The 461,373-nt window shown below is 67.5% G+C and carries 446 protein-coding genes, 2 tRNA genes and 4 pseudogenes (1 of these 452 only partly in view); 173 read left to right on the top strand and 279 right to left on the bottom strand.

Going from position 1 to position 461,373, the window contains the following annotated elements; genetic code table 11:
• Positions 1–868, top strand: the 3' portion of a protein-coding gene (locus GY812_04950) for a pirin family protein (protein ID MCP4434836.1). The gene continues 197 nt to the left of window position 1, outside the view; only the last 868 of its 1,065 coding nucleotides appear in the window; its start codon lies beyond the left edge, outside the window; its stop codon occupies positions 866–868.
• A 7-nt stretch (positions 869–875) separates the two neighbouring features.
• Here GY812_04950 and GY812_04945 read toward each other — a convergent pair whose 3' ends face one another.
• From GY812_04945 to GY812_04925, 5 genes are all read right to left on the bottom strand, one after another.
• Positions 876–1,505: a DJ-1/PfpI family protein gene (locus GY812_04945; protein MCP4434835.1), complete on the bottom strand. Its 630-nt coding sequence runs from the start codon at positions 1,503–1,505 to the stop codon at positions 876–878.
• Between the two features lie 47 nt (positions 1,506–1,552).
• Positions 1,553–2,542 carry a GlxA family transcriptional regulator gene (locus GY812_04940; protein MCP4434834.1) on the bottom strand — a complete coding sequence of 330 codons (990 nt, stop codon included), beginning with the start codon at positions 2,540–2,542 and terminating at the stop codon, positions 1,553–1,555.
• A gap of 69 nt (positions 2,543–2,611) precedes the next feature.
• A complete protein-coding gene (locus GY812_04935; GenBank protein MCP4434833.1) occupies positions 2,612–3,412 on the bottom strand; it encodes a macrocin O-methyltransferase in 801 nt (266 codons plus the stop codon).
• Positions 3,413–3,508: 96 nt separating this feature from the next.
• Positions 3,509–4,882 (bottom strand): AAA family ATPase, encoded by a 1,374-nt coding sequence (locus GY812_04930; protein ID MCP4434832.1) that lies wholly within the window; start codon positions 4,880–4,882, stop codon positions 3,509–3,511.
• A gap of 174 nt (positions 4,883–5,056) precedes the next feature.
• Complete coding sequence (locus GY812_04925; GenBank protein MCP4434831.1) at positions 5,057–6,007, bottom strand: taurine dioxygenase; 951 nt, start codon at positions 6,005–6,007, stop codon at positions 5,057–5,059.
• Positions 6,008–6,158: 151 nt separating this feature from the next.
• Here GY812_04925 and GY812_04920 point away from each other — a divergent pair, with 151 nt between their 5' ends.
• Entirely contained in the window at positions 6,159–6,680 is a 522-nt protein-coding gene (locus GY812_04920; GenBank protein ID MCP4434830.1) for a MarR family transcriptional regulator, read from the top strand.
• Between the two features lie 4 nt (positions 6,681–6,684).
• Here GY812_04920 and GY812_04915 read toward each other — a convergent pair whose 3' ends face one another.
• Positions 6,685–7,428 (bottom strand): hypothetical protein, encoded by a 744-nt coding sequence (locus GY812_04915; protein ID MCP4434829.1) that lies wholly within the window; start codon positions 7,426–7,428, stop codon positions 6,685–6,687.
• A gap of 48 nt (positions 7,429–7,476) precedes the next feature.
• Positions 7,477–9,099, bottom strand: coding sequence for an MFS transporter (locus GY812_04910; protein ID MCP4434828.1), 1,623 nt, complete (start codon positions 9,097–9,099; stop codon positions 7,477–7,479).
• A gap of 66 nt (positions 9,100–9,165) precedes the next feature.
• On the opposite strand from GY812_04910, the gene GY812_04905 reads away from it, so the two are divergent.
• On the top strand, positions 9,166–10,005 hold the full coding sequence (locus tag GY812_04905) for a sugar nucleotide-binding protein (protein MCP4434827.1): 840 nt from the start codon (positions 9,166–9,168) through the stop codon (positions 10,003–10,005).
• Here GY812_04905 and GY812_04900 read toward each other — a convergent pair.
• Together GY812_04900 and GY812_04895 are read right to left on the bottom strand one after the other, a co-directional pair.
• Positions 9,975–10,484 carry a carboxymuconolactone decarboxylase family protein gene (locus tag GY812_04900; GenBank protein MCP4434826.1) on the bottom strand — a complete coding sequence of 170 codons (510 nt, stop codon included), beginning with the start codon at positions 10,482–10,484 and terminating at the stop codon, positions 9,975–9,977. The genes GY812_04905 and GY812_04900 overlap by 31 nt on opposite strands.
• Positions 10,485–10,510: 26 nt before the next feature.
• Positions 10,511–11,608: a dihydrodipicolinate reductase gene (locus tag GY812_04895; protein ID MCP4434825.1), complete on the bottom strand. Its 1,098-nt coding sequence runs from the start codon at positions 11,606–11,608 to the stop codon at positions 10,511–10,513.
• A gap of 39 nt (positions 11,609–11,647) precedes the next feature.
• Here GY812_04895 and GY812_04890 point away from each other — a divergent pair, with 39 nt between their 5' ends.
• The 3 genes from GY812_04890 to GY812_04880 are packed head-to-tail and all read left to right on the top strand — an operon-like array spanning position 11,648 to position 14,689.
• On the top strand, positions 11,648–13,054 hold the full coding sequence (locus tag GY812_04890) for a hypothetical protein (GenBank protein MCP4434824.1): 1,407 nt from the start codon (positions 11,648–11,650) through the stop codon (positions 13,052–13,054).
• 49 nt (positions 13,055–13,103) lie between these two features.
• Positions 13,104–13,910: a PhzF family phenazine biosynthesis protein gene (locus tag GY812_04885; GenBank protein MCP4434823.1), complete on the top strand. Its 807-nt coding sequence runs from the start codon at positions 13,104–13,106 to the stop codon at positions 13,908–13,910.
• A gap of 17 nt (positions 13,911–13,927) precedes the next feature.
• Positions 13,928–14,689 (top strand): YceI family protein, encoded by a 762-nt coding sequence (locus GY812_04880; protein ID MCP4434822.1) that lies wholly within the window; start codon positions 13,928–13,930, stop codon positions 14,687–14,689.
• Positions 14,690–14,707: 18 nt separating this feature from the next.
• Here GY812_04880 and GY812_04875 read toward each other — a convergent pair whose 3' ends face one another.
• Together GY812_04875 and GY812_04870 are read right to left on the bottom strand one after the other, a co-directional pair.
• Entirely contained in the window at positions 14,708–15,571 is an 864-nt protein-coding gene (locus tag GY812_04875) for a prolyl oligopeptidase family serine peptidase (GenBank protein ID MCP4434821.1), read from the bottom strand.
• Positions 15,572–15,900: 329 nt separating this feature from the next.
• Positions 15,901–16,713, bottom strand: a complete 813-nt coding sequence (locus GY812_04870; protein ID MCP4434820.1) for a dienelactone hydrolase — start codon at positions 16,711–16,713, stop codon at positions 15,901–15,903.
• 161 nt (positions 16,714–16,874) lie between these two features.
• Between GY812_04870 and GY812_04865 the strand changes: the two genes are divergently transcribed.
• The gene (locus GY812_04865; protein ID MCP4434819.1) at positions 16,875–17,684 is read left to right on the top strand and encodes an enoyl-CoA hydratase/isomerase family protein; all 810 of its coding nucleotides are present in this window, start codon (positions 16,875–16,877) and stop codon (positions 17,682–17,684) included.
• A gap of 59 nt (positions 17,685–17,743) precedes the next feature.
• On the opposite strand, the gene GY812_04860 is transcribed toward GY812_04865, so the two are convergent.
• Positions 17,744–19,051 (bottom strand): acyl-CoA dehydrogenase, encoded by a 1,308-nt coding sequence (locus GY812_04860; protein MCP4434818.1) that lies wholly within the window; start codon positions 19,049–19,051, stop codon positions 17,744–17,746.
• Positions 19,052–19,226: 175 nt separating this feature from the next.
• Between GY812_04860 and GY812_04855 the strand changes: the two genes are divergently transcribed.
• Complete coding sequence (locus GY812_04855; GenBank protein MCP4434817.1) at positions 19,227–19,895, top strand: GAP family protein; 669 nt, start codon at positions 19,227–19,229, stop codon at positions 19,893–19,895.
• A 27-nt stretch (positions 19,896–19,922) separates the two neighbouring features.
• Here GY812_04855 and GY812_04850 read toward each other — a convergent pair whose 3' ends face one another.
• From GY812_04850 to GY812_04835, 4 genes are read right to left on the bottom strand one after another with little or no spacing between them, the layout of a single operon-like run.
• On the bottom strand, positions 19,923–20,252 hold the full coding sequence (locus tag GY812_04850) for a hypothetical protein (GenBank protein MCP4434816.1): 330 nt from the start codon (positions 20,250–20,252) through the stop codon (positions 19,923–19,925).
• On the bottom strand, positions 20,249–21,616 hold the full coding sequence (locus GY812_04845) for a hypothetical protein (protein MCP4434815.1): 1,368 nt from the start codon (positions 21,614–21,616) through the stop codon (positions 20,249–20,251). Before GY812_04845 ends, GY812_04850 begins: the two co-directional genes overlap by 4 nt.
• On the bottom strand, positions 21,613–22,272 hold the full coding sequence (locus GY812_04840; protein ID MCP4434814.1) for a hypothetical protein: 660 nt from the start codon (positions 22,270–22,272) through the stop codon (positions 21,613–21,615). Before GY812_04840 ends, GY812_04845 begins: the two co-directional genes overlap by 4 nt.
• Before the next feature lie 48 nt (positions 22,273–22,320).
• The gene (locus GY812_04835) at positions 22,321–23,427 is read right to left on the bottom strand and encodes a ferritin-like domain-containing protein (protein MCP4434813.1); all 1,107 of its coding nucleotides are present in this window, start codon (positions 23,425–23,427) and stop codon (positions 22,321–22,323) included.
• A 100-nt stretch (positions 23,428–23,527) separates the two neighbouring features.
• Here GY812_04835 and GY812_04830 point away from each other — a divergent pair, with 100 nt between their 5' ends.
• Genes GY812_04830 through GY812_04820 form a run of 3 tightly spaced genes read left to right on the top strand, consistent with a single transcriptional unit; the run spans position 23,528 to position 26,303 of the window.
• Positions 23,528–25,072: a hypothetical protein gene (locus GY812_04830; GenBank protein ID MCP4434812.1), complete on the top strand. Its 1,545-nt coding sequence runs from the start codon at positions 23,528–23,530 to the stop codon at positions 25,070–25,072.
• A gap of 55 nt (positions 25,073–25,127) precedes the next feature.
• Positions 25,128–25,562 (top strand): PaaI family thioesterase, encoded by a 435-nt coding sequence (locus GY812_04825; protein MCP4434811.1) that lies wholly within the window; start codon positions 25,128–25,130, stop codon positions 25,560–25,562.
• Positions 25,563–25,610: 48 nt separating this feature from the next.
• Entirely contained in the window at positions 25,611–26,303 is a 693-nt protein-coding gene (locus tag GY812_04820) for a hypothetical protein (protein ID MCP4434810.1), read from the top strand.
• Between the two features lie 28 nt (positions 26,304–26,331).
• Here GY812_04820 and GY812_04815 read toward each other — a convergent pair whose 3' ends face one another.
• Genes GY812_04815 through GY812_04790 form a run of 6 tightly spaced genes read right to left on the bottom strand, consistent with a single transcriptional unit; the run spans position 26,332 to position 32,885 of the window.
• Complete coding sequence (locus GY812_04815; protein ID MCP4434809.1) at positions 26,332–28,281, bottom strand: Rieske 2Fe-2S domain-containing protein; 1,950 nt, start codon at positions 28,279–28,281, stop codon at positions 26,332–26,334.
• A gap of 17 nt (positions 28,282–28,298) precedes the next feature.
• Positions 28,299–29,954, bottom strand: a complete 1,656-nt coding sequence (locus GY812_04810; protein MCP4434808.1) for a Rieske 2Fe-2S domain-containing protein — start codon at positions 29,952–29,954, stop codon at positions 28,299–28,301.
• A 40-nt stretch (positions 29,955–29,994) separates the two neighbouring features.
• On the bottom strand, positions 29,995–31,146 hold the full coding sequence (locus GY812_04805) for a hypothetical protein (protein MCP4434807.1): 1,152 nt from the start codon (positions 31,144–31,146) through the stop codon (positions 29,995–29,997).
• 9 nt (positions 31,147–31,155) lie between these two features.
• Positions 31,156–31,665, bottom strand: a complete 510-nt coding sequence (locus GY812_04800; protein ID MCP4434806.1) for a PPOX class F420-dependent oxidoreductase — start codon at positions 31,663–31,665, stop codon at positions 31,156–31,158.
• A 48-nt stretch (positions 31,666–31,713) separates the two neighbouring features.
• Positions 31,714–32,694: a TauD/TfdA family dioxygenase gene (locus tag GY812_04795; protein MCP4434805.1), complete on the bottom strand. Its 981-nt coding sequence runs from the start codon at positions 32,692–32,694 to the stop codon at positions 31,714–31,716.
• Positions 32,691–32,885, bottom strand: a complete 195-nt coding sequence (locus GY812_04790) for a hypothetical protein (GenBank protein MCP4434804.1) — start codon at positions 32,883–32,885, stop codon at positions 32,691–32,693. Before GY812_04790 ends, GY812_04795 begins: the two co-directional genes overlap by 4 nt.
• 167 nt (positions 32,886–33,052) lie before the next feature.
• On the opposite strand from GY812_04790, the gene GY812_04785 reads away from it, so the two are divergent.
• Positions 33,053–34,267 carry a beta-lactamase family protein gene (locus GY812_04785; GenBank protein ID MCP4434803.1) on the top strand — a complete coding sequence of 405 codons (1,215 nt, stop codon included), beginning with the start codon at positions 33,053–33,055 and terminating at the stop codon, positions 34,265–34,267.
• A gap of 24 nt (positions 34,268–34,291) precedes the next feature.
• Here GY812_04785 and GY812_04780 read toward each other — a convergent pair whose 3' ends face one another.
• The 6 genes and pseudogenes from GY812_04780 to GY812_04755 form a co-directional block, all read right to left on the bottom strand.
• Entirely contained in the window at positions 34,292–35,830 is a 1,539-nt protein-coding gene (locus GY812_04780) for an aldehyde dehydrogenase family protein (GenBank protein MCP4434802.1), read from the bottom strand.
• Positions 35,831–35,957: 127 nt separating this feature from the next.
• Positions 35,958–36,386 carry a hypothetical protein gene (locus GY812_04775; protein MCP4434801.1) on the bottom strand — a complete coding sequence of 143 codons (429 nt, stop codon included), beginning with the start codon at positions 36,384–36,386 and terminating at the stop codon, positions 35,958–35,960.
• 194 nt (positions 36,387–36,580) lie between these two features.
• Positions 36,581–37,558 (bottom strand): sulfatase-like hydrolase/transferase, encoded by a 978-nt coding sequence (locus GY812_04770; protein MCP4434800.1) that lies wholly within the window; start codon positions 37,556–37,558, stop codon positions 36,581–36,583.
• 43 nt (positions 37,559–37,601) lie between these two features.
• A pseudogene (locus tag GY812_04765) lies at positions 37,602–37,844 on the bottom strand (sulfatase-like hydrolase/transferase).
• An 11-nt stretch (positions 37,845–37,855) separates the two neighbouring features.
• On the bottom strand, positions 37,856–38,995 hold the full coding sequence (locus tag GY812_04760; GenBank protein MCP4434799.1) for a hypothetical protein: 1,140 nt from the start codon (positions 38,993–38,995) through the stop codon (positions 37,856–37,858).
• 67 nt (positions 38,996–39,062) lie between these two features.
• On the bottom strand, positions 39,063–39,851 hold the full coding sequence (locus GY812_04755; GenBank protein ID MCP4434798.1) for an SDR family oxidoreductase: 789 nt from the start codon (positions 39,849–39,851) through the stop codon (positions 39,063–39,065).
• A 53-nt stretch (positions 39,852–39,904) separates the two neighbouring features.
• Between GY812_04755 and GY812_04750 the strand changes: the two genes are divergently transcribed.
• A complete protein-coding gene (locus GY812_04750; protein ID MCP4434797.1) occupies positions 39,905–41,551 on the top strand; it encodes an alkaline phosphatase in 1,647 nt (548 codons plus the stop codon).
• On the opposite strand, the gene GY812_04745 is transcribed toward GY812_04750, so the two are convergent.
• Positions 41,552–41,839, bottom strand: a complete 288-nt coding sequence (locus GY812_04745) for a hypothetical protein (protein ID MCP4434796.1) — start codon at positions 41,837–41,839, stop codon at positions 41,552–41,554.
• A 73-nt stretch (positions 41,840–41,912) separates the two neighbouring features.
• On the opposite strand from GY812_04745, the gene GY812_04740 reads away from it, so the two are divergent.
• The 3 genes from GY812_04740 to GY812_04730 are packed head-to-tail and all read left to right on the top strand — an operon-like array spanning position 41,913 to position 45,198.
• A complete protein-coding gene (locus GY812_04740) occupies positions 41,913–43,556 on the top strand; it encodes an acyl-CoA synthetase (protein ID MCP4434795.1) in 1,644 nt (547 codons plus the stop codon).
• Positions 43,556–44,389 carry an SDR family NAD(P)-dependent oxidoreductase gene (locus GY812_04735; GenBank protein ID MCP4434794.1) on the top strand — a complete coding sequence of 278 codons (834 nt, stop codon included), beginning with the start codon at positions 43,556–43,558 and terminating at the stop codon, positions 44,387–44,389. Before GY812_04740 ends, GY812_04735 begins: the two co-directional genes overlap by 1 nt.
• A 41-nt stretch (positions 44,390–44,430) precedes the next feature.
• The gene (locus tag GY812_04730) at positions 44,431–45,198 is read left to right on the top strand and encodes a class II aldolase/adducin family protein (GenBank protein ID MCP4434793.1); all 768 of its coding nucleotides are present in this window, start codon (positions 44,431–44,433) and stop codon (positions 45,196–45,198) included.
• Between the two features lie 10 nt (positions 45,199–45,208).
• Here the strand turns inward: GY812_04730 and GY812_04725 are convergent, their stop codons facing one another.
• The 11 genes from GY812_04725 to GY812_04675 all read right to left on the bottom strand — a co-directional run bounded on the left by GY812_04725 (position 45,209) and on the right by GY812_04675 (position 56,447).
• A complete protein-coding gene (locus GY812_04725) occupies positions 45,209–46,159 on the bottom strand; it encodes a threonine/serine dehydratase (GenBank protein MCP4434792.1) in 951 nt (316 codons plus the stop codon).
• A gap of 49 nt (positions 46,160–46,208) precedes the next feature.
• Complete coding sequence (locus GY812_04720; protein ID MCP4434791.1) at positions 46,209–47,411, bottom strand: cytochrome P450; 1,203 nt, start codon at positions 47,409–47,411, stop codon at positions 46,209–46,211.
• The gene (locus GY812_04715) at positions 47,408–47,929 is read right to left on the bottom strand and encodes an SRPBCC family protein (protein ID MCP4434790.1); all 522 of its coding nucleotides are present in this window, start codon (positions 47,927–47,929) and stop codon (positions 47,408–47,410) included. The genes GY812_04720 and GY812_04715 overlap by 4 nt, the downstream gene beginning before the upstream one ends.
• Before the next feature lie 122 nt (positions 47,930–48,051).
• Positions 48,052–48,558 carry a hypothetical protein gene (locus GY812_04710; GenBank protein MCP4434789.1) on the bottom strand — a complete coding sequence of 169 codons (507 nt, stop codon included), beginning with the start codon at positions 48,556–48,558 and terminating at the stop codon, positions 48,052–48,054.
• A 209-nt stretch (positions 48,559–48,767) separates the two neighbouring features.
• Positions 48,768–50,192, bottom strand: a complete 1,425-nt coding sequence (gene zwf, locus GY812_04705; GenBank protein MCP4434788.1) for a glucose-6-phosphate dehydrogenase — start codon at positions 50,190–50,192, stop codon at positions 48,768–48,770.
• Positions 50,193–50,215: 23 nt separating this feature from the next.
• Positions 50,216–50,884 carry a 6-phosphogluconolactonase gene (gene pgl, locus GY812_04700; GenBank protein MCP4434787.1) on the bottom strand — a complete coding sequence of 223 codons (669 nt, stop codon included), beginning with the start codon at positions 50,882–50,884 and terminating at the stop codon, positions 50,216–50,218.
• A 60-nt stretch (positions 50,885–50,944) separates the two neighbouring features.
• Positions 50,945–51,982: a decarboxylating 6-phosphogluconate dehydrogenase gene (gene gnd, locus GY812_04695; protein MCP4434786.1), complete on the bottom strand. Its 1,038-nt coding sequence runs from the start codon at positions 51,980–51,982 to the stop codon at positions 50,945–50,947.
• A gap of 45 nt (positions 51,983–52,027) precedes the next feature.
• Positions 52,028–53,677 carry a glucose-6-phosphate isomerase gene (pgi, locus tag GY812_04690; protein ID MCP4434785.1) on the bottom strand — a complete coding sequence of 550 codons (1,650 nt, stop codon included), beginning with the start codon at positions 53,675–53,677 and terminating at the stop codon, positions 52,028–52,030.
• 1 nt (position 53,678) lies between these two features.
• Positions 53,679–54,755, bottom strand: coding sequence for a transaldolase (gene tal, locus GY812_04685; protein MCP4434784.1), 1,077 nt, complete (start codon positions 54,753–54,755; stop codon positions 53,679–53,681).
• 35 nt (positions 54,756–54,790) lie between these two features.
• Positions 54,791–55,549 (bottom strand): ROK family protein, encoded by a 759-nt coding sequence (locus tag GY812_04680; GenBank protein ID MCP4434783.1) that lies wholly within the window; start codon positions 55,547–55,549, stop codon positions 54,791–54,793.
• Positions 55,550–55,634: 85 nt separating this feature from the next.
• Positions 55,635–56,447: an HAD family phosphatase gene (locus tag GY812_04675; GenBank protein ID MCP4434782.1), complete on the bottom strand. Its 813-nt coding sequence runs from the start codon at positions 56,445–56,447 to the stop codon at positions 55,635–55,637.
• A gap of 121 nt (positions 56,448–56,568) precedes the next feature.
• Between GY812_04675 and GY812_04670 the strand changes: the two genes are divergently transcribed.
• Together GY812_04670 and GY812_04665 are read left to right on the top strand one after the other, a co-directional pair.
• The gene (locus tag GY812_04670) at positions 56,569–57,849 is read left to right on the top strand and encodes an NAD(P)/FAD-dependent oxidoreductase (protein MCP4434781.1); all 1,281 of its coding nucleotides are present in this window, start codon (positions 56,569–56,571) and stop codon (positions 57,847–57,849) included.
• A gap of 14 nt (positions 57,850–57,863) precedes the next feature.
• Positions 57,864–59,678 (top strand): glycoside hydrolase family 15 protein, encoded by a 1,815-nt coding sequence (locus GY812_04665; GenBank protein ID MCP4434780.1) that lies wholly within the window; start codon positions 57,864–57,866, stop codon positions 59,676–59,678.
• Here GY812_04665 and GY812_04660 read toward each other — a convergent pair.
• The 4 genes from GY812_04660 to GY812_04645 are packed head-to-tail and all read right to left on the bottom strand — an operon-like array spanning position 59,675 to position 63,311.
• Positions 59,675–60,526 carry an SDR family oxidoreductase gene (locus GY812_04660; GenBank protein ID MCP4434779.1) on the bottom strand — a complete coding sequence of 284 codons (852 nt, stop codon included), beginning with the start codon at positions 60,524–60,526 and terminating at the stop codon, positions 59,675–59,677. The genes GY812_04665 and GY812_04660 overlap by 4 nt on opposite strands.
• 43 nt (positions 60,527–60,569) lie before the next feature.
• Positions 60,570–61,625 (bottom strand): galactose mutarotase, encoded by a 1,056-nt coding sequence (locus GY812_04655; GenBank protein ID MCP4434778.1) that lies wholly within the window; start codon positions 61,623–61,625, stop codon positions 60,570–60,572.
• A complete protein-coding gene (locus tag GY812_04650; protein MCP4434777.1) occupies positions 61,622–62,479 on the bottom strand; it encodes a DUF4239 domain-containing protein in 858 nt (285 codons plus the stop codon). Before GY812_04650 ends, GY812_04655 begins: the two co-directional genes overlap by 4 nt.
• Positions 62,480–62,483: 4 nt before the next feature.
• Positions 62,484–63,311 (bottom strand): glucose 1-dehydrogenase, encoded by an 828-nt coding sequence (locus GY812_04645; GenBank protein ID MCP4434776.1) that lies wholly within the window; start codon positions 63,309–63,311, stop codon positions 62,484–62,486.
• A gap of 131 nt (positions 63,312–63,442) precedes the next feature.
• Here GY812_04645 and GY812_04640 point away from each other — a divergent pair, with 131 nt between their 5' ends.
• From GY812_04640 to cydC, 4 genes are read left to right on the top strand one after another with little or no spacing between them, the layout of a single operon-like run.
• Complete coding sequence (locus GY812_04640; protein MCP4434775.1) at positions 63,443–64,849, top strand: cytochrome ubiquinol oxidase subunit I; 1,407 nt, start codon at positions 63,443–63,445, stop codon at positions 64,847–64,849.
• Between the two features lie 12 nt (positions 64,850–64,861).
• Positions 64,862–65,881 carry a cytochrome d ubiquinol oxidase subunit II gene (gene cydB, locus GY812_04635; GenBank protein MCP4434774.1) on the top strand — a complete coding sequence of 340 codons (1,020 nt, stop codon included), beginning with the start codon at positions 64,862–64,864 and terminating at the stop codon, positions 65,879–65,881.
• A gap of 10 nt (positions 65,882–65,891) precedes the next feature.
• Positions 65,892–67,619, top strand: a complete 1,728-nt coding sequence (cydD, locus tag GY812_04630) for a thiol reductant ABC exporter subunit CydD (protein ID MCP4434773.1) — start codon at positions 65,892–65,894, stop codon at positions 67,617–67,619.
• Positions 67,616–69,265, top strand: coding sequence for a thiol reductant ABC exporter subunit CydC (gene cydC, locus GY812_04625; protein MCP4434772.1), 1,650 nt, complete (start codon positions 67,616–67,618; stop codon positions 69,263–69,265). Before cydD ends, cydC begins: the two co-directional genes overlap by 4 nt.
• 12 nt (positions 69,266–69,277) lie before the next feature.
• Here cydC and GY812_04620 read toward each other — a convergent pair whose 3' ends face one another.
• The 4 genes from GY812_04620 to GY812_04605 form a co-directional block, all read right to left on the bottom strand.
• Positions 69,278–70,138: a phytanoyl-CoA dioxygenase family protein gene (locus GY812_04620; protein MCP4434771.1), complete on the bottom strand. Its 861-nt coding sequence runs from the start codon at positions 70,136–70,138 to the stop codon at positions 69,278–69,280.
• 10 nt (positions 70,139–70,148) lie between these two features.
• Positions 70,149–70,886, bottom strand: coding sequence for a DUF1275 domain-containing protein (locus tag GY812_04615; GenBank protein ID MCP4434770.1), 738 nt, complete (start codon positions 70,884–70,886; stop codon positions 70,149–70,151).
• A 54-nt stretch (positions 70,887–70,940) separates the two neighbouring features.
• Entirely contained in the window at positions 70,941–71,879 is a 939-nt protein-coding gene (locus tag GY812_04610) for an alpha/beta hydrolase (GenBank protein ID MCP4434769.1), read from the bottom strand.
• A 227-nt stretch (positions 71,880–72,106) separates the two neighbouring features.
• Positions 72,107–73,357: an alpha/beta hydrolase gene (locus GY812_04605; GenBank protein MCP4434768.1), complete on the bottom strand. Its 1,251-nt coding sequence runs from the start codon at positions 73,355–73,357 to the stop codon at positions 72,107–72,109.
• Between the two features lie 127 nt (positions 73,358–73,484).
• Here GY812_04605 and GY812_04600 point away from each other — a divergent pair, with 127 nt between their 5' ends.
• Positions 73,485–74,369 carry a DUF1295 domain-containing protein gene (locus GY812_04600; protein ID MCP4434767.1) on the top strand — a complete coding sequence of 295 codons (885 nt, stop codon included), beginning with the start codon at positions 73,485–73,487 and terminating at the stop codon, positions 74,367–74,369.
• On the top strand, positions 74,366–75,379 hold the full coding sequence (locus tag GY812_04595) for a hypothetical protein (GenBank protein MCP4434766.1): 1,014 nt from the start codon (positions 74,366–74,368) through the stop codon (positions 75,377–75,379). The genes GY812_04600 and GY812_04595 overlap by 4 nt, the downstream gene beginning before the upstream one ends.
• Here the strand turns inward: GY812_04595 and GY812_04590 are convergent.
• Positions 75,364–76,104, bottom strand: a complete 741-nt coding sequence (locus GY812_04590) for an SDR family oxidoreductase (GenBank protein MCP4434765.1) — start codon at positions 76,102–76,104, stop codon at positions 75,364–75,366. The genes GY812_04595 and GY812_04590 overlap by 16 nt on opposite strands.
• A gap of 89 nt (positions 76,105–76,193) precedes the next feature.
• Here GY812_04590 and GY812_04585 point away from each other — a divergent pair, with 89 nt between their 5' ends.
• Positions 76,194–77,837 carry a hypothetical protein gene (locus GY812_04585; protein MCP4434764.1) on the top strand — a complete coding sequence of 548 codons (1,644 nt, stop codon included), beginning with the start codon at positions 76,194–76,196 and terminating at the stop codon, positions 77,835–77,837.
• A gap of 164 nt (positions 77,838–78,001) precedes the next feature.
• On the opposite strand, the gene GY812_04580 is transcribed toward GY812_04585, so the two are convergent.
• Positions 78,002–78,868: a hypothetical protein gene (locus tag GY812_04580; GenBank protein MCP4434763.1), complete on the bottom strand. Its 867-nt coding sequence runs from the start codon at positions 78,866–78,868 to the stop codon at positions 78,002–78,004.
• A 134-nt stretch (positions 78,869–79,002) separates the two neighbouring features.
• Here GY812_04580 and GY812_04575 point away from each other — a divergent pair, with 134 nt between their 5' ends.
• The 3 genes from GY812_04575 to GY812_04565 are packed head-to-tail and all read left to right on the top strand — an operon-like array spanning position 79,003 to position 80,434.
• Positions 79,003–79,563: an RNA polymerase sigma factor gene (locus GY812_04575; protein ID MCP4434762.1), complete on the top strand. Its 561-nt coding sequence runs from the start codon at positions 79,003–79,005 to the stop codon at positions 79,561–79,563.
• A 32-nt stretch (positions 79,564–79,595) separates the two neighbouring features.
• On the top strand, positions 79,596–79,862 hold the full coding sequence (locus GY812_04570; GenBank protein ID MCP4434761.1) for a zf-HC2 domain-containing protein: 267 nt from the start codon (positions 79,596–79,598) through the stop codon (positions 79,860–79,862).
• Positions 79,862–80,434, top strand: a complete 573-nt coding sequence (locus GY812_04565) for a redoxin domain-containing protein (GenBank protein MCP4434760.1) — start codon at positions 79,862–79,864, stop codon at positions 80,432–80,434. Before GY812_04570 ends, GY812_04565 begins: the two co-directional genes overlap by 1 nt.
• Here GY812_04565 and GY812_04560 read toward each other — a convergent pair.
• The gene (locus GY812_04560) at positions 80,417–80,632 is read right to left on the bottom strand and encodes a hypothetical protein (protein ID MCP4434759.1); all 216 of its coding nucleotides are present in this window, start codon (positions 80,630–80,632) and stop codon (positions 80,417–80,419) included. The genes GY812_04565 and GY812_04560 overlap by 18 nt on opposite strands.
• 161 nt (positions 80,633–80,793) lie before the next feature.
• Between GY812_04560 and GY812_04555 the strand changes: the two genes are divergently transcribed.
• From GY812_04555 to GY812_04530, 6 genes are all read left to right on the top strand, one after another.
• Positions 80,794–81,303 (top strand): TlpA family protein disulfide reductase, encoded by a 510-nt coding sequence (locus GY812_04555; protein ID MCP4434758.1) that lies wholly within the window; start codon positions 80,794–80,796, stop codon positions 81,301–81,303.
• A gap of 89 nt (positions 81,304–81,392) precedes the next feature.
• Positions 81,393–81,584: a hypothetical protein gene (locus tag GY812_04550; GenBank protein MCP4434757.1), complete on the top strand. Its 192-nt coding sequence runs from the start codon at positions 81,393–81,395 to the stop codon at positions 81,582–81,584.
• A 19-nt stretch (positions 81,585–81,603) separates the two neighbouring features.
• Positions 81,604–82,767: a DUF3179 domain-containing protein gene (locus tag GY812_04545; GenBank protein MCP4434756.1), complete on the top strand. Its 1,164-nt coding sequence runs from the start codon at positions 81,604–81,606 to the stop codon at positions 82,765–82,767.
• Positions 82,767–83,306, top strand: a complete 540-nt coding sequence (locus tag GY812_04540; GenBank protein MCP4434755.1) for a redoxin domain-containing protein — start codon at positions 82,767–82,769, stop codon at positions 83,304–83,306. Before GY812_04545 ends, GY812_04540 begins: the two co-directional genes overlap by 1 nt.
• 42 nt (positions 83,307–83,348) lie before the next feature.
• Complete coding sequence (locus tag GY812_04535) at positions 83,349–84,299, top strand: cytochrome c biogenesis protein CcdA (GenBank protein ID MCP4434754.1); 951 nt, start codon at positions 83,349–83,351, stop codon at positions 84,297–84,299.
• Between the two features lie 25 nt (positions 84,300–84,324).
• Positions 84,325–84,612: a DUF427 domain-containing protein gene (locus GY812_04530; protein MCP4434753.1), complete on the top strand. Its 288-nt coding sequence runs from the start codon at positions 84,325–84,327 to the stop codon at positions 84,610–84,612.
• Positions 84,613–84,616: 4 nt separating this feature from the next.
• Here GY812_04530 and GY812_04525 read toward each other — a convergent pair whose 3' ends face one another.
• The 6 genes from GY812_04525 to GY812_04500 form a co-directional block, all read right to left on the bottom strand.
• On the bottom strand, positions 84,617–85,672 hold the full coding sequence (locus GY812_04525; protein ID MCP4434752.1) for an alpha/beta hydrolase: 1,056 nt from the start codon (positions 85,670–85,672) through the stop codon (positions 84,617–84,619).
• Between the two features lie 48 nt (positions 85,673–85,720).
• Positions 85,721–86,500, bottom strand: coding sequence for a TIGR01458 family HAD-type hydrolase (locus GY812_04520; protein ID MCP4434751.1), 780 nt, complete (start codon positions 86,498–86,500; stop codon positions 85,721–85,723).
• Between the two features lie 33 nt (positions 86,501–86,533).
• On the bottom strand, positions 86,534–87,514 hold the full coding sequence (locus tag GY812_04515; GenBank protein MCP4434750.1) for a Gfo/Idh/MocA family oxidoreductase: 981 nt from the start codon (positions 87,512–87,514) through the stop codon (positions 86,534–86,536).
• On the bottom strand, positions 87,511–88,329 hold the full coding sequence (locus GY812_04510; GenBank protein ID MCP4434749.1) for a phytanoyl-CoA dioxygenase family protein: 819 nt from the start codon (positions 88,327–88,329) through the stop codon (positions 87,511–87,513). Before GY812_04510 ends, GY812_04515 begins: the two co-directional genes overlap by 4 nt.
• Before the next feature lie 25 nt (positions 88,330–88,354).
• Positions 88,355–89,368: a hypothetical protein gene (locus tag GY812_04505; protein MCP4434748.1), complete on the bottom strand. Its 1,014-nt coding sequence runs from the start codon at positions 89,366–89,368 to the stop codon at positions 88,355–88,357.
• A 212-nt stretch (positions 89,369–89,580) separates the two neighbouring features.
• The gene (locus tag GY812_04500; protein ID MCP4434747.1) at positions 89,581–90,273 is read right to left on the bottom strand and encodes a hypothetical protein; all 693 of its coding nucleotides are present in this window, start codon (positions 90,271–90,273) and stop codon (positions 89,581–89,583) included.
• Positions 90,274–90,343: 70 nt separating this feature from the next.
• On the opposite strand from GY812_04500, the gene GY812_04495 reads away from it, so the two are divergent.
• Genes GY812_04495 through GY812_04485 form a run of 3 tightly spaced genes read left to right on the top strand, consistent with a single transcriptional unit; the run spans position 90,344 to position 92,629 of the window.
• Entirely contained in the window at positions 90,344–91,060 is a 717-nt protein-coding gene (locus GY812_04495; protein ID MCP4434746.1) for a sulfotransferase family protein, read from the top strand.
• A gap of 58 nt (positions 91,061–91,118) precedes the next feature.
• Positions 91,119–91,445, top strand: coding sequence for a multidrug efflux SMR transporter (locus GY812_04490; GenBank protein ID MCP4434745.1), 327 nt, complete (start codon positions 91,119–91,121; stop codon positions 91,443–91,445).
• A gap of 14 nt (positions 91,446–91,459) precedes the next feature.
• A complete protein-coding gene (locus GY812_04485; protein ID MCP4434744.1) occupies positions 91,460–92,629 on the top strand; it encodes an acyl-CoA dehydrogenase in 1,170 nt (389 codons plus the stop codon).
• 145 nt (positions 92,630–92,774) lie between these two features.
• On the opposite strand, the gene GY812_04480 is transcribed toward GY812_04485, so the two are convergent.
• The 5 genes from GY812_04480 to GY812_04460 all read right to left on the bottom strand — a co-directional run bounded on the left by GY812_04480 (position 92,775) and on the right by GY812_04460 (position 97,737).
• On the bottom strand, positions 92,775–94,493 hold the full coding sequence (locus tag GY812_04480; GenBank protein MCP4434743.1) for an acyl--CoA ligase: 1,719 nt from the start codon (positions 94,491–94,493) through the stop codon (positions 92,775–92,777).
• A 57-nt stretch (positions 94,494–94,550) separates the two neighbouring features.
• Positions 94,551–95,606 carry a Rieske 2Fe-2S domain-containing protein gene (locus GY812_04475; GenBank protein ID MCP4434742.1) on the bottom strand — a complete coding sequence of 352 codons (1,056 nt, stop codon included), beginning with the start codon at positions 95,604–95,606 and terminating at the stop codon, positions 94,551–94,553.
• 75 nt (positions 95,607–95,681) lie between these two features.
• Complete coding sequence (locus GY812_04470; GenBank protein MCP4434741.1) at positions 95,682–96,158, bottom strand: PaaI family thioesterase; 477 nt, start codon at positions 96,156–96,158, stop codon at positions 95,682–95,684.
• A gap of 24 nt (positions 96,159–96,182) precedes the next feature.
• Positions 96,183–96,953, bottom strand: coding sequence for an acetoacetate decarboxylase family protein (locus GY812_04465; GenBank protein ID MCP4434740.1), 771 nt, complete (start codon positions 96,951–96,953; stop codon positions 96,183–96,185).
• Positions 96,954–97,050: 97 nt separating this feature from the next.
• Positions 97,051–97,737 (bottom strand): TetR family transcriptional regulator, encoded by a 687-nt coding sequence (locus GY812_04460; protein ID MCP4434739.1) that lies wholly within the window; start codon positions 97,735–97,737, stop codon positions 97,051–97,053.
• Between the two features lie 196 nt (positions 97,738–97,933).
• Here GY812_04460 and GY812_04455 point away from each other — a divergent pair, with 196 nt between their 5' ends.
• From GY812_04455 to GY812_04435, 5 genes are read left to right on the top strand one after another with little or no spacing between them, the layout of a single operon-like run.
• Complete coding sequence (locus GY812_04455; protein ID MCP4434738.1) at positions 97,934–99,229, top strand: amidohydrolase; 1,296 nt, start codon at positions 97,934–97,936, stop codon at positions 99,227–99,229.
• Positions 99,229–100,131 (top strand): SDR family NAD(P)-dependent oxidoreductase, encoded by a 903-nt coding sequence (locus GY812_04450; protein ID MCP4434737.1) that lies wholly within the window; start codon positions 99,229–99,231, stop codon positions 100,129–100,131. The genes GY812_04455 and GY812_04450 overlap by 1 nt, the downstream gene beginning before the upstream one ends.
• Before the next feature lie 8 nt (positions 100,132–100,139).
• Entirely contained in the window at positions 100,140–101,306 is a 1,167-nt protein-coding gene (locus tag GY812_04445; protein ID MCP4434736.1) for an amidohydrolase, read from the top strand.
• Positions 101,307–101,343: 37 nt separating this feature from the next.
• Entirely contained in the window at positions 101,344–103,059 is a 1,716-nt protein-coding gene (locus tag GY812_04440) for an amidohydrolase family protein (protein MCP4434735.1), read from the top strand.
• 13 nt (positions 103,060–103,072) lie between these two features.
• Entirely contained in the window at positions 103,073–104,662 is a 1,590-nt protein-coding gene (locus GY812_04435) for an AMP-binding protein (protein ID MCP4434734.1), read from the top strand.
• Position 104,663: 1 nt separating this feature from the next.
• On the opposite strand, the gene GY812_04430 is transcribed toward GY812_04435, so the two are convergent.
• Positions 104,664–105,566, bottom strand: a complete 903-nt coding sequence (locus tag GY812_04430) for a ribokinase (GenBank protein MCP4434733.1) — start codon at positions 105,564–105,566, stop codon at positions 104,664–104,666.
• A gap of 117 nt (positions 105,567–105,683) precedes the next feature.
• Here GY812_04430 and GY812_04425 point away from each other — a divergent pair, with 117 nt between their 5' ends.
• Genes GY812_04425 through GY812_04415 form a run of 3 tightly spaced genes read left to right on the top strand, consistent with a single transcriptional unit; the run spans position 105,684 to position 108,628 of the window.
• Positions 105,684–107,141, top strand: coding sequence for a 9-cis-epoxycarotenoid dioxygenase (locus tag GY812_04425; GenBank protein ID MCP4434732.1), 1,458 nt, complete (start codon positions 105,684–105,686; stop codon positions 107,139–107,141).
• A 4-nt stretch (positions 107,142–107,145) separates the two neighbouring features.
• Positions 107,146–108,222: a DMT family transporter gene (locus GY812_04420; GenBank protein ID MCP4434731.1), complete on the top strand. Its 1,077-nt coding sequence runs from the start codon at positions 107,146–107,148 to the stop codon at positions 108,220–108,222.
• A gap of 1 nt (position 108,223) precedes the next feature.
• Complete coding sequence (locus tag GY812_04415) at positions 108,224–108,628, top strand: carboxymuconolactone decarboxylase family protein (GenBank protein ID MCP4434730.1); 405 nt, start codon at positions 108,224–108,226, stop codon at positions 108,626–108,628.
• Between the two features lie 10 nt (positions 108,629–108,638).
• On the opposite strand, the gene GY812_04410 is transcribed toward GY812_04415, so the two are convergent.
• From GY812_04410 to GY812_04400, 3 genes are all read right to left on the bottom strand, one after another.
• Entirely contained in the window at positions 108,639–109,415 is a 777-nt protein-coding gene (locus GY812_04410; protein MCP4434729.1) for a methylated-DNA--[protein]-cysteine S-methyltransferase, read from the bottom strand.
• Positions 109,412–109,969, bottom strand: coding sequence for an RNA polymerase sigma factor (locus GY812_04405; protein ID MCP4434728.1), 558 nt, complete (start codon positions 109,967–109,969; stop codon positions 109,412–109,414). The genes GY812_04410 and GY812_04405 overlap by 4 nt, the downstream gene beginning before the upstream one ends.
• A 69-nt stretch (positions 109,970–110,038) precedes the next feature.
• Complete coding sequence (locus GY812_04400) at positions 110,039–111,736, bottom strand: carotenoid oxygenase (protein ID MCP4434727.1); 1,698 nt, start codon at positions 111,734–111,736, stop codon at positions 110,039–110,041.
• A 107-nt stretch (positions 111,737–111,843) separates the two neighbouring features.
• Here GY812_04400 and GY812_04395 point away from each other — a divergent pair, with 107 nt between their 5' ends.
• Entirely contained in the window at positions 111,844–112,716 is an 873-nt protein-coding gene (locus GY812_04395; protein MCP4434726.1) for a hypothetical protein, read from the top strand.
• The gene (locus GY812_04390) at positions 112,716–113,930 is read left to right on the top strand and encodes an aromatic ring-hydroxylating dioxygenase subunit alpha (protein ID MCP4434725.1); all 1,215 of its coding nucleotides are present in this window, start codon (positions 112,716–112,718) and stop codon (positions 113,928–113,930) included. The genes GY812_04395 and GY812_04390 overlap by 1 nt, the downstream gene beginning before the upstream one ends.
• A 285-nt stretch (positions 113,931–114,215) precedes the next feature.
• On the opposite strand, the gene GY812_04385 is transcribed toward GY812_04390, so the two are convergent.
• Together GY812_04385 and GY812_04380 are read right to left on the bottom strand one after the other, a co-directional pair.
• Positions 114,216–115,448, bottom strand: coding sequence for a beta-lactamase family protein (locus GY812_04385; GenBank protein ID MCP4434724.1), 1,233 nt, complete (start codon positions 115,446–115,448; stop codon positions 114,216–114,218).
• A 42-nt stretch (positions 115,449–115,490) separates the two neighbouring features.
• On the bottom strand, positions 115,491–116,579 hold the full coding sequence (locus GY812_04380) for a hypothetical protein (GenBank protein ID MCP4434723.1): 1,089 nt from the start codon (positions 116,577–116,579) through the stop codon (positions 115,491–115,493).
• 68 nt (positions 116,580–116,647) lie between these two features.
• On the opposite strand from GY812_04380, the gene GY812_04375 reads away from it, so the two are divergent.
• A complete protein-coding gene (locus GY812_04375; GenBank protein MCP4434722.1) occupies positions 116,648–117,037 on the top strand; it encodes a DUF1622 domain-containing protein in 390 nt (129 codons plus the stop codon).
• Positions 117,038–117,043: 6 nt separating this feature from the next.
• Here GY812_04375 and GY812_04370 read toward each other — a convergent pair whose 3' ends face one another.
• From GY812_04370 to GY812_04355, 4 genes are all read right to left on the bottom strand, one after another.
• Positions 117,044–120,178 (bottom strand): methylmalonyl-CoA mutase, encoded by a 3,135-nt coding sequence (locus tag GY812_04370; protein MCP4434721.1) that lies wholly within the window; start codon positions 120,176–120,178, stop codon positions 117,044–117,046.
• Between the two features lie 66 nt (positions 120,179–120,244).
• The gene (locus GY812_04365; protein MCP4434720.1) at positions 120,245–120,919 is read right to left on the bottom strand and encodes a hypothetical protein; all 675 of its coding nucleotides are present in this window, start codon (positions 120,917–120,919) and stop codon (positions 120,245–120,247) included.
• Positions 120,916–122,529: a succinate-semialdehyde dehydrogenase (NADP(+)) gene (locus GY812_04360; GenBank protein MCP4434719.1), complete on the bottom strand. Its 1,614-nt coding sequence runs from the start codon at positions 122,527–122,529 to the stop codon at positions 120,916–120,918. Before GY812_04360 ends, GY812_04365 begins: the two co-directional genes overlap by 4 nt.
• Before the next feature lie 11 nt (positions 122,530–122,540).
• The gene (locus GY812_04355) at positions 122,541–124,070 is read right to left on the bottom strand and encodes an NAD(P)/FAD-dependent oxidoreductase (protein ID MCP4434718.1); all 1,530 of its coding nucleotides are present in this window, start codon (positions 124,068–124,070) and stop codon (positions 122,541–122,543) included.
• A gap of 104 nt (positions 124,071–124,174) precedes the next feature.
• Here GY812_04355 and GY812_04350 point away from each other — a divergent pair, with 104 nt between their 5' ends.
• The 3 genes from GY812_04350 to GY812_04340 all read left to right on the top strand — a co-directional run bounded on the left by GY812_04350 (position 124,175) and on the right by GY812_04340 (position 128,130).
• Complete coding sequence (locus tag GY812_04350) at positions 124,175–124,714, top strand: CAP domain-containing protein (protein ID MCP4434717.1); 540 nt, start codon at positions 124,175–124,177, stop codon at positions 124,712–124,714.
• An 80-nt stretch (positions 124,715–124,794) separates the two neighbouring features.
• Positions 124,795–127,035, top strand: coding sequence for a molybdopterin-dependent oxidoreductase (locus GY812_04345; GenBank protein ID MCP4434716.1), 2,241 nt, complete (start codon positions 124,795–124,797; stop codon positions 127,033–127,035).
• A 171-nt stretch (positions 127,036–127,206) separates the two neighbouring features.
• Entirely contained in the window at positions 127,207–128,130 is a 924-nt protein-coding gene (locus tag GY812_04340) for a sterol desaturase family protein (GenBank protein ID MCP4434715.1), read from the top strand.
• Positions 128,131–128,220: 90 nt separating this feature from the next.
• Here GY812_04340 and GY812_04335 read toward each other — a convergent pair whose 3' ends face one another.
• Positions 128,221–128,904 (bottom strand): hypothetical protein, encoded by a 684-nt coding sequence (locus GY812_04335; GenBank protein ID MCP4434714.1) that lies wholly within the window; start codon positions 128,902–128,904, stop codon positions 128,221–128,223.
• Positions 128,905–128,941: 37 nt separating this feature from the next.
• Here GY812_04335 and GY812_04330 point away from each other — a divergent pair, with 37 nt between their 5' ends.
• The 4 genes from GY812_04330 to GY812_04315 all read left to right on the top strand — a co-directional run bounded on the left by GY812_04330 (position 128,942) and on the right by GY812_04315 (position 132,794).
• The gene (locus GY812_04330; GenBank protein ID MCP4434713.1) at positions 128,942–129,907 is read left to right on the top strand and encodes a nucleoside hydrolase; all 966 of its coding nucleotides are present in this window, start codon (positions 128,942–128,944) and stop codon (positions 129,905–129,907) included.
• Positions 129,904–130,701, top strand: a complete 798-nt coding sequence (locus GY812_04325; protein MCP4434712.1) for a TauD/TfdA family dioxygenase — start codon at positions 129,904–129,906, stop codon at positions 130,699–130,701. Before GY812_04330 ends, GY812_04325 begins: the two co-directional genes overlap by 4 nt.
• A complete protein-coding gene (locus GY812_04320; GenBank protein ID MCP4434711.1) occupies positions 130,698–131,513 on the top strand; it encodes an MBL fold metallo-hydrolase in 816 nt (271 codons plus the stop codon). Before GY812_04325 ends, GY812_04320 begins: the two co-directional genes overlap by 4 nt.
• A 72-nt stretch (positions 131,514–131,585) precedes the next feature.
• Positions 131,586–132,794 carry a cytochrome P450 gene (locus GY812_04315; protein ID MCP4434710.1) on the top strand — a complete coding sequence of 403 codons (1,209 nt, stop codon included), beginning with the start codon at positions 131,586–131,588 and terminating at the stop codon, positions 132,792–132,794.
• A 5-nt stretch (positions 132,795–132,799) separates the two neighbouring features.
• Here GY812_04315 and GY812_04310 read toward each other — a convergent pair whose 3' ends face one another.
• The 3 genes from GY812_04310 to GY812_04300 are packed head-to-tail and all read right to left on the bottom strand — an operon-like array spanning position 132,800 to position 135,332.
• On the bottom strand, positions 132,800–133,177 hold the full coding sequence (locus GY812_04310) for an FKBP-type peptidyl-prolyl cis-trans isomerase (GenBank protein MCP4434709.1): 378 nt from the start codon (positions 133,175–133,177) through the stop codon (positions 132,800–132,802).
• A gap of 20 nt (positions 133,178–133,197) precedes the next feature.
• Entirely contained in the window at positions 133,198–134,460 is a 1,263-nt protein-coding gene (locus GY812_04305) for a hypothetical protein (protein MCP4434708.1), read from the bottom strand.
• Positions 134,457–135,332, bottom strand: coding sequence for a hypothetical protein (locus GY812_04300; GenBank protein ID MCP4434707.1), 876 nt, complete (start codon positions 135,330–135,332; stop codon positions 134,457–134,459). Before GY812_04300 ends, GY812_04305 begins: the two co-directional genes overlap by 4 nt.
• Positions 135,333–135,377: 45 nt before the next feature.
• On the opposite strand from GY812_04300, the gene GY812_04295 reads away from it, so the two are divergent.
• From GY812_04295 to GY812_04265, 7 genes are all read left to right on the top strand, one after another.
• A complete protein-coding gene (locus GY812_04295; GenBank protein MCP4434706.1) occupies positions 135,378–136,298 on the top strand; it encodes a thioesterase in 921 nt (306 codons plus the stop codon).
• A 152-nt stretch (positions 136,299–136,450) separates the two neighbouring features.
• Positions 136,451–137,224: an SDR family oxidoreductase gene (locus tag GY812_04290; GenBank protein MCP4434705.1), complete on the top strand. Its 774-nt coding sequence runs from the start codon at positions 136,451–136,453 to the stop codon at positions 137,222–137,224.
• A 24-nt stretch (positions 137,225–137,248) separates the two neighbouring features.
• The gene (locus GY812_04285; GenBank protein ID MCP4434704.1) at positions 137,249–138,748 is read left to right on the top strand and encodes a M1 family metallopeptidase; all 1,500 of its coding nucleotides are present in this window, start codon (positions 137,249–137,251) and stop codon (positions 138,746–138,748) included.
• A gap of 110 nt (positions 138,749–138,858) precedes the next feature.
• Positions 138,859–139,047 carry a hypothetical protein gene (locus tag GY812_04280; GenBank protein MCP4434703.1) on the top strand — a complete coding sequence of 63 codons (189 nt, stop codon included), beginning with the start codon at positions 138,859–138,861 and terminating at the stop codon, positions 139,045–139,047.
• A 3-nt stretch (positions 139,048–139,050) separates the two neighbouring features.
• Positions 139,051–140,193: a glycoside hydrolase family 5 protein gene (locus GY812_04275; protein MCP4434702.1), complete on the top strand. Its 1,143-nt coding sequence runs from the start codon at positions 139,051–139,053 to the stop codon at positions 140,191–140,193.
• Positions 140,190–141,902: a hypothetical protein gene (locus GY812_04270; GenBank protein ID MCP4434701.1), complete on the top strand. Its 1,713-nt coding sequence runs from the start codon at positions 140,190–140,192 to the stop codon at positions 141,900–141,902. Before GY812_04275 ends, GY812_04270 begins: the two co-directional genes overlap by 4 nt.
• A gap of 117 nt (positions 141,903–142,019) precedes the next feature.
• Positions 142,020–142,799, top strand: coding sequence for an enoyl-CoA hydratase (locus tag GY812_04265; protein ID MCP4434700.1), 780 nt, complete (start codon positions 142,020–142,022; stop codon positions 142,797–142,799).
• Between the two features lie 169 nt (positions 142,800–142,968).
• Here the strand turns inward: GY812_04265 and GY812_04260 are convergent, their stop codons facing one another.
• Positions 142,969–143,931, bottom strand: a complete 963-nt coding sequence (locus tag GY812_04260) for a hypothetical protein (GenBank protein MCP4434699.1) — start codon at positions 143,929–143,931, stop codon at positions 142,969–142,971.
• Between the two features lie 56 nt (positions 143,932–143,987).
• Complete coding sequence (locus GY812_04255; protein ID MCP4434698.1) at positions 143,988–144,293, bottom strand: cysteine methyltransferase; 306 nt, start codon at positions 144,291–144,293, stop codon at positions 143,988–143,990.
• A gap of 136 nt (positions 144,294–144,429) precedes the next feature.
• On the opposite strand from GY812_04255, the gene GY812_04250 reads away from it, so the two are divergent.
• The 3 genes from GY812_04250 to GY812_04240 are packed head-to-tail and all read left to right on the top strand — an operon-like array spanning position 144,430 to position 147,253.
• A complete protein-coding gene (locus GY812_04250) occupies positions 144,430–145,551 on the top strand; it encodes an ABC transporter permease (GenBank protein MCP4434697.1) in 1,122 nt (373 codons plus the stop codon).
• Positions 145,548–146,384, top strand: a complete 837-nt coding sequence (locus GY812_04245) for an ABC transporter ATP-binding protein (protein MCP4434696.1) — start codon at positions 145,548–145,550, stop codon at positions 146,382–146,384. The genes GY812_04250 and GY812_04245 overlap by 4 nt, the downstream gene beginning before the upstream one ends.
• Positions 146,381–147,253: an ABC transporter ATP-binding protein gene (locus tag GY812_04240; protein ID MCP4434695.1), complete on the top strand. Its 873-nt coding sequence runs from the start codon at positions 146,381–146,383 to the stop codon at positions 147,251–147,253. Before GY812_04245 ends, GY812_04240 begins: the two co-directional genes overlap by 4 nt.
• On the opposite strand, the gene GY812_04235 is transcribed toward GY812_04240, so the two are convergent.
• Positions 147,250–147,477 carry a hypothetical protein gene (locus tag GY812_04235; protein ID MCP4434694.1) on the bottom strand — a complete coding sequence of 76 codons (228 nt, stop codon included), beginning with the start codon at positions 147,475–147,477 and terminating at the stop codon, positions 147,250–147,252. The genes GY812_04240 and GY812_04235 overlap by 4 nt on opposite strands.
• On the opposite strand from GY812_04235, the gene GY812_04230 reads away from it, so the two are divergent.
• Both GY812_04230 and GY812_04225 read left to right on the top strand, forming a co-directional pair.
• On the top strand, positions 147,478–147,810 hold the full coding sequence (locus GY812_04230; protein ID MCP4434693.1) for a lactoylglutathione lyase: 333 nt from the start codon (positions 147,478–147,480) through the stop codon (positions 147,808–147,810).
• Positions 147,811–147,823: 13 nt separating this feature from the next.
• Positions 147,824–148,750, top strand: coding sequence for a sodium:calcium antiporter (locus tag GY812_04225; GenBank protein ID MCP4434692.1), 927 nt, complete (start codon positions 147,824–147,826; stop codon positions 148,748–148,750).
• Between the two features lie 17 nt (positions 148,751–148,767).
• Here the strand turns inward: GY812_04225 and GY812_04220 are convergent, their stop codons facing one another.
• From GY812_04220 to GY812_04210, 3 genes are all read right to left on the bottom strand, one after another.
• Entirely contained in the window at positions 148,768–149,211 is a 444-nt protein-coding gene (locus GY812_04220) for a VOC family protein (protein MCP4434691.1), read from the bottom strand.
• A 73-nt stretch (positions 149,212–149,284) separates the two neighbouring features.
• Positions 149,285–149,743 carry a cupin domain-containing protein gene (locus GY812_04215; GenBank protein ID MCP4434690.1) on the bottom strand — a complete coding sequence of 153 codons (459 nt, stop codon included), beginning with the start codon at positions 149,741–149,743 and terminating at the stop codon, positions 149,285–149,287.
• Positions 149,740–150,522: an SDR family oxidoreductase gene (locus tag GY812_04210; GenBank protein MCP4434689.1), complete on the bottom strand. Its 783-nt coding sequence runs from the start codon at positions 150,520–150,522 to the stop codon at positions 149,740–149,742. Before GY812_04210 ends, GY812_04215 begins: the two co-directional genes overlap by 4 nt.
• Before the next feature lie 114 nt (positions 150,523–150,636).
• Here GY812_04210 and GY812_04205 point away from each other — a divergent pair, with 114 nt between their 5' ends.
• Positions 150,637–151,560, top strand: a complete 924-nt coding sequence (locus tag GY812_04205; protein ID MCP4434688.1) for an MBL fold metallo-hydrolase — start codon at positions 150,637–150,639, stop codon at positions 151,558–151,560.
• Here GY812_04205 and GY812_04200 read toward each other — a convergent pair.
• From GY812_04200 to GY812_04180, 5 genes are all read right to left on the bottom strand, one after another.
• Positions 151,549–152,343: an SGNH/GDSL hydrolase family protein gene (locus GY812_04200; GenBank protein MCP4434687.1), complete on the bottom strand. Its 795-nt coding sequence runs from the start codon at positions 152,341–152,343 to the stop codon at positions 151,549–151,551. The genes GY812_04205 and GY812_04200 overlap by 12 nt on opposite strands.
• A 149-nt stretch (positions 152,344–152,492) precedes the next feature.
• Complete coding sequence (locus GY812_04195; GenBank protein MCP4434686.1) at positions 152,493–153,857, bottom strand: TrpB-like pyridoxal phosphate-dependent enzyme; 1,365 nt, start codon at positions 153,855–153,857, stop codon at positions 152,493–152,495.
• An 89-nt stretch (positions 153,858–153,946) separates the two neighbouring features.
• Positions 153,947–154,801 (bottom strand): SDR family oxidoreductase, encoded by an 855-nt coding sequence (locus tag GY812_04190; GenBank protein ID MCP4434685.1) that lies wholly within the window; start codon positions 154,799–154,801, stop codon positions 153,947–153,949.
• Positions 154,802–154,846: 45 nt separating this feature from the next.
• Complete coding sequence (locus GY812_04185; GenBank protein MCP4434684.1) at positions 154,847–155,209, bottom strand: STAS/SEC14 domain-containing protein; 363 nt, start codon at positions 155,207–155,209, stop codon at positions 154,847–154,849.
• A gap of 26 nt (positions 155,210–155,235) precedes the next feature.
• Complete coding sequence (locus GY812_04180; GenBank protein MCP4434683.1) at positions 155,236–156,099, bottom strand: pirin family protein; 864 nt, start codon at positions 156,097–156,099, stop codon at positions 155,236–155,238.
• Positions 156,100–156,251: 152 nt separating this feature from the next.
• Here GY812_04180 and GY812_04175 point away from each other — a divergent pair, with 152 nt between their 5' ends.
• The gene (locus tag GY812_04175) at positions 156,252–157,484 is read left to right on the top strand and encodes a beta-lactamase family protein (GenBank protein ID MCP4434682.1); all 1,233 of its coding nucleotides are present in this window, start codon (positions 156,252–156,254) and stop codon (positions 157,482–157,484) included.
• Between the two features lie 34 nt (positions 157,485–157,518).
• On the opposite strand, the gene GY812_04170 is transcribed toward GY812_04175, so the two are convergent.
• On the bottom strand, positions 157,519–158,553 hold the full coding sequence (locus GY812_04170; protein ID MCP4434681.1) for an LLM class F420-dependent oxidoreductase: 1,035 nt from the start codon (positions 158,551–158,553) through the stop codon (positions 157,519–157,521).
• A 91-nt stretch (positions 158,554–158,644) separates the two neighbouring features.
• Between GY812_04170 and GY812_04165 the strand changes: the two genes are divergently transcribed.
• Together GY812_04165 and GY812_04160 are read left to right on the top strand one after the other, a co-directional pair.
• Positions 158,645–159,640 carry a phytanoyl-CoA dioxygenase family protein gene (locus GY812_04165; GenBank protein ID MCP4434680.1) on the top strand — a complete coding sequence of 332 codons (996 nt, stop codon included), beginning with the start codon at positions 158,645–158,647 and terminating at the stop codon, positions 159,638–159,640.
• Complete coding sequence (locus GY812_04160) at positions 159,640–159,915, top strand: hypothetical protein (GenBank protein MCP4434679.1); 276 nt, start codon at positions 159,640–159,642, stop codon at positions 159,913–159,915. Before GY812_04165 ends, GY812_04160 begins: the two co-directional genes overlap by 1 nt.
• Positions 159,916–160,104: 189 nt before the next feature.
• Here GY812_04160 and GY812_04155 read toward each other — a convergent pair whose 3' ends face one another.
• Together GY812_04155 and GY812_04150 are read right to left on the bottom strand one after the other, a co-directional pair.
• The gene (locus GY812_04155; GenBank protein ID MCP4434678.1) at positions 160,105–162,741 is read right to left on the bottom strand and encodes an EAL domain-containing protein; all 2,637 of its coding nucleotides are present in this window, start codon (positions 162,739–162,741) and stop codon (positions 160,105–160,107) included.
• A 138-nt stretch (positions 162,742–162,879) separates the two neighbouring features.
• Positions 162,880–164,325 (bottom strand): aldehyde dehydrogenase, encoded by a 1,446-nt coding sequence (locus GY812_04150; protein MCP4434677.1) that lies wholly within the window; start codon positions 164,323–164,325, stop codon positions 162,880–162,882.
• Between the two features lie 176 nt (positions 164,326–164,501).
• Between GY812_04150 and GY812_04145 the strand changes: the two genes are divergently transcribed.
• Complete coding sequence (locus GY812_04145; GenBank protein MCP4434676.1) at positions 164,502–166,967, top strand: FtsX-like permease family protein; 2,466 nt, start codon at positions 164,502–164,504, stop codon at positions 166,965–166,967.
• Positions 166,968–166,988: 21 nt separating this feature from the next.
• Here the strand turns inward: GY812_04145 and GY812_04140 are convergent, their stop codons facing one another.
• Positions 166,989–167,765: an SDR family oxidoreductase gene (locus tag GY812_04140; protein ID MCP4434675.1), complete on the bottom strand. Its 777-nt coding sequence runs from the start codon at positions 167,763–167,765 to the stop codon at positions 166,989–166,991.
• Between the two features lie 249 nt (positions 167,766–168,014).
• Between GY812_04140 and GY812_04135 the strand changes: the two genes are divergently transcribed.
• Entirely contained in the window at positions 168,015–169,001 is a 987-nt protein-coding gene (locus tag GY812_04135; protein MCP4434674.1) for a hypothetical protein, read from the top strand.
• A gap of 380 nt (positions 169,002–169,381) precedes the next feature.
• Here the strand turns inward: GY812_04135 and GY812_04130 are convergent, their stop codons facing one another.
• Positions 169,382–170,074 (bottom strand): dienelactone hydrolase family protein, encoded by a 693-nt coding sequence (locus GY812_04130; protein MCP4434673.1) that lies wholly within the window; start codon positions 170,072–170,074, stop codon positions 169,382–169,384.
• Positions 170,075–170,167: 93 nt separating this feature from the next.
• Between GY812_04130 and GY812_04125 the strand changes: the two genes are divergently transcribed.
• Positions 170,168–170,596, top strand: a complete 429-nt coding sequence (locus GY812_04125; GenBank protein MCP4434672.1) for an ester cyclase — start codon at positions 170,168–170,170, stop codon at positions 170,594–170,596.
• A 17-nt stretch (positions 170,597–170,613) separates the two neighbouring features.
• Here GY812_04125 and GY812_04120 read toward each other — a convergent pair whose 3' ends face one another.
• Entirely contained in the window at positions 170,614–171,192 is a 579-nt protein-coding gene (locus tag GY812_04120) for a helix-turn-helix transcriptional regulator (GenBank protein MCP4434671.1), read from the bottom strand.
• 56 nt (positions 171,193–171,248) lie between these two features.
• On the opposite strand from GY812_04120, the gene GY812_04115 reads away from it, so the two are divergent.
• From GY812_04115 to GY812_04095, 5 genes are all read left to right on the top strand, one after another.
• Complete coding sequence (locus tag GY812_04115; protein ID MCP4434670.1) at positions 171,249–172,094, top strand: hypothetical protein; 846 nt, start codon at positions 171,249–171,251, stop codon at positions 172,092–172,094.
• Between the two features lie 14 nt (positions 172,095–172,108).
• A complete protein-coding gene (locus GY812_04110; protein MCP4434669.1) occupies positions 172,109–172,891 on the top strand; it encodes a DUF427 domain-containing protein in 783 nt (260 codons plus the stop codon).
• Positions 172,888–174,189 (top strand): NAD(P)-binding protein, encoded by a 1,302-nt coding sequence (locus GY812_04105; protein ID MCP4434668.1) that lies wholly within the window; start codon positions 172,888–172,890, stop codon positions 174,187–174,189. The genes GY812_04110 and GY812_04105 overlap by 4 nt, the downstream gene beginning before the upstream one ends.
• 263 nt (positions 174,190–174,452) lie before the next feature.
• A complete protein-coding gene (locus GY812_04100) occupies positions 174,453–177,668 on the top strand; it encodes a hypothetical protein (protein MCP4434667.1) in 3,216 nt (1,071 codons plus the stop codon).
• Positions 177,665–178,081 carry a hypothetical protein gene (locus tag GY812_04095; GenBank protein MCP4434666.1) on the top strand — a complete coding sequence of 139 codons (417 nt, stop codon included), beginning with the start codon at positions 177,665–177,667 and terminating at the stop codon, positions 178,079–178,081. Before GY812_04100 ends, GY812_04095 begins: the two co-directional genes overlap by 4 nt.
• A gap of 144 nt (positions 178,082–178,225) precedes the next feature.
• Here the strand turns inward: GY812_04095 and GY812_04090 are convergent, their stop codons facing one another.
• Positions 178,226–179,272: a DUF2889 domain-containing protein gene (locus tag GY812_04090; GenBank protein ID MCP4434665.1), complete on the bottom strand. Its 1,047-nt coding sequence runs from the start codon at positions 179,270–179,272 to the stop codon at positions 178,226–178,228.
• Positions 179,273–179,330: 58 nt separating this feature from the next.
• Here GY812_04090 and GY812_04085 point away from each other — a divergent pair, with 58 nt between their 5' ends.
• Positions 179,331–179,636, top strand: a complete 306-nt coding sequence (locus GY812_04085) for a hypothetical protein (protein MCP4434664.1) — start codon at positions 179,331–179,333, stop codon at positions 179,634–179,636.
• Between the two features lie 211 nt (positions 179,637–179,847).
• On the opposite strand, the gene GY812_04080 is transcribed toward GY812_04085, so the two are convergent.
• The 9 genes from GY812_04080 to GY812_04040 form a co-directional block, all read right to left on the bottom strand.
• Complete coding sequence (locus GY812_04080) at positions 179,848–181,110, bottom strand: cytochrome P450 (GenBank protein MCP4434663.1); 1,263 nt, start codon at positions 181,108–181,110, stop codon at positions 179,848–179,850.
• A gap of 100 nt (positions 181,111–181,210) precedes the next feature.
• Complete coding sequence (locus tag GY812_04075) at positions 181,211–182,947, bottom strand: hypothetical protein (protein MCP4434662.1); 1,737 nt, start codon at positions 182,945–182,947, stop codon at positions 181,211–181,213.
• A gap of 92 nt (positions 182,948–183,039) precedes the next feature.
• On the bottom strand, positions 183,040–183,216 hold the full coding sequence (locus GY812_04070) for a hypothetical protein (GenBank protein ID MCP4434661.1): 177 nt from the start codon (positions 183,214–183,216) through the stop codon (positions 183,040–183,042).
• 49 nt (positions 183,217–183,265) lie between these two features.
• Positions 183,266–184,801, bottom strand: a complete 1,536-nt coding sequence (locus GY812_04065) for an AMP-binding protein (GenBank protein ID MCP4434660.1) — start codon at positions 184,799–184,801, stop codon at positions 183,266–183,268.
• A 12-nt stretch (positions 184,802–184,813) separates the two neighbouring features.
• The gene (locus GY812_04060; GenBank protein ID MCP4434659.1) at positions 184,814–185,518 is read right to left on the bottom strand and encodes a histidine phosphatase family protein; all 705 of its coding nucleotides are present in this window, start codon (positions 185,516–185,518) and stop codon (positions 184,814–184,816) included.
• Entirely contained in the window at positions 185,518–186,666 is a 1,149-nt protein-coding gene (locus GY812_04055; protein MCP4434658.1) for a thiolase family protein, read from the bottom strand. The genes GY812_04060 and GY812_04055 overlap by 1 nt, the downstream gene beginning before the upstream one ends.
• Entirely contained in the window at positions 186,659–187,120 is a 462-nt protein-coding gene (locus GY812_04050; GenBank protein MCP4434657.1) for a DNA-binding protein, read from the bottom strand. The genes GY812_04055 and GY812_04050 overlap by 8 nt, the downstream gene beginning before the upstream one ends.
• Before the next feature lie 41 nt (positions 187,121–187,161).
• The gene (locus tag GY812_04045) at positions 187,162–188,205 is read right to left on the bottom strand and encodes a zinc-binding dehydrogenase (GenBank protein ID MCP4434656.1); all 1,044 of its coding nucleotides are present in this window, start codon (positions 188,203–188,205) and stop codon (positions 187,162–187,164) included.
• Entirely contained in the window at positions 188,205–190,391 is a 2,187-nt protein-coding gene (locus GY812_04040) for a molybdopterin-dependent oxidoreductase (protein MCP4434655.1), read from the bottom strand. Before GY812_04040 ends, GY812_04045 begins: the two co-directional genes overlap by 1 nt.
• A gap of 36 nt (positions 190,392–190,427) precedes the next feature.
• Between GY812_04040 and GY812_04035 the strand changes: the two genes are divergently transcribed.
• From GY812_04035 to GY812_04025, 3 genes are read left to right on the top strand one after another with little or no spacing between them, the layout of a single operon-like run.
• Positions 190,428–191,222: an SDR family oxidoreductase gene (locus tag GY812_04035; GenBank protein ID MCP4434654.1), complete on the top strand. Its 795-nt coding sequence runs from the start codon at positions 190,428–190,430 to the stop codon at positions 191,220–191,222.
• A complete protein-coding gene (locus tag GY812_04030) occupies positions 191,219–192,643 on the top strand; it encodes an aromatic ring-hydroxylating dioxygenase subunit alpha (GenBank protein ID MCP4434653.1) in 1,425 nt (474 codons plus the stop codon). The genes GY812_04035 and GY812_04030 overlap by 4 nt, the downstream gene beginning before the upstream one ends.
• Entirely contained in the window at positions 192,640–192,864 is a 225-nt protein-coding gene (locus tag GY812_04025; GenBank protein MCP4434652.1) for a transposase, read from the top strand. The genes GY812_04030 and GY812_04025 overlap by 4 nt, the downstream gene beginning before the upstream one ends.
• A gap of 83 nt (positions 192,865–192,947) precedes the next feature.
• On the opposite strand, the gene GY812_04020 is transcribed toward GY812_04025, so the two are convergent.
• The gene (locus tag GY812_04020; GenBank protein ID MCP4434651.1) at positions 192,948–193,727 is read right to left on the bottom strand and encodes an SDR family oxidoreductase; all 780 of its coding nucleotides are present in this window, start codon (positions 193,725–193,727) and stop codon (positions 192,948–192,950) included.
• Positions 193,728–193,833: 106 nt separating this feature from the next.
• Positions 193,834–194,466: a TetR/AcrR family transcriptional regulator gene (locus GY812_04015; protein ID MCP4434650.1), complete on the bottom strand. Its 633-nt coding sequence runs from the start codon at positions 194,464–194,466 to the stop codon at positions 193,834–193,836.
• A 74-nt stretch (positions 194,467–194,540) separates the two neighbouring features.
• On the opposite strand from GY812_04015, the gene GY812_04010 reads away from it, so the two are divergent.
• The 8 genes from GY812_04010 to GY812_03975 all read left to right on the top strand — a co-directional run bounded on the left by GY812_04010 (position 194,541) and on the right by GY812_03975 (position 204,708).
• Entirely contained in the window at positions 194,541–195,812 is a 1,272-nt protein-coding gene (locus tag GY812_04010; GenBank protein ID MCP4434649.1) for an acyl-CoA dehydrogenase, read from the top strand.
• Between the two features lie 107 nt (positions 195,813–195,919).
• Complete coding sequence (locus GY812_04005) at positions 195,920–196,687, top strand: SDR family oxidoreductase (protein MCP4434648.1); 768 nt, start codon at positions 195,920–195,922, stop codon at positions 196,685–196,687.
• Positions 196,688–196,706: 19 nt separating this feature from the next.
• Complete coding sequence (locus tag GY812_04000) at positions 196,707–197,492, top strand: ThuA domain-containing protein (protein MCP4434647.1); 786 nt, start codon at positions 196,707–196,709, stop codon at positions 197,490–197,492.
• Positions 197,489–199,507, top strand: a complete 2,019-nt coding sequence (locus tag GY812_03995) for a dehydrogenase (protein MCP4434646.1) — start codon at positions 197,489–197,491, stop codon at positions 199,505–199,507. Before GY812_04000 ends, GY812_03995 begins: the two co-directional genes overlap by 4 nt.
• A 2-nt stretch (positions 199,508–199,509) precedes the next feature.
• Entirely contained in the window at positions 199,510–200,838 is a 1,329-nt protein-coding gene (locus tag GY812_03990) for a 2-oxo acid dehydrogenase subunit E2 (GenBank protein MCP4434645.1), read from the top strand.
• Entirely contained in the window at positions 200,823–203,114 is a 2,292-nt protein-coding gene (locus GY812_03985) for a hypothetical protein (GenBank protein ID MCP4434644.1), read from the top strand. Before GY812_03990 ends, GY812_03985 begins: the two co-directional genes overlap by 16 nt.
• A gap of 171 nt (positions 203,115–203,285) precedes the next feature.
• Positions 203,286–204,092: an SDR family oxidoreductase gene (locus GY812_03980; protein MCP4434643.1), complete on the top strand. Its 807-nt coding sequence runs from the start codon at positions 203,286–203,288 to the stop codon at positions 204,090–204,092.
• 148 nt (positions 204,093–204,240) lie between these two features.
• Positions 204,241–204,708, top strand: a complete 468-nt coding sequence (locus GY812_03975; protein MCP4434642.1) for a hypothetical protein — start codon at positions 204,241–204,243, stop codon at positions 204,706–204,708.
• 17 nt (positions 204,709–204,725) lie between these two features.
• Here GY812_03975 and GY812_03970 read toward each other — a convergent pair whose 3' ends face one another.
• The 4 genes from GY812_03970 to GY812_03955 form a co-directional block, all read right to left on the bottom strand.
• Positions 204,726–205,247 carry a hypothetical protein gene (locus GY812_03970; protein ID MCP4434641.1) on the bottom strand — a complete coding sequence of 174 codons (522 nt, stop codon included), beginning with the start codon at positions 205,245–205,247 and terminating at the stop codon, positions 204,726–204,728.
• 20 nt (positions 205,248–205,267) lie between these two features.
• Entirely contained in the window at positions 205,268–205,744 is a 477-nt protein-coding gene (locus GY812_03965) for a MaoC family dehydratase (GenBank protein MCP4434640.1), read from the bottom strand.
• Between the two features lie 149 nt (positions 205,745–205,893).
• A complete protein-coding gene (locus GY812_03960; protein MCP4434639.1) occupies positions 205,894–208,491 on the bottom strand; it encodes a sulfatase-like hydrolase/transferase in 2,598 nt (865 codons plus the stop codon).
• Complete coding sequence (locus tag GY812_03955) at positions 208,484–208,969, bottom strand: SRPBCC family protein (GenBank protein ID MCP4434638.1); 486 nt, start codon at positions 208,967–208,969, stop codon at positions 208,484–208,486. Before GY812_03955 ends, GY812_03960 begins: the two co-directional genes overlap by 8 nt.
• A gap of 62 nt (positions 208,970–209,031) precedes the next feature.
• Here GY812_03955 and GY812_03950 point away from each other — a divergent pair, with 62 nt between their 5' ends.
• Positions 209,032–209,826, top strand: coding sequence for a siderophore-interacting protein (locus tag GY812_03950; protein MCP4434637.1), 795 nt, complete (start codon positions 209,032–209,034; stop codon positions 209,824–209,826).
• A 111-nt stretch (positions 209,827–209,937) separates the two neighbouring features.
• On the opposite strand, the gene selB is transcribed toward GY812_03950, so the two are convergent.
• From selB to GY812_03920, 6 genes are all read right to left on the bottom strand, one after another.
• Positions 209,938–211,767, bottom strand: a complete 1,830-nt coding sequence (selB, locus tag GY812_03945) for a selenocysteine-specific translation elongation factor (GenBank protein MCP4434636.1) — start codon at positions 211,765–211,767, stop codon at positions 209,938–209,940.
• On the bottom strand, positions 211,764–213,152 hold the full coding sequence (locus GY812_03940) for an L-seryl-tRNA(Sec) selenium transferase (protein MCP4434635.1): 1,389 nt from the start codon (positions 213,150–213,152) through the stop codon (positions 211,764–211,766). Before GY812_03940 ends, selB begins: the two co-directional genes overlap by 4 nt.
• A complete protein-coding gene (selD, locus tag GY812_03935) occupies positions 213,149–214,204 on the bottom strand; it encodes a selenide, water dikinase SelD (protein ID MCP4434634.1) in 1,056 nt (351 codons plus the stop codon). The genes GY812_03940 and selD overlap by 4 nt, the downstream gene beginning before the upstream one ends.
• 21 nt (positions 214,205–214,225) lie before the next feature.
• Positions 214,226–214,318: transfer RNA gene (locus GY812_03930), tRNA-Sec, on the bottom strand.
• Between the two features lie 76 nt (positions 214,319–214,394).
• The gene (locus tag GY812_03925; protein MCP4434633.1) at positions 214,395–215,087 is read right to left on the bottom strand and encodes a hypothetical protein; all 693 of its coding nucleotides are present in this window, start codon (positions 215,085–215,087) and stop codon (positions 214,395–214,397) included.
• An 18-nt stretch (positions 215,088–215,105) separates the two neighbouring features.
• A complete protein-coding gene (locus tag GY812_03920; GenBank protein MCP4434632.1) occupies positions 215,106–215,561 on the bottom strand; it encodes a selenoprotein B glycine/betaine/sarcosine/D-proline reductase in 456 nt (151 codons plus the stop codon).
• A 101-nt stretch (positions 215,562–215,662) separates the two neighbouring features.
• Between GY812_03920 and GY812_03915 the strand changes: the two genes are divergently transcribed.
• The 3 genes from GY812_03915 to GY812_03905 all read left to right on the top strand — a co-directional run bounded on the left by GY812_03915 (position 215,663) and on the right by GY812_03905 (position 218,153).
• The gene (locus GY812_03915; protein ID MCP4434631.1) at positions 215,663–216,307 is read left to right on the top strand and encodes a methyltransferase domain-containing protein; all 645 of its coding nucleotides are present in this window, start codon (positions 215,663–215,665) and stop codon (positions 216,305–216,307) included.
• Between the two features lie 207 nt (positions 216,308–216,514).
• Entirely contained in the window at positions 216,515–217,714 is a 1,200-nt protein-coding gene (locus GY812_03910) for a hypothetical protein (GenBank protein MCP4434630.1), read from the top strand.
• A gap of 43 nt (positions 217,715–217,757) precedes the next feature.
• Positions 217,758–218,153 carry a DUF2237 domain-containing protein gene (locus GY812_03905; GenBank protein ID MCP4434629.1) on the top strand — a complete coding sequence of 132 codons (396 nt, stop codon included), beginning with the start codon at positions 217,758–217,760 and terminating at the stop codon, positions 218,151–218,153.
• 12 nt (positions 218,154–218,165) lie between these two features.
• On the opposite strand, the gene GY812_03900 is transcribed toward GY812_03905, so the two are convergent.
• Positions 218,166–218,624, bottom strand: a complete 459-nt coding sequence (locus GY812_03900) for an SRPBCC family protein (GenBank protein ID MCP4434628.1) — start codon at positions 218,622–218,624, stop codon at positions 218,166–218,168.
• Positions 218,625–218,634: 10 nt separating this feature from the next.
• Positions 218,635–219,933: an FAD-dependent oxidoreductase gene (locus tag GY812_03895; GenBank protein MCP4434627.1), complete on the bottom strand. Its 1,299-nt coding sequence runs from the start codon at positions 219,931–219,933 to the stop codon at positions 218,635–218,637.
• A gap of 85 nt (positions 219,934–220,018) precedes the next feature.
• On the opposite strand from GY812_03895, the gene GY812_03890 reads away from it, so the two are divergent.
• The 5 genes from GY812_03890 (at position 220,019) to GY812_03870 (ending at position 222,246) form a co-directional block, all read left to right on the top strand.
• Complete coding sequence (locus GY812_03890) at positions 220,019–220,258, top strand: hypothetical protein (protein ID MCP4434626.1); 240 nt, start codon at positions 220,019–220,021, stop codon at positions 220,256–220,258.
• Positions 220,255–220,461, top strand: a complete 207-nt coding sequence (locus GY812_03885; GenBank protein ID MCP4434625.1) for a hypothetical protein — start codon at positions 220,255–220,257, stop codon at positions 220,459–220,461. The genes GY812_03890 and GY812_03885 overlap by 4 nt, the downstream gene beginning before the upstream one ends.
• Positions 220,462–220,493: 32 nt before the next feature.
• Complete coding sequence (locus tag GY812_03880) at positions 220,494–221,177, top strand: SDR family oxidoreductase (GenBank protein ID MCP4434624.1); 684 nt, start codon at positions 220,494–220,496, stop codon at positions 221,175–221,177.
• Positions 221,107–221,676 carry a DUF427 domain-containing protein gene (locus GY812_03875; protein ID MCP4434623.1) on the top strand — a complete coding sequence of 190 codons (570 nt, stop codon included), beginning with the start codon at positions 221,107–221,109 and terminating at the stop codon, positions 221,674–221,676. Before GY812_03880 ends, GY812_03875 begins: the two co-directional genes overlap by 71 nt.
• Positions 221,677–221,802: 126 nt before the next feature.
• Positions 221,803–222,246, top strand: a complete 444-nt coding sequence (locus tag GY812_03870) for a hypothetical protein (GenBank protein ID MCP4434622.1) — start codon at positions 221,803–221,805, stop codon at positions 222,244–222,246.
• Positions 222,247–222,389: 143 nt separating this feature from the next.
• Here GY812_03870 and GY812_03865 read toward each other — a convergent pair whose 3' ends face one another.
• Positions 222,390–223,343: a hypothetical protein gene (locus tag GY812_03865; GenBank protein ID MCP4434621.1), complete on the bottom strand. Its 954-nt coding sequence runs from the start codon at positions 223,341–223,343 to the stop codon at positions 222,390–222,392.
• Positions 223,344–223,416: 73 nt separating this feature from the next.
• On the opposite strand from GY812_03865, the gene GY812_03860 reads away from it, so the two are divergent.
• Genes GY812_03860 through GY812_03840 form a run of 5 tightly spaced genes read left to right on the top strand, consistent with a single transcriptional unit; the run spans position 223,417 to position 227,306 of the window.
• Complete coding sequence (locus GY812_03860) at positions 223,417–223,593, top strand: hypothetical protein (GenBank protein ID MCP4434620.1); 177 nt, start codon at positions 223,417–223,419, stop codon at positions 223,591–223,593.
• Between the two features lie 3 nt (positions 223,594–223,596).
• The gene (locus tag GY812_03855) at positions 223,597–224,202 is read left to right on the top strand and encodes a class I SAM-dependent methyltransferase (GenBank protein ID MCP4434619.1); all 606 of its coding nucleotides are present in this window, start codon (positions 223,597–223,599) and stop codon (positions 224,200–224,202) included.
• A complete protein-coding gene (locus GY812_03850) occupies positions 224,199–225,209 on the top strand; it encodes an LLM class flavin-dependent oxidoreductase (protein ID MCP4434618.1) in 1,011 nt (336 codons plus the stop codon). The genes GY812_03855 and GY812_03850 overlap by 4 nt, the downstream gene beginning before the upstream one ends.
• Before the next feature lie 50 nt (positions 225,210–225,259).
• A complete protein-coding gene (locus GY812_03845; GenBank protein ID MCP4434617.1) occupies positions 225,260–226,114 on the top strand; it encodes a maleylpyruvate isomerase family protein in 855 nt (284 codons plus the stop codon).
• A gap of 22 nt (positions 226,115–226,136) precedes the next feature.
• Positions 226,137–227,306, top strand: coding sequence for an ATP-grasp domain-containing protein (locus tag GY812_03840; GenBank protein MCP4434616.1), 1,170 nt, complete (start codon positions 226,137–226,139; stop codon positions 227,304–227,306).
• Positions 227,307–227,329: 23 nt separating this feature from the next.
• Here GY812_03840 and GY812_03835 read toward each other — a convergent pair whose 3' ends face one another.
• Positions 227,330–227,740, bottom strand: a complete 411-nt coding sequence (locus tag GY812_03835; protein MCP4434615.1) for a nuclear transport factor 2 family protein — start codon at positions 227,738–227,740, stop codon at positions 227,330–227,332.
• A gap of 196 nt (positions 227,741–227,936) precedes the next feature.
• On the opposite strand from GY812_03835, the gene GY812_03830 reads away from it, so the two are divergent.
• The gene (locus tag GY812_03830) at positions 227,937–229,721 is read left to right on the top strand and encodes an NAD(P)/FAD-dependent oxidoreductase (GenBank protein MCP4434614.1); all 1,785 of its coding nucleotides are present in this window, start codon (positions 227,937–227,939) and stop codon (positions 229,719–229,721) included.
• Here GY812_03830 and GY812_03825 read toward each other — a convergent pair whose 3' ends face one another.
• A complete protein-coding gene (locus GY812_03825) occupies positions 229,722–230,381 on the bottom strand; it encodes a hypothetical protein (GenBank protein ID MCP4434613.1) in 660 nt (219 codons plus the stop codon).
• A 165-nt stretch (positions 230,382–230,546) separates the two neighbouring features.
• On the opposite strand from GY812_03825, the gene GY812_03820 reads away from it, so the two are divergent.
• Both GY812_03820 and GY812_03815 read left to right on the top strand, forming a co-directional pair.
• On the top strand, positions 230,547–231,215 hold the full coding sequence (locus GY812_03820) for a nitroreductase family protein (GenBank protein ID MCP4434612.1): 669 nt from the start codon (positions 230,547–230,549) through the stop codon (positions 231,213–231,215).
• A gap of 151 nt (positions 231,216–231,366) precedes the next feature.
• Positions 231,367–233,412, top strand: a complete 2,046-nt coding sequence (locus GY812_03815; GenBank protein ID MCP4434611.1) for a YceI family protein — start codon at positions 231,367–231,369, stop codon at positions 233,410–233,412.
• Between the two features lie 115 nt (positions 233,413–233,527).
• On the opposite strand, the gene GY812_03810 is transcribed toward GY812_03815, so the two are convergent.
• Both GY812_03810 and GY812_03805 read right to left on the bottom strand, forming a co-directional pair.
• The gene (locus GY812_03810) at positions 233,528–233,665 is read right to left on the bottom strand and encodes a hypothetical protein (GenBank protein ID MCP4434610.1); all 138 of its coding nucleotides are present in this window, start codon (positions 233,663–233,665) and stop codon (positions 233,528–233,530) included.
• 221 nt (positions 233,666–233,886) lie between these two features.
• Complete coding sequence (locus GY812_03805) at positions 233,887–234,903, bottom strand: class I SAM-dependent methyltransferase (protein ID MCP4434609.1); 1,017 nt, start codon at positions 234,901–234,903, stop codon at positions 233,887–233,889.
• A 214-nt stretch (positions 234,904–235,117) separates the two neighbouring features.
• Here GY812_03805 and GY812_03800 point away from each other — a divergent pair, with 214 nt between their 5' ends.
• Positions 235,118–236,134 carry an alpha/beta hydrolase gene (locus GY812_03800; protein MCP4434608.1) on the top strand — a complete coding sequence of 339 codons (1,017 nt, stop codon included), beginning with the start codon at positions 235,118–235,120 and terminating at the stop codon, positions 236,132–236,134.
• A 34-nt stretch (positions 236,135–236,168) separates the two neighbouring features.
• Here GY812_03800 and GY812_03795 read toward each other — a convergent pair whose 3' ends face one another.
• The 5 genes from GY812_03795 to GY812_03775 form a co-directional block, all read right to left on the bottom strand.
• Positions 236,169–238,322, bottom strand: coding sequence for an acyl-CoA dehydrogenase (locus GY812_03795; GenBank protein MCP4434607.1), 2,154 nt, complete (start codon positions 238,320–238,322; stop codon positions 236,169–236,171).
• A gap of 343 nt (positions 238,323–238,665) precedes the next feature.
• Positions 238,666–239,325: an ABC transporter substrate-binding protein gene (locus tag GY812_03790; GenBank protein MCP4434606.1), complete on the bottom strand. Its 660-nt coding sequence runs from the start codon at positions 239,323–239,325 to the stop codon at positions 238,666–238,668.
• 12 nt (positions 239,326–239,337) lie between these two features.
• The gene (locus GY812_03785) at positions 239,338–239,727 is read right to left on the bottom strand and encodes a PPOX class F420-dependent oxidoreductase (GenBank protein ID MCP4434605.1); all 390 of its coding nucleotides are present in this window, start codon (positions 239,725–239,727) and stop codon (positions 239,338–239,340) included.
• A gap of 28 nt (positions 239,728–239,755) precedes the next feature.
• On the bottom strand, positions 239,756–239,935 hold the full coding sequence (locus tag GY812_03780) for a hypothetical protein (protein MCP4434604.1): 180 nt from the start codon (positions 239,933–239,935) through the stop codon (positions 239,756–239,758).
• Positions 239,936–240,215: 280 nt separating this feature from the next.
• Positions 240,216–240,545 (bottom strand): DUF503 domain-containing protein, encoded by a 330-nt coding sequence (locus tag GY812_03775; protein MCP4434603.1) that lies wholly within the window; start codon positions 240,543–240,545, stop codon positions 240,216–240,218.
• Between the two features lie 112 nt (positions 240,546–240,657).
• Here GY812_03775 and GY812_03770 point away from each other — a divergent pair, with 112 nt between their 5' ends.
• Positions 240,658–241,815, top strand: coding sequence for a family 43 glycosylhydrolase (locus GY812_03770; protein ID MCP4434602.1), 1,158 nt, complete (start codon positions 240,658–240,660; stop codon positions 241,813–241,815).
• Positions 241,816–241,832: 17 nt separating this feature from the next.
• Here the strand turns inward: GY812_03770 and GY812_03765 are convergent, their stop codons facing one another.
• From GY812_03765 to GY812_03755, 3 genes are read right to left on the bottom strand one after another with little or no spacing between them, the layout of a single operon-like run.
• Positions 241,833–242,294: an N-6 DNA methylase gene (locus tag GY812_03765; protein MCP4434601.1), complete on the bottom strand. Its 462-nt coding sequence runs from the start codon at positions 242,292–242,294 to the stop codon at positions 241,833–241,835.
• Positions 242,263–243,168 (bottom strand): hypothetical protein, encoded by a 906-nt coding sequence (locus GY812_03760; GenBank protein MCP4434600.1) that lies wholly within the window; start codon positions 243,166–243,168, stop codon positions 242,263–242,265. Before GY812_03760 ends, GY812_03765 begins: the two co-directional genes overlap by 32 nt.
• Before the next feature lie 55 nt (positions 243,169–243,223).
• Positions 243,224–244,330, bottom strand: coding sequence for a hypothetical protein (locus tag GY812_03755; protein ID MCP4434599.1), 1,107 nt, complete (start codon positions 244,328–244,330; stop codon positions 243,224–243,226).
• Positions 244,331–244,473: 143 nt separating this feature from the next.
• Between GY812_03755 and GY812_03750 the strand changes: the two genes are divergently transcribed.
• Complete coding sequence (locus GY812_03750; GenBank protein ID MCP4434598.1) at positions 244,474–244,944, top strand: hypothetical protein; 471 nt, start codon at positions 244,474–244,476, stop codon at positions 244,942–244,944.
• A 202-nt stretch (positions 244,945–245,146) separates the two neighbouring features.
• Positions 245,147–246,586 carry a DUF4389 domain-containing protein gene (locus tag GY812_03745; protein MCP4434597.1) on the top strand — a complete coding sequence of 480 codons (1,440 nt, stop codon included), beginning with the start codon at positions 245,147–245,149 and terminating at the stop codon, positions 246,584–246,586.
• 54 nt (positions 246,587–246,640) lie between these two features.
• Here GY812_03745 and GY812_03740 read toward each other — a convergent pair whose 3' ends face one another.
• The 4 genes from GY812_03740 to GY812_03725 form a co-directional block, all read right to left on the bottom strand.
• Complete coding sequence (locus tag GY812_03740; protein ID MCP4434596.1) at positions 246,641–247,963, bottom strand: APC family permease; 1,323 nt, start codon at positions 247,961–247,963, stop codon at positions 246,641–246,643.
• A gap of 108 nt (positions 247,964–248,071) precedes the next feature.
• Positions 248,072–249,280, bottom strand: coding sequence for an acyl-CoA dehydrogenase (locus tag GY812_03735; GenBank protein MCP4434595.1), 1,209 nt, complete (start codon positions 249,278–249,280; stop codon positions 248,072–248,074).
• A 27-nt stretch (positions 249,281–249,307) separates the two neighbouring features.
• Entirely contained in the window at positions 249,308–250,738 is a 1,431-nt protein-coding gene (locus GY812_03730) for an NAD(P)/FAD-dependent oxidoreductase (protein ID MCP4434594.1), read from the bottom strand.
• Complete coding sequence (locus tag GY812_03725; protein ID MCP4434593.1) at positions 250,735–252,426, bottom strand: DUF3556 domain-containing protein; 1,692 nt, start codon at positions 252,424–252,426, stop codon at positions 250,735–250,737. The genes GY812_03730 and GY812_03725 overlap by 4 nt, the downstream gene beginning before the upstream one ends.
• 503 nt (positions 252,427–252,929) lie before the next feature.
• On the opposite strand from GY812_03725, the gene GY812_03720 reads away from it, so the two are divergent.
• Positions 252,930–253,985 carry a hypothetical protein gene (locus GY812_03720; GenBank protein MCP4434592.1) on the top strand — a complete coding sequence of 352 codons (1,056 nt, stop codon included), beginning with the start codon at positions 252,930–252,932 and terminating at the stop codon, positions 253,983–253,985.
• Positions 253,986–254,404: 419 nt separating this feature from the next.
• On the top strand, positions 254,405–254,803 hold the full coding sequence (locus tag GY812_03715) for a hypothetical protein (protein MCP4434591.1): 399 nt from the start codon (positions 254,405–254,407) through the stop codon (positions 254,801–254,803).
• Between the two features lie 192 nt (positions 254,804–254,995).
• On the opposite strand, the pseudogene GY812_03710 reads toward GY812_03715, so the two are convergent.
• Positions 254,996–255,100: pseudogene (locus GY812_03710) on the bottom strand (RND transporter).
• Between the two features lie 76 nt (positions 255,101–255,176).
• Between GY812_03710 and GY812_03705 the strand changes: the two are divergent.
• From GY812_03705 to GY812_03690, 4 genes are all read left to right on the top strand, one after another.
• On the top strand, positions 255,177–255,425 hold the full coding sequence (locus GY812_03705) for a hypothetical protein (GenBank protein ID MCP4434590.1): 249 nt from the start codon (positions 255,177–255,179) through the stop codon (positions 255,423–255,425).
• A 74-nt stretch (positions 255,426–255,499) separates the two neighbouring features.
• Positions 255,500–256,318 (top strand): signal peptidase I, encoded by an 819-nt coding sequence (locus GY812_03700; GenBank protein MCP4434589.1) that lies wholly within the window; start codon positions 255,500–255,502, stop codon positions 256,316–256,318.
• 37 nt (positions 256,319–256,355) lie between these two features.
• Positions 256,356–256,706: a hypothetical protein gene (locus GY812_03695; protein MCP4434588.1), complete on the top strand. Its 351-nt coding sequence runs from the start codon at positions 256,356–256,358 to the stop codon at positions 256,704–256,706.
• 127 nt (positions 256,707–256,833) lie between these two features.
• Positions 256,834–258,165 (top strand): hypothetical protein, encoded by a 1,332-nt coding sequence (locus GY812_03690; protein ID MCP4434587.1) that lies wholly within the window; start codon positions 256,834–256,836, stop codon positions 258,163–258,165.
• Between the two features lie 143 nt (positions 258,166–258,308).
• Here the strand turns inward: GY812_03690 and GY812_03685 are convergent, their stop codons facing one another.
• Together GY812_03685 and GY812_03680 are read right to left on the bottom strand one after the other, a co-directional pair.
• Positions 258,309–258,779 (bottom strand): hypothetical protein, encoded by a 471-nt coding sequence (locus GY812_03685; GenBank protein ID MCP4434586.1) that lies wholly within the window; start codon positions 258,777–258,779, stop codon positions 258,309–258,311.
• Positions 258,780–259,147: 368 nt separating this feature from the next.
• Positions 259,148–259,228: pseudogene (locus GY812_03680) on the bottom strand (collagen-like protein).
• A 193-nt stretch (positions 259,229–259,421) separates the two neighbouring features.
• Between GY812_03680 and GY812_03675 the strand changes: the two are divergent.
• Positions 259,422–261,212: a hypothetical protein gene (locus GY812_03675; GenBank protein MCP4434585.1), complete on the top strand. Its 1,791-nt coding sequence runs from the start codon at positions 259,422–259,424 to the stop codon at positions 261,210–261,212.
• 555 nt (positions 261,213–261,767) lie between these two features.
• On the opposite strand, the gene GY812_03670 is transcribed toward GY812_03675, so the two are convergent.
• From GY812_03670 to GY812_03660, 3 genes are all read right to left on the bottom strand, one after another.
• Complete coding sequence (locus tag GY812_03670) at positions 261,768–263,015, bottom strand: DUF1211 domain-containing protein (protein MCP4434584.1); 1,248 nt, start codon at positions 263,013–263,015, stop codon at positions 261,768–261,770.
• A gap of 180 nt (positions 263,016–263,195) precedes the next feature.
• Entirely contained in the window at positions 263,196–264,683 is a 1,488-nt protein-coding gene (locus GY812_03665) for a CoA-acylating methylmalonate-semialdehyde dehydrogenase (GenBank protein ID MCP4434583.1), read from the bottom strand.
• 182 nt (positions 264,684–264,865) lie between these two features.
• Positions 264,866–265,999, bottom strand: a complete 1,134-nt coding sequence (locus GY812_03660; GenBank protein MCP4434582.1) for a beta-lactamase family protein — start codon at positions 265,997–265,999, stop codon at positions 264,866–264,868.
• Positions 266,000–266,452: 453 nt separating this feature from the next.
• Here GY812_03660 and GY812_03655 point away from each other — a divergent pair, with 453 nt between their 5' ends.
• Complete coding sequence (locus GY812_03655; GenBank protein MCP4434581.1) at positions 266,453–268,102, top strand: MFS transporter; 1,650 nt, start codon at positions 266,453–266,455, stop codon at positions 268,100–268,102.
• A 120-nt stretch (positions 268,103–268,222) separates the two neighbouring features.
• Positions 268,223–268,876, top strand: coding sequence for a class I SAM-dependent methyltransferase (locus tag GY812_03650; protein MCP4434580.1), 654 nt, complete (start codon positions 268,223–268,225; stop codon positions 268,874–268,876).
• Positions 268,877–268,890: 14 nt separating this feature from the next.
• On the opposite strand, the gene GY812_03645 is transcribed toward GY812_03650, so the two are convergent.
• The gene (locus GY812_03645) at positions 268,891–269,586 is read right to left on the bottom strand and encodes a TetR/AcrR family transcriptional regulator (GenBank protein MCP4434579.1); all 696 of its coding nucleotides are present in this window, start codon (positions 269,584–269,586) and stop codon (positions 268,891–268,893) included.
• Positions 269,587–269,788: 202 nt separating this feature from the next.
• Between GY812_03645 and GY812_03640 the strand changes: the two genes are divergently transcribed.
• On the top strand, positions 269,789–270,769 hold the full coding sequence (locus tag GY812_03640; GenBank protein ID MCP4434578.1) for an NAD(P)-dependent alcohol dehydrogenase: 981 nt from the start codon (positions 269,789–269,791) through the stop codon (positions 270,767–270,769).
• Between the two features lie 106 nt (positions 270,770–270,875).
• Here GY812_03640 and GY812_03635 read toward each other — a convergent pair whose 3' ends face one another.
• Complete coding sequence (locus GY812_03635) at positions 270,876–271,415, bottom strand: winged helix-turn-helix transcriptional regulator (GenBank protein MCP4434577.1); 540 nt, start codon at positions 271,413–271,415, stop codon at positions 270,876–270,878.
• Between the two features lie 10 nt (positions 271,416–271,425).
• The gene (locus tag GY812_03630) at positions 271,426–271,977 is read right to left on the bottom strand and encodes a hypothetical protein (GenBank protein ID MCP4434576.1); all 552 of its coding nucleotides are present in this window, start codon (positions 271,975–271,977) and stop codon (positions 271,426–271,428) included.
• Between the two features lie 568 nt (positions 271,978–272,545).
• On the opposite strand from GY812_03630, the gene GY812_03625 reads away from it, so the two are divergent.
• The 4 genes from GY812_03625 to GY812_03610 all read left to right on the top strand — a co-directional run bounded on the left by GY812_03625 (position 272,546) and on the right by GY812_03610 (position 276,521).
• Positions 272,546–273,715, top strand: a complete 1,170-nt coding sequence (locus GY812_03625; GenBank protein ID MCP4434575.1) for a hypothetical protein — start codon at positions 272,546–272,548, stop codon at positions 273,713–273,715.
• 46 nt (positions 273,716–273,761) lie between these two features.
• A complete protein-coding gene (locus tag GY812_03620) occupies positions 273,762–274,625 on the top strand; it encodes a sialate O-acetylesterase (GenBank protein MCP4434574.1) in 864 nt (287 codons plus the stop codon).
• A gap of 114 nt (positions 274,626–274,739) precedes the next feature.
• A complete protein-coding gene (locus GY812_03615) occupies positions 274,740–275,783 on the top strand; it encodes an alpha/beta hydrolase (protein ID MCP4434573.1) in 1,044 nt (347 codons plus the stop codon).
• 84 nt (positions 275,784–275,867) lie between these two features.
• Positions 275,868–276,521, top strand: coding sequence for a hypothetical protein (locus tag GY812_03610; protein ID MCP4434572.1), 654 nt, complete (start codon positions 275,868–275,870; stop codon positions 276,519–276,521).
• 222 nt (positions 276,522–276,743) lie between these two features.
• Here GY812_03610 and GY812_03605 read toward each other — a convergent pair whose 3' ends face one another.
• The 3 genes from GY812_03605 to GY812_03595 form a co-directional block, all read right to left on the bottom strand.
• Complete coding sequence (locus GY812_03605; GenBank protein MCP4434571.1) at positions 276,744–277,211, bottom strand: hypothetical protein; 468 nt, start codon at positions 277,209–277,211, stop codon at positions 276,744–276,746.
• Positions 277,212–277,646: 435 nt separating this feature from the next.
• Complete coding sequence (locus GY812_03600) at positions 277,647–277,787, bottom strand: hypothetical protein (GenBank protein ID MCP4434570.1); 141 nt, start codon at positions 277,785–277,787, stop codon at positions 277,647–277,649.
• A gap of 633 nt (positions 277,788–278,420) precedes the next feature.
• Entirely contained in the window at positions 278,421–279,878 is a 1,458-nt protein-coding gene (locus GY812_03595; GenBank protein MCP4434569.1) for a DUF2510 domain-containing protein, read from the bottom strand.
• A 97-nt stretch (positions 279,879–279,975) separates the two neighbouring features.
• Between GY812_03595 and GY812_03590 the strand changes: the two genes are divergently transcribed.
• Positions 279,976–280,395: a DoxX family protein gene (locus GY812_03590; protein ID MCP4434568.1), complete on the top strand. Its 420-nt coding sequence runs from the start codon at positions 279,976–279,978 to the stop codon at positions 280,393–280,395.
• On the opposite strand, the gene GY812_03585 is transcribed toward GY812_03590, so the two are convergent.
• Both GY812_03585 and GY812_03580 read right to left on the bottom strand, forming a co-directional pair.
• The gene (locus GY812_03585) at positions 280,385–280,723 is read right to left on the bottom strand and encodes a hypothetical protein (protein MCP4434567.1); all 339 of its coding nucleotides are present in this window, start codon (positions 280,721–280,723) and stop codon (positions 280,385–280,387) included. The genes GY812_03590 and GY812_03585 overlap by 11 nt on opposite strands.
• A 230-nt stretch (positions 280,724–280,953) precedes the next feature.
• On the bottom strand, positions 280,954–281,277 hold the full coding sequence (locus GY812_03580) for a hypothetical protein (GenBank protein MCP4434566.1): 324 nt from the start codon (positions 281,275–281,277) through the stop codon (positions 280,954–280,956).
• Positions 281,278–281,521: 244 nt separating this feature from the next.
• Here GY812_03580 and GY812_03575 point away from each other — a divergent pair, with 244 nt between their 5' ends.
• Positions 281,522–282,727 (top strand): deoxyribodipyrimidine photolyase, encoded by a 1,206-nt coding sequence (locus tag GY812_03575; protein MCP4434565.1) that lies wholly within the window; start codon positions 281,522–281,524, stop codon positions 282,725–282,727.
• The gene (locus GY812_03570) at positions 282,724–283,101 is read left to right on the top strand and encodes a DUF2256 and DUF3253 domain-containing protein (GenBank protein MCP4434564.1); all 378 of its coding nucleotides are present in this window, start codon (positions 282,724–282,726) and stop codon (positions 283,099–283,101) included. Before GY812_03575 ends, GY812_03570 begins: the two co-directional genes overlap by 4 nt.
• 225 nt (positions 283,102–283,326) lie before the next feature.
• Here the strand turns inward: GY812_03570 and GY812_03565 are convergent.
• A tRNA-Met gene (locus GY812_03565) sits at positions 283,327–283,403 on the bottom strand.
• A 256-nt stretch (positions 283,404–283,659) separates the two neighbouring features.
• Entirely contained in the window at positions 283,660–284,853 is a 1,194-nt protein-coding gene (locus GY812_03560) for an FAD-dependent oxidoreductase (GenBank protein ID MCP4434563.1), read from the bottom strand.
• A 125-nt stretch (positions 284,854–284,978) separates the two neighbouring features.
• On the opposite strand from GY812_03560, the gene GY812_03555 reads away from it, so the two are divergent.
• Positions 284,979–285,989, top strand: a complete 1,011-nt coding sequence (locus tag GY812_03555; protein MCP4434562.1) for an NAD(P)-binding protein — start codon at positions 284,979–284,981, stop codon at positions 285,987–285,989.
• Here the strand turns inward: GY812_03555 and GY812_03550 are convergent.
• A complete protein-coding gene (locus GY812_03550) occupies positions 285,964–286,728 on the bottom strand; it encodes a DUF2071 domain-containing protein (protein ID MCP4434561.1) in 765 nt (254 codons plus the stop codon). The genes GY812_03555 and GY812_03550 overlap by 26 nt on opposite strands.
• Before the next feature lie 69 nt (positions 286,729–286,797).
• Between GY812_03550 and GY812_03545 the strand changes: the two genes are divergently transcribed.
• Complete coding sequence (locus tag GY812_03545; GenBank protein MCP4434560.1) at positions 286,798–287,322, top strand: heme-binding protein; 525 nt, start codon at positions 286,798–286,800, stop codon at positions 287,320–287,322.
• Positions 287,323–287,469: 147 nt separating this feature from the next.
• Here the strand turns inward: GY812_03545 and GY812_03540 are convergent, their stop codons facing one another.
• Together GY812_03540 and GY812_03535 are read right to left on the bottom strand one after the other, a co-directional pair.
• Entirely contained in the window at positions 287,470–287,739 is a 270-nt protein-coding gene (locus GY812_03540; GenBank protein MCP4434559.1) for a GlsB/YeaQ/YmgE family stress response membrane protein, read from the bottom strand.
• Positions 287,740–287,785: 46 nt separating this feature from the next.
• The gene (locus GY812_03535; protein ID MCP4434558.1) at positions 287,786–288,130 is read right to left on the bottom strand and encodes a hypothetical protein; all 345 of its coding nucleotides are present in this window, start codon (positions 288,128–288,130) and stop codon (positions 287,786–287,788) included.
• A 169-nt stretch (positions 288,131–288,299) separates the two neighbouring features.
• Between GY812_03535 and GY812_03530 the strand changes: the two genes are divergently transcribed.
• The 4 genes from GY812_03530 to GY812_03515 all read left to right on the top strand — a co-directional run bounded on the left by GY812_03530 (position 288,300) and on the right by GY812_03515 (position 291,561).
• Positions 288,300–289,523: a saccharopine dehydrogenase gene (locus GY812_03530; protein MCP4434557.1), complete on the top strand. Its 1,224-nt coding sequence runs from the start codon at positions 288,300–288,302 to the stop codon at positions 289,521–289,523.
• A 59-nt stretch (positions 289,524–289,582) separates the two neighbouring features.
• Complete coding sequence (locus GY812_03525; protein MCP4434556.1) at positions 289,583–290,038, top strand: hypothetical protein; 456 nt, start codon at positions 289,583–289,585, stop codon at positions 290,036–290,038.
• Between the two features lie 112 nt (positions 290,039–290,150).
• Positions 290,151–291,104: a DUF2236 domain-containing protein gene (locus GY812_03520; protein MCP4434555.1), complete on the top strand. Its 954-nt coding sequence runs from the start codon at positions 290,151–290,153 to the stop codon at positions 291,102–291,104.
• Positions 291,105–291,108: 4 nt separating this feature from the next.
• The gene (locus GY812_03515; GenBank protein MCP4434554.1) at positions 291,109–291,561 is read left to right on the top strand and encodes a pyridoxamine 5'-phosphate oxidase family protein; all 453 of its coding nucleotides are present in this window, start codon (positions 291,109–291,111) and stop codon (positions 291,559–291,561) included.
• An 18-nt stretch (positions 291,562–291,579) separates the two neighbouring features.
• On the opposite strand, the gene GY812_03510 is transcribed toward GY812_03515, so the two are convergent.
• Together GY812_03510 and GY812_03505 are read right to left on the bottom strand one after the other, a co-directional pair.
• On the bottom strand, positions 291,580–292,344 hold the full coding sequence (locus GY812_03510) for an LLM class F420-dependent oxidoreductase (GenBank protein MCP4434553.1): 765 nt from the start codon (positions 292,342–292,344) through the stop codon (positions 291,580–291,582).
• A 75-nt stretch (positions 292,345–292,419) separates the two neighbouring features.
• Entirely contained in the window at positions 292,420–293,931 is a 1,512-nt protein-coding gene (locus GY812_03505) for a YdiU family protein (protein ID MCP4434552.1), read from the bottom strand.
• Between the two features lie 75 nt (positions 293,932–294,006).
• Between GY812_03505 and GY812_03500 the strand changes: the two genes are divergently transcribed.
• From GY812_03500 to GY812_03485, 4 genes are all read left to right on the top strand, one after another.
• Entirely contained in the window at positions 294,007–295,038 is a 1,032-nt protein-coding gene (locus tag GY812_03500; GenBank protein ID MCP4434551.1) for a glucose sorbosone dehydrogenase, read from the top strand.
• 206 nt (positions 295,039–295,244) lie between these two features.
• Positions 295,245–297,251: a response regulator gene (locus GY812_03495; protein MCP4434550.1), complete on the top strand. Its 2,007-nt coding sequence runs from the start codon at positions 295,245–295,247 to the stop codon at positions 297,249–297,251.
• Positions 297,248–297,784 (top strand): heme NO-binding protein, encoded by a 537-nt coding sequence (locus GY812_03490; protein ID MCP4434549.1) that lies wholly within the window; start codon positions 297,248–297,250, stop codon positions 297,782–297,784. The genes GY812_03495 and GY812_03490 overlap by 4 nt, the downstream gene beginning before the upstream one ends.
• On the top strand, positions 297,781–298,479 hold the full coding sequence (locus tag GY812_03485) for a hypothetical protein (GenBank protein ID MCP4434548.1): 699 nt from the start codon (positions 297,781–297,783) through the stop codon (positions 298,477–298,479). Before GY812_03490 ends, GY812_03485 begins: the two co-directional genes overlap by 4 nt.
• A 30-nt stretch (positions 298,480–298,509) precedes the next feature.
• Here the strand turns inward: GY812_03485 and GY812_03480 are convergent, their stop codons facing one another.
• On the bottom strand, positions 298,510–299,193 hold the full coding sequence (locus GY812_03480) for a response regulator transcription factor (GenBank protein ID MCP4434547.1): 684 nt from the start codon (positions 299,191–299,193) through the stop codon (positions 298,510–298,512).
• Positions 299,194–299,558: 365 nt separating this feature from the next.
• Here GY812_03480 and GY812_03475 point away from each other — a divergent pair, with 365 nt between their 5' ends.
• The 6 genes from GY812_03475 to GY812_03450 all read left to right on the top strand — a co-directional run bounded on the left by GY812_03475 (position 299,559) and on the right by GY812_03450 (position 306,806).
• The gene (locus GY812_03475; protein ID MCP4434546.1) at positions 299,559–300,815 is read left to right on the top strand and encodes a glutamine synthetase; all 1,257 of its coding nucleotides are present in this window, start codon (positions 299,559–299,561) and stop codon (positions 300,813–300,815) included.
• Between the two features lie 45 nt (positions 300,816–300,860).
• The gene (locus tag GY812_03470) at positions 300,861–302,006 is read left to right on the top strand and encodes an iron-containing alcohol dehydrogenase (GenBank protein MCP4434545.1); all 1,146 of its coding nucleotides are present in this window, start codon (positions 300,861–300,863) and stop codon (positions 302,004–302,006) included.
• Positions 302,003–302,833, top strand: coding sequence for a gamma-glutamyl-gamma-aminobutyrate hydrolase family protein (locus GY812_03465; GenBank protein ID MCP4434544.1), 831 nt, complete (start codon positions 302,003–302,005; stop codon positions 302,831–302,833). Before GY812_03470 ends, GY812_03465 begins: the two co-directional genes overlap by 4 nt.
• Entirely contained in the window at positions 302,833–304,203 is a 1,371-nt protein-coding gene (locus GY812_03460; protein MCP4434543.1) for an aldehyde dehydrogenase family protein, read from the top strand. Before GY812_03465 ends, GY812_03460 begins: the two co-directional genes overlap by 1 nt.
• Before the next feature lie 115 nt (positions 304,204–304,318).
• Positions 304,319–305,068: a maleylpyruvate isomerase family mycothiol-dependent enzyme gene (locus tag GY812_03455; GenBank protein ID MCP4434542.1), complete on the top strand. Its 750-nt coding sequence runs from the start codon at positions 304,319–304,321 to the stop codon at positions 305,066–305,068.
• Between the two features lie 175 nt (positions 305,069–305,243).
• Positions 305,244–306,806 carry an MFS transporter gene (locus GY812_03450; GenBank protein MCP4434541.1) on the top strand — a complete coding sequence of 521 codons (1,563 nt, stop codon included), beginning with the start codon at positions 305,244–305,246 and terminating at the stop codon, positions 306,804–306,806.
• Here the strand turns inward: GY812_03450 and GY812_03445 are convergent.
• A complete protein-coding gene (locus GY812_03445) occupies positions 306,781–308,076 on the bottom strand; it encodes a GGDEF domain-containing protein (protein ID MCP4434540.1) in 1,296 nt (431 codons plus the stop codon). The two genes, GY812_03450 and GY812_03445, sit on opposite strands and share 26 nt — an antisense overlap.
• 259 nt (positions 308,077–308,335) lie before the next feature.
• Positions 308,336–309,439: a peptidoglycan-binding protein gene (locus GY812_03440; GenBank protein ID MCP4434539.1), complete on the bottom strand. Its 1,104-nt coding sequence runs from the start codon at positions 309,437–309,439 to the stop codon at positions 308,336–308,338.
• A gap of 221 nt (positions 309,440–309,660) precedes the next feature.
• Between GY812_03440 and GY812_03435 the strand changes: the two genes are divergently transcribed.
• A complete protein-coding gene (locus GY812_03435) occupies positions 309,661–310,785 on the top strand; it encodes a hypothetical protein (protein MCP4434538.1) in 1,125 nt (374 codons plus the stop codon).
• 101 nt (positions 310,786–310,886) lie between these two features.
• Here the strand turns inward: GY812_03435 and GY812_03430 are convergent, their stop codons facing one another.
• Both GY812_03430 and GY812_03425 read right to left on the bottom strand, forming a co-directional pair.
• Positions 310,887–312,089: a thiolase family protein gene (locus GY812_03430; GenBank protein ID MCP4434537.1), complete on the bottom strand. Its 1,203-nt coding sequence runs from the start codon at positions 312,087–312,089 to the stop codon at positions 310,887–310,889.
• Entirely contained in the window at positions 312,086–312,496 is a 411-nt protein-coding gene (locus GY812_03425) for a hypothetical protein (GenBank protein MCP4434536.1), read from the bottom strand. The genes GY812_03430 and GY812_03425 overlap by 4 nt, the downstream gene beginning before the upstream one ends.
• 117 nt (positions 312,497–312,613) lie before the next feature.
• Here GY812_03425 and GY812_03420 point away from each other — a divergent pair, with 117 nt between their 5' ends.
• Together GY812_03420 and GY812_03415 are read left to right on the top strand one after the other, a co-directional pair.
• Positions 312,614–313,738: a phosphotransferase family protein gene (locus tag GY812_03420; protein MCP4434535.1), complete on the top strand. Its 1,125-nt coding sequence runs from the start codon at positions 312,614–312,616 to the stop codon at positions 313,736–313,738.
• Positions 313,739–313,877: 139 nt separating this feature from the next.
• On the top strand, positions 313,878–314,471 hold the full coding sequence (locus tag GY812_03415; protein MCP4434534.1) for a hypothetical protein: 594 nt from the start codon (positions 313,878–313,880) through the stop codon (positions 314,469–314,471).
• Between the two features lie 48 nt (positions 314,472–314,519).
• Here GY812_03415 and GY812_03410 read toward each other — a convergent pair whose 3' ends face one another.
• Positions 314,520–315,734 carry a hypothetical protein gene (locus GY812_03410; GenBank protein ID MCP4434533.1) on the bottom strand — a complete coding sequence of 405 codons (1,215 nt, stop codon included), beginning with the start codon at positions 315,732–315,734 and terminating at the stop codon, positions 314,520–314,522.
• 169 nt (positions 315,735–315,903) lie between these two features.
• On the opposite strand from GY812_03410, the gene msrA reads away from it, so the two are divergent.
• Together msrA and GY812_03400 are read left to right on the top strand one after the other, a co-directional pair.
• Positions 315,904–316,566: a peptide-methionine (S)-S-oxide reductase MsrA gene (gene msrA / locus GY812_03405; protein MCP4434532.1), complete on the top strand. Its 663-nt coding sequence runs from the start codon at positions 315,904–315,906 to the stop codon at positions 316,564–316,566.
• A gap of 1 nt (position 316,567) precedes the next feature.
• Entirely contained in the window at positions 316,568–318,109 is a 1,542-nt protein-coding gene (locus GY812_03400) for an adenylate/guanylate cyclase domain-containing protein (GenBank protein MCP4434531.1), read from the top strand.
• A 48-nt stretch (positions 318,110–318,157) separates the two neighbouring features.
• Here GY812_03400 and GY812_03395 read toward each other — a convergent pair whose 3' ends face one another.
• The 5 genes from GY812_03395 to GY812_03375 form a co-directional block, all read right to left on the bottom strand.
• The gene (locus tag GY812_03395; GenBank protein MCP4434530.1) at positions 318,158–319,090 is read right to left on the bottom strand and encodes a CHAD domain-containing protein; all 933 of its coding nucleotides are present in this window, start codon (positions 319,088–319,090) and stop codon (positions 318,158–318,160) included.
• 45 nt (positions 319,091–319,135) lie between these two features.
• Positions 319,136–321,457 (bottom strand): sodium-translocating pyrophosphatase, encoded by a 2,322-nt coding sequence (locus tag GY812_03390; protein ID MCP4434529.1) that lies wholly within the window; start codon positions 321,455–321,457, stop codon positions 319,136–319,138.
• Between the two features lie 138 nt (positions 321,458–321,595).
• Positions 321,596–324,709 (bottom strand): UPF0182 family protein, encoded by a 3,114-nt coding sequence (locus tag GY812_03385; protein ID MCP4434528.1) that lies wholly within the window; start codon positions 324,707–324,709, stop codon positions 321,596–321,598.
• 108 nt (positions 324,710–324,817) lie between these two features.
• A complete protein-coding gene (locus GY812_03380) occupies positions 324,818–327,226 on the bottom strand; it encodes a hypothetical protein (protein ID MCP4434527.1) in 2,409 nt (802 codons plus the stop codon).
• A 90-nt stretch (positions 327,227–327,316) separates the two neighbouring features.
• The gene (locus GY812_03375) at positions 327,317–328,516 is read right to left on the bottom strand and encodes a PDZ domain-containing protein (GenBank protein MCP4434526.1); all 1,200 of its coding nucleotides are present in this window, start codon (positions 328,514–328,516) and stop codon (positions 327,317–327,319) included.
• Here GY812_03375 and GY812_03370 point away from each other — a divergent pair.
• Both GY812_03370 and GY812_03365 read left to right on the top strand, forming a co-directional pair.
• Positions 328,515–328,898: a hypothetical protein gene (locus GY812_03370; protein MCP4434525.1), complete on the top strand. Its 384-nt coding sequence runs from the start codon at positions 328,515–328,517 to the stop codon at positions 328,896–328,898. The genes GY812_03375 and GY812_03370 overlap by 2 nt on opposite strands.
• Positions 328,899–329,493: 595 nt before the next feature.
• The gene (locus GY812_03365; GenBank protein ID MCP4434524.1) at positions 329,494–330,117 is read left to right on the top strand and encodes a hypothetical protein; all 624 of its coding nucleotides are present in this window, start codon (positions 329,494–329,496) and stop codon (positions 330,115–330,117) included.
• A gap of 78 nt (positions 330,118–330,195) precedes the next feature.
• Here GY812_03365 and GY812_03360 read toward each other — a convergent pair whose 3' ends face one another.
• From GY812_03360 to GY812_03330, 7 genes are all read right to left on the bottom strand, one after another.
• Complete coding sequence (locus tag GY812_03360) at positions 330,196–331,578, bottom strand: ABC transporter substrate-binding protein (protein ID MCP4434523.1); 1,383 nt, start codon at positions 331,576–331,578, stop codon at positions 330,196–330,198.
• A complete protein-coding gene (locus GY812_03355) occupies positions 331,575–332,651 on the bottom strand; it encodes a branched-chain amino acid ABC transporter permease (protein MCP4434522.1) in 1,077 nt (358 codons plus the stop codon). The genes GY812_03360 and GY812_03355 overlap by 4 nt, the downstream gene beginning before the upstream one ends.
• Complete coding sequence (locus GY812_03350; protein MCP4434521.1) at positions 332,648–333,532, bottom strand: branched-chain amino acid ABC transporter permease; 885 nt, start codon at positions 333,530–333,532, stop codon at positions 332,648–332,650. The genes GY812_03355 and GY812_03350 overlap by 4 nt, the downstream gene beginning before the upstream one ends.
• Before the next feature lie 100 nt (positions 333,533–333,632).
• Positions 333,633–334,340, bottom strand: coding sequence for an ABC transporter ATP-binding protein (locus tag GY812_03345; GenBank protein MCP4434520.1), 708 nt, complete (start codon positions 334,338–334,340; stop codon positions 333,633–333,635).
• Positions 334,337–335,098 carry an ABC transporter ATP-binding protein gene (locus tag GY812_03340; protein ID MCP4434519.1) on the bottom strand — a complete coding sequence of 254 codons (762 nt, stop codon included), beginning with the start codon at positions 335,096–335,098 and terminating at the stop codon, positions 334,337–334,339. Before GY812_03340 ends, GY812_03345 begins: the two co-directional genes overlap by 4 nt.
• A 120-nt stretch (positions 335,099–335,218) precedes the next feature.
• Positions 335,219–336,223 (bottom strand): rod shape-determining protein, encoded by a 1,005-nt coding sequence (locus tag GY812_03335; protein MCP4434518.1) that lies wholly within the window; start codon positions 336,221–336,223, stop codon positions 335,219–335,221.
• A 187-nt stretch (positions 336,224–336,410) separates the two neighbouring features.
• Positions 336,411–336,920: a molybdenum cofactor biosynthesis protein MoaE gene (locus tag GY812_03330; GenBank protein ID MCP4434517.1), complete on the bottom strand. Its 510-nt coding sequence runs from the start codon at positions 336,918–336,920 to the stop codon at positions 336,411–336,413.
• 129 nt (positions 336,921–337,049) lie between these two features.
• Between GY812_03330 and GY812_03325 the strand changes: the two genes are divergently transcribed.
• Positions 337,050–338,153, top strand: a complete 1,104-nt coding sequence (locus GY812_03325) for a PDZ domain-containing protein (GenBank protein ID MCP4434516.1) — start codon at positions 337,050–337,052, stop codon at positions 338,151–338,153.
• Positions 338,154–338,241: 88 nt separating this feature from the next.
• Positions 338,242–339,549 (top strand): zinc-dependent metalloprotease, encoded by a 1,308-nt coding sequence (locus GY812_03320; GenBank protein ID MCP4434515.1) that lies wholly within the window; start codon positions 338,242–338,244, stop codon positions 339,547–339,549.
• Between the two features lie 1,745 nt (positions 339,550–341,294).
• Here the strand turns inward: GY812_03320 and GY812_03315 are convergent.
• From GY812_03315 to GY812_03260, 12 genes are all read right to left on the bottom strand, one after another.
• Positions 341,295–342,044 (bottom strand): response regulator transcription factor, encoded by a 750-nt coding sequence (locus GY812_03315; GenBank protein MCP4434514.1) that lies wholly within the window; start codon positions 342,042–342,044, stop codon positions 341,295–341,297.
• Complete coding sequence (locus GY812_03310) at positions 342,041–343,234, bottom strand: sensor histidine kinase (GenBank protein ID MCP4434513.1); 1,194 nt, start codon at positions 343,232–343,234, stop codon at positions 342,041–342,043. The genes GY812_03315 and GY812_03310 overlap by 4 nt, the downstream gene beginning before the upstream one ends.
• Complete coding sequence (locus GY812_03305; GenBank protein MCP4434512.1) at positions 343,231–344,037, bottom strand: 5'/3'-nucleotidase SurE; 807 nt, start codon at positions 344,035–344,037, stop codon at positions 343,231–343,233. The genes GY812_03310 and GY812_03305 overlap by 4 nt, the downstream gene beginning before the upstream one ends.
• Before the next feature lie 3 nt (positions 344,038–344,040).
• A complete protein-coding gene (gene phoU, locus GY812_03300) occupies positions 344,041–344,811 on the bottom strand; it encodes a phosphate signaling complex protein PhoU (protein ID MCP4434511.1) in 771 nt (256 codons plus the stop codon).
• A gap of 26 nt (positions 344,812–344,837) precedes the next feature.
• Positions 344,838–345,722 (bottom strand): phosphate ABC transporter ATP-binding protein, encoded by an 885-nt coding sequence (locus GY812_03295; GenBank protein ID MCP4434510.1) that lies wholly within the window; start codon positions 345,720–345,722, stop codon positions 344,838–344,840.
• Between the two features lie 14 nt (positions 345,723–345,736).
• Positions 345,737–346,708: a phosphate ABC transporter permease PstA gene (pstA, locus tag GY812_03290; protein ID MCP4434509.1), complete on the bottom strand. Its 972-nt coding sequence runs from the start codon at positions 346,706–346,708 to the stop codon at positions 345,737–345,739.
• Positions 346,709–346,727: 19 nt separating this feature from the next.
• A complete protein-coding gene (pstC, locus tag GY812_03285; GenBank protein MCP4434508.1) occupies positions 346,728–347,672 on the bottom strand; it encodes a phosphate ABC transporter permease subunit PstC in 945 nt (314 codons plus the stop codon).
• A gap of 151 nt (positions 347,673–347,823) precedes the next feature.
• The gene (locus GY812_03280; protein ID MCP4434507.1) at positions 347,824–348,828 is read right to left on the bottom strand and encodes a phosphate-binding protein; all 1,005 of its coding nucleotides are present in this window, start codon (positions 348,826–348,828) and stop codon (positions 347,824–347,826) included.
• 159 nt (positions 348,829–348,987) lie between these two features.
• Positions 348,988–349,419: an NUDIX hydrolase gene (locus GY812_03275; protein MCP4434506.1), complete on the bottom strand. Its 432-nt coding sequence runs from the start codon at positions 349,417–349,419 to the stop codon at positions 348,988–348,990.
• Positions 349,416–351,518, bottom strand: coding sequence for an RNA degradosome polyphosphate kinase (locus GY812_03270; protein ID MCP4434505.1), 2,103 nt, complete (start codon positions 351,516–351,518; stop codon positions 349,416–349,418). Before GY812_03270 ends, GY812_03275 begins: the two co-directional genes overlap by 4 nt.
• Positions 351,519–351,577: 59 nt before the next feature.
• Positions 351,578–351,847, bottom strand: coding sequence for a hypothetical protein (locus tag GY812_03265; GenBank protein MCP4434504.1), 270 nt, complete (start codon positions 351,845–351,847; stop codon positions 351,578–351,580).
• 177 nt (positions 351,848–352,024) lie between these two features.
• Positions 352,025–353,233 carry a trypsin-like serine protease gene (locus GY812_03260; GenBank protein MCP4434503.1) on the bottom strand — a complete coding sequence of 403 codons (1,209 nt, stop codon included), beginning with the start codon at positions 353,231–353,233 and terminating at the stop codon, positions 352,025–352,027.
• A 471-nt stretch (positions 353,234–353,704) separates the two neighbouring features.
• Here GY812_03260 and GY812_03255 point away from each other — a divergent pair, with 471 nt between their 5' ends.
• Entirely contained in the window at positions 353,705–353,983 is a 279-nt protein-coding gene (locus tag GY812_03255) for a WhiB family transcriptional regulator (GenBank protein ID MCP4434502.1), read from the top strand.
• A gap of 85 nt (positions 353,984–354,068) precedes the next feature.
• On the opposite strand, the gene GY812_03250 is transcribed toward GY812_03255, so the two are convergent.
• A complete protein-coding gene (locus GY812_03250; GenBank protein ID MCP4434501.1) occupies positions 354,069–354,260 on the bottom strand; it encodes a twin-arginine translocase TatA/TatE family subunit in 192 nt (63 codons plus the stop codon).
• Between the two features lie 73 nt (positions 354,261–354,333).
• Between GY812_03250 and GY812_03245 the strand changes: the two genes are divergently transcribed.
• A complete protein-coding gene (locus GY812_03245) occupies positions 354,334–354,933 on the top strand; it encodes a 5-formyltetrahydrofolate cyclo-ligase (GenBank protein ID MCP4434500.1) in 600 nt (199 codons plus the stop codon).
• 78 nt (positions 354,934–355,011) lie between these two features.
• On the opposite strand, the gene GY812_03240 is transcribed toward GY812_03245, so the two are convergent.
• The 5 genes from GY812_03240 to GY812_03220 form a co-directional block, all read right to left on the bottom strand.
• Positions 355,012–355,335 (bottom strand): WhiB family transcriptional regulator, encoded by a 324-nt coding sequence (locus tag GY812_03240; GenBank protein ID MCP4434499.1) that lies wholly within the window; start codon positions 355,333–355,335, stop codon positions 355,012–355,014.
• A 355-nt stretch (positions 355,336–355,690) separates the two neighbouring features.
• Positions 355,691–357,694, bottom strand: coding sequence for a hypothetical protein (locus tag GY812_03235; GenBank protein MCP4434498.1), 2,004 nt, complete (start codon positions 357,692–357,694; stop codon positions 355,691–355,693).
• 122 nt (positions 357,695–357,816) lie between these two features.
• Entirely contained in the window at positions 357,817–358,509 is a 693-nt protein-coding gene (locus GY812_03230) for a DNA alkylation repair protein (protein MCP4434497.1), read from the bottom strand.
• 1 nt (position 358,510) lies between these two features.
• Positions 358,511–359,911 (bottom strand): magnesium chelatase, encoded by a 1,401-nt coding sequence (locus tag GY812_03225; GenBank protein ID MCP4434496.1) that lies wholly within the window; start codon positions 359,909–359,911, stop codon positions 358,511–358,513.
• 331 nt (positions 359,912–360,242) lie between these two features.
• Entirely contained in the window at positions 360,243–361,136 is an 894-nt protein-coding gene (locus GY812_03220) for a methyltransferase domain-containing protein (GenBank protein MCP4434495.1), read from the bottom strand.
• Between the two features lie 95 nt (positions 361,137–361,231).
• Between GY812_03220 and GY812_03215 the strand changes: the two genes are divergently transcribed.
• The 6 genes from GY812_03215 to GY812_03190 all read left to right on the top strand — a co-directional run bounded on the left by GY812_03215 (position 361,232) and on the right by GY812_03190 (position 366,522).
• Complete coding sequence (locus tag GY812_03215; protein ID MCP4434494.1) at positions 361,232–362,032, top strand: succinate dehydrogenase cytochrome b subunit; 801 nt, start codon at positions 361,232–361,234, stop codon at positions 362,030–362,032.
• A gap of 23 nt (positions 362,033–362,055) precedes the next feature.
• A complete protein-coding gene (locus GY812_03210; protein MCP4434493.1) occupies positions 362,056–363,984 on the top strand; it encodes a fumarate reductase/succinate dehydrogenase flavoprotein subunit in 1,929 nt (642 codons plus the stop codon).
• A gap of 50 nt (positions 363,985–364,034) precedes the next feature.
• Positions 364,035–364,802 (top strand): succinate dehydrogenase/fumarate reductase iron-sulfur subunit, encoded by a 768-nt coding sequence (locus tag GY812_03205; GenBank protein MCP4434492.1) that lies wholly within the window; start codon positions 364,035–364,037, stop codon positions 364,800–364,802.
• Between the two features lie 39 nt (positions 364,803–364,841).
• A complete protein-coding gene (locus tag GY812_03200; GenBank protein ID MCP4434491.1) occupies positions 364,842–365,408 on the top strand; it encodes a hypothetical protein in 567 nt (188 codons plus the stop codon).
• A gap of 93 nt (positions 365,409–365,501) precedes the next feature.
• A complete protein-coding gene (locus tag GY812_03195) occupies positions 365,502–366,020 on the top strand; it encodes a hypothetical protein (protein ID MCP4434490.1) in 519 nt (172 codons plus the stop codon).
• A gap of 85 nt (positions 366,021–366,105) precedes the next feature.
• Positions 366,106–366,522, top strand: a complete 417-nt coding sequence (locus GY812_03190) for a 7-cyano-7-deazaguanine reductase (GenBank protein MCP4434489.1) — start codon at positions 366,106–366,108, stop codon at positions 366,520–366,522.
• Between the two features lie 319 nt (positions 366,523–366,841).
• Here the strand turns inward: GY812_03190 and GY812_03185 are convergent, their stop codons facing one another.
• Positions 366,842–368,917: a DHA2 family efflux MFS transporter permease subunit gene (locus GY812_03185; protein ID MCP4434488.1), complete on the bottom strand. Its 2,076-nt coding sequence runs from the start codon at positions 368,915–368,917 to the stop codon at positions 366,842–366,844.
• A 54-nt stretch (positions 368,918–368,971) separates the two neighbouring features.
• Here GY812_03185 and GY812_03180 point away from each other — a divergent pair, with 54 nt between their 5' ends.
• Positions 368,972–369,784, top strand: coding sequence for a hypothetical protein (locus tag GY812_03180; protein MCP4434487.1), 813 nt, complete (start codon positions 368,972–368,974; stop codon positions 369,782–369,784).
• Positions 369,785–369,828: 44 nt separating this feature from the next.
• Entirely contained in the window at positions 369,829–370,185 is a 357-nt protein-coding gene (locus GY812_03175; GenBank protein ID MCP4434486.1) for an HNH endonuclease, read from the top strand.
• Between the two features lie 12 nt (positions 370,186–370,197).
• Here the strand turns inward: GY812_03175 and GY812_03170 are convergent, their stop codons facing one another.
• Positions 370,198–371,127 carry a hypothetical protein gene (locus GY812_03170; GenBank protein MCP4434485.1) on the bottom strand — a complete coding sequence of 310 codons (930 nt, stop codon included), beginning with the start codon at positions 371,125–371,127 and terminating at the stop codon, positions 370,198–370,200.
• Positions 371,128–371,182: 55 nt separating this feature from the next.
• Here GY812_03170 and GY812_03165 point away from each other — a divergent pair, with 55 nt between their 5' ends.
• On the top strand, positions 371,183–371,572 hold the full coding sequence (locus tag GY812_03165; GenBank protein MCP4434484.1) for an SCP2 sterol-binding domain-containing protein: 390 nt from the start codon (positions 371,183–371,185) through the stop codon (positions 371,570–371,572).
• A gap of 18 nt (positions 371,573–371,590) precedes the next feature.
• Positions 371,591–372,448, top strand: a complete 858-nt coding sequence (locus tag GY812_03160) for an Fpg/Nei family DNA glycosylase (GenBank protein MCP4434483.1) — start codon at positions 371,591–371,593, stop codon at positions 372,446–372,448.
• Between the two features lie 110 nt (positions 372,449–372,558).
• Here the strand turns inward: GY812_03160 and GY812_03155 are convergent, their stop codons facing one another.
• The 19 genes from GY812_03155 to GY812_03065 all read right to left on the bottom strand — a co-directional run bounded on the left by GY812_03155 (position 372,559) and on the right by GY812_03065 (position 397,535).
• Complete coding sequence (locus GY812_03155; GenBank protein MCP4434482.1) at positions 372,559–373,107, bottom strand: GNAT family N-acetyltransferase; 549 nt, start codon at positions 373,105–373,107, stop codon at positions 372,559–372,561.
• 187 nt (positions 373,108–373,294) lie between these two features.
• Positions 373,295–374,284, bottom strand: a complete 990-nt coding sequence (locus GY812_03150) for a malate dehydrogenase (protein MCP4434481.1) — start codon at positions 374,282–374,284, stop codon at positions 373,295–373,297.
• Positions 374,285–374,370: 86 nt separating this feature from the next.
• Positions 374,371–376,167 (bottom strand): ABC transporter ATP-binding protein, encoded by a 1,797-nt coding sequence (locus GY812_03145; protein MCP4434480.1) that lies wholly within the window; start codon positions 376,165–376,167, stop codon positions 374,371–374,373.
• Positions 376,164–378,203, bottom strand: a complete 2,040-nt coding sequence (locus GY812_03140; GenBank protein ID MCP4434479.1) for an ABC transporter ATP-binding protein — start codon at positions 378,201–378,203, stop codon at positions 376,164–376,166. The genes GY812_03145 and GY812_03140 overlap by 4 nt, the downstream gene beginning before the upstream one ends.
• Positions 378,204–378,383: 180 nt before the next feature.
• A complete protein-coding gene (locus tag GY812_03135) occupies positions 378,384–379,820 on the bottom strand; it encodes an aldehyde dehydrogenase family protein (GenBank protein ID MCP4434478.1) in 1,437 nt (478 codons plus the stop codon).
• A gap of 182 nt (positions 379,821–380,002) precedes the next feature.
• Entirely contained in the window at positions 380,003–380,947 is a 945-nt protein-coding gene (locus GY812_03130; protein MCP4434477.1) for a DUF559 domain-containing protein, read from the bottom strand.
• A 226-nt stretch (positions 380,948–381,173) separates the two neighbouring features.
• Positions 381,174–382,070, bottom strand: coding sequence for an LLM class flavin-dependent oxidoreductase (locus GY812_03125; protein MCP4434476.1), 897 nt, complete (start codon positions 382,068–382,070; stop codon positions 381,174–381,176).
• 11 nt (positions 382,071–382,081) lie between these two features.
• Positions 382,082–384,637, bottom strand: coding sequence for a hypothetical protein (locus tag GY812_03120; protein MCP4434475.1), 2,556 nt, complete (start codon positions 384,635–384,637; stop codon positions 382,082–382,084).
• Entirely contained in the window at positions 384,634–386,622 is a 1,989-nt protein-coding gene (locus tag GY812_03115; protein ID MCP4434474.1) for a prepilin-type N-terminal cleavage/methylation domain-containing protein, read from the bottom strand. The genes GY812_03120 and GY812_03115 overlap by 4 nt, the downstream gene beginning before the upstream one ends.
• Positions 386,622–387,116 (bottom strand): type II secretion system protein, encoded by a 495-nt coding sequence (locus tag GY812_03110; protein ID MCP4434473.1) that lies wholly within the window; start codon positions 387,114–387,116, stop codon positions 386,622–386,624. Before GY812_03110 ends, GY812_03115 begins: the two co-directional genes overlap by 1 nt.
• Positions 387,117–387,241: 125 nt before the next feature.
• Complete coding sequence (locus GY812_03105) at positions 387,242–388,087, bottom strand: prepilin peptidase (GenBank protein ID MCP4434472.1); 846 nt, start codon at positions 388,085–388,087, stop codon at positions 387,242–387,244.
• A gap of 55 nt (positions 388,088–388,142) precedes the next feature.
• Entirely contained in the window at positions 388,143–389,312 is a 1,170-nt protein-coding gene (locus GY812_03100) for a type IV pilus twitching motility protein PilT (GenBank protein MCP4434471.1), read from the bottom strand.
• 120 nt (positions 389,313–389,432) lie between these two features.
• The gene (locus GY812_03095; GenBank protein ID MCP4434470.1) at positions 389,433–389,795 is read right to left on the bottom strand and encodes a type II secretion system protein; all 363 of its coding nucleotides are present in this window, start codon (positions 389,793–389,795) and stop codon (positions 389,433–389,435) included.
• Positions 389,796–389,987: 192 nt separating this feature from the next.
• Positions 389,988–391,355 (bottom strand): type II secretion system F family protein, encoded by a 1,368-nt coding sequence (locus GY812_03090; protein MCP4434469.1) that lies wholly within the window; start codon positions 391,353–391,355, stop codon positions 389,988–389,990.
• Positions 391,355–393,307 (bottom strand): type II/IV secretion system protein, encoded by a 1,953-nt coding sequence (locus tag GY812_03085; GenBank protein MCP4434468.1) that lies wholly within the window; start codon positions 393,305–393,307, stop codon positions 391,355–391,357. The genes GY812_03090 and GY812_03085 overlap by 1 nt, the downstream gene beginning before the upstream one ends.
• 177 nt (positions 393,308–393,484) lie before the next feature.
• Positions 393,485–394,363 (bottom strand): 5,10-methylenetetrahydrofolate reductase, encoded by an 879-nt coding sequence (locus GY812_03080; GenBank protein MCP4434467.1) that lies wholly within the window; start codon positions 394,361–394,363, stop codon positions 393,485–393,487.
• 22 nt (positions 394,364–394,385) lie between these two features.
• The gene (locus GY812_03075) at positions 394,386–395,246 is read right to left on the bottom strand and encodes a bifunctional 5,10-methylenetetrahydrofolate dehydrogenase/5,10-methenyltetrahydrofolate cyclohydrolase (GenBank protein ID MCP4434466.1); all 861 of its coding nucleotides are present in this window, start codon (positions 395,244–395,246) and stop codon (positions 394,386–394,388) included.
• 161 nt (positions 395,247–395,407) lie between these two features.
• The gene (gene purH / locus GY812_03070; protein MCP4434465.1) at positions 395,408–396,970 is read right to left on the bottom strand and encodes a bifunctional phosphoribosylaminoimidazolecarboxamide formyltransferase/IMP cyclohydrolase; all 1,563 of its coding nucleotides are present in this window, start codon (positions 396,968–396,970) and stop codon (positions 395,408–395,410) included.
• A gap of 1 nt (position 396,971) precedes the next feature.
• Positions 396,972–397,535, bottom strand: a complete 564-nt coding sequence (locus GY812_03065; GenBank protein MCP4434464.1) for a phosphoribosylglycinamide formyltransferase — start codon at positions 397,533–397,535, stop codon at positions 396,972–396,974.
• A 98-nt stretch (positions 397,536–397,633) separates the two neighbouring features.
• On the opposite strand from GY812_03065, the gene GY812_03060 reads away from it, so the two are divergent.
• Positions 397,634–399,535, top strand: a complete 1,902-nt coding sequence (locus tag GY812_03060) for a CRTAC1 family protein (GenBank protein ID MCP4434463.1) — start codon at positions 397,634–397,636, stop codon at positions 399,533–399,535.
• Between the two features lie 22 nt (positions 399,536–399,557).
• Here GY812_03060 and sucD read toward each other — a convergent pair whose 3' ends face one another.
• Positions 399,558–400,454 (bottom strand): succinate--CoA ligase subunit alpha, encoded by an 897-nt coding sequence (gene sucD / locus GY812_03055; GenBank protein ID MCP4434462.1) that lies wholly within the window; start codon positions 400,452–400,454, stop codon positions 399,558–399,560.
• Positions 400,455–400,523: 69 nt separating this feature from the next.
• Positions 400,524–401,663 carry an ADP-forming succinate--CoA ligase subunit beta gene (gene sucC / locus GY812_03050; protein MCP4434461.1) on the bottom strand — a complete coding sequence of 380 codons (1,140 nt, stop codon included), beginning with the start codon at positions 401,661–401,663 and terminating at the stop codon, positions 400,524–400,526.
• A 180-nt stretch (positions 401,664–401,843) separates the two neighbouring features.
• On the opposite strand from sucC, the gene GY812_03045 reads away from it, so the two are divergent.
• Positions 401,844–402,380: a hypothetical protein gene (locus GY812_03045; GenBank protein ID MCP4434460.1), complete on the top strand. Its 537-nt coding sequence runs from the start codon at positions 401,844–401,846 to the stop codon at positions 402,378–402,380.
• A 105-nt stretch (positions 402,381–402,485) separates the two neighbouring features.
• On the opposite strand, the gene GY812_03040 is transcribed toward GY812_03045, so the two are convergent.
• The 7 genes from GY812_03040 to GY812_03010 all read right to left on the bottom strand — a co-directional run bounded on the left by GY812_03040 (position 402,486) and on the right by GY812_03010 (position 411,787).
• A complete protein-coding gene (locus GY812_03040) occupies positions 402,486–404,027 on the bottom strand; it encodes a long-chain fatty acid--CoA ligase (protein MCP4434459.1) in 1,542 nt (513 codons plus the stop codon).
• Positions 404,028–404,084: 57 nt separating this feature from the next.
• Complete coding sequence (gene pcrA / locus GY812_03035; protein MCP4434458.1) at positions 404,085–406,373, bottom strand: DNA helicase PcrA; 2,289 nt, start codon at positions 406,371–406,373, stop codon at positions 404,085–404,087.
• Positions 406,374–406,420: 47 nt separating this feature from the next.
• Positions 406,421–406,912 (bottom strand): C40 family peptidase, encoded by a 492-nt coding sequence (locus GY812_03030; protein ID MCP4434457.1) that lies wholly within the window; start codon positions 406,910–406,912, stop codon positions 406,421–406,423.
• Between the two features lie 68 nt (positions 406,913–406,980).
• Positions 406,981–407,493 carry a C40 family peptidase gene (locus GY812_03025; GenBank protein MCP4434456.1) on the bottom strand — a complete coding sequence of 171 codons (513 nt, stop codon included), beginning with the start codon at positions 407,491–407,493 and terminating at the stop codon, positions 406,981–406,983.
• A 210-nt stretch (positions 407,494–407,703) separates the two neighbouring features.
• Complete coding sequence (locus GY812_03020; GenBank protein ID MCP4434455.1) at positions 407,704–408,933, bottom strand: hypothetical protein; 1,230 nt, start codon at positions 408,931–408,933, stop codon at positions 407,704–407,706.
• Positions 408,934–409,094: 161 nt separating this feature from the next.
• Positions 409,095–410,666, bottom strand: coding sequence for a glutamine-hydrolyzing GMP synthase (guaA, locus tag GY812_03015; protein MCP4434454.1), 1,572 nt, complete (start codon positions 410,664–410,666; stop codon positions 409,095–409,097).
• Positions 410,663–411,787, bottom strand: a complete 1,125-nt coding sequence (locus tag GY812_03010; protein MCP4434453.1) for a GuaB3 family IMP dehydrogenase-related protein — start codon at positions 411,785–411,787, stop codon at positions 410,663–410,665. The genes guaA and GY812_03010 overlap by 4 nt, the downstream gene beginning before the upstream one ends.
• A gap of 77 nt (positions 411,788–411,864) precedes the next feature.
• Between GY812_03010 and bioA the strand changes: the two genes are divergently transcribed.
• Genes bioA through GY812_02995 form a run of 3 tightly spaced genes read left to right on the top strand, consistent with a single transcriptional unit; the run spans position 411,865 to position 415,122 of the window.
• Complete coding sequence (gene bioA, locus GY812_03005) at positions 411,865–413,262, top strand: adenosylmethionine--8-amino-7-oxononanoate transaminase (GenBank protein ID MCP4434452.1); 1,398 nt, start codon at positions 411,865–411,867, stop codon at positions 413,260–413,262.
• Positions 413,263–413,264: 2 nt separating this feature from the next.
• Positions 413,265–414,434, top strand: coding sequence for an aminotransferase class I/II-fold pyridoxal phosphate-dependent enzyme (locus tag GY812_03000; protein ID MCP4434451.1), 1,170 nt, complete (start codon positions 413,265–413,267; stop codon positions 414,432–414,434).
• Positions 414,427–415,122, top strand: coding sequence for a dethiobiotin synthase (locus GY812_02995; GenBank protein ID MCP4434450.1), 696 nt, complete (start codon positions 414,427–414,429; stop codon positions 415,120–415,122). The genes GY812_03000 and GY812_02995 overlap by 8 nt, the downstream gene beginning before the upstream one ends.
• 33 nt (positions 415,123–415,155) lie before the next feature.
• Here the strand turns inward: GY812_02995 and GY812_02990 are convergent, their stop codons facing one another.
• Positions 415,156–415,545, bottom strand: coding sequence for a hypothetical protein (locus GY812_02990; GenBank protein ID MCP4434449.1), 390 nt, complete (start codon positions 415,543–415,545; stop codon positions 415,156–415,158).
• A gap of 9 nt (positions 415,546–415,554) precedes the next feature.
• On the bottom strand, positions 415,555–416,199 hold the full coding sequence (locus GY812_02985; protein MCP4434448.1) for a GNAT family N-acetyltransferase: 645 nt from the start codon (positions 416,197–416,199) through the stop codon (positions 415,555–415,557).
• 55 nt (positions 416,200–416,254) lie between these two features.
• Here GY812_02985 and guaB point away from each other — a divergent pair, with 55 nt between their 5' ends.
• Positions 416,255–417,760 (top strand): IMP dehydrogenase, encoded by a 1,506-nt coding sequence (gene guaB, locus GY812_02980; protein ID MCP4434447.1) that lies wholly within the window; start codon positions 416,255–416,257, stop codon positions 417,758–417,760.
• Between the two features lie 22 nt (positions 417,761–417,782).
• Here the strand turns inward: guaB and GY812_02975 are convergent, their stop codons facing one another.
• Positions 417,783–419,231 (bottom strand): aminotransferase class V-fold PLP-dependent enzyme, encoded by a 1,449-nt coding sequence (locus tag GY812_02975; protein ID MCP4434446.1) that lies wholly within the window; start codon positions 419,229–419,231, stop codon positions 417,783–417,785.
• A 32-nt stretch (positions 419,232–419,263) separates the two neighbouring features.
• Between GY812_02975 and GY812_02970 the strand changes: the two genes are divergently transcribed.
• Positions 419,264–420,457 carry a hypothetical protein gene (locus GY812_02970; GenBank protein MCP4434445.1) on the top strand — a complete coding sequence of 398 codons (1,194 nt, stop codon included), beginning with the start codon at positions 419,264–419,266 and terminating at the stop codon, positions 420,455–420,457.
• A 600-nt stretch (positions 420,458–421,057) separates the two neighbouring features.
• Here GY812_02970 and GY812_02965 read toward each other — a convergent pair.
• The 55 genes and pseudogenes from GY812_02965 to tuf all read right to left on the bottom strand — a co-directional run.
• The gene (locus GY812_02965) at positions 421,058–421,750 is read right to left on the bottom strand and encodes a CoA pyrophosphatase (GenBank protein MCP4434444.1); all 693 of its coding nucleotides are present in this window, start codon (positions 421,748–421,750) and stop codon (positions 421,058–421,060) included.
• A gap of 125 nt (positions 421,751–421,875) precedes the next feature.
• Positions 421,876–422,043: a hypothetical protein gene (locus GY812_02960; protein ID MCP4434443.1), complete on the bottom strand. Its 168-nt coding sequence runs from the start codon at positions 422,041–422,043 to the stop codon at positions 421,876–421,878.
• A gap of 226 nt (positions 422,044–422,269) precedes the next feature.
• Entirely contained in the window at positions 422,270–423,901 is a 1,632-nt protein-coding gene (gene groL, locus GY812_02955) for a chaperonin GroEL (protein ID MCP4434442.1), read from the bottom strand.
• Positions 423,902–423,966: 65 nt separating this feature from the next.
• Positions 423,967–424,254: a co-chaperone GroES gene (locus GY812_02950; GenBank protein ID MCP4434441.1), complete on the bottom strand. Its 288-nt coding sequence runs from the start codon at positions 424,252–424,254 to the stop codon at positions 423,967–423,969.
• A 247-nt stretch (positions 424,255–424,501) separates the two neighbouring features.
• Complete coding sequence (gene tsaD / locus GY812_02945) at positions 424,502–425,542, bottom strand: tRNA (adenosine(37)-N6)-threonylcarbamoyltransferase complex transferase subunit TsaD (GenBank protein MCP4434440.1); 1,041 nt, start codon at positions 425,540–425,542, stop codon at positions 424,502–424,504.
• Entirely contained in the window at positions 425,539–426,126 is a 588-nt protein-coding gene (rimI, locus tag GY812_02940) for a ribosomal protein S18-alanine N-acetyltransferase (protein ID MCP4434439.1), read from the bottom strand. The genes tsaD and rimI overlap by 4 nt, the downstream gene beginning before the upstream one ends.
• A 13-nt stretch (positions 426,127–426,139) precedes the next feature.
• Positions 426,140–426,835 (bottom strand): tRNA (adenosine(37)-N6)-threonylcarbamoyltransferase complex dimerization subunit type 1 TsaB, encoded by a 696-nt coding sequence (gene tsaB, locus GY812_02935; protein MCP4434438.1) that lies wholly within the window; start codon positions 426,833–426,835, stop codon positions 426,140–426,142.
• On the bottom strand, positions 426,835–427,332 hold the full coding sequence (gene tsaE / locus GY812_02930) for a tRNA (adenosine(37)-N6)-threonylcarbamoyltransferase complex ATPase subunit type 1 TsaE (GenBank protein MCP4434437.1): 498 nt from the start codon (positions 427,330–427,332) through the stop codon (positions 426,835–426,837). The genes tsaB and tsaE overlap by 1 nt, the downstream gene beginning before the upstream one ends.
• Positions 427,329–427,943 (bottom strand): uracil-DNA glycosylase, encoded by a 615-nt coding sequence (locus GY812_02925; GenBank protein ID MCP4434436.1) that lies wholly within the window; start codon positions 427,941–427,943, stop codon positions 427,329–427,331. The genes tsaE and GY812_02925 overlap by 4 nt, the downstream gene beginning before the upstream one ends.
• A gap of 27 nt (positions 427,944–427,970) precedes the next feature.
• Positions 427,971–428,855, bottom strand: a complete 885-nt coding sequence (locus GY812_02920) for a P1 family peptidase (GenBank protein ID MCP4434435.1) — start codon at positions 428,853–428,855, stop codon at positions 427,971–427,973.
• Complete coding sequence (locus GY812_02915) at positions 428,852–430,015, bottom strand: DUF3524 domain-containing protein (protein MCP4434434.1); 1,164 nt, start codon at positions 430,013–430,015, stop codon at positions 428,852–428,854. The genes GY812_02920 and GY812_02915 overlap by 4 nt, the downstream gene beginning before the upstream one ends.
• A complete protein-coding gene (gene alr, locus GY812_02910; GenBank protein ID MCP4434433.1) occupies positions 430,016–431,161 on the bottom strand; it encodes an alanine racemase in 1,146 nt (381 codons plus the stop codon).
• Positions 431,162–431,205: 44 nt separating this feature from the next.
• Positions 431,206–432,576, bottom strand: a complete 1,371-nt coding sequence (locus GY812_02905) for an NAD(P)H-hydrate dehydratase (GenBank protein ID MCP4434432.1) — start codon at positions 432,574–432,576, stop codon at positions 431,206–431,208.
• A complete protein-coding gene (locus tag GY812_02900; GenBank protein MCP4434431.1) occupies positions 432,573–433,013 on the bottom strand; it encodes a 4'-phosphopantetheinyl transferase superfamily protein in 441 nt (146 codons plus the stop codon). Before GY812_02900 ends, GY812_02905 begins: the two co-directional genes overlap by 4 nt.
• Positions 433,010–436,465: an SIS domain-containing protein gene (locus tag GY812_02895; protein MCP4434430.1), complete on the bottom strand. Its 3,456-nt coding sequence runs from the start codon at positions 436,463–436,465 to the stop codon at positions 433,010–433,012. Before GY812_02895 ends, GY812_02900 begins: the two co-directional genes overlap by 4 nt.
• An 83-nt stretch (positions 436,466–436,548) precedes the next feature.
• On the bottom strand, positions 436,549–437,898 hold the full coding sequence (gene glmM, locus GY812_02890; protein MCP4434429.1) for a phosphoglucosamine mutase: 1,350 nt from the start codon (positions 437,896–437,898) through the stop codon (positions 436,549–436,551).
• Positions 437,899–437,905: 7 nt separating this feature from the next.
• A complete protein-coding gene (gene rpsI, locus GY812_02885; GenBank protein ID MCP4434428.1) occupies positions 437,906–438,298 on the bottom strand; it encodes a 30S ribosomal protein S9 in 393 nt (130 codons plus the stop codon).
• Between the two features lie 31 nt (positions 438,299–438,329).
• On the bottom strand, positions 438,330–438,779 hold the full coding sequence (gene rplM / locus GY812_02880; protein MCP4434427.1) for a 50S ribosomal protein L13: 450 nt from the start codon (positions 438,777–438,779) through the stop codon (positions 438,330–438,332).
• 194 nt (positions 438,780–438,973) lie between these two features.
• A complete protein-coding gene (gene truA, locus GY812_02875; GenBank protein MCP4434426.1) occupies positions 438,974–439,822 on the bottom strand; it encodes a tRNA pseudouridine(38-40) synthase TruA in 849 nt (282 codons plus the stop codon).
• 14 nt (positions 439,823–439,836) lie between these two features.
• The gene (gene rplQ, locus GY812_02870; GenBank protein ID MCP4434425.1) at positions 439,837–440,193 is read right to left on the bottom strand and encodes a 50S ribosomal protein L17; all 357 of its coding nucleotides are present in this window, start codon (positions 440,191–440,193) and stop codon (positions 439,837–439,839) included.
• 56 nt (positions 440,194–440,249) lie between these two features.
• Complete coding sequence (locus GY812_02865) at positions 440,250–441,185, bottom strand: DNA-directed RNA polymerase subunit alpha (GenBank protein ID MCP4434424.1); 936 nt, start codon at positions 441,183–441,185, stop codon at positions 440,250–440,252.
• 48 nt (positions 441,186–441,233) lie between these two features.
• Positions 441,234–441,851, bottom strand: a complete 618-nt coding sequence (gene rpsD / locus GY812_02860; GenBank protein MCP4434423.1) for a 30S ribosomal protein S4 — start codon at positions 441,849–441,851, stop codon at positions 441,234–441,236.
• 3 nt (positions 441,852–441,854) lie between these two features.
• Complete coding sequence (gene rpsK, locus GY812_02855) at positions 441,855–442,253, bottom strand: 30S ribosomal protein S11 (GenBank protein MCP4434422.1); 399 nt, start codon at positions 442,251–442,253, stop codon at positions 441,855–441,857.
• Positions 442,253–442,630: a 30S ribosomal protein S13 gene (gene rpsM / locus GY812_02850; protein MCP4434421.1), complete on the bottom strand. Its 378-nt coding sequence runs from the start codon at positions 442,628–442,630 to the stop codon at positions 442,253–442,255. The genes rpsK and rpsM overlap by 1 nt, the downstream gene beginning before the upstream one ends.
• Positions 442,631–442,649: 19 nt before the next feature.
• Complete coding sequence (gene rpmJ / locus GY812_02845; protein MCP4434420.1) at positions 442,650–442,763, bottom strand: 50S ribosomal protein L36; 114 nt, start codon at positions 442,761–442,763, stop codon at positions 442,650–442,652.
• Between the two features lie 26 nt (positions 442,764–442,789).
• Positions 442,790–443,056 carry a translation initiation factor IF-1 gene (gene infA, locus GY812_02840; GenBank protein MCP4434419.1) on the bottom strand — a complete coding sequence of 89 codons (267 nt, stop codon included), beginning with the start codon at positions 443,054–443,056 and terminating at the stop codon, positions 442,790–442,792.
• Positions 443,057–443,197: 141 nt separating this feature from the next.
• Positions 443,198–443,842, bottom strand: a complete 645-nt coding sequence (locus tag GY812_02835; protein MCP4434418.1) for an adenylate kinase — start codon at positions 443,840–443,842, stop codon at positions 443,198–443,200.
• Positions 443,843–443,875: 33 nt separating this feature from the next.
• Complete coding sequence (secY, locus tag GY812_02830; protein MCP4434417.1) at positions 443,876–445,189, bottom strand: preprotein translocase subunit SecY; 1,314 nt, start codon at positions 445,187–445,189, stop codon at positions 443,876–443,878.
• 143 nt (positions 445,190–445,332) lie between these two features.
• On the bottom strand, positions 445,333–445,818 hold the full coding sequence (gene rplO / locus GY812_02825) for a 50S ribosomal protein L15 (GenBank protein ID MCP4434416.1): 486 nt from the start codon (positions 445,816–445,818) through the stop codon (positions 445,333–445,335).
• Complete coding sequence (gene rpmD / locus GY812_02820) at positions 445,818–446,000, bottom strand: 50S ribosomal protein L30 (GenBank protein ID MCP4434415.1); 183 nt, start codon at positions 445,998–446,000, stop codon at positions 445,818–445,820. The genes rplO and rpmD overlap by 1 nt, the downstream gene beginning before the upstream one ends.
• The gene (gene rpsE / locus GY812_02815) at positions 446,000–446,575 is read right to left on the bottom strand and encodes a 30S ribosomal protein S5 (GenBank protein MCP4434414.1); all 576 of its coding nucleotides are present in this window, start codon (positions 446,573–446,575) and stop codon (positions 446,000–446,002) included. Before rpsE ends, rpmD begins: the two co-directional genes overlap by 1 nt.
• Positions 446,575–446,937, bottom strand: coding sequence for a 50S ribosomal protein L18 (gene rplR, locus GY812_02810; GenBank protein ID MCP4434413.1), 363 nt, complete (start codon positions 446,935–446,937; stop codon positions 446,575–446,577). The genes rpsE and rplR overlap by 1 nt, the downstream gene beginning before the upstream one ends.
• Positions 446,938–446,939: 2 nt before the next feature.
• Positions 446,940–447,476 carry a 50S ribosomal protein L6 gene (rplF, locus tag GY812_02805; GenBank protein ID MCP4434412.1) on the bottom strand — a complete coding sequence of 179 codons (537 nt, stop codon included), beginning with the start codon at positions 447,474–447,476 and terminating at the stop codon, positions 446,940–446,942.
• A gap of 10 nt (positions 447,477–447,486) precedes the next feature.
• A complete protein-coding gene (gene rpsH / locus GY812_02800) occupies positions 447,487–447,891 on the bottom strand; it encodes a 30S ribosomal protein S8 (GenBank protein ID MCP4434411.1) in 405 nt (134 codons plus the stop codon).
• Positions 447,892–447,903: 12 nt separating this feature from the next.
• Entirely contained in the window at positions 447,904–448,089 is a 186-nt protein-coding gene (locus GY812_02795) for a type Z 30S ribosomal protein S14 (GenBank protein ID MCP4434410.1), read from the bottom strand.
• A gap of 1 nt (position 448,090) precedes the next feature.
• A complete protein-coding gene (rplE, locus tag GY812_02790) occupies positions 448,091–448,651 on the bottom strand; it encodes a 50S ribosomal protein L5 (GenBank protein MCP4434409.1) in 561 nt (186 codons plus the stop codon).
• A complete protein-coding gene (gene rplX / locus GY812_02785) occupies positions 448,648–448,950 on the bottom strand; it encodes a 50S ribosomal protein L24 (protein ID MCP4434408.1) in 303 nt (100 codons plus the stop codon). Before rplX ends, rplE begins: the two co-directional genes overlap by 4 nt.
• Complete coding sequence (gene rplN, locus GY812_02780; GenBank protein MCP4434407.1) at positions 448,951–449,319, bottom strand: 50S ribosomal protein L14; 369 nt, start codon at positions 449,317–449,319, stop codon at positions 448,951–448,953.
• On the bottom strand, positions 449,316–449,519 hold the full coding sequence (gene rpsQ, locus GY812_02775) for a 30S ribosomal protein S17 (GenBank protein ID MCP4434406.1): 204 nt from the start codon (positions 449,517–449,519) through the stop codon (positions 449,316–449,318). Before rpsQ ends, rplN begins: the two co-directional genes overlap by 4 nt.
• An 80-nt stretch (positions 449,520–449,599) precedes the next feature.
• Positions 449,600–449,821, bottom strand: coding sequence for a 50S ribosomal protein L29 (rpmC, locus tag GY812_02770; protein MCP4434405.1), 222 nt, complete (start codon positions 449,819–449,821; stop codon positions 449,600–449,602).
• Positions 449,821–450,237, bottom strand: coding sequence for a 50S ribosomal protein L16 (gene rplP / locus GY812_02765; protein MCP4434404.1), 417 nt, complete (start codon positions 450,235–450,237; stop codon positions 449,821–449,823). The genes rpmC and rplP overlap by 1 nt, the downstream gene beginning before the upstream one ends.
• 2 nt (positions 450,238–450,239) lie before the next feature.
• The gene (rpsC, locus tag GY812_02760) at positions 450,240–451,184 is read right to left on the bottom strand and encodes a 30S ribosomal protein S3 (GenBank protein ID MCP4434403.1); all 945 of its coding nucleotides are present in this window, start codon (positions 451,182–451,184) and stop codon (positions 450,240–450,242) included.
• A 347-nt stretch (positions 451,185–451,531) separates the two neighbouring features.
• Positions 451,532–451,876, bottom strand: a pseudogene (gene rplV / locus GY812_02755) (50S ribosomal protein L22).
• Entirely contained in the window at positions 451,873–452,151 is a 279-nt protein-coding gene (rpsS, locus tag GY812_02750) for a 30S ribosomal protein S19 (protein ID MCP4434402.1), read from the bottom strand. The pseudogene rplV and the gene rpsS overlap by 4 nt, the downstream one beginning before the upstream one ends.
• Positions 452,152–452,162: 11 nt before the next feature.
• A complete protein-coding gene (gene rplB / locus GY812_02745) occupies positions 452,163–452,999 on the bottom strand; it encodes a 50S ribosomal protein L2 (protein MCP4434401.1) in 837 nt (278 codons plus the stop codon).
• Between the two features lie 2 nt (positions 453,000–453,001).
• Positions 453,002–453,295 (bottom strand): 50S ribosomal protein L23, encoded by a 294-nt coding sequence (gene rplW, locus GY812_02740; protein MCP4434400.1) that lies wholly within the window; start codon positions 453,293–453,295, stop codon positions 453,002–453,004.
• Positions 453,292–453,930, bottom strand: a complete 639-nt coding sequence (gene rplD / locus GY812_02735) for a 50S ribosomal protein L4 (GenBank protein ID MCP4434399.1) — start codon at positions 453,928–453,930, stop codon at positions 453,292–453,294. Before rplD ends, rplW begins: the two co-directional genes overlap by 4 nt.
• Entirely contained in the window at positions 453,927–454,583 is a 657-nt protein-coding gene (rplC, locus tag GY812_02730) for a 50S ribosomal protein L3 (GenBank protein MCP4434398.1), read from the bottom strand. The genes rplD and rplC overlap by 4 nt, the downstream gene beginning before the upstream one ends.
• A 457-nt stretch (positions 454,584–455,040) precedes the next feature.
• Positions 455,041–456,105 (bottom strand): hydrogenase expression/formation protein HypE, encoded by a 1,065-nt coding sequence (gene hypE / locus GY812_02725; GenBank protein ID MCP4434397.1) that lies wholly within the window; start codon positions 456,103–456,105, stop codon positions 455,041–455,043.
• A gap of 31 nt (positions 456,106–456,136) precedes the next feature.
• The gene (hypD, locus tag GY812_02720) at positions 456,137–457,243 is read right to left on the bottom strand and encodes a hydrogenase formation protein HypD (GenBank protein ID MCP4434396.1); all 1,107 of its coding nucleotides are present in this window, start codon (positions 457,241–457,243) and stop codon (positions 456,137–456,139) included.
• Positions 457,240–457,527, bottom strand: a complete 288-nt coding sequence (locus GY812_02715; GenBank protein ID MCP4434395.1) for a HypC/HybG/HupF family hydrogenase formation chaperone — start codon at positions 457,525–457,527, stop codon at positions 457,240–457,242. Before GY812_02715 ends, hypD begins: the two co-directional genes overlap by 4 nt.
• A 1-nt stretch (position 457,528) precedes the next feature.
• On the bottom strand, positions 457,529–459,913 hold the full coding sequence (gene hypF / locus GY812_02710; protein MCP4434394.1) for a carbamoyltransferase HypF: 2,385 nt from the start codon (positions 459,911–459,913) through the stop codon (positions 457,529–457,531).
• Between the two features lie 255 nt (positions 459,914–460,168).
• Complete coding sequence (gene rpsJ, locus GY812_02705) at positions 460,169–460,567, bottom strand: 30S ribosomal protein S10 (protein ID MCP4434393.1); 399 nt, start codon at positions 460,565–460,567, stop codon at positions 460,169–460,171.
• Positions 460,568–460,749: 182 nt separating this feature from the next.
• Positions 460,750–461,124 (bottom strand): RNA-binding S4 domain-containing protein, encoded by a 375-nt coding sequence (locus GY812_02700; GenBank protein ID MCP4434392.1) that lies wholly within the window; start codon positions 461,122–461,124, stop codon positions 460,750–460,752.
• Between the two features lie 106 nt (positions 461,125–461,230).
• On the bottom strand, positions 461,231–461,373 hold a 143-nt coding region (gene tuf / locus GY812_02695), incomplete at its 5' end, for an elongation factor Tu (GenBank protein MCP4434391.1).

Below are 461,373 nucleotides of genomic sequence, written 5' to 3'. Positions count from 1 at the left end.
GCTCGACGGATGGAGCATGTACCACGGCGACCGGATCCCCGGATTCCCCCGCCACCCGCACCGGGGCTTCGAGACGGTGACGTTCGTGCGCCAGGGACTGGTCGACCACGCCGACTCGATGGGAGCAACGGCTCGCTACGGCCGCGGCGACATCCAGTGGCTGACCGCGGCGGGCGGCATCGAGCACGCTGAGATGTTCCCGCTCGTGGAGACCGGGGCCGACAATCCCCTGGAACTGTTCCAGATCTGGCTCAACCTGCCCGCGGAGTCGAAGATGGCCGAACCCCACTTCGAGATGCTGTGGGCGGAGTCCGTGCCCGTCGTCGAGGAGCCGGACGGCGCTGGTCTGCCCGTCACGGTCACTGTGGCCGCCGGGACCTACGGCGAACACACGCCACCGGCACCGCCTCCCGACTCCTGGGCTGCACGCGACGGTTCAGGAGTCACGATCTGGCTCGCAGACCTGGCACCGGGGGCCACCTGGAGCATCCCGGCAACCACCGGTGACGTGGCACGGGCGCTCTACCTGCCCCACAACTCGTCAGCCGCAACAGTCGGCGCAAGCCAACTCGACGCCGGCACGGTCGGACTGCTGTCAGCCGATGCGGTCGAGGTGACCAGCGCAACCGGCGGCGAGGTGCTCGTCCTCGGCGGCCGCCCCATCGGGGAACCAGTGGCGCAGTACGGGCCGTTCGTGATGAACAGCGAGGACGAGATCCGTGCCGCATTCGCCGACTACCGAGCCGGCGGGTTCGGTGGCTGGCCCTGGGACGACGACGATCCCAACCACGGGCCCGACGCGGGCCGTTTCGCCGTACACGCCGACAGCACCCTCGACGAACCCCCTGGCGGCGTCGCGCCGCTCTGATGCCTGGTCAGTCGGCCATCACAGCCGCCACCAGGTCGCGCACATCGGGGGACGACTTGTCCGGAGAGCCCGAGTCGAACGGTGGCTGCGGGTCGTACTCGATACCCAACTGGATCGCCTGGGCCACCTCGTCACCGGCGATTGCGGCAGCGAGCGTCAGGGCCATGTCGATCCCGGCGGACACTCCGGCCGCGGTGATCACCTTGCCCTGGCGCACCACCCGGGTGCCGGTGGGCTTCGCCCCGAATGAGGCAAGTGCGTCGTATGCGCTCCAGTGCGTCGTGGCATCCAGGCCGTCGAGCACGCCGGCGGCGCCCAGGACCAGTGACCCCGTGCAGACCGATGTGGTGAAGGTGGTGCCGGGGTGAGCAGCGCGCACCCATTCCACGACCGGGTTGCCCTCACGCGCCATCGAGCGGGTCACGAACCCTCCGGGCACCAGGAGCACATCGGGTTCAGGCACATCGGCAAGGGCGTGGTCCACCTCGAGGTGCAGCAGCCCGTTGTCGTCGCTGACCCGGCCACGCTCGGGCGCGCACAGCACGACCTCCGCTCCGGGGAGCTGGCTGAGCACGGCGTACGGCCCCATGGCATCCAGGGCGGTGAGCTCGGGGTACAGGGCGATGGCTATCTGCATGGTGGTCTCCTGTCGGTGTGCGGAATGTCGGCCGGCTGAAGCGCCCCCTAGGCGGGCTGGCGCGAGAAGTGCTGGCGATACCGGTCCGGGGTGGTCCCGACCGTCCGGCGAAATGCCCGGTGAAGTGTCTCCACTCGTCGGTAGCCCACCCGGCGGGCAATGGTGTCGATTCCGAGGTCGCTCGTGGCCAGCAGCGTGCGGGCGGTCTCGACCCGCAGCCGCTCGATGTGGGCAGCCGGAGTGGTTCCGACCTCGCGTCCGAAGTTGCGGGCGAAGGTGCGCGGGCTCATGTGGCAGCGCTCCGCGAGCGCGGCCACGCCGAGGTCGGCGTCGAGGTTCCCGGGAAGCCACGCAAGCAGCTCTGCGAATGCGGGGCTCTGCACGCTCTGCGCCTGCAGGGTGGCGGAGAACTGTGACTGGCCGCCCGGTCTGCGCGAGAACACGACGAGCCAGCCGGCGATCTCCTGTGCGAGGTGGTCGCCGTGGTCCTCGGCGACGAGCGCCAGCGTGAGGTCGATCCCCGCAGTCACTCCGGCAGAGGTCCACACGTCGTCGTGCTGCACGAAGATCTTGTCGTCGTCGACATCCAGGCCCGGATGCCTGCGGGCAAGGGTGTCGCACATTGCCCAGTGGGTCGTGACCGTGCGGCCATCGAGCAGCCCTGCAGCGGCCAGGACCATTGCGCCTGTGCAGACCGAAGCGACCCTTGAGGCCCGGGCGGCCAGTTCCGCCACGGCTTCGGTCACCGCGGGGTCCGCGGCCGCCATCTCGGTTCCTGGGCCACCGACCACCACCAGTGTGTGCAGAGGCGCACGCGACGCGACCTCGTCGGCCAGTGACGTGTCGACGGCGAGGCGCACCCCGGAGCTCGAGGTGACGCCGCGGCCGTCCGGTGAGGCCAGCACATGCTCGTAGGCAGCGCGGGCATCGATGAAGCCGGCGAGGCTGAGCACTTCCACCGGTCCGGCGAGGTCGAGCAGCTGGAGCTGCTCGAACACCACGATCACGACTCGTTTGCTGGTCTGTGCTGGCTTCACCCCAACACTGTCCGTCAGCCAGGAGTTGGCGTCAATCCACAACTACTGACAAATACTGCCACCGATGAGTCAGTCCTTACGCCACCACACGCCGGTCCAGTCCACCTCGTGCATGCGGGCATCGATGCCGTTGGCCTTCCGGTAGTCCGCCACGGCCTGGCGGCACGGTTCCCAACCACCATGGTCATCCACCACCACGAAGCCGCGGGGAGAGACCTTCGGCTCCAGGTGCACCAGCGCGTCCATGGTCGACTCGTAGAGGTCGCCATCGAGCCGGAGCACTGCGAGAGCATCAATCGGTGCGGCCGGAAGGGTGTCTGCGAACCAGCCCTCGAGGAACCGAACCCGGTCGTCGAGAAGCCCGTAACGCTCGAAGTTCGAGCGCACGGTGTCGCCGTCGACCTTGAGCACGCCTACACCAGACCAGTCGAGACCGTCATCGGCCGGGTACCGGGCGGCATCGGGAACCGGGAGTCCCTCGAACGAGTCGGCCACCCACACGCGGCGCTGGATGTCACCCATGGCCTCGAGCACACCGCGCATCAGGATCGTCGCCCCGCCGCGCCAGACTCCCGTCTCGATGAAGTCACCGGGCACGCCGTCGCGCACCGCTGCCACACAGCACTGCAGCACGTTGTCGAGCCGGGCGGTGCCGATCATGGTTTCGGCCGTCGGTGGCCAGTCGCGCCCCTCGCCACGAGCGGCCTCGTCGCCACGTCGAACCAGCCGCCATTGGTTCCGCGACAGCATCGGCAGCAACTCGTCGCGGCCACCGGGGACGTCGTCTAGGCGAACGTCCCACCATTCCTGGTCGAGGAACGCCTCGCGGGTCAGGCAGCGACTCAGCAGGTCCAGATAGCGGCGGGCCACGGGATCGAGGCCGGCCGAGGGAGGAAGAGCTCCATCGGGCACTCCGGCAAGCTACCTACCACGACCGCGTGCCTCCAGTTGCCGCTCCGTTGACGGTCAGAAGTCGCGGGTGAAGTACAACGACATGACCCTGTCGACCATCTCCGGTGTGAGTACGGCATCGGTGCCCATGTAGCCACTGATCGAGCGTGCGAGCTTGCAGATCGTGCCCGGCAGGTAGGCGCGCAACTCGCCGTCGCCCTGGGTGCGGGCGAAGTGACGCAAGTGCTCCGAGGTGCCCGGCGCCACCTCGACCCCGGCCATCGCACTTGCGCGCCGGAGGATCTCGTCGAACTCGTCGTCGCTGCACGCGCCGACGAACACCTTGGCGTGGATCCGGCGGAAGAAGGCGTCATCACCCAGCTTCGCCGGCTGCATGTTGGAGGACAACACCACCTTGAGGTCGAACGGCACCTCGAACTTGCGGCCCATCAGAGTCAGGTAGTCGATACCCCGGTCGAGCGGCACAATCCAGCGGTTGAGCAACTCCTCGGGTGTCGCCGCCTGCCGGCCGAAGTCATCGATCACGAAGACACCGTTGTTGGCCTTGAGTTGCAGCGGGGCCAGGTAGACACCGCTGTCGGCCTCGAGCTGTAGGTCGAGCATCCCGGGATGCAACTCGCCGCCGGTGATCACAGACGGACGCAGGCAGGCGACCCAACGGGGATCGAGTCCGTCGGGCTGCTGCGCGAGCGGCTCGTGCAGGGTGGGGTCGAACACCGAGATGATCTGGCCCTCCACCTCGAGGCAGTACGGCACGAGTACGTAGTCCTCGTGGGCGCGCACTATGCGCTCTGCCACACTCGACTTGCCCGTGCCGGGCGGGCCGTAGAGGAACATCGCGCCATCGCTGTGCATGGCCGGCCCGAGTTCGTCGAGGAGCTCCGGGGAAACGACCAGATCGGAGAACGCATCGCCCAGCGACGATCGACTGAGCGTGAGCTGCGGGTGCTGGGCCCGGACCACTTCGTGGTAGAGCGGCAGCGGCACGGGCATGGGGCCTGCGTATCGGCATTCGGCCGAGCGTTGACTCGCCTGGCTGCGGCCCACCTCGGTCGGGCTCACCACGTAGGCGCGCCCCTCCATTCCCTGGAACTCGACCAGGTTGCGGTCGCGCATCGACTGCACGAGCGTGTCGACCACGCCCGGGCTGACGTGCAGCTTGCGCGCCAGGTCGGTCGTCGCGGTGCGCAGGTCGATCACGATCTGGCGCAGCAGGATGTCCTCGGCAACCGCGAGGGTGACACCGAGGGCCTCAGGCGATCCGGGGGCCCGCAGGCGGTACTCCAATCCGCCGGTTGGAGCAACCGGGGACCGGTCCGGCGGCGCACCGGCATCGGCGAGCTGTTGTTGCGCGTCCACCGGCAGCTGGAACGGCGGTGGCTCGGTGAAAGGCCGTGGCTGTTCTCCTGTGACAGATGCCTGGTCCAATGTCGCCCCCGGTGCGCGCGCGTTCAGTGCTGATGCGGGAGCCCACGTCGGTTCCCCCTTGGCCGTGCTTCGGCTAAGGAGTGATCGGCGCATGGAGGTCACGCCTTGAGCTCAATTGCCCGGGGGTCGCCGACTCCGCCGCCTCGGCACCTCCGGCGGCGAAGCGGTCAGGTGTCAGCGGGGTCGATCACCGATGATCGCGGCGCGCTCCATGACCCGGGCCTGGGGCCAGTAGTCGCTGGATGCGTAGTGCTGCGTGGAGCGGTTGTCCCACATCGCAACCGTACCGGGCGACCAACGCAGACGGAACTGGTACTCGGGCACCTCGGCCTGCGCGAACAGGTGGTCGAGCAGCGTCTCGCTGTCGTCTTCATCCATTCCCACGATGTGGCTGGTGAAGATCCGGTTGACGTACAGCGCCCGACGGCCTGATTCGGGGTGGATACGCACGATCGGGTGCTCTACGGCCGGGAACTCCTCGCCGGCACGGGCCCGGTCTTCGGAGGACATCGCTGCTCCGTAGGAAAGGGTGAAGTCGTGCACCGCCACCCGGCCCTCGATCTGCTCCTTCACCCGGTCGGACAACCCTTCCCACGCGGCTTCCATGTCCGCCCAGAGCGTGTCGCCACCACTGTCCGGCAGCTCCACGGCGCGGAGCACCGCCGCCATCGCCGGTTGCTCACGCCACGTCACGTCGCTGTGCCAGATGTTCTCGTAGCCCCCGACAGCTTCGTCCTTGGCGAGGCGCACGAGATAGGGAGTCTCCTCGGTGCCACCGAGGAAGGGGTGGTGCTCGAGTTCGCCGAAGCGCGACGCGAAACGCGACTGGGTCTCGGCATCGAGGGACTGGCCTTCGAACACGAGCACCTTGTGGGCCACCAGGGCGGCACGGAGCTCCGCGACGGTCTCGGCATCAAGATCCGTGGAGAGGTCCACACCGTTGACGGCTGCGCCGATGGTCGACCCGAGGGCCTGCAGGTCGAAGCGCTCCCAGTCGATCGCGGCCAGCTCCGAGCGGCGGTCGGCAAGGAAGGTCGTGGGGCCCAGCTCGGCGTTTCGCCGGCCCTTGATCCGCACCCGGGCGAGCCCGGCAAGTGCCTGTGGTTGCGCAGCTGTATCCGTCATGCCGTCAACGGTAGACCAGCTTTACCTTGCTGGCAAGGTACTTCTCCTGATCTGCGACCTCACCGGACAATTCCTTGCGGGGAGCATCAGGCGGATACGCCGCAATGACCACAACCGGAGGCAATGGGGAGGGCATGCTGGGACGGATGCCATGAGCCTGGACGCGCAAGACTGGAACGAGAACCTGAACCGCTCGATCTCGCGCGCGGCTCCTGATTCGCCGCCCGAGGTGGCAGGAATCGTGGTGTGGCTGTCGAGACTCGCCCGCGCCTACGAATCAGTGGTGGCGAGGCTCAACGAACAACACGGACTACTGCGCTCTGAGACCGGGGTTCTGATGACCCTGTGGATGGCCGGTCCGTCCTCGGGACTGCGGCCGTCGTTCCTGGCAGAGGTGATGGAACAGACCACCGGCGGCATGACTGCGACGCTGCGGCGCCTCGAGTCCACCGCAATGGTGGAACGCATCGCAGATCCAAGCGATGGACGCGTCAGCCTCGCGAAGCTCACGGACAAGGGCCAGGAGATCGGCCTGCAGTCCTTTTCCGCAATGGCGGACTGGTTCACGCAGACGTTCGAGGGCGTGGATACCGCCCGTCGCGAGCAAATGCTCGAGATGGTCATCGAGCTGTTCACCCTGGTCGAGAACCAGCGACGGTCCGACGGGATCTGAGCCATCAGCTGATCGCCGACATCACCGCCTCCCCGGTGCGGGGATTGTTGAGGTACGGCTCGGGGTCATGCGCACGGTGGCCGTTGTCGACACGGCGGTCCTCCACCCGATCGCCGAACCGCGGCGCCAGCAGGCCCTCGCCGGTGGCCAGGTCGCCCACCGCAGCCACGTTGACCCAGCGCCGCAGCCCCTCGGGCCATGGCCGCACGCCATCGGCGCCGGCATCGGGCAGCATCGGATCGGTCATGGGCAACCCGAGTGGTGACCCCAGCGTCACGAGCGTGTCGATCGACAGCTTCGGCTCGCTCACGAGCGTGTTGTAGGCCAGCACCGTGCCAAGCGAGTGCGCCACCACCGCCCTTGCCCCATCGCCGATGGCCTCGACCAGGCGGCTCCGCGCCGTGTCCGCGACCGAGGGATTGGACGCAAGGGTGGCCACAAGGTCCACGGTGCGATCGAATGCAGCCTTGCTCGCGGCCTGGCTGAGCACGTCGAGGCCACCGTCGCCGGCGAACGACTCGAGCAGCTCCGATGTACCGGCCCGGCTCTGCTGCCAGGCTTGCTCATCCAGCGTCTCCGGATCGATCCGGAACAGGTCTCCGTAGAAGCACACGGCCACATCCGACGCGTCGATCGACCCGATGTGATGCTCAAGGCCGTCGCGCAACGACGGCAGCCAGCGGGCCTTCATCTCGTGGGGGCCCCACAGCTCGTTGAAGGCTCCGTGAACCAGGACCACTGCTGACATCGTGTGCGCCTCCGGGCTTCGTGACGGCCGACTGGCCGGAGCTACGGCTCACCCTTGACGAATGGCAGCGCCGGCAGCCTCGGCATCGGCCGCATGGTAGCGCTCGAGCAGCTCCTTCTCCCCGGCGTGGTCCGGGTACCGGGTCGCCACGATCAGCGCTCCGAGCAGGGCCGCTGCGATGCCGGCCGCGTATGCCCATCGCTGTCCGTCGACGAATGACTCCTGGGCGCTGGAAACGATCTGCTTCGCGTACTGCGGGTAGCGCTCGGCGGTGTTGACCGCGCTCGAGAACGACTTCTGGAGTTCCTGTTGCACCTGGTCGGTGATGGCCGCCTGCTCCGAGGACGGCGCAGCATCGATCTGCGCGGTGATGGCCCGGGCGTATCCGGCGGTGAGCAACGCCCCGAGCACCGACTGCATGATCGCCCCGCCCAGGTCTCGCTGCAGGTCGGCGGTGGCCGATGCCATGCCCGCTCGCCACACCGGGACCGAGCCCGTCAGCGAGTTGGATGCCGGAGTGCCCGCGAACCCGACCCCCGCACCCACGCACATGTACGCGAGGGCCACGAACGCGTAGTTGGTGCCGTCGCCCCAGATCAGCAGCATCACGAGGAATCCAGCCACGCAGAACGCGTAGCCGATCAGCAACGTGTACCGGGATCCGATCGCGCCAACCAGGCGAGCTGAGCGTGGCGCCACCAGGATCATCAGGACGACCGCAGGAAGTATGGCGGCACCGGCTTCGAGCGTGGAGTACCCGAGTACGTCCTGCAGGTACTGCTGGCCGATGAACATCGCACCCATCAGCGAGCCGAACACGATCACTCCGGCGAGGGCCGCCACCCAGAACAGTCGCCTCGCGGCCACATCCAGGTCATAGAGCGGATTGGCGGCACGCTTCTGGCGCCACACGAACCCTGCACCGAACAGCAGGGCCGCGGCGGCCAGGCCACCGGCCAGCGGCTTCGCGCCCGGCACGGGAGCCAGGTTGATCGCGAGCACGAGCGTGGCAACGAACACAACCGACAGCGCCCCGCCCAGGTTGTCGACGGACTCGGTGGCCTCGTTGACATGGTTGGGCAGCACGAATGCGGCGAGCCCGAACGCAATCACCGCGAGCGGGAGGGTGATCAGGAACACAGAGCCCCACCACGCCACCTCGAGCAGGGCGCCGGAGGCAAGCGGGCCGAGAGCGGAGAAACCGCCGCCGATCGCTGACCAGAGCGCGATCGCCCGCGTGCGTTTCGCACCACTCCAGAGTGCGGTGATCAGCGCGAGGGTGGTCGGAAAGGCCATCCCGGCAGCTACGCCGCCCGCCAGGCGCGCAATGCTCAACACCAGCATCGACGGCGCCCATGCGGCCACGATGCTTGCCGGTATCGACAGCGCCATGCCGAGCATGACCATCTGTTTGCGGCCGTAGCGGTCGCCAAGCGCGCCGAGCCACAGCACCGAGGCGGCGAGGCCCAGCGAGAAGCCGATGGCGACGATGTCGAGTCCGGTCTGGGAGGCATCGAAGTGCTGTCCGATGTCCGGCAACGCCACGTTGGCGACCGCCAGGTTCAGGTTTGCCACTGCGGCAACCAGGATGAGCGCGACGAGTACCAACGGCGCACGGTCCGGAGCGGTTCCTTCGGGCACAGCGGCGTCCGTTTGGGTGGCGTCGGCCATCAACACATGGTTGCAGCCCCACACGCGGTGCGACGCGATGCAAGCCGGGGACTGCACAATGGGGCTGTGCAAGTACTCGTGACAGGGGCTACCGGACTCCTCGGATCGGCCACCTGCCGTGCACTGGCTCGTCGTGGACACAGCGTTCGGGCAGGGGCGCACAACTCCCGGTCCGACCAGCCTTGGAGCTGGGTGCCGCTCGAAGTCACCGACGCGTGCTCCGTGGGCAATGCGGTCAAGGGAGTCGATGCAGTCGTGCACACGGCCTACGCCCGAGGGGGCGACATGGCACCGGCGGTCAACGCAGAAGCACCCGCGATCGTCGCAACAGCATGTGACGCCTCCGGCGTGCCAATGCTGCACCTGTCCAGCGACGTGGTGTTCGGCGGGCATCCGCCCCGCCCACAGGGCTACCGCGAGACCGATGCAGTGGGCCCGGTCGAGGGTTTCGAGTACGGCCGACAGAAGACCGACGCCGAACGCCTGGTGCGGATGTCGTTCGCCGAGGCGACCATCGTGCGCACCACCCTGCTGTACGACCTGAGGGGTGGCAGCTCCCTCGAACAGGCTGTAGTGGCCTCGACGGACACGTCGAACGGCATGGCTCACTTCACCGACGAGTTCCGCTGCCCCGCACACGTCGACGACGTCGCCGCGGGCATCGTCGACATACTCGAACTCGATGCGACCGAACGCCCCGAAGTGGTGCACCTGGGTGGCCCGCGGCGCCTCAGCCGTGCCGACATCGCGGTGGCCCTCGCAGGGCCACTCGGCATCGATGCCGCCCTGCTCGCCTTGGCGCCCTCGTCTTCGACGGCCGGCGACCGCCCCACGGACCTGGCGTTCGACTCCTCGCTGGCAGCAGGCCTGATCGGCTACTCGCCGAGGCCGCTGCCGGGGCTGTGAGCGGGGCCCGGCAGGGTGCAGGCAGCGTCGAGCCCGAAAACCCGGTTGATCCGACCGAACGTGAGCCACGACCCCACCGACATCGCCAGCTCCACCAGTTCCTCGTCCGTGTACGCGGCCCGCAGGCGTGACCAGAACTCGTCGTCGATCCCACGGTGGTCGAGGGCGAAACGCTCGGCGAACTCCGCCGCGAGCTTCGAACGCTCATCGAGGCGCCCTGACTCACGCCAGTTCTCCACCTCACCCATGAACCAGTCGGGCACCGTCTCGCCGTCGCGGTCGGTGCGCCAGTCGAGACAGAACATGCAACCGTTCACCTGGGCGATCCGGAGCCTCGCCGCCTCGAACTCCTCGAGGCCGAGGCTGCTGTGCTCGTACACCGCTGCGGAGAAGGCCGCGGCAGCCGGCCCGATGCCGGGGACCATGTACCCCCACACATGGGTGATGGGGTCGTTGCCATCGGGCACGTCGAGGAACATCTCGCCTGCACTGCGCTCTTCGGCCATCAGATCCCTCCTGGCTGCCCCACCAGCCTGCCCGCGCCGGCGAGCACAGGCACGTCCGACGCGTCGTAGACCCCCGCCGGACGCTCCAGCAGCCATGGCACCGCGCCCACGAGCCGCATCGCAGCGGTGGCGTTCCCACCGGCCGCCCGATTGCCGCCCTCCGCTTCAGCCTCGATCGTGACCTCCAGGCGGGGTTCACCCTCGATCACCACCCGGTGACTACCCGCTCCCGAGGCGGGCTGGGGCCACTGCGGGGCAACTGACGGGTCGATCCTGGTGACATGCTCGATCACGATCGGCGTCCGGTCTCCCACGACGCCCTTCACTTCGAACCGCAGCGCTCCCTGGGTTCCGGCGGCGAACGAGCCCATGGCGTTGGTGACCTCGTCATCGAGCGCAACCCGCTCCAGGGATTCCTCCACGGCGTCGAGTTCCACTTCGAGCGCACGAGCCAGCATCCGAACCTGGCCACCCCAGACCATCGTGGGCACGCCCGGGGCAACCATTGGAGGCACCTCGTGCATCGGCTTGCCCATGCCGACCAGTTCCCTCACCGAGAACTCCTGGTCGTAGGTCGAGTAGTCGAAGATCTCCTGGGAACGCACTTCGGTGATCGAGTGGCACAGACCGCTGGCGAACAACGCGAGCACGTCGTTGCCCCAGCCGGGGTCGACCCCCGACACGAACAGTCTCGACGAACCCTGCCGGCACGCGTCGTGCATCGGCGCGAGCACTTCAGCCGGCGCAGAGTCCGGGTCGTAGAGCGCGTACAGCGACGGTGTCACCACGGTCACCCCCTGCGACAGGCACCACTGCACATCGGCTGCCGCGTCGTCGGGGCGGACGTCACCCGATGCCATGTATGCCACCGCCGCACATCCGGCTTCGAGCACCGACTCGCGCCCCGAGGCCCCGACGCCGACGGGCTCCGCCGCCGCGCCGCTGCTCGCCGCGAGCACGGCCGCGTCCACTCCGACCTTGTCGGCGCTGCTGGTCACCACGGTCGCCAGGTCCAGTTGCGGATGGCCGAGCACCGCCCTGATCGCAGCGCGGCCCATGTTGCCGGTGCCCCAAACCCCCACTGGTGTACCCATCATGTCCCCACGTTTCCGGCCGACTGTCGCCATGATGGTGCCATGAGTTCTCACGACATGGCGGGCACCCCTCGCGAGGAAACAGCGCTGGTCCTGGCCGGCGGCGGCACCAAGGGCGCTTTCGAGGTGGGGGTCCTCGAACACCTGATAGTGGAGCGCGGGCTCGACCCGGGAATCATCACGTCCACCTCCGCGGGCTCGATCCTCGCCGCTGTTCTCGGCCAGGCGCGGGGCACGGAGCAGCTCGCCGCCAGGGTCGGCGACATGAGGGCCGACCTGCTCGCAATGACCGACACGGCGGCCGTGTTCGGCCGCCAACCGTGGCTCGAAGCATTCGACGGTACGCCGTTCGGCGATTCGGTGGAGTCGTTCGTGAGCACGAAGGGCCGACCTGATGTCCCGGGAGGTGACCCCGACCCCGATGCCGAGGCAACCGCTGGGCACCACAGGCGGCGCCCGCACATGAACTGGCAGCGATTCACCTCTGTGCTGTCCGAGCTTCCCGCTGCGGCGCGGGCACGCAAGGGCATCGAGGGCCACATGGGGTCGATTCTCACACTCGACCCGCTCGAGGCCGCCCTGCGCGGGCGCTCCGACATCGGCTTTCGATCCGTCGATCCGGCGCTGCTTGCTGCCGATGGGGTGAGGCTGCGCATGACGGTGACCGCCCTCGTGGCCGGAGAATCGCACTATGTGTGCGGGGACGGCACGATCCTGGGACCCGACGCCGTGACACCCGTGGGCCACAGCGCCGTCGACGCTATCGAGGGGGCCCTCGCATCGAGCACGGTGCCGATGATCTTCGCCCCGCGGCAGATCGGGCCCGAGGTGTACGTCGACGGTGGGTGCCTGCAGAACATCCCCGTGCAGGCGGCGGTGGCCCTGGGAGCCACAGACATTCACGCGGTGGTTGCGGTCCCGATCGACCCCCAGCCATCCACCGAGGACTTCACGTCGATGAACTTCGTGGGCATCTACCTGCGAACCTCCGCCGAGATCGGATTCGCCAACACCCAGCGCCAGAACCTGCGCACTCCCCTGCCGCCCGGCGGCCGGCTCAACGTCATCGCACCGACGGTTGACGTCGTGAGCCCTTTCGAGGTGGAGCCGGGCCTGATGCTGCTCGACATGGACTACGGCCGGATGCGCGGTGAGGACGCCCTGGCCGATGTGTCCGAGGACGACCGGGCTGCGGCCATGGCCACTTCGGACTCGTTGGTCATCGCGCGCGAGCGGGCCTGGTACCTCGAGTCAGCCTGCATCGCGGATGGGACGGTCTCAGCGGCCCGCGCCGAGGCGCTGCGTGCCCTGAAGTCGCAGATCTCCGACGCGCTGTCCGCCCGCCGCGACCTCGGATTCGCGATTCCGGCCGGAGCCGACGCCTGGCAAAACAGCCTCGAGGTGCACCGCGGGGACCCACCACCGGCGCTGCAGGCGGTGCTGGGCTGAGGCCCGAAACCGACAGGCGCGACCGTGGGACTTGCGGCAGGATCGCTGCATGACGATCCCGTTCTTCCAGGTCGACGCCTTCACGAGCAAGCCCTTCGGCGGCAACCCGGCTGCGGTGTGCCTGCTCGACAACTGGCCCGCCGACGAGCTGCTCGGCTCGATCGCAGCGGAGAACAACCTCTCGGAAACGGCGTTCCTCGTGCCGAGCCGGACCCGCGAGGCCGACTACGAGCTGCGGTGGTTCACTCCGGAGATCGAGGTCGACCTCTGTGGCCATGCAACCCTCGCGTCGGGCCATGTGGCACTGCGCCACCTTCGCCCCGACGCTGAGGCCGTCTCGTTCTCCACCCGCTCGGGCGTCCTGCGCGTACACCGCGAGGCAACGGGTTCGCTTCGCATGGACCTGCCGGCCGACCCGCGCGAGGCCGGCCATGAGCCCGCCATAGCCGCGATACTCGGCAACGAGCCCCTCGCGCTGCTGGGCGGAAGCACGTGGATCGCGGTGCTGCCCTCCGCCTCCGAGGTGGAATCACTCGACCCTGACATCGGCCAGGTCGCCGCACTGCAGGTCCCTTACCTCAACGTGACCGGCCCCGGGGATCCTGATTCGGGGGTCGACTTCGTGTCGCGCTTCTTCGCCCCGGGTGCCGGTATCGACGAGGACCCGGTGACCGGCTCGGCGCACTGTGCGCTCACGCCCTACTGGGCTGGCCGCCTTGGGCGCAGCAGGTTGCGGGCCCGCCAGGTATCGGCCCGCGGTGGCGAAGTCGACTGTGAGCTCGTCGGCGAACGGGTGCTCCTGCGGGGCACGTGTGCCGAGGTGATCGAGGGGCATCTCACCCTGTCGCCGCTCTGATCAGCCACAATCGTGGGATGACGAACCGTACGAAGGGCATCATCGCGGCCGCGGTGGTCATCGTTGCGCTTCTGGCTGTGGGCGTTTGGTACTTCTACCTGCGCGACGATGCGCCGGAGGCGGTCAACCTCGAGGCTGCAACCGAGCAGCTGACCAGCACCACGGCCGACGGAGGCGATGGCGCCGGCACCGGGAGTACCGACACCACGCAGGCTGCCCCTGCAGGGATCGAAGGCACGTGGGTAGTCGACAACGAGTCCGGCGACTTCAACCTCGAGACGGCGACCGGGTCGTTCGCGGGATTCCGCGTCGAGGAGGAACTGGCCAGCATCGGCGCGACCACGGCGGTCGGCCGCACCGACGATGTGACCGGGTCGATCACGATCACCGGCAACACCCTCGAGTCTGCCGACCTCGAGGTCGACCTCACCCAGATCGTCACTGACCAGAGCCGCCGCGACTCACGGGTGCAGGACGCACTGGAGACCGAGCAGTTCCCGACCGCCACGTTCGTGCTGACGGAGCCCATCGACCTCGGGCCGGGGGCTGCGGAGGGTGACGCTGTGAGTGTGGACGCGACGGGCGACCTCACGATCCACGGCGTCACCAACGCTGTCACCGTGGCGCTCGAGGCCCAGTTGGTGGACGGCACACCGGTGGTGATCGGATCCATCCCGATCGTCTTCTCGGACTTCGGCGTGGAGGCCCCGACGGCACCGGTGGTGCTGTCCGTGTCCGATGAAGGGACCGTCGAGTTCCAGCTCCTCTTCGCACGCTGAGCGGCAGAACCCCACAGCTCAGGCCGCCAGCTGGTGGCGTGCAAAGAACTCCCAGGTGAGTTCGGTGGCGTCGATCTCCATGTTGGTCGGTCCCACGATGCGGGCGATGCCCTCTGCGGTGAGTGCGTCGGACCCGGGCCACGTATGGCCGCCGTCCTGGATCATGTAGAAGACGACCTCGGCCCCGTCGGGGCAGTCATAGCTCCTGCGCACGACCGATCCTGCAACCTGCTCGTCCGTGGGCTGGCCGCAGCCGTTGTTGGCGGCCCAATCGGCCGCGTTCGCGGGGTAGCCGTCGCCATCGATGTCACCCGGCGGGGCCGAGGTGGTGCTGCCGCTGCCCCCCGAGGTGATGGACGAGAGCGCGTCGGCCGCCACGGAGCCGTTGAAGGGCAGGAGTGGGTCCGCGGTGCCGTGGAAGGAGATCACGGGCACGGCCTTGCCTGGATCGCAGTCGGGCGGGTAGGTGACACCGGCCACCGGGCCGACGGCGGCAAACACATCCGGGCGCGTGCATGCCAGTACCGAGGAAAGGAACGCGCCGTTGGACAGGCCGGTGGAGTAGACCCGCGAGGTGTCTATGCAGTAGCGGGCCTCGATGTCAGCGAGCATCGAGTCGACGAAGTCGAGGTCGGGATTGGGCCCCGACGAACGCACATCCCAGCCGACGCTGCGCCCCGACCCTTGCGGGAAGGCCACCACGAAACCCTCCCGTTCGGCGAGCTCACTCCAACCGGTCGACCCGGAGTGGAACTCGGCTCCCTCGGACAGTCCGTGGAAGTCGAGCACCAGCGGAACCGGATCCGAGCCGGTCGCTGCCTCGGGTGCTGTGAGAAGCCACCAGCGCCGCTGGCCATCGGAGTCGATCCCTTCCTTCGCCAACGTGGCCGCCGGCGCCCCTGGCGTTTCGCATCCGGCGGAAGCAACAGCGGTCGGGGCGGCCGAGGACCCCTCGGCGTTGCCCTGGTCAGCCGACCCATTGGCATCCTGGCCGGATGGGTCGGATTCAGCCTCCGCGGCGTTCGCTTCGCCGTCGCCCGACTCGGTGGAACAGGCGCCGGTGAACAGGGAGGCGGCGACAAACAGAACCGCTAGTGGACGCCATGACGCGCGAGTTGATGACAGTGCTTGCGTCTGTGCAGGCCATGGGAGCATCCGCGCACCCTATCCGGCACCCAAGACCGCGTTCAGCGAGAGTGTCGGAGGCAGGTTCAGGTGAGCAGCCTCTCCCTGAACAGCTCGAGGACCTGCTCGAGGGCTTCGCGGGTGGGCTCACCCGGCTCGTCGATCAGGTGCTCGGTGACCACCGAGTGCGGCGGCATCGCCGAATCGGGATTGGCGGCCTCGTCGTCGAGCTCTATCGCGACGAACGCGTCGCCGAGGTGTTCGCGCAGGAACTCGAATCGAGCACCGGGCACCAGTCGGTCACTGCTGAAACGCATGCCGAGCACCGTTAGCCCTTCGGCCGCGCAGCGCCCCTTGACCACTTCCAGCTCCTCGGGCGAGATGTCGATGTTGCGGGCACGCGACCTGCCGGCACCGAACGGTAGCGACGGCTGTGAGAGCACGGGAGCCAGCAGACGGTCATCGGTGGCCATCGCCAGGGCGAAGCCGCCGGTGAAACACATGCCGATCGCGCCCACGCCCGGGCCGCCGCACTTCTCGTGCTCATCGGCTGCCAGTGCCCGGAGCCAGTCGATGACGGGCGAACTCCTGCCGGTCGCCCACACCGTGAAGTCGCGGCTCACGCACGACGGCCCCATCGACCTCGCGATCATCGACAGGCTGCCCAGCCGGCCGCGGGAGTCGGGATCCCGGCCCGGATCACCGAAGAGGTGGGGCAGCACCGCGGTGCACCCGATGCCAGCCACCTTGCGGGCAAAGTCAGCCACCTTCGGGGTGATGCCAGGGATCTCGGCCATGACGATCACGGCCGGTCCCTCGCCCAGGCGGTACACATCGCGGGTCTTGCCCCCGTGGGTGAAGGTGGTCTTCTCGAAGTCGTCCAGCGGGTCGTCGGCCATGGCCCGACGCTAGCCAGCCCCCTGAGGGGGATGAGCCGGATGTGGACGGTCGTCGTCAGCCGACCGGTGCGAGTGGCGCTTCGCCGGAGCCGACACCCGGCCAACCCAATCGCCCGGCTCCACGGCCTCTCCTCAGCAGCGGAATCCTCTAGGTTGCCGCCATGGCAGACCCATCGCATGACGCCCATCCGCCAGACCTGGGGCCGGGGCTCCGCGTGTCGGCAGACGGTCCCGTGGGCAGCTTGGTGCTCAACAGGCCGGACAAGCTGAACGCCTTGTCGACCGACGTCCTGTTCGGAATCGAGGCGGCCGCCCGGTGGTTCGACACCCAGCGCGGGCTGAAGGTCGTCGTGCTGTGGGGTGAAGGCAGCTCGTTCTCCGCAGGCGCGGATGTAGCGGGGTTCGTGACGGACCCCGGTGACGGGCTGACAGCGCGCGACCGGGCCGACGCCGGCCGGAGAGCGGCCGACGCGCTCGAGGCCATGGCCGCTATCACGGTGGCCCGCATCCAGGGTCACTGCATCGGCGGAGGCGTGGTCATCGCCTCGGCTTGCGACTTCCGCATCGCGGCCGATGACGCCAGCTTCTCGATCCCCGAGATCGACCTGGGCATCCCACTCGCGTGGGGTGGCATACCGCGGTTGATCCGCGAGATCGGCGCGGCAGCCACACGGGACCTTGTCATGACCTGCCGGCGCTTCGACCCTGTCGAGGCCCGCGAGATCGGATTCGTGCAGCGCGTGGTTCCGGAGCCCGACCTCGACGTGGCGGTCGAAGCCCTGGTCACCCAGTTGGCGGGCAAGGCGGCGCTTCCATTGCTGTCGACGAAGGCCCACATAAACGCCACCACGTCACAGATGACCGGACAGGGGCGCGGCTGGATGGAAGCGGACACGCTGGTCACAGCGCTGCACGATGAGGAGTCCCGCGAGGCAGCGAACCGCTACCTGCAGGGTCTGGCCGAGCGCTGAACGCCCACCGCCGGCCGCCGAAACGACGAGTTCGGCCCCTCGGGAGCGGCTGTGGCTGATCAGGCGTTCTTGGGCAGAGACGAGAACGGCACCGTGTTGATGTCTCCCGGCTCCTTGGGCAGGCCCAGGACCCGCTCACCGATGATGTTCTTCTGGATCTGGTCGGTGCCGCCGTAGATCGGGGGCGCCTGTGCGTACAGCGCCGCGCCGGTGACCATCGCCAGGAAGGGGTTGCCGGTGGCCTGGTCGATCGCGGCACGATCCTCGGGCTTGTAGGCGTGCAGCGTGCCCGCCGGCCCGACGATGCGCAGTCCGAGGTCACGTTGGAGCCGCACCATGTCGCTCATCGAGAGCTTCTGGATGTTGGCCATGCCGGGAATGTCGCTGCCGTTGGCCTTGGCGGCCTTCACCCGCTCTGCACCGATGCGACCGAGCTCGCCGATGATGTGCAGGCGCACCAGGTCCTGGCGGATCGTGGGATCGTCGACCTTGCCATTTCCCTTGGCCAGGTCGATGTAGAGCTGTGCGCTCGACTGGCGCCTGTGCGGCTTGGAGTCGGCCGGAGCGGTCGACTTCTTCTTGGGCTTCTCCTTGACGAAGTCACCCACGCGCTTGTCGAGGTTGCCTGAGACGGTTCCCGGCACCGCCGTCGCGGCGGCTCCGCCTCCACCGGCACCGAGGCCGGCACGCTCATTGGCGAGCGTGGTGTTGGCAGCAGCCCAGCCGTTGTTGAGGTCACCGATGATCGCTGCGTCGGGCACCCGTGCGTCGCTCAGGAACACCTCGTTGAACATCGCGTGCCCGGTGAGCTCGCGCAGCGGGCGCAGCTCGACGCCCGGTTGGTGCATGTCGATTGCCATCCAGGTGATGCCGCGGTGCTTGGGGGCGTCGGGAGCGGTGCGGGCCAACAGCATGCCCAGGTCGGCCGACTGGCCGAGTGAGGTCCACACCTTCTGGCCGTTGATGATCCACTCCTCGCCGTCCTTTTCGGCCTTGCAGGTTAGCCCCGCCAGGTCGGAGCCGGCCCCGGGCTCGGAGAACAGCTGACACCAGGCCTTCTGCCCGGTCACGATGTCTCGCACGTATGTGTCTATCTGCTCGCGGCTGCCGTGCGTGGTGATCGTGGGCGCTGCGAGCAGCAGGCCCAGGCCGGACGGAGCACCGAGCGCACCGAAGGACCCGATCTCGCGGGCGACCTTCACGCCGTCGCTGCGTGACAGCCCGCGGCCGTAGGAGTCGGCGGGGAGGTTGGGAGCGGACCAACCGGCCGTGCCGAGCTTCTCCCACCATTGCGCCACGGTGAGGTCGGGATCCCAGTTGTCCTCGAGCCAGGTGCGGACCTCTTCGATCAGGTCGCCGCGAGCCATGTCGGTGCCCGCCGCGTCGCCGGTCAAGCCTGTGGTCGTGCTGTCAGTCATCGGTAAGTTACCCCCTGGTAATGACAGTGAGTCTGCATTGGACAGGGCCGGGCGGCAAGCGCAGCGGTACTACCGTGACAGCAGTCACTAGCGCACACCGGCAAGTGTGCAGAAGAGAGGCCCGATGAACCAGGTGATCGGCGAGGTCCTGCCCCTGGCACTTGCGGTGCTCATCTCACCGCTGCCCATTGCAGCCGAGATCCTGCTGCTGTTCTCCGACAAGCCGAAGCCCAATGCGGCGGCCTACGTGACCGGGTTCCTACTCGGCGTGGGAGCGGCGCTCGGCCTGTTCACACTGCTCGCCACCACGACCGACGTAGGCACTTCCGGCGACTCGGCCGGCTGGACTTCATGGCTGAAGATCGTGCTGGGCGCAGCGCTTGTGTTCGGCGGCATCCGCCGGTTCCGCAACCGGCCTGCACCGGGAGAGGCCGAGACCCCGCGATGGATGTCGGGCATCGAGGCGTTCAGCCCGCCGAGATCGTTGGTGGTCGGTCTGGGAATCGGGGCGCTCAACCCCAAGAACATCATCGTCGGCCTCGCCGCGGGCGTGGCGATCGCCGAGGCAGCGCTGCCGGTCGGCCAGGAGGTCGGCGTGGTCATCGCCTATGCCGTGTTCGCCACACTCGGCGTGCTCGCTCCCCTCGTGGTTGCGGTGGCCATGGGCTCGCGCTCCGAAGCGCTGCTCAAGGGCTGGAGGGTCTGGCTGTTCGACAACAACGCCGCTGTGGTGGCGGTGATCTTCCTGATCATCGGTGCGGTGCTGATCGGCAAGGGAATCGCTACGGTCTGACTTCACCGGCCGTGGCCGGGCGCGCGTTCAACGCGTGCGGGGTACCTTCCCCTCGACCGCCAGGTCCACCCAGTGCCCCCACTCCTCGTCACGCGGCGACGCTTCGCCCGTCTCGAGTCGGCGCACCAGGTCGCGTCGCGGATCACCGGCGCTCTCCGGGCCACGCCTGACGGTGGACGGAGGCCGCGCAAGCAGGTAGAGCAGGGTGAGCGGGAACACGAGCGCTATCACGATGGCGGTGAGTGTCCGGCGTCCGCGGCCGATGTCCTTGCGGGTCGCCACATCCACCACCGCCATGACCCAGACCGCGATCGCAGGCAGGAACACAAGGATCCCGATCGCATCCTCCATGCTCATCCAGCAGTTCCGCCCGGACTGCCCGCGGCGGCGCCGAGCGCGGCCGACACTTCTGCTCCGACCATCGAGACCAACTGGTCGCGGTCCGACCTGAGCCCGACGCGGCGGCCGCGGCGGGCACCCCAGAGCCTGTTGCGCAGGCCGCGCCACCACAGTGCCGCCCGCTCGGCCACGAGGATCAGCGCCGAGAACGAGATCGGGAACAGCAACGCCAGTGAGAACGCACCATCGGCACCGTCGATGCGCCACCCCACCCACGTCCACAGGCACATCGCGATGCCGAACAGCACCGCCGCTGCCACCGGCATGACCGTCGCCATCATCGCCGGGGCCAGCCGCAGCTTGGTGACCAGCCAGGTGAGGGCCATCGGCACGGCGTGCGCAACGAGTCCGAGTGCCGCGTAAGGCAGCATCAGGACCCACGTGAGCACCGTGAGCACGCTGCGCCAGCGCAGCCCGCCGGCCCCTTCCACCGCCCAGCCGTCGGCGAGCCCCGAGTGGGCGAGGGCGTCGCGGTAGTCGGCTGCGTAGTCCTCGATCTCCCCGTGGTCCTCGCGAGCTGCGAGCCACGACGCCAGCCGGTCACGCAGGCCGATCGGAACGGAACGGTCGGGTGCCATCGAGCGCATGAAGACCTCGGCAGCGGTCTGCAGGGCCCTGGCCTCACGCCAGTCCTCGTAGTTGGGCGCCGAAGCCCGCAGCCGCGCTTCGATCAACTCGGTCAGCTCGTCCACAGCCGCACGCTCGTCGCCGATCTCGAGGTCGGGACGGTACCCCTCAACCAGGGCATCCAGGTCCAGTGGGTCGCCGCGGCGCACGTACACCGAGCTGCGGAACGCCGCCTTGTCGTCGTAGTGGATTCCCACCGGCACGATGCTGATGCCCTCGACGCCCGACTCCCGCGCGCCGAGCGCTATGCGCGCCGCTCCGGTCTTCACCTCACCGATGCTCGGCTCCTCACGGGTGATGCCCTCCGGAAAGATCAACAGCGTGTCGCCCTCTCGGAGGGCGTCGTGGCAGGAAGAGAACATGTCCGTGTTGTCGGCGCCCGACTTCGCCTCGCCGCCGGATCGCGAACGACCCCGGTGCACGGGGATCGCGCCCAGCCACGACATGACCTGCCGGGCCACCGGGTAACGCCAGATGGTGTCGTCGGCCAGGATCCGCGGCCGTCGCGGCAGCACCGACATCAACACGATGGCGTCGGCCGCCCCACCGAAGTGGTTGGACACCAGCAGCACCGGCCCGTCCTCCGTCGGAGCCAGGTCGCCGGCTGCCACCTCACGCCACGTGACCGCCGCAATGGCGTCGATCAGTCGCAGCTGGACCGGGTGGTCGGTCCAGGAACCGACGTGCGACTTCATCGGCCGCCTCCACTCTCGTCCTCGGCCGCGCCGTCAGCCGCACCGGCAGCGGCACCTTCCGACGCCGCTGGCGAGGAACGGTCCTCCGCCGGATCGGGCAAGGGCCACAGCACGGTGCCCCAGACTCCAGCGGCGCCGGCGGTGCACAGGTGCCACAGGCCGTGGAACTGGAGCACCGACCCGGAGTCGCAGGTCGGAGCGCCTGTGCGGCCGGCGAGGAATGCGAGCCCACCCGCGGCCCCCAATCCCGCTGCCGCCCAGACCCTTGGACCCAGAGCACCTTCGATCATCGGCACCCCGCGGAACCTGCGCACGACGGGCACACCGAGGCCGAGGCCGAGCATGCCCACGATCGGAAGGTCATGGAACAGCTGGGCGCCGGCGAACTGCGGTCCGTGGTAGGCGACACTCCCCGCCCCACTCAGTGCCACGAACGCGCCGTATGCGCCGGCCACTCCCCTGGAGCCGCGAGGCAACCGCCGTGTGCGGGCCAGAAGCCAGACCCCGGCGGCCACGTAGCCGATCGAAGTGGCGGTGTTGACCGGCTGGCCGATCAGGCCGCCGTGGAGGTCCTCGCAGTCCGCGTCGCCAAGCGTGTCCGGCTGGGACAGCGCCCGTGCCGCCAGCCGCATGGCGGTTTCTGCGGTGCGGACCATCAGCCCAGCCTAGGAACCCTCTGTTGCGTCGAGGGTGACCCGGCAGGATCAGTTGGCTCCGGCGCGGTCCTTCGCCACCTCGTCGAGCTCGTTGTACTCCGCCGAGGTGTCCACCCAGTCCTCGAACTGGATGATTCCCACTTCCTCGAAACGCTCGCGTAGCCAGCCATCGCCTGCATCGAGCAGGCCGAGCTTCTTGCAGTTGGGCACGATCTTGGAGAACAGGAGGCTGCGGAACATGTCCTCCTCCTCGGTGGGGTGCTCCATCATGAAGCGCACCAGAGGGCGCGGGTCGACGCCTTCGCGCTCCCACACATCGGTGTGGAACCAGCGGTTTCGCAGGCGCACGACCGCCTCGTAGGCGAACTCCTGGCGCTCGCGGATCTCAGCAGCGTTCATCTCGCCGTAGAGCTCCTGCAGGGTGAGCACCCCGAAGGCCACGTGTCGGGCTTCGTCGCTCATCACGTAGCGCAGCATCTTCTTCAGCAGCGGCTCGTCGGTCATCTGGTGGATGAAGCCGAACGCGGCGAGCGCCAGGCCCTCCACCATGATCTGCATGCCGAGGTAGGTGATGTCCCAGCGGCTGTCGATGACGATGTCGTCGAGCAGCCGGCCGAGATGCGGGTTGATCGGCAGGTGCTCGGAGAACTTCTCGTCCAGGTAGCGCTGGAACGCCTCGACATGGCGGGCCTCGTCCATGACCTGGGTCGAGGCGTAGTACTTGGCGTCGATCCACGGCACGGTCTCGACGATCTTGCCCGTCACCAGCAGGGCTCCCTGCTCACCGTGCAGGAACTGCGAGAGCATCGAGTTCTGCTCCTGGATCGAGTGGTGGACCCACTCCTTGTCACCCCACTTGGCGAGGTCGGGCGAGAACTCCGCGGCCTTGGTGCGGAAGCGCTGCGACGACTCGCTGCCGCCCATCGCGACCGCCATGCGCTCCTGGTCCACGTCGGTGTCCCATGGCAGGTCGGTGGTCACGTTCCACTGCGACGCCTTCGCCTTCTCATAGAGCTTCGAGAGGCCGTCGCGGCTTCTCTCGTAGTCCCAGGTGAACGCCGTGGTAGCCGTCGCGGCAACGGCGTGCTCGGTGCCGGTCGGGCTGCGCCCCGCATCGACAATCGACTCGATCTCGGCATCGCTGACAGTTCTCACGGCACTCCCCGGTGTCGTCATGGTTCCCCGAGGACACGACCATACAGGGGCACCACCTCGACTCGCCCGCACACCTCGATGTATGGCTAACGTGCTGGTCATGGGGCTCAGCCTGGACACAGTCGCCGAATTCGACACCGCAGAGGTGGCAGACCTACTCAGGCGCCGCGGACGCGTGCGCGGCGAACCCGTCGCCATCTCGCTGTTCGAATCGGAGATCCCGCCCGAGTACGGCGCCAAGCCGGTCGAGCCGTGCGCGATCGTGCGCGAGGCCATGGACTTCGGCCATCACGTCTACGTGGACGCGGAGCACCATGCCTGCCTCGCGGGTGCCTGGCAGGCTGGGTTCATCGAGCCGCCGGCCGAGATCAGCTCGGGCAAGTACCTCGCCACCCACACCGACTTCTTCACCGAGGAGGGCGCTCGGGTTGTGAAGAACGGCAACAACGTGCTCCCCCAGGGAACCGCTCGCGCGATCGGAGCCTGCCCACTTGACCAGGTGCCCGCTGGTGTCGCGATCGACGTGGTCGTGGTGGTGTGTGACCCCTCGATCGCAGCAATGGTCGGCGGAGTGCGCGTGGCCGTCGACGGCACGCCTCCGACGGGTGCGGCCGGCACGTCGTTGTGCGGCGACCTCTTCGCCCTCCCCTGGCACGAACCCAACGTGGTGGTCAGCACCGGCGACGTGGGCGGGCGGATGTTCAACAAGATCAAGCCCCACGAGATGTTCGTGATCATCCCGGCGCGGTGGGTCCACATGGTGCCCGAGGTGCTCGGCTCGCGCCCCGACCTGACGGGACTGCTCGATTCGATCAAGCCCGGCTACGCCGCCGAGCGCGAAGCCAAGCGCGAGGCACGCGCAGCGGCGGGTGAAGACGTCGAATGGGAACCCGAAGCGCTGGAATTGCTGGCGGCGGCACCGGAGCCGATCCGTGACTTCGCCGGCCCCACGATGGAGGAGTACGCACGCGAACACGGCCACCACACCGTCACCGTCGAGGTGATCGCCAAGCAGATGGAATCCATCGGCATGCGTCTCGAGGATGTCCTCGAGTTGGGTGACGACGAGGCCGAGGCCGCCCTGGCTGATCGTGACGAGGTCGGCGACGTGGCCGGGCGTGAAGCCGCGGAGGACCTGTCCGACCTCGCAGCGACGGTGCACGAACCTGCCGACGAGGACGACCTGGGACCCGGAAGGGTGCGTTCGCACGCCACCCGCCTGATCCCGACCGATGCAGCCCAGGTGTGGGAGGTCATAGCGGACGTTGGGGGGTGGGGAAGCTGGTACTCGGACATCCGCGACGTCCGCATGCGCGACGAAGTCGGCCACGGAGCCAAGATGCGCTTCTCGACAGGCCCGGTGAAGGTGAGCGCCGAGGTGTCACGCTTCGAGCACGAGGAGGTGCTCGAGTTCGTGGGTCGTTCCAAGGGCAGCACCTCGACGTACCGCTTCCACCTGCATGCCCGGCCGGAGGGCACGCTGGTCACGCTCCGCCAGGTGACCGACGGCATTGCGGCGCGCACGATGCGTCCCGTGCTGCAGAGGATCGCCGACACATCCCTGCCGCAGTGGCTGGAAGCCCTGCACAGCAAGGCCGCGACCGATCCCGAGGGTGGCTCGGCAGGTGACGACGACTCGTCGTGACCAGATCGGCAATACTGACTGGCGAGTCAACAAGACCGTGAGCAGAGGCGAGGCGATGAGCGACGGAATCGACGAGGAAACCCAACGCGCAATGCGCGCAGCGATACCGAAGACCTTCATGGGCACGCCGTTCATGAACGGCATGGGGATCCAGTTCGACAGGTACGAGCCCGACGACGTTGTCATCAGGCTCCCCTTCCGCGAGGACCTGACCAACGACGGCATCTTCTACCACGGAGGCGTGATCGCCACGGTCATAGACACCGCAGGCGCAGCGGTCACCTGGAGCAACCACGACTTCGACAAGGGCACCCGGGCCTCGACCGTGTCGATGACCGTGCAGTACGTGGGGGCCGCGAAGAAGTCGGACCTGCTGTGCCACGCCACCACAGTGAAGCGCGGCAAGGAACTCACCTTCACCGAGATCACCGCCACCGACGCGGACGGCAAGGTCATCGCCCACGCAGTGCAGACCTACCGCATCGTCTGAGGCACGAGCGAACGGCATGTTTCGCGAACTCGGTGTGTTCAGTGCACCATGGACACCATGACCTCCCCATTCGGGATCGCCGACCTCGAAGCCCACACCGACACCCGACTCGCACTCCAGTCGGTGGCCGAGCACGTTCTCGCCGCCGACCTGCACCACCACACCGGCAGGATCGGCCTGCGGGCCACACCTGGCGGGTTCGGCCAGCCCGAGTTCTCCGTCGGCGGCGTTCGCCGGCGTCTCAGAGTCGACAGCACATCGCTGGTGGTGCTCGAAGGCGACCACGAGACTTGGCACCCGCTCACCACGCTGGGTGCCGCCGCCGAATCGGCCTCGGTCCGACTCGGCGCCCCCACCCAGGTATTCACACCCGGCACTGCCGCCGACGCGGACGCCGAGCTGCGCATCGACGCGCACGCCGCTACGCGTCTCGCCGCCTGGTACGCACTGGTGCAGCAGGCGCTGGAGGCGGTCAGACGGGCCAATGCCGAGCGCTCCCCCGCCATCGTGCAGCTCTGGCCCGAACACTTCGACCTCGCGTTCAGCATGGCCGAGGTCAACTTCGGCGCCAGCCCCGGCGACGACGGCATCGCCGAGCCCTACCTGTATGTGGGCCCGTGGGAGCCCCGTGAGGGCGAGTTCTGGACCGAGCCCTTCGGTGCCAGCTACAGCTACGACCGCATCTCCTCGGTCGACGACGCGGTCAGCTTCTTCACCGAGGGCCTGCGCGCAGCCATCTGAACGGACACGCCGGACGGCTGGTCAGAGGTCAGACGAGGTCACCGTCGGCAACCACGTGCACGAGCGCGGGACCGTCTGCTGCGAATGCACCGGCGAGCGCGTCGTCGAGCTCACCGGACGTGCGCGCCGTGAACCCGGATGCGCCGCACAGCTCCGCGTAGGCGGCGAAGTCAGGGTTCACGAGGCTGGTCTGCCAGACATCGAGTTGGGCAGCACGCTGCTCCTTGGAGATCTTGCCGAGCTCGGAGTTGTCGATGAGCACGTGACGCACCGGGATCCCGTACTTCACGAACGTCGTCAGCTCGGCCATGTACTGGCCGAACCCACCGTCGCCGCTGATCGACACAAGTGGGCGAACGGGATCCGCAGCCCACGCCCCCAGCGCTGCGGGCAGGCCGAATCCGATCGACCCCAGATAGCCCGACATCAACACCGCCTGATCGCCGGAGGACTCGAAGTAGCGGCCGAACGAGTATGTGTTGTTGCCCACGTCGACACAGATCACGGCATCGTCGGGACAGTGCCGTCCCAGCGCGTCGAACACGGCCACCGAAGCGACGCCCCGACCACGCTCTTCGCCGAGTCGGCGCTGCTTCTCCGCTCGCCACAGCCCCCAGCGGTGAGCCAGGTCGCCTCGCTGGTCCACAGCAGCGAGATCGTCTCCGAGTGAGTCACACAGCTGGCCGACCGTCGCAGCCACATCGCCGAGCAGCCCACAGGTGACCGGGTGGAACCGTCCCAGTGCCGCCGGGTCATGGTCGACCTGCACGATGTCCTTGTAGTCGGCCACTCCGGTGTGGTTCGAGAACGACACACCGAGGGCGATCACGAGGTCCGACTCGTTCATGAGCCAGCTCGCAACAGGCGTCCCAGACCGACCGAGCACTCCCGCGCCGAGCGGATGGTCATCGCCGACCAAGCCCTTTGCCTTGAACGTGGTGAAGACCGGCGCACCCAGCCGCTCGGCCAGGCGAAGCACGGGATCGACCGCATCGCGGGCACCGTGGCCAACCACCACGACCGGCCGTTCGGCCGCCGCCATCAACTCTGTCGCCGTCGCCACAGCGGCAGGGTCAGCGACGGTTGCCCGGCTGGCGAGCCGTCCCTGCGGCGCGCCGGCCGGAGATTCGCTGCGCTGCTCCTGAACCTCGTCCGGCAGGACCAGATGGGCGACGCCGCCCTCGTCGATCGCATGCTTCACCGCCAGCGTCGCCAGTTCGGCGTGGTCCGAACCCGCGTGCACGGTGTGGCTCCACACCGCCACATCAGCGAAGGCTCCTTCGAGGTTGAGGTCCTGGAACGCGCCCCTGCCCAACACCTTCGACGGAACCTGGCCAGAGATGGCAATCACGGGTGCTCCGTCTACCCTGGCGTCGTAGAGCCCGGTGAGCAGGTTGGTCGATCCCGGCCCCGCGATCGCAAAGCAGGCCGCCGGTCTACCTGTGAGCTTGCCGTGCGCCGAAGCGGCAAACGCCGCGGCCCCCTCGTGGCGAATCCCCACATAGGTGAGCTCGCCGCGATCCTCCGCCCGGCGCATCGCATCGGCGAAGCCGAGATTGGAGTGCCCGACCATCCCGAACACATGGGTGACTCCCCAGGCGACGAGCGTCTCCACCATCACGTCGCCCACGGTCCGTTCATGTTCGGGCCGCACCGGGAGGTCGACGAAGGTGCCGTCGCCGTCGGTCGTGACGGTGAAACAGGTCGGGGCATCGGTGAAGCCCTCAGGCGGCCTGCCAGTGGTGGGGTCGTAGTCGTAGCCGTGCCACGGGCAGCGCAACCACCCGTGTTCGATCGTGCCCTCCCCGAGCGGTCCACCCTGGTGCGGGCACCGGTTGTCGAGCGCCCCGATTGTTCCGTCACAGTTCGTCACCGCCAGGCTGTGACCGTCGATGGTGACCGTGCGCACCCGGCCTTCATCGGGCAGGTCCGCCGGGTCGAGCCGGTGCCGCCGCACCGGCTCGCCACCGCTGCTCATCGCTGTCTCGTCGCCGCTCATGGCAGTACCCCTCCGTACGTGACGCCGGTGAGGTGGTGCACCTCGCGATTGAACGTCGTCAGGTCCTGTACCGCCAGCTCGGCGAGGTGATCGTGGCCGCAGGCGCGGGCGAGCACGGCCATGAGGTCAGCGGAAGCCTGCAGGAACCGCGCCAGCCGCGCTGCCGCCTCGTCCACAGGCAAGCGGGAGCGCAGCTCCGGGTCCTGCGTGGCAATGCCCACCGGGCAACGGTCGGTGTGGCACGCACGCATGCCCACACAGCCGATTGCCTGCAACGCAGAATTGGCGACCGCAACGGCATCCGCGCCCAGCGCCATCGCCTTGGCGAAGTCGGCGGGCGTGCGCAGGCCTCCGGTGGCAACCAGGGTCACGCCATCGGCATCGCTGCGGTCGAGATGGCGGCGCGCCCGGGCGATCGCAGGCATGGTGGGCACCGAGATGTGATCCCGGAAGATGAGCGGAGCTGCGCCTGTGCCACCGCCGCGACCGTCGAGGATTATGTAGTCGACACCGATCTCGAGAGCGGCGTCGATGTCCGCCTCGATGTGCTGTGCCGACAGCTTCGCCCCGATGGGGATGCCACCGCTTCGCTCCCTCACCTCAGCCGCGAAACCCGCGATCTCACCGATGCTGTCGAGGTTGGGGAAACGACTGGGTGACACCGCTGCGGTGCCCTCGGGGAGGTTGCGCACCTCGGCGATGCGGCCCACGACCTTGGGTCCGGGCAGGTGGCCACCGGTGCCGGTCTTCGCACCCTGGCCGAACTTGAAGTGGAAAGCCTGCACCGAGTCGAGATGGGCGAAGTCCCAGCCGAAACGGCCCGACGCCAACTCATAGAAGTAGCGGCTGTTCTCAGCCTGCTCGTCGGGCAACATCCCGCCCTCGCCGGAGCAGATCCCTGTGCCCGCCTGCTCGGCGCCACGGGCCAGCGCCACCTTCGCCTCTTCGGAGAGTGCGCCGAAGCTCATGTCTGACACGAACAGCGGAATGCCCAGCCGCAACGGCTTGGCGGCAGCGGGGCCGATCGTCACGTCGGTGCCGACCACGTCCTGATCGAAGCGCGGGAACCGTGCCAACTGCGCTGTGAGGAACTGGAGGTCGTCCCAACTCGGCAGGTCCGAACGGGGCACACCCATCGCCGACACCGGGCCGTGGTGCCCCACGCGGGACAGCCCGAACAGCGCCAGTTCGTGGATGTCGCCGACACGGTCCTCCTCGGCGCCCCCATGCGGATTCTCGTAGTGCCACTCGTACTCGGCGACTGCGCTGGTGCGCGCCTCGGGCACGTCGACCGGTGTCTCGGTGACATCGGTCGTGGGCCGCACCGTGGCCTGCTCGCGAACCTCGGCGGCGCACACGCGCACCTCGTCGCCATGGACCTCCACCTCGTAGCGGTGCAGCTTCTGGTTGGGGTCGTAGGCAGAGACGCCCGAGCACGCCCGGTAGTCCCAACCATGGAGGCTGCAGATCAGGTCGTCGCCGACCACCTTGCCGTCAGCGAGGCGCGCGCCCCGGTGCAGGCATCGGCCGGCCAGCACCGATACGTCGTCGCCCATCCGCACGACCACGAGCTCCATGCCGTGCAACGACACGCCGAAAGGCTCACGGTCGGCCACCTCGGAAAGGTTCGCCACGACTATCGGCTCGATCATGGCTCGTACGCTACCGGCGCACCGGCGAGGTCAGGTCGCGTCAGAGCCAGGACTCGTCTGCCAGGCCCGCATCGGGCCATGGCCCCGCCGCGACGGTCTGGCAGTTGCCCCAACCGGTCCCGCCACCGATCGGGTCGGTCACCCGCACCGCGGTGTCGCGGATCTGGTGGATCCGCCGCGCAGTCGCGGGGTCGCGGCAGTCCTCGATGAACTCGCCTTCGACCTGCAGCTCGCCCCGGAACTCGCCGTGGTGGTGGCCGTCGTAGCCGAAGTAGAGGCCGAGGTGCACGCCCGTGTCGCCCAGGGCCTCGAGGTGAAACGGCCTGCTGGAACCGTCGTCCATCACCGCCTCGATCGTGCCGCCGAGGAACCGACGGTTGTCAGGGTCGAACGCCAGATCGGGCTCCATTGCCACGATCGGCTCACGCGACCCGTCCGGATGCTCGACGCCGGCCGTCACCGTGCGCTGGTCGAGGCCCGGCATGGCGAAGCGGGTGAAGTGCAGGTGGCTCGCGTACCGGGATCCGTCGGGCCGTTCCAGCAGTGCCGGACACCACATCATCATGAAGCCGACCCCGGCCGGGATCTCGATCTCGGCGCCCTCGACATCCACCGGTGGCACACCCACGTCGTAGCGAACACCCCAGGAGTGGTCCCGCGTCGACACCCAGCTCTCCGGGTCGATCTCGGTGCGCTCGCCGTCCACCTCGACCCAGCCCTCGGCGATGCCGGTCTGGTGGTAGCGCACGAGGTCGGCCGAGATTCGGTAGCCGGCGCGTAGGTGGGTGCGCTCCTCCACCACCGGAGGCACCACGGATGTGAAGGTCCAGTCAAAGGAGATTGGCTGGCAATCGTTGGCCTCGAGGTGGAACCGCACCTTGTGCAGGGGTTCCACCACCTCGTAGCGAACCGGGCCGATGGAGGTGAGTTCGGGCTCGGGCGCGAGCCGCCGACTGGCACGCACCGTGTGCTGCGAAGCGCCTCTGCCCACCGCTGCGTAGGCATCCATGACGTTGCGATTCGTGTACTTGCCCAGTCCGAAGCCCAACTGGATGCTGCCGTCGCGTGCCATGGCCATGGCGCAGACCTTCTCGGTCCACGATGGGTCCGAGGTACCGACCGTGGCGAAGGTGTCGGTTGTCTGGTGGGTGAGCTGCTCGTCAGCCGCCAGTAGTTCGCCGATCGGGTTCACGGCGGCCCCTCACCCGCGCTCGTGGATGTGCTCGGCAGTCGTTCCACCGATCGGCATCGCGTCCATGCCGAGCTTGTGGTGATCCCACGAACGCACCCGTTCCACGTCGACCTTCACCGCTATTCGGTTCTGCAACATGATCTCCACGAACGGCTTCATGTCTTCGGTGTACGGGCCGTTGTAGCGCTCCCAGACACTGACACCGACCTCCCAGAGTCGGTCGGGATCGTCAGTGATCTCCGCGGTCCCCTCGAAGGAGACACCGCGCAGGCTGTCGTAGGTCTCGCCGTCCTCGATAAGCACCGTGACTCGCGGGTCTCGGCGCAGATTGACGGCCTTCTGGGACTTGCTCTTGGTCTCGAACCAGATCGCCCCGTCGACCACGGCGTACCACATGGCCACCAGGTGCGGGGTGCCGTCGGCCCCGACCGTCGCGATGGTGGCGGTTCGACTCCGCTGGAGGTAGTCCTCGATCTCATCGTCGCTCATGGCGACCCTTGAACGCTCGTTCTTGCCCATCGCCGCAAGCTACCCGCGTCCTGCAACCCCCACAGTGAGCTCGGGCAATCAGAGGGTCAGCCAGAGGCGCAGCAGGTGGCGCGGGTCATCGGGACCGTCGACGTATCCGGTTCGGGCGTGGGCCACCGTGTGGTTGGAACAGAGCTGGAGATCACCCGGCTCCAGGTCCATGACTATGTGCACATCCGGCCGTGCCGAGATCGCGTCCCAGGCATCAAGGGCCTCGACCAGCTCGTCGTCAAGCTCCACGTCGTCGTGGCGGGCAACCGAGCGCAGGTAACCGAGATGCATGAACGTGGCGGGCCTCTCGCCGTCGAAGCAGACCGGGCGCACCGGCACATGGGTGAAACCCTCCCCGTCACTGCGGGTGTCCAGCTCCGCCAACTCACACAAGCGGGCCGCCAGCAGAGGTGTTGTGGCCACCATCTCGTCCAGCACGGTCACCGACGACACAAGGCGCGACGCGCCACCCTCGGCCGCGGTCGACAGACACAGCAGGCCGACCACGTCGGCCGCGTCGCAGTGAAACGCGATGTCGACGGTGGACCGGTACTCCCGTGCGAGTGGCGTGTCGGTGGGGTCGTGGTAGTCGGTGACGTGACCGAGCAGGTCACCCTCTCCGTTCTGTGCGCCGGGGTGGCCGAGGTGCAGGCCCAACGCCCAGAAGGCGGCCTCGCACTCGGCCGGCTCCAGCTCCTGGACAGGAAGACCGCGCCACACGACGAATCCCCGGCCGTCGGCGAGCTCGCCACGACTCAGCTCGACCAGCGCCGAGAACTCGTCGAGCGCGACGTCCGACCTGGTGAGCTCGCCGAGGTCGGCGCCCGTGGCGACCAGCTCCCGACCGACCGCAGCGAACCGTGCGCGTTGGCGGTCATCGAGCTCGACGCGCCACAGCGCGGGATCAGTCAGGTCCGCGCCTGACCACGCCGCGGGCCCACCCGTGGGCGCGTCGGGAACCCCTACGTGCGGGCGATCGTTGAAATACGAGAGGGTCTGGTCCAGGTAGGACCTGTACGTCGGGATCAGCCCGCGGGGTCGTACGGCTCCGGGTCGGAATCGGCGGTCATCTGCTTGATGACCGCGAAGACGATCCCGATGATTCCGAGGAGGATGATCATCTTCAGCAGCTTGTGGGACGACTTGGCCGCCGTGTCGGCTGCGTCATCCAGGGAGTCCGCCACGATGTCGACGACCTCGTCGTTGGTGAGGGTGCTCATTGATTCTCCAGTTGGTCTTGGCCCTGATGGACCCTTGTTGGGCCCCGTCGGACCGGCGCCCAACATACCCCCTCAGCGACGGCTTGCGACGCGGTACTTCATCGGAGCTCGAAGCAGTCACTCAGAACCGATTACCGCGGTCAGGGACCGACCACCACACTTGTTGCATGCCGACCCGCTCCTCCCTGGCTCCCCTGGTGACACTGCTCGCACTGCTCGCACTGCTCGCAGGTGCGTGCAGCACCACCGGCAAAGCTGATGCATCGCCGGCGCCTCCAGGGAACGCACCGGAGCTGGAGGGCGAAGAGCCGGGTGATGATGCCGCCTCCGGGCCGTACTTCCCCGGCGAGGAATGGGAAACCGTCGATGCCGGGGCGGCCGGAATCGACCGGGCGGCGCTCGACGCCATCGCCGCCGACGCGGAGGCCGGGCTCTCCAACTGCTTCCTCGTGACCCGTGGAGGAAGGATCGTCGACGAGTGGTACTGGCAGGACACCGACGAGAACTCGACACAGGAGACCTTCTCGGCATCCAAGTCGTTCACGGCGACCCTGGTCGGAATGGCCGCCGACGAGGGGTACCTGACGGTCGAGGACAAAGCTTCGACCTGGATCCCCGAATGGGTCGGCACCCCTTCTGAGGACATCACCGTCGAGCAGCTCCTCAACAACACCTCGGGCCGCTTCTATGACTTCCAGACCGACTACGTCGAGATGGCCGCGAAGGCGTCCGACAAGACCGCCTTCGCCATCGGCCTGGAGCAGGAACACGACCCGGGCACCGAGTGGGTCTACAACAACTCGGCCATCCAGACCCTCGAGCAGGTCTTCGAGGGAGCCACCGGCCAGGACATGGCCGACTTCGCGGACGAGCGGCTGTTCGGGCCTCTCGGAATGCAGGACAGCTCCATCGACCGCGATCGGGCCGGCAACCCGCTCACCTTCATGGGTGTTCAGTCCACCTGCCGCGACATGGCCCGGTTCGGGATCATGGCGCTGCGCGACGGAAACTGGGACGGCGAACAGGTCGTGTCCGAGGAATGGATGGAAGCCTCCACCGGCGAGTCCAGCCAGGAGATGAATGCTGCCTACGGCTGGCTGTGGTGGCTCAACCGCCCGGGTCGGATCATGGGCGGCGACAACGCGACGGGCGAGGACGGCGACGAGTCCGCGGCCCAGGTGAAGCAGATGATCGAAGGGGCGCCCGAGGAGATGTTCTTCGCCATGGGCCTCGGTGGACAGATGATCGCCATCGACCCCGGCACAGAAACCGTCGTGGTGCGCATGGGGCCGGCCACCTACGACGATGACATCGAGAAGTTTGAGCGCAAGGACATCCCCCGCGTGGTCACCGAAGCGGTCGTCGGCGACATGCAGGACTGAGCGCTCTACTTCTTCAGCTTCGCTCTACTTCTTCAGCTTCGCTATGCCCTTGCCCCAGGTGACGCGGATCATGCGCTGCATGATCTTCTCGGTGCTCGGCTTGTAGGGGTACTGACCGGCGGTCTGCTTGCCACCGAAGCGGTCGATGACGATGGGCTGCGCATGGGTGAAGCTGCGTACTCCGACCTTGCCGTTGGCCTGGCCGACTCCGCTCTCGCGACGGCCACCGAACGGGGCCTCGGGGATGCCATAGGTGAGCGCCATGTCGTTGACCGACACGCTGCCTGTGTGCAGCCGCGAGGCAATCTCGACGCCGGCATCCACATCTGAGGTCCACACGCTGCCCGCGAGGCCGTAGTTGGTGTCGTTGGCGTACTTGATGGCCTCGTCCACGCTCGCGACGGGCACGATCGGCAGGACGGGACCGAAGGTCTCGTCGCGCATCACTGCCATGTCGTGGTTGACGCCGGTCAACACCGTTGGCTCGAAGTAGAGCCCGGGGAGCTTGTCGTTGCGCTTGCCACCCACCAGCGCTGTCGCGCCGTCGGCGATGGCCGAGTCGACCTGCTCGGTGACCTTGTCGAGCTGGCGGTCCCAGAACATCGGGCCCACATCGAACGAGCCGGAGGTCTCCTGGCGGAGGCTGCGCACTCGGTCAACCACCCGTTGTGTGAACTCCTCGACCACGTCCTCCATGACGTAGACCCGCTCGGTGCCACAGCAGTACTGGCCGGTGTTGAACATCGAACCGACCACGGCACCACCGGCCGCTGCGTCGAGATCCGCGTCGGAGCACACGATCATGGCGTCATTGCCGCCCAGCTCGAGGGTGTGCGGGATCAGTTGGCGACCGCACGCCTCCGCGATCTTGCGGCCCGTGGCGACGCTGCCCGTGAAGTGGACCTTGTCGACTCCGCCCTCGACCAGGGCCGCGCCCGTCTCGCCGTCGCCCATGGCCACCTGGATCACGCCTTCGGGTATACCGGCACGCTCGAACAGGTCGACGGCCAGCTTGCCGGAGTAGGGGGTCACCTCGGACGGCTTCACCACCACGGTGTTGCCGGCGATGAGTGCCTGGATGGCCGGATTGAGCGAGAGGATCAGGGGACCGTTCCACGGCGAGATGACGCCCACGACGCCCAGCGGCTGGTACCGAACCTGCACCTTCTTGGTGAGGCGCAGGACGCCATGGGTCGGCATCGATTCGGCGCGCAGCCACTTGCCGGCGTTCTTCGCGAGGTATGCAAGCGAATCTGCCGCTGCGAACACGTCGATCATCAGGGCCTCGCTGCGCGGCTTGCCCGACTCACGCACGATCACGTCGACGAGCTCATCCTGGCTGTCCACGAGCACCGCCAGGGCGCGCTTCAGGTACTCGGCGCGGCCTGCGGGGCCCAGTGCCTCCCACGCGGGCTGGGCCTCACGGGCGCGTGCGACGAGCGAGCGGACTTCGTCCGGCGTGGTGCACTCGAGCTGGCCGATCGGGTCGCCGGTTGCGGGTGATGCGAGGTCGTAGCGTCGCCGACCGGACTCGGTGGGCTCTGCGGGCTTGACGATTGCCATCTTGGTTCCCCCTGCGGGTGATCTGACGGAGTGTCAGGTCAGAGGCCACCAGAAAACCACAGTGGGGCCCGCACTTTCCAGCACGGGCCCCACCGTGGGGGGGGATCAGGGATGGGTTATCGCGCCGTCAGGCGGTCTCGAAGAAGTCCTCGGACTTCCGATTGAACAGCAGCCACAGCACGATCAGCGACACCACTGCGGCGACTGTGCCGGATGCCCGCTGTTCACTTTGCAGTGCCACCATCGCCCACACACCGGCGGCGAGGTTGAACACGGCGATGACGGCATAGAACACACGCACGATCTGGCTTCCCTTGCCGAGCAAGTTGGCGAGGAAGATCTGCGCGATGCCGATCACGGCCACCATGAGGCCGAAGGCGAGGAGCTGGTTCTCGGAGTGGAATGTGAGCCCCTGGAACGTGTCGTCCTGGCGGTCGAGCATGATCAGCACGCCTCCCAGCAGATTGAAGAACCCGCCTATGTAGCCGAGCACGACCAGCAGCGTGACCTCCCACGGCCGCTGCGCCGGTTGCAGTGTCTCTCGTTCGGTTGCCATGATGACTCCGTTCCGTGGCGCCGACGCCACTCGGCGTCAGCCTATTCGCCCGGCGCCTCGAAGCCGGGGACCTGAGGAGCCGGCTCGCCCGGAGACGTTGCGAGGTCGGCAATGGCACTCGCCCGTCCTGCGCTGAGCTGACCGAGGTTGGCGTAGATGTGGGCGCGCCCGGGGCTCGGATCGGCGCTCCAGGACTATTCGCTGGGCGTCAGGCGTTTCTGTGCGCGTTGTTCCTCGAGCACGTCTTCGAGGGCCTCGCGGGCGTCGAGGGCGTCGGCGTACCTGTTGTCCCGTTCATGGACATCGGACGTGAGGTCGTGAAGCTCCCACTCCTCTTCGTCGGTGTGCTGGTCGGCGTCGTAGTAGCGGTTGAGCTTCCAGAGGTGGCCTTCGAACTCGCTTATGACCGATTCGACGCAACCCGGCGGTGGGACGGCCTCGAACACCTCGTGCGATATCGGTCCCCGGTGGATGTCGCCGCGGCTGATCTCGTCCTCGGTCATGAAGTAGATCGGCTCCCTGGATGGTTCCCCGTTCCCTCTCAGAACGCTCGACAGATCGCGCCCCGGCAGCGGCTGCAACTGACTGAACTCACCCGGAAGCTTGTCGGTGAGCTGGCCGGGGCTCGTTCCGGCCAGGCCCAGAAGTGTCGGAAGCAGGTCGACGTGGCTGGTCGGCACCTCGGTTCGGCCGGGAGCGATTCCGGGTCCACGCGCCACGAACGGCACGCGAATGGACTCCTCGTAGGCGACGTGCCACTTCTCGATCAGCCCGCCGTGTGCACCGAGTTGATCGCCGTGGTCAGCGGTGTGGATCACGATCGTGTTCTCGGCGAGACCGTTGCGTTCGAGTGGCCCCAGGATCCGGGAGATCGACTCGTCGACCATCGCCTGCAGGAAGTGGTAGAGCCGACGGAACTCCGAGTCGGTCGGCTGGGGGAAGACCATCTTCGGCCACACGTCTCGGAGTGCCTTCTGGCAGGCCGGACGATCGTCCAACGAGTCCTGTTGCGACGGCGCTTCTGGCACCTCGGGGACCCAATCCGGCACGGGTGGGAAACCGAACATCTTCCACGGCTCGCCACTGAACACGATGTCGTGCGGGTTGAGGAACGACGCCACGGCCATCCACGGCTGGCCGCCGTCGCCTTCGAGCCCGAGCTGGTCGAACACCTCCGAGCCACTTCATCCACGGGCCCGTCGCAGACTTGCCGAGTCCATCAGTGTTGCGAACCCGGTGCAGGCTCGGATACTGGCCGGTGAAGATCGATGCCCGACTCGGCACACACGCGGTCGCCGCCGTGTAGTGACGGCCGAACTGCATCCCCTCCCGCTCGAGGCTGCTGCGAGCCGGCAATCGCTCCTTCCTGAAATCGGCCAGCGCTTCGACTTCATAGTCCGGCTGGGCACGCTCCTCATCGGTGAGGATCAACAGGATGTTCGGCCGTGAACCGGTCATGGTGCCGCACCCTACCGGGCACTGTCCTTCCCCTGAACGAGGGTCTGGCCGTACTCGACGCTCGGAGCGTCGGACGCGAAGTAGTGCTGGCCCCCGGCGTGCAGGTCCCTGAAGCACTTCTGCAGCGGTCCCTCGCGCAACGCGGAGGTGCCGGCGAGCGTGTAGGCCTCGCGTGCCAGTTCCACGGAGTCGCGGTTGGCATGCACGCACGCCTGACGGACGAGGTTCGCCGTGGGCACGGACACGAAATCGCCGCGGGCCTCGCACTCGGCCTCAGCTTGCTCGCAGACCTCCGCGACCCAGGCCCTCGCCGCACGGTGCCGCGACTCGAGACGGGCCAGGTTGATCAGGAAGTACTCCGAATCGGCCAGACCGGCGGTGGCACCCATGCGGGTCTTGGTCCTGGCCAGCTCCGTGAGCTCATCGAGCATCCGTCGTGCCACTCCGAGCGCCCATCCGGCGTGACCGGCCGCTGTCAGGGGCAACACACCCAGGTAGTGCTTGGCAGAGCCGCGGTGCACGGTCGGGGTGAAGAAGTCGAAAGCACTGACCCGTGGCACACGCACCCCGTGCACTCCGTAGTCGATGGACTGCGTGGCGCGCAGGCCCAGCACTTCCCAGTTGCCCTTCTGGTCGATGAGGCCCTGGGGGAAGCAGCCCATCAGGTAGGCGGCATCGCCACCGTCGGCGGGCGTGGCGAAGAAGCCCGCTCCGGCGAAGTCGGCCAGCACGATTCCGGAACCGAACTGGTAGTCGCCGTCCAGCAACCAGTCGTCGCCGTCCGCCGTGGCCGCACCGTTGGGTGCGAACTGCCCTGCCACCACGGGCAGCGAGCCCTCCGGTCGTCCATCCATGAGGATGCCGATGCCCTCGTCGTCCAGGTACGCCCCGAAGTAAGCCAGCGCCGAGTCGGCGGCGAAGGAGCACCAGCCGATCGAACCGTCGGCCCGCGAGAGCTCCGCCCACACGTCGACCGCTTCCACCAGGGGCAGGTCGGCACCGCCCAGTGCCTTGGGCACGGCCACGCCGTTGAGCCCGGCGGTTGCGATCGCGTCGAGGGCGGAGCGATCAAACGACTCCCCCGGGCGCGTCGCCTGCGCGATCGTGTCCAGCTCTTCATACAGATCCCGTGCGGCGGCTACTGCGGTCATGTGACCCTCCTTGTCCGGGTGCATCCTTGCAGCACGAGCAGACACCGGCACACCGCCCCGGTTGGCGTCAGACACAGGCCGATCCACCGTCGACCGGAATGACCGCCCCGGTCACGAACGCACCGGCGCGCGAGGCAAGGAAGATCGCGGCGCCTGCGATGTCGTCGGCGCGACCAACCCGCTGCATCGGCAGCGACCCTGCAATCTGCTCACCGAACGCCTCGAGGGTGCCCGCCATCATCTTGGAGGGGAACGGCCCGGGAGCCAGGGCGTTGACCGTGATCTCCGGGCCCAGGTGGCCGGCGAGGTGTCGCGACATCTGGTGCACCGCCGCCTTCGATGCCGTGTATGCGTATGTCTCCATCGGAGGTGGCTTGAGGCCGTTGGTCGACCCCACGTTGATGATCCGTGCCGGATCCTCGGCAGTGCCCGCGGCCTCGAGCAACGGCAGCAGGAACCTGGTCACATGGAACACGCCGGCCAGGTTGAGGTCGAGCACCCGCGACCACGATGCGGTGTCCTGCTCCGCGAGCGGTGCACCCCAGGTGGCGCCAGCGTTGTTGACGAGCACATCCAGGCCGTCATGGCGCTCGGCCACCCAGCTTGCGAAGTCCCTGCAACCGCCCTCGGTGGACAGGTTGGAAGTGGTGCCCGAGCAGGTCCCCACAGAGGACAGCTCCGCAACAGTCGCCTCCACCGCGTCAGCCTTTCGCGAGGTCACGATCACCTCTGCGCCGGCGCCCACGAACCCGCCGGCGATCATCCGCCCGATCCCGCTCGTGGCGCCGGTCACCACCACGGTACGACCCTCCACATCAAAGAGGTCACCGGGCGCGCTGGGAGTGTCATCAGTCATGGCGCCGGACCGTAGCCCAGACCGGTGGCGCGGCCGGGTGCGATGATTGCCCGGTGGATCCCACGACGAGACGCCGCTTCCTGACCGCCCTGGGGATCAGCGGGGGTGGGGCCGCCCTGGCGGCCTGCACCGGCGATGACCGCGCTGGATCCGGTGGGTCGACGACGGCATCGACCACGACAGCGTCGACCCCGGCCGCGGGCCGAGCCGTGAAGGCACCCGAGGTGCCGCCCGACCCGGGGCTCGGCGGTGACCCGTTCACCCTGGGAGTCGCGTCCGGTGACCCGCTGCCCGGTGCAGTCATGCTGTGGACGCGGCTGGCTCCCCGACCCGAGGCCGGCGACGGCGGCGTGCCCGCAGTCGATGCCGAGGTGTCGTGGGAAGTGGCGACCGACGACTCGTTCAGCGAGCTCGCGGCCGCCGGGATCGCCGCCGCGCCGGTCGATTCCGCACATGCGGTGCGAGTTGATGCCGAAGGCCTCGAGCCGGCGACCTGGTACCACTACCGGTTCCGCATCGGAGACTGGGCAAGCCCGGTCGGCCGCACCCGGACAGCCCCGGCGCCAGGAACCGGCGGCGCCGTGGAGTTCGGATTCGCGTCGTGCCAGAGCTTCCAGAGCGGCTACTACAACGCCTGGCGCGATGTGGCCGAGACCGACCTCGACCTGGTGGTGTTCCTCGGCGACTACATATACGAGAACGGATCGCAGGCAGTCGACCCCTCAGACGGCGTCGTTCGGCCGCTGGGGGCAGGCAACGACCAGCCAGAGTGCACGACCCTGGCCGACTACAGGAGGCGTTATGCGATCTACCGCGGCGACGAGCACCTCCGCACAGCACATGCAGCCTGCCCGTGGCTCGTCGTGTGGGATGACCATGAGGTCGACAACAACTACGCCGGACTCAACTCCGAGAAGGAAGGTGTGGGCAGCGACGAGTTCACCGAGCGCCGCACCGCCGCGTACCGGGCCTGGTGGGAGAGCATGCCGGTGCGGCTACCGCCGCCGGTCGGTCCGGACCTGCCGATCGAGCGGCGCATCGACTGGGGGTCGCTTGCGTCGTTCTTCCTGATCGACTCCCGGCAGTTCCGCGACGACCAGGTGTGCGGTGACGCCACGCTGGACCTCTCCCCCGCTTGCGACGAACTCCAAAACCCGGACCGGACCTTTCTCGGCGCGGAGCAGCAGGCCCGCCTCGAATCCGGGCTGGCCGGGTCGACGGCCACATGGAACGTGATCGGGAACCAGACCGTCATGGCACCGCTGGTCGTGGGCGACGCCGTGCTGAACTACGACCAGTGGGACGGCTATCCGGCGTCACGGGAGAGCTTGCTCAACGCCATCGACGCGGCCGGACTCACCAACACAGTCGTGATCACGGGCGACATCCACGTGGCGGGCGTCGGCGACCTCCAGGTTGAGTCCGACGCCGGCACGCGCACGGTGGCGACGGAACTCGTAGGCACCTCGATCTCGTCGCTCGCACCGATTCCCGAGGACGTCTCCGGACTGGTCACCGGATTGCTTCCGTGGATCAAGTACTTCGATGCGAGGCGCGGCTGGACGCGGTGCTCGGTGAACGACAGCGAGTGGCTGGCGGAGTTCCGCGCCATCGATGACAACCTCGTCGAGGGCGCCCCGGTGACGACGGGCGCGACCTTCAGGCTGACCCCCGACCAGCCGGGCGCGGTGCAAGCCTGATCAGGAAGCCGACGGACCGCCGTCGGGGTCGGTCTCTTCGTCTGCACCCTCGTCGTCGACAAGGACGAGATCGGGCCGGGTGGAGCGGGAGGCGACCTTCATGACGACGAGGATCACGATCCCGACGATCCCGGCCAGGAGAACCATCTTCAGCAAGCGGCGGCTGCGAGTGGCCGCCACCTCGACCTGCTCGGCCACGCGGAGCGCCGTCTGGGCATGGTCGAGCGACCGCTGGATCTGCTCGATGCCTTCCTCTGCCTGGACGATCCGCTCATGCATGTTGCTCATCTGCACCTCCTGCGTTGCGCCCCGACGCTACTCCGCTGAACCCGCGCAGCGAGTCGCGCGTATGGTTTCGGCCATGACTTCGCCAAGCACATGGAACCTCGCTGACATCTTCGAATCTGTCGTGGACGCCGTCGGTGACCGCAAGGCCATCGTGGTCCCCAATGCGCCGGGAGGTCGGCTCGAGTACACGCTCGACGACCTCGAGGCCCGGGCCAACCGGCTGGCCCACGCGCTCGCCGCCCGGGGTGTCGAACCCGGCGACAAGGTCGCCATCTACGGCTACAACGGCAACCAGTGGCCCGAGGCCATGTGGGCCGCGTGGAAGCTCCGCGCCGTGCCCGTCAACGTGAACTACCGCTACGTGGAGGGAGAGCTTCAGTACCTGCTCGACAACTCCGACTCGGTGGCTGCGGTGCACGGGGCCGAGTTCGCTCCCCGCCTCGCCAACATCCGCGGCGATCTGCCCCAGCTGAAGGCCTGCCTCGCGTACGACGACGGCTCGGGAGCCGACATCTCGGCCTGCGATGCCGAGGACTATGAGGAAGTCCTCGCGGCCTCGTCACCAGAGCGTGACTTCGGGCCCCGCAGCAACGACGACCTCTATGTGCTCTACACCGGGGGCACAACCGGCATGCCCAAGGGCGTGATGTGGACCCACGAGGACTTCTTCAAGGCCACCATCGGCCCGATCGTGGCAGCCCTCGCCGAACCGTTCACCGACCCGGCCCAGGTGGCCGAACGGGCCGCCGAGAACGACCCCGGTGTCGGCTTCCCGGTGGCACCACTGATGCATGGTGCGGCTCAGTGGACCGCCACGGGCAACTCGCTCGCCGGCACGCTCATGGTGATGAGCACGGCCCGCAAGATGGACCCGGCCGAGGTGTGGAGGATCGCCGCGGACGAAAAGGCGATGGTCATGAACCTCGTGGGCGACGCCCAGGCTCGTCCCCTCATCGAGGAGCTCGCCAAGGACCCCGATCGCTACGACCTCTCGGCGCTGTTCCTCGTCAGCTCGGGCGGGGCAATCCTCTCTCCGGCGGTCAAGCAGCGCTACGCCGAGGTGCTCCCCAACGTGATCATCTACGACGCACTCGGCGCGTCCGAGACCGGCTTCCAGGGCACCCATGCCGGCGCCGACGAGCAGGGCCGACCCAAGTTCGTGTTCGGTGATCACACGATCGTGATCGACGACGCAGGCAACCCCACCACTCCGGGCGACGGAGTCGTCGGCCGACTCGCGCGCCGCGGCCACATCCCACTCGGTTACTACAAGGACGACAAGAAGACCGCGGAGACCTTCCCCACCATCAACGGCGAGCGCTGGGTGATCCCCGGGGACATGGCCGTGACGGAGGAGGACGGGACGATCACGCTGCTCGGCCGTGGCTCCGTGTCGATCAACTCCGGCGGCGAGAAGATCTACCCCGAAGAGGTGGAACTGGTCATCAAGGGCCACCCCGATGTATTCGACGCCGTCGTGGTCGGGGTTCCCGATGAGCGATGGGGTGAACGGGTCGCCGCCGTCGTCGTGCCCCGCGAGGGCTCCAGCCCGACCGCCGAGGCCCTGGCCGACTTCGCGAAGGAGCAGATCGCCGCCTACAAGACCCCAAAGGAGATCTGCCTGGTCGACGAGATGGTGCGCTCGCCCTCCGGCAAGGCTGACTACCGCTGGGCCAAGGCGACGGCGCTCGAGGCGCACGAGGACGAGGCGAGCTGATGCGTGGCTATGGGGGGAGGGTCGCCGCCATCACCGGCGCGGCCAGCGGAATCGGCGCTGCGCTTGCACTTGACCTGGCGAAACGGGGTTGCCACGTGGCACTGAGCGACGTCGACGCGGACGGCCTCGAACGCACCGCTGCCACTGCACAGCGCAGCGGTGTCGAGGTCTCGAGCCAGCAGCTGGATGTCTCTGACCGGGCGGCCGTGCACGACTGGGCCGACAAGGTCCGCGCCGAGCACGGCAAGATCAACATGATATTCAACAACGCCGGCGTGGCATTGGGCGCTCCGGTCGAGGGGATGCACTACGACGACCTCGACTGGCTGATGGGCGTCAACTTCAGCGGGGTGGTGCACGGGACCAAGGCATTCCTGCCGCACCTCAGGGACTCGGGCGAAGGTCATGTGGTCAACATCTCGAGTGTGTTCGGCTTCATCGGCATTCCGTCGCAGTCGGCGTACAACGCGGCGAAGTTCGCTGTCCGCGGCTTCACCGAAGCGCTCCGGGTCGAGCTCGACATGGCCGACCAGGGGGTGTCGGCCACGACCGTGCACCCGGGCGGCATCAAGACCAACATCGCCCGCAACGCGCGGATGTCACCGAGCCTCTCCGCCATCGGAATCGATCCCGAAGAGGCCGGACAGGACTTCGAGAAGGCGTTCATGACGAGCCCTGCAAGGGCCGCGCGTGTCATTCTCACCGGGGTCGAAAAGGACAGGCGCCGCGTACTCATCGGACCCGATGCACGGCTCTTCGCTCTGCTCGGAAAGCTGCCGCCCGGGCTCTACCAGCCCCTTCTTGCCCGCGGAGGCCAACGCGCACGCCGGTAGTCCGTGCACTGTCCGGTCAGCGCCTGGCCTAGCGTTGGCCCATGACCGAACCACGCACACCACACATCCCGGTGCTCGACCGCAGTGTGTCCGAGGAGCGCACCCATCGAAAGCAGCGCCTTGCAGCGGCGTTCCGGATATTCGGTCGCCTCGGATTCGACGAGGGAGTCGCCGGGCACATCACCGCCCGCGACCCCGAACAAGCGGATTGTTTCTGGGTGAACCCGTTCGGGATGAGCTTCAAGCAGATCCGCGCGGCGGACCTGCTGCTGGTCAACCATGCCGGCGAAGTGCTGGAGGGGACCTGGCCTGTCAACGCCGCCGCCTTCGCCATCCACGCGGCGGTGCACGCGGCGCGACCGGACGTGGTTGCCGCGGCGCACTCCCACTCGCTGCACGGCAAGGCGTTCTCCACCCTTCACCGGCCGCTGCTCCCGCTCACCCAGGACTCGTGCATCTTCTTCAACGACCATGCTGTCGACACCGAATACGGCGGAGTTGCCAACGATGCTGCGGAGGGCAAGCGGATCGCGTCCGCCCTTGGCGACAACAAGGCGGCGATCCTGGCCAACCACGGCTTGATCACGGTCGGCCAGAGCGTGGATGAGGCCACCTTCTGGTTCACCACCATGGAACGGACATGCCAGGCCCAACTGCTCGCCGAAGCTGCCGGTAACCCAGTGCCGATCCCACACGACGTGGCCCAGTCGGTCTACGAGAACGTCGGCACGCACCTGGCCGGGTGGTTCAGTGCGCAACCGCTGTTCGACTGGATCATCGCGGAGCAGCCCGACTGCCTCGAGGTCTAGCAGTCCGGGTTCAGCCACACAGCGCAGCGAACTGCGCGGCGCCGATGTTGCCACCCGACGCCATGAGCGCCACGGACTGACCGCGATAGCGGCCGGTCATCGCAGCTGCGAGCGTGATGGCACCGGATGGCTCCACGACCTGCTTGGTCCGCTCGAAGAGGAACCGCATGGCCATGAGCGTGTCGGCATCCTCGACCGTCACGATCTCGTCGACCAGCTCCGCAACTATCGGAAACGTCAGCCGCCCCGGCTTCGGGATGGCGAGGCCGTCGGCCACGGTCTGTGGGTCCGGGACCTCGATCGGCTCGCCGGCCTCAAGCGAGCGCTCGGTGTCGTTGGCGGTCGCTGGTTCCACACCCACGATGTGCACGCCGGGCAAGGTCGCCCGCAGGGCGGTGGCGGAACCCGCCATCAGCCCGCCACCGCTGACGGGAACGACCACCACATCGAAGCCGGCCTGACCCGAGAGCTCCAGGGCTGCGGTCCCGGCACCCGCCATGACGATGTGGTCGTCGTAGGGCTCCATGATCGTGGAGCCGTGTTCCCTGGAATGCCGGATGGCGAGCGCATCGCGGTCCGGGGTCGAGCGGTCGAAGGTCACCACGCCGGCGCCGTAGGCCTCGGTGGCTCGCCGCTTGAGCTCGGGCGCGTCCTGTGGCATGAACACGGTCGCCTCGACACCGAGACTGCGTGCGGCGAGCGCCACCGCTGCGCCATGATTGCCCGACGAGACAGCCACCACTCCGGCGCCACGCTGTTCGTCGGTGAGTGACAGCATCTTGTTGTAGGCACCGCGGGCCTTGAACGACCCGGAGCGCTGGAGGTGCTCGCACTTCAGGTGTACCTGAGCGCCCGTGGCCTCATCCACGGACCCGCTCTGCATGACGGGTGTGACGTGCACCCAGGGCTGGATGCGATCCGCGGCCGCGTTGATGTCGTCGATCGTCAGTGCTTGCGTCATTGCGCGATTCTCCCCGACCGGCGGCTGCGAGTTCGACGAAACGCCGGGATCAGGCGCGCCCCAGCTCCATGCTTGCCGAGCGCAGGCCATATACGAACGCGTTGGGCATCTCCTCGACCGAGCCGTCAACGACCGCCAGCTCATCGACACGCGACAGCAGCTCCTCGAAGAAGATGCGTATCTCGAGGCGGGCAAGCGATGACCCCAGGCAGAAGTGGGTGCCGAACCCGAACGCCAGGTGGTGGTTGGGGTCGCGGGTCACGTCGAACGTCTCGGGCCGCTCGAAGTGTGCCGGATCGCGGTTGGCTGCGGGGTACATGAGCACGAGCTGCTCGCCTGCCAGCACCCGCTCGCCGGCCACCTCGAAGTCATCGACCGCTGTGCGACACATGTTGTGGATCGGAGTGACCCAGCGGATGAACTCCTCGGTGGCGACTTCGAGGTCGGCACCGCCCTTGAGAAGCTCCCACTGCTCGGGTCGTGCGGCAAGCTCGAGCATCGTGCGGGCGATGACCGTACGCGTGGTCTCGGCCCCGCCGTCGAGCAGCAGCAGGCAGTCCGAGATCACTTCGTCGACACCGAAGTCGTGGCCCGGCACCTCGGCGGTGGTCCAGGCCGACATCACGTCCTCAGCCGGGCAGCCCTTCTTCTCCTCGTAGAGATCAGCGGACGCGGCAGCGAACTCCATCGCCGCGGCGATGCCGTCCTCGTTGAAGTAGCCGGGGCCGCCACCAAGGGCGATGGTGCGCTCCGACCAGTCCTGCAGCTTCGGGGTCATCTCCTCGGGGAACCCCAGCAGCATGCCGATCATCTCGGCGGGCAGCGGCGCCGCAAGTTCTCCCACTACCTCGACAGGGCCATCGTGGCCCATGGCGGCGTCGAAGAGAGCCTTGACCACACCCCGGATGTGGTCCTCGAAGCTCATCACCGCCCGTGGCGTGAAGCGGCGCGACACGAGCTTGCGGCGGGCCGAGTGGTGTGGGTCGTCGAGGCCAATGATGGCCGGGTCTGCGGGGATGTTGGGCCGGTACCCACCCTTGTCCTGGCCACCGTTGATGAACTGCGCCTTCGCCTTTTCGATCTCGACCACGTCGTCGTAGCGCGAGATGCCCCACAGCTCGTTCGCCGCGTCCCAGTATGCGGGCGCGTTGTCGCGCATCCAGGCGTACGTGGGATAGGGGTCATTCACATAGAAGTCACCTTCGAGAAGGTCGATCTGCCGCTCGTGGGCGGGCTTGGCTGCAGCGGTCACTTCCCTGCGGCCCCGTCGTTCGCCAGAACGGGATCGGAGTCCACGTACTTGCGGAATCGCTTCAGCATGTAGGCGAGCCCCGCGGCGGTGGAAGGTTTGGTGAACCGGTGGAGCTTGGCCGAGGGGCCGTCGGGGATGATCCCCATCGTCCACTCCACGAGGCTGCGGCCGTCACCCAGGTCGTGGACCCGGTAGTCCTCCGCGAAGGCCTTCACCATCGCCTTGTTGACCTCGTTGAAGCGGAAGGCCATGCGGCGAGGCGGGTCCCACACTATGAACTCCTCGTATCCGACGAGATCGCCCATCATCGACACGGTGCGTGTGGCACCCTCATCCAGCGGGAAGGGCGACGTCCACTCCACGTCGGTGATCGGAAGCGCCCACTTGGTCCATGACTCGGCGTCCTGGAATATCTCGAAGACCCGCTCCGGCGTCGCCTGGACGATCTCGTGTACCGACGAGCAATGCTGCTTGTCCTCGAAGAACTCCGGGCCGACCTTTTCACACTGGATCCTCATGACGCGGACGGTAGTTGAGGGCCAGCCGCGACGCAGGATCACCAGGCTCAGGAGACCGGAAACGCGCCCAGGAAGAAGAATGCGCCAGTGGGATCGACATGCGCACCTGCTGTGGCGGGTACTCAGCCGTTCGGACCACCGGCGCGGGCATCCTGCACGGCCTGCAGGGCATCGCGAAGTTGCTCGATCCAGTCGGCCTCGTGCTCGGCCACCAGGTCCACACACCATGCGAGAGCCTCGCTGCGGCTGCGGGCGACTCCGGCCTCCACGAGCGTGTCCAGCACATGGCGCTGGTCGAATCCGAGCCGAGTCATCGCCGGCACACCGGCAGTGGTGAAGTCCGCCTCGGTGTCGCCGCAACGCGCGCGCCAGCTCACCTTGCGCTCGAAGCGCTCCTCGGCGCGCAAGGCAACAGCGACGCGGTCGTCACGGGTGTTTTCGCGGAATGCCTCTATGCGTGCCGCCTCGGCCACGCCGGCTGGGGCCTCGCCGTCGACTTCGGGGGTCGCGAGCGTGCCGGTGACCTGTATCTCGTCGCGGTCGAAGCGGACTTGCGGCGCCTCGCTGAACCACTCATCCGGCACGCTGCCGGCGAACCAGGCGGCCAGTTCGGAATTGGTGGTGGGCACCGGCTCGTGGGCGCCCTTGCGGCTGCGCCCCGGCCCACGACGTCGCTGCCCAACGGGACCGGAACGGCCGGCCGCCCTCATCTGTGTGTTCATTCTCATATCGTGCCTGCTTTCGGCATTTCGGTCTTACTTGTAATCAAGATTACAAGTAAGACCCGCCGCGTCAAGCCGGGCGGCACCGTGCACCGACGTGCTCCGCCGGGCGGGGCTCAGAGTTGTGGCAGGTGCCAGTGATGAGGCGCCATCAGCTCCGCGATGCCATCCGGGCCCCAGGTGCCCTGCGCGTAGGGACGCGACTTCGGGGGGTCGGCGAGCACCGGGGCGCTCACCTCCCAGAGGCGCTCGATCCCCGCGGCCCGGTTGAACAGCATGTGCTCATCGAGCATCGCGTCGTGAAGGAGACGCTCGTAGGCCTCGAGCTCGCAACGGGGATCGAAGTTCTGCTTGTAGTCGTAGTCCATGTGCGCGTTTCCGAGCGACATCGTGGCGCCGGGCTCCTTCGTAGTGAAGTTGACCCTTATGGAGCCGGGCTCCCCGATCTCGAACACCAGCTCGTTGCCGTGGGTATCCCCGTCGCTGAACATGCCCATCGGCGGATGCTTCAGCTTCACGGTGATCACTCGCTTGCCCACCGGCATCCGCTTGCCGGTGCGGAGGTAGATCGGCACACCCTCCCAGCGCTTGTTGTCGATGTGTGCCTCCACCGCGACGAGGGTCTCGGTGTCTGATCCTTCCGCCACGCCATCGGCATCGAGGTAGCCGTCGTACTGGCCACGCACGACACGGCCGGGATCGAGCGGCATAAGCGCGTCGAACACCTTCTGCTTCTCGACGTGCAGCGCCTCAGCTGTGAACGCGGTGGGCGGTTCCATCGCGACGAAGCCGAGTGCCTGGAACAGGTGAGTGACCACCATGTCGCGAAACGCACCTGTGGCGTCGTAGAACTTCGCCCGGTTCTCCACGCCGAGGGTCTCGGGCACATCGATCTGGATGTTGCGTACGTGCTGGTTGCACCACACCGGCTCGAAGAGCCTGTTCGAGAAGCGCACCGCCAGAATGTTCTGCACGTCTTCCTTGCCCAGGAAGTGGTCGATGCGGAAGATCTGGTCCTCGGAGAACACCGAGTGCAGCAGGGCGTCGAGTTCCCTTGCCGATTCGAGGTCGGTGCCGAACGGCTTTTCGAGGATCACCTTCGATTCGTCGCCCGCCAGGCCGGCGGACCCGAGCCCGGTCACGATGCCCGACATCGCGAGCGGGGGTATCGACAGGTAGTGCAGCACCCGTGCCCCGGAACCGAGTTCACCCTTCGCCCCGTTTACCGCGGTCGACAACCCGCCCATGTCCTCTGCCGAGGACGACACGTAGCTCAGCCGCTGCACGAAGCGGTCCCACGAATCACCGTCCGGCTTGCTCCGCCCGTACTTGAGCACCGCATCGTGCGCGTGGGAACGGAAGTCCTCGTCGGGCATCGAGCGCCGCGATGTGCCCACGATCCGGAAGTCCTCCGGCATGAGGCCCACCTGGCTGAGGTGGTAGAAGCCAGGCAGCAGCTTGCGCGCCGCAAGGTCACCGGCCGCTCCGAACAACACGATCACGTGATTGGCCGGAGTTGGTTCTGTCGTATCGGGACTCATCGGAATCCGCCTCTCTGGTGGTCTCAGGTGGCTGGAGCTGCTGCACGGTCGGCCATGATCAAGGACTCCCCCGCCTCGACACGCCCCGCCGGGATGGACGTGTCGCCCGACAGCAGGGCACGCAGCGGGTCGACCTTCGTGTCCCCCGTGACCAGCCAGAGCAGCCTCTCGGCACGGGCAAGCCCGGGGTATGTGAGGGTCATGCGTCGCCGCCCCTGGTACTCACCCGCCGTGGGTGCGACCAGACGGTCCGTCACGTCCAGCACCGCGTCGCCGGGCACGAGCGAGGCCGTGTGACCGTCGGGCCCCAGACCGAGGTGCACCAGATCGAATCGATCCGGCAGCTCCGCTGCGTAGCTCGCGGCCGCGGCATCGGGGTCGGGAGCTTCGACGGGCATGGCCACGACTGCGGCCGGCGCTCCCGCGAGCGCCTCGTGGAGGTGGGCGAGGTTGCGGTCGGGATCATCGGCCGGAGCCATGCGCTCGTCAACCTGGTAGATCACCGACTGCTCCCATGGCATGTCCCGCTCTGCGAGAACCGCGAACATCGCCCAAGGCGTGTGGCCGCCGCTGACTGCGAAATGGAAACTGCCGTGATCGGCCACCGCCCGGGCTGCCCGGGCGACCACGTGCTCTGCGGCCGCGGTCGCCACGGCGGTCGCGTCGTCGTGCACATCGAGGCTGTGTCTCATGAGCACCGTTTCGTGGCGCGCTGCTTCACTGCCCCTGGGGTCACTGCCCGCCGCACCGGCTCAGCTCCCCTTGTCGGGCTTCTCGGCGTGGCCGCCGAACTGCCCGCGCATGGCGGAGAGCACCTTGCCGGTGAACGTACCGAGATCCCGCGACTCGAACCGCTCGTTGAGCGCAGCGGAGATCACACTGGCGGGCACGCCCTCCTCGATGCCGGCGATGACGGTCCAGCGTCCCTCCCCGGAATCGGACACCCGCCCTGCGTAGTCGGAGAGCTCAGGCGACTCCGCCAGCGCCGCGGCAGTCAGATCGACCAGCCAGGAACCGATGACCGAGCCCCGGCGCCACACCTCGGCCACCTCACCCACGTCGACCTCGTACTGGTAGAACTCCGGATCGCGCAGCGGCGTGGTCTCGGCGTCGACCTCCTGGGTGTGCAGTCCGGCATCCGCGTGCTTGATGATGCTCAGGCCCTCGGCGATCGCGGCCATCATCCCGTACTCCACGCCGTTGTGGACCATCTTCACGAAATGGCCTGCTCCGTTGGGCCCGCAGTGCAGATAGCCCTTCTGGGCGGTGCCGCCCTCCTTGCGCCCGGGTGTCGGATCCGCGTCGCCCTCACCCGGCGCTATCGTCGCCCAGATCGAGTCGAGGCGCTCCACAGCGGTGTCCTCACCGCCGATCATCAGGCAGTAGCCGCGCTCGAGACCCCACACCCCACCTGATGTGCCGCAGTCCACATAGTGGATACCCTTCGGCTTCAGCTGGGCCGCCCGGGCCAGGTCGTCGCGGTAGTAGGAGTTGCCACCGTCGATCACCACATCGTCGGCGTCGAGAAGCTGTGCCAGCTTGTCCACGGTTCCCTGCACGTAGCCGGCAGGCACCATGATCCACATCGCCCGCGGCACTTCCAGCGCTGCGACGAAGTCCTCGAGCGTGGTGGCGCCGACCGCACCCTCCTTCTCGAGTTCGGCGACGGCGTCCGCGTTGACGTCGTAGACCACGCAGCGGTGGCCGTCGCGCATCAGGCGGCGAACGAGGTTGGCGCCCATCCGGCCGAGGCCGATCATTCCGAGCTGCTGGGGGTTGTCGGTTGTCATTGGGGGTTCTCCGTGTGGGGTCGCATGTCTGGCTGGGATATCTGGCTACTTGAGCGAGCGGTACTTGCGGATGAGGGCATTTGTCGACGAGTCGTGGTCGAGATCGGGTTCGTCGGCCGAGATCAACTCGGGAGCGATCTGGTTGGCGAGCGCCTTGCCGAGCTCCACTCCCCACTGGTCGAAGGAGTCGATGCCCCACACGGTGCCCTGGGTGAACACGGAATGCTCGTAGAGGGCAACGAGGGTGCCGAGCCGGTACGGCGTCAGGACCTCCGCCAGGATCACGTTGGTCGGCCGGTTGCCCTCCATCACGCGGTGCGGCACGACGCTCTCGGGCGTTCCCTCGGCGCGCACCTCCTCGGGCGTCTTGCCGAAGGCGAGGGCCTGGGCCTGTGCGAACACGTTCGAACTGAGCAGGTCGTGGTGCTCGCCGAGTGGGTTGAGGGTCTTGCCGAACCCGATCAGGTCGACCGGGATCATGGTCGTGCCCTGGTGGATGAGCTGGTAGAAGCTGTGCTGGCCGTTGGTACCTGGCTCACCCCAGTACACGGCCCCGGTGTCGGCCTCCACGTGCTCGCCGGCGAGGGTCACGTGCTTGCCGTTGGACTCCATCGTGAGCTGCTGCAGGTAGGCCGGGAACCGCTTCAGGTACTGGTCATATGGCATCACGCCGACCGTCTGGGAGCCGAAGAAGTTGCGGTACCAGACAGCCAGCATTCCCATGAGCACCGGCAGGTTCGACTCGAACGGCTCGGTGCGGAAGTGCTCGTCCATCGCGTGGAAGCCGGCCAGCAACTCCGCGAAGGCGTCGGGGCCGATGGCGACCATGGTGGACAGCCCGATGGCGGAGTCCATCGAGTAGCGGCCACCCACCCAGTCCCAGAAACCGAACATGTTGTCGGTGTCGATGCCGAACTCCGAGACGCGCTCGGCGCTGGTGGACACAGCCACGAAGTGCTTCGCGACCACGCCGGAGTCGGGTGTGTCACCCCCGCCGAGCGCGTCGAGAACCCAGGCCCGCGCCGAGTGGGCGTTGGTCATCGTCTCGAGGGTCGAGAAGGTCTTGGAGGCGATGATGAACAGCGTCTCGGACGGATCCAGGTCGTGGGTCGCCTCCGCGAAGTCCGTGGAGTCGACATTGGAGACGAAGCGGACCGTGAGGTCGCGCTGGCTGTAGTGGCGCAGCGCCTCATAGGCCATCACGGGGCCGAGGTCCGAACCGCCGATGCCGACATTGACCACGTTGCGGATGGGCCTTCCGGTATGCCCCTTCCACTCACCCGACCGGACACTCGTGGCGAACGCGCCCATGCGGTCGAGCACTTCGTGCACTTCGGCGACCACGTCCGTGCCATCCACGGTCAGCTCGGCGTCGCGTGGCAGGCGCAGTGCCGTGTGCAGCACCGAGCGGTCCTCACTCACGTTGATGCGCTCACCGCGGAACATGGCGTCGATGTGGCCCCGCAGCCCGGACTGCTCGGCGAGTGCGACCAGGTGCGTCATCGTGTCCGCGGTCACCCTGTTCTTCGAGTAGTCGAGGTAGAGGCCGACCGCTTCGGCAACCATCGTCTCGCCGCGGGTGGGGTCCTCCGCGAACAGTTCCCTCAGGTGCCGCTGGGACAACGACTGGTGCTCGGAGGCCAGTGCACCCCAGGCCGGCCGGTCCGTGAGCCTCGCAGGCTGGTCGGCAGCCATCTCAGGCAACTGCCTTGCTCTGCTCTTCGATGCGGCCCATGAGGTCATGCCACGAATCGACGAATGCCTTGGCCCCGTCGCTCTGGAGTTGCGCTGCCAACGCCAGTACGTCGACGCCCGCCGCCTCGAACGCGGCGAGCTCATCGTCGCAGCCGCCTCCGCCGGGGTCCATGGGACCTTCGAGGCTGCCGTGGTCATGGAAAGCCTCGAGAGTCACGTCCGGCATCGTGTTGACGGTGTTGGGTGCTGCGAGGCCGGTCACGTACAGCGTGTCGGAGGCATCGGGGTCCTTGGTGCTGGTCGACGCCCACAGGAGCCGCTGGGGGCGGGCGCCTTCGCCCTCGAGGCGCTGCCAGCGATCAGAAGAGAGCACCTCGTGGTATGTGCGGTAGGTGAGGCCACCGACTGCCAGCGCGAGGCGGTCCTTCAGCTCGGCGGGCACCTTGTCGGCCACCGCCTTGTCCCAACGCGACATGAACACCGACGCCACGCTTGCAACGAACGGTGACTCGCCGGCCTCGATTCGGCGCTCGATGCCGGCCATGTAGGCCTCCGCCGCGGCACGGTACTGCGCGGCGTCGAACAGCAGCGTCACGTTGACCGGAACCCCGGCGGCGATCGTGTCGGTGATCGCCGGCAGCCCTTCGGGTGTGCCGGGAATCTTGATGAAGAGGTTGTCGCGCTGGGCGCGGGCATGCAGGTCCCGCGCGGCCGCGACGGTGGACGCCGTGTCGTATGCGAGCTCCGGTGACACCTCGAGCGACACGAAGCCGTCCACACCGTCGGTGGCGGAGTGCACGGGAGCGAACGCGTCGGCGGCCCGTCGCAGGTCTTCGATCGCCAACTCGAAGAACAGGTCCTCGCCCTCGACGCCGGCCGCTGACTTCTCGCGGATCGCGTCGTCGTACCACCCGCCCCCGATCGCCTTGTCGAAGATCGACGGGTTCGAAGTGAGGCCCGTGACCGAGTACTCGTCGATGTAGCGCTGGATCACGCCGTCGTCGAGCAGCTTGCGCGTGATGTTGTCCAGCCAGAGGCTCTGGCCCATCTCGTGGAGCTCTGCTGTGGGAGCTGGCATCGGTTGTCTCCTGTTGGGGTTGTGCAGCCAGCCGGTCAGCTGGTGGCAGTCGAAGGGATGCGGCTGGCCGCAATGGCCGCACCGACTATCCCCGCCTGGTTGAGGGACTGGGCCGGGACGATCTCGGTCTCGCCAGAGGTCTTCTCGAGCATGTGGTCGCTGTAGCGGTCGAACTTCTTGGACACGCCGCCGCCCACGATGATCAGCTCTGGTGACAGCAGCTTCTCGAGCAGTGCCATGTAGCGACCCACCCGGTGACCCCACCGCTTCCATGACAGGTCCTCGCGGTCACGCACCGAGCTCGCCGCGTACTGCTCGGCGTCCATGCCCTTCAGCTCGATGTGGCCCAGCTCGGTGTTGGGCACCAGCACACCGTCGGTGAACACGGCGGTGCCGATCCCGGTGCCAAGTGTGACGACGACCACCACGCCGTTGCGCCCCGAACCCGCTCCGAAGCGCATTTCGGCGATCCCGGCCGCGTCGGCGTCGTTCAGCACCGTGCAACTGGTTGACAGGGCTTCGGAGAACAGCGAGACGGCGTCGGTGCCGATCCACTCCGGGTCGATGTTGGCGGCGCTTCGGACCACGCCCCCGCGGACGACCGCTGGCACGGTGAGCCCGATCACGTCTGCGCCACCGAGGACATCGAGCAACCGCACCACGGTCTGTGCGACTGCATCGGGGGTCGCCGGGTGCGGCGTGTCGATCCGCTGCCGCTCCGACGCGAGCTCACCGTTGAGGAGGTCGACCAGTGCCGCCTTGCAGCCGGTGCCACCGATGTCCACCCCGACCATCCGACGGCCATCTGGCGGCGGATGCCATGCCGGAGGCCCGTCAGTCAGCGGACTCTTGGTGGGCGGATCAATCACCTGAACCAGCCTAGGAAGCCCCGAGGATGAAACGGTCGATCGCATGGGCGACGCCGTCGTCATCGTTGGACAGGGTCACATGGCGCGCTGCACGCTGGACATCGCGGCCGGCGTTGCCCATGGCGATTCCCAGTCCGCCCCTGGCGAACATCAGCACGTCGTTGGGCATGTCGCCGATCGTCGCGAACGACTCCGGAGCGATGTCATAGCGGTCGGCCAGGTATTGCAGGGCACCCCCCTTGTTGGCATCCGGATGGGTGACGTCGAGGTAGTACGGCTGCGACCGAGCCGCCGACACCTCCGAGCCGAACTTCTCGCGGGCGGCCGCTTCGGCCCGGGCAACGGCATCGTGGTCCTCTCCGACACCCACGACCTTGGCCACCGAGTCGATCCCGCTGAACGACGCGACCTGTGTGGGTTGGAACTGCACCGTCGAGGCCTCGACGTCGACGTGGTACCCGTCCGAGTCGAGTACGAACCAGTCGGCGCCGGAGTACACCCACGCATCGAGCCCGAAGGAGTCGATGAGCTCGATGATGCCCGGCACGAAGGCGTCCTCGATCACGCGTGTCTCGATCGGCTCCAGCTGTGGGGTCACGAACTCGCCGCCGTTGAACGCAGCCATCGGCGTGACCAGGGCAAGGGGTTCGACGAGCATCTCCATGCCCTTGGGGGGCCTGCCACTCGTGACGGCAAAGTGGATTCCCGCGTCGCGGAGTCGACCGATCGCGGCCACGGTGGCGTCGCTCAACGACTTGTCGCTGCGCACGAGCGTGCCGTCGACGTCGGACAGCAGGAAACGGATCTCGGGGTCGGCACCCATCGGGCTCCTCTGGGGGTGAAGGCGCTCCAGTCTGGGGGTGAAGGCGCTCCAGTCGTCCAACGTAGCCACCAAACCCGCAGAAGCGCGCTCGGATCGCCCGTGCCGCCGGTAGCTTGGCTGCATGGCAAGCGAGCCCCCCACCACTGCGCGGCCCAAGGTGCTCATCCTCGGAGCCGGTTTCGCCGGCCTCGGCGCAGCCCGGAAGCTACACAAGGCACCGGTTGACGTGGTGCTGGTGGACCGGCACGACTACCACACCTTCCAGCCACTGCTCTACCAGGTGGCAACCGACGTCCTCGACCCCGAGACGGTCGGCCACCCCGTGCGCGAGTACGTCGACCACCAGCCCAACCTGCGGTTCGTCACGGCCTCGGTCGAGACCATCGACACCAGCTCCAGAATCGTCACCTTCAGCGACTGGGAAGACCAGGCATACGACCTGCTCGTGGTCGGGCTCGGCGCCCAGGCGAACTTCTTCGGCACCGAGGGAGCCGCCGAACACGCATTCCCCCTCTACACGCTCAGCGACTCGCTACGACTCAAGAACCATGTGCTGAACCTGTTCGAGCAAGCCGTGAAGATGGATCCGACCCAGGCGGCGTCGCACCTCGACATGGTGATCGTGGGTGGCGGGCCGACCGGGGTGGAGACCGCAGGAGCGATGGCGGACCTGCTGTACACGACGTTCGCCCGCGACGCCCCCCGGTTCCCGATCGGCAACGCGAAGATCACGCTCGTGGAGCACGGCGACCGCCTGCTCAAGATGTTCGACGAGGGCATGAGCGCCTACACAAGGGATGCCCTCGAGGAGCGCGGGGTGACGATCCGGCTCGGCGAGGCGGTCAAGTCGATCGGCACCGATGCAGTCACCCTCGGCTCCGGCGAGGTGATCCCTGCCAACACCACCGTGTGGGGTGCGGGCCTCAAGGCCAGCCCACTCTCATCACAGCTGACCGACGACCTGCAGCACGGCCGGGTGCCCGTGGGACCGCTGCTCAACCTCGCCGACCACCCGGAGGTGTTCGTGGCGGGCGACCTCGCGTGGATCACCGATGCCAAGACCGGCGAGGTTCTGCCCCAGCTTGGCTCCGTGGCATTGCAGGCCGGCGAGCACATCGGCAAGACCATCGACCGCCAGTTGCGCAAGCACAAGGACCCCGAGCCGTTTCACTACATCGACAAGGGCACCATGGCCACCATCGGCCGCGGCGCCGCAGTGGCGGTGGTGCCTCCTGACATGCATCTCACGGGCAAGCCTGCCTTCCTCGCGTGGGGCGCGGTGCACCTCGCGCTCCTCAACGGTGCCGACAGCAAGTCCTCGGCACTCACCAACTGGTTCTGGACCTGGATGCGCCACGACCGCCCGTCGCGGGTGTTGATACACCCCGACGAAGAAGACTGAGCCACAGGAGCGCCATGGCCGCAAGGATCGAGGACTACGCCCTCATCGGCGACACCCGCACGGTGGCGCTCGTGTGCAAGGAAGGGTCGATCGACTGGTTCTGCGCGCCGAGGATCGACTCCCCGGCAGCCTTCGCCGCGCTGTTGGGAGAGGCCAGGCACGGACGCTGGTACATCGCAGCGGCTGACGACGCCGTGGTGACCCGTCGCTACCTGGGTGACAGCCTCGTGCTGGAGACACTGCACGAGACGCCGACCGGCAGGTTCAGCGTGATCGACTTCATGCCTCCCGAACACGAACGGCCGTCCATCCACCGCATCGTGGAGTGCCTCGAGGGAACGGTGAAGGTCCAGATGGAGCTCATCGTGCGCTTCGACTACGGCTCCATCGTGCCGTGGGTGGAGTCGACAGGCGACGGCCTGCGCATGGTGGCCGGACCGGACGCCCTGCGCTTCCACTCCCCGGTGCCACTGGAAGGCCGCGGTCCCACCACGATCGCCGAGTTCGAACTGTCGGAGGGCAGTCGCCGCAGCTTCTCTCTCACCTGGTACGACTCGGCGGGCCAGGAGCCCTACCCACTCGACAGCCTCGGTGCGCTGGAGGGGGCGAAGGCGTGGTGGCACGACTGGGTGTCGCGGTGCACATACGAAGGCGGATGGCGCGACGAGGTCGTGCGCTCGCTCATTACGCTCAAGGCCCTCACCTACGCACCGAGCGGCGCCGTGTGCGCCGCCGCCACGACCTCGCTGCCAGAGGAGATCGGCGGGGTTCGCAACTGGGACTACCGATACTCCTGGCTACGCGACGCAACCCTCACCCTGCAGGCCTTCCTGGTCTCCGGCTATCACACCGAGGCGTCCGCGTGGGCCCAGTGGCTGCGCCGTGCGGTGGCCGGAAGCCCGGGGGACTTCCAGATCATGTACGGCGTACGCGGCAGGCGGCGCCTGACCGAGCTGGAGCTCGACTGGCTTCCGGGATACGAGGGGTCGGCTCCCGTGCGGATCGGCAACGAGGCCTCCACCCAGTTCCAGCTGGACGTGTTCGGCGAGGTGATGGACGCCGCCCTCATGGGGAGCATGGGTGGACTCTCACCCGGCGACTCCAGCGCAGCTGACGTCGGACTCGCCCTGCTCGCCGCACTGGAGAAGGTCTGGGACGACCCCGACGACGGCATCTGGGAGGTGCGCGGGCCGCGGCGGCACTTCACCCACTCGAAGGTCATGGCGTGGGTGGCGTTCGACCGTGCGGTGAAGCTGCACGACAAGGGTGGCCTGCGCGGCGGCGACGTGCTGCGCTGGAAGGAACTGCGCGACACGGTTCACCAGCAGGTGTGCGAGAAGGGCTGGAACGACGACGTCGGCGCCTTCACCCAGTACTACGGGTCCACCACCCTCGACGCGAGCCTGTTGATGATGGCCATCGTGGGGTTCCTGCCGGCGGATGACCCGCGCATCGTCTCCACGGTGGAGGCCATCCAGCGAGACCTGATGGTCGAGGGTTTCGTGAAGCGGTACCAGACCGGTGCTGACAATGCGGACGGGCTGCCGGGGGCCGAAGGCGCGTTCCTTCTCACCACCTTCTGGCTCGCCGACAACCTCGCCCTCATGGGCCGCACCGACGAGGCGACCGAGGTGTTCGAGCGCCTGCGCGGGCTGCGCAACGACGTGGGGCTGCTGTCAGAGGAGTACGACCCGACCGAGGGCCGGATGCTCGGCAACTTCCCCCAGGCCTTCTCACACATCGGCCTCATCCACACCGCGGCGAACCTCTCCCCCGAGGGCGCATCCCCGTGTGAGGACCGCTCCGCGGGTAGCGGCCAGGGCGACTAGCCAGAGTGACTGGGCGAGTCGCTCTGGTCAGAAGTCGCCTTGCCGTGACCCCGGAATTCATCCATGGACACGTTGACCCCGAGAAGGTCCATGAACGCGTCGAAGGCCCTCGCGGGCAGCAGCCGGAACACGCCCAGGGCGTAGAGGATCGGGGGGATGTGGAGCCGGGCGCGGTCACGTTCGATGGCCCGCACCATCTTCGCCACCACCTTTTCCTCGGGCAGGATGGGCAACAGCAGGGGGAACCGGGAGCGCACTCCGTCGAACATGCCGGTGTCGATGTAGTACGGACACACGACAGTGGTTCGGATCCCCGGGGCCCGGTGGGACAGTTCGACACGTAGCGACTCGTCGAAGCCCACGGCCGCGTGCTTCGACGATGCGTAGTCGGTCAGCTGCGACACCCCGATCAGCCCGGACGCTGAAGCAACGGTGACCACGTGGCCTCGGTTGCGCCGGATCATCGCCGGCAGGAATGCCTTGGTGGTCCAGAAGTTGGACAGCGTGTTGACCCGGAACGTGCGCTCGATCTCGGCGCTGGAGAGGTCTTCGATCGACTTGCCGCTGACGATGCCGGCGTTGTTCACCAGTACGTCCACCGATCCGACCTGGGCCAGCACCTGGTCTGCGGCTGCGGTGACGGCTGCGGACTCGCCGACGTCGACAACCGATGTGAGCGGGTCGACCCCGATCGTGGCCAACTCTGCGGCAACCCGCTCGAGAGCCTCCGCAGATATGTCCCACAGGACGGGCCTGCCGCCGCGCCGCGCCACCTCGTGGGCGAGCAGGCGGCCGATGCCGGCGCCGGCACCCGTGATGAGGACGTTCGAACCCGACAGGCGCGTCATGCCCGAAGCCTGCCCGCGCTCCCCGCTCGACGCAAGGAGTGACCTACAGGTCCGGAGCCGGGCCGGTGCCGAAGGTGAACTCCGTGACCGCCCGGTACTCCTCGTCGGGATCGAGGCGGACCGAGCCGAGTTGGGGCCGGTTGGGCGAGTCGGGGAACGCCTGGGTTTCCAGCGACACCGCCCCGTGGACGGAAAACGGCGGGCCCAGGTTGTTTCCGGTGTAGAGCTGGACGCCGCGCTGGTCGGTGTCGACCTTCATCCAGCGCCCGCTCCCGGGAGCCTCCAACACCGCTGTGGGGCGCAGCTCACAGGTCTCACCCCTCACGGCGAAGCAGTGGTCGAATCCACCTCCGGACTGGTCCGCTCCGAGCTCCTGCATCACAGGTCCGAGCGTGGTCGGGCTGCGGAGGTCGAAGGGAGTGCCCTCGACGGGCACCAGGCCCCCGGTGGGAATCCCCTGGTCGTCGACGGGCAGGACCTCGTCTGCTGCCAGGGTCACCACGTGGTCGTGGCAGGTGCCACCACCGGCGAGGTTCCAGTACCCGTGGTTGGTCATGGCCACCACGGTGGGGGCATCGGTCGTGGCGGCATACTCGATGCGCAACAGCGGTCCGTCGAGCGTGAAGGTGGCGGTGGCGGTCACCCGGCCGGGGAACCCCATGTCACCGTCGGGACTCGCGAACCCGAAAGTGGCCGTGCCGCCATCGTCGCCACCGGTGGCGTCGAGTACCTCCCAGGCGTGGCGGTCCCATCCGTACCTGCCCCCGTGCAGCGTATTGGGACCGTTGTTGGCATCCAGCTTCCACGCGGTGCCGTCGAGCTCGAAGGCGGCATCCGCGATCCGGTTCGCATACCGGCCGATGCTGGATCCCAGGTGAGGGTTGAGCGCGGGATCGGCATACGAGTCGACATCGCCGAAGCCCAGGTGCACGGCGTGAGAGGTGCGTTTGCTGCCGCGCATCTCGACCGATGCGATGGCGGCGCCGAGACCGAGGAGTCGCACGCTCAACTCGTTGCTGTTCAGCGACACCCACTTCACATCGGCTCCCTCATCACGGGAGCCGGCGGGGAGCCGACCGGCGTCGGTCACGCGGATCAACGCGGGACCTCCGCGCAAGTGCCGAACTGGCCGTTCTCGAGCGAGCTGTGCGCTGCCCTGAGCGGGCGGGGCACTACGCGCATCGAGCCCCTGAACGGGTCACTGATGGCCACGACCAGCGCGAGGTCGAGGGCGACCGTCACCACGAGGCCCCCCACAATGGCCGCCACCCAGCTGTCGAGGTTGACCGCGAGCGAGACCGCACCCAGGCAGACCACCACGCCAGACACGAACGACAGCAGGAACAACGGCGCCGGCAGGCCGTGACCAGCGAGATTGAGCCGGTCGCGCCGGCCGGTGGCAACTTCGGTGGCCGCCGAGGCCAGCTCGGCCGACACTGCCTCGGAAACCTCCGGCTGGCACGCCAGGTCACGCACCTCGCGCTGAAGGTCCATGAGTTTGTCGACCGTCGGAGGATGGCCGCGGTGGTCGTGCGCGAGGGTCGACCACTCGTGGCGCAACACCGAGTCGAGGTAGGCGAGCTGGCGACCGCGGATGGTCTCGCCCTGGAATCCCCGGGCCCCCGATGCGAGCGCAAGCCTCACGCTCGCATCGGCTTCGGCGCCGATGATGTGCTCAGCGTCGCGGCTGCGGTTCCACTGGTTGGTGATCACGAAGGCTGTGAGCAACGCGAAGAGGGTGCCGATAGCCGGCATGAGGCGCCCGGCCACGATCGCCAGATCCTCCTGCTCCTCGGTGGTCGTGAGTGTCCGCAACAGGATGCCCACCGCCACCGACCAGCCGATGAACCAGATCAGGAACCCGGCAAACACCGGCGCCGACCCGGCGCCGGCCATCGCATCGAGGCGCCGTTCGAAGGCTCGCCAGAGCCACCAGGTCTCGCGCGTGTGCACCTCGCTACAACCCAGGGCTCGACTGGATCAGGCCGCCGTCGGCCATCACGGTCATCGCCGTCAGATACGTGGAGCGCGGGCCGGCGAGGTACGCGACCACGTCACCGATCTCCGACGGGTCCGCCAAGCGTCCGAGCGGGATCGCAGCGTCGAGCTCGGCGAGCTTGTCGGGGTCGGCCATGGTCTCGGCGTTGATCGGAGTGGCCACCGCACCCGGCCCGACCCCGACCACGTTGATGCCGTGCTGCGCCAGCTCGACTCCGGCGGTGCGGGTGAGCATGCGCATCCCGCCCTTGGACAGGCAGTACGCCGTGTTGCCCGTCATGGGCCAGTCCTCGTGCACCGAGGACACGTTGATGACCCGCCCGCCGTTGCCCTGGGCGATCATCTGTTTCGCAGCCACCTGGGTGCCGAAGAAGGCACTCTTGAGATTGACCTCCATCACCTTGTCGTAGGCGTCCTCGGTGGTGTCGAGCACGGAGGTCCGCGTCTCGATGCCTGCGTTGTTGACCCATATATCGAGCCTGCCGAAAGACTCGACCGCTGCATCGGCAAGCTTCTGCAGGTCGCCCACCTTCGACACGTCCGCCTGGAGGTCCACTGCCCTGTCCCCCAGTGCGGCCACGTCACGCTCCACCTGGTCGGCCGCGTCGGGATGCGAGTGGTAATCGATCACCACGTTGGCACCCTCGGCAGCCAAGGCGAGCACTGCCGCCTTGCCGATGCCCGAGCTGCCGCCCGTGACAACCGCTACCTTGCCGGCGAGCGGCTGGTTGCGGTCGACATCGGGCAATGGGTCGGTCTTGCTGGAGCTCTGGTGTGGATCTGCCATCGGCGCTGCCTCCGGGGTCGTCACTCGTGCCCCGCACCGTACAGAGTCCGCCGCCCACAGCGACGGCTCGGTCCGACCGATTGGGCAAGGGCGCCGTTAGGCTTTGCCGCGACGTCACGACGGAGGTCTCCGTGTCGACAGAACTGCTGCACCGGATCCAGTTCGCCCTCACCATAAGCTTCCACTTCCTGTTCCCGCCGATGTCACTCGGACTCGGGCTGATCCTCGTCATCCTCGGCGTGAAGTCGGTGCGTACGAACAACCCCAAGTGGCGCCAGCTCTCGCTGTTCTGGGTGAAGATCTACGGCCTCATCTTCGCCATGGGCATCGCGACGGGCATCGTGCAGGAGTTCGAGTTCGGCACCAACTGGTCCGAATACTCCAGGTTCGTGGGCAACGTGTTCGGCAGCCTGCTCGCGGCCGAGGGCATCTTCGCCTTCATGCTCGAGGGCGGATTCCTAGGCCTGATGCTCTTCGGTGGGGCGCGCCTCGGCAACCGGCTGTGGTTGTTCGCCACCACGATGGTCGTGGCCGGGGCAACCTTCTCCGCGTTGTGGATAGTCATGGCCAACTCCTGGATGCAGTCCCCTGCGGGCTACGAGGTACGTGACGAGGGCAACGGACCGCAGGCGTTCATGACCGACTTCGTCGACGTCGTGTTCACGCCCACGTTCATCCCCCGGATCCTGCATGTGCTGGCAGCTTCGTGGATGGTCGGGGCGGCGCTAGTGATGAGCGTCGGCGCCTGGTACCTGCTGAAGAAGATCCACGTGGACCTCGCCAAGACCATGATCCGTGTGGCACTGCCGATCTTCGCCATCATGGCCGTACTACAGGTGTTCGTGTTCGGGGCCAACCAGGCGGTGGCGGTCACCGAGAACCAGCCCGAGAAGCTGGCTGCGATGGAGGGGCTCTACCGGACCGAGGACTGTGCCCCGATGTTCATCGTGGGATGGACCGACCAGCACAGCGAGGAGACGAAGGGGATCTCGATGCCCTGCATGCTCAGCTTCCTTGCGACGCAGGACTTCCAGGGCGAGGTCCAGGGCCTCGAGGCCTTTCCGGAGGACGACTGGGCGCCCGTCAACCTCGTGTTCCAGGTGTACCACCTGATGATCGACCTCGGGATGGTGTTCCTGCTCATCTCGGCGGTCGCGGTCGGCATGTGGATCTGGAAGCGCAAGGTGTTCGAGAAACGCTGGATGCTGTGGGTGCTGGTCTCCACCATCCTGCTCACCCAGCTCGCGACCCAGGCCGGTTGGTGGACCGCCGAGTTCGGCCGCCAGCCCTGGGTCGTCTGGCAGGTGTTGCGCACCGAGGGCGCGGAATCGCCGCTCGTCTCCTCGGCACAGGTCTGGTTCTCGATATCTATGTTCGTGGTGCTCTACGCGCTGCTGCTCGGGCTGTTCCTTTACCTCATGGACCGCAAGATCAAGGCCGGGCCACCGGAGCCACCCGACGACGACGAGGTCGAGTCGCTCCCCGATTCCTTCGCAGAAGTGTTCCGCCGCCGTTCCCGCGTTTCGTCGGGATCCTGAGGAGGTATCGGCATGTGGCTCAACACCACCTGGTTCGTCCTCTACGTCGTGATCATCACCGGGTACGTGATCCTCGACGGATTCGACCTGGGCGTCGGCATCCTGTCGCCCTGGCTGTGCAAGGACGACCGCGAGCACCGGATCGTGCTCAACAGCATCGGTCCCATCTGGGATGGCAACGAGGTGTGGCTCGTACTCGGAGGCGGAGCCCTGTTCGCAGCATTCCCGTTCGTTTACGCATCGCTGTTCTCGGGCTTCTACACGGCGATGATGCTCGTTCTGCTGGTGCTGATCCTGCGGACCGTGGCGATCGAGTTCCGATCCAAGCGCGAGAGCAGCCGTTGGCGCACCACCTGGGACTGGTTCTTCTTCGGTTCGTCGCTCGGCATCGCGCTGTTGCTCGGCGTGGCGCTTGGCAACGTGATCCGCGGCGTGAAGCTCGACAGTGACGGCAACATCGCGGTCGACCTGATCGACCTGCTCAACCCCTACTCGCTCCTGGTGGGCATCACCGGCGTTGTGATGCTCAGCCTCCACGGCGCGTTCTTCCTCACACAGAAGGTCGAGGGCGACCTGCTGGAGCGTGTGAGGCGGCAGATCCCCCGCCTCGGGGCCAGCTTCTTCGTACTCGGAACGACCCTGGTCATCTGGACGTTCAACCTGGAATCCCGGATCGTCGACAACTTCCGTGACCGCCCGTGGACCGTGGCGTTCCCCGTGCTGGCGCTGGGCGCCACGCTCGCGGCATGGCGACTGGTGGAGAACCGCGCCTACCTGAGCGGCTTCGTCGCCTCGGCGGTGACGATCGCGATGCTCATGGCGTCGGTCGCAGCAGGCCTATACCCGGTGATGCTGCCTTCGTCGATCAGTGCAGCCAATGACCTCACGATCCACAACGCAGCGGCCGCCCAGAACACGCTCACGGTCATGTTCGTCATGGCGATCATCGGCATGCCATTCGTGCTGCTCTACACAGTCGGGATCTACTACTTCTTCCGCGGCAAGGTCGTCCTCGACGAAGAGAGCTACTGAGCTGATTGCGTTGAGCGGGGGGACCGAAGGCCCGGGAGCCACACAGCGCAACGCCGCCGGTCGACTGCTGGCGAGCCAGCCACGCGCCGCCCTGTTGTCCGTGGCCGGCCTCGCGGCTGCCGGGCTCGCCGGGGCCGCGCTGCTGGCATGGCTGGTGCTCCTCGCCGAAGTGGTGGACCGCGCCTTTGTGGATGGCGACCGTCTCGGCGACCTGAGGGGTCCGCTCGTCGCCATGGCCGCGCTGCTGATCGTGCGTGCAGCGGCCGGCTGGGCCGGCACGGTGCTCGCCGCGAAGTCATCGGCGGCCTCGCGTACCCTGCTGCGCAGCCGGCTCACCGCATCGGTCATCACCGGTGACCCGAGGCGGCTTGGCGGAGCCCGCACAGGACGGGTCAGCGGTGCGCTGACCGAGGGGGTGGAGGCGGTCGGGGACTGGGTGTCGGGCTACCTGCCGGCCATGGCCATGACTGTGGTCGTGCCGGCCATGGCGTTCGTCGCCGTGTTGCTGCTCGACTGGCCGAGCACGCTGATCCTCGCCTTCACGGGACCGATGCTGGTGCTGCTGCTGGCGGTCATCGGCCGCCGCACCGCGGAGCTGACGCGGCGGCGTTTCGACGAGCTCGGATGGCTGCGGGGCTTCTACCTCGACATGCTGCGCGGCCTTGGCACCCTCAAGGCCTTCGGCCGCAGCAGCGATGGCGCCGAGATGATCGAGCAGACGAGCCGTCGATTCGGGGACACCACGATGGAGGTACTCCGAACCGCGTTCCAGACCTCGCTGGTCATGGAATGGGCTTCGACCGCCGCCACGGCGCTCGTGGCGGTCGAGGTGAGTTTCCGGCTGATCAGGGGTGACATCACCTTCGGTACCGCGCTGGCGGTGCTCGTGGTGACCCCGGAGTTCTTCACGCCCTTCCGCCGCCTGTCCACCGAGTACCACGTGGGCCGTACCGGCGATGCCGCAGCCGAGGAGATCTCCGAGCTCCTCGGCGAGGCCCAGGTCGACCTGACCGGGCCGCGCACGGCAGCGCCGGTGTCGTCGGCCGACCACGCCGGACCACCGCGCATAGAGGTGCGTTCCCTGCACTACCGGTACCCGGGAGCCGAGAAGGACGCCTTGGACGGGGTCGACCTGTCGCTCGAGCCAGGTGAGGTCGTGGCCGTGGTCGGCCCCAGCGGGGCGGGCAAGTCGACACTGGCATCGGTGCTGTTGCGCTTCGTCGAGCCGACCTCGGGCGAGGCGCTGGTCGACGGACAACCACTCTCGGGCATCGATGCGACGCAATGGCGCCGACGACTCGCCTGGGTGCCCCAGGCGCCAACGATGCTCGCAGGCACGGTCGCCGACAACATCGCACTGGGCGCACCGGGGGCCGACCGCGCGCAGATCGAGCGAGCGGCCCAAGCTGCTGGAGCCGACGAGTTCATCGCGGCGCTTCCGGATGGCTACGACACGGTGCTCGGGGAACGTGGGCTGCGCCTGAGCGGTGGGCAGCGCCAGCGGATCGCCATCGCCCGGGCGACCATCGTGGACGCACCGCTGATCGTCTTCGATGAGTTCACGGCGCACCTCGACAGCGAGACCGAGGCTGCGGTGCTCGATGCGGCGCGGAAGCTCTGGCGGGGCCGCACCGTCATAGTGATTGCACACCGCGAAGCCACGATCGCGGCCGCCGACCGGGTAGTGACCTTGCGCAAGGGTGCCGTGTCGGCTGGCCGCGCCGGAGGCGGGCCGTGACCGCGCCGGCGGTTTCTGTTCGGCGGCTGGCGGAGCTGACCGCGTCACAGCGCTGGTGGACACTCGCCACCGCCGTGCTCGGCACCGTCACCCTGTGCTCGGGCATCGGGTTGGTCGCGTTGGCGGCGTGGCTGATCTCCAAAGCTGCATTGGTCGACTCGACCGCGGCCCTGGCCCTTGCCATCACCGGCGTCAGGTTCTTCGCCGTCACGCGGGCTGCGTTCCGATACCTCGAGCGATACGTCGGCCACCTGGCCACCTTCCGGACTCTCACTGCGCTGCGGGCGCAGTTCTTCGCGGCGGTCGAACCGCTGGCACCGGCCAGGCTGGCCCAACGCCGCACCGGCGACCTGCTGGCCCGCATCATCGGTGACATCGACTCGGTCGGGGACTTCCCGCTGCGGGTGGCCGTGCCGATGATCGCCGCCGCACTGACATCGGTGGTTGCAGCAGTCGTGCTCGGTTCGTTCAGCTGGGTACTCGGAGCCATCGTGGCCGGTTACCTCCTGCTGGTCGGACTGGTGGTTCCGGCAGGCGCCCGCTTCATCGGGCGATCCGCCTCCGAAGCGGTCGCCCAGGTGGAGGCCGACATGGAGGCAGAGGCCGTGGAGTCGGTAGCGGCGGCGCCGGAGCTGGTGGCGTTCGGCCGCGAGGATCGCCTCACCGAGACGTTGGGGAGGCTCCACGATCGCCGCTGCCAACTCGACCGGCGACTCGGGCATCTTCACGGGGCGGCGGGAGCGTTGGTGGCCGTGCTCGTGGGCATGTCCGCGATGACGTTGTTCGCCGTGGCGCTGCCGATGCTGGACGACGGGCGACTCGCCGGCGTCGAACTCGCTGTCATGCCACTGGTGGCGCTGGCCGCATTCGAGGCTGTGGCACCGCTCGCAGCCGCGATGGACAGCCTGGGGCGGGCCCGCGGATCAGCCGGACGACTCGATGACCTGCTGTGCTCCGAGCCAGAGGTCGACCCCCACGCGGGCGATGCCGCGGCACCGACGGGGCCGGTCGCCCTCGCGATCTCGGGCCTCTCCTACAGCTACCCGGGTGACCCGGGAACAGTCATCGACGGCCTGGACGCTGTGATTCCCGCAGGGGCGCGGGCTGCTGTGGTGGGCGCCAGCGGGACAGGCAAGTCCACGCTGTTGAGCCTGCTGCTGCGCTTCCGCGACTACCACTGCGGGTCGATCACAATCGGTGGTACCGAGTTGGCGGACCTCCGCGCCGACAATGCCCGGAAGCTGGTGGCCACCGTGGAACAGCACGACCACCTGTTCGACACGTCGGTGCGCGACAACCTCTTGCTGGCCGACCAGGACGCCGACGACGACCGGGTCCGCAAAGCGCTGGGCGCGGCGGACGCGCTCGAGTTCGTGGAGGCGATGCCGGCCGGGCTCGACGAACGGGTCGGAGAGGATGGCAGCCGACTCAGCGGTGGGGAGCGCCAACGCCTGATGATCGCCCGTGCACTGCTGGCCGAGGCCCCGATCCTGGTACTCGACGAGGCCACCGCCCACCTCGATGCCGACACCGAGGCGCGGGTACTCGAGGGCGTGCACCGGTGGCAGGGCGGGCGCACAGTGGTTCTCATGTCGCACAGCGACCGTGCGACCGACGGTGTCGACGTGGTCGTGCGGCTGGACTGAGCGGGTGGGGCGTCAGCCGTCGACCGGCTCCCCATCGCGCACCACCCATGCGTTGAGCACCGGGTCATCGAGGCGCCGCCGACGGGTGGGCGCAGCGGGCGGTGCACCCTCCAGCACCTCGGCACCGTCGGGTGTGTACTGCACGATGTAGGACTTGCGGACATCGTCGGTTCGATTCACACCTGTGGTGTGGGGCGTGAGCGAGGAGAACACCACAACGTCGCCCGCCGGGACCGGGACCTCCACTGCACCGCTTTCGTCACCCCAGCACTCCTGGCCGAACTCGGTGCTGCGGTGCACGAGCGTGCCTTCGCGGTGCACACCCGGCGCCACCCTGACACAGCCGTTGTCGCGGGTCGCATCGGTGATCGCGATCCAGCAGGTCAGGTACGCCTGTGGCTCCACGTAGGTGTAGCCGTTGTCCTGGTGCCAGAGCACGGGCGCCACCGACCGGGGTTGCTTGTAGACCGCCTGCTCCCAGTAGAGGCGCACATCGGGGCCGACCAAATCAGCGCAGACCCCGGCGAGCGTGCGATGGCGGCACGTGTCGATCAGCACGCCCGTGGCACCCACCTGGTTCGGGGTGACGAGTTGGGTGTCCACACCGGCGACCGAGATCCGCCCGTCGGGGAGCTGGGCCAACAACTCCGCCACGCGTTCGTTGCCGGGTTCGAGCGCCTCGTCCAGCTCGGCCAGCTCTGTGGCGGAGAACACATTCTCCATGACGAAGAACCCGTCGTGCTGGAATGCCTCGGCCTGTTCCACGGTGATCGTCCGGGGCTCGCGGGGAGGACGCCACTGCATGTCGGAGTTCCACGGATGCCGCTCGCACGACATCGGATCGGAGGCTGCGGTGTCCCGGGTCTCTTCCACACCCGGCAAGTTAGCGCTGTGTGGCGCCCGCGCCCGGTGGTTGTTCGCCGGAGCGGACCCTGGTCAACTCGAGTACCAGCGCGACCGCGACCGTGGCCACCGGGATCAACAGCAGCACTGGCCCGACCCGGTCGATGGCCGCTGCGATCGCTCCCGCGATCGCGCCCACGACGTAGAGCACGACGACGCCGCCGATGATCCCGAGCACGGCTTCGTCGCCATCCTCACGCCGTGGCGTGCCGAGTCTGCCGAGCCGCTCACCGATGGAGGTCACGTTGCCGGTTCCGCCCGTGGTGAGTACCGAAACGCCGCGTACCTTTCGAAGCGCCATGCCCTGTAGACCCATGGCGAGCGACGTGGTTGCGATCATCAGGATCACCGGGAGGTCGACCTGCCTGCTGACCTGCTGGCCGCGACCGAGGATCGCTGCTGTAACAATCAGTGTGACCAGCACCGCGACCTCGGCGCCGAGCGCCCTCAGGAACCTGGGGCGACCCCCTTGGCGCTTGTGGTCAAAGGCAGCGGTGCCCACACCGGCCCCGACGATGTACGCGGCGAGCGCTATCAGCGAGGCCGAGGCCTCGACCCAGTGGCCCTTGCCGATCGCCACCCCGGCGAAGATCAGGTTGCCGGACTGGTTGGCGGTGAAGACCGGGAAAATCCGCAGGTACACGAACGCGTCCACGAATCCCGAAGCCGCAGCGAGAAGCACCGCAACCGTTTCCGGGCGGCGGACAGGCATGACCATCGCACCAGTGTCGCCACTGCCGTGAGCTCGGAGGTGGACCTGGGGTGAACCGGCTCAGCGGTGGATGAACGAGGGCTCCGAATGGTCCCAGTCGGCCAGGAGGGATCGAATCGCAGTGAGCAGGATCAGCGGCTCATCCAGCATGGCGTGGTGACCCGCCTCGGGAATCTCGATGATCGGCGTCACCTTGCCCATGGCCTCGTACATGGAAGCGCCGATGTCTTCTGTGACCAGCCCGTTCTCCGAGCGCAGCAATGCCAGCCGGCAGCGGATCGCCGCGAGGTAGGGCAGCGCTATGCCCCGCATGCCGCCCGCGAACTGTTCGAAGATCGTGCGGTCGAACTTCCACTGCCAGCCGCCTTCGACCTGCTTGAGGGAGCGGCGGGCCACGTGGTCGAGCACGTAGCCGAGGTAGTGCTCCTGTGGGGGCACGGTGCGGAACCGTGAGATCGCCTGGTCCCGCTCCGGGTACACCCGGGGCCGGCCGAACGCCTGTTTGAGCATGTAGCTGCGGGTCTCCGGGTCGGGTTCGGTCACAGGCGAGTCGCACACGATCACTCCCGCCAGCCGGTCTCCATGCATGGCGGCGGTTCCGATCGTGACGAACCCACCCATCGAGTGGCCCACCACGACCGGTGGGCCCAGGATCCCCCCTGCGTCAGCGACCGCCATCACCTCGTCGGTCCACTGCTCGAGTGAATACTCCTGGCGATGCCCGCTGTCGCCGTGGCCCGACAGGTCGACGGCCAACACCCTGAAGTCACGGGCGAACGACGCTGCAACATGGGTCCACCAATGCGCGTGCGCACCGCCGCCGTGAACGAACACGAGGCCGCGCCTGCCCGGCTCACCCCACGCACAGAAGTGCACCTGCACGCCACCGACCGCGGTGAACCCGTCCTCGAATGGCACCTGAAGCGCCCGGCGGAACCAGGCCGGTGACGATTCGTGGGCCGGGAGCTGCCGGCCCGGCCGGGTTCCGGATTCGGTCATCAACCGAGTCAACCAGCTTGCTCCGCGGTCGACAAAGGCACCGCCGGAGCGGGTGTGCGCAGCGGCTCGGGAGGGGCCGGGGCGCCTGAGTCCCGGGCCTCGGCAGGGGCGCGTACCGGCACGACGATCTGGCTGTACTCGATGATGCGACGGACCACGTCGGCTTGGTGCCGCACGAACTCGATCCCCCATGAACCCCGTCCCGGGCGCGGCGAAGCCCCGGACCGTCAGCTCAGCTTCTGGCTGACCTCGGCGCCGAGCTCGGCCTCGAGCTCTGCGGAGACCTCCGCTCCGGTGGGTCGCTCGCCGGGCACGTGCTCGTAGGCGCTGTGCACCGCGTCGAGGAAGTGCGCCGTGGCCTCGATGACCGCGTTGGCCCGGATCGAGGCGAAGGTCTCGAACGCATGCTGGGCACCGTGCAGTTCGACGTAGTACACCGGCGCCTCGGACACCGCCCGCAGGTCCTCCACGAACACCCGTGCGTCCTGCACGGGGGCCAGTACGTCACGATCGCCGTGGATCACCATGAACGGTGGCGCATCGGCGCGGACCTGGTCGATCGGCGAAGCGAGCGACCACCCCTCGGGGTCCTCCGCGGGGTCGGTCTTCATGACCATCGGGGACAGGAACTGCTCGATGGTCCCCTCGGGCCAGGCCCCAGTGCGGTTCTTGAAGTCGAACACGCCGTAGAAGGGCACCGCCGCCTGGACCGAGGTGTCAGCCGACTCGAATCCGGGCTGGAGGGCCGGATCGTCGGTGAGCGCCGCGAGGGCCGTCAGGTGGCCGCCCGCCGACCCACCGGTGACCGCTATGAAGTCGGGGTCGACACCCAGCTCGTGGGCATTCTCGCGGATCCATGCGATGGCCCGCTTCACGTCCACGAGGTGGTCTGGGAAGGTGGCGCTCGGACTCAGGCGGTAGTCGACGTTGCAGCAGACCCAACCCGCCTTCGCCATCTCCTTCATGAGGAGCTGACCCTGGCGGTCCTTGAAGCCGAGTACCCATCCGCCTCCGTGAACCTGCACGAGACACGGCCTGCGCGTGCCGGGTTCGGGTGCATCGCAGGGCGAGAGGATGTCCATGCGCAGCTCCTTGCCGCCCGCACGTGCGAAGCTGACATGGCGCCGCAGCTCGACGCGGTGGTCGGGAGTGCGCCGCTGGTGCTGTGCCAGTTCACGCATCGACTCGCGGATCTCGTTGCGTGCTGCGTAGCTCTGGCGGATCGTGGCGGCCAGGCCCACCCATGACGCCAGGGTGACGGCCAGACCCACCTTGCCGGGGGCGGTGCGCAGTGCGCCCTTCTTCGCGAACAGCGCGGTGGCCACGATCTGCCAGACCAGGTGCAGGGGCGCTAGCTCGATCGTCATCCACGACGCGAAGAAGCTCCAGCCGAACATCGCCTTGTTGCGCGCGGGCTTGTAGGCGTTAAGCGTGTAAGCGGCGCCGTTGACGGATACGACCAGGTATGCCCAACCCATGGGCCAATTCTGGCCCCTTGGTGCTTATCATCAAAGCCGGCGTCCGCGCAGGGGACCATCGGTGGTGTGGCGCTGCATCCGGGGGCGCGGCCCGCTGCGAACCAATCCACGAAAGGATGATGGTGGCATGAAGGGTTCAGCTGGCGCGCTCGCATCGGTGATCGCCGCCGTTGCGGTCGGTGCGCTCGTGGCACTGGCAGGCAGCGACGGTGGGGCCACCGCTGCCGGCCTGCCCGTGATGGTCTGGTGCGCGGTGGCCGCCTACGGCGTGAACTGGATCGCGTACGTGCCCTCGATGCTGATGCGCACCGAGCGCTTCTTCGACCTCACCGGAACCATCACCTACATCACCGTGCTCGCAGTCGCGTTGGTCACCGTGGCGCGTTACGACGGCCGTTCGGTGCTGCTCGCCGCTCTCGTGTCGATCTGGTCGATACGACTGGGGACCTTCCTGGCACGCCGGATCATCGCTGCGGGGTCCGACTCGCGGTTCGACTCGATCAAGACCGACCCCTTGCGGCTGCTCAGCACCTGGACCCTCCAGGGCCTCTGGGTACTGCTCACCATGGCGGCAGCTCTCGCAGCGATAACTGCGGACCGGGAGGCCGCATTCGACTGGGGGGTGCCGGTGGGGGCAGCAATCTGGGCTGTCGGCTTCAGCCTCGAGGTGGTGGCCGACCGCCAGAAGCAGGAGTTCCGGTCGGACCCGGCCAACGACGGGCGCTTCATACGCACCGGCCTCTGGGCGTGGTCACGCCACCCCAATTACTTCGGCGAGATCCTGCTCTGGACAGGCATCGCCGTCATCTCCGTCGGCGCGCTGGGAGGCTGGGCGCACCTGACCCTGGTGTCGCCACTGTTCGTCTACGTGCTGCTCACGCGCATCAGCGGCGTGCCCCTGCTGGAACGCAGCGGCCAGAAGCGCTGGGGAGAAGACCCCGAATACCGACGGTACGTGGCTGACACACCTTCACTGTTCCCCCGCCCTCCGCACAAGGCGCCACAGCGGTGAGGCCGGCCCGACGGAAGGTCATCCGGCGCAGGGCGATCGGGGTCTGCGCGGTCACCGTGGTGGCCCTCGCACTCACGCTGCTCGTGTGGATCTGGTTGCCACTGGCGGTCGCCTTCGATCTGGTTCGCGGCAAGTGGCGGCTGCCGGTCGCCCGCTTGCTCACGTTCGGCGCCTGCTGGTCGTGGCTGGAGTTGGCGGGAGTGGGCGCCGCTGCGGTGCTCTGGCTGGGCGGACAGGCCTCGAACACCGGCGCCAACCTGGCCCTTCAGGCCTGGTGGGCGAAACGGCTGATGGGCGCGCTCGCAGCCACATGCGGATTGCAGCCCACGGTGGAGGGGGTCGAGCAACTCCGTCCGGGGCCGGTGGTGGTGCTGGTTCGCCACGCCAGCCTGGCCGATTCCCTACTCACGGCCTGGTCGATCATCTCCGGCGCCGGGATGGCGCCGCGGGTCGTGATGAAGAAGGAGCTTCTCGTGGATCCGTGCCTCGACATCGTGGGCAACCGGATACCCAACTGCTTCGTGGACCGCGGTGCTGCCGACTCGGCCCCGGAGCTGGAGGCGATCGCTGCCATGGCCGAGGGCATGGGCACCGACGACGCCGCTGTGATCTTCCCCGAAGGCACGCGTTCCAACGCCGCGAAGCGCCGCAAGGCGCTCGATCGGATCGCGCAGACCGACCCCGAGCGCGCCGAGCGTCTGGAAGCCCTCGAGAACCTGCTGCCTCCACGGGCCGCCGGAGCCCGTGCACTCATCGAGGCCGTGCCGGATGCAGACATCGTGATCGCAGGCCACGTCGGTTTCGAGGGACTCGACACCTTCGGGGGGATTCTCGACGCGCTCGGCCGCCCCGACCGCCAGGTACGAATGGAGTTCTGCCGGGTCCCGCGGTCAGCAGTGGGCCGCGGCGACCGGTTCCGCGATTGGCTCGACGGGGAATGGCTCCTGCTCGACCACAAGGTCACCGAGGCACGCAGGGCCGCCGACCGTGGACCTCAGGTGACCGAGTAGCCGCCGTCGATACACAGGGTCTGGCCCGTGATGAATCGCGCCGCGGGACTGGCGAGGAACAGGAACGCGCCCACGAGGTCAGCGGGAGTGCCCCAGCGCCTCATCGGCACCTTGGCCAGCTCGGCTTCGGTGATCTCGTCGAATGCGCGCATGGGCGCCGTCATGTCGGTGCCGATGAGCCCCGGAGCGACAGCGTTCACCCGGACACCCGAGGGCGCCCAGAGCAACGCGTACTGCTTCGTCATCTGCACGATGCCGGCCTTCGCGGCGCCGTAGCCCGGCACGAACGCCGCCGGCCTGAACGCCGCCATGCTCGCCACGTTGACGACGCTCGCTCCCCCGTCGAGCTCGCTGGCCGCCAGCAACGCCTCGGTGCGCGCCATGAGCCGGTGTGCTGCGAGCAGGTTGAGTTGGACGGACTCCGCGAAGCCGTCGGGTGAGGCCTCGTCCATGCCGTTGGCGCCGGCGTTGTTGACCAGCACGTCGAGCCGATCGAGCGAGGCGGCGAAGTCGTCGACGGCCTCGGCATCGGTGGAGTCGACACAGTTGTAGTCGAAACCGTCGAGTCCGGTGTCGTAGTCCGACGCTGTTGGACGGGTACCCGTGACCGCCACCGAGGCGCCGGCATCGTGGAACGCCTGCGCCACGGCACGGCCGATCCCTCGGCTGCCACCAGTCACCAGGACCCGGGCCCCGGCGAAGTCGAATGTCGGTGATCCGGTCATGGGTTCTCCTGGTGGTGCGTGGCCGTGACATCCGGCCGACGTCATCGTAAGGGCTACAGGAATCGTGCCCGGATACCGACACAACGCGGGTGAGCCTCCCTCCGCGCAGGATTCCCGGGTGGCGGCGCCGGAGCGCAGCCAGAACCACACGCCACACCCTGCTCGGCCTGCTCGCGCTCGCAGTGCTGGTCGTGGTCGCGTGCGCCCCACCGGTGGCGCGACCCGACGGCAACGGTCCGCTGGCCGAAGCTCCCGGCGGAGCCGTCAGGTTCGGCGCGCCGGTGGCCACGACGACCACCACGACCCTGCCCCCACTGGCGCAGCCGCGAACGATCAAGGTGGCCAACGCGAACGCCTGGCAGCAGACGAACTGCGCCATGTTCCCCACCGACAACTACTGGCATGCGGACGTCCGACACCTCCCCACCAAGGACCCGATCTCGACGAACGGCTCCGGCCTCTCCGACTACCCGGTGCCCGACGGGTGGGACCCGTTCCGTCTCGTCTCTGGTCTCGGGTCCGGCAACTCCAAGACGATCACGTGGACCTCGGCTGACGACCCGTGGGAATGGGTCCGGTCCGAGGGGTCGTGGACCAAGTCATCGGAGTACACCGACGTCGAGATCATCCAGGTCGGACCGGTCACGCAGGCTTGGCGGGGCATGCTCCGCCAGCGGGTGCCGGACGAGGTGCTCCTGGAGCTCTCGAGCACCGACGACCACGCGCTGTTCGTCGACACCGACAGCTGCACCCTCTATGAGCACATCCGGTGGGATCGCAGCGGTGGCAACCTGGCGCAGAACTCCACCGTCAACGACCTTGGCACCAACGAACGGCGCCTGAGCGTACGGCCGGGATGGCTGACGCCGACACACAACGGTCCGGGCCGTGTGATCGACAGTCCCTACACGTGGCACCACCCCTGGACAATCGGCCTGGATGGCTACGACACCCACCTGCCGCGCAGTGGCAGCACGGCGTCGGGTGGCAGCGGGCTGCCCACGAGCGCCGGCATGGTCCGTATCGACGAGGTCTTCGCCAGCCCGGCCGGGAACTCCGAGGAGGTAGCGGCAGACGCGCGCATCGACCATGCGATCGCCGCCACGATCCCGATGGCCAACATCTCCTCGATGCCCTCGACCATCGACGGAGCAACCGTCGCTCCATTCGTATGGCCGGCAACGAAGACCGACGGGTGCGCCAACAAGGAGTGCCCCGACAAGTCGATGGGCTCCGACTTCCACCTGCCCATGGGTTCCCGGATCCGCCTTTCACAAGAGGCATGCGCGCGTGACTGGCAGGAACCGCAGGCGTCGGTGATCGTTCGGGCGATGTGCGAACACGGCGTGGTCATCACAGACTCCTCCATGCATTTCAAGATCTCCACGGAACGGTCCGGCACGGGAAGCGGCGACTCGAAGTGGCGCAAGGAGGCCAAGGACGAGCTCGCCACCCTCACCCTGCGCGACTTCGAGATCGTCGACGCCAGCTCCCTCGCCACGTTCGACACATCGCTGCTCTGGGAAACAGCGCGCAGCTGGGCCATCGACCGCTACGGCGCCAATGCTCCGTTGCCATCGGGTTGGTTCCAGGGCACCTTCTGGCATGCGTTCACCAACTGCGACAGAGACCCGTGGACCGCCTCAGACCTACAGCGGCCGCCCTGCCACGACGCCGCTCTCGACGCCGTCGACCGCACCGTCAACGGCCCCGACTGGTTCAGGGCCCGCTAGGGCGCCCCCATCGTCACAGCGGCGGACCCATCGGTCCATGTCCAGGTAGACCTCGTCGAGCCACTCCACCCTGTCGGCCCTCGAGGCCGGGATGGCCTCCGGCTCCCACCAGGTGACCCGCACCTCGACCGGGTGTCGCACAGGCGCCGTGCGGCACAACTCCCTCAGCGACGCGACGCTCTCGAGGCCCCGATGCGCCACCACCGCGACATGTGCGCCGTCGGTCCCGTCGAGGGCCTCGAGCACACCACCGGGATGTGACGGCAGGACCGAGTCGAGGGACTCCAGGCGCCGGGCCCGCTCCGGGTCGCGCTCGGAGAGCGTCTGCATCCGCCGGTCCAGGGAGGCCCGGGAGAACAGCCGCCCTTCTGGAAACACCACGGCCACAGAAGCATCGCCCAGGGACTCGGCCATCGCCGGATGCGGCGCCTCGCGTCGGGGCCGTCGGCGCGGTCGACGAACACACAGCCGAGCCGGTGGTAGATCAGGTCGAAGCCCGGGTCCGACAGCAGCTCCGACATCAGCACTCCTGTGAGCGTGTGGTCCTGTACCCGGTTGCTGTCGAACAGGACCACGGCCGGAAGCGCCGCATCCAGCACGCTGGCATGGCGCGCCAGAACCAGCGTCGACGCATTCACCGGCAACCGTTGCCGGTCCTCGTGCACGACCAGGTGCACACCGAGCAGTTGCTCGGCGCGGCGCGCCAGCGAGCGTGCCGACCACAACGCCAGGCGTGTGTGCCTGCGTCTCGAACTCGGTGAGTCGAGCCTCGTGCCAAGCCCTGCGGCGATCCACAACAGCGGTGCGGCAAGGACCTCGACCGTCTCGTTGAACAGGTACTGCATGGCCATGGCCCACACCCGCAGTCCGGGCAGCTGCAAGCGACCCCTCGCCAGGTCCGCGAGCGCGATGAGGTGCACCGCGAACGGGGCGCTCAGCAATCCCAGCGCGGCGACGGCGAGCACGGTTGGCACTGTCGTGATGCGCCGACGAAACCTGCCGGTGTCCTCGGAATCGGGCGATGTGGGCATGGCTGCCAAACCCGTTCGACGCGCCGGGCCTTCCACCGTCAGGTGGAATGCTCCCGACGCGGGACGGGTTGCCCACCCGATCCCGCACAGCCTCGCCAACCGATGCCGGGACCGCCTGTGACACCATGAACGTCTTGACTGAATCGCCCGAGCCCGACACTGATGGCGATGCCGCGCAACGGTTCGAGGCGTACGTGATCCCCGAGGTCGCGGTGATGCTGCGCGTGGCCCGATCGATCACGCGCAATGCCCACGACGCGGAAGATCTGGCCCAGGAGACCATGATTCGGGCGTACCGCTCGATCGACCGCTTCGACGGCCGCCACCCGCGGGCCTGGCTGCTCACGATCCTGCGCAACGCGGAGATCAACCGCCACCGACGGAGGCGCCCGACTCTGCTGACCGAGGCCCAGAGCGAACTGCCCGATCCAGCCGCGGACGACGGAGCCACCGCCGAGGAGGCGGCGCTCGCCGGCACCTTCGATGCCGCAGTGGAAACCGCTTTCGGCAGGCTCTCGGAAGACTTCCGCCAGATCATCGAACTCGTCGACCTTGGAGGACTGTCCTACGCCGAGGCAGCAGAAGTCGCCGGCATCCCCGAAGGAACCGTCATGAGCCGCCTGCACCGGGCCCGCCGCAAGATGCGCGAGCAGCTCGGCGAGCCCGGATACTCCGAGAGGAACGAGAAGCCATGATCCGCAAGTTCTTCCGCCGCCGACGAGGCGACATGCCCGCCCTGAGCTGCGAAGAGGTCGCCAGGGTCTTGCAGACGTACCTGGACTCGGAACTCGACGACGACACAGCCCGACTGGTGAGCGCGCACCTGGACATGTGCCGCCAGTGCGGACTCGAGGCGTCGGTCTATCGCGACCTCAAGGCTGCCATCGCTCACCGGTCCGAGCCATCGGAGCAGTCGGTGCACAGGCTCCGCGACTTCGGCCACAAGCTCGTTCGCGGCGAGGTCGAAGCCGAATCCGGCAACGGAACGACTTGATGACCGGCCGAGCGGGACCGGAATCGGTGCGCGCCGCTGCGCTGCCGGGCGTCGGCGACCGACTGGATGACGTCTGCCTGCGCCGACACGACGGTTCGGAGGTCAGCCTCGGCGAGCTCGTCGACGGCCCCACCATCGTGCCCATCGTGCGCTACTACGGCTGCATGCCGTGCCGTGACTTCCTCCTCGCCCTCGAAGAGCAGCGTGCGCTCGCCGAGTCCAGGGGCATCTCTTTCATCGGTGTGGGCAAGGCAGCCGACTACCAGGCCGAATGGCTGATGAACGAGGCCGGCGTGGGCTACGAGCTGCTCGTCGACCCGGACGAGAACCTGTACCGCGCCCTCGGGTTGGGGCACTTCCCATGGTGGAAGATGCTCGCGCCCACGACCATGCGCAACTACCTGCGTGCGGTCCGCAGGTCCCGCCAGGGCAGGATCACCAACCATCCGCTACAGGCGCCAGGAGTGATCGCTCTCGACCCCGAGCTCAGGCTCACGCTGGTGCATCGCGGGGCAACGCTCGGCGACTACCCCCCGGCGGGACAGGTCGTGCAGTCAGTCAGCTCGCTCTGAGGAGGCGACCGGGGCCACTTCCCACGTCGCGGGCCGACGGAGACTGTGACGCAACCCTTCCCACGCCCTGAGGTCGGACCTGCAGTCCCTGCACCCCGCCACGTGAGCCAGCACCGCCTCGATGCGATCGGCTGCCAGCACGCCGTCGAACAGCTGCTGCACCTCGCCTCTCAGCAGTCGGTGGCGCCACGGAGTCATCGCCCCGGTAACTCGGAATCCGCCCAGGTCATTCCGGGCGGGAATGGTCTTCAGCCAGGACGGGTTTGCGCAACATGATGCTCTATGACCGCGCCCCGACGACCCGACCTGCCCGACGACCGAACTCGCGAACTCGAGCACACAGGCCGCTGGCGGTCGCGGTGACAGTCGTCGCGCTCAGCCTGCTGGCCGCTGCATGTGGGAGCGAACAACAGTCGGTCGAGACCGGAGCGAGGCCCGACATCGCCCCGAGCGTCGACGCTGCTTCGTCACCGTTGCCACAAGTCACGGTGTGGGATGTCGGCGAGTCCGACTGGGTCCAGTTCGCCGACTACCTGCCTTCGGAGAAGCCGCTGCTGGTCTGGTTCTGGGCACCTCATTGCTCGGCATGCGCAGCGGAAGCACCGGACATGGTGGCTTTCGCCGAGGAGCACGGCGATGAGATCGAGATCGTCGGGCTTGGCACCCAGGACGACGCAGGCATGGCTGCCACCTTCGTCGAACGCCACGACATCCCCTTCACGATGCTGTGGGACGAGAGTTTCGAGACCTGGCAGGCGTTCGGGATCTCGGCGCAGCCCGCAACCGTGCTGCTGTCCCCTGATGGCCAACCGCTCGGCGGCTGGCTCGGGGGCATGCCGGAGGACGAAGTGCTCTCACTGGCTGCCTGAGACGGCGCGGCTGTGCAGGCACACAGTTTCCGACCCGTTCCGAGGTGGCCCGACGGGAATGAAGAGCTGTCTTGCGGCCTTCTTGAACCATGACCAAGGGGACTCCGACGACCAGCCGCACGGCCAAGGCCGCGGCCCAGCAACGCGCCAACCGCATGGCGGCGCTCCAGTGGTGGCTGATCGCCGCCGTGCTGGTTGCAGGGCTCGTGCTGGCGGTGGTGTTCTTCAGCGCCGACGGAACCGGAGTACCCACCCATGCTGGAGCACTCAGTGCTGGATGACTGGCGCTCCCCCGCCCGGATGGCCGCAGTGGCGGTCGCCGTCGCGCTGGTTGCTGCCGCCTGCTCGTCGGGCGCGGAGTCAGCGAGCTCGGAGGCCGAGTCCGTCGAGCAGATCGAGGCCGGCCAGCGCGAGGCCACGGGATCAGCCCTTGTGAACATGACCGCAGAGGGACTGCCCGAACCCCTTGTCGACCCTGCCGAGGTCATGTCAGGTGGTCCGCCGCCAGACGGCATCCCGCCTATCGACAACCCGAAGTTCCTGCCGGCAACCGAGGTTGGCTTCCTCGAAGCCAACGAACCCGTGCTCAGCCTCGAGGTCGAGGGCGAAACCCGCGCGTACCCGATCCAGGTGATGATCTGGCACGAGATCGTCAATGACACCTACGGCGACACACCGGTGACAGTCACCTACTGCCCCCTGTGCAACACCGGTGTCGCCTTCGACCGCCGGCTGGGAGACCGGGTGCTCGACTTCGGCACGTCCGGGAAGCTCTACCAGTCCGCACTGGTGATGTATGACCGCCAGACCGAATCACTGTGGAGCCATTTCACCGGTGAGGCATTCGCGGGCGTCCTGACCGGCGAGATCCTGGAACGCCTTCCGGTGGCAACTGTCTCCTGGGGGGACTGGCTCGCCGCCAACCCGGAGGGCCTGGTGCTCAGCCGCGACACCGGCGAGACCCGACCATACGGGCAGAACCCCTACCCGGGCTACGACGACATCGCCGAGGACCCGTTCGCGTTCCGCGGGGACACCGATGAGAGGCTCGAAGCCAAGCAACGCGTGCTCGGGGCGGGCGTCAACACCGATCCGACCGCAGTGGTTGCCGACGCCCTGCTGGATACCGGCACGATCGCATTCGATCTCGATGGCCGCCAGGTCGTCGCATGGGCACTGCCCGGCACCGCATCGGCGCTCGAGGCCTTCGAGGTTTCCGACGGACGTGATGTCGGGGCCACGGGTGTGTTCGAAACCGAGCTGGACGGCCGCCAGCTCACCTTCACGAGAACCGAGACGGGGTTCACCGACAACGAGACCGGCTCCGAGTGGAACGTCCTCGGTGAAGCGACAGCCGGCCCACTCGTGGGCAGCAAGCTGACCGCTGTCGAGCACGTCGACACGTTCTGGTTCGCCTGGGCGGCCTTCGCGCCCGACACCCGACTGATCACCGAGGTTCCCTGATGCAACTCACACGACTTCCCCTCGTCGCCGCGGGCCTGGCCGCAGCAATCCTGCTGTCGGCCTGCTCCGGCGGCGACGGGACAGCGGCACAGCAAGCAAACGCCGACACAGCGCCAGTCGGAACCGGCCCGACCGCGGACCTCGACTTCACCGCTACGCAGCTGTCAGGCGACGACTTCTCCGGCACCTCCCTCGAGGGCAAGGACACGGTGCTGTGGTTCTGGGCGCCCTGGTGCACTTCGTGCCGACTCGAGGCACCCGCCGTGGTGCAAGCCGCGGCCGATTTCGACGGCTCCGTCGAGGTCATCGGAGTTGCGGGGCGCGGCGAAGTAGCGGCGATGGAGGCCTTCGTTTCCGACACCGGCACCTCGGGACTGCGTCACGTCATGGACCCCGATGGCACGATCTGGACCGACTTCGGCGTGATCGGCCAGCCGGCCTTTGCCTTCGTCAACGACGACGGGTCGACCGAGGTGTTCGTGGGCGGTCTCGGCGGCGACGCCCTGGCCGAACGCATGACAGCCCTGTCGGAGAGCTGAGCCGTGCTGAGCGGGCCGTTCGCACTCGCCCTCGCCGCCGGCATGGCGGCAACCGTGAACCCCTGCGGGTTCGCTCTGCTCCCCGCGTACCTGGCGATGTTCGTCGGCGAGGACCGACCACACGGTGAGCCGGACGGTGCGGGAGCAGACGGGCAATCCGCGAGCGCAGCCATCGGACGGGCAGTGCTGGTGTCGGCCACCCTCACGGCCGGGTTCGTGGTGGTCTTCGGACTGTTCGGGCTGGTCATCTCGCCGCTCGCGGTCCAGGTGGAACGGTTCCTTCCGTGGGTGACCGTGGTGATCGGGCTCGGGCTGGTGGGCCTCGGCATCGCGTTCTGGAGGGGCAAGCAGGTGACCCTCTCCATCCCGAAACTGGGCAAGGGCGGGCGCGACGGCGGACTCATGCAGATGTTCCTGTTCGGCATCTCCTACGCCGTGGCATCGCTCTCGTGCACCATCGGGCCGTTCCTGGCCGTCACCTCGACGACCCTTCGATCGGAGAGCATCGGGTCGGGGGTGGGCGTCTTCGTTGCATACGCGCTCGGCATGGGCCTCATTGTCACGGCCCTCACGGTTGCCGCTGCGCTCGCCAAGCAGGGCCTCGCCGCGAAGCTTCGCAAGGCGACGCCCTACATCACCAAGGTGTCCGGCGCTCTGCTCGTGGCCGCGGGCGCGTACGTGGCCTGGTACGGCTGGTTCGAGATCCGCACCCTCAACGGCTCGACAACCGCCGACCCGGTCGTGAACGCCGCCCTCGACGCGCAGGTGTGGCTCCAGCAACTGCTCTCACCAGAGCAGCCGGTGCGCTTCGCCGCGGTGCTTGCCGGCACAGTCCTGGCAGTCGCGGCCGCGACATACGTCCTGTCAAGACGCCGCGGCGCCAGGACCGACGATGCAGCGGCCGACTCCCACCACACAGACGAGGAAACCACCGAACGCGAAGAAACCGCCGTACGCGAAGAAACCGCCGTGCGCGCAGCATCGAACAGGTAACAGTCCGACTTCAGGAGGACATGACATGGCAAAGGCAACCCTTCAGGGCACCGTGATCGCGGAGTCAGACGACACCGTCGTCGTCGACGGCATGACCTACTTCCCCCGCGAGGCCGTCCGCAGCGACATCCTGCGGCCGTCGCAACACACGAGCGTGTGCGGCTGGAAGGGCACCGCCACCTACTTCGACGTGGTGAGCGACGCCAACGTCGCCGCCGAAGCTGCCTTCGAGTACGCGGACCCATCCGAGGCGGCTGCGGCCATCAGGGGCCGCATCGCGTTCTGGCGCGATGTGTCGGTGACCGACTCCTGAGGCGTCAATCGGCCACAGGTGGCAGCACGCGCGCGCAGAACGCATCGGCGTGTTCCATGACCTCGAGGGTCGCGTGCGCCCACGGCGAGACGACCTCGAACACGTGCTCCATCCCCGGTTCCTCGATGAACTCGACATCCACGCCGGCCTCGTCGGCCCTGGCGTGGAACCCCTCAATCTGGTCACGGAACATCTCGGCGCCGCCAGCCACCAACAGGATCGGCGGGTAGCCGCCCATGTCGGCATACAGGGGCGAGGCAAACGCCGCGGTGGGGTCGACGCCGTGCAGATATGACTCGACGTCGGGTTGGTCAGGCAGGATGTCGGTCGCAGCGTTGTCCTCCACGGACTCCTTGGACAGCGTCAGGTCGACCTCGGGGGAGAACATCAGTGCGCCGGCCGGATGCGGACGCTCCCGGGTGCCCAGCTCGGCCAGCAGCGCGGCGGTCAGCCCGCCGCCCGCGCTGTCGCCCGCCACGATCAGCCGGTCGCGGTCGTGGTCAGCGAGGATCGCGTCGTACACGGCCAACGCGTCGTAGAGAGCCGCGGGATACGGGAACTCGGGAGCAAGCCGGTAGTCGGCCACGAACGCCGAGAGCCCGGTGCCCTCCACCAGGCGAGTGACGAACCCCCGGAACATGTGCGGGCCCGCAGCCAGGTAGCCGCCGCCGTGCAGGTACAGCAGGGTGCCCCCGGCGGGGTTGGCATCGGGATCGGTGGGGCGGACCCACTCCCCGGGCACACCGCCCAGGGAGTCCGATTCGATCTCCACCGAACCGCGGCGCCAGGGCACCGGCAGCACCGCTGCCGCAGCGGTGTCGATCACCTTCTCCACTGAACGGAGCTGCGGAGGCTCAAGGGTCTCTGTATAGGTGAGCAGCTCCTTGAGGCTGCGCCGCTCGAAGCCGCCCAGCAGGGACCGCACCGGTGTGCCGGTACGCATCCACGGATAGGTGGCCGGCGCGGTGACCGCCGCCACTCCGACACGCACCCCGAGGTTGGCGAGCAACCCCACCGTCTCCACGGGACCAACAGTTTCCACATCCGGGCGATCAGCCATGACCATGCGGTCAGGCTACCGATACGGCTGTCGTACCAACGCGACCCGTCAGGCAACTCCGAGCAGGTCGGGGACGCCGGCCAGGGATTCGACCAGGTGGTCCGGTGGCGGAGCACCGGCGAGCTGGGCCGGCCGGAACTTGCCGGTGTGCACGAGCACGCCGGTGATCCCGACCTGCTGGGCTGCCAGTACGTCGCTGTGCAGGTCGTCTCCGACCATCACCGCCTCGGCGGGTACCACCCCCATCGACTCGCACGCGCTCACGAACAGTTCCGGAGCCGGCTTGCCGACCACGACTGCCTGGTTGCCGGCCGCGAAGCCGAGCATCTCGGCGTATGCACCTGCGTCCAGGCAGACTCCGGAAGCCGTGCTCCAGATCACGGAGCCATGCATCGCCACGAGCGCTGCCCCGTTCTGCAGTGCGCGAAGGGCCGCATTCAGGTGCTCCCAGGTGAACGAGTGCCCGCCCGACCCGATCACGACAACGTCGGCGAGCCTCCAGTCGTCCGGGTCAACGGTCGAGATCCCGGTCAGATCCGCCATGGATCCGTCGTTGAGCACGAGGCATCGCGCCCCCGGATGGTCACGCCTGACCAGGTTCGCGGTGGCCACACCAGCGGTGATCAGGTCACCGGCTTCGAGATCCACACCGATGCCACGCAGCATCTCCACGATCTCGGCTGCGCCGAGCGAGGTGGTGTTGGTGACGAAACGCAGCGGCATGCCGGCGGCGCGCAGACGGGCCAGGGCCGCGACGGACCCCTCTATGGGCTCCCACGACGTCACGACTACGCCGTCGATGTCCACCAGCAAGCCTCGGCACTTCACCCCACCAACGCTACGACCAGCCGGGCTTGCCGGCTATGACTCATCCGCGGGGAACCGCAAGCCGATTCGGTCGCGGATCCGATCCGCGGTGCGATGCACCGCCGCGCTCTCGTCCCAACTCATCACGGGCGACTCGAGGAGTCCCTCGGCGAGGCAGCGATGGACTTCGGGAATCTGGATTCCCAGACCGGGCAGGTCGAGATCGATTGCTCGGACCTCCCCGCCTGACTCGACCACCAGGCCCGGTGAGGCGTGCATCCGCGCCTGCAGTGTGATGCTGCCCTCGGTGCCTGAGATCCGCGCATCGGCGCCACCGTCGAGGTCAAGTGCCGCAGTCAGCACCGACACCTCACCGCCGGGGTGGTCCAGCAGTGCCGTCACGCGCCGGTCGAGCCCGGGCTCGGCCAGCACGCCCGCCGCGTCGACCCGGTCGGGTTCCCCGAACAGGAAGGCCGACAGGTTGATGGGATAGATGCCCACATCCATCAGTGCACCACCACCGCGGGCGGGGTCCCACAGCCGGTGTGTGGCGCGGGCCTCCGCAGCGATGTTGACGCTCAGATCGGCGCGCAGCTGCACCGCATCGCCGATGCGGCCCTGCCTCACGAGCTCGCGCGCCAACACCCAAGCGTCGGAGAACCGGGCCCACATCGCCTCCATCAGGAAGCGCCCCTCCAGGCGGGCGACGTCGGTCATGGATACGACCTGCGCCTCGGTCATAGCGAGGGGCTTCTCACAGAGCACGTTGTGCCCGGCGCGAAGCAGGCAGACCACCGTGTCGTGGTGCCCTTCCTGGGTGGTGGCCACGTAGACGACGTCGATCTCGTTGTCGCCGGCCAACGCTGCGTACGAGCCATGTGCCCGGTCGATGCCGTGCCGATCAGCGAAGTGCTGCGCACGTCCGGACGTACGGGAGGCCACCGCCACGACTTCGGCGTCACCGATCTGCGCGAGCTGACCGACCATCTTCGTTGCGATGCGGCCCGTGCCGCAGATTCCCCACCGCACCGTCACGGCCACACCACCGGGTTCAGTTCGCTCTGGATGAGCTCGCCGGGCTCGGCGCCACCGAGCCACAGCATGCGATCCAACTCGCGCGCTTCGGACAGGTCCGTCGCCACTCGTGCTCCGTCTGCGACGTAGATGACGGTCATCACGGTGCGCATCACTTCGCTCGGGTTCGCACCGGCCGAGTGGATCGTCCAGCCGGCGTGGAATGTCGCGTCACCCGCCCCCAGCGCGCCATGGGTGGCGGTGGGCAGCCCACGGGAGTCGACCAGCTCGGCGAACTCGGCGTCGGACTCGTCGCTGATGGCCCGACCCCGCAGGTCTCCCGCCAGGTGACTTCCCGATACGAACGTCATCGAGCCGACCTCGGAGGGCAGGTCGACCAGCGGCATCCACATCGTCACCGATCGGTCGGTGTCGAGCGGCCAGTAGTACTGGTCCTGGTGCCACGGCGTGGGTCCGCCACCTGGCTCCTTCAGCAAGGCCTGGTCGTGGTATATGCGAACCGCATCCACACCCAACAGTTGTGCGGCGACCGAGGCGAACCGTGGCGCCAGGCTGAACTGCGCGATGGCACTGTTGACCTTCCAGAGGTTGAGCGACTGGAGGAAGGCCTTTCCGTAGGTGTCACGTTCCTCGAGCGGCCGCTTGTCCCACGCAGCCTCCATGGCGACGCGTTCGATCAGGGGCCGCCACTGCTCGACCTCCGCCTCGGAGGCGAGCCCGGGCACCATGCAATGGCCATCTCGTCGGAACTCCTCGACCACCGCGTCGCGAACCGGATGGTTGCCATCCAGCAGCGGCGGTGCGGCACGTTCCATCGGGCGTACCGTAGTTGGGGGCGGCTCAGTCGGCGGTGGCCGGATGGTCGGGCGGGTCCATCAGCACCGTGTCGACCCCGGTTATGCCGTACTGGTGGCGCAGCTCTGTTACCTGACGCCCCGCGTTGTCCCAGAATTCCCATCCGGGACCCATGATGTCGACGTTGCACTCGAGGCCGCGGCGGACTCCGATCATCACCAGGTCCGGGTCGAGCTCACCGGTCTTCGGGACGTACCCCACCAGCCCGACGCCGAAGTCGATTCCGAGCTGGAAGTCCACGATGACCTCCATCATCAGCTCCCAGCCGAATTGGTCGCGCTTCATGCCGGCCTCGAAGCCGGCCACGTTGATCTCTCCGGCACCGTCGGTGTTGAACCCGCCGAGGATGTGACAGCAGTCGTGGGTGACCACTTCGTCGCCGAGGCTGTGCTTCTCGCCCGGCAACGAGAAGCCCCGGGCGCGGTAGAAGTCGAAGAAGGTCCGCCCGAGAGTGCCCTGCGGGTACTGCTCGAGCGGCAGGAACTTGGCTGTCATCTTGGGGTCGCCGACGTACTGGTGGATCTCGTCGAGGGTGCGCCGCACGATCCCGCGGGTGTCGCCCGGCATCTTCACGTCGGCCGCGGCGCGGCGGAAGTAGTCGATCAGCAAACGCTTGATGTGCCCCTCGCGCACCTTCTGCAGGTCCGCCAGCGTGTCCGGGTGCACACCCATCGCCTCCGCGTACTCCGCCACCCTCGCCGATTCCGCGTCGCTCACCGATGTGTCGGCGTATGGCATCAGCACGAGCATCTGGGCGGCGAAGAAGCGGTGGTCGTCATAAGCAAGGACCGCGGCGAGCTGCGCTGGCGAACCGGCGGGATGCGCCGACGGGTCGAAGTCGACGCCGAACAGGTGCTCGGCGGCAGACGCCACGAGGCGCTCGGCCGTGTCGGTCTCGTGGGAGTCCTGTGCGGCCACGTCACACATGGCCGCAAGGACCGCTGTGGATGCCTCGGTCGACCAACCCCCGAGGCCGCTGGAATGTGGGTCGTCACTCATGGCAACCACGCTACCGACGAGTGGCCGCGAGCCGGCTCAACCGGATTCGAGCCAGCGCAGCACCGCCAGCACCCGCCGGTTGGCATGGGACCCCTCATCGAGACCCAGCTTCGACATCACGTTGCCGTAGGGATATCCCCACCCCTGGGCGCGGCGCCGGCAATGCGGCCGCCGACATGGCGATGGCCGCCTTCCGCGACACGTGACCGGCGTCAGTCCGGGGTTGCCCGACCGACCGACAGATCATCGACCCGTGTCCTCGAGCCGAACACCACCAGTGAGTCACCGGCGCCGAGGTCGAGGTCCTCCGGGGGTTCGACGAGCAGACCCTTGCCCGATCGCCGTCGTACCCCCAGCAGCTTGAGCCCGGGGAGCGCTGCGTCCAGCCCGCGCAGGCTGCGCGGGCCCAGCTCCGGGTGCTCGGCAACACCCACCTCCGCCACTACGTAGCCATTCCCCACCTCGAACAGCTCCGTCGGTTCGGTTCCGATCGCAGGCATCAACCGCCGCTGTGCGTAGCGCTCGCCGATCCCCACGAAGAAGCGCGTGACCGGGCGCAGACTGAGCAGGACCAGCAGCACCACCAGCGAACCGAGGGTCACGACGAGGCGCTCGGTCGTGTCAGCCGGGCCCGGACCGATCAGGCCGATCAACACGGTCACGATCAGGGTCGGGGTGCCGAGGTTCCCGACGAGCATGGTGGTCGCGATTACACGTCGCCGCACGGTGTGGTTCACGACGTTCTCCGCTTCGACCGTCGTGAAACCGGCGCCGGTGAATGCCGAGCGCGCCTGGAACGCTGCGACCTCCGGAGGTAGCCCGGTTGCGATGAGGGCGCCCGTCGCCAGGCGGGTGAACAGCATCGAGATGACCGCGACGATTACGAATGTGGCGACTGCATACACGGTGGACCTCCCGATCGGCGGTGCTGCCAGTCAACCATCCGGCCGGGTGCCGGTCCCGTAGCGTGGGACCGTGGCACGCCATCGCATCATTGCGCTGTGGACGACCCCACGGTCACGCTCGACAGCCTTCGAGAGGATGATGATCGAGCGCGGCGACCACGAGGTGTTCGACGAACCGTTCTCCGCCCGCTACTACTTCTCGCCCGAGCGGCGCAGCGACCGCTTCGACGGGATCGAGCCGGGAGCCGGGCTCGAAGCGGTGCTGGCAGACCTACTGGCAGCGGCCGAGACGCGGCCCGTGTTCATCAAGGACATGGCGTACCACGTGACCGACGCGATCTCGGCCACCTTCCTCGGGCAGTTCACCAATTCCTACCTAGCCCGCGAGCCGCTGGCGGCCTTGTCGTCGCTGTGGCGCATGTGGCCTGACTTCACCGACGACGAGGCGGGCTACGAGGCACTCGGACGCGCGTTCGATGTCGTGCCCGGCCCCGTGATCGAGGCGGACGACCTCGCATCGGACCCGGCTGGGATCATCGAGGCTTGGTGCGAAGCGATCGGCCTCGGGTTCGACCCCGAGGCACTCACGTGGGAGCCGGGCATGGTGCCGCAGTGGGTGCACTGGCGCGACTGGTACAAGGGTGTGGCCGACAGTTCGGGCTTCCAGGCCCCCACCGACCTGCCCGAGGGGCCGCCCCCGCCGCCCGACCAACGGGTGCGGACCGCCGCCGCCGCAGCCCGGCCCGTCTATGACCGGCTAACCGGTCAGCGGGTGACCGCCACCTGACGTCACCGGGCCGGCGAAGAACCCGGCCCGCTGCGACGTGGCCGTTAGCGTCGCTCCCATGGCCTGGATCTACCTCGGCGTTGCGATCATCAGCGAAGTGATCGGTACGTCGTTGCTGAAGGAGAGCAACGGCTTCTCGGTGCTGTGGCCCTCGGTTATCTCGCTGGGCGCCTATGGCCTCTCGCTCTACATGCTGTCGCTGGCCGTGCAGACCCTCGAGCTCGGTATCGCCTACGCGATCTGGGCCGGAGTAGGAACTGCCCTGATCGTGCTGATCTCCTGGCTGGTGTTCCACCAGTCCTTGGACCCCGCAGCCGTTGTGGGCGTGCTGATGATCGTGGGCGGCGTGGTGGTCATCAACGTATTCTCCGAGCTTCAGGCCTGATTAGGTTCTCCCTCGTGGAGACATACGACAGCGGCGAGGCCATCAAGCGGGCTGGGAAGTTGGCACCGTTGCTGGCCGCCGAAGCCGCGGATGCGGAGACAAGCCGCACCGTGACTCCGACGGTGATGGAAGCCGTCGAGGAGTCGGGGCTGTTCGGGATCGTCTCGCCGACGCGCTGGGGAGGCATGGGGCTCGACCTCAGGACCCTGGGCGAGGTCACGCGGACGCTTGCGCGCGGCTGCCCGGCCACGGCGTGGACCGTGTCGTTCCTGATGTTGCACAACTGGTTCGTCACCCGGTTCCCGGAGCCGGCGCAGGCCGCGTTGTTCGCGGACCGCCCATTCACGTTCATTCCGGCGCCGCTCGCCCCCACGGGCAAGCTCACCCGCACCGACGGCGGCTACCGCCTCAAGGGCAGCTGGGACTGGGCCACGGGAGTGAACCACGGGGAATGGGTGATGGTGCACGCCGTGGATGAGGCATCACTGGCCGAGGGTGGGTTCGCGACCCGGTTCGCGATGTTGCCCATCGACTCGGTGACCGTCGAGGACGTGTGGTTCACCTCCGGCATGCGGGCCACCGGCAGCAACAGGGTCGTGGTCGACGGACTCGACGTGGCTGGCGAGTTCACGATCCCCGGCGACCGGATGCTCGACTGCGGGATCGGCGACGACCCGATGGACACGCTGCCGCTGATGGCGGTGCTCGGTCTCGTCGCATCCGCCTCTGCACTGGGCGCGGCGGAGGCAGCCGTGGAGATATTCTCGGCCCGCATGCGGGAGCGAGTGCTGGCCTACACCCTCCGCGACCGCCAGGCAGACCAGCCGGCGGCGAGGGTCAGGCTGTCGGCGGCGACTGCAGAGGTACGGTCCGCGGCCGCCTACTGGCGCTCCACGGTCGATGAACTCGAGGTTGCCGCATCTTCGGCGCAAGGCGCGACGATCGACCATCGCGGCGCCGCGAGGCTTGCGTCTGCCGCGGTGGTGGCCAGCTCCCGCTCGGCGATCTCCACGGTGTGCGAGGGCTCGGGAGCCAGCGTCTATTCGGAATCCTCACCGCTGCAGCGCATCCAGCGCGACGTCGAGGTGCTCAAGGGCCACGTCGTGTTCGACTGGGACCGCAGCGCGGAGCTGGCGGGGCGCATCATGCTCGGCATGGAGCTCGGCCCCGTCGACATGGTCTGAGCACGGCCGTTCAACGCACCGCCAGTGGCTGGTGCGGACCCGGACCACACGAGGTCCCACCATGGGTGCGGTGAGGGCGGACCCATGCGAACCAGGGACCGGGCCATGCGCCATTGGGTCAGCCAGCACCGACTGCGCCCGGGGCTCAGTACGAATCGAGGTCCTCGTCGCGCATCTGGCGCTTGAGCATCTTGCCCGAGGCGTTGCGCGGTAGCTCCTCGGTGGTGAAACGCATGCGCGACGGGATCTTGAACGCCGCCAGGTGCTCCGACAGCCAGGAGCGCAGCCCCGGACCGTCGAGCGACTCCCCTTCCTTGAGCCGGATGGTCGCGACCACCTCCTCGCCCAGCCGCTCGTGGGGCAGGCCGTACACGGCTGCCTCGTAGACGGCCGGGTGCTCGTAGACGGCTGCTTCCACCTCGGCGCAGTACACGTTCTCTCCGCCGCGCAGCACCATGTCCTTGGCACGATCCTCGATGTAGAGGAAGCCGTCGTCGTCGAGACGGCCCAGGTCGCCGGTGCGCAACCACCCGTCGACGATCGTCTCGGCCGTCGCCTCGGGCCGGTTCCAGTAGCCGCGGATCAGGTGCGGCCCACCCATCCAGATCTCACCGAGCTCACCGGCCGGCACCGCGCCGCCGTCGACATCGCGCACCTCGAGCGACAGGATCGGCGTCCCCCGACCAGTCGATGTGGGGTGCGCCAGGTAGTCATCCCCCGTGTTCTGAGGGCCGTAGGCATTGGTCTCGGTCATGCCGTAGCCGATCGTCGGCCCGCCGCTGGCGAAGCTGTCCTCGACGCGCCGCACCAGCTTCGGCGGGGCCGGCGCACCGCCCCCGCCGATCTTCTCGAGGCTCGAGGTGTCGTAGCGGGCGAACTCGGGACACTCCAGCAGGTCCCAGCTCTGCGTGGGCACACCCACGAACTGCGTGACCTGCTCGCGCTCGATGAGCTCCAGTGCGCGCTGGGGCTCCCAGCGGTGCATCATCACGAGCCTGTAGCCGCCGAGGAACGATCCGAGCATCACGGGCACACATCCGGTCACGTGGAACAGCGGCACCACGAGGATGAACACCGGCGGACGCCGCTTCGGGCGGTCTGCACCGTCATCGGTTGCGGCCGGGGTCGAGGCCTTCCGCGCGATCTCGGCCATCGCACGGCAGCTGAACCCGGCCAGCGCCTGCATGATCGCCCCGCTGGACGACACCGCTCCCTTGGGGTGCCCTGTGGTTCCGGAGGTGTAGAGGATCGTGGCGTCCATGTCGCTTGTCAGGTCGACCTCCGGCATCGGCGCGCCATCGTCGAGAGCATCGGACCAGGCGACGACACCGTCGGGCAGCGCGCCACAGCGCACTCCCAGCAGTGTGATACCCCGGTCGGCACAAGCAGCGGCTGCGCGCTCGACCCGCTGTTCATCCGCGATCACCACCTTGGGCGCGGCGTCGTCAAGGGCGTACTCGATCTCCTCGGTCACCCACCACGCGTTGAACGACACCGAGACCGCACCGATCGAGGTGACCGCGGCGAATGACACAACCCACTCGGGCAGGTTGCGCATGGCGATCGCCACGCGGTCACCCGGCTCCACCCCGAACCTCTCGACCAGGCCGGAAGCAAGCGCATCGACGCGGGCGAAGGTCTCATCGAAGCTCCACCGTTCGTCCTCGTAGACGAGGAAGGTCTTGTCTCCATGGCCACGGGCGAGGTCGAACAGCGCCTTGAGGGTATGCGGAGCGTTCACGAACCCCGGCATCTCGCGCCCCGCCACTTCCATCGGGCCGACCTCGAAGAGCTGGCCCGGCGCCGTCACCTGCGCGAGTGCCTCCTCGTAGCTGATCTGACCCGGGGATGGTTCTGCTGCCATGAGGCCCAGCACTGTATTGCGCGTCGCCGCCACGGCGCCGCAGTTGGTCGGGTCGGCTCAGTTGCCCTCGTAGAACTGGGCGTACCACTTGCGGAACTTGTGCACCGGACCGTCGCCCTTGACCAGGACCGGCTGGTCGCGGAACACCTTGTCGCGCCAGATGGGCACATCCGCGGTCACCCCGTAGGACCCGGTCACGCCGTCCACGATGTCGTCGGCCACCGATTCCATCGCAGAGGGCAGGTAGAACTGCCAGAGCAGCCGCACGTGGCGTCGGTCGATCGGGGTTGTGGCCGTGAGAACCGTCATCAGGTCGGGCACCCGCAGGTATGCGATGCCCGGGCCATAGGTCCACCGGGTGAAGGGCATCAGGCCCTCCTCGTCGAACACCTCGACCACCTTGGAGAACGGACCGTCTGTGGTGAACTTCGAGGTCGAGTCATCCAGGGCGGCGCGCCGGTGCACGAAGTGGAAGTGCGTGTAGTCGACGTTGTTCTCCGCCATGTCCTGCAGCGCCGAGTGGAACTCGGTTTCGAAGATGTGCGGCTCGCCGTAGTCGGCGTCGTCGAGCTCCGGGATCTCCGGCACCTCGTAGTTGGGCTCCGCCCCACCTGCGTGGTACCAGAACAGGATCATCCCGTTGATCTCGCGTGACGGGTAGCTCTTCACGCAGGCCTTGGAAGGGATCCGCGAGTCGCTGTAGGGGATCTCGACGCACCGGCCGGACCCCTCGAACTGCCAACCGTGGTAGGGGCAGGCGATCGTGTCGCCCTTGATCTCGCCCCCGCCGAGGTGGGCGCCGAGGTGCGGGCAGTGTGCGTCGAGCACGCTGACCTCTCCGTTGTCGGCGCCGCGGAACACCACGAGCTCCCGGGCGCACGCGATCGCCGACAGCGCCTCACCGGGTTCGATCTCCGACGATCCGGCCAGCGCGTACCAGCCGTTGGGTACCGGTGGCGGCTCGGGCCGGTTCTCGACCTCGTAGGGCAGCTCCTCGATCGCCAGCGGCAATCCACGGGTGCGCGAGGCGCGCCGGTCGATGAGCGGGTCATCGAGGCGCTGCGGGATCACGTCCTCGTAGCGTGTCGGTGGCTTCGGATCTGTGTCGGTCATCGTTCCCCCTGTCGAATCCGTACCGTACGGCGGATTCCTCTCGTTTCCCATACTGCGGATGTCACAGCACCCTGCCTACAACTCCGGGTCGCCGGGCTCGACCACGATGTCGGGCGACAGCGGCCTGCGCACCGGCACCTTCATCATGGAGAAGTCGGCGACCGCTATCACGTGGTCCTCGCCGTCGTCGTTGGTGCCGCCAATCACCTTGCACTCCACGACGATCAGCTGGCTGCCGATCTTCACCACCTCGGAGCGCGCCACGACCTTCTCGGCTTTGGGCCGGCCCAGGTAGCGGACATGCATGTCGGCGGTGACCAGTGACTCCTTCATCGGGTCGAAGCCGCTGAACTGGGCAGCCGCGAGTGCACAGGAGAGGTCGACGAGGGTGGCGATCGCGCCACCGTGCAGGTTGCCGGTGAACCCGAAGGCCTCCCGGCGCACCGGCATGGACACGTCGGCGGTGCGCTCCCCGAACTCCGGGCGCTCGAACTCGAGCCCGAGCATCTCGTGCAGCGGGATCGGATCGATGATCTCCGGCTCGTCGGCCATCTGCGGTCTCCCCGGATCCGGCCGTCAGGGCCTCGCGGGCGGCGCGCCGCGCTCGCCGAGGAACCGCGACCCGCCGATGGTGTCGGCATAGGGCCAGAAGGCGTCGGGGTCGAGCGGCTCGTCGAGCGTGATCTCGCGGGCGGTGTGCTGGGTGGTCACCAGCTCGGCGGTTGCCTCGCCCTTGATGGGCAGCAGCTCGGCCTGCGGGTCCCAAGGGCTGTGGTGCAGGGCGAAGTCGCCATCGAGGGTCTCGACGTACTTCGCGATGCCGGCGGTGCGAACCCTCACGACGTGGGGCGGGAAGTCGTACTGCTTCTCCGCGCCCCCGACGGCGCGGGATACCTTGATCCACCACTCGTTGTCCTCGACCTCCTGGCCGTCGACGTCGCGCTCGCCCGACACGGTGCCCTCGTAGGTGGCGAACGTGTAGCCCTGGTGCGTGGCGCGGGCCTGGACCTTGTCGCCGAGCCGGAAGTACTTGATGGAGCAGGGGAACTTGGGCTGGCCGTTGGTCTCTCGGCTGCCGAAGATGGCCGCTTCCTGGTCGATGCCGATGCCGAGGCTGTACTGACCGTCCAGTCCGCCCCAGGTGGCCGGCACCTTGGTGCTGATGCCGAACTCGGGCTCGCCGAGCACGGGCACGCAGTAGATGCCGATCTGCACGATCGGATCGCCGTGCGGCGTCATGCCAGGTGGCAGCAGATCCGCGATGCGGTCCATGTCGGTCGGGTACTTGATGACGAGCTTGGGTATGCCCATCACCTCACCCGGGCGTGTCATCGGTGCATCTGTCATGTTCATTCCCCCTGGTACTTCCGCCGGGCTGCACCCGGCGGCGTTGGTTGTCCGTCCTCCCGGACCCTTCGTCGTCTCTCCCGAGATCTCTTCGTTGTCAGTCGCCCGGCACCAGCCCGGCGACCACCGCTGCGAGTGTCATCTCGCAGACCGGCTCCAGGTCGCCCGGATTGGCCATCGCCGAGGTCGACTCGGCGCTCACGCGGTCGTCGCTGACCTTGGCCCAAAGCGCAGTGGCCCGCAGGTCTTCGGGCACGCGGTCATCGGAGCGCCACGCCCCGATCAGGAACCCGGCGATGCACATCAGTATCGAGCGCATGGCGTCACGGGCTGCGTGGCCGCGCAGGCCGGCCGCTTCCAGTTCGGCCAGCAGTGCCACCTCGAGTGGCAGCTCCAACAAGGTGGTGGCGCCGACCTGGCTCGCGAGGGCGGTGACGTTGCGGTGTTCGAGCGCGTTGCGCCAGATGTTGGTGGCCGCGGAGGTGACCCGTTGCTGCGCGGTGTCGCCGGTCACTTCGGCATCGGCCAGGCGGTCGGCCATCTTGCCGATCAGCGCCAGCACCAACTCATCGCGGTTTCCGATGTGCCAGTAGATCGTGGTGGTGGTGACGCCGAGGTCGGATGCCAGTCGCCGCATCGTGAGGGCGTCGCCGCCGTCGGATTCCACGATGGCCAGCGCCGCCTCCACGACATCGTCGGCTCCCAGCCCCGCATGGGTGGTCTTCGCCCGGTCTGCACTGCTCGTGGCTGTGCCGGTGTCGGTGGGTGCTGCTGGTGCTGTCATCTGTGAAATGGGCGTATCTGTCACGACCAGGCAAACAGGGGGTTGATCCCGCCGCCGTTCTCTGTAACGGTGTGCAAGTCTTGCACGGTGTACAAGAGTGTGCAAGGGTCTTGAACAGCGTTATAGAGACTAGATCGCTCGACCCGCCCACCGGCGCCATCGGGCAACAGGCATCCAGATCCAAACGGGGGAAGCAATGCCGAATCCGACCGAGGGCGTCGACACGTCCAACAAGCCCTACGTGATCGTGTCGTCCGACACCCACGCCGGACTCCAGGTGGAGGAATACCGCGACCACCTCGAGTCGAAGTTCCATCCCCAGTTCGACGAGTGGGTGGTGCAACGCCACGACCACCGTCGTCTGATGGAAGAGACCAACGGCGAGTACGTCGAGAAGTGGGAGAGCGCCAACGCCGAGGGCCTCCAGGGCGCGTACGACCCCGAGATCCGCGACAAGGAACTCGATGCCGACGGGATCGCAGGCGAGGTGATCTTCGCCGACGGCGATGCCGTCACAGGCCAGGAGTCACCGCCGTTCGGAGCCGGGCTTGCGGCCGGGCAGATCAAGAACCCCGACCTTGCGTTCGCCGGCGCCCGTGCGCACAACCGCTGGCTCGTGGACTTCTGCGCCACCAACCCGCCCCGCCGCGCCGGCGTGGCTCTCGTGCCGATCATGCACTCGGTCGAGGAGTCCATCAAGGAAGTCGAGTGGCTCGCCGGCAAGCCCGGCATCAAGGGGATCATGATCCCGACGCTGTGGCACGGAAACCCGTCCTACGGCCACCCCATGTACGACCCGATCTGGGCCGCGTGCGCCGAGGCCGGCCTCGTCGTGCACACCCACTCCGGCGAGGGCGACTGGGACTCCTACAACGACAACCTCGCCCAGTTCGTGCTCGAGGTGCCGTTCTGGACCCACCGCACGCTGTGGCAGCTGCTGCTGTCGGGGAAGTTCGACAAGTTCCCCGACCTCAAGTACGTGCCGGTCGAGTGTGGCTCCTACTGGTTGGGCGACCTGCTCTGGAAGGCCGACACCAGCTTCGGCGCCAACCCCAAGGTCAAGAAGCTCAACGCCCTCACCAAGGGCATCATCAAGCGGCTGCCCTCTGAGTACATCGGCACCAACGTGTTCATCGGCGCCTCCACCATGAGCAAGGAAGAACTGCGCCGCCGCTGGGTCAACGGCATCGATGCCCTCATGTGGGGCACCGACTACCCGCACCCCGAAGGCTCCTGGCCCCACACCAAGGAGCGCCTCGAGACCGACTTCCAACAGATCTCCATCGAGGACACCCGCCTGATGCTCGGGCTCAACGCAGTCGAGTGCTACGACCTCGACCTGCCCGCGCTGGAGGGGATCGCCGAGAAGGTCGGCCCCACACCCGAGCAGCTCAACCAGGACCCCGACCTGCGCACACCGCCCAACGCGATCCGCGAGGCGCGCTGGTGGTTCGACGACTACGGGATCCCCTGGCCCGGAGACAGCGCCTGATGAGCGAATCAGTTCCCTCCCCCATCGACCCCTCGGGCGCGGTGGCCGTGGTCACGGGCGGCGCCAGCGGCATGGGTTACTCGATCGCCACAGCCCTGCTGAAGCGCGGCGCCACCGTGGTGATCGCCGACATCGAGCAGTCCGCACTCGATTCGACCGTGGCCGAGCTCTCCGAGCTGGGCAAGGTCGAAGGTGTGCGCACCGACGTGTCCGATGAGGCGTCGACGGCGGCTCTCGCCGAGCATGTCTTCTCCAACCACGGCCGCTGCAACCTGCTGTTCCTCAACGCCGGGGTCACCTCCGGTGGCGGCGGGTTGCCATGGCAGCAGGAACCGAATGACTGGCGCTGGTGCTTCGGCGTGAACGTGTTCGGCGTGGCCATCGGCGTGAGCGAGTTCGTGCCACGCATGATCGAGTCCGGCGAGCCCGGCCAGGTGATCATGACCTCCTCCGGCGACGGCGGGTTCGCACCCGTGGCCACCGCATCGGTGTATGCGGCGTCCAAGGCCGCTGTGTCGTGCTTCACCGAGGCACTCCAGCTCAACCTCGCCAAGGAAGGCGTCCCGATCAACGCGTCGGTGTTCTATCCCTCCGGCGGGCTGATGGACACCGGCCTCTACACGGCCTCGCGCAACCGCCCCGACGAGTTGCAGCGCAAGGGCGAGGGCACCGGCCGCAAGTCGTTCACCTTCGAGGAGCTGAAGGACCGCATCGCCTCGGCGACCGGCCACGAGCCCAAGGTGGCCGACATGCCGGCGCTCGGCGAGTTCGCAGTCGACGGCGCGATCGAGCGGAGGTTCATCATCGCCCATGACCTCGACGACACAGCCGAGCTGCTGCACCGCCGTGCTGACGCCATCGAACGCTCCGAGCTTCCACCGGCGCACAAGATCGGGATCTGAGGGGGACCATGACCGCCACTGAAACGCGCGCTCCTGCGCTGGAGCCGGCAGAGCTCGGCTACGGGTATGTCTCGGCCGACTCGCACGTGACCGAGCCGCCCGACTGCTACGCCAACTACATCGACCCCGCGTTCCGTGACCGTGCTCCGCACATCGTGCACGACGACAAGCGCGGCGACCTGTACGTGATCCCGGGCATGGACGCCATGTCGGTGCCGATGGGCCTGGTGGCAGCAGCCGGCGAGGAGTCATCGGAGATGACCTTCAGCGGCCGCGACTTCGAGGACTGGCACCGCTCGGGCTGGGATCCGTCGACCCGACTCGCCGACCAGGCCCGCGACGGCGTGGTCGCCGAGATCCTCTACGCCACCGTCGGCATGCCGTTGTGCGGCCACGAGGACCTGGAGTACCGACGGGCATGCATGGAGGCATACAACCGCTGGCTCGCCGACTACTGCTCGTTCGCCCCCGACCGACTCTTCGGTTGCGGGCAGGCTGCGGTCGCGGATGCCGAAGGTGGGGCCGAGGAACTCGAGGCCATCGGCGAGGCCGGCCACGTGGGCGTGATGATGTCAGGCATGCCCGGCACGGCCGACTACGACGACCCGTCCTATGACCGCCTGTGGGCCAAGGCGGTCGAACTCGACCTGCCGCTGTGCTTCCACATCCTCACCAACAAGTCCTACTCGGGGCACCGCGGGCCGAAGATCAACGCGCTGCTCAACGTGGTGCGGTCCGTGCAGGACATCATCGGGATGCTCATCTTCTCGGGCGTGTTCGAACGCTTCCCCGACCTCAAGGTGGTGGGCGTGGAGTCCGACGCCGGCTGGGCGCCGCACTACGCCTACCGGATGGACCACATCTACAAGCGGCACCGTTTCTGGAACAAGACCCAGGAGCTCTCGAAGCTCCCCTCGGAGTACTTCCGCGACAACATCAAGCTGACCTTCCAGGACGACTGGACCGCCTTTTCGATGCTGGACCTGATCGACGAGAACCAGTTGATGTGGGCCAACGACTTCCCGCACTCCGACTCGACCTGGCCGCTGTCCAAGGAACTACTGGGCGAGCACACCGCCAAGCTGACCGGGCACCAGATGCGGCGCATCCTGCGCGACAACTGCGTGGAGCTCTACGGCCTCGACGTGCCGTTGCAGCCGGCCGACGTCTCCTGAGCGGCGGGCCCACGGGGGACGCAATGGGCAGACAGCCATGAGCGAACAGTTCGACATGCTGATCCGCGGGGGCACCGTGGTCGATGGCACCGGCGCACCCGGCTACGCCGCGGACGTGGCAATCCGCGATGCACGGGTGGCTGCGATCGGCGAGGACCTCGACGGCACGGCCACCGAGGAGATCGACGCCACTGGCAGGGTCGTGTGCCCGGGGTTCGTCGACATCCACACTCACTACGACGCGCAGGCGATGTGGGACAACCGCTTCACCTGCTCGCCCTGGCACGGGGTGACCACCGCGATCGTGGGCAACTGTGGGTTCGGAATCGCACCCATGCGGCCCGAGAACCGCAACACTGCGATGCGCACGCTCGAGAAGGTCGAGGGCATGTCGTTCGAGGCGCTGTCGGCCGGGCTCGGCGAGCAGTGGCCGTTCGTGACCTTCCCGGAGTACCTCGACGCGCTCGAATCCGGAGGCACCGCCATCAACGTGGCTGCGCTCGTCGGCCACACACCCCTGCGCCTCTGGGTGATGGGCGCCGACTCCACCGAGCGCACCGCCAACGAGGCCGAAGTGGCCGAGATGGCGGACCTCGCCCGGGAAGCGGTGCAGGCCGGGGCAATCGGGTTCAGCACCTCTGTTGCTGCCACCCACCACGGCCACGGCGGCAAGCCGGTGCCGAGTCGGCTCGCCGACTTCGACGAGGTCGACGCGCTCGTGGGGGCGGTGTCAGGCGAGGGTGCCCGGTTCCTGCAGGCAGCGATGGGCCGGGGCTTGTTCAATGAGGAGTTCGAAGACTTGGCCAGGCGTCACGACATCACGATCACATGGACGGCGCTGCTGGCCGGGATGACCGGCAAGGGCAAGCACCACGGCTACCTCGAGACCGCAGCGGCCCAGCAGGCAGACGGACTCCGCATCGTGCCGCAGGTGGCCTGCCGGCCGATCATGTTCGACTTTCGCTTCGACGAGCCGTACCCGTTCGAGCTGCTCGACTGCTTCGGAGAGGTTCGCAACGCCGACCGGGCCGCCAAGGCCGAGGCCTACGCCGATCCTGCGTTCCGGGAACGGTTCCGTGCCGAGTCGGCGCCCGATGCCAAGAACGTCAACGCCGGGTGGGCCAAGCGCGCACTGGTTTCGCGCCACGACCCCGACCCGTCGATCGAGGAGCGGGGGCTCGAGGAACTCGCCGCCGAGCGGGGTGTGGACCCCGAAGACCTGGCGCTCGACCTCGCCCTGGAGTCCGACCTCACCACGCGGTTCCGCTTCGCCTTCCTCAACCACGACCAGGAGGAAGTGCGCGACCTCATCCAGGACCCGCACACGGTGATCACGCTCTCCGACGCCGGCGCACACGCCGACCAGCTATGCGATGCCTGCTGGTCGACCCACCTGCTCGGCCACTGGGTGCGCGACGAGGGAGCGCTGCCGCTCGAGGCGGCCGTGCACGCACTCACCCAGCGGCCCGCCGAACTGGTCGGACTCGCAGACCGCGGCGTACTGGCCGAGGGGCGACCGGCCGACGTGGTGGTATTCGATCCAGAAACGGTGGGCCACAAGCCGCTGCGACGCGTCGCCGACCTTCCCGGCGGGGCGGAGCGCCTGCTGGCCGACCCGGTCGGCGTGGATGCCGTGATCGTCAACGGCACCATGCTGCGGGACTCCGAGGGCGACCGCATTCCCGAGGGCGGGGACCTGCCCGGCAGGCTGCTCCGTGGTGGCACCGCCAGGCATGCCAACGGCGCCGGCTGAGAACGGACGAACTATGGCCGACACGCCCGGGGTCCGAATGCCGACGCTGGAGGAGCGCACCGAGGCCGCAGGTGTCGGCATGTCGGTTGCGCTCTGGGCTCAGGTGATCGGCGACGAGCCGGCAGTCACCTCCCCCGGAGGCGACCGTACGTTCGCAGAGCTGAACGCGAACGCCAATGCGATGGTGCGAGTCCTTCGGGCCCGCGGTGTGGAGCCGGGCGACTCGGTGGCGATCATGTGCCGCAACCGCGTCGAGATGGTGGAGGCCGTGCAGGGATGCTTGCGCGGTGGCCTGCGCTGGACTCCGGTCAACTGGCACCTGACCCCCGCGGAGGCGGCGCACATCGTGGGCGACTGCGGCGCCACCGCACTGATCGCGGACGCCGCACTGGGAGACCTGCCTGTCGAAACGGCGGCCCGGTGCGACACGTTGAGGGCACGCATCGCCATCGGCACCGACGACACATCTCCGCCCGCTGGATTCGAACCCTGGGAGGACCTGCTCGCCGGCCAGCCGGGTGACGACATCGAGGACCCTTCCGCGGGCACGCGGATGCTCTACACATCGGGCACCACCGGGTTCCCCAAGGGCGTGGTGAGGCCCACCAACTACTCGACGGGACTGAAGGCCATCACCGACGCCCCGAAGTACGCTGCCGGCACCGGCCAGCGCAACCTTTGCACCGGACCGTTGCACCACGGTGGTCCGATGAGCTTCAGCCTGCTCGCCCCGCTGGCTTCGGGAGTAGGGGTCGTGCTGATGGACCGCTGGGACGCCTCCGAGGCGCTGCGGCTGATCGAGCGGCACCGCATCACCCACACGCACATGGTGCCCACGATGTTCCACCGCTTGCTCCAACTGCCCGATGCGGAGCGGGCTGCAGCCGATGTGTCATCGCTCACCTATGTGCTGCACGGGGCCGCCCCCTGCCCGCCTGCCACCAAGGCAGCCATGCTGGACTGGTTCGGCCCGGTGATCTGGGAGTACTACGCCGCCACCGAAGGCGCCGCTGCCTCGATAGGTCCCAAGGAATGGCTGGAGCACCCGGGCAGCGTCGGCCAGCCCCCGGCGGCCAACCACGTGCGCATCGCGGATGACGACGGTGTCGAGTGCGCGCCCGGCATCGCCGGTGAGATCCAGATCGTTCGGGTGGAAGGCGCCGACTTCGAGTACCTCAACGACCCCGACAAGACCGAGCGGGCGCGAAGGGGCGGGTACTTCACCGTCGGCGACATCGGCTACCTCGACGACGACGGCTGGCTGTTCGTCACCGACCGGTCGGATGACCTGATCCTGCGAGGCGGGGTAAACGTGTACCCCGCCGAGACCGAGGCCGTGCTGCTGACCCACCCGGCGGTGCGCGACGCGGCAGTCCTCGGAGTGGCCGACGAAGACCTCGGCGAGCGGGTGTTGGCAGTGGTCGAGCTGAATGATGCCGCCGGAGCCACGGCACCAGATGACCTCTTGGACGAACTGGCGGCGCACTGCGCCGAACACCTGGCTGGCTTCAAGTGCCCCTCGGAGATCCGGATGACCGAGTCACTCCCCCGCGGCGACAACGGCAAGCTCCACCGTCGCCAGGTCCGCGAACACCTCCGCTGAATCAGGCCAGGACCTCCGCGAGTGCTGGGATCGAGGGCATCGCCCCCTGGCGGCCGACAGCCAGGGCCGCTGCATGGTTGGCGATCCGCAGCGCACCCTCGAAGCCGTCGCCGACCTGGCGGCGGGCGAGGTAGTAGCCGATGAATGTGTCACCCGCCCCCGTCGTGTCCACCACTTCCACGCGTTCGGCCTCGACCCTGACCACCTCGGCGCCCTGCGCTGCGTACACACCGTCGGCGCCCACGGTCAGGATCACGGCGGCATGCGGATAGGCAGCAACGAGGTTCTCGAAGATCTCCTCGTTTGCCTCACCACCCACAAGGGCGGCGCCCTCGACCTCGTTGACCACGAGTGTGTCGACCAGCTCGAGTGGATAGTCCGCCACGGCCGGAGTCATCGGTGCGGGATTCAGACACACCGAGAGCCCGCGTTCATGGCCCGTTGCGATTGCGTGGCCGACGTGCGCCACCTCGTTCTGCAACAGCAACACATGGCCACCGGCACTCTCCTCGCCGGGCAACCGTTCGAACGCCGAATCCAGTGCGCTGTCCACGTCGCCCGGTGCGAACGCGCGGTTGGCGCCGCTGAAGAGCACGATCGAATTCTCGGCCGCGTCGTCAACCTGGATGATCGCCCGGCCGGTCGGCACATCGCCCAGCCGGATTCCGCTGGTGTCGACGCCGCGCGCCGACAACTCGTCGATGAGGAAGCGGCCGCCCTCAGCCACCTGACCGATGTGGGTCACTGACGCACTCGCCAGCGCGGCCGCGGCCGACTGGTTGGCTCCCTTTCCACCGGGGGCCACGTCGAACGTGGTTGCCGAGATGGTTTCGCCGGGGCGGACAAGGTGAGGCACGTGGTAGGTGTGGTCGACGTTGAGCGAGCCGTAGTTCAGAATCGCCATCGGCCCACCCAATCACACTCGAGCTGTGCAGGAACGTGACCAGTCGCGCTGGGCGCCCGGGATGAACGTTGTTAACTTCTGATCCTGCACATTGCGCGACCAGGCAACGAGGGTGAGATGACAGACCAGGCGACACCGGTAGAGCCGACTACAGACCTCGACTGGGAACAGATCGGCGAGAATCCGTACCTGAGCGGGAACATGATCCCGATCACCACCGAGCTCACCGTCGACCGATGCGAAGTCATCGAAGGCCGGATTCCCACCGAGCTCGACGGCACCTACATGCGCAATGGCTCCAACCAGCAGTTCGAGCCACGGGGGCGCTACCACCTGTTCGACGGCGACGGGATGATCCACGCAGTCGGCCTGCAGGATGGTGTCGCCAGCTACCGCAACCGGTGGATCCTCGGCAAGGGCCTGCTCTACGAGCGCGAGAAGGGCCACGCGGTGTGGGGTGGCATGCAGGACGTCAACCCGCCCGACGAGGAGGCCATGGAGCGCGTCGGCCGTGGCAAGAACATGGCCAACATCCACGTGGTGCGCCACGCGGAGAAGATCCTGGCGCTCTACGAGGCCGGCAAGCCCACCGAGATCACCGCTTCGCTCGACACGGTGGGCGAGTACAACTTCGACGGCCAGCTCAAGGGTGCCTTCACCGCACACCCGCACATCGACACGCACACCGGTGAGATGTTCGGCTTCGCCTACCGGCCGCTGCCACCGTTTCTCACCTACTACAAGGTCGACGCCTCGGGCCGCCTCGTGGTGAAGGAGGAGATCGAGGTACCGGCACCGGTGATGATGCACGACTTCATGATCACCGAGAACTACGCGGTGTTCCTCTACGCCCCGGCGGTCTGGGACGTGATGCACGCCATCCAGCACGGCGGGCCGGCCATGACATGGCGACCCGAGAACGGCGCCCAGTTCATAGTGGTGCCCCGCGACGGCGGCGCCTCCGAGGCGAAGTGGTTCGAAGCCGACCTCGGGTGGGTCTTCCACTTCTCGAACGCCTACGAGCGCGGCGGCGAGATCGTGATCGACGGCTGCCGTGCCGACTCGGTGGAGGATGACGTGGCAGCGGAGGACGGCGGCGGACCGATCGCCCGCATGAATCGCTACGTGATCCCCCTGGCGGCCGGCGGCGACGTGCGAAACGAGCAGGTGCACGACCGCAACGTCGAGTTCCCGATCGTGCACCCCGACAGGATGGGCCGGGACTACCGATACGCCTACATGCTCGGCACCGAGATGGGCCTCGAGCGCACCCGCCCCGACCTCATGAACCGGGTGGTGCGATTCGACTTCGAAACCGGCGAAGAAGACGTGTTCTCCGTGGCCGGCCGTGGCGACGTCACCGAGTTCACCTACGCACCCAACCCGGCCTCGGACCGCGAGGAAGACGGGTACGTGATGGGCTTCATGCACGACAAGGTCAACTACGCCGCAGAACTGATCATCCTGTCCGCAGGCGACCTCGCCGCCGGCCCGGTTGCCCGCATCCAGATGCCCCAGCGGGTACCCGAGGGCTTCCACGGCTCCTGGATGCCCGGGTTGAAGCTCGGCAGCTGAGCGGGTGCCGAGCACCGACCGCACCGGCGCCCCGGCCAGGCTGCGTCCGACCGACCCCGTCACCTGGGGCCTGCTCCTCGCATTCGGCGCCGCAGTGGGTAGCGCCATGGGCGTCATCCCCTACAAGGTCGCGACCGACCGCGCCGAGCCCGAATACGTGGTCGTCGCACTCCTGGTCTCCGCGGCCATCCTGAATACCTTCGGCAGCATCTTCTCCGCGATTCGGGGAAACGACCGCGAGCCGGTCGACAGCGTGGGTGGCCTGGCCGAGGTGGATGTGGAGGCCGCTGATCCGCTCCGGACCGAGCAGCCGGCGATGGCCCGTGCAACATCGATGCAGCTGACCATCGGCGTCGGGATCCTGTTGGGACTGATAGCCGCAGTGGCCAACTGGACCGCCAGCGAGGCGATCACGCGCCTCGAGGTGTCGATCGCCCAGTTGCTCATCCAGATGCAGGTGTTGTTTGCTGCGCTGCTGGCGCGCATCTGGTTGGGTGAGAAGGTGGGCCGGCGATTCCTGGGCGGGGCTCTGCTCGCGCTCCTCGGCCTGGCGGTGATGCAGGGGGTCGGCGGCGCCTCGGCAGGGGTTGCGGTGCTGTGGGGGCTGGGCTCCGCGGCCTGCTTCGGATCCATGCAGGTCATCACCCGCCGCTGGATCGAGCGCATCCACCCCGTGGTGGTCAACGCGCTGCGTCTGTGGATCGCCGCCGCGATCGTGGCCCTGGTGCCCGGCGCGCTCGTCGGCGCGATGGGCCTGCCCATCGCTGTCATCGGGCTCGCCGCAGCGGCCGCCGCATGTGGCCCGTTCCTCGGGCGGCTGATGATGATGCACTCCGCCCACTTCATTCCCGCAGCCACCAGCACCCTCATGGGACTCTTCGCCCCCGTGCTTGCCCTCGGCTTCGGCTGGATGCTGCTCTCGGAACTGCCGAGCGGCACGGAACTGCTCGGCGGCGCACTCGTCGTGGCCGGGATGTTCGTGGCTGTGAGCGGGCGCGCTCGCAGGACCGGTGGCGCGGACCGTAACGTTCCCGCCGAGGCGGCCGCGCCGGATGCCGGCCGCGAATCCGACGGGAGCTGACATGGCCGACGACAGCACAACAGGCGCCGGCGACGGGCCGTCGCAGTACGAGCGGGGACAGGAGATGATCCGCAAGGTCTACGCAGGCGACGTCGTCGACCTGCCAGAGGGCACGATGGCCTTCTACGACGTGATGATGAGGAGCCTCTTCGCCGAGGTGTGGGACCGCGACGTGCTCTCCATCGACTCGCGTCGACTGCTCATCATGGGAGTCATCGCAGCACGCGGCGAGCCCGACACCTGGAAGATCCAGTCAACCGCGGCGCTCAAGCGCGGCGAGCTGACCCCAGACGAGCTCCGCGAGTGCCTGATCATGCTCGCCCCCTACGCCGGCTACCCCAACGTTGCCAGCCTGATCGGCCCCACCGAGGAGGCGATCAGCGACTACGAGTCAGCAGCCTCCTGACGCCTGTCGGCTATGCCGCGGCGGGAACGGGCTGGCAGTGCTTGCAGGGACGCATGCCGGCTGACTCTGCGGCATCCTGGCCGCGCAGCAGGACACGGTCCGACTCGGTGATGCGACGCGCCGAGTGGCAGCTCGGGTCACAGAAGATGCCGGTCCTGTCGCTGCCCACGTAGCGGTAGCCGCGTGCGTGCAGGTCCCGGACCTCGTCGAGGTTCGCGCCCTCGTCGCGCAGGAGTGCGTCCTTGGTGTCGCTGCCGAACAGGTACTGCCCGGTAGCACCATCGGAACGGATCACCCGGTGGCAGGGAATCAGGATCGGAACCGGGTTGGCCCCGAGCGCCGAGCCGACCGCTCGGACGGCATTCGGTCGCCCGATCCGCTGGGCTACCCACGAATACGGGCGCACCTCCCCCACCGGGATGCCCCGCGCCGCCTGCAGCACGAGCCGCTGGAAGTCGGACATGGTCCGCAGGTCGGCGTCCACGGCACGCCCGCGTCCGGTGCGCAGTGCTGCCGTCAATCCCTTCGGAGGCGACGCCTCTGCACCCAGCGGTCGGCCACCAAGTCGGTCAGCGAAGCGCCGGGCGAATTCCTCGGGGTCGGTGGCGTCGCTCAGGAACGAGACCCCGTGTCGGTTGAAGGCCACGCGGACCTCGCCGATCTCGCTGTCGAGCACGCAGTGGTTGTCGGCCAGACCGACACCGTCAAGCACCGAGTCGCGCAGCTCGTCCGTCATGGCCACCGCAAGGCCCCGCAGCCCTTCGAGTACCGGATCGCTGTTGCTCATGGTTCCTCCGTCTGCTGGTGGGCAAGTTGGGTCCGCAGGTCGGCCAGACCCCGCGAGAGGTGGGACTTCAGGGTTCCCTGTGGGCAATCCATGGCCTCGGCCGTTTCGCCAGTGCTCAGGCCGACGACATGGCGCAACACCACGGCTTCACGCTGGACGTCGGGCAGGGAGCGCAGCGCCGCCACGAGCGGACTGCCACCGATCGACTCCATGGCCTCTTGCTCGGGACCTGGGCCGTCGGACCCGATCGCACGCGCAGTGTCATCGGACAGTTCACCAACGGGCTTGCGGCCGCGCCGGCGTCTCTCGTTGCGCACCAGGTTGAGCGCAATGGTCGCTAGCCAGGGCCGCAGGTCGACGTCCGTGGGATCCGTGCTGCCGGACTCGAAGGCACGCCACGCCCGCAGGAACGTGTCCTGCAGCACGTCCTCGGCAGCCTGGGGATCACCCAGGCGCGCACCGATCGACAACACCATGGACCCGTGGGCGTCGACAAGGTCGACGAACCCGCCTTCGAGGTCGGTGGCCAGTCGTCGGCCCACGCGCGTGCTCACACCCAATAGAACACCGCACAGGGGCAATCGGTTGCAGGATCTGCTGAATTGGCCCCTCGGGCCGCCAGGTCAGAGCAGCTCGTCACACTCCGCGGCGACCTCGTGGATCGAGGAGTGGAACTCCTGGGGCACGGTCGCCATCGCCTCGTCGCTGAGTTCGTCGGCGAATCGCAGGCGGTCGGCATCGGCACGGCCCGACAGCTGCGGCATCCAGGCCGAGTGGAGGATCACCGGCACGGTCTCGTTGTTGGTGCCCTTCAGCGTGGCGATCGGGCCGGCGCCCACGTTGGCTGCGTCGAACAGGTCGACGCGGATGCCTCCGTCGGAGAGGACCGGCTGCACGACGTAGCCGTCGTGGCCACCGGCGTTCGTGCCCTCGTAGGTGTCAGAGGTCGGCTTGCCGGCATCGCGCGGCGCGAAGGTGGGCGAGGTGATGTGGTCGCTGGTGTCCTTGTACTCCCAGCGGCTCTTGAGCTCCATGCTGCCCCGCTCGAAGGTGGCAAGGACGCCCGGGGTCTCCTCGCGGACCTGGTCGAGGTCGATGCGGCCCTCGTACATCTTGGCTGCGCGCTCGGAGATGTTGCCGGGCCGGCAGCCCTGGTAGGTGACGTGGTGCAGGGACGGCTTGTTGAGGCCTTCGAGGCTCCAGTCCATGCCGGAGAGCTGGAGGTTGAAGGTCCAGTCCTCCTTGTAGATGCCCTGCTCGAGCACCTTGCCGGTCTCAGGCTCGAAGGTGATCTCTGTGATCGTCTCGGGTGCCATCGCCATGTTGTAGAGGCCGATCGCGGCGGGGTCGACGGGGTTGCCGTTGACGTCGTTGTCGTCGGGCTTCATGTAGAGGGCGAGGTCCATGAGGTCCATGCCCTCCCAGACCACCGAGATGCCGTCGGTGTCGTCGTAGCGGGCGTAGTAGTGCCCGTTGGGCGGCGACATGGTGAAGCAGTGGGGCTTGATCGGAGTGCCCGAGGGCAGCCCTTCGAGGGCGTCCTTGCGAACCAGCCACACGGGCACCTCGTCGTCGGTGGTCACGGTGCGCTCGCCGCCGAGCATCTCGTCGGGGTCGGCCTTGAAGTTGCCGGAGTCACACAGGATCACCCAGTCGCGGGTCTGGCTGAGCGTGTGCACGGAGCCACCGAAGCTGATGCCGTCAAGTGGCCAGTACTTCACGGTGGTGCCGTCGCGGTCCCACTGCACGACGGCGGGCTGCATGCCGAACGTCGGTTCGAACACGGGGCTCATCTTCACGGTCCACAGGCAGTGGCGCTCGGGATCGGCGACCGGGTGCGCCGAGGAGAACAGGAACGGGTGGATGCCGGGCATGTCCATGGACTGGCCACCCCAGGAGTCGACGTGGCCGACCTCTGCGATGAACTCCATGGTCACCGGATCCAGCTCGACCGGACGGCCGGCGTCCCACGTGGTGTAGAGGCGGTCTCCCCAGGGCAGCGGCGCGGTGTTGGCGCAGTTGGGAGCACCGAAGGGCGAGACCCAACCGAGCGCGCCGGTGCTGAACTGGTCCGAGTGACGGTCATACAGGCGCTTTCCGGGGCTCTGGATGACCTTGTGGTCCCATCTGAAGCGACCATCCGCGGCGCCTCGCTTGCCGGGCTCGAGCGACAGGCGAACGATCGCACCCCAGTCGAAGATCGCGTACGGCAGGTTGTGGGAGTTGTTCGGGCTCGACCACACCACGTCGCCGCTGATGTCGTCGGGCCACTCGCCGGAAACGACTTCCAGCTCGAAATCCTTGTGCGGCGCTGAGTTCATGCAACCCGGAACTGGCATGGTTATCCCCCAAATGGTTTCGACTAGGTTGGTTAACGGTGTTTACCAGAGGATCTGAGCCAGTGTCCACCGGAGCGACGAACGAATCTGTGAGAACCTCGGCCAACCGCTTCAGCGCGCTGTACAAGCCGCTCACCGAGGACGGCCTGCGCGGCCGCAAGGCGGTCAAGCGGTTCCTCTACTCCGGCATGGCGTTTCGGGAAGCGATCCTGATCGCCCTCGGCAGGCAACAGCCGCTGATGGAGTTCATCGTCAAGGCCGAGCCGCCGTCGGTCTACGTGGTGTGGAAGGTCAAGGCCGACCGGGTGGCCGACCTGCCGGACGCGCTCTCGCTGCCACCGGACATGCCACCCACTCGGATCAGATGCCTCGACGGCGACGAGCCCGAGTACCTCATCACCTGCAACTACTACGAGGTCGGAGGCATCGCCACCGGGTTGCGCGCCGAATGGTCGGTCTTCGTGGCCGACAGCGCCGGCATCCCGCGCTACCTCGTGTTCGATGCCCGGTCCTCCGAGCTGTCCATGGACCCAGTCGACATCATCACCCCGAAGAGCACGGTCCAGCACGCACGCACCGGCAGCCAGATCGTGACCCAGGTGGGCGACGACCCCGAGGCGCTGCGCTGCACGATCGAGATGCCCGAGGGCGACGACCTCGACCGCCTCGCCCCGCGGGTCAGCCCGCACGCCGAATGGGCCGCCGCCAACGACTTCATCTACTGGTGCAACGGCATGTGTGACCGCACCTGGTACGACGCCGGCATGCACGACCCGCGCAAGCGGCGGGTGGAGCCGGAGTGCTACGAACTCGAGGACAACACACCGTGGGCCGAGCTCCTGGAACCTGAGCCGGTGCACGTACTGGTCTTCGAGGACGAGATCAGCCTGACCATGGCGCCGTGGGAGAATCTCGACCGCCTTCGGCCCAACGACCACAACTCGCAAAGAGGGAGAACCTGATGGACGCAGCACTCGAGACCAGGATCCGAGAGCAGATGGAGGTCGAGAAGGCTCGTACGTCGCCGCTCGACGAGGCGATTCCGATCCCGACGATCCCGACCGGCCGCTACACCGAGCAGGCCATGTACGACCTCGAGATGGAGCGCGTGTTCGGGCGCACCTGGGTGTTCGCCGGTCACGAGTCGGAACTACCCGATCCGGGCTCCTACCGGCTGTTCACCCACACCGGGGCACCGATCGTGATCGTGCGAGGTGAGGACGGGCAGGTACGTGCCTTCTACAACGCATGCCGGCACCGCGGAGCACCCGTGACCCGCGACGAGTGCGGAACCGCGAAGCGGCTCACCTGCCAGTACCACTCGTGGTCATACGGCACCGACGGCGAACTCAAGGCCGTGCCCGACGAGCGCAGCTTCACGGACATCAACCGAGAAGAACTCGGCCTCGTCCCCGTGCGCTGCGAGACATGGGAGGGGTTCATCTTCCTCAACGAGGACGAGAACGCCGAGCCGCTGCTCGACTTCCTCGGCCCGCTGGCGGAGCAGATGGTGGAGATCGACGGACCCAACCAGCGGCTCGTCGGCACGCAGACCTACGAACTCAACTGCAACTGGAAGCTCATGGTCGACGCGTTCTCCGAGGTGTACCACATACGCACCATCCATCCGGACAACGCAGCACTGCTCTACAACGACCAGTCGGTCACCTTCGCGATGCTCCCCAACGGCCATGGCCGCCTCAATGTGGAGAAGAAGGAAGAGCTGCGCGACATGCCGATGGTGTCGGAGGAGAACGACAATCCGCGGGTGCCGGAGCTGTGGCGGCAGACCTCCACCTCGTTCGCCGTCTTCCCCAACCTCGTGGTGCCGATGGACACCGGCGCCTTCACCTGGCTGTGCATGTGGCCACGCGGGCTCGACAAGACCGAGCTCGAGCTGCGCTGGTACGCCCCCGAGTGGGCCGGCGACGACGTGCCCGACGAGCACGCCATGCGCATGCAGCTGTTCGAGACCGTCATGGCCCAGGACACCGCCAACATGGGTCCGATCCAGGAGTCGGTGTCGTCGCCCGGGGCCCGGCCGTTCCAGATCGGCTGGCACGAGCGCCTGATCCACCACTTCCACCGCTCGGTCGACCTGGCCATCGGCGAGGCCGACGTACCCGAAGGCCTGGCCGTGTCCGACGCCCTCGACCGCTTCGTCGAGGACTACTGACCCCAACGACCCGCGCCCGCACCCGCGCCCAGTCGCCGCCAGCGTCACTCGGCCTCACCCGGCCGCCCTGTGCCGAGCCACTCGGCCTCACCCGGCCGCCCTGTGCCGAGCCACTCATCCTCATTCCCCGAGGAGCTGAGCGTCACACCGACGCGGAGCGACTCGAGAAGGGAACTGGAGTCAGCGAGCACACCAGCCTGACTCCAGAGTGGCGTGCGTGGTGACTCACCCCGCTCGTGCACACGCGGCGGCCGACGGCGCGGGACCGCGTCGACACGCCTTGATTCAGGTGATGACAGCCTGCTGAACCAGCTGACGCAGCTGGGGGCGAATGGCATACGTGCTCGAGGGCAACAGCTGGGTCATGAACAGCACGATCATGTCGTCCTCGGGATCCACCCAGAATGCAGTGCTGGCAGCGCCACCCCATCCGTACTCACGGGCGTTACCGACCACCTTCACCGCAGCCGGGTCTTCGACCACCGAGAAGCCGAGGCCGAACCCGACTCCGTCGAAGCTCGTCTCCGCGAACGTCGACTGACCGTACGCCTCGAGGTCGACCCCGCCGGGCAGGTGGTTGCGCGCCATGTAGTCGAGGGTCCGGGGGCCGAGCAGCCTGTTGCCGTCGAGCTCTCCCCGGCCCAGCAACATCCGGCAGAAACGGTGGTAGTCGCCGGCGGTACTCACGAGGCCTCCGCCTCCCGATGGGAATGCGGGTGGGTTGCGTGGCACCGGACCGAACGCCCCGGCCGGGCTGCACTGCCTGTCGGGTGCCGGCACGTACAACTGGGCCAGTCGATCGCGGTCCTCCCCGTCGAGGGAGAAGCCGGTCTCGTCCATGCCCAGCGGATCCAGGATGCGGGTCTGCACGAAGTCGGCGAACGGCATGCCCGAAACCACCTCGACGAGGCGGCCGAGGACGTCGGTGGCAACCGAGTAGTTCCATGCGGTGCCCGGCTGGAACAGCAGCGGGAACGATGCGAACTTCTCCGTGGCCTCGGCGAGCGTGACCCCCTTGGGTGCAGCGAACTCGTAGCCGGCCTTGCGGTACAGCTCGTCAACCGGGTGGATGTAGTGGAAGCCGTAGGTGAGCCCGGCGGTGTGGGTGAGCAGGTGCCAGATGCGCATCGGCTCGGTGACCGGCTCGGTCACCACCTTGGTGCTCGGACCACTGCGGTACGCCCGGGTGTCGCCGAACTCTGGCAGGTACCACTTCACCTGGTCCTTCAGCTCGAAGCGCCCCTCCTCGTACAGCATCATCGCCGCCACGGAGGTGATCGGCTTCGACATCGAATAGATGCGGAAGATCGTGTCGGCCTCGATCGGCAGGCCTTCCTCGCGGTCGCGGTGCCCGTACGCCGACAGGTGTGCGACCCGCCCTCCCCGCGACACCGCCATCAGCCATCCTGGAAGCCGTCCGTCGTCGACGAACCGCTGGAAGTGTGCGTCGAGCCTCTCGAGGCGGCCCTTGTCGAGTCCGACCTCGCCAGGGTCCACCTCGGCGGTGATCGTGGTCATCGGTTCTCCCTCAATCAGTCGGCCCAGGAGTGTCGGCCTGGATCAGTCGGCGGTGCCGTCGGCCTTGGCCGACGCGGTCGTGTCCATCGCTTCGGGCGGTGACGGTAGCTGCTCGAGAGTGCCCGCGAAGGCCTCCTCGGCCAGTGCTCGACCCAGCTCGATCATCTCGGGAGCCTTGTGCATGTCGAGGGTGCGCGCAGCGTTGCGGGGTACCGAGATCATCACGTCGGGCGGATAGGCAGCCAGCCGCGTGCGGGCGACAGCAGCCTGCATTGCCTCGAACGAGAGCTGCATCACCTCGACCGACCCCATCGAGTCGTGCCGCGACGCCCTAGATTGCCTCGAGGGGCGCGTCGGCTTGTCGGTGTCGAGCCGTGATCGCACCGAGTCCTCCAGCTCATCCGGCAGGCGCTTGCGCACCGATGCCAGCAGGTCGCTGTCGAACCACTTGGCGGCCGAGCCACGCATGCGGGTGCTCAGTTCCTCCGGACTCGACTCGCCCGCGTCGACGGCAACGGGTCGGTCCGGCGCTGGTCCACGACCGTCGAGGCTGACCGCCACGATCAGGTCGGCGTGCGCCGCGGCCAACGGTGCGACGGGTACCGGGTCTAGCAGCCCGCCGTCGACCAGCACCCGGCCATCGAGGCTGACTGGCTGCACGAAGCTGGGGATCGCCGTGGAGGCCCGGATCGCGACCTCGAGCGGCCCGCGCTGGAACCACACCTCGCGGTGAGCGAGCAGATCGACCGCCACCGCGGTGTAGGGAATGGGGAGGTCCTGGATCTCGACGTCGCCGATCAGGTCGCCGACCACCTTGAAGATCTTCTCGCCCCTGATCGCACCCTTGGCCGACAGTGAAACGTCCATGAGCCGGAGCACCTCGAACTGGCCGAGGCCGACCGCCCACTCAGTGAACTCGTCGAGCTTGCCGGCGCAGTACATACCGCCGACGCAGGCACCCATGGAGGACCCGGCTACTGCCACGATCTCGGCGCCCAACTCCTCCAGAACCTGCACGACGCCTATGTGGGCGTAGCCGCGTGCGCCGCCGCTGCCGAGCACCAGGGCCACGCGAACCGGTTGACTCTCGTCACTGACGATCTGTGAGTCGCCGTCTTCGACCGATGCCATGGTGCGACGATACGGCCTGTGACCGGATATGCGCGGCGCGGACACCCCACCGCCGTAGCGTTGCGGTCGTGAGCTTCGAAGAGGTGATGGAGAACATCGCCAAGGGATTCGAGGTCGTCGGCGTAGCCGTGCTCGTGCTCGGTGGCCTGGCCGCACTCGTGCGGTCGGTCGTGCGGCGCGAGACCGGGCGCAGCCTGTACAAGGAGATCCGCCGCGACTTCGGCCACTCGCTCCTGCTCGGCCTCGAGATCCTCGTCGCTGCCGACATCGTGAAGACCGTTGCGGTCGAGACGTCGATCGAGAGCGTCGTGATCCTTGGCATCCTGGTGCTGGTACGCACCCTGCTCAGTCTGTCCCTCGACGCCGAGATCGACGGCGTGTTGCCGTGGCGGCGACGCGAGCTCGAGTTGGCTGAGGCCGCCGCCGGGATCGAACCCAGGATCTCCGACGGCAACTGACTGGCGTCAGTGGTTGCGCCTGTACCTGCCACCGACGTCGAACAGCGTTTCGGTGATCTCGCCGAGGGTGCAGTGACGCACCGACTCCATCAGCGAGGAGAACGTGTTAGCCCCTGAAAGGGCCGCCGCGCGCAGGTCGGCCAGGGCTGGTTCGCGGCCAGCCGCATGCGCTGCGCGGAAGCTCTCGATGTGCTCGATGCGCTCCTGTTTCTCCTGCTCGTCGGAGCGACGCAACTCCATCTCGCCGCGCACGGCGTCTTCCCAGTCAGGTGGGCGGAACGTGTTGACCCCGATGATCGGCAATGAGCCGTCGTGCTTGCGGTGCTCGTAGAGCATCGACTCGTCTTGGATCTTGCCGCGCTGGTACCCGGTCTCCATGGCGCCGAGCACACCGCCCCGGGCGCTGATGCGCTCCAGTTCGGCCAACACGGCCTCCTCGACCAGGTCGGTGAGCTCCTCCACGACGAAGGATCCCTGGTTGGGATTGTCGTTGCCGCCCAGGCCCCACTCGCGGTTGATGATGAGCTGGATGGCCATTGCCCGACGCACCGACTCGTCGGTAGGCGTGGTGACCGCCTCGTCGTAGGCGTTCGTGTGCAGGCTGTTGGCGTTGTCGTAGATCGCACACAGGGCCTGAAGCGTGGTGCGTATGTCGTTGAACGCCATCTCCTGGGCGTGCAGTGACCGCCCCGAGGTCTGGACGTGGTACTTGAGCTTCTGGCTGCGCTCGCCGGCGCCGAAACGCTCACGCATCGCGACTGCCCAGATGCGCCTGGCCACCCGGCCGAGCACGGTGTACTCGGGGTCCATCCCGTTGGAGAAGAAGAACGACAGGTTGGGAGCGAAGTCGTCGATCGACATGCCGCGGGACAGGTACGCCTCCACATAGGTGAAGCCGTTGGCGAGGGTGAACGCGATCTGGGTGATCGGGTTCGCGCCCGCTTCGGCGATGTGATAGCCGGAGATCGACACCGAGTAGAAGTTGCGGACCTTCCTGTCCACGAACCACTCCTGGATGTCAGCCATCATCCGCAGCGCGAACTCGGTGGAGAGCACGCAGGTGTTCTGACCCTGGTCCTCCTTGAGGATGTCGGCCTGCACCGTGCCGCGCACCTTGGTGAGGACCTCCGCCGGATCGAGCTCGGGATGCTGGTCGATCGCAGTGTTGAGGTACATGGCGAGGATCGCCGGCGCCGGCCCGTTGATCGTCATAGACACAGAGGTCGTGGGGTCGATCAGGTCGAAGCCCGCGTACAGCGCCTTCATGTCGTCGAGCGTCGCCACCGATACGCCGGACGTGCCGATCTTGCCGTAGATGTCGGGCCTCGACGCCGGGTCCGCCCCATAGAGGGTGACGCTGTCGAAGGCCGTGGACAGTCGGCTGGAAGGCTGGTCATCGGCCAGCAGGTGAAAGCGCGTGTTGGTGCGCTCCGGGCCACCCTCGCCCGCGAACATACGGGTGGGCTCCTCTTCGTCGCGGCGCATCTCGAACACACCGCCGGTGAACGGGAAGTGTCCGGGCAGGTTCTCGCGCCGCAACCAGCCGAGAAGCTCGGCCGGATCGTCGAAGTGCGGCATGGCGAGTCGCGGCACCAGCGTGCCTGCCAGCGACTCGCGCGAAGGCCGATCGTCGCCTGCCAGCCGGTCGCGGTCGGCTGCGAACTTCTCGAGCAAGGCTGTGCTCGAGGGGTTCACCTCGGCGCGGCGCACCTCGAGACGAGACTCCAGGTCGCTCGTGTCGAGGTCCGCGTGCTCCAGTTCCGCGATCGCACCCTCGAGCTGAGCCACCTTGCGTACCGCCCCGACCTGCTCGGCGGTGTCGGCGTGGTATCCCCGCACCGTCTCGGCGACCTCGGCGAGGTAGCGCACCCTGTCGCCCGGCACGAGCACCGACACATTGCTGGGTGTGTGACCTGCGACAGCCTCGAGCATTCCGTCGTCGACCACGAGGCCGTGTACCGCCAGTTCCGAACGCAGGTGCTGGTAGAGCGCCGTCACACCGTCGTCGTTGAAGCGGGCTGCGATCGTGCCGAACACCGGCATCCGGTCGTCGTCTCCGAACTGCTCACGATTGCGGGCGAGCTGGCGACGGACGTCGCGCAGTGCGTCCTCGGCACCGCGCCGCTCGAACTTGTTGATCGCCACCACATCCGCGAAGTCGAGCATGTCGATCTTCTCGAGCTGCGACGCCGCCCCGAACTCGGGAGTCATCACGTACATGGACACGTCCGCGAGCTCGACGATCGCGGCGTCGCCCTGCCCGATGCCGGGAGTCTCGACGATCACGAGGTCGGCACCAGCGGCCCTGAACACGGTGACCATGTCGGGAACGCAGGGTGGCACTTCCGTGGCGGCGGAACGAGTGCCGACCGAGCGGAAGAACATCTGTGGCGAGTCGATCGCGTTCATCCGGATCCGGTCGCCCAGAAGGGCGCCTCCGGAGCGCCGCCGGTTGGGGTCGACCGCCAGTACAGCGACGCGCACCTTGTCCTGCTGGTCGATGCGCAGGCGGTACAGGAGCTCGTCGGTGAGCGACGACTTGCCGGAGCCACCGGTGCCCGTGATGCCGAGCACCGGGACCTGCCGAGCGGCAGCTGCTTCGACCAGCGAGGCCGGCAGCTCCGCTCCGTTCTCGACCGCGGTGAGCGCTGCAGCGAGTGCGCGGTCGGATCCGCCCAACAAGGCGTCAAGATCGATGTCGGTGGCCGGAGCGGCGTCGGACTCGGAGATGATCGTGTTGACCATCGGGGCGAGGCCCATCCGTGCTCCGTCCTCGGGTGAGAAGATCCGCACGTCGTGGCCGGCGAGTTGATCGATCTCCTGCGGCACGATCACCCCACCGCCCCCGCCGTAGACCCTGACGCCCGAGGAACCTTCTTCGGCCAGGCGTTTCACGAGGTAGGTGAAGTACTCGGTGTGCCCGCCCTGGTAGGACGAAACCGCAACCGCGTTGGCGTCTTCCTGCACGGCCGCCCTGACCACGTCCTCGACGCTGCGGTTGTGCCCGAGGTGGATCACCTCCGCGCCCTGGGACTGCAGGATGCGGCGCATGATGTTGATGGCCGCGTCGTGGCCGTCATACAGACTCGTCGCAGTCACGACACGGACCGGATGCTCCGGCACGTGCAGGTCGTCACTCATTGCTTGCCCCTCTGATCAGTGCATCGTCACCGCACCCGCCCCCGACTACCCAGAACCGGACAACCCCTACTTGCAGCGGGAACCCTGACCCTGAGCGTCCAACAGTGGCTTGTACTCATAATGCCAAGGCTCTGCGGGCACTGTACGACACCATCCGTGAGCATAGAGAAGTCGGTCGTCCTCACCGATGAAGCGTGGGCCCCAGTCCTCTATGTCGATCGAGATCCCGCTCTGGTGTTTCGATCGGCCCGGACGCGCCGCCCAGCCGGGACCGAGTGTGTTCCAGATGCAGGTCTGCTCGTCGTTGCTGCGCCAGGCAGCGCGGATCCAGATCGTGCGCTTCTGCACCGGCACCTGCTCGGCCGGTATGCCGAACAGTGCGTGGTTGGCGATGGCCTGGGCCTCCTTGGCGTCCATCGCCGCTATCAACGAGGCGACCGCTTCGGGCGCCAACCCCTCGCCCCAGGGTCGGGGGCGCACGCACTCACAGGGGCCTGTGCTGCCATCCGCGTTGGCGGTCGTCATTGCGAAGTACTTCAGCTGAGACGGCGGCAGACCGAGGAACGCCGGGATGTAGGGCCTTCCCTCGGGCTCGCTGTCGCGCAGCTCGACCTGGCCCGGCTCGCCCGGGCGGCACGGATACGGGCCGGCCGATGCGGTCGGCGCCAGCGCGGACGCCAACAGCACCGTCGGCGCGAGCACCGCGAGGAACCGGGCAATGACCGCACGCCGGGTTCTCATCGCCAGCCGACCTTCTTCATTAGCCTCAGCGCTCTGGTCATGACTTCTGCGAAGCCGCCGTCGCCAAGCTGTGGCAGGGGTGGGGCGAGGTTGAAGAGTCGTTGCTCGGCGACCGTCTGGGCCTCGGTGTACTTGTCGAGGCCGTGCTCGCCGTGGCGACGGCCCATGCCCGAATCACCCATCCCGCCCATCGGGGCGTCGATGCTGCCCCACGCGGCTGCGTAGGCCTCATTGACGTTGACGGTGCCGGCGTGCATGCGGGCCGCCACCGCACGACCCCGCGCACCTGATCCGCTCCAGACGCTCGCGTTGAGCCCGTAGCGGGTGGCGTTGGCACGCTCGATCGCTTCGTCGAGGTCGTGGTAGCGGTAGAGCGACACCACCGGTCCGAAGGTCTCCTCGGCGAAGCACGCCATGGGTGCTTCCACGTCGGTGAGCACGGTGGGCTCATAGAAGTAGGGCCCGAGGTCGGGCCGGGCCTTGCCGCCGGCCAGCAGGGTGGCGCCTGCGTCGATCGCGTTGCGCACATGGGCATCGACCACATCGAGCTGCTCGGTGGATGTCAGCGTGCCCATCTGCACCGAGAAGTCGTAGCCGGGGCCCATGCGCATCGCCTCGACGGCGTCGATGAATCGGGGAACGAAGTCGTCCCAGATGGCGTCGGCCACGTACATGCGCTCGATGGAGATGCAGAGCTGGCCGCTGGAGGAGAAGCAGGCCCGAACCGCTCCCTCAACGGTGCGCTCGAGGTCCGCGTCGTCGAGCACCAGCATGGCGTTCTTGCCACCCAGTTCCAGCGAGCAACCGATGAGCCGCTGGCCCGCCTCGGCAGCGATGCGGCGACCCGACTCGGTGCTGCCGGTGAACATCACGTAGTCGGCGATGTCGAGCAGCGGCGTGCCGATGTTGCTTCCGCGTCCGAGCACGATCTGCCAGAGGTCCTCCGGAAGCCCGGCCTGTCGGGCCAGGTCGAGCGCGTACAGGGCAACCAGAGCCGTCTGGTTGTCGGGCTTCTGCACAACGGCGTTGCCCGCCAGCAACGCCGGAATCGTGTCTCCGGCTCCGAGGCTGAGCGGATAGTTCCACGGCGACACGATCGTGACGACGCCGACCGGGTGCTTGAGTTCCTGCACCGAGGTGAGACCGGGGATCAGCCCCGAGCGCCGCTTCGGTGCGAGGATCTTCGCGGCGCTGCGTGCGTAGTAGCGGCACGTGTTGGCGATGTCGCCGACCTCGAGGAACGCATCTCGGCGCGCCTTTCCGTTCTCCGCCTGGATGAGGTCCATCAACTCCTCACGGGAGTCGAGCACCAGGTCGTGCATGCGCAGGAACACCGCCGCGCGCTCACTGACCGGCCAACCGGCCCATTCCGACTGGGCTGCTCGCGCGCGCTCGGACGCCGCCACCACGTCGGTCTCGGTGCATTGGGGTAGTTCGGCGATCCGTGCGCCGCTGAAGGGAGCGTGGGTCGTGACCGTGGGCGCTTCGCCACTCGAGGCAACCAGTGAGCCGAGGTGGTGCACGAGGGTCGGTGTGAGCGTGCTGGGAAGGCCGTCGGGTGACCCCTGGACCTGTTCGGTGAGATTCACCGGATCGCTGGTCGTTGTCATGTCGCCTCCTGTCAGGCGGATCGATCTGCGGGCTCACCCGCCCGGCGCCCCCACCGGGCTCCTGGATGAGCGAGTTGCAGGCCCTCGTCCAGTATCGGCCCCATCTTCATCGCGCGGAAGTCCGAAAGGTAGCTCTGGCGCACCCGCCAGGGCGCCCGGCTGCCCTGGCGCGGCAAGCGGTCAGCCGCCCGCTTCATGTATCCGGCATCGAGGGCGAGTAGTGGCTCGGCAGTGACCGTTGGGTCCTCGCAACTCGGCGTGACGCTCCCCATGGACCGGTCGCGCATCTCGTTGAGCAGGCGGGCGACGCTGTCGCATGTCAGGTCGCACTTGAGGGTCCACGAGGCGTTCGTGTAGCCGATCGCGAACGCCAGGTTGGGCACGTCCTCGATCATCATGCCCTTCCAGGTGAGGCGCTCGGTGACGTCGAGCGGTTCACCTTCGAGTGACACGGAGATTCCCCCGAGGAACAGGAGCTCGAGGCCCGTGGCCGCCACGACGATGTCGGCATCGAGTTCGTCGCCCGAGTCGAGCCTGATGCCCTTCGCGGTGAAGGTGTCGATCGTGTCGGTGACCACCGACACCGTGCCCTCTCGGATCCCGCGGAACAGATCGCCGTCGGGCACGAGGCAGAGGCGCTGGTCCCACGGGTCATACCGCGGCGTGAAGTGCTGCTGCACGTCGAAGCCCTCCGGAAGCTCGCGCTCGACACCCTTGAGCAGCATGCGGGCTGCGGCTCGGGGGAACCGTTGGCAGAAGCCGTAGAACAGCTGCGACATCACTGCGTGGAACCAGCGGGTGACCGAGCCTGCCCAACGCTTCGGCAGCAGTTTGCGTGCGAGGCCGGTGTTGAGCAGCTTCGAGATCGGACTGTGACGCGGGCCTGCGGCCATCCAGGTCGGTGATCGCTGGAGCATGGTGACGTGGCCCGCCGAGTCGGCCATCGCCGGCACCAGTGTCACCGCTGTGGCGCCACTGCCGATGACGACCACGTCGCGACCCTCGTAGTCGAGGTCCTCGGGCCAGTGCTGGGGGTGGACCAGGTCGCCTCCGAAATCGTCCACGCCGTCCCACTGCGGTGTGTAGCCCTCGTCGTAGCGGTAGTAGCCGGTGCAGGAGAACAGGAACCCGCTGGTCAGCTCGACCCGCTCGGGCGGACCGCCTCCTTCGGGCGGCGCGTGTTCGGCCGTGATCCGCCAGACCGACTCCTCACTGCTCCAGTCAGCCGACACGATGCGGTGCCGGTAACGGATCCGGGTGTCGATCCCGCCTTCGTGCGCCGTCTCGCGGATGTAGTCGAGGATCGCATCGCCGTCCGCGATCGAGATCGGGTCGGTCCACGGCCGGAACGAAAAGCCGAGGGTGTACATGTCCGAGTCGGACCGCACCCCCGGATAGCGGAACAGGTCCCAGGTGCCGCCCATCGAGTCACGTGCCTCGAAGATCGCCCACGAAGCCCACGGGCACTTCTCGGTGAGGTGGTGCCCTGCTGCCACCCCCGACAGTCCCGCTCCGACCACGAGCACATCAAGATGTTCCATTTGGGTTCCTCCGCTCACCAACGCTTCCACAGCACACAAACGAGCGTCACATTCGTCTCCACGGTCGGCTCAAGTTCGGAGCCTCACATGGCCGATCCGAGGGCATGCCGCGTAGATCTGCACTCGTGGTGGGGTTGATGGTCGCCTTTGTCGGACTGGCCTGCGCGCCACCGCCTCCAACCACACCGGGCACCCAGCCACAGCAGGAGATGCCCCCCGCCGGGCAACTCCCCGCCCCGCCCGGGGTACAGGCCTGGATGGCTGAGATGCTGGGTCGCCTGAACGCAGAGCGCGCCGCGGTCGGCGCTCAGCCGCTGGCACACTGCACCAACCTGGACGAGGCAGCCGGGGCCCATTCGGTCGATCAGGCGCTGCACAACAACATGTCGCACACGGGCAGCAACGGATCGAATCCCGGCCAGCGAATAGAGGCTGCCGGCTACACCAACTGGTGGGGCTGGGCCGAGAACGTGGCAGCCGGTCACGGCTCCGTACCCGAGGTGATGACCGGCTGGATGGGCTCGTCGGGGCACCGGGCCAACATCCTGAATGCGAGCTTCAACCATGTGGGGCTCGGGCTGGCCAACGCCGGCGATGGAACCCCTTACTGGACACAGGTCTTCGGCAACAGCGGCACCTGCTAGTTCCACCCGGCCGCCGCGCCCGGCGCCGACCCGTTCCCCGCTCCTAGGCTGAGCTTCCAGCTCGACCGAGGAGAACCGACATGGCAACCGACGGCGAGTGGCACCAGACGGCATGCATCCTGTGTTCTGCCAACTGCGGCGTGGAAGTACGCCTGGACGGCAGGCGGTTCGCGCGGGTGCGTGGCGACAAGGCCAATGTGGAGTCGAAGGGCTACACGTGTGAGAAGGCGCTGAGGCTGGACCACTATCAGAACGGTCGCCACCGGCTCACCCATCCGCTGAGGCGCCAGCCGGATGGCAGCTACGAGCGCATCGACTGGGACACGGCCATCCGCGAGGTGGCCGAGGGCTTCGCGAGGATCCGCGACGAGCACGGCGGCTCGAGGATCTTCTACTACGGCGGTGGTGGCCAGGGGAACCACCTGGGCGGCGGCTACTCCTCCTCGACACGCGACGCTCTGGGCATCACCTACAGCTCCAACGCACTGGCACAGGAGAAGACCGGCGAGTTCTGGGTCGACAGCCGCCTCTTCGGTGCCTCCACCTGCCATACAGCAGGCGACTACGAGCACGCCCAGGTGGCCGTCTTCTGGGGCAAGAACCCCTGGCAGTCCCACGGCTTCCCCCGCGCACGGGTCTTGCTCAAGGAGATCGCGAAGGACCAGGACCGGACCCTCGTCGTTGTCGACCCGAAGCGCAGCGAGACGGCCGAGCTGGCCGACATCCACCTCGCTCCCCGACCCGGTGGCGACGGATTCCTGCTGGCGGCGCTCGTGGCCGCCCTGTTCGAGGGTGACCTGATCGACCCCGTGTTCATCGCGGAGCGCACCGTGGGCATTGATGCAGTTGAGGCGGCCTTCGCCCGGATCGACATCGACGACTATGCGCGCCGCGCGGGTGTGGACCCTGCCGACCTGCGCCAGGTCGCCCGGGTGATGGGTGAAGCCGACTCGGTCTCGGTCTTCGAGGACCTCGGCATCCAGATGGCGCCACACTCCACGATGAACAGCTACCTGGAGAAGCTGGCGGTCATGCTCACCGGCAACTTCGCGAAGCGCGGCGGCATGAACCTGCACACGATCTTCGGGCCGCTGTTCGGCAACCACGACGACCGCACCACTCCCGTGACGGGCCACCGGCTCGTGACGGGCCTGGTGCCGTGCAACGTGATTCCCGACGAGATCGCGACGGAGCACCCCGACCGGTTCCGGGCGATGCTCGTGGAGTCGAGCAACCCCGCCCACAGCCTGGCCGAGTCGGCGCGCTGGCGGGAGGCCTTCGAGGCCCTGGAGTTCTCGGTCGTGATCGACGTGACCATGAGCGAGACCGCGAGGCTCGCCGACTACGTGTTGCCCGCCTCCTCCCAGTTCGAGAAGTGGGAGACCACGTTCTTCAACCTCGAGTTCCCCGAGAACACCGTCCAGCTGCGCGCGCCGTTGCTGGAACCCGAAGGCGACACGCTGCCCGAGCCGGAGATCCACACGCGCCTGTGCCGCGAACTCGGGGCGATCTCCGATGCCGAGGTGGTGCCGCTGCGCGAAGCAGCCGAGCGGGGGCGCGAGGAGTTCACCACTGCGTTGTTCACGGCGGTGGGTCAACGGCCCGAGTTGAGCGGCCTGCTCGCCGTGTTGTTGCACGAAACACTCGGGACCACCCTGCCCGGGGGGCGCGCCCCGGCGGCCATGTGGGGGCTGGCGCAGCGAGTTGCCGGCATGTACCCCGAGTCGATCAGGCGTGCCGGGTTCGACAACGGCGATGAGCTGTTCGACGCCGTCCTGGCCGGCCGCAGTGGCGTGGTGTTCAGCGTCGACGACTACGACGAGACGTGGGCGCGGATCAAGCACGCCGACGGCAAGGTGCACCTCGATGTGCCCGAGCTGCTGGACGAGATGGCCGACCTCGAAGGGGAGTCACTGGATCGCGAGGCTGACTGGCCGCTGATCCTGGCGGCCGGCGAACGGCGATCCAGTTCGGCCAACACGATCTTCCGCGACCCCGATTGGCGCAAGAAGGACCGCGAGGGCGCACTGCACGTGCACCCGGAGGACGCCGCCGTGTACGGACTCTCCGACGGCGGGCGGGCGAGGGTGATCACCGCCACGGGTGAAGCCGAAGCGCTCGTGGAGTTGCACGACGGCATGCAGCCCGGGTTCATCTCGTTGCCCAACGGCTTCGGGCTCGACCACCCGGGCGGCGACGGTGACGCAGTGGCGGTCGGGGTGGCGCCCAACGAACTAACCGATGCCGACAGCCGCGACTGGTTCGCCGGAACCCCCCACCACAAGCATGTGCCGGCACGGCTGGAGCCGCTGAACGGCTAGCCCACGTTGTCGACCAGCCAGTGGTGAACCGGGGCGAACGGCGCTCCCCAATGGAAGTCAGTGCCTGCCATGGCTTCGACTCCCCGTCCGTGTTGGCCCAACCGCGATCCCCGGCTGCCGTTCGGCACGGCCGCACAACGGGCGTGTGACACGTCGGCCATGATGTGGCCCATGCATGACCCAACCCGCCCGGAGCGCAGTTCCCTTCCGCAGCGTCCCGACCCGTCGGGCCCCCGCAAGCGAGCCGCGCTCCTGTACGGCGGGCTCGCCGCCAGTTCGATGGCTGCACCGCGTGTTGCCCGGCTGCTCGGGCGCTGGATGCCGAGGCGGGCAGCTGACGGAGTTGCAGTGGCGGGGCTGGTCATCGGAGGTGTCGCTGTGATCGCACGAATGGAGAAGCGCCATCCATTCCGCGAGGAGTGGAACGAGGACCACGGCGACGTGCGCACCGACACAGCCGACCTGCTCGTGTCCGACGGCTGGGGACGCTCGGCGGCATCAGCGCTGACCGGACCGATCCGCAACGCGATCCGCGGCAGGCGGAAACGAAAGGGAACCGACGGTCTGCTCTCGCGCCTGCCGCTGCCCTTGCAGGTCGCGACGCTGTTGCTCGCATTCGACCTCGGGCACTACACGATGCACCGCGTGATGCATGAGAAGGCCGGGTGGAAACTGCATGCGCCGCACCACAGCCCGGAGCGCCTCTACTGGCTCAACGCCACGCGTTTTCATCCGATCGAGCTCGGGATCGGCGGTACGTGGGAAATGATCGTGGTCGCCGTCCTCGGCCCCTCACACGACGCAGACCTCGCCTACCAGGTGGCGCGGGGCACCTACGGCCAGATCCAGCACGCGAACGTCGACATCGACAGCGGGCCGCTCAACGCTGTGCTCTCGACTCCTGAGCGACACAGATGGCATCACAGCACCGAGCCATCAGAGGGCAACACCAACTATGGCGCGGTCGTGGCCGTGTGGGACCACGCTTTCGGATCAGCGCAGGTACCCGACCGCCAGTTCGATGCCGAACTGGGCAACGGTGACCCGGACTACCCCACCGGCTGGGCAGCCCAACTCGCCGCACCGTTTCGCTGACCGACACGGACGCGAGGCCCAGGGTGCGCCGATGGGTGGCACCTTCACGCCGGCCTGCCCTGAGCACACCGGACCCCCTACCGCACGCCCTCAGAGCCCATGCGCCGTGCGCAGCTCTTCTAGCGGCTCACCCCAGTGGTCCTCCCAGCGCACGCCGATCAGCTGGTCGGCAACCCGACCGCGCTGCCATCCCTCGGTCACCGCGTCCATGACGAACGGCAGCAGGTTGGGCTCGTACAAGGCCATCTGCAGCGGCCGGGTCGTCATGATCATCACGGGGTACGGTGCCGCTATCTGGGCTGCGGTGAAGCAGACGACCTTCACCTCACCGAGCGGAGAAGTGTCGTATCCGGTGAGCACATGGAAGAGGTCGTGCAGCTGGAATCCCCGCTCTGCCAGGTAGCCCTGGTCCTCGCCACGTTTCGCGTGGGCGTCGATGAAGGCCGACTCGCGAAGCTTGTCCACGTCGAGACCGTTGGCGTCGATGTGCTGCGCGAACGCCCGCCCGAGCGTGCCTTCACCAAGGCCACGGAGCTCGTCCATGTCGGGGACGGGGCTGAGGTAGCGGTCCTCGAGCAGTTCGGGTGCCGCCGGGTTCGCCAGCGCCATCGCGTCGTAGGCCTCCAGAGCGGCGTCCCCGGCCTCTTCGAGGAGGGTGTGGGCCAGCGGTACCGATGCGTCGACCGTCCATCTCCGAAGCGACGTGAGGAGGGCCTGGGTGAGTTCGGGGCTCAGTTCGGGCGAGTCGGGTCGTGCAGGGGGTGAGTCAGCCACGTCGATGACAGTAGGCGCGAGGTGGCAGAGTGTCTCCATGCGACTCGTGATCGACACCGACCCGGGCATGGGAAGTCTGGGCACGGATCCGGAGGACGGGTTCGCGATCCTCTACGCGCTGGGCTCGCCGGGCGTGACCGTCGAGGGAATCACGCTCACCCACGGCAACGTCCCCGTGTCGCACTCCTGGTCCAACGCCAACCACCTCCTCCAACTAGCGGGCCGCCCCGATGTGCCAGTCCACGCCGGGGCGCACGAACCCCGTGATACCCAGAAGCGGGCGCTGCAGACCAGCTGGCTCAACCAGCGCGAGGGCCTCACACGGCTGGCCCCCGAGCTGACACTGCCCGAGTCGACGGCGGTGGAGTTCCTCACCTCGACCGTCGCGGACTCACCCGGAGAGATCACCGTGGTGGCCATCGGCCCGCTGACCAACATCGCTGCCGCGATCGAGGCCGACGACACGTTCGCGGCCAACCTCGATCGTCTCGTGATCATGGGGGGCGCAGCCACATGCGGGGGCAACATCACGCCGGCCGCGGAGTTCAACATCTGGATGGACCCCGAGGCGGCCGACGGCGTGTTCGGCAGCGGCGCACCGATCACGATGGTGGGCCTCGACGTGTGCCACCAGACCAGCTTCGACACCTCCCAGGTGGACGCCCTGGCCGAGCGCGGCTCGAAGCTGGCTTCGTTCGCCGCCGAGTGCTCCAAGGCATGGATCGACATCCGCGGCGCGGCGGATGACGGTGACGGCTCACTGCACCTCTACGACTCACTCGCGGTTGCAGCTGCGATCGATCCCGATCTGGTGGGCTGTCGTGACCTGCTCGTGCAGATCGAAACCGGCGACGGGCCCGCGCAGGGGATGACCGTGACGTACACCAACGAGATCCTGCGCATGCTGCTCGTCGGCAAGAACCCCAACACCTCCGTGGCCCTCGATGTGGAGGTGGATCGGTTCGCCGCCCTCTTCGCCCAACGGGTCACCGCGACACTGTGAAGCGCACCCTGCGGGTGACGCCCGGTGCCGACGTGCTCGGCGCGGAGGTCGACGGCCTCGATCCGGCTTCGCTCACAGACCAGGCGGCCCGCGACAAACTGATGGCCGCACTTGTCGAGCACAAGGTGCTCGTGGCCCGCGGCGCCCACTTCGACGCAGCCGACCTGATGACGGTCAGCAGCGCACTCGGGGAGCCAACGGTGCACCCGATCTTCCCCCACCTCGACGGCTACCCGCCGATCGTGGAGGTCATCAACCTCGGTCCCGAGATCAAGGCCACCTCCGTGTGGCACTCGGATGTGACCTTCGAGCCCGAGCCACCATCGATCACCATGCTCGCGGCGCAGGTGTTGCCTGCGGGCAGGGGCGACACGCTCTTCGCCGACCAGGAGGCAGCGCTCGAGGCACTCGACGAGGCCACCGCAGCCGACATCGCGGACGCACGGGCGCTGCATATCGGGACGGGAGCTGCCCTGCTCACCGGCTCTTCCGAGGCGCCGAGTGCGGAGCACCCGGTCGTGCGCACCCATCCGATCTCGGGCCGACCGTCACTGTTCGTCAACGACGCCTTCACCCGCGAGGTGCTCGGCCTCCCCGATGACACGGGGCGGAACCTGGTCAAGAGGCTCACCAGGCACGCCACACAGGACCGGTTCGTGCACCGCCACCAGTGGGAGGCCGGCGATTTCGTGATCTGGGACAACCGCTCCACGCTGCATTTCCACGTGCACGACTACGACTGGGCTGACAGGAGGCTGTTGCGTACCACCCTCGCGGGGGACCGACCGAGATGACAGGCCGCCTGTTCGACCTTCCGGTCACGATGGTGTCGGAGTGGATCTTCAACAGCTACGCCATCACCGCCGACGACGCCCTCGTGGTGGTGGACCCCGGACTCCCGAGCGTCGCCTCACAGATGCTCGAGGCGCTGTCCCGCAGCGAAGGTGCCGGACCCGCCGACATCTCGACCGTGGTGTGCACCCACGGTCACTCCGACCACGTAGGCGGAGTGTCGACCCTGCTTTCGGGATGCGACGCCGCAGTGCACCTTCCGGCTCGCTGCGAGTCGTACCTGGCCGGCGAACTTCCACGGGCGTTCCCGGTGATCGAATCGTCGGTGAGGTTCATGCCGGTCTACCGCGAGCAGCCCTTCTCTCTCAGGGGGCTGCGCGAGTTTCTCGGCCAGGCCCGCAGCATTGGTTGGGGCGCCGGCAACCAGATGACCGTGGACTTCGATCCCGCAGGCTTCCTCTCCGATGGTGACCCAGTGCCGTCGGCACCCAATTGGACCACCGTCGCCGCACCCGGCCACACCGACGATTCGACCTGCTTGCATCATCGCGAGTCGTCCACGCTCATCTCCGGCGACGCCGTGGTCACACAGGACGGCACGGCCTGGTTCAACCCCGAGTACGTCGACTACGCAGACGCCCTCGAGACGGCCGCCCGCCTGAAGGAACTCGACGTGCGCCACCTGCTGCCCGGCCATGGCATGCCGATCCACGGCGCGGACATCTGGGACCAGGCAAAGCACCCCGGCGATCGTCCCGGTGGCAAGGGACTACTGGCACGCTGCTCGCGGCGATTCGGGCACTGGCACCACTGACCGGCTTGGGCCGCCGGATCGAACCGTCCAACCGGACTGTCGGCCCATCCTGTCGCACTACCCTGCCGCCACATGGCGCAAGCACTGCTGGCCGAGGCTGTCAGCGACCACGACTTCGGCCTCGAGGTCCGGCCGAGCGGCGGGCGTCTGCCCGGGGCGGAGCTTCACGCGGAGCTGGCGCGGATCCGCTCCCTGCACCGTCTCGCGCCGATACGTTTCGGCGACTTCGTGATGCAGCTGATCACCCGCCACGACGACCTGGAGGCGGCGTTTCGCGACGACGAGGGTCTCCCCGCCGGGCCCACCTACGCGATGACTGTCGAGCCGTGCCAAGGGGTCACCTTCGAGAGCCTCGATGGCCCCGAGCACCATGTCCTGCGCGACCTGTCCACCCGCGAGATGCGCGCACGCCCCGTTGCCCGTTACGCACAACGGGCCCTGCCGCCCCTGGTGGACTCCGTGATCGACCGCTTCGCTGCGAGGGGTGAAGCGGACCTGGTCGCCGAGTTCACCGCCGTATTTCCATTCCTCGTGTTCGCGGACCGGATGGGTCTGCCCTTCGACGAAGCCGACCGCTTCATGGACTGGGCATTGGGGATTCTCGGCTACCCGCTCGACCAGGCGGCCGGGATGGCCGCCGCGGCCGAGTTGACCGAGTACCTCGACCCCGTGCTGGCGGACAGGCGCCGCTGCCCCGTGGATGACCAGCTGTCGTCGATGGTCACCTCCGAGCGCGGCGGCCGTCGACTCGACGACGATGAGATCCGCAGCCACGTGCGCGCCCTTTTCTCGGCCGGTGCGACGACCTCGTACCACGGACTCGGCAACACCCTCTACGCGGTGCTCAGCCATCCCGGCTCAGCGCAGCGACTGCGGCGCGACCCCGGGTCGATTCCGGCGGCTGTCGATGAGATGCTGCGCTGGGAGCCACCGCTTGCGTTGCTGCCGCGGTTGGCTCCGAACGATGTGGTCGTGGCCGGCCATGACGTGCCTGCGGGCACGATGCTCCTGTTCGGCATCGCCTCGGCCAACCGCGACCCTGCTGTGTACGACCATCCCGACCAGTTCGATCCGGGCAGGACGAACCCGCGGGTACTCACCTTCGGTCTGGGCAGCCACTACTGCCCCGGCTCACACCTCGCGAAGGCCCAGATAGCGGTGGCCGTCAAGGCCCTCCTGTCACGACTGACTGATCTGGAGCTGGTGGATCCTGCAGCCGCTGCGCCGAGCGGCACGGTCATGCGCGGCCCGCTGCGCCTGGACACGCGCTGGTCGAGCTGACCTGCTCAGCCGACGCCGAGCAGGTCGACCACGAAAACGAGTGTCTCGTTGGGGCCGATCACCCCGCCCGCACCCGCGGGGCCGTAGGCCATGTCGGGCGGGATGGTCAGTCGGCGGCGCCCGCCGAGCTTCATGCCCACCACACCCTGGTCCCAACCCGCTATGACCTGGCCGGCTCCCAAACGGAAGCCGAAGGTGTCTCCACGGCCCCAGGAGGCGTCGAACTTGTCGCCGGTGGACCAGGCGTGGCCCACGTAGTGGACCTCCACTGGCTGGCCCGGCACCGCCTCGGGGCCGTCCCCCACCTCGATGTCCTCGATGAGGAGCTCGGCTGGTGGGGCCTCGCCGGCCGGGATCTCTACGTTTGGTGCTTGCTCTGGCATGCCGCCAACGTAGACCGCTGTCACCGGTGAAGGCGCACCGCAACCTCCGACGGCGCCCCGAAGCTGAATCCGGCCCCCGTGGAAAGGCGCGTCACGCCGACTTCGGGATGCTCGCCCCGCTGTTGGTCGCCCGCGGTGACGCTCCATGATGCGACCGCGCCGTCGAGAGGTTCCGCACGTTGCACCACCGCAGTGGGGTCAACGGCATGTGCGATGGCCTCGACCGGCCGCTGCTGCCCGTCAACGAGCAGTCCGATCCAGGAGTTGTGGCCGTCCTCCGATGTGGCGGCGCATTCGTGCAGCGACACGGTCACCTCATCCGCGCCGGACTCGACCCGGGCATCCACGTACGTGGCAGGGCGCAGTGCCGGGTGGAGCTCGAACACCGTGGCCATCGATGAGCTGTCAGTGCCGAGCCCCAGCGCTGCGCGCAGCCGCTCGGCCGTGATTCCCGCAATGCCCGTCAACTGGTGGTCACCCATCTCGGCGGCCGCCTCGGGGCCGTGTCGGCGCTCGACGGCCTGCATGAATGACATCGCCAGCAGGTGCTGCTGGAGGCACACCTCGTCGATGACGGCCACCAGCGCGCCGGCGGTGAAGTCCTCCATTCGGATCGGGTCGATCAGTTCCCCGGAGTAGTTGGCCAAGGCGCCAGAACCGTCATCGACTATCTCCGCAATCGGTACGTCGGCGGCGCGGGTGGTGCGCATGAGGGCGGTCACTTCCGCTTCGGCGATCGGCTCCGCGCCGTGGTCGATGACCACAGTCCAGGCGCAATGAGGGTGTCGGTCCGCCGGTTGGCGGGGCGGGCGGTGCACCGGCCTCATGCGAGCCCGCGGATTGGTTGCACAGGCCGTGGCATCGAAGGTGGGGTCCTCGATGTCATGGCACATGGCCAACACGAACTCCTCCCCCATCGGCTCCACATCCATCAGGGCTCCGCAATGCTCGAGCCGGAAGTCCCCGTGGTCGGCGTCGTGCACTGTGAAGCGGAAGTCGAGGAACTCGTGTGGCGCACCGATGTCGAACTGCATGCCCTTGAAGATCGTGGCGACGTCGTCGCCATCGAACCCGAGCAGGCGCTGCATCCTGTTCGTGTAGACCGGGCTGGCGCCCATCCACTCGTCGATCGCGATGTCGCGCATGCCGTCACGGCCCCACGGCCCGATCAGGTAGCCCATCGCGGCGCGGTCGATCAGGTGCCCACACAGCAGGTACTCGCGCGCCATGACCGCCAGACCTGGTTGGTCGAGCGAGCTGATCGGGTCGATCCGGTCGTTCACTTGCGTGTCTGCCAGTCGCGTCCGGCGGGCATCCACTTCGGGCCCGCCGTCTCGTCGATCCGCTCCATGAAGCGGTCGCCGACCGGCTCCACCAGGTCGAGGAACGCCAGGGTGTTGGCCTCACCGAGGTGCTGCCAACCACCGGAACACAACCTGTCGAGCTCGTTCTCGTGGTTCACCCGCCACGCGATACCGGCGTCGGTGACCTCGCCGCCGGCCGCGAAGCCACGATCCTGCAGCCTCTTCATCGCCGCTTCCATGGCCGCATCGTCGGCACCACGGCTACGGGGCAGCCAGTCGTCGTCGTAGTTGCGCCACGCTCCGTCGAGGATGCCGGCCATCGTGCCGTCGACATCGGCCGCGATATGCATCGCCCAGTGTGTATCACCGCGCCATTCCCGGACACAGTTCACTGCCAACCAAGCTGACAGCAGTGCGTCATCGGGGCGCGGCTGGTCACGCAAGGAAGCGAACAGCACCCGGCCCGCAGGGTCGAGCGAGTCGGCGGTCGCCCACATCGGTTCGGCCAACGCGGCGAGGCCGTCGGCGATCTCCGGGGCGTACTCGTGGATTCCGGCAACCACTCCGGCGTTGCGCGCCTCGGCGGCTGCCTCGAAGGTGGTGACAGCGGTGCACATGTCGAGTGACGCCTTCACGAAGCCGGGATGGATGGACCCGAACGCGGCCGTCACAGCGCCCGGGCCCGCAGGAGCCAGCGAGGCTCCGCGGGTGGCGATGTAGTAGCCCATCCCATCGGGGACCCCGAGGGCCGCGTAGTGCTCGATCGCTACCGGATCCCAGTAGATCCAGCCGATCAGGCGATGGGAGGCGAACGCGGCCCGGCGCGTCAGTTCGATCCAGTCGGTGCTCATCGTTGCCCGAAAGTATCCTCCCCGGCGACCACAGGAGGCCCGGAGTTGCAGAAGCTTCACACAGCAGAGGTCACCGAGGACCAGATCGACCATCTCGGCCACATGAACGTGCGCTTCTACGCCGAGCACGCCCATTCGGGTTCGCTGCGCATCGCGGAGTCGATCGGTCTGGCCACCAGCGCCGGCCAGGCGGTCATGCAGCGGGACCGCTACACCCGGCACCACCGAGAGCAGATGCTCGGAGCACAGCTCGAGGTCCGCGGCGGCGTGATGGACGCCGACGCAGAGCGCGTGCGCCTCTACGAGGAACTGGCCAACTCGGACACGGGTGACATCGCGGCGACCTTCGTGCTGACCCTTCAGCCCGCCGACGCCGATGGCGGGGACCCGCTCCCCATCGAGCAGGGGGTGCTCGATGCCGCCACTGGGTGGAGCGTCGCCGTCCCCGAGCACGGGCAGCCGCGGAGCCTCTCCATCGACGACGATCCCGTCGCGATGGCGCCCGGACTCGACGTGCTGCGCGAACGCGACTGTGCGTTGCGCGAGGTGCGGGTCATCCACCCCGAGGAATGCGACCCGAGGGGGCGACTGCGTTCCGGGCTCGTTGCCGAACTCGTCTGGGGTGGCACACCGGTCAAGGGCCGCGACTTCAGGCCGTTCAGCGAAGGGCCGGGCGGCATGAAGATCGGATGGGCCACGATGGAAACGCGGGGCAGCTGGCACCACCTGCCGGCGCTCGGCGAGCGCGTCCAGAGCTACGGCGTCGAGACGAACATCGCCGAGAAGACCATGACCAGCAACCACTGGGTCCACGACGTGGGAAGCGGCGAGCTGGTGTGCGCCTTCTCCGTGGTCAACATCGCGTTCGACGTGGCGGCCCGGCGCGCGGTGGTGATCCCCGACGACGTGCGCGCCGAGATGTCGCACAACCTGCACGCCGACCTGGACGGACTCACCTCTGACTGAGCTGACCGGCCGGGCTCCATGGCCACACAGCGAAGCGGTCGCTTATGGTGTGCACGGGCCTGGCGAGGGGGCTCGTGCGCACCGACAGCGGCATGCCGCCCGAGGGGTTCCCCGGCGGCCACGGCGGCAACTGAACCCTCGAGGAGCACACAGTGAGCAATCCGATCGTTGTCACGGGCTCGGCATCCGGCCTGGGAGCCGCGCTCGCCCGACGGTTCTCCGCTGAGGGCGCATCGGTGATCGGAGTCGACCGCCACGACGCTGACGTGGTCGCCGACCTCGGCACCCCCGACGGCCGCAGCCAAGCAGTGGCCGAGGTCGAACGCCTCTCGGGCGGGTCGATCGATGGCCTCGTGTCCTGTGCGGCCACCACACCAATCGATCCCGACCCCGCCAACGTTGTGAGCGTCAACTACTTCGGAATGCTCGCGATCCTCGATGAGCTGCTCGGTTGCCTGACTGCCGGTGAAGGTCGGTCCGCCGTGGCGATCAGCAGTATCGGCGCTGCGCACGGCCCGTTCGACGAGGAACTCAACCGCGTCCTGATGGCGGGTGACGAACCCGCAGCACGCCAGGCGGCGGCCGACGGCACCGACTACCGCTCGGCCATCGCCTACAACGCCGCGAAGCTCGGTGTTGCACTGGGCGTCCGCGAGCGGGCCGAGAGCTGGGCCCGGGCGGGCGTCCGGCTCAACTGCGTTGCGCCTGGCCGTATGGAAACCCCGATGCTGGAAGGGCTTCTGGCCGATCCGGTGGTAGCAGCCGGGGTCGACGCCATGCCCTCGGGAATCCGCCTTTCCGCTTCACCTGACGAGATCGGCGGTGCGGTGCACTTCCTGTTGGGCCCCGACGCATCGTTCGTGCACGGCCAGGTGCTGTTCGTCGACGGCGGAGTGGATGCTCAGCTTCGCCCCACGGAGATCTAGCCGGCGAGAGGTACCTTCGGGGCAGTGCCCAACCGTTCCGTCTCGAACCACTCGAGCACCAACCGCAGCCCTGGCCGGCGGCTCATCGCTGCATCGATTGCCGTGGCCGTGCTCGCGGCGGGTTGCGTCGGCGGCGACCGCCAGGTGACAGCGGAGTCCGACGAACGGACCGACTCCGACATCGCCGCGGACACGAACAGCACCACAACGACCGAGGCCCCGACGGGTACGCCCGGCGCCGACACGATCGGCGATCCGTACTACCCCGGGCTGGGCAACGGCGGCTACGACGTCGAGCACTACGACATCACGATCACGGCGGACCCGGCCTCACCCGACATCACCGGGCGGGCCACCATCGAGTCCGTTGCCACCCAGGACCTGTCGCAATTCAACCTCGACCTCAACGGCCTGGCCGTGCATGCCGTCGACGTGGACGACGAGGCCGTCGAGTACTCGCGGCAACCGGCCGCCGGACTCTCGAGCGAGCTGGTGGTCACCCCGACCGAGCCGATTGCCGAAGGCGACACATTCACCACGAGCGTCGACTACTCCGGCACACCCCAGCCGGTCATCGAGGCATCCACCGGATTCACTCTCGGCTGGAACGACACGGTCGACGGCTCCTACGTCACGTCGGAGCCCGACGGCGCGCGCAGCTGGTTCCCCTCCAACGACCATCCTTCCGACAAGGCCACATTCGGATTCGAGTTCATCGTTCCCGAAGGTGTGGAGGTCGCCTCGAACGGCTCGCTGGCACCGTTGGTCGACAACGGCGACGGTACGACCACCTGGGCGTGGGACATGGACCAGCCGATGGCGACCTACCTGGCCACCGCGGTCATCGGTCAGTACGAGATCGAGGAGCCACCACCGGCCGGCGAGGTGACGATCCGCAACTTCTTCCCGGTCGGCATGACGGAGGCACCCGCCGCGTTCGCCCGTACCGGCGAGATGATCGAGTACTTCAGCTCGATCTTCGGGGACTATCCCTTCGACGAGTACGGAGTGGTGGTCGTACCGGCATTCCTCGGGTTCGCGCTCGAGACCCAGACGATGTCGGTGTTCGGCAGGGACCTGGTGGGCATCGAGGCTGTCGTGGTGCACGAGCTGGCCCACCAGTGGTTCGGCAACAGCGTGTCACCGGCGCGATGGCAGGACATCTGGCTCAACGAGGGCTTTGCCACCTACTCCGAGGTGCTCTGGCAGGAGCACCTCGACCCCACGTTCGACCCGGACGTCGCACTGGAAGCCTCGGCGCAGCTCGAACCGATCGGCGACCCCGGCCCCGACAACCTGTTCTCCCGAGCCGTCTACCAGCGCGGCGCACTCGTTCTGCACGAACTGCGGCGGACCGTCGGCGACGAGGCGTTCTTCGACACCCTCCGGGCCTGGAACATCGACTACCGGTACTCCACGGCAACAACGCAGGATTTCGTCACCTTGGCCGAACAGGTGTCGGGGATGGACCTCGCCACGCAGTTCGATGCCTGGCTCAACGCCCCGCAGTTCCCAACGGACTGAGCAGACCGACCGACGTTCACAGCGAGCGAACGACAACGCCGGGTAAGGTCGCATAACCGGCGCTCGGGAACAGGGTGCGCCGCGCATGGCCGCAATCGTGGGGGGAACACATGACTGATCACCTGAAGAGCGACTTCAGTTCCGGGCCCGTTTCGGTGGGCGTTGCTCCGGACCGCGACGTGTCCTTCTCGCACGTGGACGTCGCTCAGTCGGACCGGGTGATCACCCCCGGCGGCTGTGAGGTGCCGGTGACCTCCTGGGCAAACGTGCCGCTGTCAGGAAACGTCACGGCGAGCTGAGCGATGCCCAACAGGTTCGGATCAATTGCCCGCCATGGGATCGGCACTGCAAGGGCCGCCCTGCCTGACTTGCGTAGCCAGCATGTCGAGTCCACCGCTCGCTGGTCGACGGCCCGAGCCAAGTCGTGGAGCGAGGACACCGGCTGGCTGGTCGGCTGCAACTTCACCCCGTCGACCGCCTCGAACCAACTGGAGATGTGGCAGGCCGACACGTTCGACAAGACCACGATCGACCGCGAGCTCGGTTGGGCTGCCGATCTCGGGTTCAACTCGGTGCGGGTGTTCCTGCACGACCTGATGTGGGAGCTCGACGGCGAGGCGTTCCTGGACCGCGTCGACGAAGTGCTGGATATCGCGGATGGACACGGCATCGGCGTGATGGCGGTGCTGTTCGACGGGGTATGGCACCCGATACCGCGGCCGGGCGAACAACCGGCGCCGCGTCCGGGGGTGCACAACTCGACTTGGGTGCAGGGCCCCGGTGCGGCGGTCCTGGCCGACCCTCGCCGCTGGGACACGCTGCGGCCTTATGTGGAGGCGGTTGTGTCGCGCTTCGGAGGCGACAGTCGGGTGCAGGTTTGGGACCTATTCAACGAACCCGACCAGCCGAACGCCATCTCCTGGCCGCAGTTCGAAATCGCCCACAAGTCCTCGAAGGCCGATGGCCTGCTCAACAAGGTGTTCGACTGGTGCCAGGCGGTCGATCCTGACCAGCCGCTCACCGCCGGCGTGTTCGTGGGCGTCAGCGGTGCGGCCGAACGGGTGAGTCCGATCAATCGCACGATGCTGTCGCGCAGTGATGTGATCTCATTTCACAGCTATCTGAAGCGACCCCGGCTGGAGCGTTCGATCGAACTCCTCGCCCGACATGACCGACCACTGCTCTGTACCGAATGGCTGGCTCGACCGATGGGCTCGACCGCAGATCTGATCGAGGTACTGGCGCAGCACGGTGTCGGCGCCTGGAACTGGGGCCTCGTCGACGGACGCACGCAGACGAAGTACCCGTGGGCTTCATGGCTGCGGCCGGTGCGCGGCGAACAGGAGTGGTTCCACGAGTGGCTGCAAGCGGACGGCACGCCGTACCGCGAGGCCGAGGCGGACCTGCTGCGCCGTGTCACCGCAGCGCACAGGGGGCCATCTTGACCAGGGTTCGAATCTTCTCTCTTGCGTGCCTCGCAGTGGCGTTCATCGCTGCCGGCTGCTCGACCAGCGAGGAGCCGGCCGAGCCCGACAAGCCCGACTCTGGTGGCGATGTGGAGGAATCCGCACGAGGGGGCAGCGCTGATGTACCCCAACCCCCGCCGCCCAACCCTTTCCTGGCCGACAGCGTGGTGCCGATCGGGCACTTCGACACGGCGCAGTCCGACACCCAGGTCCACGCAGGGCCGGTCGGGCCGACACAGGACCTGACACAGGACGATCTGCAGTACACGCACCTGGGCCCCGGTCACTTCGGGATGGCCATCTCACCGGAGTACCCCGACGGCACCCGGGTGATCTGGAGCAACGGTGGCGACCGCATCTCCAAGCTCGACTACGAGACCCTGGAGGTGCTCGCGGAACTGCCGGTCGGCGACAAGACGCTGCTCGACGAAGCGACCGCCGACGGCCATGTCGACCAGCTGGACTCGCTGTCGGGCCAAGCCCTCGCGGACGCCGGACTCGACCTGGCCATCAACTACCTGGTCGGCCTCGCAGGCGTGTACTACATGCTGGATTCCGACAACACGCTGTTCGTCGGCGGGTCCGAATCGATCCTCGCCTACAACGACGTCGACCCCGACGACCCCGACTCGGAGATCCAGCTGCGCGACGAGTGGGTCAAGCCCCCCGAGGTGGGCGGCAAGTTCGCCGGCGCCAACATGACCTACGACGGCCGGGTGGCGATGATCACCGACGAGGGTTGGCTCGTGGTGGTGACGCGGGACTTCTCGGACTGGGAGGCGATCCAGCTGGTCGGCGCCGAGCAAGCCCCTGCCCACAATGCCGCCATGGCCGAGGCGGGCAACCGGCCCGGCAGCGCCGACTGGGTGCGCAACAGCATCGCCATCGATCCCGACGGTGGCATCTACGCGGTCTCGCTCGACCACGCACACAAGGTGATCTGGGACGGCGAGAAGCTGTCCACCGACGAAGCCGACGGCGCCTGGGTGGCGCAGTACTCCAATACCTCCACCCTCGGATCGGGTGCCACCCCTTCGCTCATGGGCTTCGGTGATGCTGAGGACCACTTCATGGTGCTCACCGACGGCGACACCGTGATGAACATGGTGTTCATGTGGCGCGACGACATCCCTGACGGTTGGGAGCCGCCTGAGGGCGCGCCCTCGGACCGCGTCGCCGGGCAGCTTCCCGCTGACATGGGTGACGACGCCATCGAGGCGATCCAGACCGAGCAATCGGTGGTCCTCGGCGGCTACGGGGCGATGGTGGTCAACAACCAGCCGACATCGTCGCCACCTGACTTCCCGGCCTTCGGCAACCGGATCCTCGTCGGTTACGCGGGTGCCGACCCGGCGTTCACCCCGAAGGGCGTCCAGAAGTTCGAATGGGACCCGGACGCGAAGGAGCTGCGCGAGGCATGGGTCAACAACGACGTCTCGTCGGCCAACTCGGTGCCCGTCATGTCGCTCGGTTCGGGGCTCGTGTACACCGTGGGTGCACGCGATGGCGGCTGGACGCTCGAGGGAATCGACTGGGACACCGGCGAGTCGGCATTCCACTGGGGCACTGGCTCCGGCCGCTACAACTCGCTGTTCTCGGGGGTCATGGTGGATCAGGACGGTCGGGTCATACACACCACGGCGTTCGGGATCGTGCGTTACGTGCCGGCCAACGCCGAAGCGGGCTGACTCGCGCCCGACACCCGGGCGTTGTGCCAACGGTCCCGGGGTCGGCAATGCTTGCCCGGTTCGACCCAATCCGGCCGGGGGCGAGACGAGGCCGGGCAAGCACGAGAGGTACACGACGTGTCCGACACGATCCGATACGAGGTCTCCGACCGCATCGCAACCATCACGATCGACCGTGAGCAAGCGCGAAATTCACTCGACCTGGCATCCCTCGATGCACTCAAGGCCGCCTCCGCGCGCGCCGAGGCCGACAACGACGTGGACGTGGTCATCCTCACCGCAGTCGGATCCGTGTTCTCCGCCGGCCTCGACCTCAAGTCGCTCTCCAGTGGAGAGATCGACGTGCTCGCACACACGAGACTGGGCAATCCCTGGACGGGGCGCACCAAGCCGATGATCGCGGCGGTCAACGGCCCGGCCATCACCGGAGGCCTGGAGCTGGTGCTCAACTGCGACATCGCTGTGGCTTCCACCGAGGCCGCGTTCGCGGACACCCACACCCGGGTGGGCATCCTGCCCTTCTGGGGCATGAGCGTGTTGCTGCCCCGCTCGGTCGGGCGGCGCAACGCCACGTGGATGACCCTCACCGGCGACTTCATCGACGCCGACATAGCGCTTCGCTTCGGACTGGTCGTCGAGGTTGTGGCGCCCGACGAGCTGCAGTCGGCGGCGCGGGCCATCGCGACCGTGATCGCCAACAACGACCAGCCCGGTGTGCGGGCCATGCTCGGCCTCTACCGCGACGGCGCGGGCCTGCCGAACGACACGGCACAGGAGCTCGAGATCGAACGGGCCACCGAGTGGCATGGCGACGGTTTCGACGCCGCCGCCATCGCCGGCCGGTTCGAGGCCATCAAGCAGAGGGGCCGAGCCCAGCGCGAAGGCAGCGGAGGCTGAGCGATGGTCCGTCCCGCGCCAGTGACTGGTCGGACCCGGCGCAGCGGGAGGTTCGCCGTGTTCATCGCGGCGGCCGAGGCCCGCGGCGTGGAACGGAACCCCTACCGAGCCTCGATCCCCGCCACCGCCTGACAGGTCACCCGGCACACCTTGTCGGCGGCTGCCACACTCAGGTCTGGGCGGGGTCGGAGCGGCCGATGACCCGGCCCTGGCGGAATACCGTCACCGGGCCACCTTCGCTCACGGCGATGACCACGGCCGCGGGATCATCCGCGCTGAACCTGCGCGCGGCTGTGTGGCGGGTGCCGCCCAGCGGATCGACGGACCGCTCCGCTTCGGGCGAAGGCACGAGCCTCACCCCGAGGTGCTCCAGGGTTCCGTCGAGCCGGAAGAGGGCCGCGCCGTCGACCTGTGACAACACGTGCCTCAGGGGGCCGAGATCACTGGGACGGTCCACGTGCAGGGGCGGCGGCGCCGACATCCGCTCCTCGAAGTCCGCCGTGTCAGAGGCCCCGAGGATCAACAGGGATCCGATGCCGGACGCTCCCAGGTCATGCACCGCGAATCGCAGCAACCGGTCGAGGCAGGTCGACGCGTCATCGTCGAGTCCACAGGCCGCCCGTTGCAGCCACGACCCGAACGGTGGCTCGAGATGCCACTCGCCGCTGTCCCAACGCGCAACGCCGAACGAACCGACGACACGCACCTGTCCGTCACCACGCCTCTGCACGACAAAGCCGCCCGTGGCCTCGGCGAGGATCACCAGGTCGCGCTCCGACCCGGCAGAGCGGTCGAACACCAACACGGCCTCCACACCATCGACCCCGCGCAGGGCGAAGCTGACTCGCCCGTCGGCATACCGGCGGGCGTCGTCATCGGCCCGGGAAGTCGCGGGACTCAGGGATACATCGAGGTCTGTCGCCTCGGTCCACAGGTTTATGTCCACCGATGGCAGCACGATCGAGCCGTAGGCCGGGAGGCGCCGCTCGTGACGGGGCGGCCTGATCGCGTAGTCGATCTCGTCGACCAGGGCCTCGGCAATGGTCGCTCCCTCGACCGGCACGCCCTCGTCGAGAAGCTCCTCGCGCAGCCGTCGGAGCCGGCCCGGGGTGACGTGGCGTGGGGTGTCCATGCGCAAAGAGTAGGTAGTCACCGCCCCGATGGGTGGTTGACACAGCGGTGTGGCCGTCAGGGAGAGGCGACGACGTGGTTGCCCTTGACCCGGACGCCCTCGTTGCGGAGCCTGGCCGCGTGCTCCCCGGGGGCCCCGGGCGCCAGCCGACCCGTGGAGGTGACGACCCTCCACCACGGAAACGCCCCGTCGGGGGCCTGCCTCAGGAAGTTGCCGACCGCACGCGCCGCGCCGGGAAAGCCGGCCTCTGCAGCAACCTCGCCGTAGGTGAGCAACTCGCCGGGGCCGGTGTCGTCGAGCACTGCGGCGACCGCCAGCTCGAAGTCCGTCCAGCTCGATCGGTCAACGGCGTCGCCAGGCACGGCCAGAACATACCGCCGCCGGACAGACAGAGGTCCCGGGCGTACGGCGGCGCTGGCATGCACCCCGACCTGCAGCAGAACAGACCTGCAGCAGCCGGTCCGCGGCGCCGAGAAAGCTGCGCCATAGCGTTGGGCCATGTTCGCAATGGCCCAGAAGGAACTCCGCCAGGTCCGCCGCGATCGGCGCACCCTCGCCATGATGCTCGGCATGCCCGTGCTGCTGTTGGTGATCTTCGGATACGCGGCGAGCTTCAACGTGACCAGCATCGACGTGGAGATCGTCGGCCCGCAGGCCGAGCAGATCGCCCCGCAGGTGGAGAAGCTGGGTGCCGACAAGGGCATGACGATCAACGTCGTGAAGACGGACACGTCGGGCGACGAGTCCAGTGCAACCGACGACCTGCGCAACGGAGTGGCGTCGGTGGCCATCGTGACGGGTGGCAACACGCCGCTGGCCCTCATCGACGGGTCGCAGCTGTTCTCCGCCCAGGCGGCCGAGACAGGACTCGCGCAGGCACCGTTCCAGGTGGACACGAAGATCCTGTTCAACCCAGACCTCAACACGTCGTGGTACATGGTGCCGGCGATCATCGGGCTGATCCTCGTGTTCGTGGGCACCATGATCACCAGCCTCGGCGTGGTCAAGGAACGCGAGATGGGGACCCTCGAACAACTCGCCGTGATGCCGTTCACCGCCCGCGACATCATCATCGGCAAGCTGCTTCCCTACTTCGTGATCGGCATGATCGACCTGGTCGTGGTGACGTTGCTCGGCGCCCTGTTGTTCGACGTGCCATTCGTGGGGCCGATCTGGCAGTTCATGCTCGGAGGCACGCTCTTCCTGCTCACAACACTGGGCTTCGGTGTGCTGATCTCGACGCTGTCGAACACCCAGGGCCAGGCCATCCAGCTGGCACTCATGGTCACGCTGCCCCAGGTGTTGCTCTCCGGCATGGTGTTCCCCCTCTCGTCGATGGCATCGGGGGTGCGCTGGATCGCCTGGTTCCTGCCCCTCACCTACTGGGTGCAGATCGCGCGTGACATCACGATGAAGGGCACCGAGTTCACCGCCATGTGGGAATGGTTCGTGGCCCTCGCCGTACTCGGCTCGGTGGTTCTCAGCCTCTCGCTGGTCCGGTTCCGACGCGACCTCGGCCCGAGCAAGCGGGCACGTCGCAAGCTGGCCGAACGGGCTGGGCAAGCCTCGGACGAGACAGAGGACACGCCGGGGACGGCGCCCGAGGAGGCGGCACGATGACCACCTACGGCGTCACCGCCGCCGGTGTTAAAGGCCGGCTCGCCGGGGCTTCACTCTCGGTGGAACCCGGCCAGATCGTCGCGGTCGTGGGCGGCGACGGGGCCGGCAAGTCGACCCTGCTCCAGCTGCTCGCGGGTGCCCTCATGCCCGACGAGGGCGTGGTGCGCTCGCCCACCGAACAGCACCGCATCGGATACGTGCCCACGGGCGCCGGGTTCTACCCGGACCTGACCGTCGCGGAGAATGTCCGCTTCGCCGGCCGGGCCTACGGGCTTGGCGGCGACGAGCTCGACGAGAGGCGCGGGTTCGTACTCGGCCTGACAGGACTGGCCGGCTTCACCGACCGCCTCGCCCGCGACCTGTCGGGAGGGATGCGCCAGAAGCTGGCCCTGGCACTCGGCACCCTGCACTCGCCCGACCTGCTCGTGCTGGACGAGCCCACCACGGGAGTCGACCCCGTCAGCCGCGTCGACCTGTGGCGGGTGATCGCAAGTGCGGCAGCCGGCGGCGTGCACGTGGTTGTGGCGAGCTCCTACATCGACGAGGCGGAGCGGGCGGCAACCGTGCTGGCCCTCCACGACGGCAGCCCACTGCTCGAGGGACCGCCCGGCGAACTGGCCGCATCGGTGCCGGGCACCCTTGTCGACCTCGACGAACCCACCGACCGCGAGCTGGCCTGGAGGCGCGGCAGCCGCTGGAGGCAGTGGGTGCCACCCGAGGCTCGAGGGTTCGGAGCCCGGAGCCACACGGGCGGCGAGGTGCGCCCTGCGCTGGAAGACGCCGTGATCGTGGCAACTCTCGCCCGCCACCTCGAATCCAAGGACGCGGCATGAAACAGCTCGAACTGACCCGGGTGGCCAAGCGGTTCGGCAGGTTCACCGCCAATGACGACATCAGCTTCGATGTTTGCGATGGCGAAGTGGTGGGCCTGCTCGGAGCGAACGGCGCCGGCAAGACGACCGCCATCCGCCAGGCGCTCGGACTGATCGCACCCACCGAAGGAGTCATCACCCAGTTCGGCGAGATCCCGTCGCGCCACACCAGGGCCCGCATCGGGTACGTACCCCAGGGTCTCGGCCTGTGGGGCGACCTGAGCGTGGCGGCCAACCTCGACTTCACTGCCAGGTCCTACGGGGCGGGGCACGACTCCGTCGAGGCAGCGTCGGCAACCCTTCCATCGGACCTGGATCGCCACAGCCGCACAGCCGTGGATGACCTGTCACTGGGGCGCCAGCGGAGGGTGGCCTTCACCGCAGCCCTCGAGCACGACCCAGAACTCCTCGTGCTCGACGAGCCGACCTCCGGCGTGGACGCCCTCAGCCGGTCTCGCCTGTGGGACCTGATCCGCACCCGAGCCGATGCCGGGGTGGGCGTGCTGGTCACCACCCACTTCATGGATGAAGCCCGCCAGTGCGATCGGCTACTGATCATGGCCGAGGGGCACATCGTGTTGCGCGGCACTTACGACGAGATCGTGGGCGACCGCACGGTGATCAAGGTCGACAGCACCGACTGGGCGGCCACGTTCGGACTCCTCGACGAAGCAGGATTCAGCTGCAGTGTCGTGGGCACGGCGATCCGGGTGCTCACCGGCGACCGCGCTGCAGTCGAGTCAGCCCTCGCCGACAGCGACGCCGACCCGACGTTGTCGGATGCCACGGCCACCCTCGAGGAGACGATGGTGGCCGTGGCCCGCGGCTAGACCTCGATGCAATCGGAGACGGCGATGGTGCCGCCGAGTGTGAGCACCGGACAGCCCTTGGCCGTCTCGATAGCGTCAGCCGGGTCATCCGCTGTCTCGATTGCGTCAGCCGGGTCATCCGCCGTGATGATGCGGTACCCACCGAGGTAGGTGACCTCGGAGACCGAGCCGTTGAGTACCGTCTCGACATGGCCAATCCCGCGCCGGTCCACCGGATACAGCACGTGGCACTCGATGTGGCCGACCTTGCCGCGGCGATCGAGTTCTACGAGCACCTCGGGCTGGCTCCCGTGGATCGCCCTGGGTCGCTGGGCGCCAACGGCATCTGGCTCGGCGTCGGCGACGCACAGTTGCACCTCGTGGAACGACCAGATCTCGATGAGGTGAGCTCGGGCTCCCATGTGGCCTTCGAGGTGCAAGACCTCGAAGGCACCGCCGCCGCTCTGCGCGACCTCGGTATCGAGGTCGGCGACCCCTTCGATATTGGAGCGGGCCTCCAGGCGTTCTTGCGCGATCCGTCCGGCAACCTCGTCGAGCTGAACCAGCCGACCGGCTGACCGCACACCGGAGATGATCGCCCTCTGGCTCCTCCTGGTCGCCGCAGGCCTGACCGCCTCGGTGCTCTCAGGTGGGCGTGCCCTGACCTGGGCCGAGGACCTGGGACACAAGGTGGGGCTGGCACCGCACATCATCGGATTGACGATCGTGGCGATCGGCACCGACCTTCCAGAGATCGCGAACAGCATCATCGCCTCGGCCGAGGGGCGTGGCGACCTCAACGTCGGCGACTCGACCGGTTCGGCAGCCACGCAGATCACCCTCGTGCTGGGGATACTGTGCCTCATCCGCCCCATCCCCGTGAGCCGGCGGTTCGTGGCGATCGCCGGTGGGCTCACCGTGGTGGCGTTCGGGCTCGGCGCGCTCTTGATGAGCAACGGCTCGCTGTCGCACCTCGACGGCGCACTGTTGGTGAGTGCGTGGATCGTTGCCACGATCGTTCTGCGCTACACGACCGATGTGCCCCTGGAGGTGTCCGAGGCGCCGAGCGGCGGAGCCGGGGCAGCCGTGTTGGCGGGCAAGACCCTGCTCGCCCTGGCGGTCGTGGCCGTGGGAGCGACCGTTGCGGTCACCGCGTTCGGGCGGGTGGTCGATGAACTCGGGGTGCCGGAGTACGCGACCAGCTTTCTGCTGCTGGCGTTCGGAACGTCGCTGCCCGAGCTGATCGTGAACGCACGCGCGGTGCGCGCCGGAATGGTGTCACTCGCCATCGGCGGGATCATCGGCGCCTCGTTGATCGACGCCACACTGTCGCTCGGAATCGGGCCGCTCATCTTCCCGACCGATGTGTCATCGGACGCGGCCTGGGGGACGCTCATGGTTGGCGGAGTGGTCGCCCTCGCCGTGCTGCTGTTGCTGCGCAGCAAGGTGCACGGCCGGCTCACCGGTGTGCTGGCCATCGGGCTCTACCTCGTGCTGTTCCCGGTCGTCATCCTCTGACGCGCCCGGGGCCCGGTCTAGAGGTTGATGTCGTCGGGCCCGGTGATCTTCAGGAAGATGAACTCGAGCTGGATGTTGTCGGGGTCGCGCAGCACCAGCACATCCCAGTTGTCCTCGGTGGTGATGCCGGAGTTGGGGATGCCCTTCTCTTCGAGCAACGCCGACCAGGCCTCCAGCTCCTCACGCGACGCGACATTGAACGACAGGTGGTCGAGGCCGACCTGGCGTTCGTCGAACGCCTTGCCGGGGTTGTCGTCATGCTGTTCGAGGCCGATCACGACCTGCGAAACCGGCTCCATGATGTACTGGGCGTCCAGCTTGTTGGCGTCGCTGCGACCACCGAAGAGCGGGATGCAGTCGAGCAGGTCGATGTACCACGCCTCGCTGGCCTCGAGGTCGGTGACGCTGAGGTCGACGTGTGAGATTCCGGTGATCGACGGCATGGGTGCCTCCGTTGTCATGGCGGTCCCCGGCCGGGTCCGTCGGCCAGAGTTGACCACACCCGCCGGCCGGCTGCCGCGTGACCGCCATCGGTCACACTGCGCCGGGCTCCCAGCCGGGTGGCGCCAGCTCGAAACCCTCGTAGCGGAACTCCGGCACGACCACGCAGACCACCAGGCTCCAGTCGCCGGTCGTGCGCGCCGCCTGCCAGGTGCCGGGCGGCACCACGGCCTGGTTGACCCCAGTGCGACCGCCGACGACCACCTCGGTCGGCTCTGCGGTGCCATCGCTCATCGAGAGCACCACCGGTCCACCCTGAGCGAGTGTCCACACCTCGGAGGCGTCGATGCGGTGCCACCGCGACCCGGCGCCGGCCTCCATCAGGAACTCGATCGCCGAGCCGGCAGACCGGTCATCGGTCGAGCTGCCCGGGGCCGTCCACACCCGCCGGAACCACCCGCCTTCCGGGTGGGTTTCGAGGCCCAGGTCCTCCACAAGGCGCCTGGCTCCCGCGTTCGTCGGCAGCTTTCCGGCCGCCTCACTTCCGCTCATGGCTGCACGGGCTTGTCGAAGTAGCCGGTACGCATCGCACCATCGCACGGGATGACCGCGCCGCTCACGAACGAGTTGTGCGGACCGAGCAGGTAGTGCGCCAGGTCGACGATGTCGGACACCTCCCCGAAGCGACCCATCGGGATCTTGGAGCGCAGCCAGTCGGCCTGCACCGGCTTCGAGCCCCAGACCTTCTCGCCGAGCTTCGTCATCACCGCTGTCGGCTGGATCGCGTTGGCCTTCACGTTGTGCGGCCCCCACTCGAGCGCCATGTTGCGAGTGAGCGACTCGAGAGCGGACTTCGCCGGGGAGTAGGCGCCGTGGCCGGGGGTGGGCGTGACCGTGGCGGTCGAGGAGATACTGAGTATGTCGCCGCCGCCGCGCTCGATCATCTGCGGCAGCACAGCCTTCGAGAGCAGGAACGGGGCGCGCACGTGCACGCCGAATGTCTCGTCCCACAGCTCGACCGGCAGGTCGACAAGCACCGGTCCGGGCGGATTGCCGGCGTCGTTCACGAGGATGTCCCAGGGCCCTGTGGTGCCGAGTTGGTCCGCCACACCCGTTGCTTCGCCGAGGTCTGCGAGGTCGGCGACGATCGTGGTGCAGCTCGCGCCGGTCGACCCCACCGCGGAGCGGGCCTCGTCCAGCGCGTCGGCGTCACGCGCAACCAGGCACACCTCCGCACCCTGTTCTGCGAGCCGTGTGGCGATGCCGAGGCCCATGCCTCGGTCGCCACCGGTCACGACCGCTCTCCTGCCGGCGAATTCGCCTTCGCTCATTTCGGACTCCAGATGCAACGCGGGCCACCGACTGGCAACCGGGTGCCGCCAGTCCAGCACAGCCACAACCCCAACGGCTGCAGGGTTTCAGCTGTGGTGCGATGCTGTGCCGTGATGAGCCCGACTCCAGCACTTGACCGCCTCAAGCGGCTCCGCCACCGCGACGACCCGTCGGTGCAGCGTGACCTCAACTGGCACGATGCGGCCGAGGTGCTGCCGACCAGCCTGTCGCTCCAGTGGCTCGGGACTGCGGGGTTCGCTCTGTCGGCCGAAGGTACGACAATTCTCATCGATCCGTACCTGACGCGCCGCGACCTACGCACAACGCTGCGCTCCAGCGCCTTGGCGTCCGATCGCGGGTTGGTGGAGCGTCTGGTGCCGCGAGCTGACGCGGTGCTGGTCGGCCACACCCATTTCGACCACGCGGTGGATGTGCCCACCGTGGCGTCGCTGCACGGATGCGACGTGTACGGCTCTCCATCGCTGCAACACCTGATGGGGCTCCACTCGATGGCCGACCGGGCTGTGGTCGTCGATCCCCACCAGCGCTACGAGGTGGGGCCGTTCACCTTCTCCTTCACGCCGTCGGTGCATTCGAAACTGCTGTTCGGGCTGAAGGTGCCCGCAGAGGGCGAGCTCACCTGCGATTCGCTCGACCACCTCGGGTCCGGCAACTACCGATGTGGCCGGGTATGGGGCATCACGATCGAGATGGGCGGAGCCACGATCTACCACCAGGGCTCGGCCAACCTGGTCGACGACGAGATCCGCGCCCGAGATGTCGATCTGTTCCTTTGCGGCATCGCTGGACGGATGTACACCCACGACTACATCGGTCGGGCCATGCGCCGGCTTCGCCCCAGAGTCGTCCTCGCGCACCACCACGACAGCTTCTTCGAGCCCGTCGAGGCACCGATGAAGTTCTCCTTCAACGTCAACCTCGGCGGGTTCGCTGACGACATGAGCCGGTTCGACCCCGACATCGCCGTGCGCACGCTCGAGCCTATGGAAGCAGTGGGCGGCGGGTCAGGCTCCTGAGTCCTGGAACTGCCGCACCGGGTTGCGGAGGTCGATCACCGACACAGCGGTGTCGAGCGCCGAGTGCACATAGGGTCGGAACAGGTCGGCCCAGAGCTTGTGGCCGAGCTCGTTGGGGTGGAACAGGTCGGGGGTGAACCAGCTCAGGTCTGCGTTGGCGAAGTGCGGGTCCGACAGCTCTGCCACCGGCACCCGCACGACCCCCGAACGGTTGGTGACAACGTCGTCGTGGATCCGGTCAATCGTCACGCATCGCTTCGCTGCCAGCGGGCGCAACGCCACCGGCATACGCGGGATGATCGAAAGGTCGCCCACACCGAGGGTCACGACCGGCGCCGCCGCACGCAGCACCTCGATCGTCGCCTCGAGGTCACGTCGGAACTGGCGGGTGGGCGTCGCGTGCATCACGTCGTTGGCCCCGACAGAGACCACGAACACATCGGGTGGATCAACCATGGCTTGCGGCGCCTGGTCGATGAGCACATCGCGCACCCGCGAGCCGCCCTTGGCGTGGCTGCACAACTCGACGTTCCACGGCAGCCTGTCGACCAACTGGGCGATCCACGAACCAGAGGGCTCACGCAGGCCGGGGCCCGTCACGGTGCTGTCACCGAGCACGCCCACCCGGACCGGCATGCCGTGCGGGTCACCGTACTCGCCCGAGGGATCGTGGTCCTCGAAATGGGGCAGGGGCGCGCTGACCATGCGCCTCACCTGTGCCCACATCCCGGCGCCAGCAGCCAACGCCAGGGGTGGCACTCCGATTGCGACCCCCCGCAACATCAGAATCAACAGAGTACCGAGACACCAAATGGTGTCAACAGTCACAACTACCCAGCGGGTGCTCCGGGCGCGGTGGGCTGCTCTGCGACCCGCCTCACTTCCGGCTGGGAGCAATACAGCAGCATGTGCACTGTGTCGATCGCCACGGCTCAACCCGCCACGTCGGGTAGGCGCGACAGGGCCTCGTCGATTCGTTCCTGGGGGTACTCGTAGTCCTGCACCTCACCCGACAGGTACTTGTCGTAGGCGGCGAGGTCGAGGTGACCGTGGCCGCACAGTGCGGTGAGGATGACCTTCTCCTCGCCGGTCTCGGCGCACCTGTTGGCCTCGTCGATCGCGGCGGCGAGCGCGTGGGTCGGCTCGGGTGCCGGCACGATCCCCTCGTTGCGGGCGAACTCGACTCCGGCCGCGAAGCACTCGCTCTGGTGGCGTGACTCGGCGGTCATGAGGCCCAGTTCGTAGACATGTGAGATGAGCGGCGACATGCCGTGGTAGCGCAAGCCGCCGGCGTGGATCGGATCGGGCACGAAGTCGTGGCCGATCGTGTGCATCTTCATCAAGGGCGTCATCCCCGCGGTGTCGCCGAAGTCGTAGGCGTAGGTGCCCTTGGTGAGCGTGGGGCATGCAGCCGGCTCCACCGCGCGGATCTCGGCATCGAGGTTGCCCGCCAGGTTCTCGCGGATGAACGGGAAGGCGAGGCCGCCGAAGTTGGAGCCGCCGCCCACGCAGCCGACCACGACGTCGGGGGATTCGCCGGCCATCGCGAGCTGCTTGATCGCTTCTTCGCCGATGATGGTCTGGTGCAGCAGCACGTGGTTGAGTACCGAGCCGAGTGCGTAGCGGATCTCCTCGTTGGCGCCGGCCACCTCGACCGCCTCCGAGATGGCGATGCCGAGGCTGCCCGGGGTATCGGGGTCGTCGGCAAGGATCTTGCGGCCGATCTCGGTGATGTCGCTCGGGCTCGGATGCACGTCGGCTCCGAACACCTGCATCATCGACTTTCGGTAAGGCTTCTGGTCATAGGAGGCGCGCACCTGCCAGACCTCGCAGTCGATGCCGAACAGTGAGCACGCAAAGGCGAGTGCCGTCCCCCACTGGCCGGCTCCGGTCTCGGTGGTGAGCTTCGTGACACCTTCCTCGGCGTTGTAGAACGCCTGCGGCACCGACGTGTTGGGCTTGTGCGACCCGGCCGGGCTGACGCCTTCGTACTTGTAGTAGATGTGCGCGGGCGTGCCGAGGGCCTTTTCGAGGCGACGCGCCCGGTACAGCGGAGAAGGACGCCACAGCCGGTAGATGTCCTGCACCGGCTCGGGGATGTCGATGTAGGAGTCGCTCGACACCTCCTGCGCGATGAGCGCCATCGGGAACAAGGGCGCCAGGTCCTCGGGGCCGATTGGCTGGCCGGTGCCCGGATGCAGCGGAGGCGGCGGCGGCGCGGGGAGGTCTGGAACCAGGTTGTACCACTGGGTCGGCATGTCCGACTCGTCCAACAGGTACTTGGTCTGTTCGGCCACGGGTCCTCCTCGGCGTGGTTGCCTTCGCGGCCGCAGAACCTACCGGTTCAGCGGACATCCGTGATCGCGAAACCGCACAGATCGCGCACTCAGAGTCTGTGCGGCCGATTGGTGAACCGCCGGTCTCCGGGACTGAAGAACCAACCCGACTGCGCGAGCGTGCCACCGTCCACGGCGATGTTCTGCCCGGTCACGAATGCAGAGAGGTCGCTGGCCAGGAACAGCGCAACGCGGGCCGTGTCCTCCGCCCAGCCGACCCTGCCCACGGGTGCCCAGGTCTCCCACCCGAGCTCGGCGCCCTCGCTGCGGCCCAGGTAGTCGACCTGTGGAGTCTGGGTGACGTCGGGGCCGATCCCGTTGCACCGGATCCCCTTGCGGCCGTACCCCGCTGCGATCGACTGCGTGAAGTGGGCCGCGCCGGCCTTCATCGCCGCGTAGACCGGCTCGACCGGATAGCCGCGCATCGACTCCACGGAATGGACGTTGACGATCGACCCACCGCCGCCGGCCACCATGGCACCAAGGAAGGCACGGGTGACCGCGAACACGTGCTCGAGGTTCACCTCGTACATCGCCCGCCATGACTCTGCGTCGGACTGATCGAATCGCACCGAGGGGCGATAGTCGCCCACGTTGTTGACCAGCACGTCGACCGAGTCGTGCCGGCCGAGTACCGCGTCGGCCAGCGCGGCTACGTCAGACGCCGAGCGCACATCGACCACATGGGCATGCGCGGATCCACCAGCGGCCGCTATGGCGTCGACAGTCCTCTCGGCACGTTCGGCATCGATCTCGGCGAGCTCGACCGTTGCCCCGTGTTCTGCGAACAGCCGCGAGATTCCACCGCCGATGCCGTCGCCGCCACCCGTTACAACGGCGACGCGGCCATCGAGCAGCCGTGACCACTCCTCGATCGGGGGGACGCCGTCACCGGGCTCGGTCATGGCGACTTGTTACCACGGCAGTCGGCCGGGCGAACGGGCGTGTGCTCAGGCGGCCACCCAGACCTTGGCGTCGTCGAGGTCGGCGAGCCTGTAGTTGGCGACCTTGCCGGGGATCATCCAGCCGAACAGCTTCGAGACGTGCTCGATCCAGTTGGCGTCGGACACGAGGGCGAAACGCTCCCACTTGCGGATGTCTTCTGCTCCGAGCTTGGCGTCCTCCAACGCGGCGCCGAGGCTGTAGCCCTCCCACTCCTCCCCGAGCACGAGAAGTACGCGCGCAGCGCCGGTGCGCTCGATCAGGTCTGCAATCGCAGGGATGAGGGTGTCCTTGTAGTCGTCGGAGTGCACCTTGCCCTGGGCGGTGAAGCCCACGACGTTGTCGGGCAGGTCTTCGATGGGCGTGAACATGGTGGACCTCCGGGGATTCGGACCATTCAGACTGTACCGGTGGCTGCGATGGTCCCCATGCGGCCGGCCTGGAAGTCCTCAATGGCCTCTTCGATCTCCGCGCGGGTGTTCATCACGAACGGCCCGTACCGAGCCACTGGCTCGTTGAGCGGCTGACCGGTCAGCACCAGCGATTCAAGCGGGTGCTCCGACTCGGCGGGCACCTCCACCAGCATGTCCCCCGATGTGCGCTCGAAGACCGCCAGCGCATGCTCCGCCAACTCCTCGCCTGAAGTCCCGGCGAGGGCCGATCCCGAGAACGCGTAGAGCGCAGCGCTGTGCGCGTCGGGTACCGGGATCCGAACGGTCGCGCCCGGCTGCACTGTCAGGTGGGCGTAGCCGACCGGGGTATGGCTGGCGGCCGGACCCTGACCACCGAGCACATCGCCCGCCACGACCCGGGCAGACCAGCCGTCGCCCGACACCTCGGCAAGGTTGTCAGCCGTGAGCGCCTGGTACCGCGGTGCGGTGCGCTTCAGTTCCCGGGGCAGGTTCACCCACAGCTGCATTCCGTGGGCGCGACCGCCTTCGGACTGGGCGCGCTCGGTCGGCATCTCGGAATGCACCACGCCGTCGCCGGCCGTCATCCACTGGATGTCGCCGGGGCCGATCACCCCGTGGTTGCCGGCCGAGTCGCGGTGCTCGACCTCGCCCTCAAGGATGTACGTGATCGTCTCGAACCCGCGATGCGGGTGGTCGGGCGCGCCGACGGCCCGGCCGGGCTCGTTCACAGTGGGCCCCATCTCGTCGAGCAACAGGAACGGATCGAGCAGGTTGAGCTGTGGCGCAGGGAACGGCCGGTACACCTCGAAACCGCCGCCCTCCACGGTGAGGCTCGCCGTGACCACCATGGCCAGGGGCCTTGTGTCGTTGTTCATGTAGATCGTCTCCAGCACTGTTGGGTGCGCCCCTGTATGAACAGCAGCGATTCCCCCTGTAATCCTTCCCAGCCCACCCCGGAACGCATGGGGGCATGGCCCGGTCCTGGCCCTACGATCGGAGCATGCCCTGGCGCTTCACCCCTCTCACGGTCGCGCTCGCTTTGGCCCTGTTGGCGGGCGCCTGCAGCTCCGAATCATCTGACAGCTCGTCCACCTCACTGGCCGACGAACTCGTGGCACCCGGCACCGCGTGTGACGAAACGGCGGCCGTAGGAGAAGAAGGTGAAACCGTCGCCGAGATCGTGGAGTCCGTTGCCAGTGAGGCCGGACTCAGCTCGGTGCTCTATCAGGTGACCCGGGGCGACGAGTTGATCGCAGCCGACGCCGTCGGCGAATCCCAGGCCGGCGTCGACGCAGACCAGTCGATGCGGTTCCGCACCGGCAACGTGGCATTCGCATGGATGGGCACCCTGCTGCTCTTGTTCGACGAGCACGGTGATGCCAGCCTCGACGACCCCGTCAGCGAGTGGCTGCCCGACCTCGACGTACCCAACGCGGATGAGGTGACGCTGAAGATGCTCGCCCAGTCCACCTCGGGCTATCCGGACTACGTCCCCGACGCAGCCTTCAACGACGACTTCTACGCAGACCCGTTCCGGCAGTGGAAGCCCAGCGAGCTGCTCGACGTCGCGTTCGCCCAGGAGCCCTTCTACGAGCCCGGCACTGCGTGGAACTACGCCCACACCAACTACGTGATCCTCGGCGCCGCGCTCGCGGAGATCGGCGGCAAGCCGCTCGACGAACTGCTCACCGAGATGGTCACCCAACCCATGGGACTCGACGCCACCGCCGCGGCGCTCACTCCAGCCTTGCCGGTGCCTGCGCTGCACACCTACAGCAGCGAGCGGTCGGTCTGGGAGGAAACGACGTTCTGGAACCCGTCGTGGCAGACCGCCCCCGGGTCCGTGTTCTCCACCGACATCTGTGACCTGGCGGCGTCGGCCGTCGCCGTCGGCACGGGCACGCTGCTCAGCGACGAGGCCTACGCCTCGATGGTCGCGCCCGACACAGTGGAGCTCGGCGCGGCACCCGACACCTGCCCCGAGGGCGCATGCCGCCAGAACACCGAAAGCGTGTTCTACGGACTCGGCGTGATCTCGATAAGCGACTGGATCGTGCAGACACCACTGTTCGGTGGCATGGGCGCGGTGCACGCATACCTGCCCGAAGCAGACCTCGCCGTTGCGATCGTGACCGTTGCCGGCCAGGCGTCAGAGGTCGACGAGAACTACGCCATGGGGATCTGGAAGTCGATCGCCGAGGAGCTCACACCCGAGCACGTGCCACCGGGCTGAGCAGGCTGCTGGCGTCGGCAGCGCGCTCAGCCGGCTACTGCGACCACTCCTTGATCTTTGAGATCGTGTCGAGCTGGTCAGGGCCGAAAGTCTGCAGGTTGAGGTAGGTCACGCCCACGTCCTTGAACACCTGCAGGCGCTCCCGCACGTAGCCCTCGTCGCCGATCAGCGACGACAGGTCGATGTACTCCTCGGGGACCGCGGCCATTGCCTCGGGCCGCTTGCCGCCGAGGAAGAGGTCCTGGATCTCCTCGGCTTCCTTTTCCCATCCGTAGCGGCGGAACAGGTCGTTGTAGAAGTTCTTCGTCTTGGCTCCCATCCCGCCCACGTAGAAGCCGATGACGCCTCGGGCCGCGTCGCGGGCCTGCTGGATGTGGTCACCTTCACCGATTGCCGCAAACCCACCGGCGATGATCTCCAGAGGCTTCTTGGCTGGATCGCGCTTCGCCTTGCCGACCGCGAGGGCGTCGCCCCAGACGAGTTCGAAGCGGTCGGGCACGAAGTGGATGGTCTGCCAGATGTCGGCGACTTCGGCGGTGAGCTCCACGTTCTTGGGGCCGATGCTGGCGAGGGCGATCGGGATCTCGTGTGATGGCGTCGCGTTCATGAACTTGAGTGGCTTGCCGAGCCCGGTGCCGCCTTGGGTCATCGGCAGGTCATAGGTGCGGCCCTCGTGGGTGACCTTCTCGCCGCTCCAGACCTTGTGGCAGATCTCGATGGTGTCGCGGGTGCGTCCGAGCGGCTTCTCGAACGGCACCCCGTGCCAGCCCTCGATCACCTGCGGTCCGGAGGACCCGAGGCCGAGCACGAACCGCCCGTCGGACAGGGCGTCGAGGGTCGCTGCGGTCTGGGCGATCAGGGTGGGGCTGCGCGAGTAGAGCGGGATGATGCCGGTCATCAACTGGGCGGTCTCGGTTTCCGCTGCGAGGTAGCCGAGCGTGGAGATCAGGTCGTAGCCGTATATCTCCGCGCCCCACAACAGGTCGACACCGGCCGACTCGAGGTCGCGGGCCTGCTGGGCCATGACCTTCGGATCGCCGTTGAATGAGATGGTCGTGCTGATCTTCATGCTGTCCCCCTGCCGGCCACCTGGGCCCTGCTCATAGAGGCGCACACCTTACGGCGACCACGACCATGCACGTATCGGTACTGTGGCCGCCGTGACGGGAGCCACAGCCAGTCAATCCGACCCCGGCCACGAGCCGGAACTGCTCACGACCTGCCAGGTCGCCGAGTTCGTCGACAAGGGATTCCTGCAGTTCGACTCGGTCGTACCCCAGACCATCAACGATGCAGCGATCAAGACGTTCTCGGAGCACGGCATGGTGGACATGCTGCGCGCCAAGCCGGACAGCGGAACTCCCCTGGCCGACTGCTACCCCGACCCGTCACCGATCGGGGCGATGCTGCGCCTGCCCAGGGTGGCCGGGATCATCACCAGCCTCGTGGGTCCCAACCCCCGCTTCGACCACGACTGGATGCACGTGCGGCTACCAGGCGACCTGGTCGACCAGCACCTGCACCAGGATGCGATCGTCGACACCACGCTGGCGTTCGACATCCAGATCTTCTGGTTCTTCCACGCCATCGAGGCCGGCGCGGGCGGCACCGGGTTCGTGCCCGGTTCCCACCTGCGCAGGGTCAACGAGATGGACATTGCCCGCTACCAGAACATCGTGGGCCAGCGCGACGTGGTCTGCCCGGCTGGGTCGATCATCGTGTTCCACCAGGGGATGTGGCACCGGGGGCGGGCCAACCGGTCGGAGGCGGAGCGCCGCGCTTACAAGATCCGGATCAACCCCACCCGGCCCCAGGTGAGGCACTGGGACCTCTCGGACTTCGACGAGGTGCACGGCGAGGTGCACGACCACCTGTTCGCCAACTACCGGACCGACACCGCGGCGGGGATGTTCCGCAACCACGAGCCGTGGCACGAGGTGGCGGCCGGTCGGCTCGAGACTGTGCAGCGCTCGAAGCTGTGGCGGTACATGACCGGTGACGGTTCATTCGACTCGGACTGGTACCTCACGCGCACCGAGCAGCGGGCGCCGCTGGCCGGCGAGAGCGTAGGCCCGGCGGGCGAGTCCGTCGCTGCTGGTTCGGGTGGAGTTACCGGCTCGGGCGAGGGCACCGGATCACGCGGGGCGGGTGCCTGATGGGAGCCCGCCAGGACGTGCTGTTCCTCTGGCTTCAAACGAGCGCTCTCGACTCGAACGTGATCGCATGGGCCCGCTACGACGGAACCGGCGAGGGCCCTACCCCGCCGGGCGACTCCAAGGCCGACCCGCCCTACCCGACGGGCGTCGCAGCCCTGCGCGACGGCTGGCGGCTCATCCAGGCGAGTCAGCTCACCGCTCCCGCCCCGGGCGCGGAGCGCCAGGTTGACTACCTGCGCCACGAGTTTGTGTTCGAACAGCTCATCGACCTCTAGCGCCCGGCAGCGATTCGTTAGCACGGTTCCACGTCTGACGATGTCTCGGCGTGGGGAACGAAACTCACGGAATGCAATAGCTGCGAACTGGACACCGACATCGCCACGAGCTCCACCGCTCGCACTGTGTACCGGACTGACCGCTGGATGTGTTCGCCAGCTTGCGCCTCGAGTCGTCGGAGAGGTCCCTCACATTCCGGCGACGGTCCGAAGTGGACTCGGAACCGCCTGAGAAAACAGAAAGCCCTGCCCCACCAGCCAACCCGCCGCGCGGACCAACTCCGCCTGCTGAGTCGTCTCGATACCCTCCGCGACCAGCTCGCACCCAAGCGAATCTCCCAGAACCGCCAAACTGGCCACCAACTCCACAGTCTCCTCATCGACAGCCTTGCCTCCAGCGGTCAATGCCTGGGTGAACGACTTGTCTAGCTTCAGGCCAGATATCGGATGCTCCGCAAGAGATGAGATCGATGAATACCCGGTTCCGAAGTCGTCCAGGCTCAGCCTCACACCCTCGCGAGCTAGTTCCCACAGCGACGACTTTGCATCGGCTTCGAGAACGAACAGTCCGGCTTCCGTGATCTCCAGGACGATCCTCGATGGGTCCAACCCGTAGCCATCAATAGAGCGCCTGAGCAGGAGGGCAAATCGTGGATCCGACAACTCGCGTGGAGATGCATTGATCGCCATCGTGAGGTGGCTCGGCAACTGACTGAACTTACGAAAGGCGCCGCTTAGAACCTGGTCCGCAACCTGTGGCATCACGCCCGCCTGCTCGGCCGGCTCTATGAAATCACCCGCACCTATTACGGCGCCACCCGGCTCGACACACCGTGCCAGTACTTCGTGCCCAACAATCTCGTGGCTTTCAAGATCAACCAGTGGCTGATACCAAGCGTCGAAACAATCCCCTTCAACGCATGCGATCACTGTCGCGATCTTCTCGAGACGCTGGGAAGCAGCCAGTCCCATAGCTGCCGTGTAGGTGGCGACGCCCGATTCTGAGGCACCCGAGCGAGTCCTGCTCTCCTTTGCTGCATGCAGGGCCAGACCGGCACGGTGAACGACCTGCATCGCGGACAGCCGTCCGGACTCAGCGGCTCCCACGGATGCTGCCACCGGTACCATCAAGCCGTCGATGTCGACGGGCTCGGAGTTGATCGCATCTGAAATCCGGCTGGCAAATGAATCCAGATTCGCGTTCTGTCGGCTGAACCCCAGGTTTCCGGAGCGGAGTGCGATGACGAACTCGTCTCCCCCAATACGGCCTACGACGTCGTCAGCAGTACGAGTTGCTTTTTTAAGCCGCTGCGCCACCTCTTGTAGCACCTGATCACCAGCTGCATGTGACATACCGTCGTTTATTGACTTGAAGTGATCGATGTCAACGAACATCACCACCAACGGGCCGCTGGCGATTCTTACTTCTAGCTCCGACAGGATGCCCTTCCGGTTCAGAAGGCCGGTGAGGGGATCTGTGTTCGCCTGAATCGCCATGTCGCTGAGGGTCTCACGTAGCAATTTGGATTTTGCGGCTGCATCCGCGCTCGCCTCCGCCTCCAATGTTGCGTCATTTATAATGACGGCGGCACGGGGACCGCCTGGACTGTCGACCTTCTGCAGGCGAACATAGGCGAGACACAAATGGCCAGACTTGGTACGTATTTCAATCGGGCGCGCAGCTATCAGGTGCTCGGAATTCGAACGCCAGAACTCATCCATCAACTTTTGGTGATGTTGACGCGAAACACTCGCCGACAGTAGATCCGATATCGTGAGACCAACGATTTCATGAGACTCATGCCCCGTGAGCGTCTCACAATTACCGGATGCGCTTTCAATTCGTCCTTGCTGGTCCACTAGGAGAAAGGCGCTTGGAGCTTCACTTAGAACAGACCCCCACATTCGTGCTCTGCGTATGTACGACATGATCCACGCAGCGGCGCCAGCTATCACCGGCAGACGGATCCAGGGGGGAACCTGGGATTCGCCGAAGACATGCATTCCAACCGGCATTCGCGGGGTGGTGGTTTGGGCGTTACCTGTCAGATCCACGGGATCTGATGCGTCTTCGGCGAGGGAGGAACCAAGAAACGCAGCTGCGCCCATGGCGATTATCACAAACGTCATCAAGCAGCGTCTGTTGAGTCGAATTTGAAAGAGGTCGTACGTGGCTACCATTGCCCCCAGAATGCTCAGTGTTCCCACCATGGGTAAGACGAAACAGAAGTCCATATCGGAGCGCAGGTACTGCCGTAAGGCGACCAATATGAGCGCGGCACCATTGATGGCAGCAGTAGTAGTTAGAAACAGAGGAATCCAGGACTTCGATCCAACCAACACGGCCATGCCGGCAGCGCCAACCAGGCATGCCGGCAGAGCGAGTGCTACATCTCCCCTTACTATGGAAACCACCGATACGATCAAGGCGCCTGCAAGCAGAAGCAGCGCGAGCCGCCGATGCTTGGCGGAAGTTATACCGGCTGCACCCACAAGGGCATAGGCCGAGCCGATCAAGACTATGCTTGGCGGCCGCACATGCCTGAACAGATCGGGTGCGAGCAGGGCGGCCAAACAGAGGGAGAGCGCCGCCCCTATGCAAAGCGACGAGGGTAGCGAACAGGACAGCCTCAGCTTCCGCTCGCCCACCGGAAGCAGCTCGCGCCCGTGGACGGCTTGAGGCTCTGACGCTGACTTCGCAGCAGAAACGGCCGCCGTATCCGCGGCCCGAGACCCGGACTCGATCGTCACCTTGTGCAGAATACCAGCACGTTGATCAATAGTGTTCGAAAACTCTGCGTCGAGAGCCCAGCAGCCGGCGAACACTCGGGGTGCAGGTATCGTCTGAGCTCGCTACGGTCGAGATTGCAGGACGGGGCATGGGGTCAGGAGCGCTGCGACGGGCTCAACAACGCCTTGATTGCCGGCGTGGATGCGCACAAGCGGTTCACAAGGCGCAGCCGGTCATCCCGGTTGGCCAATGATCGACTGGTACTCGATGTACTCGTCGATCCCCTCGGGGCCGAGTTCGCGGCCGAGACCCGAGTCCTTCATCCCTCCGAACGGGCTGCGCCAGTCGACGATCAACTGGCTGTTGATCGCAACGCACCCGGTGCGCACCTTCGCGGCGAGGTCAGTGGCGTGGTCTGCATCGGCTGACCACACCGAGCCGCACAGCCCGTAGTCGGAATCGTTGGCGATCTCGACCGCTTCCTCCTCGCCGTCGTAGGCAATGACAGCCAGCACCGGCCCGAAGATCTCCTCGCGGGCTATGCGCATGGAGTTGTCGACATCAGCGAACACAGTCGGCTCCACGAACCAGCCCTGGTGGATGTGGTCGGGCAACCCGCCACCGGTGACCGCACGGGCCCCGGACTCGGCGCCGATCTCCAGGTATCCGGCCACCCGTTCGCGCTGGCGCCGGCTGACCATCGGGCCGATATCGGTCTCGGGGTCGAGGCTGTCACCGACCACCATCGAGCCGACATGCGCGGCGAGGGCATCGACGACGTCGGAGTAGCGCGACTTCGGGGCAAGGATCCGGGTCTGGGCGCCGCACGCCTGTCCGTTGTTGAGCAGGCCCGAGTCGACCAGTTCGTTGACTCCCGCCGCGATGTCCCAGTCCTCCAGAAGGATCGCTGCCGACTTGCCGCCGAGCTCGAGTGAGCAGTGCTTGAGCTGCTCACCGCAGATGCCACCGATGCGGCGCCCGACAGCGGTGCTGCCGGTGAATGCCACCTTGTCGATCCCCGGATGCCGCACGAGATGGTCACTGGCATCACGATCGGCAGACACCACGTTGACGGCTCCTGGTGGCAGGCCGATCGAGTCGATCGCGTCGGCGAGGAGGTAGGCGTCGAGCGGGGTCTCGGGCGATGCCTTCAGGATGATCGGCGAGCCGGTCACCATGGCCGGGCCCAGCTTGAGCGCCATGATGAACAACGGCACGTTCCACGGGGCGATTCCTGCCACAACTCCGACCGGGGCCTTGCGCACCTTGACCGTCTGGCCGAGTCCGCCCATGCGAGCGGACTCGAGGTCGTAGTCAGCGCCGATCTCGGCAAACGCGTCGAGGGCCATCGTGGCCGACATCACCTGGCCCGCGAATGACCACTTGGCGGGTGAGCCGTTCTCCGCGGAGATCGTGTCGGCGATTTCCTGGCCATGTTCCATGAGCACAGCGCTCAGCTCGGAGATCTTCGCCAGGCGTTCCTCCTTGGCCATCGTGGGCCACGGACCCTCGTCCATCGCCCGGCGTGCCGCGGCGACTGCCGCATCGATGTCGTCCGCGGTCACATCGGGAGCGGTGGCGATCACCTCCTCGGTGTTGGGTGACACCACCTCGATCAGCCCGGACCCGGTGGACTGCACCCACTCGCCGCCTACGTAGATCGAATCCCTGGACTTGATTTCGGTCATGGCACCTGTTTCTGCTCTGGCGGCCGGGAGCCACCCGACCATCGTTCCGCAATCGTTTGCTACTACACCCGTGCCCGCAGATGTGCGCACGGGTGTTTCCGGCAATCCGCTCAGCTTGGCCCCCAAGCGCGCGACCGGGACTCCATGGCTGCCGGTACGGTCCGGCGATGGGCGCTCCACTGGTTCGGCGCGAGCTTCGCGGCAGGCCCGGGCGCATGGCGTTCATGTTCGCCACCGTCGCGATCGCGGTGGCCTTCTGTACTGCCGCGTTCGGGTTCTCCGAGCAACTCTCGGTGCAACTGTCCGGCGACGCCGGTGCCCTGACACTGCCGGTCGGCACGATTTCGGTGACTGCGGGCGCCGATGGAGCCACGACGGCGACTGCCATCGATGACTCGGTGACCGAGACAGTGCGCTCCACAGATGGCGTGCTCGAAGCGTTCGGCGTGCTCGACCAGCCGGTGTCGTTCCGTGTCTCGTCGCGCGAGCAGCCCGACCGTCCGGTGCAGCTGCGCGGCCTCGTGCTGTCCTCGGCCTGGGACCCCAACCGCTGGCAGGTCGTGGAAGGACGCGAGCCCGTTGGGCCCGACGAGGTGGCTGTGGACGTCGGCGGGGCGATCGTGGGCCTGGCTCCCCTGGGGTCGCGCACTCGGCTGCAGCTGCCGACCGGTACTCGCTCGGTAGACGTGGTCGGTCTGGTGGAGCCCGCCGTCACCTCACCGGAGTTGGACGGAGCTGACTCGGCCGGCGCGCTGACACCGGAACAGATCGCGATCTCGTCAGCGCATGTGGTGCTGCCGGCCGACGAGGCCGCGTCGATGCTCGGGGCGGTCGGAAAGGTCGACCGGGTCAGCGTCGTTCCCGAGCCGGGTGCGGACGCCGATGCGGTTGCAGACCGCTTGCGATCGACCCTGCCGGACGGGCTGGAGGTGGTCGTCGTGACCGACCGGACCCAGGCAACACAACAGACCGTCGCCAGTATCGATGAGGGGGTTCGCTCCGGCACCTCGGCGTTCGCCGCGCTGACGGTGCTGATCGCTGCGTTCGCGGTTGCCAACGTGCAGACCGTGGTGCTCGCCCAACGGATCCGGGAACTGGCGTTGCTGCGCCTGGTCGGCGCAGGACGAAGCCAACTGGCGCGGCTGGTGCTCGTCGAGGCCGCGATCGTGGGCGCCGCGGCGAGCGTTGTGGGGCTCGGCATCGGCACGGTGCTGGCCTGGGTGGCGGTCACGGTTGTCGATCCGCTCGGGGTGTCAGCCGCGTTGCTGCTCACCTCGCCGATGGTCGTCGCCGCCGCAGTCGTGGGCCTCGCGGTCACATTGATCGGATCCGCGTGGCCGGTGGTGCGTGCATCGCGGGCTGCCCCACTGGATGCGCTGTCCGACACCGGCGCCGGCGCCGAACGGACCCCGGTGGGCCCGCTCGTTCCCGCCATCCGGTTGGTGTCGGTGGCGCTGACGCCGCTGCTGGGAGTGAGCGGTCGGCTCGGGATCGGCAATGCGGCCCGCCGGCCTGCCCGGTCCGCTGCGGCGGGGGCGACCCTGATGGTCACGCTGGCACTGGTGGCGGTGGTCGGCACGATCGGCGCCGGGGCGCGCGAGACAGTGCAGTCGCGGTTCGAGACTGCAGGGTCGGCCGACCTCTACCTGGAACGGCGAGGACTCGTGCGCGTCGACCCGACGTCGCTGGTGAACGTCCTTGCGGGCAACGTTGGTGGGCTGAGCGCGGCAGCGGAGGTGATCGCTGTTGACGGCGTGATCGTGGGGCCGGGTGGGACCGAACGACGGGTGACCACCTCCGGGCTCGCCCGACTGGCGTCGATCATGGACCTCGACATCACTTCGGGTGATCCGGTGGCCGGCCAGCCTCCCGACGCGGAGCTGACAGGTGAGGGCGCGCCCGACGGTGTGATGCTCTCCGACGGCACAGCGGAGTCGCTCGGCGTGACGGTGGGCGACACGGTGACCCTGCAGTCGACCTCGGGCGGTGAGATAGAGGTGAGGGTCGTGGCGACCTACGCCAACACTGCGTTCGTGGGCCCGGCGGTCGTGGCCCGTGCAGCGGTGGAGCAGGTGAACGCCGAGGGCACCTTCGAACTCGCCGCGCTCGAAGTGGCCGACGACGCGCCCACCTGGGCCGTCCGCCGCCAGCTGCGGCGAGTGGGTGACAGCTTTCCCAAGGTGCGAGTGCACACACCCGAGTCGTTCGCCGAACTCAATTCGGAAGTCACTGACACCGTGCTGCGGGTGATCGGCGTGCTGCTCGTCGGTTCGGTGGGCATCGGCATGCTGGGTCTCGGGTCAACCCAGGCTCTCGCGATTCTGGAGAGGCGACGCGAACTGGTGATGCTGCGAGCCGTCGGGGCGAGCCGCGGCCAGATCCGCGCGCTGGTCGGGGTGGAGGCGGGGGTGATCGCGGGCATCGCCTCGGTGATCGGACTGGGCGCAGGCGCTCTGGTCGGCTGGTGGGGCGCCCGGTTCGTCCCTGAGGACCTGCTGGAAGCTCCGATCGTGCCGTGGATGTCATTGGCCTGGGTCGGCCTCGCTGCCACGGCGATCGCCGTGCTGGTCAGCCTGGCGGTCGCCCGACGGGCGACGCGGGTGGCGCCTGCCGACGCGGGGCGATCCGACTAGCTGATGCCCTCGCCGCCGCGGTCAAGTGCCGTACGGCTTGGCGACGTAGCCCGTCTTGGTGACCAAGACCGACTGCACCTGCACGTCGGCCGGTTGCGCCACGAGGTCGAGCACGAGTTGGGCGAAGTGGTCGAGCTGCATGCCGTGTATCCGTTGGCGCTCGTCGGCCTCGGCGCGGTGTGGGCCGTCGTAGTCGCGATGGATCTCGGTGTCCTGCACGTAGCCGGGGGCGACCTCGATCACCCGCACCTCACCGGCAAGTTCCTTGCGCAGGGAGTCGGACAGGAACACCACGGCCGACTTGGAGGCGGCGTAGACCCCGTTCTCGGGGCTGACGACGCCGTGGCCGGCGTTGGAGGAGATGTTGACCACGGAAGGCTCCACGCCGGCGCGCAGGGCGGGCATCGCCGCCTTGGTGACTGCGAGCAACCCGAGAACGTTGGTGGAGAACACCGCCTCCCAGTCCTCGGGCCCGGTGTCGGTGATCAGGCCCGGGCGGTTGATGCCGGCCGCGTTGACAAGCACGTCGAGACCACCGAGCGAATCGATCGCCGACTCGACCGCCGCGCCAGCAGCGCGCGGGTCGCGCACATCTGCAGCCATCGCAGTCATTTCGTCGATCGCGTCGAGGCGGTCGGCGCGGCGGGCGAGGCCCGCAACCGCCGCGCCGCGGGCGAGAGCCATGCGGGCAATCGATTCGCCGATGCCGGACGATGCACCGGTGACCAGCAAGCGCTTGCCGGCGAGTCGGTCCGACGGGTCGGATACCGGGTCGGGCTGCGAGGCGCACTTGCTCATCTGCCCAAGACTACGAGCGCCCGAGGATCGGCCTGCGCGGACCCGGCCCGGCACAGGCGACGGTTCGGCACGTCCCCCGTCTCCGGATGGCCGGTGTTGTATGGTCCGCGACCAATCGCTCCGACATGAAGGCCGGTGATCCGGTTGGATCCGACCCAGCGCTACCACTGCAGGGCAACTACTGCTGTTGCCCCTTGCAGGAGCTGCTGTTGGCGCATCCCCGCGCTCTCGATCGCAATTGTGCTCCTGGTGACGGCCTGCACTGATTCCGCTGGCGAGTCGACTGACGAGTTGCCCGCCGAGACGTCGGCTGATGCCCAGCAAGCCGACGGCAACGACACCGACGCGACGCCTGCAGCCGTGACGGTCGCGAACCTGAATGTGCTGCACGGGCATCCGATACCGGCACCGGAGTGTGCCGACAGCGACCAGTGCGGAGCACCCGACCGGGTGACGCTGCTGATGCGCCACATCGAGGAATCCGACTGCCCTGAGATCGTCACCCTGCAGGAGGTGGACACGAGGATGGAGGAGCTGATCACTGCTGCACTGCCCCGGGTGTGTGAAGCCGCCTACGCCTCCTCGCTGCTGGCCGACCCGGCCGTGTCACTCGGCATCGACCGCGAGATGATCCTGAGCACCCTGCCGATCGCGTCGGAGACGCTGCTCGACCTGCCCACGGTCCCTTGGTCGGCACACCACGCCGTGATCGACTCGCCGCTCGGGCCTATCGACCTGGTCACGACCCACCTGGCCAGCGGTTCCAACAACCCCCGGTGCACGGAGACCGAGTGCGCGGCGGTGTGCCAGCCCACCGATGACGCCAAACTGTGTGGCGCACGCCAGATCGTCGACCACCTCGAAACAAACGGTGGCGATGGGCTGCACATGGTGACCGGTGACCTCAACGACCGACCCGGCGAAGCAGCCCACAAGCTGTTCCTGGATGCCGGCTTCGCCGACGCATGGGTGCAGGCCGGCAGGCCCGAGTGCGAAGCGCCCGGAGATAAGGGCTGCACCAGCGGACTCTCGTCGGAGGACCTCACCGATGAGTCGGCGCAGACCAGCTCGCGCATCGATTACATCCTGGTTAAGTCCGCGCCTGAGTGCTCTGTGGAGTTCGCAGCACAGGACGTGAGCGGCTGGGCCAACGAGCCGGCGGAGCCCGTCGGCGAGTCGGGCATCGTGTGGGCCAGCGACCACACCGGCCTTGTCGCAACCATCGGCTGCTCCTGAGACGACCCGCACCGTTGGCCTCGCTGGGCTAGCCGGTGACGGGGGCGTCCTCGGCCGCGAACACGGCCCACCAGAGTTCGGACGCCTCGTCGGTTCCGACCTCCTCGACGAGGCCGTCGTAGATCGCCTTCAGGCCGTCCGCGTTTCCGCGTGCGCGGTGCACATCGTCACGAAGCGCTTGGACCTGGTCGATGGAGCAACCTCACCACGCCAGCGGCGGTGAGTCCAGCACCCTTACCCGCTACCGGGGATCCTCCTGGGAGGATCAACGGGTTCGTGATCACGGCAGGGAGCTCCGCGCCCGGGGGCGTGGTGCTGTCAGTTGTCGCGAGGCGCGGTCCATTCACCCGACAGCAAGGTGCCGCGGGTTGCCGGTGGGCTCAGACGTTTTCGGCGAAGAAGGCTTCGATGCGCGCCCAGGTGTCTTCAGCCGCGGCTTCGTTGTATGCGATCGCCATGTAGGGACGGGCCAACGCCCGCGAGATGAAGTGCCCCTCCGGCCGGTTGGCGAATGAGTGACCGGCGGCCGGGTACACCCGCAGGTCATAGGGCACTCCAGCGGCCTTGAGCGCGGCGCCGACGCGGGGAGGGTCCTTGCGGAGGAACCTGTCACGCCCACCCCATGACGCAACCACTGGGCAGGACTTCGCCAGTAGCTCATCGGGCGGCGCCTTGCCGTAGTTGGGCGCGATGGCCTTGACCGATTCGTTGAGTCCCATGAGGAATGCGAGTCCGCCGCCGAGGCAGAAACCGACCACCCCGATGCGGTCTCCGTCCACATCGGCGCGGGCCTTCAGCCAGTCGACCACCTCGCCGCCACGGTCCACGATCGGCCCGCCACCGTTCTGCAGGTCCGCGAACGCCTGGCGAAGGCACTGGATCCGCCCGCCCTCCACCAGGTCGGGCGCCACGACCGTGTAGCCGAGCGATGCTGCGCGGTCGGCGAGATTCCGGATGTCGTCGTTGAGTCCGTAGGCCTCGTGCAGCAGCATGATGGCGGGGGACCGCTCGTCGCGGGGCATGAGGTAGGCATCGAGTGGACCGCTCGGGAGGTCGAGGGTGATGTCGGGCACGGCGCCACCGTACGCGCTGCAGCGTCGCACGACCGGCGGGGTGCCGGCGAGGGTGGAAGAATCCCTGGTCGAGCCGAACGCCAGGGAGCGACCATGCCGACAGAGGACAAGAGTGGCCTGTCTCGACAGGCGCTCGAACTGTGGGCCAGCCAGTCCACCGCGGCCACCGGTGAGGTCTTCGGGCCCGGCTATGTCAACCACCAGGAACCGGACGTGAAGGGCGAGGTCTCGGACCAGGACCTGGCCGAGTACGAGGAGTTGCTGGCCGGCTACCACAGCGCGTTCTCGGAGTCGGAGGTGACCGTTGTGATGCAGGTTGCCGAGGGAGACCTGGTGGCTTCGCGGTGGTCGTTCACCGCAACCAACACCGGCGACTACCTGGGGCGGCCGGCGACCGGCGTGCGGGCCACGTGGACCGGCATCCAGATCGACCGCCATGAGGGTGGACGCATAGTTGAGAGCTGGGTGGACTGGGACAAGTTCCGACTTCTGGCCCAGCTCGGTTTCGTCGAGCAGCCCTGAGGGCGCCCGCAACAGGATCAGGGGTCAAGCAACGGTTGGATCATCGTGGCGACCCGGCGGCTGAACTCGGCCGGGTCCAGTCGCTGCCCGTCGCGCCGGGGGGTGGTGAGGTGGCTGAGCACGAGGCGGGTTATCTCTTCGAGAGCAGTATCGAGCGCATCAGCGTTGTATTCGAAGGTCACGTTGTCGCGGATCACCGGACCGAGGGTCTCGACCACACCATCGATCAGGCCGGCTCCGTCGACCGTGATGAACGGCAGGGTCTCGCGACGGTCCTCGTTGTTCAGCCGTGACAGCAGTGGTCGCTCCCGCACCACGTCGACCGCAGTGGCCACGAGGTGCTCGATGAGTTCACCGGGCGACCCGGCCTCGGCGACGAGACCTTCGATGGCGGCGAGCAGGGCCCGTGTCTCACGGGCGATCACCGCCCCGACGATCTCGTCCTTTCCGCCCAGGTAGCGGTAGACGGTGGCGCGGGACACCCCCGCCTCGGCGGCCACGTCCTCGACCGTGGTTGCTGCGATGCCCTTGGCAACGAGCACTCGCCCGGCTGCGTCGAGGGCTACGTCTACGCCGGTGACCCGTGGCCGGGCCATCAGCAGGCCACCGACCAGAGTATTGACACGATTTCCATGATCTGTATCATAACCCTGTGGCCACCACCGACACACCCATGCCGGATCCGAAGACGATCAAGCCCCGCGCCGAATACCGCGGTGCCCCTGATGTCGCACCGTGGGCGAATCCGACCAATTGGCTGTTCGTCGGGTTCCTGGCCCTGATGGCACTCTCGCTCAGCTACCTGTGGGGCGTCGTGCCGGCGTGGGCTGCGATCGTGGCCGGCACACTCGGGCGCTACCTCGGCTTCACCGTGCTGCACGATTCTTCACACCGCACCGCACACCGCAGCCGCAAGGTCAACGACGCCGTCGGCTGGCTGCCGGCCATGGCGCTCACCCTCACGCTGCCGGTGTTTCGCAGCTGCCACACCAAGCACCACAGCTACACCAACGTCGAGGGCACAGACCCCGACCACCCGGTGGGCCGCAACCCCCGTTGGCTCCGCCCGCTGTGGCTTATCTCGCCGTTGTGGACCTACCGCGGCCGCTACTTCCGCCTCGGCTGGGACAAGTCTCCCAAGGACCGCTGGACACAGCTCGCCCTCGACGGCGTGATCGTCGCGTCGATCATCGCCGCTGTCGCCACCGGCCACACGGTGGACCTGCTCGTGGTGGCAATCGTGCCGCTGTTGCTCGCGCTCATGTTGCTCACTGCGGCGTTCGACCTGATTCCCCACTGGCCATATGACTCGACCGAGCGGTTCCACGACACCCGCGACCTACCGAGCCGCACGCTCAACTGGCTGATGCTCGGGCAGAACTACCACCTCGTCCACCACCTCTGGAACTCGGTGCCCTGGTACCGCTACGAAGCGGTGCACGACGACACCCACGACCAGCTGGCCGCCCTTGGTGCCCGCGTGGACTGGGGAGACTGAGCCACTGTTGTGCGATGAGCGACTCCACTCCCGCAGCAGAAGGTATCGAGCCCGGCCACTTTCCGGCCTCACCGGTCGCCGCCGGTCACGTTGCTCCCTGCCCGCGGCGCATCCGGGGCGTGCTCGACGGCCACACGCTCGTTGACACCCAGCACGCCTGGTACGGCTGGGAGCACCCGTACTACCCGCAGTACCTGTTCCCCGAAGCCGGGGTGGACACGGCCCGCTTCTCCCCCACCGGCCAAACGACCACCAACGCTCTCGGACGGTTCGACACGTTCGACCTCGACTCCTCTGACGGCAAGCAGGCCGGTGCCGCGAGCCGGCTGGTCGAGCCCGCGGGCGACCTGCCGGCTCGCGTCTGGCGAATCGAGTGGTCGGCACTGGATGTGTGGTTCGAGGAATCGGAGCGGGTGTTCGGCCACCCCCGCAGTCCGTACTCGCGGGTGGATGCGATCCGCTCTGACCGCCACGTGGAAGTGAGAGCCGGTGGCCGTGTGATCGCCGAGGCCGACAGTGTGGTGATCGTGTTCGAAACGGGACTCCCGCCGCGGCACTACTTCGACCCGACCTGTGTGAACTGGGCCGCGCTGGAGCCGACCGACTCCCAGACCGTGTGTCCCTACAAGGGCGTGACGTCTGGCTACTGGTGCCTGGCCGACGACCCAGAAGGCCGCGACATCGCGTGGTCATACGGCTTCCCGACACCCCACCTCCAGCCAGTCGCCGGCCTGGTCGCGTTCTACGACGAAGTGGACATCATCGACCCGGGCGCCACGAAGGCCGGTGCGCCATGAAGCGGGGTCGTGGGGCCGTCGCCCGGCGGGAGGCACTCCTGCTGGCCGGCGGCACCATGTTTGCCGTCGTCGCCGGATGCACAGACGACGATGGCGGCACGGGCGATGGCGCCACCGCTGCCAGCTCGACGTCGACCACGGCGCCACTCGGAACCGGTGGTGTCCCCGAGCCCACCGACTATCTGCTGTCCAACTGGCGCACCGACCCGTATGCGCTCGGGTCCTACAGCTACCTCGCAGTCGGCTCCACACCGCAGGACCGCAACCTGATCGCGCAGCCGGTGGACGGCCGGCTCTTCTTCGCAGGTGAGGCCCTGCACGCGGACCATCCCGCGACGGTTCACGGTGCGCACCTGTCGGGCATCGAGGCCGCCGAGACGATGATCGACGCGGGGGTGGCCCGCGCTGTGATCGTGGGCGCCGGCATGGCGGGCCTCACAGCCGCACAGGCGCTTCGCGACGAAGGCGTGTCGGTCGTGCTACTCGAGGCGCGCGACCGCATCGGCGGGCGCGTGCACACCGACCACTCGCTCGGTGCCGCGCTCGACGTTGGTGCTTCCTGGATCCACGGCGAGGACGGCAACCCGCTCACCGCACTTGCCGACGAGGCAGGCATCGAGCGGATCCCGACTGACTTCGAGAGCATGGTCGTGCGCAACTCGTCGGGCGAGGAGATCGACCTCGGTGATGCCCCACCGGAGTTCCTCGCAGTCCTCGGCATCGAGATGGACTATGCCGCCGACGTCGACCAGCTCGCCCCGGGCTATGCCGAGGAGGGCGCGGAGTTCGGTGGCGACGACGTGGGGTTTCCACAGGGATACAGCCAGGTGATCGAGCACGTGGCCGGCGGGTTGGATGTCGCCACCAACGAGGTGGTCGAACGGATCGCACTGACCGGCGGTGAAGTGGCGGTCACCTCCACCTCGGGTGTCACGACCGCCGACGCGGCGCTCGTGACGGTCCCCCTGGGGGTGCTGAAGGCGGGGTCGATCGGGTTCGATCCCCCACTGCCGGACTCGAAGCTGGGCGCCATCGACCGCCTCGGAATGGGGCACCTCTCCAAGGTGTACCTGCGGTTCCCCGAAGTGTTCTGGGACGAAGGCGTGGAGCTGTTCGGCTACCTCGGCAACGACCCGAGGGAGTTCCCGCTCTGGGTCAACATGGCCTTCTACACCGGTGAGCCGGTGCTCATGGCGTTCCAGGCAGGCAGCCGTGCCGATGAGGCGAGCAGGTGGAGCGAGGAGCAAACGGTGGCGGCGGCGATGGCCGCGATCCGCAACATGACAGGCGAAACCTGATCCCGGGCCGGTTGCCGGCAGCCGGCTGAGCGCCGCCCACTGGCCCCCGGCAGTGCGTTGTGATCGTGCATCGGCCCGCCTGCGGGTATGCTGGCTGTGCAACGGCGGTCCGACCTTGGGAGCACGGGCCGGATCGGGGCGCTCGTGTTGCCCAGGCGACTACGGCCGACCCGATTGACCGCCGCTTGAGGCCGACCACTCGGCCCCGCGTATCGGGGTTCGGGCACTGGTCGGTGGCCTTTGCATACAAGACGTGGAGCCAGATGCCACAAGTTGACGAGCGACTTCCCGACAGCGTGTTCGACGCGCTGGTCGACGCGGAGATCGAAGGCGACGCCAGCGAGCAGGACGTCGCGCGGCTGTTTGCCGAAGCTCGTCGTTGGCGCGCGGCGCTGTTCGACCGCCTCGAGGAAGCCGACGACGCCTACGACCGTGCGAAGCAGCTGAACGAACCCGAGCGCACCCATGTAATGAGGGACTTCCAGGCGATCGGCGACGATGTCGATGCCGCCCTCGACCGGCTCGACATCCGCGAGGGCCGCCCGCTGCCAGAGCCTGGCGACCCGCCGGCGAAGGCCGACAAGGGCGAGCGCGCTGAGGCCAAGCTGCAGGCGTCGTGGTCGCCCAGCCAGGTGGTGGTGTGGTTCGGCGGCTCCGATGAGGTTGCCTCGAAGAGGGCCGGACTGGTCAAGGTGCTCCAGGAACTCGGCGCACCGAGCGACGTGTGGGGAGACCACGAGCCGATCAACCTGCCCAACAACCGCAGAGCCGCTGCTCTGGCCGCTTCAATGGAAGATGTCATCGGCTGGCTGTTGGGCCATTCCGACGGCGACCAGTTGGGCGACAGCGCCAAGTGGCTGGGCCAGCTGGGTCTGTTCGCCGTCGGCCTCGTGGCCAGGGGCCGGATGGTTCCGCTGCTGCGCCACAGGCATCGCACCGAGGGCTCCGGCACTTTCGCCGTGCGGTGGCATCCGGTGCTGGTGGACGACCGGGCACTCAAGGTGTTCGCCAAGGCCGCCCCTGCCTCGGTGTTCCTCGCCAACCCGTCGCTCGACGCGGTGTCGGCCACCCGCTCGGCGCTGGTTGCAGCGGTCGACGCCGTGTGCGTGCAGGCGGCACGCCAGGTGGAAGCACCTGCTCCCCCACCGCGACTGCGTTCGGCAACCGACCTGGCCGAGGCATATCTCGGCCGACTCGATGGTTCGTCGTTCCGTGCACCGGTCGACCTCGGCCGTTCGCTTGTGCGGTTCCTCGACGAGTGGGCCGAACCCGTCGCCGAGCCGCCCCGCAAGCCGATAGTCATCCGCCTCAGCCCGCCGGGGCTCGACGTGGGTTGGCACTTGCAGGTGCTCGGACACGATCCCGACGGCGCACTGCTGCCGATCGACGACGCTGTCGCCGCGCATCCCGGCAAGCAGTTCCAGGCCGGCCTGATCGACGGACTGATGCGCGCCGAGCGGCTGCTGCCCGAACTGACCCGCGGTGGTGCCGCGTCGCGCGGTGAGGCGATCCTTTCGGAGGACGAGGCGTGGGAGGTCATGTCGACCCAGTCGAGCGTGCTCGTCGACGCAGGGTTCGAACTCGAGATCCCGCGGGCGGGCCGGGCGCCGCGACCCAGCCTGCAGCTGACCGCCCTCGACAACGAAGCCGCCGTGGGTGCGGCCGAGCTGGCGCACGTGCAGTGGTCGGTGGTGTTCGGCGGTGTCGAGCTGACCGCCGAACAGGTGGCCGAGCTTTCCCAGCAGGCAGCCCCGCTGGTGGAGAGCAACGGCCGCTGGGTTCGCATCGACGATGACGACCTGGCTGCCGCGGCCGACGCGCTGAGCGACCGTTCCGACCAGATGACGGGCGGCGAGATGCTGCGCTGGGCGGTGGGACTGCACGCCTCGCCGCTCGAGGGTGGTGTGCAGGTCGCCGAGGGTTGGGCCGCCAACCTGGTGAATGCGGCGCAGGCCGTGTCGACCGATCCGGCCACCGAGCCCGACGGCTTCTCCGGTGAGCTGCGCAGCTACCAGCGCGACGCCCTGTCCTGGCTGCGGTTCTGCGACTCAGCAGGCCTCGGTGGCGTGCTCGCTCTCGACATGGGCCTCGGCAAGACGCCAACCGTGCTCGCCCACGTGCTGGCAACGCAGCACGAGGGCCCGGCTCTGGTGATCGCCCCGCCGGCTGTTGTCGGCAACTGGGCGTCGGAGGCGAAGAAGTTCGTTCCCGGGCTGCGCGTGCGGATCCACCATGGCGCAACGCGTGCCACCGCGGATGAGATCGCAGACGAAGTGGCCGATGCCGACCTGGTGATAACCACGTACGGCACCGCGCTGCGCGATCTGGAAGGGCTCTGCGACGTGCCGTGGCACCGGGTTGTGCTCGATGAGGCCCAGGCGATCAAGAACCCGGCGAGCAACGCTGCCCGGGCGCTGCGGGAGCTCCCGTCGAAGTATCGCCTCGCGATGACGGGCACACCGGTGGAGAACAGCCTCGGTGACCTGTGGGCGATCCTCGACTACGTCAACCCCGCTCTCGTGGGTGACCGCAATGACTTCGTGGCCGAGCTGTCCCACGCCGGCAGCGGTGAAGATGCTCTGCGGATGCTCAACGGCATCCTGGTGTTCCGCCGCACCAAGGCCGAACCCGAGATCGCATCCGAGCTGCCCGAGCGCATCGACGAGACCGACCACTGCACCATGACCGCCGAGCAGATCGGCCTCTACCAGGCAGTGCTGGATGACCTCGCCAACGAGGTCGGTTCCGGCGAGAAGGGCGAGAAGGGCCGCGTGCTGGCCGCCATCACGAAGCTGAAGCAGATCTGCAACCACCCCGCGGCGTTCACAGGCGACGAGGATCCCCTCGATGGCCGCTCCGGCAAGCTGGAACGGCTCGAGGAGATCATCGACTCGGTGTTCACCTCCGGTGAGCGGCTCGTGATATTCACCCAGTACGCGACCTGGGCCGAGCGTCTGGCCACCCATCTCACCGAGAAGACGGGCACGACCGTCGCCGCCTACCACGGCGGACTCACCCGCACGGTGCGGGACCGCATCCTCGAAGAGTTCGCCGACACCCAGGGTGGCGCCGCGCTGGTCTTGTCGCTCAAGGCCGGCGGCGCCGGGCTCAACCTGACCGCGGCGAACCATGTGGTGCTGTTCGACCGCTGGTGGAACCCGGCGGTCGAGGACCAGGCACGCGACCGTGCATGGCGACTCGGCCAGGAACGAACGGTGATCTTCCACCGCCTCGAGTGCCCGGGGACGATCGATGAGCGCGTCGAGGAGATCGTGGCCGGCAAGCGCCGTGTGGCGGACCTCGTGCTACCCAAGTCGAGCTCGCTCGACGACCTGGATGCCGCACAGATCCAGAACGCCCTCGGACTGCGCGACGACGAGGTTCTGACCGACTACATCGCCCTCGATGCAGACAACGGTGCGGATGCTGACGGCGCTGCCAATGCCGACAGTGCCGCCGACGCGGAGGTGCCGGCATGAGCGGCAACCAGCAGAATCGCCGACCCAAGAAGAAGGCTCCCGCCAACGCCAAGACCCAGGGTGGCAACAAGGGCGGACAGAAACGCAAGAAGAAGGGCAAGAAGAAGGGTTCGAAGTCGGCGGTCGACCCGAAGCGGCCGATCTGGACGAACCCCGATGGAGAGGCCGAGGTGCGCGAGACCGTTGGCGAGATTCGCCCGGCGCTACACCCGGACGCAGTCATCCGCTCACTCGGTGAGCCACCGCTCGGCAAGTACGCCAGCACCGCTCACCACTACTACGAAGCCGTGTACGAAAAGGCCCAGCACTTCGCAGTTGCGATCGCCACCGCCAACGGCCTGCTGGTCGTGGACGAGACCGAAGACGACAGCGGCGCCGAGCCCCGGGGCAACACCGAGCCCGACAGCGAGTAGCCCCGGCGGATCGTTTCCCGGCGATTGGACGGTCGATGACGCATCGGCTTGCTCACGGCGCCTCCGGAGACGAACGCGTTGAGACGAAGCCCAGCACAACGCCAGCGAGCGATGCCCTGAGTTGCAGCCAGGAGTCCCGGGCGGTCAGCTTGCGTTGGCCACGGGCGAGGACATGTGAGGAAGGTCGGCGAGGGCTCGGATCACGTCGTTCAGGTGGGTGCATGTGCCGACGCCCCGCAGTTCGCCGCGCGCGCGTTGGCGTAGCTCGCCAAGCGGAACGCCAACCGCCCAGCCCGCACTGGCGGCGGCCGCTGGGCACTCCGGCCAGGGCAGCACTCTTGCTTCGGCCGTGAGATCGGTCAGCTCGGCGGCCTCCACGTCGAGCTTGCCGTGGGCGGTGTATTCGTGCACCACCCGCCAGGTGCCATCGCCGGCCACGTGGCTGTCACGGAAGTGTGCGTCGACCGAAGCAGTGCCGCCGTCGGCCAACGGGCCAAGGTCCATTAGCCGCTGCCGCCTCACCGAGTGCGTCGTGAGCGGCGCAACGTCGTGCCATGCCAGCTCATCGCCGCTGCTCAGATCATGCGCGAGCGGGCCGACCGACACCGGCAGCGAACCCTCATGTCGCAGCTCGCGCAGCATCGTTGCATCCTCGTCCCACCCGGCACAGACACCCGCCTGCACCTCGAAGAGCAGGTCCACGTCCGCATAGATGCCTTCGTGCATCGGCCCACCACCGAGGAGTACCTCTTCGTGCTGTTGTGCGAGCCCGGACACGATCCGAGCACCCACCAGGTCGTCAAGCAGCAGGTGCCACAAACCGCCGACCTCCGCGTCTCCCGAAGCAGCGGCCGCGACATCTCGGCGAAACGCAGCCCTGGTGTCCGCACCGACAAGCGCAGCGAGGTCCACCGTGGCTGGTGGAGCAGGGGTGCCTGGCGCTGCGCCGATCTCGGTGATCAGCCCGGCGGTGTCGAGCGCCACCGTCATCGCAGCCGCGCCCTGCACCTTTGCCGAACCGTCAGCAGCTGTCACGAGATCGCGTGCACGCGCATCGACCAACGTCCGGCCGGCCGGACCGTCGGGCCGGGTCATGTCGATCGAGGTGGTACGCCGCAAGGAGCCGGGACGCCGTGGTGCGGTTACGTCCACGGGGTCGCTGGGGCCGGTCAGCTCCGGGGCGAATCTCACCGGGTCATTGTTGCCGCACAGCACCCGCCGGGCACACCCGCCCTGGCACACTTGGAACGTGGATGACCTGACGTGTGCCGCGTGTGGAACCGATGACCACCTGCGGGGCGTGCCCGAAGGCGAGCAGATCCGCATCCATTGCGACGGCTGCGGCGCCAGCTGGATCCGCGACTCAACGCCGCGCTGCGAGAAGTGCGGCGGCGAAGACATGGCCCTCGAGAAGCGCCCTGTGATCGAGAAGGCCCGTGGTAGTCAGCTGTCGATCGTGGGCTACACCGACGTGGCGCTGTGCAAGAAGTGCGACGTCGACGAGATCAACCGCGAATGGCGCCATATCCGACCGGGCGAGAACCCGGCTGGCTGACATCGATCCTGCGTCCCGCGGCCCGCAGGCCCGCGGCGAGCGCCGATACCACGAGCACGAGCACACACACTGCCGGGACCCAGTCGCCCCAGCGCACATAGGGGGTGGTGCCGGTCACCAGGGGCACTTCGGCGATCCACACGCCGCCGCTCTCGTCGCTTTCCATGCCAGTCTGCCAAGCGGTTGCCAGGCTTGATGCCCCAACGGCCGCTCAGGACCCGGTGGGCTCCATCTCACATGAGAGATGCAGGCGCTTCAGGCCGCGCAGGGTGACGCTGGGCAGGTACTCGTACGTGTTGTCGTCGCACAGCTCGTAGCTGGCGATGCGGGCTGACAACCTTTCGAGGGCGACAATCGACTCGAGGCGGGCGAGGTTGGCGCCCACGCAGTAGTGGGTGCCGTGGCCGAAGCTGATCTGCTCGCCCAAGTGGTCACGTCCAGGGTCGAGGTCGTTGGGGCATCCGTACAGCGCCTCGTCGCGGTTGGCCGAGGCGAACATCGCTATCACCCGCGATCCCTTCGGGATGTCGACCCCGGCGAGGGTCGTGTCCTTCATCACGATGCGCGACATGCCCTGGTTGGGGCTCGTGAGCCGCAGGCTGTCGTCGACCACACCGGGGATCCGCTCTGGGTTGGCCTTGATGCGTTCCCATTCGCCGTCGGTGACCGCGATGAGGCGCATCATCTCGGTGACCAGCTTGGCGGTGGTCTCGTTGCCGGCCACCAGCAGCTGCTGGCCGATGCGCACCATCTCCGGCATCTCGAGTGGTCGTTCGACCCCTGTCTCGGGATCCTCTATCCGCGCGGCCAGCAGTTGGCTGAACAGGTCGTCGCCGGGATCGGTACGCCGTTGCTCGAACTGCTCGACGAGGAAGTCGGTCATCTCGAGGTTCGAGCGGGCATTGTCGATGTGCTGCTCGTCGGAAACGCTGGCGCCGATGGTCGAGGTGCTCGCCTCGGTCCAACGGCGGAAGTCATCGTGGCGTTCGGCGGGCAGGTTGAGCACGTGGGTGATCACCTGCACCGGCAACGGCACTGCGAACTGAGGCATGAACTCGACCGATGACGGGTCATCCCAGGCGTCGATCAGGTCGTCACACAGCGACTCCACGAACGGGCGCAGCTCGGCCATCTTGCGGGGTGTGAACGCCCGCGACACGAGGCGGCGGTAGATGGTGTGGTCGGGTGGGTCGTTGTCGAGCAGGGTGCGGGGCCGGGGCAGACCCTTGGCGCCGATCCGTTCGATCTCAGCCTGTGCCGCGGGTGATGGCTGCTGGCGGTTGGAGCCGAGCTGTGAGGAGTAGGTGGCGGGGTCGCGCAGCACGGTGAGGCAGTCCTCGTGGCGCAGCACCACCCAGGCGTCATTCGCCGGTATGTACTGCACCCCGTCGGAGCGCATGTACGCGTAGTGCCCGTGGGGGGCCTGCTGGATGTCGGGATCGGTGAGGTCGAACCCCTCGGGCGCCTTCGCCATCGCAGAATCCTACGATCCCGGCCGGAAACTAACCAGCCGATCAATTATCTCCGGCCACACCGGTGCCGGTGCCTTCACGTCCATGATCCGCGCCGGCCGGTCAGGGCGCTTCGATCACGGTCACGACGCCGGTGTCGCCGTTGACCTCGATCGTGGCACCGTGTGGGATCGTCTCGGTCGCCCCGGTGACCGACACCACACAGGGCAGTGCCAACTCGCGCGACACGATCACTGCGTGGCTGTTGGGGCTGCCAACGTCGACCACCACACCACCGGCGGTCATGAACAGCGGTGTCCACGACGGGTCCGTGTGCGGGGCCACCAGGATGTCGCCCGGCTCGAGTGCCGCGGGGTCCCGCGGGTCGAGCACCACCCGGGCGGTGCCACGAACCACACCGGGCGAGCCCGACACGCCGGCCAGCTCAGCACCGTCACCCAGCGACTCGGACTCGGATTCCGAGCGGCGCTTCCAGTCGCTGATGGGCGGCAGGTTGCCATCGGCGATGATGAACGGCGGCTCGATGTCCCACAGCGCCTCGTAGTCCCTCGCCCGCTGGGCCAGGGTCGCCTTGAAGCTCGCCGGGTCGGCCACGAAGTCGTCCAACTCCGAGTTCAGCAGCATGAATACCTGATCGGCGTCCTCGATGTCGCCCGCCTCGGCGTGGCGACGCCCGAGTTCACGGAAAGCCATGCGGGCCTCATGGATCACCCGCACGATCGTGGACTTCGTGCGCTCCCGGTACGACATCATGATCGAGGCCGTCAGCGCCGCCTCGAACATCGGGGCCAGCTCCTCGTTGCCCTCCAGCTGGGCACGCACTTCTGCGGTGGTCGCCTCGCGCAGCGCTGCCGAGGCATCGTGGCGGGCTTGGGGTGACTCATCGTCGCCCTGCAGGCGCACCCTGTCGAGCGCAGCCAGCGCGAGGGCCGGCTTCGACTCCCAGGCGTCGGCTTGGATGTCCCACTCGTTGGGGCCACGGGAGCCGAACTCCTCGAGGAATGCATCGAAGTCCGCCAGCAGCTTCTTGCCGGCAGGCGAGTCCAGCGCAGCGATGCGGTCAAGTACACCATCTGTGCCGGCATCGAACGCACCGGTCAGGCCCTCGTCGGCACGGATGTCGCGCGACATCGCCCACAAGGCATGGCTCGGCAAGGCCGAGTCGACATCACCCAGAGCCGAGAGCACCTTCATCGGCATCGACGGATCACCGATCGCCTCCGCGATCGCACCGAGGATCCCCGGCGCCGCAGCGGCACTCGAACCCGACACCACGTGCTGGGTGAACAGGTGGTGCAGCATCGGGCGGATCTTGCGCACCCGCTCGAGCAGCTCCGCATCCGAGTACGAGGTGAGGTCGCCCCGCTCGGCACGCAGCGCCGCGGCATTGGCCTTGTCCTCATCGAGCTCCGGCCAGTCGGCGCCCGACATCATCCAGGCCGTGTTGGCCTCGATCTTCTCCAGCAGGTGGGGCTTCACGTCGTCGGGGTGCTCCACGTAGGGCGGCACGTCGGGATGCTCACCGAAGAACGCCATGTCGAGCTGCTCGACGGTCACCCCGGGGTTGCGCACACCCTGCAGCCGGCAGCTCGCCAGGTTCAGGTAGAAGTAGCCGCCGAACATGCCGAAGGTCTCGGGATGCTCGGCATCGAAGTCCTCCATCTCGTGGGTGCCGCCACGGATCCATCCGTCGCGCATCCCGAGGACCATCGCCCCCTCCCAGCCGTAGGTCCAGCCCAGTGGGCTCACTGGGTCGCCCATCACCTCGCCGGCATTGGCCCGCGTGTAGTGCGGGAACCGCTCGCTGATCGGCCAGTCGGTGAGATATCCGTCGGTCATTCTGTTGCCCCCCGTCAGGTGTTGGCAGAGAAACTAACCGCTCGATTAGTTCCGGGGAAGCAGAACCACCGGCTCGGTTCGGGGAGCGACCCTCAGTCGAGCGTCACGACCATCTCGTCGCGCCAGGCCGGGCCCTCGTCGGGGCTCGCCATCTCGGGGTTCGCGAAGCCGAGGATCCCCACGTCGGTGAACTCGCCGGCGGGCGGCAGGTCGACGATCACCTCCTGGGACTCGGGGCGGTCGAAGATGCCGGTGTCGGTGGTGAACATGATCATTCAATCCCGGGCACCGCGGCGCTGCCGGGGTCCGTGGTGCGTCTCAGTCCCAGTAGGGGGCGCGCAGGGCGCGGCGGCTGATCTTGCCCATGGTGGTGCGGCCGAGGTCGTCCACGAACTCGACCGACCGGGGGCACTTGAAGCTCGACAGGCGCTCACGGCAGTAGTCGATGATCCCGTCCTCGGTGGCGGACTCCCCCGGCTCCAGCACCACCAGCGCGCGCAGCTGCTCGCCCATCTCCGGGTGAGGTATGCCGATGCAGGCCACGTCGTGCACGGCCGGGTGGTCGATCAGGAAGTTCTCCACCTCCGCCGGATACAGGTTCACCCCGCCTGACACGACCATGTCGCTGAACCGGTCTGTGATGTACACGAAGCCGTCGTCGTCCATCCGGGCCATCTCGCCGAGGGTGAACACGCCCGGTTCCAGGTGGGCGGCCGCCGACTTCTCGGGGTCGTTGTGGTACACGACGCCTCGGCCGGTGGCGTCACGGAAGTAGAGCCGGCCTTCCACGCCGGGCGGTACCGGCTTGTCGTCGTCGCCGATGATGACGGCCTCGAAGGGTGGGTCGGCCTGGCCGACCGAACCGGGGTGCCTCAGCCAGTCCTCGCTGTTGATCGAGCACGTCGTGCCGACCTCGCTGGCGCCGTAGGCCTCGAGGAACACCGGCCCCCACCAGTCGATCATCGCCCGTTTCACCTCGTCGGGGCACTTGGCACCCGTGTGCGCCACGTACTCCATCGACGACACGTCGTAGCGGTCCCGCACCTCCTCGGGCAGAGCGAGCAGCCGCACGAAGTGTGTGGGCACCATCACCGCGCTGCGCGTGCGGTGCTTCTCGATCGCCGCCAACGTGGCCTCGGCATCGAAGCGGCCGAGGATCACCGACGGCGTGCCCGCCACCAGGATCCGCATCCCCGAAAGGGGACCCGTGTGGTACATCGGGCCGACCACGAGGTGCGGGCCGTAGTCGACGAAGCGGGCCTCGCGCAGTGCGTCGAGGTGCTCGGCCATCGTGTCGCCGCCGGCGAACATCGTGGGCGGCAACTCGGTCCCCTTGGGGCGGCCGGTCGTGCCCGAGGTGTACAGCAGGTTGGGCCGGGGCTTCACGGTGAGCGGCGGGTTCACATCGTCGCCGCCGGCCAGCCACTCGTCCCACGGGGTCACGCCATCAGGTAGCACGGCCAAGTCGTCGCCGGCGGTCCAGGCCACCACCGTGTCGACCCCGGCCTCGTGGGCCGCGGCCAAGCCTGTCTCGGCGGTCTCGGGCCCGACGAACAGCACCCTCGTTCCCGAGTCCTCGATGATGTAGGCGGCCTCGGGTGCGGTGAGGTGGAAGTTCACCGGCACCGTCGAGGCGCCACCGAGCAGCGAGCCGAGGTGCGCCAGTGCGGTCTCGGCGGAGTTCTCGGCGAACACCGCCACCCGGTGCTGGTCACCGAGGTCGGTGCCGAGGATCCGGCTGGCCACCCGGTTCAGCGTCGAGTCGACCTCTGCCCAGCCCAGGCACCGGTCGCGATCGACGAGCGCGTTCTCATCGGGTCGTTCGATGGCAAGGCGGGCGGAGAACTCGGGCACGACGGAGCTGACCTACAGCGCGTTGATCGGGTTGAGCTCGCTCTGGAACGACAGCACGTGGCCGTGGTCGTTGACCTGCACCACCCGGCGAAGGTCGCCCATCGCCCGCACCGTGGTGACCGACGTGTGGTGAAGCGTGCATGGCGTGTCGAGCGACGAGTCCATCGCGTGCGCGATGTAGCCGTTGATCACGCCACCGTGGCAGGCCACCACCACCCGCTGCCCCACGTGGCGGGCCATGATCCCGTCGATCGCCGACACGATCCGCGCCCGGAACTCCTCGCGTGGCTCGCCGTAGGGGTAGGCGTCCCAGCGTTGGGTGCGGTTGCCCTCGCGCATGATCGCCCGCAGCTCGTCGGCGTCGAGTGAGTCGAGCACCCCCTGGTCCTGGGGCAACTCGCGCCACAGGTGTATCTCGGTGAGGTCCTCGATCTCGGTGACCGCCAGCTCGTGCGGCGCTGCGATCGCAAGAGCGGTGTCGCGGGCGCGCTGCATCGGTGAGCTGTACACGGCGTCGATGTCGGTGGACTCGAACCGGTTGCCGAGCGCTGCGGCCTGTTGCTGGCCGAGGTCGGACAACGGCGCATCGACTGCGTCGCGCATCGCCATGTTCGTCACGAGCACCTGCTCGCCGTGGCGCACCAGCAACACCTCGCACACACCCTCGAGGTGAGGCAGGAACGAACTACCCAGATCGACCGAACGAATGCGTGCCATCAGCGGCCCAGGATCGTGACACTCGAGATGCCCGGCGAGCCGTACACATGGGTGTAGGCCACCTCGGGGTCACCACCCACCTGACGCACGCCGGCATCGCCGCGCAACTGCAGCACGTTCTCGTACACCTGCCGCAGGCCCGTGGCACCCACGGGTTCGCCGTTGGCGATGCAGCCGCCATCGGTGTTCACCGGGAACCGGCCGGTCAGCTCGGTTTCGCCGTTGGCGATCATCTCCTCCTGCTCACCGTGCTCGCAGAACCCGTTCTCGGCCATGTGCATGATCTCGGCGCCCACCTCGGTGTCCTGCAACTGGGCCAGGTCGATGTCCGCCGGGGTCATGCCCGCCATCTCGAACGCCGCCTTCGCCGCGTCCATCGTGGGGCCATCGCCGCGGGCGGGCGACAGATGCGGTGCCATCACCTCGAAGGAGCCGAACCGGCGCGACCGCACCGCCGCGGCACGCAGGTAGATCGGGTTCTCGCAGTAGTCCTTCGCCTTGTCGCCGCGGCACAGGATCAGCGCCACACCGCCCTCACCGGGCGAGCAGAACATGTACTGGGTGAGTGGATACGCCACCATCGGCGAGTTGGCGATCTCCTCCTCGCTCAGCTCCTTGTCACGCCACGCCATCGGGTTGACCGCACCGTTGCGGGTCGCCTTGTTGGCCACCTTCGTGAGGCTCGACTGCGTGATGCCGAAGTCGTGCATGTAGCGGTTGATCTTCATCCCGAAGAACTGGGTGGTGATCGCCAGCCCCGAGTCGCCGTACCACTCCTCGAGGCCATTGAGCTTGAGGTCCACGCGGAAGGCGCCGCGCTCGTGCTTGTCGAACCCGACCGCCATGCCCACGTCGAACATGCCCGACTGGATCGAGTTGATCGCCGAGAACAACGCCGAGCCGCCGGTGGCGCAACCGTTGGCCACGTTGATGAACTGCAGGCCGGTCAGTCCGAGCTTGCTCACCATCACGTCCGCGGCGCCGGCCTCCTGGCTACCGCCGAACGCGAACTGGATGTCGTCCCAGCCGAGGCCGGAGTCGGCCAGCGCCCGGCGCACGGCCACGACGCCCTGGTCGACACCCTCGATGCCGTCGTGACGGCCGAACTCGTGCATGCCGATGCCGATGATCGCCACGTCGTCAGTCATGACTGGCCCCTGCCTCTGACTTGGCACCGCCAACCGGGCCGAAGGCGAACGTGACCACCTCGTTGCCGTCGTCATCCACATACAGCGGGTCGACGGTGACCTCCAGCTCCATGCCGATCTCGAGGTCGTCGGGCTCGGCGAGCGTGAGGCGTGACTCCACCAGCAGCTTGTCGGCCATCTCGAGGTAGCCGACCCCGAACGGCTCGTAGGTGTCGGGGTCCACGTTGCCCGCGTACGGCGGGGACTTGGGTGGGAAGTCCTGGATGGTCCAGGTCCACAACGTGCCGGTGCGGCCCAGCTCCACCACCTCGGTGGAGCTGCCGCTGCACTTCGGGCAGTCGCCCTGCGGCGGGAACATGTGGTTGCCACAGTCGGTGCAGCGGCTGCCCAACAACACGGGCTCGTCGCTCGGCCATGTGAACAGGCCTTCCTTGATCGGTACTTGTGTCGGCACTGGGACCCTCCGGAACCTGCCGTGGTCGGACTTCGGACTTGTTACTGGTCGCCAACCCAGTTGGGGTTGACGAGGACCTTCAGCTGGCCGGACCCACCCACCGCCAGCTCTTCGAGTGTGGCCGCCAGCGCGTCGACGCGCGTGGTCGACGTGTGCAGCGGGCGGACCTGGACCCTGCCGTCGGCCAGCAGGTCCATCGCGTCGGCGAACTCGTGGTGCAGGTAGCCGAGGGCGGCGGTGACGGTGACCTCGTTGCGCAGCCACTCCCCCGGTTCGATCGACATCTGGCCGGTTGCGAGGCCCACGAGGCACACGGTTGCGCCCCGGCGCCCGAGGCCGACTGCCGCGCCCAGCGCCTCGCTGCTGCCCACGCATTCGTAGACCACATCGGCACCGAGGCCGCCTGTGCGGTCGGCCACGATGTCGGCTGCGGCCTCCGGGGTTGCGGCGGCCGTGGCGCCGAGCGACTCGGCGAGCGTGCGGCGGGCGGAGTCGGGCTCGACCACCAACACCTGGCCTGCGCCGGCTGCTGCCGCGCACTGCATCGTGGTGAGCCCCACCGGGCCGGAACCGAGCACCACAGCCGTGTCGCCCTCCCCCAACTCGCTGCGGTTCACGGCGTGCAGGGCCACCGTGACCGGCTCCACCTGCGCGAGCGTCTCGTCGTCGAGCGACGGGTTGGCGGCGACCAGCCGGCCGGCGGTCACGGAGATGCGCGGGGCAAACCCGCCATGCGCTGGAGCGGTGGCGTCACGCCCATGCACCATGTCGACCACCACAGCGCAGTGGGCGGTGTTGCCTGCTCGGCACTGGGCGCACCGTCCGCACGGCTCCGGCACCCCGACCACAACACGGTCGCCCTCGCTTACCGACGACACGTCGCTTCCGGCAGCCGACACAGTGCCCATCCACTCGTGGCCACACACCGCCGCCCGGTACGGACGGCCCGAGGTGTACGCGTGCACGTCGGTGCCGCAGATCCCGCAGAACGCCACGTCGACCACCACACCATCAGGCGCAGGAGTGGGGTCGGGGAACTCGCGCAGCACCACGTTGCGCTCGCCGTCGATGATCGCCGCCTGCATCAGTCGGTCCCCGCCCCGGCTGAGTCGACTGCCGTCACCCGCACCGGGATCGCGCTCTGCACGGCCATGCCCGTGATCGGGTCGAAGCCCGAGTCGACCGTCACAAGTCGGTTCGTAGGCACGCCGTGGGCGCGCACGGCGGCACCGTCCTCCGCACCGCCCAAGTCGCTGCCCGACGCGCCGCCCCACGAGTGCGACATCGACACCACGCCGGGCTTCACATCATCGGCCGCCGCGGCCACTCCGGTGACCTCGCCATGGGGCGACTCGATGAGCACCAGTTCGCCGTCGACGACGCCCAGCGACTCGAGGTCGTCGGGGTGCATGAACGCCGGGTTGGTAGTGCCCACCTTCGCCAGCCGCGGCAGCTCCGTGCCGAGGCTGTTGATCACGTGCTTCATCCGCCGGCTCACCAACCGGAACGGGAAGGCGTCGGCGTCGAAGCCATCGAGACGGTCGAGCCCGGTCGACTCTGCCCGCACGGCGGCCAGTTCCTCGATCACGTCGGCAGGTGCCACGTCGAAGCGGGCGGTATCGGAGTCGGCCGCGTCCACCACCTGCACCTTGTCGTCGTGGAGCACGCCACGGTTGGCCCGGATCTCCTGCATGGGCATGCGAGCCTTCGCATACACGAGGTCGAGGATGGTGTCGTCGTCGACCGACTCGCCGACCTTGCCGTCGGCGTGCGGGATGCGGCCGCCGGGCAGCTCGATCTCGGTGCCGTTGCGGGCCGCGATCCCCGCGAACACCTCCCACTCGCTCACCAGGTCGTCCTCCACCTCCAGCACCGCCGGCGTGTAGTTCGTGTAGACGCCGGGCATGCGGTTGTCCATGATGTGCGGCACGTCGGCCCGCTCGAGCTCGATGCGCGGGGCTATCACGTAGTCGGCCATCTCGGCGGTGGGTGTCATGCGCGGGTCGATCACCACGAGCAGGTCGAGCGCGGCGAGCGCCTTCTCCGTGAGTACCTGGTCGGGGAACGCCACCACCGGGTTGCCTCCCGAGCAAATGAGCGCCCGCACCTGGCCTTCGCCCGGCTCGAGGATCTCCTCGGGCAGGCGGTTGGTGAGCATCTCGCCGGGCATGCCCGACAGCCCGCCCACGCGGTGTGCGGCGCCCGGCGCCGGGTCGCCGGGCGCGATCGCCCGCGCCACCCGGGTGTCGCCCGGGGTGAGGAACGCGCCGCTCTCGAGCGTCTCGCCGGCACGGCGTACACGGCCACACAGCACATTGAGCGCCAGGGTGAGGTGCTCGGAGAGCATCGAATGGGGTGCCATGTTGGGGCCCGTGCCGGTGCCCGCCGCACCCCGCGGGCCGGCGGCGAACAACTCCGCGGCCGCCACGATGTCGCCGGCAGGCACCTTCGCACGCGCCGAGGTGTAGTCGAGGGTGTAGGGCTCGACCGCCCCGGCGAGCGAGTCGACCCCGTCGACCCAGCGCTCGCAGAACGACGCGTCGTACAGCTTGTTCGAGATGATGTGCCGGATGATCCCCGCCAGCAGCGTCGGGTCCTCACCGGGCTGCACCTGGAGCCATACGTCGGCCGAGGCCGCCAGCTCGGTGCGGCGGGGATCCAGCACGATCAGCTTCAGGCCACGAGCCTTCGACTCGCGGAGTTTCACGAACGGATCAGTGCCCTGCAGTCCCCCGGCCGGTCCGTAGCTCGACACGAGCGGGTTGTAGCCGACGGCGAGGGACACATCGGCGTCGGTGAAGTTGTCCCAGCCCGCCTCCCACGCGCCCATGCGCAATCCGGCCGCGCGATGGGCCGGCTGGTCGATCGTGATCGAGGTGTAGAAGCTCGGCGAGCCGAACCCGGCGTGCCAGGCGGCGGTCACCGGCACCGAGGTGGAGTTCTGGAAGGCGCCGGTGCCCGTGTAGCTGGCGACGGCCCTGGGGCCGTACTCAGCGACGATGTCTGAGATGCGCGCCGCGATCTCGTCGAGCGCGACCGACGACGCGACAGGCTCGAACCCGGCACCCGCCCGCCGGAGCGACGACCGCAGCCGGTCGGGGTGGTGGTGCTGGTCCGCGAGCTGGCGGCCCTTGATGCACGTGTAGCCGCCAAAGAGCGGGTCGGAGCGGTCCGCGGCGACCGAGAGCACCCGCGTGCCCGCCTCGACCTCGATCTCCATCGGGCATGCTGCGTGGCACACCCGGCAGAAGGTCTTCCGTTTCTCGGCCATGTGCGAAAAACTAACCGCTGAGTTAGTTTCTGCCGAATGGGGTTGCGCGAAGCATTCGACATGACCGACCGGGTAGCCGTGATCACCGGCTCCGGGCAGGGCATCGGACGGGGAATCGCATGGGGTCTGGCCGACTTCGGCTGTGACGTGGTGCTCAACGCCCGCCGCAAGGACGACCTCGAGGAGACCGCCGAGGGCGTGCGCGACCGGGGCCGCAAGGCACTGATCGCCGCCGGCGACATCCGCGACTTCTCCGAGGAGATCGGCCGCCGCAGCATCGAGGCGTTCGGCCGGCTCGACATCTGGGTCAACAACGTCGGCGGCTCTGACGACCACAAGACCCGCACGCTCGTCGAGACCCCCGACGACACCTTCCGCGCACAGCTGGAGCTCAACCTCACCTCAGCGTTCCAGGGCTGCAAGGCCGCGGCGCACTACATGGGCGACTCGGGGTCAATTGTGAACATCTCCTCGGGTGCCGGTACCCGCGGCTCCCCCATGACCGGCCCGTACGGCGCTGCCAAGGCCGGAATGAACAACATGAGCCAGACCCTCGCGCTCGAACTGGCACCCCGCATCCGGGTGAACACGGTGGCGCCGGGGCCCGTGTTCACCGAGGCGTTCAAGTCGACGCTCGCCTCCAACCCGCGCAAGATCGACGAGATCGTCGCCTCGGTGCCACTCGGTAGAGCGGGCACGCCCGACGACATCGCCGGCGCGGTGGTCTACCTCGCCTCCGACGCGGCTGCCTGGGTTACCGGCCAGATGATCCTCGTGGCCGGCGGCCGCACCCACCGGGCAGTCAACTATGACCCCAAGGACGTCCAATGACCGCCGCGGACAACTCCGGCGTAGGTGCCGCAGCCGACGCGGCTGCGGGCACCGCCCGCTCCCCCGGCATCACCTACCAGCAACTGCTCGACACCGACACCCACAAGGTGCCTGACGTGCTGCGCCTCGAGTCGCCGCGCTACCTCGGCTCCGACGACGTGCCGGTCGCGCACTACACGTCGCGCGAGTTCCATGAGCTGGAGGTCGAGCACCTCTGGAGCAAGGTCTGGCAGTTCGCCTGCCGCGAGAGCGACATCCCCGAGGTCGGCGACCACATCGTCTACGAGATCGTGCGCGACAGCTTCGTGGTCATCCGCACAGCACCCGACGAGATCAAGGCGTACCCCAACGCCTGCCTGCACCGCGGCCGCCGGCTCAAGGACTACGCCGGGCGCTGCAGCGAGATCCGCTGCCCGTTCCACGGGTTCGCCTGGGAGAACGACGGCAGGCTCAAGTCGATCCCCGCCAGCTGGGACTTCGAGCACGTGGAGCCCGAGGAGTTCTCACTGCCCGAGTGCAAGGTTGGCACGTGGGCCGGGTTCGTGATGATCAACCCGGATCCCGACGCCGGGCGGCTCGAGGACTTCCTCGGCGGGATCGTGGAGCAGTTCGAGGACTGGGACCTCGCCAAGCGCTACACGGGCGCGCACGTCGCCAAGGTGATCCACGCCAACTGGAAGGTGGCCCAGGAGGCGTTCTGTGAGGCATTCCACGTGGGGGCCACCCATCCGCAGATCCTCCCCTATCTGGGCGACACCAACAGCCAGATCGACATCTGGGACAACTTCGCCCGCGTGATCACCGCCGGCGGAACCCCCAGCCCGCTGCTCGACTGGACCCCCACCCAGGACGAGATGATGCGCGCCATGACCGACACCCGCGTCGACGACCCCTCCCCGATGCCCGTCGGCGAGGACGAGTCGATGCGGGCCGTGGGAGCCGAAGCGAGTCGTGACCGCTGGCGGCCCGTCGCCGGGGACCGGGTCGATGACATGTCGGACGCCGAGTTGATGGACTCGATCGACTACACGGTGTTTCCCAACTTCCATCCGTGGGGTGCATTCAATCGCATCGTCTACCGGTTCCGGCCCAATGGCGATGACCACCGCAGCTCGATCATGGAGTGCTTCTTCCTGGCACCCTTCGACGGCGAGCGCCCGCTAAACGAGCCGATCCACTTCCTCGGCGAGGATGAGAGCTTCATCGACGCGCCCGAGCTGGGGATGCTCGGCAAGGTGTTCAACCAGGACGTGTACAACATGGCCCGCGTACAGCGCGGCCTCGAGACCACACGTCGCTCGGGTGTGGTGCTCGGCAACTACCAGGAATCGAAGATCCGCTGGCTGCACGACAAGCTCGACGCATATGTCGAGGCCGGCACCGGTGACCCGGACGCTCAGCCATCAGGAGAGCAGTCGTGAAGGGGATCGTGCATCCACTCACCGGCGCCCTTCACGAGCGCGACGGCGAGATCGACGGCATGGTCGTGGTGAAGGTCACCTCGGGTGACCGCTGGGGCCGGTTCCGCCCCGACGGGTCGTGGATCGAGGGCGAACTGCGCGAGTGCGATCCCCAGCTGGCCGGCTGGGTGGCCGCCCCCCAGATCGCCCACCACCGCATCGCGGAGCCCGACTCCCACTGAGCCGACCGCGCTCAACCGACGCGCAGGGGGTGCTCTGCCGACAGGCGAGCGCACCCCCTGGAGTCGGGTCCTGGTGGTCCGGGTCAGTAGGTGGCGGTGCCGCCGTCGACCGAGAGGACGGTGCCGGTGATGCCGGCGCCGGCGTCGGAGGCCAGGAGCACAGCAACGGCCGCGACTTCGTCGACCAGGTTGAGCCGCTTGATGGCCGAACCCTCGGCAAACATCTCCTTGAGCGCCTCGTAGGACATGCCCATGGCGTCGGCCGCGGCCGGAGCGTCGTTCTTCATCGCGTCGGTCTCGATGGCGCCCGGCGCGATCGCGTTGACCGTGATGCCGAGCGTGCCGACCTCCTGGGCCGCCGAACGCACGAGGGCGTTGATGGCCGCCTTGTTGACGCTGTAGGGGAAGAGTCCGGGGGTGCCCCGCTTGGACTCCACCGACGAGGTGGCGATGATCCGGCCGAAGCCCTGCTCGGTCATGTGGCCGAGCGCCGCCTGCATCGTCCAGAACGTGTGCCAGAAGTTCCACTCGAAGGTGGCCTGCAGGTCCGCATCGGCGACCGCTGTGACCGGGCCGGGACCCTGCACACCGCCTGCGTTGGCGTGGAGGATGTCGATGCGGCCGTAGTGGTCGACAGTGCCCTGGATCAGGGCCAGGCAGTCTTCCTTCTTCGACACGTCGCCCTGGATGAAGTGGACGTTGTCGCCGCCACCCATCTCCTTGACCGCCGTGGCGCCCTTCTCGGCGTCCTTGCCGTTGACAACGACGTTGGCGCCCTCGCGCAGGAATGCCTCGGCGCACGCGCGCCCGATGCTGCGTGTTCCGCCCGTGATGCACGCGACCTTGCCGTCGAGCTGACCCATGTGATTTGCCCCCTGTTGTCTCCGGCCACTCTGGCCTCTGTGTGCGGCCCTTCTGGCCGTGCTTCACGACCGCGTCGGCCGTGGATCGCAGATACTAACCGCTCGGTTAATTCCCTCGCTCCGAATGGCCTGCGACGTAGCCGTGAAGCACGAGCATGAAGCCGTCCACTGCCGCCCGGTGCTCGTCGTTGTCACCCGACAGGCCGTCGGTCAGTCCGACGTTGAACGCCCGGATGCAGGTGAGCAGCTCCCCGCGATCGCTCTTTCGGACCTCGCCGGTCTTGATGCCCCGGTCCACGATCGCCTCGAAGAACCCCCCACCCCGAGTGTCGGCCGCGCCCAACTCCGCCGACAAGGAAGGGTTGCGCTGCCTGTCGATCCGCGCCGAGCCGAGGAACCGCGCCAGGGTCGGGTCATCCCGGTTGAGCTCGTGAGCCACCTCGTAGACGGCCTGGAGCTTGTCGACGAACGTGTCGGCCGACGCCTCTGCCTCGGTGAAGCGGTGGTACACCCGCTCCTGGACCTCTTCGAGCACGGCGGTGTAGATGGCGAGTTTGGAGTCGAAGTAGTGGTAGATCGCGCCGGTCGTGATGCCGGCCTCGGCGGCCAGCATCCGGTTGGTCGTGGCCTCATAGCCGTGGTCCGCGAAGCAGCGCCGCGCCACCGCGATGAGCTTGTTGCGTGTCTCGGCCGAGTCGGACGCCGGTGGGCGGCCGAGTCGTGGTGTCCTGGATGCCACGGCGCTGATCGTAGGCGGCGCCTTCGACCGGCTACCTACCAAGCGGTTAATTTGTCCCGGTGCCGGACGAAGCAGTGGCGGAATCACTCGAGGAGTTCACCGAACGCGCCGCCGCCTGGCTGGCCCTGCACGGCGAGCCACTCGGCGCCTCCGCCGATGGATCGGGCGAGGGCGAGATCGCCTGGGGTGAAGGCGAGTTCAGCGTGGCGGTGTTCCACGACCTGACCTTCGACGAAGAGAAGGCCGTGCTCGCCGATGCCCAGCGTTGGCAGCAGCTCAAGGCCACCGAAGGATTCCACGCCATCACCGAGGACCCCGAACGGGGCGGACTCGGCCTCACCAAGAACCACGCCCGCGCATTCGGCGCGCTCGAGCGCAACTACCGGGTGCCCGAAGGCCACGAGTCGTTCAGCGTCACCACCGACCTGATATCGCCCACGGTCGCAGTGTTCGGCACCGACGAGCAGAAAGAGCGTTTCGTCGCCTCGTTCCTCTCCGCGCGGGAGCTGTGCTGCCAGCTGTTCTCCGAACCCGGTGCGGGCTCCGACCTGGCCGGGCTGTCCTGCAAGGCCGACCTCGACGGAGACGAATGGGTCATCAACGGCCAGAAGGTGTGGTCATCCGGCGCCCAGTTCTGCGAGTGGGGGCTACTGATCGCCCGCACCGATGTGACCGCCGCCAAGCACAAGGGCATGACCGCGTTCCTCGTGCCGATGGACGCGGATGGCATCGAGATCCGCCAGATCCGCCAGATGAGCGGGGGCACGTCCTTCAACGAGGTGTTCTTCTCCGACTGCCGACTGCCCGACTCGATGCGACTCGGCGAGGCCGGCGAGGGCTGGAAGGTGTCACTCACCACCCTCGGATTCGAGCGCGATCACTCCGACGGGTCGGGCGCGGCGGGAAGCGACCGACCGGGTGGGCGGTGGCCACAACTGCTCGCGATGTCGCGTGCAATGGGCGTGACCGACGACCCGCGCGTACGAGACGACCTCACGCGCGTCTACGTGCACAAGCGGGTCGAGGCGATGCTCAACGGCCGCGCCGCGGCACTGGCACGCGAAGGCACTCCGGGACCCGAGAGTTCACTCGGCAAGCTGATGTGGACCGAGGGCCTGACGCTGGTCGGCGAGGTCGCCTCGCGGATCCTCGGGCCGCGGATCTGTGCCGACACCGGCGAGTGGGGCACATGGGAGTGGGGCGAGCACCTGCTCGGCGCCCCCGGCTATCGAATCGCCGGCGGGTCCGACGAGATCCAGCGAAACATCATCGGCGAGCGTGTGCTCGGCCTCCCCGGCGAACCCCGGGTCGACAAGGGAATCCCCTTCACCGACGTCCCCCGCTGAGCCGCCTGCCCGTCTGCAATTGCCGCGGCGCCCCAGCAATGGTGGAATAACTAACCACTCGGTCAATTTCCCGGCACACGACGCCGGCCAACAAGGGGCGCTAAAGCATGGACCTCGGACTCAAGGGCAAGCGGGCACTGGTCACCGGCTCGACGAAGGGCATCGGCCGCGCCGTGGCCGAGACATTGCTGGCCGAGGGCGCGTCGGTCGCCATCTGCGCACGCAGCGCCGACGACGTGGAGACCGCCGTGAAGGAGCTCTCCGAGCTCGCCCAGGACGGCGCCAAGGTCACCGGCGGCACCGTCGACGCATCCGACCTCGCCTCGCTCGAAGCATGGATCGCATCCAGCGCCGACGAGCTCGGCGGGATCGACATCTACGTGCACAACACCTCGGGCAAACCCCAGAAGGTTCTCGCCGAGTGGCAGAAGAACTTCGAGATCGACCTCGTTGCCCTGGTGGGCGGCGTCGCCGCCGCCAGGGAAGCACTTGCAGACGGCGGCGGTGCGCTGGTGAGCATCGGAACCACCGCGGCAGCCGAGCACTTCGGCTCGGGCTCCGGCAGCTACAGCGCCTTCAAGGCAGCGGTCACCAACTGGACACTCGGCCAGGCGCAGGTACTCGGCGCCGACGGCATCCGCTGCAACGTTGTGTCGCCCGGCCCGGTCTTCGTGGAGGGCGGCGACTGGCACAACATCCAGACCGCCAAGCCCGACTTCTACGAGGCCACCGTTGCCTCGCACCCCACAGGGCGCATCGGCAACACGGCCGACATCGCGAATGCGGTCACCTTCCTCGCAAGCGACGCGGCAGCGCACATCAACGGCACCAACGTGACCGTGGATGGCGGCTTCCTCAAGCGCGTCAACTACTGAGCGGCACGGGTCGAGGCACATGGTGGCCGGGGGGCGCAGCGACGGGGACCGACCCGCACGGGTGGACGCCTGCCTCATCGCGGGCGGGCTCTACCACGACATCGACTACGCCCGCCGCGAGCTACTCGACCTGCTCGCCGAGCACGACCAGGTGCGAGTCACGGTGCGCGACGACTGGGAGGACACCGCCACACTCGGCGCCGCCGACCTCGTCGTGGCCTACACCTGCGACGTTCGTCCCAGCAACGCGGCCCAGGACTCGCTGCGCGCATGGGTTGAGGCCGGCGGCCGGCTGGTGGCGCTGCACGGCACCAACTCGGCGCTGGACGTGGGCGGGCCTGACGGTGTGGTCATCCCCCGCTGCTTCCCCACCCTCGCCGACACACTGGGTGGGCAGTTCGTCGCCCACCCGCCGATCGAACCGTTCGAGGTGAACAACGTCGCTCCCGACAACTGGCTCGTGGCCGGCATCGACGACTTCGAGACCACCGACGAGTTGTACCTGATGGAGCACGCGGAGAGCGCGGCGCTCACGCCGCTGCTGACGACCACCTGGCACGGCACGGCCGACGGGTTCCAGGAATCTGACTGGACCAGCGGCGACGGTGAACGGCTCTTGAGCTACTTGCGGCCCCTCGGGCAGGGCGCCGTGCTCTACAACGCCCTCGGGCACTGCCGCGGCCACCACGACATGTGGCCGCACAAGGACTGGTGGCCCACGATCGAGCGGTGCTCGTGGGAGTTGCCCCAGTACCGTGAAATGCTTCGCCGGGCGGTCCGCTGGGCGATGGGAGCCGACTCATGACCCTCGACACCGCCATCGCCGCGGACCTGCACCGGCGCATGCTGCGCATCCGCCTCTTCGAAGAGGCCGCGGGCCGCCTGTTCGAAGCCAACCGGATCCCCGGGTTCATCCACCTCTACGTGGGTCAGGAAGCCGTCGCGGCCGGGGTTTGTGCAGCCCTGCGGGACAACGACCAGATCAGCTCCACCCACCGCGGTCACGGCCACCTCGTGGCCAAGGGCGGTGAGCTCGACCGGATGATGGCCGAGCTCATGGGCAAGGCCACCGGGTACTGCCGGGGCAAGGGCGGCTCGATGCACATCTGTGACCTCGACCTCGACATGCTCGGCGCCAACGGCATCGTGGGTGGTGGTGTGCCGATCGCAGTGGGCGCCGGTTTCGCCAATACCTACCGAGGCAACGACACCGTGTCCGTGGCGTTCTTCGGTGACGGCACGACCAACATCGGTGCCTTCCACGAGGCCGCCAACATGGCCGCCGCGCTGAAGCTGCCGGTGCTGTTCGTATGTGAGAACAACGAGTACGCCGAGTACACGCCCCGGTCGCGCACGATGGCCATCGACGACGTGGTGGAGCGCGCCCCGGCCTACGGCATGCCGGGCGCAGTGGTCGACGGCATGGACGCCGTCGCCGTCTACGAGGCCACAGCCGAAGCACTGGAGACGATCCGTGCCGGTGGCGGGCCGGTGTTCCTCGAAGCCAAGACCTACCGCTACTACAACCACCACGGCATCCAGACGCTGGGCATGAAGTACCGCAGCGACGACGAGGTGGAGCAATGGCGGGGCCGCGACGCGATCGTGGCGCTCGAGACCAGGATGGTCGAGGGTGCGCTGGCAACCGTCGAAGAGGTCGAGGCAGCCCGCGCCGAGGTGGCCGCCGATGTGGACGCCGCGATCGAGTTCGCGCAGGCAAGCCCCGACCCCGACCCTGCCGACCTGCTCGACAACGTCTACACAGAGACCCGGCGGCCCGCCGAAGCACCGGAGCCGCCCGGTGACCCGACCCGCCAGATCACCTACCTGCAGGCCTTCAACGAGGCCATGAACCAGCTGATGGAGGCGAATCCCGAGGTGTTCGTGGCGGGCGAGGACGTGGGCCGCACCGGCGGTGTGTTCCACAACTTCGACGGACTGGTGGACACCTTCGGTGAGCGCCGCATGGTCGACACTCCCATCGCCGAGCAGGCGATCATCGGCATGGGCATCGGCGCCGCCGTCGTGGGCCTGCGGCCGGTGGTGGACCTGATGTTCATGGATTTCGTGCTCGTGGCCATGGACCAGATCGCGAACCAGGCGGCCAAGCTCAAGTACATGTTCGGCGGCAACGCCACGCTGCCGATGACCATCACCACCATGGGCGGCGCAGGGCTGTCCGCCGGCTCGCAGCACAGCCAGAGCCTGGAGGCGATGCTTGCCCACGTGCCGGGCCTCAAGGTCGTGATGCCCTCCACCCCCGCCGACATGAAGGGCCTGCTGGCCGCCTCGATCCTCGACGACAACCCGGTGCTGGTGATGCTCCACAAGCGGATGCTCGGCACCAAGGGCCCTGTTGCCGAGGCCCTCTACGAGACCCCGCTCGGCTCGGCAGCGGTCACGCGGCCCGGCAGCGACGTGACCGTCGTGTCGTGGTCCCGCATGGCCGCCGAGTCACTCGCTGCGGCTGAACAGCTGGCCGGCGAGGGAATCGACTGCGAGGTGATCGACCTGCGCACCGTGTCGCCGATCGATATCGACACGGTGCTCGACTCCGCCCGGCGCACCAACCGCATCGTGGTGGTCCACGAAGCTGTGCGCACCGGTGGGCTCGGCGCTGAGATCGCAGCGCAGGTCCAGGAGCACGCCTTCGACTACCTCGACGCGCCGGTCGCCCGCGTGGGGGCGCCCTTCGCACCGGTGCCGTTCAGCCCCGCGCTCGAGTCGGTCTACGTGCCCGACGCACAGCGCGTCGCGACCGAGATCCGCGCCACCCTCAACCGACCCGCGCCCGGGCAGTCCCGTGGCGCAGCCGGCTAGCCATGGCGGTCGAGTTCGTGATGCCCAAGCTCGGCCTCACCATGGAGCAAGGCACGATCACCGCGTGGCTGGTCGAGAGCGGCACCGAGGTCGAAGCGGGCACTCCCGTTCTCACCATCGAGACCGACAAGGTCGAAAGCGACGTGGAGGCGAGCGAGTCGGGGGTGCTGCACATCACCGGCGCCGAAGGCGACCTGTTCGAGTGCGGTGAACGCATCGGCTGGTTCCTCGAACGGGGTGAAGACCCGCCCGAGCAAGTGGAACCGAAGACTGTCCCCGCCGCAGCGCCCAAGAGTGCGCTGGCGCAGATCGTGCGCCCGGCCGCGGTCCAGCAGGCCCGCGACGGCGACCGACTCCTTGCGTCACCCAACGCCCGGCGGGTGGCCGCCGAGCGGGGTGTCGACCTCGCCCTCGTGCGCGGCACGGGACCGGGCGGGCGCATCGTCTCCGAGGACGTGCTCGCCACGCCCGCGGGCGGCGCCGCAGGGGCCGCTACGCCGGCGGCGCGCCAGACAGCTCAGCGACTCGGGGTCGACATCGCCGAGGTGGCACCACGTACCCCCGGCGCGCGCGTTGACCGCGCGGATGTGGAACACCACATGCGCACCCGCGCCGGTGCTGCACCACTCCAGGCGACCGCACCCGAGATGCCGCTGCTGCAGGAGCCGACTGACACGATCGCCTTGACCGGGATGCGGGGCACCATCGCGGAGCGGATGCACGCGTCGCTGCGGGAAATGGCCCAGCTCACCCTCCACATGGAGGTCGTGATGGACGCGGTCATCGCACACCGCGAGGCCACCGACCCCGCGGAGCGCGCCGGCTTCACCGACTACGTGATCGCCTCAGCCGCCGCAGCGCTGCGCGAGCACCCGGTCGTCAACAGCCAGGTGGCCCGGGGCGCGGTCAACCTCTTGCCACGAATCAACGTGGGCATGGCGGTTGCCCTCGAAGGCGGGCTGGTGGTGCCGGTGATCAGCGACGCCGACAAGCTCGCACTCGATGAGCTGAGCGGCGAGACGACACGGCTCGCCGAGGCGGCCCGGGACGGCAGGCTCACGCTGGCCGAACTCGAAGGCGGAACGTTCTCGGTGACCGCGCTGGGCATGTACGGCGTCGACTCGTTCACACCCGTGATCAACCCGCCCAACACCGCGATCCTCGGAGTGGGGCGGCTGCGCGACGGCGTGGCGTGGGCCGACGGAGCACCATCGCAGACCAAGGTGCTCACGATCAGCCTCACCTGGGACCATCGCGCGTACGACGGGGCGCCGGCGGCGCAGTTCGCTGCGACGATCCGCGACACACTCGAAGGATGGGCACAGCAGTGAGCGAGCCTCTTCACTACTCCTTCACTGCCGCGGCGGCGATCCCGCAGGACCAGCGCGTCGCCATCCTCGGCGGCAAGGGTGCTGCGCTGGCACGCATGACGGCCTTGGAGCTGCCGGTGCCACCGGGGTTCACGCTCACCACCGAGGCCTGCCGCCGATTCAACGCGAGGGGCTGGTCGGACGACCTCGCCACATCCATCGACGACGGCCTCTCCGAACTCGAGGCGACGACCGGGCGGAAGCTCGGCTCCGCCACCGACCCGTTGCTGCTCAGCGTGCGTTCCGGGGCTGCCGTCTCGATGCCCGGGATGATGGACACGGTGCTCAACGCCGGCATGACCGACGAGGTCGCGGCCGCCTTGGCCGAGGCAAGCGGCGACGAATGGTTCGCTTGGGACACGGCCCGCAGGTTCGTGCAGTCGTACGCATCGATCGTGCTGGGTGTGCCCGAGGAGCTCCTGCGGCGCGTGTCGACCGACTGCATCGGCCACGACGAGGGTCGCTCACTGTCACCTGATGGCCTCGCTGCTGCCACCGCACGCATGCGCGATGTGCTGGCCGAGGAGGGCCACCAGATACCCACGGACCCACACGCCCAGGTGAACCACGCGGCAGCTGCCGTGTTCACCTCGTGGCGCTCCGAGCGCGCCCGCGCCTACCGGCGTGTGGAAGGCATCGACGAGTCACTTGGCACGGCTGCGACCGTGCAGATGATGACCTTCGGCAACCTGGGCGAGCGGTCCGGCACCGGCGTGGCGTTCACGCGCGATCCATCCACCGGCGAACGCATCCTCGTGGGGGACTTCCTGGTGGGGGCCCAGGGCGAGGACGTCGTGGCGGGCACCCACTCCACGCTTCCCGTTTCCGAGTTGCGGACCCTCTGGCCTGACGTCGCCGACCGCCTCGACGAAGTCGCGGCGCTACTCGAGCACGACCTGGGCGACCTCGCCGACATCGAGTTCACCGTCCAAGACGGCATGCTCTGGCTGTTGCAGGTCCGCAGCGGCAAGCGCAGCCCCGTCGCGTCGCTGCGTGTCGCCATCGATCTGGCCGAGGACCCCCGCTTCCCCATGACACGTGCCGAGGCCGTGGATTCGGTGTCAGACATCCTCGCCAACCCGCCGACGCGCACGAACCCGGAAGCCCCCGATGACCCCGACCACCTCGTGCTGGCCGGCGGCCTCGCCGCGTCACCCGGACGGGTTTCGGGAAAGCTGTACACACAGATCGACGAGGCCATCGAGGCAGGCGCCCGCGGCGAGTCCATCATCCTCGTGCGCCGCGAGACCTCGCCGGCCGACGTCGCAGGCATGGCGGAGGCGGCTGGGATCGTCACCTCGCTGGGCGGATTCGTCAGCCATGCAGCCGTGGTTGCACGCAGTTGGGGAATCCCCGCGATCGTGGGTGCGGCGGATGTGGCGGTGCTGGCCGACGGCATCACGGTCTCAGGCGAGCACTACCCGACGGGTGAGGTGCTCACCGTGGACGGAGAGCGCGGCACCCTCATGCTCGGCGACCACCCGGCCGAGGAGACCGAGGTCGACGAAGTCCGCATCCTGCGCAAGTGGCAACAGGAGCTCACGGAGTTGGATTCGCCGCCAACGCGGGCAGACGGCACCTCGGCCTCAACACCGTCTGGAGTCACGTCGGAGGAGGTGACCGTCGAGTCGTGCGAGAGGATCCTGGCACTCAAGGGCGCAGCAAGCGCGGCGGCAGTGGCCGAGGTACTCGGCTCGCGTGCGGAGCAGGTCATGGCCGTCATCAGCGACCTTCTCGAAGCGGGCACGGCGCAGGAGCTGCCCGGCGAACGACTCCGCCTCACGCCCGAAGCGGTCGACCGTGTCGACGTCAGGTTCGCCGCGGATGCCGAACGACTGTCGCCCGTGATCGAACCCATCTGGGGCGACTTCCACGACCTGAACGTGCTGTTCAAGACGGTCGTGTCATCGTGGCAGGTCCGCGAGGTCGACGGCGAGGAGGTCCACAACGACCACAGCGACGCCGAGTACGACTCCGGCGTCGTGCAGCGCCTCCGTGTGGACATCCACGGCGGGATCGTGCCGGTCATCGAGGTCGTCACAAGCGCTGAGACCCGATTCGGCCGCTACTCCGAAAGGCTCGAGGCGTCCCTGCGGCGCATCGAGGCAGGCGACACCGACATGTTCGCCCACCCGCTCAAGGACAGCTACCACACCGTCTGGTTCGAGCTCCACGAGGAGCTCATCCGCCTCAGCGGCCGCAACCGCGCCGATGAGGCCGCAGCCGGGCGGGCCTGAGCCGCGACCCCTGGGGCCATCAGGATCAGTCGATGCGCTCGGCGAGCGAAGTTGCTCGGGAGCCCGGGGCGGCGACGCCCACACGCGACGCACCGATTGGCAGCGAGACCCTGGTCTAGGGTTCCGCGACTGGCCGCCGCGGGGCCCGCCGGACAAGAGGGAGACCTACCGATGAAGGACGCTTTGGGATACGAGGGCTCGAACGTGGTGGTCACCGGAACCGCCTCGGGCATGGGCGCGCAGGTTGCTCGGATCCTCACCGAGTTGGGCGCAAGGGTCACCGCGCTCGACATCAAGGACACCGAGGTCCCGGTCGAGCGCCAGATCAGCATCGACCTTCGCGACCGCGCCGCGATCGACGAGGCAGCAGCTCGGATCGACGGCCCGATCGAGTCGTTGTTCTCGTGTGCGGGACTGCCCGGCCCGCCGTTCAGCGAGATCGACACGATCGTGGTCAACTTCGTGGGCGCCCGGCACCTGATCGAGAGCCTGGTGCCGAAGATGGCCAACCCGAGTTCGATCGGCGTGATCTCCTCGGCGGGTGGCATCGGCTGGGAGCAGCAGCTCCCCACGCTCATGGAGCTACTTGCCCTGAACAGCTTCGAGGAGCAACGCGAGTGGCTGGTGGCCCACGAGGAGACATGGGGATACAGCGGCTACCTGTGGTCGAAGTACGCCCTCGATGCGTGGGTCGGCTGGCGCGGCGCCGACCTGATCAAAAAGGGCATCCGGCTCAACGCCACCAACCCGGGCCCGACCGAGACTCCGATGATGCCCGCCTTCCACGACCTGGCCGGCAAGGAAATCATCGAGATGGCGATCGGGCCGATCGACCGCTACTCCACCGCTGAGGAACAGGCATGGCCGATCGTGCTTCTCAACAGCGCGCGCATGAGCTACGTGTCGGGCACGGTCCTGTGGACCGACGGCGGGTTCTCCGGCGCCACGGCGACCGGCAAACACTCCGGAATCGGCTGAGACACCTGCGACATCCGCAAGCGACACGGGGCACTACCAAGAGATCGAGGGCACCACAACGTTTGGCACCGTGACTGATGACCAGTACCACCGCTGGCGTTGATGGGGGATTATTGTTTGTGGGGTCAACTTCCCAGGAGCCGTCGCGATGTCACGTCGATCAGAACCTGAAACGTGGGCAGATGCCCCCGAGGACCGGATCCGTGTGTTGTTGGAGTGCGACCCCGCGTCGTCGCCCTCGATCATCGGACCCATGATCGAGCGACGCGGCTTCGAGGTGCGGACCTGCGAAGGACCCGACTCGGTTCCTTGCGACCTGCTGACCAGCGGGGCTTGCCCATTGGTTGACGGCGCCGATGTGGTGGTGAACATCATCCGTGAACGCGAGACCGCAATCGAACTCGTGAATGCGGTCACCGCCATCCGGCGGCCGCCGGCAGTTCTGGCCCAGGTGAAGAGGGTCCGGGCCGAACGCGATGGCCGATGCCCCGATGACCGCAATGACGTCATCGAGATCAGCCCGCACGTGAACTCTGACCAACTCGTCGAGGCGATCGGCACGGCAGTCGAACGCAACCGGCAGCCGATCCCCATCGGGGCCGACCGCTTCTGCTGAGGTCCGCCCCGGCGCTCTCAGTCGAGCAGCTCGCCCCGCTCCCCGGCCATCCAGCTCTCGAGTGAGTCGGCCATCATCTTCGCTGCGTCGAAGGTGATCCACTTCTCCGGCACCACTTCGAGCACCAGGCGCCGCTCCGAGTCGAGCATCGCGATGAAGTGGTCCGTGAGGTCGCCCGGACCACCCATGATCGCATCCGCTATCGCCGGGTAGGCCCACGACTTGGTCTGCTTGTCGTCGTGGATGATGCAGCGACCCTTGACGGTCACCGTCCTGGCCGGACCGACCTCGGTGCCAACGCCGGAAACCACGATCGACACGCGGGGGTCGCGACGCACCGCGGAGATCCGCTTGCGCTGGCCGGAGGACGTAAGCCAGAACCGGCCGTCACGCCACACGTAGCTCATCGTGACGCCGACCGCCCAGTGGTCCTGGGTGCCCCAGATGAAGGTGCACTCGTTCTGGCTCTGGAGCATCTGCACCCGCACCTCGGGGTCGAGCGGGTACCCGCCGACCTCCTCGTAGTTGGTGATCCCCATGGCCCGGCCGACGCCCGCGGTCAGGCGAACTGGAGGCGGACGATCCAGTCGGCCACCAGGGCCGGCTTGTCCGCGCCTTCGATCTCCATCGTGTACGTGCGGGTGAGGTGGATCGCGTTGTCTCCCTTGGGCTCAGCTGCTGAGAGGACAGACCGGCAGCGCAGGCGCGAACCATTGGGGACCGGGTTGACGAACCGCACCTTGTCGAAGCCGTAGTTCATGCCCATGGCAATGCCACGGAACAGCTCCGGATCCTGTGGAATCGACGCCGCCCCGTGCGTGAGCATCGAAAGGGTAAGGAACCCATGGGCGATCGTGGTCGGGAAGCCGACCGACTTCGCGCCCTCCTCATCAACGTGGATGAACTGGTGGTCCTCGGTGAGGTCCGCGAATTGGTTGATCATGTCCTGGGTGATCTCGAACCACTCGCCGACGCCCTCTTCGGTGCCGACCCGCTCCTGGATCTTCGCCAACGCTGTTGCTGCTGCCTCGGACACTGCCTGCTCCTGGTGACCACCTGTTGGGTGCCTGATCACCCGTCGCCGTGGTCTGTTGCGACCCCGACACTGTTGCAGATGTGCCGGGGCACCGTGGCACGGAGCAGCGGCTGCTGCTTGCTGCCGTCGCCCGGCCGGCGAGCACCGGGTCAGCCGTCGGAGTCCGCTTCCTCGGAACGTGCGACGACCCCGAGCAGCTCGCGGGCGACCATCGGACCCGCGTTCTGGTTCTGGCCGGTCACCAGGTTGCCGTCGACCACCCAGTGATTGGCGAGGAAGTCCCGGAACTTCGAGGTCGACTCGAACCTCGCACCCATCCGACGCAGCTCCGTCTCGGGGTGCTGTGGCGTGGACTCGATGCCGAGCTCGCGCACCTGCTTGTCGGTCACCGCGCTGATACGGCGACCCTCCACGAGCGGCGAGCCATCCGGCGCTGTCGCGTTGCGGAGTCCGAGCGGGCCATGGCACACGCCACCGATCGCCTTGCCGAGCCCATTGGCCTCCGTGAGCTGCGCTGCGAGCTCCTCCGATGTGCCGAAGTCCCAGGCTGCACCCCAGCCGCCGGCCAGGTACACGATGTCGTAGTCGGCCATGTCGAGTTCACCGACGGCGAGCGAATCGTTGACCTTGTCCCGGAGCGTGTCGTCTGCGAGGAACCTGTCGTCATGCTCGCTGCGCAGCACCGGTTTGAGCGACTGCGGGTCCACCGGGATTGCCCCACCCCGCGGACTCGCCACGTCGACGTCCATGCCGGCGTCGAGGAACACGTAGTAGGGCGCCGTCATCTCCGAGGCGAACACACCGGTCGGCTTGCCGACGTCGAGCACTCCGTGGTTGGTCGCGACCACCAGGGCCCGACGACCGGGCAGCTCCGGCGCGTTGGCCGAGTCAACGTCGTCGGGATGCAGACCGAGACGCTGCAGCCCACGGCGCAGCACCCGTGCCGGCGGGAGCGGCGACTCGGCATCGGGGGCGCTGTGGGCCTTGCTGACCGCGTAGGGCCAGGGGTTGTTGCGCTCCGGCACGCATTCGGCGCGCTCTTCCTTGAGCAGCCGCTTCAGGTGGTCGCGCACCTCGAGCAGGCCGGGGTCATCGAGGCGGTTGTGCGCCTCGATCGGATCGGCCGTGAGGTCGTAGAACTCCCACTGGTCATCGAGCACGTCGGTTCGCCACGACACTCCACCTGGCCCGTCCGCGGCCAGCTGGCGCACACCCGGCTCGGTCCAGGTGTTGGGATCATCGAAGGTGCGCACCACCTTCCACAGGTGTCCTGCACCGCCGGGGGCATCGGCGTCGTCCACCCGGGCCACGACACCCTCGAAGTTGGTGGCCACATGGGCGGGCACCTGTATCCGCATCAGTGCGGGCGGGTTGTCGGCGCGACCGAGCTGCCGCGCGATGGCGGACGCTCCCCTGTCGCCCTCGAGCATGTTGTCGCGCGTCGTGAGGTATACGGCGCGCGACTCATCGGGATCCCCGCCATCAACGGTGCCCATGAGATCGCGACCGGGCAGCGGGTGCACCTCGGTGAAATCACCTGCGAGCTCCGCCGCTGTCGCGTCCACATCCACCCCTGCTGCCGACAGCAGCGTGGGCACGAGGTCGACGTGCGAGCTGGGGGCCTCGACCACCCGGCCTTCGGTGGGCGACTCACCAACCCTGGCGATCACGAACGGTACCCGGGTGGCCTCGTCGTACAGCTGGTACCACTTCTGGTGCAGTCCGCCGTGTGAGCCGAGCAGATCGCCGTGGTCGGAGGTGCGTACCAGCACCGTGTCCGACGATGCGCCGGCTTCCACCCCGTCGGTGACAGCGCGCCGGACACGGTCGATCGGTGCATCCACCTCTGCATGCAGCCGGTAGTAGGTGTCGCGGTACTGCTGGAGGTTGGAGGTGTACATGCGCTTCACGACAGCGGCAGGGCCATACCCCGAGTAGTAGGCCTCGCGGTAGGCGATCTGTGCCGCGGGCTTGCTGGAGAGATCCTCGTCGTCAGTGGGCGACGGCGGCACGTGCGGCGGATCGAGCGGTGACTCCTCCAGCGGGCTCGAGCGCTGCCAGCCGGGGAACAGCACGATGTCGTGCGGGTTGACGAAGCTCGCCACCAACAGGAACGGCCGAAGCGCCTCGGTGTCTCCCGCGGCCCTTCGCGCGTAACGGTCCTCGAGCCACGCAACCACGCGGTCGGCGATGAGCGGGTCGCGTCGCAGTCCGCTATTGGCCAGCGGCGCCCCGTGCGGCTCCGGGCCGACCCAGCCCGAGAAGCCGAAAGGCCCCAACGGATCGGCGTCGAGATACTTCTGCACCGCCGCAAGGTCGATCACGCCGTCGTCGTCGTTCGTGGCCAGCACGTCACCAGTCTCGGGGTCGTGCAGGTCGGCGTGGCTGATGTGCCACTTGCCGTCGTAGTGCGTGTCGTAGCCGGCCGCGCGGAACCAGTTGCCGAGCGTCGGCACCTCTGCCTCTCGCAGCCAGCGCATCCTCGTGTCGTCAGCCATCTTGCCGAGGCCATCGGTCTGGGTGACACCGTGGACGTCGGGGTACTGGCCTGTGAATAAGGTGGGGCGGCTTGGCACACACGCCAAGGAACCCGTGTAGTGACGACGGAAGCTGACGCCGTTGTCCTCGAACCACCGCTCGCCCGGCAGCGTGGCCGAGCGCCACTCGCGCAGCTCGTCGGTCTCGTAGGAGGGTGCGGCGCGCTCCTCGTCGCTCATGATCAGGATCACGTCAGGTCGATCAGCCATTCGCGGCCGTCCTCTCTGCACTTCGGCGCTCCTGGGCACCCTCGATAGCCAACAGCCTGTTGCGCAGGCCCGTGAGCATCTGCTCCGAGGCACGCCCGAGCAAGCGGCCCACCACTCTCGCAACGATCGGCCCCGGCGGGCGGGACCCGGTGTCGATCACGCTCGCGAGCGTCACTCTCGAGCCGCCATCGTGGCCGTAGACGTGCCAGGTGTTGGACACATGGCGGACCACTTGCGGAAGGCCCTCGATGTCGTAGGACAACGTCGAGGGTGGATCCCACGCCGTCACGGTCTCGACCAATGTGGAGGAGCCGGTCTGGATGCGCCGCGAGCCGCCGATACCGGGACTGCCCTCCAGCAGCACGGAGTGGTCCACATTGGGCGCCCACGAGCTGATCGCACCGAACTCTCCCAGCACCGCCCACACGTCCTCGGGTGGGCTCGACAGGTCGATGCTTCGGGCGACTGTGGTCGGCATCCGCCCAGTGTGGTCGCCGAGAGAGGCCCCGTCCATGGGGCAATGCCGGTACGGTCGCGACCGTGAGCACACGCGATGCCGGCGGGCCCCGGGTTCGCCGACCTCCCCCACCGTGGATGCCGGTGGTGATCGATGACGTCGTCGCGCTCAACGAACGGTTCATGCGGATCACCCTGCGCGGCGACGACCTCGCTTCGATGGCCGCGCCGGAGACTGCTGCAAGCATCCGTCTGCTGGTTCCGGAGGCTGCCGGCGCCGATCTCGTGATCCCGGAATGGACTGGCAATGAGTTCCTGCTGCCCGGTGGGGGTCGGCCCGTGATCCGCACCTTCACCCCACTCGACCACAACCCTGCCCGCCGTACCCTCGAGCTCGAAATAGTGCGTCACCCGGGAGGAGCGGTCTCCGGATGGGCGGAGTCGGCCACATCCGGAGACCCCGCCGCGTTGTCCGGCCCGGGCGCTGCGGTGGGGATCGACACCTCGGCTCCGAGGTGGCTCATGTTCGGCGACGAGTCTGCGATCCCCGCGATCGGCCAGATGCTCGCCGAGGCAGCCCGGCTCGATCCGCAGCCGGAGTGCACCGTGCACCTCGAGGTCGGTGCGCCCGGCGTGGGCGACTCACTGCCGAGCTTCGCGTCGTTGACGGTTGCTCGCCACGTGCGGTCCCAGAGCGAGGCCCCGGGGGCGACGCTCGTTGCCGTGGGCACCACAATTGAGTCGGTGGACGAGGCGACGGCAATCTGGGCCGCCGGAGAAGCCGCCGCCGTGCAGGCACTCCGCAAGCACTTCTTCCGCACCCTCGGGGTGCCTCGCAGCCAGGCGACGATCCGCGGCTACTGGAAGTCCCGCACCTGACCCCGCCCTTCGCCCTACCCGTTTCCCGCCCGACCCGCTCCCGCAACCGTTTCGTTGGTGCTCAATCACGCCCTGCGTGATTGAGCACCAACAAAACCCCCTGAGCCGGGGTCAGTTGCCAGACCAGGTGCGGGTTTCTCCGTTGCGGTGGGTGAGCCCGCGGGCGTCGAGCGTGTCGAGCAGGGGCAGGAGGTACTTGCGACTGAGTCCCAGACCCTCGCGGAAGTCGGCGAGCGAGGCCGGGCCGACCTCGAGCACCGAACGAACCTGTTCGACCAGCTCGGCAAACCGCTGCGGCGTGACGACCATCCCGCCGAGGTCGACCAGCGTCGCGTCGCGTACAGCCTCACCGACATGACGCTGGGCCACACCGGCCGCAGCGGTGAGTTCCGATGGTCCCATCATGTGGGGCGGCTCCGACTGAAGCGCGCCGAGCAGCCGGTCACGAGCCGCCTCGTACTCCGAGCCAGCCGTTCCCGGCCGCTGCACCGTGCCGCTACGGCGCTCCACGAGCCCGTCGGCCAGCAACCCGTCCACGGCGATCCTCCCGAGCGGATCGGACGGTTCGGGTACCGAGGCCTGCCCTTCCAGCACCTCGAGCAATCCGTCACGCCGGCGATGCAACGCATCGGCCGAGACGACCCAGTGACCGATCTCCAGCAGGTCGCCTGCCTCCAGCTCCGCCAAGGGCCCGACCTGGGTGGCCAACGCCGATGCGGCCATGCACCCGTCGGCCTCCCCCACCAGCTGCTCCGCCAGGTTGCGAGCGCCCCGTACAGCGGACCCGTTCAGCACCAGCCACCTGGCGGCCATCGCCGCCGAGTCGTAGCGGTTCAGATCCGCATCGACCGCGAGGATCACTCCCCCGCCCGCCGTTTCGTCGGCACCCGTGTCGCGCAGGATGAACCGGTCCCCCGGAGCCACAGGCCCGAGAGCCTCGTTCAGATGCAGCCTCGCCAGCACCGCATCACCGGCCGAGCGGACCGCAGCCAGATCAGCGCCGGTGTCGCCGAATCGAAGCTGGGCCGACGCGTGCGCCGTGCCCACGAACACCTCGTAGCCACCCTTGCCCTCGAGTCGGTCTCCGCGGCCCCGCACCGGCCACACCGCCGCCTGCCAACGTTTCCCCGAAGCCCACTGGCCCGGGACCACCAGCGCCTGGCCTCTCTGCGGCGCTTCATCGAGCCTCGTGAGCGAAACGCCCACGCGGTGGCCCGGCTCGGCGACCTCGGTGCTGCGCCCGTGCACCTGCAGTCCACGCACGTGTGCGGAGACCTCACCCCCGCCGCCGGCGATCACCACGTCGTCGCCGACGCGCAGCGATCCGCCGGTGAGCGTGCCGGTCACAACCCTTCCGCTGCCCTTCAGCAGGAACGACCGGTCGATCCAGAGGCGGGGCCGGCCGCTATCCCGGCCGGTCGGGCCCGACGAGGAGCAGGCGACCGAACTGATCGATTCGCGGAGGTACTCGATACCGGAGGCGTCGGTAGACGATGTCGTCACCATCGCCGCGCCCGACAGCCCTGTGCCGGCGAGGGCCTCGCTCACCTCGAGCTTGGCCAGCTCCACCGTGTCGGGATCGACGGTGTCGGCATGGGTGATTGCCACCACGGCCGAGTGCACGCCGAGAAGGTCGAGGATCGCCAGGTGCTCCTCGGTCTGCGGCATCCAGCCTTCGCGGGCCGACACCACCAGCAACGCCATGTCAACCGAGCCGCAGCCCGCCAGCATGTTCGGCACGAAGCGGCGATGACCGGGCACGTCCACGAATCCCAGCACGGACGGTCCGCCGGGGATCTCCATCTCCATGGACGCGAACCCCAGGTCGATGGTGAGGCCCCGGCGCTTCTCCTCCTGCCACCGGTCCGGGTCGATGCCCGTGAGCAGGCGCACGAGCGTGGACTTGCCGTGGTCGACGTGGCCCGCCGTGGCGACGATCAATCGGTTCTCCCGCCGACAGGGCTGCCGCCGACAGGGCTGGCGACGGCGTGGAGCACAGCCTCGGCCACGAGCTCATCCGTCGCAGGGTCGATGGTGCGCATGGACAACTGCACCGTGCCCGAGCGCACGACAGCCAGCACCGGTGTCGGCCCTGCGCGCAGGGCGGCCGCAACGGCCCGGGGGTCATGGACCGACAACGCCACCGCCCGGCCGTCGATCGGTCGGTTGGCAGCGGAGCCGGCCCCGGCGGAGTCGTCGAACTGCACCACCTCGGCCGCGGTCGGCTGCAACCGGGCCACCAACGCTGCCGCCCGAGCCTCCAGGTCAGCCGGCGCGGCTGTGGCCATCTGCCAGAACGGCACTGATTCGGCGGCGGTGCGGTCGAGATGTGCACGCACCGCGGCGTGCAACTGCGCGGCGCGCAGCTTGTCGTAGCGCAGCGCCCTGGCCAGTGGGTGGCGCCGGATCCGCTCCATGCGAGCCTTCTCACCAACGAGGATGCCTGCCTGTGGGCCGCCCAGGAGCTTGTCGCCGCTGAAGGTCACGACGTGTGCACCGGCCTCGATCGACTGCCGCGCCGCCGGCTCGTCGCGAAGGAAGTCGGGCGGAGCGCCGTCCAACCAGGGGGTGTGCGCGTCGACCAGGCCCGAGCCGATGTCGTGAACCATGTGCAAGCCATGACTGTCGGCCAGCTTGGCCAGGTCGCGCGTGGGCACCGACTTCACGAAGCCGAGCTGCGCGAAGTTGGACGGGTGGACCTCTAGCAGCACCTGGGTGTCGTCACCGATCGCGGAGCGGTAGTCGGCCAGGTGTGTGCGGTTGGTGGTGCCGACCTCGCGCATGACGGCTCCGCCCTGGCTGACGATGTCGGGCACGCGGAACGAACCACCGATCTCGACCAGCTGACCCCGCGATACGACAACTTCACCTCCGCGAGCGAGGGCTGTCAGTGCCAGTAGGACGGCCCCAGCGTTGTTGTTCACGACCAGAGCCGACTCGGCACCGGCGAGTTCGCTGATGTCGGCTTCGAGACCGCCGAGGCGCCCCGCGCGGCGGCCACCCGACAGGTCCATCTCGATTGGCACCGTGGCGAGCCCCGAGTCGCTCTCCTGCAACGGGGCCAGCGGCGCGCGCCCCAGGTTGGTGTGAAGCATCACACCGGTGGCGTTGACCACGGGTCGCAGCGGCCCGCGAGCGAGGACCGCATCCGCAAGGGCCCTTTGCAGCGCCTCGGTGGTGGTCGATGCTGTTGCCAGGTGCTCGCGGGCGTCGTCGATGATGCGCCGCGCCTCGGTACGCACCACCGGAGCCGGAGCGAGCCCATCGGCACTGCGTGCGAGCACGTCCACCTGAGGCAGGTCCCGCGGCTGCGTGATGTCACTCACCGGAACCGCACTTCTGATCGACCAGGCCTGGCTCGCTCCGTCAGCTCACCGACGACCCAGGACGCACCGGGGCCCAGCGATCCGGTCACATCAGCGAGTCGGCCCGCCGGAACCGCCATCAGCAGGCCACCGGAGGTCTGGGCATCGCAGAGCACGACCCGGTCGATCTCGTCGACGCCGCCCCAGTCCACGTACTCGGTGTCATCGAGGTTTCGCTGCGTGCCGCCGGGTACACCGCCCGCAGCCACAGCGTCGCGTACGCCGTCGAGCACGGGCACTGCAGCCGGTTCGATCACGGCGTCCAGTTCCGAGGCCGAGAGCACTTCGCCGAGGTGCCCGATGAAGCCGAAACCGGTCACATCGGTGGCGCACTTGAGCCCCGCCGACACGGCAACCTCACTGGCGTCGCCGTTGGGGGTGCACATCCACTCAACGGCCAGGTCCTCGGCCTCGTCGCCGGCGAGGCCCCGCTTCACAGCTGTGGTGAGAACACCCACCCCCAGCGGCTTGGTGAGCACCAACGAGTCGCCGGCACTACCAGCCGAGTTGCGCAGCACCTGGTCGGGATGGGTCACTCCGGTGACGCTCACGCCGAACTTCGGTTCGGCGTCGTCGATCGAATGGCCGCCAACGACCGCGCAGCCGGCTTCGTCGAGCACCACGGCGGCGCCGTCGAGCACCTCGCCGAGCAGCGACCAGTCGAGTGTGTCGCGGGGCCAGCCCACGATGTTCATCGCCGTGACCGGCCGCCCGCCCATCGCCCACACGTCGCTCAGCGCGTTGGTGGCGGCGATGCGCCCCCAGGTGTGCGCGTCATCCACGATCGGCGTGAAGAAGTCGAGCGTCTGCACGATCGCGAGATCATCACCGAGGCGGAACACACCGGCGTCGTCAGATGTGCCCGCGCCCACGAGCACGCCCGGTGAACTCGGCAACGGCAGGGCCATCGAGTCGAGGGCGGCATGCAGCTCGGCCGAGGAGAGCTTGCAGCCACAGCCCGCTCCCCGCGAGAAGGCGGTGAGCTTCGGAGTGGGAGCGTCCGCAGCGGTCATCGGCCCGCCCATCGTCGGCGGTGGCGGAGACGGAGGGAATCGAACCCCCCACACCCGCATTGGGTGCCAGCGGCTTTGAAGGCCGCGGAGGCCACCAGGCACTCGGTCGTCTCCGCGGTGCAACGTAGCACCGGCAGCGGCACTGGGTTGCGGGCAGTCGGGCGCCGGTGCGGCGCGGACGCCGGCGGCGTCAGTCGTCGGGACTGCGCTCGGCCGGCGCCATGTAGAACCACAACAGGCCCGGAGCGCCGTTGTCGCGCATGGAACGCCGGGCCGCCTGGACCAGCTTGCCGGCTTCGGTCTCCTCGTAGAACCAGTGCTCGGCAGCCCAGGCCTCGGGCGCGCCCTGTACCAGTTCGACACAGAGCTCCTCGTAGTAGGAGCGCACGTCGTGCACGACTTCGATCGGAAGGCCGGGAAGCTGTGCTTCGGTCCAGTCGGCACCGTCCGCGATCCGCTGGAACGCCTCGAGCACGCCGGGAATCCCGTCGGCGTCGACCGTGCGGCCCACCGAAGTGCGCCCGGTTGCGGCGGTCGCGCGGTCCCATGCGTCGCGAAGAGCACGGGCCTCGTCGACCGCGGCGGGGAGATCGGGATCCATGCGCGGCGGAAGCGAGCAGGCAACGGCGTTGTCGACCTCGGAGGTGATTACCTCGGGGAACGTCTCGAGCACTGGCCCTTCCGGTGCGTCGAGCAACCCGAATGCAGCGTCCAGCACCCGTCGCTGGAACGGTGCATCCAGCGGCTTGCCGAGCGGGCGGCCGAGCGGGAACTCCGCATAGAGGGCGCGCGGCGGCTGGGTTCGCTGCGCGACGTCGAGCACCGACACCAGCGACACCGTCGCTATGCCCGCGGACTCGAACACATGGGCGAGCGCACACACGGTGCGCGAGCAGAGCGGTCAAACCGGGGTGAGCAGCACGACGTCGATGCCCTTGGCCTTCAGTTCGGCCGCTGCCCTCGGGCCTGTCTCGAGTCTCACCTTGGTGACCGAATCGTCCTGGTTGCCGGTGAACGACACATGGTGCGATCCGACCGCACCTATCACTCCTTCGGCCGCCATTTCTTCGAGCCGGTCCGCCGGGTAGGCCACGTTGAGGTCGGCCGCGATGCCGACGCGGTCGAAGTTGGGTGACCAGTGCGACAGCTGCAGGTCGCGCTCACCGGAGGGAATGATCCGGTAGGACGGATCGGAGTCCGGAGCCCAGCCGTCGCCATCGGTGGTGCGCAGACCGGCGGTGGTCACGATCGCGACCGTGGCCTCCGACAATGGCGGCGGCTGCACGAACGGCGTGTCGTCGAACTCGGGTACCGGCAGTGCAGCTGCCAGGTCCCTCATTGCTGCGTCGTTGTTCACCGCGCGCCCCCGCGGACAGACCCGTTCATGGCTAGACACAGTATCCGTTGTGGGCGCCCGGAATCGGCGCGAGACTCGCTACAGCCGAGCGATGAGGCGCCATGAGCGAGTCAGATGTTCCCGACTTCGATGTGACCGCAGACCCCGACGAGGTGACCGTCGACCCCGACACGCTGCGGGCCAAGGTGCGCGACAAGTACGCCGAGGTGGCCGAGCACCCCGATCACCAGTTCCATTTCCACACCGGTCGCGATCTTGCCGCCCGGTGTGGGTACGACAGGGACGCGGTGAATGCCCTTCCCGACGCTGCGGTCGAGTCGTTCGCCGGTGTCGCCAACCCATTCGCGCTCCGTGAGCTGCAACCGGGTGAGAAGGTGCTCGACGCGGGTTGCGGCGCCGGATTCGACAGCTTCCTCGCCACACGGGCTGTCGGCGAGTCCGGTGAGGTCGTGGGTGTCGACATGACCCCCGAGATGGTCGGGCGGGCGGGCCGCGTGGCCGATTCGATGGGTCTCGACAGCGTCCGGTTCCGCGAGGGACTGGTGGAGGATCTGCCCGTCGACGACGGCTGGGCCGACGTGGTGATCTCCAACGGCGTCCTCAACCTGGTGGCCGACAAGAAGGCCGGGTTCACAGAGATCTGGCGGGTGTTGCGACCCGGATGCGTGTACCAGTTCGCCGACATCGCCAACGGCCAGACCATTCCCGAAGAGGCGGTGCGCGACATCGACCTCTGGACCGCTTGAATAGCCGGAGGGCTGCCCCGTGTCGGGTGGCAGAAGCTCCTGGAGGAAATCGGCTTCGTTGACTTCAGGGTTGGAGACGCGGTCGACACATTCGCTGACTCCGGGGGCGAGGGCAACGCACGCAAGTTCGAGGTCTTCGGCTTCCCATTCCTCGTGCGCAAGCCCTGACCGCGACGCGACTGCGCCATCCGCCCCGATACTGGTCGAATGCAAAAGTTCTTCGACGACGATGGGTTCCAGTTCGCAGTCCTGTCAGCGCTCGGCTCCGCCTACCGGGGCCTCGCCGACGTGGGCGAGGTGCTGAGCACGGTCGAGCGCATTCCAGAAGGTGACCGCGAGGCGTGGGTCACCCAGTGGACGGCATGCGCCGAAAGGCTCGAATCAGCCGCCGACTCCAGCGCTTCGGCCGGCCACGCCGTCAGTGCGCACACCGCTGCGGTGCGGGCATCGCTCTACTTCGACATTGCGTCCTCGATGGCTCCGGGCACCACCGACCCGGACCGATTCAGTGCGCTGTGGGAACGCAGTCGTGCCCTGTGGGATCGAGCGGTGGGCACCGGGTCAACTCCCGTCGAGCGGGTGCGGATCCCCTACGAGGATGACGCGCTCGACGGCTACCTGTTCCACCCCGCCGACGCCGACAGCCAGCAGCGCCCGACCGTCATCCTCAACAACGGCAGCGACGGACCGGTCAACGCCATGTGGACCCAGGGGGGCGCCGCAGCGGTGGAGCGCGGATGGCGGGCCATCACCTTCGACGGACCTGGCCAGGGTGCCGCCCTGCATCGCGACGGGATCCCGTTCCGTCATGACTGGGAGGCGGTGATCACCCCTGTCGTGGACTTCCTCGTTGCCCGCGACGACGTAGATGACACAAGGATCGCCCTGCACGGCGTCAGCCAGGCCGGCTACTGGGCTCCAAGAGCCGCCGCTTTCGAGCACCGGCTCGCAGCCCTCGTCGCCGATCCCGGCGTCGTGCGCGTCGCGGCCTCGTGGGAAGCCCACCTGCCCGATTCGATGGTCGAGTTGCTGGATTCGGGCGACAAGGAGTCCTTCGACTCCTTCATGGACGTCGGCCTGGATGACGATCGGGCCGCGAAGGGGGAGCTGTTGTGGCGCATGGCCCCCTACGGCACTGATTCCTACTTCGACGCCTACACGGCGGCGCGAGCGATGAGCCTTGACGACGACACGATCGCCGCCATCAGGTGCCCGACGCTCGTGACGGATCCCGACGGCGAGCAGTTCTGGCCCGGTCAGTCGCTCGAGCTGCACGACAAGCTCACCTGCGACGCCGAACTGGTGCGATTCACCAGCGACGAGGGAGCGAGCTGGCACTGCGAGGTCGCAGCACAGTCACTGCGCGACGAGCGGGTGTTCGACTGGCTCGAGGGCGTGCTGGGCTGAGAGCCGCCGTCGCCCGCATGTGCGGCCGTGGAAGACTGCGCGGATGGCCCAGCGAAACGTGCTCGGAGGAGAGCTGGAGGAGTGCAGCGCTGACCCGATGACGGGCTTCTTCCGCGACGGGTGCTGCAACTGGTCAGAGCAGAACGTTGGCTACCACACGATCTGTGGTGTGGTCAGCGCGGAGTTCTTGGAGCATCAGCGCTCGATCGGCAACGACCTGGTCACCGCCAACCCCGACTACGGATTTCCGGGTCTGAACCCCGGGGACCGCTGGTGCATCACGGCACGCAACTGGCTGCAGGCCCACCAGGACGGCGCGGCGTGTGCTGTCGTGCTAGCGGCCACCAACGAACGGGCCATCGACATCGTGCCGCTGGAGGTCCTACGGCAATACGCGGTCGACGTGCCGCCCGACCCCGGCATTCTCGCCGGGGACTGATTGGTCGATCCCTCAGGGACTCTCGGCCACGGCTCGGATGCGTCCGAGGGTCTCGCGCATTCCTCGCTCGTTGGTCTTGCCGCGGGCCCTCCCGAAGAGCGCCCAATAGGCCTTGGTGGGCAGGTTGGCGGGAAGCCTGAACGACTCGGTGACGTCGGTGCCCGAGCCTGATGGCTCGAGCTCGTAGCGCCAGCTGTTCATCACACGGTCACCCGGGCCCAGGACGTCGAACGCGAACACCCGACCTGGCTCGCAGCTCGTGATCCGGCAGACGGTCCAGTAGGCCGGAGGGCGCCCATTGCGCAGTACGTGGCCCCGGAACTTCACTCCCACGTCCGGCTCGGTGGCACCACCCAGCCACTCGGCCTCGAACGTCTCCGGGCTGAACTCGCCGGTGCGCGTGATGTCAGAGACCAGGGCCCACACGGCGTCTGGCGTTGCCTCGATGTGCTCGGTCACGGATCCGTTCATCGCGAGAACCCTACGTGCCTCGCTGCTGGGTCCTCAACGCCCACTCAGGCCGACTCGCGAGGACTGCCTCGGCGCAGCGTCGACCGGAGAACATCGCACCCTGGCTTGACGCTGTGTCGCGGTGGTCCCCACACACGAACAAGCCGTCGCCCAGGGCAACCTTCCTCTTCGGCTCGAACGGCGGCGTCTGATCCGGCTGCCCGTAGGCGATCACGTCGGTGCGCAGGTGCTCCCAGGTCGACACCTGTGCTCCCCACCACCCCTCGAGCTGACGGCGGACCGGATCCTCCAGCCCGTGATCGGCCATCCCCGGACACGCAGCCGCCACCACAGCAGAACCATCGAGTGAGTAGTGCGGTGCGACGTTGGTGATCACCGCCACGTTGAGCGCCGGGCCCCGCCCGTTGCCATCCAGGATGATCGAGCGGCTTGCAGTGGGCGGATCGGGCGCCTTGAACCACACACAGCTGGCCGGCTTGCCCCTCTGCGCCGGCAGTCCAAGCAGCCGTGACGCAGCTGGGCCCTCGGTGGCGACAATGATCGCCCGGGCCCGCTGCTCAGCACCATCGGCAAGGGTGACCGAACCAGGGCGCACCGAAGTGACCTCTGCGCCCAACCGGATGGCGTCGCGCCCGAGCCCGGAGGCAAGTTGCTCGGGGATCGCCCCCATGCCCACTGAAGGCACCGCCGCGTCGCCGAGCGCCAACGTCCGAAAGACGGCATCGAACATCCGACGGCTCGTCGCCAGTTCCGGGTCCAGCAGGATGCCGCCGGCCAGCGGCCGGAAGAACCTGTCGATCATCGACTCGGAGAATCCGTAGGCCCGCAACCACGCCTCCGTTGATCCGTCGGTCGCCGTCAGCAAGGACGGCACGCTCCGGTTCACGAGCGACCGCCGCAGCAACAGCAGGCGAACCTTGTCGCCGATCGATCCGACGGGTGCGCCCAGCGTCGACGGCAGGGTGGCCGGGCGCCGCAGCGGGTCGCCGAGGTTGTGGAACCTCGAACCGATCCGCACGAGGGCACCCGGCTCGAACCGCCGGAGTTCCAGCGCGTCCACGTCCAGCCGACGTTCGAGTTCCGGATAGCCGGTCAGGATCACCTGGAAGCCCCGATCGACGCGGCAGTTGCCGACGATGTCGGTTCGTACCCGGCCGCCCACCCCGTCGGAGGCCTCCAGCACTGCAACCGACAGTCCCCTGCAGCGGAGTTCGGCCGCAGCGCTCAGCCCGGCAAGCCCGGCGCCCACCACTACTGCATCCACGGTCTCCTTCTGCACGTGCGAAGAGTAGGGGGACAAGCGCTGCATCCGGCGGCGGCATTGCCGGCGAACCATGAGAAAGGAAAGTTGAACCGCAGCAACCCAGCTCCGGTCACCTACGAAAGGATCCAGAGTGCAGAAGATCCCGCTACCCCTCCGGCTGAAATTGCCTTTCCTGGCCGCCGGATTCGCATCGTTCCTCTTCTCGGTCTTCCTGTTTTTCGTGGCGGACAACACCACCGCAGGGATCTTCGTCGGCCTCTGGGTGCCCTCGATCCACTCGCTCGGAACCCTCCTACTCTCCCCGGTCGCCGAGGCTCCCCCGGTCGAGCCGGCCGAAGCGGGCGCCGCAGTTGCAGGGAGGCAGCCATGAGCAGCCTCGTCATCTTCATCGTCGGGACCTGCGTGTTCGCAATGACGGTGTTCGGCGCGGTGATGAGCGCCAGCGTCACGCTCACCCGCCGGTTCTACGAGCAGAACGACAGCTACCGACAGAAGCCCGGGTTTGAGAAAGCTGGAATCGGACGTCCCCGCGCCGATCATGTGGATTCGGCCAACAGCCCCTCCCCCGAGTGATGCGGTACCAGTTCGCTGGGAAGTCGGCCCTGGTGGCTGGCGCGACTGGTGGTCTGGGTCGTGCCCTGGCCACCGAGCTACACAATCGTGGCGCCGACCTGACTCTCGTATCCCGTTCGCAGGACAGACTGGCAGCGCTACCCGTCGGCGGGCAGCGCTTGGCCCTGGACCTCCGCGACCCGACGAACTGCCAACTTGCGGTACGCAGAGCCGTCGAACACCACCGACGACTCGACTTGGTGGTCAACGCTGTTGGCGTCGTGGCCTTCGGTGCGATGACGGACATGACGGTCGACACGATCGAGGAGTTGTTCCTGACCAACACAATTCTGCCCATGATCCTGTCGCGTGAAGCTCTCCCGGAACTGCCCCGTGGCGGAGTGATTGTGAACATCAGCGGTGCGATCGCCGAACGCAATGTTGCCGGTATGTCAGCCTATGGAGCGTCCAAGTCGGCCCTTGCCTCCTTCGACGAGGCGTTTGGCCGCGAGGCCCGGCGACTCGGCGTGAGGGTCATTGACGCCCGTCCACCCCACTCGGAGACCGGCCTTGTGGAACGTGCTATCGAAGGCACCGCACCACGACTTGGAGAGGGACTGGAACCGGCGACCGTTGCGACGGTCATCTGCGACGCCATCGCCGGAGATGAGCGTGACCTCCAGAGCAGCGCGTTCGAAGCCGCACGGCACCCCGACGCAAACGCCGAGGTTGCCTGACGTGGACCAATTCCCGAGGACATTGCCCGATGCCGACCAGGAGTCCGTGTGGGACTATCCGAGACCCCCGCGTGTCGAGCCGACCAGCGAACACGTGGTGGTCTGCCATCGAGGTGCGATGCTCGCGGACACCCGCAGCGCCTTGCGAGTGCTCGAGACGAGCCACCCTCCGAACTACTACCTACCACCCGACGAAGTCGACCTCACGCTGCTGGTGGAGTCACCGCGCAAGACCTGGTGTGAGTGGAAGGGCGAGGCGACCTACTTCGATGTGAGCTTCGATGGCGTCACAGTGCCCGCGGCCGCATGGGCCTACCGGGCGCCGACTTCTCGGTTCGCTGCGATAAGGGACCACATCACCTTCTACCCACAACTTGTGCAGGAGTGCCGGGTCGACGGCGAACTCGTCTCCGCGGTGCAGGGCAGCTTCTACGGAGGCTGGGTCACCTCGAGGGTCGCAGGCCCGTTCAAGGGCGGGCCCGGCACGACTGGCTGGTGAGGCGAGCCGCGTCGTTGTCTCGCTGCCACCATCAGCCTGTGTCGCCGTGCTAGTAACGGAGATGTAACCCTTCGGGCTGGCCGCCCGGATGCAAGACCGGTCATTGCACCAAGGCGAGGGGGAGAGATGGCAGCAAAGCGCGAGTGGAAACTACGGGCTATCGAAGCCCAGAACGACGCAATGGTTGCGCGTCGGGAGGAACGCGCCACCCGCAAGAAGGTCGCCAAGCACAAGCGGCGCGCTGCCGGTGCGCGGCGCCACGCGGCGTTGATGCAGGAGCTCAACACCGACCTGATCCGCTCGACCCGGCAGACCCGCATGGAGGACCGAATCGCCCTGCGCGAGGCGGCCGATGCTCTCGCAGCCCTGGCTGCCGACGCAGCGGCGTTGCGTGACGTGCTCGAGCACTCGGCCAGCGAGGAGTACGTCGACTACCTCACGTTCCGTCTGCGCGAAAACCTGCGCGAGGCGCACTCGATCCTCGAGAGCCGTGGCCGACCCGACCACGCGGCAGACGTGGCGAGCCTGCTCAACGACCTCCCGGCCGACACCTGCACGAAGACCACCTGACTCGACGGCACCACCGGTGCGGGCCGCCGCGCCACTCAGCCCTTCGCAGCCGCAGGACCGTTGGAGTTGATGACCCGATCGAACGACGCGGGTGCACCGTCGAGCAGCGATTCGGGGCGCGTAGGGCGCTGTGGCCTCGTGGGTTAGGGAGAGTGTTCGACGCTTGACAGGCCGGGCACCGTTGCGCTCTCGAAAATCTGTGGGCCATGCTCGTCGGAGTCGCGAAGCGTGTGCGCCCAGAAGGCCAGCGTGCTCGCCACAACCAGATCGTCGTGGTCGGCCTGCTGGTTCTCGAACGGCGCAGCGTGCTCGCCGTCGTGCAGTGTGACGTTCCAGGTCGGCCCGGGCAGCTTGGCGATGATCGACTGCTGCAGGTCATATGGGATTGCGTCATCCGAGGTGCCGGCGAACGCAAGCACGGGAAACGGGCCGCTGCCCTCGTAGTCATACGCACCGGGCTCGAAAGGCATCTCGAGCGCCGACATGAGGATCGCCGCGCGGTAACGCTCGTCAGCGCAACAGGAGTGGAACAACGTCGGGTAGGTGGTCGCGCCGCCAAGTGACAGGCCCGAGATGCCGATGTGATCCTCGGAAACGAGTCCCTCGAGCTCACCACCAGGCGAGTTCATCTCCAGGACCTCGTCCAGCACATGGCGCAGATCGCCCGGCTGGTTTCGGTAGTCGCCGAGGTCACGCTCGTCTTCGGGCACCCCGTCGTTGGTGAGCGGGAAGTTGGGGGCTACCACCACGTAGCCCGCCCCGGCCCATTTTCCGAGCAGGTCGCTGAACTTGGCCGAGCTGCCCGCCAGCCCATGGGCATGCACGATGAGCGGGAACGGGCCATCGCCGCCGGGAACGTAGATGTCGGTGGTGAGGTCACGCCCCGGCTCGTCACGGGTGTCGCGCGTGGCGTCGGTGAATGTGACCGTACGCACCTCGTATGTCCCGTCGCCTTCTGAAAGCACCTGGTCCTCCTGTTGCCCGGTCGGGTCGGCGAGCTCGTCGCTACCGGCCGAATCCGACTCCGGATCACCGGAAGTGCCACACGCACCGGCCAGCAGCACCATCGCCGACAAGGGAACCACAAGCCTCCGCATGCACCAACCGTAGGCGCAGCACCCGACCGCCGAACTAGCGCGTGCAGTCGGGCTCGGTGGACGGATGCGTGCCGTGGGCAGCGACGCGGAGCGAGCCCGCACTGCGGTCACCCGCACCCTCCGCCATGCGATCTCGAAGCTGGCGGAGACCAACGAACCGTTGGCCGTGCACCTTGGCACCGCCATGCAGACAGGAACGTACTGTTCGTACCGGCAAGACCCGATCCATCCGATCAACTGGGAGAATTGAGCAATGGAAGCCAGCGACTGGGACGAGCGCTACCGGACCGCGGAGTACGTCTGGAGCGCTGAGCCCAACCTGTTCCTGCCGCCTGAGGTGGAGGGGCTACCCACCGGCCGGGCGGTCGACCTGGCCTGTGGCGAGGGGCGCAACGCGGTGTGGCTCGCCGAACAGGGTTGGAAAGCGACCGGTGTCGACTTCTCGCAGGTGGCTATCGACAAGGCCCGCCGCTTGGCGGACGACCGCGGGGTCAGCGCCGAATGGGAGGTCGCCGATGCGACCAGGTGGGACGGGCCAGCCGGAGCATTCGATCTGGCCATCGCGTTCTACCTGCAGCTGCCTGCCGACGAGCGCCGCGCAGCAATGGCGGTCGCGGCGAGATCCCTTTCGCTCGGTGGCACACTTCTGGTCGTGGCGCACGACTCGGCCAACCTGCACTCGGGCACCGGTGGGCCCCAACACGCCGGGGTGCTCTATGGCCCAGACGACGTGCTCGGCGACCTCGCCGCTGCGGGACTGCGCCACGAGGTCGTGCGGGCTGAGACGGTGCAACGGCACGTGGACGGGGCGGACCGACCCGCCCTGGACTGCCTCGTACGGGTGAATCGCACCTCGTGACTGCGCCGCTCTCTGCCGAGCCAGCCCGCTCCGCTCCAGTTCTGTCAGTGCTGGACCTGGCGGTCGTCGGTTCCGGTTCCACGCCTGGCGAAGCGTTCGACGCAAGCGTCACGATGGCCCAGCTCGCCGAACGGCTCGGCTACCACCGCATCTGGTACGCAGAGCACCACAACATGGCAGCCATTGCCTCATCGGCTACGAGCGTGCTGATCGCCCACATCGCGGCCAACACCGAGCACATCCGGCTCGGATCGGGCGGGATCATGCTGCCCAACCACTCCCCCCTCGTCATCGCCGAGCAGTTCGGCACCCTGGCCACGCTGCACCCCGGCCGCATCGACCTCGGCCTCGGCCGCGCTCCGGGCACCGACCAGGTGACCGTGCGGGCTCTGCGACGCGGCCCTGACGCAGCGGAGCGGTTCCCGAACGACGTGCTCGAACTCCAGGCCTACCTCTCCGGAGACAGCCGTGTGCCCGGTGTGCAGGCGGTTCCAGGAGCGGGCACCGACGTGCCCATCTACATACTCGGCTCGTCGCTGTTCGGTGCGCAGCTCGCTGCCAGGCTCGGCCTGCCCTATGGCTTCGCTTCGCACTTCGCCCCCGACGCACTGGTCGACGCCGTTGCCCTGTACCGCCAGCGGTTCGAGCCGTCGGCCCAGCAGGCAGAACCGTGGGTCGTCGCGGGAATCAACGTGATCGCCGCCGAGTCCGACGAGGAAGCCGAGGCCGAGCGCCAACGGGTCGTGCGTGCCCGTGTCGGCCGCTTCCTGGCGGGCGGACGCAAACTGGACGACCGCGAGCTCGACCGTCTGGTCAACTCCGGGGGCGGACGACAGGTGGCGGCGATGATGACCCACACCGCAGCCGGCTCTGCCGACCGTGTGCGCGAGCAGCTGACTGAGTTCGCCGAGTTCGCAGATGCGGACGAACTGATGCTGGTGCCCTCGGCGCGCTCGGTGAATGACCGCCTCGGCACCCTGGAGATCGTTGCCGAAGTACTCCCCTGAGCCGAGCGGGCCGGCGGGCCCGCGGCCCAGGGCAGGTCTATCGTCTCGGGATGGCTGAACGACCGCTGCGCCAGTTCTACGAACACGACATGGAGTTCCGGGCGCCGGGCACGCCGGCGGAGCTGGTCAAGCCGTGGGTGCGCCACCGACGCAGGTTCCAGGCCTCGCTGGAGTTGCTCAGCGACGAGCAGTGGCGTGCCACCACCCGGTGTGACGACTGGAACGCGATGGACGTGGTCTGGCACCTCGTGACCGCCGACCAGTTCTGGCAGATGTCGATAGCCAGCGGCACAGCGGGAACGCCCACGGCGTTCCTGGCCGGCTTCGATCCCGCCGCCACTCCGGGTCAGGTGGCTGCCGCCGCCGCCAAGGACACGACCGCTGAGACCATGGCGGCGTTCGCGGCGGTCAACGACTCGTTCATCGCCACCGTGGAAGCGGTCAGCGACGACGCGTGGGACCGCATGGCGGAGTCGCCGCTCGGGCATGTTCCAGCGCAGCTGGCGCTGGCACACGCCTTCTGGGACTCGTGGCTGCACGAACGCGATGTGTTGTTGCCCCTCGAACTCGAGCCGGCGGTCGAACCCGACGAACTGTGGTGCGCGACCACCTACTCGCTGTTCGCGGCGGCACTACAGGGGGGACTCCCCCACGACGACCAGCCGGTCGGTCCGGGCCCGGAGGGTGACATCACCGAGCGCGTCACGTTCGACGAGTTCCCCGAACGGTGCCTCGAGGTCTCGATCGGCGACGACGTGACCGTGACCGAGGTCGACGACGGGGCTCCGTCAGTCGGCAGCGCACTCGCGCTCGTCGAGGCTTTCACGGGCCGGGTCGAGGCCGACGGTTTCGCCCTGCCCGGCAAGCTCGGCGCACAACTTGAGCGCGCACGCCTGATTCTCTGACCCCATCGGTACGCTGGCCGCGATGCGAGTCCTGGTCACCAGCGCCCGGATGCCGTTCGCGGTCGACCAGATCCGCAAACTCGGCGAGGGCGGCCACACCGTCGTCGCCGCCGACACATTCTCGGCTGCTCCCGGGCTGCATTCGAGGTTCGTGTCGACTCGCGAGGTTGTGCCCCCACCCGCCACCCAGCCCCGCGAGTTCGCAGAATCGGTGCGTGCCCTGGTCGACAAGCACGGAATCGACCTGGTCCTGCCACAGTTCGAGGAGGTGTTCGCACTTGCGCGCCACCGTGACCTGCTGGACGGCCACGCCGACCTGTTCAGCTCCGACTTCAGCGTGCTCGCCCGTCTTCACGACAAGGTGTCGTTCGCGAAGACCATGCGCGAGCTCGGCCTGCATGTCGCCGAGTCGGTCACCGCCACCAGTCGCAAGGAGTTGTGGGAGGCCATCGACAGGTTCGGCGACTACTTCGCCCGCGCAGCGTTCTCGCGGGGAGGCGTGGAGCTGCTCACCAACTGTGGACCGCTCGCCGGCGACGTGGACCCGGACTCGGTGGAACCGACCGAGTCGAACCCCTTCGTCGTTCAGCCGTTCATCGAGGGCACCGACGTGTGCTCGATGTCCGTGGTGCACCACGGGCGTGTGGCGGCCCACAGCACCTATGAGCATCCGCTCACCATCGAGCACGCGGGCGGGATCGAGTTCCTGTCCATTGACGCACCCGAGACGCTCGAGGCCTCGCGCGCGATCTGTGAGGCAATGGACTACAACGGCCAGGTCTCCTTCGACTTCCTGCGTGATTCAGGTGGCACCTACTGGCTGGTCGAGTGCAACATCCGACCCACCGCCGGCTCGTTCGTTCTCACTCCGGAAGAGTTCTGTTCCGCCCTGATCGGCCCGGCCGAGGCCACGGTCGTGGCCCCCGCCGGGCGCTACCACCAGATATCGGTGGCACTGGTGCGCGACATGGTGCACGAGTGGCGCGACATCCCGCGCGACGCACATGACCTGTTCTCCGCACCTGACATCTACGCCGAGGACCAAGACCCCCGACCACTGCTGTACACATTCCTGTCACTCGGGCATGTGCACCGCTACCGCAAGCAGCTCGACACCGGCTCGCACTCGCGCAAGGACATCATGGCGGCGCAGTTCTTCGACATCGCCTGGAATGGCGAGCCGATCCCATAGGAGCGGCCTGGAAAGCTCCCGGACTACCCCTGCATCGACTCCAGCATGCGGCGCATCTGCTCATGTACGAGATTGATGGCCTGCAGAGGCCGGATCAGCACCTTGAATTCCGTGATCATGCCGTCGTCGTCGCAGGTGATGATGTCGATGCCGTTGACGTACTTGCCCTCGACGGTCGTCTCGAACTCGAGTGCCGCCTGGGTGCCGCTCACGATCTCCTTCACGTAGCGGAATCCGGAACCGTCGCCAGAACCATTGCCGTCGTCGGCCGTACCTCCGCCTGCCAGCGACCCGGCAGCGGCCTGCAGGTATAGCGCGGTGACGTCGCGACCTTCCTGCGCGGTGAACACGATCGGCGAGTAGAACACGCAGTCCTCGTGCAGCACTTCGTCGAGCCCTTCAGCAGACGGGCTGCGCAGCCAGGCGTGCCACATGGAAAGGCAGTGGTGGATCGGATCGCTCTCGGTGGCAGTCTCGTCAGCGGCTGGCATGGCGCCTCCCGGCTCGTCGGTGCATGCCGACCCTACTGTCAAGCGCCCACCGCCATCTTGCGGCCGGACCCTGGCCGGGATGCGAGACTGTGCGACCGGGAGCGAGGCGTTGCCGAGACGAGGGCGAACACACAGCACCATGGCCGACAGCGATCAGAACACCATCGAACAGGCGCGGCAGCGCTACCAGCGAGAGCGCGACAAGCGCCTGCGTGCTGACGGCAATACCCAGTACAGCCAGCTGGACGGCGACTTCGCTGACTTCGACCGCGACCCCTATGCCGAAGCGGGACTCGAGCGCGAGGCACTCACGGAGCAGACCGGCGTCGTGATCGTGGGTGGCGGGTTCGCCGGCATGCTCACCGCCATCAACCTGACCAAGGCGGGCTACACCGACTTCCGGATCGTCGACAAGGCAGGTGACTTCGGTGGCACCTGGTACTGGAATCGCTACCCGGGCTGCATGTGCGACGTGGAGTCCTACACCTACCTACCGCTGCTCGAGGAAACCGGCTACATGCCGACCGAGCGGTATGCCTCGGCGCCCGAGATATTCGCCTACTGCCAGCAGCTCGGCCGCCACTTCGAGCTGTACCCGCACGCCCTGTTCCAGACCGAGATAGACACCGCCACGTGGGACGAATCGGAGATCCGCTGGCGGGTGCACACGAACCGGGGGGACCAGCTGAGCGCCAGGTTCCTGGTCACGGCAGGCGGAATCCTGCACAAGGCCAAGCTCCCCGGCATTCCGGGCATCACCGAGTTCGACGGTCGGGCATTTCACACCAGCCGCTGGGACTACGGCTTCACCGGCGGTGGACCGAACGAGCCGATGGACAAGCTTGCAGACAAGCGGGTCGGAATCATCGGCACGGGTGCCACCGCGGTGCAGGCAGTGCCGAGACTGGCCGAGGCCGCACAGGAGCTCTACGTGTTCCAGCGAACGCCGTCGGCTGTGGGCGTACGCGACAACGGCCCCACCGACGAGGAGTGGTTCCGTTCACTGGAGCCGGGCTGGCAGGAGGACCGCCTCCGCAACTTCACCGAGGCGGTCACCGGCGAGAAGCCCGAGCGCGACCTCGTTGCCGACGGCTGGACGCGGGTCATGTGGGAGAACACCCAGTTCGAGGCGGACACGCCCGAGGAAGCGGCCCGCATGGAGCAGTCCGACTTCGAGACGATGGACGAGATTCGCCGCCGCGTCGACGACGTCGTCGATGACCCCGAAACAGCAGAGAACCTCAAGCCCTGGTACGGCAAGCACTGCAAACGGGTGTGTTTTCACGACGAATACCTGCAGGCGTTCAACCGGCCCAACGTGCACCTGGTCGACACAGACGGGCTCGGGGTGCAGCAAGTCAACGCCCGCGGCGTCGTGGTCGACGACAAGGAGTACCCGCTCGACCTGCTGGTGTTCGCCTCGGGTTTCGAGGTGACCACCGACCTCGACCAGCGCCTCGGCTTCGACCCGGTCGGCCGCGGTGGCATCTCCATGAGCGAGCGCTGGCACGACGGCGCACACACCCTGCACGGCATCCTGTCGGCGGAGTTCCCCAACCTGATGATGATCAGCCTCGTACAGGCGGGTTTCGGCACCAACTTCCTGCACTTCCTGTCGAAGTCGGCCATGCACGTGGCCTGGCTGATCGACACGTGCGAAAGGGAGGGGATCGACACCATCGAGGCCGAGCCCGAGGCCGAGGAGGAATGGCTGGAACTCCTGCACACGGTCGGCTCCGGGGTGGCCGACTACTCGGAGTCGTGCACACCCGGCTACTACAACGGCGAACACGGCGACGACCCCAAGGCCGCCCGCAACATCGTCTACATCGGCAGCCTGCTCGAGTACGCGGGCTTCCTCGAGAGCTGGCGCGAGGCCGATGGGTTCCCCGGCGCAAGGGTTTCGCCGGCCAGGGACGACTGACTACTCGCCAGAGGCCGCCGCCGATTCGGTCGGCGGCCCGGATGACGCCTCCGCACCGGTGGCACCGCCGTCAGGCGCTGCTTGGGCCGGGGGCGCGGGCGGAGGAGGGCTGGTCACAGCTGTGGGTTCAGTCGGGGGCGGCTCGGCGGAAGCCACGGGAGTGGCGGGTTGGGGATCCGCCTGTGCCGGCGCGGCCGCGGCCGGGACCGTGGTGCCCACCGCGTTGACCTGGGCTGGTGCCTGCCCGCCGGTGGTGTCGATGTCGACCGGCGAGTTGTCCCCTGCGTTCACGGTTATGACGTCTCCGGTGACGCTCACGTTCCACCACTGCTGGCCGATGTCCCCGAATCCGCCGTCGCTGAACTGGCTGCCGTCGATCACGCCGCTGTTCGTGGCGAAGTCGCCTTGTTCGACGTTGGACTCCGACTCGAACGCGGTGGCCGTGGGCACTGCGGTCTCCTCGACGGACAGAGGGTGCACGCGCTCGCACTCCTCGACTCCGGCGTCGAGCTTCGCGACCGGCTCGGCCGTCGCGATGGGCGCCTGCAGCGGCGCCGGGGCCGCCGACATCCCCACCTGCAAACCTATGTACATCGCAGCTCCGGTGCAGACCGAGAAGGTCACTGCGAAGAAGAACAGGGCACGCCTGGAGATGGTCACCGCTGGACCTCCATGTTCTGGACGCCGGGCAGCGTCGACCCGACGCTACGCGTTGACCTATCGCCGATCGGGGACACCACCGCGTGCCCTCCGTGTACTGCAATTCACCGGTACGGTCTGCACACCGGCGCCAGCGCCGCACCAATCTCGAACGGGGGGACGCCCATGAACGACACGCCGACCAACCAGCTCGGCTTGAGCGCCGACGAGTTGCTCACCACCACACGGTCGGTGCGAAAGCGCCTCGACTTCGACCGTCCGGTGGAACCTGAGCTGCTGAACGAGTGCCTGGGAATCGCGGCACAGGCCCCCACTGGCTCCAACGCCCAGGGATGGCACTTCGTCGTGGTGACCGACGATGCCAAGAAGGCGCGCATCGGCGAGCTCTACAGGCAGGGCTTCGAGCTGTTCTACGGCGACCGCGAAGCCGCCGAGGCCGGGTTGCCCCAGGACGACCCCGACTACGTGGCCACCACCCGTCGGGTCGTCGACTCCGCCTCGTACCTGGCCGACCGCATGGGAGACGTACCCGTGATGGTGATCCCGTGCATCGAGGGACGTACAGATGGCGGCAATGTGTTGATCCAGGCAAGCGTTTGGGGGTCGCTACTACCCGCGGCATGGAGCTTCATGCTGGCTGCACGCGAACGAGGCCTCGGCACCTGCTGGACCACCTTGCACCTGATGCACGAGGCCGAGGTGGCAGAGATGCTCGGCATCCCCGACACAGTGATGCAGGGCGTGCTGATCCCGGTCGCCCACACGATCGGCACGGACTTCAGGCCCGGCCAGCGCCGCGAAATGAGCCGCATCGTCCACCACGACAGCTGGTGAGCAGTTTGGGCCATTTTTGTGAGATTCCTTGCCGTCATGGCGCACCGGGATCGGGCCCAACTACCGTTTGGTGTATTCACAGCGGGGGAGTTCTCCAGAAGTGAAACGGTATTGGCGGGTAGCTCTGGTCGCGGTCCCGGTCGTGTTGGTCGTGGCTGCACTGGCCACGAAGGACCAGTGGGACTGGCTGCTCGAGGACGGCACACCCAACACCGTCGGTGCCGCCGCGCCGGCGCTGGACGATGTCGACGAGTCCGCCGAGCGCCTCTACCGCATTGCAAGCGACGACCGCTCCTTGGTGACCTACTCGGTCGAGGAGACGCTGGCCGGCCAGTCGCGCACTGCTGAGGGCACCACGCAAGCCGTCGCAGGCGACATTGCTGTCAACACCGAGGACCCGGCCAACAGCCGGATCGGCACGATCGTGGTCAACATCGAGCAGTTCCGGTCCGACTCCGCGCTGCGCGACAAGCGCATCCGCACCGACTTCCTCAACTCGAGCGAGTTCCCGATGGCGGAGTTCGAGGCGACCTCCATTGCGGGCCTGCCGAGCGGCATTGACGGCGACACCGCCGCCGAGCTCACCATCGAAGGTGACCTGACCGTCGCCGAGGTCACGGCGCCCGCCACCTTCGTCGGCGAGGCCACAGTCACCGACGATCAGCTCACCGCCACTGTCACCGCCACGGTGCTCATGTCGGACCACGGCGTCGGACCGATCAACGTGGCTGGCCTCGTCCGCACGAGCGACGAGGTGGAGCTGACCTTCGACCTGGTCGCCGACCGCACCGACCCGGACACGCCGCCTCCGGCAGGCGCACTACTGGTCGTCGGTAGCGCCGAGATCCCCGAGGACGAGTTCGCCGCCGAGGTCCAGCCGGTGATCGAGGCCCGATGTGCGTCGTGCCACGGCGAGGGGCGCGCGGGCAGCCACACCATCGAGTTCGCAACCGCCGGAGATGTGGCGGAGATCTCCGACGACATCCAGCTCGTGGTCGAATCCGGCTACATGCCGCCATGGCCCGCATCAGATGTGGGCGTGCCGATGAAGCACGACTTCTCCATCAGCGAGCAGGAGAAGGACATCCTGCTTCGCTGGGCGAAGGACGGCGGTGGCCTCGACGTGCCTGCCGACACCGAGCTGGTGCCGGTCGACCCACCAGGCGACGAGATCAGGCGCGACATCGTGACCACACCCGCGGAGCCCTACACCGGCTCGCGCGACATGCCCGATGACTACCGCTGTGTGATCTCCGAGGTGCCCGACCCCGAAGGCGACGGCACCTGGATCACCGGCTACCACTTCGAGCCGGACGCCGACGAGGTCGTGCACCACTCGATCATCTCGGTGGTGGCCCCGGAGAGCCGGGAGGTTATCGACGAGCTCGACGCCGCCGAGGAGGGGTCGGGGTTCACGTGCTTCGGTCAGGTCGGCTCCCTCGGCGAGGTGACGGCCAGGGGCATGGGCGGCTGGACACCGGGACGCCAGCCCACGAAGTACGCGGATGGCTATGGCCAGTACCTGCCACCCGGCTGGTTCATCGTCAACCAGATCCACTACCACTACGACCACGAGGAGCCACCGGACCTCTCCGCCATCGTGCTCGAGACGATCTCCTCAGAGGAGGCAGCAGCGCTCGAGGAAGCCGGCACCCCGCTGAAGTCCATCCGCAACCGCACCTTCATCAACCCTGCCGAAGGCCCCTGCACGCCCGACCAGACCGGGCCGCTGTGCGACCGCAACCGGGCCCTGGATGACATCGAGCAGAAGTACGGCTCGTTCGCCCGAGCGCTGCCGGACATCTTCGTGCGCATGTGCGGTGGCACTGTCGACGACTACGACGATCTCGACGGTACGAAGTTCTCCTCGACGTGTGACCACACGTACCCGACCTCGGGAGTGGTCAACACGGTGCTGCCACACATGCACGAGATCGGCTCGAGCTTCCGGGTGACCATCCGTCCCGACACACCCGACGAGGTCGTGCTGGTGGACATCCCGAAGTGGAACTTCGACTGGCAACTCGACTACTCGCCGGCCGAAGAGGTCCGCATCGAACGTGGCGACACCGTGCGGATCACATGTGAGTGGGACCGGGCTCTGATGAAAGTCAGCGAGCCGCGCTACGTCACCTGGAGTGACGGCACGCTCGACGAGATGTGCTTCGTGCCCCTCAGCGTGCTGCCCGACGAGTAGCCCGGGTGCCTCAGAGCACCTGGCCAGAATCCGGGTGCACCATTATCGATGCCTTCAGGCGAAACCATGCCCCCATCGGCGGACGGGTGAGGTCGGTGGACGACGACGCATGGTGTCAGGCGGGCCAGAGATAGGCCTTCTGCGTGCGCGGGACCCTGAACCTGATCGGGTGGTCGATGTCGCCCGACACGACCTCTTCGTAGGTGACCAACCGGGGCAGGATCGCAAGCCGGCGGCGTGGGCGGAAGTCCATCCAGATGGTCGCAGGGCGTTGGAGCGGAGGTCCCACCGCGCACCGGACCCGGCGGTCCAGGCCGCCGTTGCCTCTTGCCCACCTTCGACCGGGGAGTCCCAGGGCAGCGGGTACGGCGCCGGGTCGCTCTCGGCTCCGTAGGAGAATTCAACCTGCATCGGCAGAAGGGACGCTCTGACTTGAGGCCGGGCCAACGCCGACGGGTGTGGCTCAGATGGGCATCAACTCGGCTTGGTGCCGACGCAGTGCCAGTTGAGGGTGAGGAGTTCCTCTTCTTCTGCCTTGATATAGGAGTGGCTGTTCTCGTTGAGTCGCTGCATCAGTGCATCGGTCTTGCGGGGGATGATCCGAACCTTGGCAAGCGCCTTGAAAACCGCCTCGTAGCGGTCGAACAGGGCTACTTCCTTCTTGATCATCTCCACCGCCGGACGACCCACCGAGGACTCCAGTTCGAATCCGGCGTCGCGATAGGCATCCTCCCAGTACTCGTAGTACCAGAAGCCGCCGAACACGGTGAGCTCGCGGGTGTGCTGGATCAGCTCGCGCTTGTGGTCGTCGTCGCGGTCATACGCGTCGAGCGCCGCGACGTCGTTGATCACGAAGCGCCCGCCGGGCTTGAGCACCCGGAAGACCTCGGAGAACGTGTAGGCGTGGTCGCTCACATACGTCATCGGCTGGATCGCATAGACGGCATCGAACGACTCGTCGTCGTATTCGAACGCCTTGTTGAAGTCACCGACGACGAAGTTGGCCGCAGGGAGGTTGGGGTTCTTGTGGGCCTTTTCGATCTGGCTCGCATCCAGGTTGAAGCCGTAGGGCGTCGCACCGGTGAGCTCCGCGATGTGCTCGGCGATCGCGCCGCAACCGCAGCCGAGGTCGAGCACCTTGTCACCGGGTGACAGCTGCAGGTCCTTCGCGACGATCCGCTCGAACAGGATCTGGTTCTGCAGCACCGACTCGTTGGAGTCAATCTCCGGCGGCATGTACATCTTCTCGACCGAACCGAGCGTGCAGAGCCAGTGGATGACCTTGTAGAGCGCCTGCAGTTCGTTGCTGCTGCCCTGGGGGTAGCCCTTGATGGGCACACCCGCCTCGTAGTCGGCCTTCGTGTTCTCCGGTGAGTCCACGAACAGCTCCTCATAGGAGCTCATGTACTGATCGAAGTCCTCGTCGCTGACGGTGAGCAGGTCCTTCAGGGCGCCCAGTCGGTCCATCACGGTCGTTGGCTTGTGCTTCAAGAGGTCCCCCTGGTCTCGGCGCCACGTGCGGCGCGCCATCGCCGGACGAACCCCGCAGCGAGGATCCCGGCAGCTGCACTTACCTTACTGTGGTGGCTGAACGAACGTTCATTCGGTTGTGATCGAAGCGAGCGGACCCGCAGGCTCCCTGCGTGGTGCAGGATGTCCCCGGGCACGAACGGCCCCCAGAGGAGTGCTGATGCCGAAATCGTCGATGCGAACCGCCTGCCGGGTGGCACTGGGCACCGCTGTGGTGGCGGGCGCCGTAATGGTCGCAAGCCGGATCGCCGCGCGCAGGCCGGCCGTCGCCGCAGTCCCGGCCGAGCTGCGCAATCCAGTGCTGTACTTGCGTTTCGAGCTCCGCAGCGAGAGGCAGCTGAACATGGGACGCCGGCTGCTCGCCCGGGGCATGCCGCCGGTTGCCGGCGTCGAGCTCGCCGAACAGACCGCGCCCGGGCTCGAGGGAACGTCCGATGTGCGCATCGTCACCTACGAGCCAGCGGGTCGCGAGCAGCCCAGCGGCGCCCTGCTGTGGATCCATGGCGGCGGCATGGTCATGGGGACCACCGCGCAGGACGACCGCTTCTGCAGCAGTCTGGCCGACGAACTCGGCATCCTCGTGGCGAGCGTGGACTACCGGCTCGCACCGGAGAACCCCTATCCCGCCCCCCTGGACGACTGCATGGCCGCGCTGAGGTGGCTGCACGACTCGGCTGGCGCACTCGGCGTTGATGCACAGCGCATTGCCGTCGGTGGCGCCAGCGCAGGCGGAGGCCTCGCCGCGGGACTCAGCCTCAGGGCGCGTGACGAAGGCGGCCCGCCGATCTGCTTCCAGCTGCTGAACTACCCGATGCTCGATGACCGCACGGTGCTGGCAGACGACCACGAAGGCCGCGGCGAGTTCATCTGGACCCCCGGCTCCAACGAGTTCGGTTGGTCCGCGTACATGGGCGGGCCACCCAGACCCGACGACGACCGCCACCATGCCGCCCCCGGACGCGCGGATGACCTCAGCGGCCTCCCATCGGCCTGGATCGGCGTAGGCGAGCTCGACCTGTTCCAGGCAGAGGACGTGGCGTATGCGGCGCGCCTGGTCGCCGCCGGCGTGCCCTGCAGGCTGCATGAGGTCGAGGGCATGTACCACGGCGCCGACCAGGCCGCGGCAAAGGCCCCGAGCATGCAGGAGTACCGCGAGTCGATGCTGAGCGCGCTCCGCGAGGCCATCTGCTGAAGCAGTTCGGTTGTTGATTGGCCGTGGGCCCGGCCTACTTCACCAGCGGGTCCCGGGGCAGGCCGAGGATGCGCTCGCCGATCTGGTTGCGCTTGATCTCCGAAGTGCCACCCGCGATCGACATCGCACGGTGGATGAGCACAAACATGGCCGTCATGAAGTTCTCGCCGTCGGTGTAGAGCAACTCCGGGCCGTCGAGCGCCGAGAGCATCGAAGTTGCCTCATGCGCCAACTCGGAGAGCACCAGTTTCGTGACCGCGCCCTCCGGGCCCGGGCCCGCACCCTCGACGGCACGGTGGGCGACCCGCAGGTTGAGCAGGCCCATGGCCTGCTCCTCAGCGAGGTACCGCCCGAGGCGGGCAGCGCCGCCGAAGAGTCGTTCGGGGTGGGCGTCGAAGACGGGCAGGAATGCTGAGCCGGGCATCTGCAGGGCGGCGTCGCCACTGCCGATGCTGACGCTCTCGTTTCCGAGTGTGGCGCGGGCCACCGTCCATCCGCCGTCGATCGGGCCGACCACGTCGTCGTCGGGCACGAACACGTCGGAGAAGAACACCTCGTTGAACATCGACATGGCGTTGGTCATCTTCAGAGGGCGCACCTCCACACCGTCCGCATGCATGTCAATCGCCATCATGGTGATGCCCTCGTGCTTGGGAAGGTCTGGGTTGGTACGAACCGTGGCGAACCCCATGCCTGCCTCGTGCGCATCGGAGGTCCACACCTTCTGGCCGTTGACCAGCCAACCGCCATCCACCCGGGTCGCCTTGGTCTTGACCGCTGCGGCGTCCGAGCCGGCGTCGGGCTCGCTGAAGAGCTGGCACCAGATCACCTCACCGCGCATCGCGGGGTCGACCCACCGTTCGAGCTGGTCGGGCTCGCCGTACTGGATGATGGTGAGGATGTTCCAAGCGGTGATGCCCAGCTTCGGACGCTCCACGGAAGCCTTCTTGAACTCCTCTTCGATCACGAGCTGTTCGATGGCGCCGGCGTCACGTCCATGCGGCCTGGGCCAGTGCGGCATCACGTAGCCGGTCTCGAGCAATGCATCGAGGCGCTCCTGCTCCGATGCCCCCTCAATCTGCTTGATGAACTCCTGCACCTCGGTGCGGATCTCCTCGGCCTCGGGCGGGAGGTCCACGGCCTTTGGCCGGGCCACACCGTCGCGCACCAGGTCGGTGATCTGCGCTGCCGCCTCGTTGGCCAGCAGGTAGGGCTTCAGCGCTGCGGCACGCCGCATGTACAGGTGTGCATCCGACTCCCAGGTCATCGCGATGCCGCCGTGCACCTGCGTGTTTAGGTTGGCGCACAGGTCTGCCGCGGGAGCCGACAGCGATGCTGCGACTGCGCCTGCGTAGGTGAGCTGGGCTCCCCCGCCGGCGCCGGCACGGGCCGCGTCCCAGACCGCTCCGGTTGCGAGCTCGGTGGCGACAGCCATGTTGGCGAGGTGGTGCTTGACCGCCTGGAACATGGCGATCGGGCGCCCGAACTGCTCGCGCACCTTGGCATACTCCGCGGCGAGGTCGGTGCATTCGCGGGCCACACCGACGGCTTCGGCCGACAGGACCGTACGGGCCAGGTCGATGAAGACCTGGCGGGCGCCGGCGAGCACGGTCGTGGGCACGGAGTCCAGCTCCACCCGCGCCGAGCGACGGGTGGGATCGAGGTTCGCGGGCACCGTCACCTTGACCCCGTCACCGACCTCGACGAGCAGCGCGTCGTCGCCGGCGGGCACCACCAGCAGCTGTGCCAGCCCGCCACCGAGAACCGCGTCAGCCGACCCGGTGGCCTTGCCGCCATCGACCGTGACCGCAGCGTCCACGGCAATGGCGGCACAGGTCGATCCGTCGACCAGGCCGGGCAGGAGCTTCCGGCGGGTGTCGTCGTCGCCGACCGCGTCGACGAGCGCGCTGGCGATGACAGTCGGAGAGAACGGGCCCGGCGCCACGGCGCGGCCCATCTCCTCGGTCACGACCACGAGCTCCTCCAGCCCGAAGCCCGAACCGCCGAAGTCCTCGGGGATGTGCAGGCCGAGCCAGCCGAGTTCGGCGACGTCCTTCCAGAGCGCCGGCAGCGTCTCCCCGGGCGCCTCCAGCAGCTCTCGCGCCGCTCCGCGGGCGTCGCGCGAGCGCAGCAGGTCAGAAGCAGTCTCTGCCAGCATCCGGTGGTCATCGGTGATTGCGATTGACATGTGGTCCCCCGTTGTCGGATCCGCGTCGTCCCGGCGACTCACGGTCTCTGCGCGCATTCTTGGCCAGTGCACGCCGGAGCTCAAACCCGCGGACACGGGTGAGTTGGCTGGGCCCACGTTCCAGGGGCCGTTCAGCATCTCGTTCACGTCCACCGGACCGACGCCGGAACCGTACTCCGACCGGCCGAGGCAGGGCCGCGACATCCGGTTGCATCCCAAACTGCTCAAGGTTCACCGGGGCAGTCGATGAGGACCCAACCCGAGGGACCGCCGGCGCACTCGAACGGGCGCGGCGGCATAAAGCCCGGCAAGCAGGCAAACGGTCCTGGCTGAGTTCTGCCGTTCAGCCCGACAGTGCGGACAGTCGCCGGATGGCGCCCGCCGTGCGCGAACCCCACCAGACCAGGTCCTTGCCATCGACGAACACCGCCGGGGCGACCGACTCGAGCTCGGCGCGATGACGTTCGGCGAACGGATACGGCTCGGATGGTGCGATCACCAGATCGGGGCCGAGGTCCGACGCTGCTTCGAGTGTCGTCTCGGGGTACGGCACCTCATGGTCTGCGAATACGTTGCCCACCCCGATATGTTCCAGTAGCGAAGTGCCGTAGGTGGGAGATCCGAGGGCCATCCACGGCCGCTTCCATATCGGCACGAACGCCGAGGCCGACGTAGCCACGCCCGCTGGAATCTCACCCATGACCCACTGGACCCCCAAACGGGCGGCCAGGGGCTCCAACTGGTGTCCAACGTCCTGAACTGAACGGACTCGCAGGGCGACCACGTCGAGCCCGGCGCCCAGCAGCGCGTCGTAGTCCTCCCGGCGGTTTTCCTCGGCATCGAGCACCACGAGATCGGCTCCGAGCGCTGCGATCGCCTCGACGTCAGGATCCTTGGTGCCGCCCACATGAACGAGGTCGGGCTGCTCGCAGAACCGCGTGCAGGCCACGGGCTCGATCCCCCAGTCGAGCAGCGTCTCGGTCACCGAGGGCACCAGGCTCACGACCCGCATGGTTCAGTCCCCGGTCGTGATGACGATCCCGCAGTCCGATGCCACGTCCTTGCCGAACAGCTTCCGGACCTTCTTGCGCATGCCGGTCATCGAGTACTGCCATCCGTACTTCGCGGCGATGCTCCTGCTCACGGCCTGGTAGGCGGCTCCCGTGACGACCTCAGCGGTCGCCTCCAACGGCTTCGTGCCAGGCTTCGCCACCCCGCGCATGTTGGACGGCTGCACCAGCACCTTGGCGCTGTTGCGGATCCGTTTCGCCTTCCAACTGGTCTCGTCGGTGGTGAAGCCGTACTTACCGTCACCGAGCCGGGCGATCCACACAGGCGTGGGCTTGGGCCGCCCATCGCGGGTGAAGGTGGTGAGGCTGATGTACTTCTCTTCGCCGAGGCTCATCACCGTCGACAGTAGCTGTGGCCGGAACTCACAGCGTTGCGCCTGCGGGCCGGAGCACCCACGGTTCTGTGGACTGGAGGTCGGCCTCGGTCACCGGAGTGCTCACACAGTCGCCCACCGATGAAACGGCGGCGAGGTTGGTGGAAGCGGTGGCGCCGGTCCACAGGCCGGCCGTGATCTCCAACTCGAGCACAAACTGGTTGCCCACTCCAGGACTCACGAGCAACGCATCGAACGTCGATGACTTGCCGTTGGACCAACTCAGCGTGCAACAGGTCAATAGAAGAACCCCTCGCTGGCTCTCCCGTTGACTGCTGCGATCAGTGGGCGTGGGTGCGAGCAGTTCGCCGGGCGCAAGCGAGGGCGACCGGTTGGGATGGCTCGAGCCGCGGTGAGGCCGACCCGAGCACCGCCATCGCCACCACGATCCGAGCGCCGGACTCGTCGAGTGAGAGTTCGGGACTATCGGTGGCCTCCGTTGCCACCGCTCACTCCAACCAGGACCGGTCGGCCGACACGACCTCGAGGTCGGGGCACGACCACACGAGCGATTCCACCCGATCCATCACGTCCTCGACCTCGGCGGCGGACGACGAGACCGCAGCGAAGCCGAGCACCGCGCGCTGGTGTGACTCCTGGGCGCCGACCTCGGCAGCCGAGATGTTTAACCGCGACCGCGCCCGGTCGAGTAGCGAACGAACGACCTGGCGGCGGTCCTTCAGCGACGCCGCGAGCGGAATCCGGATGTCGATCTCGAGCGCGAGCACGTGGATCTGCCAACCGTACCGAACCCGGCGTTGCCACATGTCTGCAGCCACCAGCCCCTCCGCCCGGAAGTACGCTCACAGCGTGCAACCGGGCCGGGCCACCTCAGTTGACTCCCACTCGAGCGCGCGGCCGGGGCCGCTCACCGCAGCCATCCTCGCCATGATGCTATGCCTCGGTTTGCTGCTGGCTCCGCCGGCGGTCGCCGACGACAGCGCCTATCCCGGCCAACGCAAGCCCACCGAGGGATTCGGCGGCACCGTCAACAAACCGGACAAGGTCACCGAGCTGAACCTTAAGAAGGCCATCGACAGTGGAGCACCGATCGTGCCCGGCGCGTTCGCGGATCCGTTCCTCCTGGAGGAAACCGACGGGAACTACGTGTACGCGACCAACACCGCATCCGCGAACATCCCGGTGCTCAGGATCTCCCGCGACGGCGAGAAGGCCGAGTACCTGGGCGACGCGATGCCGGACCTCCCGTCGTGGACGAAGAAGGGCTTCCAGTGGGCGCCTGCCACGTGGGCCAGACCCGACGGCACCTTCGTGCTCTACTACTCCACCCCGGCTCCCGGATCAGACAGGCAGTGCATCTCTGCGGCCACCTCGGACAGCCCCACAGGACCGTTCACCGACAACTCGACAACACCGATGATCTGCCCGCTCGCCAAGGGTGGGGCCATCGACCCAAGTCCGTTCCTGGACGAGGACGGCAATCCATTCCTACTGTGGAAGGCCGACGGCAACTGCTGTGACCTCACCACGACGATCTACATGCAGCCCCTGTCCGCCGACGGACTCTCGACCGACGGTGACGCCACGAAGCTGATCTCGGACACCCAGGACTGGGAGAAGGGAATCGTCGAGGCTCCCTCGATGGTCAAGGACGGCTCCCACTGGTGGCTCTTCTACTCGGGCAACGACTGGAACACCGGGGACTATGCGATCGGCATCGCGCGCTGCTCGTCGCAGACTGGACCGTGCGAGAAGCCGCTCGACCGGGCATGGCAGACCTCTGCCGAAGATGCCGTGGGCCCGGGTGGCCAACAGTTCTTCAACCACTCCTCTGGCCTCCGCATGGTCCACCACGGCTGGCTGCCGGGTGAGGTGGACACAGCGGACTCGACGCGTCGGCTGTTCCTCGACGAAATCGTGTTCGACGACTCGGGCCTGCCGCAACGCCATGACGCATCCGTGAGCGACTCCGATGCCGAGAAGGGGAGTTGGGTGTGGTTCGCCGGAGCTGCTGTGGCAGTGCTGTTGGCCGTCGGGGTGACTCTGGCCATCAGGAGAAGCCCCTCCACCCTCGACGCGAAGCCCTAGCTCCGATCGCGGCAGCGTCAGTCGAACAGCGCTGTCTGGGTGGCCTCGGTCGCGAACAGGGCCTTCATCAGTTGGTGCTCGTCGTGGGTCTGTCCGTCGAGACGCACGCTGGGATGAAGCGCATCCCCCATGACAATCGTCGCGCCCCCGAGCCGTGCCCGGCAGAGGTCCACGTTGTCGCGCATGATGTCGATTCCGTAGAGGTCACCCAGCGCGTCCGCTTCGGTGGCTCCGAAGTGGATGACCTTCAGCCACTTGGCAGCCACCAGGAACTGCCCGTCGCCGCACGCCGGGTCGAGCACGGTCTGGCCCGGCCTGAGCAGCTGAATCGGCAGGCGTTGCAGCATCTCGATAACGAGATCGGTCGGGGTGAAGATCTCCGCGGTGAGAGCCACTCGTTCGGCGGTGCGCTGAGCTCCCTGCATGTAGGAGTGCTCATCGACACGCTCAGCGACCGCTTCCCACTTGACTCTCGACATATGCCACCTCCTCGGACGTCAGGTCGAACAGGTCGAACAGCTCCACATCGTCGAGTTTCGACGCGAGTGGCAGTGACGGAAGGGCGTCGAAGACGCGCTCGTTGCCGAATCCCGACCACCTGGCCGTGCTGAAGATGTACCGGAACAACTTCGACCTGAGGTGGGAGGCCAGTGCCTCGCCGGCATCGGCGTCGGGCACGCGCACGAAATACACCATGTCCGTTCCGCCGTGTTCACCGGCGTCGAAGAACGGCAGCGTGTAACCACTGCGGCTCCACATGACCTTCGGCTCGTCCGCCCAGTGCTGGCGGATAGTGGACCACCAGATCTGTCGGTTGGTGTGAAGCACGGGGTGGACGTGCCTGTCGGACCTCTCCTTGCTCAGGGTGTCGTCCCTCTTCAGCCTGATGTTGTGGCACGTCACATAGTCACGCTCGACGCCGAGTTTCTCGACGGTCTCGAAGATGACCTTGCGGTGGATCTCCATCGAGACGTCGCTGAGGTCGTTGGGGAGATACATAACGTTCTCATCGAGCGAGACGCGGAAGGTCTTGTGATCGCCGATTACCTCGGTTCCGCGATGCGGGTTCTCGACCTTGCGGATCGCGTAGTCGGCGAACGACGAGCCAACACCTTCGAAATGCTGCGCGGTGTCGATGTGCAGCCACGGGGTGTCGTGCCGCTTCATCAGGTCGAGGATGCGGTTGCTCGGACTCTGGAACGAGCTCGGTGAGACCTGGCAGAGAGTCCCGCCGTCCGCGAGCAGCGTGTCGAAGGAATGCTCGGTGAACTCGATCCACAGCTTGTGCGGCGTGCGACCCCTCGTCCCCCGTTTCTGGAACGGCGGATTGGTCAGGATGAGGTCGAACTTCACGAAGCACCATCTCTCATGAGGTATGGCGTGCTGGTCACAGATCACCCACCGCTGATCAGAAGATGCCTGCGGCGTCGAAGTCCACATAGGTATTGGTGGAGGTGGCCAACTGCTTGGACTTCATAGGGCGTCGCTGACCTGTCGCCAACTCCAAGCCCTCCTTCTCATGGAATCGTGTGCCCTCGTATTCATCGCTGATCCATGCACCGTTCTTGTTGATCGTGAACGGCACGTCGACCGTCAGCAGCGACCTGCTTCCGAGGATGAACTCGAAGCGGATCGACTGACCGTGAGCGCCGAACTCGACCGTGCTGGCCGGATCGGACACACCGAAGCGCAGCTGGCAGAACCCCTCGTTGGTGATGGTGTCCGACCTCCGATACGGGTCCAGGAGGAGGACCTCCTCTCGACCATCGAGCCCCGTCATCTCCAACAGGCGGTCCTTGACGGTGGCAGGGTCCAATCGATGGAGGATTTCGAGGATGATGGCTTGGCCGGACGCCCCCACCTCCTTACGGGCCTTGTCGAACTCGTCCTCATCCAGGAACTCGAAATCGGGGTCATACACGAAGCGGTCCTTGATGGCGGCGTTGAGCTCGTCGAGCTTCACCATCAGAGGCACGACATCCTCGTGCCCGGTCGCACGGAGTGCCGCATCACGCTTTCGCTGAGCGGACCCTCTGAACCGGACCCCGTCCGGACCCAGGAACATCCCGACCCCGGCGCTCTCGAAGATGAAGTTCAGGGGGAAGGCATTGAATGTGCTGCTGGAGCACTGGGGCCGTTTGGCACTCCCCTGGTAGTTCTTCAGCGATACCGAGATGTCGTCGTGGCGGTCGCGCATGATCACGAAGTCGCCCTTCAGGTTCAGGTTGCGGAAGTCACGCTCGACGTCAACGAAATCCATGGGTGTGTCGCCGATGACCCCGATGAGGTCCTCAAAGAACCCGGGGAGGTGCCGGTCCAGATTGCCCCGGTACTTGGGCCATTTGCTGAACGACTCCTCAGTCAGCTTCCGTTCGGCGGAGTAGTTCTCGAAGTGCTGGAGCTTCTCCGAAGCATTCCTTGTAGCAGCAAGCCCAGCCTTCTCGGCAAGACGCTGGAGTTCTGCCACGGCAAGGATCTCGCAAGCGTCCTGGACGAAGTGCTGCTCATCCTTCATCTCTGCACCCGCTTGGTCATAAGTGGAGCTTAGAAGCACCTGACTGGGTCATCCGTGCCGACGAGCCGCTGTGATGACGCGTGGTAGCCGACACAACGATCATCCCCGGCGGAACGATGGCCCGCCTCGGGTACCGTCGCCGGATGGAGCCGGACCTGTTTGCCCTGGTAGCCGAGGTCGCTCGGTCGCTGTGCGACGACGGACTCGGCACCATCCACTCCCGCTCGCACAAGTACGGCACCAAGGTCTGGTTCGACGCCGACAAGCCGCCGCCGCCGCACTTCGAGGCCCAGGTCATGGGACGACGCGACATCGATGGCCAGAAGGGCATCGCCATCGAGATCGGGTGGCATGGAGAGGCACGCAAGGAACAGGACAACGAGTTGCTGCTCCAAGCCCTGATGGAGAGGGAACCGCGGTGGCGCAAGCCCCTCGGCGACGAGGCCGAAGCGGGTGAGTTCTTCAACTCGACCAAGTGGCGACGAATCAGCGAGGCCTGGCTCGATCCAGACCTGAGCGAGGAAGGCGTGGACCTGGAGATCGGCTCACGGCTGGCGGACTACATCAATGCACTGCAGCCGATGCTGAGCGACCTGGCGGACCAGCAACCCTGACGGGCGCACCGAGCCGATCACGGCGCCAATGATGCCGGCCAGGTCGAATGTCTCGTTGTCGCCGATGCCCAGTGCCTTCGTGAAGAAGAACCAACCGACGATGGCACCGCGGAGACCCAACAGCAGGGGCCGCAGGGGCAATCCTTGTGTCGCCAATCAGGCCTTGGGAGACTGCATCAAAGCAGCGACCCCGGGAGCATCCATGGCCAGCGACGAGCAGTCCCGTGTCCAACCACCGAGCTCCCAGGGGCAGCCGCTCCCGGATCAAGGGCACAAGAGGTCGGTACCGGTCGGATGGATAATCCTGGTGGTTGCCGGCGCGATCGTCTCGCTGTTCTCCTTCGCACCACTGGCGGGGGGTGCGTTCCTCCTGTGGGCCGACTCCACCCAGAAGGATGCCGATGGCTTCTTCGTAACCCCCGCGGAACGGATCGAGACGACCTCCTATGCCGTTACGTCCGACGAGCTGGACTTCGGAGCTGACCCGACGGCGGACCAGACCGCGTTCGAGCTGGGCGATGTGGTGACCGTGCGCATGGACGCCGAGAGCACCACCGAGTCGGCGATCTTCGTCGGCATCGGACCCCGTCGCGAGGTGGACGAGTACCTCGGTGATGTCTCCCGGGCGATCATCACGGACATGAGCGTCGACCCGTTCTCGGTCGACTACGACTACGAGGGGGCCGGCGCTCCTTCGGGGCCGCCGGGTGATGAGGACTTCTGGGTGGCCGCCGCCGAGGGCAACGGCGAACAGAGCCTCGAGTGGGAGCCGAGCAGCGGCAAGTGGTCGGTGGTGGTGATGAACGCGGACGGCGCCGAGGGCGTGAGCGCGGACGTCGCGGTCGGGGCCAAGTCTCCCTGGGTCTTCACCGGTGGCCTCATCGCGACGATCCTCGGCGGTATCGGGGTGCTGATCGGCGCCGTGCTGCTTGTGGTGGGGGTCATCGGACTCGCCACCCGCTCGCAGATCGAACTGGGCGGCCGGCCACACACGGGTCCGATCGTCTCATTGGAGGCCAGCCTCGACGAACCTGTCAGCCGCTGGCTGTGGCTGGTCAAGTGGCTGCTGCTCATCCCGCACTTCATCGTGTTGTTCGTCCTCTGGATCGCCTTCGCCGTGGTCACCTTCATCGCCTTCTGGGCCATCCTGTTCACCGCCAGGTACCCGCGGTCGCTGTTCGACTTCAACCTCGGCGTTCTGCGTTGGACCTGGCGGGTGGTCTACTACGGCTACGGCGCTCTTGGTACCGACAAGTACCCACCGTTCACCCTGGGGCCCGATCCGGACTACCCCGCCACGTATTCCGTTGAGTACCCCGAACGGCTCAGCCGTGGGCTGGTCCTCGTCAAGTGGTGGCTGCTGGCCATCCCCCACTACATCGTGTTGGGGGTGTTCACAGGGACCACGATCGCGACCGCGACCGGGGAGGTCTCCATCCCGGGACTGCTGTCGATCCTGGTGTTCTTCGTGGCAGTCGTGCTGCTGTTCGTGGGCCGCTACCCACGGGGGATGTACGGCCTGGTGATGGGAATCAACCGCTGGATCTACAGGGTGATCCCATATGTGGCCCTCATGCGCGACGAGTACCCGCCCTTCCGGCTCGACCAGGGCGAGCAGGAACCGACCGAAGCGCGCGACTGATTGGCAGGACCCGCCCCGGACGACCCGACTGGGTGGTTCGCCGTCGAGTGTGACCTAGCCGATCCGTCGACGGGTGATCAGATAGAGCAGCAGCGCCAGGCCCAGCAGCGAGGCCAGCCGCAACAGAAGGCCGAGCCCTCCGACCACGAGTGAGTTCACGAGCAGCGCGGAGCTACCGAGGGCACCGAGCACCGCGGCGGTGCTCGGAGTCCTGAACGGCGCCTCGGTCTCCTGTGCCTCCGTAGTTCTGCGACGAAGGACCAGCACCGTGACGTTCACGGTCGCGAACACCGCCAGCAACAGGGCAACGGTCGTGTCGGCCAACTCACGCACTCCCCCCGTGGCCACCAGAACTGCGACCACCGCGCTGACAGCCACGATCGCCACGGTGGGAGTCTGTCGCCGTCCGATCCGGGCCAGCGCTGCCGGCGCGGCACCCTGCTCGGCCAAGCCGTAGACCTGGCGCGAGGCAGTCGTGAGCGCCAGCAGCGCGGTGTTGGCCACGGCGGTGGTGGCGATCAACGCGAACACCTCCGCGCTGATGGGCACGGGTCCGGTCTCGATCGCAGCCAGCAGGGGCGTCTCGGATCGGCCAAGCTCGGCAGGCTCGACGATCGATCCCGCCGAGAGAGTCACCGCCAGGTACAGAATCCCGACCACGGCCAGTCCCGCGAACAGGGCGATGGGAAACGAGCGTCGGGGCTTCTTGACTTCCTCGGCGAGGTGGACAGCGTCCTCGAATCCCAGGTAGGCGAAGAAGGCGAGCGCAGTGACCCCGAGGAAGGCGAAGACGCCAGACTCGGACCCGCCTCCTTCGAGCAGACGCGAAGGCTCTGATGTGCCGTCGACCAAGCCACCGATGCCGGCCGCTATGACCACCAGCAGTCCGCCAACCTCGACCGCTGTCATCACGACGTTGGCCCGCGACGACTCGGCTATTCCCACCCACACCACGAGCGAGAGGAGCACAACCGTGGCAAGCGCAACCGGGACGGTCGGCAGGTCACCGAACGCGACCAGGTACTGGCCACCCACTGCTCGGGACACGGCCGCAGCGGTCGTCATGGCAGAAGCGGCCACGACGAATCCGACCACAAAGGTGAACGCCGGTCGGTTGAACGCAACCTCCACGTAGCGTGAGGTTCCCGCAGCGTGTGGGTGCGCCGTCACGAGCTCGACGTAGGACGAGGCAGTGAGCCCGGCTAGAGCGAACGCCATCAGAAAGGGCACCCAGAGAAGCCCGCCAACCTCAGCAGCGACCTCTCCGACCAGTACGTATATCCCGGCACCGAGGATGTCGCCCACCACCAGGACCGTCAGTACGCCGGGTCCCAGCGCCCGCCGCAAGCCCCGAGAAGCGGTCGGCTCCTTCCCCATGCAATCGTCGAGCGTAGCGCCCTCGGCCGGAACCGCTGGGTGAGGGCGCTGCGACCGCCAGGGATGCCGAACCACCTGAGGCGTCGCCGCTCGTGCGGCGCCGTCCCCCTAGCGGTACTTGCCGACCTCCAGCCTGGCGACCATCGCTCGATGGACCTCGTCGGGACCATCCGCCAGTCGCAATGCCCGGGCCATGCCCATCAGGTAGCTGAGCTCGGGGTCGGCGACTCCCTCGCCCCCGTGTATCTGGATGGTGGCGTCGACCACCTGCTGCAGGACGTTGGGAGCGACTACCTTGATGGCCGAGATGGACACCAGTGCGCCGAGCACTCCGGAGGTGTCCAGCTCCCAGGCGGCCCGCAGCGTGAGCAGCCTTGCCTGGTCGATCGCCATTCGACTGTCGGCGATGATGTCGCGGTTGGCTCCCAGGTTGACCAGCGGCTTGCCGAACGCGACCCGATCCATCGCGCGTTCGCAGAGGCGTTCGAGTGACCGCTCCGCGGCGCCGATGATCCGCATGCAGTGATGGATCCGACCCGGACCCAGACGGCCCTGCGCTATCTCGAAGCCCCGGCCGGGCCCGGCGATGATGCTCTCGATCGGCAGACGCACGTTCTCGAACAGGATCTCGGCATGGCCGTGGGGCTCACCGAGGTGCCCGAACACCGGGATCATCCGCAGGATCTTCACCCCCGGACTGTCGATGGGGACGACCACCATCGAGTGGCGCTGGTGTCGATCGGCATCGGGATCGGTCACACCCATGAAGATCAGGAAGCGGCACCGTGGATCGCCGGCACCACTCGTCCACCACTTCTGCCCGTTGAGTACGACCTCGTCGCCGTCCAATTCGGCCGTCGCCTTCATGTTGGTGGCGTCGCTGGACGCAACTGCGGGCTCTGTCATGGAGAATCCCGAACGGATCTCGCCCGCGAGGAGGGGTAGTAGACACTGCTCCTTGTGGAGATCGGAGCCGTAGCGGGCGAGCACCTCGGCGTTGCCCGTGTCGGGTGCTGCGCAATTGAAGACCTCCGGAGCGAGGAAGCTGCGCCCCATCAGTTCGGCCACTGGCGCGTAGTCGCGGTTGTCGAGCCCGGCGCCGTGTTCCTCATCGGGTAGGAACAGATTCCAGAGCCCCAGATCCCGGGCCTCCGCCTTCAACTCCTCGACGATCGGGGGGATCCGCCATCGAGTCCAGTCGTCGGTGTGCACCAACTGCTCCTGGTACGTCTGCTCATTGGGCAGAACCCGCCGTTGGATGAAGGCTCCGACCTGCTCCATCACGATCTGCGCCCGTTCGGAGTGTTCGAAATCCATGCGAGCACCCTATTGGCCGCCCGGGTATCAGTCGTTCGCTTCCAGCCAGGCCGCCGCCCGCCTTGCCGATTGGTGCCCGCACATGCCGTGCACACCGGCGCCCGGCGGCGTGGAGGCCGAACAGAGGTAGACCCCCGGCAGACCCGTGGCGTACGGATCGAGCGACAGCCGAGGCCGACCGAGCAACTGCATGGGGTTGTTGGCGCCACCTGCGATGTCGCCAGCGACGTTGTTGGCGTTGGCCGTCGCAAGTCCGCCCGGGTCCATGGTGCACGACGCCACGATGCGGTCACGCAGCCCCGGGGCGAACCGCTCGATCTGATCGATCACGATCGCCTCCACGTCTCCCCTCCAACCGGCAGGAACATGCGCGTACGCGTAGATCGGATCCACATCGCCCACCGACCTCGAGGGGTCAGCCAGATACTGCTGGGCAACCAGAACGAAAGGACGGGCCGGCATCCTCCCCGCTGCCACCTCACGCTCGGCGTGGGCGATCTCCTCGAAGGAGCCACCGACGTGGGCGAAACCGGCCCGGGTCACTTCCTCGGCCGCCCAGGGCACCCCTCCGCGAACCGCCAGGTCGACCTTGTATGCCGCAGGGCCGTGCCGGAACCTGCGATATGCGCGGTTGGTGCGGCGAGGGAGCTCCCCGCCGAACATCTCCGCAGCAGCGCCCGGGGCCGTGTCCAGCATCACGACCCGACTGGCCGGCAGATCGGCGCGCGAGCGGACCGAATGCCCGGTCACCACCGTGCCGCCCAGTGACTCCAGCAGTGAGACGAGCGCGTTGCTGATCGCCACCGAGCCACCTATCGCCACGGGCCATCCGTGGACATGACATGCCGCAGTCAGCATTACCCCGACCGACGAGGTCATGGGCCGGGACAGCGGTTGGAACACATGCGCCGCCGATCCGGCCCACAGTGCTCGTGCACCGGGGGTGGTGAATGCCCCGGCCAGCACTGCGGCCGGCAGTGCGGCACGGGCACCGAAGCGTGCCATCAACAGCGGATGGTCGGGCCATCGCAGGACCGGGCCGAGCACATCGCCGGCAAGCTCATCGAAGCCCGGCAGCAGCGGTCCGAACACCTGGCGCCATCGAGGGCCATCCGCGCCCAGGCCCCGACATGTCTCGTCGAGATCCCGCACCATCACCGCCGCGGTGCCGTCGTGCATCGGGTGTGCCAGATCGATCTCGGGGTATGCCCACCGAAGGCCATGTTCGGCCAGGGGCAGGGATCCGAAGAAGGGTGACGCGGCTCCGAACGGATGGGTCGCCGAGTACAGGTCGTGGACGAGGCCGGGCACCGTGAGCTCACCGCTGCGGGCACTGCCGCCCGGGGTCTCCGAGGCCTCGAGCACCGTCACCGAGTGACCGCGGGCGGCCAGCGTGATCGCAGCCGCGAGGCCGTTGGGACCCGAGCCGACAACAACGGCGTCAAGCTGTTCGGTCACGACTGATCGGCACCGCTGGTCACGTGGATGGGCACGTTGTTGTCGGTCGGCTGGCAGTCGACGAGGTCATCGACCTTGACGTAGCCGCGTTCGAACTCGCCGGTGGCGGCATCCACGAGTCGGTACTGCTGGGTGCGGTCATGGAAGGGCTGCGATTCCATCAAGACGATCCGTACGTCACCGGGCTCGAAGTTGCATCGTCGCTGGAGCGCCCCGATCAGCTGTTCGTCGTGGAGGTGGCCATCGCCGAAGTTCCAGCCGAGGGCCGTGCCCGCCACCAGCTCGCCATCGAGCACCAGATAGTCCTCGTCATCGCCCTCGCACGCCCTTGGCACAAGGGTCCACAGGGCCCTGCCGTGCGTGTAGAAGCCGCGGAATGCGTAACCCATGAACAGTGGGATCGACGCCTCCTGCTCGCTGCCGTACACCTGCTCGAGTTGCTGGTGCGGCATCAGCGACGCCTTGACGACGTTCTCGTCGAAGCGATCGATGGCATCACCCTTGAAGCACCAGAAGGTGGTGGCCCAGTTGCCTGCGTAGTAGCGCATCGACGGCAGGAAGGAGACCTTGTCGGGCACGAAGTTGCCGTAGATCACGAAGAACAGGATCACGGCCATCATCGACGCGATCAGCCACGGGTTGGAAACGGCCGCCAGATCGATTCCGGGGTGGGCGAGGAAGAGTGTGAAGACGCCCCAGATCATGAACACGTTCCACTCCAGTGGCACACCCATCGGGAAGCTGGAGATGATGCTGAGGTGGAACAGGATCATCACGACCGCGGCGGTCGTGGTGATCCAGCCGCCGTTGCTGAACAGCAGAACTGCTGGGGCGACGAACTCCACGACAGTGCCGCCGTGTGCCAGACCCGACGCCAACCTGGATGGCCGCAGATCGTCGGGGAAGTCCTTGTGGAGCTTCTTCTTCATGCCGCCGAAGCGCCAGAACGGGCTGTTGCTCATCATGCCGGAGACGACGAACGGGAAATGGCTGTTGCACTTCGACAGAGCCGCTCCCCACCAGATGGCCACCATCACCAGCTTCGCAGCGAACACCTGGTCGCTCACAGCGAAGAGGTACGTGAGCGCCAACGGCCCGTACACCTCGGCGCGAGCAGCGAGGAAGATCACCTGGTCACGTAGTCCAATGAGGACCAGGAACCCGAGCACCACCGCTACCTGCGATTGCGGGAGGGCACCCCACATCGCCACGAACAGAGAAACGACGAACCCGGCGTAGAGCACCACGTCCATGACGGTCCGGGAATCGCCACCGGTGAGCGGAACACGGCCCCTGAACGGCGGGAGCCGGATCGTGCCGGGCCGCAACCAGTAGAGGAACGACCCCATGGGTGGAATGAACCGCAGGTTGAGCGGACCGAACCCGCAGCCGAGACCCAGCACCTCGAACAGCATCGTCCACAGCACGAACTTGTAGAACGCCGCCGGGTTGGCCCACCAGCCGGCGGGGTCGAAGATCCCGTCGATGCCCGGAGTCGACAGCACCATCAGCCAGCCGATCAGGACGTAGAACGCGATCTTCACGAAGTAGAAGAGCACGATGACGTCGGGTGAGCCGAAGCCGTGCTCGGCGAAGTGCCGGGCCATCGGCTTCATCCGCTCCTGGCGGCTCTCGTGATCCCAGGTGTCGTGGTCCACGACCGGCAGGTTCGGCTGGATGAATCCCATCGCTACTCGCTCCGTTGATGCGGTGTGCTTGTCCGGCCTGCGCGCGACCCATGAACATGGCGACGCTGCGCTCGGCGGCTCGCTCCCGATTCTTACTTGCCAGGACGCCTTGGTCCTCACCGAAGCGGCCCCACACGACCTCGCCGACCCTCGCCCGGCACGATTGGGCGCCCAACAGACAAAATGTCGAGCTTCCGGGCCCCGCTCCTTCTGGGATGATGTCGGTCATGACAACCCTGGACTCCGCTGGACCCATCGCCGGCTACTTCGACTGCCCATGGCCTGCGGAGTGCGGAGGTCCTCGCCGCCAGAAGGTGTCGTCGTCGCCGGGCTTGGCCCTCGGACCGCAAGAGCGACTCGGGTCCGTAATCCGATCCACCGGCGGGTGGGCTGTGATGCTTGTTCGTCGTGGTCCGGGCGAGCTCTTCCTGCTCTGCGGGGCATCTCTGGCCGAGGGAGAACTCCCGCCGGTTCACCGACCAAGTGGACCAAGTTCAGGATGGGTGGAGCAGGTTGATCCCAAGACGCTCCAGACCTTGCGGCGCTCGGATGAACTACCCAGTGGCGGATGGCTCTGGTGCGGTGCGCTGGCTGCACACGAGAACGGCGACCTCTACGCGGTCAACGGTCGGAACGTGTTCCGCCTCGACCCACATTGCAGGCTGCGTGCACAGCGAGAATTGCCCGCTGATGCTCCTCACAACGGGTTGGTGATCCTCTCTGACGGCAACCTGGCGGTGCGCAACCTCGGCTTCCGAAGGGGCGACAGGGCACAGTTCGTGCTTCTGGACCCCAACCTCGAGCCCATTGGTGAGCCGCTCGATCTTCCGCAACGGTGCATGGGCCGCATCTCCAGCGACCGTTCGACCTCGGGGGAGTTCCTCTACTCGACAAACCCCGACCATGTGTTCCGAATCAGCTACTCAGCCGGCGCACTGGAACTCGACACGAGCTGGCATCGCAGCTACGCGGTCGAGGGCGGCGGCCAGTCCGACGCGTGGGACACCTCGATCGCCGACGACAGCGTCTGGCTGATGGACATGGGGCGACCGCCCAACTGGATGCGACCCGGCAGTGCCCCACAGCGTGCGTTTCGATTCGGCTTGGAGCCGCCCGCGGCGATGGACATCGTGGAGGACCTCGACGCACCGTTCGCCTGGAATCCGGGCCCTCCTCTGTACGACCCGATCCGGAAGATCCTCGTGCACTACGACTCCCTCAATGGCGGGGTGTCGGCGCATCGGTTCGAACCGGGTGTCGATCCACAACGGTTGTGGCGCCAGGACTACCGGAACTACATGCAGATGATGGTGTACGCCGACACCGGCGAACTCGTTCTGGAGGACGCAACCTGGCCGACGCGGTTCGGTGGCGACGAGGACCGGTCCGAAGCCGTGCTCGTCTCGATAGAAACCGGGGAGGAGCTCGGGCGTGCGAAGACCGGAGCGCCTTCGCTGGGCATGTTCCCGACCCCGGGGTTTGATCGGGACTTCTACGTGGCGTCCATCCCCGGAGAGATCACTCGGGTCTTTGTGCAGGACGCAGGCTCCGCCGCATGACGGCCGCGGTACTCCCGGTCGTCTTCGGTCCACGACGGATGTCGAGCTTGTTCATCCACGCCCTCGCCACCTGAGGGCGATCGCCTTCGCCTCATGTTCGCGGGATTGACCGCTGCCAGGACGCGGCCTGGCTCACACATCCCATCGGGGCACAATAAGGCTGTGACAGCCGGCCATCATTTGCCGTTGGGTATTTACCCTATACCCGCATGATCCAATGACCTATTGATGTGGACTATGCGCCCATCGAAACTAGTGCGCCGAGCCAGATTGAGAAGCGCGGCATTCTAGGTCGCTCGGATCACTCTGTGGCTCTTGACTACAAGTTGATGGATCCTTGATATTGCGACTCTACGTTGCCGCTGGCCGTGCAGAATGCTCGGCTCGCTCGACTTGGGCGATCCATACTTGGAGGAAATATGAAGAAGGCAATCATTGCGGTGGTGGCCGGTCTGGCCGTCTCTGCTGGAGTCATGGCATCGGCTGCAACACTGGGGGGAGTCACACCACAATCGCTGGGGGCATCCGAAGCCGTCGTGGCGAGTTGCGACTCAGACGGAGTCGACGTCGACTATGCGACGTCCTGGAACTCGGCATCCAACAACTACCAGCTGGACAAAGTCGTGATCAGTGGCACTGACGCAGCTTGCGACGGTCTGGACATTGATGTTGCTGTCTCCAACTCCACCGGAAGCATCAAGGGCGAGACTACGGGCACAGTGGCTGCCAACCCGGGTGCTACCACTCTCACCTTTGGAAGCGGCCAGGTCATGGACTCTGAAGACGTCGACCGCGTTTCCATTCAGATCAACGGCTGATCAATAGATTCAGGCCGTGTCTATTGCACACACGCCTAGAGCAAGGGCAACCACCGCTTTCACGGTGGTTGCCCTTGTGGCGTGTCTGCTCAGCGCTGTCGCGGCAAATGGGAGGGCTGCCCCACTAGCCATATCTCCAACGGGGCCGGCCACACTAATCAAATATGTTGGAGACACGACAACAACAACCACCAGTACGACCTCAACAACGACCAGCACCACAACAACCACCACGACCACAACAACCACCACGACCACAACAACCACCACAACCACCACAACCGTCGTCGCAAGCACCTTCGGTGGTGAATTCACTGACTACTTCAGCGAGAAGAAGGGCCGAAGGAACTGGCGAGCAACAGTCACGCTCACCATGGTCGACAATCTCGGCGCTGCTGTCCCCAACGCTGCAGTTGATGTCCTGATATCGCCCGAGGGGAAGTCGACCGTTCAGGTCAGCGGTACCACCGACAGCAACGGAGAGGTGACCTTCGTCTCGAACAAGTACAGGCGCAGCGGCAACAACAAGGTCAATTGGATCGACTTCGAGCTAACCAATGCCAGCGTGTCGAACCTGAGCTGGGATCTGCTACAGCCGACTCAGAGGGTAGACGTGCCATGAGCGGTGATAACTCGACCACTGGGCAACTCAATTCGAGCTTGCCGGTACGGAAACGACGGCTGGCCAGGCGCCGAGTGACCGCATTGGTCCTCATGGTCACGGCGGTCAGCGTCGGGCTCGTTCTGATGTACGCAGGAGGGCTTCCGCTGAGCCCCCAGCTGACCATCGTCTCCGGAGAGAGCATGGAACCAACCATGCACACGGGAGACCTCCTGCTCACCAGGTCAAGCGACAACTACTCCGTCGGGGAACAGGTCGTCTACCGGGTTCCCAAGGGTCAACCGGGAGAAGGCAGCTCGGTCGTTCACCGAGTTGTCGGCAACGATGAGAACGGCTACTTGATGCAGGGCGACAACAACTCGTTCCGTGACCCCTGGAGACCTTCGGACCAGGACATCGTGGGAACTCGGGTTCTGCTTGTTCCCAAGCTTGGCTGGGTCTTGGCATACCTGGCCCAACCGGTCGTCGTCGCTGCCCTCATGGGCGGCCTCCTCACAGGAACAATGACGTTCTCCTCCCTGTCGAGCAGGGAGGAGAACGACGAGGGTTCATCAGAGCCCGATGGCGACCAGGCCGACCGACAGGTAATCGACCTGCGAGCAACCCAGCACCACGATGAGCAGACCGCGACAGCTCGGGACGACCGCGACGTTGCCCAGCCCGACCCGGTGATCGACCTGCGAGCAACCCAGCACCACGATGAACAGACCGCGACGGCTCGGGACGACCGCGACGCTGCCCAACCCGACCCGGTGATCGACCTGACGTCTGGGTCCACCGCCAAGGAACCCGTTGCGCCTGACGCGGCCGAGTCGGCCGAGCCGGATCGTCGGGGCCCCGGCGGCGCGCAGTCCCACCAGCCAGAAGACACCCCTGACCAAGGTGGTGCCTAGGTTGAGTGATCTGCTCCGAGGTTCCAGAGGTGTGGTCGTGGCCATCCTCCTCGCGTGCCTTCTCCTGCTCCATGTCCGAAGCGGGCAAGCTGCACCAACCCCGGGCAACCAGGGGGATCTGGCTGCGGGCGCTACCGAGCTTTCCCCCTGCGACGATGACGTGGACGTCGACTACGAGGTCTTCTGGTTCTGGATATACGGCGTGGAGGTGTCCGATATTGCCGGCTCGTGTGTCGGATACAACATCGAGGTCACGCTCTCCGGCTCGGACGGATCGAGCGTGGGCACGGCTGGCACCCAGATCAGCGGTGATTCGGCCAATCTGAGTACCAACTCCTGGTATCTGGAGAGCTCCCTGGCCAAGACAGTCATCCTCATCACGCCGTGACAGCCCAATCTGAGTACCAACTCCTGGTATCTGGAGAGCTCCCTGGCCAAGACAGTCATCCTCATCACGCCGTGACAGCAGGGCACACCGACATGAAAGCTCCTGGAGCCACCGAGGACACCGAATCGTGAGCACGGAATCAGAGACCGACCGGGATGCTCAGGACACCGGACACCGAAGCAGCGGCCGCCAGCTGGCGCGCTGGGTGGTCGGCCTCCTCGCAGTCGTGGGCGCAATATCGCTCGTGGCTCTGCTCGTGGGCGGCGTGGAACTCTGGTCGAGGCTGCGCGACGGTGCCGACGGCCGCGGCGAGAACACCGATTACGGAACGTTCTACGCAACGGTCGAGGACCCTCCTGCGGAGATGGGCACCATCGTGCGCAGCGAGCCCCTCGGATACGCGGTGCCCGGCGGCGAGGGCCACCGAATCGTCTACACCAGCGAGGACTCCGCCGGCGATCCGATTGCGGTGTCCGGCATGATCTTCGTGCCCGACAGCGTGGCGCCGCCGGCAGGCCGCAATGTCGTTGCATATGCGCATGGGACCGCCGGGATCGCCACGAAGTGCGCGCCCTCCCGGGCCGCCGAGCTGGACTCCCTCAGCTTCACCACATCCCTGCTGCCCGCACTCGAGCGGGGCTGGGTGGTGGTCGCCACGGACTACCAGGGTCTTGGCATCCCTGGACCAGCCACGTATCTGGTCGGCGACCAGGAAGCCCGTGACGTGGTGGCGTCAGTGCTCGCAGCCCGCGCCTTCGAGGGGGCCGAGGCGGGTACCGACTGGATCGTGTGGGGATCATCGCAGGGCGGCAACTCCTCGTTGTGGACTGCGCACCTCGCCGCTGAGATCGCGCCGGAACTCTCTTTGATGGGTGCCATGGCAGCCGCCCCCGCAGCCCGACTGGGGGCCGGGGTCAACGCCAACTGGGACAGTGTCGACGGTTGGGCGTTGGGTCCACCGGTGATCAAGTCGTGGAGCGAGGCATACCCGGACAGGGACTTCGAGACGGTGCTGTCGGGAACGGCCCGCCGGAGGCTCGGATTGCTGACCAGCGAGTGCACGCTGACCGATGGACTGCTCGGATTGACGGAGAACGCCCTCGGCAGCAGGTTCTTCGTTTCCAATCCCGTTGATGACCAGGACTGGGCACACGCGCTCAAGGAGCAGTCGGCGCCGCTTCCTCCACCGACGATGCCCGTGCTGGTCGTGCAGGGAACTGCGGACAAGATCATCCCGGCCGGAGCAAATGCAGGACTCGTCCAGGATTGGTGCGACTCAGGGGTCGACCTGACGACCCTGTGGCTGGGTGGCGTCTCCCACCTCGACGCGCTGGTGGCCGGCGGCCCTTTCGCCGTCGAGTGGGCTGGGGCGAGATTCACCGGAGAGCCCGCACAGAGCAACTGCGATTCAGGCGTGCCTCCGATGGTCAAGGTGCTCGAGGACCCACTCGCCGATTGAGCAGCCCACTCGGCCATGGGTGCCCGGGGCCATGTCGCCGACGCCTCCGCACCAGTTGCGCGTACGGTCAGCCTCTTCGGTGCCCGATCGGGCCTTTCTGTCCCTCTGAGCTGGTGGGTCCGTTCGGCAAGCCGAGCGGGCGGTCAGGGACCGGCGCCGGCCAGGACCAGGGCCCACAGGGACACCGGAAGACCGATGTCATAGAACAGCACGAATGTGTTGCCAAGTGCGTAATTCCTGTCGCGGACCATCTCCAGGATGTGGTTTGCAGCAGCGCCGAGGAGGAACACGGATACCACCACGGAGAGCACCAACCACGCTCCGGCGTCCTGGAAGGCAGCCACAAAACCGGCGATGCCGATCCCGTAGCTGACGAATCCGATCTCGTACTGGAACCCATTCGTGCTCCAGCCGATGTTCTGGGCAGTCGATCGGGCAAAGAAGGTGTGCATCAACCCGCTCACCATGAACTGTGTCCCCACGGGCAGTGTCATCATCCACAGCATGGCTGTAACAGCAAAGCTGTCGCCGTCGCTGCCGCCGAAGGGAACCACACCTGCAATTGCCAGCACCCACGCAACGAGCAGGACCGCCGGTAGGAATAGCACGCCCATCCATCGAGCCTAGGTCCGCGGACCTTCGTTCCTGGTGTGCCCAATGACCCATATTTTCGATTATTGACTGAACCTTGAATCGGTAGTGGCACCCTGCTGTTGGAAACCCATGCAAGCAGTACTTGCTCGGAGCACGACTCACATCGGGAGGCACCGTGACCGGATCACCCAAGACATCGAGAGCACGACTCACATCGGGAGGCACCGTGACCGGATCACCCAAGACATCGAGATCGTTGACGAGTAGATCTCTTCTGGCTCTGGCAATGGCACCGCTGATCACAGCGATATGCCTCGTCGGTTGCGACGATGACTCAGGCGGTTCCAGCACAACCTCGAGCACAGAGACTTCATTGGACGAGTCGACAACCACTGAAGTCGACGAATCCGGTGGGTCCAGCGGGTCCAGCGGGTCCAGCGGGTCCAGCGGGTCCAGCGGGTCCAGCGGTGGCTCTGACTACAAGACGACGACCACCTACGCCCCGGACTACCAGACGACCACCACCTACGCCCCGGACTACCAGACGACCACCACCTACGCCCCGGACTACCAGACGACCACCACCTATGCCCCGGACTACCAGGCAGACCAGACATATCCACCGACGACGCCGACGCCTTACTTCGAGTAGGCCCGGTGCCATGCGGGCAGCTCAAGTGCGCCCCCGGAAGCGACTGACCGCACGTCGGCCCCTTGCGCCCTTCGGGCTCCTGGCGCTGGCCGCCGCCGCCCTGTTCGCATTCGGCTGTTCCTCGGGCGACGATGCCGATGCATCAGCCACCGGCGGCGACGGAGCAGGAGACCAGTCGGGGTCGACTGACATCTCCGACTTGCTGAACGAACTGCTGGACCCATCATCCACAGGCGTTCTCGTGCGGGTCCCCGATGGCCTCGGATCCAACAAGTTCGTACCGGCGAGCTTCATGCGAAACGACGTCTATCCGCCAACCGGCATGTATCAGGGTCCCCCAACGGTCTCGGCACCGGCCGGAACCGACGGCCCCCAGTGCACCGGCACCGGCAACGAGTCGGACACCGACGGCTACGTGGACGTGACGGGGTTCGTGATCGACTGGTGCGCCTCCGACTCCCCACCCGAGGACGGCAGCGGACTCGGCGGATCGGACCCCTACGCCCTGGCCGAGGTGGGCGTGGTGGTGGGAAAGCAGTTCAGCCGGTACGACGCAGGGGTGTACTACCCGACCGATGCGAACGTCACCGACGACCGGTGCCACTGGAGCGGAGGCGACCCGTCCAACCAGGAGTGTCCGGACGAAGACGGATCGGGCGGGGCCGGCGACGAGGACGGCAAGGGATGTCACCCCAAGCAGACGGATGCTCCGGGCCCCGATGGCGTCACCCTGGTCTCGGATCCCTCCTGCCAGTGCAACGCGGACCTGTCGGGCAATGACTGGGACGACTGGATCGACCACTGGCTGGAGTACGCACAGGACAGCCCCAATCAGCAACCGGGTGGCGACAACTCCAGCTACACGTTCTTCGAAGGCAACGACGAGAGCATCCCCTACTACGAGCAAGGCGGCCAGGACGGAAAGGCGCCTGTGTTCGCTCTCGACTGGGCATCCTGCTGGGTCTCGGACGTCGATGACATGGTCGGGCTCCAGAACGCCTTCTGGACCAACCGGGCCCGGTGGTTCAACGGCCTTGTACCCCAGGCTCCTGCGGAGCTGCAGGACTTCGACGAGGTCGACGGCATGAAGTACTACTGGGGCTGGAGCGAAGTTCCGGTGCCGAACAGCTTCGACAAGAACCAGGATGACTGGGACGCCATCGTGGTCAAGTTGCCGGCCGGCACCAGTTCGATCAGCGATCTGTCCTCCGACGCCCAGGCCGACCTGGGTGCGGGCCTCGCCGAGTTCGTGCGGTCGAACGGCATCGAGATCGGGGCTCCCCGGAGCGCCTACGTGTTGCTCCTCACCGAGGAGTACAAGGGCGGCGATGACGACGCCTGGGAACGACGCTTCGCCTGCGAGGCATTCGACTTCACCGAGGCGGGCATATCCATCGAGTACCTGTCCAAGGACGACGAGTCATCCGACGGAAAGGGAGCCTGCTACCTCGATGGGCAGGTTGAGACCACCTCCTCGACCCCTGACGGCGGTGGATCCGCGAGCGGGGCGGCACCGAGCACCACTGCCGCGTCGAGCACCACTGCGGCGCCCAGCACCACCGCTGCCACACCGACCGAATCGGCTCCATGCACTGCGGAGGCAATCGACGCCGCGCTGCCCGGCGGCGACACGCTCAACAACTTCCAGTGCGACAGCGGCTACGCCGTTGCGTTCGTGACCGACGCTTCGGACCAAGACGACTACACGGCCCGACTCGAGTCGTCACGTGGCGTGTGGGTCGAGAACGACAACTGCGACGAGTTCCCCGCCAGCCTTCAGCAGGCCTGCAACACCAACTGATCCCGCCACAGTCGCACAGCGCGCAACTCCAACCACCCATCGCAGTCGTACAGCCGACGGGCTCGATATTGACCGATCCTTGAAGTTCGGTTGAGCCGGACCTGAACAACCGCTGGCAGTCTCTCGCTCAGGCATGAGTGAAGCACCGGACCGTCCTCGCTGCCGGTGAAGCGCCGGGCGAACTGGAGATATTCGTGAGCGTTGTTCGAATCCTGCTGATCGCAGTGGCGCTCTGGTTCGCCATCCCCTTCACTCTGCTGAGCGTATGGGTCACCCTGCGGATCGCCCGGTGCTTGTGTTCGAAGTCCCTGTCCTTTTTGCTCTCGCCGTTCCTTTCGCCCGAACTGCCCTTGCCCGTACCCGCCCCGACGACTCCGGAGCATCTGGCAGGGACACGACACCGGCCACCGGCGCCGAGCCAGGCAACACACGCGCATCGACGGAACCGCCGGTGCCTTGCGCGGCCGGCGTCACCATCGAGGGGTTCGACACCGCCGAGGTAGCAGCGCTGCGGCCGGCCCGAAGCGACCCTGCTGCGCTCCTTTCGACACAGCGTCAGCCCCCCCGCCTCTTCACCACGAACAGAAGCGGGAGCGGGAGCAGACCCCATGGCCCGAACCGAGTACTCAGGACACCTACCGACAGGTACAGAACCGGGTAGAGCAGGACGATCCGGTTCCAGATGGGGCGGGCAGGGTCAGCCAGGATCTCGCTGTGCCTGGAGGCGTGGAACTGGATCGCGCTGCCCAACAGACTGATGACGGCCAGTGCGGACCAGTAGAACAACGGTGCGAACCGGGTGATCGGCGGCCCCTCGGAGGGATTGGCTGCGACCATCCATTCTCCGAAGATCCCTGCTGGGAAGGCCAGGAAGACCATCGCGAGCAACCACAGCAGCGTCAGCGTGATCAGCTGCTGCGAGTAATCCTTCAGCTGCTCATAGGTGCGGTGGTTGACCAGCCACTGCCTCGACATCATCCAGAAGGTGAAGCCGAATGCCAGCACTTTGGCGACCAGCAGCCTGTCCAGCTTCAGCTCGGACACGTCGTTGACACCGTCGCTGAGGATCTCGATGAGCGGGAGGATCAACAAGGTGATCGCGATTGCCACCACGGCATCGGAGAAGCTGACGAGGCGGTCCAGGCCTCGCTCGGTATGCCTCTGCACCCTGTCCGAAGACCTGACCGCAATGATCACTATGGGGTAGAGCACCAGACCCCAGAACGCGTGGAAGCCCACCGCGGGCACCATTGCGACGAGCGCAAGGATGGCCCACAGGGCGGCGAAGACGAATGGACGGTAGCTGGGCCGGTTGGCCTCGTCGTTGGGGTCACGGAGCAGCTCAGGGTGCCGGGAGGCGTAGATCCCGATGGCTGTTCCCAGGCCTGAGACGACTGCTGTTGTCGCGAAGTAGAGAGCAGCCGCGTAGTTCTCCTCGACGAGATTCAGGTCGCTGAGGCTGATGATCCCGGCCGGGAAGGACAGGAAGATGATGCTTGCGAGCCAGAAGAAGGTGAGCGTCATCAGCCGCTCGGAGTAGCCCTTGAGTCTCTCGAACACGCCGTGATGCACACGCCAGAAGATGGTCATCACCCAGAAGGTCAGCACGAAGCCTGCGATGGAGGTGAAGGTGTCCCATGAGAGCAGCTTCTCGGGATCCCCTCCGTCGGAGTAAGCGCGGGACAACCGCGTGATGAGCGGCAGTATCAGCAACGTCGCAGCGATCGCCACTACTGCGTCGGTGAAGTTGACGAGCCGGTCGAAACCTCGCTCGGTGTGAACCCAATCCCTCTTGGATGACATGGGAACCTCTGACTGGCGGCACCTGGAACGAATCCGCCGGGCGGATCGACCCAGCTCGGCAACCCAGCAGCCTTGGACGGTTCAGACGGTAGCGGCCCTTTCCGTCATGATCCTGAGCAGGCTTGCCTCAAGGGTTCCCCTCGGACCCTGGTCCACTGGCCGGGCTCTGCGCCTACGGCTTCACTCACTGGCGGGGAATCCGAGGTCGAGGGTGCTGGTCGAGGGGTCCGGCCATCGGCTGGTCAACACCTTCGGCTTGGTGAAGAAGTGAATGCCCTCGGGTCCGTACATGGTCGTGTCGCCGAATGCGGAGTCCTTCCAGCCACCGAACGAGTGGTAGCCCACGGGAACTGGTATGGCGACATTGACACCGATCATGCCCGCATCCGCGTCGCGCTGGAAGCGGCGGGCCGCCCCGCCGTCGCGGGTGAAGATCGCTGCGCCGTTGCCCCAACGGTTGTCTGACACGAGCTCGACAGCAGCCTGGAGAGTGTCGACCCGCACCACGCTGAGCACGGGACCGAAGATCTCCTCTGTGTAGACCGGCATGTCCGCTGTGACATCGTCGATGAGCGACACACCGAGAAAGAAGCCGTCCGAGTCGAACTCGGCCTCGCGGCCATCCACAACGATGCTGGCACCGGCATTCGCGGCTGACGCCACGTATCCGGCGACCCGGTCGCGGTGTTCGGCGGTGATCAGTGGGCCCATCTCGCTGGATGGGTCGGTTCCCGCACCGATCGAGAGCTGTTGGACACGGGCCTTGATCGCATCGACGAGGTCGTCACCCACCCCTGCGACGGCAACGACGACCGACACGGCCATGCAACGCTCCCCGGCGGAGCCGTAGGCCGCTGACACGGCGGCATCCGCTGCCAGCTCGATGTCGGCGTCCGGCAATACGACCATGTGGTTCTTGGCACCACCGAGCGCCTGGACGCGTTTGCCGCGGGCGGTTCCTGACTCGTACACGTAACTTGCCACCGGTGTGGAGCCGACGAAGCTCACAGCCTTGACACGGTCGTGCTCGAGCAGGGCATCCACTGCGACCTTGTCGCCGTTCACGACATTGAGTACGCCGGGCGGGAAACCCGCTTCGTGGAACAGCTCGGCCATGAACATCGGTGCCGATGGGTCGCGTTCTGAGGGTTTGAGCACGAACGTGTTCCCACACGCAATCGCGTTGGGAAACATCCAGGAGGGCACCATTGCCGGGAAGTTGAACGGGGTGATGCCGGCGACGACTCCCAGGGGGCGCCGCACGGAGTAGACGTCCAGGCCAGTGGACGCGTTCTCGCTGTAGCTGCCCTTCAGGTGCTCGGCCAGACCGCACGCGAACTCGATGTTCTCCACCGCACGGGCCACCTCACCACCCGCATCCGATAGAACCTTGCCGTGTTCGCTCGTGATGCGGCTCGCGATCTCACCAGCATTCGCTACGACGAGGTTGCGAAACTCGAACATGAGCTTCGTTCGCGTGGCGATGCTCTCGTTGCTCCACTCATCGAAAGCGGTCTGCGCCGCTGCCACCGCGGTTCCCACATCCTCAGGATTCGCGAGGTCCACATGGCCTGACTGTTCGCCGTTGGCCGGGTTGAACACGGCACCGGAGCGTCCGGAACTACCGGCCCGGGGTTGGCCTGCGACGAGGTGCTCGATGGTGTTCACGGTGCGACTCCGGCGAGATCAGGTGAGGCGGGGCGGTTGGCCGGCTCGTGGGCGGTGGGCCACAAGCTAATGCTCAACCGTCGCACCCACCGTTGCGCACTCCTGCACACGAGGTGACACCTGAGCTGCGCCTCGTTCCAGCAGAGAGGCAATGCGCCTCGCCGCCTTGCACCGGATGGCACCTACAGGACATCAATCACGATGTTGCCGAGCCCGTCGCGCATGTCGAAGTACTCGAAGTTCGATGTCAGAGACACGGTGTATCCGCTGTCGACCATGTGGGCCACGTTGGACACGAATCCGTCGATGACACCCGTGTGGCCCCAGCCAACTCCTTCGTCTGGCACCTCGAAGCGACACAGGCCGAGGCTGTACCCGGTCCATTCCATCGATCCGCCACTTGCCCCGGAGCCCGAGTTGGCTGTCTGTGCACCCATCAACGATTCGACGGACTGTGGAGTCGGCGTGGTCAGCAGCTCCCGGTGCTCGGCGTCCAGCACATCGCCGGAGACCAGCTCGCGAACCCAGCGGGCAAGGTCTGATGGGGTGGAAACGATTGCGCCTGCCGACCACGCGACCTTCCAGTCGAAGCCATCTGTTACGGCAAGAAGGTCGAGGTCCCTCTCTGGGGGATCGCACTCGGGCTCCCCCGGCTTGCTGCAGGCCATCCGTGAACCGTCCACACTCGGCCCCCTGGGCTCACCGGTCCAGATGTATGTGTCAGTCAACCCGAGCGGCTCGATGAATTGATCGACGATCAGGTCTTCCCAGGGCTTCCCGGCTACCTGCTCAGCGATGAGACCCAACATGATGTAGTTGGTGTTGCTGTAGTTCCAACCTTCTCCGGGTTCGAAGTCCGCGCTGCTCTGCTCTGCAAACGAGATTGAGTCCTCAGGAGTGTCCTCGGGAGATCGGCCGTTCACTCCGACGAAGTTCGGAATCCCGCTGGTGTGAGCAAGCAGCATCTCGACCGTGATGTTGGATCCGTTCTCGTAGTCGATCCAGCGACTGATCGGATCATCCAGGGACAGCTTCCCTTCTTCATCCAGTTTCATGATGAGGGCGGCGGTGAAGGTCTTGGTGGCGCTTCCGATGTGGAAGCGGTCCGACACCTCCAGCGGAAGGTCGCCAGGAGGGTCGGCCGACCCGGAGGCCACCGAGACGGGACGGTCGCCCAGGTCTTCTGCCATGGCTGCTGCGGCTAGCCCGGGAACGGGGACACCCCAGGTCTCGGTGCCGGCGGCGCGCAGCTCTGCCACGACGCTGTCGAGTTCGGTCTTGACCTCAACTCTCTTGTCCCCGATATCAGGGCCCACGTCGTTGGGCTCCGCCGCCTGACGATCTGACTGCCCGGAAGAACAAGACGCCAGACAGGACCAAAGGAGCACGCTCAACAACAAGAGGATTGGTGTCTTGACGGCAGGCACGTCTCTGCGCATCCCGTGGTGACGGCGCGTTGCCCGGTGGTCGCCGCTGGCAGCGTCATCCGACCCGCTGGCCGGTGCGTTTCGTTCGACGGACCTGGGCACTTCGGTGTTTGACATGGATCTCCCTCAGCATATTCAGTACCCGTGGGGTTTTTGCCGGTGGGGACCGGACCCCATGCGAGGTCCTTGGTCTCCTGTTCGGGCATCTGCGGCCTCCATTGCCGGCAGCGGTCGACACGAACGCCCGCATGCGTCGCGTAGTCTTGCGGATTCCCGGCCGCCCATTCGTAGATCTGTGAGCTGCGGCGGGGATGATCGGCCCCAGGCAGCGAGATGAGGCCAATGCAAGACGCGGCGGTGCAGATGCACGAGGACCATCCATTGCAGGCCGCTGGCTATGTGCGCGCGACAGAAGCACCGGAGAACGGTGGGGCGTCGCCCGAGCCGCTTCCCGAGATCACCGACCGGGTACGCAAGACGGCATACGCGGGCATCTGTTTCGGCGTCATCGCGGTCTCGCTCGACCTGACCATCATCAACGTCGCCCTTCCCCAGATCCGCGCTGACCTGGGGGGTGACATCGAGACGGTCCAGTGGGTTGCAAGCCTGTACTCACTTGCGTATGCCGTGTTCCTGATCCCTGCGGGTCGGCTGGTCGACATGGTGGGCCCCCGGCGGATCATGATCACCGGCTCGTTGATCTATGCGGGTGCGTCGCTGATTGCCGGCATGGCTCCAACCGACGTGGTGCTGATCGCCGCCCGCGTGCCGCAGGGGCTGGGAGCCTCGATGGTCGCCCCGGCCTCGGCCGCGCTCATCGCGCACCTCTATGACGAGGGGCGTCGCGGGGCGGCGTTCGGGGCACTCGGCGGCCTGCTGGGTGTGTCCGCAGGTGTCGCACCGCTGATCGGCGGCATCCTGACCGATGCGGTGTCATGGAGGGCGATCTTCCTCATCAACATCCCGGCAACGATCATCTCACTGCTGTTGTTGCGGGGTGTGCCCGCATCGGTGGACGGCGAGCACGAGGGCCGGGTTGATCTGGACCTGCCGGGCACGGTGCTGCTCGGGGTCTCGGTGCTGGCCATCAACCTCGCGCTGATCGAGAGCGGCCGGGCCGGATTCTGGCCGTGGGGGGTCGCGATGCTCGCCGTGGCCGTAGTCGCGGCAGGTGTGCTGTGGCGCGCCGAGCGCGAACGGCCCGTGCCGATAGTGGACATCGGGCTACTGCGTGACCGCGTGATCGCGGGCAGCCTGGTCGCCAAGATGCTCGTGGGCTTCTCGTTCTACGGCGCGCTTCTGTACCTCACCCTCTACCTCCAGGGCACTCTCGGCCTGTCGGCGGTCCAGACGGGCGCAGTGCTGCTGCCGAGTGCCGCGGTCGGGGTGTTCCTGTCGCCGTGGATCGGCAAGCGCGTGGAGGGGCGCAGGGCGAGGCCCTTCATCATGGTCGGCCTCGCCCTCACAGCGATGGCACAGTTCCTCCTGGCGCTGCTCGATTCCGAGTCGTCGGTGTTCTGGCACCTGATGCCTGGCATGGTGACCGTAGGCATCGGCTACGCGTTCGTCTCGGTCGCCGGTCGGGTCGCCCCCACCGACCGCGTCAGGCCCGAAAAGCAGGGTCGCGTCAGCGGCCTGCTGTCGATGGGCGGCAAGCTCGCCGGCGGGCTGGGGGTGTCCTTCTCCGCTCTGGTCTTTCATGCCCTTTCGGCGGAAAACGCATCCGACGCCCTGAGCGCCGGAGGCGCCGGTGTATCGATCAGCGAGGTGGTGAGCTGTCTTGCTGTAGATGACCTCCACAAGCACATCGACGAGGTGTTCCCTGACCTGGGGCCCTCCTCGATCACGAAGCTGCTCGAGGTGATCGAGAACACCTTCCTGGCCACACTCGGGGACCTGCTCATGGTGCTCGGGCTCGTGATAGTGGTCGGCTCGATCGCCGTCTGGTGGATGCTCGGCAACGAACGGGCGGCGAGTCCCGGCGTTGACTGATCGCCCCCGGCTCCAACGAGAGGGTCGGGACTCGTGCGACGCCGGGGCGAGGAGGGCCGCAGGCTGCCAGGCCTGCCGGGTACCTTGTGCGGGCTCACCGCTTGAACGGTTGGAGGTCCGGTGAACAAGGACGTCATCGAGGAAACCCCGGAGATCTGGGGTGACGACGCCACGACGGACAGCGCCACGGTCCGGGAGAACTACGACCGCTTCGCAGGGACCGGTTCGTACGACGAGACATTCGACGAGTGGGGATATGTGGCGCCGGTCACCGCGGCTGCCCTCATGCGCAACTACTCGCCGGTCGCGGGCAGCGTGCTCGACGCCGCGTGCGGTTCGGGACTGTCGGGCGCCGCCCTGGCGAACCTGGGCTATGACCATGTGACGGGCGTGGACATCTCGCCGAAGCTTCTCGAACTGGCCGAGGGCACGGGTGCCTACGAGCGCCTCGAGTGCGTCGACATGCAGGACCTGCCACTGCCGTTCTCCGACGATGAGTTCGATGCGGTGAGCCTCATAGGGGCGCTGACCTACTTCGAGACCACCGACATCCTCCGGGAGCTGTACCGGATCACGCGCAGCGGCGGCCACATCGTGTTCACCCAACGCGACGACATCATGCGCACGCAGGACTATGCGAGCGAACTCGACCGGATGGAGGACGAGGGCCGCTGGCATCGCGTGCTCGGCACGGAGCCGATGCCCTACCTGCCGGCCCACCCCGAGTACGGCGAGCGCATCAGGGTCCAGTACTTCGTGTACCGGGTTGCCTGAGCTACACCCTGTTCTCAGTCGCTCGTCCTGTCCGGGCTCGCGGAGAGACGAGCCGCCTCCAAGCCGTCGAGCAGGAGGTCGAGTCCGAACTCGAAGGTGTCGGCGAAGCTGTAGCCGGGTCGCATGACGTGCTCGTCGGTGAACTCCACCAGGTGCGGGTACTCCCCGGGCGGCATCGCATCGACCAGGTCACCGGCGACCTCAACGATCTCCCCCTCACCGCCGCCGGGCAGGTTCGCCTCCTGGAGAGCGAAGCCGTAGACGAAGCTGTCGATCAGCGCGTAGGCGTGGGCTGCCATCTCGAGCGACAGGCCCCCTCGTCGCAGACAGCCCAGCATGGCATCGTGCTGTCGCAGGGTAGCCGGGCCTGGTGAGGTCCGTGACTCCATCATGGGGGTGGCCCAGGGGTGGCGGCCCAGTGCCTCACGAGCCGAGACCGAGCGCACCCTGACTGCGTCGGTCCACCGGAGGTCCGCTGGCGGAAGCTCGATCTCTGCGAACACGCAGTCAACCATCCCGTCGAGGATCTCCTCCTTGTTGGCCACGTGGTGGTAGATGGCCATCGGCTTCGCCTCCAGCTCCGCAGCGAGCTTGCGGATCGTCAGGGGCTCGATGCCGTCGCGGTCGGCGAGCCCGATCGCGGCCTCCATTACGCGCTCCCTGCTGAGTGGTGTCCGCTTCTTGCGGTTGCTGACAGTTGAGCGGGCCATGGTGTCGATCTCCAAGGTTTCGGTTGACCGATAGTACTAAGTACGTCTATCGTGGTCAACGACCCGTACTAAGTACGTGGAATCGCTCGACGACCTGGCCATGGGCCTGAAGGGACAAGCCATGACTGCAACATCAACCTCCGCGACATCTGGCAGCATCGCCGGGGAACGACCGGAGCCGACCCAGGGATCGACCACGAACATGAGAGCCGTCTTCCAGGAACGCTACGGCTCGGCCGACGCGCTGGAGGTTCGCGAGATCGAGCGTCCCCAGCCCGGGGAGGGCGAAGTGGTCCTCGAGGTCCACGCCGCCGGGGTCGACCGCGGCGTGTGGCACCTGATGACCGGCAAGCCCTACGCGGTGCGGGCCGCCGGCTACGGGATCACCCGACCCCGGCAAGCGGTTCCCGGGCTCGATCTGGCAGGCACGGTCGTGGAGGTGGGCAAGGGCGTGAGCAGGTTCGAGGTCGGAGACGACGTGTTCGGGATCGGCATCGGCTCCTATGCGGAGTACGCACGTGCCCCCGAGGACAAGCTGGTGCACAAGCCGGCCACCCTTTCCTTCGACCAGGCCGCTGCAGTCGCCATATCGGGACTTACCGCCATCCAGGCCGTCGAGGACGTCGCCCGGGTGCGCCCCGGTCAGGAAGTGCTCGTGCTGGGGGCCTCCGGAGGCGTCGGCAGCTTCGCGGTGCAGCTGGCAAAGGCGGCCGGTGCGAGGGTGACCGGCGTCAGCAGCGGCGCCAAGGCCGACTTCGTAAGCTCTCTCGGAGCTGATGAGGTGATCGACTACGCGACGTCGGATCCGACGGCTGCGGCGGACACCTACGACGTGATCATCGACACCGGCGGTCGCAACGGACTCGGCAAGCTCCGCCACGCCCTCACACCGACGGGCACGCTCGTGATCGTCGGCGGTGAGGACGGGGGCAGCTTCACCGGCGGCACCGGAAGACAGCTCAGGGCGATACTCCTGTCACCGTTCGTGCGTCAGCGCCTGAGGACCTTCGTCTCCAAGGAGCACCACGAGGGAGTCGAGCGGCTGCGCTCTCACATCGAGGCCGGCAACCTCACCCCGGCGGTCAGCACCACGTACCCACTGGAACGCGCCGCCGACGCACTGCGGGACCTCGAGGAAGGGCGCATCCGCGGCAAGGCCGTCGTGCGGGTTCGACCGGGATGACCGCCGACAACCCGGCAACCCGGGGACGCTGAGGCTCTCGAACGAGGCTCGTGGTTCCAGTCCCACGGCTGGATGCCGCGCTCATCACAGCAGGGATGGTTCACCGTCAGCCGTCTGCTGGGCCTGGCCCGGTCGGGGCCGGGTCCTGGCCCAACGCCGAGCCTTGGACCGGGCGGTCGAGGGAATCGACAACCTCGTGGAGGGCTCGAAGGCTGAGATGGGTTTCGTCGGCCTGCTCGCCGATGCGCTCGGTCACCTGCTGAAGCACCGGGGCGAAGAGGTCCCCCGCCGAGCGGTGTGCCAGGCGACCTGATTCGGTGAGTTCCACCCGATAGGAGCGCCCGTCGCCAGGGTTGGCGACGCGGCGGACGTGGCCGCGTCGCTCGAACCGCTTCACGTAACTGGACACGGTGGTTGGGGGAGCTGCCATCCAGTGCGCCAGCTCTGAAGGGGTCATGCCGTCACCCGAGGCGAGGACCGAGTAGACGGCGAACTCGTCGGCATCCAGACCAGATGGCCGCACGACCTCGTCGATCAGGGCGATGGTGGCGCGTGACACAAGCCAGACGTCGAACAGCACGTTGCCGAGCCCATCGTCGAGCTCCTGACGCCCCGCTTTGCTCGGTGGTCCTTGACTTGCGGACATCACTGCGACCCTACTGCGGGATCGCATGATTGGCGGTGGGCCCGGCCATCTGTCGTCGGGTCAACCAACCCGCCGCCGTTCGGAGAACCAGAGCCACAAGGCCGACCATTAGGGTCATCCCTGCGAGCCAGAAGGACACGTTCTTCGCCGCCGACGCGACCCCCAGAACACCGTTGGTTACCGCAGGCTGCGGGAACGCGGCCAGTGCCAGCCATGCGAAAAGGTTCTCCAGATAGTCGAATCCGGTGCCCACCATGGCCAGCACCAGGCCAACCACGGCAATCCCCGGTCGCCCGGGGCACAGGCGGCGCAGCACCATCGACAGCGAGGACGCCATGAACAGACCGAAGACCAGGGGGTAGAGCAGGTCCGCCACCTGCATGTTGCGATAGGCGTCACGTCCACCCTGACCGCACGCGTCGAGGAAGTCGCTGACTTCGTAGCCGGTGGAGTAGAACCGGACATCCAGCGGCAGTTGGCCGCAGGCCTTCTCGACCACGGGTATGGCAAACGCCGCCGAGGACGAGAAGAAGACCCCGAAGAATGCCAGGAACACGAGCAAGGTCGGGATCCAGACACGCCATGTGCCGAGCCGAGCGGCTGTCGCGCCGAGACCGAATTCGCCGGGAGTGTGTGTAGGTGTGCTGGTGACGTCCCGCTGCTCGTGATGCCGAGCACCGAGTGGCTTGGCTTCCGGCTTGGGTGTCGTGTTGCTGGTCATCATCTTGTTCCTCCCGCCACCGTTTCGTGGCACGTTCGTATACTGCGACTTCGTACTATCTAGATAGTGCGATACCGTACTAGTTCTGTCAAGCTGTCCCTGAAGAAACCACGATCAAGATCCGCATCGAGGAAGGCAGCTGCCGCCTGCTGCACGCGGCGCAGGGCGCTCGGGATGTCCTGTCACTCCGGCTCCGGGATGCGCCCGCCGGCCAACCGGAAAGGACCTCGGCCGCCGCGCCTGCTCCGGAGAAGGTCGTCCTGCTCCACTCGGGTGCAGGGCTTTGCGACCCCGGCAACGGCTGGTGCTCCGAGAGCACGCACACCAGGTTGAACGCCTCGCAGGCCCATAACCTACGATGCCGTCCAGTTTCGGCCACCGATTCAGTGGCGCATGACTGGGGGAATTGATGAGGCACACGCGAAAGGCGTTGGCGGTGGTCGGATCCGTGGCGGTTCTGGCTTCGGTCCTGGCGGCTTGCACGACCATCGCTCCGGCGACCCGAGCCGGCATCGGCTGCGTCTGGCCGTACAAGACGGACAAGGACACGCTCAACGTGGCGTATCCCGACGAGGGCGCCACGTACTGGACGACGACCTACAACCTGCTGGCAGGTGAGCAGCTCCGAGTAGAGGGCGAATTCCCCGAAGCCCGCTACATCTCGCTGGCCACCTACACGGTCGCTGGATCAGTGGTCGACTCGGTTACCGACAGGGATCTCATGGTCACCGCGGGCGACAATCCCTTCGCTGACCCTGCCGCCACGGGCGGCAGCTACGAGCTCACCGTGTCCGCTGGCGTCGGGCCGGGCAGCGGCTCTTCCCTGGCGTCCTCAACGGCGGGTGCGCTCATCTATCGGACCTACGTGGCCGACGACGCCGCCGACGTGAAGGGTGGCGTGGGGCTCCCGACCGTCACCGTGGTGCGGACCGATGGGTCCGAGCTGACGCTGCCCGAGTGTCCCTCACCGGGGGCCAACTCGTCGCTGATCGACCTGATCAACGCGTTCGGACCTCCCGTTGACCGTCCGGCCGAGGACCCACCGCTGTTCAAGCAGCCCCTCAGCGTCGCTGGTCTGTACGCGAATCCCGACAACGGGTACGTCGCTGCGGTGGCCGAACACAGTGCCGGCGAGGTCGTGGTCGTGAGGGGCAAGGCCCCGTCCACCCCCGACAACGAGGCGGGTGATTCACCCGCCGAGTTGGGCAACCAGCTCCGCTACTGGTCGATCTGCACCAACGAGTACCGCAAGCCCTACCCCATGACCGACTGTGCCTATGACGCCCAGATCCCGCTCGACGCCAACGACGAGTACACCATCGTCGCCTCGACCGCCGCTGACCGACCCTCGAACGCCACGTTGGGAGACGGCGTTCTCTGGCTGGACTGGGGCTCCACGAACCAGGACATGTTGCTGATCCTGCGCCACATGCTGCCGGACCCGGGCTTCACCCAAAGCGTGTTCTCGGTACCCGCCGGCGATGCGGCATCCACCACGATGGGTGACTTCGCACCGGTGTCAGTCACATGCCCGACGGCTACCTTCGAATCCGGCGGAGCCGCAGCCTGTGGCCTCTGATCAGCCAGGTGGCAATGGGATGCTGAGAGTTCCATCGTCGACGGTCGTGACGAGCGTCGTTGTCGCGTTGCTCGCCGTCGCATGCGCGGCGCCGGGCGGCTCGGGTTCACCGGCGACCGAACCCGAGGCGCAGCTCGGTTCGACCCTCGAGTGTCCCTGGGACGAGTCGGACCCGGGGATGCGGACGTTCATCGTGTCGGGACAGTCGAACATGGTCGCTGCAGGAGGCATACCCGAGACCTTCCCCGCCGCCTACCGGGCCGGCACCGACCGACTGCAGATGTTCGACGGCGGGACATGGAAGCGCCTGGGCATCCCCGCGTCGGGCAAGTGGGGCCCCGAGATCGCGTTCGCATGGACGATGCACGCCGCATGTCCGGACTCGGACATCGGGTTCATCAAGTATGCGGTCGGAGGAACCTCCATCGACCTGTGGGTGCCCGGGGCCCTGCACGGATCCACCCTCGAGTCGAAGATCACGGCAGCTTGGCAGGCCCGCCCAGGGCTGTCATTCGAGGGGTTCCTCTTCCAGCAGGGCGGTGCAGACATGCACACCCGCGAGCGGGCGGAGAGTTGGGGCGACGACTACCTGTCGATCGTCGACTACCTGCGTGGCACGCCCCAGGTTCCTGACGACATGCCGTTCCTGCACGGCACGTACCGAACGGGTTCGATCCCCGATGACCTCACGGGACTCGACCCGGACTCGATTCCATCTCCCGCCCCGGACCGGCCCTTCGCAGTTCATGTGTCGGTTGAGCAGTGGAACGTGCAGGCGGAGCGGCCCGGGGTGCACGCCGTGGTCCATCGGGACCTCCCGGTGCTGGGCGATGGCATCCACTGGACTCCCGACGGGATCCGGGCCGCGGGTCGGAACTTCGCCGATGCATTCGTGAACGAAGCGTCCTGAGCAGACCCGAGCCGGTTCGGTCGACGTGAGGGTCCGACCGGTAGGCCCCTCGGTCCGAGCGCCGAACTTGAGCAGAAATTTGCGAGGTCGCATACCCCGTGTGAGCATCGGTCCGTGCCTGATCGTTCTTTCTTGGCTGCAATAGCGCTGTCCGTGATGTTCCCACTGGCATCATGCGCCGGGACTACCGATCAAGGCGTCGCGGCCCAGGGCACAGGCCAATACACCTCCTCGTCAACCGACGCGGTGTCGACGACATCCACGAGCCTGGCCAGAGCGGATATCTCGATCATGTGTGATCCGACCTCGGGGTCGGGCTGTCTCGTGCCCACTCCGAACCCGGATGAGCAGAGTCCACTCATATGGAAGGAAGGCCTTCAACCGGAGTTCGCCAACATTTCTTACGGTTCTGATCCAGCCCAGGAACTCGATATCTACCCCGCTGAGTCATCACCCTCCAGGGGTACGATCGTCGCCATTCATGGTGGCGGTTTCGTCGGTGGTGACAGATCCATGATGACGGAGTGGTTTGGGCCAATCGTCAAACAGCTTGACCGCGGTTTCGCCATCGTGAACATCGAATACCGCCACACGGATGGTGCCGAGAATCCGTTCCCGGCAGCGGTTGAGGACACTGCCAAAGCAATCAACTGGGTGCGCGCCAACGCTTCCACGTACAACCTGAATGTTGACACCCTCATCGTTGCCGGCCATTCCGCTGGGGCTACGCTGGCGACGCTCGCTGGTGTGGCTACAAGCGAGAGCTGGACCAATGCTCCCGATGTCGAAGTAGATGGCTACGTCTCATTTGCTGCGATCATGGACTTCGCAAGCCCATCCATGGATGATGCAAATCGAGGCTGGCTCGGTTCCAGCTTGGACCCAAATGCAACCTTTGACGCATCCCCGGTGGACCACGTCGAAGCCGCCGACCCACCGGGCTTCATAGCTCATGGCGACCAGGATGGGATCGTGCCGGTATCGCAATCCGAGGAGTTCGTGTCCAAAGCCGATCAGGCAGGGGTTCCAAGTGAGCGCGTTTGGTTTGACAAGGTGACGACCGGCGATCCATCGTGCCGAAACCACGTTTGCATGTGTGGTGTCAACTCGGCGGCTCTGGACCAGTGGTTCGACTTGGTCGCCAACGGCGAGATCTGACGGCGCCGACCGTTGATCCGAACCTGAACGGCCACCATCGCACGGGGATGCCCGCGGCGACCCCGGCGAGTCGCTGGACTGGGCATGGCATCCCGACCCCGGAGATCGCCCCGCAGAAGGGGGAAGCCCTCCGGGAGCATGCCGTGCATGTCCACGACGACCTCGACGCAGCGCGCGACGAGGTGCGCCTCGACTAGACGTCGAAGGTCGTGGTGGCGGCGAGCTCCGAGCGGGCCGATCCCACGAAGGATGAGCACCGGATCGGCGAGGCACCCCAGATGGCCCTCGCCCACAGCGTCCTGGCCCGCAGCGCTACGCGGAGTGCAGCTCGCCCGCCGCTCACCCGAGTACGTGATGCTCACCTACGCCCTTGCGAGCGCAGCTGACGTAGCGTTCGCCCAGGGGCACCCCGACGCCGAGGCGCTGCTTGCCGAAGCGAAGTCGATCGCCGGACGGTGCGTCGACCCCGGGATCGCCGGCCGCTACCTCGCCAGGATCGAAGCCCGCCACGGGCGCGCCGAACGACCGCAGGTGGATGGTCCCGCCGACGGACTCACCCAGCGCGAGCTCTCGGTCCTGCGGTACCTGCCGTCGGAGCTGTCACAACGCGAGATCGCGGGCGAGCTGTACGTGTCGCTCAACACGGTCAAGACGCACTGCAAGGCCATTTACCGGAAGCTCGATGTCGAGGGCCGCAAGCCCGCGGTCCAAGCGGCCCGCGAGCTCGGGCTCCTCTGAACGCCTCACGTTCACCATCCGGGGAAAGCCATGCGCTGCAAGATAGCGACCCCGCTGATAGGACTTTGGGAGTCGGCACCGTGTGTCGCAGCGAGACGCAACCTTGTGCGACGAAGCTGCGGAGCCCGTCGCGGCGGGCCAACATGGCACCTACCGCTACGGACACGCACAGCGACGCGACGAAGATGACAATCGACACGCAGATGGTGGCGGCAATGCTGTTCACAGTGCCCCCTGCACACAGTCTGCGTACGCCTCGTAGGCGCCAAGGGTGGGGTGAATCCGATCCGACAGCGGGTAGCCGTCTGACTCGCAGTCGATCGTGTCCGCGAACCGGTCGCGGAGGTCGTCGTTGAAGTAGCCGAGCCAGGGTGCTGCCAGCTCGAAGGGTTCGGTCACGAAACGAACGTCGATCCCATCCGCTTCGAGACGGTCATGAACCGACACCGCTGCAGCGATCGGGTTTCCCCAACCCTGCAACACGTCATTCGCGCCTCCCAGGATCAGGATCGTGTCGGGATGCCGGCCGGTTGCCTCAAGCACCGCGTCGATGCGGGTTCCGATCGATTCCAACATCGGGCCACCGTCGGGGACGGCGTCGGTTCTTGTGAAGCGGGCTCCACCCTGGGCGATGCTGAACACGTTGTCCATCCGCCAGCCGGTCGCCCAGGCGATCGAGTCGCCGGTCACCCACACCGCAGCACCGGGGTCTCCTGACGCAGCCGGTGGTGGTGACTGTGGTGGTGCGCAGGCTGCTGCTAGAGCAGCCGTGGCCAACGCGGCAACGAGAAGTCACCCAAGTCCGTCGAATGGGTGAAGTGCCGCAGACCAGGAGCGGAGGCGTTCAGAAGTGTCAGTTGGGCCTCGAGCGCTGCGTCATGCTGCGTTCGCAACGTCGCGTCGGCCGGCCGCCAGAGCGATGGTCCCATCAGCTACGACACGCTCCATCTTGAGAGTCGGCCCCTCGGCGGCTTTGTAGCTGTCCCTCGCAACTCACGAACCAATTCTGGTCGCCGAACCTGCGCAAGCAAGGTCAAATCGAGGCGCGCAGCTGTCGATGACCATGCATGCCTCGAGTCCATGCGCCTACCCCGTCGCTCTACGGCTTCAGAGGTACGTGCCGTCTCACGGGTACGTCAGTCCTGAGAAGAGCTTCGCGATGTCGATGAGTCCCCGTCGAACGCGGCCCACCCAGCCGTGTTCCTCGCGCCAGCGGAGCTCCCGTTCGACTGACTCAACGGTCACGCCCATGAAGCCGCTCGGCATGCAGGCCTGGTCCAAGTGCCCTCGCACCAAAAAGGATGTACACCCCATTCTGCCCGAGTCGGCGAGCCGCCTCCGCCTACGTGACGACGTCTTCACCACGGTCCTGTGTCTGCGCTGAGCTTCCGTCGCTGGCCATGACTGGCGATGAAACCTACTTCGCTGACAACGGGAACCGAACGCCTGCATGAGAATCGAGGGCCCGGTGTCTTCTCGCTCGTTGCCGCTCTCCTCGAGGATCAGAACGACCACCATCTCTCGGACAGACCATCGCGCCGGCCGGCAAACAGCTCCCACCAATCAAGCGTGTCGTCAAGATGTTGCCCGGTTGCCGACCGGGGCGCGCAGTGTCTCCGCTTCGACCTGGTGTACGTGGAGCTGGAGTGCGAGCTGCCAAGTGGCGTGACCAAGAACGGCTTGGCCTCCTCAATCGAGCAACGAGGCAACGTGGCAGAGGTTCACGTGAATCCGGCAGACGGCGAGCTGGATGGAAACCTCCCAGGCGAAGACGAGTAGACACCCCCAGATAGCGGGTCGCCTCCCACGCGACCAACGGAGCCTGGAATAGAGACAAGCCCAGTTAGGGCCAGACCGACAGACTGCCGGCTCAGCGGACACGGCGCGTTTGGTGGGGCACTAGGACTTGCAGCTGTTGCACAGCGGTTCCGATTGCCGCCTCTTGGCCAGCCACGATGTTCCGCACGCTGTGCAAACGAGCGCTAGGTGGTCGGCGGTCATTACTCGAGCTGGAACCGACGGCTGGCCGGATTGGATGGCGGAGAACATTGCCTGCGATGTCGTGATCGGGATCCCGAACTTGCGTGCCTTGCCAGCCGTGCCGGAACGTGATTCCGGGTCGGCGGCGACGAGTAGGCCCGTGGACTTCTTGCGCACGCTCTTGGACAACGGCACCAGGCCGGCGGCGCTACACAGGTCCTCGAAGTCCTCGCGTTCGAGCACAGCGTCCGTGCCGTCCACTTGGATGACTGCTTCGCCGGTGAAGCCCACCTCGAGGCCCTCGACCAGGTCCACTTCCACATCCATCGCCCTGTAGCTGTCGACACGTTGGGCAACGACGTCAGCGGGAACGTCAAGCAGCGCTGCGACACGAAGGAGCGCTTCGAGTTCGTCGTCGGTGACAATGTCGTCGTCAACTGCGACGTTGACGCACTCGTTGACGAACATGCGGTGCAGCACGCGCACGGTCGGCTCGTCCAGGTCGAGGTTGTCGGCCAGCTCAGTCAATGCTGTGCGTTCCTCGCCAGTGACTTGGAAGTCTTCGACAACGCTGTCGATCAGCTCGAAGTAGGACGCCTCGGCGTTCTCGTGACCGGTGCGGTCCCCGGGGCCGGTCACCTTCTTGGCGATGGCCGCCACGAAACCCCGTTGCGTGCTGGCATCGACCGTGTCGCGTCCACTTGATCGGGTAGCGAGCCGGGTACCGGCAATGCGCGGTGCACGGGAGACCGCCGCTTGAACGTAGCCGGCCGGGTCGTCGTCGCCCCACACCTGATATGCGAGCTGTGCTGTTGCCCGGGCGTCACCGAGAGCGGTGTGCGCGCCTGTGAGTTCGATTCCGCGAACCCAGCACGCCTCGGACAGCTTTAGCCCTGTGGCGGCATAGGTGCAGAACCCTGCACCCCAGTCCAACGCCACACCACAGTTGTCGAACTCGGAGCCGAGAACTCGCCGCTCGAACCCGAGGTTGTGGGCAGCGATCACGGTGCCGTCGAATCGTTCAGCGATGATCCCTGCGATGTCACCGAATTCGGGGGCGTCGGTGACCATCGAGGCGGTGACACCATGGATGCTGGTCGGCCCGACGTCGCGTCGCGGATTGATGAGCGTTTCGAACTCGTCAAGCACCTGCCCAGTGGTCGCGTCGATTGACACGACAGCGATCTCCACGATCCGGTCCGCTGCTCCCAAGCCGGTCGTTTCCACATCGACCACAGCCATCGGCGCAGCAGGTGCCTGGCTGGCCGCCGGCTGCCGCATGGGTTCCGTGTGCCCGGTCCAGTCGGTGCCGTCGAACCATCTCCAATGGGTTGTTGACCATGGATCCAGGTACCAGCCGGGCTGCGGGGTGGACATCGAACGTTCCTCTCAACGGGGCCGCGGCGAGATGAATGCGGCTAGCAGCAACGTCATACTGTTCCTACGACTGCCGAACGGAAGGCTTCCATCGCTCATGAAATATCTTGGAAAATTGGCCCAGGCCGCTGCTGCTCTGTGGATCCTCAATGTCTGGTTCAACCGGTTCAACAAGGACACCGGCTACCGAGGCGGCGACGCGACCAACATGAAGGAAGAGTTCGAGGAGTACGGGTTCTCGGAGAACGCCATGTACGCGGTGGGCGCGGCGAAGGTGAGCCTTGCCAGCTTGATGTTGGTCGGACTCTTCAAGCCAAGGGTGACCCGCCCCGCCTCGGTCGGCCTGGCCGCCTTCATGCTTGGTGCCATAGGCATGCACCTCAAGGTCGGCGATCCCTTCAAGCGCTACCTGCCCGCGCTATCGGTCTTCTCGCTTGCAACGACTTCGGCGATCCTGAGCGGAACCCCTAAGTCGGAACCGAGCGGCATGGAACTGGAAGCGGCAGCTACGACCTGAGAAAGAGCGCGACCAGCACCGCGTTGAGAACGCCCAGCAAGGCAGCGGGCAACATCAGTCGCAGTGGGTCGTGGACCTTGACGCGGACGACTAGCCCGAGGACCATCAAGATGGTGAGGCTGGCAGCCGCGAGTGCCCCGAGAGTCGGGAAGGCGAGTCCCAGCAGGACCGCCGTGCCACCGAGGATCTCCATCACGCCGACGAAGGTGCGGATTCCGGGCATCCCGTATCGCGTGAACTCGTCTTTCAGCCGAACCCGGAACAGGACTTCGAAGCCGTAGCGAAGGAACGACAGTCCCGAAACGAGCGCCAGCACCAAGAGGACCATGTGTGGCCCGATGCTACCGGCGAGAGATCGACGACAGTTCGCTACCAATGCGCGTCTGAGTTCGTTTGACACAGGTTCGGCGCGGCGGCGACAAGGCGCCCCGAACCACAACAGCAGGCCCGGAGGCCTGCTGTCACACGGGTTTCGTTGGTGGCGGGGGCAGGATTTGAACCTGCGACCCCCGGGTTGCGAACCCGGAGATGGCTGCGCGACCTGCTCCAAAAGATCGTTCAGGTTTCGGCCCGCGCAACCTCCTCAGGCCCAACGCCCCGCTCCGTGCCTGCCACGACCTCCGGCATCAGCACCAGCGCAACCTTGGCTCCCGTCGATGTCAGCCGGTTCACTGTCTCACCGAAGAGGCCGAGCAGGACTTCGTCCGATTCGGGCGAACCGAAGTTGTACCAGACACCGTCGACCTCCCGGTTGGTCATCTCCAAACTCGACATCGCCACCACGAGGTCCGGCTCTACCTCGGCCACCGATTCGAGTTGTTGCCGGGGGATCGCGTCGTTGCACGGGCGGGTCATCTCGGCGACCCGGCGCTGGCATCGCATCCATGAACCTCTTGACGGACGGGCAACTGTTCACCACCTCAGGCGGCGCGGGACGCTCGCCGCTGCCATCGCACACTATTGGTGGTCCCGAGCGGCAGGACCGACCACGATTAGACAGCCGGGCACAGGGCAATGAAGACGACCGTCGCCGCTCCAACCAAGACTTTTCCCTGTTCGCCGTTGACCCGTGTCACTCACCTCCAGCCACGACTTCTTTATCTGCACATGCCCAGAAACGACCATCATGACTGAGCTTCGGCTCCCAGAGACCGGCCGCGCCGCAGCCGAGGAGTTCGTGTCGGCGCGTCTGGCGCACTTGTGCAGTGACGATGTGCGTGGCTCTGGCTCAGTGCGCGGTGGCGCCACAGCAGCGGAATCGGCGCTCGCTTCTTTCGAGGTCCGCGGCTACGCCCGGACTCGCAACGAGGTTCTGCCGCCAGATTCGCGGGGCGCCTCGCGGTTGTCTCCCTACATCCGTCATGGCCTGCTCTCACTTCAACGCGTTTGGAACTCAGTCGAAGGTGGACCCGAGAAGGACGTGCGGCGCTTCCGTGACGAGTTGCTCTGGCAGGAGTACTCGAGACATTGGTACGCGACCCATGGCTCCCGAACAGGTCGCGGGGTCAGGCGCGAGATGGTGGTTGCCCGCGACGGGGAAGGCTGGGACCGTGATCTTGCATGCGTCTCGACCGCGATCGACGAGCTCCACACAGACGGTTGGCTCGTTAACCAGCAGCGCATGTGGCTGGCCAGCCATTGGTCGGTTCGCAACGGCTTCGACTGGCGCCGTGGGGAAGACGAGTTCTTCCGGCATCTTCTTGACGGTTCGCGTGCTGCTAACCGCTTGGGTTGGCAGTGGGTGACCGGCGTCGGGTCAGCGAAGCCCTACGGATTCAGTCGCTGGCAGGTGGACAAGCGCGCTCCGGGGTTGTGTTCCACCTGTCCACACAATCAGGCGTGCCCAATCGAGGACTTCCCAACAGAGCCCGCCTACGCCGAGCAGCCGGAATACCAGAGGATGGACAGCCCTGGGCTGTTCGGACCCACCGAGGTCCAAAAGCAAGGCCCCTCCGAATGGTTGTGGTTGACCGCCGAGTCACTCGGGAACGATCCGGCCATGTCGGCCAATCCGGAACTGCCAGCCGTATTCGTGTTCGACGCACCTTTGCTCAGCCGCCTACAGCTGTCTTCCAAGCGGCTCGTGTTCCTGACAGAGACACTGGCCGACCTGGGAACTCGCCGAAAACTCGTACTCCGGTTGGGAGACCCACTTGAGGAATTGGCTGGGCTGTCTCTTTCAGTAACCCATGCACCGGTGCCGAGGTTCGCCCGCCTGATCTCGAAGCTGAAGGTCAGCGAGACGCATCCATGGCAATGGCTATGTCCGCCAGGAGGCGCTCGGGTCAACTCGTTTTCGACTTGGCGCCGAAGCGTCGAGGAGCCGACATGAGCCGATCCCCTCAACGGTCAAAGACCTGCGCCGTTTGCGGTCGACGCATGGTCTGGCGCAAGGCCTGGGAGCGCAACTGGGACGAAGTCAGGTACTGCTCGGCTGGCTGTCGGAAGCGGCGACGGCGCCCCGTCGACCGCAAGCTCGAGGATGCCATCTTGGGACTGTTGTCTGAGACGGACAGAAACGGCTCCATCTGTCCCACCGACGCCGCCCGACTGGTTGGCTCTGAACAATGGAGGTCTCTCGTCGAACCCGCTCGTGCGGCGGCCAGACGCCTGCACGCAAAGGGACGGATTCAGATACTGCAGGACGGAAGACCGGTCGATGCCTCAACAGCGCGGGGGCCAATTCGATTGGCCAACACCAACTAGTCCGTGTTGGTACGCCTGTTTCCCTGCGCCCTATTCCGGGTTCTTGAAAAGGGATTCTGGGAAGCCTCCCGGGTGCGACAGCTAGCCGCGCGAAACGAACCCAATCCTGCTGGGACTCGGTGTGTCCGCGCCGATTCGTTTGACATCGGTTTGACGCCGGCTCCGGTGTCTGCCGCCCGGAACGGCAACAGCAGGCCCGGAGGCCTGCTGTTGCACGGATCTCGTTGGTGGCGGGGGTAGGATTTGAACCTACGACCTTCGGGTTATGAGCCCGACGAGCTACCGAACTGCTCCACCCCGCGGCGTGAAGATCACGTTACTGCAGATCCGTCCAAGGAAGAAAGCGAGATGGGTGCCGCCCAAGCGAGAGTCACAGCCTGCGGGCCCACCCGATACCGCCTCTCCAACGGCTTGGCGGGCGGTCCCGCGATGCCACGCGCTCGCCACCATTGTTCGGCCTCCACGGACACGACGTGAGCCGCCGAGACCCACGAATCGACCTTGACCGGAACACGTGCCGCGCCTCGGGTGGTGTGTCCACCCAGAGCCGGGTTGTGATCACCGGTCGGCTGAACGCCGGTCGGAAGCCAGCCTCGGACGCACACCTGCGTCGGGCACGTCTGGCGACACACAGCCGAGCGGACCCGTGACCGACGAAGGCGCGAACCGTAGGCCTGCGGCGCCGCCGATCTCCAAGAGGTTCTTGAGGTCGATCAAGTCGTGAATGACCGGAGCGAACTGGTCCAGGAACGGAGCGCTCAGCGAGAACGGGCCCACCCGGGCGACTCCCCGGCGACCTCCGAGATCGAGCACCCAGCCGATCTGTGACAGTCGGACCCGTTGCAGATCTCGGCCGCGCACCAGACGGGCTGCGTTGGCGCCGGCGGCCGAGCCTGCACCCACGGCAACCTGGGCCGACATCGGGAGCCGGTCGCCGCGGCCGTCGACGTGGGCTGCCACGTCGCCGGCCGCGAACGTGCGCTCGAAGTCGCGCACCCGGAGCCGGTCGTCAACAAGAATCCGCCCGTCCTCGGCGGTGGGCAGCCCGATGCCCGACGTGTCGGCCTCGAAGCCGCCGGCCCAGACGACGATGCCGTCGACCGAGCCGTAGGCGGTCTCCACTCCAGCGGTGGTGATTCGCTCGACGCTGTGGCTGAGACGAACCACCACGCCCCTGTCACCGAGGATCCGCCGCGCGCCCGAGGCCAGCTCGGCGGGCAGACCAGCCAGCAACCTGTGCTCTGCCTCGAGTAGCTCGATGCGAAGCCCGGGATGGGCGATGGATGCCGCTCCGGCGAGCTGCACCCCTGTGGCGCCACCACCGATGATCACGAGGGACTCAGCCTCGGCTATCGCCGACCGTAGCCACGCAGCATCCTGTGCGTTGCGAAGTCCGTACGCATGCTCTATGCCCTCAATCGGAGGCCGTGAGACCTCGGCACCGGTTGTCACGACGACCGCATCAGCTGAGAGGATCCGATCGTCGACCAGCCGCACCCAGCCGTCGCCGACCTCTGCCACCGCGGCGCGCTCCACGTCGGAGGCGAACTCTCCAATCGGCCTGCCGGCGTCACCCAACGGTGCGGTGCCGCCGGCGACGGATGCGAGGCGGGTCACGAAATCATGTCGGCCTTCCCGATCCACGAGCGTCACGGGGACCGAACGGCTGGCCACCGCCCGCACTGCATGAAGACCCGCGTAGCCGCCGCCCACGACAATCACGCCGTCCCTGGTGTCGATGCTTTCACCCATACGGAGAGTGATTCGCCCGCGCCCGTGCCGTTGGATGAGCAACTCACGGGAAATCCCGGAACTCGTCCGCAGCCAGCGCGTCGGGCCGACCGTCCCGACCGCTGCGCCAGGGGTAGCTTGCGCCGATGGGTGATCGGCCGAGTGTCGCAATAGTCGGCGCAGGAATCACAGGGCTGACCTCAGCGAGGACCTTGCGCAGCTGTTGTGACGTGGTCGTACTCGACAAGGCGCGTGGCGTGGGGGGTCGGATGGCCACGCGGAGGATCGGCGAAGCGACAATCGACCACGGCGCCCAGTTCCTGACCACCCACACCGGTCGGTTCACCGAGATGGTCGGGCACTGGGAGGCCGAGGGCATCGCCACCCCCTGGTTCTCCGCCAGGGTGGGAACCCGGGGATTGGAGGACCAAGCACCCGAAGTCGCAGACGGCCACATCCGCTATCGCGGTGTGCGCTCCATGAACGACATCGCAAAGCACCTCGCGGGGGGCAGCGACGTGCGCAGGGAGCAGCGGGTCGAGTCCGTGAGCATCGTGGACGGCGCGTGGCGACTGCGGGCGGCCAGCTACGAAACGCACGTGGACGCAGTCATCCTCACCGCACCTGTGCCGCAGTCCCTGCAAATGATCGAAGCGGGACAGGTGCAACTCGCCCGCAGCGACCGAGAGGCCCTGGACGCGATCGCCTACGACCCGTGCCTTGCTGCGCTCGTGCCGCTCAGCGGACCCTCGGGGCTGCCCGAGCCCGGTGCCGTCGACCCAGCCAGCGGGCCCATCGACTGGATGGCGGACAACCAAACCAAGGGTGTGTCCGAATCACCTGCGGTGACGATCCACGCAAGCGCCGAAGAGAGTCGGCGATTGTGGAGGTCACCCGACGAGGCCGTGCTCTCATCACTCCTGGGCGCCGCCGAGCTCGATTCCCCACCCATCGCCGGAGCTTCACAGGTGCAACGCTGGCGCTATGCGCGCCCCGTCGTGTCCCACCCCGACCGCTGCCTGGTGGCGTCAGGGCTTCCCCCGTTGGTGCTGGCCGGTGACGCATTCGGCGAGCCAAGGGTGGAGGGCGCAGTGCTTTCCGGTCTCGCAGCTGCCGCGGCAATCGCGAGGCTCAGCGGCGTTGCGCAACTCGACTGAGCGACACCGGGCGGCCGACCCTCACCGGAACACCCGGTGACCACATGACGTGCGGCGCCTGTGCCGGGCGGTCCAGACCGGCCGCCGCGAGCAGGGTTTCGTCGAGCTGCGCCAGCTCGCCGGAGAACAGCGGCCACTTCGGATGCTCCACCGGCGCCCAGCGGAGCCGCCCGCCACGACTCGCTGACACCAAACCCCAACGGGAAGTCAGGAAGCTCTCCAGGCCCGGGCCGACGTCAATCGGGTCACCCGTGTGAACGACGAGCTCCGCCATTGCGGCAGGACCGCCTCGGCCACCGGGCCAAGTGCGGCGCACCGAGCTGGAGACGGTTTCCGCCATCCTGTGGTGAGATGTGTCGCCCTTGCAGTAAGGAAGGGCATAGGCGGCGCGTGCCACGAGCGCTGGCAGCAGCCGGTCGACGTCGAGTGAGAAGAACCAGACGCCCCTCCGGGGGCCGCTGCGCACGTAGGTCCGCACATTCACCTCCGGAAAGCTCCCCACCATCGGTAGCGGCGCCAGGCCGGGCAGCCCAAGGCCCTCCATTCTGAATGGAACCAGGCCGACCCACGCGTTGCCGTCGAACGTGTCGACCTCAACCCCGTCCGGCAGCAGCGCCTGGACCTCTTCGGGGGGAAGTGGCCAGTGGATGAAGACCACGTCGGTCCAGTACTGCACCATCACCGGCCGCTGCACGCTCTCCGGCGCTGAACGCGAGATGGGTGTGCTCCGGTGTTCCATCAGTGCGCTCATGTCTACGACAACGACGCGCGGTGTCTGCGTGTTCCAACTCCGCGCGACACTCTGCCCATGGCCCTGGACAGCCCCGACTACCAACTCGAGCGAACCATCGGCAGCGTGGAGGTTCGAAAGTACGAGCCATACCTGGTGGCTTCCACCAGGGTGAGCGGATCGCTGCAGGGTGCCGGCAACGCCGGCTTCGGCATACTCGCCCGCTACATCTTCGGGGCCAACGACTCGGGCGACGGCAGCAGCACAAAGATCGCCATGACCACTCCGGTCATCCAGGTTCCGGATGAGGAGAGCTTCACCGTGCGTTTCATGATGCCGCACGACTTCACCTCCGAGTCGCTGCCCACGCCGAACGATGACCGCGTGACCCTCGAGGAGGTCGGGGCGCAGCGGCTGGCCGCGCTCCCTTACCGGGGCAGCTGGTCCAAGGGGCTGCACGACCGGAACCTGCGCGAACTCCGCAGAACGCTCGACCGCGAGGGGCTGGACACCGAGGGCGAGCCGATCTGGGCGCGCTACGACCCGCCCTGGAAGCCCTGGTTCCTCCGGCACAACGAGGTACTCCTCGCGCTGAAGGACTGAGCCGAGCAGCTGGACGCGTCCAGTTCCGGCGTGCGGTCAGCCCGCCAGGCCATCCACGATCTCGTGCGTGCGGCGCAGCGCCACGCGACACACCCCCAGGTAGGGAGCGGCGACCCAGGGCACACCGAAGCCCACGTTGATGGCGGATCAGCCTTTCGGACCGCCTGCTCTTGCGGTGATCGCACCCCACGCGGCCAGCAGGACCGCCGCGCCGATCACCGCCCCGATGATTCCGCCTAGGTCGAACACGTCGCTGTCGCCGATGCCGATCAGCTTCGTGAAGAAGAACCATCCCACGAGCGCCCCGGCCAGCCCGAGAAGCAGGGTGGGCAGGCAGCCCTCGACATTGTTGTCGCCCGGCACGATGAGTCGGGCCAGGCCTCCAGCGAGCAGACCCAGGATGATTGCGCCGATCATGCCTACATCTCACCACATCGCCGGCTGGGGCAACGCTCGATTTTGGTTACGCGGGGACAGGCTTGTTGATCGGCTGCGTCATCTCCGCAGGGTCGATGCTGAACCCGAACACCCCCCGGTACTCCGAGCCGGGCACATCGCGGTGAACTGTGCCCGCGGAAACCTTCGCCACCGTGCCGGGCACCGCCTCGAGTACCTCCCCATCGGGGTACTCGGCGGCGGCCTTGCCGCTCAGCACGAACAGGACCGCGTCGAACTCGTGGAAGTGGAAGTCCTCCTGCGCTCCGACCATGTCCATGGCGATCCCGTGCAGTCCCATCTCGGCCACCGCCGCGAGCGCTTCCTCTTCCCCGCAGACTTCGGTCTGCTCGACTGTCCCATGATCTGCCACGACGACCCCCGTTCTGCCCCGACGCGTCGCGGGGATGGAATCAGCCTGCCACAGCTTCTTCGGGCTGTGCGGCCGACCCGAACCGCCGGGCCGGTACGACTGGAGAGCGGCGACTGCGCCGGAACATCGCACGGCGAATCCTCGACGACGACCCGATAGCGTGCCGGCCGTGACTGACGAAGACAGGCAATTCGACGTGGTGGTGTTCGGGGCCACGAGCTTCGTGGGGCAGATCACCTGTCGCCACCTGGTGGAGCGGCACGGTGCTGATGGCCCCCTGCGATGGGCGATCGCCGGCCGGTCCGCGCCCAAGCTCGACGAGGTGGCGCGCTCGACGGGGGCAGACGTCGAGCGGATCGTGGCTGACGCCTCCGACGAAGGGGCCCTCGCGGAAATGGCGGGTTCCGCCCGTGTCGTGATCTCGACGGTGGGCCCCTACGACCTCTACGGCTCTCCCCTCGTCGCCGCAGTCAGCGCCGCAGGCACTGACTACTGCGACCTCACCGGTGAGACCCACTGGATCCGGCGCATGATCGACACCCACCAGGGGGACGCGGAGGCCTCGGGCGCCCGCGTCGTGCATTCATGCGGGTTCGACTCCATCCCGTCCGACCTGGGCGTCTGGTTCACCCAGCAACAGGCCGAGCAGCACCTGGGCGAGCCGTGCGAACGGATCTCGATGCGCGTACACGGCGCGAAGGGTGGGGCCAGTGGCGGCACCATCGCCTCGATGGTCAACATCGTGGAGGAGGCGGCCAAGGATCCGGGCCTGCGGCGGCTCCTTGCCGATCCCTACGCGCTCAACCCACCGGACCTGCGAACGGGACCCCGACAGCCGGACACGACCCGACCCACCCGGGATCCCGACACCGGCGAGTGGTTGGCGCCGTTCGTGATGGCCGCAGTCAACACCCGGGTGGTGCAGCGCACCCACGCACTGCTCGGTCGACCGTGGGGACCGGACTTCCTCTACGACGAGGCCATGGACATGGGCACCGGTCCCCTCGGAGCGGCCAAGGCCACCGGACTCATGGCCGGACTCGGAGCGGGCATGGGCGCCCTGGCATTCGGGCCCACCCGCAACCTCGCCAAGCGCGTGCTTCCCAAGCCTGGCGACGGTCCCGACCCCGAGGCACAGATGGCCGGGTTCTTCGACCTGCGCTTCTCGGGCCTCACGGCGTCCGGTCAGCGGGTCCGCACCCGTGTGACCGGCGACCGAGACCCCGGCTACGGGGCAACGGCGAGGATGCTCGGCGAGACGGCCGTCGCCCTGCTCGACCTGCCCCGGGAGGAGCGCGGCGGAGGGTTCTGGACCCCGGCCTCGGCGCTGGGCGACCGCCTCGTCGAGCGCTTGGAGGCCCACGCCGGAATGCGCTTCGAGTGGCACGACTGACGCGGGCCCGACAGCCAGAACTCGACGACCCGCGCAACTCGATGGACTAGAAACGGCCCATGGCCCGATACGTCGTCTCCGTCCTGTCCCCGAAGTCCCAGCAGGAGGCCTTCGACTACATGGCGGACCTGTCGAACTTCGCGGAGTGGGACCCGGGGGTACATGGCGTGGAGCAGGCCGAGGGCGACGGCCCAGGTCCGGGCACGGCATTCGACGTGGCGGTCCGGACCGCCGGACGCACGATCACGTTGTGCTACCACGTCACGGACTTCGACCGTCCCGACACGGTCGTGGCCCGCGCGGAGAGCGGGATGCTCGTGTCGCTCGACAAGATGACGATCGAGTCGACCGCCTCCGGAACGGTCGTGACCTACGATGCCGAACTGACTCTCAAGGGGGCCTGGCGGGCGTTCGAGCCCTTCCTCGGGCTCGCCTTCAAGCGGATCGGCGACAAGGCTGCCGAGGGATTGATCCGGGTGCTCGAAGGCGAACGCACCGAGCGACCGGCCGGCTGAGCCGACTCCGGACTCCGGTGACCGGCGCCGCTGAGCCGGCTGCGCATCCGGCGAACGGGCCGGGGCCGAAAAGCAGGGTGAAGGGCGAAGCCCAGAAGGTCGCAGGCACCCCATGCTCAGCTTCATCCGACAGCGGGCCATCGGCTCAACAACGGACCTGTTCAGCCACGGGCCGCAACCCCTCGAACAGACCCTCCAGCACCGGGGCGACCCGGGTCTGATAGGTCCCGGGTCGGTCTCCTGGAGGGTGATAGGCGACGTGACCGCATTCGTGGGCGGCATCCGCGCTCTGCTGGTGCAGACGGCGCTCCCCGAGGTGGTCGCCGGGGTCGACCAGCACTCGCGCTACCGCAAGGATCCACTCGGGCGTCTCTCCCGAACCGCCCACTACGTCACCTCGACCACCTTCGGGTCACAGCCGGAGGTGGAGGAGGCAGTCGCGATGGTGCGTGGTGCACACCGCGGCGTGACGGGCACCTCGGAGCGCTCCCGCACGTACAGCGCAGGTGACCCGGCCCTGGCAGCGTGGGTCCACAACGCGCTCACCGAGTCGTTCCTGTCGGCATACCGCGACTTCGGGCCCCAGCCACTGTCGGACGAGGACGCCGACCGGTTCGTGGAGGAACAGTCTCGCATCGGATCCCTGCTCGGAGCCCGCCCCCTGCCGAGGACCGCAGCGGACCTCGAGCGCTGGGTCGACGACCACCCCGGCATCGAGCACTCGGACGCGCAGGCAAGGGCGCTGCGCTTCCTGCGGCGACCACCCCTGCCGATCGCCGTGAAGCTGCCCTACGCGGTGCTGTTCAACGCCGCTGCCTCGACGGTGTCGCCGAACGTCCGCAGCACCCTTGGGATACACGTGCCGCCATCGAGCGAGCACGTCGGTCGCGTCGCCGTGGGCGGGCTGCGCTGGGCGCTCGGTTCATCGCCCTCCTGGCACATCTCCCTTGTGCGGTGCGGGGAGCCCATACCTCCCGGCCTGTTCAAGCAGCCGCTGCCGGACTCGGCGCGACCGGTCCTCGCCGCTGAGGATGGCCGCGCCGCCTCCGGTCGAGGGGGAGAATGAGGCGATGGCCTACGAACCGGCACCCGAGTTGATCTCCGGTCCGTGGGACGCCGACGAGGTGTCGCAGTTCCTCAGCAATGCGGCCATACCGATCCGCCTTGCGACGCGGGGGCGGGAGCACCCGCTGGTTCAGTCCGTGTGGTTCAGCTTCGACGGCTCCACGATCTGGTGTGCCACCCAGGCCGACTCGCTGCTGGCCCGACGACTGCGCAACGACAACGCCTGCGGGTTCGAGGTCGCCGCCGACTCACCTCCATACTGCGGGGTGCGAGGGCACGGTGTGGCCGAGTTCCACCCGGAGAAGGCAGCCGATCTGCTCAACCACCTGATCGACCGCTACCTCGGCGAGGACAACTCTTCACTCGCCGACTGGCTGCAGTCCAGGCTCGACAACGAGGTGGCCATCGGCATCACCGACCTCAGGGTCTCGAGCTGGGACTACACCCAGCGCATGTAGCACCGTCGGGTGCGATGACTAGGCGAACTCGCTGCGTTGACCGATCAGCGTGGCGAGCGGGTCCAGGTCGAACTTCGGGCCGATCATCACGATGACGTGGCCGGCCCCCGCCTCAACGTAACGACCCACGTCGTCCACGTCGTCGGCATTCACCGCCACCGTTCGCTCGATCTCGGCCGGGTCCCGGCCGGTCCGCGAGCACCACTCATCGAGGATCGCGTTCTTCGCCGCGAAGTGATCCGGTGGACCGAAGGTGTTCCAGGCGTTCGCGTACTCGGCGACCAGGCGCAGGGTGACCTTCTCCCCCGACCCGCCGATCAGCAGGGGGAGCTCGCCCATGGGCGGCGGGTTCAGCTTGGCCAGCCGGTTCCTCATGCGGGGCAGGTCGTCCCCCAGCTGGCGTAGGCGCCCGATGGCGGTGCCGAAGTCATACCCGTACTCCTCGTAGTCCCGCTCGAACCAGCCCGAGCCAACACCCAAGTAGAGCCGGCCGCCCGAGATGTGGTCAGCGGTGCGGGCCATGTCGACGAGCAGCTCCGGATTCCGGTAGCTGTTCCCGGTCACGAGAGTCCCCAGGCGGGCATTGGTCGTATCCACTGCCATGGCCGCCATCAGCGTCCAGGCCTCGAAATGCTCGGCCTCGGGATCGCCGTAGAGCGGGTAGAAGTGGTCCCACAACCAGATGGAGTCGGCGCCCATCTCGTCCGCCGCGCTCCACGCGGATCGCAGGTCCTCGACAGTTGTCGCCTGTGGGTGCAGCTGTACGCCGACTCGAAGTGCCATGCGCGGCACCGTAGCGAGACTTGAGGCACAACGTGGCTCGCCCCCTTGTCGGGCAACGGGCGCTCCTTCGGCGGACTAAGTCCCGCAGAAGGTGCGGAACACCGACGCAAACTCCTCGGGTGCCGGGGCTGCATGGCGATCCGCGCCAGGCACCGGCGTGAACGGGTGGGTCACCCGCTCGACCAGTTCGCCGAACGGTGCCAGGTCATCCTCGTTTGCCGCCTCGAGCGCCTCGTGGACCAGGTGGTTGCGCGGGATGTACAGCGGGTTCACCGCATCCATCGCGTCAGCCGCCTCACGCAGCGGTCGACCCTCGGCCTCCAACGCCTCGATCCACCGGGCCTTCCAGTCGAGTATCGGCTCGCCGGTGCTGACCGACACCAGCTGCTCGTCGGCCTGGCGCAGCTCGTCGGCCAGCAGCCTGAACGTCGAGGTCCAGTCGAGGCCATCTGCCTTCATGACCTCGAGCAGGTCCTCCAGAAGGGGCCCGTCAACGGGTGCCGACCCGAAGCCGATCTTGGCGGCCAGGCCCGTCCGCCACTGCAACTCGTACAACTCCGGGAACCGCCGCAGCTCCGCGGTGGCAACCTCGACGGCCTCCTCCTCATCATCGGAGAGCAGGCCGAGCAGGGTCTCCGCCAGCCGGCTCAGATTCCACAGCGCGACCGATGGTTGGTTGCCGAAGCGGTAGCGGCCACCGTGGTCGATGGAGCTGAACACGGTGTCGGGGTCGTACCGGTCCACGAACGCACACGGGCCGTAGTCGATGCTCTCACCGGAGATCGTCATGTTGTCGGTGTTCATGACGCCGTGCACGAACCCGATGAGCATCCACCGTGAGATCAGCGCGGCCTGAGCCTCGACCACCGCCGCAAGGAAGGCGCGGTACGGCTCCTGTTCCTGTGCGGCGAGGGGATGGTGCCGCACGATCGAGTAGTCGGCGAGCCTGCGCACCAGTTCGTCGCCGCCGACACGCACGGCGTACTCGAAGGTGCCGACCCGTATGTGGCTGGCCGCGGTGCGGGCGAGCACAGCCCCTGGCTCGACGCGGTCGCGTGGGATCGATTCGCCGGTGGTGCACACCGAGAGGCTCCGGGTGGTGGGCACGCCGAGGGCGTGCATCGCCTCTGCGATCACGTATTCACGCAGCATCGGGCCGATGGTCGCCTTGCCGTCCCCTCCCCTGGCGAACGGTGTGCGACCGGATCCCTTCAGGTGCAGGTCGAGCCGTCGGCCGTCGGGACCGACGAGCTCTCCGAGCAGGAGCGCGCGTCCGTCGCCCAGCCTGGGTGAGTACTGGCCGAACTGGTGACCTGCGTAGGCGAGGGCTGCGCTCCCGGTTCCCTCGATGGCCCTGGAACCCGACAGGATTCCGACCCCATCGTCTGAGCGCAGGGCTTCGACGGACATGTCGAGCTCGGCGGCAAGGTCCTCGTTGAGCACGGCAAGCTCGGGCCTGGGAACTTCGTCGCCCTGCCACCAGAGCACGAGCTCCGGCAGATCCTCCGCATAGGTCATCTGCAGGTCGTCCCAGGGCGCCACCGGATGCTCGGGGGCATCGCCTTCGCCGGGCCGTACAAGTGCCATGGGGTCGACCTTAGGGCCGCGACCCCAGGGGCAAGCCGCGGCAGGTGCCCACTGCGGCACTGCAATGATGGGCCCATGTCGAAGTCGCGCCGCTTGCGCAGGTCACTTGCGCTGGGCGCCGCCGCTGTGGTGGTTGCCATGTCGGCTTGCGGAAACCCGGATGACTCCCCCGATGCCGACCCCGATGGCCCGGTCGGCGCGACGGTCGTGGTGGACGGGCTTGCGGGCCCGACCCAGATCGCAGAGGGCCCGGACGGCCGACTGCTCGTCGCCCAGCTGAACGGGCCGGAGGGCGAGCCGAACGGCCAGGTGCTGGAGGTCGACCTCGAGTCGGGTGAACAACGGGTGTTGCTGGACGGACTCGACACACCAACGGGCGTGCTGTGGCTCGACGACCGGCTGTGGGTGATGGAACGCCGCAGTCTGGCGAGCGCGGACTGGGACGGCACCGGCGACGCAGGCCCGAAGGAGGTGCTGCTGCAAGACCTTCCCTTCAACGGGCGAAGCGAGGGAACCCTCACCGCCCTCCCCGACGGCCGGATCCTCTACGAGACCTCGGGTTCGGTCCGCGGGGGCGAGGTGGTCGATGGCAGTGGGACGTTGTGGTCATTCGACCCGGCGACCGGCGAGTCGGAGCCGTTCGCCACAGGTCTCAAGAACGCCTACGCACACGCGACCCTGCCCGACGGGTCCCTCCTGGTCACCGAGATCGGCGACAACATCGCCGACCCTCCGCCCGATGAACTGCAACTGTTCAGCCCGGCCGAGGGCGGCGAACCGGACCGCGACCCGGCTCCCGACGGCGGGTGGCCCGGATGCCCGCCTCCCCAGCGGTGCCCCGGTGTGAGTGGCCCGGTGGCGACGTTCCCTGCTGGTGCGACACCGACCGGAGTCGCCGTGGTCGACAGCCGGGCCCTTGTGGCGCTGTTCGTCACCGGCTCACTGGTCGAGGTCGACCTGGCCGACTGGATGGAGGGCGACGAGCCGGCGGCCTCCACACAGGTGCTGGACGGCCTGGATGGACCGCACACCGTGCTTGCCCGCGACGACGGCGAGGTCCTGGTCAGCGAGCACCGCTCCGGCCGGGTGCTCTCCTTCGAACCCTGACCCTCCGCCGCCCTGACCAGCTTCGCGGTCGAAGGGCGCCTGCGCAGCGTCGTGGTGAACCTGCTCCTTGCCGATAGCCCCGGGGCCGGGGAGACCATCCACCAGACCGACCTCGGCCGCTTCGTGGCACCGGGACGCATGCAAAAACACGACGTTACCGGGCAAACTGTACCCATGAGCGAGGAACAACGGTTCGTGCCCGCAGCATGAGCAGCGACCACGGCCCGGACATTTCGACGGCCGATCCACCCATGGACTTGGAGCGCTACTGCCGCACGCTGCAGAAGCTGCTGCTGAGCGCCTCCCACACGGTCACGGTGTTCGACGCGGAAGGCAAGGTCTCGAGCTCCACCGCCACCGGGCAGGCCGTGCTGGGATACCCCTCGGAGTGGTGGGTCGGGCGGAGCATGGCGGACCTCGCCCACCCCGACGACTTGGAACTCGGCACCAGGATGCTGGCCGACGTGCTCGGGCATCCCGGCGAGGAGTTCCAGGCCGAGGTGCGGGTGCGGCACGCAGATGGGCACTACGAGTGGGTAGCGCTGAGCGCGGTGAACCAGCTCGATGATCCAGACCTGCTCGGCATAGTTGTGACCACCCGCAACGTCTCACAGCACAAGCACGCGGAGGAAGAACTGGTGTCGGCGCGGGAATCGGCGCTCCAGCTGGCAGAGGCGAAGTCCGACTACGCGGCGATCGTCAGTCACGAAATCCGCGCTCCGCTGCATTCGATCCTCGGATTCGCAGAACTGTTGGAGAACCAGCTCGACGATCCCGACCAGACCGAAGCAGCGAGCTGGTCGGCCCGTATCCGCGGAGAGGCCGAAAGGCTCGCCCGCATGATCGACGACCTGCTCGACCTCGCGCGCCTCGACGCAGGCCGGGCTTCCATCAGGTCTGAGCCATTCCAGCTGCGCGAGGTGATCGGCGAAGTCATGGAAGTCGCTCGCATGAGGGCCGAGCAGCGCGGACTCCGCCTGGACGCCTCCATCGACCCATGGGTCTCGGACTGGCGCAGCGGTGACCGGGACAGGCTCTACGAAGTCCTGCTCAACCTGGTCACCAACGCGATCAAGTTCACGAGCGAAGGCCGGGTGGACATCGAGGTTGCCCCGGGCGCCGCCACACGTTCCACCGAGTGGGTGCGATTCTCCGTCACCGATACCGGCCCCGGCATACCCCCCGACGAGGTCACCGGCATCTTCGAGCCGTTCAGACAGGCGGCGAGCATCGACGCCACCCGCGGGAGCGGTCTCGGCCTGCCCATCTCGGCGAGATTGGTCGAGGCGATGGGAGGCAACCGGCTGGACGTGAGCACCCTCGAGGGTCATGGATCTACGTTCCATTTCGAACTGCCGCTGCCCCTCACCAGGGAGCCCGGTGATGCGCCGGCTCAGCGAGACGCCAGCGGACCGGTCGGACTGAACGTGCTCGTCGTCGACGACAACGCCACCAACCGGCTGCTGGTCGAAGCGCAGCTGATGAGGCTGGGCTGCCGGTGCGTACTGGCCGAAGGAGGGGCTGAAGCCATCGAACGTGTGGGATCTGACACCATCGATGTCGTGCTGATGGACTGCAACATGCCGGACATGGACGGGTTCGAGACCGCACGGATGATCCGCATGGGGGAACGGGGCACCGGTCGCAGGCTGCCGATCCTGGCGCTGACCGCATCCGCGCTCAGCTCCACACGGGAGGCGTGTGAACGGGCCGGCATGGACGGATTCCTAGCCAAGCCGGTGGTGCTGTCGGCCCTGGCCGAAGGCCTCCACACCGCAGTGCCCGACTCTCATCACCACCGAGACACGGCCGCCGAACCCGTCCGGTCCGGGACCGCTGAGGCGTCCGGCCCACAGGACCCGACAATCGACCCCGAGAGGTTCACGCGATTGGTCGACGAGCTGGGAGCGGACTCCGTTTCCAGGGTCGCCGCCACCTACATGTCCGAGGCGCCGGGCCGGCTGGCGGAGATCCGCCGGGCCGCAGTCCAAGGGGATGCTGAGGCGACGCGCCGCAGTGTCCACGCCCTTCGGTCGCCGAGCGCGATGCTCGGCGCATCGGCCCTCGCTGAGGCCCTGCGAGAAGTCGAGCACGCAACCGATCCGGTGGCGGCCTCGACGACGGTCGAGCTGGAAGGCCTCATGTCGGCGACCACGACGCATCTCCGCAACCACATCCGACAAGCGATCCAGGACCCCGAGGAGGTCCCATGACGGGCCTACTGATGAATGTGCTCGAGGAAGCCGTCTCCGGCGAGTGGGGGGACGACATGTGGGACGACCTGGTCGAGGACTGCGACCTCGAGGGCGCCTACACCGCCGTGGGCAACTACCCCGACGCCGAACTGGTAGAGGTCGCGGGAGCCGCGTCCAGCAGGCTCGGTGCGCCCGTCGAGGACGTCCTGCGGGTCCTCGGTCGGCTCAGCTTCACTCCGCTCATCCGGCGCTACCCCGATTTCGCCGACGACGCCTCGTCGCTGCGGGAGTTCCTGCCGAGGGTCAACGGGATGATCCATCCCGAGGTGCTCAAGCTCTACCCCGGCGCGTCGGTGCCGCGGTTCGCCCTACGTGACGACGGTGGCACCCTCGAGATGGACTATGAGTCCGTCAGGGACCTCTGCATGCTCGCCGAAGGGTTGGTGCTGGGCTCGGCAGACCACTTCGGCGAGTCCGTGAGCGTGCACCAGACGTCCTGCAAGCACCGTGGGGACAGCCGCTGCACCATTCGCATCGAGGGTGCCGTGTGAGCTCCGGCGACGAGTCCCTGGAGCGGATCCGACGCCTCGAGAGACGCGTGGCCCGCGAGAGGGCGGCCCGGCAGGAGGCCGAGACGATCGCGGAGCGCCTCACCACGGATCGATGGGACCAGCGCCAGATGCTGCAGGAAAGACTCGAGGCCCGCACACTGGAGTTGCAGGCGGCCCGCGATGCAGCCACCGATGCGGCATCGGACCGTGAGCGAGTGCTCTCAGAGTTGTCGCACAGCCTCAGGACCTCGTTGTCGGCACTGTTCTTCGAACTCGAATCGCTCTCCGCCGACGAACCGATGGGCGAGCGCCGGTTGGCAGCGATGGCGCAGGCTCTCGCCGAGATGAGGGACGCCCTCGACGAGAGGGCGTTCGACGCTGCCGTGCCCGATCGGCGCGCACCCCGCGGGGAACCCGCCCCGTCCGCAACCGGTCGTCGGCAGGTTGCCAGTCTGTCGAGCGTGCTCGAAGAGCACGAGGAGCGCTGGCAGCTGGCAGCGGCGCAGGCCGGCAAGCTGCTGATGGTCGACCTGGCGCCGGGCTCTGCTGACCTCGCCACACCTGACCCCGAGGCGCTTGACAGCACTGTCATGGACGCCATCACCGACCTGTCGGAATCGGATGACGCCGTGCTCGAGCTGCGTCTGGCACGCTCCGAGTCGGGTGGCGTGGCCGTGGAGCTGTCCGCCGGCTGAGCTGACCGCCTTCGGACACCCCAGTCGGCACTAGGCGTCAGCCATGCGGAAGCCGACGCCCCGTACCGTCTGGATCCTGCTGGGCTTGCGTCCGGCATCGATCTTCTTGCGGAGGTTGCCCATGTGGACATCCACCACGTGGTCGTCGCCGAACCAGTCGGGTCCCCACAAGTGCTCGCGGAGCATCTCTCGGGTGTGCACGACCCTGGGACGCGAGACCAGGAGCTCCAGCAGGTCGAACTCCTTCTTGGTGAGTGCCAGCTCCTCACCGGCGATGGTCGCTCGACGGGTCTCCGGCTCGACCTCGAGGTCACCCACCGTGATGGCCTCGGTCCCACTCTCCTGCGACTGCGGTGCCCTCGGCCGGCGCGCCATGGCCGAGATACGCGCCGACACTTCGCGGGGAAAGAACGGCTTCGTGACATAGTCGTCCGCCCCCGCGGACAGGCCGACCACCCGGTCCACCTCGTCGTCCTTCGAGGTCAGCATCATCACGTAGGCATCGGAACTCTGACGCAGGCGGCGGCAGACCTCGATGCCGTCGAGGCCCGGCAGCACGACGTCCAGCAGCACGACCTCCGGATCGAACTCGGCCGCCAAGGCGAGTCCGGCTTCACCGTCCTGCACCACCTCAACCTCGTGCCCGTCCGCGGTGAGAACAGGCCGTAGCAGCTCGATCACCTCGGGAGAATCCTCGACTATCAGTACTCGCATCCCCACAGTCTGCCCCGAACACACGCGACTCACACCGCCAAGCTGATCGGCCAGGGCGAGACCGCGCGTCCGGTTCGCCGGTATGAGCAAGTCCTCGCGGAGGTGCCCGACGCGCTCGCCATCGCCCGTCACCTGAGCACGGTCGAGTCGATCATCGACGACTGGGCCCGCCACGCCAACCGAGATGTCCGGGCCGATCCCTGAGACGGACCTTCGCCGGACCCCTACACTCACCGGCCGTGAGCGCAGAGCACAGCAACGACGACGGTGGATCCGATGCGGCACTCGCAGAGGTGCGCGCCTGGGAGGGTGACTACGTCAAAGTGGCCGTCACCGACGCGGATGGAATCCTGCGCGGCAAGTACATGGCAAAGGACAAGTTCCTGGGCTCCGCCGAGGACGGCTTCGGCATGTGCAACGTGGTGCTCGGCTGGGACATGGGCGACGAGTGCTACGACGACGCCGCCTTCACCGGGTGGCACACCGGCTACCCCGACCAGAACGTGCGCATCGATCTGGGCACTTACCGCCGCATCCCGTGGGAGGGCGACCGCCCGTTCTTCCTCGGAGACTTCGAGCGGGACGACGGAGCCCCACTCGCCATCTGCCCCCGGCAGTTGCTGAAGCGGATTGTCGGCCAGGCGAACGACATGGGGTTCGACCCTGTGTTCGGCCTCGAGTTCGAGTGGTTCAACTTCGCGGAGACACCCGACTCCGCGACTGCCAAGGGCCACCGTGACCTCGATCCGATCAGCCCCGGGATGTTCGGATACAGCGTGATCCGCCACAGCCACAACGCCGAGTTCCTCGAAGCCCTGATGGGCCAGTTGCGCAAGTACCGCATCCCGCTGGAGGGTCTGCACACCGAAACGGGCCCGGGCGTGCTCGAAGCGGCGATCCTGCACTCCGGCACGCTGGAAGCCGCTGACCGCGCGATTCTGTTCAAGACGGCGACGAAGGAGATCGGTGCCCGCACCGGGATCCTGCCCACGTTCATGGCACGCATCTCATCTGACCTCCCAGGCTGCTCCGGCCACCACCACCAGAGCCTGCTGAAGGTGGGCTCCGGCGAGTCGGCATTCCACGACAGCAGCGACGCCGACTCGATGAGCACCACGTTCCGCTCATATGTCGCCGGCCAGCTCGCCCACCTCAGCGACCTCCTTCCGCTGCTCGCCCCCACGGTCAACAGCTACAAGCGCCTCGTCGAGGGGTACTGGGCGCCGACCCGCCCAACATGGGGTGTCGACAACCGCACGGTCGCCCTTCGTGTGATCCCCGGCAGTGAGAAGTCGACCAGGCTCGAAACCCGGCTGCCCGGTTCCGACGTGAACCCGTACCTGAGCGTGGCCGCCTGCCTCGCAGCGGGCCTGCGCGGCATCGCTGACGGACTGGAGCTCGACACGGAGGCCGTGTCCGGCTCCGGCTACGACGCCGACGTGAACCGCTATCCCGCGACCCTCGCAGAGGCCACCGAACGGTTCACCGCCTCGGAAACGGCACGGTCGATGCTCGGCAACGAGTTCGTCGACCACTTCGCCACGAGCCGTCGGTGGGAGTGGAACCAGTCCCTCAGCGCTGTGACCGACTGGGAACTGCAGCGCTACTTCGAGATCGTGTGAGTCGTCGGCGATGCTGAGCGCTGCCCTCGACCACGGAGTAACTCGATGACCGCCACCAGCTTCGACTTCCCCACGGCCATTCGCTTCGGTGTCGGTGCCGCCGGGGAAGTGCCGGCCCACCTTCACAAGCAGGGCGTCAGCAGGCCGATCGTGGTCACCGACCGCGGGGTCGCCGAGCTCGACTTCCACCAGAACCTGCTGGCCTCGATGCAGGGTGCCGGCCTGGAGGCGGCATCGTTCTCCGGCGTGTGGGGCAACCCGGTCGAGTCACAGGTCACCCATGGCGTGGCCGCATACCGCGAACACGGTGCCGACGCGGTCGTGGGACTCGGCGGCGGAGCCGCGCTGGATGTGGCGAAGGCGGTCGCCTTGATGGCTACCCACCCCGGCGACCTCTTCGACTACGAGGACGAGATGCCGGGTGCCCGCCCGATCGAACAGGCACCACTTCCCTGGTTCGTGGCGATCCCGACCACCGCCGGCACCGGCAGCGAGGTCGGCCGCAGCGCCGTCATTGCCGATGACGACACCCACATCAAGAAGATCATCTACTCGCCGCACCTGCTCGCTCGCGTCGTGTTCGCCGACCCGGCGCTCACCGTCGGGCTGCCACCCCACATCACCGCAGCCACGGGGATCGACGCACTCACCCACAACATCGAGGCCTACCTCGCCAAGGGCTTCAACCCTCTGTGTGACGGCATCGCCGTGGAAGGCGTACGCCTCTGCGCGGCCAACCTGGCCAACGCCGTTGCAGACGGATCCGACATCGAAGCCCGCTCGGCGATGCTCGTCGCCTCGATGATGGGCGCAGTGGCGTTCCAGAAGGGCCTCGGGCTGGTGCACTCGTGCGCCCACGCCCTCGGCACGGCGGCCGACGTGCACCACGGACTGGCCAACGGGCTGATGATCGACCACGCGCTGCGCTTCAACGTGGAGAGTTCCGCTGACCGGCTCGAACACCTCGCGCTGGTTGTCGGGTTGGACCCGACGGCGGAGGCGTTCCTCGACTGGCTCGCTGCGCTGAAGGCAGAGGTCGGCGTGGCTGCAACGCTCAGAGATCACGGACTCGACGGTGCCCTGGCAGCCGAACTGACCCGACTTGCCACCGAGGACCCCTGCCACGCCAACAATCCAAGGCCGGTGGGCGCGGCCGACTTCGCGGACATCTTCGCCAGGGCCTACGGATGACCGGGCCAAGTCCGCACGGCGCTGGGCGGCTGCCCCGGATCGGGCTCAGTTCGTGCTTCGACCACGCGGACCCCAGCCGTGCGTTGTTCACCGGCAAGACCCTGCTCTATGTCGAGCAGTCGATGATCCAGTGGGTCGCCTCGGGTGGTGCCATCGTCTACCCGATCCCGACCGCACCGCCCGGTGGGCCCGAGATCGACACTTGGGTTGCCGACCTCGACGGGCTGGTGCTGCACGGCGGCGCGGATGTGGCACCGCAGTCCTACGGAGAGGAACCGCTGCGGCCCGAGTGGAGCGGAGATGCCATCCGGGATCGCTACGAGATCGAACTGTTCGGGAAGTTCTGCGAAGTCGGCAAGCCCGTGCTCGGGATCTGCCGCGGGATGCAGGTCCTCAATGTCGCCCTCGGCGGCACGCTTCACCAGGATCTCGTCCACCAGCAGGTCACCGACCGGGCCCACAGGGACGCCGCCACCTACGACCTGAACGTTCACGAGGTCGACATCCTGGACTCCACAGGTCTCTCGGCTCTCCTGGATGGGCCGTGCAGAGCGACGGTCAACAGCATCCACCACCAGGGAGTCGCCACCGTTGCCGATGGACTGGTCGTGCAAGCGCTGTCCGCGGATGATGGTGTGGTCGAGGCCCTGCGCGCCGGGTCCGGGCCGTGGGTGATGGGCGTGCAGTGGCACCCCGAGTTCTTCGACACCCTGCGCGGCGAGCCACTCGGTGGCGCACCGGTGTTCGACAACGCGGTCGTGCTGGCCGAGTTCCTCGCGGCGTGCCGGGCGCGCAACGCCGCCCATGCACCGCAAGGAGACAGCTAGTGCTCGTCCGCAATCCCGCGACCGATGAGACGATCACCGACCTCGAACCGACAGAACCTTCGACCCTCGGTGCCACGATCGCTACTGCCCGCGCCGCCCAGAGCGGGTGGGCCGCCGCCCGCCTCGACGAACGCATCGCGGTGGCAACCCGATTCCGCGACCTTGTTGACGAGCGCTCCGAGGACCTGGCGCACACCCTCAGCCTCGAGACCGGCAAGCCGATCACGCAGGCCCGCAACGAGCTCGCAGGTACCCTGCCGCGCCTCGACTTCTTCATCGAAGCCGCCCCGGCCGCCGTGGCCGACGAGGCGGTTGAGAGCGGGGAGGCCACGGGCACGGCCGAGCGGATCACCCACGAGCCACTCGGCGTGGTGGGCAACATCTCAGCCTGGAACTACCCGTGGTTCGTCGGCACCAACGTGATCGTGCCCGCGCTGATCACCGGCAATGCCGTGCTCTACAAGCCATCCGAGCTGGCGTCGCTGACGGGTCTTGCGATCGCGGAACTGCTGGCGGAGGCCGGCGTTCCAACCGACGTGTTCACCGCGCTCATCGGCGGGGGCGACCTCGGCGCCCACCTCGTGGAGGAGGGCCCCGACGGCCTGTTCTTCACCGGCTCCCACCGAACCGGCATGCGCATCGCGGAGAGATACGCCGGTCATCTCGGTGTGCTGCAACTGGAGTTGGGCGGCAAGGACCCCGCGTACGTGGCGGACGACGCGGACCCGGCCACGTCGGCAGCGGCTCTGGCAGACGGCGCGTTCTACAACAACGGGCAGAGCTGTTGCTCGGTCGAGCGCATCTACGTGCACACCTCGATCCACGACGCGTTCGTGGACGCATTCGTGGGCGCAGTCGACTCCATGGTGATGGGCGACCCGCTCGACGACACGACGTACCTGGGGCCGCTGACGCGACCGGAGCAGCCCGACGTGCTGGCCGGGCAGGCCGGCGAGGCTGTGGGCGCGGGAGCCGCACTGCTGCGCGGCGGCAAGAAGCTGCCTGGCCCCGGTGCATGGTTCGAACCGACCGTGCTCACCGGGGTCGACAACGAGATGGCCGTGATGCGCGAGGAGTCGTTCGGGCCGATCATCGGCATCCACAAGGTTGCCGATGACGACGAGGCCGTTGCCCTGATGGACGACACCGACTTCGGGCTCACCGCGGGGGTGTTCACTCCATCACAGGAGCGCGCCGAGTCACTGCTGGCCAAACTCGACGTGGGCTCGGCCTACTGGAACTGCTGCGATCGCGTGAGCCCCACGCTGCCATGGTCAGGGCGGCGGCATTCCGGTGTGGGGTCGACACTCTCGCACTCCGGCATCCGGTCGTTCACCAGGCCAAAGGCCTGGCACCTACGCGGCTCCTGAGGCGCAGCCCGGCCGCACTGGCGGCATCGCGACCCGTGCTGCTGTGCCTGAACCAGAACTAGCTTGCACCCGAGGAGGCCCACGCCACCCGGCGACGGAGCCATCAGGAGTGATGATGAGCGATATCAACGAGGCGCTTGCAGCCGAGCAGCAGCGGCTCGCGTCGATGGTCGATCCGCTGGACGGTGCGATGCTGGCACTGCCGAGCCGATGCGACGGCTGGAGCATCGCCGACGTGCTGCTCCATGTCGCGCAGACCAACGAGTTCGCGGTCGCAAGCACCCGGGGCGAACTCGAGGAATCGGTTGAGTCCGGGCCCCAGGTCGGCGCGGTCGGTGACGTCGACCAATGGGCGGCCGAGGTGGTCGCCGCCGAACGCACCGACGATCTCGATGCGATCCGCGACCGCTGGAAGGCCAGTGCCGATGCCCAGCTGCGGGCATTCGAGGAATGCGACCCCGGGGTGCGGGTCCAGTGGGTGGCCGGTGAGCTGGCCGCGCGCACGCTGGCCACGACCCGACTGTCCGAGACGTGGATCCACTCCGGCGACGTGGCCTTCGGGCTGGGCATCGACCTCCAACCCACCGACCGGCTGTGGCACATCGCTCGGCTCGCCCACCGGACACTCCCCTACGCCTTCCTGCGGGCAGAGCGCCCGATGGTCGGAACCGTGGCGTTCCACCTCCGGTCACCGGCGGGTGACCAGTGGAGCTTCGGTGATGACGACGCGGCAACCGTCATCACGGGCGCGACCATCGAACTGTGCGAGGTGGCGGCGCAGCGACGGGATGCAGCGGACAGCTCACTGCGCGGCGACGGCCCCGATGCAGCCGCGGTGCTCGAGCTGGTGCGCACCTTCGCCTGACACGCCGTAGTCGCCACTGCCGTCGGCCGCGCGGCGCAGCACCGCGTTCCGCGGAAGTCGCCCCACCTCCCGGTACCGTGATGGGCATCCTCTGAGCGGCCCCATGGCGTGGACGGTCGCAACCCCCCCGATGACCGAGACCGAACAACACAAGTCCTTAGCCAAACTCCCCGTCGTGGTCGTCGCAGCCCTCGCTGCAGGCCAGTTCCTCGTGGGGCTCGACGCCAGCGTTGCCACCGTCGCACTGCCGCGGATCCAGCGCGACCTGGATGCCACCGCACCCCAGCTCCAGTGGGTGCTGATGGCCTACGTGGTGGCGGGTGCGGCGCTGGCCCTGCCCGTGGGTGCCCTCGGAGACCGCGTAGGCCGCAAGAAACTCTACGTGATCGGCGCCGGGATCTTCGCCGTCGGCTCTCTCGCCTCGGCGCTGGCCCCTTCGATGACCTTGCTGATCGGGGCCCGAGCGGTCCAAGGGATCGGTGCTGCTGCGCTCGGCTCACTCGCCCTCGCGATGCTCACCACGGCAGTGCCGAAGGACGCAATCGGTGCGGTCGTGGGCATGTGGACCGCAGTGTCCACCGCGGCGATGGCGCTGGGGCCGCTGATCGGCGGCCTGCTCGTGCAGAGCATCGGCTGGCGCTGGGTGTTCGGCATCAACGTGCCTCTGGCTGTCGGGGTGCTGGTGGTCGCAGCGGCGAAGCTGCCGGGCAAGGAAGTGCGCGTCGCGGGAAAGCTCGAGTGGGTCGGGTCCGCGCTGCTCACGGTCGCCCTGATCTCTGTGTCGCTCGGGCTCAACAACGCCGAGAAGGTCGGCTTCCTGTCGAGTCGGGTGGTGATCCCGGTCGTGATCGGCATCGCGGTGGTGGCCGTGGCCGCAATCCAGCAGCGCAGCACCGACAACAAGATGCTCGACTGGAGCCAGCTGCGCCGGCGGCCCGTACCCGCCGCCCTCGTGCTGTCGATGCTGCTGGGGCTCGCACTGTCGGGCTCGCTGTTCCAGCTCACCCTCCTGCTGCAGAACGCCCTCGGCTTCTCTCCCGCCGAATGCGGGCTGATCACGGTCGGCGCAACGGTGTCGTTCATCGTGCTGTCTCCGCTGTCGGGCAAGTTCGCCAACAAGATCGGCCTTGGGCGGCTCACGTTCATCGGCCTTGCGCTGGCCTCACTCGGCATGCTCTTGCTCTCCCGCGTCGACGACTCCACCGCGGCGATCACCATCGCGCTGGACCTTGGGGTACTTGGCGCTGGGCTCGGCACAGCAATGCCCGCTGTGTCAGCGGCGACCATGTCGGCGGTGGACAAAGACGCAGCCGGCAGCGCATCGGGTGCGCTGAACCTCGCGGCACAGGTCGCTTCGGTGCTCGGCATCGCCATCATCGGATCGATCGCGATGTCTCGCATCGGGGCCACGTGGGATGCCGCCGCAGACCACAGCAAGGAGCTGCTTGCGCTGCGGCCCAAGGTGGTTGCCGGTGACTTCGAGGCGGTTCGCAAAGCCGCCGGCGCAGCGGACGCGAGACACGCTGCGAAGGTATTCACAAGCGGTGTGGCCGATGCGTTCAGGATCGGTGCGATGGGCCTCGCAGTCGCTGCGGTTGCAGCCCTATGGCTCCTGCGGGGTACCCGGTCCGGTGATCAGGACTCCACCGAAGGTGCGCCAGGGCACCACCCGGACGCACCGGGAGCACCGACACACGCCGTGCCGGCTGCGGTCACCTCAGGTGTGAGGCACGCCTGACGGCCACCGGCACAGCGGGGCGGCCGGACCCGCGTGCTCGCTTGCGCTCGAACATGTCGGAGTCGGCGCGGGTGATGAGAGTCATGACCTGCTCGGAGTTGAATGCGCGGGCGACACCGACACTCGCAGACACCGAGACCGACAGACCTTCCAGGGAAACCGGCTGCTCGACCACGTCTGCGATTCGTTGCCTGGTCGGCTCCACGTCCACCTCCGCGAGGCGCGGACAGAACACGACGAACTCATCGCCCCCCAGGCGACCGACGTGGTCCAGTGCACGCACCGAGCTCTGGAGCCGGCGGGCCACCGTCATCAGCACGGCATCGCCTGCAAGGTGACCCAGCTCGTCGTTGACCTCCTTGAAGTCGTTCAGATCGAGGAAGTACAGCGTCGCCGGCAGCGAGACCTTCGAGGCCTCGTGCAGGGCCCGCTCGAACTCGCGACGATTCATCACACCGGTCAGGTCGTCGGTAGTCGCGGCCTGGTGAAGCAGGCGGTCGCTCTGGTCGCGGGTGAACGCGACCGACGCGAGGTTGGCGCTTCTGTGGGCGATCAGCTCGTCCCACGGACTGGGGCCGCCGATACGCGACTCGGGCACGACCATGGCCCCGAACACCCGCCGGTCATCCTCGCTCGTCACGGGCACGATCCAGAGATCGCCGCTCACAAGGACTTCGGGTCGCTCCGAGAGAGCCCGAAGCTGGGCGAGAACTTCTGCAGGACTCAACGACAACCGCTCGCCGTCACAGGAGACAACCGAAGCGGTGTCATCGATGTCGTGCACAACCCACGCGTGATCTGTGCCGAACTGGGCCCTGATGAGCCCGGCGAGGGTTTGGAGCATCCGCTCTAGCGGCACACCGCTGCCGAGCCCGTCGAGCACTGCATGCAGTGCGTGTCGCTCGGCCGCTGGTCGCACAACCGCGAGCATCTGGCCGTCATTGTCGAGTACCCGGCCGGTCACGTTCATGGGGGTCCAACCACCGTCGGAGCGCAGGATGCGACATGGCAGCTCCACGGGCGTCGATGGCTTGGGAGGCTCGTCTGACTCCTCAGCCAGCTCTGCCATCTCGCCGGCCACCGGCACGATGTTCTCGAGGTCGTCGACGTGGATGAAGTCAGCTGCGTTGCGACCGAGCAGTTCGCCCTCGGGCCATTGGAGAACCCTGGGCGCGGCCGGATTGTGCCATCGGATCGACAGGTCAGGTGCGAGCAGCACCACGGCGATCGAGAAGATCTCACCCAGGGCGCTGTAGGAAAGCTCTGCCATCTCGGCACTGGTGGGGGCAGCACGAGGCATGGCAGTTACTCGGAGCGATCACGCCCACGGTTGAGGATCGTCCTGGGAATTGAGACAATCCTGTATGCCACCAGAACGAAAGCACCAGTTGTTGAGACGGTCTTGACTACTTCAGATTCTGCGGCGACGTCACCCGAAGCTGGCCGGCACTGAACGAGCGCGGCAGCTCACGGGGTTTCGCTGGTGCTGGATAACGCTCTTCGTGATCCAGCACCAGCAAAGCGAGTGGTCAGGGCGCGGCCGTGGTTGTGGTCTCGGGCGCCTCGGTGGTGGGCGCAGCCGTGGTGGGCGCCTCGGTGGTCGGAGCCTCGGTCGTGGTGCTGGTCGCGTTCGCCTCGGCCTGCCTGAGCAGCTCCTCGAGACCCGCGCGGCGGTTGGCGTAGGCCTCCCACGTGGCGGGGTCCATCACACCCGTCTGGGGCACGCCGAGCTGGGCCTGCAGTTCCTTGACCGCCTCGGTCAGCTGGTCGTTGTAGATGCCGTCGATGGGCCCGTCATACAGCCCCAGACCCGCCAACAGCCCCTGCAGGGCCGACACGTTGACTGCCTTCTGGGCTGCGAGCTTCTCGTTGAGGGCCTTCTGTGTGGCTGGATCGGGAAGGCCGGTCTGGGGAAGGCCGACCTCGGCCTGGAAGGCCTGCATGGCGTCCACCGTCTCCGGGCCGTAGATGCCGTCGACCTTGCCGTTGTAGTAACCCAGCGTCTGCAGGTCCGTCTGCAGACCCGCCGTGTACTGGCGGATCTGGTCGAGGGTCTGCTGGTCCTCATCGAGGCAACCGGCCTCGGACAGCAGCACCGACCATGACACCTGCAGTGCATAGGCGGCAGACTGGAACTCGACCTCGGCCTCGCTCAGCGGCGTGTCGTCGTCGATGCCGGTGACGGCGTCGTCGAAGTCGTTTTCGGCCTGCACGACCCGCTCGATGGTTGCGTCGTCCACCGGCAGCTCGACCACGGTGGTCGACGTCGTGCCCGTCTGCTCCTCCTGGTCCTTCGCGTTCTGCTCCTGGATGGAGTTGAAGTCATCGATGGAGTCCTGCAGCGCGGTGGCATCCTGCTCCACCTGCCCACGGGCCGCCTTGAGGTCCTCGCTACCGGCCTTGACCTGGCCAACGGTCAGGCTGGTCGAACCCTGTGAGAAGAGCCCGGTGTACTCCTCGAGGTCGTCGACCAGCGTGGTGGCCGACTCACAGAACGCCGAGAAGGCACCCTCGACGTCGGGCAGGGTCGTCGTGGTCGACTTGTCGTCGGATTCCTTCGTCTCGGAATCGTCACTCGAGCATGCGGACGCGATCAGCAGCGCGGCGGTGAGTATGGCGAACAGGCGTTTCATCTCTTCTCCGGAATGAGGGGGCGTTCGTCGCAGCGCCAAAGGTAGCGGGTGGCCGGACCGATGCGGGTACTGCCCCAGGGTGCGCGCCCACGACGCAGGGCGAGGTCAGTCCTGTGCCGGGGGCAGGAGCCGGCACCTGGTGACTCATCGGCCCGGGGACCTCACACCAGCTACCGTCTGGTGACCGGCCCAACGGCAGGTGGCCACTCGAGGGGGATTCGATGCGACGACTCACCATCCGCGGACTCTGGGCGATCGGCGCGGCCGTTGCAATCCTCGCCGGCGCGTGCACAACCACGCCGACACAGACGCCGGAGCAACAGGTCAACGCCCTGATCTCCTTTGTCGAGGCAGTGCGCGGCCACCAGTTCGTGGCCGACCCGGTGGTCGAATTCGTGGACCCGGTCGCGTTCGAAGCCGAGGTGCTGGCCAACCTCGCACTCGAAGAGGCGTCCATCGCTCCCGATGAGGCTGCGTTCAAGGCACTGGACTGGATGGATGGCTCCCAGGACCTCATCACGGAGTTCCGCAAGGCCTACGGCGGAGGCGTGGTCGGCTTCTATGACCCCGACTCCGACGTGCTCAAGGTGCGCGGCACCTCGCTCACGCCCTACCGGCGCGAGGTCATCGCTCACGAGTTGGTCCACGCCCTCGACGACCAGATCCACGACCTGTCCGGGCTGAGCAGAAACGGATTGCTCGACGCCGACTACATCTCGAAGCTCATCGCGATCGAAGGCAGTGCAGAGCGGGTACGCGCGGCGTACTACGGCTCCATGAGCCCGCTCGAGCAGGCCCAGAGCCTGCAGGAACAGCTCAATGCCGGCGGCGACCCGGACCTGCTCACCGTGCCCATCACGCTGCTCACCCTCACCACGGCGCCCTACCTGCGCGGCGGCCAGTTCCAGAACGAGGTGGTTGCGGCGCTGGGCAACCCGGCCGGCCCCGACCAGACGCTCACTCGCTACCCGGCCAACACCGAACAGGGCTTCGACACCTCCAAGTACCTGGCCGACGAGGCCGAGGTGGCCGTTGCGGCACCACCCACCGACGGTGGGGCCGCAACCGTGCGCAGCGGCCCGTTCGGACCGTTCCTGCTCAGCCTGGTGCTGCGCGAGGGAATCGTGCTCGACGCCCTCGACCCGCTCACAGCAGGTTGGGCCGGCGGCACCTACACCACGTGGGAGTCGACAGGGTCGCCCTGCATCCGCTTGGACACCGAGTGGGACTCCAACGGTGCGGCCGTCGATGTGGCCAATGCGCTGTCGGCCTGGGGGGCGCTTCACAGCGGGGCGCTCGTGGAGATGCCGACGGTGACCAGCGTGCGCCTCACGCGCTGCGACTGACACCGCACCATCACGCGCGCGGTCGGGCGCGGGCCGATGAGTGCCTTGACCTGCGCTCGCAGTCCGTCGTCCTATACCCGCGTCAGCGGGCCCGGTCTCGGTCAGGCGGCGGCCTTCTCCAGGATGTGCACTCCGCACGCCGACCCGAGCCCGATCACATGTGCCAGGCCGACCTGGGCGCCGTCGATCTGGCGGTCCCCGGCCTCACCGCGCAGGTGGTGGCAGACCTCCCAGATGTTGGCGATGCCCGTCGCCCCGATGGGATGGCCCTTCGACTCCAGGCCTCCCGACACGTTGACCGGCTTCGGGCCGTCCCGGAACGGTGCGCCCGACTCGAAGAAGTCGACCGCACCGCCCTGCTCGCAGAGCATCAGGTTGTCGTAGTGCACCAACTCCGCTGTGGCGAAGCAGTCGTGGAGTTCCACCAGGTCGAGGTCATCGGGACCTACCCCGGCCTGCTCGTAGGCCTGGGTGGCGGCGTTGCGGGTGAGCGTGTTGACGTCCGGCAGGATCTGGCACGCCTCCTCCCACGGATCCGTGGTGAGAACTGAGGCAGCCACCTTGACCGCGCGGCGCTGCTGCTCCAGCGACATCGTCTTCAGCTTCGAGTCGCTCACGACCACCGCAGCAGCAGCACCGTCGCAGTTGGCCGAACACATCGGCCGCGTGTTGGGGTAGGCGATCATCACGTCGCCCATGATCTGCTCGAGGCTCATCGCCTTGGTGTACGCCGCCAGCGGGTTGAGCGTGGAATGCATGTGGTTCTTCTCGCTGATGCGGGCGAAGAGCTCGAAGTCGGTGCCCCCGTAGGTGTGGCCGTACTCCATGCCGATCTGGGCGAACACGCCGGGCATGGTCTCGGTGCCGACACGGCCGTCGAGCGGTGCCACTGCACCGTAACGGCCACTGGGCTCCCACGTGTCGGAGTCCTTCTTGCGCGATCCACCGGAGAGCAGTCCTGCTCCCGCGAGCTTCTCGACACCGACGGCAAGGCCCATGTCGCACTCACCGGCGCGCACCGCCATGATCGCGGTACGCAGCGCCGTGGCACCCGTGGCGCACGCATTGGCCACGTTGTACACCGGGATGCCGGTCTGGCCGATCTGCTTCTGGAGCATCTGGCCCACCCCCGTGGCGGCACCCATGAGGTTGCCGGCGGCCAACACCCCCATCTCGCCCATGGTGACCCCGCCGTCGGACAGCGCACCGAGCGCCGCCTCGGCCGCGAGGTCGACCACATCGGACTCAGGGCGCTTGCCGAACTTCGTCATGTGGATCCCGAGGATCCAGATGTCCTCACTCATGCTGCCTCCATCGGCTCGTAGCCGTACCCGATCGCTTCGGTGCCCTCGCCGTCCTCGCCGATGGCGAACGTGGTGAGGCGCACCTTCATACCGAGACGGACGTGGTCGGCGTCGGGCTCCACGTTGACCACATTTCCTCGCACCGACGTGCCTGCGCAGTCGATCACCCCGGCCACGAACGGCACGGGAACCCCCGGAGCGGCGAACGACACGATCGTGAAGGCCTTCAGTTGACCCTCGTTGGGCACGGCCACACTGCGGAACTGGTCCTCGCCGGCCGCACCGCAGCTCGCACACGCGTTGCGTCGATCGAAGTAGCGCGCTCCACAGCTGGTGCACTCGGATGCCTCGAGGTGGGGCTCATCGCCCAACACCAGGTAGTCGACAAGCGGAATCTGGCCGCTCATGGGTCCCCCTGTGTCCGCAAGGACGTCATCGTGGGCCGACACCCCGTCGGCCGCCAACGCGGACGCTAGTACGGCTGTAGCCTGCTGCGCGCTGGCGCCTATGCGAGCCGTGGCGCAATGGCACGAGAACGGACAGTGAGGCAGCAAGTGGAACAGGGCGAAACCCCGGAAATCACACGCACGACACGGGATCACGACGAGTTGCGGGAGCAGCTACGCGGGTGGCTGTCAACGAAGGTAGAAGACGCCGAGATCACCGAGCTCGGCGTGCCGGACAACGGCATGTCATCGGAGACGGTGCTGTTTGGCGCGTCCTGGACACAAGGCGGCGAGACGGTCGGCGCGGAGCTCGTCGCCCGCCTCGCTGCTGCGGAGGACGCCGTGCCGGTGTTTCCCACCTACGACCTCGAACTGCAGTGGAAGACGATCGAGCTCGTCGGCCGGCACACCGAGGCGCCGGTGCCCCGGCTGCGTTGGTTGGAGACCGACCCGTCGGTCATCGGCTCACCCTTCTTCGTGATGGACCGGGCGCACGGCGAGGTTCCCCCCGATGTGATGCCCTACCCGATCGAGAGCTCGTTGCTCGAGAGGTCCGCCGAAGAACAGCGCCAACTGCAAGACGCGAGCGTGGACGTGCTCGCCGAGATCCACCGCACACCGGTCGGCGAGCACACGGCATTCCTCGAGTACGACCAGCCGGGCGACACGGTGTTGCGCCGGCACGTCAACCACTGGAAGCAATATGCCACCTTCGCCCGCCAGGGACGCTCGATACCGCTGCTGGACGAAGCCGAGGCGTGGCTGGAGGCCAACTGGCCCGAGGCGGCCGATGCCCGCGACCCCGCCCTGTCGTGGGGCGACGCGCGGATCGGCAACATGATGTTCGACGGTGTGGAGCCGGTGGCCGTGTTCGACTGGGAGATGGCCGCCCTCGCTCCGGTCGAGGTCGACCTCGGCTGGATGTCATTCCTGCACACGTTCTTCCAGGACATCACCGTCGACCTCGGACTGCCCGGAATGCCCGACTTCATGGATGCCGAAGACGTGGCCGAGCGCTACCGGCAGGCCTCGGGGCTCGACATCGAGGACCTGCACTGGTTCCGCACCTATTGCGCATACCGCCACGGCGCAATCATGGTGAGGGTCATCGACCGCCAGGTCCACTTCGGTGACACCGAGCCGGCAGACGACCCGCAAGAGGCGATCCTGCACCGCAACCGCCTCCGCGAGATGATCTCCTGACCGTGGAATCGCTGCTCTGTTGGCGCTGAATCATGCCTGGCGTGATTCAGCGCCAACAGAACGGGCCGGCAGCGGGCCGCTGAGCAAAGGGCGCGGTGGCGGACCGCAAACCGGCCGTCTGTCGATACCGTGGTTCTGCGTGAGCGCACCGAATATCCCGATGCAAGGCGTGACCATGCCGAGCTGCCCCCACTGCGGCTCCCAACTCGACCGCGGCGCCGAGGGCGACGTCGACTGGTGGTCCTGCCCGCGCATGCACGGCCTTGCCATGACCCTCTCCGAAGCCCACGGACGGCTCCAGAACGACGAAATGGACCGGCTCTGGGAGTTGGCGCGCAATGCCCCAAGGGGGCCGCTGCGCAGCCCGTTCGGCGGGCCACCCATGGTCCGCTTCACCCTTCCCTGGGACCTCGACGAAGCGGCCGAGGGCGAGCAGGGCGACACCGAGGACCTCGGCGCGGTCGAACTCGACGTGGACCTCGACAACCGGTTCATCTGGTTCGACACCGGCGAACTCGAAGAGCTGCCGCTGGACCTTCCCGACGCCCCGCCATCAGCTGAGGAGAATGAGGCGCTGGCGCGCATAGCCGCGCAGTTCTCGTCGTCCTACGGCGAAGCGCTCGAGGAACGAGACGACTCGGAGATCTCCGAGCGGATCTACCACCAGATCGCCCGACGCCCCGGCCTGCTGCGCGGCATCGACAAGATCGGCCGGGCAGTCACCACCTACTGAACCGCTGATCCGCAGACCACTCGCCGACCCCTGCGGGCCGGGCGGGGGTCAGGCGGCTTCTTCACCGCGGGCCGCCAGCACGGCTTCGGAGATGGCCAGCACGTGCCGCGGCAGGTCGAGGCCGGTCTCGCTCTCGTAGAGCGAGCACACCTCGAAACCTTCAGCACGGCGTGGCATCAGCTCCGCAGACGGATCGAACGGACCTGCGGCCAACACCATCCATCCCCTCTCCGAGGACCAGTGCGGGGGTCGTACCCGGAAACCGAACACGTGCAGGAGGCCTCGACCCCAGCCAGGAGGTGCGGGCACCACTCCCCTGTGCTCGATCTCGTCGGGTGCCGATCCGAGCTGCGTGCGGCCCGCCAGCCACGAGACCGCCTCGGCCTCGGCCACTGCGACCGAACTGCGCATCGACTCCGGCAACTCGAATCCCCTACCCAACGGAGTCAGCCCATCGATCAGCAGGGCCCGCGCCTGCGGATCCTTCGCCACGAGGGCGACCCTGTCCTCGCCCACCAATTCGCCCTTGCGGGCCAGGGCAACGATCGCGGAGGCCGCCACCCGCGGGTCGGCCGAAGCCAGCACCCGGCGCAGCAGTTCGGTCGCCCCGTCGGAGTCGAGTTCCGCCAACAACGGCATCAGCGCGGCCAGCCGTTCACGGTCAACCCTCACCAGCGGCCCGCGGTCGCTCGTCGAGGCGGCGCGGTCGCAGGTGTCGACCAGCGAAACGACCAGTGGGGCAAGACCATCGGTGATGAGCTGCGCATCCGGGGGCTCGAGCCGGCCCTTCCTCGCCATCTCGCGCAGCAGGTCCGCCGCCGCCGGTGCCCAACCGCGCCGCCAGGCGACCGAGATCAGGGGCGCCACCAGCTCCCGCACGTCAGGTGCCTCCAGCAGCGGGTGCAGCAGGTCGTTCGTGGGCACCGGCAACAGGTCGGACGGGCCGTCGAGTCCGAGCAGACCCGCCACGGAGTGCACGCCCTCGTCGTCGCCGCGCAGGGCCAGCGCGCGAAGGATCGCCCGGCGTGCCCGCTCGGCACAGAACACGAAGGCCCGCTCGAGTTCCGCCACCTCCACCGCGCCCGGATTGGGCCACAGCAGCTGTATCAGCAACTCACCGATGTCGTCAGGCGATTCCGAGACCCACGGATAGCCCACCGTCGCTGCGCGCAACACGAACTCTGCGACGCCCTCGGACAGCACGCTGCCCTGCCAGGAGCGGAGTTCAGCCACAGCAGAGGCGCGAACGATCGGATCAGCCATGCGTAATCGCGCTCGTAGCTGTTCTACGTCCGGTGCTCCCAGCACCGCACGGTCTCCCCGCGCCGCCATGCACCAAGATTCGCGCCCATTGCCCCCGAGGGCCAGCCCCACGGCTCTTTTGGGCATGGGTCGAATCCCCAGTGCCCGCAAGCAGGCGTAGGCTCTGCAGATGGGATTCTCGTTCTTCTCCGGACCAGACGCAGAGCTGCTCGACCCGGCTGACACGCTGCCCGGGCGCTCGGAAGCCATGGTCGTGCCCGAGAGCCACCATGCCCTCGGCACACCACTGCAGGGCCCGTGGCCCGATGGAATGCAGACCGCGGTGTTCGCGATGGGCTGCTTCTGGGGCGCCGAGCGGGCCTTCTGGCAGACCCAGGGCGTGTACAGCACCTCCGTCGGCTACAGCGGTGGGCAGACGCCCAACCCCAACTACCGCGAAGCCTGCTCCGGCCGTACCAACCACGCCGAGGCGGTGCTCGTGGTGTTCGACCCGGACCAGGTGAGCTACGAGCAGCTCCTGACAGTGTTCTGGGAAGGCCACGACCCCACCCAGGGCATGCGCCAGGGCAACGACCGCGGCACCCAGTACCGCTCCGCCATCTACGCAACCTCCGACGAGCAGCTGCGCGCCGCGGAACACTCCCGCGACGTGTTCCAGGCCGAACTGGATCGTGCCGGATACGGCACGATCACAACGGAGATCGAGCCGGCCGGCGAGTTCTGGTACGCCGAGCCGGAGCATCAGCAGTACCTGTCGAAGAACCCCGGGGGCTACTGCGGGCTGGGCGGCACCGGCGTGTCGTGTCCGGTCGGGCTCGACACCGGCGGCTGACGTGAACGGACCCGTCCGCCGCTCCAGGCGTCCCATACGGACGGGCAAGCCACTGGTGAAGCACCGCGCGGCTGTTCGCGGCGTCGTGCGGCTGCAGGTCGTTGCCAATGGGCTCGGCGTATTGGTCGTTGCGCTCTACTTCCGCTTCCTGTTTCCCGAGGCCGTCGAGGAGTCCCTCAACAACGAGACCCTGAACCTGTGGGTGTTCGGCATCTACCTGGCGCTGATGATCCTGGTGGGCCTGCCGATCAGCGCGGTGCTGCTGCGGCGCGCGGTGTCGTGGGTCGCCGAGGACCGCCAGCCCACGGTCAAGGAACGCAAGCTCCTGTTTTCCCTGCCGGCGGTCGAAACCGGTACCGCACTCGTGTCGTGGTTCGCCGCTGCCGTGCTGTTCGGTGTCATCAACTCCGACGTGCAGCGCGTGTCGGTGGGCATCGCACTCGCCGGCGTGGTCACGTGCACACTTCTGTACCTGCTGCTCGAGGGACACTTCCGCCCCTTGTTCGCCATGGCGCTCACCGATGCCGAGCTACCGGAGTCACGACGGGACATCGGACCGCGGCTCATGTTCGCCTGGCTGTTGGGAAGCGGCATACCCCTGCTGTCCATCTCGCTCGGATCCAACATCGCGCCGGCACCGCTGGACTCCACCCGACTCGCATGGGTGGGATTGGCCTCCCTCGTGGCCGGCGGAGTTGTCATGGCCCTGGCGGCACGGTCGGTGGTGCGGCCGATAGTGAGGGTGCGCGACGGGCTGCGCAAGGTCGAGGAGGGCGAACTCGACGTGGACCTGCCCGTCGACGACCTCGGTGAGATCGGCCGGCTCACCCAGGGCGTCAACCACCTGGCCGCAGGCATACGCGAGCGCGAGGAGTTGCGCGAGACCTTCCACCGTCAGGTCGGCCTCGCCGGCCTGGCCGACCTGGCCGAGGCGGGCCCCCACAACAGCGGGGAACGCCGCGATGTGACCGTGCTGTTCGTGGACCTGAAGGGCTACACCCAGTTCGCGGAGCGTCACGACCCCGGCGAGGTGGTGGAGATGCTCAACCGGTTCTTCGGTGCGGTGGTGGCTGTGGTCAACCGTGAGGGTGGGTGGGTCAACAAGTTCGAGGGCGACGCGGCACTGTGCATCTTCGGTGCGCCGGCCCACCAACCCGATCACGCCCTGCGAGCCATGCGGGCCGCCCGCTCCCTGCCTCGGCAGCTCGAACGCGATGGCGGCCCGCTCGCCGCGGGCATCGGCGTGGCCAGCGGCGAGGTACTGGCCGGGTTCGTCGGCACGCCGGAACGCCACGAGTACACGGTCATAGGTGACGTCGTGAACCTCGCATCCCGCCTCTGCGACGAGGCGAAGTCACGGCCCGGGGGAGTGCTCGTATCGGCCACCTCGGTCAAGCGTGCCGACACCAAGGACGGATGGAAGCCGGCCGGACGCATCGACGTGCGCGGCCGACGTGAACGCGCGGTGGTCTACACGCTCGACTCCGCCGACCGTCGCGCCGGCCGCGTACGTCGCGGCCTGCGCCTCATGCGCCGCGCCTGAGTGGTCCCACCCGTGCCGGGCCGACCATCGGTTCGATTCCGAGCGTTCTCAACCGGAAGTGAGACGACGGACCGCCTTGCGCGTGGCGGGTGTGTCGAAGTCCTCCCATGCACCGGTGCACCTCCCCTGGGCACCCAGCAGTCGCTCCGCCAACACCGAATCGAGTGTGGAGGCGAGTTCGGCACCACGGACCAGACCAGCGCGCCGGGCCCGCCCGAGCAACTCGGAGGTGAGCTCCTGTTGCACGCGCAGGTCCTGGAGCAGGCCGATGTGGTCCTGGAGTCGACGCAGGTGCCGGCGCACGCGCCGCAGATCGCCGGGGTCGTGCTGTGAGGCAAACGCGGCCACCAGGTAGCGCAACTTCTTGAGCGCCTTGCGCAGGTCGTGCCAGTGCTCCAGGTCGTCTGACTCGAGCGCCCGGCGGCCCTTGCGCCGGGTCTGCTTGAACGCCTTGCGCGTCCAGCCGTCGACGAGCTCGAGAGCCGGCAGCGTTGCCAACGGGCCCGGTTCACCGGCCCCCATCGGGGTGGGGCTCGAGACCATCGACCATGAGTCGAACATCGACTTGCCGTCGGGCCCACGAAGCGCCCACTCGAAGCTCACAGATGGCTGTTCCCGCATCGCCACCGCCAGCTCCACGAGGGTGGCTGCCGCCGCAGGGTCGGCCGGGTCGCCGACGCCATCGCAGAGCCCCGGCAGGTCAGCGATGTATACGTCGAGGTCACGCACCGGTGAACTGAGCCTTGCCATCGAACGGAGGGCCCTGCTGGCCCCCAGGCGCTCATGATCCGGCAACACGCCCTCGGCGACCCCGAGCACACTGCGTGCCCGGCGCATCGACCCCCTGAACTGGTGCAGGTCCTCGACCCCGCCGTCCAGAACGGCCGGCAGGTTGTCGATGGCCATGTCGCGGTACTCGGCCAGCACCCGGGCGACGGCAACGAGGGCTACCTCTTGATTGCGCTGCCCGCGGCTCCCCATCAGGCAAGCCTGCCACCGGGGCGGTCAGATGTCAGCACGGTGGGCTCAGGCGGTCTGTGACTCCACGGCCGCCTCTTCGTCGTCACCGAAGCTCGTAGCCTGGGACTTGGAGAAGATCACGCTCGCCAGGATGATCACCAGGGCGACCCCCGCGACCACGAAACGCCAATTGTTGTCATCGAGGCTGATGATGGCCGGCAGCACCAGCAGCGACACCAGGTTCATGACCTTGATGAGAGGGCTGATCGCCGGGCCGGCCGTGTCCTTGAAGGGGTCACCGACGGTGTCGCCGATCACCACGGCGGTGTGGACGTCGCTGCCCTTGCCACCGAGGTTGCCCTCCTCGATGTACTTCTTGCCGTTGTCCCATGCGCCACCTGCATTGGACAGGAAGTTGGCCATGAGCGCACCCACGATGATGATGGCTGCGAGGTAACCGCCCAGAGCCAGGGCCCCGAGGCCGAAACCGATCACGATCGGCATCAACACTGCCAGCAGGGCCGGCGTGGCGAGCTCGCGCAGCGCAGCGCCGGTGCAGATGTCGATGACCGGGCCGTAGTCGGGCTTCTCGGTGTAGTCCATGATGCCGGGCTTCTCGCGGAACTGGCGGCGCACCTCCTGCACCACGATGCCGGCCGTTCGACTCACCGCCAGGATCGCCAGGGCGGCGAACAGGAAGACCACGGTGCCACCGACGAGGCCGCCTGCGAACGTCTTCGGGTCGGCGATGTTGATCGCGATGTCACCGAACAGGTCGCCGGTCTCTTCAGCGATGGTCTCGCGGAACGATGCGAACAGGGCGACCGCGGCGATGACCGCGGATCCGATGGCGAAGCCCTTCGTGACTGCCTTGGTGGTGTTGCCCACCGTGTCGAGGCCATCGAGGATCTGCTCGGTCTCGCCTTCGAGGATGTCGCTCATCTCGGCGATTCCCTGGGCGTTGTCGGCGATCGGTCCGAAGGTGTCCTCTGCGACCACGATGCCGGTGGTCGACAGCATGCCGATGCCGGTGAGAGCGACGAGGTAGACGGCGAACAGGACGCTGCCGCCGCCGAGGCCCAGGCCCACGAGGATCGCGACCGCAACGGCGACCACTGCCCAGACCGCTGATTCCATTCCGGAGGAGATTCCGGAGAGGATGACCGTCGCCGGGCCGGTCCTGCCCGACTCCGCGATGTCACGCACGGGCTTGAAGGAACTCGAGGTGAAGTACTGGGTGATGCGGCTGGCAACCTGACCGAGAATCACGCCCACCACGATCGCAGCGAACATCCGGGCACCGACGCCCGAGATCGAGTCAGGGCCGAGGCCCTCGGGGTTTCCGACGTAGGTGAACGCAATCACCGCCGCGCCGACCAGCATGATCAGCGATGCGATGTTGAGGCCCCGGTTGATCGGCTTGAGGGCATCGGTCTCGCCCTCCCTGGCCTTCACCAGGTAGATCGACACGATCGAGGCGAGCAGGCCCACACCCATCATCGCGAGCGGGAAGATCAGGCCCTTGACCGCCTCATCGCCCTCGATGCCGATCGCATTGAAGGCCGTTACTCCGAGGATGATGTTGGCGACCAGCACCACGCCGAAGGACTCGAAGAGGTCAGAGGCCATGCCCGCGCAGTCACCGACGTTGTCGCCCACGTTGTCGGCGATCGTGGCCGGGTTGCGGGGATCATCCTCGGGGATGCCCGCTTCCACCTTGCCCACGAGGTCCGCGCCCACGTCAGCAGCCTTGGTGAAGATGCCGCCGCCGACACGCAGGAACAGGGCGAGCAGCGAACCACCGAAGCCGAAGCCCACGAGGATCGCCGAGGCGGTGTTCTGGAAGACCATCACGATGGCGGTCGCACCCAGCAGTCCAAGGCCCGCGGTGAACAGGCCAACGGTTCCACCGGAGCGGAAGGCGACCTGCATGGCGTCGTTCATGGAGCCGCGCTGCGCAGCGGCCGCCGTGCGCACGTTGGCGCGGGTCGAAAGCCACATGCCCAGGTAGCCGATGAAGCCGGAGAACAGGGCGCCGCCGAGGAACGCCAGGGTGCGCCAGCCTCCGGACTCCCACTTGCTCAGACCTTCTCCGGTCGGCGACAGCACCTCGGCAGAGGTCACGAACACCACCACCGCGAGGGGCACCACGATCACGAGAATGGTGCGGAACTGGCGCTTGATGTAGGCCATTGCGCCTTCCTGAACGGCCCCGGCTATCTCGTTCATCTTCTCGTTGCCCGCTTCGGCCGCCAAGACGCCGCGCATCATGATCCAGCCCACGACGAGGGCGATTACCGCCATCGCGGCGCAGAAGATCAGCCAGAACCACTCCTGGCTGTCGAGTGTGAATTCCTGGTAGCCGCCTTCGGCGAGCATGTGCAGCATCTGGGTTCCCTGGAGGTGATGACGATCCCTGCCCGGGCGCGCCGGGGGGATCCATTCGGATCGGGTTGCGGAGCAAGTTCAGTCGTTCACAAGCAGCTGAGTCAAGCCACAGACCGGCCTGTGAGCGCGCCGGACCGATCAGGTCTCGCCGGCAACCGTCGTGGTGGGCGACTCGGCGCCCGCCCCGTCGGTGCCGCCGGCCGATGCGTCGGCTCCCGACTGATCATCGGCCGCGTCGCCCTCACCCACAGCCCCAGGACCGAGGAGGTCCGTGAGAGCTTCCTCGAGCAGTTCGCGGGCCTCGTTGACCTTCTCCTCGTATCCGGCAAGATCGCGGGCCTCGAGCGCCGCATCCGCCTCGTTGAAGAGCTGGTCCGCTTCGGCCAGGAGTTCCTCTGTGGATTGGTCGACCGCGGGGGTCTCACCGCCACCTTCGGAGGGCTCACCTCCGTCGGTCGGCTCCTCGGTGCCGGTTTCGGGTGCTTCGTAGCCGTCAACCAGGTCCGCCAACGCCTCGTCGACCGTCTCACCGAAGCCGACGGAATCGCCGGTGGTGACCGCTATGCGTTGGAGGGTGTTGACACCGCTGCTCTCCTGGCGGGCATAAACCGGCCGCAGGTACAGCAGAGAGTCGCCGAACGGCAGGATCAGGAGGTTGCCGAACTGCACGCTCGAACCGCTGCGGCCGACCAGAGTCTGGTACTCCGAGACCGGCTGATAGATGGAGATGCGCTCCGCCGCCTGCAGCGGGCCATCGACGAGGTTGTCGGTCGCTCCCCCCTCACCTCCACCACTGGCCTGGATGACCACTTCCTCGAGGCGGCCGTAGGACTCGGCGTCGTTGCTGGCCACCATCACCGCGGTGAGGTTTCGCGCGCTGTCGTTGGCCGACGCAAGCACGAACGGCCTGGTGAGAAGGAACTCCGGCTCGCGCTCCGGCGTTAGCTGCATCATCTGGAAGTAGGGCTCGATCCTGCCGAAGCCCTGGGTGGGCACGCCCGCGGCGTCCAGTGTGGGAGCCGCCGCGGTGGCATCCGAAGGCGGGTTCTGGGCAATGGCCCACTCGTCGGAGTTGTTGAAGAACGTCGAGGGGCTTTCCTGGTGATAACGAGCCCATACCTCGGTCTGGATCTTGAACAGCAGCTCCGGGTAGCGCAGGTGATCCATCAATCCGGCCGGCAGGGTTTCCTTGTAGAGGTCGGGGAAGGCCTGCGCGTATGCCCTGATGATGGGGTCCTCGCCTCCGTAGAGTGTGTCCGACAGGTAGAGCTCCACCGTGCCGTCGTAGGCGTCCACAACCGCCTTCACCGAGTTGCTCACGTAGTTGAACGACTCGCCGGTGGCATCGGGGTCGAGGTCCGCTGCGATGAAGCTCTCGCCGTAGGGGTATTTGCCCGACGTGGTGTAGCCGTCGACCACGTACTTGATCCCACCGTCGAGCAGCACCGGATACGGATCAGGGTCGAGCAGCAGGTAGGGGGCGAGCAGCTCCACGCGCTGCACCGCGTCGCGGTTGTAGATGATCCGCGATTCGTCGGTGAGCAGGTCGGAGATCAAGGGGTCGATCTCGGAGAACCTCAGGGAGAACGCGGCCTTGCGCCAGAAGTTGTTGATGTTGACGCCGGTGGTGCCGTTGTACTCGGCCTCGAGCGAATCCTCGGTGAGCTCGGTCTGGGACGTGTCGACGATCGCGTAGCCATCCATTCCCTCACCGACGTAGATCTCGGGTCGGTCGAGCGGAGGCAGGAAGGTGGTGATGGCCGGGATGCCACTGAGGATGAAGTTGGGCTGGCCGCTGTCGTTGGCCTGGTTGGCCGGGGCAAGGGCACCCGCATAGCCATGCGTGAAGACCAGGTGCTCCTTTTCCCAGGTGCGCGGCTCGGCGATGCCCTCGGGTTGGAGCTCGCGGGTCGCGATGACCACCGGCGTCGGGCCGTCGGGATTCTTGGACACGTCGAGGTCACCCGATTCCTGGACTTCCTCGATCTCCTCCTGGGCCTCCTCCTCGACCTCCGCGTTGCCTACGTCGGCGACTGTGGGCGGCTGGTTGCCGAGCACGTAGCGGTCGACGTCGATGTCGCGGAACTCGTAGTAGGGGCGGCCGAACTCGAGGGTCTGGAACGTCTGGTCGAGCGCGGACGGATCCATGACCCGGGCCAGGTCGATGTTGGCGCGCTGTCCCGCGATCTCCTCGACTGTGAGGTTCTCGTCGTAGTTGAGGTCGTTGGTCTCGACCGAGTCCACTCCGAGCGCCGTGCGCGTGGCCTCGATGTTGCGCTCGATGAACGGCTCCTCCTTGTTGAGCTCGGCGGGCGACACCTGGAAGCGCTGCACGAACGCCGGGTAGAGCCCCGCCAGCACCACCGAAGTGATGGCCCAGAGCGCTATCGCAATCGCCGGCAACACCCAGCCGCGTCGGCGGATGTTGATCACGAACAGCAACGCGGCGAACAGGGCCACGAGAATCAACAACTGCAGTGCCGGCAGCGTGGCGTTGACCGCCGTGTAGCCGGCACCGTCGAACGAGTCGCGCTGCTGGAGGGTCAGCTCGTAGCGCTGCAGCCAATAGTCGGCCGCCTTGACGATGGCGAGCAGGGCCAGGATCACCGACAGGTGGGCCTTGGCGCTGCCCGAGATCCGCTCACCCTGGGCCTGCATGCGGATCGAACCGTTGAGGTAGTAAAGCGCCACCACCAAGATGAGGGTTACGAGCAGGAACCCGAACACCCAGTCGACCACGAGCGACAGGAACGGCAGCTTGAAGATGTAGAACCCGATGTCGGTGTTGAATTGGGGGTCGTCGACGCCGAAAGAACCACCGAAGCGGAATAGCAGCCAGGTCTTCCACTCGCCGCCGGCGCCGATGCCCGGCACCAGGGCGACAGCCAGCGACACGACGAACAGCAACAACCGTTGGCGGCCTGCAACAGCCGACTGGTAGCGCTCGAGCACTTCGTCCTGGATGGAGAGTGCGCCCAGCGACGGTGAGAGGCGCTCGGCCACCATCAGATTGATCCACGCGATCAGGAAGAACCCCAGCGTGGCGACAACGGCCAGGCTGACCTTGGCTGACAGCAGGCTCGTCCACACCGAGCCACGCTCGAGGTCGTCGAACCAGAGCCAGTCGGTCCAGAAAGTGGCGATCGCGCGCATCGACAGGGCGAGCACCGCTATAACCGCCAGCGCGACCGCTGCGATCACCCGCCCGCGACGGGGGTTCCTTTCGCGGGGCTCCTTGGAGCGTTTCGGCATGTCCGATGGGTACCGCACGATCGCTCAGGTTAGAGCGTGGCGGGCCACCCGCAGGTTCGCATTGCCCTCAAGCGGGGTCGGCGGGCATCTGCAACGGTGATCCGTGGCTCACTGATCGGCGCTCTCGGGCACCAAGATGCAGCGGCAGCCCGGGTGTGCGGGCGGCAGGGAGTCGCCCGTGGGGAAATCGGCGCCGCACGCGATCGGGCCCTGCAGGGCATTGTCTTCTGCGTCGGCACACGGCAGGCCACCGTTGTCGGGGATCCACTTCCACGTTGCATCGTCGCCGGCAGCGGTCGAAATCCCGCTGTTGAACCCGCCCGACGCAAGGTCGGCGGCAAGCTCCGGCACGCTGGTGGCCCTGAGCTCGCGGTAGGCGGCGCGCATCTCGTCGACCAGCTCCGAGGGGTCGGCTCCCGCCCGGTCGTGCTGCTCGAGGGCCTCGCGCACATGCACCCGCCGGAGTTCCAGGAGCTCCGCGACCTGCTTGGCGAGGCGATCCTGTACGTCGGGCGCTGCCGGCTCGACCAGGTCGGCGACGGACAGTTCCGACCACATCTGCGCACCCGCCGCTGCTGCCAGCAGGTAGGGCTCGGCCAGGCCCTCCACGAACGTCGTGGAGGCGTCCTCGCTGAGCAGGTCTTCGAGCTCGGCGCGACCGCGCTTGATCCGGCGGGCCCGGTCGAGCACCTCGTTCTGCTCGTCGCCCACCAGGCGCTTCAGGTTGCGGGCCAGCAGCCTCTCGGCGGGGGCAAGCAGCTCGTCACGACGGTCGAGAAGGCTCTGCTCCCCGGCTTCGGTGGCGAGTGCGAGGTTGCCGGTCGACTCCGGCTCCACCGAGGTGTCGGTGGCATCGCCAGCCACGACCGGGGAAGTCGCGGCATTGCCGTCAGCCACGGCGCTGTCCGCCGAGGGTTCGGCATCGTCTTCGGTCAGGTCGATCGCGCCCTCGGCGCCCGCAGGGTGAGCCGCGACGTCCGGCGCATCATCGTCGGAGCGCAGCTTCTCGAAGAGGTCGTGCACCGAGGCCATCTGGCTCCCCGCACCGGCAGTTGCCATGCCCCGTGCCGGCCCGTCTCCGCCGTTGGCATCACCTGATGACGTTGCGGTCGACACGCCGCTGTCGTCGCTGTCGGTCCCGTCAGTGGTGCCTGCCCCGGACCCGGGCACCGCAGCGGTCCCGTCCGCCTCATCTGCGCCAGCATCATCTGCCCCGACTTCTTCGGTGAGGTCCGCATCTTCGGTGACGACCTCGTCCGGCCCGGACTCGGCGGATGCCTGCGTGTCGTCCTCGGCCTCGTCGGGGGAATCTGCATCCTGTGCGTCCGGCGCCACCTCGTCGGGGGATTCCTCGGCCTCCTCGGCGGACTGATCGTCCGGCTCCGCACCCGCACCGACCCCGGAATCGACATCGGATGCACCCTCGAGCGCCGCCTCGAGCTCGCGAGCCACGGTGTCCACGTCGTCGGGCACGCCGGCCGCAGCGGCATCGGCGAGGCGCTTGAGGTCCCGGTCCCCGTCGTCGAGCCCCCCGAGGGTCTGCTCCAGGTTGCCCACGACGCCGCGGATCGCGTCGACCACTCCAGCACGCGCCGCCTTGGCCGCTTCGACCTTCTGGCGACCCGCACGGCTCTTCTCGGCCAGGTCCCGCAGCATGCGCTGTCGCACCTCGCGGGCCTCAGCCACCATCTCGCGGCCCTTCTCGCGCGCCTGTTCCACCTCTATGGCCGCAGTGTCCCTGGCCTCGGCAACCAGACGCTGCGCTTCGGTGCGAGCGTTGTCCAGCTCGGTGGCCGCTCGTTCCTCGGCGTCAGCCAGAGCCGCTTCGGCCTTCTCGCGAAGCGCGTCGGCAGCCTCCTGCGCCTCGGCGGTGCGCTCTCCCAGCACACTCGAGGCTGCTTCGATCATCTCGTCGTGCCGGCTCTGGGCATCCGAACGGAGTCGCTCCGACTCTTCCTTTGCAGCACTCGTGAGGGATTCGGCCTCGGCGGTGGCACTGGTGCGGGTCTCCTCGGCCTCGGCTGTTGCCGAGGCCATGGCCTTCTCGGCCGACTCGGTGGCCTCCGACACGATCTCCGCTGCAGCCGACTCCGCCTCGGAGCGCGCCCTGCCGGCTGCTTCGCGGTCCTGCGATGCCTCGGCAACCAGGTCCGCGGCCGTCTCCTCGGCTTCGGCGCGGGTTGTGTCGAGCAGCTCCTTGGACTCCCGCTCGGCCTCGCCGCGCATCTCCGTTGCCGCCGAGCGCGCCGCTGCGACGATCCGGGCGGTCTCGGCGCCGAGAATCTCGGTCACCCGGTCCTCGTCGAACTCCTCGGCCTCGTCAAGGCGTCGGCTCAGGTCCTCGACCCGCGCCACCAGCTGGCCATCGCGTTGCTCGTAGACACGCAGCGCATCAGCCACGCGGCCAAGCAGCTTGCGGACCTCGGTGGGTTCGAAGCCCTTTCGCGACCGGCCGAAACTCGCGCCGGAAACCTTGGAAGCATCGAGGTCCGGAATGTCGGGAAGGGCATCGCTCATGGGTCGATCGTAGGGAACCACCCGGTGCCCGTGGCGGACATATCGAAGCCCAACAGTCCGATTCCGCGGGCCGGGTGGCCCCGGGAGTGCTCAGTCGGCGCCGGGCAGCCCGTCGGGTGCCAGGTACTCGACGGCATCGGCGAGCTTCGCCACGGGCACCAACTCGACGTCGTCGCCGGCAATGCGGCGCATCTCCTCCTGCTCCTCAGCCGGGGTGTCCGCCGGATAGAGGAACACGGTCACGCCGTTGCGTGCCACCGTGGCGACCTTCTGCGGAATGCCGCCGATGACTCCTATCGATCCGTCCGCGAGGATCTCGCCGGTCACCGCAACGTTGCGATCGCCGGTCAGCGAGCCGGGTGTGAGGGTGTCGATGACCGCCAGCGCCCACGCGAGGCCGGCTGAGGGCCCCGTGACGGTGCCCGAGTCGATCTCGACCTCCACATCGGACTGCACGCTCGGGTTCCAGGGCTCGACGCTCACGCCGAGCACCGCACGGGGCGCGTCGGGCTCCTCGACACCCTGATCGGCCTCGACGCCTGTCTCGTCTGCAGCTGCAAGCTCCGTCGTCACTTCCAGGAGCTCCAAATCGGCTCCCTCACCCGACGCGGACTCGCCTGTGGGGGCCACCGCGCGGCGGACCGAGACCGTCACCTCGTCACCGGGTGACTTGTCCAAGAGGGCGGCTCGCAGGTCCGCCGGCAACGTCACCTCGATGCCGTCGACTCCGACGATCACGTCGCCCGGGAGGATCTGCGACGAAACGGGAGCGCTGTCGGTGACCTCGAGCACGTGCGCGCCCTCGGCGGCGAAACGCGTGGCGTAGCCGAGCTCGTCGAGTGCCGCCATCGTTGCCACCAGCTTCGACAGGTCCATCTGTTGGCGATTGATCTCGCGGGTCTCGTCCTTGCCTCGCTTGCCGTAGACCTCATCCTGGGTACGCACCTCGATGGCGTCGTCGAACGAGCCGCGCATCAGCCCGAACAGGGTCGCCTGGTCCACGTAGACGGTGGTGAAGAGGATCTGCCCGTCGTCGTCGTAGCTCTGCGCCCCACTCACCTCTATGCGATCCTCGGCGGCGCGCACGGCTCCGGGTTGGATGAGCACATAGGGCGTGGGCACGAAGAGGAAGCCGAGCACGGCACCCACGACCAGCACGCCTGCCATTCCCCACAACCACCAGCGACGACGGCGCTTCGGTTGCGACGCGTCCGGTGCGTCGACTGTCGCCTGGTCCCCCGGCGCGCCAACCGGCTCCTCTGGAGACGGCGATACACTTCCGGGGGTCATGTCAGCACTACTCATCGGCTTGGTGGTCGTCGTGGGCTCCGCAGCCCTGTTCGGGCTGGCGCTGTTCGGCAGGCGCCCGATACCTCAGCCTGCCATGGCGGGCGCCGTTTCGTCCCTCGACGGGGTGGCCGGGGCTGAGACCGCGCCCAGCCGGTTCCCCGGCGGGGAACTGACCGTCGCACACATCTCCGGCATCGACACCCCCGTGCTCGTGCAGGCTCCCGATGAGCCGATTCACCTCAAGGCCTCGGATGTGCGTGTCTCGTTGGGCCGTCGGATCCGCGCCGCGGTGCTTCTGGCAGTCAGCGTGTTCGGAACTGCAATGCTGATCGGCGCGATCGTGAGCATCCTCGTGGTCAGCGCCGTGCTGGTTATCGCCTAGCAAACCCTCAGCCAGGCCGGTTCCGAGGACCCAACCCCGCTCAGGTCAGCGGAATCGGCTGCTCAGCGGCCGAACAGGCCGCGTCGCGCCGGCTGCTCCGGCTCGGGTGCGGCCTCAGGCGCCGGCACGGCGTCGGGAGGCGGTGGTGCCGGTGCCGGCGCAGGCGCCGGCTGCTGGTCACTGAACGCTCCGAAGGTGCTTGCGGGAGCGGGCTCGGCCACCGGTGGCGGCGGTGCAGCAGCGGGGTCGACCGGCGCCGCCTCGGGCGCGGCATCGGCCACCGGCTCAGCGACTGGCTCTGCCGGCGGTTCGGGCGCCGGGTCTGGCTCCGGCGCCGGGGCCGGTGATCCAGCGGTCAACGCCTGTAGCTCCACCTTGAAGTACGGCTTGAGGTCGAACTTGATCTCCTCGAGCGCGAACATCCGGGCGTTAGTGACATCCTTTTCGTTGCGGAGCGACTCCACGAAGGCAACCGCCTCCTCCAACGACTCGAATTGGTTGTAACCGGGGCTACCACCCGGCGCCTGGAAGATCACCATGTGTGACACTGCAACCGTCCTCCTGGACTGCTTCGGTCCGGTCAGTGTAGGTGCTGATGAACAGAACCCACCACGACAGGGTGCATGCAATCGTGGTCGCCGGACACGCCGGCGACGAGACCGTCGCGCGCTCCGGGCTCGAGGATCAGGACCCGAGGGCGCGGGCGGCCGCGCTGGGTTCCCTCGACCGCATGGGCGCGCTCGGCGACGACACGATCCGCGCCGCGTTTCGCGATGGCCACGTGGCCGTGCGCCTACGCGCCACGAAGGTGGCTGCGGGCCGGCCGTCGCTGGCAACTGCCCTCGTGGAGGCGCTTGACGATGAGCCCGGGGTTGCAGAGAACGCGGCGTTTGCACTCGGTGAGTCCCGGCCACCTCCGAGTGAAGCGACCAACGTCATCGACGCCCTGGCCGCGATGGCGCTGACACATGACGACTCGTTGTGCCGCGAGGCAGCCGTGGCGGCCCTGGGTTCACTGGGTGACCCTCGCGGCCTGGATGCAGTGCTGCACGGGTGCACCGACCGCGCCACCGTGCGACGTCGCGCGGTGTTGGCCCTCGCCGCCTTCGACGGCGAAGAGGTCTCCTCGATGCTCGAGCGCCTGACGGCGGACCGCGACCTGCAGGTGCGCCAGGCAGCAGAGGACCTACTGGGCATCGAGCGGGGCGAGGCGACCTGACCGACCGAGCCAGGCATCCCCATACGCGAAGAGGCCGGCCCCGAAGGGCCGGCCTCTTCGATTCAGGAATGTGACCGGTCAGCCGGCGAGCTCATTGGACTCGCCGTTGCGGTTCTTCACCGGTGACAGCTCGTCCCAACCACCGTTGGCGTTGCGCTGCGCGATCCGGAAGCCCTCGAGGGCCCACGGATCCTCGGCGTTGTCGGTGATGACCTCGATCTCGGGCCGCACCAGGCCGAATGCCGAGGTGTCCAAGGCGAACAGGGAGTTCATGATCTCCGCCCGCTCCACCTTCTCGGTGTTCTCGAGACCCATGCCGAAGAAGTTGCCGAAGCCCCAGCCGATCGACGTGATGCCACCCTTGAGCTGCCCCTCGTCGAGGCCTGCGGCGGCACCCTTGGTGAGGAACTCCTGGACCGCGGGCTGGTCGGCGTCGGCCGGATCGGCCGGGTCGAGCGTGGCCTGGGCCTGGATGACACCGACAGCGGAGTCACCGGCGATGCTCATGGCGGTGTTGCCGGCGCAGGTGACCGAGATGAATGTCGTCGGCGTCCAGGTCTCGGGGATGAAGGTCAGCGTCGCGGGACACGGAGTGCCGCCGATGCCGACGATGAAGGTGTCCGCGCCACTGCCTGCGAGCTGCACCGTCTTGGACTCGGTGGTGGGCTCGGCAGTCGGGTTGTAGCCCTGCTCACCGACGATCTCGATCGAGGTTCCGTCGTCGTTGTTGGACCGCTCGATCGCCTTCTCCAGCGCCCCCTTGTAGGCCTGGCCGAAGTCGTCGTCCTGGTACAGCAGGGCGATCTTGGCCTCCGGGTTGGTCTCGGCGATGTAGTCGAGCCAGAAGTTTGCCTCGAGCGCATAGGAGGGCAGGCCCGAGATGTACCAGGGGTACTGGTCAGCGTCGCCCCAGTTGGTGGAACCCGTCGCCAGCGCGATGTTCGGCACGCAGTTGTCGTTGAGGTAGTCGCGGATCGCCAGGTTGTTCTCGGTGCCGATGGCACCCACGATCGCGAACACACCGTCTTCCTCGACCAGCTTCTTGGCGAGGTTCGGGGTCTTCGCCGGGTCATAGGCGTCGTCTTCCTTGACCAACTCGATCTTGTAGGTGTTGCCGTCACCGGCCTTGACGCCGCCGGCGTCGTTGACCGACTTCGTCCATGCCTCGAGGCCCGTGGTCACCTGGTCGTAGATGGCGAAGTTGCCCGTCGCCGGGCGGATGGTGCCGATCTTGATCGTGTCACCCTCGATGCCCTCGGTGGGCTGGTAGTCGGCGCAGTCGATCGACGGATCGATGAACGCACCGGCGGTTTCCGAGCCGCTGTCGGAGTCCCCGGAGTCCTCCGAGGAGGAACCGGAATCGTCAGATGAGGATCCGGAGTCGTCATCGCGGCCGCATGCCGCTGCTACCAGCACCACGGCCAGGAACAGGGCGGCCAGTTGCTTCCACTTTGCACTCATGTCTCAGATTCCTCCTGATTTTCCGAACTACCGACAGTCTGCCCCTCCGGGGCACCCCCTGCATGACGAGCCTGAATGTGGCCCATCAGATCCTTGAACTGGCCCACGACGCCGTTGGGCGCGATCAGCATCTGAATCACGAGAAGCACACCGAGGATCACCGGCGCCGCGTTCTCGAACCGACCTGGCAGGGCGGGGCCGATCACATCGTTGAACAGCCCGTAGATGATTGCACCGACCACCGGACCCATGACCGTGGCCGGTCCACCCACGACCACGGCCACCAGCAGGTAGATCGACACCAGCAGGGTGAACGAACTCGGGTTCACCTGGCCCTCGTTGAGGGCGAACATCGCCCCGCCGACGCCGGCGACCGCCGCCGACACTCCGAAGGTGATGATCTTGGTACGAGACACGTTGATACCGGACACCGCGGCGGCAGTCTCGTTGTCACGGATGGCGACGAGGCTGCGGCCGACCCGGGAGCGCACGAGGTTGGACAGCACCACGAACACGATGATCGTGACCGTCAGGAAGATGTAGTACTTCCACTGGTCGGGCTCCAGGCCGTCGACCGGGGCCTCCCACTTCACGGGACATTCCGGGCGGCCCCTCGGGCAACCTTCCTGGGGCACCACCATTCGCAGGCCGCTGCGGCCGCCGGTGAGGCTGGAGAACTGCTCGATGATCTGCGGGAACAGCACTGCGACCGACAGGGTCACCAGCGCCAGGTAGAAACCACGGATCCGCAGTGCCGGCAGGCCGATGACGACGCCGGCCACGAAGCAGACGACAGCGGCAGCCGGAATGGTCAACAGCAACGGCCAGGAGCTCTCCACCACGAGCAATGCGGATGCGTAGGCGCCGAGACCGTAGAGGGCACCGTGACCCACCGAGATCTGGCCGTTGTAGCCGGTGAGCAGGTTCAGACCGGCCGCCGCAACAGCGATGGTCATCCAGCCGATGAACTGCTCCACCCTGAACGCACTGAATTGCATGGGCAGGAGCAGCAGTACGACCAACAGAACGCCGAGGCAGCCCCAACGGAGCCATGGGGGCGCGTTGGACTTCATACGCGCTGCACCTGCTTGGACCCGAACAATCCCTCAGGCCGGAACAGCAGCACGGCGAGGATGAGCACGAAGGCCGGCGCAAGGGGCATCTTCTCGAACGCCGACACATAGGCGGGCACCACAGCAGAGAGGACCCCGACCAGGAGTCCGCCGACCACGGCACCCGCAATGGAGTCGAATCCACCCAGAGTGATCGCAGCGAAGGCGAAGATCAGCACGAGCTGCATCAGGTTGGTGCCGACGCCGGCCCGGTCGGCGGTGAGGACGCCGGCAAGGGTGCCCACGGCGGCTGCCAGACCCCAGCCCAGCATGAGGATCCGTGGCACGGGCACGCCGCAGAGGCCGGCCGATTCGGAGTTGGAGGCCACCGCCCGCATCCCGAGGCCCACCTTGGTGCGCTGGAACAGCACGGAGAACCCTGCCACCAGCGCCGCCAGCACCAGCCAGATGCCGATCTTCTGGTACTGGATCGCGACATCGCCGATGGTGATCTGACCGTCCCCGAAAAGCGGGTCCAGTCGCTTGTCGACGGTGCCCCAGATGAGCTGGGCGGCACCGTTGATCGCGAGGAACAAGCCGATGGTCACGATCACCACCGCGAGCGGGTTCTGGTGCGGGTCTCCTAGCGGCGCGACCGCGACGCCGTGGAGGATCACCCCGATCAGGAACCCGCCGAGCATGCCGCCCAGAACGGCCAGCCACATCGGGACTCCTGCGTTCCAGATGGTCCACACGATGAAGGTGGAGAACATGGCCAGCTCACCCTGCGCGAAGTTCAGCAGGCCTGTGGAGCGGAAGATGATCACCAGGCCGAGGCCCAACATCGCATAGACAGCGCCGTCAGCGAGCCCCACGAGGACGATCTGGATGAAGTTGCTCATGCTGATACCCTCCGCCGCGGCACACCGGCCGCGACCTGACCTCGGGTAAACCCACACCGGTGGGTGCCGCTGATGCGGGACGGGGGTTCGGTCGCGGGGGTCACAGGCCCAGGTACGCCTTCTGGATGGTCTCGTCGTGCTGCAGCTGCTCGGCCGGCCCGGAAGCCACGATGCCCCCCGCCTCCAGCACGTAGGCGCGGCCGGCAAAGTCGAGCGCCAGGTTCGCGTTCTGCTCGACCAACAGCACTGCGGTGCCGGTGTCGCGGGTGACATCGCGCAGGCGATCGAACACCTCGCGGGTCACGAGGGGCGCCAACCCGAGTGACGGCTCGTCGAGCAGCAGCAGGCGAGGGCGGCTCATGAAGGCCCGGGCGATCGCCAGCATCTGCTGCTCACCGCCCGACATCGAACCTGCCTGCTGGGTGCGTCGCTCGCCGAGTCGGGGAAACGCCTCCAGCCACATCGCCAGGTCTTCGTCGACCTCGGGCCCCGAGCGCTGATAGGCGCCAAGGCGCAGGTTGTCCTCCACCGTCAGCGCCGTGATCGTGCCGCGGCCCTGGGGTACGTGGGCGACACCCGCCGCCAGGATCCGGTCGGTGCGCTTGCCGCGGATGTCCTGGCCGTCGAACTGGATCGAGCCGGTGGACGGGATCATCCCGCAGATCGCCCGCAGCGTGGTCGTCTTGCCGGCACCATTGGCACCGAGCACCACCACCAGTTCGCCTTCGTCGACCTCAAGGTCGATGCCGAAGAGGACCTCCACGATCCCGTAGCCGGCTCTGAGGCCCGACACACTGAGAAGGCTCATTCGGCTGCTCCCAGGTAGGCGGAGATCACCTTCGGGTCATTGCGGACCACGTCGGGGGTGCCCTCGGCGATCTTGCGGCCGAGGTCCATCACCACGATGTTCTCCGAGATCGCCATCACCATCGACATGTGGTGCTCCACGAGCAGCACCGTGAGGGCGAACTCGGTACGGATCTGCTGGATGAGCGCTGCCAACTCGTCGACCTCACCGTGGGTGAGCCCGGATGCGGGTTCGTCCAGCATGAGAAGCTTCGGCTCACCGGCCAGGGCCCTCGCGAACTCGATCCTCTTGAGCGTGCCGAAGGGCAGGCCATCGCAGGGGCGCGACGACAGATGGTGCAGGTCGAGGCGTTCGAGGATCGACTCGGCTCGATCGGCCACGCGACGTTCCTCGGCCATCTGGGTGACCCGCAGCGCGGACGACCAGAATCCGCCGGTACTGCGTGCGTGCGCTCCGACCATGACGTTCTCGAGCACGCTCAGGCCCGGCACGAGTGCCAGGTTCTGGAAGGTCCGCCCGACACCCAGGTCGCTGATCCGGTGCGCCGGCACCTCCAGCAGGTCCGACCCCTCGAAGCGCACCGTGCCTTGCGTCGGCTGGTAGATGCGCGACACGACGTTGAACAACGTTGTCTTGCCGGCCCCGTTCGGGCCGATCAGCGCCGCGATCTGCCCGCCTTCGATTCCGAAGCTGAGGCCATCGAGCGCGTTGACACCGCCGAAGCGGACGCCGATGTCGTCGATCTCGAGCAAGGACACGATTGGTGGGCTCCCGGGCCGCTGTTGGTTGGGTCGCCTTGCGGCGACGTGAGGCAGCTGTGACGGGCAACACTAACCGTGCTCCGCGGTGTTGTGGACGAATACGGGGACGGCTTCGGCTCAGCGTCCGCTGGCCATGAACATGTCGGCCAGCTCTTCGTAGTTCTCGACCATCCGGCCTGCACCCAGCACCACGGCCTCGAGCGGCTGGCGCACCAGCCGTACCGGCACCTCGGTCTCGCGTGACAGCCGAAGGTCGAGACCCTTGAGGAGCGACCCGCCACCGACGAGGTTGATGCCCTGTTCGATCAGGTCCTGGGCCAACTCCGGGGGAGCCTCGGCGACACACGAGAGCACCGAATCGACGATTGCGTTGACCGGATCCGCGATCGCCTCGCGCACCTCCGGGGCAGACAGGATGACGTTCTTGGGGAGGCCCGACATCAGCTCGCGGCCCCGCACCTCGGCCCGCACCTCGTCGGGCGTCTCATGGGCGGAACCAACGAGGATCTTGATCTCCTCGGCTGTCTGCTCGCCGATCGCAATGCCGTACTCGCGACGGATGTAGTGGATGATCGCCGCGTCGATGTCGAACGACCCCACGCGCACCGCCTCGAGCGCCACGACCCCACCCAGGGAGATGAGCGCCGTCTCCGACGTGCCGCCGCCGATGTCGACGACCATGTTTGCCAGCGGTTCGTTGATCGGGAGCCCGGCACCGATCGCCGCCGCCATCGGCTGGTCGATCAGTTGTGCCTCGACGGCACCTGCCTTGCGGGCCGCCTCGGTCACGGCTCGCTTCTCCACCGCCGTGATCGCCGAGGGCACGCAGATGACCACACGAGGGCGGTTGCGGCGGTTGACCCCCACCTCCTTGAGGATGATGCGGATCATCTCCTGGGTGACCTCGAAATCGGTGATCGCCCCGCCGCGCAACGGGCGTACCGCCACGATGTAGCTCGGGGTGCGGCCGATCATCTTCCAGGCGTCGCGGCCGAACTCCAGCACCGTGCCCGAACGGTCGTTGAGGGCGATCACCGAGGGCTCGTTGAGCACAATGCCCTCGCCCCGCGCGTATACCAACGTGTTGGCCGTACCGAGGTCGATCGCCAGGTCGCGGGCCAGGGTCAGACTCCCGGCCTGCCGACGCCGCGGCCCTGTGATGGGTCCTCGTCGCCGAGGGCTGCCATCTTCGAGCGGAACTCCTCGATCGACGCATCGGGTGTGTCGGGCTGGCGGTGCCGTGCCCACAGGATGAGTGTGCCGATCACGCTCACGGACACCGCAAGAGCAAGGAACACGAGAGCCGGCATCAGACTGCCCTGCCCGTGGCCGAGACAACCTGTGCGGGGTCGACCAGTTCCGCGCCGTCGAGGCCCCAGTCCTCGCCGCCCGCCCAGCGCTCTCGCTTCCAGATCGGCACCGCAGCCTTGACGGCGTCTATGCCGAAGCGAGCTGCCTCGAACGCTGCTGCCCTGTGGGGGGCGGACACACCCACGACCACTGCGGGTCGGCTCAGCGCAACGTCGCCGGTTCGGTGCAGCAGCGCCACGCGGCCTGCTTCCGGCCAGCGCCGGCGCAGCTCGGCAGCAACCGCTTCGAGGCGCGCCCCCGCCTCGGTTTCCCAGGCCTCGTAGGTGAGCAGCTCGACGCCACTGCGCTCGCCTGCATGGTCGCGGACGTTGCCCGTGAAGACGACGACGGCACCGCAGTCCGGCCGCACCAGCCATTCGTGCGCGGCCGACGGATCCAGCTCCTGGGGGCAAAGCCCGATCCACTCGTTGCCCGGGGGCGGGGCCAGCTCGGCGGTCACAGGCACCATCGTAGGTAAGAGGAACGTCCGCGGACAGACGAACGGTGACAGATTCGTGACGACACCCTGCCAGACGATCGCCCGCAGGGCCCGCTGGCCGCGATCCAGCACCGCGCAAACGTCAGTATCTTCTGTTCCATGGAAGGAGATGGTCGTGTCCAGCCGGACGGGTCAGACGATCAGGACGCGCTTGCCGCACCGCCCGCTGCGGGACACCGGACCTGGAGACACCCGAGCGAAGTAGGCCTGCAGGGACGCCAGAGGGCCGACCGCAGCCGCGGGTTCCACATGGTCGTGGTGATGGTCGTGCTGGCCGCACTCGTCCTGGGCGTGACGGCCGTCATTTCGCGGTCCACCGACAGCCGGCCGCAAGGCAATCCGGAGCCGTTCGAAGCAGCGACCGGCTACGCGCTAGCAACAGTCGAGGTGGACACCGGTGGCGCCACCCGCGAGGAAGTAGCCGTGATCGTGGACCACGGCCGCCACGCGGTGACGCTCAGCTCCGCTGACGGCCCCGCGGCCGAGTCCGAAGGCGAACGGCTGGAGGATGCGGACGACATCGTCGTCACCCTCGGCGACGACACCACCGGTGCCACCGTGGTCGCCACCGACGACGTCTCGGGCATGGTGCTCCTGGGCCTCGACCAGCCGATGGGCAGCAACCCGGGCTTCGGTGAGGAGATGTCTGTCGGCGAGCAGGTGGAACTCGTCCACCGCGACGGCACGGGTCGGATCCGCGGCGAGCCCATGACGATCACGGACGTCGACTCCGAGGTACTGAGGGCCGATGACTCGCTCGCCACCAACCTCCTCGCACTCGATGGCCACGTGCAGTCCTACGGACCCCTCACAGATCCGAGCGGAGCGCTCGGCGGCTGGGTGTTCGGCGTCGACGGCAACCACTCCGTGGCCTACAAGGCGGAGACAATCCGCGAGCTCGTGGCCCAGATGCTCACAACCGGCACATCCCACCACGGCTGGATGGGTGTGCGCGCGGCCACGTCCACCGACGACATGGCCGGTGCCGTCGTGCTGGATGTCAAGACCGGCAGCCCGGCGGCGACCGCAGGGATCCAGGACGGCGACTTGATCGTCTCCCTTGGCGATGCGCGCATCCAGAGCCTCGGCGACCTGGTGGATCAGCTGGACACAACCGACATCGGCTCGACCGTGACCATCGGTCTCTACCGCGGCGAGGAGCAACACTCGGTCCCGGTCACCGTGGGCGACTTTCCCTCCTGACCCGGGTCGCGGCGCCAACCCCAATGGCTCCTCAGCCATGGACCCGTCCCGGGGCCAAGCCTCGCCCAGCAGCCCTACCATGGGCGTCGTGGACAACCCCCCGGACGAGCCCGCTGGGCACAGCGACGACAACCCCTTCGAGGGAATGGGTGCATTCTTCGGCGAGATGAGCCGGATGATGGGCGCCCAGAACCAGTGGGAGCAGGCCGCTCAGATCGCCGCCGGCATCGCCAACGAGGGTCACAGCGAGGCCAACATCGACCCCGCTGACCGCATAGCGGTTGAGGGCCTGGCACGGGTGGCAGAGCTTCAGATCGCGAACCACAGCGGGCTCGGGTTCGCGGAGCCGCTGCGCGTGGAACCGATGAACCGCAGCCAGTGGGCCAGGCGGTTCCTCGAGGACCAGCGCCCGATGCTCGGAGGCCTCGCCGATTCGATGGGGCGGGGCCTGTCGGCACAGCTCGGGGAGCTCGGTGACCTTGGCGACCTGGGCGAGTTCGGTGACACCCCTTCGATTCCGGGCTTGGGCCCGCTACCGCCCCAGATGCTCGAGCAGCTGCTTTCCATGATGGGTCCGATGCTGTTGTCGATGATGTCCGGCTCCACCGCCGGCCACCTGGCCGCCCGTGCGCTCGGCCACTACGAACTGCCGATACCGCGACCTGCGGGTCAGCCACTGGCGATGGTGCTCTCCAACGTCGACGAGTTCGCCCGTGAGTGGAGCCTGCCCACCAACGACATCCGCCTGTGGGTGTGCCTGTCGGACGCTGCTCACCATCAGGTTCTGTGTATCCCCCATGTTCGCGAGCGGCTGGTGGGGATCATCGAGGAGTACACCCGCTCGTTTACCGACGATCCCGAGCTCATCGAGCGCCAGGCCCGCGAGCTCGGCCTCGACGACGCGTTCGAGGAGGGCGGCGGTGACATGGAGGCGCTTCAGTCGCTTGCCGCCGATCCCGACCGCCTGCTCGGCGCGATGCAGTCCGACCGCCAGCGCGCCCTCATGCCCGAGGCCGAAGCCCTGGTCGCCACGGTCGAGGGGTGGGTCGACCACGTACTCGACTCGGTCGGCGCAAACCTGCTCTCGGAGTACTCCCGGGTGACCGAAGCCCTTCGCAGGCGCCGCGTGGAGGCGGGACCCCAGACCCGGTTCGTGGAGAGGTTGTTCGGCCTCGAGCTGTCACAGGCCACCTTCGACCGCGGTGGCGCATTCATCGACGGCATCGTGCAACGCTCCGACTCGGAGGCCTTGGAAACTCTGTGGGACGACCCCGAGCACCTTCCGACCGCATCCGAGCTCGACGCGCCGGGGCTCTGGATGGCGCGTGTGGGCATCGAGGCCCGCGACGTGCCCTTCGACGGGGACTTCGAGATCCCCGACGCCCCCGACTTCTGAGCCCATCGCGGCCGATCCGACGGTCCACCCCGGCGGTCGGCCAGCTCATCCGGCTGTGCTGGACTACTCATCCACATATCTCGAGTCGCCTCGCGTCAGATAGACGCGTGGCCACTGCACCGCGGGGCCTGAGTGGCGCAGCACACGCTCAGCGCACGCTCAGCGCGGCACAGGCTCAGCGCGGCGGTGGGCCGGCAGGAGGCGGTGCAGGGGGTGGCGGTCCGCCGCCAGGCGGCGGGGAGGCCGGAGGCGGAGCGGGTGGAGCCGGTGGAGGTCCATCGCCAGGCGGACGTTGTTTGCGGTTGCGGCGCCAGCGGTTCACCTCGGTGGCAGCTTCACGCGCCGTTGGAAGGCGGGGTGGCACCTGGCCCTTGGCGACCGCCCGCATGCCCGTCGCGTAGAACGCACCTGCAGCAACGGCAAGGACTCCGACGATCAAACCGCCCAAGGGTGTGGGCATCGGGATGATCACGGGTGCGAGCGCACCGAGCACCCACGCGATCTGGAAACGCGACTCGAAGCGGGAGAAGGTGCGGCCGCGGTTGGCGTCGGGCGCGTCACGCTGCACCACCGCGTCGAACGCCTGCTTGCCGGCCGCGGCGGCGAGGGCGACCCCAGATGCAAGCAGTGCCTGGCCGAACAGCCCTCCGAACAACAGCCCGGCTCCGCCGGCGCAGGCTGCCACGGCGAGGCTCGCGAGCAACACGAACTCCTCGCGGAAGATCTTGCGCATCACCGGTGCGATGGCTGCGCCCCCAAGGCCTCCGGCGACGCTCACCGCAACGATCACTCCGAAGTGCCATGTCGGAGGCGCACCGGCGGGCGCCAGGTCGGCGACCGTGACAGGGTCGTGGTCGAGCGCGGCGGCTGACACGCGGCCGAGGACCTCTCCCGGTCGCGAGATGCGGTCGTCGCCGCGCAGGGCGAAGGCCATGAGGAAGGTGACGAAGCCGACGATGGCCCGCAACGTGGCCATGGCCGACCCGGCCGACACCACGGCCCCGCTTCGCAGCTCGGCGACCTCGTCCTCGCCGGCCTCCTCGGCGGCAACCGTGGTTGCCGGCACGCGCAGCGATGCCAGTCCGGCCGCCACGAAGGTCAGCGCCGCCAGCACCATCACCGCCGACGGCCCGATCAGAAGCAGCAGGAGTCCGGGCAGGCCCATCGCGAAGCCACCCAGACCCGACAGCAGCTGCAGCTTGGAGTTGGCCTCCACGAGCGCTGCGTCGCCCTCGGTGACAGTGGGCACGATCGCCGCCTTGGCCACCTGGTAGGCCTTGGCGAGGATCAGCATGAGGAACGCCTCGGGGAACAGCAGCAGGCTCTCGGAGGACACGCTTCCGACCATGAGCACAGCCACCAGCACGCGGCCCCAGGTGGACACGAGCAGCATGATCCGGCGCCCACCCCGGGCGCGGTCCATGGCCGGCCCGACCAGCGGCCCGACCACCGCGAACGGGGCCATCGTGAACACGAGATAGCCGAATATCCGCCAGCGTGCGCCCGCGGGGTCGACCGAGAAGAAGAGGGACCCGGCGAGCGCCATCGCCACCAGGGCGTCGCCGCCAACCGAGAAGATATGTGCCAGCGCGAGGCGGCCGAACGGCGCGTTGACGTCGATGGCAGTCGATCTACCGGTGGGTCGTGGGGGCCTCCCGCTCACGGCTTCATGCTACGGCTGCACGCCGACAGTCCCGGCCCGCGGCGGACGCTTCAGCCCTGCGCACGCCTCACCCAGCGCTGAATCACTCAGCGATGAACTTGTAGCCAAGCCCGCGGATCGTCGTGATCAATCGCGGATTGGCCGGGTCGTCTTCGACCTTGGCCCTGATCCGCTTGATGTGCACGTCCAGTGTCTTGGTGTCGCCCACGTAGTCGTGGCCCCAGACTCGATCGATCAACGTTGCGCGCGGGAGCACCCTCCCGGCGTTCTCCATCAGCAACGCGAGGACCTCGAATTCCTTGAGCGGCAACGACACCTGTTCGCCGTCGACACGCACCTCGTGGCGGTCGATGTCCAGTTCCACGGCTCCGCCGCGCAGCACCGACTCCGGAGCCTCGACGACGGGGGATGTGTCACGCCCGCCGCGCCTGCGCAGCACTGCACGCATCCGTGCAACCAGTTCGCGCAATCGGTACGGCTTGGCCACGTAGTCGTCGGCTCCGACTTCGAGACCCACGACCGTGTCGATCTCGGACGCCTTGGCGGTCACCATGATGATCGGCACGTCGCTTCGCTGGCGGAGCTCACGGCAGACGTCGATTCCCGACAGCGTCGGGAGCATCACGTCGAGCAACACCAGGTCGGGAGCCACGGCATCGAACGCCGTGATCGCCTCGGCTCCGTCGCGCGCAACCGAGAGCGCGAAGCCCTCGCGGGCGAGACCCACCTGTAGTGCGTCGATGAAAGCTTCCTCGTCCTCCACCACCAGTACCCGCGTGGGTGGCTGGGGCGTCTCGGCATGGTCCTGTGTCGCCCGCGGTGTCGTGTTCACCGCGGGGGCTCCTGCTGGGAGAAGTCGGCCGCCGCTTCCCCCGCCGGCGGCTGACACGGGAGAACCAGCGTGAACACGCTCCCCCGCCCCTCGAGCGAGTCGAGTTCGACCTGGCCTCCGTGGTTGGAAACCACGTGGCGAACGATCGCCAGTCCGAGGCCGGTGCCACCCGTGCTTCGTGCGCGGGCACGGTCCACCCGGTAGAAGCGCTCGAAGACCCGATCGTGCAGCCGGCCGGGAATCCCGATGCCGTGGTCCTCGACCACCACTGTGGCCACGGTGCCTGCCGGCTCCCGGTGGGCCCGGACCTCGACCTCGTCGCCGTCGCTCGAATACTTCACGGCGTTGTCGAGCAGGTTGAATACCGCGGAGACCAGCTGACGGCGGTCGCCGTGCAGCACGACGCTCGACGGAAGATCGGTGCGTAACTTCACCCCAGCCTGCTCAGCCGCGTTGCCCATCCTCGACACGGCCTCGGCGATCAGGTCGTCGAGCGACAGCTCCTCGTGGTCCGAATCGTCCGCGAACTCGATGCGACTCAGCTCCAGGAGGTCGTCGATGGTGCTGGCGGCGCGGTGTGCCTCGGCGACCATTCGTCGCGCCAGCCTGTGCACCACTTCGGGATCCTCCTCCGCGTCGAGGGTCTCCGCGAGAAGTCCGAGGGCGCCGATGGGGGTCTTGAGTTCGTGGGAGATGTTGGCCACGAAGTCCCGCCGCACAGTCTCGGTGCGGCGGGCGTCGGACCGGTCCTCGACGATCGCAAGGGCGCCGGTTCCATGGCCATCCGCGAACGGGTGCGCCGACACCTCGAACAGCTCTGCCGGCGGGCCGAAGAGATCGACCGACTCATGCTGGCTGGTGCCGTCGCGGGCGTCGGCCAGCAGTCGCCTCACGCAGTTCTCCACGAGTGCGTGCCCGTGACGGGCTGTGGCGAGTCTCGTGGCGGCCTCGTTGCGGTACGTCTCCTCGCCAGCCCCATTGACGACGACAACCCCGTGCTCGATCCGCTCCACAGCCGCTGCCAGCGGCCCCAGGCCATACATCGGGCCCAGCGGCGACTGGTCCGACGGCGGGTCGACGGCCTCAGGGGGAGCAGCGGGGGGACGATTGACAAGCCTGGCGAAGGACCGGCGTCCACCGATGGCCCCCAAGGTCATGGCCACCGCCACCGCCAGCAGGGCGGCTGTCATGTCCCGACCCCGTTGGCGTCCGACCTCGGCGAGGCCGCGAGGCATACGAGCAGTCTGGCTCCCTGTTCCGGTGTGATCTCGCCGACACGGATGCCCGTGATGGGGGTGACGGCGGGATGACCGTCGGCAGTGACCCTCGTATCGGTGCCCTCGGGCAACTCGTCAGTCGTCTCACGAAAGCCGAGGCGGATCCACTCGTCATCGCGCTCCAGCACTTCGGTGTGCACGGCTCCCTTGCGCGCCAGTGATGCCAGCACCGGCTCGGACAGTTGGGAGGCCGGCAGGTCCGGCACGTTGAGGTTGAGTGTCGAAACACCGTCCTGGGCGCGCACCCAATCGACGGCCTGCACCGCAAGGTCGGCAGCCACACCCCAGTTACGGATCGTGGGCTCATGGCCGGCGATGCTCACCGCCACACCCGACACCCCGAAGTTGGCTGCGGTCAGCACGGCTCCCACCGTTCCCGAGTGCAGGGTGGAACGCCCGGTGTTGAGCCCCGGGTTGATGCCCGAGAGCACCAGCTCAGGTGGGTCACCGAAAGCCTGGATCATCGCTGCGACGACACACAGCGCCGGTGGGGCGTCGAGCTCGTAGGCCTCGACGCCGTCGAGGCCCGCCAGCGTCTTGGCGCGGCAGCGGATCGAGCTCTGCTCACCGAGGTCGTCGATGGCTGCAGCCGAGCCGGATCGGTTCTGCTCCGGCGCCACGGCCAGCACCTGGTGGCCGGCCCGTGCCGCTGCACCGGCGAGATGCGACAGCCCGGGCGCGTGCAGACCGTCGTCGTTGGTGACGAGGACCCTCAACGGTCAGTCCCCCGACTCGCCGTCGGCTGCCTCGTCGGGAGGCGGCACCACGCCAAGGCTCGCCTCGGCGGAGGAGTTGGCGCTGCGCAGCGCGTTGCGGGCCGCGGCGTTGGATTCCGGGAGCCACCCGGTGACCATGTAGATCACTCGCTCGCCGATGTTCACGGCATGGTCGCCGACACGCTCGTAGTAGCGCCCGATCAGGGCGAGCTGGACCGCTCCGCGAAGCGAGAGGTTCTCCACCTGGTGTGACTCGAAGATCGCCTCCACGTAGGAGATCTGCAGGTCATCAAGTCGGTCGTCGATGTCGTCGAGCGCTGCGGCGAGGGAGGTGTCGGCGTCGACGAACGAGTCGATCGCCGTGCGAATGAGAAACGCTGCCTCCACTCCCATCTGCTCGATGAGACCACGCAGCTTCGGTGTGAACTCAAGGTCGTAGACGCGCCTTGATGCCTTGCAGACGTTGACCATCAGGTCGGCGGACCGTTCCAGCTCACTGATCACGCGCAGCGTCGTGAGCAGCATCCGGAGGTCACCCGCCATCGGTTGCTGCAGGGCGAGCAGACGGAAGCACTCCTCCTCGAGCTGCAGGCTCAGCTCGTCGATGGCGTCGTCTCCGTCGATCAGCCGCTGTGCGCCTGCAAGGTCGCGATCAAGTAGCACCGCCGTACCCATGCCAACCGTCTCTGCGGTCATGGCGCCCAGCCGGACAAGCTCGCTCTTCAGATTGTCGAGTTCCTGGTGGTACTCGATCCTGAGTTCGTCTCCAGTCACGTGGCCCTCTCAGTGCCGGTTCGGGACTATCCGAAACGGCCGGTGATGTAGTTCTCGGTTCGCTCGTCAGTCGGGTTCGAGAAGATCAGGCTGGTTTCGTCGCACTCCACCAGGAGCCCGGTGCGACGATCCGAATCGGGGTTGACCTCGGCAGTGAAGAAGGCGGTGCGGTCGCTGACACGGGCCGCCTGCTGCATGTTGTGGGTAACGATCACGATCGTGTAGTCGGACTTGATGTCGGCCATCAGGTCCTCGATCGCCGCCGTGGCGATCGGGTCGAGTGCTGAGCAGGGCTCGTCCATCAGCAGCACCTCGGGCTCGGTGGCAATGGCCCGTGCGATGCACAGCCGCTGCTGCTGGCCACCGGACAGCCCCATGCCGGATTCGTGGAGCCGGTCCTTGACCTCATCCCACAGCGCAGCGCCTCGGAGTGCCTTCTCCACGGCGTCGTCCATCTCGGACTTCTTCACCTTGCCGACGATGCGCGGTCCGTAGGCGACGTTGTCGTACACGGACTTCGGGAACGGATTGGGCTTCTGGAAGACCATGCCGATCCGCTTGCGGACCTCCACAGGATTGACCTGGGGGTCATAGAGGTTGACACCGTGATAGCTGATGGTGCCGTCGACCCGAGCCGTCTCGATCAGGTCGTTCATTCGATTGAGGCAGCGCAGCACGGTGGTCTTGCCGCAGCCGGACGGGCCGATGAAGGCGGTGATCTCGTGACGATGCACGTCCATGGTGACGTCGCGGACGGCCTTGAACTCGCCGTAGTAGACGTCGAGTTCGCGCAGTTCGAACACCACCTCGCGGTCTGCCAGCACCTCCGGCTCCACTGCCACGGACGGCTCGCTCACGAGTTCACTCTCTCCGGTGCTCACAACCGCGTTTCTCCTCGGTGCCGTGTGCATCTTCTCACTCATTTCTACTGCCTCTTCTTCTCGAAGCGGTTGCGCAACAGGATTGCGGCCGTGTTGGCCACGAGAACCACGGCCAGCAGCACGATGACCGCCGCGCCCGCCACCTCGTCCCAACCGAGGTTGGCGGGCTTCTTCGCCCAGCTGGTGATGATCATCGGCAGTGCCGTGAACCGCTCCTGCAGCGACGTGACGTCGAAGAAGCCACCACCTGAGGAGAGAAACCCGGTCGATGCTCCGACCAGGATCAGCGGAGCGGCCTCTCCCAGCGCCCGGGCGAGCGCAAGCACGGTGCCGGTGAGAACTCCGGGGGCGGCGTAGGGCAGAACGTGGTGGCGTACGACCTCCCAGCGGGTCGCTCCCACGCCGAACCCGGCCTCGCGGAGCTCGTTGGGAACCGCCCGGATGGCCTCCGCAGCGGTGATGATCACGATCGGCAGCACCAGGATCGCAAGTGTGAGGCCGGCTGAGATCACGCTCTTGCCCTGTGACTCGGGCCCGGTGATGCTCCCCATCGCCTTCACGAAGAGCGTGAAGCCCAGGATTCCGTACACCACCGACGGGACGCCGGCGAGGTTGCGGATGTTGAGGTCGATGAAACGCGCCAGCTTGCTCTCGTGGTGGGCGTACTCCTCGAGGTAGATAGCCGCCGCGATGCCCAGCGGGAACGAGATCACCACGGTGAACACGCCGATCCAGAACGTTCCCTTGAGGCCCTGGCTGATGCCAGAGGCCTCGGGCTTGGACTTGAGCGTGCCCGTGATGAAGTCACCGAACCGGGTGGTGATCACCGGCTCGGCGAGCACCAGCATGTCGACCACGAGGACTGCGAGGATCACCACTGACATCAGCAACGACACCAGCATGATGATCATGAACACGGTGCCGCTGACATCGCCGCGGCCGGACTTGAGGGCCTTGTTGACCTTGTGGGTCGCTGCGGTCGGCCCGACGCCGGCAGGTGTGGAAATGACGCTCATCGCTGGTCTGGGTCCTCAGTCAGTAGGCGTGGCGCACCTTGCGCACGAACCGGTCCGCGGCCAGGTTGAGGCCAAGGGTGAACAGGAACAACAGCATTCCGACGAAGAACAGGCTCTGGAACGTGAGGGCCTCACCCTTGACCTGGTCCGTGCCGGCCGCCTGGGAGGCCATGGCCGCCGTCATGGTCTGGCCCGGGCCGAGCACGTCCACGGTGAACAGGGAACCGCCGGTTGCACCCGCAGCCAGGAACACCACCATCGTCTCGCCGATGGCTCGTGACACCGCCACGATGAACGCCGCCACGAGCCCGGACACCGCAGCAGGGATGACAACCTTCACGGTGGTCGTGATCTTTCGGGCGCCCACCCCGTAGGAGGCTTCGCGGAGCGAGTTGGGCACCGAACGCATCGCGTCCTCGGAGATCGTGGCCACGAGCGGGATCACGAGGATGCCCACCGCGATGCCGGCGGCCGCCATCGAGAAGAAGTCGGCCGAGGCGAAGATCCGTTGCACGAGTTCGGGCGAGATGAACGACAGGGCGAAGAAGCCGAGAACCACTGACGGGATGCCGGCGAGGATCTCGATCGTGGGCTTGAGGATCTTGCGCACCCGTGGGGGGGCGTACTCGGACAGGTAGATGGCGGCGCCGAGACCGAGTGGCACCGCCACCAACATCGCCACGACGGTCACCAGCAGCGATCCCACGATGATCGTGCGCAGGTCGTACATACCGCGGCGTGGGAACCAGCCGTCGCTCCACAGCGCGGAAAGCTCCACCTGGGAGATGAAGGTCCAGGCCTCGCCTGCGAGGGAAAGGATGATCGCGGCGCTGATCACCACGGAGGTGAGCGCCGCCGCGAGGAGGATGCGGCGGGCCGTGTTCTCGGCCCGGGTCCGCTTCTTGTCGCCGACGAGGTCGCTCACCGTGAGGCGTTTGTGCTCACGCAGGCCTAGGTCGGACATGGTGCTCCCAAAGCTGGGGGCCGGGCGGTTTCGGGGAGGTGCCCGGCGGCTTGGTCGAGGGGGTCGGAACGGTCGATGACGCTCCGGAGTCGGGGCGGGCTCTCGGCCCGCCCCGACATTACCGGAGAGTCAGTGGCTGGATACAGGTGACTCAGGCTGCGCCCGTGGTGCGGCTGTTCCACCGCTCCTGGGTTTCGGTCAGGGACTCGCTGGACAGATCGACGTAGCCGACGTCGGACACCGACTTGATCGAGTCGGTGAGGTAGTAGTCGACGAAGTCGGCCAGTGCCTGGTTGGACTCGGCCTTGGCCTTGTTCACGTAGATGAACAGCGGTCGGCTGAGGGGGTAGGTGTTGTCGGCGATGGACTCGTCGGTGGGGGCGACGCAGCCGTCACCCTCGTCGACCTCGAGCACCTTGACTCCCTCGGCGTTACGGGCGAAGGCGAAGCCGACCCAGCCGAAGCTGGTGTCCGAGCCCTGGATGCCCTGGATGATCACGTTGTCGTCAGGGGAGGCCTGGTAGTCGGGACGGGTCTGTGCAGGCTCGCCACGTTCCTCGGCAATGTCCTCCAGCGCGAGCTCGACGAAGCTGGCGTAGGTGCCGGATTCCTCACCGGGGCCGGTGATCGACAATTCGGCATCCGGGAGACCGCCGTTGCCGCCCACCTCGGTTGCGAGGTCATCGGCTGCATCCCAGGTCTCGAAGCCCTGGGACTCCGGGCCGACCAGGCCGTAGATGTCGCCGACGGCCAGGCAGGAGACGGCCTCGTTGGCCTCGCTTGTCATGGTCGCGATGCCGTCGTTGCCGATGCGCAGCTCGATGAACTCGATGCCGTTGGCCTCGCAAGCCTCGATCTGCTCGTCCTTGATCTTCGAGGATGCATCGTTGATGTCGGTCTCGCCGTTGCAGAACAACTCGAAGCCGTCTCCGGTGCCGGGACCGTCGACCGAGATTTCGACCTCGGGGTTCGCCTCGCTGAACTTCTCGGCCACGTCGGTGCTGATCGGCTCCACGGTCGAGGAACCCGAGATGACGAGAACGCCCCCGGTTCCTCCTCCGGAGTCGTCATCGCTGCTGCAGGCACCTGCGATGAGCATTGCGGCAGCCGGAATTGCCATGAACTTGGCCAAGCGGCCGGAGCGGGTGAGCTTCAAAGGATCTCTCCTTGGTTCGGTCGTTCGCTGCGGGGGGATTCCGCCGACGAACCGCAAGCTAGGAAAGCCGATTGAAGCTCGAACCACAGCGAGGTGAACGCAGGGTGAACAGCGCCGGAACCTACAGAGGGCGCCCGACAGCCCTGCGGCTCCTGAGCCTCAGGCGCGCTGGTAGCCGAGGACCCGTTGTGCGAACGCTGCCAGCACGTCGCGGTCTGCCCGGTAGGTCACCCGTTCCCACGCCGCCTCGAAGGGAAGCCACTCGACCGCGGAGATCTCGCCCGGGTCATCGGGGCCGAGCTCGTCCGAGTCACCGACCGGCTGCATGGCCCACCACTTGACCGCCTTGTCGCCCAACGGCGTGCTGTAGGTAATGCGGGTCAGCTTGGGGCCGAGCTCGCACTTCACGCCGGTCTCCTCGCGCACCTCTCGCAGCGCGGCCTGCTTGTGCTTCTCGCCCTTGTCGAGCTTGCCCTTGGGAAGCGTCCAGTCGTCGTAGCGGTCGCGGTGCACCACCAGCACCTCCACACCGTCGGTGCGCGGGCGCCACACGACGCCGCCGGCGGCCTTGATCACACCGGAGCGGCTCACCGCATCTCCACCTCGGAGCGCTTGCGCGCGTCCTCTTCCAGTTGCAGATGCGCCTCCACGCCGACGCCATCACCTTCGCCGCGGCGGGGGACCTTGCGCCATGCGTCGTCTCGCTGGGTCCACGCCAGCTGGTCGTCGGCGAGCGCCACGCCCAGCACCTGGTCGAGCTGCTCCTGGAGCGCAGGGTCCTCGATCGGCACTACCGCCTCGACCCGCCGGTCGAGGTTGCGGGGCATCAGGTCGGCAGACCCGATGTAGTGCACCGGCTTGGCCGTACCCCCGCCGTTGGCGAACCGGTAGACACGAGAGTGCTCGAGGTAGCGGCCCACGATGCTGCGCACCGTGATGTTGTCCGACAGGCCGGGCACGCCGGGGCGCAGGCAGCAGATGCCGCGCACGACGAGGTCGACGCGCACCCCGTCGCCCGACGCCGCGTACAGCTCGTCGATCATGTCCGCATCCACGAGGCTGTTCATCTTCATCACCACGTGGCCGGTGCCCTTGGGCGCTTCGCGCTCGCGGCGGATCAGCTCCACGATCCTCGGCCGCAGCGTGTGCGGAGCCACCAGGAGCTTCTCGTACTCCACGTCGCGGGCGTAGCCGGTGAGATAGTTGAACAGCTGAGTGAGGTCGGAGCCGAACGCAGGATCCCCGGTGAGCAGCCCGAAGTCCTCGTAGAGCCTGGCCGTCTTGGAGTTGTAGTTGCCGGTACCGACATGGCAGTAGCGGCCGACGCCATCGCCTTCCTCGCGCACGATCAGGCAGGTCTTGGTGTGGGTCTTGAGCCCGACCAGGCCGTAGACCACATGCACGCCCGAGCGCTCCAGGCGGCGCGCCCACTCGATGTTGTTCTCCTCGTCGAATCGGGCCTTGAGCTCCACGAGCGCAACCACCTGCTTGCCGCGCTCAGCCGCGTTGATGAGCGCCGCGATGATCGGCGAGTCGCCGGATGTGCGGTAGAGGGTGAGCTTGATCGTGAGCACGTGGGGATCGCGCGCGGCCTGGCGGATGAACTCCTCGACAGAGCTGGCGAAGCTGTCGTAGGGGTGGTGGACCAACACGTCACCCTCGGACACCACGGTGAAGATGTTGCGTTCGGCGTCGTCTTCGTCGGGATGCAGGCGGCGCTGGGTGACCGGCTGGAAGTCGTTGTACTTCAGGTCGTCACGGTCGAGTGCGTAGACCGACCAGAGGCCATCGAGGCTGATGGGAGCCTCGTGTGCAAAGACGTCCGCTTCGTCGAGCTCCAGCTCGTCGCGGATCAGGTCGAGTGATTCCGATGAGATGTCGTCCTCGACCTCCAGCCGCACGGCCTTGCCGAACCGGCGGCGGCGCAACTCCAGCTCGATGGCCTCGAGAAGGTCGTCGGCCTCCTCTTCCTCGACGGTGAGGTCGGCGTTTCTGGTGACCCTGAACGCCACGCTGTCCTCGACCTCCATGCCGGGGAACAGCTCGGCTGTGTGGGCGGCGATCACCTGCTCGACCGGCACGAAGCGCTCACCATCAGGCATCACCACGAAACGCGGCAGCAACGGTGGCACCTTCACCCGCGCGAAGCGCCGCTCCTCGGTGACCGGATCGCGCACGATCACACCCAGGTTGAGCGACAGGCTGGAGATGTACGGGAACGGATGACCCGGGTCGACGGCGAGGGGCGTGAGCACCGGGAAGATGCGGCGGTCGAACTCGTCGGCCAGCCATTCGCGGTCGTCGTCGTCCAGCTGTGCCCATGTGGAGAACCGCACACCGGCCTCGGCGAGCTGGCCACACACCGGTCCGAGGAAGATCGCGTCGGCCCGGGCACTCAGCTCGGCAGCGCGGTCGGTTATGAGTGCCAGCTGCTCGCCGGCGGTGCGGCCATCAGGGGTGCGGCTGCGCACACCTGCAGCGATCTGGTCCTTCAGGCCGGCCACGCGGACCTGGAAGAACTCATCGAGATTGGCGCTGAAGATCGCGAGGAACTTCACCCGCTCCAGCAGCGGTGTGGCGGGATCATCGGCGAGCGCCAGAACGCGGCCATTGAAGTCGAGCCACGACAGCTCGCGGTTGAGGTAGCGCTGTTGTGGGTCGTCAGCGTCGGTCTCCGCGGAGTCGGCCATGAGTCCATTCTACGAACTCACCGGCAGGTCGCGGGCTAACGGAACCGACCCGGACGAACTCAGCGGGAGTGGTCCTCCATGCCGGTCTCCCAGACCACCTCGATGCGCTCGCCCTGGCCGTCGCGGTCTACGCGGTCGCGATTGCGCCGGAACTGCGGGTCATGGGGCGGCAACAACATGAGTCGCGCCATGACCCGGGTACGGAACGCATCGATCAGCTCCGGGTCGCCGTCATCGGAGGTGATCTCCCAGTGAGGGGCCGTTGGGCCTGTATAGGTGATCCGTGCTGTGGCGATCGGGGGCAGTTCTTCCTCGCCCTCTTCGTCCACGGTTGTGTGCTCCGACATATGAGCGAGGATAGACGAACCCGCCGCGATGGCCTCACCCGACCGGCTCGTGGCGTGGGCGGCCCGAAGCGACGAGGGCCACCCCCACGCAAGGTGGAGGTGGCCCGCCGACGGTCCGGAGGTTGCGACGGATCCTCCGAAACGTTCTGGTGCCGCCAGTCAGCCCGAGCCGAGAGTGGCGGTGACCGACTGTTGTTCGCCGGTGCGTTCGATGAGGATCGTGATGGACTCGCCCGCTTCCTTCGAGCGGACTTCCTGGCCCACGTCTTCGGAATTGCGGATCTTGCGGCCGTCGACCTCGATGATCACGTCGCCTGCCTGAAGGCCTGCCGCGTCTGCGCCGGAACCCGAGGTGATGTCCTGGATGAACGCCCCGGAGGTGGCGGTCACCGAGAATCGGTCTGCCACGTCGTTGTCGATCCGTGCGACGTCGAGAGTGGCGACGCCGAGCACGGCGCGCTCTTTTTCGGCGTCCTTGCCGTCCTGGAGATCCCCGATCAGCTCGCGGATGGAGTCGATCTCGAGGGCGAAGCCGATGCTCTGCGCATCGGCGAGGATGGCAGTGTTAACGCCGACAACCTGCCCCTGCGCGTTGACGAGCGGACCGCCGGAGTTGCCAGGGTTGATCGCGGCGTCGGTCTGGATCAGGTCATCCAGCACGGTGCCGTCGGGGGCAACGATCGAGCGGCCGGTCTGCGACACGATGCCGGTGGTCACGCTGGGCTCGGCGCCGAGGTTGAGCGCGTTGCCGATTGCCACGACGTCGTCGCCAACCAGCAGGTCACCGGATGATCCGAGCTCGGCCGGCACCGCTGCGCCGTCGAGCCCGCTGGCCTGGATGAGTGCCACGTCGGACTTCGGTGCGGCGCCGATAAGACGTGCTTCGACGCTCTGGCCATCGGAGAAGTCGACCTCGATGCGATTGGCCCCTTCGACAACGTGTGCGTTGGTCAGCACGAGGCCTCCCTCGCTAAGCACGATGCCGGAGCCGGCAGCCTCACCCTGGCGGGAGCCCGTGTGGATCGACACCACCGAAGGGCGCACCTTGTCGAGCACGGCGCGAATGTCGAGGTCATCGCCCACGATCGTGCTGGACTCGCGATCGGGCAACGAGGCGGGCGCCGCGACGTTGAGCGGAGCCTCGTCGTCGCGGATGGTCATGGCGGCAGCGGTGATTCCTCCGGCCACGATGGCTCCGACGAGGCCTCCGATGAGCGCAGCCTTGATGCCACCGCCGGAGCGCTGGTTGCCGGGATGGGGCGCACCCGACGGACCCATGGGACCGGGTGCGGGGAAGGGTGGCGCATCGGCAGGGGGTGGCCCCTGTGGCGGGACTGCGCCACCGACCGGGGGGATGGGTGCGGTCACGGGACGTGACGTGGGCTCGGCTGCCGGCGGGGTCCATCCGCCAGGGGGCTGCCAAGCCGGCGCGGGCGGGGGCGAGGAGGGGGTTTCGCCTCCGCCCGCACCTGGCGAAACAGGTGGGGTGAGTGGGGTCGACGTGGGCGGTGCAACCGGCGGCTGGTGCGGTCGGGGGGTCGGCGGCTGGGAGGAACCCGGGTGGCCTCCGACGCTTTGCGGGGCCCCGATCTGGTCGTCTTCGTGCATGAAGCCGAGTATGCGCGCTAGCCGTTCGCTTGCCCACGTCACCCGGGCTCGAACCAGTGAGTGTTCTCAGAGCAGTGCGATATTTGCGCGTTTAGTAGGCGAATCAGGACTCTGGGTAAAGAACGTCTGTAGGAAAGCTCAGACTGTCGTCAAGATCAGGACACCGGGGAACAAACGGAGTCTACAGACCGTCGTACTTGGCGTATGGAGACAAGCACGGAGACGAAGTGGATGGCCGCCGGCAATTGTGCCTCTTCGGCACCAGCCATGTTCTTCCCCTCAGACGGCGTAGGCGTCGAAGTGGCCAAGCGGTTGTGCGAGGACTGCCCCGTGGCCGTGACCTGCCTCGAGTACGCGATCGCTAACCGGATCGACCACGGCGTGTGGGGCGGCACCTCGGAGCGTCAGCGCCGCCGCATCATCAAGGCACGGGCGAAGGAAGCCACCAAGGCCGGCCTTCGTTGCGACGACACGGCCGAAGACGAGGGTCTGGCAACCCAGGGCGTCTGAGCCCTGCCCGAGCGGCCAGCGCCAACGAGCCGCATGTCCGGCTGGGCGCGCAATTCAGACCCGTTCGCAGGGTCCCCCGCGAGAATCACTTCTTGGAGGAATTCTCCTCTGAATCGGCTGACTCGTCGTCCTCGGTCTCGTCCTTGCCTTCGGTGAGACCCTTCTTGAACTCGCCCTGGGCCTGGCCCAGGTTCTTGGCGAGCTTCGGTATCTGGGATCCACCGAAGAGCACCAGGGCGATGATCACGACGATCAGCCATTCGTTACCGCTGAACATGATTGCATCGTACCCGAGTCGGGCACGGTTGCCGCAGCGACAGCCCTCGGAGTGGTTCGCCTAGCTTCGGGGCATGGGCGCAGACCGACCCACCCCGCCGGACGTGGCACGCCGCCAGGGCCTCTCCGCTCGGCGGTCACTCGACGCCGCCGTGCGGGCCGCGCACAGCCGACACATCGCCAACACGCTCGGGGCGCTCGAGGAGGTGGCAGGCGCCGACATCGTCGGCGCCTACGCCGCCACCGGTGACGAAGTCGACCTGTCGGGCATGTGGCGTGCCCTTCGCACCGACGGCAAAGCCCTGTGCCTGCCGAGAATCGACCCGGGTGGCTCACCCACCATGGAGTTCGCCGCCTGGGCCCGTGGTGCCGAGCTGAGGCCGAACCGGTTCGGAATCGGGGAGCCGGTGGGGCCACCGGTAGGCGTGGAAGACCTTGACGTGGTCCTGGTTCCGTGCGTGGCCGTGGATAGGGCGGGCACGCGGGTCGGCTTCGGTGCGGGTTACTACGACCGGGCGCTGGGAAGGCTGCCGGCTGCCGAACCAGCGGCCGGCAGGCCCGTGTTGGTGGGTGTTGCCTACGAGGTGCAGGTGGTGGCGCTGATCGACGCGCGGCCATGGGACGTTCCCCTGGACATCGTGGTCACAGAGGCTGGGGTCAACCGGCCTCGCTGACGTGCCGAACCCGCGACTCCAGCACGGTCCGCCGCTGGGCAGCAGATCTGGCCAGAATCGGGATGGCGGGTTGGTCAGCTAGGCGGTGCGACTCTCACGCTCAGCGCGGGCGAGGGCCCGGGCACGACGCAGGCGACGACGCTCACGCTCACTGAGTCCACCCCATATGCCGAACTTCTCGCTGTTTTCGAGCGCGTACTCGAGGCAGTCCTCGCGCACCACGCATGCCCGGCACACGGACTTGGCTTCCTTGGTGGAAGCCCCGCGCTCGGGGAAGAACAGGTCGGGATCCACTCCGAGGCAGTTGGCGAAGTTCTGCCAACTCTCCTCTGGCTCGATCGGCTCGAGACCGACAACGGTCTCGGGCACTGCTTCCGGCCCCTGGCTCATGGTCTGGCTCATGTGTCCTCCGCTTGGTCCGCCCGGGAAATCCCCCTCCCGGGGCGTGCGGTTTGCTGGTGGTGACGGTGACCCACGGCCTCGGTGCCGTGCGGGCAACGCAGTCTGTCTTACCCTCGTTGATGGCCCATCGCTGTAATTACATCGATGTGATTGGGTATCCTTGCCCCATTCCCCAAGGGCGTCAAGCGGTTTCTCCACAGTGCATGGCGCGCGAATCACTCAGCGTGGGATTTGGGCCGATTTCACACCAAAACCCCGCTCATTTGCCACCAAGGGCGTTCGTCGGGCAGCTAAGGCGCTGGGATTTTCTGGAGTCGACAAGGCCGCAAGACCCCTGATTCGGGGCCCACGAGGGCTATCGGCGGCCCTTGATGAGGTTGCGCCGCTGGTCGAGGAAGTCGACCAGCACGTAGTCACCGAGGGTGTCAGGGGACGTGAAGAACGCCCTGCCGCGGTTCATCTTCGTGAGGTTCTCCACGAAGCGCTGCAGACCCGGGTCGGGGTCCAACATGAACGTGTTGATTCGGATGTCGTCGCGGGTGCAGCGAGAGACCTCCAGGAGGGTCGCATCCACCGTTTCGCGCACCGGCGGGTAGTGGAACTCGGGTTCGCCGAACCGGTTGATGTGGGCGGTCGGCTCGCCGTCGGTGATCATGATGATCTGCTTCGTGCCGGTCTCGCGGGCCAGCAACTGGCGGGCCAGCTGGAAGCCGTGCTGCATGTTGGTGCCGTACACGAAGTCCCAGCTCACCTCGGGGAGCTGCTCGGCGGTGAGGATGCGGCCCACCTCGGAGAACCCGACCAGGCCGAGGTAGTCGCGCGGGTACTGCATGGAGATGAGGCTGTGCAGCGCCATGGCGACCTTCTTGGCCGGCAGGAAGTTGTCGCGCATCGGCATGGAGAGCGACAGGTCGAGCATCAGCACCGTCGAGACCCGCACGGTCTGCTCGGTCTGCTCGATCTCGAAGTCGTCGGGGGTGAGGCGCACCGGTGACCCCTCGCCGCGTCGGATTGCATTGCGGATGGTCTGGTTGATGTCGAGGTTGAACGGATCGCCGTATTCGTAGGGCTTGGTCTGGTAGGCCCGCTCGTGCCCGATGCCCATGTCTTCTTGCTGGTGGCCGCCGAGGCGGTCCTTCTCGAGGGTGCCGAACAGCTCCGTCAGTGCGTTGGCGCCCAGCCGTCGCAGGCCGGCCGGGGTCAGTTCCAGGCGGCCTTCCTTCTGCTCGATGAGGCCGGCTTCGGTGAGCATCTTGGTGATCTCCGCCATGCGCTCGAGGCTGGCGGCGGGCTCCTCACCCAGCAGCTCGCGCACGCGGTCGGTGTCGACCTCACCCAGGGCGCCCGGCTGGGGGGAGCCCTTCAGCATCTGCTCCAGCTGGTCCAGGTCACCCAGCTCGCCCATCGCCTCCATCGCGGAGGCCATGTCGAGCGGGTCGGCTCCCTCGAACTGGTAGGCGTTGTCCCAGCCCGCGTCAGGAAACGCCTCGCGCAGGTTGCGCCCCAACTGGTCGGCCTGCCAGCGCAGGTCCATGTCCTCCAACAACTGGTCGCTCAGCTGCTGGAGCTGCGCCCGCTGCTCGGGGGTCATCGAGTTGAGCATCGCCTGGGCGGCAGCCATGCGCTGGGCCATGATCTCGAGCAGCTCGTCGAGGGTCTGGGGGTTCTCGGGGAAGAAGTCGCCGAACTCGTTCATGAAGCCCTCGAAGTCGGGCTCCTCGCCGGCGGCCCGCTGCTCGAGCATCTCGTTGAGCGCCGCCATCATGTCCTTCATGCGGGCCATGTCCTCGGGTGACATGTCCTGCACTGCGCCGCTGAGCTGGTCGACGTACTGCTGCATCAGCTGCTCCCGGAGCTTCTCGGTGAGCTCGTTGAACCGCTGCTCGGCCTCAGGGGAGATGAAGTCGTGGTTCTCCAGGCTCTTCACCTGCCCGGCGAGGTCGGGCGGCAGCATGTCGAGCTCGAGGTGCCTCTCGTCGGCTGACTGCCGGGCGAGCTCCGATCGGCGGTCGTCGCCGGATGCGAGGTCCTGGGTCAGCCGATCGTCGATCGCGCCGCGCTCGGTGTCGACGACGTCCTTCAGTTCCTCGGCGATCTCGTCGTAGACGCCGCCGAGGTCGAAGCGGTCGAGCGTGTCCTCGCGCCGCTCCTTCAGCTTGTCGAGGATGTCGCGCAGGCCCTGGATTCGTTCGCCGTTGCGGTCCTCGAAGCCCGACTGGAGCATCCGGCGCAGGGCCGCGTTGACGTCGCCGTGGTAGAGCAGGTCGTCGGTGAGCTCGCCCATCACGTCGAGCGCATCGAGCTCGAATCCGCGCTGGGTACCGTCCCAGGGTGAGTATCTGAACCGGGGCCTCGCCATCACCGCAGGCTACCGCTGCCCCGTGGCGCGATCTCCCCGCCCGCTGCTTCCCCACCGACGCTTTGTTGGTGCTCAATCACGGATTCCGTGATTGAGCACCAACAGAACACCCATTGCGGGGGTCATCGGTGCTTTGTGGCCTCGCGCACCGACAGGGGTGACAGGTCGGGGTGTGAGTCCACGAACTGCCAGACCTCATCGGGATAGGACCGGGCCAGGTCACGCAATGCCCAGCCGATCGCCTTGCGGATGAAGAAGTCGCTGTGGCCGATCTGCGCCTCGCAGTACCGGAAGACCAGGTCCGGATCCGCGTCCTGCTTCATGCTGAGCTGATGCAGGATCGCCGCGCGGGCGACCCACATGTCGTCGTCCACCACCCAGTCGTCGAGCTCCGAGCGGCGCTGCGGGTGCGACGTCACAAGTGTTCCGACGACCTTCGCCAGGGAGTCGACCGTGTCCCACCAGGACTTCGTGGCCACCAACTCGCGCACGTCGCCGAGCGCCGAGGACGGCAGGCGCCGGGCGACCCGGCGCAGCAGGTCGCAGCCGACGTACTGGAACTCCCGCTCAGGTTCTGCCCACAACCGGTGGGCCGCGGCCACGCATGCGTCGGGGCCGGCCGACACCTTGGCGGCCATGAACTCCTTCTGGGCTGCGCGCCGCGGAACCGAGCCCACACCGAGCATCGGGAACTGATTCTTCAGGTAGCTCTCCATCTCGGGCGCCTTCGACGGATCCGAGGCGGCCACGAGTGTCTCGCGCAACGCGGCCAGATCGCCCGGGGGCGGGTAGCGGGTGTCGCCCGAAGGCGTCATCTCAGCGCGAGCGGTACTGCGCCCGGGCGCCCACGGCGTCCTTGTTGAGGCGCTTGGAGAGGTGCAGCCCCTCGAGGACCAACTCGATCGCCGACGCCGTTTCGCCCTGGGTCGGCTCGGCGCCGACCAGCTCGGAGACCGGGCCCCGGAACGCCGGCAGCGATTCGATGAGTGACATGTAGTCCGCAGAGGAGATGTCCTCGCCGGTCTCGACCGGATCGGCTTGCTCGATCTGCTCCACCACGGCGGTCAACTGCTGAGGGGTTACCCGCTCCCGGAACACCTCGAGGATGGCCGAGCGGATCAGGTGATCGAGGATCTGGCCTTCGCGGCCGTCCTCCAGGGTCTCGATCTCCACCTTGCCCGCAGTGGACGCAGGCAACGCCTCGAGGTCACAGATCCGGGGTACGACCTCGTCCTCCCCGGAGGACAGGGCGCGGCGCGCCGCGTTGGCGACCATCACCTCGAAGTTGGAGACCGACAGGCGCACCGACACACCGGAGCGCTGCGAGATGTGGGCGCTGTCACGGGCCAGCTGACTCAACGTGGCGACCACCTCGACCATGTGGTCAGGCACCCTCACGGCAACCCCGTCGGCCTCGAAGGGCTGCGCCTCCTGCTTGATGATCGTGACCTCGGTGTCCACATCCAGCGGATAGTGGGTGCGCACCTGGCTGCCGAAGCGGTCCTTGAGCGGGGTGATCAACCGGCCGCGGTTGGTGTAGTCCTCCGGGTTGGCCGAGGCCACCAGCAGCACATCGAGCGGCAGGCGCACCTTGTAGCCGCGGATCTGCACGTCACGTTCCTCGAGCACGTTGAGCAGGCCCACCTGGATGCGCTCGGCCAGATCAGGCAGCTCGTTGATCGCGAACACGCCCCGGTTGGTGCGCGGCACCAGCCCGTAGTGCAGCGTCAGCTCGTCGGACAGGTAACGACCCTCGGCCACCTTGATCGGGTCGACCTCGCCGATCAGGTCCGCGATCGAGGTGTCGGGCGTGGCCAGCTTCTCGCCGAAGCGCATGCTGCGGTGCACCCAGTCGATCGGGGTGTCGTTGCCCATCTCCTCGACCAGTGACTTCGCGTGTGCCGAAACGGGGTTGTAGGGGTCGTCGTTGATCTCGGATCCCTCGACGATCGGCATCCATTCATCGAGCAGGTCGACGAGTTCGCGGATCATGCGGGTCTTGGCCTGGCCACGTTCGCCGAGGAAGATCACGTCGTGGCCGGCCAGCAGTGCGTTCTCCAGCTGGGGGAACACCGTGTCCTCGTAGCCGAGGACTTCTGGGAACAGCTGCTCACCCGCCGCGATCCGCTGGGCGGCATTGCGCCTGATCTCGGTCTTGACGGGAACGGACTCCCATCCGGATGCCCGTAGTTCTCCAATGGTGCTCGGCTTCGCCATCCGTCGACCATACCCAACGACCAGTTGGCTGCGGGAGCGGTTGTCGACCGGCCACTGGACCGACTCGACTCGGCACCTGAGAGAGCGCTCGGGATTTCGCCCACTGATTCGTCTCAATCATGAGCCCCGGGAATCCGGCCGGCGCTGCGACGGTTCCTATCGGTACATCCCCCCAACCCCAACCACCCGAGCCCGTCGATTGTCGCCCCGATCGACGGGCTCGTAGGTTTTCAGGCCGAGGGTCGTGCCCGCGGGATGTGCTGGGCCACTCAACCGCAAACGATGAGTGGCAGGGAGTCACAGCGACGCTGGGCCACTCGACCTTTGCACTTCAGTGGCGCAGCACAACTGCCACCCATCCGCCCTCCTGAAGCTCCCAGCTCACGTCGTCGTCCACGGCACCCACGGCTTCGAGCACCCGCCCGCGCTGGTGCGCGAGGAAGCCGCTCAGCACGATCGCACCGCCATCAACCAACGATGCGCCCAGCACACGGCCCAGCTCCTCGATCGTGCCGACGAGCAGGTTCGCCACCACGAGGTCATACCGGTCCCCCGCTGCCGGTAGGCCGGCTGAGCTGTAGCGGTAGCGATCAGCCACACCATTCAGCTCGGCGCAGTGGGTCGACTCGCGCTCGGCGGCCGGGTCGATGTCCACCCCGGTCGCGGAGCCGGCGCCGAGCAGCAGGGCCGTGACCGCCAACACCCCGCTGCCCGTGCCCACGTCGAGCACCCGTTCACCGCCGTCGACGATGTCGCCGAGGATCTCCGCGCACATGGCGGTCGTCGGATGGCTGCCGGAGCCGAAGGTCGACTCCGGGTCGACCACCACCTCGACCGTCACGCCTCCGGGCATGCCCGCCTCGGCGCCGCCATGGTTCACCTGCGGTAGGTCGGGTTCGACCCACTTCGGCCTGATCAGCACCCGTCCGGCGCGCTGGGCCACCGCGTGTTCGCGCCAAGAATCACTCCACGCCGGGTCGACCTCGAGCTGGCGCACAACCGAGCCGGGTAGACGCTCAGCGCACCAGCGCTGCAGGCCACCGACCGCCCCGGGCTCCAGGTCTCCCACCAGCCGGTCGCCCCCGTCGAGCTCGGCTACCGCCGATGCACCCCGCACCAGCAGCTGGTCGGCCACCAGCTCCCCAGCGGCTCCCGTGTGGCTCACCTCCACCGGCACCCGACCCTGCGGGGCCAGTGGCCATTGCGACTCACCGTCGGATCCCACGCCTCGAACCTACCGAGGTCAGCGTTCGGGAACGACTTGACCGGTGCAAGTGAGGGGCGTTTTCCGTGCCCCGTCGGGCCGAAGTAGTTTCACAGGTGGCCGACACGAGGTCGGCCGACGCCAACCCCTCGGAGGCACTGGGCATGACCCAAGCCATTGAGCGCCCCGGAGCAGACGCTCCGGAGGTCAACGGGCCACACCGCAACCGCAAGCCATGGCCACTGGACTTCCTCTCCACAGCCGTCGGCCTGAAGTGGATCATGGCCGTCACAGGCATCCTGCTGATCGGCTTCGTGATCGCACACGCCTTCGGCAACACCAAGATGTACTTCGGTGCAGAAGAGCTGGACGCCTATGCGGAGTCGCTCAAGACGCTCCTCTATCCGCTGGTTCCGAAGACCTGGGTGCTCTGGGCATTCCGCATCGGGCTGGTCGTCGCATTCGGGGCCCACATCGCTTCCGCCATAGCTCTCACGAGGATGAACCATCGTTCCCGGCCCACCAAGTACCAGTCCCCGCGCAGCTACATCGCGGCCAACTTCGCCAGCCGTTCGATGCGCTGGACGGGGATCATCGTCGCCCTGTTCCTTCTGTGGCACCTCGCGGACTTCACCTGGGGCGTCAAGGCGGTCAACCCCGACTTCGTGAAGGGCGACGTCTACGACAACATGGTGGCGAGCTTCGAACGGGTACCGGTGGCGCTGCTGTACATCGTCGCCAACATCGCGCTCGGAATACACCTCTTCCACGGGGCCTGGTCGATGTTCCAGTCCATGGGGATCAACAGCCCCCGTTACAACGGCATTCGCCGTTGGATCGCAGGCGGCATCGCCGTAGCGATCACCGTCGTCAACGTCTCCTTCCCGATCTCAGTGCAGCTCGGGATAGTCGGCTGAGCCGACCCAAAGAAGGACCACAAGTGACCGTCACGCTCGACTCCAAGATCCCCGAGGGCCCACTGGCCGACAAGTGGGACAACCACAAGTTCGACCTCAAGCTCGTCGCACCCAACAACCGCCGCAAGTTCGAGGTGATCGTGGTGGGCACCGGCCTCGCCGGCGCAGCCGCAGCAGCCTCGCTCGGGGAGCTCGGCTACAACGTCCAGGTCTTCACGTACCACGACTCACCCCGGCGGGCGCACTCAATCGCCGCCCAGGGCGGGATCAACGCCGCGAAGAACTACAAGAACGACGGGGACTCCGTCTTCCGCCTGTTCTACGACACGATCAAGGGCGGCGACTACCGCAGCCGCGAGGCCAACGTGTACCGGCTCGCGCAGGTCTCCGGGAACATCATCGACCAGTGCGCCGGACAGGGCGTGCCCTTCGCCCGCGAGTACGGCGGACTGCTCGACAACCGCTCCTTCGGCGGCGCCCAGGTGGCACGCACCTTCTACGCCCGGGGTCAGACCGGCCAGCAGTTGCTGCTCGGCGCCTACCAAGCGCTGGCCCGCCAGATCAATCTCGGCACGGTCACGCTCCACAACCGCACCGAGATGCTCGACGTGGTCGTCAAGGACGGCCGGGCGGTCGGCATCACTACCCGTGACCTGCTCACCGGCGAGGTTGCAGCCCATTCAGGACACGCGGTCATGCTGTGCACCGGCGGCTACGGCAACGTCTATTACCTGTCGACCAATGCCAAGGCGTGCAACGTCACCGCGACCTGGCGGGCACACAGGAAGGGGGCGGCGTTCGCCAACCCCTGCTTCACGCAGATCCACCCGACCTGCATCCCGCCGGCCGACGAGTTCCAGTCGAAGCTGACCCTCATGTCGGAATCGCTCCGCAACGATGGCCGGATCTGGGCACCAACCGAGTTCGACGAGACCCGCGACGCGTCGGACATCCCAGAGTCCGAGCGCGACTACTACCTCGAGCGCAAGTACCCGAGCTTCGGCAACCTGGTGCCCCGCGACGTCGCCTCCCGCAACGCCAAGACGGTGGTCGACGAGGGCCGAGGGGTCGGCGAGCTCAAGAACGGTGTGTTCCTCGACTTTGCCGACTCGATCAGCCGACTCGGTGAGGACACGATCCGGGAGCGCTACGGGAACCTGTTCGACATGTACGAACGCATCACCGGCGAGAACCCCTACCGCCAGCCGATGCGTATCTACCCCGCCACGCACTACACGATGGGCGGCCTCTGGGTGGACTACAACCTCCAAACCACCATCCCGGGACTGTTCGCCCTCGGTGAGGCCAACTTCTCAGACCACGGCGCCAACCGTCTCGGTGCGTCTGCGCTGATGCAGGGCCTCTCCGACGGCTACTTCGTGGGCCCGTCGACGGTGGCCGGATACCTCGCCGAGTTGCTCGGCACCGACCCGGTGCCGACCGACGACCCGGCCTTCACCGAGACCGTGGCCGACACCGAGGGCCGGATCCAGCGCCTCATGGGCATTGGCGGCACCAAGTCGGTGGACCACTACCACCGCGAGCTCGGCAAGATCGTCTGGGACTACTGCGGCATGAGCCGCAACCGGGCAGGTCTCGAGAAGGCCCTCTCGGAGATCCCGACTCTGCGCGAGGAGTTCTGGAAGGACCTGAGGATCACCGGCTCGGCGACGGGCATGAACCAGTCACTGGAGAAGGCCCTTCGAGTCGCCGACTTCATGGAGATGGCCGAGCTGAAGGTGCTGGACGCGCTGCGCCGCGAGGAGTCTTGCGGCGGCCACTTCCGCGAGGAGAGCCAGACCGAGGAGGGCGAGGCGCTCCGCGACGACGAGAACTTCGCCTACGTCGCAGCATGGGAATACGCCGGCGACGACATCGGCAACGACTCCGTGCTCAACAAGGAACCGCTGGAGTTCGACAACGTCGAATTGACCCAGCGCAGCTACAAGTAGCAGGGCGGACCAAGGATGCTCGAAGAAGCGAGGAACCGATGAGCAAGACGCTGAACCTCACGTTGCGCGTGTGGCGCCAGCCCGGCCCCGACGCCGCAGGCCAGTTCGAGACCCATTCCACGAAGGTGTCCGACGACGCCTCGTTCCTCGAGATGCTCGACCTGGTCAACGAGGAGCTGATCGAGGCAAACAAGGAGCCGATCACCTTCGACCATGACTGCAGAGAGGGTATCTGCGGCACGTGCGGTGTCGTGATCAACGGCCAAGCGCACGGCCCGCAGAAGAGCACGGCCACCTGCCAGCTCCACATGCGCCAGTTCAACGACGGCGACACCATCACGATCGAGCCGTGGCGCGCCGGCGGGTTCCCGATCATCAGGGACCTCATGGTCAACCGGGCAGCCTTCGACCGGATCGTGGAGGCCGGCGGCTACGTCAACGTCAACACCGGGGCACCGCCGGACGCCAACGAGATCCCGATCCCCAAGGACGCAGCCGACTCCGCCATGGACGCGGCGGCCTGCATCGGGTGCGGCGCATGCGTTGCCGCATGCCCCAACTCCGCTGCCAACCTGTTCACCGCCGCCAAGATGCAGCACCTCAACCAGCTCCCCCAGGGCCAGGCCGAGCGCTGGTCGCGTTCGATCAACATGGTGAACACCATGGAGGAGTACTTCGGCAGCTGCACCAACCATGGCGAGTGCCAGGAGGCATGCCCGAAGGAGATCTCGGTCGACTTCATTGCGATGATGAACCGTGACTACATGAAGGCCAACCTGGTCAACAGGCGGCGACTGGGCGAACGAAAGATCGGATGATCGAGCGGCGGCTCCGAGCCGCCGACAACTGGGGGGCACATGGCGGTTCACAGACTCACGCTTGTGATGGTCCTCCTCGCGCTGCCTGCCATGTTGGCGGCCTCGTGCGCACGCCAGGATCTGGGGCCACAGACCGCCCCGACGACCACCACCACAGCACCCAGGACCCTACAAGAGGCGGCCAACCTGCCGCCCCCGACCGCCCCGTCGGCCGAAGACGACACCGCCACGACATCGATCGACTTGCCCGACCCGGGCCCCGTGGAAACTACCCCCGACATCACACTGGTGGACCGCGAAGCGCTCGAGGAGCAGATACCGGATCTGGCCGGACCGCGAGCATGCATCGAGATGGGCGCCGCCTACGGCAGGCTGCACCTCCTCGCGCTCGACGGTCGCAGGGGAGCAGCCGAGGCCCGCACGGCGGCAACCCAGCTCAAGGCCCTGCTGCCGCCGGCACTTCACGACGACCTCGACGTGGTGGTCGGCGCGATTGCGACCGTCGCCTCGGCAGGTGTGCTCGAAGGCGGTGCGGCCTTCGAGGCCCCCGCGTACAACAACGCAAATACCGTGTTGGCCGGCTGGTTCGACAACGGCTGCGGCTGAGAACCCTCAGGTTCTGGAACCGATGCGGGATCCCGGCGATAGGATCGGCCCGCGGCCGCGACTGTGGCCGTTGCAGACCTACCGGAGGTTGGCATGCGCAAGCTCTTCGTGCTCCCGATGATCGCGTTGGCCGCGATAGCCCTTGTTGGCACCGCCTGCTCGAGCGACGACAGCGGCGACTCCGCTGCTCGCAGCAGCGACGAGCGCGAGGGTTCCGACTCCGGATCCGAGGACTCGGGTTCCAGCGATTCCGGCATCCCCGGCCTTGATGACCTGGAGGACCAGATTCCGGACCTCGACGAGCTCGACGACCAGCTTCCCAACCTCGGCGACCTCGACGACTGCTTCACGTTGGCAACCGAGTACGCCTCGCTCTACATACAGGCGCTCGGGGGCGAGGAAGGTGCTACGGCCGCACAGAAGGAGGCCGAGGAGCTGAAGGACGTGTTGCCGAGCGACTTGCACGATGACATCGACGTAGTGGCCGAGGCGATCGGCAAGGTGGCCTCCGAAGGGTTGCTGTCGGGCAGCGAGGCGCTCGACACTCCCGAGTACAACTCGGCCAACGACGCGATCAGCGAGTACTTCGACAAAGAGTGCTCCGACTCCTGACGGGCGCCGGCCTCGCGATCACGGTACGCGTCACCCGGCTTCCCCGAAAGGTGCTCGGCCAATTGGACGAGATCGAAGAGGTGGCATGACCAAACGTGATGACAGCCAAGGCGAGATGGCCGACGTGTCCATGCTCGGTAGGCGGGTCGACCCCGGCGAGTACGGCCGGCTCGAGTTCTTCGAGGTCGACTCACCCGTGCGCGTGACGTTTCGCACCGACGAACTCGAAGCCCTTTGTCCGGCCGTTGAGGGAGTGCAGCCCGACATCTACAACGCCGAGATCTCATACACGGCGCAGACGCATGCGGTCGAGTCCAAGTCGCTGAAGCTCTGGCTCGTGACCTTCCGGGACCGGCGGATCTTCGCCGAATACCTGGCGCTCGAGATCCACGACGCGATCGCCCACCACTCTCCCTCGGTGTCAGACGTGTCGGTGCGGCTGACACAGAACCCGCGCGGGGGCATCACCACCGTGGTCGAGCACCCGCCGCCCGGGTCCTGACTGCGCCACAATCTCGATTGCGCGGATTCGTGACGTTTTGTTGGCGCTGAATCACTCTCAGCGTGATTCAGCGCCAACAAAGGACAAGACAGGCGCGCGGGGCGGGTAGTTCTCCCTGTTCCGTTCGGGCGACGGGTTTCCTAATGTGATTCCAGATCGCATGCTGGCAAGCAAGCAGATCCGAGACCGTTCCGGCCACGCCGGATGGAGGGACTCCTTCGCGGAGCGGATCGGATGTTCTGGGGGCGAACCATCCGATCCGCTCCGTCAGGAGCTTCGCCGGCATCACCGCCCCCATCCGAGCGGAATCGGTCCTCTGTCACTCCCGTTTCAGGTTGGTGACCTCTGCGCCGCTGATGCGCACGACTTCGTGGGGGCTCACTTCGAATACGTCCTGACCCGTCCCGGCGGCGGCCCACACGGTCAGCTGATCCAGCAGGGCCTGGTCAACGTAGGACGACAGCACCTCGGTGTACCCGAAGGGTGGAACGCCACCGATTGCGAACCCAGTCGCGGTTCGGACCGCGTCGGCATCAGGGCGACTCGCCTTGCCACCTCCGGCAGCCACGGCCAACAACCGCTCGTCGACCATGTCGGCACCACCGACCAGGGCCACCACCATTCGGCCGTCGACCTCGAACACGAGGCTCTTCACAATCCGTTCGACATCGACACCGATCGCCTTTGCCGCGTCGTCGGCACTTCGCGTTCCCTGGGGGAACCGGTAGGGCGAGATGTCCAGTCCCGCACTCCTCGCCGCATCGATCACCTTGCGGATGGACGGGTCATCCGGGCTCGCCTGGAGCAGCGCGGCTTCGCCAAGCTCGGTCTCGCTCTCCTGCTTGCGGCCCGTCGGGAACGCGAACCAGCCGAACAGCAGCGCACCGAACACCACAGCGGTGCCCGACAGCTGGGCCGCCTTGATGCCATCCACGAACGCCGAGTCGGTCGCCGCCACCACCTCGTCGCGCGGATCAGGGTCTGACTTCGGGCCGACAGTGGCGGGCACCGCCGACGGATTCGCTGCATCCACGACATCTGCAACGACCTGGTCACGATCGGAATCGTCGGGGATGACCGGCTCGAGCTTGTCCGGCAACTGGGCTCCCACAACGAGCGCCAGGAGGCTGCCCATGATCGCGAAACCCGCAGTCGATCCGATTGCACGCTGGGTGCTGAGGATGCCCGACGCCATGCCGGAGCGTTCCGGGCTGATCGAAGCCATCGCCATCGCCGTCGCCGGCGACACCGACAGACCCACGCCTGCGCCGACCATGAACAATCCAACTGCTGTGACCCAGACTTCCCTCCCGGCGCTGAAGGCGAGCGCGGCAGTGCCCAGGGTGATCAGGCTCAGCCCGGCGAGCGCAGGGCGCCGACCTCCGAAGCGGGCGGCCAGGCGACCGGCAATGGGCGCCAGGATCATCGAAGGCAACGAGAAGGCCAGCAGAAGTACTCCGGCGCGCTCCGGGCTGAAGTCCCGCACGTTCTGGAAGTACTGCGTGATCACCAACAGGGTGCCGTAGGCACAGAACAGTGCCGCGAACATCGTGAAGATGGCCGCGGTGTACGCGATGTCGGAGAACACGCGCACGTCCATCATCGGGTCCTCGGAGTTGAGCTCGAACCGCACGAACACGACGAGCACCACGAGGGAGAGGACAATCGACCCGATGATCACCGGAGAGCTGAAGCCGAACACGGGCGCCTGCACGAGGGCGAACGTGATCGCACCGATGCCGACTATGAAGAGCAGCTGTCCGGTCAGGTCGAAGCTGTGCTTCGTCGGCGAAGAGGACTCCCGGACGAACATGACGGTCAGTCCGGCGGTGACCAGACCCACCACGGGATTCACCAGGAACACGGCCCGCCAGCTGATCGATTCGGTGAGCACCCCGCCAACGGTCGGACCGATCGCGATGCCGATCGCAGCGATGCCCGTCCACAGGCCGACAGCCTTCGCCTTCGCCGCCGGATCCGGATATGCGGCGCCGACCAGCGCCAGCGAGGCCACGTTGACCACCGCCGCGCCGACACCCTGAACTGCCCGGGACAGGTTGAGTACCCCGAGCGACGGAGCAAGGCCGCAAGCCAGTGAGGCAACGCTGAAGATGGCGATGCCGATCAGGAACGCCTTGCGACGGCCGTTGGCATCCGACAACGTCGCGGAGGTCATCATGAACATGCCCATGGTGAGGCTGTAGGCGGCGACGACCCACTGCACTCCGCTCTCGCCCACATCGAAGTCGGACTGGATGGCGGGCAGCGCCACGTTCACGATCGTGGCGTCGAGGAACACCATGAACAGCCCGAGACCGGTTGCCAGCAGTGTGAGGGCGGGGGCGGGGCCGGAACGCTCCGCCGGCGCGTCTATCGGGGGCGCGGCTTCGGACATGCCAGCACCCTACGGGCAATCAGGTCGTGAACTGCGTCCACTACTGTCCCGACGATGCGAATCCGTCTTGCCTTGGCCGCTGCGCTGACCACGTTGCTGGCCGTTGCTGGCGCGTGCACCGGCGATGACGCCGACCCGGCCGCCGACGACGCGGATACCGCGGCCGAGGTCGCAGAGTCCACCGAACCGTCGAGCACGGCCGAAGAGCCGGACACAACCACGGACACACAGGTCCCGGCAGGTGCCGGCCTCGCCGACCAGTACGGGCAGCGGTACTGCGAGGTTCTGGTGGTCACCACGGGCGATGGCGGTGCGACCGCGCAGGTGTGGGGTACCCAGGGCCTCAACGACTGCGACCAGGCAGGATTCGATGCCATCGACGCCGAGGCAACGGCCGCCGAGATGGGAGCCGTGCTGGCCGTGCCCAACGGGCCCCGCTTCTGGGTCCTCGATCGGATCCTCGCCAAAGGTCTCGCCGGTACGGGCGAGCTCCGCACATTCGGCGCAGTGGAGATGCGCTCCATCACGACCGTCGACCTCGAGGAGGGCTTCGGGGACCGCACCCCGTTGACCGAGACTTCCGTGTTGCGCGACACCGAATTCATCTTCGACGAGGGCCGCGAGGTATACGAGCTGACCGGGCCCGACGGCTCCGTGTACGTGATGCAGTCCTACAGCATCGAGATCGACCCGGAGCAGACGCTCGACACACTTGCGGGCTTGGGCGACCGACTTGCCCTGCCCGACGGTTGGTCCTTCCAGGCCAGAGTGCTCGACGAGCCCCTGGTGGTGGAGGACATCGACGGGATTGCGACCGTCATCCAGGACGAGTTCCGCAACTCCTACCAACTCCGCGAACGCGGCTGACCGGCTCCGCGCACGGCTGCGCGTCGCTCACTAGCGTCGCGGCCATGGCTGCGAGCAGGTCACGGCGCGCCCGGGCGTCACGCAAGCGTGCACGGCGGATGGCAAAGGCCGACAACGACCTCACGGATGACCAGTGGGAAGCGCTGAAGGAGGCCTGGGGCGGGTGCGCCTACTGCTCGAAAGACGCCGCTGCGCTCCAGAAAGACTGCGTGCTCGCACTGTCACGCGGTGGCCGCTACACCGTCACCAACGTCGTGCCGGCGTGCCGGTCGTGCAACGCGAGCAAGTGCAACATGGAAACGACGACCTGGATGCGGCGCAAGAAGCTCGACGAGCAGGCCTTCCTGCTGCGCTACCGCGAGATCAGCACCCGCCTCGCGGCCGAGTTCGACCCCGCCTGACCCAGGTCGCCGTCAGTCGACCGGGGGTTGGTTCCACTCGATCCAGCCGCCGCCGGTGCGGCCGTCGGCGGCATCGAATCGGGCAAGGGCACGCGGGAAGCGGGCGAGGCGACCGTCCTCCGGATGGAACAGTCCGACCGGTGAGAACGCCAGTGGCGTGACCGTGAAGTCGAGGTCGCAGTAGCCGATCCGCGTGGTCTCCGGCAGACGCTCGCGGCCCTCGGTGACATCGAGCGACACCTCGTGGGTGTCGACGAACTCACTGGTGTGAGGATCCAACCGGTACGCCACGCCCCAGTCCTCACCGGGGAAGAAGCCACCGACCCCGTGGAAGCGGGTGCTGTCCTCGAGCCGGCCGGCGGTCCAGCTCCACTGGTTGGACCACCAGTCACGCGCAGCACCCCACGAGTGGTCGCGCTGGCCCCAACCGTCGACAGTGATCTTCTCGTCGCCAACCAGCACCTCACCCTGGACGCGGCACGGGATCTCGTAGCGCGGGGTCACCGGCGGCCACATGTAGGCGCCGCGGTCGGTGAGGAAGTCGAGCTCGAACCCGAACGGCACCCGGTCGCCCCGTGGATCCCCATAGACCGACGCCGGGTCGTCGAGAGCAAGCGCGAATGCCTCGAGGTTGACCGACATGTGCTCGTTGGGCGTCTCGATCGCATGGTCGGCCCAGAGCCCGTCGTGGCGGATCTCGAGCGAGCTCGATGAGCTGGGCATGTCGACCTCGTGGTCGATCACGGTCACCAGCGGCCGGCCTTCACCGACCAGGCACGCCCAGTACCAGACCTTGCCGAGATTGGGATAGAAGCCGATGCGGACATAGCCGCCCACCGACAGGTCCTCGGCGAACCAGTCGAGGTAGTAGCTCTCGTTCCAGAGCTCCACCTCCGGGTCGCAATCGTGTCGGTACTCGTCGGCGGGCTCCACAGCTGGCATGTCGACAGCCTCGCACGCTGTGAACGCGCCCCGCAGCCGACAGTAGGGTCATGATGTGCAGTACCTGGATGACGAATGGATGGTGGCAGCCGACAAGGCCCTCGCCGATGGCTGGGCATCGGTTGACGAGCAGGGCGATTCGGAGACCACGATCGGGTACACGGTCAAGGGCGCTCCGTCCGGCAAGGTCACCTACACCGTGCGATTCGGACCCGACGGAGCCGGGGTGTCCGCAGGCAAACCGGAGGGCGATCCCAGCGCCACCATGGAACTCGACTACGACACCGCAGCAGAGATCGCGCAGGGCGAGTCATCCGCACAGGTGGCCTTCATGCAGGGGCGCCTGAAGCTCGGTGGTGACGTGACCCTGCTCATCCGTGGCGCCGACCAGCTCGCCGCCGCCGGAGACGCTCTCGGCTCACTTCGCGATCAGACCCAGTTCTGACCCGGGTACCGTCTCGGAGTGCCCGAGCTCCCGGAGATACAGGCCCACGCCGAACGGCTCACCGAGTCATTCGGCGGCCAGGTCCTGGCGCGCTTCGAGCCGATCACCTTCACGGCGCTCAAGACGGCCGTGCCCGACCCGGGCGGCGCAGTCGGCATGGTGCTGCAGGGTGTCGGTCGGCGTGGCAAGCACCTGCTCATGCGCTTCGGACAACCCGACGGCGACGCCGTCGCGCTCACGTTTGTGGTTCACCTGATGCAGGGCGGCCGCCTCGTGCCCGACGAGAAGCTGAGCCGCAAGCCGCGCTTCGGGATCGCCCGCTGGCGCTTCGAGGACGGCCCGGCCCTGTTGCTCACCGAAGCAGGGACCGAACGCAAGGCCGGCGTGTGGGTGATCGAGGGCGACCCGCTGACCCAGGCGCCACTGGACGGGCTGGGCCCTGATGCCGACGAGGTCGACGAGGCCGCCTTCTCAGAGGCGCTGGCGGCGAAGAACCAGCGTGTGCATGGATTCCTGCGCGACCAGCACGGGGTGACCGGGCTGGGGCGGATGCTGGCCAATGAGACTTGTCACCGCGCCAAGCTGTCGCCTTTCGCCATGAGCGCAAAGCTGACCGACGAGCAACGCTCGGCGCTGTTCACGGCGATGAACGACTGCATAGGCGACGCCCTGGAGCACGAGCGCACCCTGTCAGCGATGTCGAAGTCGGCCGACCGGCCGGGCGCGGTCCACCGCCGCAAGGGTGAAACCTGCCCGGTGTGTGGCGACACCGTGCGAGCCGTCGAGTACAGCCGCTACGAAGTCGACTACTGCCCGACCTGCCAGACCGACGGCAAGGTCCTGGCCGACAACACGACCTCGAAGTTCCTCAAGTAGCCCGACCGGTTCTGTTGGTGCTGGATCACGCCAGGCGTGATCCAGCACCAACAAAGCGGCAGGGACAGGGCACCAGCAGCAGGGCCCGCGCCAGCGGAGCACCGGCCTGCTCAGGATCGGAGGAAATCGGCCGCCAGCAGGTCCATCAACAGGCCGTCGGCCCAGGTGCCGTCGGGCTGTCGCTCGTACTGCCGCAGCAGGCCGACCGACCTGAAGCCGACGCTCGCGTAGCAGGCGATCGCGGCATCGTTGTCGGCCGCGGGGTCGATGGTCACGCGATGGTAGCCCCGCTCGTCGATCAGCCACGAGATGAGGGTACGAAGCGTGCCGGCGCCGAGGCCGCTCCTGTGTGCCGAGGGGTCGATGAAGATGTCGATTCCGGCATGGCGGTACTCCGGGTCGTCCTCCTCCCAGAACTGGACCATTCCGACGATCGTCTCCTGCCGATCCCGGATCGTGAGCTGGTGGGTCTCTGCATCCGCGAGGTTCTCGTCGAACTTGGCGTCCAGATCGTCACCGCGCCAGCGGAGCCACACCTCGGGCGTGGCCCGGATCCGGTTGATCTCGGCCCGGTCGGCCTCGACCGTGGTGACGAGGCTCAGCAGGTCACCACGGATCTCGATCGGCTCGACGACCGGCTGTGGAACGGCATGCGCCATCGCCCCATTCTGGCCAGGTCCCGAACCGAGCGCCTACCGGTTCTCCAGCGCCTGCAACGGCGTTCTGGTCGAGCTGGATCACGCCAGGCGTGATCCAGCGCCAGCAGAACGGTGGTCCAAAACGAAGTCACCGCCCAGTGCCTCCAGATGGTGACGCTGGGCGGTGGTTTCAGTTGCTGGCGGTTGGTCAGATCAGGCCGAGTTCGGCCACGGCGTCGCGCTCCTCAACCAGCTCTGCGACGGAGGCATCGATGCGTGCGCGGGAGAAGTCGTTGATCTCGACATCCTGCACGATCGAGTACTCGCCGTCGGCGCAGGTGCACGGGAACGACGAGATGATGCCTTCGGGCACGCCGTAGGAGCCATCGGACGGAACCGCCATCGACACCCAGTCGCCTTCCGGAGTGCCGAGATGCCAGCTGCGGATGTGGTCGATGGCAGCGTTGGCAGCAGAAGCGGCTGAGCTGGCGCCGCGGGCGTCGATGATGGCGGCGCCGCGCTTGGCGACGGTGGGGATGAAGGTGTCCTCCAGCCAGGCCTGGTCGCCGACCGCCTGGGCGGCGTTGCGGCCGGCCACGTGGCAGTTGAACAGGTCGGGGTACTGGGTGGTGGAGTGGTTGCCCCAGATCGTCATGTTGGTGATCTCGGAGACCGGGGCGCCGAGCTTCTGGCCCAGCTGGGCCATCGCACGGTTGTGGTCGAGGCGGGTCATGGCCGTGAAACGACCCTGATCGAGACCCTCGGCGTTGTTCATCGCGATGAGGGCGTTGGTGTTGGCGGGGTTGCCCACGACGAGGATCTTGACGTCCTTCTTGGCCGAAGCTCCGAGCGCCTCGCCCTGTGGCTTGAAGATGCCACCGTTGGCGGAGAGCAGGTCGGAACGCTCCATGCCGGCCTTGCGGGGCATGGCACCCACGAGCAGGGCCACGTCGGCGTCGCCGAATGCGGTGTTGGCGTCGTCGGTCTGCACGATGTCGGCCACCAGGGGGAACGCGCAGTCATCCAGCTCCATGGCGACCCCACGCAGGGCATCGAGGGCCGGGGTGATCTCGAGCATCTGGAGGATGACCGGCTGGTCCTCACCGAGCATCTCGCCGCTGGCGATGCGGAACAGCAGCGAATAGCCGATCTGGCCGGCCGCTCCGGTGACGGCGACGCGAAGTGGGGCTTTGGGCACGGGGGACTCCTCAGGAGGTGGTGTTTCGGGCGATTCTTGCAGCGGCAAATCTACTGCCTTGCCCGTGCAGCCGGAAAAGGGGGCACTCAGCCCTTGCGGGTGTTGCCGATCCAGGACTGGTACAGGTCGCCGTAGACGCCGCCCTCGGAGACGAGCTCGGCGTGCGTGCCCTTCTGCACGATCTCGCCGGCGTCGAACACGACGACCAGGTCGGCAGCCTCTGCGGTGGAGAGCCTGTGAGCGATGCTGACCGTGGTGCGCCCCTCCGCGAGCGTGGCCAGGGCTTCGCCCAGCTTCCGTTCGGTTTCGGGGTCGATGTTGGAGGTTGCCTCGTCGAGGATCAACAGGCCGGGATCGGCGAGCTGGGCCCGGGCCAATGCGACGAGTTGGCGCTCGCCGACCGACAGCGCGTCGCCGCGCTCCCCGACCTCGGTTTCGAGTCCGTCGGGCATGCCGGCAAGCCATTCCTTGAGACCGAGCTGCTCGAAGGACGCCATGACCTCGTCGTCTGTGGCGTCGGGACGGCCGTAGCGGACATTGTCCAGCATCGTCGTGTCGAACAGGAAGCCGTCCTGGGGCACCAGCCGCACACCGGCGGCTCGCTGCACCCGACCGACACCCCGAAGATCCACACCGCCTACCGACACGGTGCCCGCGGTCGGGTCAGCCAGTCGGCAGAGCAGCTTCGCGAACGTCGTCTTTCCGGAACCGGTCTCGCCCACTATCGCCACGTTGATCCCGGCGGGCAGGTGCAGGTCGACATCGCGGAGCACCGGCCTGCCGGGCTCGTACTCGAAGCACACACCCTGGGCATCGATCGACAGTTCCCCGGGTGGAAGCACATCGGAGTGGTCCGGCTCGGGCACGTCCACCGGTTCCTCGATCAGGTCGAGCACCTTGCGCCAACCGGCGAGCGCGGTCTGTGTCTGGTCGAGGATCTCGCCGATCTCGGCGACGGGCTGCACGATCAGGTTGGTTATGAACAAGCAGGCCACGAGGGTGCCCGCGGCCATGCCCCAACCCGGCCCCCACCACACCCCGACACCGACGACACCTGCGAGGGTGAGCCCGCTGAACAGGTCGGAAACGGGGAACATAATGGCGAAGTAGAACCGGGCGACGAGCTGGTTGCGGTACTGCTTCTCGATCGATTCGTGGAGCTCGCGCCGGGCACGCCGCACGGCGCCGTAGGAGCGGAGGACCCGAACCCCGCCGATGGTCTCCGAGATCGTGGAAAGGGTGTCGGACACGCTGGTGCGCAGGTTGTCGTAGGCGCGCAGTTGGCGCTTCTGGACGGTGCGCATGATCGGCACAACCGGGACCAGCAACACGAACACGACCACCGCGAGCTGCCACTGGTAGGCGGCCAGCGCTATCAGCGCGACCACGATCATCGTGAGGTTGACCACCCAGGAGATGGCTCCCCAGGACGCGAACTGTGCGAGCACCTCGATGTCGGAGGTTACGCGTGCCACCAACACGCCCCGCTTGGAGTCGCCATGGTGGGCGAGGCTCAGGTCGTGCACATGGCCGAAGGCGCGGGTGCGCAGGCCATAGAGCACCCGCTCGGCGGTCGTCATGAGGCGCAGGAGGGTGAACCGGTCAAGCACCGCCAGGGCGAGGATCGCCACGTATGCGACAAGGCACGCCGTGACGATGAAGGTCCAGTCGGGCCCGGAGTCGCTGAAGCCCTTGTCGAGGATCTGCTGGATCGACACGGGCACAACGAGTCGACCGGCGGACACCACCATCGCGAAGCTGACCGAGGCGAAGAAGCCCTTGCGCAGCTCGGGGCTGGCCGCCACACCGGCCCGCAGCACCTCGAGTGCCTTGGCCTCCGACGGCTCGTCGTCGGTCTTGGGAGCCGGGTCGATGATGCTCACAGCCGGCCTCCCCCATCTACTGGCGATGGCGCTGCGGAGGGCTCTTCCTCGAACGGCTCGTCTTCGTAGGCGGTCACCAGTGCGACGTATTCGGGGTCCTCGAGCAGTTCCTCATGGGTGCCGACCGACCGCACTGTGCCCTCGTCGAGGTGCACGATCCGGTCCGCGAGCTGGATGGTGGAGAGCCGGTGGGCTATCACCAGCATGGTCGTGTCCCCCTGGCGCAGGCCTTCGAGGATCGCTGACTCCACCACGGGGTCGACCGCCGACGTCGAGTCGTCGAGCACCACCACACGAGGCCCGCCGGCCAGGGCCCGGGCCAGCGCGACCCGCTGGCGCTGGCCTCCCGAGAGCGTGATGCCGCGCTCGCCCACGACCGTGTCGACGCCGTCCGGGAGTTCGTCGACGAAGCCGGCCGCCATGGACCTCTGAAGGGATCTGGCAACCTCGACGTCGTCGACTTCGCGTCCCAGTCGGACGTTGTCGGCGATCGACTCGGCGAACAGGTAGCTCTCCTGGAAGGCGATGGACACGTTTCGCCGCAGCTCGTCGGCGTCGAGTTCGGATGTGTCGACCCCGCCGATGCAGATCCGGCCGTCATTGGGGGCATCGAGGTGTGCCAGCAGGTTCACGAGGGTCGACTTGCCCGAGCCCGTGGAGCCCACGAGGGCCATCACCTCACCCGGCTGGGCGGTGAAGCTCAGGTCGTGCAGCACCGGCGATTCGCCGTAGGCGAAACCGACGCCATCCAGCTGCAGCGACAGCGGGCCGGCAGGCAAGGTGGCGGTGGCGGTGCCCTTCCGGGCAACGGTCGCCGGCACCTCGGTGCTTCCGGCGGCGCTGGGCTCCACGACCTTCCACTGTGCCGGGGTGATCTCGTCCTGCTCAGGTGCGTAGGCGGGGTCGGTGGGCTCGGTGAGCAGGTCATCGACGCGTGCGATCGACACGACCGCCCGGGGCATCGCCTGGAACAGGAAGCCGACCACCCGCATCGGGAACGCCAGCCAGCCGAACAGCGCGATCGCCTGCACGAGGTCACCCGCGGTGGCGCCTCCCTGTTCGATGCGCCATGCGCCGGCGAGAAGCAGGGTGACCATGCCCAGATTCGGCAGCATGGTGATCATCGGCTCGAAGATCGAATGGAGCCGGGCGAGCCCGATGCGCTCCTGGGCGAGGCTGTCGGATGCCTCGTTGAATCGCTCTCGTTCCGGGCCCTCGCGGGCGAGGGTCTTGACGACCATCACGCCGTCGAAGCTCTCGTGGGCGATCGAGGACACGACGCCGAGCTTGGCCTGCACCCGCGCAGCCGGTTCGTGGATCCTGTTGGTGTAGTACTTCGACAGCCAGGCCAGCGCCGGGAACAGCAGCAGTGCGACCAGGGCGAACACCGGGTCCGCCAGCCACAGGCTGACCAGCGAAACGATCGACAGGGCGGCCACTCCGAGGGAGAACGGCAACGGCATCAGCATCTGGGTGGCCGTGAGGACGTCGACGTCGGATGTGGCCAGCAGCTGGCCGGTCGGTCGCCGGCGGTAGGACGACGACGGCATCTCGAGCAGCCGGTCAGCGACTGCCGTGCGCAACGAGCGCTGCATGCGAGCCTCGGTCACCGACCCGAACCAACGGCGCACCACGACCGTCAGTCCGCGAAGTGCTCCAACGGCCATGAGGGCGATGACCGCCCACCACACCGTGGAGCTCTCGACTCCCGTGGTGAAGGCCGGCTCGATCACTTCGTCGGTCACCCGGCCGAGGATCACCGCGGCCGCCACGAGCATCACCGCCCAGCCGACACCGCCGAAAATCGACAACACGAACGGCCCCGGATGGAGCTTCACGAAGCGCCACACGAGCTTGAAGCCCATCGAGATCGACAGGGCCGCCTCTTCGCCGTCGCCCATCGTTGCGCCGGCGCCCTCCGCCACGGTCTCCCGGTCTTCGTCGGTAGTCCCGACCGGAGGGTCGCCGAAGACGCCACCGCCCGAGGGCGACTCGTCGTCGGGTACCTCTTCGTCTGTGGGGGTGTGCGCGGTCACGACGGAATGCAACCTAAGGGTGGGGTGAGACGTTCCACGCTACGCCCTGCAGGGCTGTGGACGCCCACCGGGTTAGCCCTGAAATGTTCGAGCTGGATCACCGAAACCGTGATCCAGCTCGAACGGAGCACTGAGAATGAGCCGCCCCGGGGACCGGGGCGCCAACCGGGATCGGGTGGGTCAGCCGGGGAGCTGGATCGACTTGGTCTCGAGGAACTCCTCGAGACCCCAGCGACCACGCTCACGGGTATTGCCGGACTGCTTGTAGCCACCGAACGGGGCTGCCGGGTTGAACGAGCCACCGTTCACGTCGATCTGGCCGGTCCGCATCCGGCGTGCGACCGACAGGGCACGGTCCTGGTCAGCCGACTGCACCGCTCCGGCCAGGCCGTAGACGGTGTCGTTCGCGATCTCGACGGCCTCGTCGTCATCGGAGTAGGTGATGATCGACAGCACCGGGCCGAAGATCTCCTCCTGGGCGATTGTCATGTCGGGAGTCACGTCGGTGAACACGGTGGGCTTCACGTAGTAGCCCTTCTCCATGTCCTCCGGCTGCTCGGGGCCGCCCAGGGCGACTGTGGCACCCTCGTCGATGCCCTTCTGGATGAAGGAGCGCACACGCTCCTGGTGGGCCTTGGAGCTGAGCGGGCCGAGGGCGTGGAACATGTCGGGCTCGTCGGCCTTGGGGTCGACGAGACGGATCTGCGAGGCCTCGGCGAGGATCGCGTCGGTGTACTCGTCCTTGCGGGACTCGGGCACCAGCAGGCGGGTGAGCGCCGAGCAGGTCTGGCCGGAGTTGAGCATGCAGCCGAATACCGAGGCGAGGCCGATGGCGGCCGGATCGGCGTCGTCGAGCACGATGTTGGCGGACTTGCCGCCGAGCTCGAGGCCGACACGCTTGGCGGTGGCGGCAGCGGCGCGCTGCACCTCGGCGCCGGCGCGGCCGGAGCCGGTGAAGCTGACCATGTCCACGTCGGCATGCGAGCTGAGCGCCGCGCCCACCTCGGGGCCGGTGCCGACGACCATGTTGAACACGCCTGCGGGCAGGCCGACCTCGTCGAGAACCTCGGCGAGGATGTACGCGTTGAGCGGGGTGATCTCAGACGGCTTGAGCACCACGGTGCAGCCGGCTGCGAGCGCCGGGGTGACCTTGCAGATGATCAGGTAGAGGGGGTAGTTCCACGGCGTGATGGCGCCGACGACACCGATCGGCTCGCGGACCACCAGCGAGTTGCCGACCGTTTCCTCGAACTCGTAGTTCTCGACGAGGTTGGCGAACGAGTCCCACTCACCGAGCGACAGCCCGGCCTGGACCATCTGGGCGAAGGCCTTGGGAGAGCCGACCTCGGCGGAGATCGTGTCGACGATGTCGTCGTAGCGGGCGGCAAGGTTGGCACCGATGTCACGCAGGTACTTGGCGCGGATGTCGGTGGGGGTGTTCGACCAGGAGTCGAAGGCCTCCTTGGCGGCTGCGACGGCGGCGTCGACATCGGCCGCTGTGCCTTCGGGTACGCGCCCGATGACCTCTTCGGTGGCGGAGTCGATCACGTCGATCGTGTTGCTCCCGGTGCCGGGAGCCCACGTGCCGTTGATGTAGTGGTTCTCGTAGACCTTCACTGTGTCCCCTTTTGGTCGCCGGGCCGTCCTTGCGGGGGTTTCCCGTCGTCAGCAGCCGGCCCGCGTGACTGCGGTCCCGCGATCGTACCGACACCTGATTCCGCGTGCTCGTCGGATGCAACGGCAGCCCTGCCCAATTCCTGACGTTCTCTGCCACACCCTCCCCCTTTGCTGGCGCTGGATCACGCCACGGGTGATTCAGCGCCAACGAAACCGGCCTGGGCGATACGGATCCCCTTGCGGACCCTCGACACCACAGAGAGCGGGTTGGCCCACACCTCCCTATCGGTCACAGCTACAACCGCGAATCCGTCGGCCTCGAGCTGGGCAAGCCGACGGCGGTCGTGCTCGGTGTCGGTGAGGCTCGAATGGTGCAGCTCGCTTTGCACCTCGACCACGACGGGCAGGTGCTCATGCAGGAAGTCCACGCGCGCCGACCAGTGGCCGTCGCCCAGGTCGACCTGTCGGCGGACCGCTATTCCGGCTCGGGCCAGGATCCTCTCGACGCGGGCCTCGAGCATCGAATCCGGCGGCGTGTAGCCATCTCCGCGGGCGAGGTAGAAGCGGCGCAGGTTGGCGATCCCGTTGCGGCCCGAGGCGGACAGGTCGGCCAGCATCATCGCCAGCGAACGCCCGCTCAACAGCTTCATCGACCACAGCTGGTCGACGAACCGCTCTGCACGCTCGTACTGCATCGTGCCCATCAGCTGCATGGCGACCAGTTCGGGGCGGGCCACCCGTACTCCGTCGTGGCGGGTTACCCAGCGCTCATCGAGACTGCGGACCGTGCGCAGCTCCAGACCGTCGAGGTGGCGGTGGCGCCTGATCGCCGTGGTGACCTGCACCGGGTCTTCCAGCCTGCACCCGCGCAACCCCCACCAGGCGCCGGCCGACTCGTGCGACAGGATCGCCTCTTCGGCCACGGTCATCACGTAGCCGGCCACCCGTTGTGCTGGCGTGTGCGGAGCCGCCCGGTGCCGCAGCACGGTCGGATTGGTGAGCTCCCAGTCGGACCCGTGCTGCATCCGGTTGACCTGCTGTGGACTCATGCCCCGGGCCAGAAGCTGGCGGGTGGTGACCAGTCCGTGCTGGTCGGCGGCGAGTGTGATTGCTCGTTGATCTCCCATGACCCGACCATCGCCGCGCACGGGGACCCTGACAACGGGTCGCGCGACCCGGTCACAAGTCACCACCGGTCTGCTAGGACCGCACCGGACGTCCGGAGACCCGCATCGCCGGGGCTTCTGTTGGTGCTGAATCACGCCTGGCGTGATTCAGCACCGACAAAGCGAGAACGGATGGCCGTCGCCCAACGACAGCAATAGGCGTGACGGGTCGGTGGGACCCGGGAACTCAGCGAGAGGCAAGCCAGTTGCCGACCACTTCGGTGGTGGCGGCGAGACAAGCCGGGTCGACGGTGCCGGGCACGAGTATGAACTCATCCGCGCCAGCGGCAGCTGCATCGTCGAGAACCCGTTCGAGGCGGGCCGGGTTCCACACGGGTGCATCATCGGCAAGCGACCGCGCGATCGTCTTGCCGAAGATCTCCAGGTAGTCGTAGGTGAACTGCCGCAGCTCGGCCTGCGGGTCCGGGGTACCGAGTAAGTAGAAGCAGCCGGTGATGAACCGGGGCCCGGCGTCGCGCCCGGCACGGTGCCACTGCGCCTTGGCCGCCTCGGCGGACTCGCGGATCTCGTGGCCGTCCGCGGTGAGGGCGAAGCCCGATACGCCGTCGGCCCACTTGGCCGCCCGACCGAGTCCCTTGGGGCCCATCGCCCCGGCGAGGATCTCGATGCCATCTCCCTGCACCGGGGTGGGGCCGACAGGGTCGGCCCCCTCAAACGGGGCGTTGCCTGCCCAGATCGAGCGCATCTCCGCCACGGCCTGGTCGAGGCGTTCGTGGCGGTTGTCGAAGCTGGAGTCGGCCGCCCGGTAGTCGTGCTCGCGGCCACCGACTCCCACGCCGACGACGAGCCTGCCATCGCAGAGCACATCGAGCGTGGCGAGCTCCTTTGCGGCCAGCGCCGCTGGGTGGAACGGCGCGACCACGAGGTTGGCGAACACCTTCACCCGCTCGGTGAGCGCAGCCGCGGCTGACAGCGTGACCATCATCTCGACATTGCGGAATGTGATCCGCTCGCCACAGCTGATCGACGAGTAAGGCCCCGCGTCAATCCCAGCAGACCATTCGAGGGTGGTGGCCCTCGAGTACCCCTCCGCCATAGTCGGCAACGCCACACCGATCTTCATCACAAGCGAACCTAGCCCTGGGCGGGCACCCGACTCACCACTTCGGCGTCACAACCCGACCGGTCGCACAGCTGCCAGTCGCTGACGGTCACCGTGCCCGGAGCCGGATCGTCCTTTACGCGGATTCGAGCCACCCCGCGGGTTTCGTACTCACCATCTTCGTCGTGGTCGAGTTCGGCCTCGAGCACCAGGGTCGGTTCGTCCGTTCCACAACATAGGACACCCACCGAACTGCCCGGTTCCCCCTTCGAACCGAGGCTCCACACCGAGAGTTGGCCCCCGAACAACGGTTCGCTGGAAGCGCTTCCTGCCCACACGACGTCCAGGTTCGTTTCGGGTAGCACGGTGTCTCCAACCACCCGGAAGATGGACCCGTTCTCTTCATCGATCGTCAACTTGATGCTCGGTGGATCAGTCGGCTCGCCTGTGATCACGAGTAGACGTGCGTCCTGGATCCACGGCAGCTCGACCCCTGCCGGCATCGTGCAACCGAGGCATTCCCATTCGGCGTCCATCGTCGACTCCGCCAGAACGGTCATGGAAACCGTGCGGTCCGAGAGGTCATCGATGGTCGCTACACCGCACAACGGCACTGCCAGGGAAACCGTCTGTTCCGAACGGGCGTAGGTGTCATAGACCGACTCCGCGTCGCACTCGGCGACAGCAACAGTGGTCTTGCCGGGCCCCGGAGAGCCGCGCGACGCCGTCACGTTCTTCGACACCGCCGCAGGAAGACCCATCGCTTGGTCGGCGATGTCGAGGAGCAAGCGCACCTCCTGAACCCGCTCGGTCCCGGACAGGTCGGGAATACGGAAGTGCAGATCGTGCTCAGGGACACCCCCGGACCGGCTACAGACGTGGGGGAAGTCGATCCCGCTCCAGAGCACGGAGCAGTTCTGCTCGCCGCCGTGGGCATACCCGCTATCCGGATCGTCCACTGCCAGACCGGGATCGGTATAGGTGCCGGTGGCCAACTCCGGTCGAATGACCACACCGTTGACCAGGAGACCCAGTTCAGCAACGTGCAACTCGCTGCCGACCACGCCATCTCCGTGGAACAGGACGCGGATTCGCTTGCCATGAAGCACGTGGTTTCCGGCCTTCAGCGCGTTCGGGCAGCTGCCGAGGTCGACGATCGTCTCCATGTGGTCGTCCACCCGGCCTCGGTCGAGGCTGTTCATCTGGCAGATCACCGGGGTTCCGGGCCCGTCATCGATCAGCACGTTCAACTTCCGATTCGCGGGGAACGACCGAGGATCCTCGAAGCTCTTGAACCGCAGCGCGAGTGAGTCGACATCGCCACCACCCGGAAACCCGATCTCAGCTTCCACGAGGAGGTTGGATGGCTGGCCCAGAACAGGGAGTAGCCCGCTTGGCCAGGCTTCAGGGTCAGCTGCGGCCGAACCGGTCGGATCTCCCGGTCCGAGGCCGGAGGCCAACATCGTCAGCTCAGGTTGGGTGTGCGCATCGGCGGCCTGCGCGAGGGCAGGCCATCCGTCTACCGCGCACATCGATACGTTGCCGGCCTGGTGGTCGACGCTGGTCCCGGCCCCCAGGACCACTGTCACCCCCGGCTGCGCGGGGTCACAGCTGCCTGCCCCGCCCGGATCGCTGCCGAACACGTAGTTCACCTCGGAGGTGAAGTCGATCGAGCCCTTCTCGCCAGCATCGAACCAGAACACGTCAAGCGAGCCGGTCGGTGCGAATCGCACATCGCAGCCGGAGTCGAGCAACGAATTGAGCTGGCTGACCGCGACCGGCCCGTACAGGCCAGGATCCACACTGGCCACTCCCGGCGGCGAGCACTCCGGCACGGCAGGCTCGTTCCCTGGCTTGGGGGGCAGGTTGAGCGGGACGGTCTGTGCTGCCACCCCGGGATCGCCACAGGTCGGGCTGCCGCCGTCATCGGCATCCACCAACACCCTGCCGGGGTCAGCCGGGTGGTCTGAACTGCTCGGACAGTCGGAGCCGGCTCCCTGCACATACCTTCCCGAAACCCACGCTCCGGGCCCGGGCCCGGGTCCGGCCACGGCCCCCGCGCCGCTCACCCTCACATCACCCACGAACGTCAGCGGTGATTCACCCTGGTGCCTGAGCGTCACCGAGGAGTCCACCAAGTCCAACGGAGAAGCCAGGGCCTGACCGCGGTACTCGTCACCCAGGACCTTCAGGTCGCCGTTCACATTGGGGTTGGGGTCGAGTGCAGCGGTGCACGAGAGCAACACATCCTCTTCCGGGTCCGTGGGGTCGGACGCGTCGCCCAGCAGCTGCATGCTCACGGTGCCGGGGATGGTCGGGCAGTCCGTCACAGGACTGTCGGAGGCCCGCAGCTCGACCACGCCGACCTCCAGCGCACCGTCAGCGGCACGAGCCTCACGGGCCAGGCTCTGCTGGGAGATGGCGCTCGAGTGGGTGGCGAAGGAGAGCCCCAGAAGCGCGGTGATGACGGTCAGGCCCACACCCATTGCGGCCAGTACGACACCAAGCACATAGCCCGACTGATTGCGCGCCCGGCGGACGCCGAACCCGGCCGGACCAACTGGTGAAGGGCTGTTGGCAACGCTCATGGGCGTTCGACTCCGATTGACGCGGGGCCGATGGCCGCGTTGGCCCGAACGGCAAGTGACGCGGTCGTTCTGGACGGCACCGGACAGGGGTTGCCGACGTCGCGGACCTCGAACGGGCCGGTCGCCGCGACCCAGCGATCGATCGGGCGCACGCACGGAGTGGTTCCGTCTTCTTCGAACCCTTCGTAGGCGAACGTGACGCGATAGCCGGTGGCCCCGGCAAGCGGCTCGAAGAACACCGTGTCGCCGACCCACGTCGGCGGGGCCGGCTGTGCCGGAGTTCCACCAACCCGGACGAAACGGCTGGCGGTGGACTCGAGGCCGTCGGCATCCGTCACGGTCAACACCACCAGGTAGCTCCCCGGATTGGTGAACGTGGCCGGCGCGGGCGTGCCGGATCCCGAGAACCCGGCACCGGCGGGCGATGCGGCGTCGAACGCCCACCTGCGGGACTGGATCCCGAAGTCGTCCCCTGACGTGTCCACGAACGTGAGCGTCTGGGGTGCAGGGCTTGTGGTCGATGGGTCGTCAAAGGACGCTGTTGGCGGGGCGTTGATCCGGAAGTCGGTTGTCTCCACGGGGCTGGCGGCGTTCACGGGAATCCTCGCGATTGTGAACCTGCCGGAGTCGCCCGCGAGAAACTCGTGCGCCCACACCGACTGGTCGGACTCCGCCAGCACGACGGTGGAACCCAATGGCCGCAACTCCCACCCCGCGAAGTTGTCGGCATCGGTACTGAAGGTGACGGAGACGTCGGACTCCGTGCTTGCCACCAGTTGGAGAAGCCCGTTCCCGGAGGCCTTCGGCGCGGGTGAGATCGCTATGGGCCCGGACGCCGGTGTGCCAATGGCCACGTCCACCGAGCTGACATCGGCCCCGCCCTCGACGTCGGTCGCCGTGACGGTGACGGACACCGTGGCGGCCGTGACGTCCACGGGGATGTCGAAAGACGCGTTGCCGCCCCCTTGCGTGCCCACTCCGCCTGCGTCGTCAACCGGGTAGGACCAGAGCAGCTGCGGTGTCGCACTGGCGTCGGGGTCGTGTGCCGTGGCCGTGCAGGAGACGGTGCGACCAACTGCTGTGCATTCACGTGTGTCGATCACCGGGTCCTGGTTCGTCAGGAGCACGCGTTGCGAAGCGGTGCCGACGTTTCCCGATTCATCGGTTGCGCGAAGGGTGACCACGTACTCGGCGTCGCTCGCGGTCGCGAACGATGCGGTCGTGGTCTCTCCGGTCGTTGCGGACAGGCCGGCGTTGGCAGGGCCGTCGATCGACCATGCGAACAAGAGAGGGTCGGTCGAGTCGGGGTCCCACGACTGCGCGGCGCTGAGTTCCACGGTCAGTGGCCCGTCCTTGGACCGCTCGGTCCTGGACTCCTGCGAGATGATCGCGACCGGGCGCTGCGTGCCCCCGAATCCGAGCAAGGCGGCTGCAGAGGCCCTCCGGCTTGCGGTTACCGAGGTTTCGTGGCCGCTTTCGAGCGTTGCCTCGACCGTCACGCGACCGCAATCGCTGTCGCAACCGGCCGTGATCGTCGTTGCGCCCCGGATGATCTCTGTCTGGTCGATCACGTTGTGCGCCGCAGTGAGATCACAGGTCCACCGCATCAGGCTCGATCCGCCTGAGCCGGTTCCGTACACGACGAACTGCTTCGAGTCCCCGAGGTCGTAGATGTTGAGTAGCACCTGGTCGACCTCCGCTCCCGTGCAGGCTTTCAGGTCATCCGACTCGTCGGTTATCAGCTCTGCGGACGAGACGTCACGGGTCACGTAGGTGTTGAGCAGCCTCGACTGCCCTGCATCGGTGAACCCTGCTGCCGCTGGTGCCTGGCTGGTGAAGATCAGCACCAGCCAGGCTCCCACCGGTCCGATCAGGATCACGGACAGGGCGATGCCCACGAGCATCTCGACGAGCGTGAAGCCTGCCTGGGACCGCAACCGCCGGTCGGCCGTCCGTCGGGCGTCGGGGCGAGCGCGCGAACCCATCAGGATTCGTTCCTGACAACGACCTGCCCGGTCGCGGTCTGCTGGCCGTCAGAGGCCTCGACCTTCACTTCGACCGTAAGGCGGTGAGCGTCAGAACTCCCCGTGCAGGGTCCCCACCCCGAACCGTTCCATTCCTCGACCTTCGTAACGGCCCAGGAGTCAACGCTGGCACTCGCCGCGAACCAGGCCGGCTCCGGCTCCGGGAAGGTGCCGTCCCCCGGCGAACAAGAACCGAGCGTCTCACCCTTGAAGCTCTCCGCGTATGCCGACAGTGCGGCATCGGCCAACTGGGTGTCCTTCGCACTCGTGGACGACCGAACGGTGGTGAGTAGACCGGCCGCCAGGGAGAGCACGACACCTGACACCAGGGCGAGGCTCACGATCGCTTCCAACAGCGTGAAGCCTGCCTGGCCGCGGCGGGAGAGGCGGGTGTGCATGAATCCGCCCTGCGGGCTGCGGCCGCTGCTGGTCACAACTCCCCTTCCCTGGCCCATTACCCCATCTGTGGCCGATCAACAGCCACTTCGGGGATCCCACAAGGCTTGTCGGCGTCAAAGGCACCGTCAAGGTAGGGGGCCTTCAGGTGCATGGGTGATTGACCCGGAATCCAAGCATCGGCTCAGGTTGCATACAGCCCCCACGACTCGAGGATCGGCTCCGCCATCAGCGCAACGCCGAATCCGCCGAGCACGAACCCGGGGCCGAAAGGCACCTGTGCCTTGCGGCCGCGCACCCCCAGAGCCACGAATCCGATCAGCAGGCCCAGCGCCGAGGCCGCCAGCAGGGTGATCACCCCAAGTGCGACACCGGCCATCGGGCGCGTTCCGCCGTAGAAGCCGACCAGCAAGCCGACCGACACCGCCAGGCGCACGTCGCCGAAGCCCATGCCGGCGGGGATCGCGAACCACAGCAGGAACAACGGCCCTGCCACCACTGCCACCCCGATCAGCGCCACAAGCAGGCGGCCCCACTCCCCTGTCAGGCCGGCGGCTCCGACAGACACCGCCACCAGCACACCTGTGGCCGGCCACACGATCGCGGTTGGCACGATCAGGGTCCGCAGGTCGATCACGGCAACCGCCAGCGCCACCGGGATGAACCACAACACCGGTGCGAGCAGCCAGGTCGTGCCGAGCACCCACAGCGCCAGCACGAAGGCAACGGGAGCAGCCAACTCCACCAGAGGGTGGTATCCGGGGATGCGCGCGCCGCAGCTACGGCACTTGCCGCGTAGCGCCACATACGACGCAACCGGCACGTTGTCGTATGCCTTGATGACCGCCGAGCAGGAACTGCACCGGCTCTTGCCGTGGATCACCTCGCGCCATGGGCGCGATCCCCAGACGTCGCCGAACTCGTCGGGCTCGTCGAGCTTGTGGGGCAACCGGTCGATGATGACGCACACGAACGAGCCGATCGCCAGGAACACGAAGCACCCGACTACGAGCAGGATCGTCGTGGTCACGGCGTCACCCTGTCAGCCCCATGTGCGGGCTGCCGAATCCGAGGGCCGGGGATGGTCAGTTGCCCGTTCCGCCGAGAGGCTGGCCGGTGAGAGGGTCCGTGCCGAGCGGCTGGGAACCGGGGGCGGTGGGGTGTGGTGCCGCACCGGCGGACTGACCGGGCTGGGTCGCGCGGCCGGTGACCGGATCGAGAACTGCGCCGGGTGGCAGCTCGATCTCGTCGGAGTAGACCGAATTCGCAACAGCTGCGTCGTAGGTGACCACCCCGGCCTTCACCAGCTGGTTGAGGGAGTGCTCGAGCAGCATCATCCCGTCCTTGGATCCGGTCGCGATGGCGTTGCGGATCTGGCGGGTCTGGCCCTCGCGGATCAGGTTGGTGATCGCTGTGGTGCCCATCATCACCTCGTACGCCGCCACGCGGCCGCGGCCGATGCGCGGGATCAGGCGCTGGGAGATCACCGCTGCGAGGGTCATGGAGAACTGGGTGCGGATCTGGGGCTGCTGGTCGGCCGGGTACGCATCGACGATGCGGTCGACCGTCTGGGCGGCATCGTTGGTGTGCACCGTGCCGAACACCAGGTGGCCGGTCTCCGCGAGCGTGAGCGCGAGGCGGATCGTTTCCAGATCGCGCATCTCGCCCACGAGGATCACGTCGGGGTCCTCACGCAACGCCGAACGCAGCGCCTCGGCAAAGCTCGTACAGTCGCTGCCCACCTCGCGCTGGTTGACCAACGCCGTGGCCGAGGAGTGCACGTATTCGATCGGGTCTTCGATCGTGAGCACGTGCACCGGGCGGTGCTGGTTGATCCAGCCGATCATCGCCGCCAACGTGGTGGACTTGCCCGACCCGGTGGGGCCGGTCATCAGCACGAGGCCGTAGGGTCGGTTGACCAGCGCTGCGGTGCTCTCGGGCAGGCCGATCGACTCAGGTGTCGGGATCTCCGACGGGATGAGGCGGAGGGCGAGCGCGGGGCGGTCGCTCTGGAAGAAGGCGTTGGCCCTGAACCGGGCGGAGTGTTCCGCTGACTGCCAGGCGAAGGACATGTCGACCTGGCGCTCCGTGTCGAGCCTGGCCCGGTCAGTCGACGAGAGCAGGCCGTCGGTGACCGAGTCGAGGAACTCTGCGGTGCACATGGGCGCGTCGGGGATAGTCACGAGCTGGCCGTCGATGCGAACCCGGGGGGCCGAACCGACCGACAGGTGCAGGTCGGTGGCCTCGGTGGCCATCAGATAGGAGAGGTACGGGTCGAGCGGCGCAGTGGCGGTCACGAAGATCCCTTCATCGCCGCAAAACTAGAACAGGCGGGGCCGAAGCCCCGCCTGTTCGTCAGTTCGTGAGCATTCCGTCTACGAGTCGCAGTCGCCATCAGCGTTGGACCCGAAGCCGACGGGGGCATTGGCGCTTCCGGCCGTGTTGGAGATGGACCAGTACTTGCCTTCAAGGGTTCCCGCGTTGTCGATGACACTTGATGCATCCAAGAAATCGAGAACAACAGCCGGAGGTTGCCCGCCCTCGGCGATGGCCGCCTGATTGGCTGTAATCATTGTGTTCTTCTCAACCTGACAGGCACTGTCGTCGGCATTGTCGGTGAGGTTCCCGACAGCGAACACAGCTACACCGCCCAGCACGGCGAGGATGGCGATCACAACCAGCAGTTCGATCAGGGTGAAGCCGCTCTGGCCACGGTTGCGCTTGCGTTCGTTGATCATGTTCATGAACTCTCCCTTGGGGGTTCTGGTTCCCGGACGTGCCCGCCCCGGGCCCGCCAGGAGATACCCCAACCCCCCTAGCCGATCTGACAATGTCACTAGCTGGGCCAGCCTGCTGTCAACTACCGATCGACGGCCCGGGCACATCTCCCCAACAGAACCGCTCCAGCGCACGGTCCAACATCCACGGCCCTAAAAGTCGACCTGGTTGTAGATGCCGTACATGGCGCTCACCATCGCGACCGCCACGAAACCCACGACCACACCGATGAAGATCACGGTGAGCGGCTCGAACCAGGCGGTCATCTTCTCGATCGCGTACTCGAGCTCCTCCTCGTAGAAGCCGGCCGCGTTCTCGAGCTGGCCCGACAGCTCACCGGAGCGCTCCCCCACCCGGATCATCTGGATCACCGTCGCCGGGAACAGGTCCGTGTCTGCCAGGGGGCCCGCGAACCCGGCACCCTGAAGCACCGCTTCCATCGCAGTGGTGAGCCGTTCCTTGAACACCAGGTTGTTGGAGGCATCCACGGCGCTCGGCAGCGCCTGTGGCAACGCCACACCCGACTCGAGCAACGCCCCCAGCACCCGGGTGAACCGCTCGGTCGAGGAGTACTGGACCACCTTGCGGGTGAGCGGCAGGCGTAGCAGTGCTCCGTCGATCGCCCGTCGGCCGGTGGGTGTGCAAGCCCAGATCAGCCCGAAGATGAGCAGCAACGCCAGCACGATGCCGGTGATAATCCCGTATGGCGAGGTGACGAAATCGGCCACCGACATCAGCATCCGGGTGGGCAGGGGCAGCTCGGCGTCGAACTCCTCGAAGAACGTCGCGAACCGCGGGATCGCGAATACCACGATCACGCCGACCACCACGATCGACAGACCCAGCAGGATCATCGGGTACACGAGCGCCCGGCGCACCGCCCGGCGCAGCTCGATGTCGCGCTTCACATATGTGTGCAGCCGCTGGAAGGCCACGTCCATGCGGCCGGTCAGTTCGGCGGCGCCGAGCATCGCCATGAAGTAGCTGGGGAACACGTCGGAGTGCTGCGCCAGCGCGTCGGTGATGCGGGCACCCGTGCCGACCTGTTCGAGCACGTCGTTGAGCACCTCGCGGAACCGCTTGTTCTCAGCGTCGATGGCCAGGTTGCCGAGCGCCTCGGTCATGGGCACGCCGCTGCGAAGGAACGTGGCCATCTGCCGACTGAAGTGCATCACCTCTTCGAGGGGCACCTTGGCCGGGGTGATCTCGGTTTGCAGGCCCTTGCGTTCGCTGATCTTGCGCACCCGCAAGCCCTGCACGGCGAGCTCGTTGCGGGCCTGGTTGACCGACGCTGCCCGGGTATCACCCTTGACCGTGTTGCCTTCGAGGTCGACCGCTTCGTAGCGGAACTTCGACAGCTTCTTCGCCTGGGCAGACCTGCGTGGCTTGCGACCCTTCCCGCCAGGATCCCCTGCGCTGCCACCGTGGGGCCCGCCCTGCTCGAGCGTCGCCGCATCGGCGGCCTGCGCCGCTCCAGTGCCGCCCGGATCGGGGGGACGTGTCGGATCAGTAGTGGTCATCAGCCCGCCTCACGGGGTGGGTCGGGCACCGCTGTCGGGCCGGTCGGAGCGAACGGGTCGGCCGCCGGTGGCACCGGCGCACCGACACCACCCGGAGCCGGGGCAGATCCGCCCTCGGGAACTTCCATCTCCATGCCCGGTGCGTAGACGTTGCGAACCACGTCGTCGACCGTCGTGTAGCCGGCCGCCACGAGGGCAAACGCCTGGGACTGCATCGTGCGCATCCCCGCAGCGATGGCAGCGGCGCGGATCTCATGGTGTGTGGCCCGTGCCACGATCAGGTCGCGGATCGAGTCATTGACCTCGAGCAGTTCGTACACGCCGATGCGGCCGCGGTAGCCGGTGCCGGCGCACAGGTTGCAGCCCGCGCCGCGCAGCCACCGCGCCGGTGTCGAACCCGTGTGGTTGTGGACCATGCGCATCTCTGCCTCGGTGGGCTGCACGTCGGTGGCGCAGCCGGTGCAGATGCGACGCAGCAGACGCTGTCCGACCACACCGCTGATGGCGGAGGCCACCAGGAACGGCTCGATTCCCATGTCGGTGAAACGGTGGATCGCCGCAACCGAGTCGACCGCGTGCAGCGAGCTGAGCACGAGGTGGCCGGTCAGCGAAGCCTGCATGCCGATCCGCGCCGTCTCCTCGTCGCGGATCTCACCGACGAGGATCACATCCGGGTCCTGGCGCAGGATGCCGCGCAGGCCCTCGGCGAAGCTGATACCGGTGCCGGTGACGGGCATCTGGGTGATGCCGTCGAACTGGTACTCGACCGGGTCCTCGATCGTGACCACGTTCTTGGTGGGGTCGTTGACCTCGTTGAGCGTGGCGTAGAGCGTGGTGGTCTTGCCCGACCCGGTGGGCCCGGTGCAGAGGATCATCCCCAGCGGAGCGATCGCGATCTTGCGGTAGGCAGCAGCCACCTCGGCGCTCATGCCGAGGTCGGGCAGCGAGATCAGCGACCTGGTCTTGTCGAGCAGGCGCAACACGATCTTCTCGCCGTTCACGGTGGGCACCACCGAGCAGCGCACGTCGATCGGCCGGCCGTCCACCTGCAGGCCGAACTGGCCGTCCTGTGGCCGTCGGCGCTCCACGATGTTGAGTTCTGCCATCACCTTGATGCGGCTGGCGACGCCAGGACCCATCGCACGCGGCAGGGTGATGGCCTCTGTCATCGCACCGTCGATGCGGTATCGAACACGCAGCGACCCGACGGTTGGTTCCACGTGGATGTCGGAAGCCCGCGACCTCACACCTTGTGTGACCACACTGTTGACGACCTGAACGATGGGCGCGTCCTCGTCCACGCTCAGGTGGCCTGCGGAGTCGGTGGCGAAGAGCGACTCGTCGTAGGTCAGCTCGAACGCCTGGATCATCTCGTCGGTCGCGCGCAGTGCGTTGTAAGCCTGGTCGAGCTGGCGCTCGATGTCGGACGCGGCGCCGATGTGCATGGCGACCTTGCCGCAACGCTCCGCCAGCGCCCGGATCGCGTCGACGTCGTAAGGGTCGGCCGAGGCGAGGTGCACCCGGTCACCCTCCACGCTCAGCGGCAGGACCTTGTGGGCCCGTGCCAGGTCCTCGGGGATGAGTTCCACCGCGTGGGGATCGGGGGTCTCGGCGCGCAGGTCCGCGAGTGGCACGCCGAACTGGCGGGAGAGCGCCGCGGCCAGCGCTACGTCGTCGAGAGCGCCGCGTTGCACGAGTACCTGGCCGAGCCGCAGCCTCTGTGCGGGATCGGCCTGCGCCTGTGCTTCCAGCGCGTCGAGGAGTGCGTCGGGCTCGATGATGCCCAACTCGAGCAGCACCTCACCGAGCCGGGGACGCTCGGAATGCAGCCAGCGTTGGATCTGGTCGTTGAGAACCGCGTGGTCCGAACTGTCGAACCGGATGGCACCCTTCGCGATGGCGCGCGTACCGCGGGCACGCGCTGGGTCATCGGACTTGTTTCGGCGCAACACGGGTGCGCGCCTCCCCTCTTCCCGTTGGACCGGAGAGTACAGGCAGCCGACGAGTCGACCCATCCCGACACGAAATCGACGCAACAGGGGGCTCGCGGCTGCCACACAGTCTGGTCAGCGCCGGTTGAGGGGGTCAAGGGCACGCCATTGCGTGCCCTTGGCGGGCGAGCGGCTGGGTCAGAGCTGCGGCAGGCGCTCCAGCACGGCCCGCACCACGTCGGAGCGGTTGAGGCAGTAGAGGTGCAGGCCGGGCACACCCCCATCCAGCAGCTTGCCCGCCAGGTCGGCGGCAGCGGTGGCCACCACGTCCATGCGCTCCTCGTCGGAATCGGTGGCCTCGACGCGGGCGGCCAGGTCCTCGGGGAACTTCGCCTTTGCCATCCCGGCGAACCGCTTCACGGTGGCCGGGTTGAGCATCGGCATGACCCCCGGCAACACCGGCTTGGTGCAGCCGAGGTCGGCCAGCTCGTCGACCATCGTGAAGTAGTCGTCGGCGTCGAAGAAGAACTGGGTGATGCCGAAGTCGGCCGCGTTGAGCTTCGCAGCCAGGTGTTCGCGGTCGGACTGGCGGTCGGGTGAGCGGGGGTGGAGCTCCGGGTGGGCGGCCACGCCCACAGAGAAGTCGCCGGCGGCATGCACCGCCTCGATCAGCTCGGTGGCGTAGTTGAAATCACCGGTCGGCTCGGAGCCGTCGGCAGGCGGATCGCCCGCCAGGGCCAACACGTTGTGCACACCGTTGGCCGCGTAGTCGGCCAGGAGATCGTCGATCTCGGCGTGGGTGTGGCCCATGCAGGTCAGGTGGGGCATCGCCGGAAAAGCGCGTTCCTCGTTGACCTTCACGACCAGGTCGCGGGTGCGGTCACGGGTGCTGCCACCCGCCCCGTAGGTGATCGATACGAACGACAGCTCCGGGGCGTCGCCGTCCGGGCCTGTCAACTGCACCAGGTCGTCGATGGTGGCCTCGAGGTTCTCGAGGCCCTTGTCGGTCTTCGGGGGGAAGAACTCGACGCTCAGGGTCGGCCCCGCCGCCAGCGCGTCCACGATTCGTTCGGTCATCGGTGCACTCCCGCGTACCGGCTCAACGTGCCGCGGAGCGTTCTGCCGCCGCCACCGTGTTGGCCAACAACATCGCCCGGGTCATCGGACCCACGCCACCTGCCTTGGGCGACAGCCAACCGGCGACTTCCTCCACGCCGTCGGCCACATCCGACAGCAGCTTGCCGTCGTGGAAGCTCACGCCTGCGGCGACCACTGCAGCACCGGGGCGCACCATGTCGGCCGTGATGATCCCCGGGGCGCCCGCTGCGGCCACGATGATGTCGGCCTCGCGGGTGTAGGCACCGATGTCGTCGACGCCTGTGTGCACGACGGTGACCGCCGCGTTGGCCTCGGGGCGCTTCAGAGCCAGCAGGTTGGCGAGCGGCCGCCCGATCGTGAGTCCGCGGCCCACGATCACCACATGTCTGCCCTTCACGGGCACTTCGTACTCGCCGAGCATCTCGAGGATGCCGGCCGGGGTACAGGCCAGCGGAGCGTCGACGCCCATCACCAGGTGGCCGAGGTTGGTCGGGTGCAGGCCGTCCGCGTCCTTGGCCGGGTCGACCCGCAGGATCGCGGCCTCGTAGTCGAGTCCCTTCGGGAACGGGTACTGCACGATGAAGGCGTGGACTTCGTCGCTGGAGTTGAGCTCGTCGACCGCTGCATCGACCTGGGCCTGTGTTGCGTCGGCCGGCAGGCGCACGTCGGTTGAGTGCATGCCGATCTGGGCACAGTCGTCGTGTTTCATCGACACGTACTTCTGTGACGGGCCGTCGTCGCCCACGAGGATGGTGCCCAGGCCGGGGGTGATCCCGTCGTCGGCTAGCACCTTCATCCGCGCCGACAGGTCGGCCTTGACCTTCGCGGCGAGGGCTTCGCCATCCATCTTGATCGCAGTCATTACGCCTCGATCGTAGTGCCGGCCCGGTCGGGCTCCCCCACCGGTTCTCCGACCTCCGGCCGGTCCCCATCTCCGGTTCTGCTGGTGCTGGATCACGCCTGGCGTGATCCAGCACCAACGAAGCGAGGGTGTAGGCGCCGGGGCGAGCGCACCGGGGTGGGTCAGTGCTTGAAGTGGCGTTCGCCGGTGAAGACCATCGCCATGCCGGCCTCGTTGGCCGCGTCGATGACTTCCTCGTCACGCACTGATCCACCGGGCTGGATCACGGCTGTGGCCCCCGCTTCCGCCGCGGCGTCGAGCCCGTCGCGGAACGGGAAGAACGCGTCGCTCGCGCATGCCCCGCCCTCCGCGCGTCCGTCGGCCTTCTCCGCCGCGATCCGCCCGGCGTCGCGCCGGTTCTGCTGGCCCGCACCGATGCCTACCGCCTGACCATCCTTGGCCAGCACGATCGTGTTGGACGTGACGCGCGCAGCCACCTTCCAGGCGAGCTCCAGATCGGTCCACTCCTCGTCGGTCGGGGCCCTCTCGGTCGCGACCTGCCAGTTGGATCGGTCCATCGACACAGAGTCACGGGTCTGCACCAACAGCCCGCCCTCGATGCTTCGCACATCCAGCTCCGGCACGTTGGGTGCCTCGGCGGTGAGCACTCGCAGGTTGCGCTTCTCCAACAGCAACAACAAGGCATCTTCGTCGAAGCCCGGGGCAATCAGCACCTCGGTGAACACGGGAGACAACGCCTCGGCCATGGCGTGGGTCACATTGCGGTTGACCGCCACGATGCCGCCGAACGCGCTCACAGGGTCGCACTCGTGCGCCCGCTGGTACGCCGTGGTGATGTCATCGGCCACCGCCGCGCCACAGGGGTTGGCGTGCTTGATGACCACCGCGGCCGGGTCGTCACCCAGGGACCACACCAGCCTCCACGCCGCATCGGCGTCGTAGACGTTGAGGTAGCTCATCTCCTTGCCACCGTGCTGCACGGCGGTGTCCCAGCAGCCGGCGCCGGAGAAGCTGTAGCGGGCACCGTGCTGGTGCGGGTTCTCGCCGTAGCGCAACACCTGCTCACGCGTGGCGGACAGGTGGATCGTGGGCGGCAACTCACCGCGGTCGGGCAGCTCGCCCGCTCCACCTTCGGCACCGCGGTCGAACCACTCGACAATCGCGCTGTCATAGGCGGCGGTGTGGGCGAACGCGTCACGGGCCAGCCTTCGGCGGGTCACAGCGGAGACGTCACCGGAGTCACGCAGCTCGGAGAGGACCGGCCCGTAGTCGGCCGGATCGACCAGCACGGTCACGAACTCGTGGTTCTTGGCGGCGGCACGCACCATGGTGGGGCCACCGATGTCGGTGAGCTCCACCGATGGGTCGGACGTGAACGGATACAGGTTGACCGCGACGAGGTCGATCGGCACGATGCCGTGGGTGTCCATGTCGGCGCGGTGCTCCGCATCGTTGCGGTCAGCGAGGATTCCGCCGTGAATCGCAGGGTGCAGGGTGACCACCCTGTGTCCGAGCATCTCGGGAAAGCCCGTGGCCTCCGCGGTGGGAATCACCGGCAGGCCCGCCTCGGCTAGCACCTTGGCGGTGCCGCCGGAGCTGACCAGCTCCCAACCCAGCTCGACCAGCGCCGAGCCGAGCTCCACCATGCCGGTCTTGTCGTAGGCCGACAGGAGTGCCCTGCGGGGCCGGCCGCCGTTGCCGACGGTGTCATCTGGCGGTGTCATGTCAGGTAACGCTCCCGCGTTCGAGGATGTCTGCGATTGTCTGGGTGTAGAGGCGGCGCTCCACTTCCTTGATGCGTTCGTGCAGGCTCGCCTCGTCGTCATCGGCCAGCACCTCGACCGCCTCCTGGGCGAGGATCGGGCCGTCGTCAACCTTGGCGGTCGCCACGTGCACCGTGCAGCCGGTCACCTTCACACCCGCTTCGAGCGCATCACGCACAGCGTGCCATCCCGGGAAGCTGGGAAGCAGCGCCGGGTGGGTGTTGATGATCCGCCCTCCGAACGCATCGAAGGCCCCCGGGCCGAGAATCGTTCCCCAACCGGCCATGGCCACCAGGTCGATCTCGTGGCGTTCGAGTGTCGCCACCACGTCCTTGGTGAAGGCGTCGCGGTCGAAGCTGTCACCGAAGTCGGTGCGCTCCACCACCTCACACGCAATGCCATGGCGCGCCGCCACGTCCTGCACTGCGCAGGGGCGGTCGACCATCACCAGGCTGATCGACAGCCCGGAGGTGGCCATGGCGTCGAGAAGGGTTCCGCTTCCTGAGGCCAGCACCGCGAGTCGCACAGCCGCCGAACCTACCAGCCCGCCGCAGCCCCTCCCGGCGCTGTGTGACCGCTCATGGGGCTGTGCGCAGGCCCCGCGGCACGCCTACCGTGGTCGTCATGGCGATGGCTGAGCGGGGCACTGGCGACCGCGGCGTCCCGCGCCCCGTGCTGCGGGCCGCGGCGGCCGCCATCGGCGCTGTCGCGGTGCTCTTCGCGGCCTGCTCCTCACCCGACCCCGAGGCCCGCGCCGACGGGGCCGAGAACCAGGCCAGCGAGGATGCACCCGAAGCCGATTCAGCCCTGCCCGCCGCCGTCGAGGAGGCCATCAAGGGCATGCGGTTCACCGACGTGTCCGCCGAGGCGGGGCTCACCCAGACCCATTCCGACCTCGGCCTCTACGGGGAGGCCGCCATGACCGCGGGTGCCAGCGTGGCCGACGTGGACTCCGACGGCGATCTGGATGTGTTCCTGCCGCGGGTCGGCAAGCCCAATGGCCTGTACATCAACGACGGGTCGGGCCAGTTCACCGACGTGGGCGAGTCCGCCGGCGTCGGTGGGCCTGATGACGGCCAGGGGGCATCGGCGGGCGCGTTCTTCGATATCGAGGGCGATGGCGACATGGACCTGTTCGTCACCGGCACCGCGATGCGCGCCAACGCCCTCTACGTCAACGACGGCAACGGCGGCTTCACAGAGGAGTCCGCTCAGCGGGGCCTCGAATGGCCGGCCGTGGCCAACGAGGAACTCGGCTCGCGGCACCACGGCGCGAGCGTGGCCGACGTCAACGGTGATGGCTTCCTCGACCTGCTGGTCCTGCAGTGGTACTCCGACGTGTACAACGGCCGTGCCTTCGAGATCGCGTCGGCACAGAACGGCTGGCAGCAGGGCTACGCCCCGAGCTCATGCGAGTCGGCGATCGCCTTTCGTGCCGCAGGCTTCCCGGTCGAACCGAATGCCGCTCCCACCCGCTCGGCGTTGTTGCTCAACGACGGCACGGGGTCCTTCACCGACGCCACAGCCGACTTCGGGCTCCCGCTCGGCGGCACGGTCGCCTTCACGGGTGTGTTCAACGACTTCGACGGCGACGGCTGGCCGGACCTGGCCATTGCGGGCGATGGCTGCACGAGCATGCTGCTGCGCAACGTAGAGGGCAGCCGTTTCGAGGACGTCACGTTCAGCGCCGGGGTCGGCACCGACGAGAACGGCATGGGTGCCGTCGCCGCCGATGTCAACGGCGACGGCTTCGCGGACCTGTTCGTCACCTCCATCTCGTATGCGCTGGACGAAGGCGAGGAGTGCCCGGTGACCGGCTTCAACGGCTGCTCGGGCAACCGGCTCTACCTCAACGACGGCAACGCCACGTTCACCGACGCCACCGACGAGTTCGGCCTGCGCGAGGGTGACTGGGGTTGGGGCGCCGCGATCGAGGACTTCGATGGCGACGGCACCAGGGAGGTAGTGCAGGCCAACGGGATGCAGATCCGCGAACCGGGATCGAACAGCGAGGTCGAGTTCCGTTTCACGGGTGCCTTCGAGGACGACCGCACGAGGTTCTGGGTCATGGCCGACGGCGCCTACCACGACGTCGCGGACGCGGTCGGGATCGAAGACGACGGCATCAGCCACGCAGTGGTGCCCTTCGACATGGACGGCGACGGAGACCTCGACCTCCTCATAGCCCGCTCGAATGACACGCCGTTGCTCTACCGCAACGACTCAGACCGCGGCGACAACGCCACGCTCGTCGTGGAACTCGTCGACCCGACCAGCGCGGGCAACCGCTGGGGAGACGCGGCCCGTGTCGAAGTCACTCCCACCGCCGGGTCCGACCCGGTCGTCGGCTGGGTGGGCACCAGCGGTTCCTATGAGTCCCAGCGACCGCCCGTGCTGCACCTCGGCCTCGGTGAGCTGGACGGTCCGATCGAGTTGGTGGAGGTCCACTGGCCCGGCGGCGCGGAGACACAGACGCTCACCGATGTGGCGCCGGGCGAGAAGCTGACGGTCACCCGGGCCGGCTGAACCAGCCAGGCCCCGGCCGGCCTCAGAGGGACTTGACGATCTCCACCATCAACTCGCCGGCCTCGGTGGGGTTGGCCCCGACCTTCACGCCTGCGTCGTTGAGCGCTTCCATCTTCGCCGCGGCAGTTCCCTTGCCACCCGACACGATGGCGCCGGCGTGGCCCATCTTCTTGCCGGCCGGCGCGGTCTGGCCCGCGATGTAGGCAGTGACCGGCTTCGACATCTCCGCCTTGATGAACTCCGCGGCCTCTTCCTCAGCCGAACCACCGATCTCACCGATCATCATCACTGCTGACGTCTCGTCGTCGGCCTCGAACCGGTCGAGGCAGTCGATGAAGCTCGTGCCGGGCACGGGGTCGCCGCCGATGCCGACACAGGTGGTCACACCGATGCCCTGGAGCTTCAGCTCGTAGAGCGCCTGGTAGGTAAGGGTGCCCGAACGACTCACGATCCCCACGTTGGGCTTGCCGTTCTCGGGCGACTGGGCGATGTGGCCCGCGGTGATGCCGATGTTGCAGCGTCCGGGGCTGATGATGCCGGGGCAGTTGGGGCCGAGGAGCTGCACGTCGGGGTGGTTGGCCTTCAGCTCGTTGAAGAACCGTGCCTCGTCCTGAGCGGGCACGCCCTCGGTGATGCAGACGATGAACTTGATGCCGCCCTCGGCGGCTTCCATCACGGCGCTTCGCACGCCGGCTGCGGGGATGAAGATGCAGCTGGCGTCGGCACCGGTTTCGGCAACCGCGTCCGCAACCGAGCCGAACACGGGCACGCCGTCCACGTCGGTGCCGGCCTTCTTGGGATTGGTGCCACCGACTACCTGGGTTCCGTAGTCACGGTTGAGCAGGCCGTAGTAGCGGCCCTGGCTGCCGGTCAGCCCCTGGTAGATCACCTTTGTGTTCTCGTCGACGAAGATTGCCATCGCTGATCGGTCCTGTGTCCTGTTGGTTTCGTGTCTGTGCTGGTGGTTGCTGTGCGGCTGTGGCCGGGGTCAGCCGGCGAGACCGACGACAGTACGGGCTGCGTCGAGCATCGTGGGCTCCATGCGCAGCTTGTCGCCGAGGTGCGGTTCGAGGATCGCCCTGCCCTCATCGGCATTGGTGCCGTCGAGACGGATCACGATCGGGGCGGTGATGTCGATCTGGCCGAGCGCGGTCACGATGCCGTTGGCGACTTCTTCACCGCGAGTGATCCCACCGAAGATGTTGATGAAGATCGACTTCACGCGGGGGTCGTTGTCGATGATCGTGAGGGCCTTGACGAACTTGTCGGCATCGGCGCCGCCTCCGACGTCGAGGAAGTTGGCCGCCGAGCCGCCCACCTGGTTCACGACATCCAACGTGCTCATCGCGAGGCCGGCGCCGTTGGCGATGATGCCGACCGAGCCCTCGAGTCCGACGTACTGCAGGTCGGCCTCGTGCGCTGCCTGCTCACGGTCGTCGCGCTCCTGGGTCGCCTCGTAGTCAGCCCATTCGTGACGGAAGGCGGCGTTGGCGTCGAGGGTGACCTTCGCGTCGAGGGCGTGCACCTCGCCGGTGGGCTTGAGGATCAGCGGGTTGATCTCCACGAGGTCGGCGTCGCCGTCGGTGTAGGCCCGGTAGAGCTTGAGCAGGATGTCGACTGTGCCGTCGTTGGCCTCGGGGTTGAGCTTGGCCGCCTCCACCCAGCTGCGGGCCGTGACCTCGGACAGGCCTTCGACCGGGTCGATCCAGATCTTTGCGATCGCGTCGGGGTCGGACTCGGCGACTGCCTCGATCTCCACGCCACCCTGGGCGGAGAGCATGCCGAGGTGCTTCTTGGCAGAGCGGTCGAGGGTGAAGCTGGCGTAGTACTCCTCGGCGATGTCGCTCGCGACCTCGACCCACACCACATGGACCGTGTGGCCCTTGATGTCCATGCCGAGGATGTTCTCCGCGTGGGTGCGCACCTCGGCGGCCGAATCGGCCAACTTGATGCCGCCGGCCTTGCCGCGGCCGCCTACCTGCACCTGTGCCTTCACGACGACCGGGAACTGGCCGATCTCGTCAGCCGCTGCCACTGCCTCGTCGACAGTGGTCACCGCCTTGCCCTTGGACACCGGGATGTCGAAGGAGGCAAAGAACTGCTTGCCCTGGTACTCGAAGAGATCCACTCGCTAGGCCTTTCGTGCTGCACCGCGTCTTCCACGGCACCGACGCGTGACTGACACGCCGGAGCGATACTAAGAGCCGCCCAGTGTCCGGCCCAAAGCAGTGGTCGGGCGACGAAACCGCCCGAAACGGCCCGCTGTTGCGATTCAGGGCACGGCATGGCCCTGTGCGATCGTTGAGCCATGCCCGTCGAACAACGATCCGGCAGCTCGCAGCTGGTGGCCATCGGCATCGGTGTGATCACAGTCATCGTCGCGGCGGCCGCTGCCTGGGGGCTGCTGAGCCTCGCCAGCGGTGGTGACGGCCCGGTGAAGATCGCGCTCGGCGACGAGGATTTCGACGCGGGTCAGGTCAACCGCCTCGCCACGCAGATCGCCGAGGAAGGCCCGGTTCTCTATTCCGACGTATCGGGCCGGGGACAGAACCGCCCGATCTGGATCTCCCATTTCGGAGATGATCCCAAGGCCGGCTGGTACGTGTTCGACGCGGTGGCGCCGGGGGCACCCCAGGGCTGCTTCCTGTGGTGGAGCTCCGAGGAGATCCTCTTCGAGGAGCGCCGGCCGAACGAGGACGACTTCGAGGCAGCGGGCGAGATCTGCCGAGACCTCACCTGGTCGGCCACGGGCGAGGGTCTCGATCAGGCGGTCTGGAAGGTCGACGCGGATGACAACCTGATCATCACCCTGCGCGAAGACGACGAGTCCGAAGACTCCGACTGAACTCGGCAGCGCTCGCAGGTCCCGCTGCGGGCTTTGTTCAGGCTCAATCACGCCGAGCGTGATTGAGCGCCAACGAAACGCATCGGCAGGCTCGAGGCGGACGACTCAGGCTGATTCGAACAGGTCGAGCAGCTTGTCGCGCTGCACCTTGCGGGTGCCGGTGCGCGGCAGGTCGTCGACTACGGCGATCCGCCGCGGGGCCTTGTAGCGGGCCATCCGCTCACCGGCCCAGCGCAGCAGCCCGTCTTCGGTGACCTTCGCTCCCTTGCGGAGACGCACCGCCGCCACGACCGACTCCCCGAAGCGGTCATCGGGGACTCCGACCACGGCCGCTTCCACTACGTCGGGATGCTCCTCCAGGTCCGCCTCGACCTCCACCGGGTACACGCTGTAGCCACCGGACATCACGACGTTCTTGGCCCGCCCGTGGAACATGACCGTGCCCATCGGACCCGAACGGACCAGATCGCCGGTGCGCACCCAGCCGTCGTCGGTGAGGACCGCAGCGCTGTTGTCGGCATCGCCCCAGTAGCCCTTCAGCACGCCGGGCCCCTTGACCTGCAGCTCGCCGATCTGGCCCTGGCGAACCTCCTGGCCGCGTTCGTCGGTGACTCGGAAGTGCCAGCCCGGAAGCTTGATGCCGAGCGAGTCACCGAGGCCGATCGGCACGAACGGCGGCGACACCTTGGCCGCCACCCCGCCCGCCACCTCGACCATGCCGTAGCCCTCGAGGAACGACGCCTCGCCCACCGCGCCGATCACGGGCAACGACGCGGTGGCGCCGAACGACTTGAAGGTGCGCGCGAGCTCCGCCGGCATGACGTCGGCGCCCGACACCCAGAACCGCACCGAGGAGAGGTCGAACTCTCCGGCTCCGGCCTCGAGCATCATGCGGTACATCGCAGGCACGCCGATGAACCCGACGATCCGACGGCTCTCGATCAGCTCCAGAGCCTTGGTGGGGACGAAGCGGTCGAGGAAGTAGACCGGCACGCCCATGACCATGGGTCCGAGCAGAGCGACGAACCCCATGATGTGGGCCACCGGCAGTCCCATCAGAACTTCGCGGTTGCCGAGCACCCGGGGAAGCAGCGCGCCGGCTGCCAGGTGTCCCACGAGCCCCTCGTGGGTCAGCTCTGCGCCCTTGGGCTTGCCGGTCGTGCCAGAGGTGTAGAACAGCGCAGCCACATCGCCCGGCTGGGGCCTGTGCACCGCCGAAACCTTCGAGCGGGCACCCTTGCCCTTCGAGAGTTCGTCGCCGCTGCGCACCACCAACGACGCGCCGCAGTCGGCCACCACGTGTTCGACCTCGGCGGGTGACATCTGGGCGTTGACGGGTGCGGGAAGGCGGCCCGCACGGGCCGCGGCCAGCGAGACGAGGAGCTGGTCGATGCCGTTGTCGGTGGCCACCACCACCGGGTCACCCGGCGCGCTGCGGGCGACTATCGCCGCTGACCAGCGCTGAACGGTGGTCGCGAGGGTTTCGTAGGTCAGTTCCCTGAACGTGCCGTCGGGGCGTTCCTCCGTTACCGCGATGTGGCTGCCGTGCATCAGCGCGAGCTCATCGGCGACGCAGGCGAGGTCGAGCCCGCCGCGCAGGCCCACCCCGACCTTGCGGGCCATCCGTCCGAACACTGGAAGGGTCACGGACACATCCTTGCCGTGCGAAGTGCCCGAGCCAACTCGGCCCGATGCACCGACACGTCACCCATCTTGTGCTCCGGCCTCTTCGTCGACCCCGGCAACGCCCTCGGGCCGGGCCTCTGTGGGAGCACCGGCCTTCTCGAGCGGTGCCCAGGCGAGCAGCAACCGCTTCTCGCCCATCTCCGGGAACCGGACAACAGCCTCGGCCTTGTCGCCGCTGCCCTCGATGTCCAGCACCACTCCGTCACCCCACTTGGCATGGCGCACATCGTCGCCGATCGAGATGCCGAGCAGGTGGGCGCCCGAAGTCTTCGGCCCGGCGGGGCGGGTGGCGCGGGCCTCGACGGTGTCGCGGCCGCGGGGCCGCCACGAGGTCGACTCCCAGCCACCGGAGCGCATCGAGGAACGGCTGGCGGAACTGCGGCTCGCCGGGTCGTCCTCAACGAGGTCCTCCGGGAGCTCTCCCAGGAAACGGCTGGGTGGGTTGTAGGCCGTGGCGCCGTAGAGGCTGCGGCACCAAGCATGGGACAGGAACAGGCGACGCTCCGCACGGGTGATGCCCACGTAGCAGAGGCGCCGTTCCTCCTCGAGCTCCGCCGGCTCGGTGAGCGCCCGCTGGTGCGGGAACACTCCCTCTTCGAAACCGGCCATGAACACCACGGGGAACTCGAGACCCTTCGCGGCGTGAAGCGTCATCAGCACCACACCTGTGTCAGCGGGGTCCTCGTCGTCGGGCAGCTGGTCGGTGTCTGCCACCAGCGAAACCGACTCGAGGAATTCGTCGGTGGTCTCGAAGTCGCCGGCCATGCCGACCAGCTCGGACAGGTTCTCGAGGCGACCCTCGGACTCGAGGTTGTCGGCCGCCTCCAACTCCGCGCGGTAGCCGGTGCGGTCGAGGATCTCGTCGAGCAGGCGGGCGGGCCCATCGCCGACGCGGGTGGACAGGTCGTCCACGAAGTCGAGGAACCACTCGATTCCCCTCGCGGAGCGGGCGGACACGCCCGCGTCTTCCCATCGGCGGAGCGCATCGAGGAACGTGATGTTGTGGCTACGGGCGAACGACTCGATCCGCCCGACGCTCTGGTCGCCCACTCCCCGCTTCGGGACGTTGATGACGCGCTTGGCGCTAACTTCGTCTGTGGGATTGACCACCGTCTTGAGGTACGCGACGGCGTCCTTGATCTCCTTGCGGTCATAGAACCGCGGGCCGCCGACCACCCGATAGGGGATGCCTGCGCGCATCATCGCCTCTTCGATCACGCGGCTCTGGGCGTTGGTTCGGTAGAAGACCGCCATGTCCGACCAGCGGACGTCGCCATCGCTGTGCAACGAGGCCAGCTTGTGGGCGATCCACTGTGACTCGTCGCCCTCGTCCTCCCCCTGGAACCTCACGATCCTGTCGCCCGCCCCCTGCTCGGACCACAGGTCCTTCGGCTTGCGGTGGGCGTTGTTGGAGATCACAGCGTTGGCCGCATCGAGGATCGTCTGGGTCGAGCGGTAGTTCTGCGCCAGCACGATCACGGTGGCGTCGGCGAAGGTGTTCTCGAACTCCATGAGGTTGCGGAAATCAGCCCCGCGGAAGGCGTACACCGACTGGTCGCTGTCGCCCACGATGCAGACGTTGCGGTGCTCCTCGCCCAGCAGCATCACGAGGTCGTTCTGCACCGGGTTGGTGTCCTGGTACTCGTCGACCAGCACGTGGCGGAACCGCTGGCGGTAGTGGTGCAGCACCTCGGGGTGGACCCGGAACAACTCGACGGTCACGCCCAGCAGGTCATCGAAGTCCATTGCCCCGGCCCGGCGCAGACGCGCCTGGTACTCCTCGTACACGTCCGCGATCTTGCGCTCCGTGATCACCGAGGCCGAGTCGGCGAACTCGCCGACCGACATCCCCTCGTTCTTCAGCGCGGAGATGCGCGCGTGCACCGATCGGGGCTGGAACTGCTTCGGGTTGAGGTTGAGGTCGCGGATCACGTAGCCGGTGAGGCGGACCGCGTCGGCCTGGTCGTAGATCGTGAACTGCGAGGGGTAGCCGAGCAGGTGGGCATCCCGGCGCAGGATCCGCACGCACGCCGAGTGGAACGTGGAGACCCACATCTTCTGGGCGACCGGCCCGACCAACCTGGCGACGCGGTCGCGCATCTCGCCCGCGGCCTTGTTGGTGAAGGTGATGGCGAGGATCTCGAACGGCGAGACCTGATGGTCGCGGATCAGGTGCGCTATGCGGTGCGTGAGCACACGCGTCTTGCCCGATCCCGCTCCAGCGACGACCAGCAACGGCCCCTCGGAGTGGGTAACTGCCTCGTGCTGTGCCGGATTCAGGCCCTCCAGCAGGTCATCCTCGGTCACCGGGCCACCCTACCGGCGGGCTGAGACGGGGCTTTTCGCCCCGGCGCTCACTTGATGCGACCGTAGGAGGAGGGGGTGCCCATCCACGTGATCGGCACGACGCTGACGGTCTTGCCGGAGGAGGGCGAGTGGATGACCATGCCGTCGCCGACGTAGATGGCTGCGTGGTACACCGGCGATCCCCAGAACACGAGGTCGCCGGGGCGGGCGGCACCGGCACCGACGTTGGTGGTCATCACCTGCTGGCCGCGCGAGTCGCGCGGAAGCGTGATCCCGGCCTGGCCATATGCCCACTGGACGAGGCCCGAGCAGTCGTAGCCGGCGGGTGTGTTGCCGCCGGCGAGGTACGGGGTGCCGATCACCGAATATGCGGCGTTGATGGCGGCCACGTGTTCGGGAGCGGCGGTCGTCCAGGCGTAGGTGCCGGCAGTGGTGGGGACCGCGGCGGCTGCCTGCACGGGGCTGCCGATCACGAATCCGAGGGCCGCGACTGCGGCAACGGAGGCGGTGATCAGCTTGCGGAGGGGGTTCACCAACATCTGGTTGGTAAGTCTGTTGGATCGCGGCGAATGTTGCAACCGCGTGACGGAGAATTTTGCGACTGGCGCTACTTGACCCGGCCGAAGTTCGGCGCTGCGCCCATCCGGTCCACAGGAGCGATCTTCACGACATCACCCCGGCGGGGCGAGTGCACCATGAGCCCGTCGCCCATGTAGATGCCGACGTGGTGGGTGGGGCTGCCGTAGAAGACTAGGTCGCCCGCTCGTGCCTCTTCGCGCGATATCGCCATGGTGGCGCCGCGTTGGGCAGCAGAGCTGTGTGGCAGGGACTTGCCTGCGTGGGCGAAGGACCACATGACCAGCCCGGAGCAGTCGAAGCCGCCCGGAGAGGATCCGCCCCATCGATAGGGGTGCCCGATCACCGATCCCGCAGCCATCATCGCCGGGTACAGGTGGGCGTTGGGGGCGACAGGGGCTGCCGGAGCCGTCGGGGCGAACGGTGCGGCCGCGATGGAGGGCGCAGCGGCCACCTGGGTCGGCGAGGTGGTGGCGGCGCCGGCGAGGGCCAGGGCAGCCGCCGGAACGAGTGCTGCTCGTCGGATCGTCTTGGTACATCTCATGAACTCAAGCGTGACGGATGCGTTGCCTTTATTGCAAATGCGTTACGAAGGTGAAACTACCCGACACATAGATGCAACGTCTCGAGCACTGTGGGGGTAACGGACGCGTTCACGTACACCGAAGTGCAGCGAGGGATGGCGGTCAGGGCGCCACTGCGGTCGCCAGGGCCGCGCTGCAGTGCCCGTCGGGCTGTCAGGCGGCGGTTCGGATCAGCGAACCCGGCCGACGCCGCTCACCCGGCCGGTGATGCCGACCGGTCGGATCTGCACCGGCTTGCCGGTGCGAGGCGAGTCGATCATCATGCCGCCGCCGACGTACATGCCGACGTGGTACACGGGTGAGCCGTAGAACACCAGGTCTCCTGGCTGGATCTGCGACATCGGGATCCGCTGCGTGGATGCGTACTGCGAACGCGAGGTCCGCGGCAGGCTGACGCCCACCTGCGCCCACGACCACATCATGAGACCGGAGCAGTCGAACCCGGTCGCCGGAGAGGAGCCGCCGTAGCGGTACATGCGTCCGAGCTGGGTCTTGGCCGCCTGGATCGCACCCGCGGCACCACCGCTGAGCGGGGGTGGCGGAGCGACCGGTGGAGGCGCCGGTGCGGGAGCCGAGCCACCGGAGGAGCCCGACGAGCCCTGTGCCGGGGCCGGCGCTGCCTGGGTGCCGTTGTCGGCTGCCGGTGCCGCTGCAGGCGCCGCAGCGGCCGGCTGGGCTGCTGCGGCTCGAGCGGCTGCTTCGGCCTGGGCCGCCTCGCGTGCTGCCGCCTCTGCTGCTGCACGGCGGGCTGCTTCCTCCTCACGGCGGCGGCGCTCCTCTTCGAGGGCAGCCTGCAGTTCGCCGTTGGCCTCGTCGTAGAGGGCCTGACCCTCCGCCACTGCCGCTTCGAGTCGATCCTTGGCAGCGACCTGCTCGGCCTCCACGGCCTTCACATCGCTCTGCTGGGCCTCCAGATCGGCCTGGCGGTCATCGAGGTCGGCTCGGCTCGCCGACAGCTCGTCGGCCAGCTGGACCCGGTCACCGCGCAGCGAATCGAGCAGAACCTGCTGGTTGAGTGAGTCGTCGAGGTCCTCGGTCTTGAGGGTCGCCAGCGCAGCCGAGCTGCCGGCGTCCATGTAGGCCGCCACCAGGAACGTGCTGGCCTCCGTCTCGGCAGCATCCACACGGCCCTGGGCCTCTGCGATGCCTTCCTTGGTGGTGTTGATCTCGGTGTAGAGCTGCTCGAGCTGCTCGAGGGTGCCGAGGTACTCCTCATCGGCTATCGAGGCTTCACGCTCGAGGTCCTCGAGCTTGTCTGCCAGCGCCGCTGCACGCGAGCGCAGGTCGTCGATGTCCTGCGCCTGTGCCGGTGCGGGGCCGATCATGGACGCGACGAGGCCGGCACAGAGCACGGCCACGATGAATCGCGGCAGTCGGCGCGGGGAGAGGGCCATCGACATCGCTGGAGATTCTTCCAGATTCAGCACTCTGTTACAAGATCATGACGATCCCGTGTTGGATTCGCCATGTAACGATTGCCGACCACTCTAGGACTGCACGCCCTGCCGGTGCGGGACCCCGGGCGATGGGCGCACGTCCCGCCCGCCCCGCCAGGGCCCTGCTACTCCCACTCGATGGTGCCCGGAGGCTTCGACGTGATGTCGTAGGCCACGCGGTTGATGCCGGGAACCTCGTTGATGATGCGCGAGGCGATCGTCTCCAGCACGTCGTAGGGGATCCGGGCCCAGTCGGCGGTCATCGCGTCCTCGCTGGTAACCGCCCTCACGATCACCGGATGGCCGTAGGTGCGCTCGTCGCCCTGCACGCCGACGGTGCGGATGTCGGGCAGAACCGCGAAGGCCTGCCAGATCTCGCGATCGAGCCCCGCGATGTGCAGCTCCTCGCGCACGACTGCATCGGCCTCCTGCAACAGGGCGACCTTGTCCGGGGTCACCTCGCCGATGATGCGCACCCCGAGGCCAGGGCCCGGGAACGGCTGGCGCCACACGATCTCGTCGGGGAGCCCCAGCTCGTGGCCGACCGAACGCACCTCGTCCTTGAAGAGCGTGCGCAGTGGCTCGACCAGGTCGAAGTCGAGGTCGTCGGGAAGCCCGCCGACGTTGTGGTGGCTCTTGATCGTGGAGGCGTGAGCTGTGCCCGACTCGATCACATCGGGGTACAGGGTGCCCTGCACCAGGTACGCGGCGTCCTCGACACCGCCCTTCGCGTCCTCGAACACCCGGATGAAGAGCTCGCCGATGGCCTTGCGCTTCTCCTCGGGCTCGGTGATCCCGGCCAGCCGCTCGAAGAACCGGTCCGCCGCGCGCACATGGATCAGCTCGATGCCCTGGTGGCGGCGGAAGGTCTCCACGACCTGGTCGCCCTCGTCCTTGCGCATCAGGCCCGTGTCGACGAACACGCAGGTGAGCTGCGCGCCGACCGCCTTGTGCACCAGCGCGGCGGCCACTGCCGAGTCAACCCCGCCGGACAGTCCGCAGATCGCACGGCCGTCACCGACCTGGGAGCGGATGTCGGCCACCGCATCAGAGATGAAGTGCTCCATGGTCCAGTCGGCGCGGAGGTCGGCGAGGTCGTGCAGGAACCGCTGGATCACGTCCTGCCCATGGGGGGTGTGGATCACCTCGGGGTGGAACTGCACGCCCCAGATCCGGCGCTGCGCGTTCTCCAGGGTCGCCACGGGGGCGCCATCGGTGCTCGCGGTCGCCACGAAGCCCTCGGGCGGTTCGGTGACCGCGTCGAAGTGGCTCATCCACACCGTCTGGTTGGACGGTAGGCCGGCCAGCAGGCCCTCGGGCGCCGAATCGGTGTCGAGGTGCATCACCGTGCGGCCGTACTCACCCGAACCCCCGCGGGCCACGGTGCCGCCCAGCTGCTGGGCGATCAGCTGCGCGCCGTAGCAGATGCCGAGGATCGGTACCCCGAGGTCGTACACGCCGGGATCGATGGCCGGTGCGCCCTCGACGTGCACCGACTTGGGGCCGCCGGAGAACACGATCGCGGCCGGCTTGCGATCCGCCAGCTCCTCTGCAGTGATCGTGTGGGGCACGATCTCGGAGTAGACGTTGGCCTCGCGCACCCGGCGGGCGATCAGCTGCGCGTACTGGGCGCCGAAGTCCACGACGAGCACCTTCTCGTCGGGAGTGTGCACCGAGAGCACGTGCTCATCGTTCATGGCGTCGCCCGTCGATGGCTCACCACGAGGTCGGCCTTCTGCAGTTCCTTGAGGGTCTCGTGGCCGGCCACCGCCATCGCCTTGCGGAGGCCGCCCACCAGGTTGGTCTGGCCATCGGCACGGTCCGCCGGGCCACCCAGGACCATCTCGAGGGTGCCGCGCTGTTCGATGCGCACGAGCTCTCCGCGCGGCAGCTCGGAGTGGAACGCCGCCATCGACCACAGCGCACCGCCCGCAGGTGCGTCCGACGCTGCCGCCAGCGGACCGCCGAGCATCACGGCATCGGCACCGCACACGATCGCCCGCGCGATGTCGCCACTGGTCGCCATGCCTCCGTCGGCGATCACCTGGCAGTAGACGCCGGTCTCGTCGAGGTGGCGCATGCGCGCGGCGCGGGCATCGGCCACGGCGGTCGCCTGCGGATTGCCGACGCCTAGCACGGGCGTGGTCCTGGAGCTGACGCCTGCGCCCACGCCCACGAGCACTCCTGCGGCGCCGGTGCGCATCAGGTGCAGGGCCGCCTGGTAGCTGGCGCAGCCGCCCACGAGCACCGGCACGTCGAGGCGACGGACCAGGTACTTCAGGTCGAGTGGTTCACCCTCGCCCCCGCCGACGTGCTCGGCAGAGGTGACGGTGCCGTGGATCACCAGCATGTGCGGCTCTGCCGCGGTGATATGGGGCAGGAGAGCCTCGGTGTGCGCAGGGCTGACCGCGACCGCCGCCATGGCGCCGGCGTCCTTCACTTCCGAGACGCGCTGACCGATGAGCTCCGGATCCACCGGAGGTGCGTATGCCTCGCGCAGCAGGTCCACCGAGTCGGCCGGGTCGGCCGCAGCGAGCTTGGCCAGCACAGGTGCCGGATCGCGGTGGCGTGTCCATAGACCCTCGGCGTGCAGCACGCCGAGGCCGCCGAGGCGGTCCATCTCGATGACGGTGGCAGGGCTCGTGACGCCATCGAGCGGTGCGGACAGGATCGGGATGTCGAGCTGGTAGGCGTCGACCTGCCAGCTCACGTCGACGTCGTCCGCGTTGCGGGTGCGGCGGCTGGGCAGGATCCGAAGCTCGTCGAGGTTGTAGCCCGCCCTCGCCTGCTTGCCCATACCAATGTCGATGTCTGCCAACGAACGCTCCAGTCCCTTTGGGGAAGGTCCGAGTCTATTCGGTCCGCCGACACCCAACGCCGTAGCCTCGATCGCACATGGACGGAGACTGGATCCAACGCGACAAGGCCACGGTGTGGCACGGATTCACCCAGATGGCCGCGTACGAGGAGAACTCGCCGCTCATCGCCGACTCGGCCGAGGGCCACTGGATCACCGACGTCGACGGCAACCGCTACCTCGACGCGATCTCGTCGCTGTGGGTCACGACCCTCGGGCACAGGGTGCCGGAGCTCGATGCGGCTCTCGCCCAGCAGGCCGCCAAGGTGGCGCACACCACGATGCTCGGCAACGGCAACTCGACGGCGATCCGGTTCGCCGAGCGGCTCAAGGCTCTGCTTCCGATGGACGACCCCCGGCTCCTCTTCGCTTCCGATGGGGCCGCAGCGGTCGAACAGGCCATCAAGATCGCCTTCCAGTACTGGAAGAACCTCGGCGTCGAAGGGCGCACCCGCTACCTGGCGCTCGGCGGCGCCTACCACGGTGACACCGTGGGGTCGCTTTCGGTCGGCGACGGGGGCTTCGGCACCGACCAGTTCGACCCGCTCACCTTCTCGCCCCTGCGTGCGCCCGGCTACGACCGCGCCGACGCGATCGACGTTGCCATCGAGATGCTCGGCGATCACGCCCACGAACTCGCGGCGGTCGTCGTGGAGCCGATCGTGCAGGGAGCCGCCGGCATCCGCACGATGCCACCCGGAGCATTCGGGCCGCTGGCAGAGGCCTGCCGCGAACACGATGTGCTTCTCGTGTGTGACGAGGTGGCGGTGGGCTTCGGGCGCACAGGCCGGCTGTTCGCCTCCGAGCTGTGTGGCATCCAGCCGGACCTGATGTCGCTCGGCAAGGGCATCACCGGCGGCTACCTGCCCATGGCCGCCACCGCTGCTGCCGGCAACGTGTGGCAGGCGTTCCTCGGGGCCGACCTGGGCGAGCGCACCTTCTACCACGGGCATTCCTATGGCGGTAACGCCCTAGCGGCCGCGGTGGCGCTGGAGCACCTCGAGTTGATCGAGCGCGATGACGTGCTGGCCAACGTGCGGGCCCGCGCCGAGCAGTTCGCCCCGCTTCTCGAGGAACACATAGCCGGTCTCCCACAGGTCGCTGAAGTGCGCCAACAGGGCCTGATGATCGGAATCGAGATGGCGCCGCCCGCACAGGCAGCGGACGGATCCGAGGGCGGCTACAAGCTCCGCTGGGGTCGGCGCGTCAGCGCGGCCTGCACCAGCCGCGGGGTGCTCATCCGACCGCTGGGTGACGTCGTGGTGGTTGTGCCGCACCTGACCACCACCGCTGAGGAGGTCGACCTGATCGTGCGCACGCTCGCGGAGGCCATTGCCGAGGCGGCCACCGACGAGCCACAGCTCCAGCCTGGCGCAGGCTCCGAGGTTCACCACGACAGCAGGCGCTCCAACGCCGGATCCGGCCCGGGCGGCTGAACATGGGCTGGTTCGACGAGGCCGCCAAGCGCGCAAACGACGGGATCGAGCGCAGTGGCCGGCGCCGCACCATCCGCTCCCTTCGTGCAGGGGGGACCACCACCACAGTCACCGCGACGGGTGAACCGGTGGTGCAGTTCGCCTCCAACGACTACCTCGGCCTGGCAACTCATCCGGCCGTCGCCACCGCCGCCGCGGATGCGGCACACGAATTCGGCTCCGGCAGCGGTGCAAGCCGGCTGGTCGTGGGCAGCCGGCCCGTCCACGACGAGTTGGAGGACGCACTCGCCGCGTGGAAGCGGCCCGACCTCGACGATGCCGCGGCGCTCCTGTTCCCCACCGGCTACGCAGCCAACCTGGGCACGCTCGGCGCCATCGCCGCAGCGGCTCCACATGGCGACTCAGTGGTCTATTCCGACGAGCTCAACCACGCATCGATCATCGACGGCACCCGGCTTTCGCGGATACCCACCGAGGTCTACGCACACCTCGACCTGGTGGACCTCGAGAGCCGGCTCGCCTCGCGCGATGCGCGCCACGCCGTGGTGGTCTCCGACGTCGTGTTCTCGATGGACGGCGACGTCGTCGACGTGGCACGGCTGTCGCGCCTCTGCGCGCAGTACGACGCCGTGCTGGTGCTCGACGTGGCTCACGACGTGTTCGACGCTGCGGCGGCGGCCACACCCGAGGCATCCGTGGTACTGGTGGGCACGCTGTCGAAGTCCCTGGGATCACTCGGCGGGTACATCGTGGCGAGCCGACACGTGGTCGACCTCGCGGTCAGCACCGCGAGGTCGTTCATCTTCAGCACCGCCCCTCCCCCGCCGGCCGCCGCCGCTGCCCTGGAGGCGCTGCGGATCGAAACCTCCGCTGAGGGTGAGCGCCTGCGCTCGAGGCTGCGCAACAACATCGATCGGCTTCGCCACGGCCACGCCTCGCCGATCATTCCGCTCGTCATCGGCGATGACAGAGAGGCGATGGCCGTGTCAGCGGCGCTGCTCGAACGCCAGCTACTGGTGCCGGCCATCCGCCCTCCCACAGTCCCCCAGGGCACCAGTCGGCTGCGCGTCGCGCTGTCCTCGTTGCACACGCGCAGCCAGCTCGACCTGCTCACGGCTGCCTGCACAGAGCTGGGTCACCCGCTCTCCGGAGAGGATGACCGCGATGGGTGAGTCGCCACAGCGCCCGCGTGCCGTGGTCGCCATCGCCGGAACCGGCACCGAGGTGGGCAAGACCTGGGTCTCGGCCGCGGTGCTGCGTGGCCTCGCCGAGCGAGGGCTCACCGTGTGCGCCCGCAAGCCCGCCCAGTCATTCGACCCGGCGGACGCCAGCTCCGGCGTGCCCACCGACGCCGACGTGCTGGCGGCCGCGACCGGCGAGGCCATCGAGGCCGTGTGCCCCCGGAACCGCTACTACCCGGTGGCGATGGCGCCTCCCATGGCTGCCGATGCACTCGACCTGCCTCCTGTCCGCCTCGAACAGCTGGTCGGCGAGACCAGGACCTCCTGGCCGGACCGACAGGTCGACCTTGCGCTGGTGGAGACCGCCGGTGGCGTTCGCTCGCCGATTGCGCACGACGGCGACTGCGCCCGGTTCGTCTCCGAACTGGAGGTCGACGAAGTCGTGCTGGTGGCCGACGCGGGACTCGGGACCATCAGCGCCGTGCGGTCTGCGATCGATTCGCTCGAGTCCGAGGATGTCGCAGATGGCGACATCACGCCCTACCTCAACCGGTGGGACGAATCAGACGAGCTGCACCGGCGCAACCGGGCGTGGCTCGAGGAGCTGACCGGACGGCCGGTGCTCACGTCGGTCGATGACCTCACGCGCCGGTTGGGCGGACTGGCGGACCTGCCCTGACCCGGTCGTGCTGCCGTTCGAACGGGCGACCCGTCAGGGCACGATGTTCTTCAGCAGCTGCTTGGCGATCTGGGAGTTCATCTCGTAGACGGCCTTGCGCCCGGCATCGGTGACCTGGCGCACGACGCTGCCGCCCGTGGCCTCCTCGATCGAGTCGAGCCCGGTGATCACCGCATCCTTTGTTGCGTCGGTGGCCTTGTATCCCATGTTCGTCAGTCCCTTCACCACATCTGACTGTGCAACCGGGTCGGGCGCCGCCGAGGCAATGATCTTCAGCGCGTCCTTGGTCACCTCGGCACCCTGGCTGACCGTGTCGGCAACGGTGGGCGAGGCCTCTTCCTGGCCATCCTGGGAGGCCAGCCAGCGGCGGACCTTCACAACGATCTCGGCGTGTGTCTCGCCGTCGAAACTCAACGTGGGCATACCGAAACGCTACGCGACAACACGGCAGAAGCGTCGGACAGTCGCCCGCGAGCCGTCCTGCAGGCGGAATCCGGGGTTCGGCACCGGGTCACCGACCGGCTGGAAGCCCTGTGACTCGAAGAAGGCGATCGCACCCTCGTTCTCGCCGAAGGTGCCCAGGTGAACTCCCGGAACACCGAGATGTGCCAGGCGATCGAGGAGGTGGCGCATCAGCTCACCTCCCAGGCCGCGGCCGCGTGCGGCGGGCATGAGGTTGACGTGCAGTTCGGCCGGATACCTCGCGTGGTCGACCGGTGAGCCGAGTGCCCGGCGGTCGCGCGCCAGGTCGGCGACTGCACGGGCGAAAAACCCGGCAGTGTCGCGGCGCAGGATGACCCGACGGCCCAACAGGTGGCGGGTCAACACCTCGCGCTGGTGCCGTCCCTCGTCGGGCCGGTCGGGTGAGGCGATGATGTACCCGGCCACGCCACCATCGGCGTCGTCGACCACCCAGCAGGTGTCGGGCCGGTTGAGCAGGTACCAATCGCAGAACAGGTGGGCGAAGGTGTCGCGGTCACCGAACTGGGCCGCGACCGGATCACCCATCAGTCCGGTCGCGAAGCAGACGTCGCGAACCGCCTCGATGTCGGCGCTGGCGTAGGGCCTGACGTACACGCCCACAGGATGCCTTCTGTACGCAAGGGTGCGCCTGCCCAACTACGATCGGGTGATGGCGACGCTCCCCGACGATCAGGACACACGACTCGATCCGGCGGCTCGCTTCGGAACCGTCGGCCTCACCTTCGACGACGTCTGTCTGGTCCCGTCTGCATCCGATGTGATCCCCGCCGAGGTCGACACGTCCTCGAGCCTTGCGGACGGAGTGCACCTCGCGGTGCCGCTCGTGTCGGCGGCCATGGACACAGTCACCGAGTCCCGCCTCGCGATCGCCATGGCACGCGAGGGCGCGATCGGCGTCGTGCACCGCAACCTGTCGATCGAGGACCAGCGCGCCGAGATCGACAAGGTCAAGCGCTCCGAGTCGGGCATGATCGTCGACCCGGTCACTCTCGGCCCCGACGATCTCGTGCAGTCCGCCGAGGAACTCATGGCCAACTTCCGCATCAGCGGAGTACCGATCGTGGATGCCGACCGCAAGCTCGTCGGCATCCTCACCAACCGCGACCTGCGCTTCGAGACCGACTCCAGGCGCCCCATCCGCGAGGTGATGACCTCGGAGGGCCTCGTCACGACCCGCGAGGGAACGACCCTCGAGGAAGCCCAGGAGATCCTGGGCCGGCACCGGATCGAGAAGCTGCCGGTAGTCGATGCCGAGGACCACATCACCGGGCTGATCACGGTCAAGGACATCAACAAGAAGATCAAGTACCCCAACGCCACAAAGGACGAGCAGGGGCGACTGCAGGTCGCGGCCGCCGTCGGCGTGGGCGACGACGCCTACGCCCGTGCCGAGGCACTGGTCGACGCCGGGGTCGACGTGCTGGTGGTCGACACCGCCCACGGCCACTCCTCCGGTGTGCTCGAAGTGGTGCGCAAGGTGAAGGGTGCCCTGGACGTCGTCGTCGTGGCCGGCAACATCGCCACCGCCGACGCGGCGCTCGCTCTCGCCGATGCGGGCGCCGACGCGGTCAAGGTCGGAGTGGGGCCGGGCTCCATCTGCACCACGCGGATCGTGGCAGGCGTCGGCGTGCCACAACTCACCGCTGTCTCCGAGTGCGCCGATGCGCTGTCGGGTAACGACGTGCGACTGATCGCGGACGGCGGTGTGAGGTTCTCCGGTGACATCGCCAAGGCAATCGGCGCGGGGGCCGACATCGTCATGCTCGGTTCGCTGCTCGCCGGAGTGGACGAGACACCCGGCGACATCGTGCTCAGCCAGGGTGAGCGCTACAAGGCGTACCGGGGCATGGGGTCACTCGGAGCGATGAGCGACCGCTCCTTTTCGAAGGACCGCTACTTCCAGGACGACGTCGAAGGCGCCGACAAGGTGGTGCCCGAAGGCATCGAAGGACGCGTCCCCTACAAGGGCAAGCTGGCGAAGATCATCTACCAGCTCACCGGAGGCCTGCGCTCCGCCATGGGCTACTGCGGTGCGGCCGACATCGCCTCGTTGCAGAGAGACGCCCGGTTCGTGCGCATGTCCCCCGCAGGGCTTCGCGAGGCACATCCTCACGACGTGCAGATAACCAAGGAAGCACCCAACTACTGGATGTAGGGGCCCCGCCGGGGCCCGATGCTCACGGCTCTCGTTGCAGCAGCCCCCACAGTGCCTCCACATCCTCATGGGTCGTGTTGGGGCTTCCCACCGAGAGCCTGATGGCGGGCCGCCCACCAACCTCGGTCAGGGTCAGCAGCGCCTCGCCGGAGCTGTTGACCGATTCGAGCACTGCCCTCGTGGCGTCGTCGCCCGCGGCGTGGCGCACGCACACCAGGGTCAGGTTGGCAGGCGCCACCAGCTCCCATGTGGACGACTCGGCGACCTTGCCGGCCAGCCACTCGCCCTCCGCCACGTGTTCGCGGACCATCGCCGCGATCGCGTCGGCACCCATCGCCCGCAGCACGAACCACACCTTGAGGGAACGGAACCTGCGCCCCAGCGGCACCTGCCAGTCGCGGAAGTCGACCACGGAGCCGGCGGCTGCGTCCCGCTCCAGGTAAGGCGGCGTGATCGCCAGGGCGTCGAGCACGGGGCCGCGGTCTGCAAGCCACATCAGTGAGCAGTCGAACGTGATCCCCCACCACTTGTGGGGGTTGAACACCCACGAGTCCACAGCATCCGAGCCGGCGAGCAGGTCGCGGTACTCTTCGCAGATGGTCGCGGCCCCTGCCATCGCAGCGTCGACATGCACCCATGCCCCGGCAGTCGACGCCAGCGCCGCGATGTCCTCGACGGGATCCACGGCCATGGTCGATGTGGTGCCCACGGTGGCCACCACCGCAGCCGGGATGAGCCCCGCGGCCACATCCGCGGCCATCAGCTCCGAGAGCGCCGAGGTCCGCATCGCCAGGGAGTCGTCGGTGGCCACCGACCGGATGTGCGCCTCGCGGAACCCGGCGACCCGGGCGCCCTTGATCACCGAGCTGTGCGCCTCGGTCGAGGCGTACACCACCATGCGGTCGAGGAGGTCCCGGCCGCCCGCCCGTTCGCGCGCCGCCACCAGGGCCACCAGCGTTGCCGATGATGCCGAGTCCTGGATCACACCTCCGCCCGGGCCGGGGTCATCGTGGCGGAACCGCGCAGGTAGCCCGGACAAGGCGGCCACCCAGTCGAGCATGCGCATCTCGAGCTCGGTCGAGGCCGGAGAGGTGGCCCACAACATGCCCTGCTGGGCGAGTCCGGCCGCCAGGTAGTCGGCCAGGGCTGCCGGCCAGGACGTGTTGGCCGGAAAGTACCCATGGAACCCCGGCGACTGCCAGTGGACCATCGCGGGAAGGATCAGCTCCCCGATGTCGGCCAGCACCAGCGCGAAGTCCTCTGCTTCAGCGGGCGCATCCGCCGGCAGCCTGTCGAGCAACCAGCCGGGCTCCACGGACGCGCCGACCGGGTGATCGCGCAGCCCCCGGGCGTAACCGGCGAGGATGCCCGAGGCAACCGGACCCCACTGTTCCCAGGCATCCGCGGCCTTGGCCGCGCCGAGGGGCGAACCGCTAGCTTCGCGGGGGACGGGTTGTGGACGATCGCTCACCGGCGCAGGCTCGCACACACGAGAGGAACAACGTGGCCAATGACGACCTCGGTGCCTTCGTGACCGACTCGCCGGTCGGGCCTCCCACAGGTGACGGCCCGCTCAGCGGCGTGGACGCGGCGGTGAAAGACTGCTTCGCGTTCAGGGGTCACACCTCATCGTTCGGGATCGGTCGCTGGCGCGAAACCCACGACCCGGCCACCTCCAACTCGTCTGTCGTCACTCGCCTCAGTGGCGCCGGCGCCCAGATCGTGGGCCTCGCCAAGCTCGACCAGCTCGCGTTCTCGCTCGTGGGAAACGCTTCTGAGGGCCCTGCTCCCCGCAACCCTCGTCACCCGGACCTGTACACCGGCGGCTCATCCTCCGGCTCGGCGGCAGCGGTGGCCGGCGGCCGCGCAGCGCTCGGCGTCGGCACCGACACGGCGGGTTCGGTGCGGGTGCCGGCCGCGCTGTGCGGGATCCACGGGCTGCGGCCCACGTGGGGATCCATAGACATGGCCGGCTGCCTCCCGCTGGCGCCGAGCTTCGACACCTGCGGACTGTTGGCCGCGAATCCGCTCGTCATGGCTCGGGCTCTGCAGGTCCTGGCGCCGCGGCCCGCATCGAGTGCGCCGATCCGCCGGGTCATGGTCGACCCCAGCCTGGCCGCGCCCGACGCCACCCCGCTTGTGGAAGGGGCCCGGGTCGTCGCCCAGGTCGTCGGCGCCACACTCGAGACCGTGTCCGTCGCCCATCTGGTCAACCACGACGTGGGCGCCCTGCTCAGCCGAGTCCAGGGTCGGGAGGTCTGGCAGACCCTCGGCGACTGGGCGACACGCAACGCCGACGCGCTCGACGCAGACGTGGCACGGCGCCTCTCCGCATGCCGCGGGTTCGCCGAGGAAGACGACGCAACCGTGGAGGTCGACCTCACCGATCGGCGGCTGTTCACCGAACTGCTCGCCCAGGTGGTCCCACCGGACACCGTGTTGGTGACGCCCACCCTGGGTGTGCCCTTGCCCCGCATCGACTCGCCGCTCGAGGACCTGGGCGGGTTCAGGCGTTCGACCGTCGCGCTCATGGCCCCGGCCAGCCTGTCCGGGTGGCCCCAACTCACATGGTCACCGGCGCGCTTGCAGAGTCCAGGTGGCGCGGTGGGACTGCTGGCGCGCCCCGGTTCCGACGATGCCCTGGTCGACCTTCTGGCGCGGCTCAGCAGCCACGACCACGGCGACGACCGGTCCTGATTCGGCCGAGTGACGTCCGAAACAGCTGCTGCCTACCTAGGCTGGGGCAATGAGCGACGTACCGCCATCTGATCCGACCCAGCCCATGCCCCAGAGCCCCGGTCAGGGCCAGCAGCCACAGCAGGGCGGCTTCCCCCAGCAGCCCGGCCAGCCCCAGCAGGGCGGCTACCAACAGCAACCGGGCCAACCTCAGCCGGGGTATCCGCCCCAACAGCAGGGCTACCCCCAGCAGGGCCAGGGCTACCAGCCACAGGGTCAGCCTCCCGCCGGGGGTTACCCACCTCCCGCCGGCGACAAGAAGGGCGGCGCGAGTTCTCCGGTGCCGTGGGTGCTCGGCACCTTGCTGATCGTCGCTGCGCTCGTGATCGTGTTCATGCTCGTGCGCGACTCCGGCGACTCCAACGACACCACGACCACCGCGCCCAACCAGCCGACCCTCGTGCCGACGACCGGCGACCGGCCCACCACGTCTCCCACCACGTCTCCCACGACGTCGCCGACGACCAGCCCGACGACCGCTCCCACGACGCCCAGTACGTCCGGGGCCACTTCCACCTCGGGGCCGTAGCGCCGCACGCGCCCGCCCGGCGGCCTGGTCGCTCAGACCACGCCACGAGCCTGTTCATCGGTGAGCCGGAACGCTGTGGCCACGCCGCGCGCCGGGTCGAGGTCCTCGAGCGGACCGGGGTCGACTCCTACCAACAACGCGAGGGCCTGGCGCAGCATCGCCGCGGTCGCCCCCCACACCGAATCGCCGAACAACTCGAAGAAGTAGACGGGTCGGTGCAGCTCGTCACTGCCCCACCGCTCCTCGCGGAACACCTCGGCGGACAGCAGTTCGGCCACCGGCACGAACAGCACCTTGTCGACCTCATCGGGGTTGGCGGTCACATCGGGCACGCCGCTCAGCAGTGCGACCACGGGCACGATGTAGGCGCGTCGCGTGACCGTCGTCAGGTGATCCAGCTCCCCCAGGACCTCGACGCTGTCCGGGTCGAGATCGGTTTCCTCGAACGCCTCTCGAACCGCGGCCTCGGCCGGGGTCTCTTCGAGCTCGCAGCGGCCGCCGGGGAAGCTGACCTCGCCGCGGTGGGTGCGAAGCCCCCAGGAGCGGCGTGTCAGCAGCACATGCAGTCCCCCGCCTTCGGTCAGCTCGCCGGATTCATCGTCGAAAAAGGGCACCAGCACCGCGGACGGAGCCGCGCCTGTGTTCTCCACGGGTGACGGGACTCCCCGTCGCGAGCGCGGGAACACCTCGCGCACCCTGGCGATGCCGAGTTCGGATGCGTCCAGCGGTGTGGCTCGCCCGGATGCGCTGCCGGCGCCGTCGCCCGGCTCGAAGTCCGGTGACCACGGCGCCGGCCTGCCCTCGAGCCACTGCTCCGGGCGGGGAATGAACTGGGGTCCGCCGCGCTCACTCACCCGTCGCCGCCGGGCGGGGACTCACCCACCATGGCCTCGAGCACCTCGCGCAGGCCGTGGGTCTTGAGGTTGCTCAGCACCCGACCCGGCGATTCCTCACCGCGCTCCCATTCCATCCAGTCGGCGAGCAGCTTCGAGGGGTCCGGAGGCGGGAGGTCTTCCATGCCCTGAGCCTACCGGCGGTCCGCATGCCACCTGTCGGCGCCGACGCTTCGTCGTCCCCAGGCGGTGCTGGATGGTCCTGAAGCTCTGTTGGTGCTGGATCACGCCTTACGTGATCCAGCACCAACGAAACCCGTGGGGCGTGCGAAAACGACGGATGGGGGCCGGCGATGCCGACCCCCATCCTGTTCGTAATTCAGCCAGTCGGCTGGTGTGTCCCCGAAGGGATCACATCATGCCGCCCATGCCTCCCATGTCGGGCATGCCGCCACCGGCGGGCGCCTCTTCGGGCTCATCGGCCACGAGGCACTCGGTGGTGAGCAGCAGGGCTGCGATCGACGCAGCGTTCTGCAGCGCCGCGCGGGTCACCTTGGCCGGGTCGATGACGCCGGCGGCCAGCAGGTCGGTGAACTCGCCGGTTGCAGCGTTGAAGCCGGTGTTGCCCGACTCCTCATCGAGCTGCTGCACGACGACTGCGCCTTCGACGCCGGCGTTGTCAGCGATCATGCGGGCGGGGGCGTCGAGACCGTGCAGCACGATGCGTGCTCCGGTCTTCTCGTCGTCCGCCAGCTTCTCGACGATCTGCGCCACGGCAGGCTTCACACGCACGAGGGCGGTGCCGCCACCGGCGACCACGCCTTCCTCGATGGCTGCACGGGTGGCCGACAGCGCATCTTCGATGCGGTGCTTCTTCTCCTTGAGCTCCACCTCGGTGGCTGCGCCGACCTTGACCACGGCAACGCCGCCGGAGAGCTTCGCGAGGCGCTCCTGGAGCTTCTCGGAGTCCCAGTCGGAGTCGGTGTTCTCGATCTCCGCCTTGATCTGGGCAATGCGACCGGCGACCTCTTCGTGAGTGCCTGCGCCTTCGACGATGGTGGTGTTGTCCTTGTCGATGACGACCTTGCGGGCCGTGCCGAGCAGGTCGAGGGTGGTGTTGTCGAGCTTCAGTCCGACTTCCTCGGAGATGACCTGGCCACCGGTGAGGATCGCCATGTCCTGCAGCATCGACTTGCGGCGCTCGCCGAATCCGGGAGCCTTGACGGCCACGGCGTTGAGCGAGCCACGGATCTTGTTGACCACGAGTCCGGCGAGGGCCTCACCCTCGACGTCCTCGGCGATGAGGACCAGCGGCTTGCCGGCCTGCATGACCTTCTCCAGCACCGGGATGAGCTCCTGGAGCATGGAGACCTTGCCATTGACGAACAGCAGGTACGGGTCGTCGAGCACTGCTTCCTGGCGCTCAGGGTCGGTCACGAAGTACGGCGAGAGGTAGCCCTTGTCGAACTGCATGCCCTCGGTGAACTCGAGGTCCATGCCGAAGGTGTTGGACTCCTCGACGGTCACGACGCCGTCCTTGCCCACCTTGTCGATGGCGTCGGCGATGACCTCGCCGATCTGCGGGTCGGCGGCGGAGATTGCGGCGACCTGGGCGATCTCGGACTTCTCGTCGATCTCCTTGGCCTCATCGGCAATCGCGTCGACCGCGGCGGCGACGGCGGACTCGATGCCGCGCTTCACGCCCATCGGGTTGGCACCGGCGGCCACGTTGCGAAGACCTTCACGCACGAGCGCCTGGGCCAGCACGGTGGCTGTGGTGGTGCCGTCACCGGCGATGTCGTTGGTCTTGGTGGCGACCTCCTTCACGAGCTGGGCGCCCATGTTCTCGAAGGCGTCGTCGAGCTCGATCTCGCGAGCGATCGACACACCGTCGTTGGTGATGGTCGGGGCGCCGAACTTCTTGTCGAGCACCACGTTGCGGCCCTTGGGGCCGATGGTCACCTTCACCGCGTCGGCGAGGGCGTTCACGCCGGCTTCGAGTGAGCGGCGGGCATCGTCGTCAAACTTCAGGATCTTTGCCATTTGTTCTCTCAGTCGTTCTCTGTCGTCGTTGTGTCTGTCGGGAATTCGCTCTGGGACTGGGTCGGTCAGCCGACCTTGGCGAGCACGTCGCGGGCCTGCAGGATCAGCAGGTCTTCACCGTCGACGGTGATCTCGGTGCCGCCGTACTTCGAGTAGACGATCTTGTCGCCGGCTGCGACGTCGACGGGGATCAGGTCGCCGGTGTCGGAACGACGACCGGGGCCGACGGCCAGGACCTCGCCCTGCTGGGGCTTCTCCTTGGCGGTGTCGGGGATGATCAGACCACTGGCGGTCGTCTCCTCGGCCTCGGCCTGACGGACGACGAGGCGGTCTTCAAGCGGCTGCAGGTTCATGCAATCCTCCGGATGCCCACAGTTCTGGCTGCGAGTCTCGTGGTGGGTAGGGGTATTGCCCGGGCAGTTGGCACTCCCCAAGGGCGAGTGCCAAAGGTAGCACTCTCCACCCGAGACTGCTAACCGCCCCCGCGAACGGCCCCCGAAGCCTGAGAAATCAGCCTGACACGGCCCCAGAACCCCGAAATCGCGGCACGGTCCCAGCCGAGAGATGACCAAGGTGGGCGATCTCGGGTTGCCAGCCGGGTCAGGGACCGTGGAACAGACGGTCGCGGGGGTCTGCGCCCACATCCAGACCCGAGGGCCCGAGCCGGTGGAGGCGGTACCAACCGGCCGAAGCCACCATCGCCGCGTTGTCGGTGCACATCGAACGGCTGGGCAGGAACCCCTGGATGCCGTCATCGGCGCACGCCCCGAGGAACTGCTCGCGCAACAGGGTGTTGGCGGCCACTCCCCCTCCCAGCGCCAGCGCCTTGGCTCCGAACTGCCCGGCCGCGCGGCGGGACTTGTCCACAAGCACGTCGACCACGGCGGCCTGGAAGCTGGCAGCGACGTCCTCGGTGGCCGCCGACGGGTTGTCACGCACATGGTTCACGACTGCGGTCTTGAGCCCGCTGAAGGAGAAGTCCAGGCCGTCGCCGATCATCGCCCGCGGAAAGTCGATCGCCTCGGGGTCACCCGACAACGCCGCGGTGTCGATGGCGGGGCCGCCGGGGTAGCCGAGCCCGAGGAACCGGGCCACCTTGTCGAACGCCTCGCCCGCGGCATCGTCGAGTGTCTCGCCGAGCAGCGCGTAGTCACCATGGCCGTTCATCTGGATCAGCATCGTGTGGCCGCCCGAGACCAGCAGCACCACCATTGGGAACTCGAGCTCGGGCTCCTCGAGCAGCGCCGCGTACAGGTGGGCCTCGAGGTGGTTGACCGCCACGAACGGCACGCCCCAGGTGAGCGCCAGGGCCTTTGCCGCTGACACGCCCACGAGCAGCGCCCCGATCAGCCCGGGGCCGTTGGTGGCGGCCACCGCCGACACATCGCTGCCGTGCACCCCCGCCTCCACCATTGACTGGGCGGTGACCGGAATGAGCAGTTCGGTGTGGGCACGGCTAGCTATCTCGGGCACCACGCCGCCGTACCGGGCATGCAGGTCGACCTGGGACGACACGACCGAGGACAGCACCTCGGTGCCGTCGCGGACAACGGCCGCCGCGGTCTCGTCACAGCTCGTCTCCACCCCGAGCACAACCTGGCCCGGCGCCGGGCCACCAGCGGCCACAGGAGCATCGCTCATCGCTCGTCCTCTCCGATTCCCTCGGTGCGCAGGGGAGAGGGCAGGCCGGCCTCGATGAGCCGGCGCCGCTCGACCTGTTCATCATCGAGTATGTCGTGGCACCACATCACGAGCGCGTCCTCGCCGTTGTCGTTGTAGTAGCCGGCGCGGATTCCACCGGGGGCGAAGCCGAACCGGCGGTAGAGGCCGCGCGCCGCGTCGTTGGACACCCTCACCTCGAGGGTGATGCTGCGTACCCCGCGGCGTGCCGCTTCCTCGAACTGCACCAGCAGCATCCGGTCCGCGATGTGGCGCCGGCGATGGTCCTCGTGGACCGCGAAGTTGGTGATGTGGCCGTCGTCGAGGGTGACCATCAACCCGGCGTAGCCGAGCACGTGGCGCGCCTCGCGGGCCACCACCCAGTTCCTGCTGGTGGGCATCGACAGTTCGCCGGCGAACAGCGAATGCGACCACGGATGTGGATTGGCGCGCTTCTCGATCGCCACGACCGAGCGCAGGTGGCGCTTGCGCATCGGCGCGATCACCACTCCGTCGAACGGCTCGGACCCATCCGGGGTGGGACGCTCGAGCGTTCCCTCGGCCATGGCTGCACCCACCTCAGGCGTCCCTTGTGGACCAGTTGATCTCGGCATCGGGGCGGCGGAGATAGAGGGGCGCGATCGACTCCGGTTGCTCGAACTCCTCGCGAAGCGCCTGGGGGTGGGCCAACTGCACCAACGACGACGCCGACGGGTAGGCGTTGCCCACCTCCGCGTGCTCGACACGCGCCATGCCGTCGAACACCTCCCGGTAGCGACGCGCCCCGTCACCCACCAAGAGGACCTCTTCGCCGACTGCGAGCAGCTCCGAGGCGAGGTCATCCGCCGTGCCGACCTGGGCCTCGGTCACCCGCTGCACACCACCGGGCACCTGGCGGTAGAACGCGTGGTAGATCTCACCGCGACGGGCGTCGACCGTGGCCACTATCAGGCGCTGGGTGAAGCGAACCGGAAAGGCCAGGAGGTCCAGGCTCGAGACCCCGATCATCGGCACCCGGAGGGCGAACGCGATCGCCTTTGCGGTGGCCACTCCAACCCGCAGCCCGGTGAACAGGCCCGGCCCCACGTCGACGGCGACCAGACCGACGTCGTCGAGTTCGATGTCGGCCTGCCCACAGATGAACTCGATCGCGGGCGTGAGGTTCTCCGCGTGGCGACGACCCTTGGCGCAGTGGGCGCTCGCCAACACCCCCTCGTGACCTCCGATGGCACACCCCACCTGCTCGGTCGCGGTCTCTATCCCGAGAATCAGCATCAGGCACCGCCGCCGCTGGTCCGTTCGATGACGGTCGCCAACGCGTTCATGCGTGCCGACCAGCGCGAGCCGATGGGAGAGAAGCCGATGCTGCGCGAGTCCGGTGAAGCGCCATTGTCGAGGCGGACCTCCAGGTAGTCATGCGGTAGCACCGGAGCGATCGTGTCTCCCCACTCGATGACCACCACCGCGTCGTCGTCGAGGATCTCCGCGAGCCCCAGGTCGAGTGCCTCGTTGACCTGGTTGAGTCGGTACACGTCGAGATGGTGCAGGTCGAGCCGTCCCGAGTAGCTCTGCACAAGGGCGAAAGTGGGGCTCGTGATATTGCCCTGCACACCCAGACCGGCTCCGAGTCCCTGGACGAAAGCGGTCTTGCCCGCGCCGAGTCCGCCCACCAGGACGATCAGGTCTCCGGGGCGCACCAGTTCGCCGAGGGCCGCCGCCAGTGACCGGGTCTGGTCGACACCTTCGGTGTGTGCCTCGATCCGTGAACTCACTGGGCGACCACGCTCGAGGCCGTGAGTTCGATCATCCCGCCCGACGCTGCCGCCTTGGCCCGCACCAGGTCTGCACGCACATCGGACATCGCCGACCCGCCACCGCGGAGCACCGCTGCGGGGTGCAGGGTCGGCACGAGCACGCGGCCACCCCACGAGTAGGCACGTCCGCGCAGCTTCGTGATGCCCGTCTTCGTGTCGAGCAGGAGCCTGGAGGCAAAGTTGCCCAGAGTCACGATCACCGTGGGGTCGATGAGCTCGATCTGGCGTTGCAGGTACGGCCTGCACGCCGCGATCTCGTCGGGCTTGGGATCGCGGTTGTCGGGTGGGCGGCACTTCACCACATTGGCGATGTACGCGGTCTCACGGGTGAGTTCCATCTCCTCGGCCATGAGCCGGTCGAGGAGCTTGCCGGAGCGGCCAACGAAGGGAAGGCCCTGACGGTCCTCCTCGGCCCCGGGGCCCTCGCCCACGAACATCAGGTCCGCCGTCGGGTCTCCCATGCCGAACACCACCTGGGTGCGTTGCTCACAGAGCCGGCACGCGGTGCAGCCAAGTGCGTCGGTGCGCAACTCATCGAACTCTGCGAGGGGGGAGCCCATGTCGGACATCGCTCCGAGTGTATCGACGCTCGGGGCTCAGGCTGCCGTGGCGATCGCCTGCTGGACGGCTTGCACCGCCAACCACCGCACCTTGTCCTGTGGCGCCGCGACACCTCCGACCGAGATGGCCACGAACGCGTCGCCGTCCACCGATGCGTGCGGCGGTGAGATCGCCCTGGCCAGGCCGTCGTGTGCGCCACGGGCCATGTGCATGCAGCCCATCTTCGACACCTCCGCGTTGGTGGCCACGACCCCGATCGTCGTGTTGGCGACCCGGGAGCCGCCGAAGGACCCACCGCCGTCATCGTCGCCTCGGGAGGGGTCCGGTATCTCCGGCTCAGCAAGGCCGGCCTCGGGTGAGCCGACCAGGTCTCCCCATGCGTTGACGGCCACGAGACAGGCGACAACGAGGTCGCCGTCGCGGATGGCCACGCCCACGAGACCGCCAGCACGTGTCGCTTCCTCGCCGCGCCACTTCGACACCGTGGCCCCCGTGCCGGCACCCACCAGACCGAGCTCGCACCCCGGTGAGGCGAATGCGTCCTCGAGCGCTGCGGCTCCGTCGGCCGCGGTCGGACGAACGGTCGGGTCGCCCACGGGAAGGTCGAACAGCGACATCCCCACCACGATCGGGACCCTTCCCCAGGGCGTGGGGAACCCGCGGCCGCGCTGGTCGAGGGCGGCCATCACGCCATCACCTGCGGCCAGACCGAAGGCCGATCCACCCGACAGCACCACCGAGTCGATGCTCTGCACCGTTGCGCTCGGGTCGAGCAGTGCGAACTCGCGTGTGGCGGGAGCGCTGCCGCGCACCTCCCCCGATGCCGTGAACGGCTCATCACCCACGACGACGGTGCAGCCCGTGCGGGCCGCGGCGTCGCTGCGATGGCCCACATGCAGGCCCGGTACCTCGGTGATCATCGGTCCTCCGTCCGACGGCTCCGGCCGCCTCGTGTCTCAACGAGTCTGCCAACCGCGTCGTCGTATTCAGCGGCCATCACCGGCCAGTCGTATCGCCTGACCGCTTGAGCCATCGTGCCCGCCCTCTGCCGCCAGGTGGGCAGGTCGACCAACACGTTGCGCAGATGGGTGGTGAGGCGACCCTCCGGGTAGCGGAATGCGGGGTCGTCCACCGTCTCGCGGAATGCGAGCGCATCCGGCACGACAGGTACACAGCCGGCGGCGACGGCCTCCACCACCGAGATGCCGAAGTTCTCCTGGCGGGCCGCCGCCACGACCACATCGCACCCGCGGACGGCGCTTGGGTAGTGCCGATCCGCGACGTGGCCCCTGTGCACGACGCGGCCAGAGATCGGCTCGAGCAGCGCATCACCCATCGCCGGGTCGTGGTGGTCGTCGCTGCCGAGCACCACCACGTCGAACGCGACGCCCTCACGCGAGAGGGTGGCCATCGACTTCACCGCGCGGTCGAGGCCCTTGTCGTTCGACCAACGGTGGTTCCACAGCACCACTGGACACGACCTATCCGGCCGCAGGCTCGGCTCCCGCCCCGGGGCGGCCATCCTCGCCAGGTCGCATCCGCACGCCATCACGCAACTTCGCTCGAGGAAGCCGGCCACCAGCTCGAGGTGGGCCGCCGGTTCCGGCGAGGTGTCGAACAGGGCGGGAAGGGCTGCCGCCATGGAATCGAGCTGCCACCGGGAGTTGAACCACACCGAGTCGGCAGCCAGGACGCTGCGCCAGTTCGTCCATGCCAGGTGGCGGCCCCTGCCGTCACCCACGCCATTGGCGCTGACCGGCTGCGTCAACTGGTTCTCATGCATGTAGAGCACCGTTACGCAACCGGCCAGCTCCCGGCGGCAGAGTCCGAGCAGCGACGCCAGGTCGACCATGTCGGTGGCCACGACCACGTCGGGTCGACCGTGCGCCTCGAGGTGGCGGGACACCTGCTCGGCGAGGCTCGCCGTGGAGGAAACCATGCGCTGTTGCCAGTGGTCTGCCGGCAGCGAGACCAGGTGGATGTCGTGACTGCTGTGCCGCATCCAACCCGCGGCCCACGCCTCATGGGAACCGCCGAGCCACGGCTCGACGAGAAGCACCCCGAGGGACTCGGGCGCCACCTACCGCCCTCGGAGGTGCCGGCGGGGCAGCCTCGCCGAGAACCTGCAGACGACCTCGTAGGGGATCGTGTCGAGAATCGTGGCCCAATGCACCGCCGAGACCTCCACGGGGCCATCGGGACCGAGCTGGCTGCCCAGCAGCACCACCTCGTCGCCCACGTGTACCGGCACCACCGAGGGGTGGCCGACCGGTCCCACTTCGATCACTGTCTGGTCCATGGTGACGACTCCTCGAACCGGCCTCGGGATCCCGCCGACCAGAAACGCACCACCCACCGCACCGAAGTTGCGCGGAATGCCGTCGGCGTAGCCCACCGGGACCACCGCCACGATCGTGTCCACGTCGAAGACGTGGGCGAGCCCGTAGCTGACCCCTTCGCCGGCCGGAACGGTGTGCACATGGGTCACTTCGGCGTGCACCGACATCGCGGGTCTGAGCTCGACCTGGCCGGCCGTGTGCGGCGACGGCGGGATCCCGTAAGCGGCGATGCCTGCGCGCACCATTGCGAAGTGCGACCCGGGGTGGGCGAGCAGACCCGCGGAGTTGGCTGCGTGCACGACGCCCGGATCGATGCCGGCTGCGTCGAGATCGGCCAGCACCGCCCCGAAGCGGCGCAGTTGCTCGTCGGTCTCGCTACGTTGCGGTGTGTCTGCCACAGCCAGGTGGGTGAACACGCCCTCGAGCAGGAGGTTGTCCGCCAGCAACACCCTGGCTGCCAGGTCGACGGCGTCACGCGGCGTGGCGCCGACGCGGTGCATGCCGGTGTCGACCTTCAGGTGCACACCCCAGCGGGCGTTGCGCCCCACCGTTTCAGAGGCCCGCGCCACCGCCTCCTCGTGGTAGATCGTGGGTGTCAGGTGATGCGCCCACGCGTCCTCGAAGGCGTCCAGGGGCGGCTCCGACAACAGCAGAATCGGTGCATCGATGCCGGCCTCGCGCAACTCGACGCCCTCCTCCACCAACGCAACCGCCAGCCGCGTCGCGCCGCTGCCCAGCGCAGCCCGCGCGACCTGCACAGCACCATGGCCGTAGCCATCGGCCTTCACCACGACGCACAGCTCGCTGGACCCGGCGAGGCGAGCCAGCTCCGCGACGTTGTGCCCGATGGCGGACATGTCGACGCGGACTTCGGCGTGTCTGGGCACCCCGACAGGCTACGGCGCGCCGGCAGGGGTGCCGGCCAATCGGTTCAGCCGGGCGCAGCCGGGTCAGCCAGAAGGGAGCGGGCATCGCCAATGACCTCCGCGATGTCACCTGCCAGCACGCCGTGCTCACCTGCGACTCGGCCCGCCACCCCGTGCAGGTATGCCGCCGCGGCCGCCCCGCGCAGCGGTTGCGCTCCTGCCGCCAGGTGGGCCCCGATGATCCCGCTGAGCACGTCACCGGATCCGGCGGTCGCCAGGCGGGCGTCACCGGAGCGCACTGCGTATACAGACCCGCCGGGATCTGCGACAACCGTGGTCGGCCCCTTCAGCAGCACGATGCAGCCATGGTGTGCAGCGGCGGCCCGGGCGGCCGCGAAGCGGTCTGCACCTGGCTCACGACCCATCAGCGACTCGTACTCGCCGTCGTGTGGCGTCATCACGACAGTCGGGGTGTCGCCTGCGGATGTCGTGGCGGCCAGCGGCTCCTGCCCCACGGCCCGCAGGGCATCGGCATCGAGGACCACGGGCACGCCGCTGCGAACAACGGCTTCCAACTCGTCGCGCACGTGGGACGCGAGCCCGATGCCCGGGCCCACCACAACTGCACCGAAGCGCGCTGCCCCGTCGGCTACCTCCCGGCCCCAGCCCGACGCGGGCAACCCGGTGCCGACCGCCTCGCGGGGAGCGTCGGGATGCTCGAGGCCCGGACTCGACGCGCGGACATACGACGCGTCGGCCCTGCCCGCCGAACGCGCACACAGCCACCCTGCGCCTTGCATACCCGCAGAGCCCGCCACAACCCATACCGCATGGCGCCACTTGTGGTCATCGGCGGCACGCGAGGGCACCCATGCGGCCACATCGCCGCTCTCGACCAGCCAGCCCGAGGCCACCGAAACGTCGAGGCCGATATCGGCCACCACGACCTCGCCGCTGTGGCCGGGGCCGTCGGCCTGCACCAGGCCGGGCTTGAGGGCGGCGAAGGTCACGGTACGCGCGGCGTGCCATGGGCTGCCCGCTGCGTCGCCGGTCAGCCCGGAGATGCCGGAGGGAATGTCGACCGCCAGTACGGGCGCCATCGGTTGCGGCGGAGGATCCCATGTGCCTCGAAAGCCGGTGCCGAAGGCGGCATCGAGGTAGAGGTCGGCCTGGGGCATGGCCGGTGGGAGTTCGCCGGCGTCGAGAACCACGGCCCGCACGCCATCGCGTGCCAACAGGCGAGCGGCGACCCGTCCGTCGTTGCCGTTGTTGCCCTTGCCCGCAACCACGACGACACGACGCCCATAGGTGCCGCCGAGCATGGAGACGGCCTCGGCAGCCACCGCACCGGCGGCCCTGCGGATCAGGACGTCGACCGGTTCGGTGGCGGCAGCGTCAACCGCGGCCATCTCGGTTGGGGTCACGATCGGTATCACTGTCGCAATTCTGGCCGCTGGGTCCGTGTCGTGACGGATGCGGACCGAGATGGTCGGCCGCGGGCCTCGGCGCGGGCCACTGCGACCTCACCGTCCGGGCCGGTGGTCGCGTCCACCTCCAGGGTCACCGAAGTCGCACCGAGATGGGCCGCCCTGTCCGCGGCCGACCCGCGCAGGCGTACCGAACCGAGGTCTCCGGCCACCTCGACGTCGGTGAACCGCACGGAGTCGATGCCCACACCGAGGGCCTTCATCACTGCCTCCTTGGCAGCGAAACGCTGTGCCACCTGCAGCGGTTGCTCCTCGGCCACAGCGACCAGTTCCGTCTCGGTGAACAACCTCGAGGCCAGTGCGGCCCGGCGCTGCAGTGCTGCCATGAGGCGGTCGACACCGGCCAGGTCGACGCCCACTCCCACGAGGGACCCGTCGGTGGTCATGACCTCCAGCGATCCGCCAGGTCGAGGATCGGAACGACCAGCAGGTCGATCACCGGCTGGTCGCCGAGGATCTGTTCGTCGAGGTCGTCCTCTGTCTCGGTAACTGCGTCACGCAGGGCCTGGTAGCGGCGGCGGTAGCCCTGCAGTACCGAACGTGCCGACGCGGCAGGCAACCTGTCGACAACCTCCACGTGCAGCAGCACCAGTCCCACAGCCTCACCACCGCGGATCTCCGGCACGATGATCACGTTGCGCCCGTCGCTGCGGCCGGAGGCGACCATCAACTCGCGTTCACGGGCCACCAGGGCCTTTGTGCCACGAAGGCGCGGATCCTCTTCGGTGCGCGAGCGGATCTCCGCGCCGACACCCGAGCGGTCGGTGGCTGTGATGGTGGCGGTGGCCAGGGACTCCGCGCCCGAAAGCGAGTAGCGCGTCCAGCCGGTGACCCTCTCCACCGCCGGATCCAGTTCGGCCAGAGTGCGCAGCGCAGAGTACGGAATCGACTCGCGGCCGGCACCGGTCTGCACCGCTGCCTGCACCAGCGGCACCTGCATGAGCGACTCATCGCTACGCGATATGCCGACCGTGACCGTCTTGGCCTGGTGCTTGATGGCATCCACCGGGCGCGTGAGCTCATCGATGGCGGCACTCAGGGAGTCACCGATGTCATCCACCACGACACCCGGCGTGCCCGGCTTGCCGAACTCGAGTTCGTAGCCATCGAGGGCGGACAGGCCCGTGGCGTAGCGGAACTGCCCGGCCAGGCGGACCGCCGTGTCGGCCTCGAGTTGCCCGTTGTAGGCACCCGTGCGCATGCCCTGGAGCCACGCGGCTGCGTGGTCCCGCAGCACCGGCCGCAGCCGGCGAAGGATCCTCGCGCCGTCGACTGCGTCGCCGTGGTCGATGCCGGACTCACCGACCACCTCGTCGATCGCGGCACGAGCCTCGCGGAGCGGCTGCGCCTGCGAGTCGATGGCAAGGGCCGCCTCGTAGCCGAACAGGTGCCCGACCATGGTGGCGAGCACGAACGCGAGCCGCTCATGGGTCTCGGGGACCTCGAGCACGGCCACTGCCGCATCGAATCCGCGGGCGCCCTGGCTGGCGATCACGATCGGGGCCGCCTTGTGCGCCGCGAAGATCGCCACCTCCTTGGCCACGTCGTCCGCGGTCGACCCCACGAGGCCGGCGGCACACACGAGGATCATCGGCTCGGCCGACAAGTCGATGTGCTTCTTGTCCTCGGTGGCATCGCACGCGATGGACTTGTAGCAGAGCTCGGACAGCTTGATTCGAAGCTCCCGCGCGGCGATCTGGTTGACGCCGTTGCCCACCAGCGCCCAGTAGCGACGCCCCGGGGCGGTTGCGGCCGCCTCGGCGATCGCAGGTCTGGTGGCAAGCGTCTGGAGCATCCGCTCCGGGAGTTCCCGCATCGCTGCGAGGACTTCCTGCTCGGAGGGCTCCGAATAGTGGCGTGCTCCGGGTACCGCCGCAGCGATTCCGTAGGCGAGCAACATGCCCGCAGCGACCTGGGAGTAGAACGCCTTGGTCGACGCGACGCTCATCTCCACGTCGCGGCCGTCGGCTGTGTACAGCACCCCGTCGGCCTTGTCGGTGAGGTCACTGCCACGACGGTTGACGATTGCCAGCACGGAGGCACCCCGGCTGCGCACCAGGTCCACAGTGCGATTCGTGTCGGTCGTGGTGCCCGACTGGCTGATCGCCACCACCAGCGTGTCCGACATGTCGGCACGCATCGCGAAGCCCGACAGCTCCGTGGCGGGGAGCGCCTCGCAACGCACATCGGTCTCGGCCAGCAGGGTGGACAGGAACTGGGCAAGGCTCTGGCCGGCCACGGCGGCCGTCCCCTGGCCGATCACCAGCACCCGTGCGACCTGGCCCGAGGCGAGCCTGTCGACCACCTCGGTTGGCATCGACGCAGGACCGATTCGCACATCCAGGGCGCCATCGTGGTCGACCAGGCGTCCGCGCAGGGTCGTGCGGAACGAGTGCGGCGAATCGGTCACCTCCTTGAGAAGGAAGTGCGGGAAGTCGCCACGGTCGATGTCGCGGGTGGTTATCTCGGTGCCTGACAGGTCGGACTCGTCCACCGCCAGCTCGGTGCCGTCGTAGGAGAACCGGCGCACGCCCTCCAGCCGGCCTGCGGCCGTAGCGTCCAGCGACACGATCTGGCCACGCGAACCCGTGGGATTGTCCGGATCCGATGGCGTCTCACCGTCCATACGCAGGTAGCGCGACGTTTCCTCCACGACCCCGTAGGGCTCACTGGCGACCACGAAGGCGTCCTCGGCCAGTCCGACGTAGAGGGCCTGGCCCGACCCGCGCAGCGCAAGGTAGAGCTCCCCGGGTGATGCCGTCGTGGTGGCGGCGATGGCCACCGATCCCTCCATCGGCGCCACGGTGTCGCGGAACGCCTCGACCCCTACGGCCGAGCTCGACAGGAGGGTGCGCCGCAGCAGCGTCGGGATGACCTTTGCGTCGGTGGTGACCTCGTTGGGCAGCTGGAGCGACGCGTCCGCGGCAAGCTCCGCGTAGTTGTCGACATCGCCGTTGAGCACGGCCGTTGCGAACGGGCCGTCGGACACGACCGTTTCGTCCGAACCCTGGGGATGTGCGTTGGGCTCCGACACGATGCCGATGGATGCCCAACGGGTGTGCCCGAGCACGAGACCCGCAACGTCAGCCGCGGCGAGCGCGCGGTGCAGCAGCCCGTCGCCGAGGATCGCTGCGCGGAGCTGCGCTGTGTTGTCACCGAGTTCGCCGATCTCGGCAGCAGTCTTGAACACGATCACGAGGGCTTCGTCGACGAACCGCACGGCGCCCGCTGTGAACACACCGTCCATCCGGCTACCGATCGCGTCGGCCACCTCGGGATCTGCCGGGTCGAGGCCGTGGCCGGTCAGTTGGACCTCGACGCCGGCGCTGTCGCGGCCGCGCACTTCGAGGCGGTCGAGAGCCGAGAGGGCCTGGTGCAGGCTGAGCAGCACCGCAGTGCCGGCACGGCCCGGAAGGTCGGGCGTGAGCGCCCTGACACCGTCAGCCGCTCGCAAGCGGTCACGTTCGATGGCCCAGAGGGCGTCCTTGCACCGGATCAGCGCCGCGTTGGTCGCTTCCAGGGCCTCGGCGGCAACACCGTGTGACGGGTTGTCGAGCAGGGCCTCAGCGGACTCGACGAGGGCTGACAGCTCCCTGCACCGCACCCGGAGGTCCTCGGTGGCCGGAGGAGCAGCCAGTAGCCCTGCGACGCCCGGCTCACCCAGCAGCTCGTCATTGACCCGCCGGAGCGCGTCGGCTGCGGTCTCCAGAGGGGCAGGCCATTGGGACGTACTCGATGAAAGCAGGGCGTCGAGGCCCTCGATCGACTCGAGCACGGACGCGACGTCGACTGCAGGGTCGGTGTTGGGTGACCTGACTATGGCGATGATGCCGCACATTTGGGGTTACCGGAGTCCTTAGGGCAAGGCCGGGCCGCCGCCGCAGCGGGGCCGATGGTCAGAAAACTCTACCGGGTCGCAGCTCAGGCACTGCTGAGGCCGCGTACCGCCTCGACGAGTGTCTGCGCCGCCGCGGATGCAAGCTGTTCGGTGTCCGCCTCGGCCATGACCCTCACGACCGGCTCGGTGCCCGAAGGTCGTAGCAAGACACGACCGGCATCTCCCAGGTCTGATTCGACAGCGGCGATCTCGGCGCTCAGTCGCTGCGCCACATCCTTCATTGGGGACTCGATCGGCACGTTCACGAGCACCTGGGGCAATCGCTGCATCGCACCGTCGACCAGGTCCGCTAGTGGTCGCCCGGTGCGGGCAATGAGGTCAAGCAGCAGAACGGCACTCAGGAGGCCATCGCCCGTGGTGGTGATGTCGCGGAACACGAGGTGGCCCGACTGTTCACCACCGAGGCTGAACCCACCCTCCTCAAGAGCCTCTAGGACGTACCGGTCACCGACCGAGGTGTCGACCACGGTGATGCCGGCGGCGTCCATTGCCCGGCGGAAGCCGAGGTTGGACATCACGGTCACGACGACCGTGTCGCCTGCCAGCAGGCCACGCGACCGCATGTCGCCGGCGAGAATCGCCATCAGCTGGTCACCGTCGGCAACCCGGCCCAGGTGGTCTACGGCCACGACGCGATCGGCATCCCCGTCGAACGCGATGCCGATGTCGGCTGATCGCCCTGTCACCGCCGATGCGAGGCCGTGCGGGTGGTTGGACCCGCAACCGTCGTTGATGTTCACGCCGTCGGGGTGGGCGCCGATGACCTCGACCTCGGCGCCGAGCGCACGGAGCACGCGCGGCCCGATCTTCCAGTTGGCCCCGTTGGCGCAGTCGAGCACGACCCTGATCCCGCCGAGGCTGCGGCCCTCGATCGATGCCTGCACGAACTCCGCGTAGCCATCCACCTGCCCCGCTGGCGGCACGGTCGCCCCCACGGCCGCATCCGCGGGACCGGCGTGCGCCTCACCGTCGAGCAGCGTCGCCAGCTCGGCGGCTACGCGCCCTTGTTGTGCATCGGTGAGCTTTCGCCCGCCCGGGCCGAAGATCTTCAGGCCGTTGTCGGCAAACGGGTTGTGCGAGGCCGAGATCATCACCCCGGCGGTCACCCGGCCATCGAGCGGCTCGGCACATGCATGCGCCACCGCCGGTGTGGGAGCCACCCCGATTGCGGTGGCCTCTGCGCCCTCTGCGCAGGCGCCCGCACAGACGGCGGCTTCGAGCATCGGCCCCGAGATCCGCGTGTCGCGGCCCACGACCACGACCTCTGCACCGAACACCCGTGTGGCGGCGCGCCCGAGGGCGAGCGCCAACTCTGCGGTCACCGCCACGTTTGCAGTTCCGCGGACTCCGTCGGTGCCGAAGCTGGCGTGCACCGCTGTATCAGCGCTTCGAGTACTGCGGAGCCTTGCGGGCCTTCTTGAGGCCGTACTTCTTGGATTCCTTCTCGCGGGAGTCGCGGGTGAGGAACCCGGCCTGCTTCAGGGTCGTGCGCAATTCCGGATCGACGTCGATGAGGCTGCGGGCGATACCCATGCGCACGGCACCGGCCTGGCCACTCGTGCCACCACCGTGGAGGGTGACCTCGACGTCGTAGCGATCGGCCGTCTCGGTGATGCGCAGTGGCTCGGTGAGGATCATCCGGTGCGTCGCGTTGGGGAAGAACACCTCGACGTCGCGGCCGTTGATCGTGATCTTGCCTTCGCCGTCGGCGAGGCGGACCCGAGCGACTGCTCGCTTGCGTCGGCCAGTGGTCTGTGTGAGCGGCTGGGTCATCGTTCGTCGTCTCCGGTAAAGGTCTTGTCAGTCAGGCGCGGGCCGCTGCGCCGGGAATCTCGAGTGTCTTGGGCTTCTGGGCCTCGTGGGGATGCTCCGCTCCGGCGTAGACCTTCAGCTTGCGCAGCATCTGGCGACCCAGGCGGTTCTTGGGGAGCATTCCGCGCACGCTGCGGCGCACCGCCTCTGCGGGCACCCGCTCGAGCATGTCGGCGTAGGTCTCGGACTTGATGCCGCCCGGGTACCCGGAGTGGCGCCAGACCTGCTTGCTCTCTGCCTTGTTGGCGGTGAGCACGACCTTGTCGGCGTTGATGATGACGACGTGGTCGCCGGTGTCCATGTGGGGCGTGAAGGTCGGCTTGTGCTTGCCGCGCAGCACGCGGGCGACCTCGGTCGCCATGCGGCCGAGCGTCAGGCCGTCGGCGTCGACGACATACCATTCACGCTCGATTTCAGAGGCCTTGGGGGTGTAGGTGCGCACCGCGCTCACTTCCTTGGAACAGTTGGTGTCTGTGGACCCGTGGGGTCCGCAGTCCCGCAAACCGGGACCGGCACTTCCGGCGAGCGACAACCTGTCACAGGACAGCGGAGCCACGCCGAAACCGGGGAAATGCCGACAGGTCAGACTACCGGCCGCTCCGATTCAGCAGCAAGCCCGGGAGGCCAGCGTGCCGGTCAGTAGCCGACTTCCCAGAGGAACAGGCCATCTGGCGGGGCCAGTTGGCCAGCCAGCGAACGGTCCTTGCCCGCGAGGGCCGCGGAAACCGAGTCGACCGGACGCCGACCACGGCCGATGTCGACCAGGGTGCCCACGATGCTGCGCACCATCTGGTGACAGAACGCCGATGCGGTGATCTCGAAGGTCAGCACCCCGGGATCGTCATTGAGCTCGCCAGACCATCGGGCATCGGTCACCCGTCGCACCATCGAGGCATCCGGGCGGTCCTTCGGCTGACGACAGAACGAACTGAAGTCGTGGGTGCCGACCAGTTGGTGGGCCGCGTCGGACATGCGGTGTCGGTCGAGAGCGGCCGGCATCCACCACGTCGTGCCCGCCAGGAACGGGTCGGGCACCTCCGAGGCGAGCAACCGGTAGCGGTAGCGCCGCCACTGCGCCGAGAATCGGGCGTGGAAGTCACCCGCGACCCGCGTGACCTCGCGGACCACGACATGTGGTGCCAGCATCGAGTTGACCGACCGCCGCAGACTCGCAGCGTCCAGGGCCGCCGGGTCGGCGTCGAATGACACAACCTGGCCCCGTGCATGCACGCCGGCATCGGTGCGCCCTGCCACGGCCAGCACCAGATCACAGCCCAGTACCTGTTCGAGCGCGCCACGCAGGTCTGCGCCAACTGTGCGGACGCCATCGTTCTCCGCGAAGCCGCGGAAGGCAGACCCGTCGTAGGAAACCAGCAGGCGGTACCGGGCGAGGCCGGGCCCGGGTGGTTCAACCTCGATGTCAGCGGGGCCCGCGTGGGCACCTCGGGCGGCGTCGCCGGCCTGCTGGTCTGCGGGCGGCGGCACCTGATCCCCGTCGGTCAGACGAGTTCCAGCTTGGCCATCGGCGCCTTGTCACCGGTGCGCGGGCCGAGCTTCAGGATGCGGGTGTAGCCACCCGGGCGGTCCGCGTAACGCGGTCCGATGTCGTCCATGAGGATCGCAGCGATCTCCTGGTCACCGATGTAGGCGAGGATCTGGCGGTGGTTGTGAAGCCCGCCCTTCTTCGCCTTGGTGATCAGCTTCTCGGCGATCGGGCGGACGGCCTTGGCCTTCGCCTCGGTCGTGACGATGCCGGTGGGTGACGCGACGAGGGAGCTGACCAGGTTGGCCATCATGAGGCGCTGGTGCTTCGGGCTGCCACCGAATCGATGGCCCTTCTTGGGAGTTGCAGGCATTGGTCTGTTCCTGGTCTACGTCTTGGTGTGGTGCCGGTACCGGACTCAGCTACGGGTCACTCGCTGCCGCGCAGCGACAGGCCTCGGCTGTCCAGCTTCTCGATGATCTCGTCGAGCGACTTCTGGCCGAAGTTGGTGATGGCCAGGAGGTCGTCCTCGGACTTGGTGAGGAGTTCGCCCACGGTGTTGACCTGGGCACGCTTGAGGCAGTTGCGGGGCCGCTCGGAGAGGTCGAGGTCCTCGATTGCCAACTCGAGGTCGGGCGAGGTGGCCACCGTTGTGACTGCCTCGGACAGGGTGAGGCCCTCGGCCTCCTCTGACATGTTCTCGACCTCGTCGAGGAGCGTGCGAAGCGTCTTGCCGGCTGACGCCATGGCATCGCGCGGCGTGATCGAACCGTCGGTCTCGATCTCCATGACGAGCTTGTCGAACTCCGTCGACTGCTCGACGCGGGTGGGCTCGACGCTGAAGGACACTCGGCGCACCGGAGCGAAGATCGCGTCCACCGGGATCACGCCGATGGTCGAGTTGGAACGATCCGAGGAGGACAGGTAGCCCTTGCCGCGGTCGATGGTGAGGTCGATCGCGATCTTGCCCTTGCCGTTGACCGTGGCGATGTGCTGGTCACCGTTGAGGATCTCGATGCTGTCCACCACCTGGATGTCGGATGCGGTGACTTCCTTGGAACCCGACTCCTCGAGGCGTACCGTCACGGGCTCGTCGAGCTCCGAGGTGAACACGACGTCCTTGAGGTTGAGGATCACGTCGGTGACGTCTTCGACGACACCTTCGATCGTGTCGAACTCGTGCAGGGCGGCGTCGAAGTGCACCTCGGTCACGGCGGTGCCGGGGATCGAGGACAGCAGTGTGCGGCGCAGGGAGTTGCCGAGCGTGTGACCGAAGCCGGGCTCGAGCGGGGAAATCGCGAACCGCTGGCGGTTGTCGAGTTCCTCATCGATTGCTTCGACGGTCGGGCGAGGGATGACGAGCATTTGTTGCGTACCTCTGGGTGGCAGTTGGCGAGGGCTGTTGGGCTTGGCTTACTTGGAGTAGAGCTCGACGATGAGGGATTCCTTGACGGGCACATCGATGTGCTCGCGCAGCGGGAGCTCCCGCACCGTGACTTCCTGGCCGCCGTCGGCGGAGTCGAGCCACGGCGGCGGTGTGCGGCCGTAGTGCTCGACGTTCCACTGGACAGCGACCATGTTGCGTGACTTGTCGCGAAGCCGAACGACGTCACCCTTGCGGACCCGGTAGCTCGGGATGTTGACCCGGCGACCGTTGACCTCGACGTGGCCGTGTCCGACGAACTGGCGGGCCTGTGGGCGCGTGGCGGCCCAGCCAGCGCGGTACACCACGTTGTCGAGGCGCATCTCGCAGAACTGGAGCAGGTTCTCGCCCGTGACGCCCTGGCGGCGGTTGGCCTCGGCGTAGAGGTTGCGGAACTGCTTTTCGTTGAGGCCGTAGGTGTAGCGGGCCTTCTGCTTCTCCTGGAGCTGGAGCAGGTACTCGCTCACGTTGCCGCGGCGGCGTGTGCGACCGTGCTCGCCCGGAGGGTAGGGGCGCTTCTCCATGGCGATGTTCTCGCCGTTGGTGCCCCAGATGTTGGTGCCGAGGCGGCGCGAGACGCGCGCCTTCGGGCCGGTGTAACGAGCCATGACCTACTGCCTCCGCCGCTTCGGAGGGCGGCAACCGTTGTGGGGGATCGGGGTGACGTCCTTGATTCCGGTCACCTCGATGCCTGCGTTCTGGATCGAGCGGATGGCGGTCTCACGGCCCGAACCGGGGCCCTTGACCACGACGTCGACCTTGCGCACGCCGTGCTCCATGGCCTTGCGGGCGGCCTGCTCGGCAGCCAGCTGGGCGGCGAAGGGCGTGCTCTTGCGAGAGCCCTTGAATCCGGCATTGCCGGCAGAGGCCCAGGACAGCACGTTGCCTTCCTGGTCGGTGATCGAGACGATCGTGTTGTTGAAGGAGCTCTTGATGTGCACCACGCCATGGGTGACGTTGCGGCGCTCCTTGCGACGGGGACGACGGCCCCCTGCGGCTGGATTTGCCATTACTTGCGGACCTTCTTCTTTCCGGCGACGGTCTTCTTGGGTCCCTTGCGGGTACGGGCGTTGGTGTGGGTGCGCTGGCCACGCACGGGCAGGCCGCGGCGGTGACGCAGGCCCTGGTAGCAGCCGATCTCCATCTTGCGCTTGATGTTCTGGTTGACCTCGCGGCGCAGGTCACCCTCGATCTTGAAGTTGTCCTCGATGTAGCTGCGCAGTTCGGCGATCTCGGCGTCGGTGAGGTCCTTCACACGCGTGGTCGGGTCGATGTTGGTGGCTTCGCAGATTTCCGCAGCCTTGGTGTTGCCGATCCCGTATAGGTAGGTGAGAGAGACGACGAGCCTCTTTTCCCTCGGGATGTCGATTCCGGCGATTCGTGCCATCTGTAGTTGTTCCTGTTCCTCAGCCCTGACGCTGCTTGTGGCGCGGGTTGTCGCAGATCACCATGACGCGGCGGTTGCGCCGGATGACCCTGCAGTTGTCACACATCTTCTTGACGCTGGTTCGGACCTTCATTGGTACTCAGTTCGCTCGTTGGCCGGTCACTTGTAGCGGTACGTGATCCGACCCCGGGAGAGGTCGTAGGGGGTCAGCTCCACCTGCACCTTGTCTCCGGGCAGGATGCGGATGTAGTGCATGCGCATCTTTCCGGAGATGTGCGCCAGGACCTCGTGGCCGTTTTCGAGTTCGACCCTGAACATGGCGTTCGGGAGCGACTCGGTCACCGTTCCTTCGAGGACGATGGCGTCTTCCTTGGGCTTGGGCAGAACAATTCCTCCTGTCGGGCCCCGTGCAGGGGCTTCGGACATGGCGCGCCAGCGCTGGGGCGCGGACTGGGCCGACGAACAACTCTAGAGGTTCACGCCTCTTGGGGCAAAGGCGGGGACGGCCGCCCGCAATGTGACACCCGCCTCGTGGCAAACCTGGTGGGTTCGACGAACGGGCAGCGATCAGGCAATGCGTTCGTCGACCACGCCGGCGACCACAGTCGCGATGTCGTCGGGGTCGCCCACCCCGTCGACCGTCTCGAGCAGGCCCTCGGCCTCGAACCAGGCCAGCAACGGTGCGGTCTGCTCGTTGTAGGTGGCCAGGCGCTTGCGTACGGCCTCCTCGGTGTCGTCGTCGCGCTGCACGACCTGGCCCCCGCACTTCTCACACTTGCCGGTGGAACCCGACTCGTCGGTGGCGGAGTAGATCGTGCCGCAGTTGGTGCACACCCGCCTGGAGGAGATGCGCTCCACCACAACGGACTCAGGCACCTCGAGGTTGATCGCGGCGGTGATGCCACCTTCGGCCACTAGACCCTGGAGGTCCTCGGCCTGCTGGGCGGTGCGCGGGAAGCCGTCGAGTAGCCAACCTGGTTGGGCATCGGGCTCACCGAGTCGCTCCGACACCAGGCCGAGCATCACGTCGTCCGGCAACAACTGGCCGGCGTCCATGTACTCCTTGGCCTTGAGGCCGAACTCGGTGCCGTCCTTGACGGCCGCACGGAGCATGTCGCCGGTGGAGATGTGGGGGATCCCGTGGCGCTCGGCCAGCCGGGTCGCCTGGGTTCCCTTGCCCGCGCCCTGGCGTCCGAAGACGATCAGCCGCACAGGGGCCTTGTCAGCTCCGCTCATGTCCCCACCTCACTGGCTCTTGGAGAGGAATCCCTCGTAGTTGCGCATCATGAGCTGGCTGTCCACCTGCTTCATGGTCTCGAGGGTCACACCCACTGCGATCAACAACGAAACACCACCGATTGAGGTGGCGGCCGCATTGGCACCGCCGCCGCCCACGAGCAATGACACCAGAACGGTCGGGAAGATGGCCAGCAATGCGATGAACAGCGCGCCCGGAAGCGTGATGCGGTTGAGCACCTTGGTGAGGTATGTCTCGGTCTGGGGGCCGGGGCGGATCCCGGGGATGAAGCCACCCTGCTTGCGCAGGTTGTCGGCCTGTTGGACCGGGTCGAACGAGATCGCCGTGTAGAAGTAGGCGAAGCCCACGATCAGCAAGCCGAGGAAGGTCAGGTACAGCGGGTTGACTGTGTTGAGCAGGTTGTCGTTGATCCAACTGGACACGCTCGCGCCCCAGCCTTCGGAAGGAAGCACCTGGGACAACAGCACCGGCAGGTTGAGCACGGCGCTTGCGAAGATGATCGGGATCACACCGGCCTGGTTGACCTTGAGCGGGATGTAGGTGGACTGGCCGGCGTACTGCTTGCGGCCCACGACGCGCTTCGCGAACTGCACGGGTATCCGTCGCTGGCCCTGCTCGATGAACACGATGAAGCCGAGCATGACCACGAAGAAGCCCAGGAAGACCACCATCTTCGCTGTACCGTTTTCGGCGCCATAGACGGCAGCGAAAGCGGATGGCATGCCGGACACGACTGAGGCCATGATGATCAGCGACATGCCGTTGCCGATCCCCCGGTTGGTGATGAGCTCGCCCATCCACATGAGCAGCGCCGTGCCCGCGGTGAGTGACACAACGATCAGCATCACCCGCTGCGGGCTCCACACGGTGACGAGATTGATCGAGTTGTTGCCGGTGAGCCCGCCGCCACCATTGGCGAACAGGAACGTGAAGCCCGTGGCCTGCAGCACAGAGATGCCGATGGTCAGGTAACGGGTCCACTGGGTGATCTTGCGCTGGCCGACGGCACCCTGTTGCTGCCATTCCTGCAGCTTCGGGATCACCACGGTCAGGATCTGCATGATGATCGAGCTGGTGATGTAGGGCATGATCCCGAGCGCGAACAACGAGAAGCTCGTGAGCGCCCGGCCGGAGAACAACTGCAGGTAGGCGAGCACGCCGCCCTCGCGGGCCTGGTCCTCGATCGCCCGCACTGCGTTCTGGTCGACTCCGGGTACCGGCAGGAACGAGCCGAACCTGTAGAGCACCAGCATTGCCAGTGTGAACAGGACCTTGTTGCGCAGGTCCGGAACCTTGATGATGTTGCCGATTCGGGACACTGGCGCTCCTGGACGCTGGTGTTGCGGGTTCTACAGCCCGGGGGCTGGTGTGCAGACGGTACCCGAGGACGGGGTGGTGCGCGCAACGCACGCACCGCCGGGCCGACGATGGACCGGATAGTCCGTCAGCGGTTGGTGTGGGCGCTTCCCTTGAATGCGGGTCGAACCTCGAACGGCAGCGGGATCGACTCGAAGGATCCGCCGGCAGCTGTGATCGCGGCCTCGGCCGACTTGGACGCCGCGTGCACCTTGACGGTAACGCCACGCTTCAGCTCGCCACGGCCCAGCACCTTCACGAGGTTGCCCTTGGAGACGAGGCCCTTGGCGAGCAGCGTCTCGGGAGTGACCTCGTCGAGGCCCGATTCCTCGATCGTGTCGAGGTTGATCGCCTGGTACTCGACGCGGAACGGGTTGTTGAACCCGCGCAGCTTCGGTACCCGCATGTACAGCGGCAGCTGGCCGCCCTCGAAGCCCACAGGCACGGTGCCACGGGCCCGCTGGCCCTTCATCCCGCGGCCTGCGGTCTTGCCTCCCTTTCCGGAGATGCCGCGGCCGACGCGCTTGGCGCGCTTGCGGGAACCCTCAGCGGGCTTCAGGTCATGGATCTTCATCAGTCGACCTCTTCGACGGTGATGAGGTGCGGGACCCGGGAAATCTGGCCGCGCACGTCGGGGGTGTCAGGCAGCACGTGGCTCTTGCCGATGCGGCCGAGCCCGAGGGCCCGCAGCGTGCCGCGCTGGGGCGGCTTGATGCCGATGGCGGAGCGGACCTGGGTGACCTTGATCTGTGCCATCAGTCCTCCTCGGTCTCCTCGGCGGGCTCGGACCCGCCGCGCTGGGTCTGCTGGTAGGCCTTGAGCAGGCCGGCAGGAATGATCTCGTCGACCGGCAGGCCGCGCAGCGCCGCGATCTCCTCGGGGCGCTTCAGCTCCTGCAGGCCGTTCACCGTCGCCTTGGCAACGTTGATGTAGTTGGCCGAGCCCATCGACTTGCAGAGCACGTCGGAGATGCCGGCCTCTTCGAGGATGGCTCGCGCAGCGCCACCGGCGATCACACCGGTACCGGGTGCCGCGGGCTTGAGCATGACGCGACCGGCGCCGCACTCACCCACGATGGGATGCACGATCGTGCCACCGGCGAGCGGCACGGAGAACATGTTGCGCTTGGCCTCCTCGGTGCCCTTCTGGATCGCGAGGGGCACCTCCTTGGCCTTGCCGTAGCCGAGACCGACCCGGCCGTTGCCGTCGCCGATCACGACCAGGGCCGTGAAGGAGAACCTGCGGCCACCCTTCACCACCTTGGCGACACGGTTGATGTTGATGACCCGCGACTCGCGCAGCTGAAGGTCGTCGTTGCGATTGTTGGCCATCAGAACTCCAGTCCTGCTTCGCGGGCAGCGTCTGCCAGCGCAGCGATGCGCCCGTGGTAGCGGTTGCCCCCGCGGTCAAACACGACGGTGCTCACACCGGCGTCCTTGGCCCGCTCGGCCACGAGCGTGCCGACCTTGGCGGCGGTTTCGGTCCCGTTGCCTGCGCTGCGCAGGTCGGATTCGAGTGAGCTCGCGGCCACCAGCGTTGCGCCCGCGCCGTCGTCGATCACCTGGGCGATGATGTGGCGGTTGGAGCGGAACACCGCCAACCGCGGACGACCTGTGGTGCCGACCACGTTGTGGCGCACCCTCTGGTGACGGCGCTTGCGCAGATCTCGCTTCTTCTTCGACTTGTCGCTCATCATCAACCTGCCTTGCCGGCCTTGCGGCGTACGTGCTCGCCGGCGTAACGCACACCCTTGCCCTTGTAGGGCTCCGGCTCGCGCCAGCGACGGATGTTGGCTGCAACCTGGCCCACGAGCTGCTTGTCGATGCCGTGGACTTCGATCTGGGTGGGTTCGGGCACGTTGAAGGTGATGCCCTCGGGTGCCTCGACCTTCACGGGGTGCGAGAAGCCGAGCGCCAACTCGAGTGCCTTGTCGCCCTTTGCGGTGGCGCGGTAGCCGACGCCGACGATCTCGAGGTTCTTCACATAGCCCTCGGTGACACCGGTGACCATGTTGGCCACGAGCGCACGGGTGAGGCCGTGCCTCGCACGTGACTCGCGCTCGTCGTCGACGCGCTCCACGATGATCTCGTCGCCGTCCTGGCGTAGCGAGACCTCTTCGGGAAGCGGCTGCGACAGCTCGCCCTTGGGACCCTTGACCGTGACGGACCCGGCGGAGATCGACACGTCGACTCCACTGGGAACGGACACGGGGGCTTTTCCGATGCGTGACATCAGGTTCTCCTCACCACACGTGACACAGGACCTCACCGCCGACGCGCTGGCGGCGAGCCTCGCGGTCGGTCATGAGACCCTTGGAGGTGGACAGGACGGCGACGCCGAGGCCACCGAGGACGCGTTCGACCTCGGAGTGCTTCTTGTAGACCCGCAGGCCCGGCTTGGACACGCGCTTGAGCCCGGAGATGACCCGGCGACGCTCAGGCGAGTACTTCATGTCGATGTTGAGGAGCCTGCCCGGGCTGTCGGGGTTGTCGAAGACGTTGAAGTCCACGATGTACCCCTCCTTCTTCAGCACCTGGGCAAGCGCTTCCTTCTGCTTCGAGGAGGGCATGCGCACCTCATCGTGCATCGCCACATTCGCGTTGCGGGTGCGGGTCAGCATGTCGGCGATCGGATCTGTCATTGCCATGTCAGTCCCTCCTCACCAGCTCGCCTTGGTGACACCCGGGATCTCGCCGGCATGGGCGAGTTCCCGTAGGCACACACGGCAGAGTCCGAACTTGCGGTAGACCGAGCGTGGGCGCCCACAGCGCTTGCACCTGGTGTAGCCGCGCACCTTGAACTTCGGTGTGCGCTGCTGCTTGTTCTTGAGGCCTGTCTTCGCCATCTCAGTTCCCCTCGTTCCGGAAAGGGAAGCCGAAGGCATCAAGCAAAGCCCTGCCCTCGGCGTCGTTGCGTGCGGTTGTCACGATCGTGATGTCCATCCCTCGGGTGGCATCGATCTTGTCGTAGTCGATCTCGGGGAAGATCAATTGTTCGGTAACCCCGAAGGTGTAGTTGCCCCGGCCGTCGAACGACCGCGGGCTGAGCCCGCGGAAGTCGCGCACCCGGGGAATCGCCAGGGTGACCAGCCGGTCGAAGAACTCCCACATCTGGTTGGAGCGAAGGGTGACCTTCACCCCGATGGGGTTGCCCTCGCGGAGCTTGAAGCCGGCAATCGACTTCTTCGCCCGAGTCACCACCGGCTTCTGGCCGGAGATGGCGGTCATGTCGGTGATGATCTTGTCGATCAAGCCCTTGTTGTCGACCGCAGCTCCGGCGCCCACGTTGAGCACGATCTTCTCCAACCTCGGTACCTCCATCGGGTTGCACCCGAGCGCGGAGCGAAGCTGGTCGCGGATCTCGTCGTTGTATCGGGTCTTGAGCCGCGGCGTCGTAGTGGTACTCACAGCTCACCTCCTGTACGGCGCGAGACCCTGGTCTTGGAGCCGTCGTCGGCCACCCGGGTCCCTGTGCGGGTCGGCTTGCCATCCTCGACGAGCGCCACGTTGGACGCATCGATCGGCATCGCCTTGTCGATGATTCCGCCCTGCTGCATCGAGCGGGTCGGCTTCTGGTGGCGCTTGGCGACGTTGACACCCTCGACGATGACCTTGTTGGTGTCGGGCATGGCCGTGATGACCTCACCCTCCTTGCCGCGGTCCTTGCCCTTCAGCACGACCACCTTGTCTCCCTTGCGGATCCTCATTCAGATCACCTCCGGGGCGAGCGACACGATGCGCATGAACTTCTGGTCCCGCAGCTCGCGCCCGACCGGGCCGAAGATGCGGGTGCCACGCGGCTGGCGCTGCTCGTTGATGAGCACTGCCGCGTTCTCGTCGAAGCGGATGTAGCTGCCGTCGGGACGGCGCTTTTCCTTCTTGGTTCGCACCACGACGCAGCGGACGACTTCGCCCTTCTTCACCGCGGCGCCCGGAAGGGCGTCCTTCACGGTGGCCACGACGACGTCGCCGATCGAGGCGTAGCGGCGGCGGCTGCCACCGAGCACCTTGATCACGAGCACCTCGCGCGCACCGGAGTTGTCAGCCACCCGGAGGCGGCTCTCCTGCTGGATCATCGGGCACGCTCCAGGACCTCGACAACCCGCCAGCGCTTGGTCTTCGACAGCGGCCGGGTCTCCATGATCCGAACCCGGTCACCCGTGTTCAGATCGTTGTCCTCGTCGTGGACGTACATCTTGCTGTCCTGACGAAGCGTCTTGTTGTAGCGGGGATGACGCACGCGCTCGGTCACGGTGACCACCGCGGTGCGGTCCATCTTGTCCGACGTCACGACGCCTTCACGCACCTTGCGTGCGTTGCGTGCAGCCTCGTCCGCCTGGGGCTCGCCTGTGTCGCTCACTGCGCACCTCCGGCAGCTGCCTCGGCGGCAGCGATCTCTCGGGCCCGCAGCTCGGTGAGCAGTCGGGCGATGTCCTTCTTTGTCGCCTTGATGCGCGCGGAGTTCTCCAGCTGGCCGGTGGCGAGCTGGAACCTCAGCTTGAACAGGCGCTCCTTTTCGTCGGCCAGACGGGAGACGAGTTCTTCGTCACCCACCTCGGCGAGGATCTCCTTCGCCATCAGAAACCCTCCTCGCGGTCGACTATCCCGGCCTTGATCGGCAGTTTCTGGATCGCACGGTTGAGCGCTTCCTTGGCGACGTCGTCCTCGGGGTAGGAGAGCTCGAAGAGCACCCGACCCGGCTTGACCACGGCGACCCAGAGTTCCGGGTTGCCCTTGCCCGAACCCATGCGGGTCTCGGCAGGCTTCTGGGTGACCGGCTTGTCCGGGAACACGTTGATCCAGACCTTGCCGCCACGCTTGATGTGGCGGGTCATCGCGATACGTGCAGCCTCGATCTGGCGGGCGGTGACCCAACCCGGCTCGAGTGCCATGATCCCGTACTGGCCCTGGGTGACCCTGGTGCCGCCCTTGGCATTTCCCTTGAGGCGACCGCGGTGCTGCTTGCGGTGCTTGACCTTCTTCGGCATCAACATCGTCAGTCACCATCCCCTGGCCTGAAATGGGGCGTCTCGCTGTGCTCCTTGGTGGACGCCTCGATGGCCGCCTCTTCGTCGAGGAGCTTCTCGAATTCGGGATCGGCCTCGCCGACGAGCGGAGCGAGCTCCTCGTCGCCGGACTCGGCGGCCGGGGCTTCCTCGGCAGCGGGAGCTGGCTCGGCGGCCGGAGCGCCCTCGGCAGCCGGCGTGGGGGCCTTGCGGGTCGAAACGACCTTCGGGCGCTCCTTGCCGGCGGTCTCGCCGACGGCCATGGCTGCTTCCTTGGAGATCTTGTCGTCGCTGACGGCCTTGTAGGGCAGTATGTCGCCCTTGTAGATCCAGACCTTCACTCCGACGCGGCCGGCGGTGGTGCGGGCCTCGCGGAAGCCGTAGTCGATGTCGGCACGCAGGGTGTGCAGCGGCACGCGGCCCTCGCGGTACCACTCGGTGCGGCTCATCTCGGCGCCACCGAGGCGGCCGGAGCACTGCACGCGGATGCCGAGGGCACCGGCCTTCTGGGCGTTCTGCACGGCACGCTTCATCGCACGACGGAAGGCGATTCGGTTGACCAACTGGTCAGCGACACCCTGGGCGATCAGTGCAGCGTCGAGCTCGGGCTGCTTGATCTCCTGGATGTTGAGCTGCACCTTCGGGTTGCCCGTCATCTTCGACAGGTCCGCCCGCAGCTCATCCGCCTGGGCGCCTCGACGGCCGATCACGATGCCCGGACGGGCGGTGTGTACGTCGATGCGCAGCTTGTCGCGGGTGCGCTCCACCTCGATGCGGCTGATCGCCGCATTCGGGAGCTTGTTCATCAGGTAGTCGCGGATCTTCCAGTCCTCGAGGAGGTAGTCCACGTACTCCTCGCGGTCCGCGAACCAGCGGGACTTCCAGTCGGTGGTGACACCGAGGCGGAACCCGTAGGGGTTGACCTTCTGGCCCATCAGTTCTTCTCCTCGGTCTCGTCGGCACCGTCGTCGTCAGCCACTGCCTCTGCCTCGTCGTCGGTGGAAGCTTCAGCTTCCTCTGCCTCTTCTGCCTCCGCGGCAGCCTCCTCGGCTGCTTCCTCCACGACGGCGTCCTCGGTACCGGCTTCTGCGGTTGCCTCGGCGATGTCTTCGATCTCGGCCTCATCCGCAGCCAGCTCGTCTTGCTCGACCGTCTCGTCGACCTCGGCCGCCTTGGACCTGGCCACACGGCGTGCACGCTCGGCGGTGGCATCACTACCGGCGCGGCCACGCAGCTCGTCGCGGGAACGGCGCTCGTCCATCTCTTCGCCGCTGAAGCGGCTCACGATCATCGTGATGTGGCAGGTGCGCTTGTTGATGCGGGTGGCGCGGCCACGTGCACGGGGCCGCCAGCGCTTGAGGGTCGGCCCCTCGTCTGCGTAGCAGGCGCCCACGTAGAGCTCTTCGGGCGGGATGTCGTTGTTGTTGCCTGCATTGGAGACTGCGGAGTCGAGCAGCTTGGCGATCGGCTCGGCAGCTGCACGGTCGCACAGCTCCAGGATGTTGCGGGCATCACCCACACTCTCACCGCGCACGAGGTCGAGGACCTCACGGGCCTTCCATGCGGAGAAGCGTGCGTGGCTGAGCTTGGCGCGCACGCCGGGACGCTCGTTGGTGCGGGTGCTCATCGGCGAGCTCCTCGCTCCTGGCCGGCGTGGAACTTGAATGTCCGCGTGGGAGCGAACTCGCCGAGCTTGTGGCCGACCATCGACTCGGTCACGTAGACAGGCACGTGCTTGCGCCCGTCGTGGACCGCGATCGTGTGCCCGACCATGTCGGGGATGATCGTGGAACGACGCGACCAGGTCTTGATCACGTTCTTCTGTCCGGATTCGTTGAGGGAATCGACCTTGGCGAGCAGGTGCTCGTCCACGAACGGACCCTTCTTCAGGCTGCGAGGCATCCTGTCTTCTCCTATCGGCGCGAGCCGCGGGTGCGGCGGCGTCGGACGATCATCTTCTGGGACGGCTTGTTGGTGTTGCGGGTACGACCCTCGGGCTTGCCCCAGGGCGATACGGGGTGGCGACCACCGGAGGTCTTGCCCTCACCACCACCGTGGGGGTGGTCGACAGGGTTCATGGCAACGCCGCGGGTCTGGGGGCGCACGCCCTTCCAGCGGTTGCGGCCCGCCTTTCCGATCTTCACGAGGTCATGCTCGGAGTTGCCGACCTCACCGACGGTCGCACGGCAGTCGATGGAGATGCGCCGCATCTCGCTCGACGGCAGGCGCAGCGTGGCGAAGTCACCTTCTTTCGCGACCAGCTGGACGCTGGCTCCGGCCGAACGGGCCATCTTGCCGCCGGCGCCGGGCTGGAGCTCGATGTTGTGCAGCACGGTGCCCACCGGGATGTAGCGCAGCGGAAGGGCGTTGCCGACACGGATCTCGGACCCATGGCCGGATTGCACGGTGTCGCCGACGCTCAGGTCGCGCGGGGCGAGGATGTAGCGCTTCTCGCCGTCCACGTAGTGGAGCAGCGCGATGCGGCATGTGCGGTTGGGGTCGTACTCGATCGAGGCGACCTTGGCCGGCACGCCGTCCTTGCGACGCTTGAAGTCGATGACCCGGTACTGCTGCTTGTGGCCGCCACCGCGGTGGCGCGAGGTCTTGCGGCCGTAGTTGTTGCGGCCACCGGTCTTGGACTTCTTGGCCAGCAGCGACTTCTCTGGGCGGTCCGTAGTGAGCTCGGCGAAGTCCGAGACGGTCTGGAACCGGCGGCCGGGGCTTGTCGGCTTGCGCTTGCGTACACCCATGATCAGTTCCCCTCGAAGAGGTCGATGGACCCATCGGCCAGCGTGACGATCGCCCGCTTCTGGTCGGGGCGCTTGCCGTAGGTGAAGTTGCGTCGGTTGCGCATCTTCTTGCCCTTGCGGTTGAGCGTGTTGACCTTGAGCACCTTGACCCCGGGCCAGATGGCCTGGATGGCGTCACGGATCTCCGGCTTGGAGGCCTCGGGGTGCACGATGAACGTGTAGACGTTGTTGTCGAGCAGCTCGTAGGACTTCTCGCTCACCACGGGGCGGATGATTACGTCGCGTGGGTCCTTCATGACGAGGCCTCCGTCTCGGCGGCGGTGGTGCCCGGCAGGGTGGCGGAGCAGAACACGACGTAGTCGGAGACCAGCACGTCGTAGGAGTTGAGCTCGCCCTGGGTGATCAGGTGCACGTCGGGCAGGTTGCGGAACGACAGCCACGTGTTCTCGTCGGCATCGGGGACGACCACGAGTGCCTTGCCCTCGACACCTATCTCGGAGAGCAACTTGATGGCGCCCTTGGTGCTGGGTGTGTCGAAGCCGAAGTCGTCGACGACGATTACCTTGTCGTCGGACGCACGGTCGGACAGCGCCGAGCGAAGCGCGAGTGCCTTCATCTTCTTGGGGGTCTTCTGGGCGTAGCTGCGGGGCTTGGGGCCCAGCGCCACGCCACCGCCGCGGTAGTGCGGGGCAGTGATCGAACCCTGGCGGGCGTTGCCGGTGCCTTTCTGGCGGAACGGCTTGGCACCACCACCGGCGACCTCGCGGCGGGTCTTGGTGGACTGGGTGCCGGAACGGCGGGCTGCCAGCTGGGCGGTGACGACCTGGTGCATCACGGCCACGTTGGGCTCGATGCCGAAGATCTCCTCTGCCAGCTCGACGGTGCCCGAGGAGCCGCCCGATGCGGTCTGTACGGTCACGGTGGGCATCAGCTGTCACCTTCCTGGCTGGAACCCTTGATGGCATTGCGGACGACGACCACGCCGCCCTTGGGGCCGGGAACGGCACCCTTGACCAGCACGACCTGCTGGTCGGGGTCGCTGCGCACGACCTCGAGGTTGAGGGTGGTCACCTTGGTGCCACCCATGCGGCCCGCCATGCGGACTCCCTTGAAGACCCTCGACGGCGTGGCGCACTGGCCGATCGCGCCGGGCTTGCGGTGCACGCGGTGTGCGCCGTGGGAGGCGGGCTGACCCGAGAAGCCATGGCGCTTCATCGTGCCTGCGAAGCCCTTGCCCTTCGAGACTGCGGTGACATCGATTGCGTCACCCGGCTCGAAGGTGTCGGCCGCGATCTCCTGGCCGACCTCGTACTCCCCGGTGTCGTCCAGGCGCAGCTCCACGAGCTTCACGCCGGGCTCGACACCCGCAGCCTCGTAATGCCCCGCGAGGCCCTGAGGCAGCTTGCGGGCGTCCTTGTTGCCCCACGTGACCTGAACGGCGCTGTAGCCGTCGCGCTCAGGGGTGCGAACCTGGACGATCCGTGCGGGTGCGACCCGAAGCACGGTCACGGGCACGACCTTGTTGTCGTCGTCCCAGACCTGGGTCATCCCGAGTTTTTCTCCAACGATTGCTTTGCTCGCCATCGGCTTGTCCTTCTCGACAATCCCAGCGCTTCGCTGGCCTGGCTCCGGGGAGTTCGGCCCACTTCACGCAAACGCTCCGCTCGGGCAGGCCCGGCGGAGCGACGATTCGGTTTTGCCACCCGGTTCCCGCTTGCGCGGGCCTCGGTGGACGTCGGTTGCACGGTGGTCCTCCACCTCGGTCACCGACTCTGTGTCGGGCCTCGGGGGTGGAGCTTCGGACTGATCCTGAGCGCGGATGCGTTCAGGCGACTCATCGACTCTACCAGTGGCCCCATTTGAGGCCAAATGGGGATTCCGGCCCGGCTTCCGGCAGGCCTGCCGCCGCGCCACACGACTGCTTCCTGCACTGCAGTCACCAGTCGCGCATAGGGCAGCTGGCCGACTGGAGAAGAACAAACAGTCGCATGGCGCGCCGCTGTGGCCAAGTCCGGGGCCACAGGTCGGGCAGGCGCCGAGGTCAGCAGATGCGGGGTAGCTGCTCGCCCAGGGGTTGGTCGACCACGCGCAGGGCGCCCAGGGGGGTGTACGCAGCCACCACGCCCGGGTGGTCAGCCACGACATGGCCGATTCTCACCGCCCCCTCGCCTTCGGGCTGCGACCGCATCGCTGCGAGCACCTCATCCGCGGCATCCGCGGGAACGATGGCGACGAGCTTGCCCTCGTTGGCGACATGTGTGGGGTCGAGCCCGAGAAACGCACACGCGGCCGCGACCTCATCGGGAACCGGCACCGAGTCCTCGTCGAACTCGATGCCGACACCGGCGCCGGCCGCGATCTCACACAGCGCCCCTGCCAGGCCGCCGCGGGTCGGATCGCGCAGCACGTGGATGTCGGCGCAGGCACCGAGCATCGACGCGACCATCCCCGCAAGGGGAGCCGTATCGCTCTGCACACCGGTTCCGAACTCGAGGCCGGAACGTTGGGACATCACCGCAATGCCGTGCTCGCCGATGGGGCCACTCAGCAGCACGGCGTCCCCGGCTGCTGCGCGGCCGGGCCGGATGTCCACCTTGGGCGGCACGACCCCGATGCCGGAAGAGTTGATGTAGAGGACCTCGTCACCGGCGGACTCCACCACCTTGGTGTCACCGGTAGCGACCTTGACGCCCGCCGTCTGTGCGGCGCGACCCATCGACTCGGCCACCGCGGCAAGCACCGCCAGTTCCAGGCCCTCACCCAGAATGAAAGCTGCGCTGAGCGCAAGCGGCCTCGCTCCGCTCATGGCGAGGTCGTTGACCGTGCCGTTGACCGCGAGTCGTCCGATGTCACCGCCGGCAAAGAACAACGGACTCACCACGAAGCTGTCAGTACTGAAGGCCAGTCTCCCGCCATCGACCGGAGGGTCCATCGTGGCGGAGTCATGCAGGCCGGCTACGGCAGACCTGCCGAACGCCGGCAGGAAGATGTGCTCGACGAGTTCGCCTGACATCTGCCCACCCCCGCCATGTCCGGTCACGATCCTGTCGTGGTTGCGAAGCGGCAGCGGGCACACCCATGCCGCCGGGTCGACCGGATCGATCATCTGCGGTACCGGGCGTGATCGCGGGCGGGGATCACGGGGAGACCGCCACACCGTCGAGTCGGCGGTACTGGTGGTATGCGGCACACGCGCCCTCGCTCGACACCATGGTTGCGCCCAGCGGGGAGCGCGGGGTGCAGTCCCTGCCGAAGGCCTCGCACTCATCGGGGCGGATCAAGCCCTGGAGCACCTCGCCGCTTCGGCAACGCTCCGGCTCCGGCACGGCCGTGTCGCCCACGCCGAAACGCAACTCGGCATCGAAAGCACGGTACTCATCGGCCAGGCGCCAGCCGCTGGAGGGGATCTCGCCGATTCCCCTCCAAGACCGGTCACATTCCGTGAACACCTCAGCCAGCATGTCCTGCGCCGACTGGTTGCCCTGTGATGTGACCACCCGCGGGTAGGCGTTCTCCACCCGGGCCTCCCCCGCCTCCAGCTGCGCCACAGTGCGGCGGATGCCGTCGAGGATGTCGAGTGGCTCGAAGCCCGTGATCACCACGGGCACGCCGTGCTCCTCCGCCAATGGCTCGTACTGACCAGTTCCCATCACCGAGCACACGTGACCGGCGGCCAGGAAGCCGTCGACACGGCTGGCCTCGGACTCCACGATCGCCTCGATCGCGGGTGGCACGAGTACGTGGCTGACCAGCACCGTGTAATTGGTGAGTCCCCGCTTGCGTGCCATGTGAACCGACATCGCGTTGGCCGGGGCAGTCGTCTCGAAGCCCACCGCGAAGAACACAACTTCGCGGTCCGGATTGTCGGCCGCGACCTGCACCGCATCCAGGGGCGAGTAGACGACCCGCACGTCGGCGCCGCGAGCCTTCACGGAGAACAGGTCGCAGTCGCTGCCCGGCACCCGGAGCATGTCGCCGAAAGAACAGAAGACCACTTCCGGGCGCGCTGCGATCTCCAGTGCGCTGTCGATGATTCCCAGCGGAGTCACGCACACGGGGCAGCCGGGGCCATGCAACAGGGTGATGCGGTCATCGAGCACCTGGTCAATGCCGTTGCGGATGATCGAGTGCGTCTGGCCGCCGCAGACCTCCATGATCGACCACGGACGGGTCACGGTCGCCTCGACCTCGGCCAGCAGCGAACGGGCGAGTTCGGGGTCGCGGAACTCGTCGAGGTACTTCACGAGCTTTCGGACTCCGCGCCAGCCGCCTGCCGATCGTCCGATACCCCGAGCTCCTCTTCGAGCACGCCCATCTCGCGGATCATGGCCAGGGTTTCGAGGGCGGACTCCTCGTCGAGTCGCGAGATGGCGAAGCCCACATGCACGATCACGTAGTCGGCAACCGCCACCTCGGGCACGTATTCGAGGCAAACATCCTTGGTGACACCGTCGAAGTCGACGGTGGCCATGAGCACCCCGTTGTCGGTGCGCACGTCTGTGACCCTTCCGGGGATCGCGAGGCACACGTCAGGTCCCTGCCGCGCCGGCGCTGGTCACGACTGTGTCACCACAGGTCGCCTCGGTCGCACTCGCCACGTTGCCATGGCACGCAATGTACGCCTGCCCGAGGGCGAGCCCGCCGTCATTCGGTGGCACGATCGAGTTGGTCAGCACTTTGTGGCCCGACCGCACGAGCTTCGACCGGGCGCCGGCCACCAGCGACGCGTTCTGGAACACTCCTCCGGTCAACGCGACCGGACGGTTCCGGTCGTCGTCGCCGTCAGCCAGGTCAACCACGAGCTGGGCGACCGCCTCATGGAACCCGGCCGCGATCCCGGGGACGGGCCGACCGTCGAGAACGTCGGCCACAACGCCCTCCACCACGGGTGCGGCCTCGATGGTCGAGCCGGAGACAGAGAACGCATAGCTGGCCGGCGCGTCCGTGTTGGACAGCGCAGCGCTCTCCAGCTCGATGGCGGCCTGGGCCTCGTAGGTGATCTCGTGGCGCAGGCCGAGCAGCGACGCGACCGCGTCGAACAACCGGCCCATGCTGGTGGTGCCGACGCACCCGAGGCCCGACTCGACCTGGTCGGCCAGCAATGCCAGTTGCTCCCCCGCCGCCTCAACCGGCGCCAGCGCCTCCGACCATTCGATGCCCGCCGCCTGCAGGTGCGCCAGTGCCGCTCGCCATGGCGACGTGATCGCCGCATCGCCTCCCGGCATCGGCACCTCCGCCAGGTGAGCGAGGCGCTCGAAGCCATGTGCGTCCGCCAACAGCACCTCCCCGCCCCAGATCGTGCCGTCGGTGCCGTATCCAGTGCCGTCGAAGGCGAATCCGAGCACAGGCACATCGGGGGGGAGTCCGTGTTCGGCCATCACCGACGCAACGTGGGCGTGGTGGTGCTGCACCTCCAATACGGGCAGAGCGGTTCGGTGGGCCCAACGGTTGATGGTGTAGCCGCGATGGCGGTCTGTCGCGACGCACTCGACGTCGACGTCGTACATCTCTGCGAACCGGCCGATCCCCGCCTCGAATGCCTCGAGCGTGCGAAGCGACCCCATGTCACCTACGTGGGGGCCAATCCACGCCTGGCCGGGGCCGCTCGGGCCGTCGGCCGACGCGAGGCAGAAGGCGTTCTTCAACTCGCCGCCCGTGGCGAGCACACTCCGTCGCGACCCGGGGAGCCTCACCGGCAACGGCACGTACCCGCGCGCCCGCCGCACCGGCAACAAGGTGTTGCTTCCGCCACCGTCCCCAGCAGTGCTGACAACGCGCACCACAGAGTCGTCACACGGTGATGCGACCGGTCGGTCGTGGGTGAGTGCCGCGTCGGCAACCGTTCCGAGCAGCGGTTGGAGCTGGCCGTCGGTGTGGGCGAGCGGTTCGCCCGACACATTGGCCGATGTCATCACGAGTGGCGGCAGCCCCGCGTCGAACAGCAGGTGATGCACCGGCGTGTAAGGCAGCATCAGGCCCACCACCGGACTGCCTTGTTGCACAGGATCGGCAAGCTCGCTCGAACGCCTGGCGGGTGCCAGCACTATCGGGCGCGCGGCCGAGGTGACCAGTCGGTGTTCTGCATCGCCCAGGTGTGCGAGTCGATCGGCCGCTTCGAGGTCGGCGACCATCACGGCGAGCGGCTTGTCGGGGCGGTGTTTGCGCCTCCGCAGTCGGTCCACCGCGGCCGGATCGGTCGCGTCGACTGCGAGGTGGTACCCGCCCAGTCCCTTCACCGCCACTATCAGCCCGCCGCTCAGCGCCCCGATAGCTGAATCGAGCGCGCTCTGACACCGGGTTGACTGCCCACCTCCCGGCTGGCCATCGCCGGTGTGGTTCTCGAAGGCGAGCCGTGGGCCGCAGTCGGGGCAACAGATCGGCTGGGCGTGGTGGCGGCGGTCAGCCGGGCTTGCGTACTCGGACGCGCAGCGATCGCACATGGCGAAGTCGGCCATCGTCGTAGCCGGCCGGTCATAGGGCAGCGCCTCGACGATGGTGAACCGCGGCCCGCAGTTGGTACAGGTGATGAAGGGGTGGCCGTGTCGACGGTCTTGTGGGTCACGCATCTCTGCCAGGCAGTCCGCGCATACTGCTGTGTCTGCAGGCACCTGTGCGCCGGGAGCGGCCGTCGGAGCGCTGCCGACGATTGAGAAGTCACCGCTCGATGCGGCGGCGGACTCCGGCACTCCGCTGGGCGGTGAAGCGACGGTCGTGCGCTCGATCCGGTCCACGTACGCAAGCGGCGGCGCCTCGTTGGCCAGCCGTTCGGCGAACTCGTCGAGAGCCGGCCGGCGGCCCGCCGCAACGATGAACACACCGGCCGAGTCGTTGCCAACATGCCCGCTCAGGCCGAGCTCGTTGGCGAGGTGGTGCACGAAGGGCCGGAATCCGACGCCCTGCACCACTCCGGTCACGACGATCCGCTCAGCCGAGTCGACCAGCCCGGGCGCGCTTTCGCCGAGCGCGTGTTCGTCGTCAGCCCGGGTAGCTACCACCAGGCGTGACAGTACCCCCGCGCCGCTGGACGGCGTCGGCGTCAGCGTCGCGCCTGACGACTGCTCGACGGTTGTTCAGTCGGCGGGCGCGTATGGGGCAGCTGGGCGACTGAAGTCAAACAAGCAGTCGCCTGGCCCGTCGCCTGGCGGCGACGCGGACCTTGCCAGCGCTGACTAGGCGTCCTGGATCTTGATCTCGATGTCGACGCCCGCGGGGAGGTCGAGGCGCTGCAGCGAATCGACGGTCTTGGGGTTGGGGTCAACGATGTCGATGAGGCGCTTGTGGATGCGCATCTCGAAGTGCTCGCGGGAGTCCTTGTCCTTGAACGGGCCTCGGATGACGGTGAAGCGGTGCTTCTCGGTCGGCAGGGGCACCGGGCCGCGGACGTTGGCCTGGGTGCGGTTGACCGTCTCGACGATCTTCTTGGTGGACTGGTCGATGACCTCATGGTCGTAGGCCTTGAGCCGGATCCGGATCTTCTGTGCTGATGCCACTGCGTTACCTGTTCTCTCTCGCCGGCGGCCACCGCCGGCACTGATGGGCGCAGGCCGGGGGCCGCACTCCGGTTTCATCGACTGTCAAACAACGAATGCCGGTTACCGGCACGGCTGACCACTGTAACTGGGTTGGCCGACCGCCACCAGATCGGTCGGTCTCGATGCAGGGATCCACCCTCTCCCGCTGTAGTCCGTCGCCGTTGCTAGGTGGCTTCCAGGTGTCGACGGTGCTCTTCACCGTCGACAGGGGCTGACCCTCAGCCTCGTCCCCGGAGCCGGTCGAGGCGGCGACGGTCTCGCTTGGTCGGTCGGCCGGAGCCCTTGTCGCGCCGGAACGGCTCCGGAGCGGCCGCCCGCCGTGGCTCCGGTGGTGGCGTGTGGTCGACGAAGCATCCTGCTGCCACGGCCGCACCCACGCGCTTCTCGATGAGCCGCACGACCTCGTAGTCCAGCTCGCGCTTGCCTCTCAGCACCACCCGGTCACCCACCTTCACCGACGTCGACGGACGCGCAGACTTGCCGTTGACCCGCACATGCCCTCCCCGGCATGCGTCAGCGGCGGCGGTGCGCGTCTTGCAGGCCCGCACCGCGTGTAACCACCTGTCCACCCGCACCGATTCCACGGTCCTCATGTTCCCATGTCCACCACGGCGCAGGGACCGGCATCCATGACGCGGAGAAGGGCGCCCGGAAGGCGCCCTTCTCGCAGGTCGGTCGGGAGCATCGCTCCCGGTCAGTTCAGTTGAGGATCTTGGTGACGCGGCCAGCACCCACGGTGCGGCCACCCTCACGAATCGCGAAACGCAAACCGTCATCCATCGCGATCGGAGCAATCAACTCCACCGTCATCTCGGTGTTGTCACCAGGCATGCACATCTCAG

The sequence above is a fragment of the Actinomycetes bacterium genome (genome assembly GCA_024222295.1).
In the GTDB taxonomy this organism is placed as follows: Bacteria; Actinomycetota; Acidimicrobiia; order Acidimicrobiales; family Microtrichaceae; genus JAAEPF01.
Note: the sequence above shows the minus strand (reverse complement) of the source record. Positions and strands in the feature narration are given on the sequence as shown.

Coding starts and splice junctions, on each gene's coding strand:
- GY812_04945 (MCP4434835.1), bottom strand. CDS start 1,505: ATGCAGATAGCCATCGCCCTGTACCCCGAGCTCACCGCCCTGGATGCC.
- GY812_04925 (MCP4434831.1), bottom strand. CDS start 6,007: ATGACGGATACAGCTGCGCAACCACAGGCACTTGCCGGGCTCGCCCGG.
- GY812_04920 (MCP4434830.1), top strand. CDS start 6,159: ATGAGCCTGGACGCGCAAGACTGGAACGAGAACCTGAACCGCTCGATC.
- GY812_04915 (MCP4434829.1), bottom strand. CDS start 7,428: ATGTCAGCAGTGGTCCTGGTTCACGGAGCCTTCAACGAGCTGTGGGGC.
- GY812_04910 (MCP4434828.1), bottom strand. CDS start 9,099: ATGGCCGACGCCACCCAAACGGACGCCGCTGTGCCCGAAGGAACCGCT.
- GY812_04900 (MCP4434826.1), bottom strand. CDS start 10,484: ATGTTCCTCGACGTGCCCGATGGCAACGACCCCATCACCCATGTGTGG.
- GY812_04895 (MCP4434825.1), bottom strand. CDS start 11,608: ATGATGGGTACACCAGTGGGGGTTTGGGGCACCGGCAACATGGGCCGC.
- GY812_04890 (MCP4434824.1), top strand. CDS start 11,648: ATGAGTTCTCACGACATGGCGGGCACCCCTCGCGAGGAAACAGCGCTG.
- GY812_04885 (MCP4434823.1), top strand. CDS start 13,104: ATGACGATCCCGTTCTTCCAGGTCGACGCCTTCACGAGCAAGCCCTTC.
- GY812_04880 (MCP4434822.1), top strand. CDS start 13,928: ATGACGAACCGTACGAAGGGCATCATCGCGGCCGCGGTGGTCATCGTT.
- GY812_04870 (MCP4434820.1), bottom strand. CDS start 16,713: ATGGCCGACGACCCGCTGGACGACTTCGAGAAGACCACCTTCACCCAC.
- GY812_04865 (MCP4434819.1), top strand. CDS start 16,875: ATGGCAGACCCATCGCATGACGCCCATCCGCCAGACCTGGGGCCGGGG.
- GY812_04860 (MCP4434818.1), bottom strand. CDS start 19,051: ATGGCTCGCGGCGACCTGATCGAAGAGGTCCGCACCTGGCTCGAGGAC.
- GY812_04855 (MCP4434817.1), top strand. CDS start 19,227: ATGAACCAGGTGATCGGCGAGGTCCTGCCCCTGGCACTTGCGGTGCTC.
- GY812_04850 (MCP4434816.1), bottom strand. CDS start 20,252: ATGAGCATGGAGGATGCGATCGGGATCCTTGTGTTCCTGCCTGCGATC.
- GY812_04845 (MCP4434815.1), bottom strand. CDS start 21,616: ATGAAGTCGCACGTCGGTTCCTGGACCGACCACCCGGTCCAGCTGCGA.
- GY812_04840 (MCP4434814.1), bottom strand. CDS start 22,272: ATGGTCCGCACCGCAGAAACCGCCATGCGGCTGGCGGCACGGGCGCTG.
- GY812_04830 (MCP4434812.1), top strand. CDS start 23,528: ATGGGGCTCAGCCTGGACACAGTCGCCGAATTCGACACCGCAGAGGTG.
- GY812_04825 (MCP4434811.1), top strand. CDS start 25,128: ATGAGCGACGGAATCGACGAGGAAACCCAACGCGCAATGCGCGCAGCG.
- GY812_04820 (MCP4434810.1), top strand. CDS start 25,611: ATGGACACCATGACCTCCCCATTCGGGATCGCCGACCTCGAAGCCCAC.
- GY812_04815 (MCP4434809.1), bottom strand. CDS start 28,281: ATGAGCAGCGGTGGCGAGCCGGTGCGGCGGCACCGGCTCGACCCGGCG.
- GY812_04810 (MCP4434808.1), bottom strand. CDS start 29,954: ATGATCGAGCCGATAGTCGTGGCGAACCTTTCCGAGGTGGCCGACCGT.
- GY812_04800 (MCP4434806.1), bottom strand. CDS start 31,665: ATGGGCAAGAACGAGCGTTCAAGGGTCGCCATGAGCGACGATGAGATC.
- GY812_04790 (MCP4434804.1), bottom strand. CDS start 32,885: ATGAGCACCCTCACCAACGACGAGGTCGTCGACATCGTGGCGGACTCC.
- GY812_04785 (MCP4434803.1), top strand. CDS start 33,053: ATGCCGACCCGCTCCTCCCTGGCTCCCCTGGTGACACTGCTCGCACTG.
- GY812_04780 (MCP4434802.1), bottom strand. CDS start 35,830: ATGGCAATCGTCAAGCCCGCAGAGCCCACCGAGTCCGGTCGGCGACGC.
- GY812_04775 (MCP4434801.1), bottom strand. CDS start 36,386: ATGGCAACCGAACGAGAGACACTGCAACCGGCGCAGCGGCCGTGGGAG.
- GY812_04760 (MCP4434799.1), bottom strand. CDS start 38,995: ATGACCGCAGTAGCCGCCGCACGGGATCTGTATGAAGAGCTGGACACG.
- GY812_04755 (MCP4434798.1), bottom strand. CDS start 39,851: ATGACTGATGACACTCCCAGCGCGCCCGGTGACCTCTTTGATGTGGAG.
- GY812_04745 (MCP4434796.1), bottom strand. CDS start 41,839: ATGAGCAACATGCATGAGCGGATCGTCCAGGCAGAGGAAGGCATCGAG.
- GY812_04740 (MCP4434795.1), top strand. CDS start 41,913: ATGACTTCGCCAAGCACATGGAACCTCGCTGACATCTTCGAATCTGTC.
- GY812_04735 (MCP4434794.1), top strand. CDS start 43,556: ATGCGTGGCTATGGGGGGAGGGTCGCCGCCATCACCGGCGCGGCCAGC.
- GY812_04730 (MCP4434793.1), top strand. CDS start 44,431: ATGACCGAACCACGCACACCACACATCCCGGTGCTCGACCGCAGTGTG.
- GY812_04725 (MCP4434792.1), bottom strand. CDS start 46,159: ATGACGCAAGCACTGACGATCGACGACATCAACGCGGCCGCGGATCGC.
- GY812_04715 (MCP4434790.1), bottom strand. CDS start 47,929: ATGAGGATCCAGTGTGAAAAGGTCGGCCCGGAGTTCTTCGAGGACAAG.
- zwf (MCP4434788.1), bottom strand. CDS start 50,192: ATGAGTCCCGATACGACAGAACCAACTCCGGCCAATCACGTGATCGTG.
- pgl (MCP4434787.1), bottom strand. CDS start 50,884: ATGAGACACAGCCTCGATGTGCACGACGACGCGACCGCCGTGGCGACC.
- gnd (MCP4434786.1), bottom strand. CDS start 51,982: ATGACAACCGACAACCCCCAGCAGCTCGGAATGATCGGCCTCGGCCGG.
- pgi (MCP4434785.1), bottom strand. CDS start 53,677: ATGGCTGCCGACCAGCCTGCGAGGCTCACGGACCGGCCGGCCTGGGGT.
- tal (MCP4434784.1), bottom strand. CDS start 54,755: ATGCCAGCTCCCACAGCAGAGCTCCACGAGATGGGCCAGAGCCTCTGG.
- GY812_04680 (MCP4434783.1), bottom strand. CDS start 55,549: ATGGTCGGGGTGGACATCGGTGGCACCGGCTGCAAGGCGGCACTGGTC.
- GY812_04675 (MCP4434782.1), bottom strand. CDS start 56,447: ATGGGTGCCGACCCCGAGATCCGTTTCCTGCTGTCCGACGTCGACGGC.
- GY812_04670 (MCP4434781.1), top strand. CDS start 56,569: ATGGCAAGCGAGCCCCCCACCACTGCGCGGCCCAAGGTGCTCATCCTC.
- GY812_04665 (MCP4434780.1), top strand. CDS start 57,864: ATGGCCGCAAGGATCGAGGACTACGCCCTCATCGGCGACACCCGCACG.
- GY812_04660 (MCP4434779.1), bottom strand. CDS start 60,526: ATGACGCGCCTGTCGGGTTCGAACGTCCTCATCACGGGTGCCGGCGCC.
- GY812_04645 (MCP4434776.1), bottom strand. CDS start 63,311: ATGGCAGATCCACACCAGAGCTCCAGCAAGACCGACCCATTGCCCGAT.
- cydB (MCP4434774.1), top strand. CDS start 64,862: ATGTGGCTCAACACCACCTGGTTCGTCCTCTACGTCGTGATCATCACC.
- GY812_04615 (MCP4434770.1), bottom strand. CDS start 70,886: ATGGTCATGCCTGTCCGCCGCCCGGAAACGGTTGCGGTGCTTCTCGCT.
- GY812_04610 (MCP4434769.1), bottom strand. CDS start 71,879: ATGACCGAATCCGGAACCCGGCCGGGCCGGCAGCTCCCGGCCCACGAA.
- GY812_04605 (MCP4434768.1), bottom strand. CDS start 73,357: ATGGGTTGGGCATACCTGGTCGTATCCGTCAACGGCGCCGCTTACACG.
- GY812_04600 (MCP4434767.1), top strand. CDS start 73,485: ATGAAGGGTTCAGCTGGCGCGCTCGCATCGGTGATCGCCGCCGTTGCG.
- GY812_04590 (MCP4434765.1), bottom strand. CDS start 76,104: ATGACCGGATCACCGACATTCGACTTCGCCGGGGCCCGGGTCCTGGTG.
- GY812_04580 (MCP4434763.1), bottom strand. CDS start 78,868: ATGCCCACATCGCCCGATTCCGAGGACACCGGCAGGTTTCGTCGGCGC.
- GY812_04570 (MCP4434761.1), top strand. CDS start 79,596: ATGCCCGCCCTGAGCTGCGAAGAGGTCGCCAGGGTCTTGCAGACGTAC.
- GY812_04565 (MCP4434760.1), top strand. CDS start 79,862: ATGACCGGCCGAGCGGGACCGGAATCGGTGCGCGCCGCTGCGCTGCCG.
- GY812_04560 (MCP4434759.1), bottom strand. CDS start 80,632: ATGACTCCGTGGCGCCACCGACTGCTGAGAGGCGAGGTGCAGCAGCTG.
- GY812_04550 (MCP4434757.1), top strand. CDS start 81,393: ATGACCAAGGGGACTCCGACGACCAGCCGCACGGCCAAGGCCGCGGCC.
- GY812_04545 (MCP4434756.1), top strand. CDS start 81,604: ATGGCCGCAGTGGCGGTCGCCGTCGCGCTGGTTGCTGCCGCCTGCTCG.
- GY812_04540 (MCP4434755.1), top strand. CDS start 82,767: ATGCAACTCACACGACTTCCCCTCGTCGCCGCGGGCCTGGCCGCAGCA.
- GY812_04535 (MCP4434754.1), top strand. CDS start 83,349: ATGGCGGCAACCGTGAACCCCTGCGGGTTCGCTCTGCTCCCCGCGTAC.
- GY812_04530 (MCP4434753.1), top strand. CDS start 84,325: ATGGCAAAGGCAACCCTTCAGGGCACCGTGATCGCGGAGTCAGACGAC.
- GY812_04525 (MCP4434752.1), bottom strand. CDS start 85,672: ATGGCTGATCGCCCGGATGTGGAAACTGTTGGTCCCGTGGAGACGGTG.
- GY812_04510 (MCP4434749.1), bottom strand. CDS start 88,329: ATGGAACGTGCCGCACCGCCGCTGCTGGATGGCAACCATCCGGTTCGC.
- GY812_04505 (MCP4434748.1), bottom strand. CDS start 89,368: ATGAGTGACGACCCACATTCCAGCGGCCTCGGGGGTTGGTCGACCGAG.
- GY812_04490 (MCP4434745.1), top strand. CDS start 91,119: ATGGCCTGGATCTACCTCGGCGTTGCGATCATCAGCGAAGTGATCGGT.
- GY812_04480 (MCP4434743.1), bottom strand. CDS start 94,493: ATGGCAGCAGAACCATCCCCGGGTCAGATCAGCTACGAGGAGGCACTC.
- GY812_04475 (MCP4434742.1), bottom strand. CDS start 95,606: ATGACCGACACAGATCCGAAGCCACCGACACGCTACGAGGACGTGATC.
- GY812_04470 (MCP4434741.1), bottom strand. CDS start 96,158: ATGGCCGACGAGCCGGAGATCATCGATCCGATCCCGCTGCACGAGATG.
- GY812_04465 (MCP4434740.1), bottom strand. CDS start 96,953: ATGACAGATGCACCGATGACACGCCCGGGTGAGGTGATGGGCATACCC.
- GY812_04460 (MCP4434739.1), bottom strand. CDS start 97,737: ATGACAGCACCAGCAGCACCCACCGACACCGGCACAGCCACGAGCAGT.
- GY812_04455 (MCP4434738.1), top strand. CDS start 97,934: ATGCCGAATCCGACCGAGGGCGTCGACACGTCCAACAAGCCCTACGTG.
- GY812_04450 (MCP4434737.1), top strand. CDS start 99,229: ATGAGCGAATCAGTTCCCTCCCCCATCGACCCCTCGGGCGCGGTGGCC.
- GY812_04445 (MCP4434736.1), top strand. CDS start 100,140: ATGACCGCCACTGAAACGCGCGCTCCTGCGCTGGAGCCGGCAGAGCTC.
- GY812_04440 (MCP4434735.1), top strand. CDS start 101,344: ATGAGCGAACAGTTCGACATGCTGATCCGCGGGGGCACCGTGGTCGAT.
- GY812_04435 (MCP4434734.1), top strand. CDS start 103,073: ATGGCCGACACGCCCGGGGTCCGAATGCCGACGCTGGAGGAGCGCACC.
- GY812_04430 (MCP4434733.1), bottom strand. CDS start 105,566: ATGGCGATTCTGAACTACGGCTCGCTCAACGTCGACCACACCTACCAC.
- GY812_04425 (MCP4434732.1), top strand. CDS start 105,684: ATGACAGACCAGGCGACACCGGTAGAGCCGACTACAGACCTCGACTGG.
- GY812_04415 (MCP4434730.1), top strand. CDS start 108,224: ATGGCCGACGACAGCACAACAGGCGCCGGCGACGGGCCGTCGCAGTAC.
- GY812_04410 (MCP4434729.1), bottom strand. CDS start 109,415: ATGAGCAACAGCGATCCGGTACTCGAAGGGCTGCGGGGCCTTGCGGTG.
- GY812_04400 (MCP4434727.1), bottom strand. CDS start 111,736: ATGAACTCAGCGCCGCACAAGGATTTCGAGCTGGAAGTCGTTTCCGGC.
- GY812_04390 (MCP4434725.1), top strand. CDS start 112,716: ATGGACGCAGCACTCGAGACCAGGATCCGAGAGCAGATGGAGGTCGAG.
- GY812_04385 (MCP4434724.1), bottom strand. CDS start 115,448: ATGACCACGATCACCGCCGAGGTGGACCCTGGCGAGGTCGGACTCGAC.
- GY812_04380 (MCP4434723.1), bottom strand. CDS start 116,579: ATGGCATCGGTCGAAGACGGCGACTCACAGATCGTCAGTGACGAGAGT.
- GY812_04370 (MCP4434721.1), bottom strand. CDS start 120,178: ATGAGTGACGACCTGCACGTGCCGGAGCATCCGGTCCGTGTCGTGACT.
- GY812_04365 (MCP4434720.1), bottom strand. CDS start 120,919: ATGAGAACCCGGCGTGCGGTCATTGCCCGGTTCCTCGCGGTGCTCGCG.
- GY812_04360 (MCP4434719.1), bottom strand. CDS start 122,529: ATGACAACGACCAGCGATCCGGTGAATCTCACCGAACAGGTCCAGGGG.
- GY812_04355 (MCP4434718.1), bottom strand. CDS start 124,070: ATGGAACATCTTGATGTGCTCGTGGTCGGAGCGGGACTGTCGGGGGTG.
- GY812_04350 (MCP4434717.1), top strand. CDS start 124,175: ATGCCGCGTAGATCTGCACTCGTGGTGGGGTTGATGGTCGCCTTTGTC.
- GY812_04345 (MCP4434716.1), top strand. CDS start 124,795: ATGGCAACCGACGGCGAGTGGCACCAGACGGCATGCATCCTGTGTTCT.
- GY812_04340 (MCP4434715.1), top strand. CDS start 127,207: ATGCATGACCCAACCCGCCCGGAGCGCAGTTCCCTTCCGCAGCGTCCC.
- GY812_04330 (MCP4434713.1), top strand. CDS start 128,942: ATGCGACTCGTGATCGACACCGACCCGGGCATGGGAAGTCTGGGCACG.
- GY812_04320 (MCP4434711.1), top strand. CDS start 130,698: ATGACAGGCCGCCTGTTCGACCTTCCGGTCACGATGGTGTCGGAGTGG.
- GY812_04315 (MCP4434710.1), top strand. CDS start 131,586: ATGGCGCAAGCACTGCTGGCCGAGGCTGTCAGCGACCACGACTTCGGC.
- GY812_04310 (MCP4434709.1), bottom strand. CDS start 133,177: ATGCCAGAGCAAGCACCAAACGTAGAGATCCCGGCCGGCGAGGCCCCA.
- GY812_04300 (MCP4434707.1), bottom strand. CDS start 135,332: ATGAGCACCGACTGGATCGAACTGACGCGCCGGGCCGCGTTCGCCTCC.
- GY812_04280 (MCP4434703.1), top strand. CDS start 138,859: ATGACTGATCACCTGAAGAGCGACTTCAGTTCCGGGCCCGTTTCGGTG.
- GY812_04275 (MCP4434702.1), top strand. CDS start 139,051: ATGCCCAACAGGTTCGGATCAATTGCCCGCCATGGGATCGGCACTGCA.
- GY812_04260 (MCP4434699.1), bottom strand. CDS start 143,931: ATGGACACCCCACGCCACGTCACCCCGGGCCGGCTCCGACGGCTGCGC.
- GY812_04250 (MCP4434697.1), top strand. CDS start 144,430: ATGTTCGCAATGGCCCAGAAGGAACTCCGCCAGGTCCGCCGCGATCGG.
- GY812_04245 (MCP4434696.1), top strand. CDS start 145,548: ATGACCACCTACGGCGTCACCGCCGCCGGTGTTAAAGGCCGGCTCGCC.
- GY812_04240 (MCP4434695.1), top strand. CDS start 146,381: ATGAAACAGCTCGAACTGACCCGGGTGGCCAAGCGGTTCGGCAGGTTC.
- GY812_04225 (MCP4434692.1), top strand. CDS start 147,824: ATGATCGCCCTCTGGCTCCTCCTGGTCGCCGCAGGCCTGACCGCCTCG.
- GY812_04220 (MCP4434691.1), bottom strand. CDS start 149,211: ATGACAACGGAGGCACCCATGCCGTCGATCACCGGAATCTCACACGTC.
- GY812_04215 (MCP4434690.1), bottom strand. CDS start 149,743: ATGAGCGGAAGTGAGGCGGCCGGAAAGCTGCCGACGAACGCGGGAGCC.
- GY812_04210 (MCP4434689.1), bottom strand. CDS start 150,522: ATGAGCGAAGGCGAATTCGCCGGCAGGAGAGCGGTCGTGACCGGTGGC.
- GY812_04205 (MCP4434688.1), top strand. CDS start 150,637: ATGAGCCCGACTCCAGCACTTGACCGCCTCAAGCGGCTCCGCCACCGC.
- GY812_04200 (MCP4434687.1), bottom strand. CDS start 152,343: ATGTTGCGGGGGGTCGCAATCGGAGTGCCACCCCTGGCGTTGGCTGCT.
- GY812_04190 (MCP4434685.1), bottom strand. CDS start 154,801: ATGACCGAGCCCGGTGACGGCGTCCCCCCGATCGAGGAGTGGTCACGG.
- GY812_04185 (MCP4434684.1), bottom strand. CDS start 155,209: ATGTTCACGCCCATCGAAGACCTGCCCGACAACGTCGTGGGCTTCACC.
- GY812_04180 (MCP4434683.1), bottom strand. CDS start 156,099: ATGGTGGTCACGGCGAGCCTCACCGTGGAGGGCGGCGGTTTCGAGGTG.
- GY812_04175 (MCP4434682.1), top strand. CDS start 156,252: ATGCCCTGGCGCTTCACCCCTCTCACGGTCGCGCTCGCTTTGGCCCTG.
- GY812_04170 (MCP4434681.1), bottom strand. CDS start 158,553: ATGAAGATCAGCACGACCATCTCATTCAACGGCGATCCGAAGGTCATG.
- GY812_04160 (MCP4434679.1), top strand. CDS start 159,640: ATGGGAGCCCGCCAGGACGTGCTGTTCCTCTGGCTTCAAACGAGCGCT.
- GY812_04145 (MCP4434676.1), top strand. CDS start 164,502: ATGGGCGCTCCACTGGTTCGGCGCGAGCTTCGCGGCAGGCCCGGGCGC.
- GY812_04140 (MCP4434675.1), bottom strand. CDS start 167,765: ATGAGCAAGTGCGCCTCGCAGCCCGACCCGGTATCCGACCCGTCGGAC.
- GY812_04125 (MCP4434672.1), top strand. CDS start 170,168: ATGCCGACAGAGGACAAGAGTGGCCTGTCTCGACAGGCGCTCGAACTG.
- GY812_04120 (MCP4434671.1), bottom strand. CDS start 171,192: ATGGCCCGGCCACGGGTCACCGGCGTAGACGTAGCCCTCGACGCAGCC.
- GY812_04110 (MCP4434669.1), top strand. CDS start 172,109: ATGAGCGACTCCACTCCCGCAGCAGAAGGTATCGAGCCCGGCCACTTT.
- GY812_04105 (MCP4434668.1), top strand. CDS start 172,888: ATGAAGCGGGGTCGTGGGGCCGTCGCCCGGCGGGAGGCACTCCTGCTG.
- GY812_04100 (MCP4434667.1), top strand. CDS start 174,453: ATGCCACAAGTTGACGAGCGACTTCCCGACAGCGTGTTCGACGCGCTG.
- GY812_04095 (MCP4434666.1), top strand. CDS start 177,665: ATGAGCGGCAACCAGCAGAATCGCCGACCCAAGAAGAAGGCTCCCGCC.
- GY812_04080 (MCP4434663.1), bottom strand. CDS start 181,110: ATGGCGAAGGCGCCCGAGGGGTTCGACCTCACCGATCCCGACATCCAG.
- GY812_04075 (MCP4434662.1), bottom strand. CDS start 182,947: ATGACCGACGGATATCTCACCGACTGGCCGATCAGCGAGCGGTTCCCG.
- GY812_04070 (MCP4434661.1), bottom strand. CDS start 183,216: ATGTTCACCACCGACACCGGCATCTTCGACCGCCCCGAGTCCCAGGAG.
- GY812_04060 (MCP4434659.1), bottom strand. CDS start 185,518: ATGGCACGCATTCGTTCGGTCGATCTGGGTAGTTCGTTCCTGCCTCAC.
- GY812_04055 (MCP4434658.1), bottom strand. CDS start 186,666: ATGACTGACGACGTGGCGATCATCGGCATCGGCATGCACGAGTTCGGC.
- GY812_04045 (MCP4434656.1), bottom strand. CDS start 188,205: ATGCAGGCGGCGATCATCGACGGCGAGCGCAACGTGGTGCTGCGCGAG.
- GY812_04040 (MCP4434655.1), bottom strand. CDS start 190,391: ATGGCCGAGAAACGGAAGACCTTCTGCCGGGTGTGCCACGCAGCATGC.
- GY812_04035 (MCP4434654.1), top strand. CDS start 190,428: ATGGGGTTGCGCGAAGCATTCGACATGACCGACCGGGTAGCCGTGATC.
- GY812_04030 (MCP4434653.1), top strand. CDS start 191,219: ATGACCGCCGCGGACAACTCCGGCGTAGGTGCCGCAGCCGACGCGGCT.
- GY812_04020 (MCP4434651.1), bottom strand. CDS start 193,727: ATGGGTCAGCTCGACGGCAAGGTCGCGTGCATCACGGGCGGAACACGC.
- GY812_04005 (MCP4434648.1), top strand. CDS start 195,920: ATGGACCTCGGACTCAAGGGCAAGCGGGCACTGGTCACCGGCTCGACG.
- GY812_04000 (MCP4434647.1), top strand. CDS start 196,707: ATGGTGGCCGGGGGGCGCAGCGACGGGGACCGACCCGCACGGGTGGAC.
- GY812_03995 (MCP4434646.1), top strand. CDS start 197,489: ATGACCCTCGACACCGCCATCGCCGCGGACCTGCACCGGCGCATGCTG.
- GY812_03990 (MCP4434645.1), top strand. CDS start 199,510: ATGGCGGTCGAGTTCGTGATGCCCAAGCTCGGCCTCACCATGGAGCAA.
- GY812_03985 (MCP4434644.1), top strand. CDS start 200,823: ATGGGCACAGCAGTGAGCGAGCCTCTTCACTACTCCTTCACTGCCGCG.
- GY812_03980 (MCP4434643.1), top strand. CDS start 203,286: ATGAAGGACGCTTTGGGATACGAGGGCTCGAACGTGGTGGTCACCGGA.
- GY812_03975 (MCP4434642.1), top strand. CDS start 204,241: ATGTCACGTCGATCAGAACCTGAAACGTGGGCAGATGCCCCCGAGGAC.
- GY812_03970 (MCP4434641.1), bottom strand. CDS start 205,247: ATGGGGATCACCAACTACGAGGAGGTCGGCGGGTACCCGCTCGACCCC.
- GY812_03960 (MCP4434639.1), bottom strand. CDS start 208,491: ATGGCTGATCGACCTGACGTGATCCTGATCATGAGCGACGAGGAGCGC.
- GY812_03955 (MCP4434638.1), bottom strand. CDS start 208,969: ATGCCGACCACAGTCGCCCGAAGCATCGACCTGTCGAGCCCACCCGAG.
- selD (MCP4434634.1), bottom strand. CDS start 214,204: ATGACCGCTGCGGACGCTCCCACTCCGAAGCTCACCGCCTTCTCGCGG.
- GY812_03915 (MCP4434631.1), top strand. CDS start 215,663: ATGAGCGAGTCAGATGTTCCCGACTTCGATGTGACCGCAGACCCCGAC.
- GY812_03910 (MCP4434630.1), top strand. CDS start 216,515: ATGCAAAAGTTCTTCGACGACGATGGGTTCCAGTTCGCAGTCCTGTCA.
- GY812_03905 (MCP4434629.1), top strand. CDS start 217,758: ATGGCCCAGCGAAACGTGCTCGGAGGAGAGCTGGAGGAGTGCAGCGCT.
- GY812_03900 (MCP4434628.1), bottom strand. CDS start 218,624: ATGAACGGATCCGTGACCGAGCACATCGAGGCAACGCCAGACGCCGTG.
- GY812_03895 (MCP4434627.1), bottom strand. CDS start 219,933: ATGCAGCGCTTGTCCCCCTACTCTTCGCACGTGCAGAAGGAGACCGTG.
- GY812_03885 (MCP4434625.1), top strand. CDS start 220,255: ATGAGCAGCCTCGTCATCTTCATCGTCGGGACCTGCGTGTTCGCAATG.
- GY812_03875 (MCP4434623.1), top strand. CDS start 221,107: ATGAGCGTGACCTCCAGAGCAGCGCGTTCGAAGCCGCACGGCACCCCG.
- GY812_03870 (MCP4434622.1), top strand. CDS start 221,803: ATGGCAGCAAAGCGCGAGTGGAAACTACGGGCTATCGAAGCCCAGAAC.
- GY812_03865 (MCP4434621.1), bottom strand. CDS start 223,343: ATGCGGAGGCTTGTGGTTCCCTTGTCGGCGATGGTGCTGCTGGCCGGT.
- GY812_03855 (MCP4434619.1), top strand. CDS start 223,597: ATGGAAGCCAGCGACTGGGACGAGCGCTACCGGACCGCGGAGTACGTC.
- GY812_03845 (MCP4434617.1), top strand. CDS start 225,260: ATGGCTGAACGACCGCTGCGCCAGTTCTACGAACACGACATGGAGTTC.
- GY812_03840 (MCP4434616.1), top strand. CDS start 226,137: ATGCGAGTCCTGGTCACCAGCGCCCGGATGCCGTTCGCGGTCGACCAG.
- GY812_03835 (MCP4434615.1), bottom strand. CDS start 227,740: ATGTGGCACGCCTGGCTGCGCAGCCCGTCTGCTGAAGGGCTCGACGAA.
- GY812_03830 (MCP4434614.1), top strand. CDS start 227,937: ATGGCCGACAGCGATCAGAACACCATCGAACAGGCGCGGCAGCGCTAC.
- GY812_03820 (MCP4434612.1), top strand. CDS start 230,547: ATGAACGACACGCCGACCAACCAGCTCGGCTTGAGCGCCGACGAGTTG.
- GY812_03810 (MCP4434610.1), bottom strand. CDS start 233,665: ATGGACTTCCGCCCACGCCGCCGGCTTGCGATCCTGCCCCGGTTGGTC.
- GY812_03800 (MCP4434608.1), top strand. CDS start 235,118: ATGCGAACCGCCTGCCGGGTGGCACTGGGCACCGCTGTGGTGGCGGGC.
- GY812_03795 (MCP4434607.1), bottom strand. CDS start 238,322: ATGTCAATCGCAATCACCGATGACCACCGGATGCTGGCAGAGACTGCT.
- GY812_03785 (MCP4434605.1), bottom strand. CDS start 239,727: ATGAGCCTCGGCGAAGAGAAGTACATCAGCCTCACCACCTTCACCCGC.
- GY812_03770 (MCP4434602.1), top strand. CDS start 240,658: ATGCTATGCCTCGGTTTGCTGCTGGCTCCGCCGGCGGTCGCCGACGAC.
- GY812_03765 (MCP4434601.1), bottom strand. CDS start 242,294: ATGTCGAGAGTCAAGTGGGAAGCGGTCGCTGAGCGTGTCGATGAGCAC.
- GY812_03755 (MCP4434599.1), bottom strand. CDS start 244,330: ATGAAGGATGAGCAGCACTTCGTCCAGGACGCTTGCGAGATCCTTGCC.
- GY812_03750 (MCP4434598.1), top strand. CDS start 244,474: ATGGAGCCGGACCTGTTTGCCCTGGTAGCCGAGGTCGCTCGGTCGCTG.
- GY812_03745 (MCP4434597.1), top strand. CDS start 245,147: ATGGCCAGCGACGAGCAGTCCCGTGTCCAACCACCGAGCTCCCAGGGG.
- GY812_03740 (MCP4434596.1), bottom strand. CDS start 247,963: ATGGGGAAGGAGCCGACCGCTTCTCGGGGCTTGCGGCGGGCGCTGGGA.
- GY812_03735 (MCP4434595.1), bottom strand. CDS start 249,280: ATGGATTTCGAACACTCCGAACGGGCGCAGATCGTGATGGAGCAGGTC.
- GY812_03725 (MCP4434593.1), bottom strand. CDS start 252,426: ATGGGATTCATCCAGCCGAACCTGCCGGTCGTGGACCACGACACCTGG.
- GY812_03715 (MCP4434591.1), top strand. CDS start 254,405: ATGAAGAAGGCAATCATTGCGGTGGTGGCCGGTCTGGCCGTCTCTGCT.
- GY812_03705 (MCP4434590.1), top strand. CDS start 255,177: ATGGTCGACAATCTCGGCGCTGCTGTCCCCAACGCTGCAGTTGATGTC.
- GY812_03685 (MCP4434586.1), bottom strand. CDS start 258,779: ATGGGCGTGCTATTCCTACCGGCGGTCCTGCTCGTTGCGTGGGTGCTG.
- GY812_03675 (MCP4434585.1), top strand. CDS start 259,422: ATGCGGGCAGCTCAAGTGCGCCCCCGGAAGCGACTGACCGCACGTCGG.
- GY812_03670 (MCP4434584.1), bottom strand. CDS start 263,015: ATGTCATCCAAGAGGGATTGGGTTCACACCGAGCGAGGTTTCGACCGG.
- GY812_03655 (MCP4434581.1), top strand. CDS start 266,453: ATGCAAGACGCGGCGGTGCAGATGCACGAGGACCATCCATTGCAGGCC.
- GY812_03645 (MCP4434579.1), bottom strand. CDS start 269,586: ATGGCCCGCTCAACTGTCAGCAACCGCAAGAAGCGGACACCACTCAGC.
- GY812_03640 (MCP4434578.1), top strand. CDS start 269,789: ATGAGAGCCGTCTTCCAGGAACGCTACGGCTCGGCCGACGCGCTGGAG.
- GY812_03635 (MCP4434577.1), bottom strand. CDS start 271,415: ATGTCCGCAAGTCAAGGACCACCGAGCAAAGCGGGGCGTCAGGAGCTC.
- GY812_03625 (MCP4434575.1), top strand. CDS start 272,546: ATGAGGCACACGCGAAAGGCGTTGGCGGTGGTCGGATCCGTGGCGGTT.
- GY812_03610 (MCP4434572.1), top strand. CDS start 275,868: ATGGCATCCCGACCCCGGAGATCGCCCCGCAGAAGGGGGAAGCCCTCC.
- GY812_03600 (MCP4434570.1), bottom strand. CDS start 277,787: ATGCCGAGCGGCTTCATGGGCGTGACCGTTGAGTCAGTCGAACGGGAG.
- GY812_03595 (MCP4434569.1), bottom strand. CDS start 279,878: ATGTCCACCCCGCAGCCCGGCTGGTACCTGGATCCATGGTCAACAACC.
- GY812_03590 (MCP4434568.1), top strand. CDS start 279,976: ATGAAATATCTTGGAAAATTGGCCCAGGCCGCTGCTGCTCTGTGGATC.
- GY812_03585 (MCP4434567.1), bottom strand. CDS start 280,723: ATGGTCCTCTTGGTGCTGGCGCTCGTTTCGGGACTGTCGTTCCTTCGC.
- GY812_03580 (MCP4434566.1), bottom strand. CDS start 281,277: ATGCGATGCCAGCGCCGGGTCGCCGAGATGACCCGCCCGTGCAACGAC.
- GY812_03575 (MCP4434565.1), top strand. CDS start 281,522: ATGACTGAGCTTCGGCTCCCAGAGACCGGCCGCGCCGCAGCCGAGGAG.
- GY812_03570 (MCP4434564.1), top strand. CDS start 282,724: ATGAGCCGATCCCCTCAACGGTCAAAGACCTGCGCCGTTTGCGGTCGA.
- GY812_03560 (MCP4434563.1), bottom strand. CDS start 284,853: ATGGGTGAAAGCATCGACACCAGGGACGGCGTGATTGTCGTGGGCGGC.
- GY812_03555 (MCP4434562.1), top strand. CDS start 284,979: ATGGGTGATCGGCCGAGTGTCGCAATAGTCGGCGCAGGAATCACAGGG.
- GY812_03550 (MCP4434561.1), bottom strand. CDS start 286,728: ATGGAACACCGGAGCACACCCATCTCGCGTTCAGCGCCGGAGAGCGTG.
- GY812_03545 (MCP4434560.1), top strand. CDS start 286,798: ATGGCCCTGGACAGCCCCGACTACCAACTCGAGCGAACCATCGGCAGC.
- GY812_03540 (MCP4434559.1), bottom strand. CDS start 287,739: ATGATCGGCGCAATCATCCTGGGTCTGCTCGCTGGAGGCCTGGCCCGA.
- GY812_03525 (MCP4434556.1), top strand. CDS start 289,583: ATGGCCCGATACGTCGTCTCCGTCCTGTCCCCGAAGTCCCAGCAGGAG.
- GY812_03520 (MCP4434555.1), top strand. CDS start 290,151: ATGCTCAGCTTCATCCGACAGCGGGCCATCGGCTCAACAACGGACCTG.
- GY812_03515 (MCP4434554.1), top strand. CDS start 291,109: ATGGCCTACGAACCGGCACCCGAGTTGATCTCCGGTCCGTGGGACGCC.
- GY812_03510 (MCP4434553.1), bottom strand. CDS start 292,344: ATGGCACTTCGAGTCGGCGTACAGCTGCACCCACAGGCGACAACTGTC.
- GY812_03505 (MCP4434552.1), bottom strand. CDS start 293,931: ATGGCACTTGTACGGCCCGGCGAAGGCGATGCCCCCGAGCATCCGGTG.
- GY812_03500 (MCP4434551.1), top strand. CDS start 294,007: ATGTCGAAGTCGCGCCGCTTGCGCAGGTCACTTGCGCTGGGCGCCGCC.
- GY812_03495 (MCP4434550.1), top strand. CDS start 295,245: ATGAGCAGCGACCACGGCCCGGACATTTCGACGGCCGATCCACCCATG.
- GY812_03490 (MCP4434549.1), top strand. CDS start 297,248: ATGACGGGCCTACTGATGAATGTGCTCGAGGAAGCCGTCTCCGGCGAG.
- GY812_03480 (MCP4434547.1), bottom strand. CDS start 299,193: ATGCGAGTACTGATAGTCGAGGATTCTCCCGAGGTGATCGAGCTGCTA.
- GY812_03475 (MCP4434546.1), top strand. CDS start 299,559: ATGGCAAAGGACAAGTTCCTGGGCTCCGCCGAGGACGGCTTCGGCATG.
- GY812_03470 (MCP4434545.1), top strand. CDS start 300,861: ATGACCGCCACCAGCTTCGACTTCCCCACGGCCATTCGCTTCGGTGTC.
- GY812_03465 (MCP4434544.1), top strand. CDS start 302,003: ATGACCGGGCCAAGTCCGCACGGCGCTGGGCGGCTGCCCCGGATCGGG.
- GY812_03455 (MCP4434542.1), top strand. CDS start 304,319: ATGAGCGATATCAACGAGGCGCTTGCAGCCGAGCAGCAGCGGCTCGCG.
- GY812_03445 (MCP4434540.1), bottom strand. CDS start 308,076: ATGGCAGAGCTTTCCTACAGCGCCCTGGGTGAGATCTTCTCGATCGCC.
- GY812_03440 (MCP4434539.1), bottom strand. CDS start 309,439: ATGAAACGCCTGTTCGCCATACTCACCGCCGCGCTGCTGATCGCGTCC.
- GY812_03435 (MCP4434538.1), top strand. CDS start 309,661: ATGCGACGACTCACCATCCGCGGACTCTGGGCGATCGGCGCGGCCGTT.
- GY812_03430 (MCP4434537.1), bottom strand. CDS start 312,089: ATGAGTGAGGACATCTGGATCCTCGGGATCCACATGACGAAGTTCGGC.
- GY812_03425 (MCP4434536.1), bottom strand. CDS start 312,496: ATGAGCGGCCAGATTCCGCTTGTCGACTACCTGGTGTTGGGCGATGAG.
- GY812_03420 (MCP4434535.1), top strand. CDS start 312,614: ATGGCACGAGAACGGACAGTGAGGCAGCAAGTGGAACAGGGCGAAACC.
- GY812_03410 (MCP4434533.1), bottom strand. CDS start 315,734: ATGGCTGATCCGATCGTTCGCGCCTCTGCTGTGGCTGAACTCCGCTCC.
- msrA (MCP4434532.1), top strand. CDS start 315,904: ATGGGATTCTCGTTCTTCTCCGGACCAGACGCAGAGCTGCTCGACCCG.
- GY812_03395 (MCP4434530.1), bottom strand. CDS start 319,090: ATGGGGAGCCGCGGGCAGCGCAATCAAGAGGTAGCCCTCGTTGCCGTC.
- GY812_03390 (MCP4434529.1), bottom strand. CDS start 321,457: ATGCTGCACATGCTCGCCGAAGGCGGCTACCAGGAATTCACACTCGAC.
- GY812_03385 (MCP4434528.1), bottom strand. CDS start 324,709: ATGCCGAAACGCTCCAAGGAGCCCCGCGAAAGGAACCCCCGTCGCGGG.
- GY812_03380 (MCP4434527.1), bottom strand. CDS start 327,226: ATGAGCGATGCCCTTCCCGACATTCCGGACCTCGATGCTTCCAAGGTT.
- GY812_03370 (MCP4434525.1), top strand. CDS start 328,515: ATGTCAGCACTACTCATCGGCTTGGTGGTCGTCGTGGGCTCCGCAGCC.
- GY812_03375 (MCP4434526.1), bottom strand. CDS start 328,516: ATGACCCCCGGAAGTGTATCGCCGTCTCCAGAGGAGCCGGTTGGCGCG.
- GY812_03365 (MCP4434524.1), top strand. CDS start 329,494: ATGAACAGAACCCACCACGACAGGGTGCATGCAATCGTGGTCGCCGGA.
- GY812_03360 (MCP4434523.1), bottom strand. CDS start 331,578: ATGAGTGCAAAGTGGAAGCAACTGGCCGCCCTGTTCCTGGCCGTGGTG.
- GY812_03355 (MCP4434522.1), bottom strand. CDS start 332,651: ATGAAGTCCAACGCGCCCCCATGGCTCCGTTGGGGCTGCCTCGGCGTT.
- GY812_03350 (MCP4434521.1), bottom strand. CDS start 333,532: ATGAGCAACTTCATCCAGATCGTCCTCGTGGGGCTCGCTGACGGCGCT.
- GY812_03345 (MCP4434520.1), bottom strand. CDS start 334,340: ATGAGCCTTCTCAGTGTGTCGGGCCTCAGAGCCGGCTACGGGATCGTG.
- GY812_03330 (MCP4434517.1), bottom strand. CDS start 336,920: ATGGTGCCTGTGACCGCCGAGCTGGCCCCGCCCCCGGGCAACGAGTGG.
- GY812_03325 (MCP4434516.1), top strand. CDS start 337,050: ATGGAAGGAGATGGTCGTGTCCAGCCGGACGGGTCAGACGATCAGGAC.
- GY812_03310 (MCP4434513.1), bottom strand. CDS start 343,234: ATGACAGCCGCCCTGCTGGCGGTGGCGGTGGCCATGACCTTGGGGGCC.
- GY812_03295 (MCP4434510.1), bottom strand. CDS start 345,722: ATGCACACGGCACCGAGGAGAAACGCGGTTGTGAGCACCGGAGAGAGT.
- pstA (MCP4434509.1), bottom strand. CDS start 346,708: ATGAGCGTCATTTCCACACCTGCCGGCGTCGGGCCGACCGCAGCGACC.
- pstC (MCP4434508.1), bottom strand. CDS start 347,672: ATGTCCGACCTAGGCCTGCGTGAGCACAAACGCCTCACGGTGAGCGAC.
- GY812_03270 (MCP4434505.1), bottom strand. CDS start 351,518: ATGGCCGACTCCGCGGAGACCGACGCTGACGACCCACAACAGCGCTAC.
- GY812_03255 (MCP4434502.1), top strand. CDS start 353,705: ATGGCCGCCGGCAATTGTGCCTCTTCGGCACCAGCCATGTTCTTCCCC.
- GY812_03250 (MCP4434501.1), bottom strand. CDS start 354,260: ATGTTCAGCGGTAACGAATGGCTGATCGTCGTGATCATCGCCCTGGTG.
- GY812_03245 (MCP4434500.1), top strand. CDS start 354,334: ATGGGCGCAGACCGACCCACCCCGCCGGACGTGGCACGCCGCCAGGGC.
- GY812_03240 (MCP4434499.1), bottom strand. CDS start 355,335: ATGAGCCAGACCATGAGCCAGGGGCCGGAAGCAGTGCCCGAGACCGTT.
- GY812_03235 (MCP4434498.1), bottom strand. CDS start 357,694: ATGGCGAGGCCCCGGTTCAGATACTCACCCTGGGACGGTACCCAGCGC.
- GY812_03230 (MCP4434497.1), bottom strand. CDS start 358,509: ATGACGCCTTCGGGCGACACCCGCTACCCGCCCCCGGGCGATCTGGCC.
- GY812_03225 (MCP4434496.1), bottom strand. CDS start 359,911: ATGGCGAAGCCGAGCACCATTGGAGAACTACGGGCATCCGGATGGGAG.
- GY812_03200 (MCP4434491.1), top strand. CDS start 364,842: ATGGCGGTTCACAGACTCACGCTTGTGATGGTCCTCCTCGCGCTGCCT.
- GY812_03195 (MCP4434490.1), top strand. CDS start 365,502: ATGCGCAAGCTCTTCGTGCTCCCGATGATCGCGTTGGCCGCGATAGCC.
- GY812_03190 (MCP4434489.1), top strand. CDS start 366,106: ATGACCAAACGTGATGACAGCCAAGGCGAGATGGCCGACGTGTCCATG.
- GY812_03185 (MCP4434488.1), bottom strand. CDS start 368,917: ATGTCCGAAGCCGCGCCCCCGATAGACGCGCCGGCGGAGCGTTCCGGC.
- GY812_03180 (MCP4434487.1), top strand. CDS start 368,972: ATGCGAATCCGTCTTGCCTTGGCCGCTGCGCTGACCACGTTGCTGGCC.
- GY812_03175 (MCP4434486.1), top strand. CDS start 369,829: ATGGCTGCGAGCAGGTCACGGCGCGCCCGGGCGTCACGCAAGCGTGCA.
- GY812_03170 (MCP4434485.1), bottom strand. CDS start 371,127: ATGCCAGCTGTGGAGCCCGCCGACGAGTACCGACACGATTGCGACCCG.
- GY812_03155 (MCP4434482.1), bottom strand. CDS start 373,107: ATGGCGCATGCCGTTCCACAGCCGGTCGTCGAGCCGATCGAGATCCGT.
- GY812_03130 (MCP4434477.1), bottom strand. CDS start 380,947: ATGGGAGATCAACGAGCAATCACACTCGCCGCCGACCAGCACGGACTG.
- GY812_03125 (MCP4434476.1), bottom strand. CDS start 382,070: ATGAAGATCGGTGTGGCGTTGCCGACTATGGCGGAGGGGTACTCGAGG.
- GY812_03120 (MCP4434475.1), bottom strand. CDS start 384,637: ATGAGCGTTGCCAACAGCCCTTCACCAGTTGGTCCGGCCGGGTTCGGC.
- GY812_03115 (MCP4434474.1), bottom strand. CDS start 386,622: ATGGGTTCGCGCGCTCGCCCCGACGCCCGACGGACGGCCGACCGGCGG.
- GY812_03110 (MCP4434473.1), bottom strand. CDS start 387,116: ATGGGCCAGGGAAGGGGAGTTGTGACCAGCAGCGGCCGCAGCCCGCAG.
- GY812_03100 (MCP4434471.1), bottom strand. CDS start 389,312: ATGGCCACCGAGGCCACCGACCTGCACCTGTCGGTCGGTTCGGCCCCC.
- GY812_03095 (MCP4434470.1), bottom strand. CDS start 389,795: ATGATCAACGAACGCAAGCGCAACCGTGGCCAGAGCGGCTTCACCCTG.
- GY812_03090 (MCP4434469.1), bottom strand. CDS start 391,355: ATGACCACTACTGATCCGACACGTCCCCCCGATCCGGGCGGCACTGGA.
- GY812_03080 (MCP4434467.1), bottom strand. CDS start 394,363: ATGACCGAACGAATCGTGGACGCGCTGGCGGCGGGGCCGACCCTGAGC.
- GY812_03075 (MCP4434466.1), bottom strand. CDS start 395,246: ATGACTGCGATCAAGATGGATGGCGAAGCCCTCGCCGCGAAGGTCAAG.
- purH (MCP4434465.1), bottom strand. CDS start 396,970: ATGACACCGCCAGATGACACCGTCGGCAACGGCGGCCGGCCCCGCAGG.
- GY812_03060 (MCP4434463.1), top strand. CDS start 397,634: ATGGCGATGGCTGAGCGGGGCACTGGCGACCGCGGCGTCCCGCGCCCC.
- sucD (MCP4434462.1), bottom strand. CDS start 400,454: ATGGCAATCTTCGTCGACGAGAACACAAAGGTGATCTACCAGGGGCTG.
- GY812_03045 (MCP4434460.1), top strand. CDS start 401,844: ATGCCCGTCGAACAACGATCCGGCAGCTCGCAGCTGGTGGCCATCGGC.
- GY812_03030 (MCP4434457.1), bottom strand. CDS start 406,912: ATGTTGGTGAACCCCCTCCGCAAGCTGATCACCGCCTCCGTTGCCGCA.
- GY812_03025 (MCP4434456.1), bottom strand. CDS start 407,493: ATGAGATGTACCAAGACGATCCGACGAGCAGCACTCGTTCCGGCGGCT.
- GY812_03020 (MCP4434455.1), bottom strand. CDS start 408,933: ATGTCGATGGCCCTCTCCCCGCGCCGACTGCCGCGATTCATCGTGGCC.
- guaA (MCP4434454.1), bottom strand. CDS start 410,666: ATGAACGATGAGCACGTGCTCTCGGTGCACACTCCCGACGAGAAGGTG.
- bioA (MCP4434452.1), top strand. CDS start 411,865: ATGGACGGAGACTGGATCCAACGCGACAAGGCCACGGTGTGGCACGGA.
- GY812_03000 (MCP4434451.1), top strand. CDS start 413,265: ATGGGCTGGTTCGACGAGGCCGCCAAGCGCGCAAACGACGGGATCGAG.
- GY812_02995 (MCP4434450.1), top strand. CDS start 414,427: ATGGGTGAGTCGCCACAGCGCCCGCGTGCCGTGGTCGCCATCGCCGGA.
- GY812_02990 (MCP4434449.1), bottom strand. CDS start 415,545: ATGCCCACGTTGAGTTTCGACGGCGAGACACACGCCGAGATCGTTGTG.
- guaB (MCP4434447.1), top strand. CDS start 416,255: ATGGCGACGCTCCCCGACGATCAGGACACACGACTCGATCCGGCGGCT.
- GY812_02960 (MCP4434443.1), bottom strand. CDS start 422,043: ATGGAAGACCTCCCGCCTCCGGACCCCTCGAAGCTGCTCGCCGACTGG.
- groL (MCP4434442.1), bottom strand. CDS start 423,901: ATGGCAAAGATCCTGAAGTTTGACGACGATGCCCGCCGCTCACTCGAA.
- GY812_02950 (MCP4434441.1), bottom strand. CDS start 424,254: ATGAACCTGCAGCCGCTTGAAGACCGCCTCGTCGTCCGTCAGGCCGAG.
- tsaD (MCP4434440.1), bottom strand. CDS start 425,542: ATGAGCGATGCTCCTGTGGCCGCTGGTGGCCCGGCGCCGGGCCAGGTT.
- rimI (MCP4434439.1), bottom strand. CDS start 426,126: ATGGCCGAGGGAACGCTCGAGCGTCCCACCCCGGATGGGTCCGAGCCG.
- tsaB (MCP4434438.1), bottom strand. CDS start 426,835: ATGCTGATTCTCGGGATAGAGACCGCGACCGAGCAGGTGGGGTGTGCC.
- GY812_02925 (MCP4434436.1), bottom strand. CDS start 427,943: ATGTCCGACATGGGCTCCCCCCTCGCAGAGTTCGATGAGTTGCGCACC.
- GY812_02920 (MCP4434435.1), bottom strand. CDS start 428,855: ATGATCACCGAGGTACCGGGCCTGCATGTGGGCCATCGCAGCGACGCC.
- GY812_02900 (MCP4434431.1), bottom strand. CDS start 433,013: ATGACCACCGACGGGTCCCTCGTGGGAGTGGGCGTCGACCTGGCCGGT.
- GY812_02895 (MCP4434430.1), bottom strand. CDS start 436,465: ATGTGCGGCATCATCGCCATAGTCAGGTCACCCAACACCGACCCTGCA.
- rpsI (MCP4434428.1), bottom strand. CDS start 438,298: ATGACCCAGCCGCTCACACAGACCACTGGCCGACGCAAGCGAGCAGTC.
- rplQ (MCP4434425.1), bottom strand. CDS start 440,193: ATGCCTGCAACTCCCAAGAAGGGCCATCGATTCGGTGGCAGCCCGAAG.
- GY812_02865 (MCP4434424.1), bottom strand. CDS start 441,185: ATGCTCGTCATCCCTCGCCCGACCGTCGAAGCAATCGATGAGGAACTC.
- rpsD (MCP4434423.1), bottom strand. CDS start 441,851: ATGGCTCGTTACACCGGCCCGAAGGCGCGCGTCTCGCGCCGCCTCGGC.
- rpsK (MCP4434422.1), bottom strand. CDS start 442,253: ATGGCAAATCCAGCCGCAGGGGGCCGTCGTCCCCGTCGCAAGGAGCGC.
- rpsM (MCP4434421.1), bottom strand. CDS start 442,630: ATGGCACGAATCGCCGGAATCGACATCCCGAGGGAAAAGAGGCTCGTC.
- rpmJ (MCP4434420.1), bottom strand. CDS start 442,763: ATGAAGGTCCGAACCAGCGTCAAGAAGATGTGTGACAACTGCAGGGTC.
- infA (MCP4434419.1), bottom strand. CDS start 443,056: ATGTCCGAAGCCCCTGCACGGGGCCCGACAGGAGGAATTGTTCTGCCC.
- rplO (MCP4434416.1), bottom strand. CDS start 445,818: ATGAAGATCCATGACCTGAAGCCCGCTGAGGGTTCCCGCAAGCGCGCC.
- rpmD (MCP4434415.1), bottom strand. CDS start 446,000: ATGGCACAGATCAAGGTCACCCAGGTCCGCTCCGCCATCGGCATCAAG.
- rpsE (MCP4434414.1), bottom strand. CDS start 446,575: ATGGCCAACAATCGCAACGACGACCTTCAGCTGCGCGAGTCGCGGGTC.
- rplR (MCP4434413.1), bottom strand. CDS start 446,937: ATGAGCGACAAGTCGAAGAAGAAGCGAGATCTGCGCAAGCGCCGTCAC.
- rplF (MCP4434412.1), bottom strand. CDS start 447,476: ATGTCACGCATCGGAAAAGCCCCCGTGTCCGTTCCCAGTGGAGTCGAC.
- rpsH (MCP4434411.1), bottom strand. CDS start 447,891: ATGGCAATGACAGATCCGATCGCCGACATGCTGACCCGCACCCGCAAC.
- GY812_02795 (MCP4434410.1), bottom strand. CDS start 448,089: ATGGCGAAGACAGGCCTCAAGAACAAGCAGCAGCGCACACCGAAGTTC.
- rplX (MCP4434408.1), bottom strand. CDS start 448,950: ATGAGGATCCGCAAGGGAGACAAGGTGGTCGTGCTGAAGGGCAAGGAC.
- rplN (MCP4434407.1), bottom strand. CDS start 449,319: ATGATCCAGCAGGAGAGCCGCCTCCGGGTGGCTGACAACTCCGGTGCG.
- rpsQ (MCP4434406.1), bottom strand. CDS start 449,519: ATGGACCGCACCGCGGTGGTCACCGTGACCGAGCGCGTGCGTCATCCC.
- rpmC (MCP4434405.1), bottom strand. CDS start 449,821: ATGGCGAAGGAGATCCTCGCCGAGGTGGGTGACGAAGAACTCGTCTCC.
- rplP (MCP4434404.1), bottom strand. CDS start 450,237: ATGTTGATGCCGAAGAAGGTCAAGCACCGCAAGCAGCACCGCGGTCGC.
- rpsC (MCP4434403.1), bottom strand. CDS start 451,184: ATGGGCCAGAAGGTCAACCCCTACGGGTTCCGCCTCGGTGTCACCACC.
- rpsS (MCP4434402.1), bottom strand. CDS start 452,151: ATGCCTCGCAGCCTGAAGAAGGGTCCGTTCGTGGACGAGCACCTGCTC.
- rplB (MCP4434401.1), bottom strand. CDS start 452,999: ATGGGTGTACGCAAGCGCAAGCCGACAAGCCCCGGCCGCCGGTTCCAG.
- rplW (MCP4434400.1), bottom strand. CDS start 453,295: ATGAAGGACCCACGCGACGTAATCATCCGCCCCGTGGTGAGCGAGAAG.
- rplC (MCP4434398.1), bottom strand. CDS start 454,583: ATGGCGAGCAAAGCAATCGTTGGAGAAAAACTCGGGATGACCCAGGTC.
- hypE (MCP4434397.1), bottom strand. CDS start 456,105: ATGATCGATCCGGTCGACCCGGCGGCATGGGTGTGCCCGCTGCCGCTT.
- rpsJ (MCP4434393.1), bottom strand. CDS start 460,567: ATGAAACCGGAGTGCGGCCCCCGGCCTGCGCCCATCAGTGCCGGCGGT.
- GY812_02700 (MCP4434392.1), bottom strand. CDS start 461,124: ATGAGGACCGTGGAATCGGTGCGGGTGGACAGGTGGTTACACGCGGTG.